Source organism: Shewanella sp. JNE2 (assembly GCF_023159115.1).
Taxonomy (GTDB): Bacteria; Pseudomonadota; Gammaproteobacteria; order Enterobacterales; family Shewanellaceae; genus Shewanella; species Shewanella putrefaciens.
The window spans coordinates 2422197-2883569 of sequence record NZ_CP096169.1 but is presented as its reverse complement, the minus strand read 5'-3'; the positions used below and the strand labels follow the sequence as shown (position 1 = coordinate 2883569).

370 protein-coding genes, 18 tRNA genes, 3 rRNA genes, 1 pseudogene, 1 riboswitch and 1 other annotated feature (1 of these 394 cut by a window edge) are annotated in these 461373 nt (G+C 44.7%); of the genes and pseudogenes, 220 read left to right on the top strand and 172 right to left on the bottom strand.

The window, feature by feature from the left end; genetic code table 11:
• Nucleotides 1–84: 84 nt before the first annotated feature.
• The 3 genes from rfbA to MZ182_RS12795 are packed head-to-tail and all read left to right on the top strand — an operon-like array spanning nucleotide 85 to nucleotide 2629.
• Nucleotides 85–975 carry a glucose-1-phosphate thymidylyltransferase RfbA gene (rfbA, locus tag MZ182_RS12805; protein WP_115014267.1) on the top strand — a complete coding sequence of 297 codons (891 nt, stop codon included), beginning with the start codon at nucleotides 85–87 and terminating at the stop codon, nucleotides 973–975.
• Entirely contained in the window at nucleotides 962–1501 is a 540-nt protein-coding gene (gene rfbC / locus MZ182_RS12800; RefSeq protein WP_014610875.1) for a dTDP-4-dehydrorhamnose 3,5-epimerase, read from the top strand. The genes rfbA and rfbC overlap by 14 nt, the downstream gene beginning before the upstream one ends.
• 33 nt (nucleotides 1502–1534) lie before the next feature.
• Nucleotides 1535–2629 carry an NADH:flavin oxidoreductase/NADH oxidase gene (locus MZ182_RS12795; protein WP_248069366.1) on the top strand — a complete coding sequence of 365 codons (1095 nt, stop codon included), beginning with the start codon at nucleotides 1535–1537 and terminating at the stop codon, nucleotides 2627–2629.
• 108 nt (nucleotides 2630–2737) lie between these two features.
• On the opposite strand, the gene MZ182_RS12790 is transcribed toward MZ182_RS12795, so the two are convergent.
• The 4 genes from MZ182_RS12790 to MZ182_RS12775 form a co-directional block, all read right to left on the bottom strand.
• On the bottom strand, nucleotides 2738–5110 hold the full coding sequence (locus MZ182_RS12790) for a YjbH domain-containing protein (RefSeq protein ID WP_248069364.1): 2373 nt from the start codon (nucleotides 5108–5110) through the stop codon (nucleotides 2738–2740).
• Nucleotides 5110–5895 (bottom strand): capsule biosynthesis GfcC family protein, encoded by a 786-nt coding sequence (locus tag MZ182_RS12785; RefSeq protein WP_014610872.1) that lies wholly within the window; start codon nucleotides 5893–5895, stop codon nucleotides 5110–5112. The genes MZ182_RS12790 and MZ182_RS12785 overlap by 1 nt, the downstream gene beginning before the upstream one ends.
• 8 nt (nucleotides 5896–5903) lie before the next feature.
• The gene (locus MZ182_RS12780) at nucleotides 5904–6614 is read right to left on the bottom strand and encodes a YjbF family lipoprotein (RefSeq protein WP_248069362.1); all 711 of its coding nucleotides are present in this window, start codon (nucleotides 6612–6614) and stop codon (nucleotides 5904–5906) included.
• A 148-nt stretch (nucleotides 6615–6762) separates the two neighbouring features.
• Nucleotides 6763–7014: a hypothetical protein gene (locus tag MZ182_RS12775; RefSeq protein ID WP_248069360.1), complete on the bottom strand. Its 252-nt coding sequence runs from the start codon at nucleotides 7012–7014 to the stop codon at nucleotides 6763–6765.
• Nucleotides 7015–7497: 483 nt separating this feature from the next.
• Here MZ182_RS12775 and MZ182_RS12770 point away from each other — a divergent pair, with 483 nt between their 5' ends.
• Nucleotides 7498–8622, top strand: a complete 1125-nt coding sequence (locus MZ182_RS12770) for a patatin-like phospholipase family protein (protein ID WP_011788828.1) — start codon at nucleotides 7498–7500, stop codon at nucleotides 8620–8622.
• A gap of 142 nt (nucleotides 8623–8764) precedes the next feature.
• Here MZ182_RS12770 and MZ182_RS12765 read toward each other — a convergent pair whose 3' ends face one another.
• The 7 genes from MZ182_RS12765 to MZ182_RS12735 all read right to left on the bottom strand — a co-directional run bounded on the left by MZ182_RS12765 (nucleotide 8765) and on the right by MZ182_RS12735 (nucleotide 17689).
• The gene (locus MZ182_RS12765) at nucleotides 8765–10480 is read right to left on the bottom strand and encodes a proline--tRNA ligase (RefSeq protein ID WP_248069359.1); all 1716 of its coding nucleotides are present in this window, start codon (nucleotides 10478–10480) and stop codon (nucleotides 8765–8767) included.
• Between the two features lie 234 nt (nucleotides 10481–10714).
• Nucleotides 10715–11344: an acyltransferase gene (locus MZ182_RS12760; RefSeq protein ID WP_014610867.1), complete on the bottom strand. Its 630-nt coding sequence runs from the start codon at nucleotides 11342–11344 to the stop codon at nucleotides 10715–10717.
• The gene (gene tsaA, locus MZ182_RS12755) at nucleotides 11345–12079 is read right to left on the bottom strand and encodes a tRNA (N6-threonylcarbamoyladenosine(37)-N6)-methyltransferase TrmO (protein WP_014610866.1); all 735 of its coding nucleotides are present in this window, start codon (nucleotides 12077–12079) and stop codon (nucleotides 11345–11347) included.
• Between the two features lie 138 nt (nucleotides 12080–12217).
• A complete protein-coding gene (gene rcsF / locus MZ182_RS12750) occupies nucleotides 12218–12598 on the bottom strand; it encodes an Rcs stress response system protein RcsF (protein ID WP_248069357.1) in 381 nt (126 codons plus the stop codon).
• 76 nt (nucleotides 12599–12674) lie between these two features.
• Nucleotides 12675–13991, bottom strand: coding sequence for an amidohydrolase family protein (locus MZ182_RS12745; protein WP_248069355.1), 1317 nt, complete (start codon nucleotides 13989–13991; stop codon nucleotides 12675–12677).
• A complete protein-coding gene (locus MZ182_RS12740; protein WP_248069353.1) occupies nucleotides 13991–17080 on the bottom strand; it encodes an amidohydrolase family protein in 3090 nt (1029 codons plus the stop codon). The genes MZ182_RS12745 and MZ182_RS12740 overlap by 1 nt, the downstream gene beginning before the upstream one ends.
• Nucleotides 17081–17296: 216 nt before the next feature.
• The gene (locus MZ182_RS12735) at nucleotides 17297–17689 is read right to left on the bottom strand and encodes an H-NS family nucleoid-associated regulatory protein (protein WP_011788835.1); all 393 of its coding nucleotides are present in this window, start codon (nucleotides 17687–17689) and stop codon (nucleotides 17297–17299) included.
• A 312-nt stretch (nucleotides 17690–18001) separates the two neighbouring features.
• Here MZ182_RS12735 and MZ182_RS12730 point away from each other — a divergent pair, with 312 nt between their 5' ends.
• The 3 genes from MZ182_RS12730 to MZ182_RS12720 all read left to right on the top strand — a co-directional run bounded on the left by MZ182_RS12730 (nucleotide 18002) and on the right by MZ182_RS12720 (nucleotide 21619).
• Nucleotides 18002–18751, top strand: a complete 750-nt coding sequence (locus tag MZ182_RS12730) for an electron transfer flavoprotein subunit beta/FixA family protein (RefSeq protein WP_025008765.1) — start codon at nucleotides 18002–18004, stop codon at nucleotides 18749–18751.
• Nucleotides 18752–19678 (top strand): electron transfer flavoprotein subunit alpha/FixB family protein, encoded by a 927-nt coding sequence (locus MZ182_RS12725; RefSeq protein ID WP_014610863.1) that lies wholly within the window; start codon nucleotides 18752–18754, stop codon nucleotides 19676–19678. It begins immediately after the preceding gene.
• A 95-nt stretch (nucleotides 19679–19773) separates the two neighbouring features.
• Nucleotides 19774–19970: riboswitch (Lysine riboswitch) on the top strand.
• 80 nt (nucleotides 19971–20050) lie between these two features.
• A complete protein-coding gene (locus MZ182_RS12720) occupies nucleotides 20051–21619 on the top strand; it encodes a Na+/H+ antiporter NhaC family protein (RefSeq protein ID WP_011919562.1) in 1569 nt (522 codons plus the stop codon).
• A 71-nt stretch (nucleotides 21620–21690) separates the two neighbouring features.
• Here the strand turns inward: MZ182_RS12720 and MZ182_RS12715 are convergent, their stop codons facing one another.
• On the bottom strand, nucleotides 21691–23844 hold the full coding sequence (locus MZ182_RS12715) for a M3 family metallopeptidase (RefSeq protein WP_061783237.1): 2154 nt from the start codon (nucleotides 23842–23844) through the stop codon (nucleotides 21691–21693).
• Between the two features lie 200 nt (nucleotides 23845–24044).
• Nucleotides 24045–26153 (bottom strand): multiheme c-type cytochrome, encoded by a 2109-nt coding sequence (locus MZ182_RS12710; RefSeq protein ID WP_248069377.1) that lies wholly within the window; start codon nucleotides 26151–26153, stop codon nucleotides 24045–24047.
• 542 nt (nucleotides 26154–26695) lie between these two features.
• Here MZ182_RS12710 and MZ182_RS12705 point away from each other — a divergent pair.
• Both MZ182_RS12705 and MZ182_RS12700 read left to right on the top strand, forming a co-directional pair.
• Nucleotides 26696–27274 (top strand): thymidine kinase, encoded by a 579-nt coding sequence (locus MZ182_RS12705; protein WP_011788841.1) that lies wholly within the window; start codon nucleotides 26696–26698, stop codon nucleotides 27272–27274.
• Between the two features lie 102 nt (nucleotides 27275–27376).
• Entirely contained in the window at nucleotides 27377–30448 is a 3072-nt protein-coding gene (locus MZ182_RS12700; RefSeq protein ID WP_011788842.1) for a transglycosylase domain-containing protein, read from the top strand.
• A gap of 106 nt (nucleotides 30449–30554) precedes the next feature.
• Here MZ182_RS12700 and MZ182_RS12695 read toward each other — a convergent pair whose 3' ends face one another.
• The 11 genes from MZ182_RS12695 to MZ182_RS12645 all read right to left on the bottom strand — a co-directional run bounded on the left by MZ182_RS12695 (nucleotide 30555) and on the right by MZ182_RS12645 (nucleotide 38209).
• On the bottom strand, nucleotides 30555–31934 hold the full coding sequence (locus tag MZ182_RS12695) for a sigma-54-dependent transcriptional regulator (RefSeq protein WP_011788843.1): 1380 nt from the start codon (nucleotides 31932–31934) through the stop codon (nucleotides 30555–30557).
• Complete coding sequence (locus tag MZ182_RS12690; protein ID WP_011788844.1) at nucleotides 31931–33742, bottom strand: sensor histidine kinase; 1812 nt, start codon at nucleotides 33740–33742, stop codon at nucleotides 31931–31933. The genes MZ182_RS12695 and MZ182_RS12690 overlap by 4 nt, the downstream gene beginning before the upstream one ends.
• A 111-nt stretch (nucleotides 33743–33853) precedes the next feature.
• Nucleotides 33854–35251: a TRAP transporter large permease gene (locus tag MZ182_RS12685; RefSeq protein WP_011788845.1), complete on the bottom strand. Its 1398-nt coding sequence runs from the start codon at nucleotides 35249–35251 to the stop codon at nucleotides 33854–33856.
• Nucleotides 35251–35895, bottom strand: coding sequence for a TRAP transporter small permease (locus tag MZ182_RS12680; protein WP_011788846.1), 645 nt, complete (start codon nucleotides 35893–35895; stop codon nucleotides 35251–35253). The genes MZ182_RS12685 and MZ182_RS12680 overlap by 1 nt, the downstream gene beginning before the upstream one ends.
• A 62-nt stretch (nucleotides 35896–35957) precedes the next feature.
• Complete coding sequence (locus MZ182_RS12675; protein ID WP_011788847.1) at nucleotides 35958–36980, bottom strand: TRAP transporter substrate-binding protein; 1023 nt, start codon at nucleotides 36978–36980, stop codon at nucleotides 35958–35960.
• Nucleotides 36981–37572: 592 nt separating this feature from the next.
• Nucleotides 37573–37648: transfer RNA gene (locus MZ182_RS12670), tRNA-Val, on the bottom strand.
• A gap of 28 nt (nucleotides 37649–37676) precedes the next feature.
• Nucleotides 37677–37752 (bottom strand) — tRNA-Val (locus MZ182_RS12665).
• 28 nt (nucleotides 37753–37780) lie between these two features.
• Nucleotides 37781–37856 (bottom strand) — tRNA-Val (locus tag MZ182_RS12660).
• A gap of 44 nt (nucleotides 37857–37900) precedes the next feature.
• Nucleotides 37901–37976 (bottom strand) — tRNA-Val (locus MZ182_RS12655).
• A gap of 37 nt (nucleotides 37977–38013) precedes the next feature.
• Nucleotides 38014–38089: transfer RNA gene (locus tag MZ182_RS12650), tRNA-Val, on the bottom strand.
• 44 nt (nucleotides 38090–38133) lie between these two features.
• Nucleotides 38134–38209, bottom strand: a tRNA-Val gene (locus MZ182_RS12645).
• Between the two features lie 414 nt (nucleotides 38210–38623).
• Between MZ182_RS12645 and gltX the strand changes: the two genes are divergently transcribed.
• From gltX to MZ182_RS12595, 10 genes are all read left to right on the top strand, one after another.
• Complete coding sequence (gltX, locus tag MZ182_RS12640; protein WP_014610857.1) at nucleotides 38624–40033, top strand: glutamate--tRNA ligase; 1410 nt, start codon at nucleotides 38624–38626, stop codon at nucleotides 40031–40033.
• Nucleotides 40034–40137: 104 nt separating this feature from the next.
• A tRNA-Ala gene (locus tag MZ182_RS12635) sits at nucleotides 40138–40213 on the top strand.
• A 75-nt stretch (nucleotides 40214–40288) separates the two neighbouring features.
• Nucleotides 40289–40364: transfer RNA gene (locus MZ182_RS12630), tRNA-Glu, on the top strand.
• 114 nt (nucleotides 40365–40478) lie between these two features.
• Nucleotides 40479–40554: transfer RNA gene (locus MZ182_RS12625), tRNA-Ala, on the top strand.
• Nucleotides 40555–40719: 165 nt separating this feature from the next.
• Nucleotides 40720–40795 (top strand) — tRNA-Glu (locus MZ182_RS12620).
• 132 nt (nucleotides 40796–40927) lie between these two features.
• Nucleotides 40928–41003, top strand: a tRNA-Glu gene (locus tag MZ182_RS12615).
• A 223-nt stretch (nucleotides 41004–41226) separates the two neighbouring features.
• A tRNA-Glu gene (locus MZ182_RS12610) sits at nucleotides 41227–41302 on the top strand.
• A 132-nt stretch (nucleotides 41303–41434) separates the two neighbouring features.
• Nucleotides 41435–41510 (top strand) — tRNA-Glu (locus MZ182_RS12605).
• Between the two features lie 235 nt (nucleotides 41511–41745).
• Nucleotides 41746–41821: transfer RNA gene (locus MZ182_RS12600), tRNA-Glu, on the top strand.
• A gap of 99 nt (nucleotides 41822–41920) precedes the next feature.
• Nucleotides 41921–41996 (top strand) — tRNA-Glu (locus MZ182_RS12595).
• A gap of 381 nt (nucleotides 41997–42377) precedes the next feature.
• Here MZ182_RS12595 and MZ182_RS12590 read toward each other — a convergent pair.
• Nucleotides 42378–44207 (bottom strand): ABC transporter ATP-binding protein, encoded by a 1830-nt coding sequence (locus tag MZ182_RS12590; RefSeq protein WP_011788849.1) that lies wholly within the window; start codon nucleotides 44205–44207, stop codon nucleotides 42378–42380.
• Nucleotides 44208–44379: 172 nt separating this feature from the next.
• On the opposite strand from MZ182_RS12590, the gene MZ182_RS12585 reads away from it, so the two are divergent.
• The 7 genes from MZ182_RS12585 to MZ182_RS12555 all read left to right on the top strand — a co-directional run bounded on the left by MZ182_RS12585 (nucleotide 44380) and on the right by MZ182_RS12555 (nucleotide 51564).
• The gene (locus tag MZ182_RS12585; RefSeq protein ID WP_248069684.1) at nucleotides 44380–46071 is read left to right on the top strand and encodes a DNA-3-methyladenine glycosylase 2 family protein; all 1692 of its coding nucleotides are present in this window, start codon (nucleotides 44380–44382) and stop codon (nucleotides 46069–46071) included.
• Nucleotides 46072–46131: 60 nt separating this feature from the next.
• Nucleotides 46132–46689 (top strand): methylated-DNA--[protein]-cysteine S-methyltransferase, encoded by a 558-nt coding sequence (locus tag MZ182_RS12580; protein ID WP_248069682.1) that lies wholly within the window; start codon nucleotides 46132–46134, stop codon nucleotides 46687–46689.
• Between the two features lie 47 nt (nucleotides 46690–46736).
• On the top strand, nucleotides 46737–48020 hold the full coding sequence (locus MZ182_RS12575) for a DEAD/DEAH box helicase (RefSeq protein WP_011919555.1): 1284 nt from the start codon (nucleotides 46737–46739) through the stop codon (nucleotides 48018–48020).
• Nucleotides 48021–48084: 64 nt separating this feature from the next.
• Complete coding sequence (locus MZ182_RS12570) at nucleotides 48085–48555, top strand: dual specificity protein phosphatase family protein (RefSeq protein WP_011788853.1); 471 nt, start codon at nucleotides 48085–48087, stop codon at nucleotides 48553–48555.
• 131 nt (nucleotides 48556–48686) lie between these two features.
• Complete coding sequence (locus MZ182_RS12565; RefSeq protein ID WP_011788854.1) at nucleotides 48687–49586, top strand: chemotaxis protein CheV; 900 nt, start codon at nucleotides 48687–48689, stop codon at nucleotides 49584–49586.
• A gap of 153 nt (nucleotides 49587–49739) precedes the next feature.
• A complete protein-coding gene (sstT, locus tag MZ182_RS12560; RefSeq protein WP_014610848.1) occupies nucleotides 49740–50963 on the top strand; it encodes a serine/threonine transporter SstT in 1224 nt (407 codons plus the stop codon).
• A gap of 76 nt (nucleotides 50964–51039) precedes the next feature.
• Nucleotides 51040–51564 (top strand): CIA30 family protein, encoded by a 525-nt coding sequence (locus MZ182_RS12555; RefSeq protein ID WP_248069675.1) that lies wholly within the window; start codon nucleotides 51040–51042, stop codon nucleotides 51562–51564.
• Between the two features lie 62 nt (nucleotides 51565–51626).
• Here the strand turns inward: MZ182_RS12555 and MZ182_RS12550 are convergent, their stop codons facing one another.
• Nucleotides 51627–53006: a Gfo/Idh/MocA family oxidoreductase gene (locus MZ182_RS12550; RefSeq protein ID WP_248069673.1), complete on the bottom strand. Its 1380-nt coding sequence runs from the start codon at nucleotides 53004–53006 to the stop codon at nucleotides 51627–51629.
• Between the two features lie 322 nt (nucleotides 53007–53328).
• Between MZ182_RS12550 and MZ182_RS12545 the strand changes: the two genes are divergently transcribed.
• Nucleotides 53329–53763, top strand: a complete 435-nt coding sequence (locus MZ182_RS12545) for a hypothetical protein (protein WP_248069672.1) — start codon at nucleotides 53329–53331, stop codon at nucleotides 53761–53763.
• A gap of 56 nt (nucleotides 53764–53819) precedes the next feature.
• Here MZ182_RS12545 and MZ182_RS12540 read toward each other — a convergent pair whose 3' ends face one another.
• Both MZ182_RS12540 and MZ182_RS12535 read right to left on the bottom strand, forming a co-directional pair.
• Nucleotides 53820–54491, bottom strand: coding sequence for an RluA family pseudouridine synthase (locus MZ182_RS12540; RefSeq protein ID WP_248069670.1), 672 nt, complete (start codon nucleotides 54489–54491; stop codon nucleotides 53820–53822).
• Between the two features lie 219 nt (nucleotides 54492–54710).
• Nucleotides 54711–55325, bottom strand: coding sequence for an ACP phosphodiesterase (locus MZ182_RS12535; RefSeq protein ID WP_041408154.1), 615 nt, complete (start codon nucleotides 55323–55325; stop codon nucleotides 54711–54713).
• Nucleotides 55326–55431: 106 nt separating this feature from the next.
• Here MZ182_RS12535 and MZ182_RS12530 point away from each other — a divergent pair, with 106 nt between their 5' ends.
• The 9 genes from MZ182_RS12530 (at nucleotide 55432) to MZ182_RS12490 (ending at nucleotide 63471) form a co-directional block, all read left to right on the top strand.
• Nucleotides 55432–55650, top strand: coding sequence for a hypothetical protein (locus MZ182_RS12530; protein ID WP_248069668.1), 219 nt, complete (start codon nucleotides 55432–55434; stop codon nucleotides 55648–55650).
• A 56-nt stretch (nucleotides 55651–55706) separates the two neighbouring features.
• Nucleotides 55707–56744, top strand: coding sequence for a tRNA preQ1(34) S-adenosylmethionine ribosyltransferase-isomerase QueA (gene queA / locus MZ182_RS12525; protein ID WP_248069666.1), 1038 nt, complete (start codon nucleotides 55707–55709; stop codon nucleotides 56742–56744).
• A 158-nt stretch (nucleotides 56745–56902) separates the two neighbouring features.
• Nucleotides 56903–58027: a tRNA guanosine(34) transglycosylase Tgt gene (gene tgt, locus MZ182_RS12520; protein WP_011788863.1), complete on the top strand. Its 1125-nt coding sequence runs from the start codon at nucleotides 56903–56905 to the stop codon at nucleotides 58025–58027.
• Nucleotides 58028–58054: 27 nt separating this feature from the next.
• A complete protein-coding gene (gene yajC, locus MZ182_RS12515; RefSeq protein ID WP_011788864.1) occupies nucleotides 58055–58387 on the top strand; it encodes a preprotein translocase subunit YajC in 333 nt (110 codons plus the stop codon).
• A 17-nt stretch (nucleotides 58388–58404) separates the two neighbouring features.
• Nucleotides 58405–60255 carry a protein translocase subunit SecD gene (gene secD, locus MZ182_RS12510; RefSeq protein WP_248069664.1) on the top strand — a complete coding sequence of 617 codons (1851 nt, stop codon included), beginning with the start codon at nucleotides 58405–58407 and terminating at the stop codon, nucleotides 60253–60255.
• Between the two features lie 12 nt (nucleotides 60256–60267).
• Nucleotides 60268–61215: a protein translocase subunit SecF gene (secF, locus tag MZ182_RS12505; protein ID WP_248069662.1), complete on the top strand. Its 948-nt coding sequence runs from the start codon at nucleotides 60268–60270 to the stop codon at nucleotides 61213–61215.
• 233 nt (nucleotides 61216–61448) lie between these two features.
• The gene (locus MZ182_RS12500) at nucleotides 61449–61766 is read left to right on the top strand and encodes a putative signal transducing protein (protein WP_011788867.1); all 318 of its coding nucleotides are present in this window, start codon (nucleotides 61449–61451) and stop codon (nucleotides 61764–61766) included.
• 153 nt (nucleotides 61767–61919) lie between these two features.
• Nucleotides 61920–62831, top strand: coding sequence for a bifunctional precorrin-2 dehydrogenase/sirohydrochlorin ferrochelatase (locus tag MZ182_RS12495; protein WP_011788868.1), 912 nt, complete (start codon nucleotides 61920–61922; stop codon nucleotides 62829–62831).
• 94 nt (nucleotides 62832–62925) lie between these two features.
• On the top strand, nucleotides 62926–63471 hold the full coding sequence (locus MZ182_RS12490; protein ID WP_115014309.1) for a YaeQ family protein: 546 nt from the start codon (nucleotides 62926–62928) through the stop codon (nucleotides 63469–63471).
• Between the two features lie 56 nt (nucleotides 63472–63527).
• On the opposite strand, the gene MZ182_RS12485 is transcribed toward MZ182_RS12490, so the two are convergent.
• On the bottom strand, nucleotides 63528–65966 hold the full coding sequence (locus tag MZ182_RS12485) for a S8 family serine peptidase (protein WP_248069660.1): 2439 nt from the start codon (nucleotides 65964–65966) through the stop codon (nucleotides 63528–63530).
• A 551-nt stretch (nucleotides 65967–66517) separates the two neighbouring features.
• On the opposite strand from MZ182_RS12485, the gene MZ182_RS12480 reads away from it, so the two are divergent.
• From MZ182_RS12480 to MZ182_RS12445, 8 genes are all read left to right on the top strand, one after another.
• A complete protein-coding gene (locus MZ182_RS12480) occupies nucleotides 66518–67126 on the top strand; it encodes a TetR/AcrR family transcriptional regulator (RefSeq protein WP_004393990.1) in 609 nt (202 codons plus the stop codon).
• Nucleotides 67123–68274 carry an efflux RND transporter periplasmic adaptor subunit gene (locus MZ182_RS12475; RefSeq protein WP_248084965.1) on the top strand — a complete coding sequence of 384 codons (1152 nt, stop codon included), beginning with the start codon at nucleotides 67123–67125 and terminating at the stop codon, nucleotides 68272–68274. Before MZ182_RS12480 ends, MZ182_RS12475 begins: the two co-directional genes overlap by 4 nt.
• Nucleotides 68271–69476 (top strand): ABC transporter permease, encoded by a 1206-nt coding sequence (locus MZ182_RS12470; protein ID WP_004393995.1) that lies wholly within the window; start codon nucleotides 68271–68273, stop codon nucleotides 69474–69476. The genes MZ182_RS12475 and MZ182_RS12470 overlap by 4 nt, the downstream gene beginning before the upstream one ends.
• Before the next feature lies 1 nt (nucleotide 69477).
• On the top strand, nucleotides 69478–70188 hold the full coding sequence (locus tag MZ182_RS12465) for an ABC transporter ATP-binding protein (protein WP_004393997.1): 711 nt from the start codon (nucleotides 69478–69480) through the stop codon (nucleotides 70186–70188).
• 28 nt (nucleotides 70189–70216) lie between these two features.
• Complete coding sequence (locus MZ182_RS12460; RefSeq protein WP_003056106.1) at nucleotides 70217–70690, top strand: cytochrome c; 474 nt, start codon at nucleotides 70217–70219, stop codon at nucleotides 70688–70690.
• Nucleotides 70677–72164, top strand: a complete 1488-nt coding sequence (locus MZ182_RS12455) for an efflux transporter outer membrane subunit (RefSeq protein WP_248114722.1) — start codon at nucleotides 70677–70679, stop codon at nucleotides 72162–72164. The genes MZ182_RS12460 and MZ182_RS12455 overlap by 14 nt, the downstream gene beginning before the upstream one ends.
• Nucleotides 72165–72294: 130 nt before the next feature.
• Nucleotides 72295–72852: a recombinase family protein gene (locus MZ182_RS12450; protein ID WP_034377874.1), complete on the top strand. Its 558-nt coding sequence runs from the start codon at nucleotides 72295–72297 to the stop codon at nucleotides 72850–72852.
• A 2-nt stretch (nucleotides 72853–72854) separates the two neighbouring features.
• Nucleotides 72855–75824, top strand: coding sequence for a Tn3 family transposase (locus MZ182_RS12445; protein ID WP_218996753.1), 2970 nt, complete (start codon nucleotides 72855–72857; stop codon nucleotides 75822–75824).
• A 189-nt stretch (nucleotides 75825–76013) separates the two neighbouring features.
• On the opposite strand, the gene MZ182_RS12440 is transcribed toward MZ182_RS12445, so the two are convergent.
• From MZ182_RS12440 to MZ182_RS12365, 16 genes are all read right to left on the bottom strand, one after another.
• Nucleotides 76014–76394, bottom strand: coding sequence for a rhodanese-like domain-containing protein (locus MZ182_RS12440; protein WP_041408159.1), 381 nt, complete (start codon nucleotides 76392–76394; stop codon nucleotides 76014–76016).
• A 31-nt stretch (nucleotides 76395–76425) separates the two neighbouring features.
• The gene (locus MZ182_RS12435) at nucleotides 76426–76638 is read right to left on the bottom strand and encodes a DUF2892 domain-containing protein (protein WP_011788872.1); all 213 of its coding nucleotides are present in this window, start codon (nucleotides 76636–76638) and stop codon (nucleotides 76426–76428) included.
• A gap of 41 nt (nucleotides 76639–76679) precedes the next feature.
• Entirely contained in the window at nucleotides 76680–79907 is a 3228-nt protein-coding gene (locus tag MZ182_RS12430; protein WP_248069686.1) for an efflux RND transporter permease subunit, read from the bottom strand.
• A 25-nt stretch (nucleotides 79908–79932) separates the two neighbouring features.
• The gene (locus MZ182_RS12425) at nucleotides 79933–80955 is read right to left on the bottom strand and encodes an efflux RND transporter periplasmic adaptor subunit (protein WP_248069702.1); all 1023 of its coding nucleotides are present in this window, start codon (nucleotides 80953–80955) and stop codon (nucleotides 79933–79935) included.
• Between the two features lie 170 nt (nucleotides 80956–81125).
• A complete protein-coding gene (locus MZ182_RS12420) occupies nucleotides 81126–81842 on the bottom strand; it encodes an SIMPL domain-containing protein (RefSeq protein ID WP_011788875.1) in 717 nt (238 codons plus the stop codon).
• A 107-nt stretch (nucleotides 81843–81949) separates the two neighbouring features.
• Nucleotides 81950–82336, bottom strand: coding sequence for a VOC family protein (locus tag MZ182_RS12415; protein ID WP_011788876.1), 387 nt, complete (start codon nucleotides 82334–82336; stop codon nucleotides 81950–81952).
• A gap of 105 nt (nucleotides 82337–82441) precedes the next feature.
• Nucleotides 82442–83755: an OmpP1/FadL family transporter gene (locus MZ182_RS12410; RefSeq protein WP_041420566.1), complete on the bottom strand. Its 1314-nt coding sequence runs from the start codon at nucleotides 83753–83755 to the stop codon at nucleotides 82442–82444.
• A 345-nt stretch (nucleotides 83756–84100) separates the two neighbouring features.
• Complete coding sequence (putP, locus tag MZ182_RS12405) at nucleotides 84101–85552, bottom strand: sodium/proline symporter PutP (RefSeq protein ID WP_041412347.1); 1452 nt, start codon at nucleotides 85550–85552, stop codon at nucleotides 84101–84103.
• Between the two features lie 156 nt (nucleotides 85553–85708).
• Nucleotides 85709–86413 (bottom strand): DUF3379 domain-containing protein, encoded by a 705-nt coding sequence (locus tag MZ182_RS12400; RefSeq protein WP_011788879.1) that lies wholly within the window; start codon nucleotides 86411–86413, stop codon nucleotides 85709–85711.
• Nucleotides 86406–86969: a sigma-70 family RNA polymerase sigma factor gene (locus tag MZ182_RS12395; protein ID WP_011788880.1), complete on the bottom strand. Its 564-nt coding sequence runs from the start codon at nucleotides 86967–86969 to the stop codon at nucleotides 86406–86408. Before MZ182_RS12395 ends, MZ182_RS12400 begins: the two co-directional genes overlap by 8 nt.
• A 75-nt stretch (nucleotides 86970–87044) precedes the next feature.
• Nucleotides 87045–88688 (bottom strand): BatD family protein, encoded by a 1644-nt coding sequence (locus tag MZ182_RS12390; protein ID WP_248069689.1) that lies wholly within the window; start codon nucleotides 88686–88688, stop codon nucleotides 87045–87047.
• Nucleotides 88682–90673 (bottom strand): VWA domain-containing protein, encoded by a 1992-nt coding sequence (locus tag MZ182_RS12385; RefSeq protein WP_248069691.1) that lies wholly within the window; start codon nucleotides 90671–90673, stop codon nucleotides 88682–88684. Before MZ182_RS12385 ends, MZ182_RS12390 begins: the two co-directional genes overlap by 7 nt.
• Nucleotides 90673–91692, bottom strand: coding sequence for a vWA domain-containing protein (locus MZ182_RS12380; RefSeq protein ID WP_128090298.1), 1020 nt, complete (start codon nucleotides 91690–91692; stop codon nucleotides 90673–90675). The genes MZ182_RS12385 and MZ182_RS12380 overlap by 1 nt, the downstream gene beginning before the upstream one ends.
• Complete coding sequence (locus tag MZ182_RS12375) at nucleotides 91686–92249, bottom strand: DUF4381 domain-containing protein (protein WP_248069693.1); 564 nt, start codon at nucleotides 92247–92249, stop codon at nucleotides 91686–91688. The genes MZ182_RS12380 and MZ182_RS12375 overlap by 7 nt, the downstream gene beginning before the upstream one ends.
• 79 nt (nucleotides 92250–92328) lie before the next feature.
• Complete coding sequence (locus tag MZ182_RS12370; RefSeq protein ID WP_248069695.1) at nucleotides 92329–93282, bottom strand: DUF58 domain-containing protein; 954 nt, start codon at nucleotides 93280–93282, stop codon at nucleotides 92329–92331.
• Nucleotides 93283–93306: 24 nt separating this feature from the next.
• Nucleotides 93307–94263: an AAA family ATPase gene (locus MZ182_RS12365; protein WP_014610834.1), complete on the bottom strand. Its 957-nt coding sequence runs from the start codon at nucleotides 94261–94263 to the stop codon at nucleotides 93307–93309.
• 262 nt (nucleotides 94264–94525) lie between these two features.
• On the opposite strand from MZ182_RS12365, the gene fadI reads away from it, so the two are divergent.
• From fadI to MZ182_RS12350, 3 genes are all read left to right on the top strand, one after another.
• Complete coding sequence (fadI, locus tag MZ182_RS12360; RefSeq protein WP_248069697.1) at nucleotides 94526–95836, top strand: acetyl-CoA C-acyltransferase FadI; 1311 nt, start codon at nucleotides 94526–94528, stop codon at nucleotides 95834–95836.
• Between the two features lie 5 nt (nucleotides 95837–95841).
• Nucleotides 95842–97962 carry a fatty acid oxidation complex subunit alpha FadJ gene (fadJ, locus tag MZ182_RS12355; RefSeq protein ID WP_248069699.1) on the top strand — a complete coding sequence of 707 codons (2121 nt, stop codon included), beginning with the start codon at nucleotides 95842–95844 and terminating at the stop codon, nucleotides 97960–97962.
• A 328-nt stretch (nucleotides 97963–98290) separates the two neighbouring features.
• Nucleotides 98291–98491: a hypothetical protein gene (locus MZ182_RS12350; RefSeq protein ID WP_248069700.1), complete on the top strand. Its 201-nt coding sequence runs from the start codon at nucleotides 98291–98293 to the stop codon at nucleotides 98489–98491.
• A 296-nt stretch (nucleotides 98492–98787) separates the two neighbouring features.
• On the opposite strand, the gene MZ182_RS12345 is transcribed toward MZ182_RS12350, so the two are convergent.
• The 3 genes from MZ182_RS12345 to MZ182_RS12335 all read right to left on the bottom strand — a co-directional run bounded on the left by MZ182_RS12345 (nucleotide 98788) and on the right by MZ182_RS12335 (nucleotide 106791).
• Nucleotides 98788–99330 carry a hypothetical protein gene (locus MZ182_RS12345; RefSeq protein WP_248114721.1) on the bottom strand — a complete coding sequence of 181 codons (543 nt, stop codon included), beginning with the start codon at nucleotides 99328–99330 and terminating at the stop codon, nucleotides 98788–98790.
• Nucleotides 99331–99439: 109 nt separating this feature from the next.
• The gene (locus MZ182_RS12340; protein ID WP_248067059.1) at nucleotides 99440–103717 is read right to left on the bottom strand and encodes an EAL domain-containing protein; all 4278 of its coding nucleotides are present in this window, start codon (nucleotides 103715–103717) and stop codon (nucleotides 99440–99442) included.
• A 284-nt stretch (nucleotides 103718–104001) separates the two neighbouring features.
• Nucleotides 104002–106791, bottom strand: a complete 2790-nt coding sequence (locus tag MZ182_RS12335; protein ID WP_248067062.1) for an insulinase family protein — start codon at nucleotides 106789–106791, stop codon at nucleotides 104002–104004.
• Nucleotides 106792–107222: 431 nt separating this feature from the next.
• On the opposite strand from MZ182_RS12335, the gene sixA reads away from it, so the two are divergent.
• Complete coding sequence (gene sixA, locus MZ182_RS12330; RefSeq protein WP_011919532.1) at nucleotides 107223–107693, top strand: phosphohistidine phosphatase SixA; 471 nt, start codon at nucleotides 107223–107225, stop codon at nucleotides 107691–107693.
• A gap of 76 nt (nucleotides 107694–107769) precedes the next feature.
• Here the strand turns inward: sixA and smrB are convergent, their stop codons facing one another.
• A complete protein-coding gene (gene smrB, locus MZ182_RS12325; protein ID WP_011788894.1) occupies nucleotides 107770–108300 on the bottom strand; it encodes an endonuclease SmrB in 531 nt (176 codons plus the stop codon).
• Between the two features lie 81 nt (nucleotides 108301–108381).
• On the opposite strand from smrB, the gene prmB reads away from it, so the two are divergent.
• The 6 genes from prmB to MZ182_RS12295 all read left to right on the top strand — a co-directional run bounded on the left by prmB (nucleotide 108382) and on the right by MZ182_RS12295 (nucleotide 114083).
• Nucleotides 108382–109326: a 50S ribosomal protein L3 N(5)-glutamine methyltransferase gene (gene prmB / locus MZ182_RS12320; RefSeq protein WP_248067064.1), complete on the top strand. Its 945-nt coding sequence runs from the start codon at nucleotides 108382–108384 to the stop codon at nucleotides 109324–109326.
• Between the two features lie 124 nt (nucleotides 109327–109450).
• Nucleotides 109451–110545, top strand: a complete 1095-nt coding sequence (aroC, locus tag MZ182_RS12315) for a chorismate synthase (protein WP_248067066.1) — start codon at nucleotides 109451–109453, stop codon at nucleotides 110543–110545.
• A gap of 79 nt (nucleotides 110546–110624) precedes the next feature.
• Nucleotides 110625–111800: an MFS transporter gene (locus MZ182_RS12310; RefSeq protein WP_248067069.1), complete on the top strand. Its 1176-nt coding sequence runs from the start codon at nucleotides 110625–110627 to the stop codon at nucleotides 111798–111800.
• A gap of 52 nt (nucleotides 111801–111852) precedes the next feature.
• Nucleotides 111853–113031, top strand: a complete 1179-nt coding sequence (locus MZ182_RS12305; protein ID WP_131523505.1) for an ATP-NAD kinase family protein — start codon at nucleotides 111853–111855, stop codon at nucleotides 113029–113031.
• Between the two features lie 4 nt (nucleotides 113032–113035).
• A complete protein-coding gene (locus MZ182_RS12300; RefSeq protein WP_248067071.1) occupies nucleotides 113036–113320 on the top strand; it encodes a YfcL family protein in 285 nt (94 codons plus the stop codon).
• Nucleotides 113310–114083: an RNA methyltransferase gene (locus tag MZ182_RS12295; RefSeq protein WP_248067073.1), complete on the top strand. Its 774-nt coding sequence runs from the start codon at nucleotides 113310–113312 to the stop codon at nucleotides 114081–114083. The genes MZ182_RS12300 and MZ182_RS12295 overlap by 11 nt, the downstream gene beginning before the upstream one ends.
• Nucleotides 114084–114160: 77 nt before the next feature.
• On the opposite strand, the gene mnmC is transcribed toward MZ182_RS12295, so the two are convergent.
• On the bottom strand, nucleotides 114161–116203 hold the full coding sequence (gene mnmC / locus MZ182_RS12290) for an FAD-dependent 5-carboxymethylaminomethyl-2-thiouridine(34) oxidoreductase MnmC (protein ID WP_248067074.1): 2043 nt from the start codon (nucleotides 116201–116203) through the stop codon (nucleotides 114161–114163).
• Between the two features lie 138 nt (nucleotides 116204–116341).
• On the opposite strand from mnmC, the gene fabB reads away from it, so the two are divergent.
• The 9 genes from fabB to purF all read left to right on the top strand — a co-directional run bounded on the left by fabB (nucleotide 116342) and on the right by purF (nucleotide 128571).
• Nucleotides 116342–117553, top strand: a complete 1212-nt coding sequence (gene fabB / locus MZ182_RS12285) for a beta-ketoacyl-ACP synthase I (protein WP_181811372.1) — start codon at nucleotides 116342–116344, stop codon at nucleotides 117551–117553.
• Nucleotides 117554–117712: 159 nt separating this feature from the next.
• Nucleotides 117713–118843, top strand: coding sequence for a 4-phosphoerythronate dehydrogenase (locus MZ182_RS12280; RefSeq protein ID WP_248067075.1), 1131 nt, complete (start codon nucleotides 117713–117715; stop codon nucleotides 118841–118843).
• Nucleotides 118844–118845: 2 nt separating this feature from the next.
• Nucleotides 118846–119862, top strand: a complete 1017-nt coding sequence (locus MZ182_RS12275; RefSeq protein ID WP_028761035.1) for an aspartate-semialdehyde dehydrogenase — start codon at nucleotides 118846–118848, stop codon at nucleotides 119860–119862.
• A gap of 177 nt (nucleotides 119863–120039) precedes the next feature.
• Entirely contained in the window at nucleotides 120040–123330 is a 3291-nt protein-coding gene (locus tag MZ182_RS12270; RefSeq protein WP_248067076.1) for a FimV/HubP family polar landmark protein, read from the top strand.
• A 102-nt stretch (nucleotides 123331–123432) separates the two neighbouring features.
• Nucleotides 123433–124218, top strand: a complete 786-nt coding sequence (gene truA / locus MZ182_RS12265; protein WP_011919520.1) for a tRNA pseudouridine(38-40) synthase TruA — start codon at nucleotides 123433–123435, stop codon at nucleotides 124216–124218.
• 69 nt (nucleotides 124219–124287) lie between these two features.
• Complete coding sequence (folC, locus tag MZ182_RS12260; RefSeq protein ID WP_248067077.1) at nucleotides 124288–125559, top strand: bifunctional tetrahydrofolate synthase/dihydrofolate synthase; 1272 nt, start codon at nucleotides 124288–124290, stop codon at nucleotides 125557–125559.
• On the top strand, nucleotides 125552–126322 hold the full coding sequence (gene dedD / locus MZ182_RS12255) for a cell division protein DedD (RefSeq protein WP_014610820.1): 771 nt from the start codon (nucleotides 125552–125554) through the stop codon (nucleotides 126320–126322). Before folC ends, dedD begins: the two co-directional genes overlap by 8 nt.
• 114 nt (nucleotides 126323–126436) lie before the next feature.
• Entirely contained in the window at nucleotides 126437–126925 is a 489-nt protein-coding gene (locus MZ182_RS12250) for a CvpA family protein (RefSeq protein WP_011788908.1), read from the top strand.
• Nucleotides 126926–127056: 131 nt separating this feature from the next.
• Complete coding sequence (purF, locus tag MZ182_RS12245; RefSeq protein WP_011788909.1) at nucleotides 127057–128571, top strand: amidophosphoribosyltransferase; 1515 nt, start codon at nucleotides 127057–127059, stop codon at nucleotides 128569–128571.
• A gap of 103 nt (nucleotides 128572–128674) precedes the next feature.
• On the opposite strand, the gene MZ182_RS12240 is transcribed toward purF, so the two are convergent.
• Nucleotides 128675–128974 (bottom strand): hypothetical protein, encoded by a 300-nt coding sequence (locus MZ182_RS12240; RefSeq protein WP_115014344.1) that lies wholly within the window; start codon nucleotides 128972–128974, stop codon nucleotides 128675–128677.
• A 162-nt stretch (nucleotides 128975–129136) separates the two neighbouring features.
• On the opposite strand from MZ182_RS12240, the gene MZ182_RS12235 reads away from it, so the two are divergent.
• Both MZ182_RS12235 and MZ182_RS12230 read left to right on the top strand, forming a co-directional pair.
• A complete protein-coding gene (locus MZ182_RS12235) occupies nucleotides 129137–131215 on the top strand; it encodes a DNA topoisomerase III (protein WP_248067078.1) in 2079 nt (692 codons plus the stop codon).
• Nucleotides 131216–131463: 248 nt separating this feature from the next.
• On the top strand, nucleotides 131464–132633 hold the full coding sequence (locus tag MZ182_RS12230) for a porin (protein ID WP_248067079.1): 1170 nt from the start codon (nucleotides 131464–131466) through the stop codon (nucleotides 132631–132633).
• 117 nt (nucleotides 132634–132750) lie between these two features.
• Here MZ182_RS12230 and MZ182_RS12225 read toward each other — a convergent pair whose 3' ends face one another.
• Nucleotides 132751–134277, bottom strand: a complete 1527-nt coding sequence (locus MZ182_RS12225) for a sigma-54 interaction domain-containing protein (protein ID WP_248067080.1) — start codon at nucleotides 134275–134277, stop codon at nucleotides 132751–132753.
• 165 nt (nucleotides 134278–134442) lie between these two features.
• On the opposite strand from MZ182_RS12225, the gene MZ182_RS12220 reads away from it, so the two are divergent.
• From MZ182_RS12220 to MZ182_RS12210, 3 genes are read left to right on the top strand one after another with little or no spacing between them, the layout of a single operon-like run.
• Nucleotides 134443–135996, top strand: coding sequence for a flavocytochrome c (locus MZ182_RS12220; protein ID WP_011788913.1), 1554 nt, complete (start codon nucleotides 134443–134445; stop codon nucleotides 135994–135996).
• A gap of 40 nt (nucleotides 135997–136036) precedes the next feature.
• Entirely contained in the window at nucleotides 136037–137674 is a 1638-nt protein-coding gene (locus tag MZ182_RS12215) for an HAL/PAL/TAL family ammonia-lyase (RefSeq protein WP_248067081.1), read from the top strand.
• 42 nt (nucleotides 137675–137716) lie between these two features.
• Nucleotides 137717–138100, top strand: a complete 384-nt coding sequence (locus MZ182_RS12210; RefSeq protein WP_248067084.1) for a cytochrome c3 family protein — start codon at nucleotides 137717–137719, stop codon at nucleotides 138098–138100.
• A 222-nt stretch (nucleotides 138101–138322) separates the two neighbouring features.
• Here MZ182_RS12210 and MZ182_RS12205 read toward each other — a convergent pair whose 3' ends face one another.
• Nucleotides 138323–139612, bottom strand: coding sequence for an alpha/beta fold hydrolase (locus MZ182_RS12205; protein ID WP_248067088.1), 1290 nt, complete (start codon nucleotides 139610–139612; stop codon nucleotides 138323–138325).
• 181 nt (nucleotides 139613–139793) lie between these two features.
• On the opposite strand from MZ182_RS12205, the gene MZ182_RS12200 reads away from it, so the two are divergent.
• The 10 genes and pseudogenes from MZ182_RS12200 (at nucleotide 139794) to MZ182_RS12155 (ending at nucleotide 149424) form a co-directional block, all read left to right on the top strand.
• Complete coding sequence (locus MZ182_RS12200; protein WP_248067091.1) at nucleotides 139794–140438, top strand: MBL fold metallo-hydrolase; 645 nt, start codon at nucleotides 139794–139796, stop codon at nucleotides 140436–140438.
• 241 nt (nucleotides 140439–140679) lie between these two features.
• Nucleotides 140680–141696 (top strand): XdhC family protein, encoded by a 1017-nt coding sequence (locus tag MZ182_RS12195; RefSeq protein WP_248067094.1) that lies wholly within the window; start codon nucleotides 140680–140682, stop codon nucleotides 141694–141696.
• Nucleotides 141696–142370: a nucleotidyltransferase family protein gene (locus tag MZ182_RS12190; protein WP_181811373.1), complete on the top strand. Its 675-nt coding sequence runs from the start codon at nucleotides 141696–141698 to the stop codon at nucleotides 142368–142370. The genes MZ182_RS12195 and MZ182_RS12190 overlap by 1 nt, the downstream gene beginning before the upstream one ends.
• Before the next feature lie 3 nt (nucleotides 142371–142373).
• Entirely contained in the window at nucleotides 142374–142877 is a 504-nt protein-coding gene (locus MZ182_RS12185; RefSeq protein ID WP_011788920.1) for a (2Fe-2S)-binding protein, read from the top strand.
• Between the two features lies 1 nt (nucleotide 142878).
• On the top strand, nucleotides 142879–145125 hold the full coding sequence (locus MZ182_RS12180) for a xanthine dehydrogenase family protein molybdopterin-binding subunit (RefSeq protein WP_248067097.1): 2247 nt from the start codon (nucleotides 142879–142881) through the stop codon (nucleotides 145123–145125).
• A 386-nt stretch (nucleotides 145126–145511) separates the two neighbouring features.
• Nucleotides 145512–146003 (top strand): DUF1097 domain-containing protein, encoded by a 492-nt coding sequence (locus MZ182_RS12175; RefSeq protein ID WP_248067100.1) that lies wholly within the window; start codon nucleotides 145512–145514, stop codon nucleotides 146001–146003.
• Between the two features lie 127 nt (nucleotides 146004–146130).
• Entirely contained in the window at nucleotides 146131–147585 is a 1455-nt protein-coding gene (locus MZ182_RS12170; protein WP_011919514.1) for a methyl-accepting chemotaxis protein, read from the top strand.
• Between the two features lie 374 nt (nucleotides 147586–147959).
• On the top strand, nucleotides 147960–148376 hold the full coding sequence (locus MZ182_RS12165; protein WP_248067102.1) for a hypothetical protein: 417 nt from the start codon (nucleotides 147960–147962) through the stop codon (nucleotides 148374–148376).
• A 106-nt stretch (nucleotides 148377–148482) separates the two neighbouring features.
• Nucleotides 148483–148913, top strand: a pseudogene (locus MZ182_RS12160) (nuclear transport factor 2 family protein).
• Between the two features lie 73 nt (nucleotides 148914–148986).
• Entirely contained in the window at nucleotides 148987–149424 is a 438-nt protein-coding gene (locus MZ182_RS12155) for a hypothetical protein (RefSeq protein ID WP_248067104.1), read from the top strand.
• Between the two features lie 135 nt (nucleotides 149425–149559).
• Here MZ182_RS12155 and xthA read toward each other — a convergent pair whose 3' ends face one another.
• The 16 genes from xthA to MZ182_RS12075 form a co-directional block, all read right to left on the bottom strand.
• Nucleotides 149560–150372, bottom strand: a complete 813-nt coding sequence (xthA, locus tag MZ182_RS12150; protein ID WP_011788927.1) for an exodeoxyribonuclease III — start codon at nucleotides 150370–150372, stop codon at nucleotides 149560–149562.
• Complete coding sequence (locus MZ182_RS12145; protein WP_011788928.1) at nucleotides 150372–150671, bottom strand: YciI family protein; 300 nt, start codon at nucleotides 150669–150671, stop codon at nucleotides 150372–150374. The genes xthA and MZ182_RS12145 overlap by 1 nt, the downstream gene beginning before the upstream one ends.
• Complete coding sequence (locus tag MZ182_RS12140; protein ID WP_011788929.1) at nucleotides 150671–151216, bottom strand: septation protein A; 546 nt, start codon at nucleotides 151214–151216, stop codon at nucleotides 150671–150673. The genes MZ182_RS12145 and MZ182_RS12140 overlap by 1 nt, the downstream gene beginning before the upstream one ends.
• Before the next feature lie 219 nt (nucleotides 151217–151435).
• The gene (gene fhuF, locus MZ182_RS12135) at nucleotides 151436–152560 is read right to left on the bottom strand and encodes a siderophore-iron reductase FhuF (RefSeq protein ID WP_248067106.1); all 1125 of its coding nucleotides are present in this window, start codon (nucleotides 152558–152560) and stop codon (nucleotides 151436–151438) included.
• A 144-nt stretch (nucleotides 152561–152704) separates the two neighbouring features.
• On the bottom strand, nucleotides 152705–154918 hold the full coding sequence (locus tag MZ182_RS12130) for a TonB-dependent siderophore receptor (RefSeq protein ID WP_248067107.1): 2214 nt from the start codon (nucleotides 154916–154918) through the stop codon (nucleotides 152705–152707).
• 96 nt (nucleotides 154919–155014) lie between these two features.
• The gene (locus tag MZ182_RS12125; RefSeq protein WP_248067109.1) at nucleotides 155015–156943 is read right to left on the bottom strand and encodes an IucA/IucC family protein; all 1929 of its coding nucleotides are present in this window, start codon (nucleotides 156941–156943) and stop codon (nucleotides 155015–155017) included.
• Nucleotides 156944–157618: a GNAT family N-acetyltransferase gene (locus MZ182_RS12120; RefSeq protein WP_248067111.1), complete on the bottom strand. Its 675-nt coding sequence runs from the start codon at nucleotides 157616–157618 to the stop codon at nucleotides 156944–156946.
• Complete coding sequence (locus MZ182_RS12115) at nucleotides 157618–159135, bottom strand: lysine N(6)-hydroxylase/L-ornithine N(5)-oxygenase family protein (RefSeq protein ID WP_248067114.1); 1518 nt, start codon at nucleotides 159133–159135, stop codon at nucleotides 157618–157620. The genes MZ182_RS12120 and MZ182_RS12115 overlap by 1 nt, the downstream gene beginning before the upstream one ends.
• A gap of 686 nt (nucleotides 159136–159821) precedes the next feature.
• On the bottom strand, nucleotides 159822–160106 hold the full coding sequence (locus MZ182_RS12110) for a DUF2798 domain-containing protein (protein ID WP_248067117.1): 285 nt from the start codon (nucleotides 160104–160106) through the stop codon (nucleotides 159822–159824).
• Nucleotides 160107–160177: 71 nt separating this feature from the next.
• Nucleotides 160178–160609, bottom strand: coding sequence for a glycerate kinase (locus MZ182_RS12105; RefSeq protein WP_248067119.1), 432 nt, complete (start codon nucleotides 160607–160609; stop codon nucleotides 160178–160180).
• 70 nt (nucleotides 160610–160679) lie between these two features.
• Entirely contained in the window at nucleotides 160680–161501 is an 822-nt protein-coding gene (gene trpA, locus MZ182_RS12100) for a tryptophan synthase subunit alpha (protein ID WP_248067121.1), read from the bottom strand.
• Between the two features lie 5 nt (nucleotides 161502–161506).
• On the bottom strand, nucleotides 161507–162697 hold the full coding sequence (gene trpB, locus MZ182_RS12095; protein ID WP_248067124.1) for a tryptophan synthase subunit beta: 1191 nt from the start codon (nucleotides 162695–162697) through the stop codon (nucleotides 161507–161509).
• Between the two features lie 112 nt (nucleotides 162698–162809).
• Nucleotides 162810–164288, bottom strand: a complete 1479-nt coding sequence (gene trpCF, locus MZ182_RS12090; protein ID WP_248067126.1) for a bifunctional indole-3-glycerol-phosphate synthase TrpC/phosphoribosylanthranilate isomerase TrpF — start codon at nucleotides 164286–164288, stop codon at nucleotides 162810–162812.
• Nucleotides 164289–164294: 6 nt separating this feature from the next.
• Nucleotides 164295–165341 (bottom strand): anthranilate phosphoribosyltransferase, encoded by a 1047-nt coding sequence (trpD, locus tag MZ182_RS12085; RefSeq protein WP_248067127.1) that lies wholly within the window; start codon nucleotides 165339–165341, stop codon nucleotides 164295–164297.
• Nucleotides 165338–165940: an aminodeoxychorismate/anthranilate synthase component II gene (locus MZ182_RS12080; RefSeq protein ID WP_248067129.1), complete on the bottom strand. Its 603-nt coding sequence runs from the start codon at nucleotides 165938–165940 to the stop codon at nucleotides 165338–165340. Before MZ182_RS12080 ends, trpD begins: the two co-directional genes overlap by 4 nt.
• Before the next feature lie 9 nt (nucleotides 165941–165949).
• Complete coding sequence (locus MZ182_RS12075; RefSeq protein WP_248067131.1) at nucleotides 165950–167593, bottom strand: anthranilate synthase component 1; 1644 nt, start codon at nucleotides 167591–167593, stop codon at nucleotides 165950–165952.
• A 97-nt stretch (nucleotides 167594–167690) separates the two neighbouring features.
• Nucleotides 167691–167798: a sequence feature (Trp leader region), on the bottom strand.
• Nucleotides 167799–168009: 211 nt separating this feature from the next.
• On the opposite strand from MZ182_RS12075, the gene rnm reads away from it, so the two are divergent.
• From rnm to MZ182_RS12045, 6 genes are all read left to right on the top strand, one after another.
• Nucleotides 168010–168870 carry an RNase RNM gene (gene rnm, locus MZ182_RS12070; RefSeq protein WP_011788943.1) on the top strand — a complete coding sequence of 287 codons (861 nt, stop codon included), beginning with the start codon at nucleotides 168010–168012 and terminating at the stop codon, nucleotides 168868–168870.
• On the top strand, nucleotides 168867–169487 hold the full coding sequence (locus tag MZ182_RS12065; RefSeq protein WP_011788944.1) for an L-threonylcarbamoyladenylate synthase: 621 nt from the start codon (nucleotides 168867–168869) through the stop codon (nucleotides 169485–169487). The genes rnm and MZ182_RS12065 overlap by 4 nt, the downstream gene beginning before the upstream one ends.
• Nucleotides 169488–169646: 159 nt before the next feature.
• Nucleotides 169647–170435: a segregation and condensation protein A gene (locus MZ182_RS12060; RefSeq protein WP_011788945.1), complete on the top strand. Its 789-nt coding sequence runs from the start codon at nucleotides 169647–169649 to the stop codon at nucleotides 170433–170435.
• Between the two features lie 3 nt (nucleotides 170436–170438).
• Nucleotides 170439–171035 (top strand): SMC-Scp complex subunit ScpB, encoded by a 597-nt coding sequence (gene scpB, locus MZ182_RS12055; RefSeq protein WP_011788946.1) that lies wholly within the window; start codon nucleotides 170439–170441, stop codon nucleotides 171033–171035.
• The gene (gene rluB / locus MZ182_RS12050) at nucleotides 171028–171903 is read left to right on the top strand and encodes a 23S rRNA pseudouridine(2605) synthase RluB (RefSeq protein WP_011788947.1); all 876 of its coding nucleotides are present in this window, start codon (nucleotides 171028–171030) and stop codon (nucleotides 171901–171903) included. The genes scpB and rluB overlap by 8 nt, the downstream gene beginning before the upstream one ends.
• Nucleotides 171904–172003: 100 nt before the next feature.
• Nucleotides 172004–172978: an exo-alpha-sialidase gene (locus MZ182_RS12045; RefSeq protein ID WP_248067133.1), complete on the top strand. Its 975-nt coding sequence runs from the start codon at nucleotides 172004–172006 to the stop codon at nucleotides 172976–172978.
• A 47-nt stretch (nucleotides 172979–173025) separates the two neighbouring features.
• On the opposite strand, the gene MZ182_RS12040 is transcribed toward MZ182_RS12045, so the two are convergent.
• Nucleotides 173026–173763, bottom strand: a complete 738-nt coding sequence (locus MZ182_RS12040; protein WP_011788949.1) for a YciK family oxidoreductase — start codon at nucleotides 173761–173763, stop codon at nucleotides 173026–173028.
• A 261-nt stretch (nucleotides 173764–174024) separates the two neighbouring features.
• On the opposite strand from MZ182_RS12040, the gene MZ182_RS12035 reads away from it, so the two are divergent.
• Nucleotides 174025–176499 (top strand): VolA/Pla-1 family phospholipase, encoded by a 2475-nt coding sequence (locus MZ182_RS12035; RefSeq protein WP_248067136.1) that lies wholly within the window; start codon nucleotides 174025–174027, stop codon nucleotides 176497–176499.
• Nucleotides 176500–176622: 123 nt separating this feature from the next.
• Nucleotides 176623–177639: a protease SohB gene (sohB, locus tag MZ182_RS12030; protein WP_011919501.1), complete on the top strand. Its 1017-nt coding sequence runs from the start codon at nucleotides 176623–176625 to the stop codon at nucleotides 177637–177639.
• A 93-nt stretch (nucleotides 177640–177732) separates the two neighbouring features.
• On the opposite strand, the gene MZ182_RS12025 is transcribed toward sohB, so the two are convergent.
• Nucleotides 177733–178800, bottom strand: coding sequence for a DUF3083 family protein (locus MZ182_RS12025; protein ID WP_248067138.1), 1068 nt, complete (start codon nucleotides 178798–178800; stop codon nucleotides 177733–177735).
• 145 nt (nucleotides 178801–178945) lie between these two features.
• Nucleotides 178946–179545 carry an arylesterase gene (locus MZ182_RS12020; RefSeq protein WP_011788953.1) on the bottom strand — a complete coding sequence of 200 codons (600 nt, stop codon included), beginning with the start codon at nucleotides 179543–179545 and terminating at the stop codon, nucleotides 178946–178948.
• 52 nt (nucleotides 179546–179597) lie between these two features.
• Here MZ182_RS12020 and MZ182_RS12015 point away from each other — a divergent pair, with 52 nt between their 5' ends.
• Both MZ182_RS12015 and MZ182_RS12010 read left to right on the top strand, forming a co-directional pair.
• Complete coding sequence (locus MZ182_RS12015; protein WP_248067140.1) at nucleotides 179598–180353, top strand: ABC transporter ATP-binding protein; 756 nt, start codon at nucleotides 179598–179600, stop codon at nucleotides 180351–180353.
• Between the two features lie 2 nt (nucleotides 180354–180355).
• A complete protein-coding gene (locus tag MZ182_RS12010) occupies nucleotides 180356–182851 on the top strand; it encodes an ABC transporter permease (RefSeq protein WP_248067142.1) in 2496 nt (831 codons plus the stop codon).
• Between the two features lie 57 nt (nucleotides 182852–182908).
• Here the strand turns inward: MZ182_RS12010 and gltS are convergent, their stop codons facing one another.
• The 3 genes from gltS to folX all read right to left on the bottom strand — a co-directional run bounded on the left by gltS (nucleotide 182909) and on the right by folX (nucleotide 186007).
• The gene (gltS, locus tag MZ182_RS12005; protein WP_011788956.1) at nucleotides 182909–184132 is read right to left on the bottom strand and encodes a sodium/glutamate symporter; all 1224 of its coding nucleotides are present in this window, start codon (nucleotides 184130–184132) and stop codon (nucleotides 182909–182911) included.
• A 515-nt stretch (nucleotides 184133–184647) separates the two neighbouring features.
• Nucleotides 184648–185541 carry a TIGR01777 family oxidoreductase gene (locus MZ182_RS12000; protein WP_248067144.1) on the bottom strand — a complete coding sequence of 298 codons (894 nt, stop codon included), beginning with the start codon at nucleotides 185539–185541 and terminating at the stop codon, nucleotides 184648–184650.
• Between the two features lie 94 nt (nucleotides 185542–185635).
• Nucleotides 185636–186007 (bottom strand): dihydroneopterin triphosphate 2'-epimerase, encoded by a 372-nt coding sequence (gene folX / locus MZ182_RS11995; protein WP_011788958.1) that lies wholly within the window; start codon nucleotides 186005–186007, stop codon nucleotides 185636–185638.
• A gap of 97 nt (nucleotides 186008–186104) precedes the next feature.
• Here folX and MZ182_RS11990 point away from each other — a divergent pair, with 97 nt between their 5' ends.
• Together MZ182_RS11990 and MZ182_RS11985 are read left to right on the top strand one after the other, a co-directional pair.
• Nucleotides 186105–187211: an AI-2E family transporter gene (locus MZ182_RS11990; RefSeq protein ID WP_011919498.1), complete on the top strand. Its 1107-nt coding sequence runs from the start codon at nucleotides 186105–186107 to the stop codon at nucleotides 187209–187211.
• Nucleotides 187212–187218: 7 nt separating this feature from the next.
• Nucleotides 187219–188133, top strand: coding sequence for a class I SAM-dependent methyltransferase (locus MZ182_RS11985; RefSeq protein WP_248067145.1), 915 nt, complete (start codon nucleotides 187219–187221; stop codon nucleotides 188131–188133).
• 432 nt (nucleotides 188134–188565) lie between these two features.
• Here the strand turns inward: MZ182_RS11985 and MZ182_RS11980 are convergent, their stop codons facing one another.
• The 3 genes from MZ182_RS11980 to ackA all read right to left on the bottom strand — a co-directional run bounded on the left by MZ182_RS11980 (nucleotide 188566) and on the right by ackA (nucleotide 192950).
• Entirely contained in the window at nucleotides 188566–188994 is a 429-nt protein-coding gene (locus MZ182_RS11980) for a hypothetical protein (RefSeq protein ID WP_011788962.1), read from the bottom strand.
• Between the two features lie 481 nt (nucleotides 188995–189475).
• Nucleotides 189476–191629 carry a phosphate acetyltransferase gene (gene pta / locus MZ182_RS11975; RefSeq protein ID WP_248067147.1) on the bottom strand — a complete coding sequence of 718 codons (2154 nt, stop codon included), beginning with the start codon at nucleotides 191627–191629 and terminating at the stop codon, nucleotides 189476–189478.
• Between the two features lie 118 nt (nucleotides 191630–191747).
• Nucleotides 191748–192950, bottom strand: a complete 1203-nt coding sequence (ackA, locus tag MZ182_RS11970) for an acetate kinase (RefSeq protein ID WP_248067149.1) — start codon at nucleotides 192948–192950, stop codon at nucleotides 191748–191750.
• A 140-nt stretch (nucleotides 192951–193090) separates the two neighbouring features.
• Here ackA and yfbV point away from each other — a divergent pair, with 140 nt between their 5' ends.
• Nucleotides 193091–193534: a terminus macrodomain insulation protein YfbV gene (gene yfbV, locus MZ182_RS11965; RefSeq protein ID WP_014610792.1), complete on the top strand. Its 444-nt coding sequence runs from the start codon at nucleotides 193091–193093 to the stop codon at nucleotides 193532–193534.
• Nucleotides 193535–193578: 44 nt separating this feature from the next.
• Here yfbV and pflA read toward each other — a convergent pair whose 3' ends face one another.
• From pflA to MZ182_RS11950, 3 genes are all read right to left on the bottom strand, one after another.
• Nucleotides 193579–194319, bottom strand: coding sequence for a pyruvate formate lyase 1-activating protein (gene pflA, locus MZ182_RS11960; protein WP_248067150.1), 741 nt, complete (start codon nucleotides 194317–194319; stop codon nucleotides 193579–193581).
• A gap of 63 nt (nucleotides 194320–194382) precedes the next feature.
• On the bottom strand, nucleotides 194383–196665 hold the full coding sequence (gene pflB, locus MZ182_RS11955) for a formate C-acetyltransferase (protein ID WP_248067152.1): 2283 nt from the start codon (nucleotides 196663–196665) through the stop codon (nucleotides 194383–194385).
• A gap of 644 nt (nucleotides 196666–197309) precedes the next feature.
• Nucleotides 197310–198842 (bottom strand): DUF3360 family protein, encoded by a 1533-nt coding sequence (locus tag MZ182_RS11950; protein WP_011788968.1) that lies wholly within the window; start codon nucleotides 198840–198842, stop codon nucleotides 197310–197312.
• 916 nt (nucleotides 198843–199758) lie between these two features.
• Between MZ182_RS11950 and focA the strand changes: the two genes are divergently transcribed.
• On the top strand, nucleotides 199759–201372 hold the full coding sequence (focA, locus tag MZ182_RS11945; protein WP_115014393.1) for a formate transporter FocA: 1614 nt from the start codon (nucleotides 199759–199761) through the stop codon (nucleotides 201370–201372).
• A 79-nt stretch (nucleotides 201373–201451) separates the two neighbouring features.
• Here the strand turns inward: focA and MZ182_RS11940 are convergent, their stop codons facing one another.
• Nucleotides 201452–202363, bottom strand: coding sequence for a LysR family transcriptional regulator (locus MZ182_RS11940; protein ID WP_011788970.1), 912 nt, complete (start codon nucleotides 202361–202363; stop codon nucleotides 201452–201454).
• Nucleotides 202364–202718: 355 nt separating this feature from the next.
• On the opposite strand from MZ182_RS11940, the gene yfcC reads away from it, so the two are divergent.
• Nucleotides 202719–204272 carry a putative basic amino acid antiporter YfcC gene (gene yfcC / locus MZ182_RS11935; RefSeq protein ID WP_248067155.1) on the top strand — a complete coding sequence of 518 codons (1554 nt, stop codon included), beginning with the start codon at nucleotides 202719–202721 and terminating at the stop codon, nucleotides 204270–204272.
• A gap of 122 nt (nucleotides 204273–204394) precedes the next feature.
• On the opposite strand, the gene MZ182_RS11930 is transcribed toward yfcC, so the two are convergent.
• From MZ182_RS11930 to cysK, 4 genes are all read right to left on the bottom strand, one after another.
• The gene (locus MZ182_RS11930) at nucleotides 204395–207295 is read right to left on the bottom strand and encodes a TonB-dependent receptor domain-containing protein (protein WP_248067157.1); all 2901 of its coding nucleotides are present in this window, start codon (nucleotides 207293–207295) and stop codon (nucleotides 204395–204397) included.
• A gap of 699 nt (nucleotides 207296–207994) precedes the next feature.
• Complete coding sequence (locus MZ182_RS11925) at nucleotides 207995–208999, bottom strand: TDT family transporter (protein ID WP_248067159.1); 1005 nt, start codon at nucleotides 208997–208999, stop codon at nucleotides 207995–207997.
• 131 nt (nucleotides 209000–209130) lie between these two features.
• Entirely contained in the window at nucleotides 209131–210210 is a 1080-nt protein-coding gene (locus MZ182_RS11920) for a methyltransferase (RefSeq protein ID WP_011919494.1), read from the bottom strand.
• A 198-nt stretch (nucleotides 210211–210408) separates the two neighbouring features.
• On the bottom strand, nucleotides 210409–211377 hold the full coding sequence (gene cysK / locus MZ182_RS11915) for a cysteine synthase A (protein WP_011788975.1): 969 nt from the start codon (nucleotides 211375–211377) through the stop codon (nucleotides 210409–210411).
• 252 nt (nucleotides 211378–211629) lie between these two features.
• Between cysK and MZ182_RS11910 the strand changes: the two genes are divergently transcribed.
• Nucleotides 211630–212826 carry an RDD family protein gene (locus MZ182_RS11910; protein ID WP_014610784.1) on the top strand — a complete coding sequence of 399 codons (1197 nt, stop codon included), beginning with the start codon at nucleotides 211630–211632 and terminating at the stop codon, nucleotides 212824–212826.
• The gene (locus MZ182_RS11905) at nucleotides 212823–213944 is read left to right on the top strand and encodes a beta-ketoacyl-ACP synthase III (protein ID WP_011788977.1); all 1122 of its coding nucleotides are present in this window, start codon (nucleotides 212823–212825) and stop codon (nucleotides 213942–213944) included. The genes MZ182_RS11910 and MZ182_RS11905 overlap by 4 nt, the downstream gene beginning before the upstream one ends.
• A 94-nt stretch (nucleotides 213945–214038) precedes the next feature.
• Here the strand turns inward: MZ182_RS11905 and cysZ are convergent, their stop codons facing one another.
• Complete coding sequence (cysZ, locus tag MZ182_RS11900; protein ID WP_011788978.1) at nucleotides 214039–214818, bottom strand: sulfate transporter CysZ; 780 nt, start codon at nucleotides 214816–214818, stop codon at nucleotides 214039–214041.
• A 197-nt stretch (nucleotides 214819–215015) separates the two neighbouring features.
• Between cysZ and smc the strand changes: the two genes are divergently transcribed.
• The 11 genes from smc (at nucleotide 215016) to MZ182_RS11845 (ending at nucleotide 230689) form a co-directional block, all read left to right on the top strand.
• Nucleotides 215016–218453, top strand: a complete 3438-nt coding sequence (gene smc / locus MZ182_RS11895; protein ID WP_248067161.1) for a chromosome segregation protein SMC — start codon at nucleotides 215016–215018, stop codon at nucleotides 218451–218453.
• 23 nt (nucleotides 218454–218476) lie between these two features.
• On the top strand, nucleotides 218477–219505 hold the full coding sequence (gene zipA, locus MZ182_RS11890) for a cell division protein ZipA (RefSeq protein ID WP_248067163.1): 1029 nt from the start codon (nucleotides 218477–218479) through the stop codon (nucleotides 219503–219505).
• A gap of 76 nt (nucleotides 219506–219581) precedes the next feature.
• Entirely contained in the window at nucleotides 219582–221639 is a 2058-nt protein-coding gene (ligA, locus tag MZ182_RS11885; RefSeq protein ID WP_248067165.1) for an NAD-dependent DNA ligase LigA, read from the top strand.
• 176 nt (nucleotides 221640–221815) lie between these two features.
• A complete protein-coding gene (locus MZ182_RS11880) occupies nucleotides 221816–222301 on the top strand; it encodes a DUF2919 domain-containing protein (protein WP_082785981.1) in 486 nt (161 codons plus the stop codon).
• Nucleotides 222302–222519: 218 nt separating this feature from the next.
• The gene (locus MZ182_RS11875) at nucleotides 222520–223728 is read left to right on the top strand and encodes an HD-GYP domain-containing protein (protein WP_248067167.1); all 1209 of its coding nucleotides are present in this window, start codon (nucleotides 222520–222522) and stop codon (nucleotides 223726–223728) included.
• A gap of 56 nt (nucleotides 223729–223784) precedes the next feature.
• Nucleotides 223785–224645, top strand: a complete 861-nt coding sequence (locus tag MZ182_RS11870; protein WP_248067169.1) for an SDR family NAD(P)-dependent oxidoreductase — start codon at nucleotides 223785–223787, stop codon at nucleotides 224643–224645.
• 113 nt (nucleotides 224646–224758) lie between these two features.
• Nucleotides 224759–225382, top strand: a complete 624-nt coding sequence (locus tag MZ182_RS11865) for a thiol:disulfide interchange protein DsbA/DsbL (RefSeq protein ID WP_248067171.1) — start codon at nucleotides 224759–224761, stop codon at nucleotides 225380–225382.
• A gap of 615 nt (nucleotides 225383–225997) precedes the next feature.
• Nucleotides 225998–226264 (top strand): DUF4212 domain-containing protein, encoded by a 267-nt coding sequence (locus tag MZ182_RS11860; RefSeq protein ID WP_011788986.1) that lies wholly within the window; start codon nucleotides 225998–226000, stop codon nucleotides 226262–226264.
• Between the two features lie 11 nt (nucleotides 226265–226275).
• The gene (locus tag MZ182_RS11855; RefSeq protein WP_014610778.1) at nucleotides 226276–228012 is read left to right on the top strand and encodes a sodium:solute symporter family protein; all 1737 of its coding nucleotides are present in this window, start codon (nucleotides 226276–226278) and stop codon (nucleotides 228010–228012) included.
• 142 nt (nucleotides 228013–228154) lie between these two features.
• Nucleotides 228155–230002 carry a DUF294 nucleotidyltransferase-like domain-containing protein gene (locus tag MZ182_RS11850; protein WP_014610777.1) on the top strand — a complete coding sequence of 616 codons (1848 nt, stop codon included), beginning with the start codon at nucleotides 228155–228157 and terminating at the stop codon, nucleotides 230000–230002.
• Between the two features lie 15 nt (nucleotides 230003–230017).
• A complete protein-coding gene (locus tag MZ182_RS11845; RefSeq protein WP_011919484.1) occupies nucleotides 230018–230689 on the top strand; it encodes an exonuclease domain-containing protein in 672 nt (223 codons plus the stop codon).
• A 196-nt stretch (nucleotides 230690–230885) separates the two neighbouring features.
• On the opposite strand, the gene MZ182_RS11840 is transcribed toward MZ182_RS11845, so the two are convergent.
• Both MZ182_RS11840 and MZ182_RS11835 read right to left on the bottom strand, forming a co-directional pair.
• Nucleotides 230886–231950 (bottom strand): ketoacyl-ACP synthase III, encoded by a 1065-nt coding sequence (locus MZ182_RS11840; protein WP_011788990.1) that lies wholly within the window; start codon nucleotides 231948–231950, stop codon nucleotides 230886–230888.
• A 92-nt stretch (nucleotides 231951–232042) separates the two neighbouring features.
• A complete protein-coding gene (locus tag MZ182_RS11835) occupies nucleotides 232043–232714 on the bottom strand; it encodes a GntR family transcriptional regulator (protein WP_014610775.1) in 672 nt (223 codons plus the stop codon).
• A 351-nt stretch (nucleotides 232715–233065) separates the two neighbouring features.
• Here MZ182_RS11835 and gmhB point away from each other — a divergent pair, with 351 nt between their 5' ends.
• The 6 genes from gmhB (at nucleotide 233066) to rrf (ending at nucleotide 239655) form a co-directional block, all read left to right on the top strand.
• Nucleotides 233066–233617 carry a D-glycero-beta-D-manno-heptose 1,7-bisphosphate 7-phosphatase gene (gene gmhB / locus MZ182_RS11830; RefSeq protein WP_248067173.1) on the top strand — a complete coding sequence of 184 codons (552 nt, stop codon included), beginning with the start codon at nucleotides 233066–233068 and terminating at the stop codon, nucleotides 233615–233617.
• A 426-nt stretch (nucleotides 233618–234043) separates the two neighbouring features.
• Nucleotides 234044–235586 (top strand): 16S ribosomal RNA (locus MZ182_RS11825).
• A 257-nt stretch (nucleotides 235587–235843) separates the two neighbouring features.
• Nucleotides 235844–235920: transfer RNA gene (locus tag MZ182_RS11820), tRNA-Ile, on the top strand.
• A 137-nt stretch (nucleotides 235921–236057) separates the two neighbouring features.
• Nucleotides 236058–236133 (top strand) — tRNA-Ala (locus tag MZ182_RS11815).
• A gap of 291 nt (nucleotides 236134–236424) precedes the next feature.
• Nucleotides 236425–239317, top strand: a 23S ribosomal RNA gene (locus tag MZ182_RS11810).
• Nucleotides 239318–239539: 222 nt separating this feature from the next.
• Nucleotides 239540–239655: ribosomal RNA gene (rrf, locus tag MZ182_RS11805) — 5S ribosomal RNA — on the top strand.
• Together the 16S, 23S and 5S rRNA genes with 2 tRNA genes alongside form the textbook arrangement of a ribosomal RNA operon.
• Before the next feature lie 311 nt (nucleotides 239656–239966).
• On the opposite strand, the gene MZ182_RS11800 is transcribed toward rrf, so the two are convergent.
• The 3 genes from MZ182_RS11800 to acs form a co-directional block, all read right to left on the bottom strand.
• On the bottom strand, nucleotides 239967–240227 hold the full coding sequence (locus MZ182_RS11800) for a GrxA family glutaredoxin (RefSeq protein WP_007648921.1): 261 nt from the start codon (nucleotides 240225–240227) through the stop codon (nucleotides 239967–239969).
• Nucleotides 240228–240287: 60 nt separating this feature from the next.
• The gene (locus tag MZ182_RS11795) at nucleotides 240288–242096 is read right to left on the bottom strand and encodes a DEAD/DEAH box helicase (RefSeq protein WP_262917249.1); all 1809 of its coding nucleotides are present in this window, start codon (nucleotides 242094–242096) and stop codon (nucleotides 240288–240290) included.
• Nucleotides 242097–242243: 147 nt separating this feature from the next.
• On the bottom strand, nucleotides 242244–244196 hold the full coding sequence (acs, locus tag MZ182_RS11790) for an acetate--CoA ligase (protein WP_248066203.1): 1953 nt from the start codon (nucleotides 244194–244196) through the stop codon (nucleotides 242244–242246).
• A 175-nt stretch (nucleotides 244197–244371) separates the two neighbouring features.
• On the opposite strand from acs, the gene MZ182_RS11785 reads away from it, so the two are divergent.
• Nucleotides 244372–247809, top strand: a complete 3438-nt coding sequence (locus tag MZ182_RS11785) for a NahK/ErcS family hybrid sensor histidine kinase/response regulator (protein WP_011788995.1) — start codon at nucleotides 244372–244374, stop codon at nucleotides 247807–247809.
• Nucleotides 247810–247864: 55 nt separating this feature from the next.
• On the opposite strand, the gene MZ182_RS11780 is transcribed toward MZ182_RS11785, so the two are convergent.
• The 3 genes from MZ182_RS11780 to bioA form a co-directional block, all read right to left on the bottom strand.
• Entirely contained in the window at nucleotides 247865–248674 is an 810-nt protein-coding gene (locus MZ182_RS11780) for a methyl-accepting chemotaxis protein (protein WP_248066201.1), read from the bottom strand.
• Nucleotides 248650–249462 (bottom strand): cache domain-containing protein, encoded by an 813-nt coding sequence (locus tag MZ182_RS11775; protein ID WP_248066198.1) that lies wholly within the window; start codon nucleotides 249460–249462, stop codon nucleotides 248650–248652. The genes MZ182_RS11780 and MZ182_RS11775 overlap by 25 nt, the downstream gene beginning before the upstream one ends.
• A 232-nt stretch (nucleotides 249463–249694) precedes the next feature.
• Nucleotides 249695–251035 carry an adenosylmethionine--8-amino-7-oxononanoate transaminase gene (gene bioA, locus MZ182_RS11770; RefSeq protein WP_248066195.1) on the bottom strand — a complete coding sequence of 447 codons (1341 nt, stop codon included), beginning with the start codon at nucleotides 251033–251035 and terminating at the stop codon, nucleotides 249695–249697.
• Between the two features lie 123 nt (nucleotides 251036–251158).
• Here bioA and bioB point away from each other — a divergent pair, with 123 nt between their 5' ends.
• The 4 genes from bioB (at nucleotide 251159) to bioD (ending at nucleotide 255158) form a co-directional block, all read left to right on the top strand.
• Nucleotides 251159–252211 carry a biotin synthase BioB gene (gene bioB / locus MZ182_RS11765; RefSeq protein ID WP_248066192.1) on the top strand — a complete coding sequence of 351 codons (1053 nt, stop codon included), beginning with the start codon at nucleotides 251159–251161 and terminating at the stop codon, nucleotides 252209–252211.
• 4 nt (nucleotides 252212–252215) lie between these two features.
• On the top strand, nucleotides 252216–253427 hold the full coding sequence (locus tag MZ182_RS11760; RefSeq protein ID WP_248066189.1) for an aminotransferase class I/II-fold pyridoxal phosphate-dependent enzyme: 1212 nt from the start codon (nucleotides 252216–252218) through the stop codon (nucleotides 253425–253427).
• A gap of 138 nt (nucleotides 253428–253565) precedes the next feature.
• Nucleotides 253566–254375: a malonyl-ACP O-methyltransferase BioC gene (gene bioC, locus MZ182_RS11755; RefSeq protein WP_014610768.1), complete on the top strand. Its 810-nt coding sequence runs from the start codon at nucleotides 253566–253568 to the stop codon at nucleotides 254373–254375.
• A gap of 39 nt (nucleotides 254376–254414) precedes the next feature.
• Complete coding sequence (bioD, locus tag MZ182_RS11750) at nucleotides 254415–255158, top strand: dethiobiotin synthase (protein WP_011919477.1); 744 nt, start codon at nucleotides 254415–254417, stop codon at nucleotides 255156–255158.
• A gap of 99 nt (nucleotides 255159–255257) precedes the next feature.
• Here the strand turns inward: bioD and MZ182_RS11745 are convergent, their stop codons facing one another.
• From MZ182_RS11745 to pepE, 7 genes are all read right to left on the bottom strand, one after another.
• Complete coding sequence (locus MZ182_RS11745; protein WP_248066187.1) at nucleotides 255258–257552, bottom strand: TonB-dependent receptor; 2295 nt, start codon at nucleotides 257550–257552, stop codon at nucleotides 255258–255260.
• Nucleotides 257553–257569: 17 nt separating this feature from the next.
• On the bottom strand, nucleotides 257570–261526 hold the full coding sequence (locus MZ182_RS11740; RefSeq protein WP_248066185.1) for a cobaltochelatase subunit CobN: 3957 nt from the start codon (nucleotides 261524–261526) through the stop codon (nucleotides 257570–257572).
• Nucleotides 261513–261851 (bottom strand): DUF2149 domain-containing protein, encoded by a 339-nt coding sequence (locus MZ182_RS11735; protein ID WP_011789004.1) that lies wholly within the window; start codon nucleotides 261849–261851, stop codon nucleotides 261513–261515. The genes MZ182_RS11740 and MZ182_RS11735 overlap by 14 nt, the downstream gene beginning before the upstream one ends.
• The gene (locus tag MZ182_RS11730; protein ID WP_248066183.1) at nucleotides 261848–262462 is read right to left on the bottom strand and encodes a MotA/TolQ/ExbB proton channel family protein; all 615 of its coding nucleotides are present in this window, start codon (nucleotides 262460–262462) and stop codon (nucleotides 261848–261850) included. The genes MZ182_RS11735 and MZ182_RS11730 overlap by 4 nt, the downstream gene beginning before the upstream one ends.
• A 339-nt stretch (nucleotides 262463–262801) precedes the next feature.
• Nucleotides 262802–263770, bottom strand: a complete 969-nt coding sequence (locus MZ182_RS11725) for a DUF3187 family protein (RefSeq protein ID WP_248066181.1) — start codon at nucleotides 263768–263770, stop codon at nucleotides 262802–262804.
• Between the two features lie 627 nt (nucleotides 263771–264397).
• Nucleotides 264398–265987, bottom strand: a complete 1590-nt coding sequence (locus MZ182_RS11720; protein ID WP_248066178.1) for a glucan biosynthesis protein G — start codon at nucleotides 265985–265987, stop codon at nucleotides 264398–264400.
• A gap of 356 nt (nucleotides 265988–266343) precedes the next feature.
• Nucleotides 266344–267054 carry a dipeptidase PepE gene (gene pepE / locus MZ182_RS11715; RefSeq protein WP_011919470.1) on the bottom strand — a complete coding sequence of 237 codons (711 nt, stop codon included), beginning with the start codon at nucleotides 267052–267054 and terminating at the stop codon, nucleotides 266344–266346.
• A gap of 289 nt (nucleotides 267055–267343) precedes the next feature.
• On the opposite strand from pepE, the gene htpX reads away from it, so the two are divergent.
• The 4 genes from htpX (at nucleotide 267344) to MZ182_RS11695 (ending at nucleotide 270874) form a co-directional block, all read left to right on the top strand.
• Nucleotides 267344–268207: a protease HtpX gene (gene htpX / locus MZ182_RS11710; protein ID WP_011789009.1), complete on the top strand. Its 864-nt coding sequence runs from the start codon at nucleotides 267344–267346 to the stop codon at nucleotides 268205–268207.
• A gap of 402 nt (nucleotides 268208–268609) precedes the next feature.
• Entirely contained in the window at nucleotides 268610–268960 is a 351-nt protein-coding gene (gene cctA / locus MZ182_RS11705; RefSeq protein WP_011789010.1) for a tetraheme c-type cytochrome CctA, read from the top strand.
• 737 nt (nucleotides 268961–269697) lie between these two features.
• Complete coding sequence (locus MZ182_RS11700; protein WP_011789011.1) at nucleotides 269698–270333, top strand: LuxR C-terminal-related transcriptional regulator; 636 nt, start codon at nucleotides 269698–269700, stop codon at nucleotides 270331–270333.
• 163 nt (nucleotides 270334–270496) lie between these two features.
• Nucleotides 270497–270874 (top strand): STAS/SEC14 domain-containing protein, encoded by a 378-nt coding sequence (locus MZ182_RS11695; RefSeq protein WP_011919468.1) that lies wholly within the window; start codon nucleotides 270497–270499, stop codon nucleotides 270872–270874.
• A gap of 94 nt (nucleotides 270875–270968) precedes the next feature.
• On the opposite strand, the gene MZ182_RS11690 is transcribed toward MZ182_RS11695, so the two are convergent.
• Nucleotides 270969–271376, bottom strand: coding sequence for a YccF domain-containing protein (locus tag MZ182_RS11690; protein ID WP_011789013.1), 408 nt, complete (start codon nucleotides 271374–271376; stop codon nucleotides 270969–270971).
• Between the two features lie 268 nt (nucleotides 271377–271644).
• Between MZ182_RS11690 and MZ182_RS11685 the strand changes: the two genes are divergently transcribed.
• From MZ182_RS11685 to MZ182_RS11670, 4 genes are all read left to right on the top strand, one after another.
• A complete protein-coding gene (locus MZ182_RS11685; RefSeq protein WP_248066176.1) occupies nucleotides 271645–272673 on the top strand; it encodes a pyridoxal-phosphate dependent enzyme in 1029 nt (342 codons plus the stop codon).
• A gap of 81 nt (nucleotides 272674–272754) precedes the next feature.
• A complete protein-coding gene (locus MZ182_RS11680; protein WP_248066173.1) occupies nucleotides 272755–273468 on the top strand; it encodes an NrtR DNA-binding winged helix domain-containing protein in 714 nt (237 codons plus the stop codon).
• 357 nt (nucleotides 273469–273825) lie between these two features.
• Nucleotides 273826–274713: a ribose-phosphate diphosphokinase gene (gene prs, locus MZ182_RS11675; protein ID WP_248066170.1), complete on the top strand. Its 888-nt coding sequence runs from the start codon at nucleotides 273826–273828 to the stop codon at nucleotides 274711–274713.
• 10 nt (nucleotides 274714–274723) lie between these two features.
• Nucleotides 274724–276196, top strand: a complete 1473-nt coding sequence (locus MZ182_RS11670; RefSeq protein ID WP_025007726.1) for a nicotinate phosphoribosyltransferase — start codon at nucleotides 274724–274726, stop codon at nucleotides 276194–276196.
• 157 nt (nucleotides 276197–276353) lie between these two features.
• Here MZ182_RS11670 and MZ182_RS11665 read toward each other — a convergent pair whose 3' ends face one another.
• The 5 genes from MZ182_RS11665 to MZ182_RS11645 form a co-directional block, all read right to left on the bottom strand.
• Nucleotides 276354–276614 carry a hypothetical protein gene (locus MZ182_RS11665; RefSeq protein ID WP_011789018.1) on the bottom strand — a complete coding sequence of 87 codons (261 nt, stop codon included), beginning with the start codon at nucleotides 276612–276614 and terminating at the stop codon, nucleotides 276354–276356.
• A gap of 300 nt (nucleotides 276615–276914) precedes the next feature.
• Entirely contained in the window at nucleotides 276915–277088 is a 174-nt protein-coding gene (locus tag MZ182_RS11660; RefSeq protein WP_006082106.1) for a hypothetical protein, read from the bottom strand.
• A gap of 622 nt (nucleotides 277089–277710) precedes the next feature.
• Nucleotides 277711–278418 (bottom strand): ChrR family anti-sigma-E factor, encoded by a 708-nt coding sequence (locus tag MZ182_RS11655; RefSeq protein ID WP_115014440.1) that lies wholly within the window; start codon nucleotides 278416–278418, stop codon nucleotides 277711–277713.
• Nucleotides 278411–279073 (bottom strand): sigma-70 family RNA polymerase sigma factor, encoded by a 663-nt coding sequence (locus MZ182_RS11650; RefSeq protein ID WP_014610759.1) that lies wholly within the window; start codon nucleotides 279071–279073, stop codon nucleotides 278411–278413. Before MZ182_RS11650 ends, MZ182_RS11655 begins: the two co-directional genes overlap by 8 nt.
• Nucleotides 279074–279207: 134 nt before the next feature.
• Nucleotides 279208–279759, bottom strand: coding sequence for an LON peptidase substrate-binding domain-containing protein (locus MZ182_RS11645; RefSeq protein ID WP_011789022.1), 552 nt, complete (start codon nucleotides 279757–279759; stop codon nucleotides 279208–279210).
• 96 nt (nucleotides 279760–279855) lie between these two features.
• On the opposite strand from MZ182_RS11645, the gene MZ182_RS11640 reads away from it, so the two are divergent.
• Both MZ182_RS11640 and MZ182_RS11635 read left to right on the top strand, forming a co-directional pair.
• The gene (locus MZ182_RS11640) at nucleotides 279856–280473 is read left to right on the top strand and encodes a class I SAM-dependent methyltransferase (RefSeq protein ID WP_248066167.1); all 618 of its coding nucleotides are present in this window, start codon (nucleotides 279856–279858) and stop codon (nucleotides 280471–280473) included.
• A gap of 263 nt (nucleotides 280474–280736) precedes the next feature.
• Nucleotides 280737–281681: a chemotaxis protein CheV gene (locus tag MZ182_RS11635; RefSeq protein ID WP_011789024.1), complete on the top strand. Its 945-nt coding sequence runs from the start codon at nucleotides 280737–280739 to the stop codon at nucleotides 281679–281681.
• 93 nt (nucleotides 281682–281774) lie between these two features.
• Here MZ182_RS11635 and MZ182_RS11630 read toward each other — a convergent pair whose 3' ends face one another.
• Nucleotides 281775–282413, bottom strand: coding sequence for a hypothetical protein (locus tag MZ182_RS11630; RefSeq protein ID WP_248066165.1), 639 nt, complete (start codon nucleotides 282411–282413; stop codon nucleotides 281775–281777).
• 51 nt (nucleotides 282414–282464) lie between these two features.
• On the bottom strand, nucleotides 282465–282824 hold the full coding sequence (locus MZ182_RS11625) for a DUF2750 domain-containing protein (RefSeq protein WP_011789026.1): 360 nt from the start codon (nucleotides 282822–282824) through the stop codon (nucleotides 282465–282467).
• 233 nt (nucleotides 282825–283057) lie between these two features.
• Between MZ182_RS11625 and MZ182_RS11620 the strand changes: the two genes are divergently transcribed.
• Entirely contained in the window at nucleotides 283058–284350 is a 1293-nt protein-coding gene (locus MZ182_RS11620; RefSeq protein WP_248066163.1) for a lytic murein transglycosylase, read from the top strand.
• A 106-nt stretch (nucleotides 284351–284456) separates the two neighbouring features.
• Nucleotides 284457–284948 carry an FKBP-type peptidyl-prolyl cis-trans isomerase gene (locus MZ182_RS11615; RefSeq protein ID WP_011789028.1) on the top strand — a complete coding sequence of 164 codons (492 nt, stop codon included), beginning with the start codon at nucleotides 284457–284459 and terminating at the stop codon, nucleotides 284946–284948.
• A gap of 119 nt (nucleotides 284949–285067) precedes the next feature.
• Here MZ182_RS11615 and MZ182_RS11610 read toward each other — a convergent pair whose 3' ends face one another.
• Entirely contained in the window at nucleotides 285068–287026 is a 1959-nt protein-coding gene (locus MZ182_RS11610) for a M1 family metallopeptidase (RefSeq protein WP_248066160.1), read from the bottom strand.
• A 251-nt stretch (nucleotides 287027–287277) separates the two neighbouring features.
• On the opposite strand from MZ182_RS11610, the gene MZ182_RS11605 reads away from it, so the two are divergent.
• From MZ182_RS11605 to ushA, 3 genes are all read left to right on the top strand, one after another.
• Nucleotides 287278–287505 carry a DUF3389 family protein gene (locus tag MZ182_RS11605; protein WP_011789030.1) on the top strand — a complete coding sequence of 76 codons (228 nt, stop codon included), beginning with the start codon at nucleotides 287278–287280 and terminating at the stop codon, nucleotides 287503–287505.
• An 88-nt stretch (nucleotides 287506–287593) separates the two neighbouring features.
• The gene (locus MZ182_RS11600; protein WP_248066159.1) at nucleotides 287594–288265 is read left to right on the top strand and encodes an alpha/beta hydrolase; all 672 of its coding nucleotides are present in this window, start codon (nucleotides 287594–287596) and stop codon (nucleotides 288263–288265) included.
• Nucleotides 288266–288629: 364 nt separating this feature from the next.
• A complete protein-coding gene (gene ushA, locus MZ182_RS11595) occupies nucleotides 288630–290378 on the top strand; it encodes a bifunctional UDP-sugar hydrolase/5'-nucleotidase UshA (protein WP_248066157.1) in 1749 nt (582 codons plus the stop codon).
• Nucleotides 290379–290504: 126 nt separating this feature from the next.
• On the opposite strand, the gene MZ182_RS11590 is transcribed toward ushA, so the two are convergent.
• Together MZ182_RS11590 and dusC are read right to left on the bottom strand one after the other, a co-directional pair.
• Nucleotides 290505–290864, bottom strand: coding sequence for a TraR/DksA family transcriptional regulator (locus MZ182_RS11590; protein WP_248066154.1), 360 nt, complete (start codon nucleotides 290862–290864; stop codon nucleotides 290505–290507).
• A gap of 203 nt (nucleotides 290865–291067) precedes the next feature.
• Nucleotides 291068–292021, bottom strand: a complete 954-nt coding sequence (dusC, locus tag MZ182_RS11585) for a tRNA dihydrouridine(16) synthase DusC (protein ID WP_248066152.1) — start codon at nucleotides 292019–292021, stop codon at nucleotides 291068–291070.
• A 244-nt stretch (nucleotides 292022–292265) separates the two neighbouring features.
• Here dusC and MZ182_RS11580 point away from each other — a divergent pair, with 244 nt between their 5' ends.
• From MZ182_RS11580 to MZ182_RS11510, 16 genes are all read left to right on the top strand, one after another.
• On the top strand, nucleotides 292266–292676 hold the full coding sequence (locus MZ182_RS11580; protein ID WP_011789035.1) for a hypothetical protein: 411 nt from the start codon (nucleotides 292266–292268) through the stop codon (nucleotides 292674–292676).
• Between the two features lie 133 nt (nucleotides 292677–292809).
• Nucleotides 292810–293658: a DUF692 domain-containing protein gene (locus MZ182_RS11575; RefSeq protein ID WP_025007736.1), complete on the top strand. Its 849-nt coding sequence runs from the start codon at nucleotides 292810–292812 to the stop codon at nucleotides 293656–293658.
• Nucleotides 293658–294404, top strand: coding sequence for a DUF2063 domain-containing protein (locus tag MZ182_RS11570; protein ID WP_248066149.1), 747 nt, complete (start codon nucleotides 293658–293660; stop codon nucleotides 294402–294404). Before MZ182_RS11575 ends, MZ182_RS11570 begins: the two co-directional genes overlap by 1 nt.
• A 148-nt stretch (nucleotides 294405–294552) precedes the next feature.
• A complete protein-coding gene (locus MZ182_RS21300; protein ID WP_011789038.1) occupies nucleotides 294553–294675 on the top strand; it encodes a hypothetical protein in 123 nt (40 codons plus the stop codon).
• 81 nt (nucleotides 294676–294756) lie between these two features.
• Nucleotides 294757–295122 (top strand): YbaN family protein, encoded by a 366-nt coding sequence (locus MZ182_RS11565; protein ID WP_011919455.1) that lies wholly within the window; start codon nucleotides 294757–294759, stop codon nucleotides 295120–295122.
• 232 nt (nucleotides 295123–295354) lie between these two features.
• On the top strand, nucleotides 295355–295906 hold the full coding sequence (gene apt, locus MZ182_RS11560; RefSeq protein WP_081429832.1) for an adenine phosphoribosyltransferase: 552 nt from the start codon (nucleotides 295355–295357) through the stop codon (nucleotides 295904–295906).
• Nucleotides 295907–295943: 37 nt separating this feature from the next.
• On the top strand, nucleotides 295944–298880 hold the full coding sequence (dnaX, locus tag MZ182_RS11555) for a DNA polymerase III subunit gamma/tau (protein WP_411028093.1): 2937 nt from the start codon (nucleotides 295944–295946) through the stop codon (nucleotides 298878–298880).
• Between the two features lie 169 nt (nucleotides 298881–299049).
• Nucleotides 299050–299379, top strand: a complete 330-nt coding sequence (locus tag MZ182_RS11550) for a YbaB/EbfC family nucleoid-associated protein (RefSeq protein ID WP_007648738.1) — start codon at nucleotides 299050–299052, stop codon at nucleotides 299377–299379.
• Nucleotides 299380–299391: 12 nt separating this feature from the next.
• Complete coding sequence (gene recR, locus MZ182_RS11545; RefSeq protein ID WP_011789042.1) at nucleotides 299392–299991, top strand: recombination mediator RecR; 600 nt, start codon at nucleotides 299392–299394, stop codon at nucleotides 299989–299991.
• Between the two features lie 285 nt (nucleotides 299992–300276).
• Entirely contained in the window at nucleotides 300277–302190 is a 1914-nt protein-coding gene (gene htpG, locus MZ182_RS11540; RefSeq protein ID WP_011919453.1) for a molecular chaperone HtpG, read from the top strand.
• Between the two features lie 244 nt (nucleotides 302191–302434).
• On the top strand, nucleotides 302435–303298 hold the full coding sequence (locus MZ182_RS11535; RefSeq protein WP_011919452.1) for a tetratricopeptide repeat protein: 864 nt from the start codon (nucleotides 302435–302437) through the stop codon (nucleotides 303296–303298).
• 141 nt (nucleotides 303299–303439) lie between these two features.
• Entirely contained in the window at nucleotides 303440–304084 is a 645-nt protein-coding gene (adk, locus tag MZ182_RS11530) for an adenylate kinase (protein ID WP_011789045.1), read from the top strand.
• Nucleotides 304085–304164: 80 nt separating this feature from the next.
• A complete protein-coding gene (gene hemH, locus MZ182_RS11525; protein WP_181811376.1) occupies nucleotides 304165–305208 on the top strand; it encodes a ferrochelatase in 1044 nt (347 codons plus the stop codon).
• Nucleotides 305209–305452: 244 nt separating this feature from the next.
• The gene (locus MZ182_RS11520; RefSeq protein ID WP_011789047.1) at nucleotides 305453–306757 is read left to right on the top strand and encodes an inosine/guanosine kinase; all 1305 of its coding nucleotides are present in this window, start codon (nucleotides 305453–305455) and stop codon (nucleotides 306755–306757) included.
• Between the two features lie 206 nt (nucleotides 306758–306963).
• On the top strand, nucleotides 306964–307794 hold the full coding sequence (gene nadE / locus MZ182_RS11515) for an ammonia-dependent NAD(+) synthetase (RefSeq protein ID WP_248066145.1): 831 nt from the start codon (nucleotides 306964–306966) through the stop codon (nucleotides 307792–307794).
• A 213-nt stretch (nucleotides 307795–308007) separates the two neighbouring features.
• Entirely contained in the window at nucleotides 308008–308214 is a 207-nt protein-coding gene (locus tag MZ182_RS11510; protein WP_248066141.1) for a hypothetical protein, read from the top strand.
• Here the strand turns inward: MZ182_RS11510 and MZ182_RS11505 are convergent.
• A complete protein-coding gene (locus MZ182_RS11505) occupies nucleotides 308135–308629 on the bottom strand; it encodes a DUF6942 family protein (RefSeq protein ID WP_248066139.1) in 495 nt (164 codons plus the stop codon). The genes MZ182_RS11510 and MZ182_RS11505 overlap by 80 nt on opposite strands.
• A 325-nt stretch (nucleotides 308630–308954) precedes the next feature.
• Here MZ182_RS11505 and MZ182_RS11500 point away from each other — a divergent pair.
• A tRNA-Pro gene (locus MZ182_RS11500) sits at nucleotides 308955–309031 on the top strand.
• Nucleotides 309032–309190: 159 nt separating this feature from the next.
• On the opposite strand, the gene MZ182_RS11495 is transcribed toward MZ182_RS11500, so the two are convergent.
• A complete protein-coding gene (locus MZ182_RS11495) occupies nucleotides 309191–310057 on the bottom strand; it encodes a LysR family transcriptional regulator (protein ID WP_011789050.1) in 867 nt (288 codons plus the stop codon).
• Between the two features lie 112 nt (nucleotides 310058–310169).
• On the opposite strand from MZ182_RS11495, the gene MZ182_RS11490 reads away from it, so the two are divergent.
• Nucleotides 310170–311276, top strand: a complete 1107-nt coding sequence (locus tag MZ182_RS11490; protein ID WP_061783381.1) for an NADH:flavin oxidoreductase/NADH oxidase — start codon at nucleotides 310170–310172, stop codon at nucleotides 311274–311276.
• Nucleotides 311277–311360: 84 nt separating this feature from the next.
• On the opposite strand, the gene MZ182_RS11485 is transcribed toward MZ182_RS11490, so the two are convergent.
• The gene (locus MZ182_RS11485) at nucleotides 311361–313139 is read right to left on the bottom strand and encodes a DUF3413 domain-containing protein (protein WP_011789052.1); all 1779 of its coding nucleotides are present in this window, start codon (nucleotides 313137–313139) and stop codon (nucleotides 311361–311363) included.
• A 63-nt stretch (nucleotides 313140–313202) separates the two neighbouring features.
• Nucleotides 313203–313421: a YejL family protein gene (locus MZ182_RS11480; RefSeq protein WP_011789053.1), complete on the bottom strand. Its 219-nt coding sequence runs from the start codon at nucleotides 313419–313421 to the stop codon at nucleotides 313203–313205.
• A 77-nt stretch (nucleotides 313422–313498) separates the two neighbouring features.
• Here MZ182_RS11480 and yejK point away from each other — a divergent pair, with 77 nt between their 5' ends.
• Nucleotides 313499–314527 (top strand): nucleoid-associated protein YejK, encoded by a 1029-nt coding sequence (gene yejK, locus MZ182_RS11475; RefSeq protein WP_014610744.1) that lies wholly within the window; start codon nucleotides 313499–313501, stop codon nucleotides 314525–314527.
• 89 nt (nucleotides 314528–314616) lie between these two features.
• Here the strand turns inward: yejK and MZ182_RS11470 are convergent, their stop codons facing one another.
• Nucleotides 314617–315618 (bottom strand): cytochrome-c peroxidase, encoded by a 1002-nt coding sequence (locus tag MZ182_RS11470; protein WP_014610743.1) that lies wholly within the window; start codon nucleotides 315616–315618, stop codon nucleotides 314617–314619.
• A 500-nt stretch (nucleotides 315619–316118) separates the two neighbouring features.
• Between MZ182_RS11470 and MZ182_RS11465 the strand changes: the two genes are divergently transcribed.
• Nucleotides 316119–317000 carry a 6-carboxytetrahydropterin synthase gene (locus MZ182_RS11465; RefSeq protein WP_248066136.1) on the top strand — a complete coding sequence of 294 codons (882 nt, stop codon included), beginning with the start codon at nucleotides 316119–316121 and terminating at the stop codon, nucleotides 316998–317000.
• Between the two features lie 174 nt (nucleotides 317001–317174).
• Complete coding sequence (locus MZ182_RS11460) at nucleotides 317175–317999, top strand: M23 family metallopeptidase (protein ID WP_248066206.1); 825 nt, start codon at nucleotides 317175–317177, stop codon at nucleotides 317997–317999.
• Nucleotides 318000–318106: 107 nt separating this feature from the next.
• Here the strand turns inward: MZ182_RS11460 and MZ182_RS11455 are convergent, their stop codons facing one another.
• From MZ182_RS11455 to MZ182_RS11445, 3 genes are all read right to left on the bottom strand, one after another.
• Nucleotides 318107–318367, bottom strand: a complete 261-nt coding sequence (locus MZ182_RS11455; protein WP_115014454.1) for a DUF5062 family protein — start codon at nucleotides 318365–318367, stop codon at nucleotides 318107–318109.
• A gap of 77 nt (nucleotides 318368–318444) precedes the next feature.
• Nucleotides 318445–319110, bottom strand: a complete 666-nt coding sequence (locus tag MZ182_RS11450) for a VOC family protein (protein WP_011919446.1) — start codon at nucleotides 319108–319110, stop codon at nucleotides 318445–318447.
• A 171-nt stretch (nucleotides 319111–319281) separates the two neighbouring features.
• Nucleotides 319282–319797 (bottom strand): L,D-transpeptidase family protein, encoded by a 516-nt coding sequence (locus tag MZ182_RS11445; RefSeq protein WP_011789060.1) that lies wholly within the window; start codon nucleotides 319795–319797, stop codon nucleotides 319282–319284.
• 173 nt (nucleotides 319798–319970) lie between these two features.
• Between MZ182_RS11445 and MZ182_RS11440 the strand changes: the two genes are divergently transcribed.
• Both MZ182_RS11440 and MZ182_RS11435 read left to right on the top strand, forming a co-directional pair.
• Nucleotides 319971–320840 (top strand): ion transporter, encoded by an 870-nt coding sequence (locus MZ182_RS11440; RefSeq protein ID WP_014610742.1) that lies wholly within the window; start codon nucleotides 319971–319973, stop codon nucleotides 320838–320840.
• Nucleotides 320841–320882: 42 nt separating this feature from the next.
• Entirely contained in the window at nucleotides 320883–322478 is a 1596-nt protein-coding gene (locus tag MZ182_RS11435) for an MATE family efflux transporter (RefSeq protein ID WP_011789062.1), read from the top strand.
• A 94-nt stretch (nucleotides 322479–322572) separates the two neighbouring features.
• On the opposite strand, the gene MZ182_RS11430 is transcribed toward MZ182_RS11435, so the two are convergent.
• A complete protein-coding gene (locus MZ182_RS11430) occupies nucleotides 322573–322770 on the bottom strand; it encodes a DUF2986 domain-containing protein (RefSeq protein ID WP_011789063.1) in 198 nt (65 codons plus the stop codon).
• A gap of 321 nt (nucleotides 322771–323091) precedes the next feature.
• On the opposite strand from MZ182_RS11430, the gene yqfB reads away from it, so the two are divergent.
• Entirely contained in the window at nucleotides 323092–323403 is a 312-nt protein-coding gene (gene yqfB, locus MZ182_RS11425; protein ID WP_248066133.1) for a N(4)-acetylcytidine aminohydrolase, read from the top strand.
• A gap of 80 nt (nucleotides 323404–323483) precedes the next feature.
• On the opposite strand, the gene MZ182_RS11420 is transcribed toward yqfB, so the two are convergent.
• From MZ182_RS11420 to MZ182_RS11405, 4 genes are all read right to left on the bottom strand, one after another.
• Nucleotides 323484–326531, bottom strand: coding sequence for an efflux RND transporter permease subunit (locus MZ182_RS11420; RefSeq protein WP_248066130.1), 3048 nt, complete (start codon nucleotides 326529–326531; stop codon nucleotides 323484–323486).
• Entirely contained in the window at nucleotides 326528–329779 is a 3252-nt protein-coding gene (locus MZ182_RS11415) for an efflux RND transporter permease subunit (protein WP_011789066.1), read from the bottom strand. Before MZ182_RS11415 ends, MZ182_RS11420 begins: the two co-directional genes overlap by 4 nt.
• 13 nt (nucleotides 329780–329792) lie before the next feature.
• On the bottom strand, nucleotides 329793–330857 hold the full coding sequence (locus tag MZ182_RS11410) for an efflux RND transporter periplasmic adaptor subunit (protein WP_248066127.1): 1065 nt from the start codon (nucleotides 330855–330857) through the stop codon (nucleotides 329793–329795).
• A 321-nt stretch (nucleotides 330858–331178) separates the two neighbouring features.
• The gene (locus MZ182_RS11405; RefSeq protein ID WP_011789068.1) at nucleotides 331179–332465 is read right to left on the bottom strand and encodes a citrate synthase; all 1287 of its coding nucleotides are present in this window, start codon (nucleotides 332463–332465) and stop codon (nucleotides 331179–331181) included.
• Between the two features lie 416 nt (nucleotides 332466–332881).
• Between MZ182_RS11405 and sdhC the strand changes: the two genes are divergently transcribed.
• From sdhC to sucD, 8 genes are all read left to right on the top strand, one after another.
• Complete coding sequence (gene sdhC / locus MZ182_RS11400) at nucleotides 332882–333277, top strand: succinate dehydrogenase cytochrome b556 subunit (RefSeq protein WP_011789069.1); 396 nt, start codon at nucleotides 332882–332884, stop codon at nucleotides 333275–333277.
• Nucleotides 333271–333618, top strand: a complete 348-nt coding sequence (sdhD, locus tag MZ182_RS11395) for a succinate dehydrogenase, hydrophobic membrane anchor protein (protein WP_011789070.1) — start codon at nucleotides 333271–333273, stop codon at nucleotides 333616–333618. The genes sdhC and sdhD overlap by 7 nt, the downstream gene beginning before the upstream one ends.
• The gene (gene sdhA, locus MZ182_RS11390; protein ID WP_011789071.1) at nucleotides 333619–335385 is read left to right on the top strand and encodes a succinate dehydrogenase flavoprotein subunit; all 1767 of its coding nucleotides are present in this window, start codon (nucleotides 333619–333621) and stop codon (nucleotides 335383–335385) included.
• An 11-nt stretch (nucleotides 335386–335396) separates the two neighbouring features.
• Complete coding sequence (locus MZ182_RS11385; protein ID WP_011919444.1) at nucleotides 335397–336104, top strand: succinate dehydrogenase iron-sulfur subunit; 708 nt, start codon at nucleotides 335397–335399, stop codon at nucleotides 336102–336104.
• Between the two features lie 215 nt (nucleotides 336105–336319).
• Entirely contained in the window at nucleotides 336320–339139 is a 2820-nt protein-coding gene (gene sucA / locus MZ182_RS11380) for a 2-oxoglutarate dehydrogenase E1 component (protein WP_011789073.1), read from the top strand.
• Between the two features lie 31 nt (nucleotides 339140–339170).
• Nucleotides 339171–340373 (top strand): 2-oxoglutarate dehydrogenase complex dihydrolipoyllysine-residue succinyltransferase, encoded by a 1203-nt coding sequence (odhB, locus tag MZ182_RS11375; RefSeq protein WP_011789074.1) that lies wholly within the window; start codon nucleotides 339171–339173, stop codon nucleotides 340371–340373.
• 77 nt (nucleotides 340374–340450) lie between these two features.
• Complete coding sequence (gene sucC, locus MZ182_RS11370) at nucleotides 340451–341617, top strand: ADP-forming succinate--CoA ligase subunit beta (protein WP_011789075.1); 1167 nt, start codon at nucleotides 340451–340453, stop codon at nucleotides 341615–341617.
• Nucleotides 341617–342489 (top strand): succinate--CoA ligase subunit alpha, encoded by an 873-nt coding sequence (gene sucD, locus MZ182_RS11365; protein ID WP_011789076.1) that lies wholly within the window; start codon nucleotides 341617–341619, stop codon nucleotides 342487–342489. Before sucC ends, sucD begins: the two co-directional genes overlap by 1 nt.
• Nucleotides 342490–342534: 45 nt before the next feature.
• On the opposite strand, the gene MZ182_RS11360 is transcribed toward sucD, so the two are convergent.
• Nucleotides 342535–343920 carry an IS4-like element ISSpu12 family transposase gene (locus MZ182_RS11360; protein WP_011790805.1) on the bottom strand — a complete coding sequence of 462 codons (1386 nt, stop codon included), beginning with the start codon at nucleotides 343918–343920 and terminating at the stop codon, nucleotides 342535–342537.
• 475 nt (nucleotides 343921–344395) lie between these two features.
• On the opposite strand from MZ182_RS11360, the gene rnk reads away from it, so the two are divergent.
• Together rnk and MZ182_RS11350 are read left to right on the top strand one after the other, a co-directional pair.
• Nucleotides 344396–344803: a nucleoside diphosphate kinase regulator gene (gene rnk, locus MZ182_RS11355; protein ID WP_011789077.1), complete on the top strand. Its 408-nt coding sequence runs from the start codon at nucleotides 344396–344398 to the stop codon at nucleotides 344801–344803.
• Between the two features lie 65 nt (nucleotides 344804–344868).
• Nucleotides 344869–345366, top strand: a complete 498-nt coding sequence (locus MZ182_RS11350; RefSeq protein WP_011789078.1) for a GNAT family N-acetyltransferase — start codon at nucleotides 344869–344871, stop codon at nucleotides 345364–345366.
• Nucleotides 345367–345461: 95 nt separating this feature from the next.
• Here the strand turns inward: MZ182_RS11350 and fur are convergent, their stop codons facing one another.
• Nucleotides 345462–345893, bottom strand: coding sequence for a ferric iron uptake transcriptional regulator (fur, locus tag MZ182_RS11345; RefSeq protein ID WP_011789079.1), 432 nt, complete (start codon nucleotides 345891–345893; stop codon nucleotides 345462–345464).
• A gap of 256 nt (nucleotides 345894–346149) precedes the next feature.
• On the opposite strand from fur, the gene cobB reads away from it, so the two are divergent.
• The 4 genes from cobB (at nucleotide 346150) to corA (ending at nucleotide 348923) form a co-directional block, all read left to right on the top strand.
• The gene (cobB, locus tag MZ182_RS11340; protein WP_011789080.1) at nucleotides 346150–346884 is read left to right on the top strand and encodes a Sir2 family NAD+-dependent deacetylase; all 735 of its coding nucleotides are present in this window, start codon (nucleotides 346150–346152) and stop codon (nucleotides 346882–346884) included.
• The gene (locus MZ182_RS11335; RefSeq protein WP_115014465.1) at nucleotides 346881–347330 is read left to right on the top strand and encodes an ATP-binding protein; all 450 of its coding nucleotides are present in this window, start codon (nucleotides 346881–346883) and stop codon (nucleotides 347328–347330) included. Before cobB ends, MZ182_RS11335 begins: the two co-directional genes overlap by 4 nt.
• 138 nt (nucleotides 347331–347468) lie before the next feature.
• The gene (locus tag MZ182_RS11330; protein ID WP_025007796.1) at nucleotides 347469–347849 is read left to right on the top strand and encodes a hypothetical protein; all 381 of its coding nucleotides are present in this window, start codon (nucleotides 347469–347471) and stop codon (nucleotides 347847–347849) included.
• Nucleotides 347850–347975: 126 nt separating this feature from the next.
• Nucleotides 347976–348923 carry a magnesium/cobalt transporter CorA gene (gene corA / locus MZ182_RS11325; RefSeq protein WP_011789083.1) on the top strand — a complete coding sequence of 316 codons (948 nt, stop codon included), beginning with the start codon at nucleotides 347976–347978 and terminating at the stop codon, nucleotides 348921–348923.
• A gap of 59 nt (nucleotides 348924–348982) precedes the next feature.
• Here the strand turns inward: corA and MZ182_RS11320 are convergent, their stop codons facing one another.
• Entirely contained in the window at nucleotides 348983–350245 is a 1263-nt protein-coding gene (locus MZ182_RS11320) for an HD-GYP domain-containing protein (RefSeq protein WP_248066125.1), read from the bottom strand.
• A gap of 115 nt (nucleotides 350246–350360) precedes the next feature.
• Here MZ182_RS11320 and MZ182_RS11315 point away from each other — a divergent pair, with 115 nt between their 5' ends.
• Entirely contained in the window at nucleotides 350361–351056 is a 696-nt protein-coding gene (locus MZ182_RS11315) for a 2OG-Fe(II) oxygenase (protein ID WP_014610728.1), read from the top strand.
• Between the two features lie 16 nt (nucleotides 351057–351072).
• Here MZ182_RS11315 and MZ182_RS11310 read toward each other — a convergent pair whose 3' ends face one another.
• The 4 genes from MZ182_RS11310 to MZ182_RS11295 form a co-directional block, all read right to left on the bottom strand.
• Nucleotides 351073–352422 (bottom strand): sensor histidine kinase, encoded by a 1350-nt coding sequence (locus MZ182_RS11310; RefSeq protein ID WP_014610727.1) that lies wholly within the window; start codon nucleotides 352420–352422, stop codon nucleotides 351073–351075.
• Nucleotides 352413–353087 (bottom strand): response regulator, encoded by a 675-nt coding sequence (locus MZ182_RS11305; RefSeq protein ID WP_011789087.1) that lies wholly within the window; start codon nucleotides 353085–353087, stop codon nucleotides 352413–352415. Before MZ182_RS11305 ends, MZ182_RS11310 begins: the two co-directional genes overlap by 10 nt.
• Nucleotides 353088–353257: 170 nt before the next feature.
• On the bottom strand, nucleotides 353258–353617 hold the full coding sequence (locus MZ182_RS11300) for a hypothetical protein (RefSeq protein ID WP_248066123.1): 360 nt from the start codon (nucleotides 353615–353617) through the stop codon (nucleotides 353258–353260).
• A gap of 167 nt (nucleotides 353618–353784) precedes the next feature.
• The gene (locus MZ182_RS11295) at nucleotides 353785–355110 is read right to left on the bottom strand and encodes a dicarboxylate/amino acid:cation symporter (RefSeq protein WP_011789089.1); all 1326 of its coding nucleotides are present in this window, start codon (nucleotides 355108–355110) and stop codon (nucleotides 353785–353787) included.
• 216 nt (nucleotides 355111–355326) lie between these two features.
• Between MZ182_RS11295 and MZ182_RS11290 the strand changes: the two genes are divergently transcribed.
• Complete coding sequence (locus MZ182_RS11290) at nucleotides 355327–357882, top strand: Ig-like domain-containing protein (protein ID WP_248066121.1); 2556 nt, start codon at nucleotides 355327–355329, stop codon at nucleotides 357880–357882.
• A gap of 61 nt (nucleotides 357883–357943) precedes the next feature.
• Here the strand turns inward: MZ182_RS11290 and astB are convergent, their stop codons facing one another.
• On the bottom strand, nucleotides 357944–359278 hold the full coding sequence (gene astB / locus MZ182_RS11285; protein ID WP_248066120.1) for an N-succinylarginine dihydrolase: 1335 nt from the start codon (nucleotides 359276–359278) through the stop codon (nucleotides 357944–357946).
• Between the two features lie 328 nt (nucleotides 359279–359606).
• Between astB and topA the strand changes: the two genes are divergently transcribed.
• A complete protein-coding gene (gene topA, locus MZ182_RS11280) occupies nucleotides 359607–362249 on the top strand; it encodes a type I DNA topoisomerase (protein ID WP_011789092.1) in 2643 nt (880 codons plus the stop codon).
• 186 nt (nucleotides 362250–362435) lie between these two features.
• Here topA and zomB read toward each other — a convergent pair whose 3' ends face one another.
• A complete protein-coding gene (zomB, locus tag MZ182_RS11275) occupies nucleotides 362436–363215 on the bottom strand; it encodes a flagellar motor control protein ZomB (RefSeq protein WP_011789093.1) in 780 nt (259 codons plus the stop codon).
• A gap of 228 nt (nucleotides 363216–363443) precedes the next feature.
• On the opposite strand from zomB, the gene cysB reads away from it, so the two are divergent.
• Entirely contained in the window at nucleotides 363444–364421 is a 978-nt protein-coding gene (cysB, locus tag MZ182_RS11270) for an HTH-type transcriptional regulator CysB (protein ID WP_011789094.1), read from the top strand.
• Nucleotides 364422–364503: 82 nt separating this feature from the next.
• Here cysB and MZ182_RS11265 read toward each other — a convergent pair whose 3' ends face one another.
• The 4 genes from MZ182_RS11265 to MZ182_RS11250 form a co-directional block, all read right to left on the bottom strand.
• The gene (locus tag MZ182_RS11265) at nucleotides 364504–365166 is read right to left on the bottom strand and encodes a response regulator transcription factor (RefSeq protein WP_011789095.1); all 663 of its coding nucleotides are present in this window, start codon (nucleotides 365164–365166) and stop codon (nucleotides 364504–364506) included.
• Between the two features lie 221 nt (nucleotides 365167–365387).
• The gene (locus MZ182_RS11260; RefSeq protein ID WP_011789096.1) at nucleotides 365388–365819 is read right to left on the bottom strand and encodes an acyl-CoA thioesterase; all 432 of its coding nucleotides are present in this window, start codon (nucleotides 365817–365819) and stop codon (nucleotides 365388–365390) included.
• Nucleotides 365820–365973: 154 nt separating this feature from the next.
• Nucleotides 365974–367047, bottom strand: coding sequence for a 3-deoxy-7-phosphoheptulonate synthase (locus MZ182_RS11255; protein WP_011789097.1), 1074 nt, complete (start codon nucleotides 367045–367047; stop codon nucleotides 365974–365976).
• Between the two features lie 182 nt (nucleotides 367048–367229).
• Nucleotides 367230–368042 (bottom strand): pyruvate, water dikinase regulatory protein, encoded by an 813-nt coding sequence (locus tag MZ182_RS11250; RefSeq protein WP_011789098.1) that lies wholly within the window; start codon nucleotides 368040–368042, stop codon nucleotides 367230–367232.
• Between the two features lie 124 nt (nucleotides 368043–368166).
• Here MZ182_RS11250 and ppsA point away from each other — a divergent pair, with 124 nt between their 5' ends.
• The 4 genes from ppsA to MZ182_RS11230 all read left to right on the top strand — a co-directional run bounded on the left by ppsA (nucleotide 368167) and on the right by MZ182_RS11230 (nucleotide 374833).
• Complete coding sequence (gene ppsA / locus MZ182_RS11245; protein ID WP_011789099.1) at nucleotides 368167–370536, top strand: phosphoenolpyruvate synthase; 2370 nt, start codon at nucleotides 368167–368169, stop codon at nucleotides 370534–370536.
• A 97-nt stretch (nucleotides 370537–370633) separates the two neighbouring features.
• Nucleotides 370634–373675 (top strand): FAD-binding and (Fe-S)-binding domain-containing protein, encoded by a 3042-nt coding sequence (locus MZ182_RS11240; RefSeq protein WP_248066118.1) that lies wholly within the window; start codon nucleotides 370634–370636, stop codon nucleotides 373673–373675.
• A 122-nt stretch (nucleotides 373676–373797) separates the two neighbouring features.
• Nucleotides 373798–374271 (top strand): DUF1285 domain-containing protein, encoded by a 474-nt coding sequence (locus MZ182_RS11235; protein WP_219252606.1) that lies wholly within the window; start codon nucleotides 373798–373800, stop codon nucleotides 374269–374271.
• 145 nt (nucleotides 374272–374416) lie between these two features.
• Nucleotides 374417–374833 (top strand): MarR family winged helix-turn-helix transcriptional regulator, encoded by a 417-nt coding sequence (locus MZ182_RS11230; RefSeq protein ID WP_014610720.1) that lies wholly within the window; start codon nucleotides 374417–374419, stop codon nucleotides 374831–374833.
• A gap of 136 nt (nucleotides 374834–374969) precedes the next feature.
• Here MZ182_RS11230 and MZ182_RS11225 read toward each other — a convergent pair whose 3' ends face one another.
• Nucleotides 374970–375314, bottom strand: a complete 345-nt coding sequence (locus MZ182_RS11225; RefSeq protein ID WP_011789104.1) for a hypothetical protein — start codon at nucleotides 375312–375314, stop codon at nucleotides 374970–374972.
• Nucleotides 375315–375505: 191 nt separating this feature from the next.
• A complete protein-coding gene (locus MZ182_RS11220) occupies nucleotides 375506–376540 on the bottom strand; it encodes a Glu/Leu/Phe/Val dehydrogenase dimerization domain-containing protein (protein ID WP_248066116.1) in 1035 nt (344 codons plus the stop codon).
• Between the two features lie 280 nt (nucleotides 376541–376820).
• On the opposite strand from MZ182_RS11220, the gene MZ182_RS11215 reads away from it, so the two are divergent.
• A complete protein-coding gene (locus MZ182_RS11215; protein WP_011789106.1) occupies nucleotides 376821–377270 on the top strand; it encodes a DUF4826 family protein in 450 nt (149 codons plus the stop codon).
• Between the two features lie 178 nt (nucleotides 377271–377448).
• On the opposite strand, the gene MZ182_RS11210 is transcribed toward MZ182_RS11215, so the two are convergent.
• The 6 genes from MZ182_RS11210 to rluE all read right to left on the bottom strand — a co-directional run bounded on the left by MZ182_RS11210 (nucleotide 377449) and on the right by rluE (nucleotide 383440).
• Entirely contained in the window at nucleotides 377449–378588 is a 1140-nt protein-coding gene (locus MZ182_RS11210) for a cupin domain-containing protein (RefSeq protein ID WP_248066115.1), read from the bottom strand.
• Nucleotides 378589–378740: 152 nt separating this feature from the next.
• A complete protein-coding gene (gene purB / locus MZ182_RS11205; protein ID WP_011789108.1) occupies nucleotides 378741–380111 on the bottom strand; it encodes an adenylosuccinate lyase in 1371 nt (456 codons plus the stop codon).
• Between the two features lie 29 nt (nucleotides 380112–380140).
• Nucleotides 380141–380758 carry a high frequency lysogenization protein HflD gene (gene hflD / locus MZ182_RS11200; RefSeq protein ID WP_011789109.1) on the bottom strand — a complete coding sequence of 206 codons (618 nt, stop codon included), beginning with the start codon at nucleotides 380756–380758 and terminating at the stop codon, nucleotides 380141–380143.
• Nucleotides 380759–380761: 3 nt separating this feature from the next.
• Nucleotides 380762–381880, bottom strand: coding sequence for a tRNA 2-thiouridine(34) synthase MnmA (gene mnmA / locus MZ182_RS11195; protein WP_014610717.1), 1119 nt, complete (start codon nucleotides 381878–381880; stop codon nucleotides 380762–380764).
• Between the two features lie 212 nt (nucleotides 381881–382092).
• Complete coding sequence (locus tag MZ182_RS11190) at nucleotides 382093–382587, bottom strand: NUDIX hydrolase (protein ID WP_011919432.1); 495 nt, start codon at nucleotides 382585–382587, stop codon at nucleotides 382093–382095.
• Nucleotides 382588–382654: 67 nt separating this feature from the next.
• Nucleotides 382655–383440, bottom strand: a complete 786-nt coding sequence (gene rluE, locus MZ182_RS11185) for a 23S rRNA pseudouridine(2457) synthase RluE (RefSeq protein WP_164837999.1) — start codon at nucleotides 383438–383440, stop codon at nucleotides 382655–382657.
• A gap of 343 nt (nucleotides 383441–383783) precedes the next feature.
• Here rluE and MZ182_RS11180 point away from each other — a divergent pair, with 343 nt between their 5' ends.
• Nucleotides 383784–386009, top strand: a complete 2226-nt coding sequence (locus tag MZ182_RS11180) for an NADP-dependent isocitrate dehydrogenase (RefSeq protein WP_248066112.1) — start codon at nucleotides 383784–383786, stop codon at nucleotides 386007–386009.
• 322 nt (nucleotides 386010–386331) lie between these two features.
• Here MZ182_RS11180 and cspD read toward each other — a convergent pair whose 3' ends face one another.
• On the bottom strand, nucleotides 386332–386538 hold the full coding sequence (gene cspD, locus MZ182_RS11175) for a cold shock domain-containing protein CspD (protein ID WP_011072576.1): 207 nt from the start codon (nucleotides 386536–386538) through the stop codon (nucleotides 386332–386334).
• A 193-nt stretch (nucleotides 386539–386731) separates the two neighbouring features.
• On the opposite strand from cspD, the gene clpS reads away from it, so the two are divergent.
• Entirely contained in the window at nucleotides 386732–387040 is a 309-nt protein-coding gene (clpS, locus tag MZ182_RS11170) for an ATP-dependent Clp protease adapter ClpS (protein WP_011789114.1), read from the top strand.
• 43 nt (nucleotides 387041–387083) lie between these two features.
• Entirely contained in the window at nucleotides 387084–389351 is a 2268-nt protein-coding gene (gene clpA / locus MZ182_RS11165; protein WP_248066109.1) for an ATP-dependent Clp protease ATP-binding subunit ClpA, read from the top strand.
• Between the two features lie 115 nt (nucleotides 389352–389466).
• Here clpA and infA read toward each other — a convergent pair whose 3' ends face one another.
• From infA to aat, 3 genes are all read right to left on the bottom strand, one after another.
• Nucleotides 389467–389685 (bottom strand): translation initiation factor IF-1, encoded by a 219-nt coding sequence (gene infA / locus MZ182_RS11160; RefSeq protein ID WP_006081934.1) that lies wholly within the window; start codon nucleotides 389683–389685, stop codon nucleotides 389467–389469.
• 91 nt (nucleotides 389686–389776) lie between these two features.
• Complete coding sequence (locus MZ182_RS11155) at nucleotides 389777–390484, bottom strand: arginyltransferase (RefSeq protein WP_011919430.1); 708 nt, start codon at nucleotides 390482–390484, stop codon at nucleotides 389777–389779.
• A complete protein-coding gene (gene aat / locus MZ182_RS11150; protein ID WP_248066106.1) occupies nucleotides 390474–391184 on the bottom strand; it encodes a leucyl/phenylalanyl-tRNA--protein transferase in 711 nt (236 codons plus the stop codon). The genes MZ182_RS11155 and aat overlap by 11 nt, the downstream gene beginning before the upstream one ends.
• Before the next feature lie 54 nt (nucleotides 391185–391238).
• Here aat and MZ182_RS11145 point away from each other — a divergent pair, with 54 nt between their 5' ends.
• Both MZ182_RS11145 and MZ182_RS11140 read left to right on the top strand, forming a co-directional pair.
• Nucleotides 391239–391709 carry a glycine zipper 2TM domain-containing protein gene (locus MZ182_RS11145; RefSeq protein ID WP_011789118.1) on the top strand — a complete coding sequence of 157 codons (471 nt, stop codon included), beginning with the start codon at nucleotides 391239–391241 and terminating at the stop codon, nucleotides 391707–391709.
• 43 nt (nucleotides 391710–391752) lie between these two features.
• Nucleotides 391753–392505 (top strand): Nif3-like dinuclear metal center hexameric protein, encoded by a 753-nt coding sequence (locus tag MZ182_RS11140; protein WP_014610710.1) that lies wholly within the window; start codon nucleotides 391753–391755, stop codon nucleotides 392503–392505.
• A 61-nt stretch (nucleotides 392506–392566) separates the two neighbouring features.
• Here the strand turns inward: MZ182_RS11140 and MZ182_RS11135 are convergent, their stop codons facing one another.
• Together MZ182_RS11135 and metG are read right to left on the bottom strand one after the other, a co-directional pair.
• Nucleotides 392567–393523, bottom strand: a complete 957-nt coding sequence (locus tag MZ182_RS11135) for an AEC family transporter (protein ID WP_248066103.1) — start codon at nucleotides 393521–393523, stop codon at nucleotides 392567–392569.
• Between the two features lie 101 nt (nucleotides 393524–393624).
• On the bottom strand, nucleotides 393625–395694 hold the full coding sequence (gene metG / locus MZ182_RS11130) for a methionine--tRNA ligase (RefSeq protein ID WP_248066101.1): 2070 nt from the start codon (nucleotides 395692–395694) through the stop codon (nucleotides 393625–393627).
• 160 nt (nucleotides 395695–395854) lie between these two features.
• Between metG and apbC the strand changes: the two genes are divergently transcribed.
• The 9 genes from apbC to MZ182_RS11085 all read left to right on the top strand — a co-directional run bounded on the left by apbC (nucleotide 395855) and on the right by MZ182_RS11085 (nucleotide 402902).
• A complete protein-coding gene (apbC, locus tag MZ182_RS11125; RefSeq protein WP_025007806.1) occupies nucleotides 395855–396970 on the top strand; it encodes an iron-sulfur cluster carrier protein ApbC in 1116 nt (371 codons plus the stop codon).
• An 11-nt stretch (nucleotides 396971–396981) separates the two neighbouring features.
• Entirely contained in the window at nucleotides 396982–397620 is a 639-nt protein-coding gene (gene udk / locus MZ182_RS11120; protein ID WP_011789123.1) for a uridine kinase, read from the top strand.
• 31 nt (nucleotides 397621–397651) lie between these two features.
• Nucleotides 397652–398233, top strand: a complete 582-nt coding sequence (dcd, locus tag MZ182_RS11115) for a dCTP deaminase (RefSeq protein WP_011789124.1) — start codon at nucleotides 397652–397654, stop codon at nucleotides 398231–398233.
• A gap of 5 nt (nucleotides 398234–398238) precedes the next feature.
• A complete protein-coding gene (pabC, locus tag MZ182_RS11110) occupies nucleotides 398239–399048 on the top strand; it encodes an aminodeoxychorismate lyase (RefSeq protein WP_248066098.1) in 810 nt (269 codons plus the stop codon).
• Nucleotides 399045–400082, top strand: coding sequence for an endolytic transglycosylase MltG (gene mltG, locus MZ182_RS11105; RefSeq protein ID WP_248066096.1), 1038 nt, complete (start codon nucleotides 399045–399047; stop codon nucleotides 400080–400082). Before pabC ends, mltG begins: the two co-directional genes overlap by 4 nt.
• Before the next feature lie 22 nt (nucleotides 400083–400104).
• Nucleotides 400105–400731: a dTMP kinase gene (gene tmk / locus MZ182_RS11100; protein WP_248066093.1), complete on the top strand. Its 627-nt coding sequence runs from the start codon at nucleotides 400105–400107 to the stop codon at nucleotides 400729–400731.
• Nucleotides 400725–401681 (top strand): DNA polymerase III subunit delta', encoded by a 957-nt coding sequence (gene holB, locus MZ182_RS11095; RefSeq protein WP_248066091.1) that lies wholly within the window; start codon nucleotides 400725–400727, stop codon nucleotides 401679–401681. Before tmk ends, holB begins: the two co-directional genes overlap by 7 nt.
• 6 nt (nucleotides 401682–401687) lie before the next feature.
• Nucleotides 401688–402014: a PilZ domain-containing protein gene (locus MZ182_RS11090; protein WP_011789129.1), complete on the top strand. Its 327-nt coding sequence runs from the start codon at nucleotides 401688–401690 to the stop codon at nucleotides 402012–402014.
• Between the two features lie 93 nt (nucleotides 402015–402107).
• Entirely contained in the window at nucleotides 402108–402902 is a 795-nt protein-coding gene (locus tag MZ182_RS11085) for a TatD family hydrolase (RefSeq protein WP_061783416.1), read from the top strand.
• 306 nt (nucleotides 402903–403208) lie between these two features.
• Here MZ182_RS11085 and rsmF read toward each other — a convergent pair whose 3' ends face one another.
• Nucleotides 403209–404669 (bottom strand): 16S rRNA (cytosine(1407)-C(5))-methyltransferase RsmF, encoded by a 1461-nt coding sequence (gene rsmF / locus MZ182_RS11080; protein ID WP_248066086.1) that lies wholly within the window; start codon nucleotides 404667–404669, stop codon nucleotides 403209–403211.
• Nucleotides 404670–404890: 221 nt separating this feature from the next.
• Here rsmF and MZ182_RS11075 point away from each other — a divergent pair, with 221 nt between their 5' ends.
• Nucleotides 404891–406117: a nucleoside recognition domain-containing protein gene (locus MZ182_RS11075; RefSeq protein ID WP_014610702.1), complete on the top strand. Its 1227-nt coding sequence runs from the start codon at nucleotides 404891–404893 to the stop codon at nucleotides 406115–406117.
• A gap of 96 nt (nucleotides 406118–406213) precedes the next feature.
• Here the strand turns inward: MZ182_RS11075 and MZ182_RS11070 are convergent, their stop codons facing one another.
• From MZ182_RS11070 to MZ182_RS11060, 3 genes are read right to left on the bottom strand one after another with little or no spacing between them, the layout of a single operon-like run.
• Nucleotides 406214–408859, bottom strand: a complete 2646-nt coding sequence (locus MZ182_RS11070; protein WP_248066083.1) for an MlaD family protein — start codon at nucleotides 408857–408859, stop codon at nucleotides 406214–406216.
• Nucleotides 408846–409463, bottom strand: coding sequence for a paraquat-inducible protein A (locus tag MZ182_RS11065; protein WP_248066080.1), 618 nt, complete (start codon nucleotides 409461–409463; stop codon nucleotides 408846–408848). Before MZ182_RS11065 ends, MZ182_RS11070 begins: the two co-directional genes overlap by 14 nt.
• A gap of 1 nt (nucleotide 409464) precedes the next feature.
• Nucleotides 409465–410097: a paraquat-inducible protein A gene (locus tag MZ182_RS11060; RefSeq protein WP_014610700.1), complete on the bottom strand. Its 633-nt coding sequence runs from the start codon at nucleotides 410095–410097 to the stop codon at nucleotides 409465–409467.
• Between the two features lie 207 nt (nucleotides 410098–410304).
• Between MZ182_RS11060 and MZ182_RS11055 the strand changes: the two genes are divergently transcribed.
• From MZ182_RS11055 to MZ182_RS10985, 15 genes are all read left to right on the top strand, one after another.
• A complete protein-coding gene (locus MZ182_RS11055) occupies nucleotides 410305–410604 on the top strand; it encodes a YebG family protein (protein ID WP_011789136.1) in 300 nt (99 codons plus the stop codon).
• 18 nt (nucleotides 410605–410622) lie between these two features.
• Nucleotides 410623–411081: a GAF domain-containing protein gene (locus MZ182_RS11050; protein WP_011789137.1), complete on the top strand. Its 459-nt coding sequence runs from the start codon at nucleotides 410623–410625 to the stop codon at nucleotides 411079–411081.
• A 282-nt stretch (nucleotides 411082–411363) separates the two neighbouring features.
• Nucleotides 411364–412002 (top strand): RNA chaperone ProQ, encoded by a 639-nt coding sequence (gene proQ, locus MZ182_RS11045; RefSeq protein WP_014610697.1) that lies wholly within the window; start codon nucleotides 411364–411366, stop codon nucleotides 412000–412002.
• Nucleotides 412003–412030: 28 nt separating this feature from the next.
• Complete coding sequence (gene prc / locus MZ182_RS11040; protein ID WP_248066078.1) at nucleotides 412031–414076, top strand: carboxy terminal-processing peptidase; 2046 nt, start codon at nucleotides 412031–412033, stop codon at nucleotides 414074–414076.
• 82 nt (nucleotides 414077–414158) lie between these two features.
• On the top strand, nucleotides 414159–416708 hold the full coding sequence (pepN, locus tag MZ182_RS11035; RefSeq protein ID WP_248066075.1) for an aminopeptidase N: 2550 nt from the start codon (nucleotides 414159–414161) through the stop codon (nucleotides 416706–416708).
• Nucleotides 416709–416753: 45 nt separating this feature from the next.
• A complete protein-coding gene (locus MZ182_RS11030; protein WP_025007815.1) occupies nucleotides 416754–416969 on the top strand; it encodes a DUF2835 domain-containing protein in 216 nt (71 codons plus the stop codon).
• 338 nt (nucleotides 416970–417307) lie between these two features.
• Complete coding sequence (locus MZ182_RS11025; RefSeq protein WP_011919423.1) at nucleotides 417308–419350, top strand: DUF1302 domain-containing protein; 2043 nt, start codon at nucleotides 417308–417310, stop codon at nucleotides 419348–419350.
• Between the two features lie 13 nt (nucleotides 419351–419363).
• The gene (locus MZ182_RS11020; RefSeq protein WP_011789143.1) at nucleotides 419364–420728 is read left to right on the top strand and encodes a DUF1329 domain-containing protein; all 1365 of its coding nucleotides are present in this window, start codon (nucleotides 419364–419366) and stop codon (nucleotides 420726–420728) included.
• A gap of 53 nt (nucleotides 420729–420781) precedes the next feature.
• Nucleotides 420782–421795: a WD40/YVTN/BNR-like repeat-containing protein gene (locus MZ182_RS11015; RefSeq protein WP_248066072.1), complete on the top strand. Its 1014-nt coding sequence runs from the start codon at nucleotides 420782–420784 to the stop codon at nucleotides 421793–421795.
• Between the two features lie 32 nt (nucleotides 421796–421827).
• Nucleotides 421828–424143, top strand: a complete 2316-nt coding sequence (locus tag MZ182_RS11010; protein WP_011789145.1) for an efflux RND transporter permease subunit — start codon at nucleotides 421828–421830, stop codon at nucleotides 424141–424143.
• A 264-nt stretch (nucleotides 424144–424407) separates the two neighbouring features.
• Nucleotides 424408–429252 carry an NAD-glutamate dehydrogenase gene (locus MZ182_RS11005; protein WP_248066069.1) on the top strand — a complete coding sequence of 1615 codons (4845 nt, stop codon included), beginning with the start codon at nucleotides 424408–424410 and terminating at the stop codon, nucleotides 429250–429252.
• 62 nt (nucleotides 429253–429314) lie between these two features.
• Nucleotides 429315–430334: a quinone-dependent dihydroorotate dehydrogenase gene (gene pyrD, locus MZ182_RS11000; RefSeq protein ID WP_014610693.1), complete on the top strand. Its 1020-nt coding sequence runs from the start codon at nucleotides 429315–429317 to the stop codon at nucleotides 430332–430334.
• A 200-nt stretch (nucleotides 430335–430534) separates the two neighbouring features.
• Nucleotides 430535–431068: a cell division protein ZapC gene (locus MZ182_RS10995; protein WP_011789148.1), complete on the top strand. Its 534-nt coding sequence runs from the start codon at nucleotides 430535–430537 to the stop codon at nucleotides 431066–431068.
• A gap of 347 nt (nucleotides 431069–431415) precedes the next feature.
• On the top strand, nucleotides 431416–431745 hold the full coding sequence (locus MZ182_RS10990; protein WP_061783409.1) for a hypothetical protein: 330 nt from the start codon (nucleotides 431416–431418) through the stop codon (nucleotides 431743–431745).
• 72 nt (nucleotides 431746–431817) lie between these two features.
• Nucleotides 431818–432330, top strand: coding sequence for a hypothetical protein (locus tag MZ182_RS10985; RefSeq protein ID WP_025007816.1), 513 nt, complete (start codon nucleotides 431818–431820; stop codon nucleotides 432328–432330).
• A 316-nt stretch (nucleotides 432331–432646) separates the two neighbouring features.
• Here the strand turns inward: MZ182_RS10985 and MZ182_RS10980 are convergent, their stop codons facing one another.
• The 12 genes from MZ182_RS10980 to hisG form a co-directional block, all read right to left on the bottom strand.
• A complete protein-coding gene (locus MZ182_RS10980) occupies nucleotides 432647–433012 on the bottom strand; it encodes a YdbL family protein (protein ID WP_011789152.1) in 366 nt (121 codons plus the stop codon).
• Between the two features lie 25 nt (nucleotides 433013–433037).
• A complete protein-coding gene (locus tag MZ182_RS10975; protein WP_011789153.1) occupies nucleotides 433038–433256 on the bottom strand; it encodes a YnbE family lipoprotein in 219 nt (72 codons plus the stop codon).
• Nucleotides 433257–433269: 13 nt separating this feature from the next.
• The gene (locus MZ182_RS10970; RefSeq protein WP_248066064.1) at nucleotides 433270–436485 is read right to left on the bottom strand and encodes a YdbH domain-containing protein; all 3216 of its coding nucleotides are present in this window, start codon (nucleotides 436483–436485) and stop codon (nucleotides 433270–433272) included.
• A 290-nt stretch (nucleotides 436486–436775) separates the two neighbouring features.
• Complete coding sequence (locus MZ182_RS10965) at nucleotides 436776–437963, bottom strand: aromatic amino acid transport family protein (protein WP_248066061.1); 1188 nt, start codon at nucleotides 437961–437963, stop codon at nucleotides 436776–436778.
• Between the two features lie 547 nt (nucleotides 437964–438510).
• Nucleotides 438511–439152: a bifunctional phosphoribosyl-AMP cyclohydrolase/phosphoribosyl-ATP diphosphatase HisIE gene (gene hisIE, locus MZ182_RS10960; protein ID WP_025007820.1), complete on the bottom strand. Its 642-nt coding sequence runs from the start codon at nucleotides 439150–439152 to the stop codon at nucleotides 438511–438513.
• Nucleotides 439153–439234: 82 nt separating this feature from the next.
• Nucleotides 439235–440008, bottom strand: coding sequence for an imidazole glycerol phosphate synthase subunit HisF (gene hisF / locus MZ182_RS10955; protein ID WP_011789157.1), 774 nt, complete (start codon nucleotides 440006–440008; stop codon nucleotides 439235–439237).
• On the bottom strand, nucleotides 439990–440727 hold the full coding sequence (gene hisA, locus MZ182_RS10950; RefSeq protein WP_248066059.1) for a 1-(5-phosphoribosyl)-5-[(5-phosphoribosylamino)methylideneamino]imidazole-4-carboxamide isomerase: 738 nt from the start codon (nucleotides 440725–440727) through the stop codon (nucleotides 439990–439992). Before hisA ends, hisF begins: the two co-directional genes overlap by 19 nt.
• A gap of 70 nt (nucleotides 440728–440797) precedes the next feature.
• Nucleotides 440798–441592, bottom strand: a complete 795-nt coding sequence (hisH, locus tag MZ182_RS10945; RefSeq protein ID WP_248066057.1) for an imidazole glycerol phosphate synthase subunit HisH — start codon at nucleotides 441590–441592, stop codon at nucleotides 440798–440800.
• A 31-nt stretch (nucleotides 441593–441623) separates the two neighbouring features.
• A complete protein-coding gene (gene hisB / locus MZ182_RS10940; RefSeq protein ID WP_248066055.1) occupies nucleotides 441624–442715 on the bottom strand; it encodes a bifunctional histidinol-phosphatase/imidazoleglycerol-phosphate dehydratase HisB in 1092 nt (363 codons plus the stop codon).
• 29 nt (nucleotides 442716–442744) lie between these two features.
• The gene (gene hisC / locus MZ182_RS10935) at nucleotides 442745–443866 is read right to left on the bottom strand and encodes a histidinol-phosphate transaminase (protein WP_248066053.1); all 1122 of its coding nucleotides are present in this window, start codon (nucleotides 443864–443866) and stop codon (nucleotides 442745–442747) included.
• A gap of 60 nt (nucleotides 443867–443926) precedes the next feature.
• Nucleotides 443927–445228, bottom strand: coding sequence for a histidinol dehydrogenase (gene hisD, locus MZ182_RS10930; RefSeq protein ID WP_248066051.1), 1302 nt, complete (start codon nucleotides 445226–445228; stop codon nucleotides 443927–443929).
• Between the two features lie 3 nt (nucleotides 445229–445231).
• Nucleotides 445232–446131, bottom strand: a complete 900-nt coding sequence (gene hisG, locus MZ182_RS10925) for an ATP phosphoribosyltransferase (RefSeq protein ID WP_105252639.1) — start codon at nucleotides 446129–446131, stop codon at nucleotides 445232–445234.
• A gap of 627 nt (nucleotides 446132–446758) precedes the next feature.
• Between hisG and MZ182_RS10920 the strand changes: the two genes are divergently transcribed.
• The 5 genes from MZ182_RS10920 (at nucleotide 446759) to MZ182_RS10900 (ending at nucleotide 451189) form a co-directional block, all read left to right on the top strand.
• Entirely contained in the window at nucleotides 446759–447166 is a 408-nt protein-coding gene (locus tag MZ182_RS10920; protein WP_248066049.1) for a response regulator transcription factor, read from the top strand.
• A 41-nt stretch (nucleotides 447167–447207) separates the two neighbouring features.
• On the top strand, nucleotides 447208–447495 hold the full coding sequence (locus MZ182_RS10915; protein ID WP_248066047.1) for a winged helix-turn-helix domain-containing protein: 288 nt from the start codon (nucleotides 447208–447210) through the stop codon (nucleotides 447493–447495).
• Between the two features lie 102 nt (nucleotides 447496–447597).
• Complete coding sequence (locus MZ182_RS10910) at nucleotides 447598–448851, top strand: ATP-binding protein (RefSeq protein ID WP_248066045.1); 1254 nt, start codon at nucleotides 447598–447600, stop codon at nucleotides 448849–448851.
• A 205-nt stretch (nucleotides 448852–449056) separates the two neighbouring features.
• Nucleotides 449057–450763 (top strand): phosphoethanolamine transferase, encoded by a 1707-nt coding sequence (locus MZ182_RS10905; RefSeq protein ID WP_248066043.1) that lies wholly within the window; start codon nucleotides 449057–449059, stop codon nucleotides 450761–450763.
• A 33-nt stretch (nucleotides 450764–450796) separates the two neighbouring features.
• A complete protein-coding gene (locus MZ182_RS10900) occupies nucleotides 450797–451189 on the top strand; it encodes a diacylglycerol kinase (protein ID WP_248066041.1) in 393 nt (130 codons plus the stop codon).
• A gap of 187 nt (nucleotides 451190–451376) precedes the next feature.
• Here the strand turns inward: MZ182_RS10900 and MZ182_RS10895 are convergent, their stop codons facing one another.
• Entirely contained in the window at nucleotides 451377–452012 is a 636-nt protein-coding gene (locus MZ182_RS10895; RefSeq protein WP_248066039.1) for a DUF938 domain-containing protein, read from the bottom strand.
• Nucleotides 452013–452500: 488 nt separating this feature from the next.
• Here MZ182_RS10895 and MZ182_RS10890 point away from each other — a divergent pair, with 488 nt between their 5' ends.
• Nucleotides 452501–453790, top strand: a complete 1290-nt coding sequence (locus tag MZ182_RS10890; protein WP_248066037.1) for an NAD(P)/FAD-dependent oxidoreductase — start codon at nucleotides 452501–452503, stop codon at nucleotides 453788–453790.
• A 52-nt stretch (nucleotides 453791–453842) separates the two neighbouring features.
• On the opposite strand, the gene MZ182_RS10885 is transcribed toward MZ182_RS10890, so the two are convergent.
• On the bottom strand, nucleotides 453843–454721 hold the full coding sequence (locus tag MZ182_RS10885) for a LysR family transcriptional regulator (RefSeq protein ID WP_025007829.1): 879 nt from the start codon (nucleotides 454719–454721) through the stop codon (nucleotides 453843–453845).
• 176 nt (nucleotides 454722–454897) lie between these two features.
• Here MZ182_RS10885 and MZ182_RS10880 point away from each other — a divergent pair, with 176 nt between their 5' ends.
• From MZ182_RS10880 to MZ182_RS10870, 3 genes are all read left to right on the top strand, one after another.
• Nucleotides 454898–456037, top strand: a complete 1140-nt coding sequence (locus MZ182_RS10880; protein WP_014610474.1) for an S-(hydroxymethyl)glutathione dehydrogenase/class III alcohol dehydrogenase — start codon at nucleotides 454898–454900, stop codon at nucleotides 456035–456037.
• A 164-nt stretch (nucleotides 456038–456201) separates the two neighbouring features.
• Entirely contained in the window at nucleotides 456202–457044 is an 843-nt protein-coding gene (fghA, locus tag MZ182_RS10875) for an S-formylglutathione hydrolase (protein ID WP_248066035.1), read from the top strand.
• Between the two features lie 201 nt (nucleotides 457045–457245).
• Nucleotides 457246–457971 carry a hypothetical protein gene (locus MZ182_RS10870; protein ID WP_248066032.1) on the top strand — a complete coding sequence of 242 codons (726 nt, stop codon included), beginning with the start codon at nucleotides 457246–457248 and terminating at the stop codon, nucleotides 457969–457971.
• A gap of 143 nt (nucleotides 457972–458114) precedes the next feature.
• Here MZ182_RS10870 and MZ182_RS10865 read toward each other — a convergent pair whose 3' ends face one another.
• On the bottom strand, nucleotides 458115–459491 hold the full coding sequence (locus MZ182_RS10865) for an L-serine ammonia-lyase (protein ID WP_011789169.1): 1377 nt from the start codon (nucleotides 459489–459491) through the stop codon (nucleotides 458115–458117).
• A 389-nt stretch (nucleotides 459492–459880) separates the two neighbouring features.
• On the opposite strand from MZ182_RS10865, the gene nagZ reads away from it, so the two are divergent.
• Both nagZ and ycfP read left to right on the top strand, forming a co-directional pair.
• A complete protein-coding gene (gene nagZ, locus MZ182_RS10860; protein ID WP_014610476.1) occupies nucleotides 459881–460909 on the top strand; it encodes a beta-N-acetylhexosaminidase in 1029 nt (342 codons plus the stop codon).
• Nucleotides 460910–460984: 75 nt separating this feature from the next.
• Nucleotides 460985–461373, top strand: partial view of an alpha/beta hydrolase YcfP gene (gene ycfP / locus MZ182_RS10855; RefSeq protein ID WP_014610477.1) — the 5' portion only. 151 nt of this gene lie beyond the right edge of the window; the window shows 389 of its 540 coding nt (coding positions 1–389); its start codon is at nucleotides 460985–460987; its stop codon lies off the right edge, out of view.

The following is a 461373-nucleotide window of genomic DNA, read 5'->3' as shown; positions in this document are numbered from 1 at the left end:
AAGCCTTTGGCCGGTCTGCTTTTCCCTGCGTTTGTATGCTACACTCTTTGCACTTTAGTTGATTCACTAATCCTAGATATATCAATGAGAAAAGGCATTTTACTGGCGGGGGGCACTGGCTCTCGGCTCTATCCTATGACGCAGGTTGTGTGTAAGCAACTGCTGCCAATCTATGATAAACCTATGATTTATTATCCCCTTGTCACCCTAATGCAGGCTGACATTCGGGAGATATTGATCATTTGCACTCCCCATGATTTGCCGCTTTTTCGTGCCCTGTTAGGGGATGGTACCCGTTGGGGGATTCGGCTCGAGTATGCCGAGCAGTCGTCACCAAAGGGTTTGGCTGAGGCATTAATCATTGCCGAGTCTTTTTTAGCGGGTGATGCATGTGCGCTTATCTTAGGTGATAACTTATTTTACGGTCAGCATCTTAGCGCTAACCTACAAAAAGCATTACAAATGCAATCGGGTGCGACTATCTTTGGCTATCATGTGGCGAATCCTAATGCCTATGGCGTGGTTGAATTTGATGATTCAGGAAAGGCCATTTCAATTGAAGAGAAACCCTTAGCGGCGCGGTCTTCCTACGCGATTCCCGGATTGTATTTTTTTGATAGTCGAGCCTGTGATTTTGCTAAGAGTGTGCATCCTTCGGCGCGGGGAGAGTTGGAAATTGTCGATGTGATCAGCCGATATTTGAGTTTAGGTGAACTACAAGTAGAGATTATGGGTCGAGGAACCGCCTGGCTTGATACTGGGACACCCGACGCTATGGCTGAGGCAACACAATTTATTGCCGCGATTGAAAAACGGCAAGGGCTCAAAATCAATTGCCCTGAAGAAACAGCATTTTATCTAGGCTGGATTGATGCTGTACAGCTACAAGCCTTGGCGCACCCTTTATTGAAAAGTGGTTATGGTGAGTATTTGTTAGGACTGCTTAATAAACAGGTATTTAATGAAGTGTATTGAAACTGAGCTAGCTGAGGTGCTGGTATTTGAGCCCCAGGTATTTGGCGATGAACGCGGCTTTTTTATGGAAACGTTTAGGCAATCTTATTTTGACGATTGCCTTGCCAATCGAGGACTCCCAGCCGCTGTTTTTGTTCAAGATAATCACAGCCGATCACAGCAAAATGTTCTACGGGGATTACATTATCAATTGCTGCAACCCCAAGGGAAACTTGTGCGAGTGTGTGCGGGAAGTATTTTCGATGTTGCCGTGGATATTCGTGAAAATTCATCGACCTATGGGAAATGGGTCGGTCGAATATTATCGGCCGATAATCATTTACAGATGTGGATCCCACCTGGTTTTGCCCACGGTTTTTACGTGCTGAGTGATTATGCCGATGTGATTTACCGTTGCACCGATTATTACGCGCCGCAGGATGAATATGTGCTTGCTTGGGACCATGCCGACTTTGCCATCGATTGGCCCTTGCTAGCTGCACCTATTTTATCGACGCGGGATAGCGACGCCAGCGCCGCATCATAAAACCAATCAGGCTTTGTATTAGAAGGAATGACAATGAGCTTATTATTTTCGCCTTTGACCTTAGGTCAACTCGAGTTAGCAAACCGGATTATTATTGCGCCTATGTGCCAGTATTCGGCGGAAAACGGTCAAGCAACCGATTGGCATACGATTCACTTAGGCAGCATGGCGTTATCGGGAGCGGGAATACTCATTTTAGAGGCGACTGCTGTTTTGCCCAATGGCCGGATCTCCTATGCAGATTTAGGCCTGTGGGATGACAAAACGGAAGCGGCCTTAGATAAAACACTCAAATCTATCCGCAAGTATTCAAATATGCCGATGGCGATACAACTTGCCCATGCGGGACGTAAAGCATCAACTCGAAAACCTTGGGAAGGTGGCGGCACTATTGCCCCCGATGAACTTAATGGTTGGCAAACGATAGCCCCTTCAGCGCAGGCATTTTATCAAGACGCCGCATTACCCCAGGCGATGACGTTCGATGACATTGATGAGCTTATCGCGGCATTTGTTAGTTCTGCGCAAAGAGCCGAACGATTAGGGCTCGATGGAATTGAAATTCATGCTGCCCATGGTTATTTGCTGCATCAGTTTTTATCACCATTATCGAACCAACGTACTGATAAATATGGTGGTAGCTTAGAGAACCGTCTGCGCTTATTGTTAGCCGTGTTTGATGCCATTAAGGCCGTTATATCGCCTAAAATGGTGCTCGGTGTGCGGATTTCGGCAACCGATTGGGTCGATGGAGGTTGGGATTTAGCCCAAAGCCTAGTCTTGGCAAAGGCATTAGAGGCCCGAGGCTGTGATTTTATCCATGTGAGTACCGGCGGGTTAAGTCCGCTGCAGCAAATCCCTGTGGCAGAACACTTTCAAGTGCCTTTTGCCGATGCCATTAAAGCTGAGGTCAATATGCCTGTGATTGCCGTGGGATTAATCACGGATGCCAATAAAGCGGAAACGATTCTGGCACAGGGGCAAGCCGATGCTATCGCGCTCGCTCGCACTATGCTCTATGACCCACATTGGCCTTGGCATGCGGCAGCAACATTAGGTGCAACGGTCAAAGCGCCGCCACAGTACTTACGCTCATCGCCCCATGGGATTAAATCACCAATAGAGTAGAGCGCTTATTGCTATTCATGGATGGGATTGAGTTTGTGATTTTTAATTTCTGTTAGGGGCAAAAAACGGGCAAGATAGTTCTTGCCCGTTTTTCGTTTTAGCTAGGTACTATTTTGCTGGTTCAACACTCGGTCTGGTATACCAGGGCGCACGAGCGTCAGTGACATCAAATAAGTTGTACTTACGCCCAAGCATTTGACCGCCATCTCGTGTCAGTGGTATCCAAGAGAGGAAAGCACGACTGTGAGTTGACTTAATGGTCATCAGATCAAATGGAACCGAGATATAGAAGCCTTTAGTAAAACTGCCTTCACCATACTCATCTGCAGACAGGTTTGTTTTAGTGGCAAAGGCCCCTACAATCACTCCGCTATCAAATTGTTTTGATAAATCAACGGTGACACCTTTATCTTCAGTGAGATATTGTCCAGCACTTACCCTGAGTAAAGTATTAGGGAACCACTCGGGTTGATAATAAACCGTAGCATGCCCAGTCATTGCGCCTGTTTGTACTCTATAGGCTCGGCCGATGAGAGGGTCAAACTGATGTTCGTCTTTAAAGAAACCAAACATATTGTCTGGATCCCGTTGTTTTACATAGTTGACATCGATACCAAAGGCCCATTGACTATTGAGTGGGCGATACATAAATTCGGTTCCGACACCGCCATACATCATCTCTAAATAACCACCATAGGCTTGGTAGGAGACATTATCGCTAAGATTGTCCATCCAAGTGAGTTGAAGGTTATTCATCCTTACAGGGTTATCATGAACGTATTGACGGATCAGCGTTCGAACACGTTTTAAGTCAGTACCATCTGGTGGCACATCGTATAAAAACTTATCGTAGTTATCGTATAAGTTGAGGTAAAGAGAACCGCCAAATTCAAAGTTATCGGTAAACTTATAATTTGCGCTACCCGTTACGCCAATATTAAACATATAGAAGCCTTCAGAGCCGCCGAAGGATTGCACCATAGTGGGAGAAACATCAAATCCCAGTTTGTCTAGCCAGTCTGTGTTTGTTTGGGTCACGAGGGTGCCTTGGGGGGCACTCGGTACACTGACTTGGCTTGCATCACTCACTTTTGCGTTGAGATATGCAAAATTGGCCACTTTGGCAAATTTTTCAGCATCGATACGGGTTTCTGTAATCGGTTGACTGTAATGGGTTTCAATCAGACGATATTCTTTAATTTGGGATAGGGCGCTATTGTTGGCGAGTATTGTCGCCGCTCTGTGGTGAGCCTCGCTTCTATCGCGAAACTTAGTCTGTTCACCAACAACTGTGATCCTATCTGCTGCAAGATAAATTTTTGCATTGTTATAGCCTGCAATATGTTGCAGATCCTGCGCAACCTTATTCCAGTCAGTCGTTTCTGTTGCAGCGGTTGATAGAGATGCAGTATTCACTGTGCTTTCAACGTTTAGGGCCGTATCTGCTTGAATGCTGTCCGTATTGCTCTCTAGATATGAAGCAGTATCAACTGAGGCTACGCTTGATGGGGTATCTTCCGTCTGCGCTAATTGCACTTGGGTCATAGGTGCTGCGGGTAGCGGTTTATATTTAGCCGCAGCAGGATCGCGTTTAATTTGCGTTAAGGTATTAAAGTTCGTCTGCAAGCTAAAGCCGAGCGTCCAAGTATTACCGCGCTCATAGCTTAAATGCAGATCTCCCCAGTTACCAAAACGATACAGTAAGCCGTAGTTAAACTTGCTGTCCTGAGTCATATCTATACCGCCCCGTACGACGGGAAAATCAGACTCGTAATCGTTGGCGTCATATTCCACTTTTACCCTAAGTGGATCCCAAGGGGTTTGGTATTCCACACCGCCAAAGAGTGCTGCACAGCCTTTAAACCAACGCTGATAATCGACTTCACCGCCCTTACCACCATAGGAAGTGTCTCGGTCACAGTTATCGTTAAGATCTTTTTTATCCGAGGTTAAATTACCGCTATTTCCGATATAGCCCCAGCCAATACCCAGCGTAAAATCCAAAGGGCCGACTCTTTTTGTGGCGGCAATAAATTCGCCATCAAATAATCCTGTGCCGCCAAAGTCACGTACACCGATAGATGTTTCTGGTAGCCAATTGCTCTCTTCAAGCAGTCTAAATTTAAAGTCTATGCCTTTATCCGTGTATTTAGTGTTACCGCTAAAACTAGGATCATCGCTATATAATAGATCGTGCACTAAGGTGTATCGTACTGTGGTTTCAAACCAAGGAAACAATTGCACTGATGCAGTATAGTGTTGATATTCATCGTTATATGTGGTCGAAAAATTAAATTCACCCTCAGCGGTCATGCGGCCAGTGGGCATTTGCATTAAGCCAACACCGCCAAAATCCGATTGCGAAGGTAACAGCGTTGGATAAGCAAATTCATCAGCGGAGGCATGTAACAGTGGCAAGAGTGCCAGCGAAAGCGCAGATAAACGGCCTAAGGTATGGATGGAATGGCTAGGCTTTTTCATTACAGAGTCCGATTCTTGAGTAATTCAATGATGTTTTCATTTAAATTGGCGTAGCCATCAAATAGGCTTGAAAACTCAACAAAAAGTGTTGCACCAGGGGCGATATCCTGTGCTTGGTGATTCCAATAGGCGATAGGTTGTCTAATTGCGTTGCCATCGGGTTGAATAATCCAAACAAAGCTGGTTTCTGCGTTCTCGAGTAAACCTGCTTGTTTTAGGTAATCTTTACTGCTCGCTTGGCTCTGCCATGGCATATTGCCTGTTTGAGAGACAGCGCCAACAAGTGTAATCGTGCTGGGACGAGGGGGGAGAACGAGTTGATATTTACCCTCGATAATGGCGTTATAAGACTCGGTAATACGAATCGCATCAATATCTAAGGGCTGCATGACTCGCTGCCCCAGCTTAATGCCACGTAAAAACTGCGCTAATTGGGCAAGCTTAGTAATGTAGCGACTATCATTCGTAGCTTCTCCCATTTGCGCGAGCTGAGAGAGTACTTGTTGGCGTTTAGTTTCTAATACTGCGGTATTTTCAAGATCCACTAAGGCTGCGCCTAACCAGTAAATAGGCATAACCTCTTTGTTATTCGTTTTATTATAGAGAGGCAGTTGTTGTAATCCATCTTGCACTGTTTGCCCAATACGAATGCCAGTAGGATAAACGATATGCAGTGGTGCATCTTGAGTCGAGGAGGTTGTTACAAACAGCTGAGTTTCGGCATAAGCCACTGTCGAGAATACTGAACTCACTAGCAGCGCCAAAGGTGTTAAATAGGATTTCATCGTGTCTCCTAAGACGCAAATGGCTTGAGTAAGATAATGTCGATAAAAGGCAGATTAGGCGCAATTTTCTGACGACTTTTTACCACATGCCCATTATCTGGCTTTAGCCAAAAATCATTTTGATATTGAATATTTAGACCTTCAACAGATACCGTTTCGCTATAGTGTAATAGCTGCGTTGGGGTATCGTTGATCAGGACGTTTTCGTCGGCAATCAATTTAAATTGAGAAGTCACTTTATAACCATAGTGGTACCAAGGTTGCCAGTCGAGTGTGCGAGTCCAGGTTTTGGGGGTGTTGTCTAAATGCAAACCTAGCACAATAGGATCAGGCTCATGGCTTTCTACTGCAGCTAAATTACCCTCCAGCAGATTATGGGTTTTAATTAAGCGTCCATTGACTGTCACTAACATACCATTATCTGCAGATAACCATTTTAGCTCTGTGGTGTCAGGCTCTGGTCTAACATGGGAAAGGGTCACTTTAGGTTCTGCAAAGGCTAAAACCACAAATGCCTGAGGGGTGTCGCCTATCTTGGCATAAATACTGGCATAGGGATTCGATTTCACTTGTTCAGACGTGAGCTTAACGTCATCCTCACCGAGAAATGCTAATTTGATGGTATCGTTGAGGGCGCTAATTCGTTGACTACAACCCGTTATGCCCATCAATACAGTGGAAATGGTTAGTAGTCGCAATAGATTTTTATTTATACGCATCCGAGTTGCTTATTCTCAATAGTAATAAATATCAAATGTAGAGAGATGTGAGAGTGATTTCAACCCATTTTGGTATTCATCTATCTCAAAATATGCTTTAAAAAAAACAACCGCCAATTGGCGGTTGTTTTTACTTATCCAAGATGGATTAGTTAGAACCAGTAGTAGTACCAGTGCCTGTACCAGTGCTGGTGATTGGGTTACCATCAGAGCCATTAGAGGCTACAACAACACCCGCAACAACTGCACCAGCAGCGATTGCACCCGCAGCAAGACCACCAACAGCACCACCAGTGGTTGCGCCACCAGTTGCAGTACCTGCTTCAGTTTCTGCAGCGTTAACAGATACAGAAGCGAACATAGTTAAAGCAGTAACAAGTGCTAATGAAGTTTTTTTCATAGTGATTCCCTTTTAGAAAAAATTAACCTAATTTTTAGCTAATCTAGTACGGCATGATAGGCGATTCAAGTGCAATGTTCAATGTTAAATTTATTTAAGTATTCCAACTTTTGACTGATATTTAGTCTTGAACCTAAGAAATACTCCTTATTTTTTAATATGTTTTGGAGATTGTGATACGAATTAAGATAGACCTAATGAATGCTTTTTCCTTATATCATTTTCAATGTACATATACAAAGTCCTAGCCGTATATGCTGCAATGTCAATGTTTTTAGTATGAGATTTTCAGACTCTCGAGCTGAGGTTAGGCACAAGTAGCTGTGGATTGTTATTTATTCGATCTTCGTTTCTATAACAACATTATTTGTTTCCAAAACTTTAAAATTGCATAAATTCTCTAAGGATCAAGTGCTCGGACTTGCTTTTTAGCGATATGCATTGCTTTAATAAATTATTAAAACAATGAATTGGGCCTGTACATTGCCAACATCTACAGCATTAGTTCTCGGCGGCGGTGGTGCTCGAGCCGCCTATCAAGTAGGCGTGTTAAAGGCACTCGTTCAGCTTTATCCACGCAACCATGGTATTCCCTTTAAAATCATTTGCGGAACATCCGCTGGAGCCATTAATGGTACTGCGATTGCGACCCATGCATCTTGCTTTCACCTTGGAGTGAGAAAACTGGAATGGGTCTGGCGCCATTTTGAAACTCGAAAAGTTTATCGTGCCTCTATTTTTGGGGTATTGAGCCATTTAGCAAAAATGGCACTTAAAGGAATGCAGGATGATAAAGTGAATACGGATGCGGGTAGTTTGCTTGATAATGATCCCTTAAGAAAACTGCTTAACGAACTTATCGATTTCAAACGGATTGACCGTAATATACGCAGTGGCTCACTGACAGCGCTGAGTGTGGATACATCCTGTTATAACAATTCCCGTTCAGTGACGTTCTTTCAAGCCTCTCGGGATATTGATAATTGGACAAGAGCAAGACGTAGTGGTCAACGTATGATGCTCAATACTGAGCATTTGTTAGCGAGTTCAGCGATTCCTATGGTGTTTCCATCCATTAAGCTCAATCAGGCTTATTATGGTGATGGTTCGGTTCACCAACTTGCACCATTATCAAGTCCTATCCACTTAGGTGCCAAAAAACTATTAGTGATTAACTTAGATAGCCCGCATAAGCACTTTCCGATGGAATTGGAATACCACCCAAAAACAGCCACTATTGCAGGTCATCTACTTGATACTATCTTTTCAGATACCCTTAATAGCGATCTTGAAAGATTAGAGCGGATCAATAATACCTTGGCGCAGATCCCCGAGGAAAGCCGTAAAAAACTGACGTTACAGCCTATAAAAACCTTAGTTATCAAACCGAGTGAAGACTTAAGTAAGCTTGCCGCGCGGTTTTATGACGATATGCCTTGGGCAATAAGGGTTTTACTTGGTTTTACCGGCATTAATCGCCAGTCAGATTCGAGTATTGTGTCTTACTTATTGTTTGAAAAATCCTATACCAGTGCGTTAATCGATTTAGGGTATAAAGATGCAATGGAGCAAATGAATGAGCTTAAAGCCTTTTTTGATTTAAACTAGACCTATGAGCCGAGTTTGCCCTGTTTTAGCCAATGATGATGTACTGATATTCACGATCGTTAAAATAGACTTTTCAATGACAATAAAAAACGCACTTAATCTTAAGTGCGTTTTTTCATGCTTATCTGAGTAACATTAAGCGTTAGCTTTTAACCGCATTTTTCAGAAAATCAACAAGTTGATCGAACGGAATATCTTGTTTCTCACCTGTGCGGCGGTTTTTGTATTCAAATACGCCCGCATCGATATTGCGATCGCCAATCACCACTGTATGTGGGATACCAATCAGCTCCATATCGGCGAACATCACGCCTGGACGCTCTTTACGATCATCCAATAACACTTCGATACCCGCTGCGCTTAAGTCTTTGTATAACTGCTCGGCGATATCGGTGACGCGGTGTGACTTGTGCATATTCATTGGTAAAATGCCCACACTGAACGGCGCAATCGCTTCTGGCCATACAATGCCGCGGTCATCAAAGTTTTGCTCAATCGCAGCGGCTACAATACGGCTCACGCCAACACCGTAGCAACCCATCAGCAATACCTGAGATTTACCGTTTTCATCAAGAACCGTGGCATTCATTGATTTAGAGTAGTTAGTGCCGAGTTGGAAGATATGGCCGACTTCAATACCGCGTGCCATCGCATAAATCCCTAAACCATCAGGTGTGGGTTCACCTTCAACCACGTTACGGATATCGGCCGCTTGGGCTAGTGGCAGATCGCGCTCCCAGTTGATACCAAAGTAGTGTTTATCATCCACGTTGGCACCGGCTGCAAAATCGCTCATCACGCTGACGCTATGGTCGATAATGATTGGCATATTCAGACCAACAGGGCCAAGTGAACCTGGACCTGCGCCAATGGCGTCACGGATCAGGGCTTCTGGCGCCATTTCCAATGGTGATGCGACTAAGTCTAACTTGTCGGCTTTGACTTCGTTGAGTTCATGGTCGCCACGAACGATTAACGCTACTAGCGGAGCGGCTTCGGTCGCACCTTTAACGATTAAGGTTTTGACTGTTTTAGTGATATCCAAATCAAACTGCTCAACTAATTCCGCAATGGTCTTTGCATTTGGGGTATCGACTAAACGCAATGCTTCAGTGGCTGCGCCGCGTGGTTCAGTTGGCATAGGTGATTCGGCTTTCTCAATGTTAGCTGCGTAATCGCTGCCCGTTGAGTAAGCAATTAAATCTTCACCGCTTTGTGCTAGTACGTGGAACTCGTGTGACATGCTGCCACCGATTGAACCCGTATCGGCTAAAACTGGGCGGAAAGCCAAGCCCATACGCGATAGAATGTTGCTATAGGCTGTGTACATGGCCTCATAGGTTTCATTCATGGTATCGACGTCAAGATGGAAAGAATAAGCATCTTTCATCAAGAATTCCCGTGAGCGCATCATGCCAAAACGTGGGCGAACTTCATCACGGAATTTGGTTTGGATTTGGTAAAGGTTCAGCGGTAATTGCTTGTATGAGCTGACTTCTTTACGAATGAGATCGGTGATCACTTCTTCATGGGTTGGCCCCAGTACGAAGTCGCGATTGTGACGATCTTTAAAGCGCAGTAGCTCTGGACCAAATTTGTCCCAACGACCCGTTTCTACCCACAAATCAGCCGGTTGTACCATCGGCATTAGAATTTCAATCGCTCCGGCTTTGTTCATTTCTTCACGAACAATCGCTTCGACTTTTCGTAGTACACGTAAGCCCGTGGGGAGATAGCTGTAAAGGCCAGACGCATTACGACGGATCATGCCCGCACGTAACATTAATTGATGACTAATGACCTCTGCATTGGCAGGAGTTTCTTTTTGTGTTGATAGCAGGTACTTGCTGACGCGCATTACCGATGTCCAAATTTGAGTTGAATGGGCGCCATTTTATCACCTGCTTTGGTGATGTCACCTAGGGATTTAGGTTAAATTCAGTTAGCTGACAGATAAATGGCATTTTTTGATGCTGGATAACGGATAACGGATAACGGATAACGGATAACGGATAACGGATAACGGATAACGGATAACGGATAACGGATAACGGAGGAAGAGCGCTGCTAGTATCAAGATTCTCGTTTCTGCTTACTTATCCCGCCTATCGCCAATCACGCGTGCAGGATTGCCAGCAACAATAGCCCAGTCGGGCACATTTTTAGTCACGATGCTGCCCATTCCGACCACGGCGTGATCGCCAATGGTGACACCATCGACTATCCCAGCCTGCGCGCCAATCCAGACATCTTTACCTATAACAATGCCTTTGGAGTTGGCGGCTTGTTGATATATAGGTGTATCTGGTGCCATGCCGTGGTTAAAGGCATAGATGGTGACATTGTTGGCAATGCGCGTTTGGTCACCAATCTGAATTCCCACTCGACCACCATCGAAGGAGCAGCCATGATTAATCGCGACTTCATTCCCTAAAGTGATAGGCCCATGTAAAAAACACTCGGCGGCAATCATGCAGCGATCGCCGATGTTGATGTCGCGATTTGGTTCGGCAAATAACTGTGCCTCGGGGGCAATAAAACAGTTATCACCTATGGTGACTGTTTCGAGGGCACAAAGAGCCGCTTGTACTTGATCTTGCCAAGGCTTTGCCCAGACTAAGTGTTTTTCTTTTAATGAAAAATACAGCCAAGGCATCCAAGACAGGCGCTTTTTATGTTGGCTTTGATAATCAGGTTTTGATGTAGGCGTTGGCGCAGACATTTAGCCACATTTCCCTGGTTTGAGTTCGAGCACTTGAATGTATTCCCGATCATCGTCATCGACCGCCATCTGCCAGAAGATATCTAAATCATATAAAGCGACTTGGTATAACTTAGGGTCATCCTTGGCTTTTTTATATGCAGGGCGAGGATCTTGCCCCAATACGCCGCGGATAAGTATCGCTAAATCAGTATAAGCGTCCTGTTTGCCATAGGTATCAATCTGGGTCGTTGCGAGATCGGAAAACACTACGCTAATCAGTTTAGGCGCTTCTTGGGCGATACCGCCCACTGCATTCATAATCGAATCTGAGAAGGGAATATAGGGCTTAATATCAATTATCGGCGTGCCATCGACAAGATCCATACCCGAAATTTCAAGGCACACTTTGCCCTTACGCTGCACTACTCCGTGGAGTTTAACAACCGACTGACCAATGCCATTAGGCCTAAAAGTGGAACGAGTGGCAAACACGCCGAGTTTTTCATTACCACCTAAACGGGGTGGCCGAACTGTGGTTTTCCAGCCTTGGGCGAGATTTTCATGGAAGCAAAACAACAACCAAAGGTGGGAATATTGCTCTATGCCACGCACCGCATCGAGATGATTCACATGAGGTTCGAGTTCGACATAGCCGCGAGCTTCAACGAGTCCGGGCTGTCTTGGAATACCAAACTTTTGTTTATAAGGTGTACGGCATGTCGCTATGGCGACAATTTGGTTGGTAAATGTCATGCAGAAAATTACCTAAAAGAGAAATATAACAACCGCTTAAATTTGTGATTAAATGCCTTTTGTTAAGGATTAATCATCAAGCGGTTGATATGGGCAATCTCAGATCGTTACAAGCTGTACGTTTAACACCCGTAAGTACTACTCGGTTGTGGCAGTCTTAATCGCTTGGCCTACGCATAGTGCGCGGCTAATACAACCTTGAGCAGCTTCTTCAAACATGACACATTGCTTGATGATAATACCGTTTGCGCCTTTATCCGCCGCACTTCGGCGAGCTTGGGTTCTGGCATCGGCTAGGGATGCTGGCACGGCATTAATATCGGCTTGGCAAGATTCACCTTGCACTAAACCTTTTAATTCATAATGGCCTTTAGGCAGGGAATCACCTTCGTAGAGGGTAACATCGGATGCCTTGAAATAGTCATTAATCGCCTCTGTATCTAAATTACTGTTAAAACGGTAATCGCTTGCACAGGCACTGAGCAGTAACACTAATGCACTTGAGAGGATGATTTTCATGGTTTGACCTGAGGTTGAGGAAAAATGGCGCAGCCCAATGGACTGCGCGATACGATATTATTTATCTGAGCAAATTCTACCGCTTAAGGTACTTTTGATAAAGCTGCTGATGACGATTATTCAAATCTATCTGCCGACCGTCAATCCACATTGCCTCGATCTTGTTGGTCATAGGGTCGAGAATATCTCCCGCTGAAAGTACCACACTGCCTCGGTATCCCACAGCGATAGCCCCTAAATCCACTATACCTAATAGCTTTGCGGCATCTAAGGTGATGGATTTAAGCGCTTGATCAGGTGTTAAACCATAGGCCGCACTGTAACCTGCTGCATAGGGGAGATTTCGGCTATTCCAATCCGATGAGAACCCGAGAGCGAAGGGGATATCCGCATCAGTGAGCAAAGATGGAATGCTAAAGGGTAAATCGACGGGTTCATCTTTACGTTTAGGCAAGCTGAAGGTGTGTGGGTAAATCACTCCTGCTTTAATTTCCTTCAGGCTTGAGGCTAAACGCCATGCATCATATCCACCGACAATCACCAGCTTGAATTGGTATTTTTTAGTCAGGGCAATGATTTGTTCAATTTGTTCTGCGCTATCAGCATGGGCAAAGAGTGTGGCTTTGCCTTGATATAGCGGCAACATCGCCTGCCAGCGTAGGTTATAAGTTGTAGCAGTCTTATTTTTCTTATCTTTACTTATAGCTTGCTCACTTAAGAAGTAACGGTAGCCATCTTCAAAGGCGATATTGAGTTGAGCAATCGCCTGTTGATTTTTCTCTATGGCCTTAATTTTTTCCTTATCATCTTCTGGCATACGTTTAATTTGTGGCCAATAGACATGGAATTGTGCTGTACTGGGGATGAGCGCATCTTCAATCGTCCAAGCGTCGAGGTTGACAACGACTGATTGCCCCGCTAAACCCTCACCACTCGGGACGATTTGGGCATGTGTAATGCCGTTGTAGCGAATTGTTGGGAGCAGTTCTGAGTCTGGATTATAAGCGCTGGCGGCACTGATATGTGGATTGATATTTCCCACTTCAGCTTTATCTACCGTTGGGCGACTCATATCTATTTCTACTAAACCAAGGCTTGTATCGAGGGCAATCAGGCCGGGATATAAGTGTTTTCCGCTAGCATCGATAATATGAGTGTCGTTAATTTCTGCTGTTGTAGGCGTTGAGTTTAACTGTGTTCCTACGGCGGTAATTTTGCCGTTTTCAATTAAAACGTCAGTATTACTCAGTACACCTTGGCTAACTGTGTGCACAGTGGCATTTTTTATCAGCACGTTACGCACTTGCTTAGGAGCAGGGACTATATCGTTAGCAATGATTGGCATTGCCACCATTAAGCTTGCAAGCAGGAGTGTCGTTGGTAAATATTGCATTAGTGTGCTCCCTGATGATTGTGGCCCCATGCCTGATAGTGGGTATCGCAGTGCCATTGTGGCTCGTTTAACGGTGTGATTTTTTCACCTGCTTTCGCTGTATCATCACTGTTGAGAATTTTTTGGATAAGTGCGGCGCGCTCTTTCACCACAGTTTGCTGGGCAAGTTGATCTTGGTCGCGGTCAAAATAGCGCTTACCCTCCACCCATGCATGGGTTACTTTCGCGTAAATGGATAGAGGTTCAGCGTTCCACAGGACGACATCAGCCATTTTTCCTGGGGTAAGTGAGCCTACAAATTCATCGACTCTCAATTGCTTAGCCGGATTGATGGTGACCATGTTCCAAGCATCCTCCTTTGACATATCACAATACATCATTGATTTGGCGGCTTCTTGGTTAAGCCTGCGCTGCATTTCATAATCATCGGAGTTAATGCTGGTGGTCACGCCCTTGTTTAACATCAGACAAGCATTTTGGGGAATGGCGTCATACACTTCGAATTTATACGCCCACCAATCGGCAAAGGTGGATGCTCCAGCACCGTGAGCCGCTAGCTCACTCGCCACTTTGTAACCTTCGAGCACATGGGTAAAGGTTTGTACCTTAAAGCGATAAGCCTCGGCTAAACGTAGAAACATCAGAATTTCAGATTGTACATAGGAGTGAATATGCACATCGCGTTGCTGTTTTAATACCTCGGCTACCGCTTGAAGACGGTAACTCGGACGTGGGGCAATGGTGTTTTTCTTATCGCTTGAACGCAGCTCGTTATAGGCTTTTAAGGCTTTCTCATAGGTAAGGGCGGCATCGAAAGTTTCTTCGAATAATGCTTTAACGCCCATACGCGTTTGCGGAAAACGCTGCACAAACTTTTCTCCCCAGTTGCTTTGTTTAACATTCTCACCTAAAGCTAACTTGATACTGGCTGGCGCATTAGCGAACTTAAGTTGTTCGGCTGGCTCGCCCCATTTCATTTTGATCAGTTGCGATTGGCCGCCAATAGGGTTAGCACTGCCATGGAGGAGTTGTGCACTGGTGACGCCGCCCGCTAAAGCGCGGTAGATTGAGATATCTTCGGGATTAATGATATCGCCAATGCGCACTTCTGAAGTCACGGCATCGGTGCCTTCGTTAGTGCCGCCATTAATAGCAATATGGGAATGCTCATCGATAATACCCGCCGTAAGGTGTTTACCCGTAGCATCGAGCACTTGATAGCCTGAAGGTGTGCTTAGCTGTTGGCCCACTTTTTCGATACGACCATTGGCCATCAAGAGATCAGCATGTTCGAGAATGCCTTGCTTATCCGATGTCCACAGGGTGGCATTCTTGATATGTAGTTTCTCCACCTTAGGTGCTTCGCTCAGTCCGTAAGCGACGTTAGGGAAGGTGAGGTGACTCACTAGGCTCGTGTTGGCTTCATTCTTGGGAGCTCGATTGCTTGCTTGGTCTGTACTTTTGAGCTTTGCAGTTTGAGTCATAGCGATACCGGCAACATTTGTAGTGCGACTTTTTGCATCGACCATACGACCTTGAATGCCGTCATCGGCCATCCACAGCGTAAAGCGGCTAAGGCCGTTAATGCCTGCGGCGCTCAAATTGGCAGTAAAGCTCAATCTCCCGTTATCATCTAACTTAAGTTGAGTGAGTGAGATACTTTGTTCGCCACTGCTTAAGCTGCCTTGGATGTTGGGTTTATCACTTTTACTTTCATCATGTAGCGATAAATCTAGCGTGAGGTTATTGAAGCTTAATTGGTAATCCCCCAGTAATCGTGCTTGGGGAAGTGAGCGCAGACTTTGCTCCTGACCTTGCAACCAAACACTGTAGATCTGGCCATCTTTAAAGATATTACCTTTTGTCACAACAAAGTCAGCCATATAGCCGGGAGCGAGTTTACCCGTTAACTCGGCAGTGCCTATCATTTCGGCAGCTTGAGTTGTAAGTGCTGCGAGGGCTTTTTCTTCGGTTAATCCTTGGGCGATGGCTTGACGTAGGCGGGGCCAGAATGCATCGCTTTTAATCCCATATTGGGTGAATGCGAAGGGCAATTCAGCTTTAGCAACAACATTGGGGTTTGTTGATGCCCGTTCCCAGTGCCTTAATTCTGCAAGGGATACTTCGCGTTCTGCATCATCTGTTGTCACTTCTGGGGCTTGAGGATAGTTTAAGGGGAGAATCAGAGGATAATTTAACGCCTTCAATTCATTGATCCGCGCATATTCCTGGCCATTCCCCAGTAAGTAACCAGAGAGGTTATGCTCTTTAAGTAAATTAGCGGCACGTAATAAATCATTAAGATTTTTGGTTTCAAAGACGATGGGTTTCTCAGCTAACTTATCGAGCCGTTCAAAGGCAATATTAAATTCGATTTGACTATTTGTTGTGCCATTTGCTGATTTGTTTTTATTTTGGTTATACCAGTTGGCATCGGCAAACGTTTGCCTAATGAGCGCAATACTGCCCATTAATGAACTGGGATAATCTTGTTCTGAACTGCCTTTATCAAATGCCATAAAAGGTTGGCTGCGGGCGCGGTAAATGACTTCGTTAGCCGTTTTGTCAGCTAAAGAAAGACTGACACCTGTACCGCGAAAAATACCATCGAGTTTGCTTGTTTGTACGCTGGTAAAACCATTATTAATCCAGTCTTTAGCGCGTTCTTTATTTGGATAAACATAATTAACCCATTCTTTTTCAGAATGAATGGCGCCATTTTCGGCATTACCACCGATACGTTTAATATCATAAACAGGGCGTGTCAGTCCCAGTTTTGGATATTCAAATTCAATACCATAGTCGGTAAAGGGATCGATAAATCCGGGATAAATGGTGTAACCCGTTAGATCAATTTGTAAAGCTGCTGCGGGGATCTCTCCCTGCTCAATTACCGCTTTAATTCTATTATTTTCAATTAATAGCGTTGCATTGCTGAGTCGTTTATCTGGGGAAATAATTAATTCTGCGTGGGTCAATGCTGTTAACTTATTTACAGGCGTTACAGGGTTGGGCGCAGCGAATATTGTTTGGGATACTAAGCTGCTTATCATGCAGGAGCTTAGTATTAACTTATTGTTTATCTGCATTTTTATTAATTTTTTAGAGGGTGGTGATAAAGAGTAACTGAAAGCGATTGTAAATACTAAGGTTGAATTGTAACGTAATTTTAGTGATTACTTAGATAAGGTAGAGCGTGTTTCTTACCACATTCGAGATATAAAAAAGCTCGCTAAACAGCGAGCTTTTTATGTTACTCAGCAGTACTAATGAGGATAGTCCTTTTTACTGCGAGTTTGTATGGATTAGATTAAGAAATCATCCATAGAACGGCCTTTGTTGACTTCGTTCTTAAATACGGTTGGCATGCGGCCTTGGCCTGTCCACTGGATCATTTCACCGTCAACTTCAATTTGATATTTCGCTGGGCGAGGTGGACGCTTTTTGCTTGGAGCTTTAACTGCGACACCGCCAAGATCATCAATGGATAAGCCTACCGCTTCCATTTGTTGACGGATTTCTTCAATCTTAGCATTACGAGCAGCAATCATTTGCTGTTCTTCTTCAGCCATTGATTCACGCTCAGATAAAATTTTATCTAGCTTTGAGGCTAAATCTCGTAGTTCTTCAATGCTGAGATCTTTTACTGCAGCTTTAAAACGACGTCCGTGAGTTAATATTTCTAAAAAATCGCTCATATCTATTTTCGTCCCACTTTAATTTTTAATACAGGATAATGGTGAACAACCGCTAAATGATAGAAACTAATATAGCTCGAATCAAATAAAATTATGCAATAAATCGAAATTAAATATTATTTAAATTTTGAACTTTTCGATATATCGCTAATAGCTGTTCAAAAAAGTGGCCAGTAACACAGTATCAAAAAATGCAAACAGTCGTTTGAGTTCGATTGACGTTAACGTCAACAGCACGTAAAGTTGCTCTATCCTGCATTGGTTATTGCCAATGTTTTGTCCATGTACATGAAAGTGTAGGAAGGAAACCCTATGAAAGTATTGGTGCCTGTTAAGCGTGTAGTTGATGCCAATGTGAAGGTCAGGGTAAAAGCTGACAACACAAGCGTTGATACCGCAAACCTAAAAATGGCGTTGAACCCTTTTTGTGAGATCGCAGTAGAAGAAGCGGTTCGGTTAAAAGAATCGGGTAGTGCTACAGAAGTGGTTGTTGTCAGTATTGGCAATAAAGCCGTACAAGAACAGCTACGTACTGCATTAGCACTCGGTGCAGACAGAGCCATTCATATCGATACTGAAGATGATTTAGTGCCCCTTTCAATTGCTAAGCTACTTAAAGCTGTACAGGAAAGAGAGCAAGCGGAATTAGTGATTTTTGGCAAACAGTCCATTGATGGTGATAATAATCAAACTGGCCAAATGTTTGCCGCGTTAATGGATATGCCACAGGCGACCTTTGCTTCAGAAATCAAATTAGAAGCGAATACAGTACAAGTCACCCGCGAGATTGATGGTGGTATGCAGACGCTGAATTTACCCTTACCCGCAGTGGTTACCGCCGATTTAAGATTGAATGAACCTCGTTATGCTTCTTTACCCAACATAATGAAAGCTAAACGTAAGCCATTGGATGTGATAACGGTAGCAGATCTAGGCGTGACGTTAAAAAATCACCAAACCGTAGTAAAGGTCACGCCTCCTGCAGAACGCAAAGCGGGCATCATGGTAGCGTCGGTAGCTGAGCTAGTCGAAAAGTTAAAAAATGAAGCGAAGGTGATCTAAATGGCCATTTTAGTATTAGCTGAACATGATAATGCGGCGTTGAAACTCGACACAGCTAAGGTTGTTAGCGCAGCACGGGCAATAGGTGATGAAGTCCATGTACTTGTCGTGGGCCATCAATGTGGTGCGGTAGTGCAAGCTGCACAGGCGCTACAAGGTGTAAGCCAAGTGTTAGTGGCCGATGCCAGCGCCTATGAAGCGCATTTAGCGGAAAATGTAGCCAAGGTGCTAGTGGATTTATCCCCTCAATATGGTCATATTCTGTCTGCCGCATCGAGTATGGGCAAAGACACTCTGCCACGTGTTGCAGCGCTTTTAGATGTTGCACAAATTTCTGAAGTGATTGCTGTGGTGAGTGCTGATACGTTTGTGCGCCCTGTTTATGCAGGTAGTGCTTTAGCTACAGTACAGAGCCATGATGCGATTAAAGTCATGACAGTGCGCGCTAGTGCATTTGATGCTGTGCCAGAAGGGAATAGCGTTGTCGTGACTCCGCTTGATAAAGTATTTGAAGCAAAGACGCAATTTGTTTCTCAATCACTTACGGTGTCAGCACGTCCCGAACTAGGTAATGCTGGCATTATTGTATCAGGTGGTCGAGGCATGGGCAGTGGTGAAAACTTCGGCATGCTAGAGCAATTAGCGGACAAACTTGGCGCCGCAGTGGGAGCCTCGCGAGCAGCGGTTGATGCGGGTTTTGTGCCTAATGATTTGCAAGTGGGTCAGACGGGTAAAATTGTCGCCCCCAATCTCTATATTGCTGTCGGTATTTCGGGGGCAATCCAGCATTTAGCGGGGATGAAAGACGCTAAAGTCATCGTTGCTATCAATAAAGATCCTGAAGCACCGATATTCCAAGTCGCCGATTATGGCCTCGAAGCGGATTTGTTTGAGGCTGTTCCGGAGTTGATTGCAAGTCTAAGTTGATTTTATCTGTGACATCGGTCACAGTAAGCGGCTTTGCGGTAGCATCTGCTTAGCCGCTTATGTTTTTATGTGCCTCACGCCCGTGAATGGGCGTTCTTAGAAGTAGAGGCGCGCCAAATATCAGTAGTGATCAGTAGGGTGATTCCGATGATCGATTACGAAAGGATTTGGTGCCGAAGTGGTTTGATTTATCACAATCAACTGCTGGGGTTGTACCGAATAGGTGCAGCACTGCCATAGTATTTTCTAATACGGATATTGGAAATAGTTACTATGGAGCGCTACTGATAGGACAGGTGATCTTGGGTATCTATTGCCTTTTCCCACCAGTTCAGTCGCCCTCCATTCGTATTTTTGACGAAGAAATAATCAATGACTGTTATGAGTTATGCCGATTCGGCACTTTCTTTGCTGCCGCCTGCGGTAGCGATTGTATTGGCGATTTTTACTCGCCGAGTTCTACTTTCCCTTGGATTAGGAATTGTCATTGGAGCGTTATTGCTTAACCAATACTCGCCTGTTGCCAGTGGAGCCTTTTTGTTCAGTAGTGTAAAAGGTCTTTTTTGGGCTGATGACGCTGCTAATACGTGGAATTTATATATTCTTGGTTTTTTAATCGTTTTAGGAATGATCACCGCATTAATTACTGTTAGTGGTAGTGCCCGCGCATTCGCCGATTGGGCTCGTTTGCATATTCGTAATAAGCGTGATGCAAAACTACTCACCATGTTTTTAGGTTGTGTTGTTTTTATTGACGATTATTTCAATAGCTTAGTTGTGGGTTCTGTCGCAAAACCCGTCACAGATCGCTATTATATTTCTCGCGCTAAGTTAGCGTATTTATTGGATTCAACGGCGGCGCCCGTTTGTGTTATTTCACCAGTATCTAGCTGGGGAGCTTATATTATTGCCTTAATTGGCGGTATTTTAACGGCTCATGGTTTTGCAGACTCTGGACATTTGAGCGTATTTGTCCAAATGATACCAATGAACTTCTACGCTATCTTCTCTTTGTTATTATTACTTTGTGTTGCGTTTATGGGACTCGATATTGGGCCAATGCGTGAACATGAGTTAAATGCCCAACGGGGGAATTTATACGATGAAACAAAAGGATTACCCCCCGGAGCGAACGCGGATTTACCCGAGGCTGAAACGGGTAAAATTTTAGGCTTATTCCTGCCGATCACTGTGCTGGTATTTGCAACCTTATATTTTATGATTAGCAGCGGTGCTCAAGTGCTCGCCGCTGAAGGCATTGAGTTTAGTCTTATTTCAGCTTTTGAAAAAACGGATGTGAGTTCATCATTATTTTTGGGTTCCCTGTTCGGGTTAGCCGTGGCTTTAGTGGTTAACGTGGTACAAGGAGTCGAAAAGTCGATGATTGTAAAAGGTGTAGTGCAGGGCGCACGTTCTATGCTACCCGCGATTTATATTTTGTTATTTGCATGGACAATTGCAGGGATTATTGGCCAACTCGAAACTGGTAAGTTTATGGCGAGTTTAGCGACGGGTAATATTCCTTTTGCTTTCTTACCTGCGCTTATGTTTATTCTGGCGGGATTAACGGCGTTTTCTACGGGCACGAGTTGGGGAACTTTTGGTATTATGTTGCCGATTGCAGCCGATATGGCGATGGGCAGCCATACTGGGATGATGTTACCTATGTTGGCCTCTGTTTTAGCGGGTGCGGTATTTGGCGATCATTGTTCACCTATCTCAGATACCACAATTTTGTCGTCAACTGGCGCGAGTTGTCACCATATAGACCATGTAGTCACTCAGTTACCATATGCCTTGATAGTAGCGTTTATCAGCTTGGTGGGTTATTTGGTACTCGGGTTTACAGAGTCGGTCAGTGCAGGTTTAGTGACCTGTAGTGTGTTGTTGGTGATGAGTGTTATTTGGCTGAGAATAAAATCAACAGGTGCAGTGAAATAGGACTAAGTGTGTTTGGATATAAAAATCAGCCAGCAATTGCTGGCTGATTTTTTATGGATCTGATGTTCGTTTTATTTATTGGCGCTATTTAAACCACGGCGATTAAGTAAACCCTCAGTAGTGGGCTCTTGACCTCGGAAGTTTTTATAGGCCTCCATTGGTGGCACACTGTTACCCACTTCACGGATCGTTTTACGATACTTCATGCCAATCTCTCGATTGAGTCCGCCTTGAGTTTGTACATAGGCGAAGGCATCTGCTGCTAAAATTTCACTCCACATATAAGCATAATAACTTGCCGAGTAACCGCCGGGGAAGGCGTGGGCAAAATAGGTTGACTTATAGCGTGGTGGCACGGCGCTAATGTTTAAGCCGTGTTTTTTAAGCGCATTAGCTTCAAAGGTGGCGACATCTTGCAGCGGCGTGTCAGGGCTTAATGAATGCCACTCCATATCCACTAATGCGGCAGCCATATATTCTAAGGTATCAAAACCTTGGTTAAAGCTGCCTGATTTCAGTAACTTTTGCAGTAGTTCATCAGGGATGGGCTTACCGGTTTCATAGTGCTTAGCATAGTTAGCTAACACTTTAGGATGGGCTGCCCAATCTTCTTCAAATGTGGATGGGAATTCCACAAAATCACGGGAAACTGAGGTGCCAGCGAGGCTTGGATAAGTTACCTTTGAGAACATGCCATGGGTACCGTGACCCATTTCATGGAACATGGTTGTGACTTCGTTATAGCTAACGAAGGTTGGCTCGCCCTCCGGTGCCTTTTTAATGTTCATCACATTGACGACAACAGGTTTCGTGCCTTCTAAGAAAGATTGACCCACAAATGAACTCATCCATGCGCCACCACGTTTACCTTCGCGGGCAAAATAGTCAGCATAGAAAATCGCCATGCTTGAGCCATCGGCATCAAACATTTCATAGGCTTTCACATCGGGATGGTACACAGGTAAGTCTGGGCGTGGTTTTAGGGTGACACCATAAAGTTCTTTAAGTGTATAGAACACCCCGTCTTCTAGTACACGGTTAAACTCAAAGTAAGGACGAACACTGTTGGCATCAAGCGCGTATTTTTCTTGGCGCACTTTTTCAGCGTAAAATTCCCAATCCCAAGGAGCAAGTTCAAACTTACCACCGGTTTTAGTGATCATAGCTTGAATATCAGCCGCTTCTTTTTGAGTGTTGGCAACTACCGCGGGCACCATAGAGCCAAACATGCTGTAAACCGCTTCAGGCGTTTTAGCCATTTGTGGTGCTAAGCGATAGGTTGCCCAGTTTTCATATCCTAAAAGAGCCGCTCGTTCGGCGCGAAGTTGTGCTAAACGCGAGACTAATGATGCTGTTTCATTTTCCCCCGTTAAACCGCGGTTAGCGGAGGCTTCCCAAATACGTTGGCGTAGCTCACGATTTTCCAATGAGGCGAGTATCGGCTGGCGTGTTGTGTTGGTGATATTGATAAGGTACTTGCCATCGTGTCCTGCGGCTTTGGCATCGTTGGCGGCTGAAGTAATTTCACTGTCGGTTAAACCTACCAGTTCATCTTTTGAATCAACAACGATAGCGATTTCTTTTGTTAAGCGCAGTAAACGCTGAGAGAATTCGTTTGTTAAGGTTGATTGCTCTTCATTTAATGCACGGATTTTGACTTTTTGTTCGTCAGTGAGTTTTGCACCCGCCATGATAAAGCGTTGGTGGTAAACCTCAACTAAGCGTTGAGCCTCAGGTGTTAAACCTAGGTTGGTGCGGTCATTATAAATGGCTTCGATACGGGCAAATAAGGCGGGATTTAAATTGATATTATCCGAGTGGGCAGCCATCTTAGGGGCCATTTCCCCTTGGATTTTACGTAGCTCAGGATTGCTGTTTGAGCCAGCTAAGTTATAAAACACGCTTGAGGCACGATTCAGTAGCGCGCCGCTTTTTTCCATCGCAACAATGGTGTTCTCAAAGGTGGGGGCCGCAGGATTATTGGCGATAGCCAGAATTTCTTGATATTGCTCGGCAATACCTTGCTCGAGTGCGGGTTTAAAATGTTCATCTTTGATGAGGTTAAAGTCGGGAGCTTGATATTGCAGTGTACTGGCTTGTAGCAATGGATTTTGGACCGGTATTGAAACAGCATTAGGTGCAGCGTTTTCTGTGTTGCTGCAACCTGCCATTAATCCGGCGGTGAGCGTGGCGCCGATGGCTATGGCAATAAAACTTTTACGCATTTAAATGACTTCCTTAGAATTTGTTGTTTTTTTAGGACTCTAACCTTAATAACTTAAATAGGTCTGAAAATGTTTGTGCCCGGCTATCTTGCCATAAAAAAGGAGCCTCGCGCTAGCGAGACTCCTTGAGCTATTTCCTTGCAGGGAAAATAGGTACCGCTTTTTACTTACTGCTTAATCACGCGATGATGGATGATTAATTAGCGAGTAAACTTGTGGTATTTATCAATACCATAACTTCTACCTGTGTCATGACATACTGCACAAGATTCAGAGGTTGGTTGTTTAAACCAGTCAGCCACTTTTGGTACGCTGATTTCACCACCGTTAGTTGCCATATGCGCCTTAGCAGAATCGCTAGTGTGGCAGGCATAACAGTTTGCGGTGACAGGGCTTGTCATATTACCACCCGGTTCAGCGATGTATTGATTTGGCACTTTGCTTAAATCAATGGCTTTAGTGTGACAGGCTACACAGCTAGTAGAGGCTTCAATTGCGCCTGCACCGTTAGCGGTTTTTGCTTGAGTGCCATCGGCTTTGACTTCACCCACTTTAGCACCATTACCCCAGTGCCAGCTGTGTACCATAGGACCAAAACCAGCACCTAAGGCTGCTGTAGTACGTTCCATACCGTTATCATGGCAAGCGATACAAGCCTTACCACCTTCATCGAAGGCACCATTTTTGTGGAAGGCAGTTCCATCGTTGTGGCAAGTGGTACAACTGTTATCGCTAACCACTGAGCGGCGGCCAAAGGCTGAGACTTTTGCACCAGTCGTTGGGTTAACAACGTCAGAGTAAGCGGTGAAAGATACGCCCATGGCGCCATCATATCCGTTAGCTCTTAGGTTGCCATTGCTTTGATAACGCGCTTTACCATCATACTCCATCCAACCAGCGGTACTGAATGTGACGCGAGCTGAGTAGACATAGTTAGCATTCACTGCGGTGATATCAGTCAGTAAGTGACAGATATTTTTAGTACCATCAGTGTTGTAACCATAGTAGTAGTTAGTGCGGTTACCTGGGCGTCCCACTAAGCTGCCATTTTCATAGGAATGTAAATAGGCACCTGCATAGACGATTGGTTTCGCGGCATTAAACACTGGGGGTTTTGAGTAGTTGAAGTTATCTTTAATGTTGAAGATGTTACCATCAACATCTTTAACCGTTAATGTAGTACAGAAGCCTGGTGCGGCTACTGCGGCCGCAGCACCTGTTGGTGCATAGTGGTCAGTTTTAGTCGAAATATCATCTACTTTAACAGGAGTTGATAATTCCAATTTGTACTTAGCACGAATGGCTTGACGTTCTGTTATACCCGCTTTGCTTTCGTGCATAATGCGTAAATCCGCACCATTGCTTGGGATTACAACGCCTGGTACACCACCACTGTTGTGGCAGTCAATACAACCTGGGCCAGACACGTTGATATTGTTAGGCGCTTCAACGTGGCAAGAAGTACAGTTCATCACGCTGAAATCTTTAGTAAATTTCTGGTGATTGATATGACCAATTTTGGAGAGTGTGTTAGTCGCGTAGCTACCAGTAGAGAATCCTTCAGCATTGACAACGGTGCGGCTGACAGAACCGTGACAGACTAAACAGCCTTCTACGAAAGTCACTTCGCTGTCCATTCCGCTCGCAACATAGCTTGCATGACGACGTGGGCTAGTGGAGTAATCGATATGGCAAGAGTAGCAGCTATCGGTCGTGGTTGAATGTGTGCCTTCTGGTTTGTTAACGACTAAAGGTTTAGACGTTGCAATGCCATCGTTTCCACCGACACGTAACCAAACGATACCTTCAGTGGCTGGGTTTACCCCTTTCATTGGTACTTTAAACTGGTAGTGACCATCAGCTAAAGCGGTTAATTCAGCACCTGCAGTTGCTTGAGTTACTGCACCACCCACATGAACATTGTCAGCAACACCGTTTTTATCGGTTTCATCGCGGTTGGTGATAAAACCTTTGTCGGTTAATGCAGCCACTTTGGCTTGAACATTTAACAGTCCATTGATTGGGCTATTGTTTTCATCTGTAATTTCGAACTCGTAACTAATACTGCCTTCAGCAAAGCTGTAGCCAATTACTTTGACATTGGTTTCGGTCGATTTGGTTACTGGCGCTGGTGTCCATGGTTTACCAGGTTCACCAGGGGTTCCTGGAGTGCCGGGTGTTCCTGGGATCCCTGGTGTGCCTGGCGTGCCAGGGGCACCATCCTTACCATCATCCCCACAGCCAACAAGGGCGCCGGTTAAGGCTAAGGCAACAACATATGCCAGTTTTTTAGAGGTGAAAATTCTCATCATAATCTCCAATTGATCCAATATGCGAATAAAGGACGGATTGCAGCACTAAGTTTGCAGGGGAGATTAGTGCTTTTAACCGCTGATTTTAATTTGCAAGCTATCGAATACTTTTATTTTTTTAAAATTGAGCACTTATTGTCTCAAAGGGAATATTACTGTTAATTGTTTGTTGTTTTTTTGAGCCTTACCGCATTTATGACTATTTCTTTAGAGGTAGGTCTCAATTTTGGTATTTAGCATCCATCACTTTTTCCTGATAAAACAGTATTTAATCTTGGGTTAAGGTTATTTTAACAATTTGCTGGCTATTTACATTTGCATTACATCTTGTTTAGTGAGACTTAAATTAGCGTGAGTAGAAATGATGATGCAGGGGAGCGAAATTTCAGATTTGGATGTAATTTAGTGCGATTATCTTAATTCGTCATAAAAGCTTAGATAAGGATAGTGTTTTGATGGGGGAGGCAATGTTAAACTAATATGCAATTTTGCTCTGGTGATTGACACGTAAGAGATAATGTTTTTAAAGGGTATAAGTTTTGGCACAACTGTATTTTTACTATTCGTCAATGAATGCGGGCAAATCCACGTCATTATTGCAATCTTCTTATAATTATCGCGAACGTGGTATGCATACCTTAGTGATGACAGCCTCTATTGATGATAGATATGGCAAAGGTAAAGTGGCCTCCCGTATTGGTATTGAAACGGATGCACAGGTTTTTAGTAGCCAAGATAATCTGACTGAAATGATACAAGCCGTGCATCAAGTTACGCCATTAAGTTGTGTTTTATTGGACGAATGCCAGTTCTTAAGTAAAGAACAAGTAAAACAGTTGACTTATGTTGTTGATAAGCTAGATATTCCCGTGTTGTGCTATGGGCTGCGAACAGACTTTCAAGGTGAACTTTTTAGTGGTAGTCATTATTTGTTGGCTTGGGCCGATAAGTTAGTCGAGTTAAAGACGATTTGTCATTGTGGACGTAAAGCAAATATGGTGGTTCGTCTTGATGATGAAGGTAAAGTGATGCGTGAAGGTGAGCAAGTGGCTATCGGTGGTAATGAGCGTTATGAATCAGTGTGTCGCAAGCATTTTCGTGAATTTATCTGGGATTAGATTAGACAATAGACAAGATCGATATTTAGGTACCTAGATTTTACCAAAAGCGGTTAATAGTGAATAAAATACGTTCTCGCTTTATGATTTTTTGGAGCAGTTTTGCCTAATTCTACGCAAGAGATGCAGTTCGAAAATTATCGTCCTCGCCCACCGCAACCTGAGCCTAAAGCCAAGGCTCAGCCTAAGGTTAGATCTAAGGGGCGTGCTTGGTTTCTCTTTTTTATCCTTATTTTATGCTTGGCCATTTTAATTGGCCAAGAAATGAAGACTTCTTTCTACCAAGCAAAATTTATCCATCAATATGCTAAAACCCTCACCTATGAATTAAAAAATGAGCCAACGCAGTCAGTTATTTATCCAAGTTATGGTCCTTTTGATGAACGTCATGGCTATAGCAAGTTACCGAACTATATTGACAGATTATTGCAGCGAAACTTTCAGATAACGCGGCAGGTGGCATTCTCGCCAGCGTTACAAGAGTATACCCAGTTGGGGTTTTTCCCTCCTTACCATGAGAAGGCGCAATCGGGATTAACACTGCTTGATTGCCGCAATACAGATCTTTATCAGTTTACCTATCCTAAGCGGGTTTATCAGGATGACGATAAGATCCCTAATGAGATTGTGAATACCCTCTTATTTATTGAAAACCGAGAGCTTTGGACCACTGAAAATAAGCTAAACCCAGTGATAGATTGGCCACGCTTTGTGGTCGCCGGATTTAGCCAAATCGCAGAAATGCTAGGTTTTAATGTTGCCACGGCGGGTGGTAGTACTCTCGCGACTCAAATTGAAAAGTTTCGCCATTCTTCACAGGGCTTAACCTTAAGTATTAAAGATAAATTATTGCAAATTGGCTCTGCCAGCGTGCGAGTTTACCAGCAAGGTGAAAATACTGAACCCGCTCGCAAGCGCATTGTGCAGGATTACTTGAACACAGTTCCGCTATCCTCAGCACCAAATCACGGTGAAGTACATGGTATTGGTGATGGTTTATGGGCGTGGTTTGGGACGGATTTTGATACGGCTAATAAGCTGTTGTCGGCTCCGCAAATCAAAGCCAATGCGGTAAAACGCGGCCAAGTATTCCGCCAAGTGGTTGCATTAATGATTGCCCAGCGTCGTCCGTCCTATTACCTATTACAGGGGCATGAAGATTTAGAGAATCTGGTTGATAGTCATATTCGCTTGCTCGGAGAATATTATTTAATCGACCGAAATCTACGTGATGCTGCGTTAGCACAACGCCTTGAATTTAAAGTGGCGAAACCGCAACGTAATGTGCAATCGGGTGCCGATAAAGGCATTAATACGATTCGTATACGTACTGCTGGGATGCTGAATGTAGGGCTTTACGATTTAGATAGACTCGATCTCACGGTAAATAGCAGCTTGCATAGTGATTTACAGCAGCAAGTGAGTCAATACTTACGCAGTCTTGCTCAAGCGTCTACGGCAGAGCAAGTTGGCTTATTGGGTGAGCGTTTGCTTGAGCCTAACCAACTGCAGAATGTGCTCTATAGTTTTACCTTATATGAGCGAACTGATACGGCTAACCGTGTAAGGGTTCAGACTGATAGTACCGATCAACCCTTCGATATTAACGAGGGGAGTAAGCTCGAACTCGGTTCTACGGCTAAATTGCGGGTTATGGCCACTTATTTGGAGATCATTGCCGAGATCCACGATAAATATTCCAAAAAACATGGCATAGAATTAGAGTCGATTATTATCGAGCCTCGGGATCATTTAACCCGCTGGGCAATTGATTACCTTATTGTTAATCCTGATAGGCGTCTTGATCGCATGTTAGATGCGGCACTGCAGCGTGAATATTCAGCCTCACCGAATGAGCAATTCTTTACGGGTGGTGGTTTGCATGTATTTAATAACTTTAAAAAAACAGAAGATTTAAAAATACCCACACTGTACCAAGCTTTGCAGGATTCAATCAATTTACCCTTTGTGCGCCTTATGCGCGACATAGTCAATTACAGTAGCAGTATGCAAAATGAGGGCAATATGGCCCAGTTGCTACGTAATGACAAAGATCCTCGTCGCGAAGAATATTTACGGGTTTTTGCTGACAGGGAAGGTAATACCTTCGTCACTAAATTTTATCGTAAATATAAGAAAGTGGCGGCTAATGAGCGTTTAGACATGTTCTTCGATGGTCAATCCCAATCGGAACAACAACTGACGGCAGCATATCGTTATTTGCTCCCCGATGAGTCTATGGCGTCGTTTAAGGCATTTTTACAGCAGCGTCTGCCACAAACCACCTACAGTGATAAGCGCATTAAAGATCTGTATAACAAATACGGGCCTGATAAATATAATTTGCCTGATCAAGGCTATATTGCACGCGTACACCCGTTAGAACTATGGGTGCTGAAATATCTTAACCATCATCCCGATGCCAATTTGAACGATGTTAAAGAAGCCAGCCAGCAGCAGCGCCAAGAAGTCTATCGTTGGTTATTTAGAACTCGGCATAAAAATGCCCGTGATGTTCGTGTGCAAGTGATGTTAGAAGTTGAGGCCTTCTTAGATATTCATCAGCGTTGGGCGCGTTTAGGTTATCCCTTTGAGACTATGGTGCCATCTTTAGGTTCGGCCCTTGGTAGCTCTGGGGATAGACCTGCAGCCCTTGCTGAATTGATGGGCATTATCCAAAACGATGGCTACAGGTTGCCTACCGTGCGGATTAATCAATTGCATTTTGGTGTTGATACTCCTTACGAGGTGATGTTACAAAATCAGAGCCTTCAAGGTGAACGTGTTATGCGCCATGAAGTTGCACAGGCTTTAAAAGCAGCGTTGGCGAATGTGGTTCAAAATGGTACAGGACGGCGTTTAAAGGGCCTTTTTGTTGATGAACAAGGCGCTATGCTGGCGATTGGAGGAAAAACTGGCACGGGAGATAACCGTATTGTGACCCAAATGCAGCAGGGCAAAAAGGTTGCGACGACAGCCATGAACCGAACCGCGACCTTTGTATTCTATTTAGGGGATAAATATTTTGGCACTTTAACCGCTTTTGTGCCTGGTAGTAAATCCGATGATTTTAGTTTTACGTCGGCACTGCCACTGCAAGTAATGAAAGGAATGATGCCAATTTTGTCACCTTATGTGACAACGCCAAAGGGCATGTGTGTTGTAGCTGAATAAACGTATTTTTGAGATTATTAATAAAATCCCCGTTTAGATAAATCTAAGTGGGGATTTTATTAAGTTGAGTTGTGGTGCGATTTAACAGTTGAAATCGCAATATTCCCTAGTCCTCTGAATTTACATACTGCTTGCGGTCTAAATCATATTTGCGCATCTTGTCATATAAGGTTTTGCGAGGGAGTTCAAGCTGTTCCATCGTCAGTTTGATACTGCCTTTGTTGTGGCTTAAGGCTTCCTCAATCAGTACACGCTCGAAAAACTCGACCCGTTGCAGTAAAGACATGCTGGAGTGCAGACTTGGTGTATTGCCAAGTGAACCGGCAAAAGCGGCTTCTCCACCGAGGAGTACATAGCGTTCAGCCAGATTACGTAATTCACGTACATTGCCCGGCCAGTCGTGTGAGGTGAGTATGGCATTTTGCTCAGCATTTAACGCGATAAGTGCTTTGTGATATCGAGCCGATGCGACTCGCGCAAAATGTAAAAAGAGTAGGGGAATATCTTCACGTCGATCCCTTAGTGGCGGAATGGGAACCGTCACTAGATTCAAGCGGTAGAGTAAATCTTGACGAAACTCCCCAGTATCACACAGGCTTTTTAAATCAACTTTGGTGGCGGCAATCACACGTATATCTAAATTGATGCTTTTATTGGAACCTAAGCGTTCAACTTTACGATCTTCTAACACTCTGAGTAGTTTCACTTGAAGCGAGAGTGGTGTACTTTCAATTTCATCCAAAAACAGTGTGCCACCATTAGCGTATTCAAACTTACCCACCCGCATTTTATCGACCCCCGTAAAGGCACCAGCTTCGGCGCCAAAGAGTTCACTTTCGATAAGATTTTCAGGGATCGCGCCGCAGTTAATGGCCACAAAGTTGGCTTGGTTACGGTTGCTGTGATCGTGCAGATAACGGGCAACGAGTTCTTTACCTGTGCCTGTTTCTCCTTCAATCAATACGTCAGCAGGCGTATTGATGACTTGTTCAATAATATGGCGCATACGGTTAATGCCAACACTGTGCCCCAAAATACGTGGCCCGGGAACGCTTTGGCTCTCTAGCTCTTTTTTTAGTTTACGGTTTTCTAGGGTCAAACTGCGTTTATCTAAGGCACGTTTAACCACATCAAGCATATGTTCATTATTAAAGGGTTTTTCGAGAAAATCGTAAGCGCCTTGCTTTAAGGCATTAACTGCCATAGCGATATCGCCAAAACCTGTGAGTAGGACTACGGGTAAATCAGGATCTTGCTGGCGAATTTGTTGCATAAGACTAATGCCATCAAGCTGTGGCATATTCACATCGGAGATCACGACTCCGGCCCAATCTTTATCAAGCAGTTTGGCAATATCTTTAGGTTCAGTGCGAGTGATGGCTTTAATACCTTCTAGTTCGAACAATTGCACTAAGACGGTGCCTATATGTGGCTCATCATCGATGATAAGTACTGAATAGTCTTGGATTGAATTGGGCGCATTCATAGTGACTGGCGTTCCTCGAGTAAATAAATCGGTAAAATAATCTGAAAAATAGCCCCACCATTTTCGGCATTGGCGACATTAATCTGGCCTTGCATAGACTCGATGATACGTTGTGAAATTGATAGGCCTAATCCTAAACCATGGCGCTCGTTTGTCGTGAAATAGGGCTCAAAGATTTTTTCCATTTGGCTTTCGCGAACACCTGGGCCCGTATCTTGAATGCTGATACAAAACTTATCTTGTTTGCTTACCCTGATAATCAGACGGCGTTTAATTGATTGTTGCATAGCGACAATCGCATTACTCATAATGTTGACCAACACTTGCTGTAATCTGACTTTATCCCCCCAAACCTGATAATTGCCATCGGGGAGTTGTACATCCAATTCTACGCCTTGTTTATCGATAGCTGGTTGAACTATGGTTAAGGCTTGTGTGATGCAGCGATTAATATCTGTAGCACTATCAGTACCTTGGCTTTTACGAGTAAAACTTTTAAATTGGCCGACAATATCGGCGAGTCTGTCGGTGAGTTCGATAATAATTTTAAGATTATCCTGTGCCTTATCTTGCATATCCCTCGCAAGAAACGTCTGAGTGTTTTGTGCATAACTGCGCAATGCCGCCAAAGGTTGATTAAGTTCATGGTTAATACTGGCAGATAAGCTACCGATAACGGTTAGCTTTGCCGCTTGAATAAGTTCATCTTGAGTATCTTTGAGGCGTTCATTAGCTTGTTGCAAATCTTGTGTACGTTCTTCAACCCGTTGTTCAAGAAGACTTTGTGCCAGTTGCATGCGTTGTAAATTACGTCGCCGCTCTGCACTAAATAAAAGTGCTAATGCAAGCAACAGATAAATCGAAGCAGAAAGTAGCATAAGAGCGGGCATGGATTCGTGTAAGGGTTTCATAGGCGCTAGAATGTGAACTCGCCAACCCGCTTTTGTCATCTCGTGGTGGGTATCCATATATTGAGCTTGGGTTATACCCGTGCGAATTTGGTAAATATGGTCGTAGTTTTCGCCGCTATATTGATAATGTGGTTTGATTAATAGTTCGCTAATAGTCCGTTCGGCGTAGCGTTTTGAAGCATTTAGCGCGTATTGTTTAGCTTGGGTGAGTGGCGTTAAGGAGGTGAGGCGCCATTCATCAATACTGGAAATAAAAACGATATCATCGGGATCGCTGATCACAAACTGATACTGGCCCGCAATGGCAATACTGGTGCTCTGTTGCTCTATATCGGCAATATTCACTTTCACCACAATCGCGCCGAGTATACCTTTCCCACCTTGCTGATAAATCGGGTAAGAGAAGTAAAAACCACGTTTATCTGAGCTAGTACCGACGGCATAATAGCGCCCTAAATTTCCTGAAATGGCATCGGTATAATAGGGCCTGAAGGAATAATCTTTACCAATAAATGAGAAACTCTGTTGCCAGTTACTGGCGGCAATAGCAATACCCAGCGCATCAATAAGATAAATATCAGATGCTTCAGTAACATGCTGGATTTCTTCTAAATAGAGATTCAACTCTTGGACTTTTTGAGGATTCTGCTGATCGTTGAGCACCTGCGCCAGCATTGGGTTGGTCGAAAGCACGTGGGGGATACTCTCATAGCGTGAAAGCGCACCATCCAAAAAACTGACGAGTTCCTTTAATTGTTGTTCAGATTGGGTTTGGATTTCAATTTTACCTTGATGCAAATGAATCCAATAGGTCAATTTTAGGATTGCGAATAATCCCGCGAGTAGCACTATCGTCAAAAAGAGACGTTTTTTGGCTGTTGGCGTCATGGGGAGCATAGCGGGCGATCCTGATTATCACTTAACCTAAAACAAAGCGAGCCTAAGTAGGCTCGCTTAAAAACTATCTATAATCAAGGAATAATATCGACTCCTTGAGAAGACCTTTTACTAATACCCCCTTAACTTATCCAGCATCTCGGGTAAAAACAGGGATATTTGTGGCACATAGGTAATAAAGGCTAAGAAGACTAGCATCAACAATAGCCATGGGAGTACGGAGTGGATAACCCAGCCAATACTGCGTCCAGTAATCCCCGATGTCACAAAAAGGTTGAGTCCAACAGGCGGCGTTAGCATACCTATTTCCATGTTCACCACCATGATAATCCCTAAGTGAATAGGGTCAATTCCCAACTGAGTAGCAATTGGAAAGAGGATCGGTGCCATAATTAATACTATCGCAGACGGTTCCATAAAGTTCCCTGCCGCGAGTAGCAACAAGTTGACGATAATCAGGAAGCCCCAAGCGGGTAGACCCATACTGACAATATATTCGGCGATTATATGGGGTATACGCTCTGTTGTAAGTACATGCGCAAACAGCATTGCGTTAGCAATAATAAACAGCAGCATAATGCTGACTTTAGCACCATCACGCACCACATTTCGTACTTCAGTATCTACGGGGGTTTTTATTAAGCCCAATATCATATGCCATAGGTTGCGGGCAATCGCATTCGGTAGGCTTTCGCCTGAGTTGCGCCATGCGACATTTTTCAGCGGCCCAATATCACGATAACCAAATACCGCAATCAAATAAGCATACATACAAGCCACAGCAGAGGCTTCAGTTGGACTGGCAATACCGCCGTAAATGGAACCTAAAACTATCAGAATAAGTGCTAAGCCACCGAGTGCCTTAGCACTGGAAAGTCCTAATTGTTTAATGCCAGGGAAGGGGCGTGATGGTAGGTTTTTAAAACGGGCAACGATATAGATGACTACCATGAGTAGTAAACCCATTAATAAGCCAGGAATCAAACCTGCCATAAACATTCTTGCTGCTGATACTTCAGTCGCTGCCGCATACACTAACATCACAATTGATGGCGGGATCAAAATCCCAAGAGTGCCTGAGGTAGTAATGACACCAGCTGCAAATTTTTCAGGATAACCCGCTTTTACCATACCAACGATCACTATCGAACCAATGGCGGCAACGGTTGCAGGGGATGATCCTGAAACCGCAGCAAACAGCATACAGGCCATAACCGATGCCATCGCGAGACCACCACGGATATGTCCAATACTGTCCATGGCAAAGTCAATAATACGCCTTGCTACACCACCAGTTGATAAAAAGGCTGATGATAGGATAAAGAAGGGAATGGCCAGTAGCGTGTAATGCTCTGATGACGACTCATAGAGTTTTAGGGCAATAGAGGCTAAAGAGTCATTGGAGAAGAATAAAATGGTGAGCATGCTGGAAAAACCTAGCGCAATGGCGATAGGCATGCCTAAAAACATACAGACGAGTAGGGCGGTAAATAGGGTTGCAATGGCCATTATTTTACCTCCTTGTTATCTGTCGTTGTGTGAGTTTGCTGCGCACTTTCATCGATTAAATGCATACTTTCTTTCGCTTCATCGGCAAATTTTAAGCCTGAGACTTGGTTGCGGAGAATGGCGATAAATAATTCTAGAAAACGCCATGTGAGCATAGTAAAACCAATCAACAGAATACTTTGGGATAACCAAATGGGAACAGCCCCATCATCCACGTCAATTCTTAGGGTATTCCAAGCAAAATCAGGATCTAAATTATTGAGTAATGCTCTTGGAAAATGGATGTCTTCCATTGGTACACCAACGTGATACATCTGCGATAGATATTCAAAACTGCCTTTTAAAAACAATCCACAATAAATTAAACAGATTGAGGTTGTGATTAAGGAGGTGATTTTTTTTGCCTTTGGCGGCAAGCTTTTTACAAAGGCATCGACACCGATATGTGCGCCAACCTTGACTCCGTAGGACATACCAAACAACACAAACCACCCACACAGGGTTAATGTCAGTTCTTGGATCCACAGAAAACCGGTATTAAAGAAAAACCGTGCTACAACCTCTGTAAATACAAGCAGTGTCATCAGGGTAATAAGTAAATTGAGCATACCTATTTCAAAGTAACCAAAAATTCGCGATATCACAGTTTGTACTCCCCTCGCTCAAATACCGCTTAACCTCAACTAAGGTTAAGCGGTTATTTTAATTATTGTTTATTTGCAGCAACGGCGGCTTCGATGATATCTTTGCCAACTTGATCTTCGAATTTCGCCCACACAGGTTTCATTACATCTACCCATTGTTGACGTTCTGCTGGTGTTAATGTCACTAACTGTGAGCGTTTAGAATCGAGGATTAATTGTTTATCTTCGTTATCTTTCTCGGCAGCAATCTTATTCCCTAATGCGATTGACTCGTCTAAGGCTTCTTTGATGATTTTACGTTTGTCTGCGGGTAATCCTTTCCAGAAGGTATCTGAGGTCACAACCATATAATCAAGTACACCATGATTACTCTCTGTGATATGGCTTTGAACTTCATAGAATTTTTGTGAATAAGTATTAGACCAAGTATTCTCTTGACCATCGATAGCGCGGGTTTGTAGCAGGGTAAATACTTCCGAGAACGGTTTTTTTACTGGAATCGCACCAATCGCATCAAATTGAGCCGCTAATACGTCCGATGCCATCACGCGGAACTTTAACCCTTTTGCATCAGAAGGTTGTTTAAGCGGAGTATTGGCTGAGAATTGCTTCATACCATTATGTAAATAGCCTAAGCCGACAATCCCTTTACGTGTCATTGAGTTTAATAATGTTTGCCCCGCTTCACCCTGCTGGAAGCGATTTACTGCATCCATATCGTTGAATAAAAAGGGCAGATCGAATATCTGTAAACGTTTTGTGTAGCGTTCAAATTTTGAGAGAGAAGGCGCTACAAATTGCACATCATTTAATAGTAATGCTGCTAACTCGTTGTTATCCCCAAATAACTGTGAGCTAGGGTATACACTGACTTTGTATTCACCCGGTAAGCGTTGTTCAACCAACTCTTTAAATTTCAACGCCATTTGGCCTTTGGGGGTGTTTTCTGCAACCACATGAGAAAACTTAATTTCGACGGGGGCTGCAAGTACGTTAAAACTGGTTGCAATAACAGATGCAATAGCAAGCATCTTCGCAACAGTTTTCAATGGGCGGTTCATACTAATCTGTTGATTCAATGTCATTTTGAGTTCCTTTTTCTGTTGTTAGGATTTGTCCTCAGTCTTGGTTAGTTTGTTACCAAGTGTGAGTAGGAATACAGCCTTGACTTCCCTGAGGTCTGTTCTACTTAACGCAAATACCACGCCAACTTACATTGAAGTCTGTAAGTGTTTGGTTAACAAAGTGTAGTTCATTTGATGTGTGTCACACCGCTGAATTGGTGGGCGAGATCTCGCTCACACTGATATAGTAAATGGGTGGGAACCCACCCAAAAGTTAATAGTGGCTTTATTTCTATTGAATATAGAGTGCCGACTAAGTGAGCAGAATGCGTTATTTTTAGATCAAAATGTGATTTATAAATCAATGCTCCTTAAATCAAAACTTGCCGCGGTTGCTATTTTGTCATCGGTGTTAATTGGAATTATTGCCGGTACATAGCAGGGCTAAAAAAGCATTTAAGAGGGCATTTGTACTGAGCTGGCTGTATTTATGGCGTATTTTATAAGTATTGTTTGTGGTTAATTTAATGAGGAAAAGATATTTACAGGCAAGGATGTTGTAGTTAGATCTTGAGCGTAGATTTAGCTTGGGGCTTCGAACAACAGGGGGATATGGTGGTCGCTACTGGGCTCGAACCAGTGACCCCCTCCTTGTAAGGGAGGTGCTCTCCCAGCTGAGCTAAGCGACCTGGGATTTTAATTAGGTATTGCAGAATATGGTGGTCGCTACTGGGCTCGAACCAGTGACCCCCTCCTTGTAAGGGAGGTGCTCTCCCAGCTGAGCTAAGCGACCTGGGATTTTAATTGGGTATTGTAGAATATGGTGGTCGCTACTGGGCTCGAACCAGTGACCCCCTCCTTGTAAGGGAGGTGCTCTCCCAGCTGAGCTAAGCGACCTGGGATTTTACATTACACAATTGGAGTCATTATTCACTGAAGAATGGTGGTCGCTACTGGGCTCGAACCAGTGACCCCCTCCTTGTAAGGGAGGTGCTCTCCCAGCTGAGCTAAGCGACCTGGGAATGACTTACACAGTCCTGTAAATTAAGTTATATGGTGGTCGCTACTGGGCTCGAACCAGTGACCCCCTCCTTGTAAGGGAGGTGCTCTCCCAGCTGAGCTAAGCGACCTGGGATATAACTATTATCTACAGCGGTTATTTCTTTCAAATAAATGGTGGTCGATACTGGGCTCGAACCAGTGACCCCCTCCTTGTAAGGGAGGTGCTCTCCCAGCTGAGCTAATCGACCTCGCTGTGTGGAGCCGTATTATAGGGAGGTTCGATCTAGTGTCAACGCTTTTTAATGAAAAAAGCATTGGTCGCGCTATTTTTGTTCGCATTGACTTAATGTTAAACATATCACCGATTAAAGTGTTATTTCAGGGGGTTGTACAGTGCAGAGACTTATCGGCATAGATCATTCATATGGGCTGAGATAAAGTCAGCAAAGTCATCATTGATTTTCGTTTTCATATGTACCCAAACCACCTGAATCCTGCGCCTTCAGGTGGTTTGGGTATTAAAGGTCATGATTCAGAGATCCAATTTAATGAGATGGGATATTTGCCCCATTTGCAGGGCCTGCTTTGACTGTTAGAATAAGCCCACTTTTTATCGTACTTGTCTTTATTTAGACGACTTTTATATAGGTTAGTGTCCCATTATGACAACTAAGACGCGTTTTGCCCCTAGTCCTACCGGTTTCTTGCATGTTGGTGGTGCCCGTACTGCACTTTATTCTTGGTTACAAGCCCGTGCCAATAACGGTGAGTTTGTATTACGTATTGAAGATACGGATATTGAGCGTTCAACTCAAGCTGCTTGCGATGCGATTTTAGAAGGCATGAACTGGCTAGGTTTGACATGGGACGAAGGCCCATATTACCAAACTAAGCGTTTTGACCGTTATAACGAAATCATTGCTCAAATGTTAGAAAAGGGCACAGCGTATAAATGTTACTGTTCACGTGAGCGAATCGATGCCTTAAGAGAATCACAGGCCGCTAACGGTGAAGCGCAAAAATACGATGGTTGCTGCCGTGATTTGCCTGCCCGTGACACTGATGAGCCTTTTGTGGTGCGTTTTAAAAATCCAATCGGTGGTTCAGTGGTATTTGATGACCATGTTCGTGGTCGTATTGAATTTTCTAATGACGCATTAGATGATTTGATCATTGCTCGTACCGACGGCGTGCCAACATATAACTTCTGCGTAGTCGTTGATGATTGGGATATGGGGATTACCTGTGTGGTGCGTGGTGAAGATCATATCAATAATACGCCTCGTCAAATTAACATCCTCAAAGCGTTAGGTGCACCAATTCCTGAATATGCGCATGTATCGATGATTTTGGGTGATGACGGCGCTAAGTTATCTAAGCGCCATGGCGCTGTTAGCGTAATGCAGTACCGTGATGATGGCTATTTACCTGAAGCGTTGCTCAACTATTTAGTGCGTTTAGGTTGGTCACACGGTGATCAAGAAGTTTTCTCTTTAGAGGAAATGAAGCAATACTTTAAGCTAGACGATATTAATAAGGCGCCTTCAGCCTTTAATACCGATAAGCTGGTTTGGTTGAACCAACACTATATTAAGACGCTTGACCCTGAATATGTGGCAACTCACTTACAATGGCACATGGACGACCAAAAGATTGATACCTCAAATGGTCCAGCATTAGCCGAAGTGGTCACAGCATTAGCAGAACGCGCTAAGACGTTAAAGGAATTAGCCGCTTCTAGTCGTTACTTCTATGAAGACTTTGCAGACTTTGATGCTGAGCAGGCGAAAAAACATTTACGTGGTGTTGCGTTAGAACCGTTGCAATTGGTACAACAAAAATTAGCCGCATTAACTGAATGGACGGTTGAAGCAATACATCAGGCAATTGAACAAACGGCAACTGAATTAGATGTAGGTATGGGGAAAGTTGGCATGCCTCTGCGTGTTGCTGTAACGGGAGCAGGGCAGTCTCCAGGTTTAGATATCACATTATTTTTAATAGGAAGAAGTCGCTCTGAGCAAAGAATATCCAAAGCGATTGAATTTGTAGCAGATAGAATAAATTCCTAAAAAACGAGTTGACACTTTTAGGTGTGCTGCATAGAATGCGCCACGCAGTTGAGACACAGGCTGGCTAAAGCTTGCAGTGCACTTAATTGAGTTAAATAAGTTTTGGGGCTATAGCTCAGCTGGGAGAGCGCTTGCATGGCATGCAAGAGGTCGACGGTTCGATCCCGTCTAGCTCCACCAAACTTACCGTAGATGTTAGACGGGAATCTTTCTTCTTATATTAAGAAAGAAAAGTTCAAATTAATATGTCCTTGTGTCCCCTTCGTCTAGAGGCCTAGGACACCGCCCTTTCACGGCGGTAACAGGGGTTCGAATCCCCTAGGGGATACCATCTATATTTTATAGAGAGTGGTTCCTAGCAAATAACTAACGAGTTGTTTGGTAAGAACAAAATCTAATTCTATGCTCATGCCCACTGTTAAAGTTCGGTGTTGAAGCAGAATTTGGGGTTATAGCTCAGCTGGGAGAGCGCTTGCATGGCATGCAAGAGGTCCACGGTTCGATCCCGTGTAGCTCCACCAATTTACTGCCTTATTAAGCTGGAACTTTTTATAATGGAAAGTTCGAATTAATATGTCCTTGTGTACGCTTCGTTCTTTAGAAGAGAGTGCCTAGGACACCGTAGATGTTAAACGGGAACCTTTCTTTTTATATAAGAAGGAAAAGTTCAAATTAATATGTCCAGGGTCCCCTTCGTCTAGAGGCCTAGGACACCGCCCTTTCACGGCGGTAACAGGGGTTCGAATCCCCTAGGGGATACCATCTATATTTTATAGAGAGTGGTTCCTAGCAAATAACTAACGAGTTGTTTGGTAAGAACGAGACATTTGCTTCCTAGCCTACTGAAGTGAATGTGTTACAAAGCTCGGTTACGAGTTAAAACATAAGTCCTGTGTCCCCTTCGTCTAGAGGCCTAGGACACCGCCCTTTCACGGCGGTAACAGGGGTTCGAATCCCCTAGGGGATACCATCTATATTTTATAGAGAGTGGTTCCTAGCAAATAACTAACGAGTTGTTTGGTAAGAACGAGACGTTTGCTTCCTAGCCTACTGAAGTGAATGTGTTACAAAGCTCGGTTACGAGTTAAATCATAAGTCCGGGTCCCCTTCGTTCTTTAGAAGAGAGTGCCTAGGACACCGTAGATGTTAAACGGGAACCTTTCATAACGAAAAGTTCAAATTAATATGTCCGGGTCCCCTTCGTCTAGAGGCCTAGGACACCGCCCTTTCACGGCGGTAACAGGGGTTCGAATCCCCTAGGGGATACCATCTATATTTTATTGAGAGTGGTTCCTAGCAAATAACTAACGAGTTGTTTGGTAAGAACGAGACATTTGCTTCCTAGTCTACTGAAGTGAATGTGTTACAAAGCTCGGTTACGAGTTAAAACATAAGTCCTGTGTCCCCTTCGTCTAGAGGCCTAGGACACCGCCCTTTCACGGCGGTAACAGGGGTTCGAATCCCCTAGGGGATACCATCTATATTTTATAGAGAGTGGTTCCTAGCAAATAACTAACGAGTTGTTTGGTAAGAACGAGACGTTTGCTTCCTAGCCTACTGAAGTGAATGTGTTACAAAGCTCGGTTACGAGTTAAATCATAAGTCTGGGTCGCCTTCGTTCTTTAGAAGAGAGTGCCTAGGACACCGTAGATGTTAAACGGGAACCTTTCTTTTTATATAAGAAGGAAAAGTTCAAATTAATATGTCCTTGTGTCCCCTTCGTCTAGAGGCCTAGGACACCGCCCTTTCACGGCGGTAACAGGGGTTCGAATCCCCTAGGGGATACCATCTATATTTTATAGAGAGTGGTTCCTAGCAAATAACTAACGTGTTGTTTGGTTGGAGCAGTAAGTAAGACCTCCGTTATGAGGTGAAACATAAGTCCGGGTCCCCTTCGTCTAGAGGCCTAGGACACCGCCCTTTCACGGCGGTAACAGGGGTTCGAATCCCCTAGGGGATACCACTTCAACTAAAGTTAATCGCTAACGTTAGTTGAACACAATAAACCACCTAAAGGTGGTTTTTTTGTACCTATCATTCTTTATTGTTCCACAAGCCACAAGCCACAAGCCACAAGCTACAAGCTACAAGCTACAGGCTACAAGCCACAACTCATTGCTCATTCAGCTTGGTCTTATGATCGGGTTTCTGCGCTTTTATTGGTTGTAGACTTGCTTGCAGCATAATTGTATTGAGGTCTTGAAATGATGGCTCGTTATTGCAATGGCAGGCGCTTAGTTCAGAAAGCTTGCTCGACAAACTAACAGGTGGACTATGTTATGGGTAATAAAAAAGGCGACTCAATGTCGCCTTTAAAATCAAAGTACTGAGTTATAATTTAACATTATTCAACCCCTAAGAATCCACCGGTTTGGTGGGCCCATAATTGAGCATAAATACCGCCTGCGGCGATGAGTTCATGGTGCGTGCCTTGCTCAACGACTCGGCCTTGATCTAATACAATTAACCTGTCCATCGCGGCAATAGTCGAAAGTCGATGGGCAATCGCGATCACTGTCTTGCCTTGCATTAATTCATACAAACTTTCTTGGATTGCAGCTTCGACTTCGGAATCTAGCGCAGAGGTGGCTTCATCAAGCAGTAAAATGGGCGCATTTTTCAATAAAACCCGCGCGATGGCGATACGCTGTCTTTGGCCGCCAGAGAGTTTTACGCCGCGTTCACCCACTTGGGCATCTAAGCCATGATTACCGTTAGGATCACTGAGCCCTTGAATAAAGTCATAGGCTTGAGCTTGTTTGATCGCACGATCAAGTTGCTCTTCACTGGCACTGGGATTGCCGTACAGAATATTCTCGCGAATGGTGCGGTGCAATAGGGAGGTATCTTGTGTCACCATGCCAATTTGTGAGCGTAGCGAATCCTGTTTAACGGTTTTAATGTCTTGGTCATCGATATTAATCTGACCTTTTTCAACATCGTAGAATCGCATTAGTAGATTCACTAGGGTCGATTTACCCGCGCCAGAACGCCCCACTAAGCCAACTTTTTCACCTGCTTTAATATTCAGATTCAGATCTTCAATCACGCCAGTCTGCTCACCGTAATGGAAACACACTTGGTTGAAATCAATCTTGCCATGATTGACGACCAGCGCCTTTGCGTTTGGCTCATCTTGGATGATCGTTGTTTTCGATAAGGTGTTCATTCCATCGGTAACTGTGCCGATATTTTCGAATAACGAACTGATTTCCCACATGATCCACTGTGACATGCCGTTTAAACGCAGTGCTAAACTGACCGCAATGGCGATGGCGCCGACCGTAATTGCGCTATCGGTCCATAGGGCTATCGATACTGCTGCAATACTAAAGGCCAACAGATAGTTGATGATTTGCACGCTGACGCTGATCCCCGTCACTAAGCGCATTTGGCGATAAACCGTGTCTAAAAATATCCGCATACTGGATTTGGCGTATTCGGCTTCTTTTTGCGTGTGGGCGAATAGCTTCACTGTGGTGATGTTGGTATAGCTGTCGACGATACGGCCTGTCATGGTTGAGCGGGCATCGGCTTGCTCGGTAGAGACACTTTTTAGTCTAGGCACAAAGTACCATTGCAGCCCAACATACAGTGCAAGCCAGACGAGCATAGGTATGACTAAGCGCAGATCAGCGCTGGCGATCATCACCAGCATAGAGGTGAAATACACTAAAATGTATACCAACACATCGAGCAATTTCATCACAGTTTCGCGTACGGCTAAGGATGTTTGCATCACTTTCGTGGCGATTCTGCCAGCAAAATCATCTTGATAAAACGATACACTTTGTTTTAGCAAGTAACGGTGGGCGAGCCAACGGATCGACATGGGATAATTGCCAAGCAAGGTTTGATGCATGATAAGCGCATGCAGTAATACCAATATTGGCATCACAATTATCACCATACCTCCCATCAGCATTAAGGTCGTGCCTTCGTCTTGGAATAAGGTTTCGGGATTTTTTTTCACCAGCCAATCCACTAATTGGCCCATGAACCCGAACAGTGACACTTCAAGCATGGCCAGCATGGCGGTCAGCACTGACATTAAGATCAGCGGCAGTTCGTAGCCCTTAGTATAGTGGCGACAAAAAGCATAAACCCCTGTGGGTGGCTTAGTGGGTTCATCATCGGGTAGGGCTTCAACCCAGGATTCAAATCGTTTAAACATGAATTAACTCTATGGTGAGATAAAAAATAGTCGCGTATAGCATATAGGATTTCATGCCCTAAAAGCATTGAAATGATTGAGTTCCGTTTTCCGCTAGTGCTACATGCTAGTTTTACGTAAAGTAATGAACAAGAAATTAATTGTGAGCGAATATTGTCGGGCGTGATGAAAAATGAGTGCAGATAGAGTGTCTGAGAGTGCGATTAAGCGTGATGAAATAGATTCGGTGCATTCGCTGGAGTCCTATTCGGGGCAACTTTCTGCGTCCATTTGCCGTGAGGCGAGGATGAGCCGCGATCCGCGGTTTGATGGTAAGTTTTTTGTGGGCGTATTAACGACGGGCATTTATTGCCGAACTGTGTGTCCTGCTGTGGCACCAAAAGAGCAAAATGTGCGTTATTTTGATTCGGCCATTAAAGCCGCGCAGGCGGGATTACGCCCATGTTTACGTTGTCGGCCCGACAGTGCGCCGGGATCGAATCCTTGGAAGGGGACTGGCACAACGTTAGCGAGGGCCATTAGCTTAATCGAAGCGGGCGCCTTAGCGGGAAAATCATCGGGAGAGCCAGCTTCGACAGTAACACAATTGGCCGACCGATTAGGGATCAGCAGTCGTTATCTCAATAAGCTCTTTACCGAAGGTTTTGGCACTTCGCCAAAACAATATGCCTTATATCGGCAATTACTGTTTGCTAAACAATTATTGCACCAAACCCAATTACCTATCACTCAAGTCGCGATGGCGGCGGGTTTCAACAGTATTCGCCGTTTCAATGAGGCGTTTAAGCAAACCTTGCAATTGACGCCGACGCAGTTAAGAAAGAGTGCATTAACCAAAGCTGCAAAGGAGTCCATGATTGAGCCACTAACAGGATTAAGTGAGATTGATACTATGGGTGAATTTGTGCCGCACTATGGATTAACCTTGTATCAGTATTATCGTCCGCCATTGGATTGGACATCACAGCTGGCGTTTTATCGATTACGTGCGGTAACAGGGATGGAATGGTTCACACCGCAGATGAGTCATCCGCAAGCGAGCAATGTCGTTGGCGATGAGGCGTCCGTGGTAGATGAGGCCAAAGCTGGCGATAATGGGCTCGAATATGGTCGCTGTTTTGCCCTAGGTAAGATGCGCGGCACAGTGCACATTATCCATGAGCCTAAGCTAAATCGCTTCAAACTCGCGATAATGTTGACCGAAGACTCTCCTGTCGATGAGCTGCAATTGCTGGTCACTGAAGTGCGACGCATTTTAGATCTCGATGCGGATATGCTGCTGATTGAACAAGGCTTAAGTGCGCTATCAAGTTTAGGATTAACACCGTTTTCGGGATTACGCATTCCCGGTGCAGGCTCCTTATTTGAGGCGGCCTGCCGTGCGATTTTAGGCCAGCAAGTGACGGTAGTGCAGGCGACTAAGCTACTTAATCAATTGGTTGAAGCCTATGGCGAGCGCTTTAGTCTCAATGGTTGCGAGTATCGATTATTTCCTACACCCGAGACCATTCGTGAGGCGAGTCTAACTGAGCTAAAAATGCCCGGCGCTCGTAAGTTAGCCCTCAATGCGCTCGCGGCGTTTATCTGTGATCATCCTGAGGCGAGTGTCGATGATTGGCTCAGCGTTAAGGGCATAGGTCCTTGGACAATCGCGTATGCTAAGCTCCGCGGTTTGGGCGATCCCAATGTGTTTTTGCATACCGATTTGATTGTTAAAAAGCATTTGCTGGCCTTGTATGACAAGACCCATAGGCTGGATGAAGCCGCTGCGGGTGCAGTTAACTACCTGCAGCTGTGTCAGCAACTGAGTCAAGAAATTGCGCCTTGGGGCAGTTATTTAACCTTTCAGCTTTGGCATCAATAACGACGTAAAACGATCTAAATTGATAGAGATAAATGTAAGACATAAATAGAGAGATAAATTATGAAGCATGCGATTCGTCAATTGAGCCAAGCTCCGAGTATTGCTGCGTATCAGCCCTGCGCCGTGGATACGTTTATCAGTCCTGTCGGAATATTGCAGTTAAATGCCAATGCCTATGGACTGAGCCATTTAACGGTTGTCGGCTCGGATCGCACTGAGATTGCGCTTGCTAAGGTGAGTGAGGAGGCCCTCAATCAAGCTAAGGCGCATATTAGTGAAACTCAAGTGCAGCTCGCGCGTTATTTTGCAGGTGAACGGATTGAATTTAATTTAAAGCTCGCACCTAAGGGCACTGAATTTCAGCGTGAAGTTTGGCAAGCCTTGCTCAATGTTGATTATGGTCAGAGCTGCAGCTATGGGCAGATTGCCGAGCAAATTGGTCGGCCTAAGGCGGTGCGCGCCGTGGGCGCGGCCAATGGCGCCAATCCCATCGCGATTATTGTGCCTTGCCATAGAGTAATAGGCAAAAATGGCAAGTTAACGGGTTACGCCTACGGGCTGGCGATGAAACAGCAGTTGTTAACGCTGGAAACTGACAAGCACTGCCTCGATATTTAAGCTAGAATAGCCGCCTATTAAGATATTGGTGAGCAGTTAAACTTTCTATGACTCAGGCTTCTTCCTCCGTGGCAAGCTTTGCCCAACTCGGCATTATTGCACCCTTGCTAAATCGATTAACCGAATTAGCGTATGTTTCGCCCACACCAGTACAGGCGGCAACGATTCCCGCTGTGCTTGCGGGGCGCGATGTGTTAGCCGGTGCTAATACGGGCTCGGGTAAAACGGCAGCCTTTGCCGTGCCGCTGTTGCAACAACTTGTTGACGCAAAAACAGAGGATAAGACAGGCGCTTATGTTCGTTGTTTGGTCTTAGTCCCAACCCGCGAATTAGCCCAGCAAGTCGCAGACAGCTTTTTATCCTATGCCTCACATCTTAATGGCAAGCTAAAAATTGTCGCTGCGTTTGGCGGTGTGTCGGTGAATGCGCAAATGCAGAGTCTACGCTCTGGCGCCGACGTCCTAGTAGCAACGCCGGGTCGTTTGTTAGATCTGTTGTCGAGTAACGCCATCAAACTTAACCGCGTTAGTGCCTTGGTGCTCGATGAAGCCGACCGCATGTTAAGTCTTGGCTTTACCGAAGAATTAGCCCAAGTGCTCGACGCTTTGCCCGTTAAGAAACAAACCTTATTATTCTCTGCGACATTCCCTGAAGAAGTCCGTGAGTTAACGGCAAAACTGCTTAATAATCCACTTGAATATCAATTGCAAAGTGAGCAAGAAAGCACGATTCATCAGCGGGTGATCACCGTTAATCGTCCGATGAAAACCGCATTATTGGCGCATCTGATTAAAGAACATCAGTGGTCACAGGCGTTGATCTTCGTGAGTGCCAAAAATACCTGTAATCACTTAGCGCAAAAGCTGTCTAAACGTGGGATCACTGCCGAAGTGTTCCATGGCGATAAAGCCCAAGGCGCGCGTACGCGGGTGCTCGATGGCTTTAAAAATGGCGAGATCAGTGTGTTAATTGCGACCGATATTGCCGCCCGTGGTATCGATATCGATAAACTGCCTGTGGTGATTAACTTTGATTTACCAAGGAGCCCTGCAGATTATATGCATCGTATTGGCCGTAGTGGCCGCGCCGGTGAAGCAGGCTTAGCCGTGACCTTGATTTCCCATGAGGATTATCACCACTTTGGCGTGATAGAGAAAAAGAACAAACTTAAGTTAGTGCGTGAGCAAATTGTCGGTTTTGAAGCCGATGATGACATGCCAGCCGAACTGTTAGAACAAGCAAAGCCTGTCGCTAAGCCCGAAGGCACAGGTAAAAAAAAACGTAAACAGTTACCGCAAGCTAATGTTGAATTTTGGGGAAAAAAATCTTAAGTCGTTGGAAAAGCTACGATGAGCTAATCTCAACGTTAGTTGTTATCTCACTTGTGGGAGTTGTATGCAGCATTTATTCTGGTTGGTAGAAGGGCAGATCGCCGGGCGCAGTGGCCCCAATAAAGATCCTTGGGATTTAACTGAATTGAAGGCGGCGGGTATTGGTGCCGTGTTGTCGGTCAATGGTGGCGAAGGTTGTGATCCTCATAGCTTTAAAGGCTTAGGTTTACGTTATGAATGTATTCCTTTTTCACGGAATGTACCGCCTCAGGATGGCGACATTGCGATTTGTGTCGCTCAGTTGCCCAAGGCTCTGGCCTTTATTCAGCAATGTGAAGCCGATAATCTTCCAGTCGTTATCCACTGCCGCTCAGGTAAGGATCGTACTGGGCTTATTATGGCCTATTATTTAATGGTCAATGGTGCCGCGCCTCTTCATGCCGTAAGCCAAGTGCGTAGTATTCGTGACATTGCATTTACTGCAGAAGGCTGGGATCAGTTTGCTTTTGATGTATTGTATGCATTGCAGGAATAATTCAGTTGCAGGTGGATTTTTAGCCTGCTAATACAAGATAGATTTAGTTTCATTTGACCTTAGTCATCACTTTTTGCTGTGATAGGGTTAAGATACTGGCAGGCTATATTGAGAGAGTTATAAATTCAATTATGAAAAGTAAGGCAAATCAGTCACAAGGGTTGCTCCTTTTTCGGTTATCTCAATCCCAAGTTTTTGCCTTGGGCACCTTAAAAGTGCGTGAGTTGGTGCCTTATACACCACTAAATAAAATTCCCCAATCGCATCCAACCATTTTGGGTGCTGCAACGATACGTGGTCATACCATTCCTGTCATCGATATGGCTGCCGCTATTGGTTATCGACCTATTACGGATGAGGAACGAGAAAGTTGCTATATTATCATCACCGATTGTCAGCGGATGATTATCGGCTTCTTAGTGCGTGGTATTGATAAAATCATTGAATGCAATTGGCGAGATATTGAAGCGCCATCTGCGAATTTGGGTAAAAATGCGTTTTTAACTGGCGTAACTCGTTTTGATAATCAACTTGTCCAGTTGCTTGATGTTGAACTCTTATTATCTAAAGTTTTTCCCGATAATCCTGAAGCGAATCGCGCGATTTTAACCGATGTGCAGCGTGAAAAATTAAAGCCGATGAATATTCTGCTTGTTGATGACTCTAAAGTAGCCCGTAAACAGTTATCGGATGCCTTAGATATGATTAATATTTCATATCGGGTGACGGCTGACGGTAAAGAGGCGCTGGCGATAATGGAGCAAGCCGCCGCCGAGCATCATCCAATTGATATCTTGGTGAGTGACATTGAAATGCCAGGGCTTGATGGGTACGAATTAGCCTTTGAGGTGCGTGATAATCCGCAGTTGGCAAGTGCTTATATTATTCTGCATACCTCGCTTTCCAGTGAGATAAGTGTCAGTCAGGCTCATCAAGTCGGGGCCAACGAAGCTCTGACCAAATTTGATGCCCATGAATTGATTGATGCTATGCTACGCGGTGCTGATTTGGCCACGAAAAAGTCAATCTAAGCGGTTTTTTGTGGGGATAAGGTCATTTACTTTACTTATTTCCCTGCAAAGCTAGACAAGTCCCGCCACATCCTATAAAAACCTTATTGGCCTCAAATCCGAAGGCGTGGGCTGGGTTATCTCAGCCGAAATATAATAATGATAGGTTAAGTCATGAAACAAGAATCACTTTTAGCTAAGTTGGCTAATGGCAGTCTGGTATTGCAAATTCTATTGGGGATCGCAGCAGGGGTTATTCTTGCTAGCTTTTCACAGGATGCGGCTAAGCAAGTTGCATTTTTAGGGAGTTTATTTGTCGGGGCATTAAAAGCAATCGCTCCTATTTTAGTGTTTATCCTCGTGGCATCTTCTATTGCCAATCAAAAGAAAAATACGCAAACCAATATGCGTCCAATTGTGGTGCTTTATCTATTTGGGACATTTGCCGCAGCGTTAACGGCTGTCGTGTTAAGCTCGATTTTCCCCACCAATTTGGTATTAGTGGCAGGGATTGAAGGTACAAGCCCACCTCAAGGCATTGGTGAAGTGATTAATACGCTGCTTTTTAAATTAGTGGATAACCCCGTTAATGCGCTAATGACAGGCAACTATATTGGGATCCTTGCATGGGGTGTGGGTTTAGGTTTAGCACTTCATCATGCCAATGATTCTACTAAGCAAGTCTTTGCCGATATGAGTCATGGTATTTCACAAATGGTACGCTTTATTATTCGTTTAGCGCCTATCGGTATTTTTGGTTTAGTGGCAGCAACCTTTGCCGAAACAGGCTTTGCAGCAATTGCAGGTTATGCGCAGCTATTAGCTGTATTGTTGAGTGCAATGGCAATTATTGCGCTGATTGTGAATCCACTTATTGTTTACGTAAAAATTAAACGTAACCCTTATCCCTTAGTGCTTCGCTGCCTGCGTGAAAGTGGGGTAACGGCATTTTTCACCCGTTCAAGTGCGGCGAATATTCCGGTTAACATGGCGCTGTGTGAAAAGCTTAATCTCAATAAAGATACTTATTCTGTTTCTATCCCTCTTGGTGCGACCATCAATATGGGTGGTGCTGCAATCACTATTACAGTGCTGACCTTAGCGGCAGTTCATACGCTTGGTATTCAGGTCGATTTACCCACAGCCTTATTATTAAGTGTTGTTGCGGCGGTTTCTGCTTGTGGTGCTTCGGGAGTTGCGGGCGGTTCTCTATTGCTTATTCCTCTAGCCTGTAGCTTATTTGGTATTTCCAATGATATCGCCATGCAAGTTGTGGCTGTTGGTTTTATTATTGGTGTGATCCAAGATGCGGCTGAAACGGCACTAAACAGTTCGACCGATGTGATTTTTACCGCAGCAGCTTGTGAAGCTGCTGAAAACAAAGCTAAACTTGGGTAAAGTGCTGTTATTAGCGTAAAAGAAAGCATCATATGAAGCAGTCACTTAGGTGGCTGCTTTTTTTATGGGAGTATTTATGATCCTTTTTGATTTTAGAACCTTAGACGCTGCAAAGTCTTGGTACAGTGTGAATGATACTGTGATGGGTGGTTTGTCGCGCAGTAAACTCACTATTTCCCCCTTAGGTTATGGGATTTTTAGTGGTCATGTATCGCTTGCTAATGGTGGCGGATTTGCTTCTGTGCGTTGTGAGTTTGAACAAATTAATGTGGCTGAGTTTACGGGAATTTATCTCGAGCTTGATGGTGATAGAAGCAAGCATTACAAAGTGAACCTAAAAGATGTTGAAACACCGCAAAGTACTGTCTATCAAGCTGTGATGCCTGCGCCAACGCATCAAACCTTTGGGGTGAGCGGTGCGAGTGCAATTCATTGGCAACGTATCGAAATTCCATTTACCGATTTTTATCCTCAGTGCCGTGGTAAACCGATAGTGCGTGCAGCGATTGATCTTGGCCGACTAACCAGTATAGGGCTGGTAATTGGAGCGCAGCAAAGTGGTGATTTTACTTTAAAAATTAAATCGATAGGCTGTTACTGAGCTAAAGATAAAGGGATAAGTAAAGCTTATCCCTTTCGTTTAAACTCTCAGCTTAGCGCAATTTAGGCGCCTACAATCCCTAAGGGTTTGGCATGTTCCCAAGCGCCGCGGGTAAAGTCAGGGAAAGTGACTGAATTACTGCGATTGTTAACCGATTGCTCACTTAAAATATTGACCACAGACCAAGATGCCGCATCGTACACATCTTGATCTAACGCTTCGCCATTGCGCAGGCAATAAATCATTCGCCATAACATCACAAAATCCATTCCACCATGACCACCATTGATCTCTGCTTCTTTACCTATACGTTGCCATAGGGGATGATCGTATTTGTCATACCACTTTTGCATATCCATATCCCACTCGTGATAGCTTTTACCAAAGCCACTATGTTCGACGGCGATTCGATTGGGAAAGCCTGCAAACACGCCATTCGTTCCTTGGATCAAATTATGACGACTGTAGGGTCTTGGAGTCGTTGTATCATGTTGGACCATGATAGTCCGGCCCTTAACGGTTTTAATCAGGCTGGTATTGATATCACCATTGATATATTTGAGCTGATTACGCTCATGATCGGCGGGAAACTCTCGTTTAGCATAGAGCGCACGGCCAAGGGCAGGGGAACTCATCGAGGTTAAGTAATCGAATCTGTCACCGCGGTTGATATTCATATACTGGGACACTGGCCCTAAACCGTGGGTCGGGTATAAATTGCCGTTACGTTTGGTATGCCAGTAAGTGCGCCATGAGCCTGTCTTATGATCGATTTCCTTCATCTGCCAGCGTAGCTCGTGGATATAAGCGGCTTCACCGTGGAGCAATTCACCAAATACACCTTGGCGCACCATGTTGAGCACCATAAGTTCTTCGCGGCCGTAATTGACGTTCTCCATCATCATGCAGTTTTTCTGAGTGCGCTCTGCGGTATCGACAATTTGCCAGCATTCTTCAACAGTGAGCGCCAGCGGCACTTCAACAAAGGCGTGTTTACCGCTTTCCATGGTCTCTATCGCCATTGGTGCATGCCATTCCCAAGGGGTTGAGATAATAACAATATCAATATCATCGCGACTTAATAGATCGCGATAACTCAGGTCATCACCCGTATAAACAGTGGGCTGAGGTCGATTTTGTTTAACAATATGAGCTACTGCTCTATCAATAACGGTTTGGTGAGTATCGCAAATCGCTTTGAGTTCAACGCCTTCTAAATGGCAAAATTGCTCGACATGGCTAAAGCCCCGCTCGCCGACGCCAATAAATCCGACTCTAACCACGTCCATCTTGGGCGCAATAAGCCCGATAACGGATTTTCCAGTTTGTGGTTTAGGAGCAGCACTGTTGGCATGCGTACTGGCCGTGATATTGGCGGTGATAAGTCCTGCTGTAACTGCTCCCGCAGCTTTAAGAAAATGACGACGATGAATGTTATGCATAATGCTTCCTGCTTTATTATTTTGTCTGTAGGGATATTGAAATCTTCTTTGTTATATCAGAATCCCTATCTGAATTGGCAATAAAAGATGTAACAAGCTCATACAGCTCATTAGATAAGTCTTTTAGCCGCCTTTACTTTAGCGATAAGTAAATAGTGATAAAGATCGCGTTTTTATTTTTAGATTAAGCTACACTGCCGATTAATTAATCAAAGATATTTATCTTTTATATTTTAAATATTTAGCAAATTTAAATTAACCAAAAAATTACATTTCACGGTCAATTTGACGTAATTTGCTTCGGTGGGGAGTAAAGAGTTAAATGGGTTCTATGCTTAATGTATTACCACAACTGACTTTCACTTTAAGTGATTGGGTATTGCATAAGGATATCAGGATGTCTGGGATTGAAAAACGCCGTCGCCTTCACTGGCGGGAGACAGATATGCAAAATCGTGAAATTATTGGTCGTTGGTTAGATGAACGTCCTTTATTAGGGGACAAAATCACTCTTTATAAAGAAGACAATAAATATTTTTTAGAAACTTGGTTTAGCGATGGCTGCCATAGTTTAGACGAAGTGCTGATGACTGAGACCTCTGCTGGCCATAAGGTTGAAGATGTGGGGGGGAATTTTTTTGGTGAGTATTTTATTGTTACTCCAACACAGCAACTGCAATTTTGTAATGAGCAGGGGTGTTACTTCCAAGTAGACAAATTAATGGTTGATATCGATTTTAGTCAGCGAGTCGCTTAATGTTGTTCATTTTATTCTGTTTATAAAAGGCCGCTTTATCGCGGCCTTTGTATTGATTATTCATTAAAAGGATGTTTGCTGTGAAAGCTCATTAGTTTCCCCGAATAAGGGTGACTAAAACGAAGACTTTGGGCATGTAAGCATAAACGTGGTTTAGCGTTAATAACGGCGGCATCACCGTAAAATTCATCACCTAAAATAGGATACCCTAAGGCGAGCATATGTACTCTGAGCTGGTGGGTTCGACCTGTCTCAGGTGTTAGTTCAACTAAGGTGCTGTTTTCCCTACGTTCTAAAACGCGATAATGAGTAAGGGCACTTTTGCCTCCAGCCTCTCCCGCTTGGAGTGCTTTTTGGTAGGGAGGATGCTCACAATTAGGTGCTATCGATAGATTGATAATTCCTTGCTCATTGGTAATCAAGCCCATGACCTCGGCAATGTAAACTTTCTTGCTTTGCCTATCTTGAAACTGAGTCTTTAAATGCGATTCGGCTTTTTTATTCCGAGCAAACACCATAATACCTGAGGTCGCGCAGTCAAGCCGATGTACTAAAATCGTTTCTGGATAAAGGCGTTGTAAGCGGGTTAATGCACAATCATAGGTGTGTGCTGCAATACCTGGATTAGACAATAACCCAGAGGGTTTATTGATAATAATCAAGTCTCTATCTTTATAGCGGATGTCTAGCCAAGGAATTGCTGGGGGCTGGTAATCAAATATCTGCATCTTGTCCTCATCTTTGCGTGGCCATATTAGCAAAATTTACGCAGGCACACAGCATAATTTCAACCCGCTTTCGGCGGTGAAATACAGCAGATAACCATACCAAGGGATTATATAAACAGAGATTAAAATTATGCCGCTCAACATCAATTAGGGGCGGTTGTCACTCTTGATCTGATGATCTGAACTGAACACTTAAAGCTATCGGGATGAATCTCATCTCTAGGGTAAATATTCTGCAGGGGTCTTACGACTCCAAATCCGGCTATATGCCATTAATTGCGGATAAAAAGTGCGGAATGCGGTTTCAATTTCAATTTGCATTTTATTCACAACTTTATGGGCATCTTTAAACAGCGCTGCCTGTGGATGCGGTTTGGCCACTTGTGCTAAGGCTTGTTGTAAGCCATTTTCGGTGGCGTAACTGCCGAGCCAATCTTGGCTGCGCATGGTGGGTAATAGCTTAATTAAAGCTTCTGGATGATATTGATCTATCCCTTGGGCTGCAAAATTCTCTAAAGCGTCATAGGCTTTGTGGCTAAATTCATTCAATGGTTGGTGGTGATATTCTTCCCAGTAGTAAGCTAAATAGTAATCAAAGCTCACCGCCATCAGTTCTGCTGCTATGCTTCTTAAGGGCGCAGGAAAGGCTTCCATTAACTCAATCGTCAATTCATGGCTGGCGCATAGCGTATTAATTTCTTGGTTTAGCCATAAAGCTTGGCGAAATTCAACGGGGGCTTGCGCAATTGGCGCTTGGATATAGTTGCCTGCTACGTTGGCTGCAAGATGAGTTTTACTGATGTCAGCGAGATGTAAGTGTGTAAGAAAGTTCATTTTTTGTGCTTGGTTAACCACGTCGGTTCACGGTATCATGCGCGAGTATGCTTAGGAAAGCGCGAAAGCCCAAAATATCGTATTTTTTCACTTTTTAGGATCATGGATGATGTGGAATTGGTTCTCCAAAATACTTGGTAGACACGAGCAGTCAAAGCGCAAAAAAGTGCAGGTAGAAATCCCTTTTGAACAACACCGTTTTAGCATGGATGATTTCAGTTATACGCGGCTAAAATTTGATACCGATGCTAATTTGCCCCAACAAGATGCTGTAAATCTAGATGGATCACAACAAGAAGTGGACGCGGGTAATAAGTCATCTTGATCTTATGGGGCGCTAACCATAGACTAGCCGCCGTTCTAAGTTACCCTGAGGCCAATATGCGCGTTGCAGACTTTTCTTTCGATCTCCCCGATGAGCTGATCGCTCGTTATCCTATGGCGCAGCGTAATGCATCCCGTCTGTTAACGTTAGACGGCAACTCTGGTGCGTTAGGCGACAAACAGTTTACTGAACTGCTGGAAATAATAAATCCAGGCGATTTAATGGTGTTCAACAATACCCGTGTGATCCCCGCGCGTATGTTTGGCCAAAAGGCCAGTGGCGGCAAGTTAGAAATTTTAGTTGAGCGTATGCTCGATGATAAGCGGATCCTTGCCCATGTTCGCAGCTCTAAATCCCCGAAAGTCGATTCGTTAATCCATCTCGATGGTGGCTATCAAATGAAGATGGTCGCCCGTCACGATACTTTGTTTGAACTTGAGCTGTTATCCGAGCTGACCATTCTAGAGGTGCTTGAAGCAGTAGGGCACATGCCTTTGCCTCCCTATATTGATAGACCCGATGAAGATGCCGACAAAGAGCGCTATCAAACGGTCTATAACCAAAACCCCGGTGCAGTAGCAGCGCCAACGGCGGGTTTACATTTTGACGATGCCATGCTCGATGCATTAAAAGCCAAGGGCGTCAATATTGCCTTTGTGACTTTGCATGTGGGCGCGGGAACATTTCAGCCTGTACGTGTCGATACCATTGTTGAGCACAAAATGCATTCCGAGTGGGCGAATGTGCCGCAGGATGTAATCGATTTAATCGCGCAAACTAAAGCGGCGGGTAAACGTGTGGTTGCAGTCGGTACGACTTCTGTGCGTTCACTCGAGAGTGCGGCGCGCGCAAGCCTTGGCGAACTCAAAGCCTTTAGTGGCGATACCGATATCTTTATTTACCCTGGTTATCAATTCCAAGTGGTTGATGCCATGGTGACAAATTTCCATCTGCCGGAATCAACTTTGATTATGTTAGTCAGTGCTTTTGCGGGTTTTGATCATGTGATGGCGGCGTATCAACATGCTATCACGCAAAAATATCGCTTCTTTAGCTATGGCGATGCCATGTTTGTGACGAAAAAAGCCCACTAAACGACGATTTTGTTTTAAAATAGCCGCCCAAATGAGTTTGAGCGGCAATTTTTATCTATAGGGTTGAACCTTTTAGATCCGTCCCTATCTCTATTGTTAATCAAAATGGCATTTGCCATTACAAATGTAGTCAGACTGTTTATCTGGCGAGGTGAATTATGAAATTTGAATTAGACACTACCGACGGGCGTGCGCGCCGTGGTCGGTTGATTTTTGACCGTGGCACAGTAGAAACCCCCGCTTTTATGCCGGTAGGAACCTACGGCACAGTGAAAGGTATGACACCTGAAGAAGTGCGTGCCACAGGCGCAGATATTCTGCTCGGTAACACTTTCCATTTATGGCTGCGCCCAGGCGAAGAAATCATGCGTAAGCACGGTGACTTGCATGATTTTATGAACTGGCAGCGGCCTATTTTAACGGACTCGGGCGGTTTCCAAGTCTTTAGCCTTGGCGATATCCGTAAAATTACCGAAGAAGGTGTGCACTTCCGCTCGCCCATCAACGGTGAGAAAATCTTCTTAGATCCTGAAAAATCCATGCAAATTCAAGATGCATTGGGCAGTGATGTGGTGATGATTTTCGACGAATGTACGCCGTATCCCGCCACCGAAGATGAAGCGCGCAAGTCAATGCAGATGTCACTGCGTTGGGCAAAACGTTCACGCGACGAGTTTGATCGCTTGAAAAATCCAAACTCACTGTTTGGTATTATTCAGGGCGGCGTGTATGAAGATTTACGCGACGAAAGCTTAAAAGGCTTAGTCGAGATTGGTTTTGACGGTTATGCCGTCGGTGGTTTGGCTGTAGGTGAACCTAAAGCAGATATGCATCGCATTCTTGAGCATATTTGCCCGCAAATTCCTGCAGACAAGCCTCGCTATCTGATGGGGGTCGGTAAACCAGAAGATTTAGTTGAAGGTGTACGTCGTGGTGTTGACATGTTTGACTGTGTGATGCCAACCCGTAATGCCCGCAACGGTCATCTGTTTACGAGTGAAGGTGTGATCAAAATACGCAATGCGCGTCATCGAGATGACACGTCACCACTTGATACTAAGTGTGATTGTTATACCTGTAAAAATTATTCACGGGCGTACCTTTACCACTTAGATCGTTGTAATGAGATTCTGGGTGCGCGTTTAAACACCATTCACAACTTGAGATACTATCAAATGTTAATGGAAGGTTTGCGCGGTGCGATTGAGACGGGTACATTAGACGCCTTTGTGGCGGACTTCTATACCAGTCAGGGTCGCGAAGTACCAGAGTTAGTCGATTGATTTTTTGCTAATAAGAAGAGAAAAATTATGTTTATTTCAAATGCATATGCAAGCGCTGCCGGCGCACCACAAGGTGGCGGCACGATGGAACTGATTTTCATGCTGGCGATTTTCGGCCTGATTTTCTATTTCATGATTTTCCGTCCGCAATCAAAACGCGTTAAAGAGCACAAAAATCTGATGTCTTCATTAGGCAAAGGCGATGAAGTGTTAACCAGTGGTGGGATTTTAGGTAAGATTGCAAAAATCAGCGATGACAGCGATTACGTGCTACTGAGCCTTAATGACACGACGCAAATCACGATCAAGAAAGACTATATTGCAGCTGTATTGCCTAAGGGCTCTATCCAGTCGTTGTAAGCCAAGAGGGCTCAGGCGTGTTAAATAAATACCCAATGTGGAAAAACATTATGGTGATGCTTATCATCGCCATAGGTTGTTTCTATGCCGTACCGAACCTTTTTGGTGAAGATCACGCGGTGCAAGTGGTGGCGACTCGTGGTGCAGAAGTAACTGCATCTACCCAAGCCAGAGTGAACGAGCTGTTAGCCGGTAAGGGCATTGCGGTAAAGCGCTCTGAGCTTGAAAAAGGCCAGTTGTTGGTTCGTGTGCAGAACGCGGATCAACAATTATTAGCAAAAGAAACGATCGCAGAAGATTTAGGTGATAAGTTTAGTGTTGCACTTAACTTAGCTCCAGCAACACCGCAATGGCTCGAGTCTATGGGCGGCAGCCCAATGAAACTCGGTCTCGATCTTCGCGGCGGTGTGCACTTCTTAATGGAAGTGGACATGGGCGAAGCGATCCGCAAGATGGAAGAGGCCAAGGTTGCTGACTTTCGTGCTCAATTACGTGAAGAAACAATCCGTTATGCGGGCATTCGTGTTAATGCCTCTGGGATTGAGATTAAATTCCGTGATGCTGAAAGTTTAGCCAGTGCAGAACGTTTCCTTAAATCTCGCAGTAACGATATGGTCTTCACCGATGTGAGCAAGGGTGAAGATTTTGCCCTGCAAGCGGTGATGAGTGAAGCTTATCTTAAGCAGGTTAAAGAAGAAGCACTGCAACAAAACATTACCACTATTCGTAACCGTGTTAATGAGTTAGGTGTTGCTGAACCTGTAGTACAGCGTCAAGGTGCAGAGCGTATTATCGTTGAACTGCCCGGTGTACAAGATACGGCTCGCGCTAAAGAAATTTTAGGGGCAACCGCATCGATTGAATTCCATATGGTGGATGACAAAGCCGATCCTAATGCCGCGCAATCAGGACGTATCTCTGCAGGCTCTGAAGTGTATCAACGTCGTGAAGGCGGCCAAGTCGTATTGAAAAAAGAAGTGATGCTAACGGGAGATCATATCACCGGTGCCCAACCTAGCTTTGATCAATACAGTCGCCCACAGGTGAGCATTAATCTTGACGCTAAAGGCGGTACCATTTTCTCTAATGTGACTAAGGACAACATAGGCAAACCTATGGCGACCTTATTCATTGAATATAAAGACAGTGATGAACGTAACGCCGATGGCAGCGTGAAAATGCAGAAAATCCAAGAAGTGATTTCTGTGGCAACCATTCAAGCCCGTTTAGGTCGTAACTTTGTGATCACAGGTTTAAGCCACGGTGAAGCACAAAACCTTGCTTTGCTGTTACGCGCTGGAGCTTTGATTGCACCTGTATCCATTGTTGAAGAACGTACCATTGGTCCAAGTTTAGGCGCTGAAAATATTGAGAATGGTGTTCAAGCCATGGTGTGGGGTATGGCCGTCGTCTTAATCTTCATGCTGGTGTACTACCGCGGTTTTGGGCTTATCGCTAACCTCGCGTTAACTGCAAACTTAGTCATGGTTGTAGGCGTGATGTCGATGATCCCAGGCGCAGTATTGACCCTTCCTGGTATTGCGGGGATGGTGTTGACAGTGGGGATGGCAGTTGATGGTAACGTACTCATTTATGAGCGTATTCGTGAAGAACTTCGTGCAGGACGTAGTGTACAGCAGGCCATCCATGAAGGTTATGGTAATGCGTTTTCAACCATTGCCGATGCGAACATCACGACTTTCCTTACCGCATTAATTTTATTTGCTGTGGGGACTGGTGCTGTTAAAGGCTTCGCGGTGACCTTGATGATAGGTATTGCGACTTCCATGTTTACCTCTATCGTGGGTACTCGCTCCATCGTTAATGCGATTTGGGGTGGTAAGCGCGTGAAGACACTGTCTATCTAAGGAAAAGTCATAATGCTAGAAATTTTATCCTTAAAACGTACAGTAAACTTTCTCCGCCATGCGCTGCCGATTAGTATCTTATCCGCGGTTCTTGTGCTTGGCTCATTAGTGTCGCTTGCGATCAACGGTATTAACTGGGGTCTTGATTTCACTGGCGGTACTGTTGTTGAAATGGAGTTTACTCAGCCTGTTGACTTGAATACGCTGCGTGTGCAACTGACGACACCTGATACCGAAGGCGCGATAGTACAAAATTTCGGTTCAAGCCGCGATGTATTAGTACGCTTATCTGTAAAAGAAGGCGTTAAGAGCGATGTGCAGGTTAAATCTGTTATGGACGCCGCACAGAAAGTTGATCCTCAAGTTCAGCAAAAGCGTGTTGAGTTTGTTGGCCCACAAGTGGGTAAAGAACTGGCTGAACAAGGCGGATTGGCAGTATTAGTAGCGCTGATCTGTATTATGATCTACGTGTCTTTCCGCTTCGAATGGCGCTTAGCATTTGGTTCTGTTGCGGCACTCGCCCACGACGTTATCGTAACCTTAGGGGTATTTTCGTTATTCCAATTGGAATTCGATTTGACCGTATTGGCAGGTTTATTGACAGTGGTAGGTTACTCGCTTAACGATACTATCGTGGTATTTGACCGGATCCGTGAAAACTTCCTCAAGCTGCGTAAGAGTGAACCAGAAGATATCGTTAACATCTCTATCACTCAAACCATGAGTCGAACGATTATTACCACGGGGACGACCTTAGTGGTTGTCGTGGCACTGTTTCTTAAAGGTGGCACTATGATCCATGGGTTTGCGACTGCATTGCTGTTGGGGATTTTTGTGGGTACTTATTCCTCTATCTATGTGGCGAGTTTCTTGGCCATTAAATTGGGGATTAGCCGCGAGCATATGATGCCCGTTGAGATCGAGAAAGAAGGCGCCGATCAACCGTCTATGATGCCTTAACGGCGATGTTAGGCGTAAAAACCACCTTTCTGAGGTGGTTTTTTTTATCTTATTTTCGGTGAGTGCAAATATTCTGCTAGCTATCTCACAGCGTTATAGTCAGTAATGCTGTAAAAAGTAAATGTTAATTCTATTAACAACTGATGTAAAAAACAGCACTCGACAGGCTCGGCTATTTAGCAGTAGGATGTCGGCACCCCGTATTCTTGATAGTGGTAGCAGTAGGATGTCGCATGGAAGAACGTAAGTGTTTAGTTGCTGGTGGAAATCTGTTACAGGCCCACACGTGGAAAGGACTTTTAGAAGCTTGTGGTATCCATGTTGAGTTACGTGGTGAAGCGTTATTAGGCGGTATTGGTGAGTTGCCAGCGGATATGCATAATGTGGAGTTGTGGGTTGGTGAGTCCCAATATATGCTGGCAAAGGCACAATTAACGGCACTGGATGTGGTGAGCCCGCAATGGCAGTGTGTGCAATGCCATGAGTTAAACGATGGTAATTTTGAATTATGTTGGCAATGCAGCTCTGAACGCAGTGAAAGCCACAATTAATCAGTGATCGAATATTTTCTTCTTCATATCCTATGCTAAAACCCAGTGTTATCATCTGATTGGGTATCATTACCCAATGGCAGCCCATATACACAAGATGCGTACTATGAGGCATGATACCTCGATTAGAATTTAGGCTTAGGGTTGAATGTAATGCAATATTTTCCGTTATTTATCGATACTATTAACTTAAATGTGCTGTTAGTAGGGGCGGGTGAGGTCGCAAGTCGTAAATTAGCGCTTTTAACCCGAACTGAAGCCAACATTCATGTGATTGCGCCACAAGTGAACACTGAGGTTCAGCGTTACGCTGAGACAGGCCGTATTCTTCTCTCTGTGCGTGAAGTGGTTCACGCTGATATTCAAAATTATGATTTAGTCTATTTAGCGACCGCCAATGACAGTCTTAATGCTGAACTTGCGACCCTAGCCACAGCGCGGGGGATTTGGGTTAATGCAGTCGATAATCCTGCGTTTTGCCGTTTTATCACACCATCAATTGTTGATCGTGGTCGTTTAGTAGTGGCCATCAGTACGGCGGGGGCTGCGCCTGTTTTTGCCCGTACCGTTCGCTCGCGCTTAGAAGCAAGCCTTCCACAATCCCTTAAACCCCTCTTTGATTTTGTCGCCGATAGACGTATTGAAGTGCAGGATAGGCTTAAGTCGACAGCGGAACGACGTTTATTTTGGGAGCGTTTTTTCGAGACTAATGGTGATCGTTTCGATAGTTGGACGCTTGAACGCTACCATAATGCCTTTAATCACTTGCTCAGTCGCGGTGAAATCTTGCTAATAGAAGATGTAGTACAAGTCGACTTATTACCGATTGCAGCGATGCCATTATTGCAGCGACTGGATTGGATATACTCCCAAGGGGCGTTAAGTGAGGCACTTGCTGAATTAGTACGTCGAGATGCAAGTCGGGGCGAGTTACCAGCACTGAGCGAATTGAGTAAAGCCTATGAGCAGGGCACAAGGATGTTGTTGGTGGCCGATATACAGAAAATCAATCAGCTTAAAGCCCATTTCCCAATGGCGAAGCATTTACGCCCTGGAGCGATTTAATCGGATAGGTATTCGTTTGAGCAATGTCTTAGTCTCAGGTAGACTCGGCTCCTTTCATATGATTTTGAATTTCACTCTTTAATCGGGATAGGCTATGGCCCTCAAATCGACCGTATTTAAGGTCAACTTACAAATTGCCGATATGGATCGGAATTATTATCAAGATCACCAACTGACCCTCGCACAGCATCCTTCTGAAACTGACGGGCGTATGATGGTACGTTTACTGGCTTTTATCATAAATGCCAGTGACACCTTAAGTTTTAGCAAAGGGCTTTGTGTTGATGATGAGCCTGAGCTATGGGATAAAAGCTTGTCTGGTGAGATCAATTTGTGGGTTGAATTTGGTCAGGCAGATGAAAAGTGGCTGAGAAAGGCCAGTGGTCGTGCCAAAGCGGTGCAGCTCTTTACCTACGGTGGTCGCAGCGTGCCCATTTGGTGGAAACAAAATCAGCAAGCATTAGAACGCTATCAAAACTTGAAAGTATGGAATATTGCTGAAGACTCAGTGACTGCGATGGAAGCCTTAGTTGGGCGTAATATGGCCTTACAAGTTTCTATCAGTGAAGGACAGATTTGGTTATCCGATAGTGAAAACAGTGTCCTCATTGAACCTGAAATCTTAAAAGATCATCAGTAACTCTGCTAAAAAAGAGCCTGCAATTGCAGGCTCTTATCATTGATACCGATATGTGGTTAGTTAAAACTGAGCTCCCAGCTATCGATATAACCAACGTCACCTCGGGAACTGTCTACGGCTTTTAACTTCCATATGCCGCTTGAGTCTGCCCCTGTCATATCCGCTGTATAGCTTTTGTTGATATTGTCTGTGCCTGCACCTGTATTGTTGTGCAGTGTAACCGTTTTACCTGAAGGGCTGATAAGCTGCACTTTCAAATCACCAATGTAAGTGTGAACAATGTTCACTACCACAGTCACAGTGCCTGAGTCACCCGTACGAGTCACTGTGATTGGGCTAGTGATCCCTGCGGCTTTATTATCAGGGATGTTGTAGTTATCAGTATTGCTATAGCTTGTTGGCGCGCCGCCATCATTAGATGCCGTATAGCTTGCTGTTAACGACACACCGCTGAAGGCAGAATATCCCTTCACCATAGCGTAGTAAGTACCTGATTGTATATTGGTAATTGGGCAAGATTCACTATTGCCACTTTTATAGGGGCGGCAATCGTAGTTGGAGGTAGTTGGTGCTGCGCCGTATTGAACATATAAGTCAGCATCGCCTGTTCCACCATTCATCACAAAGCCTAGGTTAGTTGCACCTGCAGGAACCTCAAATGAAAAATGTAATTCTTCACTTGCTGCGCCAGCTAAGCCTGTTTTAGCCACACCGTTCACAAGTACACTATCGCCCGGTTCGGTTGGATCAACAGGATCGGTAGGACCATTACAAGAGGCATCCAAATAAGCTTTTGCGGCAACGGCATTGACTAGACCATAGCCGTAATAGTTATCACGGCCCGCAGTCCCAAGATCTTCTGCGGTCATTTTCAATGCGTTACGCACTTGCGCTGCACTACATTCTGGGTGATAACTCCATACTAATGTGGCTACGCCAGAAACATGGGGTGTCGCCATTGAAGTGCCGTTGTAGTACTCATAATCTTTGTTGCCTTGGTTACTGACGGTGACGGTTGCACCAATTTGATTACGTAGTGCTAAGCCAGTGGCGCGATCTACAGAAACGGACACTAAATTAGCTTCGTTGTTGGCATCCACTAAGAATGGGTTTTGCAGGCCTGGTAAGCTAGTGTTACTGAAAACAATGACCGCACTGGCACCTGCATTTTTACAGGCTTTTACGGCATTAATTTCTGGATAGCTAGTGCCCTGATTGCCGACGCGTTCAACTAAACAGATTTTATTGGTCATGTTGCCGCAGTTAAAACTTGTGCCGCTAACGGTACATTCTGCTAGTGCCGCTGTCGCCGTGCCATTAAACGGTGCGGGTACGTAGTTGCTACCTGATGAAACATATCGATTATGGGGTACAACACCTGCATCAAAATACGATTGGCTGCCAATTGTGATATCGGCTAGCCGTCCTTCACCACGGGTAACGGTAGAGAGCACCGCTTCACCGGGACCTGCGATTTCAACTTGATTTGTGTACTGGGAAAAGGCCGAGTGGTTTTTATTGCTGTCGACGGAAGCCACTGACATCACACTATCATAGGAAGCGGGGTAGCTGTGGGTGCTATTTCCCGCATTTCCTGCCGCGGCAATAAGTAGCACGCCATTATTATAATGGGCTGCCATCGCATTACGTTCAGTTGTACTCGAACCTGAGCCACCTAAGCTCATAGTCACAACATTGGCTCCGTTTGTAACACAGGTATCTATTGCTGAAACTAGGGATGAGGAGTAACCCCAGCCTGATTCGTTAAATACTTTAACGATATGAATATTGGCATTTTGATTTGGCATTACACCGACAACGCCATCGTTGTTGGCGATTGCGGCAATGGTACCTGCAACGTGGGTGCCATGGGCGTTGTTATTACCCGGTTCAAACCAGTTACCTGTGCCTGAGTTATTGGTACCTGTGACATTGTTACCATTGAGATCGCTATGCCCGCGATCGTAGCCTGAATCGATAATGCAAATGGTACGATTACCCGCTTGGCTATCACTCAACTGGGTAGCACCCACATAGGTTTGTCCCCAAGGCGTGGTTTCGCTCAGAAAATGACGCGGTAAATCCTCCTCAACATATTCCACATCGGGTCTGGATTTTAATGCGCTAATCCCTTTGGCATCGAGTTTGACCGAATAGCTATTCGTGCGTCCAATACGCTTCATTTCTTTCGCTTGGACTTTATTCAGCGCACTGTGTTGAGCACTGATCTCAGCGACCATTGGCTGATAGTCCATTGTGGTAGGCAGAGCATCAACTTGGACACCCTCGGTTGATTGTAAATTATTGGCAGACATGGCCGCTGCTGTGTCAGCATTTTTGAATTTGACAATATACCGTTTAGGTAGTGGAGAGGTTTGTGCTTGCATTCCGGCGGCTAAATCAAGTGGTAGTGGCGCAGCATTTATCCCTACTGAAATAGCAATGGTTAAGCTTGATAGGCCTAAAGCTATTTTTGTGCCTTTATTTCTAGTCATATTTTCGTCCATGGTTAATTTAGTGTTAATCATTATTATTTTGTGTTTTTAAAGAATAACTACGACACAGATGCTACTCGGTTAGTGAATTTATCTTTGATAAAAAGATTTGTAAATTAATTGTTATCTTTAGTGGCGAGGGGGTAATAGGCGTGTTTGACAGTCGTTATTTGTGAATAAAAATTCAATATGTAACATGTTGTAACGATTTTTTGGTGGCTTTAGATGTTTTTTTATGTGGATTACATGAATAAGCGAATGCGAATTTACGCGTTATATCAGCCTTTGATGTGTGACTGCTATATCGTAATTCACTGATATTTAGTTATATATTAATTTGCTATTTAAAATTGTTTTTTATGCTATTTTGTTGTCTAAAAAAAGAGGGTGGGGAGTAAGTGATTGATTATGGGGACCTCTCAGAAAACGGAAAATAAAGCACGTTAAGCCCATTGCAGACGCTAAATATTGACGAGGACGTCAGGTTTCTCTTGTTTGAGTTGCCTCTTGTGATATGATAGTAATCAATTACTATCTTAAAAGGAGTGCTCGTGGACACCCATCCAAAGCATCTGCCGGCCGATGAGCGTCGTGCCGTAACTGTCGAGTCCGTCGTGGCACTTGCCGGTTCACAAAACCCAAGCGAGATAACCACTGCGGCTATCGCTAAACACATGAACTTGACCCAGGGTGCGCTGTTTCGGCACTTCCCGAACAAGGAAGCTATTTGGCAGGCGGTCATGGAGTGGGTAGCAGAGCGCCTATTAGCCAGAATCGATCGATCCGCACAAGGAATCGAGTCGCCCTTGGCAGCCATGGAGGCGATGTTCATGAGTCATATCGAATTCGTAGCTGAGCACCCAGGCGTGCCAAGAATGATGTTTGGTGAGCTTCAGCGTGCCGAATCGACACCGGCCAAGCGCATGGTGCAAACCTTGATTCAGCGCTACGGCGAACGTTTGCATCGTCTCATCGAGAAAGGCAAGGCCAGCGGCGAGTTGTCTCCCTCGCTTGACAACGAGGCGGCGGCAACGCTGTTCATTGGCACGATCCAGGGCTTGGTCATGCAATCGCTGTTGGCGGGTGATGTGGGACGTATGCACCGCGATGCGCCGCGCGTCTTTGCAATTTATCGGCGTGGCATAAGGAGTGCGCAATGAAAAAGTTACCCTTGCAAGGCCGCACCCTGGCGCTGCTTGCCGTCATCATTCCTTTGCTGGTGCTTTTTATTTATGTCGGTCTGCGATCAGGGCCGCTCGCCCCGGTCGCTGTGACGGTGGCAAGCGTTGAATCACGGGCTATCACACCGGCGCTGTTCGGCATCGGCACGGTGGAGGCGCGCTACACCTACAAGATCGGGCCGACGTTTGCCGGGCGCGTCAAACGCCTGGAGGTGCATGTAGGCGACCAGGTCAAGGCCGGACAGGTGCTCGGCGAGATGGAGCCGGTCGACCTCGATGATCGGGTGCGCTCACAGGAGTCGGTATTCAAGCGGGCGGAAGCGGCTTTGCGCGAGGCAGAAGCCCGGCAAGCCTACGCGCAAACCCAGGCGCGCCGCTATGAGCAATTGTTTGCGGTGCGCTCGACCAGCGAGGAAATCGTCACCACCAAGCGGCAGGAACTGCAGATCGCCGATGCCGCCCTATCCGCCGCTCGGGAAGATATTGCCCGGGTACGCTCCGACCGCGAAGGACTCGTCGCGCAGCGGAGCAATCTGCGCCTGATCGCGCCGGTCGACGGTGTAGTCGCCGTGCGCGATGCCGATCCCGGCACGACCATCGTCGCGGGCCAGGCCGTGGTGGAGGTGATCGACCCCAAGAGTTTGTGGATCAATGTGCGCTTCGACCAGATCAGCGCATCGGGGCTGGCTGGGGGGCTGCCGACCCGTATCGTCCTTCGTTCGCGTGGTGGCCAGACCTTGAAAGGTCGCGTGCTGCGGGTGGAACTCAAGGCCGACGCGGTAACCGAGGAAACGCTTGCCAAGGTGACATTTGATAACAAACCAGAACCTTTGCCACCAGTGGGTGAACTGGCCGAAGTCACGGTTGACTTGCCGGCGCTCCCGGCCGCTCCACTGATCCCCAACGCTGCCGTCCAGCGTGAAGGCGATAAAGTTGGTGTCTGGCAAATCGTGGATGGTGATCTGCATTTCTCCCCGGTCAAGCTCGGCACTTCCGACCTCAATGGTTACGTGCAGGTGCGCGAAGGGCTCAAGAATGGGGACCAGGTTGTGACCTATAGCGAAAAGGCACTGACGGCGCGCAGCCGCATCCATGTGGTCGAGCATATCCCGGGAGTTTCACGATGATCAGCCTGGCCGGCCGCGACATTCTCCATGCCTGGGGGAAATTCGTCTTCACCGGCATCGGTCTGGGTCTGCTGATCGGCGTCACCCTAGTCATGGCTGGGGTGTACCGAGGCATGGTGGACGACGGCAAGGCGTTGCTCGACAACAGTGGCGCTGACCTTTGGGTGGTGCAAAAGGATACTCTGGGTCCTTATGCGGAGTCGTCCAGCCTCAACGATGACGTGTATCGCGCCATTCTCGCCATGCCGGGAGTCTCACAGGCAGCGAACGCGACCTACCTGACCATGCAGGTACGCAAGGGCGAGAGTGATGTACGCACCATGGTGGTCGGCATCGCGCCCGGTGCGTTGGGGGCTACACCCGGATGGCCTCCTTATCTCGTCGCTGGACGCCAGATCACGCGCGGTCACTACGAGGCTGTGGCCGACATCGCCACCGGCTTCAAACTGGGAGATCGTCTTGCCATTCGCCGCAATCATTACACCGTCGTGGGGCTGACACGGCGCATGGTGTCGTCCAGCGGCGACCCGATGGTATTCATTCCGCTCAAAGATGCCCAGGAGGCCCAGTTCCTCAAGGACAACGATGCCATCTGGCAAAGCCGGCGTCGCACCGAAGCCAACCCGGTCTTCAATCGACCCGGTGATCCAGGTTTGCTGGATGCCGTGATTGCTTCACAGAGCAGCAACGCGTTCGTCAATGCCGTGCTGGTCACTCTGAAACCTGGTCATGCGCCGGACGAGGTTGCCGAATCCATCCAGCGCTGGAAGCGTTTGACGGTCTACACCCGGGCACAGATGGAAGACATCCTCGTCGGCAAGCTGATCGCCACCTCGGCCAAGCAGATCGGCATGTTCCTTGTGATTCTGGCCATCGTTAGCGCGGCCATCGTTGCCTTCATCATCTATTCGCTGACGATGGACAAAATCCGTGAGATCGCGGTGTTGAAGCTCATCGGCACACGCAACCGAACCATCGCCGCGATGATCATGCAGCAGGCGCTCGCCCTGGGCGTGATTGGCTTCGTGGTCGGCAAGATCACAGCCACCTTTTCAGCACCGGCTTTTCCAAAATATGTCCTGCTCACGCCAATGGATTCTGTCGCCGGTTTTTTTGCCGTGCTCGTGATCTGCGTTCTAGCTAGCCTCGTCGCCATTCGCATGGCACTCAAGGTCGATCCGGCCGAAGCCATTGGAGGTTGAGATGAGTGGCAAAGGGATACACATCGAAAGTTTAAGCAAGCGGTATGGCGATGGTGACACCGCTGTCTTTGCCTTGAGAGACGTGAATATGCATGTTGCGCCTGGTGAAGTGGTGGGACTGATCGGCCCTTCCGGGTCCGGCAAGAGCACGCTGCTCAAGTGTCTGGGTGCGGTGATCGAACCGACCGCCGGTCGCATGACGCTGGGCGATGAAGTGATCTACGCCGATGGCTGGAAAGTCCGCGACCTGCGCGCCTTACGGCGTGACAAGATCGGTTTCGTTTTCCAGGCGCCGTACCTGATTCCGTTTCTCGATGTCACCGACAACGTGGCGCTGCTGCCGATGCTTGCAGGCGTCGCGAATGGAGAGTCGCGCGCGAAGGCACTGGAATTGCTCACAGCGCTTGATGTGCAACACCGAGCTCGCGCAATGCCCTCGCAACTCTCCGGTGGCGAGCAGCAACGGGTCGCCATCGCGCGCGGACTGGTCAATCGTCCGCCGGTGATCCTGGCCGATGAACCCACTGCGCCGCTGGATTCCGAGCGCGCCATGGCTGTAATCCGCATCCTCAACGACATGGCCCGGAAGTTCGAGACCGCCATCATCGTCGTCACCCATGACGAAAAGATCATCCCCACATTCAAGCGCATCTACCACATCCGCGACGGCGTGACCCATGAGGAAGCTGGCGAAGGGCGGGAGTTCGAATGAGAGAACGATTGAATTACAGGAGAATTTCATGACCCACCGCAAACACAGCCACGCATTTGGAACTATCACCCTGACCGTTACGGCCTGCCTGCTTTTATGGGGTTTTCAGTTGCCAGCTTGGGCTGGTGACGCTACCCAGGTTGAGCCACTGGCGCTACGCAAGATCATGCAGGAACTCGGGCGCAACATGCAGGCTATTACCGGTGCGATTTCGCAGGAGGAATGGGTTCAGGTCGTTCAGCTCGCCCCAAAAGTTGCTGCACACCCCGAGCCACCGCTTACTGAAAAAATGCGCATCCTTGCTTACCTCGGCGCTGATGCGACCAAGTTCAGAAACTTTGACGCGCAGACTCACGAGGCGGCGCTGGCCATGAAGCTGGCTGCTGCGAGCAGCGACGGCAAGGCGGTGATCCAATCATTCGCCCACGTGCAGGAAAGCTGCTTGGGCTGCCACCAAGCTTTCCGTAAACCTTTCGTGGAGCATTTTTATGGAGCACGCTAAAACATGCCAGCGCCCCATCAGCCTCGAAAGACGGCTTGCGGCAACTTACCTGGTAGCTGGTCTGGTCACCGCCGGTCTGGCCGGCTGCGCCGCCGGCCCTGATTTTCAGCGTCCCACCGCACCCGATGTGGCTCGCTACACTGCAACACCGGTAGCTGATAGAACCGTGTCCGCTCCCACGCAGTTCGGCGAAACACAACGTCTAGTCGAAGGGCTTCCGATCGAAACGCAATGGTGGCAAAGCTTGGGTTCATCCGCACTCGACGGACTGATAAACGAAGCTTTCCATGTCAGCCCGACGCTGGCGAGCATCAGCGCCAATTTGCGACAGGCGCAGGAGCTTCTTGCCGCACAGGCGGGCTCGACGCAATATCCACAGGTAGATGTCGCACTGGGATCTCAGCGCCAGCAAATGAGTCCCAGTAGCCAAGGGTTGAGCGGAGACGCACGTCAATTCAGCCTCTACAACGCCAGCGTTGGCGTGCATTACAACCTCGATCTGGCTGGCGGCAACCGGCGCGCACTCGAAGCCTTGGCTGCTCGCGCCGACTACCGTCGCTTCGAACTGAATGCTGCGCGCCTGGCCCTTGCCGGCAACATGGCAACCGCTGCCATTACCCGAGCACGCCTCGCCGCGCAACTAGAAACCACTACTGCCATTTTGCGCGTGCAGGATGAGCAACTGCGCCTAGCCCATGAACGCGTGCGTATCGGTCAGGCCTCACCTGATGAAGCGTTGAGCCTACAAGCTCAGGCGGAGCAAACGCGGGCAGAACTGCCTGCGCTGCGTAAACAACTGCAACAAACCGAACATCTACTGGCGGTGCTAGCCGGTCGTGCCCCAGGCACGGGTGGCATCCCGGCCTTCACTCTGGCCGATTTCACTCTGCCCGTCGAGATGCCGCTCGTCGTGCCCTCAGAACTGGTGCGCCGCCGACCGGATATCCAGGCGTCAGAGGCGCTGTTGCATGCGGCCAATGCAGACTATGGTGTGGCTGTCGCCAAGCTCTACCCACAGATCAACCTGAGCGCCAACCTTGGCTCTCAAGCGCTGACCACCGGTGCCCTGTTCGGTGGTGGCTCGGCAGTGTGGGGCCTGGTTGCGCAGCTCACCCAGCCTCTTTTTAATCCAGGGCTACCCGCTGAAAAAAGAGCGGCGCTCGCCGCTTTTGATGCCGCCGCAGCCAATTACCAGAGCGTCGTATTGGAGTCTTTGCGTAACGTCGCCGACACCCTGCGCGCGGTGGAAAGCGATGCACAAACTTTGACTGCCCTCGCTGCCGCTGATATGGCTGCACAGGCCTCATTGCAGTCGGTCGAGCGGCAATACCGGCTGGGCGCGGCCAGCTACCTGCAACTGCTCATCGCGCAGCAACAGGCACAGTCAATCCGGATCAATATGGTTGCGGCCCAGGCACAACGCCTAGTCGATAGTGTTGCTTTATATCAGGCCCTGGGAGGTGGTGTCAGTTAAGGCTATACCCTAACCTGATGTCAGATGCTGGGCGCAAACTACGTCAGAATAGAATTACAGTTTGCATTTATTGACACAAGCTGCCAAGGGTAATAGATTTCATCCTGACACTTTCACCTTTGGAGGCATCTTGCAAGGTCAACGCATTGGCTATGTCCGCGTCAGCAGCTTCGACCAGAACCCTGATCGGCAACTGGAGCAAATCGATGTCGGTAAGGTCTTCACCGATAAGGCTTCCGGCAAGGACACGCAACGTCCCGAACTTGAAAGGCTGCTGGCCTTCGTCCGCGAGGGTGATACCGTGGTGGTGCACAGTATGGACAGGCTGGCACGCAACCTTGATGACCTGCGCCGCATCGTTCAGGGGCTGACACAACGAGGCGTGCGCATGGAGTTTGTTAAAGAAGGGCTGGCGTTCACCGGCGATGACTCACCGATGGCCAACCTGATGCTGTCGGTCATGGGGGCTTTTGCGGAGTTCGAGCGCGCACTGATCCGCGAACGCCAGCGCGAGGGGATCGCGCTTGCCAAACAGCGTGGCGCCTACCGGGGACGAAAGAAATCGCTAAACAGCGAACAGATTACCGAGTTGAAACGGCGAGTCGCGGCTGGCGATCAAAAAACCTTGGTGGCCCGTGACTTCGGCATCAGCCGCGAAACCCTGTACCAGTACCTGCGGGAGGACTGACCATGCCGCGCCGCTCAATCCTGTCCGCCACCGAACGCGAAAGCCTGCTGGCACTGCCAGATGCCAAAGACGAACTGATCCGGCAGTACACGTTCAACGAGACTGATCTGTCGATCATCCGCCAGCACCGTGGCCCCGCAAATCGATTGGGCTTCGCTGTGCAACTTTGCTACTTACGATTTCCCGGCATCTTTTTGGGCATCGATGAGCTTCCGTTTCAGCCCTTGTTGCGCATGGTGGCCGCACAACTCAAGGTGCCAGTGGAAAGCTGGAACGAGTATGGTCAGCGCGAGCAGACACGGCGGGAGCACTTGGTTGAGTTGCAAACGGTGTTCGGATTCAAGCCCTTCACCATGAGCCACTACCGGCAAGCCGTCCATACATTGACCGAACTGGCCTTGCAGACCGACAAAGGCATTGTGCTGGCCAGCGCCCTTGTCGAAAACCTGCGGCGGCAGAGCATCATCCTGCCCGCCATGAATGCCATCGAGCGCGCGAGCGCCGAGGCCATCACCCGTGCCAACCGGCGAATTTACGCGGCGTTGACCGATTCTTTGTTGTCGCACCACCGTCAGCGCCTAGATGAACTTCTCAAGCGCAAGGACGGCAGCAAATTGACGTGGCTGGCATGGCTGCGCCAGTCGCCCATCAAGCCGAACTCTCGGCATATGCTTGAACATATCGAGCGCCTCAAGGCTTGGCAGGCGCTTGACCTTCCCGCAGGCATCGAGCGACAAGTTCACCAGAACCGCCTGCTCAAGATCGCCCGAGAGGGCGGACAGATGACACCCGCCGACTTGGCCAAATTCGAGGTGCAACGACGCTATGCCACTCTGGTTTCGCTGGCCATTGAAGGCATAGCTACCGTCACCGACGAAATCATCGACCTGCACGACCGCATCATTGGCAAACTATTTAACGCCGCCAAAAACAAGCATCAGCAGCAGTTTCAGGCTTCCGGTAAGGCGATCAATGACAAGGTGCGGATGTATGGCCGCATCGGCCAAGCCTTGCTGGAAGCCAAACAGAGCGGCGGCGATCCGTTCGCCGCCATCGAGGCAGTAATGCCGTGGGATACCTTCGCAGCCAGCGTCACGGAGGCGCAAAAGCTCGCGCAACCGGAGAGTTTCGACTTTCTGCATCGCATCGGTGAAAGCTACGCTACGTTGCGCCGTTACGCGCCGCAGTTCCTGGACGTACTCAAGCTTCGGGCGGCGCCAGCCGCCAAGGGCGTACTCGATGCCATCGAGGTGCTTCGCGATATGAATAGCGACAACGCCCGCAAGGTGCCCGCCGACGCGCCGACCGTATTCATCAAACCGCGCTGGGCCAAATTGGTGCTCACGGACGATGGCATTGACCGGCGTTACTACGAGCTGTGCGCCCTGTCGGAGCTGAAGAACGCGCTGCGCTCAGGAGATGTCTGGGTGCAGGGTTCGCGGCAGTTCAAGGACTTCGATGAGTACCTAGTACCGGTCGAGAAATTCACCACCTTGAAGCTGGGCAACGAATTGCCGCTAGCAGTGGCCACCGATTGCGATCAGTATTTGCACGGCCGACTGGCATTGCTGGAACTGCAGCTTGCCACCGTCAACCGCATGGCTGCGGCCAATGATCTGCCGGATGCCATCATTACCGAGTCCGGCCTGAAGATCACGCCGCTGGACGCGGCAGTGCCGGAGACTGCACAAGCCATAATCGACCAGTCGGCGATGCTGCTGCCACACGTAAAAATTACCGAACTGCTGATGGAAGTTGATGAGTGGACAGGCTTCACCCGGCATTTCACGCACCTGAAGACCGGCGACACGGCCAAGGACAAAACCTTGCTGCTGACGACTATCCTGGCTGATGGCATCAATCTTGGACTCACCAAAATGGCTGAGTCCTGCCCTGGCACGACCTACGCCAAACTGTCGTGGCTGCAAGCTTGGCACATCCGGGATGAAACGTATTCGACGGCACTGGCCGAGCTGGTGAATGCGCAGTTTCGACAACCTTTCGCCGAAAACTGGGGCGATGGCACCACATCATCGTCAGATGGCCAGAATTTCAGAACTGGTAGCAAGGCCGAGAGCACGGGACACATCAACCCGAAATATGGCAGCAGCCCAGGACGGACTTTCTACACTCACATATCCGACCAATACGCGCCTTTCAGCGCCAAGGTGGTCAACGTCGGCTTGCGCGACTCGACCTATGTGCTCGATGGCCTGCTGTACCACGAGTCTGACTTGCGTATCGAGGAACACTACACCGACACAGCGGGCTTCACCGATCATGTGTTCGGCCTGATGCACTTTCTGGGATTCCGGTTCGCGCCGCGCATCCGCGACCTGGGCGACACCAAGCTGTTCATTCCCAAGGGCGATACTGCCTACGATGCACTCAAGCCGATGATTAGCAGCGACAGGCTGAACATCAAGGCTATTCGCGCTCATTGGGATGAAATCCTACGGCTGGCCACTTCGATCAAGCAGGGCACGGTGACGGCCTCGCTGATGCTGCGCAAGCTCGGCAGCTATCCGCGCCAAAACGGCTTGGCCGTCGCCCTGCGCGAGCTGGGGCGCATCGAGCGCACGCTGTTCATTCTGGATTGGCTGCAAAGCGTGGAGCTGCGCCGCCGCGTCCATGCGGGGCTGAATAAGGGCGAGGCGCGCAACGCGCTGGCCAGGGCCGTCTTTTTCTACCGATTGGGTGAAATCCGCGACCGCAGTTTTGAGCAGCAGCGCTACCGGGCCAGCGGCCTCAATCTGGTGACGGCGGCCATCGTGTTGTGGAACACGGTCTATCTGGAGCGTGCCACCAGTGCTTTGCGTGCCCACGGCAAGGCGCTGGACGACACGTTGCTGCAATATCTGTCACCGCTGGGGTGGGAGCATATCAACCTGACCGGCGATTACCTATGGCGCAGCAGTGCCAAGGTCGGTGCGGGGAAGTTCAGGCCATTGCGACCGCTGCCACCGGCTTAGCGTGCTTTATTTTCCGTTTTCTGAGACGACCCCATTATGCTTTCTTGCTGCAATTTGTAGTCAATGGTGTGGCATATGCCAATTTATTGGCCCACAACAAAGGAGTCACTGATTTTGCACGGTAAGGAAAATAAGCGCGATAAAAAAGCGCCATCATAAGGCGCTTTTAAGCAGTAAAAGTATTCTCCACTATCTTCGGGCTTCGATTAAACTCTGATAGGCACCAGCATCAAAGGCTTGGGTGTATCCTGCTGCAACTAAATCGGCTACGGCGATACCACTTCGTCGACCACTGCGGCAATACAGTACAACAGGCGTATCTTTAGGTATACCTCGATTCATAAATTCTTGTGTTACTTGCTCAAAAGGAATATTAACGGCATTGGCGAGATGCCCCTCTGCAAATTCTTCAGGCGTTCTCACATCGAGCACCATGGCGCCGGCCACTATTTTCTCCCATGCCAAAGTGGGAGCTAGCTCTGTGGCCTTTGTCATTAATGGTACTAAAAATAGGCTAAATAATGCCATGTACAGCAGACCCTGACCGCGATGCATCAGTTTGTGGATCACGTCGACTCCTCCTAGAAAGATCATATCTTGATTAAGATTGTTTAGCGATTTCAGCCTCTGATTTTACCCCTAATTTACGTAACACTATGGCGGCAGGGCAAAAACCGGTGAAAGCACTTTGAAATAGATTAGCGCCAACAAAGGCGGTTAACCAGAGGAAGTTGTGGTGCACATAGGCGGTTAACACTAATGACAGTAATACCATCAATCCGGCAAAAGCCATTATGCTGCGTTCTAAAGACATATTTTACTCCTTGAGGCAGGGTTATACTGCCAGTATTGTGATTAAGCTATTGTTTCAATTTTGTTTATTCGATTTTTCATTGCTGCGTAGTACAGCACTGGGATCACAATAAGCGTCAATAGGGTAGAAATAAAAATACCAAAGATGAGGCTTATCGCTAGTCCGTTGAATATAGGATCGTCAAGAATAAACAGTGCACCTATCATGGCTGCTAATGCCGTCAGCATTATGGGTTTTGCTCGCACTGCACCAGAGTGGATAACCGCTTGCTCAAAGGGCACGCCAGACGCTGTCTCTTGATTGATAAAATCGACCAATAGTATTGAGTTACGCACAATGATCCCCGCCAGCGCTATCATGCCTATCATGGATGTTGCCGTAAATTGTGCTCCGAGTAAGGCATGTCCTGGCATTACCCCAATGATAGTCAGTGGGATAGGGGCCATAATAACGAGTGGCACAAGATAGGATTTAAACTGGGCCACAACGAGTAAATAAATGGCTATCATGCCAACGGCATAGGCAATACCCATATCTCTAAAGGTTTCGTATGTGATTTTCCATTCGCCGTCCCAAAGCACGGCGATTGAGTCTAGCCCCGTAGGTTGATGGATATAATGTTGATCAAACCCTAAACCATCTACGCTATCAATATTACCCGCCATATCAAACATACCGTAAAGTGGGCTATCTAGTGGCCCTGACATATCTGCAATCACCATGACCATAGGGACCATATTTTTGTGGATAATAGGCACATCAATCTTGCCACGTTTAATGGTGACAAGTTCTGAGATCGGGACAGATTGCCCCGTTTGGCTCTGTAGTTTCATATTCAGCACTTGCTCTAAATCGACTTTTGCACCTTCTTTGAGTTGCAAGCGAATTGGAACAGGTTGTTTTTGTCGGGCTTGATGTAAGTAACTCACGTCTTTACCACCAACTGAGGTGGCAATAAGATCGACGATATTGCTATAGGGAACCGCCATCAGACTGGCTTTACTGCGATCGATCATCACTTGCCATTTTTGCTGGGCAGCAGGCAAAAAGATATCAATGTCTACAACATCTTTGGTTTCATGAAAGAGTGCTTGTAAGTCATAGGCTGCCTGTTCACGGATAGCGGCACTCGGACCATACACTTCTGCCACTATGGGAGACCAAACGGGTGGCCCTGGCGGCACTTCTACCACTTTAATATTGGCTTGATAGGGTTTGCCTATTTGTTGCAACTCATCCCTCACCGATGTCGCAATGCTGTGACTATCACGTTTGCGATGTTTTTTATCCACGAGATTGACTTGGATATCGCCAAGTTCTTGGCTGTTACGCAGGAAGTAGTGGCGCACTAAGCCATTGAAATTCATCGGTGCGTTAGTGCCAGCATATAATTGTACATGTTCAACTTCAGGCACAGTGGTAAGGTAGCGACTCAAATCTTGCAGCACCCTTTGGGTTTGCTCTACTGGCGTACCTTCAGGCATATCCACCATCACTTGGAATTCAGATTTGTTGTCAAAGGGCAGCATTTTAAGGACAACAAGTTGCGCAATGGGCAGCGCGACGGCAATACCAATCAGCACAAAGACGCCTGCGGCTAAGCCTATCCTTGCTTTACGTGCATTTTTACCGAGTAAAAACGGGCTGATAAGATGAGTAAAAAAACGCACCATTTTGTTGTCAGCTTTTTCACCATTCTGGGCCGGATGATTCGCATGGCTTTTAAGCAGTTTACGACTCAGCCAAGGCGTGACAATAAAGGCCACCACGAGGGAGATAAGCATCCCCATACTGGCATTAATCGGTATCGGACTCATATAAGGGCCCATAAGACCCGAGACAAATGCCATCGGTAATAATGCGGCTATTACGGTAAAAGTGGCCAGAATGGTTGGGCCGCCGACCTCATCTACGGCAATCGGAATAAGCTCACTAAAGGATTTTTTGCCGAGCGCCATATGCCTGTGAATGTTTTCTACCACGACGATGGCATCATCGACCAAAATCCCAATCGAGAAAATTAAGGCGAATAATGACACTCGATTTAAGGTAAATCCCCATGCCCAAGATGCGAAAAGGGTGATCGCGAGTGTGATAATAATGGCCACGCCTACCACTAAGGATTCACGGGCGCCCATCGTTAAGAATACCAACATCACCACCGCACTTGTTGCAAAAATGAGCTTTAAAATAAGTGTGTTAGATTTATCTGCGGCGGTTTCGCCATAGTTTCGAGAAACGGTAACGTCCACATTCGCGGGTATCAGCACATTGTTGACCTTGGCGATACGATCCAATATCGCATCGGCAATATCAACGGCATTCTGTCCCGGTTGTTTGCCAATAGCGATTGTCACCGCGGGGTAAATATCGGTTTTATTTCCATGCCAGACGTTCTGTGTGGGGATATCACTCTTTAACGTAATATCGGCAATGTCCGCTAAATAAATGGGGATACTTTTGCCATTTTTATCTTTATAGACACTGACCACTAACTGCTTAATATCATCGATCGATTGTAAAAATTGACCCGCTTGAACTTTAATTTCTTGATTACCTTGCACCATCGAGACTGGCATCGAAATATGGTTATTATCGTTAAGACTTTGCCTGAGTGTGTCGTAGGTGAGGTTATAGCTATTCATTTTGGCAGGATCGATCCGCACATTGGCCACAATATTATGTTGACCAACAGTATAGATTTCACGAGTGCCAGGAATACGTTTAATCTCAGTTTCTAATCCTAATGCCACATGAGTCAGTTCTTCAGCGGATGTGTTTTTATCCTTCGACCAGAGGGTTAGGCTAACAATTGGGACATCATCTATGCCTCGTGGTTTGATCAGCGGTTCTCCCACACCTGCGCCTTGGGGCAATTTATCCATATTGGAATAAATTTGGTTATACAGGCTAACAATGGCATCGTTACGTGCGACGCCAACTTTAAAGATCACAATGATCAATGCGCCGTCGGGTTGGGAAAAAGAATAAAGGGTATCTATTCCCTTTATTTCGGAAATCACTTGCTCGGCAGGGAGAGTGACTAAGTTTTCAACCTCAGTTGGCGTCGCACCGGGAAAGGGAATAAAAACATCGGCAAAAGTGACATCAATTTGCGGTTCTTCTTCCTTTGGTGTCACCAGAATAGCGAACAATCCCAATAGCAGCCCAAGTAGTGCTAATAATGGGGTGATCGCACTATTTTGGAATGCTGCAGCAATTTTGCCGGAAATGCCAAGTGGGGTGTGCAAAGTCGGTTCCTGTTTCATAAAACAACCTCAATAAAACAATAAGTCACTCAGGGCGAGATGGCTTGTTTAGCAGCACTTGATAAGCATCTACTGCGACCTTGTCACCTGATCTTAATCCCGCCAGTACTTCGACCTCACCATCTACAGGTTCGGTGACACGCACTTGGGTGAGTACAAATTCGTTACCTTGTTTGAGATAGACGCTGCTGAGTTCATTCATTGTCAGTAATGCTGATATGGGCAATTGGATTTTTTCCCGCTCACCATTTTTAAATGTTGCTTTTGCCCACACCCCAGGCTGGAGATTAGCTTCATCTTTAGGCAAATTAATTCGCACTTGATAACTGTGACTTACGGGATCGGCAAAGCTAAAGATAGTGAGATCCGTTGAGGTAAATTCGCGTCCATCGCTTAAGTGCACTCGAAATTGCGGTGCATCTTTTAGCTGATTGATGTAACGCTGTGGTACATGGGTTATTGCCCGCATTTGATGTTGTGAAAAACCTGAAAGTAGCGGTTGTCCTGGGCTGATTGATTCACCAAGTTGGACTAAACGTTCTGTCACTATGCCGCTAAAAGGTGCTGATACTACGGTATATTTTAATGATTCAGTCGCTTTAACGACTCGAGCTTGTGCTGCCCTAACTGCTTGCTCAGTGGCTTTAGCGTTGGCAGTGGCTTCATCCATCGCACCTTTAGAGATAGCGCCTTTTGGAAAGAGCTCTTTGTAGCGAGTATATTGGGCTTGGGCCTCGTTATTTAAGGCGTTGGCTTTGGCAAGTTCAGCTTCAAAGCTGGCCAATTCTGCCCCTTGTTCTTTACTGGTTATTTCGAGTAGTGCAGCCCCCTCGGGAACGATATCGTTGACATCATAATTGAGCTTAATGATGCGGCCAGAGGTTTGTGCTGAGACGGTTGCTGCTTTGACTGCCTCAATGGTGGCATCTAAAGTCACCCAATTGGCATAAGGTTTACTCAATACTTCAAGGGTTTCGATAGTATTCGCTTGGATTTGTGCGCTTGATAAAGCGACAACTAAGAGTAAAGCGCGGGAAGTAGGCATCATCACTAGTATCACCTCATACACGGTTAATGAGAAAATTCTAATGGAGTTATTTTCAATAGGCAATCAATATTTATTAGAAAAATTTAATGTTATGGGTTTCCCTAATTTAGGAATAAGACGAACAAACGTCTTATTCCTATGTTTCAATGAGTTATGATTAAGCCTGAAATTTAGTCATTCAAATAATAGGTCAATGTTGAAACAATCCTAATTTGTTTAATGTAAGGCGTGCTGCTGTCGCGGTCTGAAATCGTAAACTGGCCTTGACTTGCGCTTTTAATTTTCCCGAGGCGAGAATCCGAATCTTTAGCAAATTTTTCAGCCACTTCGCGGGCATTTTGAGTAGCCTCTTGTACCATGGTTGGCTTGACTGTATTGAGTTCAGTAAAGAGGAATTCAGTTCGGTTCTCATAGTCTTGGCTTGCAATAGCAATACCTTCTTTTGCCAGATTAATCATTTGTTTGCGGGTATTTAGCATTAAATCGATTTGCGGGGTGTAAATGGATAAATTCACTTTTGCCGAGTAACGGTATCTGACGTTGGGATCGACATAACCTTGAGCTTGACGATCTTCAATGGACGGCAGTGAGATTGTAATTTCTGTGTCGCTAAAGCCTTGCTCTTTTAAAAAGCTAACCACGCGATCGGTTTTTTGTTGTACAGTTTCATAGAGTTTTGGCAGGTTATTATCGACCTCAGTGAAATTGATAGGCCAAATAGCCACATTGGCTTTGACTTCTTTTTCAGCCAGCCCTTTTACCGTGACAGTCCGTTCCATGGCTTTCATTTCAAGCAATGCGGAGCTTGCACTGTGACCCACATAAATGAGTCCTGCACATAAGAAACCACCCAATAATAGGGCGGGGAGTGTGTTTGTTTTTTCCATGAGGCAATCTCTTCGTTAGATAACTCAAGCTACGATACCCAATAAACAGGGGCGGTGCACTGGGTTTATTCCGAATGTTCGCCGCTTTAATGAGGTCTAGCAATAGCTTAGTTTTTGAAAGGTATGGCACTGGGCTGCCATAGTTCAACTTTGTTACCATCGGGGTCGATAAACCAACCGAAACGACCAAATTCAGAGTCTTCGATGATACCGACTTGCTGACCACCCCCTTCAATCACCTGCACGAGTGCTTGTGCCAGATCGTCAACGATAAAGTTGAACATAAAGTTTTTATCCGAGGGCGAGAAATAGTGAGTAGTTTGAGCTAATGGGGTCCAAACATGATAGCCAGGCGTGGGTTTATTATTATGGTAGAACGCGGCACCGCCCCAGTTTTCAATGGGGACTTGAAGGTGGTTTTTATACCAAGTTGCCAAGGCAATAGGGTCTACACTTTTAAAGAAAATCCCACCGAGTCCAATGACTTTAGCCATAGCCGTAGCTGCATTAAGGTGTATGTGGATTAACTGTAGGCAATAAATGGACAAGATACAAAAAAGCCGCAAAAAATGCGGCTTTAAAAGTAGATTCATGCTCAATTAGAACTGATAACTGTACTGTACTGAGTAGTACATACCGCTTGATTCCGTAATTGCATTGACAGGACCTATGCCTGTAATAGCGCTATTTTCAATTAAGTGAACTTCTTCACCTTTAACATAGGCGATACCAAAATCAACCGTATTTTGCGAGTTTACATGGTAGCTCATACCTGCAGTAAACCAATTGCGATCTGAGTCTGGAATAGAGATAGAGCTAATTTCATCCACTACGCCTTGATCGTGCATGTAACCTGCGCGAACTGTAAATTGGTCATTGATAGTGTATGTACCACCCAGACTCATTAACCATGAGTCCTTCCATTGATACTCTTTGAGAGCGATATCACCAGCATTGATTGACATACCCGCACCGGCTTGACCAGGGAGAATGGTCGCTACACCATCTTTCGCTGTAATTTGGTGAAAGTCACCCCATTTAGTGAATTGGGCTGTGTAGTGCAACGCAAATTTAGGTGTTAGTTGATGGAAACCCGCAAATTGGAAGATATCCGCTAATGGCACATCAAGGCTATCAAAGCTAGTGGCAAGTTTGGTTTGTGCCCCAAGTCCTAGTGCGGATAAATCCTTAGTAGAAATGGTATTAACATCACCTTTAACATTGACCGTTGGGCTAAAGCGGTAACTTAAACCAAAACGGTTTTCTTTATTAAGCTCAATGGTTGCTCCTACAATCCCACCTAATGCCCAGCCATCTGCATCGACGTCAACGATAGGCGTGGTTCCGGCATCGCGAGTGAGGCGGCCTTCACCATAAACACCATCAAGACCTGCACCGATACTGAACATATCGTTTATGCGGTATGAAACACTGGTATTAAAGTTAACTGTGGTGACTTCTGTTTTACCTAAAAGGTCAAAGGGCGCTAAAGGCTCATTTTTAGACAGAGAACTGGCATCTGTGCCTGTACCGAAATTTGAGAATACGGCAAAACCTACTGCGAATTTATCGTTAATAGGGTGGATATAGAAAAGGTTAGGGATAAGTTTTGTGCTGCCCGCATCATCGATGCTGCCAAGATCGATTGCACCGCCCGCAAAGTTAACATCTTTTACATCAACGGTAATATCAACATAGGTTAAACCAACAGAGAGTGCATCTTTATCAAATAATGCCATAGCAGCAGGGTTGCGTGACAGAACAGAAGCGTTATCGGCAATCACAGCATCACCAGAAAATGCCCGTCCAATGCCGGTTGCGGATTGGCTATTGAGCTGGAAACCCGCTGCCAAGGTTTGCGTGCTTGCTAATGCGACCGAAACGGCAATGAGTGTCTTGTTGAATGTTTTCATTATTATTCTCTCAATTTTTATCATTATTGGATTTTTGTTCGTCTTTCGTCCCCAGAACAATAGTCAAATCCTTTTAAAGTCTTCGGCATCTTAGGGATCGAATGTAACCTCAACAAGTCCGACCAGATTTAAGTTTTTGTTAATTTTCAGTTAATTAAATGGTGTTGTGACTGTGTTTTTTGTTAGGTGTGATTAAATGGTCTGGCCAGACGCTTGATATGAAGGAGTTTGAGAAAACCATAGGGTTTAAATGTAGGTTAAGAGTTTGTAAGTAAGGGTTTGCTGATAAAAAAGATACAAAATGTAAAAAGCGTACAAGTGTACGCTTTTTATCAAACCAGAGGTTTACAGTGTGGACTTAAATTGCTCAAACTCAGCCATGATTTTGGCATTAGGTGCAGACAATTTACTGACAACAACCCCTGTCATTATCGCCAAAATAAAGCCGGGTAGAATTTCATATACATCAAAAATTCCCCCCGTTAATTGTTTCCAGATCACCACGGTTAAGGCGCCAACAATAATAGTGGCAATAGCACCATTGCGGCTATATTGCTTCCAAAATAGGGATAACAAGACAACGGGACCAAAGGCTGCCCCAAAGCCCGCCCAAGCATAACTCACTAGACTGAGTACGCTGCTCTCAGGGTTTAATGCAATGATGCCCGCAATCACAGCGATAGCGAGTACGCCTAAACGACCTACCATCATTAACTCTCTATCATCAGCAGTCGGTCTTAGCCATTTGCGATAAAAATCCTCAGTAATAACGCTTGAGCAAACTAAAAGTTGCGAATCAATAGTGCTCATAATGGCCGATAAAATAGCGGCGATTAATAGACCACCAATCCATGGATTAAAGGCCGCTTGAGCTAAATGAATAAAAACCGTTTCGGCGTTCGCTAAGGGCGTTGTTGCAAAATATACCGAACCCGCCAAGCCTGTTGCTAGAGCACCAATAAGTGAAAGTATCATCCAGCTCATAGCAATACGGCGAGATAGTGGTAGTGCATTAGCACTGCCAATCGCCATAAAGCGTGACAGAATATGTGGTTGACCAAAATAACCCAGTCCCCAAGCAAGGAGCGATATCATACCTATGGTGGTCGTTTTATCATTGACGAGTGCCAGCATGGCAGGGTCAATAGCGTCAATTCCCGCATGGGTTTCTGGGTGGGAAAAAATCGCAAAAGGGATAATCAATAATGCGATAAGCATCAGACAACCTTGAAAAAAATCAGTCCAACTGACCGCAAAGAACCCGCCAATAAAAGTGTAGCCAACAATAATAGCTGAGCCAATCACTAAGGCTGCGGTGTAATCTAAACCAAAGACCTTTTCAAATAAAATGGCACCCCCCACCATACCTGAAGAGGCATAGAACGTAAAAAAGACTAAGATAGTGACGGCTGAAACGAGCTTGAGGTAGCCTTGATTATCGTGGAAGCGTTTTTCAAAAAAATCCGGAAGGGTGAGGGCATTATCGGCCAATTGAGTGTAAATTCGCAGACGTTTTGCCACAAATAACCAGTTAAGCCACGCGCCAAAAATAAGACCGATCCCAATCCATGCAGCACTTAAACCACTTAAGTATACAGCGCCGGGTAAGCCGAGTAATAACCAGCCTGACATATCTGACGCCCCAACGCTAAGTGCCGTAACAGCGGGCCCCATCTTACGTCCACCTAAAATATAGTCATCAACAGTATCCGTGGCGCGGTAAGCCCAAAAACCGATGGCCATCATTAATACTAAATAACCTACAAATGTGATTAAAATTGGGTTTTCGATCACCATAATTGCCCATACCATCTTTTTATTATTAAAAGTGGCAAGCATGCTACCAGATGTTTGAGCAAGAACCCATTAGTAGATGGAAATGTGATCAAAATCTAACCTGCGATGTGTATAAATATCTAAGGCCGATTTAAAAACTATTTAGATAATATAGGGTTAAATAAAGATATTTTGGATTTCTTGTTTTACAAAACGAAGATCAGCTTGATCTTCAGCTACAAGTAAAATAAATGCCTCTGCAGTTTCAAAGCCTATTCCCTGATATTTACTGTCGGAAAAGGTGTGATCCAAAACCATACGTTTCTCAAGAGGCACAATAAAAAGTGTGACTTTTCCTTGCTGCCCTTGCAGGACTAAATGCAGACTTTTCACCCCTTGAAAATCACAGTACGAGGTGAAATAAACCTTACCCGGCTGCTGTGTGAATTTGACTCTACCAAGGTTGTTTATCGAAGCAAGTTGAGCATTCAATTGGTTAACATTGACGTTTTGATCGATATGTAACGCAATATTTTCATGGTACACATGAGCCAGAGCATGCGCTGCTAAATCGACAGGGCCTAACCGTAATAAACTAAAACTTACCCCGACCACAAAGGCGATAGAGGCAGCCATTGCGACTAAAAAGCCTGTTTGACGGCGCTGTTTATGGTGTTGTTGTAACTGTTGGCGCAAAATAAGTTTGTCGGCTAAATCTTCTGGAACATCGATTTTGAGTGCATGCATTAATTTGGCATCTAAGCCCTTTAGCTCATTAACCAGTGCCAGATGTTCACTCTTCTGACGCATTTGTGCGAGAAACTCGGGATCTTGATTATGAGGATCTTCAAAAGCTTGACGTCTAAATTTAAGCTCATCCATTGGATTGACCTCTTACATCATTTTTTTCAAGTAGCTCTTTCAACTGATTTCTAGCCCTAAATAAGCGCGTCATCACGGTATTACGATTAAGCTCCATCAGTTCAGCTATTTCATCGCCGCTAAAGCCACCAATGAGTTGTAATAGCAACGGTTCACGATATTCCATATCTAACTTGGCAATGTGCCTACGGATTAAATATTGTTCAACTAACTCTTCACTACTATTGCCAAGCGTATCTTCTAATGTGTCTTGCTCGATATCAGCATAATCAAATTGTTTACGTTCAAAACGCCGTGCATTTTCTCGTCTAAGGATAGTGATTAACCATGCCTTTGCAGCTTTATCATCTTTAAGTGAATCTAAAGCACGCCACGCCCGCAGGAAGGTTTCCTGAGTAATATCTTCAGCCACGTGTTTATCACCACATAGCCAATAGGCATAACGGAAAATATCGGCATGGAGTGCCTTGACTAGGCTGTTGTATCGTCGTTGCTTGCTCATCATGTCTGAAGAGACCGCAGGCTGAGCGGATTTATTTCGCCAAGAAGCAAACATTTTTATACTTCGTTTTTTATTTTAGTATTCACTATTTCTAGCTCATTTATCTATGTCTACCTTATTTATCTATGTCTACCTTGGATTAAGTGGACTTAAAGGGGCATGGACTTTCGAGGGTAGAGTAAACTCACAGGCTTTAACGGCGTTAAGCAATGCATTGGCGGCGTCACTTAAGCGATGTTGGCTTTCAGTTGTGTTGCCTTTGGCGCTATAGGCGATGCTTTGCAGCCGATTAATCGCCTCCGCAAGTTGGGGAGAAAGCGCCGCAATTTTATCTAATGTCATGGTATTGCCAGTGGTGTGGCTAAAATGATGTTGCAATTGCGATAAAATATCGCTGGTATTGCCGCTAGCGCAGGCTTGCTCTAAGCCTTTTAAACTTTGTATTGGTGCAGTTTCTGGACGTGGAGTTGCAACGATAGTCGTTTTATGTGTCAGCGCGCGGCGCCATGCCACGAATGTGACAAGCCACAACATGGCAAAAAGAGCACTCACCCAAGGCCAATAATTTTCGGTATCGCTGTCAACTTGCCAAGTAGGTTGCACTGTAGCGTCAGGAACGGCTCCACCTTTAACGACTATGGTACGTGCTGGGAGCGTAGCGGTTTCTTGGCGTTTAAGGTGTGGATTCCACCAAGGGACGTTAACTTCCGGCAAGATGAATGTGCCCGCTTGGGTTGGCACTATTGCCGAGGTAATACTGTACTGGGAGACAATTTGTGCATCGCGTACAAAAGTTTGGCGTTGAGGTTTTTCTGGGTATTGCTTTAATTCATCGGGTAAATCTTGCATAACATCTGGCAGACTATTTTCATCGGCATTTGACGCTAACAGCGTGATTGTTCGAGTAATCGGATTGCCAAGGGTAAATTCTTTACTCTCCTCAGGGAAATTTTCTTTGAGTACGACAAGATCTGCCACTAACCATTGGCCTTGAAAACTTGCTGGTGCGGGTTCTACTTGTACTGTCAATGACGGGGCACCGGCTTGCATAGGACGGCTTTCATTAAAGCCAAACATACCGCCACGGCGTTGAGATTCGACTAATACATCACCCGAGAAGGTCGCGCCTTTGATATTCACTTGACCGGGTAAGTCGGGAATAATGCCATAGGTGCGTTCAATTACACGGTAACGACGACCATCAACAATTTCTGAGCCATCTTTATCTTCACCAATCTGCTTAATTTGTGCGCCTTCAATGACGGGAGCATTCAATACCCCCCGTTGTAACTCTACCGCCAGATAGAGTTTTACCTTGTAAGTGATCAATTGGCCGACATAGGCCTCATTGGTTGAGACTTTGGCATCAATAAACAGATTGTTTGTTTGTGTGACTTGGCTGCCGCTATCAACCACTTTGATCGGAATAGGAGCAGAATTTACACCATCAATACTGAACGCTGGGATCGTTAATTGTCCCTTTTGTTTTGGTGCTAGGAGCACTTGCCAACGAGTCTCTTTTACCGCATCAAAATTCATTATCTGGGTGCTGCGACTCACGCTAGTACGGCCGACGATAAAGTCTTTTAATAGGGCTGATGTGTCGAGCTTAGCCGTATCAATTTCATCATCAGCACTGATATTTAGCACAAAGTACTCGCCCTCCATCACGGGGTTTCGATCAACCGAAGCCTCCAGCTTAGTGATGGCATATACGGGGTGAGTTACTCCAATAATAAGGAGTAAGAGGATAAAAAATTGTCTGATTACCACTGTTCGTTATCCCTTGATATTTGGCCATTTTGACGGCGTTTTTGGTATTCCAATTGCATTTTATTACGCAATAACACTTGTGGATCTTCACTCACGCCCCGTAGGGCTCGCTGCATTTCTGGTGGCAGTGGTTCGCTATTCATGGGCGGCTCGAGTGATTCAGTTATTGTAGCGTCTTGTTTATCTTGTGTATTTTTCTCAGGAGCTTCCTTGGTACCAAGGTTTTGTTTTTCTTGCTCAGCAGATTGCTCTGTATCGGCTTTCGCCTGTGCTTGCATTTTTGCTTCATTCTCTACAGGCGCATTTTCTTGCGTTTCATCGCTATCACTCTGATTATGACCATTCAGCTTCTCTTGTTCTGACGGTTGTTCATCCTCTTTTTGCTGCTCAAGATTTTGATCCGCGTTGGCATTATCCTGTTGCTCCTTAGATCCTTGTTCTGCTTGCTCTGATTTATTTTGCTGAGATTTGTCTTGGTCAGGCTGCTGTTGCTCCTGTGATGCTTGACTGCCTGATTGTTGATCATTCGATTGTTGCTCGCCATTGTCTGATGAGTTTTGTTGATCCCCTTGTTGACCTTGGTTTTTATTCTGTTGATCATTTTTACTTTGCTGTTGCTGCTCTTCTAATAGTTTTTCAGCAAGGGCAAGATTAGCCTTTGTATCGGGAAAGTTGGGTTGTTGTTCAAGCGCCGCTTGATAGCGTTCCTTAGCTTTATCGGGTTTACCGAGTTGCATCAATGCATTACCTTGATTGTAAAGGCCTTGGGCTGAGCTATCTTGCTCGAAGGTTTTTAATGCTTGCTCATAATCCCCCGCTTTATATTGTGCGCTGCCACGCCATTGGGGCGACTCAAATTGTTTCGCAGCGTTGGCATAATCTTGGGATTGATAGGCCTGCATTGCTTGTTGATCTGCGGTTTGCCATAAATCATTCCACAGACTGGCTTGGGCTGGCTGAGGCACTGCCGCGAGCAGTAAGCCGCCTGTAAGAGTGACGAACCCAATATTGGCCACGATTCCTTGTCTAAAGCTGAAAAGGGCGGGTAGCAGTAATAATAAGGCGAGGTAAGGACCGAGATCCTGCCAAGTTTCGCCATCTAAATCCGTGGCTTTAGCATCACCCGTTTCACTCAACCACTGCTGTAATTGGAGTAAATCGTTACCATCGGTGCGATTTTGGATTAATGTGCCTTTATAGTTCGTTGCCAGTTTTTGTAATAAGGCAAAGTCAGTGCTGGCTACCACGACTTCATTACTGCTATCGCGCTGTAATTGTCCATCAGGTAGCCGGATTGGCGCACCTTGGCTCGTTCCAAAAGTGATAATCGCGAGGCGATATTGCGTGCCGCTTAATGCCGAGTTGGCCTCATTAAATTGGTGCGGGGTAATACCATCTGTCATTAGGATAATATCACCACGGATATGACCACCTTGGGCCAGTAGCATTTTGGCTTGGATTAGCCCTGCCGCTAAGTTTGAACCACGCACTGGCATGATCTCAGGACTTAAGGTCGGCAGTAAATTGAGTAGTGTGCCAGTATCACGGGTTAAAGGACTGATAGTAAAGGCATCGCCGGCAAAGGCGACTAAACCTGTTTCACCTTCTTTAAGATTACGCAGGAGATCGGTTGCCCTAAATTTGGCTTGGGTTAATCGATTCGGCGCAAGATCGGTGGCGAACATCGACACAGACATGTCCATGACTAACACGCGACCTTGCTCTGCTGCAAACACAGGTAAGGATTGCTTATTAACGGCAGGTCCGGCGAGTGCCAACGTCGCAATCAACCAAGTGAAGGCTAATAAGTACAATGGATGGCGAGATTTATTACTGCCTTGGGAGACTAATATTTTGGCTAAGTGCGGTGCAATATAACGGTTCCAAGCACTGTGGTTTTGGTGGTGTCGCCATAAAATCAATAACACTAAGGCCAGTGGTAATAGTGCTAATAGCCATTCGGGACGAATAAAATGCAGGCTCATTATTTAATTTTCCCCTGTGAAGTGGTGGCGACAGAGGGTTTAACGCGGCGTACCGCAAAGATTGGCAATTGAGCAAGGGCAATCCACAGACTTGTGAGAAGTGCTAATGCTAGCGGCCAATAGAATAATTCGACCTGCGGACGATAGCTTAATTGATCGCGACTTACAGGTTCGAGTTTATCGATTTCTTGGTAAATCTGGTCTAGCTCTTGGCTGTTACGGGCGCGAAAATAGCGGCCGTGGGTGACGTCGGCGATATGCTTAAGCTGGTTCTCATCTAAATCCATCGAAGGGTTAACCCGCTCGCGGCCAAAGAGTGTACGGCGCTCCATTACATCGGCCCCGACACCCACAGTGTAAATAGTGACTTTGCGATTTGCGGCAATTTGTGCCGCCTGTTCAGGTTCAATATTACCCGCGTTATTAGAGCCGTCGGTCAATAAAATCAGTACTCTGTTACTCTCATCAATTTTATCGAAACGCTTAACGGCTAAAGCGATGGCTTCGCCAATGGCCGTTTGTTTACCCACTAAGCCGATTTGCGCTTCCTTTAAAAATTGCGCCACTGAACGTCTATCCTGCGTGAGCGGCGCCTGTAAATAAGCGTGATCGGCAAATAAAATCAAGCCGATACGATCACCTTTACGGCGTTCAATAAAGTCACTGACGACGTGTTGGATTAAAGTGAAACGGTCGACAGTTTTGCCATTTACCACCATATCTTCAATTTGCATACTGCCAGATAAATCCACCGCCATCATCAAATCGCGCCCTTTGCTTGGTAGTTCTATGGGATCCCCAAGCCATTGAGGACGAGCGATAGCGAGCACTAACAAGCTCCACATCAACCAATAGCGTTTACGGCTCTGACGCGTGTTGGCCGCTAAGCTTTGTTTGCCCGTTTGGCTTATTCCGGGTAATTGCAGACGGCCACCCTCCACTTGTACTGTGTGTTGGCTCCAAAAAATCAAAGGTAAGGGTAATAACACCAATAACCAAGGCCATGTAATTGTTAACATTGTGCCTCCGTTTGTTGAGTGTTAGTTGGTTGGATTTGCGCATGAGCCGGCTCAGGCGCACTCAGTTTTGTTTTCGATGCCAACCAAGCCTGTGCCAGTTGATGCAATTCATTAGCTTCAGCTAAGGTCAACGGCGTTGGCTGATGGCGTTTGGCTAGCAAAGGGCCGATCCGTTGGCGTTTATGCTCGGGTAAATAGCTGTCTAGCCAAATCGCCCAAGCCTCACCATCTAAGGGGGCTATCGCTTCTCTGCTGAGGTAACTCATGGCGGTACGTTTTAATACACTATTGACGTCAGAGACATAGGAAGGTGCTTGCCTATCAAGCCTATTCAGTAACTGCTTGGCGGCTTTTTTCGGCGCTAAGTCACGGGCGCGTTTTCTTAGCCAGATAGCTAAGAGTGTAATGAGGGCAATCACAAGTGCTAAAACCAGCCAATAACCGATTGCCCACGGCCAAGCGCCAATAGGATCGGGGACTATGATGTCTTTCAACTCCGCGAGTACTGTGGGGTTGACTTGATCCAAGGTCGCTGGATTCACTGTTTGTGTATTCACTCTGTCTGACTCACTTTTACATGGTTTGAATTTACACTTGTCATATTGTCTTTGCTTGACTGATTGGCGCTAAATTGACCTATTGCAATAGGGTTAATTGACCCGCGAGGGGAATCGCTGCATCAATAAGTTGAGTGCGTACTCGTAATTTTTGCATCATGGCAATAAAGTTATCCTGCTGGCGCTGTTGTTGTAAAAGCCACGCTTGATAGCTATGTGGAGTTAACACAAGATCTTGATTTGCTTCGCGTACCGGTAAACTAAATTGCTTGGGTAAAGTCAAGGTTCCTTGCCTTAGTGGATCGGTAATAAGGTAGGCACCCATATCGCAATGTCGTTTAAGCTCGGTTAGGGGGGCTAAACATTGGGGGGTAAAATGGCCGCCATCTGTCACTATCCAAACTAAGGAGCCGGGCTTGGCGATACGTTGTAATCGCTGACAGGCACGCAGGATATGATCAGGATCGCGCTGATGATTTCCCATATGATTGAGCTGATTTTCGTGTACACGGCAAAGGCCTGAGATCAATTGTAATATGCCTTGGCGACGGCTGCGGGGTTTGAGCTCTAGATGCTCAGATTCGCTGGCGATCAAGGCGCCGAGCCTGTCTCCATGGTTAATTGCATTCCAACCTAAGGTGGTCGCAAGGTGTCCTGCTTGCACCGATTGCAGCAATAAACTCGAGCCAAAATAGAGGCTTTGGCTCAGGTCGATTAACAATAAAATAGGGCGCTCACGTTCTTCGACAAATAACTTAGTGTGAGTTGTGCCTGTACGAGCGGTAACGCGCCAATCAATGGTGCGCACATCGTCGCCCTGTTGGTAGTGGCGCACCTCGGCAAACTCCATTCCGCGGCCTTTGATTAAGCTGCTGCGATGGCCCGCTAAGTTAGCGCGGGCACGGCTATAACGCTCTGGCATAGCGCGAGCGATATTTTGGCACGCCAGCAGCTCTTGCTCGGTTAAATGCAAGCCATCGGCAAAAAGCGGCAAGCCATCGACCGAGGCTGAGAGTCGCGCTGTGTCACTCATCTTATTTCACCTTTATCTTCACCGTTAAGGTACTGCAACTTGACTCAAGATGTGGTCGATGACCTGATCGCGGCTGACACCCTCGGCTTGTGCTTGGTAGCTGAGTAGCAATCTGTGTCTTAACACGTTCGGTGCGACGGCTTGAATGTCTTCCGGTGAAACAAAGTCTCGCTCGTGCAGCCACGCACGGGCACGGGCGCAGCGTTCTAACGAAATAGTTGCGCGCGGGCTGACGCCGTACTCAAGCCACTTAGCTAAGTCTTCGCTGTAACGTAAAGGCTCACGGGTCGCCATCACGATTTCAACTATGTACTTTTCAAGCGGCTCGGCGAGATAGATTTCCATGGCTTCGTCACGGGCGGCAAACACATCCGCTTGAGCAATCGGCTCAGTGGTTGGCAATTCGTGGGTGAGCGCTTCTTTGCGAGATTGACGCAGAATTTCGAGCTCAGTCTCGCCGCTTGGGTAATCAAGGTTTAAGTGCATCAGAAAACGGTCAAGTTGTGCTTCGGGCAGGGGATAAGTGCCTTCATTCTCTAATGGGTTTTGGGTAGCCATCACTAAAAACAGCGGTGGAAGTTTATAACTGTGCTTACCAACTGTAACTTGACCTTCAGCCATGGCTTCTAATAAGGCTGACTGAACTTTGGCGGGGGCGCGGTTAATTTCGTCCGCCAAGATTAAATTGTGGAAAATCGGTCCGGCTTCAAATTCGAAGGTGCCGGTTTGCGAACGATAGATATCTGTGCCAGTTAAGTCGGCGGGCAGCAGATCTGGGGTAAATTGAATGCGGTGGAAATCGCCCTCAACCCCGTCACATAAGGCTTTCACTGCACGGGTCTTTGCCAGTCCCGGTGGGCCTTCAACTAATAAGTGGCCATTGGCAATTAGTGCAATGAGCAGATTTTCGGTCAATACTGGCTGCCCTAAAACAACCTTATTTAGGTAAGTGCGTAATGCGTGGAAGCGACTCAAAGGCATGATGCTACTCGTTTTATTATGTTGAAAATGCGTGTGTGGGCTATAGACCATGGATATGGTAAAGAATTCCCTTAGGGTTTGGCTAGTGTTAAAAAAACAAACAGGTGTTTAAAACTTGCTGACAAGAAGTTAGAATCAGATCACACTTTAATGGTCAGACCTGTTATTGGGCGTTTTTCGCCGTAAAACAATGGGTCAAACATGGAAATCGATAGCGCCGCCTGAAATCTCTCAGCGATAGCGCACATAAAGAGGGTGACAAATGAGTGATAGACAACAGGTTACGAACGCCAAGGGTGAACGTATCGCCATTGTAGCGGGTTTAAGAACGCCCTTTGCAAAGCAAGCCACGGCATTCCACGGCGTATCGGCATTAGATATGGGCAAAATGGTGGTCAATGAATTATTGGTGCGCTCTGAACTCGATCCTAAGCTGATTGAGCAATTAGTCTATGGACAAGTCGTGCAAATGCCAGCTGCACCGAATATAGCCCGGGAAATCGTGCTCGGTACTGGCATGAATGTGTCAACCGATGCCTATAGTGTCACTCGCGCCTGTGCAACTAGCTTCCAATCTACTGTCAACGTGGCCGAATCTATTATGACGGGCAATATCGACATCGGTATTGCTGGCGGCGCCGACTCTTCCTCTGTATTGCCTATCGGTGTGTCGAAAAAATTAGCCCATGCGTTAGTCGATTTGAATAAAGCCCGTAGTTTTGGGCAAAAGTTACAAATTTTCCGCCGTTTAGGTTTAAAGGATTTATTACCTGTGCCGCCTGCGGTGGCAGAGTACTCAACGGGCTTGTCTATGGGACAAACCGCCGAGCAGATGGCAAAAACCTATAATATTAGCCGTGCCGATCAAGATGCCTTAGCGCACCGCTCACACACCTTAGCGAGTGAAACTTGGGCTTCGGGCCATTTGCGTGACGAAGTGATGGTCGCGCATATACCGCCGTATAAGCAGTTTATCGATCGCGATAACAATATCCGCGAAAACTCAGTACTGGAGTCATATGCTAAGTTGCGCCCTGCATTCGACAAACAACATGGTACTGTGACGGCGGCCAATAGTACGCCACTGACGGACGGTGCCTCAGCGATTATCCTGATGAGTGAAGGTCGAGCCAAAGCCTTAGGTTATCAACCGATTGGTTATATTAAGAGCTACGCCTTTAGCGCCATTGATGTGTGGCAAGATATGTTGATGGGGCCATCCTACGCGACGCCACTGGCGTTAAAACGTGCCGGAATGGAATTAGAAGATCTTACTCTGATTGAAATGCACGAAGCCTTTGCGGCGCAGACATTAGCGAATATGCAGATGTTTGCTTCGAAAAAATTTGCCGAAGAAAAACTCGGCCGCAACCGCGCGATTGGCGAAATCGACATGAGCAAGTTTAACGTGCTCGGTGGCTCGCTCGCTTATGGTCATCCTTTTGCGGCAACGGGAACCCGTTTAATCACCCAAGTGTGTCGTGAGCTTAAGCGCCGTGGTGGTGGAACTGGCTTAACGACGGCCTGTGCGGCCGGTGGTTTGGGCGTGGCTATGATAGTGGAAGTGGAGTAATTGGCATGGAAAAGACCTTTAATTTGACCCGCCGCGACGACGGCATTGCCATTTTGACTATGGATGTTCCTGGCGAAACCATGAACACCCTAAAAGCACAGTTTGGCCCTGAAATCAGTGAGATCCTTGCTGAGATTAAAAGCGATCCTCATATTCGTGGACTCGTGCTGATCTCTGGCAAAAAAGACTCTTTCGTTGCGGGCGCGGATATTTCCATGCTCGATGCCTGTAAAACGGTGGGCGATGCCAAAGCCTTATCCCAGCAAGGGCATGTGGTTTTTAATGAGTTAGAAGCGTTAAAAATTCCTGTGGTTGCGGCAATCCATGGTGCCTGTTTAGGTGGTGGCTTAGAGTTAGCCTTAGCCTGTCATCAAAGGGTATGTAGCGACGATGGTAAAACCATGCTCGGCGTACCGGAAGTTCAACTTGGCCTATTGCCTGGCGGCGGTGGGACGCAACGTTTGCCTCGTTTAGTCGGCATTACCACTGCCTTAGATATGATGCTCACCGGTAAACAAATCCGTCCTAAACAAGCCTTGAAAATGGGCTTAGTGAATGATGTTGTACCGCAGACCATTTTGCTGCAAACCGCCGTTGAGATGGCGCTTGCGGGTAAACGTGCACCGAAACCTATTAAAAAGTCACTCGTTAATCAAGTGCTTGAAGGTACGAGCTTTGGCCGTAACATTATTTTCGATCAAGCGAGTAAACAAGTCGAAAAGAAAACCCAAGGTAATTATCCAGCACCAGCCAAGATTATTGACTGCGTGCGTCAAGGGATTGCGAAGGGGATGCAAAAAGGGTTAGAAGTCGAAGCGAGTCACTTTGCCGAATTAGTGGTATCAAAAGAATCTGAAGCGCTGCGCAGTATTTTTTTCGCCACCACTGAAATGAAGAAAGAAACCGGCGCTGAAGGCGCAACACCGCGCAAAGTGAATAAAGCGGTGATCTTAGGCGGCGGTTTAATGGGCGGCGGTATCGCCTCTGTGACCACCACTAAGGCTAAAATCCCCGTTCGGGTAAAAGACATCAGCGAAAAGGGTTTAAGCAATGCCTTATCTTATGCCTATAAGTTGTTAGATAAAGGGGTAAAGCGCCGCCATATGACGCCTGCTGCCCGTGACAACTTAATGGCGCTGATGACGACAACCACTGAGTATAAAGGCGTTAAAGATGCCGACATCGTAGTGGAAGCGGTATTTGAAGACTTAGCGCTTAAGCATCAAATGGTGAAAGACATTGAGCGTGAGTGTGGTGAGCACACTATTTTTGCGTCAAACACCTCATCTTTGCCTATTAGCCAAATCGCCGAGGCGTCGACGCGTCCTGAGAATGTAATTGGTCTACATTATTTCTCGCCAGTGGAAAAAATGCCGCTGGTGGAAGTGATTGCCCATGCTAAAACGTCGCCAGAAACCATTGCGACTACTGTCGCATTTGCCCGTAAGCAAGGTAAAACACCGATAGTGGTACAGGATGGCGCGGGTTTCTACGTGAACCGTATTCTGGCACTCTACATGAATGAGGCCGCGCAATTACTACTCGAAGGCCAAAGTGTTGAGCATTTGGATAAAGCTTTAGTGAAATTTGGCTTCCCTGTGGGACCAATTACTTTGCTCGACGAAGTGGGTATCGACGTGGGCGCAAAAATTTCACCGATCCTTGAGAAAGAATTGGGTGAACGTTTTAAAGCGCCAGCCGCATTTGGCAAGCTTTTAGGTGACGATCGTAAAGGCCGTAAAAATGGCAAAGGCTTTTATCAATACGGCGCATCGAGCAAGAAAACTAAAGCTGTCGATGAAACTGTGTATGGCGTATTAGGCATTAAGCCTGGCACCAATAAAGACGCAAAAGCACTTGCTGAGCGTTGTGTTGTACAAATGCTCAATGAAGCGGTGCGTTGTTTAGATGATGGTATTATTGCATCGCCAAGAGACGGTGATATTGGCGCTATTTTCGGTATTGGCTTCCCGCCATTCCTCGGTGGCCCATTCCATTATATTGACACTTTGGGCGCCGCGAACTTAGTGAAGATCCTTGAAGGTTATCAAAGTCAATTCGGTAACAGATTCGAACCTTGTGAGCGCTTAAAAACCATGGCTAGAGAGAATGTTAGCTTTTTCTAACAATGGATAAATGTTTATAGTGCACTTTGCTGTACAAAAAAGCGGCAATCGATTGCCGCTTTTTTATTGCCTTGAGGATAGTTATTGCCTAAAAAATGTTCACATTTTTACGGTAAATCTTGTATTATCCGCCTCCTTAAACGGAAAATGTGTTGCTCATAGTTGAGATGTCCGCAATGGGTATTACTCGCTTTATGGGAGGCAGAAAATATTATCTAACCTTTAAAAAAAGCGGTCTTAAAAATGCGCGCTAATGAATGAGGCTCTCAAGAAGCACGATTGTTTCGATGGAAATTTAAATTGTACTGTTAGCATTTTGAGGTGATTTGTGGTTTTTCTGATTATCTTTATAGCCTTATTCTCGGCTTTATACTTCGGTTTAGCGGCTTTTACTGTGGGTCTTTCAGTTAAGCTATGGGTGTTGCTGGGTTTAATGCTTGGGCCGCTGGCCTATCCACTTTTTATGACACACAGCCATTTAGCGTTGAGGAAAATCCGTTGCAGTGAGAAAGGGATATTTAATAGCTAACAAATCAATTAGTTATGCAATACTTATGTTTTTAACACTTTTTTAAATTCACTTAAAACTAAAGGGAGCTTTTGCTCCCTTTATTGTTTCTAAGCTGCGCTAGCTTAATTAACTATCACTGTGCATGAGTGAGATTCATCAGTACAGAACTTAAATTAGTTCCACCAACCTTTTGCAGAAATCACTTCAAGACGATTCAAGCCTTCAGGCAACTTGACTTTTTTACGCACAGGCTTGGATAAACCGAGTGCTTTTTTGATTGAATTTAGCATAGTTATCTCCTTAACAAATATATGTTATACCAGTTCAAACGATTTGAATTTAACGTTTGGAGAGCCAGCAAGTTCTAATGGCTTGAATTTAACGTTTGGAGAGCCAGCAAGTTCTAATGGCTTGAATTTAACGTTTGGAGAGCCAGCAAGTTCTAATGGCTTGAATTTAACGTTTGGAGAGCCAGCAAGTTCTAATGGCTTGAATTTAACGTTTGGAGAGCCAGCAAGTTCTAATGGCTTGAATTTAACGTTTGGAGAGCCAGCAAGTTCTAATGGCTTGAATTTAACGTTTGGAGAGCCAGCAAGTTCTAATGGCTTGAATTTAACGTTTGGAGAGCCAGCAAGTTCTAATGGCTTGAATTTAACGTTTGGAGAGCCAGCAAGTTCTAATGGCTTGAATTTAACGTTTGGAGAGCCAGCAACTTCTAATGGTTTGAATTTAACGTTTGGAGAGCCAGCAACTTCCAATGGTTTGAATTTAACGTTTGGAGAACCTTCAAGAGCAAAGTTTGCAGCATAACCAATTGAAGATAGCAAAGTAACGACAGTCAGGATTTCTTTAATCATTCTAATATTCTCTCAGGGCAAGTTGATATTGATTTATTATTGACACTGTTTATGCTGTTGCATCTGCCGTGCCAATGTTGTCAAACTTGCATTTATGATATTAAAACGATCAGATAATGTTGTTTTTTGTGGTTTCCTTAACCATGTCCGCTTGAAGAAGTAGAGTAAACTCGGATTCCTTTATCGCTTTGCTAAAAATATAACCTTGGATTTCTTCACAATTCAATGCTCGCAAAATATTTAATTGTGCAGTTTGTTCGACGCCTTCACCAACCACAGAAAGCCCCATATTATGGGCGATGGTGATAATAGAATCGACCATTTTGAGATCGCGATCAGATTTATCAATATCATCAACAAAGGCTTTGTCAATTTTTAAGGTATGAATAGGAAAGCGTTTTAAGTATGAAAGGGATGAGTATCCTGTGCCGAAATCATCTAGTGCTAAACTAACGCCCATTTTAGCCAATTGCTGCATGACGATAATCGCTGCCTCTGGCTGTTTAATTACGGTACCTTCAGTAATTTCTAACTCAAGATGACAAGCGGGGAGTTTGGTTAGTCTTAAAATTGACTCTATTCGTTGCTGGATATCGGGCAGTGCAAATTGACGCGACGATAAATTGACAGCGACTCTACCGTTAAATACCCCCTGTTCACGCCATTTCTGTGCAGCAAAACAGGCTTTACGTAAAACTATTTCACCAATCTCAACAATTAAACCACTTTCTTCTGCGAGGGGAATAAATTCCTTAGGAGGAATTAAACCTTGCACAGGATGATTTAACCTAACTAAAGCTTCCATGCCAGCAACACGACCTCGTTTTAGATCAATTTTAGGTTGGTAATAGACTTCAAATAGATCTTCTTTCAGCCCTTCACGAATAAGATTTTCTATTTCCAACTGCTTAATGGCATGCTGATTGAGCGATTCAGAGTAGAATTGGTAGCAATTTCCTCCTGCCGATTTTGCATGGTACATAGCAATATCAGCTTTTCTGAGCAAGGCCTGCTCGTTCTGTTCATCTTCAGGGTATAAAACGATTCCAATACTTAATCCTAAAACGAGTTGTTCTTCATTTATGTTAAAGGACATTTTGAATGCTTCAATTACTCGTCCTGCAATTGCAGCACTGGCACTAATATCAGAACCTTTATCCAGTACGATTGCAAACTCATCGCCACCTAAGCGATAAATACTCGTATTCTTAGGAAGAATAGATTTTACTCTAATAGAAACAAGTTTTAGCAATTGATCCCCCACTTGGTGGCCTAATGAGTCATTGATACGCTTAAAGTTATCAAGATCAAGTACCATCAAAGAATGGGCAATCTCCTTATTCACTAAGTTACTTAACGTGACCTGTAGATTCGATCTATTGGGGAGTCCAGTCAGTAGATCATTATTGGTTAATTTTCTAAGTTCTTCTTCCTGCTGTTTACGTCGAGAAATATCTGAAAAAACCCCAACATAATGGGATAGTTCACCCAATTCATCATAAATAGCATCGATAGTGAGTTCCATATGAAAGTGACGATTATCCCCTCTAACTGCTTCGACTTCATTTGCCCAACGACCTTGTTGTTTGAGCATGGTTCTTATTTGAGAGGAAAAGTTTTCAGGATATAAATCAAATGTGAGCAAGTTGCCAATAAAATCAGTTCGGTTACGTAATGAAATCTTACAGCACGCTTCATTGACTTCAACAAAACGGTATTCACTGTCGAGAATAAACATGCCTTCTGAAATATTTTCAATGGCTTTTTCAAAAAGTCGTAATTGCTCTTCTTTTTGTTTAAATTGACTAATATTTTTAATGGTTCCCGTCATACGTAGGGCATTATCTTTATCATCTCGTTCTACAATTTTAGCTCTATCTAAAATCCAGACCCAGTTTTCATCTTTACCTTTTACTCTGTAAGCTGCCTCAAAATGATCTGTTTCTCCATAAAAGTGTTTATTAAGTGCTTCCCTAACACGCTCCTGATCCATTGGGTGAATATTACTTTCCTCGTTGTTTTTACCTGAACGATGACCATCGCGAGGGAATTCAAGGGAACCCCAAATATTTGAGCGAAAAATATTTCCCGTTTCTATATCCCAGTCCCACATTTCATCACCACTACCCCATAGGGATAGTTTTAATCTTTCTTCACTTAGAGCTATTTGTCGCTGAGTTTCTCTTCTGCGTAAAATAGTCTTTGTGACAATTAAAAGAGATACCACTAAAAGTATAAAATAAAGTGACTTCGCTTCAGTTGATAACCACCATGGGGGTGTTATGATTATGTCAATACTTTTAACGGGACCTTTTTTTTGAGTTAATAAATCAATTGCATATACTTTAAAAATATACTTTCCAGGTGATAGGTTAGTGTAGGTTGCAGAATTAATGTTATTTGATGCTATCCATTCATCAGATAATCCATCCATTTTATAATAATAAGAAGTGGATAATGATTCTGATGTGGGAGAATTGAATGAGATTGAAAATGGATAGTCTGAGTATTTAAGTGTAATATTCTCCGCAGTGTTTAATGAACCAATAAAGTATCCTGAGTTATTGCTTGTTATTGAATTGAATACGCGCAATTCAGATAGTTCAGATCGAGGTGCTGGAAGTTTTTCAATGTAGTCTAGTACATTGCTTTTTGATATAATACTTAATCCGTTGATGCCGCCAAATAGTAAATGATTCTCATCAATTACACCTCCGCTGGGAGTGTTGTATTCATATTGACTTCCATTTGAAGTGGATAAAATATAAGTGGAGTTGTCATGGATTAAAATAATTTGACCTTGTGAAGATGCAAAGATCGTATTCTCTAGAATTAATATTGAGTATATCCCCTTGTTATTCGAGAATAACTTGCTTAATGTTTTTGTTTCAGTATCATACTTGAACAGTGATGATGAAGTTCCAAATAAAATGTTGTTATTAAACTCTTTGATACTATACGTTAATTCGTTATGGATTTTATTCAATTTACCATTTTTATAATGGTACATACCATTTTGGCTTGCTATAAAAATATTGTCCTTTGAAATATATAATACCTCAAAAATAGGATCTTCCTTTTCCAGACTTAATATGTGATAGATCTCACGGTCTTGTATGAAAAAAACTTTCCCATCTGAAGTGCCAGCAATGATATTATTCGAGTTTATTTTATTTAAAGTAGTGACTTTTTCAGATGTTATATTTTCTTCTACATCTAAGTTATTTATTAATTTAACTCCATTTGAACTGCCAATAAAAACACCTTCTTTTGTCATAACAGAATTCTTATAGCCATATACGTTGCTGTCATAGCTTTTTTTAAGATTAAGATTTTTGTCATAATAATGTAACAGTGGACTATCTGAGGATATTAATATGTTTCCATCAAAACTAAGACTGATATGCCAAACATTTTCATCCAGTAGATCTGTATGATACACTAGGTTATTTGATTTCTTTATTAGTTCAAAACCTTGATTATTTAGTCCGATAATTAAAGAATTTTGGTATGCAATAAAATAGGTTTGCTCTATTTTTTCTTTTCTATTTGATATTTGACCGATAAGAATGTTTCTTTTTATGTTGTAAATTTTATTTTTATTTATTCCGTATAATTCTCCTTCTGTTTCACTTAGGAAGTCATAGATTATAGAGGATGATTTTTTTAAATTTCCTTTTCTGTATTTATATAAGCCATTATTTGTCGAAATAAAAAGATTTCCTTCGTAACTCCCTATATCCAAAACGTCTGTCATTAACATTTTTTTATTGTTATTTTTAATTTCGAATAATTTACCATCATAACTTTTTATAAATATTTCATTGTCAATATTTAAACTTTTCTTTACTTCAAGATAATCTTTCCCTATATAATCATTTCTAATATTGTTATTCTTTAAGTCAAGGCTGACTATGCCTTTATTTATCCCAACTAGAATTTCATTATTAAAGTCATTGTTGGATAAACTCCATATCTCACCATCCAGATATTCACTCTTGATATCGAGAGTGTTAAACGACTCATCATTTTTATTATATAAGACGAGTCCTTTGTCAGTGCCGATTAGGAGTTCATTTTCATTTGTGATAAGTAGGCTTCGAATGAATGAGCTTGGTAAACCAGAAGCACTATCATCAGCATAAAAATGTCTAAATTCTTTACCATCAAAACGATTTAGTCCGTTAAGTGTGCCAATCCAAATATAACCATCTTTGTCTTGAACGATAGAGGTAACTGTACTCTGTGAAAGCCCTTGCGGAACGCCGAAAGATTGCGATTGTAGAACTATTGGTGACTTATCAGAAAAGAGAGATGCATTTACGTCTTTTAATGTGTACAAGCATAAAATAGCGAGCAAGACGACTTTCAAGAGAATGTTAGGCATAGTATTGTTCTTAATATTATCCGATGATGCCATGAAACAATTATGTTACATCACTTTTCCAGAAAGTGATGGGTTTGTCAAAACTGACTTTGTAAAAAATCCTTTTAGTAGCATGTAGATGAGGTAAATTTGAGCGCTATTTGTAGGGTAAGATGGCATCCAACCATGTTTTCCATTGAGATAACGCATAGGCGTGGAAGATACTACTGTAGTATGACGTTATGACAGGGATTTTGTTTGTTCGTCAAAAATGATACTGTTTCATTATTATTTGTAGTTCATGCTCAAAAATTAAACTTATCGGCATTTTGTTTAAATATTTTTAAATCGTTTATCATTTTCTCTGACTTCAGTGCTGCCTGAGCTCTGTGCTGCTCGCCAGTACTAAATAGCACTAAACGATCACTGTGTTTTGTACGCATTTTACGCATCATAAATTTGAGTAAATCTGTACGCGTGAGCTTAGTGATTTCTTCTACGACCAATTCTCTTTGATTGAATTGATAATCCCTATTGCCCACACTCACCCAATAACGTTGACTGCGGGTTTTTAGGTTCGCATCATGTTCCATCACTTGATTAATCAGGCCGAGTTTAGTGCTTTCCCATTCTTCGTTAGTGATTTGCATAACTGCATAATTAAAGTCGGCAATAAATTCGTCTATAGCTTCTAATAGATGCAGTGGTCCAGTTGTTGGTGACTGAATATAGAAAATCAGTCCAGGATGACGATTGAGTGGTAGATAACCTGTGCCTACCATATAGCCCAATTGCTTTTCGGTGCGCAGTTCATGGAAGAAGGTTGATGACATAGTGTGATTCAACAAGCTGAATAGTGCCATTTTTTCTGGCGTTGCAACAGCTGATTGATAATAAACGATAATAGCGCTGTCTTGGTGGTTTATGGCGAGTTCGCGCAGTAGTGTGCCTTGACCTGTTAGATTGACTAATTCTCTAGTTGATTCGGCACTTGGCGTCGAGACTAAGGATAAAATATGTTCTAAACGCTTGCCAAGTGCTTGTGCTTCAGAGACTAACCAATCCCCGTAGACTAATCCTTCAAGATAGATTTTTTCGTAGAAGGCACGCACATGGTTATGTAAATCCTCTAGGGTGATATTTTCTAGCATTTGGGCCATGCGCACCGGTTCATAACTGCGTTTTTGCAGAGTGACGGTAAGGCTAGTAAATAGTTGTGTAATAGGCTTAGCTTGTGCCAAATTCTGCCAACTACGTAGCAGTTGGGATTTAATCAGTGCAAAACGCTCTTCGGTAAAATTGCGCTCCCTCGCTTTGTGGATCAACAATGCTAATAGGGCTTCTTGATTACCGGTAAAACCTGATAAGTGCAGAGTAATCCCCCCTTGATGCGGGTAAATATTGTAGCTTAAGCCCGCAACTTCGGCCTGATAGGTGGGCTCGGTCAGATAATCGAGTAGCATCTCAACATACAAGCGGGTGAGGGCGGCATGTTTTGGGGTTTTACTTGCTTGCTCTGAATCCAGCGATAAATACATATGGCCCTTTGGCACATTGAACTCATCGTCTTTCTTGTGCCAAATTCGGTATCCCGATGATTCTGCAACTATCACAGGCACAGCGACTAGGCTTTTATCTGGACGAGCAATCGAGTCGGCGACAATAAAAGGGTTCGCTGTGGGTAATTGTAACTCGGGACGGATATGCTTTACTTGCCAGCGTGCAATAGATTCTGGAGGGATAGAGCTAACTTTGTAAGGTGTATGATACCAATTAGCCTGACGATCTGTTTTCACGGACTGTGCAACAAGCTGTAAGCGCATATTTTGTGGCACCATCAATTCAAGTAGCTCGATGGTCTCCGCAATATCCAGTCCATCCATGCGATAGTCACCAAAGACTAAGTCTTCAACCTCATAATGATGCATATTGATGCTGAGATGGCTGGCTAAATCGAGGGATTTAACTTGCTCTTGGTACCGAAACGCCATTTTGAGTAGGTTTGCTCTTTCTAAATAACGCCACTCATCTAAACCTTGGGTTTTGATGAGTTCGATATACTCAAAACAACTGCAAATAATGTCATCAAGATTGGCCAGCCCTTTATCTGTTAGCTGCAATCCAATACTGTAATCTTTAAAATTATATCCATTAACACCGCCACCAGCAGACAAGTTATTCACCAGCCCTTGCTCTTTAAGATAAGATAATAAGCTGCCTTTACTCTCATTACCTAGAATATGGCTTATATAAGTCAGAGGTTTACGTTTGTAATAGTGATCAATGCCGGGGAAATTAAAGCTGATACTTAGGCGTTTTTGATCTTTAAGCGGCACTATATCAACTTGAGTTAATAATTCTTTGGGTGAAAAAAGCGGTACTTGAGGATAGTTTTTCACTAAATTTAAGTTACGGATCCCACTGAAATAATAACGGGCTAAGTGTGCTAATTCATCAAGGGGAAATGGTGCAACTAAGCACAAGGTCATTAGGTTGGCACTGTAATGATGCTGATAAAAATCCAATAATTCCCCACGGATCTGCGCTTGCTCCCCTCCTAATGTGACTAAATTACCCACGGAAAACTTCGAGAAAGGATGCTGTGGATTAACGGTTTCTTTCAGCACTTGGTATATTCGGCGGATATCATCTTTCAGTTTTAAACTAAATTCAGATTCAATGGCTTGGCGCTCTCTATCGACTAAGTCTAAGTCAAATTTAGGTGCGATAAAAAATTGGCTGAATCTGTCTAAGGAATCGGCAAATACGTCTTCATTGATGGTGAAAAAGAAATTAGTGTGCTCAGTGCCTGTCCAAGCGTTATTGCTGCCGCCATGTTGATTGATAAAGGCGTGATACTCGCCTGAATCGGGGAATTTTTCTGTACCAAGGAAGAGCATATGCTCTAAAAAGTGTGCCATGCCAGGTCTATCTGTGGGATCATCAAAATGACCTACACCAACAGCCATCGATGCAGCCGCTTGGCTGGCATCTAGATCTTCAACCAATAACACCCTGAGCGCGTTATCTAAAACAAGATAACGATACTGGCGATGGTCGTTTGGGCTTTTATAAATAGACTGAGAGGCTTGCAAAGAGACACTCCGATAACGATAGCTTGTTATATATTGATAGTCTTAATGGTTTTTAGCAAATATCTCTTGTGTTTATCGACTAAAGATTAAGTCGTATACCCAAACCACCTCAAAATGCAGGATTCAGCGGGAATTTAACGCACTTTAGGCAAGGCGGTTATTTGCGGACCTAGTGGGCTAAGTTAAAAATAACCAACACAGCATAAAGTGCGTTAAAAGCCGCCGGGACGGAGCGCCTAGGGCACTCCAATTCCGTGTTGCATCAATTCAAAAGGTAGCCGACATTCTGTCATTGATGCGCCTTGAATTGAAGCACCCTAGGTGCTCTGAAACTCGTATTTTGAGGTCGCTTGGGTATACAGGTTTGTCGAAACGAATTTTAGGGCTACAATTGGGATAAAACAAAAACAAGTGTGGGTAGCGAGAGAAGTATGCAGCTATTTTTGATGCGACATGGTGACGCAGGATTTGATGCCCAATCCGATAGGGATAGAACCCTAACCGATTTAGGAAGGCACCATACCGTTGTGATGAGCAACTGGTTAGCTCGAAGTATCACAGATTTTGATCTTGTCTTGGTTAGCCCTTACTTACGTGCACAGCAAACGTGGCAGGAACTGAGCCAACACTTTCCTGAGCCACGTAAGTGGCTTGTTGCCGATGATCTTGTGCCTTCTGGCGATCCTGCTAATGTTGCCGCTTTAATTGTTGCTTATGCTGAGTTATACAAGGCAGATAGAGTGTTAGTCATTTCTCACATGCCATTATTGGGATACTTAGTGAGTGAATTGGTTGCAGGGGTTGAGCCGCCACTGTTTGCCACCTCTGGAATTACCTTGGTCGATAAACATGCCGAGCAAGCGTCGATTGTGTGGCAGCACGCTCCCCATAGTATTAGCTAATTTAGATTTATATCTCTTTTACAAAACAAACGTCCCACATTAAGTGGGCCGTTTTTTTGTAAAAGCTTGAAGCTAACTAACGTCTATGCGGCAGCTCACCAAGGTCGATTAAGACTAAAAGCGCGGCATCGCCACCCCATTCTTTTGGCGCCTGATGGAAGGCTTTCACCATAGGATGCTGTACTAGCCACATGGGAACTTGTTGTTTCAATATGCCACTGCCGTAGCCGTGCATTACGCAGCAACATTGGCTCTGTTGTTTAACGCAGGCCTGAATGAGCGCCGCTAACTCGAGTTTGGCTTCTGACTGACGATAGCCATGCAAATCCAACAGTAAATCGGGTTGGTAATCGCCGCGTCTGAGTCGTTTTAACTCTAAGCTATCCACGCCATCATCTAACCAACGCATCGGTCCTTGTATAGGCAGTAGTGGCTGATAAGTATCTGAGAAATAGCTGTTTGCATGCAGTTGCTGCTCTTTCAGTGCTATTTCCTGTTTGGTTTTTAAGGGCGTGCGAAAGTGCCGCTTATCCTGAGTGATGGGCTTAATACCATCGATAAGCGCTGAGAACATCGCCAAGCCTTCTTTGTCATCGTCTTTATTCATGGCGGGTATTCTATTGAATCCTATGGTTTCTGAATAGAGTTCAGTTACAATGTTTGGCGAACAAACTAGCAGGAGCACGTTTTGGATAAGATCTTTGTAGATGAAGCTGTGACAGAATTACGTACCATTGGCGATATGTTACGTTGGGCCGTGAGCCGTTTTAACGATGCCAATGTTTACTATGGTCATGGTACTGATAACGCGTGGGATGAAGCCATCGCCTTAGTTTTCCATGCTTTACACTTACCAGAAGAAATCGGCCAGCAAGTGATTTTAAGTAACTTGACCAGCAGTGAAAAACACAAAATTGTCGAGTTGATTATTCGTCGGGTGAGAGAACGCTTGCCTGTGCCTTACCTGACCAACAAGGCCCGTTTTGCAGGGCTTGAGTTTTACGTCGATGAGCGCGTGTTAGTACCACGTTCGCCGATTGCGGAAATGATCGCTAACCGTTTTAGCCCTTGGTTATATAACAAGCCAGTCACACGTATTTTAGATTTATGTACAGGCAGCGCTTGTATCGCCATTGCCTGCGCCTATGAATTTGAAGACGCCGAAGTCGATGCGCTGGATATCAGCGAAGATGCCTTAGATGTGGCGCAAATTAATATTGAAACCTTAGGTGTGATGGACAGAGTGTTCCCGATGCAATCGGATCTGTTTTCGGCCATCCCAGAAGGGCCTCAGTATGATTTGATTGTTTCAAACCCACCTTATGTGGATGCTGAAGACATTGGTGACATGCCGGATGAATATCACCATGAGCCGGCTATTGGTTTAGCCTCAGGTTGCGACGGGTTAGATTTAACCAAGCGTATACTCGCCAATGCCGCGCAATACCTCACGCCAACGGGTTTACTCGTGGTCGAAGTGGGAAATTCTATGGTGCATTTGATTGAGCAGTTCCCAGAAGTGCCATTCACTTGGATTAACTTTGAAAATGGTGGCGATGGCGTATTTGTGTTAACTCGCGATCAACTGGTTGAAAATCAATCTGTATTTGGCATTTATCGCGATGCGCAATAGCCTAAAATAGCAAATTAGGTTGAGACTTTTCCCGCTGCCAGTTAGGCTGGCAGCGGGAAAATAAATTGTCCAGTGGTCGCTGGACACGGAGCGATGAACAAATATTCTAAGGTGTACAAAGCGGATGTCTGGAAACAGTATTGGTCAAAATTTTGTAGTGACGACGTTTGGTGAGAGTCACGGTGTAGCACTCGGTTGCATTATTGATGGTTGCCCACCTGGGCTTGAATTAACCGAAGCCGATATGCAGCATGATCTTGACCGCCGTCGTCCTGGGACATCCCGATATACCACGGCCCGTCGTGAGCCCGACGAAGTGCGGATTTTATCCGGCGTTTTCGAAGGTAAAACCACGGGCACCTCGATTGGACTCTTGATTGAAAATACCGATCAACGCAGTCAAGATTACTCTAATATCAAAGATTTATTTCGCCCTGGGCACGCCGATTATACCTACCAGCAAAAGTACGGTATGCGTGACTACCGCGGTGGTGGCCGCTCATCAGCCCGTGAAACTGCGATGCGGGTTGCGGCGGGGGCGGTGGCGAAAAAGTATTTAAAGCAAGTTCACGGTATCGAGATCTATGGGTTTATGTCGCAGCTAGGTCCTATTTGTGCGCAGACTATTGATCTTGACCAAATCGAGCAAAATGCCTTTTTCTTCCCCGATGCTAGCAAGCTTGAAGCGCTCGATGAATACATGCGTGAGCTGAAAAAATCCGGTGACTCGATTGGCGCGAAAATCTCCGTCATCGCGACAGGTGTGCCTGTGGGTTTAGGTGAACCCGTATTTGATAGACTCGATGCCGATATCGCCCACGCTTTGATGGGTATTAATGCCGTCAAAGGTGTTGAGATTGGTGATGGTTTTGGTGTGGTGACGCAAAAGGGCTCCGAAGGGCGTGACTTAATGTCGCCGCAAGGCTTTGAATCTAATCATGCGGGCGGTGTGCTCGGTGGGATTTCATCTGGTCAGCCGATAATTGCCCATATTGCGCTCAAACCCACATCAAGTATCAGCGTGCCTGGTCAAAGTATGACGGCGCAGGGTGAAATGGCCGAAGTGGTCACTAAAGGTCGTCACGATCCTTGCGTTGGGATCCGCGCGGTACCGATTGCCGAAGCTATGCTTGCCATTGTGCTGATGGATCACTTGTTAAGACACAGAGCGCAAAATCAAGATGTACGCAGTCAAACGCCCGTTCTCGGAATGAGATAGGGGTATGCGATAAGTGGCATGAAATAGCTGGTATGCGATAACGATACAATGAGTGGCATGGGATAAAGGGAATGCGTTAATGTCAACTTCTTCTAGCACAAGCCGGCAATTGCGCTGGCTTTGTGCCTGCTATTTTTTCTTTTTTTCTATTCTCGGCACTATGGTCCCTTATCTTGGGGTCTTCTTCGAAAATCGCGGTTTTAATCCCCAAGAAATTGGTTTTTTACTCGCCATCTTGATGGCGACGCGCATCGTTGCGCCGAATGTGTGGGCTAAGGTGGCTGACCGTACTGGGATGCGCGCTGAGCTGATCAAAATGGGCGCGGGAGCCGCCGCGCTGGCCTATTTGAGTTTCTTCTACCATGGTGGTTTTGTGTATATGGCGCTGAGTTTGGCCCTCTATACTTTCTTTTGGAATGCGATCCTCGCTCAGCTTGAAGTGATCACCTTAGAAACCTTAGGCGAGAATGCCAGTCGCTACGGTCAAATACGCAGTTTTGGCAGTATAGGTTTTATCTGCCTTGTGGTGGGTGCGGGCTTTGCTATCGGCCAGTGGGGCACCGAAGTGTTGCCTTATATCGGCTTGACGTTATTTACCGGGATGCTGCTTAGCGCGTTGCCGCTACCCGCCAATCGAGCGGTGCGCCCCGCGGGGCAGGAGCGGCACAGCCTTAAATGGACTAAGCCAATTGTGTGGTTCATGATTTCCGCTATGTTGTTGCAAATGAGCGCAGGGCCTTTCTACGGCTTCTTCGTCTTATATTTAAAACAAGCGGGTTACTCAGAATCCTCGGCGGGGATATTTGTCGCCCTTGGCGCCATGGCCGAGATCGTGATGTTTATGTTCGCGCCGCGTTTACTGGGTCGCTATGGTGTTAACACCCTATTGATTGTCAGTATCGGCATGACTTGCTTGCGTTGGTTATTGGTCGCCTTTGGGGTCGATAGTGTATTGTGGCTTGGTTTTAGCCAATTATTACATGCCTTTACCTTTGGCTTAACCCATGCGGCATCGATTCAATTTGTGCATAAACATTTCGATGCGAGTCATAGAAGCCAAGGTCAAGCCCTATACGCCAGTTTAAGTTTTGGGGTTGGCGGCGCGCTCGGTACTTGGATTTGTGGCTATATTTGGGGCGATGGTAGCGGGGCGGTTTGGTCTTGGGTATTTGCCGCAGTATGCGCCTTTGCCGCTATGCTGGCGGTATTCTTTATCCCTAAGGATAAACCGGGTGTTGCAGCCCATACGGGCTAGTCATATCCATTAAGATAAAAAAATCAAAAGATTGCGTTAAGTGAGGTAAAGGGTGATTCGGTTTCGTTTAGGGTTAGTTATCAATCCATTAGCTGGCTTAGGTGGCAGTGTTGGCCTTAAGGGCAGCGATGGCGTTGCCGAAGAAGCGCTCGCCTTAGGCGCTGAACCCAAAGCCGCCTTGCGTATGATGCAGGCCCTCGAGGTTATCCGTGATTATAGTGATGACATTGAAGTCATTACCGCTTCAGGCATCATGGGTGAAGACGCCGCTAAAACACTCGGTTTTACCACGCGAGTGGTGTATCAAACTCCGGATAAAACTCAGGCGCTGGATACGCAGGCCGTTGTGCGTGCGCTGCTGGATGAACCGTTGGATTTACTCCTTTTTGCTGGTGGCGATGGCACGGCCCGCGATGTTTACTCCGTATTTGAACAAGCCACTATCGACGACAAACTCCCCGTGCTCGGCGTGCCTGCTGGGGTGAAAATTCATTCCGGCGTTTACGGTATTACGCCCCATGCATCTGGCATGGTGGTCAAGATGTTACTCGATGGCGAACTTGTCAGTTTGATGTCCGCCGATGTGATGGATATTGACGAAGTGGCTTTTCGCCAAGGCACAGTGCGTGCTAAACGCTTTGGTGAGCTCTTAGTGCCCGCCGAGCCGCGTTATGTGCAAGCGGTGAAGATGGGCGGCAAGGAAGTCGATGAACTCGTGCTGGCCGATATCGCCGCCGATGTGATCAATCAAATGGAAGATGAATTGTACATCATGGGCTCTGGCAGTACGGTTGCCTTTGTGATGGAAGAGTTAGCTCTGGATAATACCCTGCTCGGTGTTGATCTTATTCAAAATAAAAGTTTAGTCGGCAGTGACTTAACCGCGAATGAATTACTCGAACTGACCCAAGATAAGCCGACTAAGTTGGTGATTACCTTAATTGGTGGCCAAGGCCATATCTTAGGGCGTGGCAATCAACAGTTGTCGCCCGAGCTGATTCGGCGCATCGGAAAAGACAATATTATTATCCTTGCCACAAAAACTAAGCTAAAAGCACTTGATGGACGACCACTAATTGTGGATAGTGGCGACCCTAAATTAGATAGCGAGCTTGGCGGCTATTATAAAGTGACGACGGGCTACCATGATTACGTCATGTATCAGGTGGCCAATCCAGATTTATTGGTCGCAGCAGATGTGTCGGCCAATCCAGTATTAATGGAGAGTTAGACCCATGTTAGAGCATTACGAAGACGCATTAGAACAGTGGATCGCCAGTGTAGTCAACCATGGTGATGACGATGCTTTGTTTGCCTGTGGCTACTTACAGGGCCATGTGGCCGTAGTGTTGTCGCAATTGGAAGCGCAGGGTGAAACGGATCTTGATGCGTTAATGCTAAAAATGACCGACTGTCTAGCACTCGCGCGCCAAGAATTAAACGATGCCGATTATGCCTTGGTTGAACAGGCATGGGCACAGCTGCAGGCAAAGATTATAGGCGAATTGGATGTTGCCTAGCGTTATGCCTATGACTGACGATGAGCAAGTGACTAATACCGAAGTAACGAGTGTAGAAATGCCGAGTGCTGAATTAGCCTGTGAGCAAACGCTCGATGCTAGCGCGGTATTTATTGGTTTAGTGAATCCTAAAACGCCCGTTAACGTCGGTGGCATTATGCGCGCATCAGGTTGTTATGGCGTCAATGGCGTATTTTATACCGGCAGGCGCTACGAGTTAGCCGCGCGTTCGGGGGCTGTGCAATACCATGTCGATACTAAAGATGCTGGCGAGCGCATTCCGCTCACGGGCGTCACTTCATTGTTAGCCGCGATTCCGGCGGACACTCAGCTTATTTGTGTCGATTTGGTGGTGGGCGCAACGCCGCTGCCGGATTTTGTTCATCCCGCGAAAGCCTTTTATGTGTTTGGTCCTGAAGATGGCACCATTGGCCAAGAGATTATCGATAAAGCCGACGCCGTAGTGTATGTGCCTACGGTCGGTTGTATGAATCTTGCGGCTTCGGTCAATGTGTTGCTATACGACAGATTGGCCAAATCCCATCGCGTTGCTGCAAGCCTGACATCGAGCCTAGCATCTGGTCTACCTTCGAACCTAAGTGGCGATGCGCTTATTCGTCAGAGTCGCGATAACAACAATCGTACTCGGGTAAAAGTGGCGAGAGAATCGAGAAAGCCCCGACATATTGAGGCTAGTTGTGTAGAGCCTAGCTGTCTTGAACCTAGCAGCAGTGATAACACTATTGTTGTTACTGCCGCTTAAGTGGTTTACAGAAAATAATAAAAAAGGGATTAAGCCTTGGCTTAATCCCTTTTTTATTTGTACAGGCGATGGCAAAGCTAGAGGGATTTTCCCTTGAGTAACTTTCGCAACCACATACGATTAGGGTTGAGTTTACACAGGGTTGCTTTATCGAGTGGTATTGGTTCGCCGCAAAGCTGCGCCGCGAGACATTCGGCGGCAAGTGGCCCAGAACTTAGTCCCCGTGAGCCTAACCCACCAAGAATATACAGCCCTTGATGCACCGGCGCTGGCGTGGTTTGCCAGTAGTGGCGACTCTCTTTAGTGAGTTGATGTTGCTCATAATCCTCAAGGATTTTCGCCACATCGGGCGCGCAGCCCATCATAGGGAAATGATCCCGCGTCACCATACGCACGCCAACGCGAGCATTGTTGCCACTCATGTCGATATCATCAAGCCAGCCTTGGTCAGGATAACTTTCATGCATTTTGGCGAGATTTTCTTGCTGCTCCTGCGGGCAAAAATCTAAATGCTTAGGTTCTTTAACGTAACTCGCGCCAAGACAGTGGAGTCCTTGGTGACTTGGGGTTAAATAACCGTTGGCGCACAGCACAGTCGCGAGCTGACTCAATTGAAATTGAGTGGGCACATGGCTGACTTGGCCGCGAAAAGGGCTAATTTGTAATTTGTTACTGGCATCAAATTGCGTGAGTGCTGCGCCATTGGCGAGCACAACTTGCGCAAAGGGGCCAAAGCGATGCTTAGCGGTGATTAAATACCAACCTTCACTTTGATGCTCAATTTCAAGGATCTCAGTCTCCAAATGGAGTTTGACCTCGGTAAGCTGCTGCGCTTTTTGTAGTGCGGCTTCGGCATATTCGTAGGGACAAACCCAGCCAGCCAGCGGATAGAAAAAGCCTGATTTGTCAATATTAATGTTCGCAAGAGAATTGGCCTGCTGCGCATCGACTCGATAAGCGATTTCACTTGGCCAGTTCTGGCTTTGAATAATTTTATCGAGTCGTAATTGGCTGCGTTCATCGTGGGCGGTTTGCAATACCCCGCAAAAATTATGGGAAATCGGCGTTTGATTTGGGGCGGGGACAGATGTCAGCGCCTGTACTCTACGGCGGCTAAATAAGAATGCCTGCTGGAAGAAGCGGCTTAATTCATCATTTTCTGGGGTCAGCAGTGGATAAATTGCCCCTTGGCGATTGCCCGAGGCGCCTTGGCCAAGCTTGGCATCTTTACAAAAGAGCTGCGTGCTTTGGCCACGCTCCGCCAAAGACAGTGCCAAATGCGCCGAGGCGAGTCCGCCGCCTATGATGGCAATCGAGCTGGGTGCCTCCGAGGGTAAGATTGCAGCCATAGGATTAAAGGCATAGGCTTTAGCGTCTTGCTGGCGTAAGACGTGGCGCTCGTGTAACAAAATGGCATCAGGCTGAGGGTTTGTCTGTATTTCAGCGCAGGTAAAATCCCTCACCTCAAAGCCACAGGCTTGGAAACGATTGACTGTTGTTTCGCTTAATCCGCTTGATTCGTTTAATCCAATCGTTGCAACAGTGGCGCTATCGTCACTGAGTTTTGCCATCTGCCAATGGATCTGCTGATGTAACCCATTTTGTAGATGGGGCAATACCAGCCAGTGCTGAACGGGGTGCAGCGGAGAATGGATGAGTGAACTGAGTTGGGATTGAATATCACCAAAGTGCAGGTCGATTGTGGTACGACCGTCATCAAAAATTAATCTCTGACAACCTATAATAGCCGTCGGCTCTGTATGAAGTAAGCGTTGGGCAAGTAGCTCAAGTTCAGGCACTTTGGCTAAACTGGCGGATTGATCCCAAAGTAATTTAAGTTCGTACGCATTAATCGGATGGGGTTCGAAGACTTTAAGGAGTAATCGTTGGTTAGGGTTCGTCTGAGTGCGCCACCAAGATAAGAGTTCAAGCCCGTTACCTAAACCCATTTGCCCTAATACTAAGAGTTTTTGCTGTGAATGAGCCTCAAATACCCGCTGCTGATAAATGCTCAACTTGCTGAGATAGTGTGCATCATTGTGAGCGGTTGCGGGATAAAGGTTGATTAATTGCGGGTAATCGCGCTTAATTTGGCAAGGTTTATTGGGCTCTGCAGTCAAAGAAATTTACTCTCGGTCTCATAATTGGCATTATTTTACTCGCCTTTATGGAAAGCTGACCACTTAATTGAGTCAAAACAGATACTATTGGCTCAGCGAAAAGTAGGTACTGACATGTACACAATGGATAGCAATAAAATGAAAAGAGTCGTGATCACCGGAATGGGTGTTGTTTCAAGTATCGGTAATAACAAGCAAGAAGTGACCGAGTCACTGAAAGCGGGCCGCAGTGGTATTACGCATTCAGCTCAGTTTGAAGAGATGCAATTACGTAGCCATGTATGGGGTGACATCAAGTTAAACCCTGCTGAGCATATCGATCGTAAGGCATTGCGTTTTATGGGTGATGCGGCAGCTTATGCCTACATTGCTATGCAAGAAGCGGTTGCCGATGCCAATTTAACCGAAGAGCAGTATTCAGATCCGCGCGTAGGTTTGATTGTGGGTACAGGCGGCGCATCATCGTCTAACCAAGTTCAATCTGCCGATACACTGCGTGAAAAAGGCGTTAAACGTGTTGGTCCGTATATTGTGCCTCGCATCATGTCGAGCACGGCCAGCGCCTGTTTAGCCACGCCATTTAAAATTAAAGGCATGAACTATTCTATCAGTTCAGCCTGTGCAACCAGCGCCCATTGTATTGGTCACGCCGTTGAACTTATCCAAATGGGTAAGCAAGACATGGTGTTTGCCGGTGGTGCTGAAGAAGTGGATTGGACGCTGACCATGGGCTTTGATGCTATGGGCGCACTGTCAACTAAGTACAATGCCACACCCGAAAAAGCTTCTCGTACCTATGATGCTGACCGTGATGGTTTTGTGATTTCTGGCGGCGGCGGTATTTTAGTGGTTGAAGAGTTAGAGCATGCTCTGGCTCGCGGCGCAAAAATTTACGCTGAAGTCATTGGTTATGGCGCGTCTTCAGACGGTTATGACATGGTGGCTCCATCGGGTGAAGGCGCTGTGCGTTGTATGCAAATGGCGATGATGGATGTCGACACCCCAATCGATTACATCAATACTCACGGCACTTCAACGCCAGTGGGTGACGTGCGTGAATTAGAAGCGCTACGTGAAGTCTTTAAAGACAAGTGCCCACCGATTGCATCGACTAAGTCTATGACAGGTCATGCATTAGGCGCCGCAGGCGTACATGAAGCGATTTACAGCTTAATCATGATGGAAAACAGCTTTATTGCCCCAAGCATCAATATCGATAATCTGGACGAAGCGGCGAAAGATATGCCTATCGTGCGTGAATATCGCGATGCTGAGCTGAATACAGTCATGAGTAACAGCTTTGGTTTTGGTGGTACAAACGCCACGCTAGTGATGCGTAAATTCAAATAAGTTTGTTTATCAGATACGATAGAAGGGAAGCTTAGGCTTCCCTTTTTTATGAGCATTTTTTGTAAACCTGTTGCATCGACAAGGATTTATCCCATTAGTCTTGTTAGAATACCGAGCATCTTGATGCCTTCCATTCCCATTTTTTCAAATCAGGTGCCCATGAAGATTTTAGTCGATGAAAATATGCCCTTTGTTGAACCGTTATTTGGCGATCTCGGGGAAATTATTCCTGTTAATGGCCGCACGTTAACCGCAGCGCAAGTGCGCGATGCCGATGTGTTATTAGTGCGCTCTGTCACCAAAGTGAATGCCGAGTTGCTCTCGGACAATCATCAACTGAAGTTTGTCGGCAGTGCCACTATAGGCACAGATCATGTGGATTTAGCCTACCTTGCCGAGCGTAATATCCCCTTCTCTAATGCGCCAGGTTGCAATGCGACTGCGGTTGGGGAGTTTGCTTTTATCGCTATGCTGGAGTTAGCACAGCGGTTTGATTCGCCGCTTAAGGGCAAGGTCGTCGGCATAGTGGGCGCGGGCAATACTGGTACTGCAACGGCTAAATGCTTGCAAGCCTATGGTATTAAGGTGTTGCTTAATGATCCCATCAAAGAGAAACAGGGCGATCCGCGCAGTTTTGTGAGCTTAGAAACCATTATGGCGCAGGCCGATATCATCAGTTTACATGTGCCCATCACGCGCACGGGCGAGCATAAAACCAAACATTTATTAGATGAGGCGCGCTTAACGGCGCTCAAACCCAATACTTGGTTAGTTAATTGCTGTCGTGGAGATGTGATAGATAACAAAGCACTTGTCAGAGTTAAACGCCAGCGTGATGATCTCAAACTTGTACTCGATGTGTGGGAAGGCGAGCCAACACCTATGCCAGAACTCGTGCCACTGGCTGAATTTGCCACGCCGCACATTGCAGGTTACAGCCTAGAAGGTAAGGCGCGCGGCACTTTTATGCTCTATCAAAAACTGTGTCAGTTACTTAATATTGCTGCCGATAAAAGCCTGCTGGATCTCTTGCCAAGCTTTAATATTAAGGCTGTTGAATTGGCGACAGCGCCTGACGAAAAGGCACTCTTACAGTTGGCACGTTTTGTTTATGATTTGCGCGATGATGACAAGATGTTCCGAAATATATTCTTAAATGAGAATGGCTTTGACACTATGAGAAAAAATCACCGACATCGACGCGAATTTAGTGCATTGGCGCTGGCTTATGACCGTCAACTTGAGGTAGATTGGTTATCCAATTTAGGGTTTTCAGGAGTCGGTCAGTAGCTATGTCACAGGAATTTAATGTTGTCGTTTTAGGTGCATCGGGCGCAGTGGGTCAAACTATGATAGAGATCCTCGAAGAGCGTAACTTCCCGGTTGCCAATTTGTACCCTTTAGCCAGTAGCCGCAGCGCCGGTGAAACGGTCAGCTTTCATGGCAAACAAATTACCATTCTCGACGTAGAAACCTTCGATTGGACCCAAGCTCAAATTGGTTTCTTCTCTGCAGGAGGTGATGTTTCCGCCAAATGGGCACCGATTGCCGCTGAAGCAGGCTGTGTTGTGATTGATAACACCTCTCACTTTAGATACGACATCGATATTCCTTTGGTTGTACCTGAAGTGAATCCGCATGCTATCGCGGATTTTCGCAATCGCAATATCATTGCTAACCCAAATTGCTCAACGATTCAAATGCTGGTGGCACTTAAGCCTATTTATGATGCCTATGGGATCAGCCGTATTAATGTCGCGACTTATCAGTCAGTATCGGGTACAGGTAAAAAAGCCATTGAAGAATTGGCGCATCAGTGCACTAAATTACTGCAAGGTTTACCCGCTGACGCTGAAGTCTATCCGAAGCAAATTGCTTTTAACGTATTGCCACAAATCGATAAATTTATGGATAACGGCTATACCAAAGAAGAAATGAAAATGGTCTGGGAAACCCAGAAGATTTTCGGTGACGATGAGATTTTAGTGAATGCGACAGCTGTACGTGTGCCTGTGTTTTATGGTCACTCGGAAGCCATTAATATCGAAACTCGTCAGCCTGTTGATGCCGAAGACGTTAAAGCTTTACTGCGTAATGCCGAAGGAGTGGTATTGTTTGAATCCGATGAGGATTATCCAACAGCAGTGACCGATGCCGCAGGAACCGATCCGGTTTATGTGGGTCGCATTCGTAAGGATATTTCTCATTCTCACGGCATTAATCTGTGGGTCGTGTCTGACAATATTCGTAAAGGTGCAGCCTTAAATAGTGTGCAAATTGCCGAGATCTTAGTGAGAGATTATTACTAAGTATTAACGTGCATTTGATGCCATTGAAAAAGCCTGCTGTCAGCGGGCTTTTTTTGTTTTACAATTGTGAACAGTAGCAGGGCGGGGATTTCTAGTTTATAGTAATCTCAATAAATACAATTGCCTAAAGCCTGTTATCAGCGAGATAACTTTACAGCGCTTCAAAGGGAAGGATTGATGAAATTTCGCACTTCGTATCTTGTCGGTCTAATGGCCACTGTTTTAGCTGTTTCTTCTACTGCTTATTTTATTGATCCCGCTGTTGCTGCAGATACGCCTAAAGTAAAACCTTTAAAAATCATGGGGCCAGACGGACAGATCCGTCAAGTTAATCAACAATATGGTCCAACGACCTCAAAAGACACTTTTTGGAGTATTGCACAAAAAGTCCGCCCCGATGCGAGTGTGAGTGTCTATCAAGTTATGGCTGCTTTATTTGAAGCCAACCCCCACGCCTTTAACTCTGATAATTACAACAGCCTTGAGCGTGGCATGATTTTGCTTATTCCTTCGAAAGAAGTCATGCTTGCCATTCCCAATAGTGTGGCAATTGCTCGTGCTGAACGTGATGATAAGTTAGCGCGTGCAGGCGTAAAATCTCCAGCTAAGACAACCACTCCTCGCGCTAAAGAACCTAACACCACGAAAGCCATTACGCAGACATCACCTGTCGTTGCTCCTGTTGTTAAGGTTGAACCTAAAACTGAGCTTAAGGTTGAACCTAAAGTTGAGCCAAAGTCTGAACCTGTTGAATCTAAACAGGATGCTGTGGCAAAAACAGCCACTGTGGTTAAGTCTGAACCTAAAATGTTGAGTTCGGATGTCAATGCACGCCTAGAGGCTGCGGAGCGGAAAACCCTCTCTTTGACCGATGAATTAGCTCGAACCCAAGATCAACTCTCAGTTCGTAACTCGGATGTTGAAGCATTAAAAGCTAAGGTTGAAGAATTAAATCAACAAATTGCGGTACTTGAAGAAACGCTTCTCGCTAGTAAGCAGCAGAACCAAGCGTTAAAAGCAGAAGTGGAAGCGGCACAATCCGCTGATGTTGTTTCCGTTTCTGAACCCGATATGCCAATAGAGCCAGATGACTTATGGCGGAAGATTATCAATAATCCTGCAATGTTAATTGCAGCCGCAGTAATACCAGCGCTACTGATTTTATTACTTGTATTTATGATGCTTCGTCGTAAACGTAATAAAGAGCGCCGTGAGTTAGCGGCGCAACAAGCCGCTATGGCTGCTGGCGCAGGTATGGCGACAGGAGCCAGTATCTTATCGATGGATGAGGATGACCTCCATGATATGGCCATTCATTTAGATACGGATCATGCTGATTCTATAGATAGCTTATTAGATGTTGGCAGTGTAAGCCTGCAACCTGAACAAGGTATGGTTGATAGTGATGAACAGATGAACATCGCCTCTGAAATGTTTATCGATACAGGCAGTACGCAAGCAGAACCACAATTTGAAGAAGACGAAGGTCAATCACTTGATGACCTTTGGGCTGAGGCTATGGGCGATCAAGAGGAGGAATCCGTTGAGGATAAACCCAAATCAGGGAACATTCTTGAGGAGGAAGATCTCGATGCTCTGCTGGCGGGACTTGGCACGGAAGACTCAGCCAATCAAGCCCCTGATGATGTTGATACCTTAGCGAATGTTGCTGAAGCGTCGGTTGATACTGATGATTTTACGGATATTGAAACTCCGGAGAACAATGATGCAAGCATTGATTTAGGCGCTGAAATTGCCGCAGAACTGGATGCTGAGTTAGATGATCTTGATATCGATAACAATGATGATATCGATGCGTTACTTGCCGATTTCGATAAACTTACACCTTCAGAACAGGCTGCTGATCTTGGTGAGGAAATTGCCGCAGAACTCGACAGTGATCTTGAGTCTTTGGGGGTAGAAGAGATTGATGATATTGATGCCTTATTGGCGGATTTTGATAAGCCTACCGCCCCTGAACCCGATTTACGCGATGAAATTGCTGCTGAATTAGATGAAGAACTGAATGATATTGCAGTAGTCGATACCGAGGATATTGATACCTTACTTGCTGGGTTTGATGAGCCAGCCAGTGCTGCTGTATCTGTGGATGATGACGTTGCCCAAGAAATCGCTGCTGAGCTCGAAGATGAACTCGATACCAATTTGTCAGCCACCGATGATGATCTCGAACAGCTTCTTGCCGAATTTGATATGCAAGATGAAGACGATATTGCTCCCCATAGCGGTATATTTTCAGAAACGGGAACAGTCGATACACCAAGTATTGCCGATAATCGCGGCATGCATGATGAGATTGCCGAAGAACTCGAAGCATCATTACCCGAAGATCTTTCAGATTCAGAAGATGATCTTGATGCACTTTTAGCTGAGTTTGATGTTCCAGAACAGGGAGAAGCTGACAGTGATGATTTCAACTTTGATATAGAAACGACGCCGCTTGATACTCAAGAAAGTCCTACAGATGAAGATAATTTACTCAAAGGGATTGGAGCTAGCCACGCGCTTGACGGCACTGATGATACTTTTACCTTAGTAGAAGACCTCAGTGATAATATCGATGCGACTGCCGAAGACGCAAAATTCACCGGTTTCAATAGTGATGATGTTAATTCCGATGCTCTGACTACAGCGGCGCTGGCCGCTACGGTTGCTGCAGCAGCGAGTGCTAAGGAAAAAGAATCCTCTTTCTTCAATGATTTAAAAGCAAATAAGAGTAAAGAACCCCACGTGCTGGATTGGGATACAGAGCTTGATTTTGCGTCTACATCCCCAGAGCCTAAGGTTAATATCACACCAACCCTCGATGAGTCGATGGATGCGAGTTTAGATGCACCAGTGATTGCTAAGTCGAGCGCGCTTGATTTTCCATCAGAAACCACTAGGGCTGAGCCTAAAATTGACTTTAATCTTGATGATGATCTCGATTTAAGCACAGATCTTGATCTGAGTGATGACAGTGTTCTTGCGGCATTTACCGCAAATACCGATTTTGATGACGATGATATATTAACGACCGAAGATAGCTTTGCCCTCGATGATGAACATACTCTGACGGTCGATGAAGCCTTAGCCGCATTGGATGCGCAGGAATCCCGTCAATCAAAAAAATTAGTGCCAGAGCACGATTTGACCAACTTCCAGAATGAAAATGGTTTTATTGATATCGATAAATTACTTAACGATGCGGAGCAAGATCGCTCCGATATAGATCTCTATCCTGAAGTTGACATTGAGATGAGTGACGTTGGTGCCTTACTTGGCGATGCCGCTATGATTGATGTCGATGATGAAGAAAACTCGGTCAGTGCCAAACTGGATTTAGCCCGTGCTTATATTGAAATTGACGACAGTGATAGTGCAAAAGCATTGCTCAAAGAAGTGCAAATAGATGGTAATGAACACCAACAGGATGAGGCCGGACGTTTACTAAAAGAGATTAGTTAATCTCGATTAACCGAGTTTCAATCTAACGGCGCTTCGGGCGCCGTTTTTTTTAAGGGATGCTGTGATAAAATGCGCCGCTAAATTCATTGTGAGGGTGTGTGGATGCGAATTGCATTAGGTATTGAATATGATGGCAGTGGTTATTTTGGTTGGCAACGTCAGGCCGAAGTCGATTCAGTACAAGGGCAATTAGAGCGTGCTTTATCGATAGTGGCAAATGAACCTATAGGGTTATTTTGTGCCGGACGTACTGATGCGGGTGTGCATGCCACAGGCCAAGTGGTGCATTTTGATACGAATGCAATCCGAAATGAAGGCGCTTGGACTTTAGGGGTAAATGCTAATTTACCTGATAATATTGCCGTACGTTGGGTCAAGGAAGTCGACGACAGTTTTCATGCGCGCTTTTCGGCCACCGCCAGACGCTACCGTTATGTGATTTATAATCACAGTTTTCGCCCTGGGATTTTACGCCATGGTGTAAGCCATTATCACGGTAATATTGATGCCGACAAAATGCACCAAGCGGCGCAGGTACTTTTGGGTGAGCAGGATTTTACCAGTTTTCGCGCGGTGCAGTGTCAGTCGAAAACACCGTTTCGTAATGTGCATTGCGTCAATGTTACGCGCCAAGGCATGTATGTGATTGTCGATATCGCCGCCAATGCTTTCTTGCATCATATGGTGCGTAATATCGTCGGTTCATTGTTAGAAATCGGTCTAGGTAATCAGCCACTGACTTGGATGGGTGATTTGCTCGCGTTAAAAGATAGAAACCAAGCCGCAGCAACGGCTAAACCTCATGGACTCTATCTAGTTGATGTGACTTATCCAGAACAATATCAATTGCCTAAGCTCGCGCTTGGGCCATTATTTATGTTGGATTAATGTCGTTGGGATAATTAGACCAATATCTGAATATGATTATCGAGCGTGATTAAAGGAAGGAAATAACAGATGCTAACAGCCCCCGCGTCAAATGCAGCACTGGAACAGTGGTTGGATTATTTGTTGTCCATTCATCCAAGTGAAATCGATATGGGGTTAACCCGTGTCGCTAAGGTCGCGCAAATTCTCAATCTTTTGGATTTAGGTCAAACCAAAATAGTGACAGTGGCGGGAACGAACGGTAAAGGCACCACTTGTGCCATGCTCGAAAATATTCTGCGTTTATCTGGCTTAACCGTCGGTGTATATAGCTCGCCGCACATGCTGAAGTACAATGAACGAGTGCGAATCAATGGTAGCGATGCCAGTGACGGTGCTTTTGTTGCGGCATTTGAGCAAATTGAAGCCGCACGCGGCGATATTTCTCTGACCTTTTTTGAATACGCTACGCTTGCAGGCTTGATACTCTTTAAAGCGGCAAAGCTTGACGTGGTTATTTTAGAGGTCGGTTTAGGTGGGCGTTTAGATGCCACTAATATTATCGATGCCGATATCAGTGTGGTCACGTCAGTCGACTTAGATCATGAAAGTTATTTAGGTAATACCCGTGAGCTTGTGGGCCGTGAAAAGGCAGGTATTTTCCGCTGTGGTAAACCTGCGATTGTGGGGGAGCCTAACTTGCCACACACAGTTAATGAAGTCGCCAATGAGGTGGGCGCAATCTTATATCGCGTTGGCAACGAGTTCAGTTATCAAGTCCATGGCAAGCTGTGGGATTTTAAAGGCCAAGTGCTCAAACTGCACGATTTAGCGTTACCCGCTTTGCCATTACCTAATGCGGCGACTGTATTGGCTGTGATTGAACAGGGGTGGCCGAATATCGCGCCTGCTGTTATTGCAGAGGGGATTAACTCGGCTCGCTTAACGGGTCGACTGGAACGGGTGAGTGAGCAACCGTTAGTGCTACTCGATGTGGCTCATAATCCCCATGCGGCGCGGTTTTTGGTACAACAGTTAGCATCATTGGTTGTGGGTAAGCGCGTCTTTGCCCTTTGCGGTATGTTGAAGGATAAAGATGTCGCGGGTGTATTACCTGTGGTTGATCCTTTAGTGGATACTTGGTATTTAGTCAGCTTGCATGGTGAACGTGGGGCGAGTGCAAGCCAATTACGTAAAACCTTAGCCGCAGAGGCTAATGCGTTTGAATTTGAGGGAATAGATGCCGCTTGGTCGGCATTAAAAGCGCAAATTAGCCCTGATGATGTGGTAATTGTGTTTGGCTCCTTTTACACTGTGGCAGGATTTAAATCTCTATTTAAGCAGGATGTCAGTTTTGTCTAGCCAGTTTCATAATCGTTTAGTCGGCACTGTGGTGCTGGTCGCCCTCGGGGTGATATTTTTACCGGATATTTTGGACGGCAAAAAAGAGCGTCAAGAAGAGCAGTTTGCAGAAATCCCTTTGCGCCCCCCTCTCGTTGAGCAGCGGAAAAATGCCGATGATATGTTTGAGGTGCTATCGACCAAAGAGGTCGTGGCACTTGAAGGGGAAGACGCTGTTGGTACTCATTCAAGCAGTGACGAAGCTTTGTTAGCGCAAGCGGTTAAAACAGAACCAGCAACATCTGTTCCTGCTAAGGAGGTCGTTAAACAAGATACGTCTAAACCGGAAAATAAGCCTGAGCCAACGAAATCCGAGCCTAAGAAAGAGCCTGCTAAATCGGCTGTGGCTAAGTCTGAACCCGTGAAAAAGCCTGAGGTCAAATCGACCACAGTTGCAAAGACAGAAAAGCCTAAAGCTGAAACGGCAAAAACCACTAAAGATGATGGTATTAAAGTCGTGAGCCGCGACTCGATTAAACCAGGACTAACCTTACAATTAGGCGCTTTTAGCAATGCCGCTAACGTCAAAGCATTGGTTGCACAGCTACGTAAAAATGGTTTTAAAGCGTACACTATTCCAGACACTCCAAGGGATGGCGTATTAACCAAAGTCTTTGTTGGTCCCGATGTCTCTGAAGCCAAATTGAAGAAAATGTTAGAAGATATTGAAAGCCTTACTGGCTTAAAAGGGCGGATTGTCCCTTTTAATCCTCTGGAATCTTAATGGCGATAACCCCCTTGAGACTGAAAATAATTTATTTACCCTCTAGGGGTGAGAATCATTTCAGTCTCTGGTAGAATCGCGCCGTCTTAAAGCCCATGTCGGAAAGCCATCTCAATGGTTTGGATTGATTACGCTATCATATTCGTCATCGGATTATCGACTCTTATCAGTCTGATCCGTGGATTTGCCAAAGAAGCCATGTCCTTAGTGGTATGGTTTGCGGCTTTCTTTGTTGCCAGCCAGTTTTATCAAGATCTTGCCGTTCATTTAACCCAAATGAACGATGAAATGCTGCGTAATGGTGTATCCATTGCCATCCTCTTTATTACCACCTTGATACTCGGCGCCTTAGTCAATTACATCCTTGGGCAACTAGTTGTTAAAACAGGATTATCTGGCACTGACAGACTCTTAGGTCTGTGTTTCGGTGCCATTAGAGGTGCGCTTATTGTTAGCGCCTTGTTGTTTTTTATGGATGCTTTCACAGGTTCTCCCAACGCCCAATGGTGGAAGGATTCTGTGCTAGTGCCCGAATTTGGCGTTGTTATTCAATGGTTTTTTAACTATTTGGAAAACACCTCCAGCTTTGTACCCAAAATATAAAAAAGACAATAAATTTATCCTAATTGATGAATATAAACCTAAGTCAAAATGTCTATTCAACGTCATTTATCTTTTTGCTTATATTTCAACATGAAAGGACATAGAACATCTTACAATGAGGAAGCTTACCCATGTGTGGTATCGTCGGAATAGTTGGCCAATCATCGGTTAATCAGACCATTTATGATGCACTGACCGTGCTTCAGCACAGAGGTCAGGATGCGGCAGGTATTGTGACCGTTGATCGTGGTGCTTTCAGACTACGTAAAGCCAACGGTCTGGTAAAAGATGTATTTGAAGTCAAGCATATGCAGCGCTTACAGGGCAATGCAGGGATTGGCCATGTACGTTATCCAACTGCGGGCAGTTCAAGCGCATCAGAAGCGCAGCCTTTCTATGTTAACTCGCCATTTGGGATTTCATTAGCCCACAACGGTAACTTAACCAACACAGTCGAATTAGCCGAAGGGCTGATTAAAAAACGTCGTCATGTGAATACCACCTCAGATTCTGAAGTGTTATTAAATCTCTTGGCGGATGAGCTGCAAAAAACCACGAGTTTGACTCTGACGTCGGAAGAAGTGTTCGATGCGGTCGCGAATGTGCACCAGCAAGCCCGTGGTGCCTACGCTGTGGTTGCCATGATTATTGGCCAAGGCTTAGTCGCGTTTCGTGATCCATTTGGTATTCGTCCTTTGGTGTTAGGTAAGCACGAAACTGCTACTGGCACTGAATACATGGTCGCTTCAGAAAGTGTGGCACTCGATGCCGTTGGCTTTGAAGTGATGCGTGATGTCGCGCCGGGTGAAGCGATTTATGTGTCAATTGACGGCCAGCTGTATACCCGTCAATGCGCGGCAGAACCGAGCTATGCGCCTTGTATCTTCGAATTCGTTTATTTTGCCCGTCCAGATTCGACTATCGACAAAGTGTCTGTGTATGCAAGTCGTGTCAACATGGGCGCTAAGCTTGGCGAGAAGATTAAGAAGGAATGGTACGATCACGATATCGATGTGGTGATCCCTATTCCTGAAACCTCCTGCGATATCGCGCTGGAAATTGCCCGTTGCATGGACTTACCGTACCGCCAAGGTTTTGTGAAAAACCGTTATATTGGCCGTACCTTCATTATGCCTGGTCAACAGGAACGTAAGAAATCAGTGCGCCGTAAACTCAATGCAATCAACACTGAGTTTAAAGGTAAAAATGTACTGTTAGTGGATGACTCTATCGTTCGCGGGACGACCTCTGAGCAGATCATCGAAATGGCTCGTGAAGCGGGTGCTAAGAAAGTGTATTTTGCTTCTGCTGCGCCAGAGATTCGTTTCCCGAACGTGTATGGTATCGACATGCCGACCTCGAATGAGCTGATCGCCCATGGACGTGATGCCGATGAAATCGCTAAACTGATTGGTGCAGATGGTATTATTTTCCAAAATCTGTCTGATCTAGTTGAAGCGGTGAGAATGGAAAACCCTGAGATTAAACGCTTCGAGACCTCAGTATTCGATGGTCACTATATTACCAATGACGTTGATCAAGCGTATTTAGATCACTTAACGCAACTGCGTAACGATGATGCAAAAGCGGATCGTAATAAAGATATTGGTACTAACTTAGAGTTGCATAACGTCTGTCACCCTTAACGGCAAGTGTTAGGCAGATCATGGGCCAGTGATGGATATCACTGGCTTTTTTTATGGTTCTTTAAGCATATTGATTATACCAATCGTATTAAAAACCGGTGATTTATCCCCAGATCCAAAGCAACATCCAAACGCTAAATAGACTGCTTAAGCTATGGCGAGTCACTTGGTGGCGTAGTAATAGTGATAGACTCACCGCAATAGGAATCAATAGAATAACCCACCCAATCAGTGGTATATCAATTAAGCTAAGCTGTCCTAGCCATGAACTCGTAAGTAAACTAATAGCAAGTAGTAATAGGGTATGAAATATAAGTAACTGATTAAATCTTAGGACTAATGCTGTTTTTTCTGCATGAGTGTTGTGTATGTTGTGGATTAATTTTTTTGCTAATGGGTTCATAAATCCTCCTTGTCAATGTGCTCACTCTACACTTTGTTGAGAATTATTCTCAATTGAATTTACAATTTAATAATTGCTTTCCTGTCAGGCTTGCTGTGATTTGCACTTAGAAGGACTTTGAGCTAGATTGTACTGTAATTATATCCAGTGTTTGGTGTTTGTATGATCCTCTATATCGCAGAAAAACCTAGCCTAGGGCGGGCCATTGCCGATGTATTGCCTAAACCCCATAAAAAAGGCGATGGATTTATCGAAGCCGCTAATGGCGATTGCGTGTCTTGGTGTGTCGGTCACTTGCTCGAACAAGCAGAACCTGATGCCTATAATCCTGAATTTAAAGCATGGAAATTTGAACACCTACCTATAGTGCCAGAGAAGTGGCAACTAAAACCTAAGGCTGCAACCCGCAGTCAACTCACAGTGCTTAAACGATTAGTTAAACAAGCGAGTATGCTGGTTAATGCGGGTGATCCCGACCGTGAAGGGCAGTTACTCGTGGATGAAGTGATTGCCTATCTTGGTGTGACGGGGGACAAGCTACATCAAACCCAGCGTTTACTGATCAGTGACTTAAACCCACAAGCTGTAAAACGGGCTCTAACGCAGCTACGCAGTAATCGCGAGTTTATCCCATTATCTACCTCTGCTTTAGCCCGTAGCCGTGCCGATTGGCTCTATGGTATGAATATGACGCGTGCGTACACCATCCAAGGTAAAAAGGTCGGTTATCAAGGCGTGTTATCCGTCGGCCGAGTACAAACGCCATTGCTTGGGCTAGTGGTGCGCCGTGATGAAGAAATTGCTAATTTTCAGTCTAAGCCTTTTTATGAAGTACTGGCACATTTGGCAATGGACAAGCAGGAAACCTTTAGTGCAAAATGGCAACCGAGTGAAGCATGTTTACCCTATATGGATGAAGAAGGGCGAGTTCTAGCCAGAGGATTAGCACAAAATGTGGTGAGTCGCATCAGCGATAAACCCGCCTTAGTTACTCAATTAGTGGCTAAGGACAAGAAACAGCATCCGCCTTTACCTTACAGTTTATCCGCGTTACAGATTGATGCGGCCAAACGGTTTGGTATGAGTGCTAAGGATGTGCTCGATACCTGCCAAAGTTTGTATGAACGTCATAAACTCATTACTTACCCACGCTCCGACAGTCGTTATTTACCCGTTGAGCAACATAATCTTGCGCCTTCGGTACTTAAAGCGATAAGTGACGGTGCTGCTGAGTTATTGCAAGGTGCTGATGCACCCGATCCCCGTCTTAAATCTAAAGCATGGGATGATAAAAAAGTGGACGCCCACCACGCAATCGTCCCTACCGAGAAAACGGCTAACCTATCGAGCTTAAGCTTGCGGGAAAAACAGCTGTATCTTCATATTGCGCGTCAATATTTAGCGCAGTTTTATCCCGCCTATTGTTATAGTGAAACCACGGTACAAGTGACTATCGAAGGTGGTTTATTTAACACTAAGGCGCGTCAGGATAGGTCCCTCGGCTGGAAGCAACTCTTTGTCCGCCAACAGCCGGGCGATAATAAGTCGACTCAAGAAAGTACAGATAAGGATGATGAGCAGGATGAATTTATCGGCCATTTACCGCCGCTAAAACTTGGGCAGACTTTGCATTGTCTGCGTGGTGAGTTAGTTGAAAAAAATACCCAGCCGCCTAAAGCCTTTACCGATGCGACCCTGCTCAGTGCGATGACGGGTATTAGTCGTTATGTCACTGACCCTGAGATCCGTAAAATTCTTAAAGAAACCGATGGATTGGGTACAGAAGCCACCCGTGCAGGTATTATTGAACTCTTATTTAAACGCGGTTTTTTACAACGCTTAGGTAAATCCATTGTCTCGACAGACGTGGGGAAAGGATTGATTAACAGTTTGCCTTTGAGCGCCACTACGCCGGATATGACAGCACTTTGGGAAGCGAGCTTGAACGGCATTTGTCATAAAGAGACCTCCTATCAAGGATTTATGCAGCCATTGCTTGGCACCTTATCCACACTTATCCAAAATGCGGGAGCACAACCGCCAACCGCGCTTAATGGTTTACAAGGCCAAGGTTATCGTAAGTCGTATTCTAAAAAATCAAGTTCAGCGAAAGGCATAGGTACAACAAAAAACGATGTTTCCAACAAATATGGTTCCAAAAATACTAGTTCTAAAAGTTCGGTAACTCGATCAACCAGTCGTTCAGCTTCTAATAGCCGCAAATCTACAACAGCAGTGTAATGACACACTTGTTGCATACATGTCGTTATTGTCTTTTGATGTAATAACGACATTTAATTTATCTAACGGTATTTAACAACCGATAATCACGATATTTCGAGATTGCCTGATCCGTATCTAAAAAACACCTTGATTTTCAGCTTTCCCTACCTATGGCACATAACCTGCTTAGTATTGATTGTGGAAAATAATATATTAAATAAATCATGTGATTATATGTGATTTTGCTGAATTTTAAGGTAGATAAAATGAAAAAGACATTGCTCGCTTTGATTATTCCAAGCTTATTGTTAACGGGAACATCTCAAGCCGTTGAACTGTATAATGACCAAACTAATAGCGTTAACATGATCGGTTGGTTAGGATTTACCGCGTTAAATGATGGTCATGAAACTTCTGTTATAGATAATTTTTCTCGCGTTGGTTTTCGTTTCGACCGTCAAGAGAAAAATGGCTGGAGCTCCTTTGCCCATACGGAATGGGGTATCAATATGGTGACCAGCGATGACGGCCTTATATACACGCAAGGCCAAGGTGGTGGTCAGTTATCGGCATCCAAAAATTCAGATTTTCTATTCAATCGACTGGGTTATGTTGGGATGTCCCATGAGAAATGGGGAAAGATCAGCTTTGGTAAGCAATGGGGGGCTTACTATGATGTTGCTTACACAACTGATGTGCTCAATGCTTTCACAGGTTGGTCTGTGGGGGCTTATACCTTCGGTGACGGTGGTTTAACAGGAGCTGGACGTGCCGATGCTGCGCTACAATACCGTAATACTTTCGGTAACCTGCATGTCGCAGTACAGTATGCCTCTAAACAAAATAGCGATGTTGCCTTGTACGATGGTAATGGTGCTCCCTTGAAAGATGGTTCGGAATTGAGTTTCGAACCTAGCTATGGTGCAAGTGTAACTTACAACTTTACTGATAAATTTAAAGTGCTAGCGGGATTTAATCGTGGTGATTTTACCGGAAATCTTGCAGGCCAAGAGGTTGATAACACTAACCAAATTATTGGTATTGGCGCCCAATACGGTAGTTTCTATCAATATGCTCCAGGTCGCGATGCTGACGGTTTATACGTAGGTTTTAACGCTCATAAGAGTGAGCAAAACGAATTAGTGGGTGGAGATTTATATGATTCAACTGGAGCTGAGTTTATTGTTGCTTATCAGTATGACAGTGGTTTCGTTCCAACTGTATTACTGACATATCAAGATCTTGATACCGATGAAAATACGGCGGTCCAAGGAAAATGGGCACGCCAATTTGCAGTGCTAGGTCTGCATTATCGTTATAGCCGCGACACAATTATGTACGTTGAGGCCAAAATTGATTTCAGCAACATGGATGATAAAGCTTATGAAGATCTACAAGAAAACAACTATGCGGTGGGAATCCGTTATTTCTTCTAGATCCTATGGTTATCATTAATTTTTCAAAGGTCACCTATGTGACCTTTGTTATTTATGCACTTTGTTAACCGATGTTTTTTATTTTTGTCATAGAACACTCGTTAGCCTTAAAAGAGACTAAACAATCCCCAGTTTCTTCATCTTGCTGCGCAGGGTGTTGGCATTGATATCTAATAACTCAGCGGCACCTCCTGGGCCATAGAGTTTTCCACCTGTAATTCGCAGTGCATGACTAATGTATTTTCTGGTCATAACATCAAGGGGCACAAGTTTATCGCTCGCATAGTTTGGATCTATGATAACGGTTTGATTTGCTTGGGTCGTAATTTCCTTACCCTGATGTGGCACCAGGAAGCTAAAATCTAACGGTCCTGAAGGCTGCTGTATTATCGCCCGTTCGAGTACGTTAATGAGTTCTCTGACATTTCCTGGCCAAGCGTATTGGTTCAGAATATTTAATTGTTCCGGTGCAACTCTTGGTAATTGAGGCAGGTTGAACTTTGAACTCAGTTGCTCGATAAAATGCTGTACGAGTAAAGGAATGTCTGTACGTCTTTGTCTTAATGAAGGAATTTCAATAGGAAAAATGGCTAAGCGATACCAAAGATCTTCCCGAAACACTTCTCTGTGTATCATAGCTTGTAAATTTCTATGGGTGGCAGCCACTATCCGAATATCAAGTTGTACCGCATCGTGTCCACCTACTCGGGTAATACAACTATTTTGAAGTACACGGAGTAATCTAACCTGTGCGGATAATGGTAGTTCACCTATTTCATCGAGAAAGATAGTGCCGCCATTGGCTTGTTCGAAGTAGCCAATTTTACGGGACTCAGCCCCAGTAAATGCTCCTTTTTCATAACCAAAGAGTTCGGAGTCAATCAAAGTATCTGGAATAGCGCCGCAGTTGACCTTGATAAAGGGCTTATCTGAACGTTCCGAAAGTTCGTGAATCGCATTGGCGATCACTTCTTTACCACACCCCGTTTCACCGAGCATTAGCACTGTTGTATTAATCTTGGCAATGGATTGCACTTGCTGCATGACGTGTTTCAAGCCTGAATTGGCCCCCACTACGCCATTTTGCACGTCTAATGTTCTGCGAAGGCTCACATTCTGTTTTGAGAGTGCTTCATTTTCTTTAAGTAAGTTACGTCCGCGTAAATTGAGTGCAGTGATTAAGGCTAATGCATGCATATGCGGAGCAATTAAATCGGCATGACGAGGGCGAAAAACGCCTGTCGTTTTGGCATAAAATCCGACTATCCCAAGGTGGGTATTTTCGATAGACATTCTCAAAATGATCAGCGAACGAATACCGTTGATCACCTTAGGTGCAACTAAAGCTGTGATTGGGTCGTGTTCAATATCATTAACAATTCTCACGCGCGGGCGTTGAGGATCATCTAAGCTCTTAGCCAGTTCTTCAGGGATAGATATTTGCTTATCTAAGGTGCATGATTGGTTAGCATTGACATGAGCAATAAATTGTATGTCATTAAATTGTTTGCGAAAAATATTAATAAATAGCCCATCAATAGGCAGTTCATCCCGAATAAACTCGAAGTAACTTTGCAGGGACTTTTCGAGTTGTAGGCTACTGCATAATCTCAGTGTCGATTCGTGATAAAAGTGTTTTTCCATTGATATTTCATGTTAATCATTAAGTATCGTGATTGTAGATCTTTATATTTCGTGATTCCGTGCCTCCAATCAAAGTTCCCCACTTAATTACCTCTTTTTAGGTGCTTGGCACAGAGCATGCACTTCCATGCTGACAAGTTCCAGCCATTATTGAAGGAAGTAAGCATGAGTAAAACTCAAGATATTGATACAGGCCGTCGGCAGTTGCTAAAAGGTGGGGCCGTGATGGCTGCTGGCTTTGGGGCTGCAATAGCCTTACCTGCAACAGCCAATTGTGGCGTTGCTCCTGAAGTATTTGATGAGATTGTGGATGTATTAGTTGTCGGCAGTGGCTTTGCTGGGATGTCTGCGGCATTACAAGCTAGAGAGGCTGGTGTGAGCGTTATGGTTGTGGACAAGATGCCAGTCTTTGGTGGTAATTCAACTATCAATGGCGGTGCCATGGCTGTAGCGGGTTCTGAGTTGCAGAAACAAGCAGGCATTAAGGATTCTGTCGATGAAATGGTCGCCGATATGATGCGAGCAGGTCGGGGCATGAACGATGTTGAGATGTTAAAACTGGTGTGTAATGGCACGGCTGAATCTTGTCAGTGGTTGATTGAACATGGGGTTAAGTGGAAACCTTTCGTGCAGCATTTTGGTGGACACTCAATACAACGAGTCTTGCAAACAGTTGAAAGTTCAGGGGCTGGCATTATCAGACCGCTGATTAACGCCGCGAGAGATAAAGGCGTGGTGATGAGAAACCAGACCAAGCTCGAAAGCTTTGTGAAAGATCTCGATGGTCGCGTGATTGGGGTCGAAGTTCGTGAAGGTTTTTATTTCCCTAATGAGCGAACCGGTAAAATACGTCGCATAGGCGCGCGCCGTGGTGTTGTTATGGCAACGGGGGGCTTTGGTCGCGATATTGAATATCGCATGATGCAACTACCTGAGTTAAATAACGACTTAGATTCCACCAATCATGCTGGTGCAACTTCAGAAGCTCTAAAGCAAATGATGCTCTTAGGTGCTAACCCTATTCATTTAGACCAAATTCAACTCGGCCCATGGGCATCTCCCGATGAAAAAGGCTTTGGTACCGCATCCCAGTTCAACACGATTGCGACCTATCCTCACGGTATTGTGGTGGATGTGCGCACTGGTGAACGTTTTTTCAATGAACTTGCAGATCGTAAAGCGAGAGCTGACGCCATCATGACTCGCCGTGATGAACATGGTCAGCCTGTTTATCCTATTGGTTTTACTAATGCAGAAGGGGCTAGTAAGGCGCAAACCTTAGATTGGGGACTGAAATATAAGGTGATTAGTAAAGCAGAAACCTTAGATGAACTTGCTGCTATTTATGGTATGCCGGCTAAAGCACTAAAAGCTCAAGTCGCCCGTTGGAACGAAGCGGTAAAAAGTGGTGTTGATAAAGAATTCGCACGTCCTCTGCAAGAAGCCATTGTGCTAGATAAAGGGCCTTGGTATGCCGTTCGTATGTGGCCAAAAGTTCACTATTGTATGGGCGGCGTTAAAGTGAATACCCGATCAGAAGTACTGCATTTAGTCACCAACCAAGCCATTCCAGGGTTGTATGCCGCAGGCGAAGCAACCGGAGGAATTCACGGCGCTAGCCGTTTAGGCGCTTGCGCTGTCGCTGAGGGCGTTGTTACTGGTCGCAACGCAGGCCGAAATTGTGCAGCGGCAAAGGCGGCGGTGCTTAAGCAAGCATAATTAGATTTTATTAAAAATTACAATGTATTGGAGAATGGTAATGAATAAATCAGTGTTGATGGCATCGCTTACTTTAAGTCTACTCTCTGGGAGTGCTTTAGCGATGGAGCACGTTGTCCTCGATGGTAAACATTTAACGCAAGAACAAGCATGGGCAATCGCCGATGGCGCTAAAGTCAAGATTGCATCTCAAGCGAAAACTCAACTCGTTAAAGCTAATAGTTTGTTGATGGAAGCTGCTCGTTTAGGAAAGCCTGTTTATGGTCTTACTGTTGGCGTTGGTTTGAACAAAGATCACAAGTTATTTGATGCCAATGGCAAGTTAAGTGATGAAGTACTTGGGGCATCACGTAACTTTAACTACAGCACTTTTCGAGCCCATAGTGCTGGCGTCGGTGACGCTGCACCGATTCGGTTAACTCGATTAGCCTTGGCGGTACGCTTAAATACTATGCTCGCGGGACAAACAGGGGTGCAACCTGTTGTGGCTGAACTCTATGAGGCATACCTTAACAAAGGGTTAACGCCAGTCATCCCCGCTCAGGGTACTGTAGGTGAAGCGGATATTTTGCTCTCATCCCATGTCGGGTTGGCGATGGTGGGTGAGTGGGAAGTATTCTACAAAGGACAACGTGTTAGCAGTAAAGATGCTATGGCGGATGCCGGAATTACACCACTTGTGCCTATGGGTAAAGATGCACTATCAATTCTGTCTAACAATTCGTTTTCAGTCGCTTATGCGATGCAAGGTTACCGTGAGGCCAAGCAATTACTCTCTATCTCGCCAACACTATTTGGTTTAAGCCTTGAGGGATTAAATGGTAACGTGGCACCATTTTTACCACAAACCAATGATATTCGTCCTTTCCCTTATATTAAAGCCTGCACAAATGACATTCTAAAACAGTTAGATGGCAGTTATTTATGGCAGCTCAATGATGAACGTCCTTTGCAGGATCCACTCAGTTACAGAACAACGGCATACACGTTAGCCAGTGCTGAACAAGCGTTAGCAGAATTGAATGATGTGGTAAATATTCAAATCAATCATTCGGATGATAACCCTGCAGTTATTGTTGGCGCATCAAATGAGTATGCGAAGTTTCCACAGGTTGCTAAGTATATCGTCGAAGGGCAAGGTGGTGTGTTTCCAACCACGAACTTTGAACCTTTGCCTGTTGCATTGGCAGTACAAAACTTGAGTGTCGCTCTGACACATGTATCCCATAACAGTGTTATGCGCACCATCCATTTATCTGATGACCATTTTACTAACTTACCCCGTTTTTTAAGTGCTCCAGGTAATAATGGTCATGCTTTTGGCGCGATTCAAAAAGTGTTTGTAGATATGCAAGTTCGTAATAAACAGTTGGCGACCCCAGTGTCATTTGATGGGATCTCAATTGCGGGGGGAATTGAAGATACTTTCACTAACCTCAAGCTTGCTGCGGACAATTTGATCCAGATTGTTGACAACACACGTGTGATCTACGGTCTAGAGCTGCTGCATTCAAGTCAAGCGATTGATTTACGTAAGTTGGCTACTCCAGATCTTCATTTAGGTAAAGCGACCGAAGCCATGTACAAGGCGTACCGTGAAAAAGTACCTTTTGTAGCTCAAGATCGCCCATTTACGCCTGATATCCAAACTTCAACTGAATTTATCGCAAACTATTAATATGTTATGCGGGGCTGCATGCCCCGCTATAGGAAGAGTCTGATGTTAAAACCCTTATATACACTTTTACTTGGTTGTATATTGATACTGCCAATAACAACAAATGCGATGAATATTAAGGATTATCATAAGGATGTGATGACAAGTGAGAATGGTCAGGTCGACTGTACTGCCTGTCATGGTGATGTAAAGCGTAAGACCATACCTGACGCTGCAGTGTGCGCTAACTGCCATGGTTCTCCTCAGGATGTGGCTAAACTGACTCAGCGACCCGAAGAAGCGGGGCATTCGGTCGAGCCGAACCCACATGACAGTTTACATTACGGTACTGATTTGCCTTGTACTTACTGTCATCAGGAACATAAAGAAAGTAAAGTTTATTGTAATCAATGCCATGAGTTTACTTATCCAGCGATGAAACGCTAGATTTAAGGCTATTTATCACTCATTTCCCTGTATTTTTTTACCAATATGGTATGCACTCACTCTTTGGTGAGTGCATTTTTTTTTGCAAAAAAAAGAGTAAACCAATGGAGTTTACTCTTACGGAAATTGGTCGTAAAACATTGTAGCCAAAACCACTCCCATTTAGATTAGGAGCGTGGATACAATGCCAGTTCTGACTTAATTAACCCTTAAAATGGACTTTTACCTCAAGATTTCTCCTCGATTTAGACTGATTAATTTATCCAGAATATGTTCACCGTCCATACGGATGCCATTATGTTCGTATTCGGAGGTTAACCAGTATTTTAGTTGTCCGATTTGTTGTGCCGTTTCTAAGCTGTATTGCATGTCGACAAACATATCCTCGCTATAAATCGCCGCAGCGACAGGGACGCGGTTTTGTGCCAGTTGTTCGAGGTTGTAAAGTGTGGGCCAGTCGGATTTATGAGCCAGTATTTCTGCCGCCGTTTTTAGTGGCGTTAAATGACTAAATTGGTCGAACATCCAAGGATAAATCATCTCTCCAGTGAATAGGAAAGGTTTGCCTACTTGATAATTAAAGGCGGGGAATTGCTGCCTTACCCTGTGCGCGGACCACTGTGAGGCTGAGTGTTGGCAGTAGATAGCCTCATGTAAGAGGGCAAAAATTGGATTGGTATTGTAGTCGAGCATCTGACCAAAATGATTTAAAAACAAGGGATTAACCTCAGTCCCTGACGGCGTGTTGATCAGTGCTTGCTCAAGCAGATAGTAGACCGATTCTGGACCTTGCTCCATTCCGAGATGGATGCCAAGTAGTTGTAGCATTTCAACGGTTAAGCGTTCCCCTGTGGCTAAATACACTTCCTTTTCAATTAAGTGTTTTGCTAAGCGAGTGACTAAATGCTGGGCGTCGTGGAAACGATAAAAGAATTGTTTATTCTTCGTTAGTACGCGTTGATAAGTCGCCAGATAGACATCATCGGCAGGACGAGTCAATGATGGAATACCACCTGTGATATAGGCTTCGCTAACGCCTTGAGGTGCGGTGCTTAAATAATGTAGGACGCAGAAACCACCAAAACTTTGGCCTAGAATCGCCCATTTATCTGCCGGACAAAGCTGCGCGCGAATGGCTTCAGCATCACGGATAATATTGTCAGCCCTAAAGTGGCTTAGATAATTTGCTTGTGCCATTGGGTCTAAGTGTTTGAGACTTTGGTAGTTAATTGGCGTTGATAAGCCTGTGCCGCGCTGATCGAGTAATAACACGCGATATTCTTTTAATGCGCGGCGGATCCAGCCGCTGTTGCTGGCAGGGCGCATTGCGCCAAATCCTGGGCCGCCTTGGAAAAATACGATATAAGGTAACTTTTTATCTTTGTTTTCAGGGCTACACAATTCTCTGGCAAATACTTTGATTTGTTCTGCAATTGGATGCTGATAATTCAGGGGTAAGGTAAACGTGTGTTTTTTGGCGAGCACACCAGCAAGAACTATATCGGGTTTCATCAATCTACCTATGGGCTAAGGGCGCTGAGTTTTCTTGACGATTGTATACAAAAGTCGTTCTCCCGCAAGTTAGGATTATTTTGTTGGCTTTTGGTTAAGATCAATTTTTATTATAAAAAATTGAGCCAAGATAAAGGACTTAGCGTAATCTATCGCTTATGGATAACACGAGATTGAAGCTATGAAGTATCAAATTATTCCAGTGACACCTTTCCAGCAAAATTGCAGTTTAATCTGGTGTGAGAAAACTAAACTCGCTGCTGTCGTGGATCCCGGTGGAAACATAGATCGTATTCAAGCCGAGGTAGCAAAACGCGGGTTGACTCTTGAGAAAATCCTGCTCACCCATGGGCATATTGACCATGTCGGTGGGGCTAAGTCTCTTGCTCAATCAGCTAATATTCCGATTATTGGTCCGCATATCGCCGATAAGTTTTGGATTGATAACTTACCTAAGCAAAGCCAAAATTTCGGATTTCCCCATTGCGATGCTTTTGAACCGGCACAATATCTGCAGGATGGCGATATTGTTAAAGTGGGCGAGCAACGTTTATCTGTGCTGCATTGCCCTGGGCATACGCCTGGCCATATTGCCTTTTATTCGGCCCAATCTAAGTTGGCGTGGGTGGGGGATATTTTATTTAGAAGCTCTATCGGCCGCACTGATTTCCCCCAATCAAATCATCAGGATTTAATTCACTCGATCACCGAAAAACTTTGGCCTCTTGGTGCTGATGTAGAATTTATTCCGGGCCATGGTCCTTTATCGACCTTTGGCGAGGAACGTGAGCATAATCCTTTTGTTGCGGATCAATTATTACTTTAGTGGTTTTCGTTGGTATATCTAAAAGTTGCGAGTGGCAACCACTCGCATACGTCTTTATGTCTTTTTAACGTCATCTTCACCTTTTACTCCTTCTGCAATCTATTATCCCTTTCAAAGCGAGGGCGCCTTTGTTAACTTGGTCGTATCGATTTTTTAATCTATTGGGGTTACCTAATAATTAACAGTCGTTTGGTTTATGTTTTTTGCGCTTGATAATCCTAACCTCTTGGAGTCATTACGGATGGATCACCAAATCGAAGATTTACTTGAACATTGGTTACCACTTGCGGATGACGCTTGGGTGCTCGCTGTTATCACTCATGTTCAAGGTTCCGCTTACCGTAAACCTGGCGCCATGATGCTGTTCCATGAGTTTGGCCAAGGGGCGGGCATTTTAAGTGGTGGATGTTTAGAAGCGGATTTGCGCCGATATGCTCAAAATGCGATGCAGACGAAGCAAGTGATGTGTGTCACCTATGATGCGAATGATGAGTCTGATGCCAGTTATCGACTCGGCTGTGGCGGCATAGTCGATATCATGTTGATCCCGCTTTTAAAAGAAAATCATGATCTAGGTTTGATTGACCTTGTTCATGCATTTCGTCATGGGCAATCGGGATATTATCAATTGCCTTTAGTCGCATCTGGAACTGATGCGCGGCAGTATCAAGCACGTTTCTATTCCGCAGATGCTGCGCCATTTCCGATAAGCGATTTTGCTAAATCAAAGATTGTGAAACAAGAGTCAAATGACACCCTAGTTATTCCCCTGAGGCCCCGATTCCATATTGGGATTTTTGGTGGCGGTATTGATGCTAAACCTATCGCTGCGATTGCCCATTCATTAGGCTGGCAAGTTACCGTTATCGATGGACGTACTGCTTACGCTAGAGCGGCAGATTTTCCCCATGCTCATATCATCAAACAAGCCGTGGGTGAACTTGCTGCCAATGTTATCGCTCAACTAGACTGCGCTGTGGTGATAAACCATAACCTGGGCTTAGATGCAGCAGTATTAAAGGCTATTCAACCTTATTCACTGGATTATGTGGCATTGCTTGGGCCTGCCCACCGGCGGGATAAAGTACTGGCGATGGCAGGTTTATCTGCACAATCGTTTTCTGGGGTGTTTTCGGCCCCCGCGGGTCTGGCGCTTGGCGGTGAGTTACCGAGCGCCATTGCTTTAAGTATTTTAGCTCAATGTCACGGTGTGCTACATGGAGTAACACTGAAACAACTTGATGAGATTATGGGTTAATGACACCTGTGAGGTTACTGGATAAACGGCTTCTTATCGTGGTCCTTGCGGCAGGTGAAAGTCAGCGTTTTGAAGGGGTTAAGTTAGCGCAGCTTCTACCATCACATAGTGCGACTGAAACTTGCGAACAAACCATCATTAACACTCATGTTGCGCGTTTACAGCAGCTTAATTGCCAAGATTTAGGTTTGGATCGCCAAGCGCATTTGTTAATCATACTCGGTGCTCATCGGCATATATTGCAGCCATTGTTAGCCGAGCTTAAATCTCGCCAACCCTTTGATATTTTAGTTAATCCGCAGTGGCAAATGGGCCTAGCATCCTCAGTGAGTTTGGCGGCAAGTTATGCCAAGGAGCAAGGCTTTGATGCCATGCTGTTGACTCTCGCGGACCAAGTGGCCTTGAGTGTTGATGATTATCGACAACTGATTTTGACATGGCTTAAAACCGGCAAAGATGTTGCCGCCCATTATTTGGATGATGTAGGCGTACCTGCTATTTTTAATGCCTCTACATTACCGCTGTTCACTCACTTGAGTGGCGATCGCGGGGCTAAATCTATTTTAAAACAACAAGCACAGCGGGGAGAGTTAGTCGCTATAACACTACCCCGCGCCGCAATTGATATTGATACCCAAGCCGATCTTGCGTCGTGGTTGGCACTTAAGGAGTGAGTTATGGCAGAAGTATTATCAACCACTGCAATTATCAAGGAAGCCAGTACCGCCGCTTCCACCCAAACACTTTCTATTAACGGTAAATCATTTACTTTAGATGCCGATCCTAAGATGCCAATTCTGTGGGCACTACGGGATATTTTAGGGTTAACAGGCACTAAATATGGCTGCGGAGCAGGGCTATGTGGTGCTTGCACTGTGCATTTAGACGGCCAACCCGTTCGAGCTTGCTTAACCAGCCTAGGGCAAGCTCAAGGTAAACAACTAACAACGATTGAGGGGCTTGATAATCAAAAGCTTAAAAATGCTTGGGCCGAACATAACGTGCCCCAGTGCGGCTATTGTCAGGCGGGACAATTGATGTCGGCTGCGGCGTTAGTGGCGCAGCATCCTAAACCTACAGAGGAACAAATCAACTCAGCCATGTCGGGTAATCTCTGCCGCTGTGGCACCTACCCACGCATTAAAGCGGCGCTGCAACACTATGCCAAACAGGAGGGCTAATATGGGTACTTTTACTGCCGTAGAAAATTTAAGCCGCCGCGACGTGTTAAAACTGTTTGGCGCAGTAGGGGGCGGACTTGCATTAGGGGCGAGTGGATTAACTTGGAGCCCCATGGCGCTGGCGCAGAATAAAGAAGCGCGGCTGAATCTATTTATTGCCATAGGTGAGGATAACAAAGTGTACCTCACTTGCCATCGCTCCGAGATGGGACAGGGGATCAGAACGGGTATTCTGCAAGTCTTAGCCGAAGAGTTAGAAGCGGATTGGGATAAAATCGTCCCAGTACAGGGGCTAGGCGATAAGCGTTATGGCAGCCAGAATACCGATGGTAGCCGCAGTATTCGCGATAATTTTGATCGTATGCGCCAGATGGGGGCGATGGCAAGAATCATGCTAGAGCAAGCCGCAGCCGCGCGCTGGAAAGTCCCCGTGAGCGAGGTGCATACCGCCAGCCATAAAGTGCTGCATGCTAAAACGGGCCGCTCGGCCAAGTTTGGCGAGTTAGCGTTAGCGGCATCAGCGCTGCCAGTCCCTGCCGTTGAGTCATTAACCTTTAAAGAGATTAAAGATTTCAAGCAGATTGGCGCATCCCGCAAAATCGTTGATATGGATGCCATGTTAAGCGGTAGCGCAATTTATGGTTACGATATCAAACTCGACGGCATGCTCTACGCCAGCATCATGCGCCCGCCCGTGCTTGGGAGCGATGTCGCAAGTTTGGATGATACCGCAGCGCGCAACGTGGCCGGCGTCGTGGATGTGTATCGTTTGCCTATCCCTAAGGGCGCCCCCGGGTTTCAAGCTTTAGGCGGTGTGGCGGTTATCGCTACCAACACTTGGAGTGCCTTTGAAGGCCGCAAAGCATTAAATATCACTTGGACTCAGGTCGACAACAGTCAGCACGATTCGACACTTTATTTAAAGGCGTTAGTCGAGCGAGTACAGCAAGGCGGTAAAGTGGTGCGTCAAGTTGGCGATGAGGTCAAAAATTGGCCCGAAGCGAATACATTAAAGGCGGTTTATACCGTGCCCTACTTAATTCATTCACCAATGGAACCGCCAGTTGCAACGGCCAATGTGACGGCAAAGGAATGTGAAGTTTGGGCTTCAACTCAAAACCCACAAAGCACTCAACAAAGCGTGGCCGTAGCACTGGGGATTGAAGAGGATACCGTAAAGGTTCACGTCACATTATTAGGTGGTGGATTTGGACGAAAAGCAAAGCCTGATTTTAGTGTCGAAGCCGCGTTGTTATCAAAGCAGTTTAAGCGTCCAATTAAGGTGAGTTGGAGCCGCGAGGATGAAATCCAAAACGGTTATTACCATGCTATCAGCGCCCAGTCCTATCAGGCGCTGTTCGATGCTAACAATAAACCGACTGCGCTTTTAGCTCGGACTGGATTCCCATCGATCAGTTCAACCTTTGCCGAAGGCGTCGAATATCCCTCTGACGGTGAGTTAGATTTAGGTTTTGTGGACGTACCCTTTGCTTTGCCGCACTTAAGATACGAAGCGGTAAAAGCGCAGGCGCATAGTCGCATAGGTTGGATGCGCTCTGTGTGTAATATTCAGCATGGCTTTAGTGTCGGTAGCTTTGTCGATGAAATGGCTCACAGAGCTCAGATGTCTTGTCCCGATATGTGGCGCAGCTTACTTGGGCAATCAAGGCGTGAGACCTTTGATAACCAAGGCTTTAAATATGGTAACTACGGTGAAGACTTAAATCGCCATCCGGTGGATATAGATCGTTATTTAAACGTCATTAATGCTGTCGAACAGGCTCAAGCCAAGGCGCCTAAGGCGGGCAAACATCAGGGCTGGGGTTTTGCCGTGCACCGCAGTTTTGTGAGTGTGGTCGCTGTGGCCATGCGGGTGGAAGTGAGTGAGGATAAACAGCTTAAGGTACTTAATGCTATCGCTGCCATTGATGCGGGAACTGTGGTGAATCCTGATAGAGTGAAATCACAAACCGAAGGCGCAATTATCTTTGGTCTAAGCTTGGCCTTGATGGGTGAAATCACATACAAAGAAGGCCAAGTGCTTCAATCAAATTTCCACGATTATCCTTTGCTGCGACTCCCTCAAACTCCTGATATGGAGATTATCATTATCGAGTCCGATGCTGCGCCAGCAGGCGTGGGGGAGCCGGGTGTGCCGCCCGTTGCTCCGAGTTTGACCAATGCAATTTTTGCGGCGACAGGACAGAGGATCCGCGATCTTCCCGTGAATAAGCGATTGCGAGTTTAAGCCAATGCTAAAGGGTTAACGGAAAGTGATTTGAATAAAAAAGCGCCTAATGAGCGCTTTTTTCGTTTTTTTACCACAAAAAAATTACTTGTTAGCGATTTTACGGGCATTAATGCCGAAAATTAGCAATAGATCAGGTTTTTGTTACCAAAATAGAGGTAATTTAACCAATATGTTTACTCAAGTGATTTAAAGGTATGCAGGCTCGCGCACCCATTCATTTGGATCAGTTTCTCGTCGGCCAGTGAGTCAATCATTGATTGCAGATCCTTACTAAAAATGGAATGACATGGAAGTGAAGGGCGCTATAACACCATAACTCAGCCGCACCTTGAGAACATTTGAATCATTAACTTCCGTGAATAGAATTACTAAAGGGGTCATCCATGGAAAATCGTTGGCAAGTCGCCATTTCTGCCGGCCTATTGGCCGCTATTTGGTGTGGTGTCGCTGATGCCTTTCATCTGGTCACTTGGATCGGTTTCTTAGGTTGTAGCACGTTTTTCGCTCAACCTAAGGCTGGTTTTCAAGGGGTGATGATGGCGTGGTGTACAAATCTGTCCGGTGTATTTTGGGCTTGGCTCATTATCTCGGGTAGCAGCTTTTTTGTTTCGCCTGTCTTTGGGTATATTTTTACCGGCATCGCCACTTCGGCTATGTGTTTACAGGCAAGTTATCAGAAACTCAGCTTTATCCCCGGTGCCTTTATTGGCTGTTGTATCACGTTTGCCATGGCAGGAGATATCGCCAATATTTTGCCGCCTTTAATCATTGGTGGGCTTTTGGGGTGGGGTATGAGTATGCTAACCGAACAATTGGTCGCACTGACCCCAAAATGGTCTGCCCCAACGGGTACTGAAATGCCCCGTGTCGACTAGCTTGGTATTAGTTTGTATCAGTCATCTCCATTGTGCTGCATCAGCAGGTTTAAAATAGGGGGCTAAGATATGAACTATAATGCTGACTTAGTGCCAAATCGCCTCTCGGTTCTTAGGAAATATCAAGATGAAACAAATCCAGTTTCGCACCATTGATGCCATATTGATCAAGTTCAGCCTTAACGGAAAGTTTTGGGTTGTCTGTTCTATGGTGGCTTTAATCACCACAACTGTGGCGTTGATGAATTATCAATATGCTCAGCGTCATGTCGAATTGGCATCATTTGCGCGAGTTCAGGCGACTGTTGATGCACTAGCAAAGGTAGCAAGCTCACAACAACTTGAGGGGGATGCCCTTACGCAATTTGCCCGTGACAATGGGCTGATATTGACAAATGGACAGGCTGGCCCCCAACGTCAAGGCAATACAGTGACTGCTATGGCCGATGTTTCAGGTAGGCAAGCTCTACAGCTTTCGCAAAATGTACAGCAATGGGAAGCCGATGCCCGTAGTGATGCCAATTTTATGTTGTGGTTGGCGTTATTGGGATTATTACCGCTATTTCAGCTAAGTTATTGGATTTCGACTTCACTCGGTGGCGGGCTATGGGATATGTATATGGCCATTAAACGCTTAGCGGATGGTGATTTAAGTTTTAGATTAAACTTTTTTGGCACCGATGATTTTAGCTTAATCGCCCGTGAAATAGACCGCTGCGCCGATAATATGAGTGAAATGGTCAACGCGATCAGCAAAAATGCAGATACGCTGGCACTGGCGTCTAACGAGTTCAATCAACAAGCGGTGACCAGTGATGAATTAATCGGTTTTCAGCATCAATTCTTAGACTCAGTCGCGGTTGCAATGGCACAAATGACCGCAGCTATTGAGGAGGTTTCGATTAATGCCAATAACACCTCAATGCAAACAAAAGAAAACGCTACCCATATGTCGACCAGCCAAGAACGTATTGTTCACACCGTTGAGGGAATAGGTTTGCTTTCGACTAAAATTGGTACGGCATTTTCATCGGTGGAACAATTATCTAAGGATGCGGCGAGTATTGATGCGGTGGTCACAACCATTAACAGTATTTCCCAGCAAACCAACTTATTAGCCTTAAACGCGGCCATTGAAGCGGCCCGTGCTGGTGAGCAAGGTCGTGGTTTTGCTGTGGTCGCCGATGAAGTGCGTACCTTAGCGGGTCGAACTCAACAGGCGACGGTTGAAATTCAGTCCATGATTGAAGGCTTACAGTCAGGCACGAGTCGTTTATCAGCGATTACCACAGAGATAGTTGATCAAGCCGATGAAGGGCGAAGTGCGATTATTGCCGTAGGGGAGGATGTCGAGGGTATGACACGATCGGTCAATGCGGTATTTGATATGAGTAGCCATATTGCCGCAGCCGCCGAGGAGCAAAGCGTCGCCGCGCGGGATATTGCAGGGCAATTAAATGAGATTCGCCATCAGTCCGACACCATCAAACAAACGGCAAGACGCAGTGTGACCTTGGCGAATGACTTACACCAAGCTTCAGTTGAATTGGGTGGGATTTTAAAGCAGTACCGGACTAGCTAAGTTGCTACGCTACGTCTTTAAGGTAGATTTTAGTTCTTCTTACACGGCTTAATAGTTAAAAATGTTAACGCATTTATTAAGCCGCTTTTCTCTCGTATCTTCATCCTTCCAAGCGAATTCTCCTTAATGTTTTAACTGCGTTGTACTAATCCCGCAATTGCACATTTTGCTCGGAAATCATCCATCAAATGTTTGTGGTTAATTTAACTTTTTGTAATGTAATAGAAATTTTTAAATCAACCTAAAGTGTGACTTTAGCATTATCATCAAAATACGGTTGGAGAATAGCTGAAATTAGAGTAAGTTACTAGCCAAAAAGTAAAGCACTATCAATGGGTTGCTAACAATTTTCGTTCAAGATGTTAGAAAAGAATATGGAAAAAGTTGAGATATCAGCCAAAGTGGTGAAAGAAACACTCGATCATTACCGAGAGGATTTTGCCAGTCTTGTTAAAGCATATGCAAATTTCTCCTATACCCAAGGTGAGGCCTATTGTGATTTTTTTGTTGATATAGGCTCAATGATGAATGGTGTCTGGCTAGTCACGGCGGATCTAGAGTCAGACACTGTTCCACCTTTTAAAGAGTTTAATTGGCATTGCATGTTAAATATTAATGAAGCAAACATGCCAGAAGATGAATTAATCGAATTATTGCAAAATGTCTACAAAATCGGCTATCTCTGGTTAATAGAGCAATTGTCATTACTCAAAAAACAAATAGATTTTATTGAGATCAGGCTATATCACAATGGCAGTCTTGATTATCAAGCATTGAGTCAATTGGATTAGGTTGATTTATCAAGCTCAATTTATGCCTGTTAAAGTCATGCTGTAGTCTAGTGCGAACAACTCTTCTTAAAACGGCAAAAATCACCATAGAGAGATAGTGGAAATGATGGAAAAGGATGTGTTAGTTAAGCTTGTGATTGAATATTTTAAAAAAGTCGATGCGGGTGATGTGAGTTCCCCTGATTTGTTTAGCGAAGAGGTGGACTTTTTTTCCCTAAATTTGGACGCGCTAAGGGCAAAGACAGCTTAGTTGAATTTGGCAATCGCATCGGTAGCTCACTCAGCAGTATTTGGCATGATATCGACGGATTTAACATCACAGTTTCTGGTAATACTGTCATCGTCGAAGGGCAAGAAGGTGGAGTCATGAGTGATGGCATCGTTTGGCCAGACGATAAGATTTCAACAGGCCGTTTTTGCAGTGTGTTTGAGTTTACAGACCATCTTATCAGCCGCATGTATGTGTATGTTGACCCTGACTTCGCAAGCCTCGATGTAGAAAGAATCGCTATACTGTCAGGCCAACATCAGGTCTAGTCTTTGGCCCTGTGTACGTGATAAGTGAGTTAAAGGTTTACAGGAAACAAGCCTTAGAAATGGAGTATTATCAGTGACAACGAGAACGGAATTACTCAATAAATTAAGCGCCTTATTGGTCGCAGATCCAGAGAACAGTCCGGTAGTGACATTAGATGAGTTCTTTTTAGCAAACGAAGATGAAGAGTCCATCGCGCCCAATAATTGGGGCTATGGTCGACCCTCTATCAAAGAAATCTATCGCAGCTTGAAAGAAATCGAACATAGGCCTGATGTGCAGGGGGTCTTTGTTGGTATGCACGATGAATGGTCCGAAGCCCTTGAGGATGATGAGCTATGGCCCGCAGCCGAGAACATTCATATCCTCTCCTGTGCGCCTGAGGTCGAAGTGGAAGCCTGGATTGCAGGAATCGCGGCGGATGGGCTCGGTACTGACTGGCCCTATGGCGAACATAAACTTTCCCCTAAGCCTCAAGATGGCTATCTTGTCTATACCGTGTATTGGGACTAGTGGATTTCTATATCACCTGTAGAGTTTGAAACTTCTCAACTTAAAGTGTCCAATTTGGGGTGACCAGTACACAAACAAAAACATCGGCCTAAGCCGATGTTTTTACATCCATTAAAATGATCGAACCCAAGCAGCTTAAGCTTCTTTGAACGTGCTCCAAATGGGCGCGTGGTCAGAGGGTTTATCGATACCGCGTAGATCGTAATCGACATCGGATTCGACTAAGCGCGCAGCAAGCGAGGGTGTTGCTAAAATCACATCAATGCGTAGGCCGCGGTTATCATCGAAACCTTTGCTGCGGTAATCGAACCAAGAATAACGCTCAGTGCGCTCTGGATGTAATTGACGGAAAGTGTCGATTAAGCCCCAGTCTTGTAAGGTTTTTAACCATTCACGTTCTTCGGGTTGGAAGCTGCATTTACCGGTTTTTAGCCAACGCTTACGATTGACTTCGCCAATGCCGATATCTAAATCGGTCGGTGAAATATTGATATCACCTATGATGGCGATATCTTCATCGTTGCTATGGTTCGTCTGCAAGTAGTGCATTAAATCCTGATAAAACTTACGTTTAGCAGGATATTTTGTTGGGTGGTCTATGCTTTCGCCCTGGGGGAAATAGCCATTGAATACGGTCAGTGGACGGCCATTTGCTTGGGAGAAAGTGCCGATAATCATTCGGCGCTGGGCATCTTCGTCATCGCTAGGAAACCCTTTTTGTATTTTTTGTGGTGCAACCTTTGACAGCATAGCCACGCCATAGTGAGCCTTACCACCGTGGTAATGTACCTGATAGCCCATCGCCTCAACTTCAGCGAGTGGGAAGGCTTCATCGTGCACTTTGGTTTCTTGTAGGCCGATAATGTCGGGTTTGTGGCTGTCGATTAACGCCTGCAATTGATGCAGGCGGGAACGCAGTCCATTGATATTAAAGGACACTATCTTCATTAAGGCAGAACTCGCTTAAAGGGTTTAACCACGACACTTTGGTAAACACCCGCAGCAAAATAGGGATCAGCATTTGCCCAAGCTTGTGCTGAGGCTAAAGAATCAAAATCAGCGACAACCAATGAACCGCTAAATCCCGCTTCACCTGGATTTTCGCTGTCAATTGCTGGGTGGGGGCCAGCAACCAGTAAACGACCTTCATCCGCTAATTCTTGCAAACGGGTTAGATGGGCAGGGCGCGCCGCTAAACGTTTTTCTAGGCTGTTCTCAACATCTTGAGCTGAAATCATATACCACATTATTTAAGTTCCTTGCGTTGGTCTTCTGGAAGGTGTTTATAAAGGTAAAATACGGTGATTACAGTATTGACTAAGGTTAAGGCGGTTAAACCAAAGACCTTAAAATTCACCCAAGTTTCTAACGGTAAGCTAAAGGCGACATAAATATTCACTAGGCCACAGGTAGCAAAAAAGATCACCCAATACCAAGTGATATGTGCCCAAATCTTGTCGGCTACTTGCATTTCTTTGCCTAACATCGACTTTAAAATGGACTTATTCAGTAACTGACTAATACCCAATGCCAAGGCAAATAGGGCATAGATAATGGTGACTTTCCATTTAATAAAGGCATCGTCATGGAAAACTAAGGTGAGTGTGCCAAACACTGTGACCATGGCGAAGGTAATAAGGTGCATCTTTTCAAGCTTTTTGTATAGCGCATAGGTCACGATTAATTGAAGCGCAGTCGCTGCGATCAATGCGCCGCTGGCGATATAAATATCAAAAAACTTATAGACAGCAAAAAAGATAACGAGTGGCAGAAAATCAAGCAGTTGTTTCATAAATAATCGTGATAAAGAGACGTGAGCCTGAGTGTAGCACGCGAGGCTAGTGGGAAAAAGCCATCATAGTACCTCAGTTGCGATCTTGCCCGTGAACCCCGTCTAATCTTGATGCTAAATAGCGGTTCCAAATTACAACAGCCACGTAATCTCTGCTGTTTTGGCTAAACAGACCCGATGGCTGCGAACTTGGGATTAGGTGAAGTCTCGCTGTTATCCTTATGCCCGTATTCTTTCTTTAACGTGTTGTATTAGCGGGCAATCGTGGCATTGGCCAGTGTTGGCGAGTTGATACCTTAAGCAGCAAGTACGGCGAATGCAGGAGATTTTGGGGCCAGGCTTTGAGTTTGTTTTTACGCTCGTTTTTGTGTTTGAGTTAGCATTGCTTTGCTCAGTGTCGATAAACAAGTTAATGCTGTTATACAGCGGATTGATGCTGCCATCTTGAAAGGTTGCCTGACGAAACAGAGCTTGTTTTAGGCGCTGGTTTTGTTGCTGAGATAATCCTAATTCCCCAAGATACCAGTGAATAAGATAGCCGAGGTGGCTCCAATATAATTTAGCGGGCGTAGGGCTTAGGGTGAGCAGACGCTCAACACTCGGTTGCAGTAAGTTTAAGATCAGGCCTTGTAGGGCGAGTTCTTTATCAACTGGCGGCTTATGTAGGGTTAATGGTGAGTGTACCTTACTGTCTGTCTTGAAACTTGGCTTAGTGTTTGTTTGGGAAAGTGGCTCGATGCCGTGGTGTTTTTTAAAGGTCAAAGCGGTATTTGGCTGGCGCTTTGCGAGGTTAAATTCAAATTTTGCTACTCTGCCACTGGGGTGTACTTGCATAAAAATGGATTGTGGCTGCCAGTGAATAGGCTCGAATATGGCTTTTGGGGCGTTAAAAATCCATTCCATTATAGGTGGGACTAATAGGCCGAAATACCATTGGCCCCAGAGAGAATGCAATGCTTTGCGAGTGTCTTTTTTGCTGGCTACAGCGTTTTTACTAGCCGCAGTGCTTTTATTGACCACAGCGCTTTTACTGGAAAACGCGGGCGATCGGCTGGTTGCCGCTGTTTTACTAACCTCGGTTTCAGCCTCGATTTCAACCTGAGTTTCTGCGCTAGGATGTGCGATGGCAAAACGTGCAATGAGTTTTTGATATGTATCAGCGTTACTCCATTCATCAAAACTAAGCCCTGTGGGGGACTGCGTTGCATTAAGGTGCTCGCTATAGAAGGGCGCCCGTTGATGTAACAACTGATTGAGTGACAAAATAGTTTGATTCAACGCGTTGTGGCTTGGCGAGGTATCACACAATGTTTGCAGTCTGGTGTCTCTCCGTTGGCTTGCCATTGTCACTCCTTATATGATTGTGACTGATTCCCGCTGTTATTGATAAGCCCCACTATTATTGATAAATTCCATATAAATGATGACCTTGTGAGCCAAATATTGGGGCTCACAAGGTTTTTCGAACGATCGCAATTAAAGTCTGACTTAGAAGCGATAGTCCAAGGTTAAGCTGGCACTTCGAGGCGTACCGTATTGGAATTGGCTATATTGACCGACTTGGCTGTAGTAGGTTTTATCTAAGGCGTTGTTCAGGTTGGCGCTAAGCTTAAGCTGTTCGGTAAAGGCGTAACTTGCCATTAAGTTGACTAGGGCATAGGCGTCTTGACCGACTTCCACCTCTATTGGGGTGGGTGGTGGTGTTTTCACTGTCATGTAAATGCGACTCTGCCAATTTATACCTGCACCGACTTGTAGCTTGTGCCAATCCCCACTAAATCGATAGGTTGTAAAGACTTTTACCTGCTGGCGTGGTGAGGTGGTATTGATGCGTTTGCCCTTAGGATCCTCGGTGCTGAACTGGGTGTAACCGAAGTAAATATTCCAGTCATCGGTGATTTTGCCTGTGGATTCAAACTCAAAACCTTGGGTTTGGGTGCCGTTAACCTCTCTGTACACTGGGATGGTGGTGTCAGGGAGTACATCGCCTGTACGTTCTCCGACATTGTCCTGACGAATTTCAAACACCGACAGCGACATATCTAAACTTTCATCCATCAGGCTGGCTTTAATCCCTGCCTCGTAGTTCTTACCCTTCACAGGGTCAATATAACTGGCATCGATTCGCTGCAAGGTTTGCGGTGCAAAAATATCCGTATAACTGGCATAGAGCGAATATTGCTCGGTCAGGGCGTAGGTGAGGCCGAAGTAAGTCGTGAGTTCGTTGCTGATGCTGAAATCGTAGCGGCTGCCAAAATTATCTTGGTCGGTTTCCCACTCATTGAGGCGTAATCCGACGAGGACAGCTAAAGCGTCGCTGAGATTAAGCTGAGTCGCCACATAGGCTGCACTCTGTTTGGTTTCGCCAAATGAGCCTGTGGTATAGGTTTCTTTCCACTGAGGTTTTGGATATTGGAAGTTCGGATCCCGAAAATCCCCCAAAGGCGGTACTGCCGCAGTGGGATAATAGTAGGGATTGGCGAACTCTTGGCGTTGGCCATTCCAGCCAAACATCAATTGATGTTCCTGACCAAAGAGTTGGTATTGTCCTTCGGCGCGTAAATCCACATTGTGTTGGGTGCGACTGCCGTCGACATAGGCGATAGAGCCTGCTGTTGCGCCGATATTAGTTATAGGATCGGGATATCCCGTGGCCCATAGCACATCGAACTCCAATGAGTTATCGCCGTAGGTGTAAGTCCCTTTTAGGTTCCAACCATTATCTAATCTGTGTTCGAGACTCGCAAAGGTGTTGAGTCCTTGGGTATGCGCCGAGCCCCAATCGGGCGCCGTTGAAGTGGCACGATCATAATTAGTGCGACTGCCATCGCTGTAAAATAGCGGTAAACCGCCCGACATAGTGCCGCTCGGCGTAGCATCTTGGTAATCGACACCAAGGGTGAATAAGGTGCTATCGCCAATATCGGTTTCGACTATGCCGTATAGCGTAGTGCGCTGCTGCTCATACCTGTCTTGGAATGAATCCTTATCTTGATAGGCGGCCACCACGCGACCGCGCACAGAACCCGAGTCATTTAAGCCGCTGGAAACATCGACCATACCACGCACATTATTCCATGAGCCCACATTTAACGAGGTGTTGCCCATAAACTCTTGAGTCGGGCGTTTACGGATAAGGTTAATGGCCGCCGAGGGGTTACCGGCTCCCGTCATGAGGCCAGTCGCGCCGCGTACCACTTCTACTCGCTCGTAGATGGCGGTGTCGATCAGATTATCCCCATAGTTGAAGCGAGTATCGTAGGTGGTTGGCACGCCATCGTACAAAATGCTGCTCACGGCAATGCCGCGGGCACTAATACTGTATCTGTCGTTATCCATTGGGCGGGCATTGATCCCCGCGACGCTGGTCATGGCATCAATCACGCTATTAAGCTGTTGATCATTCATCATTTGGCGGGTGATAGACGTGACCGACTGCGGTGTTTCTAGATAGGATAAATCGAGCCCAGTTGCCGTGTTCATCGCTTGGGTTTTATAACGGTTGTCGTGTAAGTCCTTAGCGCCAATGACATTGATGACTTCAATTTCTTTCTGGTGCTTTTTAGTCTTACTATCCGCATCGACAGTGTCAGCTGTGGCATGGGGAACCGTGGCTAACATGGCTGAGCACAGCAATAGCTTCGGGTTAACGAGGGCTTGTCTGCAGACGAGTGCGATGCTGGAGAGAGGAAAAGTCTTCATAATGTTGATCTTTAATTCCGTTTAGGTTGGGGGTTAAACAAGCTGGGCCAACATTGGCCCATGCTAAATTTTCGGGGTTATCCACTTTGTGGTGTGTTAACGTGTCCTTTGCTCAGCGCTGCTAAGCATAGGGCGCTTAAAGGCATGGCTTTGTCTAAAGGCCGCCAAGGGATTGTCGATGCCACCGGCGAAACGCAGGTTTTTCTCCCTGTCGGCGAGGTCTATCATTTGTTGGTTATTATTCAATTGGATACGATTGAGGCACGTGCGTACAAAGCTGTCCTTAAACAGATCATATTGGGCAAACTTGTCGGCCAAATGTGGATGCTGGGCTTGGTAATCACGTACATTGTCCGCCACTAACTCCCAGAATTGGCTTTCACTGACACTGGTTTGCTCATCGAGTAGCGGTGCTAAATAGCGGAAAATACAGTCAAAAATATCCAGTAAGATGTAGTTAAGCTTCATCTCTTCTTCAAGGCTAACCGCAAGGCGTTTTACATCATCAGGTAGCGGCTTCGCGCCATTGAGTACCGCGACTTCTTCGCCTATGTCTTTCATTAAAATCTTGACTGGCACATATTCATCGAGCACTAAGATCAGGTTTTCACCATGTGGCATAAAGACCAGATCGTAGGCAAAAAAGGCATGTAACAGCGGCGATAAATACAGGTTTAAATAGCGACTGACCCAATCCTTTGCAGGTAAGCCTGAGGCGACTATCAAGGCTGCAATAAGGGCCTTATCTTCATGATCCGTATGCAGTAGCGCTGCCATGGTCATCAGATTTTGCTTAGGCTCAATGTGCGGTAGTGGGCTTTCGCGCCACAGGGCTGAGAGCATTTTTTTGTAGGCGCTATCTTGGGTGAGTGCCTGCTCGTAATAGGTGTGGTGATAACCTATTGCGGCAATTTCCTTCAGGATCACAAAGCCTTGTTGGGCAAAGTAAGGATCGTTTTCAACCAAGTTTGCAACCCAAGCATTGATCTGCGGTGTGCAGCTCATGTAAAGGGGCGATAGACCACGCATAAAGCCCATATTTAGGATAGAAAGCGCGGTTTTGACGTAGCACTTTTGCGGTGATGCAAGATTGAAGAAAGTGCGTATCGATTGCTGTACTTGATATTGCTCATTGCCTTCACCAAGATAAACCAGATCGCCACGGGCTATATCGCCAGCAAAGACGCGGGCGATTTTTTCACGCCACTGCCAAGGGTGCACAGGCATAAAGTAGAAGTCCTGTGGATCATGCTGCTGGGTTTTAAGATGCTGCTGAAAATCATCGAACTGCTGGCCAAGCTCCTTCTTTAATAATGCGTCGTGACTCAAGTTTTCGAGGGCGGCAAACGTGGTTTTGCTCTTGCGTACGCCAAGCCAGACTAACTGCATCGGCATCGCGCTTTCTGGGGCAAATTGACGGTAATCCTGCATATCAAAACTAATTCGGCCATTATTGGCAATAAACACCGGATGACCTTCTGTCATACCCGCTTCTATGCTTTGATAATCGGCTCGCGCCAGTGTGGCGGCGGGGATCGCCTGATGCGCTAACTTGTACGCCTTGCTGTAGAGGGTGCTGGTGATTTCCTCTAAATACGTGGGCAGTAAGGTTTCACTGATCCCTAAGTCATTTTTAAGGGAAATGATCAGCGACATCGCATCGAGGGTTTGCTCTTTGCCTGCAAGTGAAACGCGGATGGTATCCGCATCAATCGCGAGATGATCGAGCTGATAGTGCCGCGCACTAAAATAGTAAGTGCTGTCTTTGAGCCGCAGTTCATAGTGGTTTAGCCCCGCTTTTTGCCCGTATAGGGTCGGGGTAATGAGCTTCTCGTGGGTGAATTCGCAGAGGATTTTCTTCACTAAATGACGATTAGCCGCTTGCCAATAGGCGGTGGTTAAATGCTCGGGCATAGAAGTCGATGTTGTCGATAGCGCCGAGCTTTGTTGAGCATGTACTGCTTGATCATGATGATTTTTCGTTGGCAATGGGTTCATTAATAAGGCTTTTGTGGGTAAGTTCATCTAATTCACCTGAAGAGTCGATAATGTTATGGGAGAGGTTACGGGGGCTTTCAACGAGCATGGCTGAGCTAAGGTTGTTTGGGTTAAGCGCGTCGAAGAAGCCGAGCTTGATGCGAGCAGACGATCAGCCGCAGTGCAAAATCCGAGGAAAGCCGCTTTAGTGCTTAATTGAATTGCCTTTTCATAGCGAATACCTACTCGGCTATTTAAGTGATGAATTTTCATATTGAGTTGATCGGGTTCAACTACGAGGCGAGTAAAGGCCAGTTTTTTAAGCACGAGCTTAGCTATCGCATCCATCACTTTGAAGGATAAGCCGCTGACGGGGTTACCATCGGGCGGCGCGATAATCAGATGCATACCGCAATCTCCCGGCGCAACACGATAGTGCTGGCCGACTTCATCGTGGGCGGGATCGTAGAGTTCCACCATAAATAGCGCTTTGGCCTGCCATTCACCTATCAAGGCAAACTTGTGCTCTGTCGTTGCTAACAGATTTTTTATGGCATCAAGGTTCAAGCCCTGCATACCCCAAAACTTGGCGTAATCTTGGTTAAGCCAAGACTGTAGTGTTGGAATGTCTTGTGTAAGATCTAACGCTCTGAACTGGAAACCATTGATGCTTGTAATAGCCGATAGTTGTGTTAAGCAATGGTTGCTAAATTGACTTGCCATTATTGCGCCTCCTTATTCGGCGCCATCAAGACTGACATGTGGGTTCCTGCACCTGAACTTGTGCCTGCACTTATACTTGAAGTCGCAGTTTGGGTTGGGTACAGACTTTGAGGCGCGTCAGCAGTATTTGTGTGATCTGATGCTTTAGTGAAATGTTTAGGCTTAAGATTCAATGTGTTAATTGCATTGGCGCCGCAGGGCTGATGACTGGCAAGTTTGGCCGGATCGAAGGTTTGAAACGCGATATGTTCCTCAATATGGTAGGGCGCATAACCGAGCACGGCTTTTAAGATGGTGCCGTTGCGATAACAGCCCATTCCCAGATCCGGTGAGCTTATCCCATGGGTATGCAAACCGACATTCTGGACAAAAATATCCCCTCGAATATCTATGCTGTAATCACGCTGCACGCTAAGTTGTCCGGCGTCATCGAATTCGACTTGTTGTTTAATACCACTGATAAACTCGGGTAAACGATAGTGGTAACCTGTGCCTAAAATGACGGCGCCCGTTTCTTGCTCAAAGGTGTGATTTTTTTCATTGTGGTGGAAATGCAACTTGAGCATATTGGCTTGGGGCTCGATATGAGTCAGCGCCGCATTCGTCATCAGTCGGCATTGAAAATCGGCCAATAGGCGCTTTTGATATAACAAGTCATAAATGTCGTTGATCAGCTCAGAATTTATCCCTTTGTAGAGCTGTTTCTGGCTGGCGATCAGTGAGCATCTTTGATTAGGGGTCAACTCGTGGAAGTAATCGACATAATCTGGCGAGGTCATCTCTAAAGTAAGCTTGGTATATTCCAAGGGATAAAAACGTGGTGATCGCGTCATCCAATTGAGTTGATAACCATAAGTATCAATATCTTGCAGTAGATCGTAAAACACTTCAGCCGCACTCTGGCCACTACCAATCACTGTGATGGCACTCTGACTCTGCAGGTAGGTTTTTTGCTGCATATAACTGGCGGTATGCATGATCCGTGCATCTTGGATTGGGCAATCCTTTGGCAGATAAGGTTCAGTGCCAGTGCCTAACACTAGCTTTCGGCATTGATAGGTATGGGTTTTGCCACTGCGTCTATCAAAACCTGTAATTCGATAAATACCTTCCCCGGCGTTGTAATCCACTTGAGTGACCTTAAAACCAAATTTAAGGTTGCTGAGCTGTTGGCTCACCCATTGGCAATACAAGTTGTATTCGTGGCGAGGTAAAAAGAAATTCTCACGAATATAAAAGGGATAAAGTCTGCCCGTTTGCTTGGCAAAATTAAGATAACTGTAGCGGCTGGTGGGATCGGCCATAGTCACCAGATCTGACATAAAGGGGGTTTGCAGTCTTGAGGATTTGAGTAGCATGCCTGGATGCCAGTCAAAACTGGTTTTAGCATCTAAAAATAAACAATTAAAGCCGTCAATAGGTTCTGATAAGGCGGCGAGGCCAAGATTGAACGGGCCAATGCCTATGCCAAGTAGATCAAAGATTTCGCGATCAATTTCCCTTTGTAGTGTAGTCACTTACGCCTCCTTTGGTTCTATTGTGCTAAGTAGAACTTTTCCAGTAATAGTCGACTGATAAGCAAGAATTTAGTGGATATCTCTATCAAAACTGATTTAACAATCCATTTATCTCGCTAATAGTGTTTTTAGCTATAGCTTCCTGCTGCGGTTATCTTTGATGATAATGGAGGGGTAAATTAGCACTTTAAAAAATACAAATGCAAATCGTTATCATTTGGGTGAATGAGAGTGATTCATACTTTTAGCGGATATAAAAAAGAATTGTATATTGTCTGTTTTGATAATGTTTGGTGATTGTTATTGATGACAAGAGAGACGTTTTTTATGAAATGATGTTATAAATAACGCTATAAAACAGTTGGTTAATTTGTTTTTGAGGTTTAAAGCTCTATTTGTCTCGACTCATTGAATGGATATAGAATACGCCAAAAATGATAGCTGCTAGTGACAAAATGATGTCAGTGTAAATCGACTGTAAATGTCTAGATATTGAACTTTCGATGAGAGGACGATGATATTTCGTTGTTTAAAAACAGCACTAAATAAAGGGTCATTAGGGCGTTAATAGGGTTTTGTGCAGAGTGGAAAGCTAATGTGTCATGTTAATTGTCCCGTTGAAAACCGTTTTTAACGACGGCTTTCGGTTTTATTCCATAAACACGATGAATAAATATCTACCAATACTAAGGGAGTTCGACAAAGGCGGCGGTGAGTTTACGTACTAAAGGTAACACCATCAGCAATGTCGGAAAGGCGACAATCCATGAGATCAGCCAAGCGCCGAGCCAGAGTTCGATAAATTGCGGTGAAGCACCAACGCCATTGAAAGTGCTGATCCCAGAAACGATACAACTCATGAGAATAGAAAGAAAAAATGGCATCACCACAGTGGCATACTTGGCGGGTAATTTGGGTATTCCCAAAAAAGTACGAGGTTTGTTATTGGCTAAAGATTTAGAAACGGTCATCGGATCCTCTAATGGAAATGTATCAGGCGAATGATTGGTCAAAGGTTATCACTATACCTTCTTTTATCGACTTAATTCATCCAATTTGTTACCCAAAGTTCACCTGTCACATTGACCCAGTCACTGAGTGAGATAGGGGATTTTCCCAGTTCATTATCGAAGGGGAGCGGTAAGTTTGATTGCAACAGGTAAATCGTATCTTCGGGTGTTTGGCTGATGTCGATGATCTGTCCTGAAGCTTCAAAGTGACAGTTATGCAGCGGAAACTGCAGATGCTGGTGTGGCGCTTGTTCAATGATGTCAACTTGAGGGCTCGCACTCGCCAGCCGCCCCAATAATTCAACCGTCACCCATTGGTTAAGGGGAAAGCGCGCTTTTGCCTGCTGATCGCTGCCTTGGTAGTAAAACCAAATTGGCGCGCCATTGTCGCATTTTGCGGCCACTTCCCCTTCAAATCCACAGCCCCATGGTGTGAGTTCGAGAATATAGATCCGATACTGCATAAAAAGTCCGTTTTATTGTCGAGGCCTCCATGCTACCGAGGAACTGTGACTAAATAAATACGCTGTTAGTTTAGGTCGCAGCCTTCATTGCGCGAGTAAATTCCCCAAGCGTTGCAAGTAGCTTAACTTCATCGTGCTGGTGGGTTTCGATGATTTTTACTACGGCAGAGCCAGAAATCGCCCCCGCAGCGCCCGCTTTGATGGCGGCGCTTACCTGTGAAGGCTCGGCAATACCAAAACCGAGGAGCGGTGGCGGGGCGTTAAAGGCTTTTAATTTAGATAAAATTTCCTCTACCGGCACGCCAGCTTTCGTGTCTGTGCCTGTGACTCCCGCGCGGGATAAGAGATAGGTGTAACCTTCACCACTTTTACTCACTTGCTCAAGGGTTTCACTGTCGGCATTGGGCGGCGCGATAAAAATCGGCGCAATACCATGGGCTTTAGCGGCTTCGCTAAAGGGCGCTGATTCTTCCACTGGCACATCGGCGATAAGCACTGAATCCACACCCGCTTGCTGCGCTTTGGCGTAAAACGCATCTATGCCATTAGCAAACACCAAGTTCGCATATAGCAGCAAACCGATTGGCAGTTCAGGATATTTTGCACGCACTTGTGCCAGTAATTCAAAACACGCCGTTGGAGTCGTGCCTGCGGCTAAAGAACGCAGGTTAGCGCCTTGGATCACTGGGCCATCGGCCAAGGGATCGGAAAACGGAAAGCCCAGTTCTAAGGCATCGGCACCGTTTTGTACTAAGGTATCGATAATTTTTAGCGATAACTCAGGGCTAGGATCGCCAAGGGTGACGAAGGGGACAAAAGCGCCCCGGCCTTCGGCCTTGAGTTTGGCAAAGGTGGCTTGGTAACGGCCAGTGTTGGTAGACGTGTCACTCATGTTTATTATTCCTCTTTACCATTCAAAATGTCAGAAACGGTGAAAATATCTTTGTCGCCACGACCGGAAAGATTGACCACTAAAATGGTTTCCTTGGTACACTCGCGCGCCATTTTCACGGCATAGGCGATAGCATGCGCCGATTCCAATGCTGGGATAATCCCTTCACAGCGCGCCAGTTGTTGGAAGGCTTCTAAGGCTTCATCATCGGTAGCCGATTCATAACGGGCGCGGCCAGTGGCATTAAGATGTGCGTGCTGAGGGCCAACGGAGGGGAAGTCCAATCCGGCTGAAATCGAGTAAGATTCTTCGATTTGCCCTTCGCTGTCTTGCATCAAAGGCGCTTTCATGCCGAAGAAAATACCAGTCTTACCGTGTTTAAGCGGCGCGCCGTGCATTGGCGTGTCTATGCCTTTACCCGCAGGTTCGACGCCAATCAGTTCGACACTTGGCTCGTCGATAAAGTCAGCAAACATACCGATAGCGTTCGAACCGCCGCCAACACAAGCGATAACGGCATCGGGCAGGCGACCTTCACGTTCCAGCATTTGCTTCTTGGTTTCTTCGCCAATAATGCGTTGGAATTCACGCACTATGGTTGGGAACGGATGTGGCCCCGCAGCTGTGCCCAGAAGATAGTGGGCCTTTTCGTAGCTGCCAGACCAGTCGCGCATCGCCTCGTTACAGGCATCTTTTAAGGTGGCAGAACCTGAGGTCACAGGAATGACTTCCGCGCCCATCAAACGCATTCTAAATACGTTAGGTGATTGGCGCGCAACATCTTTGGCGCCCATATAGACTTTACATTTTAAGCCTAACAGCGCGCAGGCAAGGGCGGTGGCAACGCCGTGTTGTCCTGCACCGGTTTCGGCAATAATTTCTTTTTTACCCATGCGCTTAGCCAGCAGGGCTTGGCCTAACACTTGGTTGGTTTTATGGGCGCCGCCGTGGAGTAAATCTTCCCGTTTAAGATAGATTTTCACCATAGGATTTGGGCTTAAATTGCGGGTTAAAGTGAGCGCCGTTGGGCGACCCGCGTAGTTCTTCAGTAAATCGGTAAACTCGGATTTAAAGTCGTCATCTTCCTGCGCTTCCACAAAGGCAGTTTCTAATTGCTTAAGGGCTGGCACTAAAATCTGTGGCACATACATGCCGCCGTATTCGCCGAAATAAGGGTTAAGCTTTAACGTTGACATACCTTTTTCCTTATCTTATCAATCAGTTTATCTGTGGTTTCTCAACTCAAGCATTTGTTAAATGTACGCTGTTAAATTGAGCCACAGATATAAATGTGTTTTATCTCGCCGTTTAGAGACGTAAGTTGGCAAAAGCTGTTTGGATCAGTTGCGCCGATTTAATTCCTGCGGCGGTTTCTAGGCCTGAATTAAAATCTAAACCGTAAAATCCTTGGGCATTGGCACTGGCCGCATTGTCGGCGTTGAGTCCGCCCGCCAACATGGCATGGGCCTTTTGTGGGCAGAGGGATTTCACATCAATGCTTTGCCAATTAAAGGCTTGGCCCGAGCCGCCAAATTGGTCTGCCGTTTTACTATCAAAGAGATATCGCGATGCTCCCTGAGGTAAGTTACCAAGCTCACCCGTTTGCGCATCGACGCTGACGGCTTTCCAAATTTGAGTTGTGAGTCCCGCTTGCTCAAGTCGCTCTGCGAGTTGTGCGATTTCAAGTTCAGTTTCCGCGCCGTGTAGCTGCACCGCAGATAACTGCAAACTGGCTGCGATATCCGTAATGGTGCTTGGCGCGGCATTAACAAACACGCCGACGAATTCAATGGCGGGAGCCGCGGATGCGCGATATTCCCTGAGCAATTTTTCAGCTGCATTAAGGGTTAAGGCGCGCGGGGATTTTTCAGCAAAAATCAGCCCGGCATAGACGGCGCCTGACGTTGCCGCGGCGCGAATATCTTCCACACGGGTGAGGCCGCAGACTTTATTGTGACCGAAGATCAATTTACGGCAGGCCAAGTCGATATCAGCCTCGGCCATAATTGAGCTGCCGACGAGGAAGCCATCAACCAACGGACTCAGGCGGCGTATTTGCTCATTGTTGTAGATGCCAGATTCGCTGATCACCACGCGGTCGCTACCAATGTGTGGCGCTAAGGCTTCTGTGGTGGCGAGATCGGTACTCAAATCCCTTAAGTTACGGTTATTGATCCCAATGATCGGCGCATCTAATGCGATGGCGCGTTTAAGTTCTTCTTCGTTACTGACTTCAGTCAGCACATCGAGTTGATACTTAGCGGCTTCTTTCGCTAGGCGGTGATATTGTTCATCATCAAGCACCGACAGCATCAGCAAAATTGCATCGGCGCCTTGGTGGGCGGCGAGTTTAATTTGGTATTCGTCCACAAAAAAATCTTTGCACAGAATAGGTTGGTTCACCCGAGCGCGCACCTTAGGGATATAGTCCATATCCCCTTGGAAAAACTGCTCGTCGGTTAATACTGAAATGCCCGCCGCATATTTACCATAGATATCGGCGATGGCTTCCACATCAAACACCTCACGGATAAGCCCTTTGGATGGGCTGGCTTTTTTACATTCTAAAATGTAGCCGGCCTTGGGCGCCTTGAGTGCGGCAAATAAACTGCGGTCAGAGATTTTTGGCGATAAGCTTGCCTCTGGGAAACGCAGCTTCAGGGCGGCAATATGGGCCGCTTTGGTATCGACAATACGGGTTAACACATTACTTTTTGGCATAGGGTTTGTTTCTGCCTGTGGCTGAGTTCTCATATCTTGGCTATTTGTTATCAGTTCTTGAGTCATTGCCACTTATTCCTTTGTTTCACTGCTGACTTTAGCTAATTGGCTTAACAATTCAAAGGCTTTACCGCTTTGTATGGTACTGAGCGCAAGTAAGGTTCCTGTTTTCACTGAATCAGCAATTCCACACACATATAAAGCACAACCGGCATTAATGGCGACCGCATTGGCATGCGCATCTGTGCCGTAACCTTTCAAAATTGCCTCGGTGATCAAGGCATTCTGCGCGGGTTCGCCGCCTTCTAAGTCACTGATTTGTGCTAAAGGCACACCTAAATCGGCGGGCGTGAGTTGATACTCTATGATGTCGCCGTCTTTTAATTCGGCCACTTGGGTGTTGCCGTGCAGCGCGACTTCATCTAAACCACTGCCGTGCACTACCATAGCGCGTTTTGTGCCAAGCGCCTTTAATACTTTCGCTATCGGTAAGACTAACTCAGGGCTATACACGCCAAGTAACATAAACTCGGGGCGGGCGGGATTGATAAGTGGCCCTAACACATTGAATAAAGTGCGCGTTTTCAGCGCTTGCCTGACTGGCCCCGCATGTTTTACTCCACCGTGGTAGTGGGGCGCAAATAAAAAGCACAGGTTCAGTGCGTCGAGGCAACGACTGGCGGTGTCTGGTGACATGGTTAAGTCGATGCCAAACTGCGCCAAAAGATCCGATGACCCCGATTTACTCGATACGCTACGATTGCCGTGTTTGGCGACCTTAGCGCCCGCTGCCGCGGCAACAAAGGCGGCCGTGGTGGAAATATTAATGGTATTAAAGCCATCGCCACCGGTGCCAACTATGTCAACGATGCCATTGCTAAGGTTATCGCCATTCGAGTAAGGAAACGTCTTGGCGGCGGCGCGCATGGCATCGGCGGCGCCGCTGATTTCATCTATGGTTTCGCCGCGCATCTTGAGCGCGACTAACATGCCCGCCATAGTGGCTTCACTCATTTCACCGCGAATTAACGCGCTAAAAATCTCAAAGGCTTGCTCGCGACTTAAACTCTTACCTTGGTATAAAAGGTCGAGTAAAGGCTGAATATGGTTCGTACTCATGCGTTTACTCCTGTTTTTATGTCTTGGGTCAGAAATGCCAAGGTTTGAATGAGCAGTGTGCTGCCCAACGTCGTCAGAATCGATTCTGGATGGAACTGAAAGCCAACGGCTCTATGCTCAGGGTGAAGAATCGCCATAGGCATAGCGTCAGTGGTTGCGATCACTTGCAAGCAATCTGGTACGTGAGTGGCGACCAGACTGTGATAACGGGCAACGGGCAGGGGAGAGGGCAAACCGACAAATACGCCAGTACCGTCATGGAAAGTCGGACTTGCTTTGCCGTGCACCACAAAAGGTGCGCGTGCCACTGTGCCGCCGTAATATTCCACCATGGCTTGATGCCCAAGGCAGATACCCAGCATAGGTACCTTACCCGCAACTTTGGCGATAAGTGCCATCATAGAGCCTGCTTCATGGGGCGCACCTGGTCCTGGTGATAACACGAGGGCTGCAGGCTCTTGTTCGTTAAGCAGTTTTTCAGCGATATAATCGGCGGCAACATCGTTGCGGTAAATCACCACTTCACAACCTAGGCTGCGAAATTGATCCACTAGGTTATAGGTAAAGGAGTCAAAGTTATCGAGTAGATAGAGTTTCATATTTGGCTCCTATTTATATTGCACTGAAGAGGATTGAGCTGACGATTCATTTACTAGCAGTCCAGCGCCCATCTTGATGGCTGAAATCACGGCTTGGGCCTTCTGACGGGTTTCATCTGCCTCGCTTTGTGGATCAGAATCAAATACCACGCCAGCGCCCGCTTGAATAAAGGCGGTACCATTTTTAACAAAGGCGGAGCGGATCACGATGCAAGTATCCATGTCACCAAGGGCGTTAAGGTAACCCACAGCGCCGCCATAGCTGCCGCGGCGCGCTTTTTCCGCTTGGCGTACCAGTTGTGATGCACGTACTTTTGGTGCGCCCACTAATGTGCCCATATTCATACAGGCCTGATAAGCATGCAGCGCATCTAAATCTTGGCGTAATTGCCCCGTTACGCGGCTGACGAGGTGCATTACATGGGAATAACGGTCAACTTTTAGTAGTTCGGCGACTTTGCGGCTGCCGCTTTGGCTGATGCGCGCGATATCGTTGCGAGCTAAATCGACCAGCATTAAGTGTTCCGACAGTTCTTTTTTATCTAAGCGCAGTTCAAGTTCGATGCGGCTATCTAAGTCAAAATCAATCTCGCCTGTGGCGGTTTTACCGCGTTTACGGGTGCCAGCAATCGGGTAGACTTCCACTTGATTACTGCTGGCATCAAATTTGAGCGCACTTTCTGGTGAGGCACCAAACAGCGTAAAATCATGCCCCCTGAAATAAAACATATAGGGGCTTGGGTTAGTCAGGCGCAGGGCGCGATAAGCCCCTAAGGTATTCGGGCAAGGCAAACTAAAGCTACGGGATGGCACCACTTGGAAAATATCGCCTGCAATAATGTGTTCTTTCAAATCGATAACGGTTTGTTTGAACTCCTCATCGGAAATATTGACTTGCTCAGTTGCGTCGATAGCGGCCAGTGTCGGCACATCGGCAGGTGAATTATCTAAGTTTTTACACTCTGTACTTAAATTTTGTACCCGCTCACTTAGCGCTGTAGTGACTGCAGCACTGTGATCCGAATCAAGGCTGAAGTTATGGGTAATGATGTCGGCTTGTTTTAGTTTATGGTCGATAAGGATTAAGGTTTCGGCGAGGTAGAATAAGTAGTCTGGGCAATCGTTATCGCGGTTCGGTACGGCGGGCAGTGGCTCAACGGTATCAATCAAGTCGTAGGCCAGTATGCCACCTAAAAACAGATCTTCAAAGGCGGGTTTAGTCTGGCTGTCAGTATGAGCGCCACAATAAATCTGCTGGATAAACATCCGCAGGCCATCGAGTGGCGAGGTCGATTTTAAGCGCGCATCTTCATCCTGCAGCTGAGTGTCTTTTTGCAGTGTGACCACTAAGGTCGAGTTATCTCTAACTAGATTTGCACTCGCGCAGAAAAAGGTTTCGATAGGGGCAAGTAAGCTCGCGCCATTGTCGGTCAGTGCGGTGAAGGTCAGTTGATAACCATCGCAGCGGATCATCATGGCGGCATGGGTCATCACCATACTTTTTAAATGATCTTTACTGTCGATTTCGGCCGATTCGAGCAACATAGTATGGGGTGCATCTTGGGTGATGTGCTGATATAAGCGCAGTGGATCGCTGTGGTAGGTTAATGCCGCCTTGAGCTTGCTTGAGCGTGCGAATGTCTGTTTGGGCATGTTCATACTCCAGCTACCTGATTAAATGTCTTTAACATTATGAGTTATCTCGCTTTCTTAATTTTTCACCCGAGTTTGCCGACATTTTTCGCACCTAACAAAAAAGCCCGCATTTCTGCGGGCTTCTTGTTGATTCTGGTCACTTTCAAATGAGCACAGAGCTTCACACCACCCGCTACGTTGGGAAGTGCCACCACCAAATGATGTTTAATGAAGCGTTAATGTGGGTCATTCAAAAAGGGTCTCGCTAATTCGTTAATGGACCTATAGAAAACATGAGCTGAGCAATAATGTCAATTGAATATTTTTCATTTTCTGCGATTTATCCACTTCAATGAGGCATAAAATTAAAATGACTTAGCGACAAAGTGCGAGATAGCAGCGCATTTGTTAACAAATGCGCGTACAATAGCGCCATGAATACTCAAAGCATATTGGCTGATCTACATAGCCACACGACCGCGTCCGATGGTCAGTTAACGCCGTCTGAATTGGTGGCAAGAGCCCTTGAAAAGGGCGTGCAGTTATTTGCGATCACCGATCACGACACTGTGGCAGGTTTACCTGAAGCCCGTGCCTTTAATCAGGCACAAGCTGCACCATTGAAATTGATTTCTGGCGTGGAAATCTCTACTCGCTGGAATAGTTACGATATTCATATCGTGGCGCTTAACTTCGATGCTGATAACCTCGCGCTATTAGCATTTTTAGAAAACCAGCGTGAATTACGTGAATTACGTGCCCAAGAAATTGGCCATAGATTAGCTAAAGCTGGTATCGAAGGTGCCTACGAAGGCGCTAAGGCGTTGGCGGGTGATGCCGCGTTGAGCCGTGGACATTACGCTCGCTGGATGGCTGATAAGGGTCATGCTGTGGATATGCCGAGTGTATTTAAACGCTATTTAGCTCGAGGTAAAACCGGTTATGTGCCCAATAATTGGGGCGATATGGCCAGCGCGATTGAAGTGATCCACAACGCGGGCGGGTTAGCTGTGTTAGCCCACCCTAGCGGTTACAAGTTATCCGCTAAGTGGCTTAAGCGCTTAGTGCGCGAATTTAAAGAAGCAGGTGGGGATGCCATGGAAGTGGTACTCGGCCAGCAAACGTTAGACGACAGGGCCAATCTTGTGGCGCTGAGCGTTCAAAACCAGTTGCTTGCATCGATAGGGAGTGATTTTCACTTTCCAAGCAATTGGATAGAATTAGGTAAAAATCTGTATCAGCCCCAAGGTATTGATTGGGTCTGGCAATCGAGATCTTGGATGGAACGACCATGAGTCAGTTTTTTTATGTACATGAAGTAAATCCGCAAGCCCGTCTTATCAGTCAAGCCGTCGCAGCCTTAAAAGCAGGCGGTGTGATTGTTTACCCCACCGATTCAGGCTATGCATTAGGCTGCTTGATTGGTGAGAAAGACGCGATGACGCGGATGGCGAGAATTCGTCAAATTGAGAACGATCATAATTTTTCATTGATGTGCCGCGATCTCTCCGAGCTTGCAACCTACGCCAAGGTGGATAACCAAGCCTATCGTATTCTAAAAAGTTGCACGCCTGGACCTTATACCTTCATTTTTAAAGCGACCAAAGAAGTGCCCCGTCGGCTGCAAAATGACAAGAAAAAGACCATAGGTATTCGCGTGCCCGACAATGTGATCGCACTGGCGTTGCTTGAAGCCTTAGATGCGCCGCTGATGTCGACCAGTTTAGTGATGCCAAATGCCGAGTTTGCCGAGTCTGATCCTGAACAAATTCGTGATTTGCTCGAGCATCAAGTGGATGTGATTATCCACGGTGGTTATTTAGGCGAAAAGCCGACGACTGTAATTGATATGTCTGAAGATGGCGCCGAGATTTTACGTGAAGGCGCGGGTGATATCACGCCGTTCCTCTAAATCTGCCGCATTAGATTTATCGCTAATGGATGCGGGTAAGTGATTCGGATAGTGGTAGTCAACATTTGGCAGTTTTATCGCCGTAAATTTACAGGTATAATCGCGCGTTTGGCGTTAGCCTAGGTTGGATAGCGCAGTGTTAACGGAGCAAGATAGCGGATGCAGGGCACGCAACAGAGTTTACCCTTAGCCGTTATTCGTGGTCAGGCCATGACCGAAATGCCGCTGGATTTGTTTATTCCGCCGGAGGCATTGGAAGTGTTCCTTGAGTCCTTTGAAGGACCATTGGATTTACTTTTATATTTGATCCGTAAGCAAAAATTAGACGTTGTCGATTTACCCATTCAGCAAATCACCGCGCAGTATTTAGAATATATTACGTTGCTGACTCAGGCTCGAATCGAACTTGCCGCCGATTATTTAGTGATGGCAGCAACGCTTGCCGAGATTAAATCCCGTTTGCTGCTGCCGCGTATGGTGGCCGAAGATGAGGTTGAGGAAGATCCACGGGCACAGCTTATTCGGCAGCTTAAAGCCTATGAAGTGATTAAAGAAGCGTCGCAAAAACTCGATGATTTACCGCGGCTCGAGCGGGATGTATTTCAAGCCAAAGCCGTGGCAGCACCCGGGATTAAGCCACTGGTGATCCCGCCAGAAGTTTCGTTGTTTGAAATTGCCCGCGCCTTTGGTGATGTACTCAAACGTATCGATGCCTATGAAGATCATCATGTTAAGCGTGAACAGTTATCGACCCGTGAACGCATGAGCCAGATTTTAGCCATGTTGAACTCGGAAGATTTTACGGCCTTTGAACGTTTATTTACCGTAGAAGAAGGCCGTGCTGGCGTGGTAGTCACCTTCTTAGCTTTGATGGAATTAGTCAAAGAATTATTGGTCGAATTGTACCAAACAGAACCGTTTTCAACTATTTACGTTAAGGCCTATTAATTGATGCAGATAAATCCGACTCAATTAAAACAGCTTATTGAAGCGAGTTTGTTTGTATTGGGGAAACCCTTGTCGGCGAAAATGTTGAAAGACACTGTCTTGGTGGATTTCACGGTTTCCAGAGACAAAATAAAAGCGGCATTGGATGAGTTGCAACAGGATTATCAAGACAGAGGTGTACAACTTGTGAAAGTCGCTGGGGGTTATCGCTTCCAGACCTTAGAAGTATTGAGTCCTTTTTTGCAGCCCCTGTGGCAGGAAAAAGCCCCTAAATATTCGCGTGCGACATTAGAAACTTTGGCGGTGATTGCTTATCGTCAACCTGTGACTCGTGGCGATATTGAACAGGTGCGCGGTGTGGCTATAAGTAGCCATATCATAAAAAGTTTGTCAGATAGACATTGGATTAAAGTAGTTGGTCATAAAGAAGTACCGGGGCGACCCGCGTTATATGCCACTACCTTAGAATTTTTAGCATATTTTGGCTTAGACACCTTAGCGGATTTACCGCCGCTGTCGGATACTGAGTCATTGCAGGCGGTTTTTTCAGGTTTGAAATCAGCGCCAGAACAGTCAGAAGAGCAAAATACTAATGAGTGAAAAATTGCAGAAAGTCTTGGCCCGTGCAGGCCATGGCTCCCGTCGTGAGATGGAGGCATGGATTGCTGCAGGCCGAGTTAGTATTGATGGTGAAATTGCTAGCCTTGGGGATCGTATTGAAGCCGATGCTAAAGTGCGTATCGATGGCAGAGCCATTTCGTTAAAGTCTGCCGAAGACGTGATTTGCCGTGTACTGGCATATCATAAACCCGAAGGCGAAATTTGCAGTCGTAAAGATCCTGAAGGCCGTCCAACGGTATTCGATCGCTTACCTAAAGTGCGTGATTCACGCTGGGTAGCGGTAGGTCGTTTAGACATCAATACCTCAGGTTTATTGTTGTTTACCTCAGATGGTGAGTTAGCAAACCGCTTAATGCATCCATCGAACGAAGTTGACCGCGAATACGCAGTGCGTACCTTCGGTGAAATCCCTGAGGCGACAGTGCAACGTTTGCGTACAGGTGTGATGTTAGAGGACGGCCCAGCACAGTTTGATAGCATCAAGCCAGCGGGCGGCGAAGGCATGAACCAGTGGTGGCATGTGTGTTTACGCGAAGGTCGTAACCGTGAAGTACGCCGTCTGTGGGAATCCCAAGAAGTGCAGGTGAGCCGTTTGATCCGTATTCGTTATGGTATGGTCGAATTGCCAAAATCACTGCCCCGCGGTGGTTGGGTTGAATTGCCCGTTGAACAAGTTAATTATTTGCGTCAATTAGCGGGTCTTGAGCCTGAAACGCGCACTATGCTTGCTGCTGATAAACACAGTGTGGCCCGTGCTCAGGTTAAAAGTGCCAAAATTCGCCGCGCGGTGCGTAAGCATAAAGTCACAGGGGCTGGAAAAGCTAAACCAACGCGCCAGCGCAGTTAAGTTGTTCTATCCCAATCAAAAGGCCGCTTCGCGGCCTTTTTGCTTTCTGTTATTTGCAGCTATGTTATAACAAGTCTCAGTTGGATTGAGGAGTGAATGGATGAAGCTAATTTCAGTAAAACGAATTTGGGAACAGGGTGCCCATAATGCATTTACCGATTTAATCAGATTTCAGGGGGCACTGTTTTGCGTTTTCCGTGAAGGTACTGCCCATGTGTCACCCGATGGTGCACTGCGTATTCTACGCTCAGCGGATTTAGGTGAAACTTGGCAGAGCGTGGCGCTGATCTGTTCGGATGAGGCGGATTTACGCGATGGTAAACTGATTGAGTATCAAGGAGAATTACTCTTACTTGGCGGTGGGACTTTGCACAATAAGTCAGGCTTACAATCACATCTTTGGCGTTCACTCGATGGGCTAGTGTGGTCGGATGCGCTCAAAATTGGTGATAAAGGTTATTGGTTATGGCGCTTAACCGAATATCAAAATGCACTCTATGGCGTAGGTTATCGCGCTGGGCCTGATGGCGATACCCGCTTGTATAAAAGTGATGATGGGGTGCAGTTTGAGACTTGGTTAATGGTGTTTAATAATCAGGGTTATGTCAATGAAAGTGCAATTGTTTTTGATCAAGACAACGGCTTTTGTCTATTGAGGCGCGATCCCGTATGGGGACCGGAATATGTTGGTTTACTTGGTTGCAGTCAAGCGCCATTTATCGATTGGCAATGGCAAGAACTCGATAAGCGCATTGGTGGGCCAGTGATGTTGATGTATCAATCCCGTTTGTTGGCAGTAGTGCGTTTATATGATGAACAAGTTCGCACGGCTTTAGTTGAAATTCACCCCGATACTGGCGTGGTTCAAGAGTTACTGACGCTGCCATCGAAGGGCGATACCAGTTATGCGGGCGTTGTGATTGACGGAAATGAGTTGTGGGTCAGTTATTATTCAAGCCATGAGATAGCCAATGCTCAACTTGATGCACAGAATGTGCAGAATGAATCAAGTATAAGTACTCAGGCTAAAACGATGATTTATTTTGCAAAAATTCAGCTTGTGGGTGAGTTCTAAAAACAAAAGGAGCCATAAGGGCTCCTTTTGTTTAATCGCTATTTCACTTATTGAGCGTTAAACTGCTGTCCGTTGACGGCACTAGAATCTTGACCCATCAAATATAGATAGGTCGGCATGATCTCTTCAGCGGTTTTGAGATCCAGTGGATTCTCTGCGGGGTAGGCTTTAGCGCGCATCTCAGTGCGGGTTGCACCAGGATTGATACTGTTCACTCGAACTGAGGTGCCATCGCATTCATGGGCGAGAACTTGCATCATGCCCTCAGTGGCAAACTTAGAGAAAGCATAAGGTCCCCAATAGGCGCGGCCTTGACGACCCACACTGCTCGACGTAAAGATAATCGATGCACTGGGTGCTTGACGCATGACAGGCAATAAGGCTTTTGTGAGCATAACTTGGGCCGTGACGTTCACTTTGAGCACATCTTCGAGTGATGAAATATCGATGTGTTCAAACGGACCTAAGGCACCGAGCAAGCTAGCATTATGTAATAAGCCGTCTAAATGACCAAATTGTTCTGCAATGGTGTCGGCCATATCTTGGTAGTTTTGTTCCGTTGCACCCTTAAGATCCAATGGCACTATAGCAGGTTTGGGATAACCGGCTTGTTCTATTAGATCGTAAACCGCTTCCAGTTTTTTCACTGTTTTACCGAGTAAAATCACGGTGGCGCCGTGTTTTGCAAATGCAATAGCGGCCGCTTTACCAATACCAGCACCTGCGCCTGTGACTAAGATTGTTTTGCCCTGAAGTAAATCTTTTGCTGCTTGATATTCCAACATGAGTCTCTTTTTCCTCTTGGCGAGAATGCCCGCCACTTCTCGACTAGCCGAAGTGATAAACGCATGTTTCAAACAAATGAATGAAACTTTGTTATAAATAGCAAAAATGTTTGTGACAAACTTGTGGCTAACTCAATATTTTTACGTTAACTTGAAACGAGTTAGGGGCTAACATAAGCCCTATTAGTCACAGATTTTTTGCTATTGTGACTAATTTCTTGGGGAAAACAAAACTATTACAACAAGATTTGGGGAAAAAAGATGAAAAGACTCATTTTGGGTGTTGCGATTGCATCTGCACTAGGCCTCACAGGATGTGGCGAGGACAGCTATAACGAACTCAAGGATAAGACGGAAGTGCTCATCCCTGAATCGCGTATGGTGTTTGACCCTGCCAACGCTAAAGTTCCATTACCAAATGATTTGCTGTTCAGTGGCACGACTGACGGCACATTAGCGATCCCTGGCGAAAGTTCGGGTAATTATGTTGACCCACAAATTGCCCTAGGGGCCTTAGATGGTTGGTCAACAACATCACCAATTTCTATTGATATCGATTTAGCGAAAAAACATGACGGGACACCACTGACCTTAATGGCTGCATCGGTTGCACAGCCGGGCGCGGTGAGAATGTTTGAGGCCACTGTAGGCGGTGCACTATCGTCTGATCCCGAATGTAAGGCTAAACCGTCTGTTTCAGCCTGTAAAGTTGGCGCAGAACTGCAGTTTGGTGTTGACTTTGTATCAACCGCATCGGGCAACAAAGTGGTCATCGTACCGCTTAAGCCACTTAAAGCGGGCCAATCCTATATCTATGCGACGACCAATCTTATTCAAGATTCTGAAGGTCGTGGTATTGCGCCTTCAACAACCTATGGTTTGTTGAAGATGGATATCAATACGTTACCACTGGAAACGCCAGATCAGCTGATGTTGCAAACCTTAGTCAACAGTTATGAAAAAGGGATTGCTGCCGCCCATAATGTAGATACTACCACGATTAATTATGCAGGACTATTTACCACCCAATCAGTGGCAAATGTCTATGAAACTACTAAGTTATTGATGGCCCAAGGTGCGCCATATGCCCCAAGTTTTGCCCAAATGCCAACACCAACAGGATTGACTGTTGCACAAGTGGCGGGGATAACAGATCAAACCAGTCCAGCATATGTCGTTGCAAACTTGGCTGATGTTTATACTGCGAAAATTAAACTCCCCATTTACGGTGATTGTTCTTCTGTCAGTTGTTTATCTTCTTCAGGACAACCATTAATTAATGGTCGTTGGAAAGCCCAAGGTGATAGTCCAGTTTCTGTGTTATTAGCATTGCAAGCGGGTACGTTGAGTCAAACGAACTTTGGTATGCAAGCTGTGGCTAACGGTATTGCCAATCCCGCTGATGCCTTGGCAAATCCTTCGTTAATGGCGGGTAAAACTTGGTTGTTAGATGATGGCACGGCGGTAGATAAGACTAAACATCTGACTAAGTTCAATCCTATCCCCGAGATTAAGGGATATGAAACGGTCCCCGTGCTGATTTCAATGCCTAACCCGACAAAATTGGCCGCATTTTATCAGCAGCAGGGTAAAACCTTTACACAACCAGCGGCCGGCTGGCCAACAACGCTTGCACTGCATGGTTTAGGTGGCGGTAAAGAGATGTCACTCGCCTATGCTGGCAGCTATGCGGCTATGGGCGTCGCAACCATTGCTATTGATATGCCGCTCCATGGAGCGCGTTCATTCGATGCTAACGGTGATGGTATTTATGAAGTCACTGCAACCGATCCTGCCTTCGGTGCAGTTGTGGGTAACTCGGAAGCCTTTAAAAATGGTAACCCGTTGGTGTTTGTGAATATTTCTAGCACGCTATCGGTGCGAGATAATTTCCGTCAAGCGACGATGGACCATTTAGGTGTAAGGCTGGCACTGACTGGATTAGCACAAGGGTTAGCACAGGCTGGACAGCAGCAACTTTTTGATGTTTATAACATCAGTGTACAAGGGCTTAGCTTAGGTGCGATAGTTGGTACCGATTTTGCGACCTATGCCAGTACAGGCATGAAACATCCAACGACGGGCGAGGCGTTACAAAATGCCTATGCTATCAAGGCTGCATCCTTAGTTGCTCCTGCTGGTGGCTTAGCGGGCGCATTTGCAGGTTCTGCAACCTTTGCTCCTGTACTGTTTAGTAATATTACGGCATCTACCACCTTCAAAGCGCTAGTGGATAAGGCTAATACCGCAGGTTATGAAGTCGGTAGCCCTGAATATGCGGCATTAGTACAAGCGGTTTACGCGCAATTTATTCCAACCTTTGCTTTTGCAGTACAAACTGCGATTGACTCGGCGGATCCTGTTAACCATGCTGCTATGTTAAAAGCGACTGGTTTACCTGTACATCTTATTGAAGTCGCGGGAGATGGTAATGGTAACTTAGGTGATCAGGTCCTACCAAACCGTGTGGATAATTTCCCATTATCCGGAACCGAACCTCTGATTGCTTCATTAGGTTTACCTTGTGTTGATAGCACAACTAAAGGAAAAGGTGTAGTTCGTTTTGCTAAAGGTCATCATAGTTCGCTTGTTGATCCTAAAGAAAAGGAATCAACGGATGGTTTGGCAGCCGCTGCAACGGTTGAAATGCAAACCCAAGTAGCAACCTATGCCGCCAGTGGTGATGCAACCATTTTAGTGACAAACAGCAACGTGATTGCGACTTGTCCTAACTAATATTGCCTTAATCTGAAAAACCCAGCTCACGCTGGGTTTTTTTATGGGCCTTTAGGCTGTTAGAATAGCCCGCAATAAATTAAGTGAAGAGATACGCAAACCTGCGTCCCAACGGAGAACACTTTGGAATTTTTATACGAATATGGCATGTTTCTGGCGAAAGCTATCACTATAGTGGTCGCAATTGTGGCCGTTATTATTGTGGTATTGGCTTCGACTGTGAAACATAAATCAGATAAGGGCGAGTTGAGGATTACCAACTTATCTGAAGAGTTAGAAGAGCTTAAACATGGCTTAAAAGAAGAATTACTCTCAAAAAAAGAATTCAAAGCCTATGAAAAACAGCTAAAAATAGATGAAAAGGTCAAGGACAAAACAGAGGGGGATACCAGTAAAGGTAAGGTTTTTGTTATTGATTTTAAGGGCAGTATCGATGCAGCTGAGGTTGCTTCACTGCGTGAAGAAATCAGTGCCATTTTAGCCATTGCCGAAAAAGGTGATGAAGTCGTTGTTAATGTTGAGAGTGGTGGTGGAATGGTCCATGGCTATGGTTTAGCCTCCAGCCAGTTAGATCGTTTACGTCAAGCCGATATCCTGCTGACGGTCTGTGTTGATAAAGTCGCTGCCAGTGGTGGTTATATGATGGCTTGCGTAGCAAATAAAATTTATGCCGCGCCTTTTGCTATCGTCGGTTCCATTGGTGTTGTTGCCCAATTGCCGAACTTTAATCGTTTACTGAAAAAACATGAAATTGACTATGAGCAGCATACGGCTGGCGATTTCAAACGGACGTTAACGGTTTTTGGTGAAAACACCGATGAGGGAAGGCAGAAGTTCCAAGAGGAACTCGAAGAAACCCATGTGTTGTTCAAAGCCTTTGTGAGTAAATATCGCCCCGAACTGAATTTGGAGAAGGTGGCAACGGGTGAGCATTGGTATGGTCAGCAGGCCATTGAACTCGGGCTTGTTGATGAAATTCTGACGAGTGATGATGTTGTCATGTCGCTGGCGAAAGATCGCAAAGTGTATAAGTTGCGTTATCAAGTGAAGAAAAAGTTGGCAGATAAGATTGCCCATGGAGCCTCTTTATCTGTTAATGCGATTTTTAATCGTCTTATCGAAAAAAATCGTCCAATGTAATCTCGATAATAACCTTCTGATTTTATAACCATTAAAACGCCTGCAAATGCAGGCGTTTTGGTTTAGTGAGCTTATTGTGTTACATAGAAGACGTTAGATTTGATAACTAATATGTTGATGGAAGCGTATCACTAAGTCTTCACGCTCGGGGTCAATACCGATTTCGGCAGCAAAGGCTTTGAGTGCGGTTTCGACATTATTCATAAAACGTCCATAGCCAGCATCATCGCAATCCTTGGTGCCCGCAACAATCGTAAAGTGCGCCGCTTCAACTAAATTATCCGCATCCCAGCGGCGGATCACTTGCTGCTCTGTCGCATTAGGATCGAACCCTATCATTTGTACTTCAGTTTTGCTGTCCAGTTTTTCAAACTTACTATTGCGTACTAATGGGGTTAAGCCATTCGCAATCATCGCGAGTCGAGTCAGTTGCCTGTTTGCAGCAGCTTTGAGGAAGCTATCTTCAAGATGTTGATATAAATGTGTAAAGTCGGTTGCCGAGTCAGGCAATAAACCTTGTTTAAGCTTACGGCTGAGTGGCAAACTCACGGTGACATAGGTCAGTGAACTGACATTTTCTGGTAGTTCACATTTTCTAGCCTTATATCTTGGCCCTATGGCGCGCAGCTTATAGCCATAGGTTTCTTTATTGCCTTTGGCCTTAGCAAAGAGATCATAGGATAAGTGTTGATGGTCACGGATCTTCACCTTCAGATCGGTTATCGGCAATTGCGGCATTAATTCATTGAGTAATTCGCGTACACGGATATGGAAACTGGCCGAGTTACTACGAATATCTTCACCAGTTGCGAGAAATACGATACGTAATTTACGCGCACGATAATTATCTTGCGTGAATAAATTTTGGGCCTCGTGGTAGGCAGGATTGTAGAAAAATAAAATTTGTTCGGTGGTTTGGAAGCAATAGGCTTCAGTATGAAAACGTACAACAGGCAGTTTATCGTTAGTGATCACGTGGACATTACGGAGATCGTGTTGTTCTGCCAAATTAAATATCAAGCGGCTCAAGGTCTGATAACAGCTTTGATAGTCTGGATATTGACTCAGTAATTCATCCGTCACTTTGATTTCGGCTGTGATGAATTGGTTGGTACGGGCTTCCTTGGGTATGTACACTTTTTGCTGATGGCTAAGGGACATATTGACTCCTTGTTTGAGTTAACCATTTGCTAACACTAATTTTACTGTTTATATATGATGTTATTCTTGCGTTAGAACACGTTTTTATCGCTCAAGCATGAGTTTAAGTCAGCAAGCTGTTTATTAGCTTAAAATATCCACAAACTTATTGGTTTAAGGCTTTTTCTATCCAAGGTTGCATCCATGCGGCAATTTTTGCTTGGGCCTTTTCATTGGGATGAATGCCATCCCGTTGCATTAAGTCTGGATAAGGAGCGATTTCCTGCATAAAGAATGGAATTAATTCAATATTCTGTGTTTTGGATATGTCTTGATACACTTGGGTGAACTTTTGGGTATAGCGAGGGCCATAGTTAGGCGGTACCATGATTTCGGTGAGTAATACTTTGGCGCCACTTTTTTGCGCTAGAGTAATGATTTGGATTAGATTATTTTCGAGTTGCGTTGGTGGGAATCCACGTAAACCATCATTCCCTCCCAGTTCAACGACCACAAGATCTGGAGAGACAGAATCGAGTAAAGCGGGTAATCGGCGAAGGCCGCCTGCGGTAGTTTCTCCGCTAACTGAACCATTAATAAACTGATGTTCAGGGAGATTTTTTTGCAACATTGCGACCCAGCCCAGTTGTTCCGACATGCCATAGCTTGCGCCTAAGCTATCGCCAAGGATCAGTACCTTCGCCGCATGAACTGGCGTAGCCATTAACATACTCAGTAGGATGAATGCCCCCAGGGTCTTCGCCATTGACTTTAATCTTAGCGATTGATACCAGAACGATTTATATAAGAAGGATCCTATGTCTAACGTCATCTTAAAAAACAGTGCCATCAATGTGGTTAACCTCGAAAAATCAGTGATCACTCAGGAAGGAACGCTCACTATCCTCAAGGGCATTAACTTAGATGTCAAGCAAGGCGAGAGTGTGGCGATTTTAGGACCCTCTGGATCGGGTAAATCCACCTTGCTTGGATTGCTCGCAGCACTTGATACGCCGACATCGGGTGAAATTTGGCTCGATGGCGTGGCGTTATCGCCACTCAATGAAGAGCAAAAAGCGGCACTACGTAAACAGAAAGTGAGCTTTATTTTTCAATCTTTTATGTTGGTTGATACCTTAACAGCACTCGAAAATGTGATGTTACCCGCCGAACTCGCAGGGGTGAAAAATGCCAAGGAAAAAGCGCAGGCCATGTTAGAAAGGGTGGGGTTATCCCACCGCTTGACCCATTTACCCAAACAGCTTTCGGGTGGCGAGCAGCAAAGGGTCGCGATAGCCCGTGCTTTTATCTGTGAGCCAACAGTGTTATTTGCCGATGAACCTACGGGGAATTTAGATGGTGTTAACGGCCATAAGATCGCCGACATGCTGTTTGAGCTAAATCAAGAAAGTCATACCACCTTAATTCTTGTCACCCATGATCTGTTACTTGCTAAACGCTGCCAGCGGCAGTTGGTGATGGATAATGGCCATTTACAGGAAGAAAATGCCAGAGCTGTTGTCTCAACCCCATCCGTTGCTCCCGATATACTCGCTAATGCTAAGGAGGCTTAAATATGGAGTTAAGTCTGGCATGGCGCCTATTTAAACGTGAGTTACAGCAAGGGCAATTGTTATTGATTATCCTCGCTATCACGCTCGCAGTATTGTCTGTGAGCGGTTTAGCGCGGGTGAGCGAGCGCTTGCAAGTGGCAATTAATGGAGAGGCTTCAGCGTTTATTGCAGCCGATCGTATTATCGATTCACCCGTGATAATTGATCCCACTATTTTAGCTAAAGCTGAAGAGCTTGGGCTTAAGCATGTGACTAACATGCAATTTAATTCCATGGTCTATTCGGGAGATAAATTCCAGTTAGTGACAGTGCGCGCTGTTGAGGTGGGTTATCCACTCAAAGGTGAAATTGAGCTTACCACTGGTAAAACAAAAGCGTTACCTAAAGCGGATGAAATCTGGTTTGAGACGCGTTTAGGTGGGCTTTTGGGATATCCCAAATCCATAGAGTTAGGTAACAGTGAGTTTGTGCTCAGCAATGAGATCAGCCGTTTGCCCGACGCAGGGTTCAATCCTTTTGCTTCATCCCCTATTGTGTTGATGCGAATGGAAGATGTGGCAAAAACGGGGGTTATTCAACCGGGGAGCCGCGTCACGTATTTATATCAATTTGCAGGAGATGAAGCTGCCCTCATCGCTTTTGAGCAAAGTGCCAAACCGCTGCTGAATAGCACCCAACGCTGGGTCGATGTGCAATCTGGCGATTCGCCTATAGCAGGCGCTGTTAAGCGAGCAGAGCGTTTCTTGCTGTTAGCCAGTTTAATGGGAATTGCACTAGCTTGCGCTGCGATAGGTATTGCTGCTCAGCGTTATTGTCAGCGCCATTACGATGTGGTGGCCATGCTGAAAACCTTCGGTGCCTCAGCAAAACAAATTCGTCTGTTGTTTGGCATGCACTTATTACTTGTGACGTTATTGGGAATAGGCTTAGGTCTTATCGGTGGTGGGTTACTGGATTTTGGGATCAGTTATCTATTGCCACCCGAAATTGCTGCTTATTCACCGCCACTGACTCGACCATTATTGCTCGGGATAAGCACAGGGCTTATCAGCGCCTTTATGTTTTCAGCCTACCCTTTGATGCGGTTACTGGCGATTCCGCCACTAAGGGTGCTGCAGCGTCAGTTAGAAGGTCTGCAACTTGGCATGTGGTTGCATTTGCTACTGAGTTTAGGGGCGATGGCGTTACTGGGATATTTGTATTCCCAAAGTTGGGCTTTGACACTAACGGTCGTTGCGGCGGTCTTACTGCTTGGTGTGTTACTGAGTGTGCTGGGTTTTGTGATGATACGTGCAGGTCACAGCATAGGTATGAAAACGACCAATCCCTTACAATTGGCGCTAGCGGGGCTAAGGCGTCGTGCGCGGCAAAATGCGGTGCAATTGGTCGGTTTTAGCGCGGCACTCGTGTTGTTATTGACCATTTTGGCGCTCAGGCAAGATTTACTTAACGAATGGCAAAAACAGCTACCCGAAAATGCGCCGAACTACTTTTTAGTCAATATTGCCCCCGATGATGCTAAGCCTTTACATGATTTTATGTCGGCAAATGGCATTACTGCGACGGATATTTATCCGGTGATCCGTGGACGTCTAACCCAAATCAACGGGGAAACCTTGATTTCTAATGAACAGCGGGAGGCTGGTGAAAAGGGGCGCGTCGGGATTTCTCGTGAGCTCAATCTCACATGGCGTAATACCTTACCCGCCAATAACGAGTTAATAGAAGGGCAGTTTAATCAAGCTACCGATGAAGTGTCAGTCGAGTCAGGTGTGGCGGAGCGTTTAGGTATTGGTCTTGGCGATAAGTTGACTTATATCATCGATAATCAGGAGCTTACCGTAAAAGTTGCGAGTATTCGTACCGTGCACTGGGAAACTCTGCAACCAAACTTCTTTATGATCTTTACCCAAGAAGCACTTGCACCTTTTGCGTATACCTCGATGGCGAGCTTCTTTCTAGATGAAAAAGGTCTTGATGATCAGGCGACGAATGCGGATAGTTCACCTAAGGATGCGGTGATTTTGGCGCTTATTCAGCAATTTCCGACGGTTTCCATCATAGATGTGGGCGCTATGGTAGGGCAGTTGCGGCAGATCATAGAGCAAGTGTCATTGTCGTTAACCTTAGTGCTGGTGTTGGTGCTGCTCGCCAGTGGTTTAGTGTTGATTGCCCAGACTGAAGCGGGAATGGCTACGCGGCAGCGTGAACTTGCGGTGCTACGTACTTTTGGTGCTTCAGGATGGTTATTACGCAGTGCAACGGGTTTAGAGTTTGCTTTACTGGGCGGTATTGCAGGTGTGTTAGCAGTGATAGTAGCCGAATTTGCGCTCTATCTACTAAAAACTCAAGTGTTTGAACTTAATGTGTATATGCATTGGCCTTGGTGGGCAATTGCTCCTGTATCCGGTGCATTGCTGGTGGCCTTGCTTGGGGTGTGGCGTTGCCGTCAATTACTGAATCAATCCTGCTCTGAGTTACTAAAAGCAGGGAGTTAAACCGTTTATTACTTAAGAAAAGCACTGGGTGATCTCAGTGCTTTTTGATTGGATAAGCTACATAATAAAACTTAAATAACCTTGCAAGACAATTAAGTTAACAATATCGATAAAGAAAGCGCCCACAATCGGTACGACCATAAAAGCTTGAGGCGATGGACCCGTGCGTGAAACCAGCGCCCCCATATTCATCACTGCTGTCGGTGTTGCGCCCATACCGAATCCACAGTGGCCACCTGTTATCACCGCTGCATCGTAATTACTGCCCATGACCTTAAATGTCACAAAATAGGCAAAGAGCGCCAATACTGCGGTTTGCACTAACAAAATCACGAGTAGTGGGATCGCTAAATCAAAAATTTCCCAGAGTTTTAAATTTATCAATGCCATAGAAAGGAACAGTGATAGCGAGACTGTGCCAATAACATCGATACTCTCAGTGTGAGGTTTATAGCCTCGGGTAAGTTCAGTCATATTGGCGATGGTAACGCCTAAAAAAAGAGCATACACAAAGTCAGGCATTTTTAACCAAGCGATACCCGATAGGCCAACCCACTCAGTAATCCATTTTGCGCCAGCAACGCATAATAAGAGCACAAAAAGGGTTTCGAGAATGGTTTTTGCGGTAACGTGATCTTCTTCTAATTGATCGTAAGTGACTAAGTGTGGGTGATCGACATGGTGCTTACGACCAATACCATAGCGAGAGACAAGATTATGCTTACCAATTAATCGTTGGGCCACTGGGCCACCTATAATGCCTCCCATCACTAAGCCAAAGGTTGCAGCCGCCATGGCAAACTCTAACGTATTGATCCCATAGTTTTCTGCAAAGGTTTGTGACCAAGCGACACCTGTACCATGACCACCCGATAGTGTAATAGAACCTGCGATAAGTCCCATTATCGGTTCAAGTCCTAATAGGCTCGCTAAACTGACACCAACTGCATTTTGAATAACAATATAGAGTGAAGCGACACCTAAAAAAATGAAGACCTTTTTACCACCACTGAGTAACAGTTTGTAATTTGCCGAAAGGCCTATAGTGCTAAAGAACATCAGCATTAAGGTATTTTGCATTGATAAACTGAAATTAAGACTAATATTTTGAACGTGTAAGCCCGCGATAACCGCGGCAACAACAAGCCCACCCACTATGGGCTCAGGGATATTGTATTGTCTAAAAACACGTACATGGCGATTGATGGAGTGGCCGATAAACAGCACGAAGATAGCAACTAAAAATGATTCTAGCTCGCCAATCGTATAAGTCGTGTGCATGAGAATTCCTTACAAACTGTTTTAGTGTGGGTGTGTGATTGGGTACAGTACCCATCAGAGATAACCCATCTCGTTATTAAGCACCTGCTAATGCTGGATGTTAAGCGCTCGATCTTAAGGACAGATCTTGAACAATCCCCTGATGTTGGAGAGGGATGAATAAGCGCGGATGAACGGTCTTGGTTTTACAGAGCAGTATTGCCAAAATGGCGCGTTACTGAGTACCAATCACTGGCGACTAGGGGCCAGTGTAGATTTTGCTGAGGTCAATGTACGGCTTTGAATGAAAGCTTTTATGACCGAATGGCGGCAAGTTTAACAGGAAAAGTCTTCTTTGTCGTTAAATCATCTTATAAATCATGTTGTTGCACAAATGTGTTGAAAATGTTTTGCACAAAAACAACCTAATCTATGAGCTTCATTAAGGTGGATTAATACGTTTTTTCATTGAGTTATAACCATATTTTTTACACATAGCGCAAATAACGCCTCCATTGTTCTTTTTATTCTTCTATTTAGCGGGCAACAATATCCGTTAATGCCGATTCGAGATCTGTGTACTGAAATTGAAACCCTGCCTCAAGCGCCCGTTTAGGGTAAACAAATTGGCCTTCAGTAAGTAGTTCAGACATTTCCCCCATGGCTAGACGTAAGGCAAGCGGCGGTGTTGTGATCATTGCGGGTCGATTAAGTGCCTTACCTAATGTTTTCGCAAATTCGGCATTACTCACAGGGTTAGGAGCTGTGGCATTAAATAGGCCTTGGCACTGGTCATGGGTGAGTAAAAATTCGATAAGAGAGATGAGATCGTTGACATGTATCCAACTCATGCCTTGGCGGCCATGCCCTATTGGGCCACCGAGACCTAGTTTAAAGGGAGGAAGCATCTTTTCTAGCGCGCCGCCGTGACCGAGTACGATACCGATCCGAATAATACTGACCCGAGTATGCTCCGATGCTGCATTTAGCGCTAACTGCTCCCAGATTTTGCAGATTTCATGGCTGAATTCAATATTGGGAGTGCTATTTTCATTTAAGAGTTGTTCACCTTGTCGACCATAAAACCCAATAGCAGAACCGCTCACCATAACACTGGGTGGATTACTACTTTGTTGAATAAGTTGGGTTAACCTAGCAGTTGTATTCCAGCGGCTACTGCAGATAAGTTGTTTTTGGTTTTTACTCCAGCGCTTTGCAACGATGGGCTCGCCCGCTAAATTTACTACCGCATCTATGGTATTTAAATCATCTAGTTGATCCAAACTAGCTAAATATTGATGCTCTGCACCGAGTACTTTACGCGTTTGTTCTGGAGAGCGGGTTAATAGGGTCAACTGATGCATAGGTGCTAAAAGTGCAACCAATTGGCGACCAATAAAACCACTAGCGCCAGTGATGAGTATTTTCATGGTATTTCCTTAAGTATGTGGAACTCATTGGTTGAATTTCCCAACCCAACAAATATACGAAAACGGGCGTGAAGGGATCACTTTACGGTGATTGCTACTGCGCGGCTTTTTGATAGCAAAGTTCCATCGACACTGAATCAGCGAAGCGCAGAGCATGGGGTTTATCTATTTCAACACTGGCAAATTCTACCCAAGGATGTTCACTCGCGAGGGCTAAGGTTTGGCTTGTTAGATTTTCGAGCAGCGAGAAACGATTATTCTCAATCAGTTCAATGATCTTTTTAGTGATTGTGCGGTAATTGAGTGCGTCGTCTACATTATCACTATTACGAGCGCGTTCTGCGCAGTAATGGATCACGACATTGACTATCACATCTTGGCGATTCTGAATTTCATCTTCTTTTATGCCAATAAAAGTGCGAAGTCTTAAGTTTTTAATGCGTATAATCGCGGTTTCTGGTTTCATAATGACAACTTACTATTAAGGCTTAGGTGATTGAGATTGGTACTTTTGTCACGATAGCCTAACAATTTTATCTAAGATCAAGAAGGATTTTTAATAAATGACGCGACCTAATGCGCCTTCAGCAGCCTATCGTGGCTTTGCGGTGATGGCCTTTGTAGTGATTATTTTGGCAGGGATAAAGGCTGCCAGCCCAATAGTGGTGCCTTTTGTGTTATCCAGTTTTATTGCGATGATCTGTAATCCGGCCATTGGGTTAATGACAAAATATCGTGTGCCTAAGTGGTTAGCTGTTATTCTTTTGATGTGTTTTATAGTCTTAATGGGACTTTGGTTGGCTTCCGTTGTAGGGAGTTCCATTAACGAATTTTCTAAACAACTTCCCCAATACCGTGATCAGCTAATAGAGCAGTTTTCTTGGATTATTCATAAATTACAGGCACTGAACATTCACATTTCAAAAGATCAAGTCTTAGCCTATTTTGACCCAGGCATGGCTTTATCGATGACAACGAATATGTTGTCGGGTGTAGGGAACGTAATGGCCAACTTGTTCTTGATCGTCTTAACCATAGTATTCATGTTGTTTGAGGCACAGTCTTTACCGAAAAAATTACATTTAGCGCTGGATGATCCTGATATGCGCTTACAGCAAATTGATCGTTTCTTGCAATCGGTTAATCAATATATGGTGTTAAAGACCTTAGTGAGCTTAGCGACAGGTCTCATTGTGGGTATTGGCTTAACCTTTATCGGTGTGGATTATGCTCTTTTGTGGGCTGTCATCGCCTTTTTATTCAATTACATTCCGAATATAGGTTCCATTATTGCCGCCATTCCTGCCGTGTTGTTAGCCTTTATTCAGCTTGGTCCCACCGCTGCTGGAGGGACTGCATTATTGTATATTGGCGCCAATATGGTGATGGGCAATGTGATTGAACCCAAATTTATGGGACGTGGTCTTGGACTTTCCACGTTAGTGGTATTTTTATCATTAATTTTTTGGGGTTGGTTACTTGGTTCTGTAGGCATGTTACTGTCAGTCCCTTTGACTATGGTGGTGAAAATCGCTCTTGAATCCAGTAAAAGTGGAGGTTGGTTGGCCATTTTATTGTCGGATGATGTCGACGATAGACTCGTCAAAAGTACAGTGATATCTGAGCCTGTTAATCATCAGGCGAATCCTAGTTCAACAGAAAAGAAGTAAATTAATAATGCAACGTTTTTTACAAGCGCTCACCACGTTAGAACTCGGTAATGATGCGGTACGTTTATTTCATGGTCGAGGCGGGCATTATGCTGGCTCTGAGCATATTTGTTTAGATTGGTTTGCCCCCGTTTTATTGTTAACCAGTTTTATTCCTCTCGAAGATACCGAGCTTGCGATGTGCCAGCAGGCCATTACAGCACGTTGGCAAGCATGGCATCCTGAAAGTCCTCTAAATCTCGTGTATCAATTTCGTTGTGCGGGGGAGACGTTTACTCAGTTACTTGAGGGCGAAATTCCAGAACCTCATATCGTTACTGAAAAGGGAGCGCGATTTCAGGTGCATTTAATGCGCGGCCAAAATCATGGACTTTTTCTCGATATGGCCAACGGTCGAGATTGGGTGAGGGCAAATGCACGCCATAAAAAGGTGCTTAATTTATTTGCTTATACCTGTGGATTCTCAGTTGCAGCGCTGCAGGGCAGGGCTGATGAAGTTGTGAATATGGATATGAGTAAAGGAGCCCTTGCTATTGGTAAACAAAACCATTTGCTGAATGGCTTTGTCGCTGGAGCACGTTTTTTAGGCCATGATATTTTCAAATCTTGGGGCAAACTTAAAAAGCTCGGTCCCTATGAAATAATAGTTGCCGATCCGCCGAGCAATCAGAAGGGGAGTTTTGTTGCTACTAAGGATTATGTGCGTTTAATTAGGCGGTTACCTGAATTACTTGCCGATAATGGTGAAGTGTTACTGTGTTTAAATGCCCCTGAACTGGATACCGCTTTTCTGCGCAAACAGGTTGCTGAAGCTGCGCCAGCATTGGAATATGTTGAGCGACTCGCTAATCCGCCAGCCTTTATCGATGTGTCGGAAGAAAAGTCATTAAAAGTATTACGCTATCGAGTGAAGACTAACTGAAAGGTTTTCACTTCGAGATTCACTTTCACCGCGTTAAAAGTGGATTTTGGTATTTTTTCGTTATTAATGGCAAACAAAACTGAAAGTTTTCTGTAACTGGATAATATGGTTTGTTATACTCCTGCCCACGGAAATCCCTTTCCTCATCGGCAAAATGTCAACATAGAAGGACATGCCTTTGTGACCTTACAAAATCAAGCAGGAGTTGTTATGGAAGTTCATGAATACGAAAATGCTTACTATCAAGTAAAGGACGATGTACTGACGTCTTTACCTGCTGAAAGTGAAGAGGAAGTGATCCCAGCCTAAAACGCTAATGGATCTTGATGAGTCGGAAGTAACAAAACAAGCAACGAAAATAGCAACCCTAAGGTTGCTATTTTTTCTTTAAAATAAGGAGGTCTTGAAGCCGACACTCGTAATAAAAGTCACCTAGCCATTCACTCTGCGCTTTTCAGGCATAATCTCAACGATCACCCATTTATTACCGATTTTATGTAGGCGGATGGTTCTATCATCAATCCAAGGTTGTCCCGCTTTAAGCCCTTTCATCTTAATTACCACGAGAACATCTTTGGTAAATTTGCGAAAAAAATCGATATCAATATCATCAATTTCCATTTCAACGTTGGTCATAGAAAGACTGAGCATATTACGTTGTACTGCAGTGGCAATGTAGTAGTGGCTTAGCACTTCTTTTAGTGGATCATTGACGAACTGTTTGGCTTTTTCAACATCACGATCGACATAGATAGCTTTGAAAAAGCCTAAACTCACTTCCTCTGGGGTTAGTGTCGGCGGTTTCCCTGAATCGCCACAACCAAACAGAAATAATAGAGAGATAAAGAATAGAGTTCGCATAGGTTAGTGCCCTCGGAATTTGCTTCGAGTATCGCGATTTTAACGCCTATGTTCAAGTTTTGTAAGAATTTGACGAATAATAGGAAATGGGTTGACTGTTCGGCGGTGACTATGTCATATAGTAAAAGATACCTTAAAAGGTTATCCACAGAATCTGTGGAAAACTATGTTGAAGACTTAAGTGATGTTTTGTAAGTCACTGATATCGTCTTTATTTATCTGCTGGTCAAAAAGTGACGATTGGCTGTTACTTATTAGAATCCATTGTTGATTGTGGATATTTTCTTAGAATGACTCACTCTATACACATAGCTGAATAGCATTTCCTGAGTTCTTTCCATCGTTTTCTAATGTCATTTGGGTTTTTATATCGCTAAACGATCAGTCAATCATGGTACATTTACCTGAAAATAGGTTAAAAAAAAGCACTGGGACAGGCCAGTGCTTTTTTGTGGTTATCATTTAACCGTATTTAACAGTGTTAGCGTTTTGCCGCATCGTTTTGTGAAGCTTGAATGGCTGTCAGGGCGATGGTGTAGACAATGTCATCAACTAATGCACCGCGGGATAAGTCATTTACTGGCTTACGCATACCTTGCAGCATTGGGCCGATACTGATCAGATCGGCGCTTCGTTGTACGGCTTTGTAAGTTGTGTTGCCTGTATTGAGGTCTGGGAATACAAATACTGTAGCTTGTCCAGCGACAGGGCTATTAGGCGCCTTAGAGCGGGCAACGTTTGGCATTACAGCCGCATCGTATTGCAAAGGACCATCAATGATCAGATCTGGGCGTTTTTCTTTCGCGATACGAGTCGCTTCACGGACTTTATCCACATCTGAACCCGTGCCCGAGTTGCCTGTTGAGTAGCTGATCATCGCCACTCTCGGCTCGATACCGAAGGCTTTTGCAGATTCCGCTGATTGAATAGCGATATCAGCTAGCTGCTCAGCATTCGGATCGGGGTTAATGGCACAGTCGCCGTAAACTAACACTTGGTCTGGCATCAACATAAAGAAGATAGATGATACTAAGCTTGAACCGGGTGCGGTTTTAATCAGTTGTAACGGAGGACGAATGGTATTGGCTGTCGTGTTAACGGCGCCAGAAACAATACCATCAACTTCATTTTGCGCCAGCATCATAGTGCCAAGCACCATGTTGTCCTCTAACTGTTCTTTAGCCACGACTTCAGTTAAGCCCTTGCTACGACGTAGTTCTAACATAGGCTCAACGTAACGATCACGTACGTCTTCTGGATCAATAATAACAACGCCTTCACCAAGCACGACATCTTGTTGGGCCGCGATACGTAGAATTTCTTCTTTTTTACCTAAGAGTACGCAGCGTGCAATACCGCGCTCTGCACAAATGGCTGCCGCTTTAATCGTACGAGGCTCATCACCTTCCGGTAAAACCACGGTTTTATAGGCTGCACGTGCCAGTTCCGTTAATTTATAGCGGAAGGCGGGTGGCGATAGGCGATGTTCTCGTGGAGAGTTTTTAGTGACGCTTTCAATCCAAGTTTGATCGATATGGCTTGCGACATAATCTTGGACTAAATCAATACGTACCGCATCATCGACGGGCACTTCATGGTCAAATCGTTGAATATTAAGCGAGGTTTGCCACGTGTTAGTATCAATTAAGAATACGGGTAAGCCTGTTTCAAAGGCTTGTTCACATAGCTTAAGGATTTCTGGCTCTGGCTCATAGCTACCGGTCAGAAGCAGCGCACCAATTTTAACGCCATTCATGGCTGCAAGGCAGGCAGAGACGATAACATCTGAGCGATCGCCAGAGGTAACGAGTAACGAGTCAGTTTTTATATGGTTAACCATATTGGGGATGCTGCGCGCACAGAAGGTCACTTTACGCAGGCGACGAGTGTGCATTTCACCTGCATTAATAATGCGAGCGCGTAAGTGCTTAGCAAGATCTGAAGCGCGTGGTGCGACTAGGTCAAGATTGTACGGCACACTGCCTAAGATACGCAGTGGACTCTTACCCGGCAGTTGGAACATACTGGCGGCATCGGAGCGTTGAACACCTTGGTGATCAAATACTTCGGATAAGTCAGGACGAGCGCGGCCTTCATCATCAACAGGCGCACCAATTTTGTTGATCACGGCACCAATTAAGCGTTTGTTCTTATTGCCACCCCATGAGTTATAGGCAATTTCGAGGCGATTCATTAGGCCTGTTGGTGTATCACTACCAGGGGTTGCAATGAAAATAACATCAGCATCCATGGCTTTAGCAATGGCGTAGTTAACATCGTCAGCGAAAGGATGGCTACGAGTAGGGACTAAACCTTCGACGATAAGTGTTTCGGTATTGCTGGCGCATTCCGCAGTACGGGCAATGATTTGCTCCATTAACACATCGATTTGGTCTGCACGAATTAACGCTTCAGCATGGGCCATATCGAAGGGTTCTAATGGATTTACTGTTGGTGACTTGCTTAAAATCGTGGTCGAGCGCTCTGGGCCATTATCGTTTGGACGAAGCTGAGAAATAGGCTTAAAGAATTGTACTTTAACCCCATGGCGTTCCAGTGCGCGAACCATCCCAAGACTTAAGGAGGTCAGGCCAACTCCTGTGCCTATGGGGATTAACATAATATTTCGGGACATAAAAACCTCTAAGTTCGATGGTTTTTGGCAGATAGGCTCTGCGAGTTTGCTTATGAATGTGTTTACTGTAAGTCTTTAATAATAAAGCCGTTTGGATGAGCAAACGGCTTAGGTCATCTTATTCTTTGTTGATAAGTTTAATGGAGTCTTCGGCAATAACCCATTCTTCATTAGTTGGGATCACCATAGCAACAGTGCTGTTATCTTGGGTGATAATGCCTTTTTTACCGAAGCGCGCGGCTTTATTGCGTTCGCTATCGACATGGAAATTAAAGATTTCCAACAGGTTAAGTACTTTCTCACGAATTAAGTCAGAGTTTTCACCAATGCCACCCGTAAAGACGACTGCATCTAAACGGCCCAGTGGCACTGTGTAAGAGGCAATGTATTTGGCTAAACGATAGCAGAAGATTTCTAAGGCTAAGGTCGCGCCTTTATGGCCGTCAGCATAACCTTCTTCGATGCCACGGCAATCGTTAGTCAGCTCGGAAATACCCAGCAGACCACTTTGCTTGTTCATCAGGTTATTGACTTCTTCTAAGGTGTAACCTAATTGATGGACTAAGTGATAGATGATTGAAGGATCAATATCGCCACAACGAGTGCCCATCACTAAACCTTCTAATGGGGTTAAGCCCATAGAGGTGTCGACACTTTTGCCACCTTTCACTGCGGTAACAGAAGCGCCATTTCCTAAATGTGCACAGATCACATTGGTTTCGGCTAACGGTTTGTTGAGCATTTTCGCCGCTTCACGGCTAACAAATAAATGGCTAGTACCATGCATACCATAACGACGAATACCGTGTTCGCGATATAACTTGTATGGTAAGGCATAGACGTAAGCTCTGTCTGGCATGCTTTGGTGGAAAGCGGTATCAAACACTGCTACTTGAGGCAATTTAGGGAAAGAGGCCATTGCCGCTCTAATGCCAATAAGGTGTGCAGGGTTATGCAATGGGGCAAGTGATGCACAATCTTCAATACCTTTGATCACGCTATCATCAATAATCACTGAACGAGTGAATTTTTCGCCGCCATGAACAATACGATGACCTACAGCTTGGATTTGTGCAGCTAACTCAGGCTGGTCCGCAAGGATTTTATTAACAATGAATTCAACGGCTTCACGGTGAGCTGTAAATGCACCTAAGGCAGCTTCCTGTTTTTCACCGTTGATTTTCCATTTGATACGAGAATCTTCTAAGCCAAAACACTCGGCTAGGCCAGAGATCTGATCGTCACCTGTTTGCGCGTCAATGACGGCAAATTTGAGTGAAGAGCTACCGCAATTGAGTACTAAAACCAGTTTATTAGACATGTGTAAACCTTTTGCCATTGTGTTTAATATAACGATTCAAAAACTATAGAACCACCGAGTATTTGCCGTAACAGTCTTGGGGCAAAGTGCCAAATTATGCTATGGTAAAAACAGTATTCCATTGTTGTAGGTGTCTAAAATTGAGCATCAATATTCTCAAAACCTTAGGAGACGGTCGCCGTTATATGAAGACGTGGCCTATGGTTAGACAACTGGGTTTGTTTTTTCCTGAGTATCGGGTTGTGCGTGCGACTCAGCTTGCCATTCTGGTGATGCCAGTGTTGGCGGTTTTTGCGAGTATGAGCCAGCTATATATCTATGGTTGGGCATTTTTGCCACAAGCTGTCACTATCGCTTTATTTTTTATCAGCCTGCCAGTGCAGGGCTTATTATGGCTAGGTTGGCGGGCTCGCCATCCTTTACCTTTGTCGCTCTTCGACTGGAGTAACCAGTTAAGCGCAAAGCTGTCTTCCATGGGCATTCAATGCCAAACCTTAGGTGCTAAGGCTTGTTATCTCGATATGGCGGTTATTTTAAAAATAGCCTTTGAGCGCTTAGATGCCAGTTATTGGGAAGAACTCTAGTTTTATATTTTGTCTTAATGTGTTTTTAATCGCTGCTTAGTCGACTAATAAACCGCGTTTATGCCTTGCTGGACAAATACCGCTTTAATCTTTTCCATGGTTTCGCGGCTTGGGGGAGATACGCCATTGAGTTGATAGTTTTCGCCCATGGCTTCCCACTTATGCTTACCTAATTCGTGATAGGGCAGTAACTCTACCTTTTCAATGTTTTTCATGGGCTTGATAAACTCGGCCAGTTGCAATGCCGATGCTTCATCATCGGTAAATCCGCCCACGACGACATAACGTATCCATGTCGCTTGGTTGCGTTTTGCCAAATACTCGGCAAATTGCAGTGTTCTGTGATTACTGACTTTGGTTAATTCAATGTGTTTTTCGTCATCCATGTGTTTGATGTCGAGTAGAACCAAGTCAGTGTGGTCAAGTAACTCATCAATCACAGGTGTGTACTTACGTACAAAGCCATTGGTGTCTAAACAGGTATGAACACCCTCATTTTTACAGGCTTTAAATAATTCGGCGACGAATTCGGCCTGTAAAATAGCTTCACCACCACTTGCTGTTACACCACCATTGCTGGCATCAAGGAAAGGTCGGTAGCTGATGATTTGACTCATTAACTCATCGACTTGCACTTCTTTGCCACCATCAAGATCCCAAGTGTCACGGTTGTGGCAATATTGGCAGCGCATTAAACAGCCTTGCATAAAGGCGATAAACCGTATGCCAGGACCATCTACTGTGCCAAAGGATTCCACTGAGTGGATCCGACCGATAACTGCCATTGTGACTCCTGATAAAATAAGTGAGGCTGTAGTACAGTGTACTACAGCCTTTACTTATTTAGCTTACAGACCTTTAGTAAAAGTACGTGTGATCACATCTTGTTGTTGCTCTGGCGTCAGTGAATTAAAGCGCACTGCGTAACCAGAAACACGGATGGTCAGTTGTGGATACTTGTCTGGATGCTTAACAGCGTCTTCGAGCATTTCACGATTCATCACGTTGACGTTTAAGTGCTGGCCACCTTCTTTTTTGTCATTGTGGTCGAAATAGCCATCCATCAATGCTGCTAAGTTGGCGCGGCGTGCATCATCATCTTTACCTAAGGCATTTGGCACGATTGAGAAGGTATAAGAAATACCGTCTTGGGCGTGGGCGAAAGGCAGTTTAGCCACAGAAGTTAAAGAAGCGATTGCACCTTTTTCGTCACGGCCATGCATTGGGTTTGCACCCGGTGCAAATGGCGCACCTGAGCGACGACCATCGGGTGTGTTACCTGTTTTCTTACCATAAACCACGTTTGAGGTGATGGTCAGAATTGACTGAGTTGGTACTGCATTGCGATACATTTTACGGCCACGAATTTTGGCCATAAAACGTTCAACTAAGTCACAGGCGATATCGTCAACACGTGGGTCGTTGTTACCAAATTTTGGATAGTCGCCACTGATGTCGAAATCAACAGCAATGCCGTTTTCATCACGAACAGGTTTTACGGTAGCGTATTTAATCGCAGACAGTGAGTCGGCAGCGATAGATAGACCGGCAATACCACAAGCCATAGTACGGCGTACATCTCTGTCATGCAGTGCCATGAGCGCAGCTTCGTAAGAGTACTTGTCGTGCATAAAGTGGATAGCATTCAATGACGCAACATACTGGGTTGCTAACCAATCCATTAAGCCGTCAAGACGATTCATTACATCATCAAAGTTGAGCACTTCGTCAGTGATCATGTCTGCTTTAGGGGCGATTTGGATTTTCAGTTTTTCATCAATACCGCCGTTGATCGCATATAACATGGTTTTTGCGAGGTTTGCACGAGCACCGAAGAACTGCATGTGTTTACCCACAACCATTGGGCTTACGCAACAGGCGATAGCATAATCGTCAGATTGGAAATCAGGACGCATTAAGTCATCGTTTTCGTATTGGATTGAGCTAGTATCGATAGACACTTTAGCGCAATATTTTTTGAAACCGATCGGCAGTTTATCTGACCATAATACGGTGATATTAGGTTCAGGGCTTGGACCCATAGTGTAAAGGGTATTCAAGAAACGGAAGCTTGATTTGGTCACTAACGTACGGCCATCTAAGCCCATACCACCAATAGATTCAGTTGCCCAAATCGGGTCGCCGGAGAATAACTCATCGTATTCAGGAGTACGTAGGAAACGCACCATACGCAGTTTCATCACGAAATGGTCAATCATTTCCTGAGCTTGTAGCTCAGTTAAGGTGCCATTTTTCAGATCGCGTTCGATATAAACATCAAGGAATGATGAAGTACGTCCTAATGACATCGCCGCGCCATTTTGGCTCTTCACTGCGGCTAAGTAGCCAAAGTAAGTCCATTGAATCGCTTCGCGAGCATTTTTAGCAGGGCCTGAAATATCAAAACCATACTTAGCAGCCATTTTCTTCATTTGGCCTAGTGCGCGGTGTTGTTCGGCAATTTCTTCGCGTAGTTGAATAACATTTGATAAATCTTCACCCGCTTCGAACTGCGCTTGCAGTGAGCTAAATTGGGCAAATTTATCTTTCATCAAGTAATCGATACCGTAAAGTGCGACTCGGCGATAGTCACCGATAATACGGCCACGGCCATAGGCATCGGGTAAACCGGTTAATACACCTGATTTACGGCAAGCCATAATTTCTGGTGTGTAAACATCAAACACGCCTTGGTTATGGGTTTTACGCAGTTCTGAATAGACGTATTTAACATCTTCATCTAGTTCACGACCGTAGGCGGCGCATGAGCTTTCCACCATACGAATACCACCGTTAGGTAACATTGCACGTTTTAATGGTGCATCTGTTTGCAAGCCAACGATAGTTTCTAAATCTTTGTTGATATAACCCGCATCATGGGAGGTGATGGTTGACACCATCTTAGTATCGAAATCAACAGGCGCGTGGGTACGGTTTTCCTGTTTAATGCCTTCCATCACTTTATCCCACAGTGTTGTGGTTGCTTCGGTGGCACCGGCTAGGAATGATTCGTCGCCTTCATAGGGAGTATAGTTTTGTTGGATAAAGTCACGTACATTGACTTCAGATTTCCAATCGCCAGGAGTGAAACCTTCCCATGCGCTGGCAAACAGTTCAGTTTTGTCGGTCATCGTACTAATACCTTTTGGTTGAGATAAAGGTTATTGGCGATCAGCGCTAAGCAATGCTGAGTATAAGCCAATAGCTAATTCCTGATATAAAAAGCTCCCTTCATGATGACGCCCTATGATGGGAACTGATTTTAAAGTGCCTGTTGTTTTACAACAGTTGTTACTTTAAAAGCCTGTCTATTGATACCCGATAAGATGACAAATATTCGTTAGTTCGGTTATCGATAATGTCTCATTATAATTGGTAAGACCAATTAACCATGTTCATATTACCATAGCTAACCTACTATGGCACTCAAATCAGTTTAGTTTGCCTTGAGTTAATTCCAAAATTGCTACCCAGATAGCATTTTTACCGCAAATTAACGTTTGCATCTCACCGATTAGTCATATATCTAAACTACGTTCAAACATGTTTAATTCAGCAATACAAATACACTGATATTCGGATTCAATTTTGGTAGAGCACACAAAAACAAACATGTTTACTTATTTAGTCATTATAGGGTCAATGGTACATAGGCAATCTGATTGATATGTAAATGTTTTTAAAATCAATCAGATTGACTATATATCAGTGAAATAAATAGTGCCTATCATTAGCGCAAACCAACAATAGTATTGGCTTGCGCTAAACGGTTTTATCAAAGTAGTGCAGGGATACCTTCAATCATGCCAACCGCTAACATGGCGGCAAGACAAATGATAAATGCTAAGCCTGGAATGATGACACGGTCAGCAAATGACAAGGTTTTTGGACGTTCCTTATCACCAATAAGACCATTGTTATCAAGCAGCATCGTTAAGGCCCAAGCAAGCACTGGGTTGGCAACAAAAGAGGCAAAAATACAAATCCCAGCCGCTTGGCTACTTAAATTGTCTTTTACCATTTGTAAGCCTGCTTCAAGCAGTGGTAAGAACACGCCGACCAACAATGCTATTGACATCACTGGACGCCATACCGTCACATCCATTGGATAACCAATAATTGCGACAATAATACAAAGGCTACCGAGTAAAATGGCACCAGCGGGAATAGGGCGTTTTGCAATGGCAGCAGGGATCATATAAGTCCCCCAAGATGATGTAATGTTACCACCACCGACTGCTGTACCGACCATTTGGCGCAGTGAACAGGTTGTCATTGTGTCATCAACATCCATTAACACTTTTTCCGCGCCTTTAGGGTAATTCAGCTCTTGGAAAATACGATGTCCTAAGAAATCCGGTGACCACATAGCAACCGCTAAGATGGCAAAGGGCAGTGAAGCGATAAAGTGTGCAGTATTAGGTAAACCTAGTTGCCATCCATGCTCAGTCGAGCCCCACCAGTAGACAGGGTTAAGGTTGGGGATCCCTGGTTCTGTGACAAATTTCAGATCAAGGCCCGCTCCTAAGCCAAAGGCTAAGGCAATCGCAGTGATAGAGCATAGTGGAATCGCCAGCCAGCGTTTACCCACTTTAGCAAGGTAAGCATATAAAATGACATTGACGAGTAAGATTGCAAAAGCCACATAACCGAGTGAGTAATCTAAGCTATGTTTGGCCTGTAAACCGCCAGCCCACTCGAAGAGTGAACCAATTTGACTTTTGGCGCCCATAAAACCGAGGAACACCAATAATCCCCCTGCTACACCGCCACTTGTCAGGTTAACGAGCCGCGATCCTCCCTTAAAATAACTGAGAATGAGACCAAATATCCCAATCAGCATGGCTAATGCAAGTGGGTGTGCGCCCGCTAAAGCGATGGCACCAATTAAGGGGATCATTGGGCCGTGATTACCACCTAAGTTAGCGCGAGGATTAATAAAACCAGAACTAATGATACAGAAGAGTAACGCGGGGATAAGCATTTCAACACGGACAACTTGGATGGCAAACTCTGCCCCTAAATTGATATGTTCCCACCGTTCAGTTAATCCTGCTGCCCATGCTGCCATCACCGCTGAATACATTACGGTAATTCCGATAGTTCCAGCTAATGCGGGGACTAAGTCCTCCCACTCGAAACGAAAGTCGCGACCCGGTAAATTTAATCCCCAGCGTCTTGGTTTCATGATTTTAAGCTCATGCTCCAAATACGCTTCGCGAGTGACAAACTGAGACGCTGGACGGTGCAGCTCTCTGTAAGTCCGCTCTGAGGCTTCCCTTTCTTCTTTTTTGACTGTTTCAGACATAGTTTCTCATTCTCCGAAAAGAACATTGTGATTCATCATTTGATGACAACCGAGCGTGTTCCATGATTTTGGTAACTGCTTTTGCTTGTTGCTTAGCAAGCTAAAGAGTAGTCACTTTTTAGTCGTCGATGCGGACAAGTTATTCACCCCAATTTGTCCTCATTCTGTCGTGTTCCTAATGCGTAAATTGGTCTGACCAATTTACCTGTTAAATCTTAACATAGGTAATTAATGTCATCACTAGGTATCAATAAATCTGAAACACCTGTTTTAGGGATTTGGGAGGCACTTAACAACTTAGGTGGGATAACGATAAAAATTGCCGCTTAGGCATGCATATTGCGTTACCTATTGATCACATTTGGCAGTGATTCTGTGTTATAGCGCAGCTAAATAGGGTGGGAATTTGAGGTGGCTTGAAATACAAGTCCTGATTGTGAGTTAGATCAGTAGGTGTGCATGAATAAGTGTGAGGCAAGGTGTGTTTTTTTATCGTTTTCTCTGAGATGTAAAAGGCAGATGTTTCATTATCAAGTGGGCTGATAATGTCCTGCTACGGGACAAAATAGGAGGGGGTGAGGTGATAATGTAATCGATAAGTATCATTGGCTAAGTGAGTGCTTTTTAGCTAAAGATCTTGATTAATAGGTGGTGAATTCTGCATTAATATTATTTTGTTATTTAAAACAATAGGTAATGTGTTGTGTTAAGTATTTTTTGCATTTTAACATTCTAGTTTGAATGAGGTTTTGTTATCAGGGTTATTGATGGTTCCTATCATTATTACCCAATTTTATTGAGTGATTCTTCAGGTTATTGTTTGATTGCACTATTCACAGGGCAATGAAATTACTGGAGAAATTTATGTTGTTAACGCTATTTTCCCCGAAAATATTCAGTGTTGGAGCTAACTGAGATGAAGGCATCACATTATGATGCTCATATGAGGGCGCAACCTCATCTCAGCTCGCCAACACCATTCAATCCACATCATAACGGAAAGACTGAGCCTGATAAGCGAAGTCTTTATCAACATGCTGAACACTATGGGCAAAGTAAGGTAGCTAAATCTGCTTGGCAATCATTTGGTTTGGCAGCATTTGCAGGCGGTTTTATTGCCTTAGCATTTGTATTTTATATCACAGTAACAACGGGGGCGTCTGGGAGTGCTTGGGGGCTTGTACGCTTAGCGGGAGGGTTAGCTTTTAGTTTGGGATTGATGTTGGTGGTGATTTGTGGCGGCGAGCTGTTCACGAGTACCGTGTTGAGTTCTGTTGCTTGGGCACAAAAGAAAGTCACGACTAAACAACTTGTTATGTGCTGGACGCGGGTCTACCTAGGTAATCTACTCGGTGCAATGGTGATGTTGCTACTGATTATGTCTGCCCGTATGTATCTGCTCGACGGGGGACGCTGGGGGATAAATGCCCTAACGATCGCTCAGCATAAATTACATCACGGCTGGTTTCAGGCATTTAGTTTAGGGATCCTTTGTAACATGTTGGTTTGTTTAGGGGTATGGATGACCTTTGCGAGCCGTGATGCGTTAACCAAAGCGATATTACTGATGTTGCCTGTCGCCATGTTTGTGAGCAGTGGTTTTGAGCACAGCATCGCTAATCTGTTTATGGTGCCCCTAGGAATTGCCATTCATCTTTTTGCTGATCAGACGTTTTTTACCTCAGCAGCTATTGATGCCGCGCAATTCAGTGATTTAACCCTCAGCCACTTTGTCATCAAGAATCTTATTCCGGTGACACTGGGCAATATTGTTGGTGGTGGCATTTTTGTGGGACTCGGTTATTGGTGGATTGAGCAAGCCAAACCTCAACACCCATCAAACATTGAGCGCCACACCCCAACACTAACCTTAGTCAATGCATTGACTGCGACTTCTTCTTACTTAAGCAACGATATGCCAACGGATACCGCGCTTGCTAATGAGCCTGCGTTATCAATAAGTCCTGATGCTCATATTTATTCTATTTCTGCCGGAGATCAACCTACTATGTTAAATGCCAAAGCGGTTTCAAAACCTATTCCTAAAATGTGTGTGAGTGATGTGATGGACAGACATCCCATCACGCTAAGTGCCGATCAATCTGTCTATGCAGGTTTAAAATTATTAAGTGATGCAAATGTCCGCTCTGCGCCTGTGGTCGATGATAAACAAGCATTAGTGGGGTTTATTTCACAACAAGATCTATTACGAAGTCTTTGGGCACAGGAGTTTACCCGAGGTGTGCCTGATAAAGTGGCTGATTTAATGCAAACCGAGGTGTTAACTGTCTCTCCTAAGGATCCACTGGATGCATTAATTGAGTTAATGGTTGTTGATCGTCAAAAGTTGTTTCCTGTAACGGATAGCGGACTGATGATTGCGAGTACCTATCAAAGTTATGAAGAACGGTTGCGCCATGCCTATGCCACTAAGCCAAGTGCTTTTCCGGTGATAGAGCAGGGTAAGTTGTGTGGGATGGTGACTCGAGAAGAGATTGCCAAAGCGGTTTGTGGTGCTTTTTACGATTAAGTTTGATCGCTGTTAATTTAACCCCGAAACAAGCTGGGTTGTTTCGGGGTTTTCATTTTCTTGCTTCGGTATAAAGGTATTAGCGTTTAATGGTAATTTGTCGATGACGACTTAAGCGCCTTGCTTCAGTGATAACGCAGTCCCTGAGTGGATTTTCGCCTGAATCTGTGCGCCAAATAAATGATAAATGCCGTTTCATATTGAGTTGCGGTGTCGACAGAATAACGAGTTCACCATTAGCGACATCTTTTTCAACATCCAAAAAAGGCAAGCTGCTTAAATAGGGACCATTCTTTACTAACGCCTTGAGTAGTGGGACGTGTTCATATTCTTTCCAGACGTTTAATTTTTCAATAACGCCATGAATAGCCCCATCAAAAATACGTCTTGTACCTGCGCCTTGCTCCCTCAGTACCCATTTAGCCTGTTCAAGTTGCGATAAACTCGTGCTTTCATAACGAGCATAGGGATGGTGGGGAGAAGCGATAACCACTAAGTGATCATCTAACCATTGCTCTTGATGGAGACGCACATCATCGTTACGTCCTTCGATGATCCCTAAATCAAACTCATAGTTGAGTAAGCCGTCAACAACATGGTCGGTGTTTTCTACCATCAACTCAATGCGTAATTCTGGGAAATCTGTATCAATCTTGCTGATGAGTTCGGGTAATAGATGCTCCGCAGCCGTCTGGCTGGAACAAAGTTTAAAGCGACCACTGATTAAGTGTTGTTCATGTAGGCCTAATTCAATTTGTTGTGCATCTTGTAGTAGGCGTCTTGCTTTTGGACGTAACCAATTTCCCCAGTGACTTAATGTGAGCCTATTTCCCTGACGTATAAAGAGTGGACGGCCGAGTAAATTTTCAAGTTGGCCGAGGGACATACTGACTGCAGATTGTGTCATGGAAAGTTTTCTGGCTGCGGCACTCACACTTTCAAGGCTGGCAACAGCATCGAAAACGGCAATTTGCTTGAGTGAGTACTTCATGTGTTTATTTGCTCCTAGCTGAAAAATGGGGGTGTGAAAAGTATCAATTTTATTGATAGATCGACGAAATGATTTTAGAGCCGTGTCGAGTTGCTCACAAGCAAAGTTAAAATTAACAGTGTGGTTTTTAGAGATGCTTCACTTTTTATCCTTAACTGTGGAGTAAAGCCATTTTGTTATCAAATAGATACAAAGTACCCGCAGTGCTATCGATATGGTTTAAAGCCTATGATAATGGGCTAAAAGTAAGGTAAAGAGTGAGGAACCTTGCGGAGTCATATTGATATTTTGTACTGATTTTATTTGCATTGGTTTATAGTGCGGCCTTTAAATTCACTAGAAAACTGGCGTACTTATGACGAATCCTCCAACTGAGTCAACTAAGGCTGTCGATGCCTCTTTATCTACATCTCTCTCGGGTAAATTAGTTATGCCCGATACCTTAGTGATCATCTTTTTTGTCGCTTTCGTTGCAGGGTTGCTCACGTACCTCATTCCCATTGGTTCATTCCAAACACAAGAGGTGCATTATGTGGCTGATGGTGTGCAAAAAGTGCGTACAGTGGTTGATCCTAACTCCTTTGCATATCAATTCGATGATATAGGTGAGCCCCAGTTACAGCCAGTTGCATTATTCAAAGGGGAAGGTAGCGTAGGATTTTTTAATTTTGCCTTCGAAGGCTTAACCTCAGGCTCTAAATGGGGGAGTGCGATTGGCGTTATTATGTTTATGTTAGTGATTGGTGGCTCCTTTGGCGTCGTTATGGCTACCGGTACCATTGATAACGGCATTTTGCGCTTAATCGATAAAACCCGCGGTAATGAGAAATTGTTTATTCCCGTGATATTTACCTTGTTTTCCTTGGGTGGCGCGGTATTTGGTATGGGAGAAGAGGCGATTGCCTTTGCCATTATTATCTGTCCGTTGATGATCCGTTTAGGCTATGACGGCATTACCACTGTAATGGTAACTTATGTTGCAACCCAAATCGGTTTTGCTAGCTCATGGATGAATCCTTTTAGTGTGGCAATTGCTCAAGGTATTGCGGGTATTCCAGTATTATCCGGCAGTGATTTCCGCTTTCCAATGTGGGTTGGCTTTACCTTATTTGGCATTATTTTTACGATGCGCTATGCCCATCGTATTCAGAAAAATCCTAACATATCCTATAGCTATCAGTCTGATGCATTCTTTCGTGAACATCACGCTAATACAACACTTGAAAGCCGTTTTAATCTTGGCGATGGTTTAATTCTATTTACGTTAGTGTTGACTATGATCTGGGTTATTTGGGGCGTGGTTGCCAAAGCTTGGTTTATCCCTGAAATTGCGAGTCAATTTTTTACCATGGGAATAGTCGCGGGCGTGATTGGCTCCATTTTTAACCTCAATGGGATGACGTTAAATAAAGTGGCACAGAGTTTTAAAGAGGGCGCTAAAACAATGTTAGAGCCTGCTCTGCTGGTTGGTTGCGCATCAGGCATATTATTGCTGTTAGGTGGTGGCGAACCGACCCAGCCGAGTGTACTCAATACCATTTTAAGCAGTGCTGGTGGTGTAATAGGGCAATTACCCGATGCGTTATCTGCGTGGTTTATGCTGCTATTCCAGTCTGTATTTAATTTTTTCGTGACGTCAGGTTCAGGCCAAGCCGCATTGACTATGCCTTTGATGGCTCCATTATCAGATATTGTTGGTGTGACGCGGCAAGTGCCAGTGTTGGCATTCCAACTGGGAGATGGACTCACCAATATCATTGTTCCGACTTCAGCTTCTTTAATGGCAACCCTTGGAGTATGCCGTGTTGACTGGGGCAACTGGCTCAAATTTGTGTGGCGTTTTATGTTATTGCTGATGCTCGTCTCAAGCGTACTAGTAATTGGTGCGCACTATTTAGGATTTAGCTAGATTTGAGTTAGTTTAGACATAACAAAGGATTGTTATATTGTTAATGAACGCTATATAACTGAATAAAAATTAAGTGAATAAAAACGGCATCCAAGGATGCCGTTTTTATTACTAACTGCTAATTAAAATTTAAAGCTTGCCGTTGTATGGAAGAAACGTCCAACGTTGTCATATGCTGCGGCACCAGCACTCGTACCTGTTGTTCCATATGGCAAGTCGCGATCAAGCACGTTATCTATACCAAATTTCAAGGTCACACCAGAGTCGAACGCATAGGCCACAGAAATATCGCTGATAAAATAAACACCATATTCCATATTGCTACTTGGGTTTGCATTGCGAGCAAGTTCTTTGTCAGTGTAGAGGCTTACACCATCAATAAAACGTGTTCTCCAGTTCGCGCTCCATTGGGCGATCGAGTAGTTTAAAGACCAATTAGCTTGCCACTTCGCATAGCCCAAAGTTCCTGCTAATTCTTCAAAATCATTAGGATCATCTTGGAATGAATAGTCTTTGCGTTTAAGTAAACGAGTTGCAATTAAGTTTGTACGGAAATCCCCACCGAATGCATCAAAGTTATAGCCAATATCAAAGTCAATACCTGCAGCCTCTAAGGATGCGATATTGAGTGATGACTGTCTAATGGATGTGATTTCGTTTGTTGTTGGATTCCTCGTTATTAATGCACAATACTCGTTATTAATACCTGAAGCTGAATCTACACAGCGATCGATGATATTTTGTGCGCTTACAGCACTAATAGCGTCGTCAATCGTGATATTCCAGTAGTCAGTTGTAATCGATAGTCCATCGATGAAATTGGGTTGATATGCAAGCCCTACAGTATAGCTTTTTGATTCCTCAGGATCTAATGCTCTATTGCCGCTACTAACTCCCTCAACTCTTTTTGAGTCATAATCGGAGTTAAAATCACTAGGAACCCCTAGTGCTGCGCAGTTAGCCTTGCGTATATCAGGATTACTTAAGTCATTTAAATATTTAGTGCGACAGGCATCCTCAATACTGAAGAAGGTTTGGCTCTCTGCACCATATAATTCACTGATATTAGGAGCTCTAATCGCTTCAGAATAAGTTGAGCGAATACGCAGGTCATCATTCACTTCCCAACTTAATCCCGCTTTCCAAGTGGTGGCGTTACCGATAGTGCTGTAATCTGCAAAACGGACTGCTAACTCCATATCAAGTTGACGAATCATAGGAAGATCAGCCAGTAATGGCACACTGACTTCAGCGAATACTTCTTTAACATCGAAATCGCCTTTATCTTCACCTAGCGCATTGAAGAAAGTACCTGCAGCATTTGCTGGTTCGAAAATTTCACTTTCTTCTTTACGATATTCAACGCCTGTTGAAAAACCAACTACACCCGCTGGCATATCAAATAAAGCCGAGTTGGTTAAAGAGCCTCCAAGGACAGTTTGTTTGATGACAGATGTACCTGTTGAAGTCGTATTAACGTAATCGATAGCTGCTTGGCTTGGTTTTCCAAATCCAAAAATATCTAGAGGAACACATCCAGCAGCTCTTGCATCTTCATCACGACATACAGCATTTCCATCTACATTGATGGAATCTAATGCATGTTGATAATTAGCTAACACGAGGTTGTTTTTATTAACTCGTTCTAAATCTGTTTGGCCATATACACCATATACATCGTAATCCCAATCTTCAAAAACTAAGCCCTCAAGACCGAGAACATAGCGTTGTGTTTCACGGGTATCATCTTCTATACGTTGACCCAGGTCTGTCATAAAACGACGAATATTGATGGTGTCTAATGGCGCAGGATTGCCCTGAGCATCTTTATTCGCTTTCATTAATGCCACAAGTTCAGGGCTAATAAATGCATTATCAATTTTTACATCGGTATTTTTTAAAATATTTACACTATCTCTACCGAAGAAGAATGCAGGTTGGCCTTCATTTGATGCTTGGCTATTGACATATTTTGCTTCGAAATACGCATTCATATTGTCATTAAGCTGGTAGTTTGTTTTGAAGTTTATATTATAACGTTCAAATTCTGGCTGTAACTCCACAAACTGATTTAAGTTTGTATAATCACAATCGACACAGTAAATTCCATCTACTTTAGGGCCAGAATAAACATCGCGTAATGAGCCATCTGGATTGAAAGTTTTCCAGCCATCTAAGAAGAAGGTTCCTGCATTACTGATTGTGTAATGGCCACCATTAGGGGTGTAATATTTATCAGGATCTGATGGATGATTAGAATCAATAGGTTTACCATCTGGGCCAATTGGGCGATTGGTATTTTTTAGGTTGGTAAATGAGGTAGATGTTTCATCACGATCGAATGCTTTTAATTGATTTTGTGCGCTATATTCAACAGCAAAAGCGACATTACCACGATTTTGATCGAAATTAGTACCATAGGATAATGCAACACGATCTTTAGAGAGTGGATTATCTCCAGCCCAACCTTTAGTGGCGGAAACATCCAATCCTTCTACATCTTTTTTCAAAATAAAGTTTACAACACCAGTAACAGCATCTGCACCATAAATTGCTGATGCCCCACCAGTAATAACTTCGACCTTTTCAATCCAGACACTAGGGATAGTATTGACATCGACTGAAGACGTTCCTGCAGAACTGGCAACATGGCGCTTACCGTTTACGAGTACAAGAGTTCTGTCAGTACCCATGCTTCTTAAATCTAAAAGGTTTAAGCCTGATGTACCGATAAAGCGACCTGAGTTGGCTAAGGAATAGGTGTTGCCTAAGGCGGGTAATTGGTTCAGTGCCTCACCAATATTGGTTACGCCTGTTGATAAGAGTTCATCGCCAGTAATGACCGTTACAGGAGTTGGAGCGATCGCCCCTTCTCTGATTATACGAGAACCTGTGACTTCGATACGTTCAACTTTTGCTCCATCTTCAGCAGCAATAGCAACCGATGTTGATAATACTGCAGTAGTAGCACCGCTTATTAACGCAAAGCGAACCGCTTTGGCTAATGTAGAATTCGCGCGCATTTTATTCTCCCTTAACACTTGTTTATTTAATTTTTATTTTTCTTCTTAAATGGTTAACTTTGTAATAAATCAGTATTCCATTTAATTAGGCTCAGGATATAACCACAAGAAAATAACAAGTGCAACATTGTAAATTTAGATAACAATGTTGCAAATTTGTTTATTTGAAGTGTTTTTAAGGAGTGGCGGTCGGTAAAAGTGATTTTGGATGTTTAATAGATACACTTGTATGTTGATATATGTTGCAATTGTTGTAAATTTGTTGCTTTTTGGGGTTAATTGTTTCTAGCGCTTATGCTGATTGTTTATTCATGGTTTAATATTGGTGTTTTTGTTGGTTGGCTTAAAATCATACTTTTTTACATTTTTTGCTAAAAATATTTATATATTTAAATTTTTGTATATATCGAATGTGATACTGTTTTTCTTGCTGCTGTTAATTAGTGGTGGTGTACGGTTTGATTTGTTGTCTTTGTTTGGTTTGTTGATGTTTTCACATAGTGCTGCTTTAAATAAAACTAAGGATTAATTGCAATTAAATATTATACGCAATGCCACTCTGTTTAACTTTAGTTTAATCTGAATATTTATTCATCTTTAGCCTATTTTAAATGTCATAACTAGGCATGAGTGATATGAAGTTATCAGATATAGTGGCATTGCTTTGCAACAAATCTAACTCAATATTGTTATCGACACTTATTTACTGTCCATGGTAGATATTTGCTCAACTACTTTAGTTTTATATTCATAAGGGAAGTAGTGCATTAGGTATCGCAATGCGACGTAGATAACAACCAGAGTGGCAATCACTAATTCCACATCTGCTAAATATTTTATCCACATGGCTAATGCTAAAAAATCGCTAAATTGCATCAGCCAAGTTGAAGTTTTAAAGAGTGCAGTAGCACCTATCACCATAGGAAAAGTAAATGCTGCATACCCTGGGCTAAAAGGGAGTTTTAGTAGGTGAAAAAATGCTAAATAGATAATGCTCGTCATCAGAACCGCAATGCTGAGTAATAATGCAACCAGTGCGATGGCAGGCTGTTGGGATACGGTTAAGTAACCTGCTAATGATAAACTGGCAGGCGCTGCCAGAATGGCGATTGTGGGTTTAGCCGCATCAGGTACTGGCTGACAAAAAATAAGGCGGTATAGCATAAGGGGAAGCATCACGAGGTAGGCTAGCATTCCAAAGACTAAAATAGCATTAACGAGCCAGTGATAGCCTTGTGAGGGAAAAGACACCGCCGCAACTATGATACCAATGGGGGGCACAAACCAACTTGGCACCATATGTTCCAATTTAAAATCAATGGCGCGATAGTAAATAAACGCTCCTAGAAAAATGACATGCATAATGATGGCAACAAGCCATAATGCTAACCCTGCATTGGGGGCGTAGTGACCTAGCATCTTTGAAATCACCATCAGTGCCATTGCAAATGTGGGGATCACACTGCCAACGACGGGGTGGCTTAGTTCATTGATTAGAATATTGGGATGAAGTAGAAATTTCCCCGTGAGCAGTAATAACAAAACCGCACCGATGAGTGCGCCTGTCAGTTGCCCCATGCCATTCAGTGAGGGCACCATATTCTCCCAGGTCCAACCTAAGCTCGCAATGGCAAGGGCTAAACCTGCCATTGGGCTTGGTAATTTAGCGGCTTGTGCAGTCCAGCGTTTACGTTTTGAAGTCATTTTAACTACCTCTCAATACTGACGTTACTTAACATTGTCTCGATGGAGAGTTCTGTTTTAATGACCTCAGTTTACATCCGTCCTTTATGTTAAATAAAATTGATTATATTTATTCTTATAGTAAGTTTTATTTACTTGGTTGGTTTTAGCTTACAGCGAAGCAGAGTATGCCCAAGACCGAGATTGTCGATATCTTCATCGACATACAGCCCCGCTTGATGCAATAGGGTTAATAAATCCTTTGAGTGGTACATACGGCTATTGCCATTCGCTATTGCACTGAAATAGAGGCTAGTAGCATTGACACAATAGGCTGAAGCGGCACAGGGTTGTCTATCCCAAAAGGTTTCGACGATAAAGAGTTGGCTATCCATGGTCATCGCTTTGGCGGTGCGCTGCAAGATGCTTAGTATTTGTGCTTTAGAGAAGCAATCTAAAAACTGGCTCATCCAATAGGCGTCTGCGCCTTCAACAAAGGGGCTAGATTCATCCAGTAGATCGGTGGCAAAGGTATGCACACGTGAGGTATAGCCTTGGGCTGTGGCATGCTCAGAGGCAACGTCAAGCTGTCCAGGAAAATCCATGATAGTCACTTCAACCTCTGGATTGTATTGACAACAGCTCAGGGCCCATTTTCCGGTATTTCCACCAACATCGACTAAGTGTTTGGGGTTGTGGGCAAATACTAAGGGTAAAAGCTGTGGGAAGGCATGATCAGAATAGTAATGATCAAAGGCAAACCAACTTTCTTTGGCTTTGGGGGGCAAATCCTTTAGTGCGGGATAAATCGTCTTCCAATCACCAAATACGTCGAGTCCAGCGGCTTTTCCCTCGAGCAAGGCATTATCTAACTTAAACAGACCTTGGTAGCAAACATCTTGGATAAAATGAAGATTGATAGCAGCCATATCATCATGTAGCAAAAAATATCCTGTTTTATCGAGCACATAAGCTGAATCATTTCGCCAAATTAACCCCATGCTTAACCCCATATCGAGTAAGACACTGAGGGCGTATTCACTGAGTGTTGAGGATAGGCATAACTCTGCCAAACTGATCCCGTCTTCAGCAGCTTTATCAATAGTGGCCAAAATATCAAACTTGAGTAGGCAGTGAGCCACTTGAAAACTAATGGGACCAAAGGCGATTTTTTGAGCTTCAAACTTAGCATCGAAGGCGCTTATATTGCGAGGTGTATGATAGAACGGCATAAAAAAGAATGAGTAGACTTGCGATGATCCCTTTATAGCGAACTCTGCCTGGAAAGTCTGTTTAGTGATAAAGAACTATGAACTGTGTCCTACTTGATGTATGAAATTGTCCTTTCCATTAAAATCATAATGCAGTTAATTGAATTTCAAATATAAAAATACCCAGCCATAGCCGGGTATTTTGTATGAGTTTAGTGACTATTGAATGTTTTCTTCGTCGCCAAATTGGCCTTGGAATAAAACGGAAGATAAATAGCGTTCTGCTGCCGATGGCAATACCACTACAATGGTTTTATCTGCAAATTCTGGTAATGCAGCAATACGGTTTGCCGCAACCACAGCAGCCCCCGATGAAATACCCACTAAAATGCCTTCTTCTTGCATTAAGCGGCGTGCCATTTCGATGGCCTCATCGTTGGTAACGGCTTCAACGCGGTCAATCAATTCCAGATCTAAGTTGCCAGGGATAAAGCCAGCACCAATACCTTGGATTTTATGTGGACCGGGTTGGACTGGTAATCCCGCTAAGGTTTGAGTGATAACTGGAGAGTCAGCTGGTTCAACCGCAACAGAAGTAATGGTTTTGCCAGCCACTTTTTTCAAGTAACGGCTCACACCTGTGATAGTACCGCCAGTGCCTACACCAGCAACAAACACATCTACTTCACCATCGGTATCATTCCAGATTTCTGGACCTGTGGTTTTTTCATGGATTTCTGGGTTTGCAGGGTTATTAAACTGCTGCAGTAAAATATATTTTTCAGGTGCTGATTGACGAATTTCTTCTGCTTTATCAATTGCGCCTTTCATGCCCTTTGCGCCCTCAGTCAGCACAAGGTTCGCACCAAGTGCTTTGAGCAGCTTACGGCGCTCTAAACTCATGGTATTTGGCATGGTTAAGGTCAGCTTATAGCCACGGGCTGCAGCAACATACGCCAACGCAATACCTGTATTGCCAGAAGTTGGCTCAATCAGTTCGTGATCTTTCGTCAGTAACCCCTTTTTCTCGGCATCCCAAATCATATTGGCGCCGATACGGCATTTAACACTGAAACTTGGGTTACGTGCTTCGACTTTAGCCAGTACTTTACCTTGGCTAACGCGGTTTAAACGTACTAGCGGTGTATTACCGATAGTATATGAATTGTCTTCGAAAATTTTGCTCATGGATTGCTTGCTCCTATGTTGGCACTATTGAATCATAATCGGCTGTGGCGCTTTGAGAAGTGATTGTTTGTTCTTCTTTATTCGATTTAGTTATTAAAGGGTTCTCTGTTATTCGCAAACCCCTGATTGGCAGCCAGTTTAACTGTGTTAACCTCTTGCTAACATAAAAAAAGATTGTTGCATTCTTAAGGATAACGCCTTGATGTTTCAATCGTAAAACAAGCCTACCACTCGTATTGGACAAGCGCAAAGATGAAGCAACAGCAAATGGATTTGGGTGAAGACCCAAAAACAATGGTAACACCAAGGGCATTTACCATTGCACAAACCGTACTATATACCCCATTGGCAACGCCGCTAAAGCGGGCATTAGCCATCATGATTGATGGTTTGTTAATCACAGTGTTAGCCGAACAGATGGATTGGATGTTTATCTTGCTGGTGATCGGCATTATCTGGATTGAAAAGCGCAGTCGTAAGTTTGGTCGTCTACTCAAATGGGGACTTTATGCTGCGCTGTTAGCTTTTATGCTGCTTACCGCAGTGGGTAATCTGTTTAATCTAAATACCTCAGTCGGTAAACATGATGAGCAAACCGAGTCGCAGTTGGCCGTAGGAGAACAAGTGATTAGATCGCTACCCGCATTGATTTCGTTAAACCTGTGTATCAGCTACGATTGCGGTAAGACCCAAATTCAAGCTTTACGGACAACGACAGAGCGTGTTGCGAGATCAAATGGAATGAAGGACATAGAGTTACGGGAAATGGTTTTACAAACCATCGCTGACAGCAGTCTACCGACAGAAGATCGCGCTAAATTGCGGGAGGACGTCCTTAACGGCACTCTTTGGCCTGTTATAACACTTCACACTGATTTGGCTACGACTGGCTCCCCACTCGAACCTATATCAAATCAATCCCTATCTCCCGCTCAATCACCACACCGTACGGCGGATATCGAACTCGCCGCTTCTCAATCTTCTCGCACAACAAGTAGCGATGAGGATGAAGCTACTGGCCATAGTATTATCGCTTGGATTAAGGGCTTTATGAGTGATATGGGACTAGGCTTTGGTTGGGCCGCATTTTACTTTACCGTTTTTACTGCGCGGTTCGATGGCCAAACCTTAGGTAAGAAAATACTGGGTATTCGGGTGATTCAACTTGATGGTGCCAATATCAGTTTATGGGCCGCGTTTGGCCGTTATGGAGGCTATGCCGCCGGTTTTACCACAGGCTTACTTGGCTTTATGCAAATATTTTGGGATCCCAATCGGCAGGGGATCCAAGATAAAATATCTTCAACAGTCGTGATAGACTTAGTGCAACTGCATAAAAAGCAACGATTAGAGCAGCAAGCACAGCGTCAAGATGTGATGCCTGTGCTGACGAATGATCCTTCTACGTCTGCTCACCTTACAACAAGCACCCGTTCGGAGCACCTATGAAACAGGTCGTTATTTCTGGGAGTGGCTTATTTACGCCGCCCTACAGTATTTCCAATGAAGCTTTGGTTGAAAGCTTCAATGCCTATGTTGATATTTTCAATCTTGAAAATGCAGGCTTAATTGAACAAGGCCATGTTGCGGCCTTATCCTATTCATCAAGTGAGTTTATTGAAAAAGCATCTGGGATTAAGCACAGATATGTGATGGTGAAAGAGGGCATACTCGATCCTGAAATTATGATGCCGCTCATTCCTGAACGCAGTAGCGACGAGTTATCAATGCAGGCTGAAATAGGGGTTGAGGCGGCGCTGATGGCGCTAAACAATGCCAATCTTAAGGCGGAGCAAATTGATCTTGTGATTGTTGCCTGTGCTTATACTCAGCGCGCTTATCCTGCAATGGCAATTGAAATCCAGCGTGCCTTAGGTACCCGTGGCTACGGTTACGATATGCAGGTAGCCTGTTCATCGGCGACCTTTGCGATTGTTGCGGCTGCTAATGCGATTGCGACAGGTTCTGCCTCAAGAGTGCTAGTGATCAACCCCGAAATTTGCTCGGCGCAGGTGAATTATCGCGACCGTGATAGCCATTTTATCTTTGGCGATGTGGCGACGGCCCTTGTACTTGAAGAGCAGAGTTTAGTCGAGCCCAATAAAGGCTTTACGATTCTCTCAAGCCGTTGCTTCACCGATTATTCGAATAATATTCGCAGTAATTTTGGCTTTTTAAATCGCTGCGATCCAAGCTCGGCACATCAAGCCGACAAGTTATTCCACCAACAAGGGCGCAAAGTATTTAAAGAACTCTTGCCGATGATTTATCAGCATTTGGATGAACATCTGGCCGAGCAAGCATTAACGCCACAGTCCTTCAAACGGTTGTGGTTGCACCAAGCTAACATCAATATGAACCAATTTGTGGTAAGAAAAATGCTTGGGGATGAGGTATCGCCGGAGCAAGCGCCAGTGGTGTTAGATGAATATGCCAATACGGCATCGGCAGGTTCTGTGATTGCATTTCATAAATATTCCAGCGATTTTAAGGCTGGCGATTTAGGTCTATTAAGCTCCTTTGGTGCGGGTTACTCCATCGGCAGCGTGATCCTGCAAAAACGCTAAATTAATCTAGGAATAAGCAGATTGTTCTACAATTTTTTAATAAAAACAGCCTCATTTGAGGCTGTTTTTATTTTGTAGGGATTTGTTGCTTAAACTACTCTGGAGCTATCACTGGATTACGGTAGGCTTCGCGGTACTTATCGACCCACATGGCGGTGGCGCCACAAATCGCCACTGGCATCACGATAAAGTTAACGACAGGGATCATCGAAAACAGGGTGACCGTGGCGCCAAAGGTAAAAGTGGTGCCTCGGGTCTGATTCAGAGCAAAGCGCATATCCTTAAAACTCACCTTATGGTTATCAAAGGGATAATCACAATATTGAATTGACATCATCCAGGCACTGAATAAAAACCACAGAATAGGCGCTAAGGTTTGCCCCACCATGGGGACTAAAAACAGCAGTAAAAACACCAATGCACGGGGTAAATAGTACTTAAGTTTTATCCACTCACGTCCAAAAATTCGCGGAAGATCTTTAACAACATCAATACTTGTGCCGGTATAAAGAGGTTTTCCTGTCAGAATTTGTTCAACTTTTTCCGCTAAAAGGCCATTAAATGGTGCTGCAAGCCAGTTCATTACTGAGCTAAATACAAAGGCAAGCATGACTAGCATAGTCGTAATGGCAAGCGGCCAGAGTAAAAAGTTTAGCCAACTTAAATACTCTGGTAACTGAGCATTTATCCAAGTGAACATCGTTTCTAACTGGCCGATGGCCACATAAATCACTCCTGCAAACAGGATCAAGTTAATCATTAACGGAATAAATACGAAGGTACGGAGGCCTTTACGTGTGATTAACCCAAAGCCCTCGAGAAAATAGTTAACGCCACTTTTAGTTGGGAAGGGTAAAGATGTTTTATGTGTCATATCGTCTTTCCAAAAAGTTAAGCTACGGCTTTATGCGATTGTGATCAACTCATAGGCAGATGACAAGCTAAAAGCCACATGAATTCAATAAAAAGCGTTACAAAATACGGTTTGCTTTGCTAAAGTTGCCAGCAGAATGCATTTGCACCATTAGGTCGATTGGCGGACCACACTTCAGAGACACACTAACTGGCATTATGAGATTAAAACAGATAAAACTTGCCGGCTTTAAGTCGTTTGTCGATCCCACTAAAATTCCTTTTTTACAGGCATTAACCGCCATTATTGGCCCAAATGGTTGTGGTAAATCTAACGTGATCGATGCAGTGCGCTGGGTGCTAGGGGAAAGCTCGGCGAAACACCTACGTGGCGATTCAATGAGCGACGTGATTTTTAACGGCTCAAGCGCGCGTAAACCTGTCTCTGTGGCAGGGGTTGAACTGGTCTTTGAAAACAAAGAAGGGCGCCTTGCTGGCCAGTATGCCAGCTATGAAGAAATTTCGGTAAAGCGTCAAGTGAGTCGCGATGGTGAGTCGTGGTATTTTCTCAATGGGCAAAAGTGTCGCCGTAAAGATATCACCGATTTGTTTATGGGCACGGGGCTTGGCCCGCGCAGTTATGCCATTATTGAGCAGGGCACCATCTCTCGGCTTATCGAATCTAAACCCCAAGATCTACGTACTTTTATCGAGGAAGCAGCGGGGATATCCCGCTATAAAGAGCGCCGCCGCGAAACCGAGAATCGCATTCGCCATACCCGTGAAAACCTCGAGCGTTTAGGCGATATTCGTAGCGAGTTAGGTAAGCAGCTAGATAAATTAGCCCAGCAGGCCAAGGCCGCCAAACAATACCGTGAGCTAAAACAGGCAGAGCGTAAAACCCACGCAGAACTCCTCGTGATGCGCTACCAAGAGTTACAAACCCAGATGGCGAGTTTGTCTGAGCAAATCAGCGCTATCGAAGTGCAACAAGCGGCCGCGCAATCACTCGCCCAAACCGATGAATTAAAGGCAACAGAACTGCAAGTACAGCTTGCCCAATTGGCTGAGCAGGAGCAGCGGGCAGTTGAAGCTTATTATCTAACTGGCACTGAAATCGCCAAGTTAGAACAACAGTTACAGAATCAAAAACAACGGGATTCACAGCTTCAAGCTCAACTTACCCAAGTTAACGATCAAGTCCGTCAACAAACGGATAAACTCGCAGGTTATCAATCCAGTCTCAGTGCGTTGGAGTTAGAGTTGTCTCAACTGGCGCCACAGCACGAACAGCAGCAAGAGATAATGGATGAACTGCAATCCCAATGGGAAATGAGTGTTGAGCGCAATGAGCAGCAGAGCGAAACGGCACGTCAACAGGCCGCCATTGTATCTCAGCATCAATTGCAGCTTGAACTGCGCCGCAGTCAGTTGGTGCATCAAGAGCAGTTATTACAGCATAAACAGCAACTACATGATGAACAGCAAACCGAGCTTAATGCTCTGGCTTGTATTGATCTTGAAGATAAGGTTACGCCACTGACTCAAGATCTTACTCTTTTAGATGAAGCGATAGCAGCGCAAATTGACGTTAATTATCAGTTAGAAGCGCAGGTGAGTTTGAGTACTCAAGGTTTAGATGAGGCGCGCGTGAGTGTTGGTCTTATTCAACAAAAGCTGACGGCGACTCAGGCTCGTTTTGATTTAGTTGAACAATGGCTCTCTAAACAGGAGCAGCTCAGTGATAAGCCGCAGTTGTGGCAAAGTATTAGGGTAGAAAATGGTTGGGAAACCGCAGCAGAGCTGGCATTAAGTGGATTACTGAGCTTACCCGTTGGTGTGTTAAATAACGAGGTCGGGTTTCAGAACTTAGCGCAAGAATCGGCCTGCACATACATTCAGGATGAGCATTGCACCAAGATCCAGTCTAACGTCAATTTAGCGCCTTGGTTAACAGGGCTTAAATGGGCACAAGATCTTCAATCTGCGAAACAGATGCTAGCAAAGCTTAAGGATGATGAACGTATCGTCACCGCCGATGGTTATTTGCTGGGGCGAGGCTTTTTAATTGCTAAGCAAGACAGCGCAGAATCCTTAGTGCAACTGAGTAAAGAGCAGGTTCAGCTTGCGCAGAGTATCGCAGATTTAGACATCGCGCTTGGCTTGCAGCAAATCAAGCTAACCGAATTAACGGAGATGTTGAATCAACAGAAACTGCAACTTGTCACAAGTACGCAAAAGTTGCACCAATTGCAGCTTGATAAAGCCACAAAGACCACTCAACTCACTAATGCAACAGAGCAAGCTAAGCAACTCACCGTAAAGCGTAACCAACTTAATGAAGCCGTAGCGCGAAGTGTGGCTGAAATATTAGCTTTAACCGAACAGTTAAATCTGCTTGAGGAGCAGGAGGCCGAATTAGATGAAGTGCTACAGTTAAGCCTTGAAAAACAATTACAACTTAGTCAAGACGCTCAAGCAGATTTGGCGCGGCATCAAGCATTAAAAGTGCGCTTGACTGAGGTTGAACGTGTTTTATCTACCTTAAGTGCACGTTTGCAATCTGTGTCGATGCGAATTGCTGTTAATGTTGAACAAATTGAATTGCAGCAAGTACGTGTCAATGAATTGATTCAGTCTCAGGAAACCGTATCAGCGCAGCTTGCTATGGCAGCTGAACAAAGTGGCGTGGATAATAGTCATCAGTTAACTGATCAATTAACCAGCTTGCTTAAACAGCAACAGATGCAACAACAGGGCTTAAAAGCCGTGCGAATGGAACAAAGTTCCCTTACTGAGACCTTAAATAGTATAGGAATAAAGCAAAAACAAGAGCTTGGTAGGCTTGAGGGCTTGACTCAAAGTCTGAGCACGTTAAAGTTACGTCGTGAGGGTTTAAAAGGCCAAGCAGAGAGTCAGTTAGCAGCCTTACAAGAACAGCAAATTGTTCTGTCACAGATTATCAATACATTGCCCGCTGAAGGCAGTCCTGATAAATGGCAGAGTGATTTAGATCATATTCGGCAAAAAATCGTTCGTTTAGGTGCTATTAACCTTGCAGCGATCGAAGAATTTGAACAGCAAAGTGAGCGAAAATCCTATCTTGATCATCAAGATGAGGATCTCAATAAGGGGCTTGCGACCTTAGAGGAAGCCATCCGTAAAATAGACAAGGAAACCCGCACGCGCTTTAAGGCAACGTTTGACTCTGTTAACGAAGATCTTGGGCGTTTATTTCCGAAGGTGTTTGGTGGTGGAAGAGCCTATTTGGCGCTCACCGAAGATGACTTACTCGAAACGGGTGTGACCATTATGGCGCAGCCACCCGGTAAGAAAAACAGCACAATCCATCTTCTTTCGGGTGGTGAAAAAGCATTAACCGCTTTATCATTGGTATTCGCAATATTTAGGCTCAATCCTGCCCCCTTCTGTATGCTAGATGAAGTGGATGCGCCATTAGACGATGCTAACGTAGAGCGTTTCTGTCGATTACTGAAAGAAATGTCACAGAGTGTACAGTTTATATATATTAGCCATAACAAAATAACCATGGAGATGGCTGATCAACTTATAGGGGTAACTATGTACGAGCCGGGTGTATCTCGTATAGTTGCAGTAGATATAGAGCAAGCGGTGGCGATGGCTGACGCTGGATAACTAGAAGAAAGACAGGGTAACCAATGGAAGATTTGCAACTAGTTTTGTTCATTTTGGGCGCCATAGCCATAGTTGCTGTGCTGGTGCATGGATTTTGGTCTATCAGAAGGCAACAACCTAAGTCATTAAAAGATAGCCCTATGGGCAACTTTTATAAGCAACAAGCGGATAAGGAAAGCCCGCCTAAACGTGTTGATGCCGATGGATTTGATGCGGACGGTATTGGCGCTGTACGAGTGCGTAAGGTGGGGGAGTCGAATCCCCATGAGACGCCACCAATTAGCCCCTATCTTAAACAAGACGTTAAAGCTGAACCTAAACCATTATTCAAGCACACAACGTCAACTGAGATAAAGCAAGAACCCGTTCCACAGCCGGATTTCAGTTTGCAGTCGCCTTTAGCGACAGAACAACAGCGTGGCGCTAAAGTATCCCGCCAAGAACCTGTGCTAAATGGTCATGTCCCGCCGTTAGGCCAATCCCATGCGGCGATGGTCGCTCAAAAAGCGCTTGAACAGGAAAAACACGCACAAAGCACAACGGTACCGACTCAAACAGCCCTATTTGATGAAGACGCTTATCTAGAAAATACTGAGTCAGAAGATGAGTATGTTGAAGAAACCGTGGACGAAGGTTTAGATGAGCCCCGTGATGTTTTGGTATTACATGTGGTCGCCAAAGAAGGGCAGCAGTTAAATGGTGCTGAATTACTACCGTGCTTTTTAACCTTAAATTTTAAATATGGTGATATGAATATTTTCCACCGCCATGTTGATAATGCAGGTAATGGAAAGGTATTGTTTTCCATCGCTAATATGTTAAAGCCTGGAGTCTTCGATCCCGATAATATGGAGCAATTTAGCACTCAAGGTGTGGTGTTTTTTATGACCTTGCCTTGCTATGGCGATGCCTTAATGAATTTTTCTATTATGCTGAACTCAGCGCGCCAACTCGCTGATGATATCGATGCAGTCGTGCTCGACGGTCAACGCCAGCCTTGGGGCGAGTTCACTAAACAAGATTATTTACACCGTATTCGCGCTAATGCTTAACATTAAATCACTCTGACATCATGAGGCCGCAATTGCGGCCTCATTTTTGTGTTCTAAAGAGATCTGGATAAAAAATATGCAAGACATTCAACTCGATAAACTCCTTTCTGCCGACATGTCACCTGAGAATGCACAGCAGGTGATGCAGGCCCTTAGCCAATCGCTGAACGAACACAATATTCGTTACTATGTGGATGATGCGCCAACTATTACTGATTCTGAGTATGATAGGTTGATGCAATGCTTGATAAAGCTCGAAGCGCAGTTCCCTCAGTTTATCGTTGCCGACTCGCCAACCCAGCGAGTCGGTGGGCTGGCGCTGGCCAAGTTTGATCAAATCACTCACCTTAAGCCTATGTTGAGCTTAGATAACGCTTTCGGTGAAGCGGACTTCAGCGCTTTTCATAAGCGCGTTACCGATAAAGTCGGTGAGGTGAGTTTTTGTTGTGAACCTAAACTCGATGGTTTAGCTGTTAGTATTTTGTATCGTCATGGTGTACTCGAGCGCGCAGCGACCCGTGGCGATGGAACAGTAGGTGAAGACATCACTGAAAATGTGAAGACCATTAAATCCATTCCACTTAAATTGCGTGGCAATGATTTTCCTGAAGTGGTTGAAGTTCGCGGTGAAGCTTTTATGCCCAAGGCTGCTTTTGAGGCTCTCAATGAGCGTGCGCGCGCAAAGGATGAAAAGCTGTTTGTCAATCCACGTAACGCGGCGGCGGGGAGTTTACGTCAACTCGACAGTAAAATTACGGCCTCTCGCTCACTTGCTTTTTATGCTTATGCATTGGGTGTGGTTGAGCCCGATTCTTATTCGTTGGGCAAAACCCACTATGAACAGTTACAGCAGCTAAAATCTTGGGGTTTACCCGTTAGCAACGAAATCAAAGTGTGCGAAGAGTTAGATCAAGTATTCGACTACTACAAAGATATTCTTACCCGCCGCAGCGATTTACCCTTTGAAATCGATGGTGTGGTGATGAAAGTCAACGATATTGCCCAACAGCAACGCTTAGGTTTTGTGGCTAAATCACCCCGTTGGGCCATTGCCTATAAGTTTCCCGCTCAAGAGGAAATGACATTACTTGAAGGTGTCGATTTTCAAGTAGGGCGTACCGGTGCCGTCACCCCTGTTGCACGCTTAAAACCAGTATTTGTAGGCGGGGTAACTGTTTCTAATGCCACGCTACACAATGCCGATGAGATTGAGCGTTTAGGCATTAAAATCGGTGATACTGTGATTATTCGCCGTGCTGGCGATGTTATCCCACAAATTGTGGCGATAGTGCCCGAAAGACGTCCTGAAACGGCGACTGATATCGTCTTTCCGCACAACTGTCCTGTGTGCGGCAGTTTAGTCGAGCGCCTTGAAGGAGAGGCGGTGGCTCGCTGCAGCGGCGGTTTGTTTTGTGAAGCGCAGCGTAAAGAAGCGATTAAGCATTTCGCATCCCGCAAGGCGTTAGATATCGATGGTATGGGCGACAAAGTCGTCGAGCAATTGATTGATAAAGAACTCGTCCAAAGTCCTGCAGATTTATTTAAGCTTACCGCTTCAATGATGACTATGCTCGATCGCATGGGCATGAAGTCGGCAACCAATTTAGCGGCAGCGATTGATGCGGCCAAAACCACAACACTTGCACGTTTCTTATATGCCTTAGGCATTCGTGAAGTGGGCGAGGCGACGGCGGCAAACCTTGCGGCGCACTTTGCCAGTTTAGATGCGTTGCGCGTTGCGACTGTTGAGCAGTTAACTGCAGTGGAAGATGTGGGCGTTGTTGTTGCTCAGCATGTAGCACATTTTTTTGCTCAGCCCCATAATCTTGAAGTGATTGATGCCTTGATTGCTGCAGGAGTCCACTGGCCTGCTATTGAAGCGCCGAGCGCGGATGCACAACCCCTTAAAGGTCAGACTTGGGTATTAACGGGTACCTTAAACCAACTTAATCGTAACGATGCTAAGGCGCAGTTGCAGACCCTTGGGGCGAAAGTGGCTGGCAGTGTTTCCAAAAATACCGATTGTTTAGTGGCAGGTGAGGCGGCAGGTTCAAAACTGGCTAAAGCGCAGGAACTGGGGGTAAAGGTGATTGATGAAGAGGCGCTATTAGCACTCTTCGCGGCTAATCGCTAACAGCCACTCTCCCGTAAAGAGCACTCAAGTGTTGAATACGAAAAGAGTCTTGCGGTGCAAGGCTCTTTTTTAATTCAGTGTTAAGTATTTGGTATCGGACGAAGAACCATTGAAATTGGCAGAATAGACACCATCTTACCTTTACACTGTAGTTACTTCTTTAATTGGAAACCTATTTGAATTTCAGTCACATCACTTGGCTTGATGATCAAGGCCATATCAAACCTCCCATTTTCCTCTACGCGATTTTAGCTTTTTTAGCCCGCGGCTGGTGTATTTTTATCGCATCTTTAACACAGGCAAATGATAGGACTGAATTAGTACGGATTTTTTACCCTGAAAAATCTGACTTTTTACTTGCCCTTGCCACAGGCTTTGGGGCTGTACTGCTTTATATTTTAGTGCTTTGTGAGCGTCGTCGTTCACCTCAATGGTTAAGCCCTTTTTTTGCACACCTAAAATGGGGCTTATGGCCGTTGTTATTGGTGGATGCTGTTCTGCTTGGGCAACGATTGACGCATGGGCAGTTTATGTTTCACTGGAGCCTTGCTCTTGATGCACTTGTATTGTTTTGGTCCAGTTTATATGTTCTAAAATCGAAACGGCTTCATTATTATCTTGCCGATTGGCCTAAAATGGTGGATGTTGGACCCAAAATATAAATTATCTATCTGTTTGTAATTAAAAATGATTTCACATTATTGGCATAAGGTTTTTAGCATAGTGTGTGTTACCCCCCAGTTTGATAAGCATTTTTTGACTGATTACTTACTGAATTTCCTTAATCATCTATAGTTATATGTACTTAGCTTGAATATGTTGGTTGATTCATGGTGTGCCTATCCATTTTCTTCCGCATATTTTAAAGGAGTCATATTGCGTGGCAAAAGCAGCTCAACGAAAACTATTATTGTCTGAACTTCAGCTAGGGATGAGAGTGAAGTTGCCTTTGTCATGGACAAATCATCCCTTTTTATTCAATCGTGTAGATATAAACAGCCCTGCTCAAATTGAAATGATCCGCGGCTTGGGGGTGCCATATGTTTTTTTACTCTCCGAAGTTAATACTAAGAGTGAACAACCTAGTACAGATAACAAAATCATTGAAGTTCAAGAACAACCCAAAACGGAACGGGATATTAAGAGTGCTACACGCAAAGCGATGCGTTTAAGCCAAAAGCGGTTTTTGGAAGGGGTTAATCAATGCCGCAATATGTTTGGTAAGATTGTGAGTGATCCTGAAGGGGCGTATCGGCAGTCGGCAACGTTAGTTGAAGAGATGTTGAGCCATTTACAGGAAGTGGAGCAGCCTTTCTTGACGTTGGTAGGAATGGATGAAAACGAGGTGAGTGTCACCCAACATGGCGTATCTGTTGCGGTGATTGCAATGATGATAGGTCATGCCCTTGATTTAACTCCTCGAGAGTTAAGAGATATTGCCCTTGGTAGTTTGCTCCACGATATTGGTAAGTTGAAAGTGCCAGAGAATATTCGCCGAAAGCTCAGCGCTCTAACCACAAATGAAGCGAATTATTTGCAGATGCACCCCAATTTTGGTTATGACATGCTCAACCGCAGCGGCTTATTTCCCAAAGAAGTGCTTAATATTGTGTTACACCACCATGAATTTATTGATGGTTCAGGTTTTCCTGATGGATTAACGGGCAATAAAATTCCCATCGTGACTCAGATTGTGGCCCTTGCAAATGATTTTGATCAGCATCTCAGTGGGCAGCAGGCTTCGTCACCTCAAGTTGCTTTGGGCTACTTATTTAAAAATCGAGCCGCCAAGCACGCTGAGTCCTTAATCTCTGTACTGGTCAAAATTTTGGGTATTTATCCCCCAGGTACGATAGTTAAGCTCTCGGATGACTCCGTCGCGAAAGTGATCATGACGACAAAAGAGGTTGCACAACCCCAAGTATGGGCTTGTAAGCCGGATGGCAGTGAGGCTTCATTGCGTTTTTTAAGTGAGGAGGGCGTAACAGTGCAAAAAGCACTCAAGGCTGAAGAGTTGACGGAGGGCGCGATTCGTACACTACAGGTCGATAAAGGAGTCAGTTTTTATTTTAGTGCGCTGCAGGCTTGAATCTTATCTATTAAGTTCCGTATTCTATCGGCTGATGTTGAATCTTCGGGGCGAATATGGCTGATGTAGTAGATAAGGGTATCTCACCAAAAAGTGTTGCCGTAGTAGGATGTGGTTGGTTTGGATTGGCGTTAGCGACGCATTTAGTCCAAGACGGGTATCGAGTGACAGGATGTAAGCGTCATATTGATGAACTTGCGCCATTGATAGCGGCTGGGATAGAAGCTTTTCCATTGCAATTAGGTGATGAGTGCGACGTTAAACCCGATGCGAAGGTATTGGCAGCGTTATTCCAAACTGATTTTCTCGTAGTCAATATTCCCCCAAGATTAAAGCGTGGTAATAGTGCTTATCTTGAGGAGTTGCAACAACTCTTATCCCTAACCCAAGGTTGGCAATATCAGTGCATCGTGTTTATCAGTACTACGGGCGTGTATCCAACCCAAGATAAATTGATGACTGAAGCGGATGCTATGGCGGAATCGAGTGATAGCCAAGTGCTTTTGGATGCAGAAGCTTTATTTCTCAGTCAAACTAACAGTTGTATCCTGCGTTTTGCTGGGCTCGTTGGGCCTAAACGTCATCCTGGACGTTTTCTTGCGGGCAAAACCGATGTCAGCGGCGCTAATGTGGCGCTCAATCTAGTCCACTTAAATGACTGCGTTAGGGCCGTCAGTGCTATTTTTACAGCAAGCCAACATGGCTTATCCATAGCTCCCATTTATAATCTCTGTGCTCCACAACATCCGACTAAGGTTGAGTTTTACCCAGTGGCAGCTCAGTCTCTGGGTTTAGTTCCCCCCATATTTAATCAACAAGTTATGCCAAGTAAGGTGATCCTCAGTGATGCAATTGTCTCCGACTTAGGTTTTCGTTATCAGTACGAATCCCCCTTTGATATGCTCAGAGTATGTTGAAAAAATGGATGCGTTTTAAGGGATAAGCGGGCACTTAGGTGGTTTTTATGGCCTAGGATTGGCTCGGTAAATGGTTTTTTTTAATCAAATGACAAAATAAAAGAGATAGTATAATGAGCACGTTAAATATTATTGTTAGACCACTGATGTCCATTGCCTTCGGGTTCATACTCAGTGCCAGTTTTACCTTACAGGCGGCTAATTTTGAGGAAGGTAAAGATTATGTAACAGTGACGGGGATTTCTGAGGCACAACAGCCAGTGTTAAGAGAGTTTTTTTCTTATAACTGTCCGCATTGCTATAACCAAGAGCCCTTAATTGAATCGACCGTTACTTTACTCGGTAAAGAGATCCATTTTGAGCGTACTCCCGTTGGTGCCGGTCGTCCAAGTTGGCAATTGAGCCAGTTAGCCTATTATGTGGCACAAAAACTGAACATGACAAAGCAAACCCATGGTGCCATTTTTAAACAAATCCAAGTGAATGCAGAGCAATTTACTCGCCCAGAACAAGTGAAGGCTTTTTTTGTGTCCCAAGGTGCTAAAGCTGAGGATGTAGAGGCTACAATCAATTCAGTTGATGCCCAATTCACGCTAATGAACTACGACTCTCAAGCTGAGCTTGCAGGTATTAAAGGCGTCCCTTCATTATTGGTTAATGGCCGTTACATGTTGACGTCAACCGCGCATACACCTGAAGAATTGGCGGCGTTAGTTAAGTTTTTAGCGGCGAAATAACGACATTTCATAGATGGATGGTATGCGATGAAAGCGGCTTTTTGCGAGTATCGTATAGTCACATTTCCTCAAGGTAGATTGAGTAACCCAGCATAGACTGGGTTATTTTTTGTTGTAAACCTGCAAGGTAACGGTGAATTAAACCGTGATATTTTGACGAAATAACATGATGAAACGGTAAGTAATTGGCCTGATCTAGGTTTGATGAGAGATGTAACGTCTCTAATTGATTGCGAAACTCATTATTAAAATTCTCAATAATTTAGGCTAAAAATCTCAAATCATCTGATTTTCAGCCAGTCTAGAGTCGTATTAAAGCTCATTTAAATTTCTAATTTCCCTAGTTCAGACAATAAGTTATTTCTATTTATTGGTTGCAAATCCTCTTTCTCCATTCACATATCACTCATTCTTGTTCGACATTGGTCTAACCTGTTAAAAAAGTTAAAACCGTATCAAAATGTAATGCCATTGTTAACTCTTTGAATTTGTTTCTATTCGCTATTTGCAGACAATGTTTTGAATCACGACTTAGACGAAAGTCGTGATTGTGCTCACACCAGCGATTGCTAGATTAAACATGACTTAAAATTAAAACAGCACAGGGGAGTCGCTATGGGTTTTGAAAATAACGAAAAAGCAAAAGGCTACTGGCGCGAGAATTTACGTCTCGTCCTTAGCTTATTAGCTATTTGGGCCGCAGTATCATTTGGGTGCGGTATTTTATTGGTTGATGTTCTGAATGAAATCCATTTCATGGGATTCAGATTAGGTTTCTGGTTTGCACAACAGGGAGCTATGTATGTATTCGTTGTGCTTATTTTTGTCTATGCGGCAAAAGCCAACGCCTTAGATAAAAAATATAACGTACAAGAAGACTAAGGGGAATTGGAATGGGTGTTCAAGGATTAACGTATCTTATCGTAGGGCTTTCATTTGCGCTCTACATCGGGATTGCAATTTGGTCACGTGCGGGCTCAACAAAAGAGTTTTATGTTGCCGGTGGTGGTGTGCATCCTGTGGTTAATGGTATGGCGACGGCGGCAGATTGGATGTCAGCTGCGTCATTTATTTCATTAGCAGGTATTGTGTCTTTCGTCGGTTACGACGGCAGCGTTTACCTAATGGGTTGGACTGGCGGTTATGTATTATTAGCCCTGTGTATGGCGCCGTATTTACGTAAGTTTGGTAAATTTACTGTGCCAGATTTTATTGGGGAGCGTTATTACTCTCAGGCGGCACGAACTGTTGCGGTTATCTGCGCCATCTTCATTTGTTTTACTTATATTGCAGGGCAAATGCGGGGTGTGGGCGTGGTATTTTCACGCTTCCTCGAAGTGGAAGTTGACACTGGTGTATACATTGGTATGGCAGTGGTGTTCTTTTATGCCGTACTCGGCGGAATGAAAGGGATTACCTATACTCAGGTTGCTCAATATTGTGTATTGATTTTCGCTTTTATGGTGCCAGCAATCTTCCTCTCGGTGATGATGACGGGCCATATTATTCCGCAAATTGGTTTTGGCGCTGAACTGATTGATGCCGCGGGTAATAATACGGGTGTCTATTTACTCGATAAGTTAAATAACCTCTCTGCTGATTTGGGGTTTGCACCTTATACCGATGGCTCGAAAAGCATGATTGATGTGTTCTGCATTACGGGTGCTCTGATGGTTGGAACTGCCGGTTTACCCCATGTTATCGTTCGTTTTTTCACTGTACCTAGTGTAAAAGATGCGCGTATTTCAGCTGGTTGGGCACTGGTGTTTATCTCTATCATGTATACCACTGTACCTGCATTAGCGGCGTTCTCTCGCGTGAATATGATTGAAACCATCAATGGCTCTGATGCTAATGGTGTTGCCTATGAGACTGCCCCTGGTTGGATTAAAAACTGGGAGAAAACGGGTCTTATTAAGTGGGACGATAAGAATGCTGATGGTAAGTTATATTATGCTGCTGGTAAGTTTGAAGACCCAGCAAGTCGTAATGAGATGAAAATTGATAACGATATCATCGTATTAGCCACACCTGAAATTGCAAACTTACCTGCGTGGGTTATTGCATTAGTCGCTGCTGGTGGTTTAGCAGCAGCGTTATCGACTTCGGCAGGTTTATTGTTGGTGATTTCAACCTCAGTATCACACGATCTGCTTAAAAAGAATTTCATGCCGAATTTATCGGACAAGAAAGAGCTGTTATATGCACGTTTAGCCGCAGGTATTGGGATTGTAATTGCGGGTTACTTTGGTGTGAATCCTCCAGGCTTTGTGGCTGCAGTGGTGGCTTTTGCCTTCGGTTTGGCGGCATCGTCCTTGTTCCCTGCCATTGTCATGGGGATCTTCTCTAAGAAAATGAATAAAGAAGGTGCCATTGCGGGTATGGTAATAGGTTTACTGTTTACCGCGGCTTATATCATCTACTTTAAGTTTGTTAATCCTACGGCAAACGTACCAGCGAACTGGTTCTTAGGTATTTCACCTGAGGGTATCGGTATGGTTGGAATGGTAGTCAACTTTGCAGTCGCGGCAATCGTTAGTAAAGTGACAGCTGCAACACCATTACATGTACAGGAAATGGTTGAGTCTATTCGTTTCCCTAAAGGTTCGAGCGAGGCGAGTGGCCACTAGTAAGACGAGTACATAGTTGAAAATAAAGAGCGCTTCGGCGCTCTTTTGCTTTTTAGCCTTGGCCTGACTTTAGTCGAATGTAGCTCACCTGCAATGCGGGCTATAGTGGTGAGAATATCAGATTAAAAATAAGGTGTTGCCTATGAATGCGAGTGAATTACAACCCGTAGTGCAATTTCTCAAGGGGTTAGTTCCCTTTGATACCTTACCTGATGAGGTGGTTTTACGTTGTGCTAAGGCAATCACCATAGGTTATTACAGTAAGGCTTCGGGCTATGTTAGCTTCGATGCCAATGCACCGAAACTATATATAGTACGCAGTGGTGCTTTTGAGGTGAGAGATCCTGAAGGCGTGTTAGTTGATAGAGTGGGTGAAGGTGAATTTTTTGGTTTTTCTACACTGCTGTCGGGGGAGAAGGTTGTTAACAAAGTGGCAATACTGGAGGATGGTCTGGTTTATCATCTACCGCAATCTTTGTTTGATCAATTAAGGAGTGAGAGCCGACATTTCGATAAGTTTTTCACCCGAGCTTTTGCAAAGCGTCTTCGGCATGAGGCGCGTTTTAAAGCAAAAGATCTCACGACAACAAGTCGTATCAGTACGTTAATGTCTTCCGATCCTATTATGATTGATGCCCATGCCAGTGTTACCCAAGCTGCACTCCTGATGCGAAATGCGCGCGTATCTTCTTTGTTGGTGACGGATAATCATAAATTAGTGGGTATTTTAACGGATAAGGATTTACGTAATCGAGTATTGGCAGTAGGCCTCGATGGTCGCCTAGCTGTACATCAAGCAATGACGGTTTCACCGATTTCTATTTCGTCGAATGCATTAATTTTTGAAGCTATGCTATTGATGAGTGAGCATAATATTCATCATTTACCTATTATTGATGAAGGTAAGGCTATTGGCATGGTAACCAGTACCGATATCTTGCGTGGACAAGGTTCTCAGCCGCTGTTGCTTATTGGGGAAATTGAGCGTCAGCAGGATCTGGCGAGCTTAATCTCTGTCAGTAAGCAAATTCCACTATTGCTGCAGAATTTAATCAGTGCCGATGCTAGGGCTGAAGAAATTGGACGTGTATTGACTTCGGTTACCGATGCACTGACGCGGCGGTTAATCGTGCTTAATCAGCAGCTTCTTGGTGATCCACCGATGGCTTTTTGTTGGTTAGCGTTCGGCTCTCAAGGTCGACAGGATCAAGCTGCATGTTCGGATCAAGATAATGGTCTACTGGTTGCAGAAGAAATGGATGACTATGCGAAGGGATATTTTGATGCGCTTACCCATGCGGTATGTTCTGGGTTAGATCAGTGTGGCTATGTTTTTTGTCCAGGTAATATCATGGCACAAAATCCACAATGGCGAATGTCACTAAAACAATGGCAACACCTATTTGAAAAGTGGGTGATAACCCCAGAACCTAAAGCGTTAATGCATGCCAGTATTTTTTTTGATATGCGCTCGGTTTATGGGCCACAGACCTTATTTGATGCATTGCAGGATAAAGTATTAGCGCAAACCCGTGATAACGATATCTTTCTTGCGGGAATGACGGGGAATTCGTTGATTGAATCTCCCCCCTTAGGTTTTTTCCGCACATTTGTGCTCGAGCGTGATGGTAGTGAAGTAAAAGGTATTGATTTAAAACATAAAGGTAATGCATTAATTAATGATATCGCCCGTGTCTATGCGCTGTCAGCGGGCATAAAAGAAGTCAATACAGCCAAACGTATTCGCGCTTTGATGGATGCCAATATCCTCAATCGTAAGGATGCACTCAATTTGGCCGATGCCCACGAGTTTATCGCCCATATGCGCTTAGCTAATCAAGGTTACCAATATACTCAGGGACAAAAAGTGAGTAACTACTTGTTACCTGGTCATTTATCATCATTAGTTCGCCACCAATTACGGGACGCCTTTAAGGTGGTACATGATGCTCAATCTGGCATGAAAATGAAATTTATGCGGAGCTTTTAGGTGAGTATTCTGTTGATGAAGATGCGATTAAATTGGCGGGCTCTGCGCTGTCAGCATCAACTGTTCAAAGATTATTATCAATCACTTGTGCCTTTACTCTCGATGCCTGTATCCGAAGCCCCTTTAATGGCGATGGATTTAGAGATGACGGGGCTCGATCCTTTGCAAGATCAAATACTCAGTATAGGTCTCGTGCCTATTGAACACGGCGTGATCCCACTTGAGGGGGCACAGCAAAAGTTAGTGCAAATTCGGGGCAGCGTTGGCCAAAGTGCCACTATTCACGGCATTCTCGATAATCATTTAGTACAAGCAGTCACCATTGAAGACGCCATGGCATGGTTTATTGCTAAAACACGTGGCAGAGTGTTGGTTGCGCATCATTCCCCATTAGATTGCCGATTTTTACAGCAGGATATTTTGGCTATTTATCATCAAGCGGTATTTTTACCCTCGATAGATACCTTAATGCTTGAAAAGCGTCGATTGTTACGAGGACATCATGCTATTAAAGAAGGTAGTTTACGCCTTGGTGCTTGCCGTGAGCGTTATGGTTTACCAGTCTATTCAGCCCATAGCGCATTGACTGATGCCTTAGCTTGCGCTGAACTGTTACTCGCGCAGGTGGCTGCAATGGATGGGGCAAGGCAGCTCAAAGTGGCTGAGCTAATGCAGCAATCTTCCTGATGTTGTTTGTTATTATCTCGCTTTTCATAAGGTTAACTAGATGATTATGTTTGTTGTACGTTCGCATTTGTAGACTGTCTTTCATTGCTTTATCAGGAAGAGTGTCGCATCCTTTTTTGTACGTGATTTTAGTGATTAAAAAAGCCATCATCGGATGGCTTTTTTGGAAGTGGTGATTAATCTAATTGGCCAAAACTTAGTTACAAAAATAATCAACCGCACGTTTGACCAGTTCAATACCACTTTGATCGCAAGGAGGTAACTCTGCATCACTTATATTGAGCGGCTTCACTCGCTCCCCCCATTGAAGAAGAAGTGCTGCTGAAGTTAATCCGGCCCCAAAAGCGCATGACAGTATGGTTTGATGTGGCTTGATAAGTTCTTTTTCCAAGGCGTCACAAATGGCAATCGGAATCGTCGCCGCTGAGGTATTGCCATAGTTAGCAATATTCACAAAGGCTTTTTCTTTCGGGATTTTCATTCGACTGACAAGTGTATCGATAATACGTTCATTCGCTTGATGCGGAATGACTAAATCGACCTCGTCTTTATCTACACCACATTTTTCAAGCACTTGAGTGCTTAACTTGTTCATACCATTAATGGCGCGTTTAAAGATTTCTTGCCCATCAAATTGAATATAAAAATCTAAAGATTCGGCGGAGAATCTATCCATAGCGGTACCGAAACCCGCTTTTAGAATATCACGGCCATCAGGGTCATTATTAAGCTCATAACCAAGCACACCACCTGGAATAGTTGAGGCTTCTACTACAACTGCACCCGCACCATCACCAAATAGTACTGCGGTTTCACGGCGCGACCAATCTAAATAGAAAGATAGGCGTTCAGCCCCGATCACTAAAACTTTTTTGCTCTGGCCGCTTTTAATTTGAGAGCTCGCTAAACCTAAGCCGTATAGAAAACCGCTACAGGCTGCGTTGATATCAAATGCAGCGCAGTTTGAACCAATATTGGCTTGTACCGTCGATGCAATATTGGGGATTAATGTATCTGGACTGGCACTTGCCAGAATGATCATATCTATCTCACTGCCATCGATACCCGCTGCTGCAAGGGCTCGCTTTGCGGCAACGGATGCCAGTTCAGAGGTATTCACATGGCTGATATGACGTTGACTGATCCCTGTGCGCGATTTAATCCATTCATCGGACGTTTCGATAAAAGTTGCAAGATCATCGTTAGTCAAGGTTGCGGGGGGGACACACTTGCCCCAACCTGTGATAGTGGCGTACTGCATGGTAGTTTCTCTCAAATAAAAAAGGCAGAACTTGAAGTGCTGCCTTGAATCGACAACAAAGCTTATCGGTATAACCAATAACTGTCCGTGATCTAGTCCACCTGTTTGGCGACAAGCTCGCGGATAGTCATCGCGGCATGCAAAATATGATGTCGCAGTAACGCCGTTGCTTTCTCTGTTTCTCTTAATTTGCAATGGTTGAGCAGGGCACGGTGCTCATGCTCTGCAGCAGGAATCCCCCCTGCTAACAACAATTGCAAACGAATATATCTATCGCAGTTTGTATTAAGGCCGTGGACGACCTCAAGGGTATGTGGGCGATTAGCGGCTTGATATAAACAAGTGTGAAATTGTGTATTTAGCTCGCTCCAACTGGCGACGGCATCTTCATGTTTAAAGGCCGATTCCAATTGCTCAAGTACCTGTTCTGCTTTAATTAAATCTTGTTCTTGGAGTTGCGGAATTGCCTTTGCAAGCAGATCCGTTTCAATCATTGCTCGTAATTCAAAGAGTTCAGTAACTTGTTCGACGGATAATACGGTTGCAGTTGCACCCTTATGCGGTTCGAATTTGACTAACCCTTCCGCTTCGAGTTGCACTAATGCTTCTCTTACTGGGATCCTACTCACATGTAAGGCTTCAGCTAAAGCACTTTGTCTGAGCGGTTCTCCTGCGGCTATGTCCCCTGAAAGAATTTTCTCTCTGAGCGCTTCTACAACTAACTGAGTGCGGGTTTTGTGGACTATAGGCGTAGTTCGACTCATTTTTCCGTCTATTTTCGGCTGTTCTTTCATTATCCGCCCAAGGTTACCGCTAAAAACACCACAAATAAAGGGGCATGCTCGATTGAGTACATGGATAATGAGATGGATTTAACGATATAAAGTGTATGTTTTAACCTTCTTTACCGCTGAGTTGAGATTTTCCGTGTTAGATATCCTTTTGCGTAGCATCACTAAACCCTATTGCTTCTAAGCACCTATTGCTTCTAAGCATGAGTTCCTCTGTATGGGGCCCATCGAAGTAAAGGTGAACTTCGCGGTGCAATTTATTGCAATGAATGAAATAATACCCAACAGAACGCCTTAGGCGATGTTTTGAGTGGAGTAAGTACTGTGGTTGCAGTCAATCGAGCCGTTTTTTTAGACCGTGATGGTGTTATCAATAAAGATCATGGTTATGTACATCAAGTTGATGATTTTGAATATATCGAAGGTGTGTTCGAAGCATGTCTCGCATTAAAAAAAATGGGCTACAAGTTAGTCGTCGTCACTAACCAATCCGGTATAGCCCGCGGTATGTACAGTGAAGATCAGTTTCACAGTTTAACAGAGTGGATGGATTGGAACTTTGCCGATAAAGGGGTTGATCTCGATGGCATCTACTACTGCCCGCACCATGCAGAAAAGGGGATGGGTGAATATAAAGTTGATTGTGATTGCCGTAAACCCAAGCCTGGTATGCTTAACGATGCCGCTAAATTCTTAAAAGTCGACTTATCACAGTCAGTGATGGTGGGTGATAAAGCTGATGATATGCAGGCGGCAAAAGCGGCAGGTGTGCCAACACGTATATTAGTGCGTAGCGGTAAAGTGATTGCAGACAGTAGTGATGCAACAATAGTGCTCGATAGTATTGCTGATGTACCTGATTACTTGAAAACCTAGCTTAGATTTCACCCTAAACTCAGCAATAGGGTTGATTAAATATACATTTAGTTTAAAAAGTGTGCGCTTGAAGCGTTTTTCGTCATTATTCGCTAAAAAGGGGTTGCGATAAAATCTGCCATCCCTATAATGCGCATCCACTGACCCAGCGGGGTCAAGGTTAAACGCTGAATAAGCCGCTAATCATGCTCTTTAACAATATATCAAGCAAATCTGTGTGGACACTCACAGGTGTTGAGTTAATCGAAACTGCTTAACCTTAGGGTTGGCAGTCAAAGAATTAAATCAATGTCTTCAAGTCACTTAGGTGATTGAGTGTTCATAGCAATATGTACAGTTTGTTTCAGCCCTTCTTTTATAAGGAGTGCGAGAAACAAAAAATCAGAATTCATTGAGCCGTTTGACGTAAGTCAAACAACAAAACTTTAATTGAAGAGTTTGATCATGGCTCAGATTGAACGCTGGCGGCAGGCCTAACACATGCAAGTCGAGCGGCAGCACAAGGGAGTTTACTCCTGAGGTGGCGAGCGGCGGACGGGTGAGTAATGCCTAGGGATCTGCCCAGTCGAGGGGGATAACAGTTGGAAACGACTGCTAATACCGCATACGCCCTACGGGGGAAAGGAGGGGACCTTCGGGCCTTCCGCGATTGGATGAACCTAGGTGGGATTAGCTAGTTGGTGAGGTAATGGCTCACCAAGGCGACGATCCCTAGCTGTTCTGAGAGGATGATCAGCCACACTGGGACTGAGACACGGCCCAGACTCCTACGGGAGGCAGCAGTGGGGAATATTGCACAATGGGGGAAACCCTGATGCAGCCATGCCGCGTGTGTGAAGAAGGCCTTCGGGTTGTAAAGCACTTTCAGTAGGGAGGAAAGGGTGAGTCTTAATACGGCTCATCTGTGACGTTACCTACAGAAGAAGGACCGGCTAACTCCGTGCCAGCAGCCGCGGTAATACGGAGGGTCCGAGCGTTAATCGGAATTACTGGGCGTAAAGCGTGCGCAGGCGGTTTGTTAAGCGAGATGTGAAAGCCCTGGGCTCAACCTAGGAATAGCATTTCGAACTGGCGAACTAGAGTCTTGTAGAGGGGGGTAGAATTCCAGGTGTAGCGGTGAAATGCGTAGAGATCTGGAGGAATACCGGTGGCGAAGGCGGCCCCCTGGACAAAGACTGACGCTCATGCACGAAAGCGTGGGGAGCAAACAGGATTAGATACCCTGGTAGTCCACGCCGTAAACGATGTCTACTCGGAGTTTGGTGTCTTGAACACTGGGCTCTCAAGCTAACGCATTAAGTAGACCGCCTGGGGAGTACGGCCGCAAGGTTAAAACTCAAATGAATTGACGGGGGCCCGCACAAGCGGTGGAGCATGTGGTTTAATTCGATGCAACGCGAAGAACCTTACCTACTCTTGACATCCACGGAATTGGCTAGAGATAGCTTAGTGCCTTCGGGAACCGTGAGACAGGTGCTGCATGGCTGTCGTCAGCTCGTGTTGTGAAATGTTGGGTTAAGTCCCGCAACGAGCGCAACCCCTATCCTTATTTGCCAGCACGTAATGGTGGGAACTCTAGGGAGACTGCCGGTGATAAACCGGAGGAAGGTGGGGACGACGTCAAGTCATCATGGCCCTTACGAGTAGGGCTACACACGTGCTACAATGGCGAGTACAGAGGGTTGCAAAGCCGCGAGGTGGAGCTAATCTCACAAAGCTCGTCGTAGTCCGGATTGGAGTCTGCAACTCGACTCCATGAAGTCGGAATCGCTAGTAATCGTGGATCAGAATGCCACGGTGAATACGTTCCCGGGCCTTGTACACACCGCCCGTCACACCATGGGAGTGGGCTGCAAAAGAAGTGGGTAGCTTAACCTTCGGGGGGGCGCTCACCACTTTGTGGTTCATGACTGGGGTGAAGTCGTAACAAGGTAGCCCTAGGGGAACCTGGGGCTGGATCACCTCCTTACCTATACGACTAACTCGATGCTTTTGAGTGTTCACACAGATTTGCTTGATAGAAGAAAGAGTAAAAGATGGGTCTGTAGCTCAGCTGGTTAGCACCCCAATCCCCTCATAAAGAGTAGGGTGAGGTCGGTGGTTCTAGATGGTTGTAGATTTATCAATAAGATGGGTCTGTAGCTTAACTGGTTAGCACCCCAATCCCCTCATAAAGAGTAGGGTGAGGTCGGTGGTTCTGGATGGTTGTAGATTTATCAATAAGATGGGTCTGTAGCTCAGCTGGTTAGAGCGCACCCCTGATAAGGGTGAGGTCGGTGGTTCAAGTCCACTCTGACCCACCAATCCTTCCTTCTCAGCGTTGGAAAGTGACTCGTTTAGTGAACTAAACGTCGCCACTGTCCGCCTTGATAAGAAATGATTGGCAAACCAATCCTTTAAGAGGTTTGGAACATCTTATTTACTCGCACTGCATGTAAATGGGGCTATAGCTCAGCTGGGAGAGCGCCTGCCTTGCACGCAGGAGGTCTGCGGTTCGATCCCGCATAGCTCCACCATTTACTGCATTATGGTTAGAGATGCCAAAGATAAACTTAAAAATTATCTTTGGCTTTTTTAAGCCCGCTCTTTAACAATTTGGAAAGCTGATAGTATTAAACACAATGATGTCTGTCGTTGTGTTGATACGAAAAAAGTTTAATGCGAAAGCATTGAACATTGAGTTCTCAAACACTTTATTAAGTGTCTTGAATATTCAAGTCTAAGGCGCGTCCACTTCTTTGGTCAGAAGTGAGACAAGTAAAACCAGCTGGTCGCAACAATTCAAGTGAAACTCATTTGGGTTGTATGGTTAAGCGACTAAGCGTATACGGTGGATGCCTTGGCAGTCAGAGGCGATGAAGGACGTAGTAACTTGCGAAAAGCGTTGGCGAGCTAGTAACAAGCATTTGAGCTAACGATGTCCGAATGGGGGAACCCGGCCGCATAAGCGGTCATCATGTAGTGAATACATAGCTACATGAGGCGAACGAGGGGAACTGAAACATCTAAGTACCCTTAGGAAAAGAAATCAACCGAGATTCCCCTAGTAGCGGCGAGCGAACGGGGATTAGCCCTTAAGTCTATGGGGTGTTAGTGGAATGGTCTGGAAAGTCCAGCGGCACAGGGTGATAGCCCCGTACACGAAAACTAACCGTAGATGAAAACGAGTAAGGCGGGACACGTGACATCCTGTTTGAATATGGGGGGACCATCCTCCAAGGCTAAATACTCCTGACTGACCGATAGTGAACCAGTACCGTGAGGGAAAGGCGAAAAGAACCCCTGTGAGGGGAGTGAAATAGAACCTGAAACCGTATACGTACAAGCAGTGGGAGCGGTCCTTGAGACCGTGACTGCGTACCTTTTGTATAATGGGTCAGCGACTTACATTTTGTAGCGAGGTTAAGCGAATAGCGGAGCCGTAGGGAAACCGAGTGTTAACTGCGCGTTTAGTTGCAAGGTGTAGACCCGAAACCCGGTGATCTAGCCATGGGCAGGTTGAAGGTTGAGTAACATCAACTGGAGGACCGAACCGACTAATGTTGAAAAATTAGCGGATGACTTGTGGCTGGGGGTGAAAGGCCAATCAAACCGGGAGATATCTGGTTCTCCTCGAAAGCTATTTAGGTAGCGCCTCGAGCGAATACCATTGGGGGTAGAGCACTGTTAAGGCTAGGGGGTCATCCCGACTTACCAACCCTTTGCAAACTCCGAATACCAATGAGTACTACTCGGGAGACAGACGGCGGGTGCTAACGTCCGTCGTCAAAAGGGAAACAACCCAGACCGTCAGCTAAGGTCCCAAAGTGTATGTTAAGTGGGAAACGATGTGGGAAGGCTTAGACAGCTAGGATGTTGGCTTAGAAGCAGCCATCATTTAAAGAAAGCGTAATAGCTCACTAGTCGAGTCGGCCTGCGCGGAAGATGTAACGGGGCTAAACATACCACCGAAGCTACGGGTGCAGCCCATTAGGGTTGCGCGGTAGAGGAGCGTTCTGTAAGCCGTTGAAGGTGAAGGGGTAACCCACGCTGGAGGTATCAGAAGTGCGAATGCTGACATGAGTAACGATAAAGGGGGTGAAAAACCCCCTCGCCGAAAGACCAAGGGTTCCTGTCCAACGTTAATCGGGGCAGGGTGAGTCGACCCCTAAGGTGAGGCCGAAAGGCGTAATCGATGGGAAACAGATTAATATTTCTGTACTTCCGCTAACTGCGATGGAGAGACGGAGAAGGCTAGGCTAGCGCGGCGTTGGTAGTCCGCGTTTAAGGTGGTAGGTGGGTGACTTAGGCAAATCCGGGTTGCTATACACTGAGAGCTGATGACGAGGTCCTAAGGGACTGAAGTAGTTGATGCCATGCTTCCAGGAAAATCTTCTAAGCTTCAGGTTAGCGGGAATCGTACCCCAAACCGACACAGGTGGTCGGGTAGAGAATACCAAGGCGCTTGAGAGAACTCGGCTGAAGGAACTAGGCAAAATGGTACCGTAACTTCGGGAGAAGGTACGCTCCTGTTGGTGATGAGACTTGCTCTCTAAGCTGACGGGAGTCGCAGATACCAGGTGGCTGCAACTGTTTATCAAAAACACAGCACTGTGCAAACTCGCAAGAGGAAGTATACGGTGTGACGCCTGCCCGGTGCCGGAAGGTTAATTGATTGGGTTATCGCAAGAGAAGCTCATGATCGAAGCCCCGGTAAACGGCGGCCGTAACTATAACGGTCCTAAGGTAGCGAAATTCCTTGTCGGGTAAGTTCCGACCTGCACGAATGGCGTAATGATGGCCACGCTGTCTCCAGCCGAGACTCAGTGAAGTTGAAATTGCGGTGAAGATGCCGTATACCCGCGGCTAGACGGAAAGACCCCGTGAACCTTTACTATAGCTTGGCACTGAACATTGAACCTACATGTGTAGGATAGGTGGGAGACTATGAAGTTGGGACGCTAGTCCTGATGGAGTCGTCCTTGAAATACCACCCTTGTAGTTTTGATGTTCTAACCTAGACCCCTAATCGGGGTTAGGGACAGTGCCTGGTGGGTAGTTTGACTGGGGCGGTCTCCTCCCAAAGAGTAACGGAGGAGCACGAAGGTTGGCTAAGTACGGTCGGACATCGTACGGTTAGTGCAATGGCATAAGCCAGCTTAACTGCGAGACATACACGTCGAGCAGGTACGAAAGTAGGTCATAGTGATCCGGTGGTTCTGAATGGAAGGGCCATCGCTCAACGGATAAAAGGTACTCCGGGGATAACAGGCTGATACCGCCCAAGAGTTCATATCGACGGCGGTGTTTGGCACCTCGATGTCGGCTCATCACATCCTGGGGCTGAAGTCGGTCCCAAGGGTATGGCTGTTCGCCATTTAAAGTGGTACGCGAGCTGGGTTCAGAACGTCGTGAGACAGTTCGGTCCCTATCTGCCGTGGGCGTTGGATGATTGAGGGGAGTTGCTCCTAGTACGAGAGGACCGGAGTGAACGAACCGCTGGTGTTCGGGTTGTCATGCCAATGGCATTGCCCGGTAGCTACGTTCGGAATCGATAACCGCTGAAAGCATCTAAGCGGGAAGCGAGCCCCAAGATGAGTCATCCCTTGGACTATAAGTCCACTAAAGAGCCGTTCGAGACTAGGACGTTGATAGGCATGGTGTGTAAGCGTTGTGAGGCGTTGAGCTAACATGTACTAATGACTCGAGAGGCTTAACCATACAACCCAGATGGGTTTTACAAAGAAGCCTTAGACAGAATATAAACACTTAATAAAGTGTGGTCATAAAATGCTCCTGCATTTATGACACACAGTACATCCGTGTACTTGAACTCAAAAAACAATCAGTTTTCCGAATTATTAAATAAGGTACAGCAGGTCCTAGGTTCTAGGTCCTAAAAGCGCAAAGCGCGCCCTGATACCTTGTTTAAAACCGAATATGCTTGGTGACAATAGCATTGTGGAACCACCTGATCCCATCCCGAACTCAGAAGTGAAACGCAATCGCGCCGATGGTAGTGTGGGGTCTCCCCATGTGAGAGTAGGTCATCGCCAAGCGCCCAAATAAACACAAAAGCCCTAGCCTAAACCGCTAGGGCTTTTGTGTTTATCCGCTTCGCGAAAACTTACCTCGATGCCAGTCAATAAATATTCCTTCATTATTGACACTTCCACCATCCATGGCGGTCGCCCGCCGTTAAGCGGGGTCTCCAGCTGCGCAATAAATTGTTCCGCTAGCCCGTCAGTTTTTATCCTTTATACAGAATGGTATTTTTTATTATCCTCATGTTTTCTCTTTGTTTTCTAAACGAAAAAGGAGACATTAGGTCTCCTTTTGTTCCGTATTAACTGTTAATTTTTGTGTGAGCTTAACCTAGTAGATTATTATCACGAACGTATTGTTCAAAATCTGTACAGCCACCAACATGTTTCTCATCAACGAAAATCTGCGGTACGGTTTCAACTGGCTTACCAACAGTTTTTTCTAAATCTGCTTTAGAGATGCCTTCTGCATGAATATCGACATATCTGAACTTGAAGTCATCACGCTTTTCAACGAGTTGCTCAGATAATTGCACCGCACGAACGCAATAAGGACAGCCTGGACGGCCAAAAATAACAACGAACATATTAGCTCCTTAGGATTACTTTAGTCGTTTTATACCATAGGCCTAAGTGAATTGATAATGTCAGCCGCGTTTATTTTCAGTTTGATAGCGACCTTGATAATCAAAATAGCTTTCGAGCAGATCCCAGCCTTTTTTATGTTTCTTCAGCAGCAAGAGATCGGGCATGCGGAATTTATCCGCGTCGTTGATTAACTCTGTCACCTTAGTGTACTTTTTTGGTTTTAATCCTGGTGTACGGTTATGGGGAAAGATGAATAAGGCATATAGGGCTCGCCACTGGGCCGGCGTTTGCAATTTAAAGCGGCGATTGAATTCATTACCGTCGATATCGAGGTACTGCACTTTCAGATTGCCGTCATCGTCGATGAGCGTCATATGTTGGCAGCGGAATAAATGATGGTGCTGCTGGCTGAGCACTTGGCGTAGGCGTTTATCGGGATCGATGAGGGTCGATTGGCAGTGCTGGCAAATGCGCGCCGCGATATCATTCTCTTCTCCGCAATCGGGGCAAGATTTAGATCTAAAGCGAAAGTCGCACTGCTGCTTTTTACCTTGCGGTTCGACGATACCCTGACAGCGGCGACCAAAGTGTTCGATAATGTCGCCATCGTCGTCCGTGAGTCCCCAGAATATATTGGCAAAATCGCACACAGGGCAATGCACTTGCACGGGTACCGATTTACTGTTGGGTTTCGCTTGGCCGACCTCGGGGAAATACAAGTCATAACCATTGGCAGCATAGTCGATGATAAGACAATCTTTTTTGCCTTCAGCGATTCGCAATCCACGGCCGATCATTTGTTGAAAAAGACTGACTGAGGCGGTTGGGCGCAAAATCGCAATTAAATCCACATGGGGCGCGTCGAAGCCTGTCGTTAGCACTGCTACGTTGACTAAAAACTTAAGCTCTTGGGCTTTAAAGCGTTCAATCGTCGCGTCACGTTCATCGTCGTGCGTTTGTGCTGTGATCATGGCGCTCTGTGCTGCGTGAGTCTGGTTGAGTAAATTAAAAATCTCATTGGCGTGGCGCACCGTTGCCGCAAAAATGATAATGCCTTTTCTATGTTGGCTCAGTTCAATGAGTTGTTTCACAATCGCTGTGGTCGCGCGGCCGTAATGCCCCAGCAAATCATTAACCTCGGCTTCGGCATATTCGCCATTCTCATTGGCTTTAAGTTGGCTGAAATCGTACTGGGCACTGAGGCCGTCGAATAGCGTAGGCGCTGTGAGGTAACCTTGTTTAATGAGTGGCCTGATGGGCAGCTCGAACACACAATGTTCAAACACGGCATGTTCGGGAGACCCCACTTTGCCGTGATAGTGTTGCTGATAAATCCAGCCAGTGCCAAGGCGATAGGGTGTGGCGGTGAGACCGAGCAATCTTAATTGGGGATTTTTCGTGCGTAAATGCTTGAGTACTTGCTGATATTGGCTGGTTTTTTCTAGGCTGACTCTGTGGCATTCATCAATAATGACTAACGAGAATGGCTGATCGAACTGCGATAATCCCCGCGCTGCTGATTGAATACTGGCAACGACGGTTTTTCCGTCGGTGGCTTTTTGATTGAGTCCCGCCGCATAAATACTGGCTTCGGTTGTCAGTAAACCGACTTTCTCTGCATTTTGTGCAACCAATTCTTTCACATGAGTAAGTACTAGCACTCGACCTTTAGCAATACGTGCCAGTTCAGCGATGACGATACTTTTGCCTGCACCAGTAGGCAAGACGAGTACGGCTGAAGCGGTGCTTTGCTTAAAATGTTGTATGGCAGCATCGACTGCTTGCTGTTGATAGTCTCGGAGGTTAACTGGCACGCTGATAAAAGATCTATATCGACCAAAATGAGGCGACAAGTTTAGCACAGTCATCAAAAAAAATGCCCCTTGGTTGGAGGGGCAAGCAAGAGAAAGGGGCAATCGGGCTCTTTCTCAACAGGGTTTCATCTTACTGAAAGTGACAACTTAGATGGATGCGCTTAATCCACACCAAACTAGATTAAGCGCGCGTACATTGGTTTATTCTGTACGATTTAAACGGGTTTCAATCAAGGTTTCGATAACCGCTGGATCGGCTAAGGTTGATGCATCACCTAAATTGGTGACTTCGTTAGCAGCAATCTTACGTAGGAAGCGGCGCATAATTTTGCCTGAACGGGTTTTAGGTAATCCACTTGCCCATTGGATGAGGTCTGGAGTTGCTAATGCACCAATCTCTTTACGCACCCATTGGCGCAGTTCCTGGCGTAGCTCTTCACTTTCTTCTGTGCCACGGGTTAGCGTGACGTAGGCATAGATACCTTGGCCTTTAATATCGTGTGGATAGCCCACAACAGCGGCTTCAGCAACCAGTTCATGGGATACCAATGCACTTTCCACTTCAGCGGTACCTAAACGGTGTCCAGAGACGTTAATGACGTCATCGACACGCCCCGTGATCCAGTAGTAACCGTCTTCATCGCGACGGGCACCATCACCGGTAAAATACATGCCGCGGAAGGTTTTAAAGTAGGTCAGCACGAATCGTTCGTGGTCGCCATACACAGTCCGCATTTGGCCTGGCCAAGAATCGAGTAAGACTAAGTTACCTTCATTCTCACCCTCTAAAATGTTACCCATATTGTCGACTAAGGCGGGTTGTACGCCAAAGAATGGACGGGTGGCTGATCCCGGTTTTGTGTCCGTCGCACCCGGCAGTGGCGTTATTAAAATACCGCCAGTCTCGGTTTGCCACCAAGTATCGACAATCGGACAATGCTCGTGACCAATGACTTCGTGATACCAACGCCATGCTTCTGGATTGATAGGTTCGCCAACTGAGCCCATGATCCGCAGTGTACTTCCATCGAATTGATCAAAATGCTGTTTGCCTTCGGCCATTAATGCACGGATCAACGTCGGTGCGGTGTAAAGGATATTGACCTTATGACGGTCAATCATCTCACCAAGTCGAGCGGGGCTTGGATGATTGGGCACGCCTTCGTGGATAAGTACAGTGGCACCATTGGCGAGTGGACCGTAAACCATATATGAGTGGCCCGTGATCCAACCTACATCAGCCGTACACCAGTACACTTCTCCGGCTTTATAATCAAAGACATATTCATGGGTCATCGACGCATAGACCATGTAACCACCAGTGGTATGTAAAACACCTTTAGGATTACCGGTAGAGCCTGAGGTATAGAGTAAAAACAGTGGGTCTTCGGCGCCCATTTCTTCTGGCTGGCAGTGCTCCGATGCGGTTTCAAGTAAGCTGTGCCACCAAACATCACGGCCTTCAACCCAGTCGATTTTGCCACCTGTACGTTTAAGGACGATGACTTTTTCTACGCTAGTGACATCGGGATGATTGAGCGCGTCATCGATATTACGCTTTAGTGGAATGGCTCGGCCACCGCGCATCCCCTCATCAGAGGTGATCACCACTTTTGATTTGCCATCGATCACACGGGAGGCGATAGAGTCAGGTGAGAAGCCACCAAATACGACTGAATGAACCGCGCCAATGCGTGCGCAAGCAAGCATAGCAACGGCGGCTTCTGGCACCATTGGCATGTAAATGGTGACTATGTCACCACGGCGCACGCCTTGACTGCGAAGCGCATTAGCAAACTTACACACTTGAGTGTACAGCTCGCCATAGGTAATTTTACGCTGTTCATTGGCGTTATCACCTTCCCATATAATGGCAACACGATCACTGTGTTCGCTAAGGTGGCGGTCAAGGCAGTTAGCTGATGCGTTTAGGGTGCCATCGTAAAACCAGTTAATTGACAAATTATGATCGTCAAAAGAGGTTTTTTTGATCTTTGTATAGGGTTTTATCCAGTCAATGCGTTTGCCGTGCTCTCTCCAGAAACCCTCTGGGTTGACAATCGACTCTTGGTACATTGTTTTATATTGTTCGTTATTTACAAGTGCATTGGCAGCGATATTGCCGGAGACTTTGTAGAGAGACTGCGAGCTCATAGGGCTTCCCTTTAAAAAAATTGCGTGGACTGAGTATGGTATGCAAGGGGGCGGCAACTCCATTAGACCTTGGTCTAGTGTTAAAATTTCCTTTATATTTAGTCTGTTGCACTCTAAAATCTGGCTAGATTTCATCCATTATTTATCGCATTATAATGGGAAAAAAGAGCAAAATATGAATTTAACCTTAGTCGTTTCCGTCATTGCTGTTTGTTATGTATCACTTTTATTCCTGTTGGCTTGGGGAGCCGAGCGTTGGTTTGGTGGGGTGACAAAAAAGTTACAGGTTGTGATTTATGGCCTTAGTCTTGCCGTTTATTGCTCCTCATGGAGTTTTTTAGGGACTGTAGGGCAATCAGCTAAGGATCTTTGGTCTTTTTTACCCATTTTTATCGGCCCGATCCTGATCTTTACTCTGGGGTTTGGCATGTTGCGCAAAATGGTACTTGTGTCTAAAGCACAAAATATTACCTCTGTTGCTGACTTTATTGCCGCACGTTATGGAAAATCCCAAACCCTTGCCGCTCTCGTCACTTTGATTGCGTTGTTTGGCATCATGCCTTACATCGCTTTACAACTTAAGGCGATGGTGTTTAGCCTGAATTTATTTCAACCCGCAGACGATCCCCTTGATGGGGTCACCATTTCGTTATTGATCACCGCATTACTCGCCATTTTTGCCATTTTATTTGGTACCCGAAAACTAGATGCAACTGAGCATAATCCCGGCATGATGCTCGCGATTGCCTTTGAGTCTTTGGTTAAACTTGCGGCTTTTCTGTTAGTTGGGATTGTCATTAGCTTTGGGGTGTTCGATGGTTTTGGTGATATCTGGCAGCAGGCAAGTGCCAAATCATTGATCAATAACCCCAATCCGCGTATTGAAGCCTTAATGCCTGAGCTATTAGTGGGCATGGCAGCCTTCCTGTGTATGCCAAGGCAGTTCCATGTCATGGTTGTTGAATGTGCTGATGAGTCCGTTTTATCAAAAGGGCGGTGGTTATTTCCTTTGTATTTAGCATTATTTGGCTTATTTGTTGGACCACTCGCCCTTGCTGGTCAATTGATCTTGGGGGATTCAGTTGCCGCCGATACCTATGTGATCAATTTGCCACTCGCATTAGATCAACCTCTGCTGGCCGTTATCGCTTTGCTAGGGACTTTATCGGCGGCGACGGGAATGGTCATTGTGGCCGTTGTGACCATCAGTGTTATGGTCAGTAATGAATGGTTAGTGCCGGTAATGTTACGCGCTGGGCATATTCGCGAGAAAAATTTTAGCCAATTCTCCCAAATGCTCCTTAATGTTCGCCGGTTAGCTATCGTCATTATCCTTGGTTTGGGCTACTGCAGTTACCTCGCTCTAGCGGACAGTGACTCTTTATCTCACTTAGGTATGTTGTCCTTTGGTGCTTTTGCCCAGCTAGCCCCTGCACTTGTGGGCGGGCTTTATTGGAAGCATGGTAACCGTGCAGGTGTGTTTTTAGGATTAGGCGTAGGTTTTGTCCTATGGTTTTATCTGATGCTCCAAGGTATGGCAGATACTCAAAGCTCTGGCGCACCGATTTCAACCCATTTTGAACTGACCAGTGCGATTCAGCCTAATGTGCGTGATGCCTTAACGGCGTTATTTGTCAATATTGCGTGTTATATACTGGGTTCTATTTGGTTTAGGGCAGGGGTGGCTGAGCGTATTCAGGCCAGTGCTTTTGTGAGCCCCGGTAAACTCAAAAATAATGCTAATAAAAAGAATGGGCCAATTTCACAACAGGATTTATTAATCCTTGCGAGTCGCTTTGTCAGCCCAACCCGTGCCTATGAGAGTTTTAGCCGTTTCTCAACTGATGCGGTTAAAAGTGATAGTTGGCATAAAGCGGCTCCTCCTGCGCTGATTTCTCATACTGAGCGTTTACTTGCCAGCGTCCTTGGTGCCTCAAGTGCGTCTTTGGTAATGGATTCTGTGCTGCAAGGGCGCGATCTTGCTTTGGATGAAGTATTTAGCCTTGTCGATGAAGCATCATCAAAAATCATGCTTAGCCAAGATATGCTACGCGGCGCGATTGAGCATGCCTATGAGGGGATGAGTGTTATTGATAGCGATCTGAACCTCGTGGCGTGGAATTATAAATATGTAGAGCTTTATCAATATCCAGAAGGTTTTTTGCAGCAGGGAATGCCTATCAGCGAAGTGATCCGCTTTAACGCTGCGCGGGGGTATTGCGGGCAAGGGGATATCGAATTACAGGTTGAAAAGCGGGTACAGCATATGCGTAATGGTACGCCGCATACTTCAGAGCGATATCGTAAAGACGGGAAAGTTATTAAAATTCAAGGGAACCCTATGCCAGATGGTGGGTTTGTTATGACTTTTACCGATATTACCCAATACCGTGAGCAGGAACGTGCTTTACTCGAAGCCAATGAAACCCTTGAAAGCAGAGTTAAGGAACGTACCTTTGAACTTGCGATGTTAAATAGCGAACTGTTAGAGGCTAAAGCCCAAGAGGAAATGGCGAATGCGTCTAAGAGTCGTTTTCTTGCCGCGGTAGGCCACGATTTGATGCAACCCTTAAATGCGGCGCGGTTATTTACCGCATCGCTATCCCAATATCCCAACTTAGACCGAGAGGCGCGCACGACCTTATCCCATGTGAATAGTTCGCTGAAAATTGCGGGTGAACTCCTAACCGATTTACTCGACATCTCTAAGCTGGATTCGGGGATGGTGGAGGTAAATCGGCGTGATTTTGCAATATCAGAGCTGCTTAATGGATTATCCGTCGAATTTGAAGCGATGGCGGGGGATAGTCAAATTCGCTTTAAGATGATGCCTTGCAGCGCCACAGTAAACTCCGATCCGTCACTCCTTAGGCGAGTGCTGCAAAACTTTTTAACCAATGCCTATCGCTATGCCCGTGGTGGGCGGGTACTTTTTGGTTGTCGTCATCGGGGGCGCGAACTTGAAATTCAAGTATTAGATACGGGTTGTGGCATTGATGAACGTGAAACCCAAGAGATTTTTAAGGAGTTTAAACGATTAAATAATCCTAAAAGTAATAGTGTGAGTGGTTTGGGTTTAGGATTAGCGATTGCAGATAGGATAAGTAAAGTGCTAGAGCACAGTATTTATGTGTCATCACAACTCGGCCGTGGCTCAGTGTTTTCGATTCGCGTCCCTTTAGGTGAAACCGTGCGCCAACCACAGATCAAAGCTTTACCCTCATTATTACAGCCCTTATCCGGCATTAAGGTGTTGTGCATCGATAATGAGGAGGCGATTTTGGCGGGATTAGAAAGTTTATTAAGTCGTTGGCAGTGCGAAGTGATCTGTGCCAAGAATTTATCAGAAGCCCGAATTAAGCTGGGTTTGAAAGGCGTAGCACCAGATATCGTCTTAGCGGATTTTCATTTGGATGATGGACAAAATGGGGTCGATGCGATGGACGGTATTCGTGCCTTGTATGGGCAAGATTTACCCGGTATTTTGATCACTGCGAATACCCGTAAAGAATTGGTTGAGGATGTGCAGCGCCGTGGTTATCACTATATGGCGAAAATGATTAAGCCAGCAGCACTGCGAGCCTTGATTTCAAGCCTCGTAAAATCAGTCTGACAATCTGAGTAACAAGCAAAAAGCACTGAAATATCAGTGCTTTTTGCTTATACCGTTAAATCTTAAATATTGCTAATTTGCTGTTTAAATTCAGTGAGAGTTCCGCTAACGTCTCACTTTCTTGCGCAAGATAAGTGGCCGACTCAGACACCTCCAATGCGGAATTATTGATACCACATACATTTCGATTCATATCCTCTGCGACCACACTTTGTTCTTCGGCAGCGGTGGCTATTTGGGTGGCCATATCACTCACATGTTTGATATGGTTGACAATTAAGGATAAATCATTCCCAGCTTTTGTCGATTGCTCAACGCTTTTTTCTGCAAGTTCTCGACTTTCATCCATGGCGTTGGCAGCATTGACGGCCCGCTGCTGTAATCGTGAAATTGTGGTTTGAATTTCTTCAGTGGATTGCCTCGTTCGACTAGCAAGTTGCCTGACTTCATCTGCAACGACAGCAAATCCACGGCCTTGCTCCCCCGCGCGGGCCGCTTCAATGGCGGCATTTAATGCGAGTAAATTGGTTTGCTCTGAAATGGCGCTGATCACAGAGGTGACTTCACTTATTTGCATCACCTCTTCTTTTAATTGATTGACTTGGGAGGTTGCCTGTTCAACCTCTTTTGCAAGGGCATGAATACCATCAACACTCGCATGGACATCTTGGTTACCTAGCCCCGCTTCCCATGTTGCTTCTTTGGTATCTTTTGCCGTGTTTTCAGCATTGTTAGCAACATCTGCAATGGTCGCGCTCATTTCATTCATTGCAGTGGCTAATTGGGCGAGCTGATCCCGTTGATTATTAACCGCTTGGTTCGTTTCTTCTGCTGTTGAGGCTATTCTCGCTGAAGCCTGTGCCACATTATCCGCTCCTTTGCTTCACTCAGCGCACTGCGGATCGCTGCCATACTTTTGTTTATGTTCTGGGCAAGCTGGCTTAGTTCATCCGTCCCATAAATTTTGAGTTCTATGGTTAAATCCCCTTGGGCAATACCGTGCATTGCCTCGTTGATATCATCAACTGAGCGAATAATGGAATGGCTAATCACATAACCTAGCCAAGCCATAAAGAGGATAAGTACAAAGGTGGTACTTCCCATGATGATATATTCTCGCCAAATAGTGTCTTCGATATCTTGGAGTAACATTCCTGACCCTAAAATCCAACCCCAAGGCTTAAAGCCTATAACGAGTGACATTTTTTGTGCTGCATCCCCAGATGCTGTCATCCATTGGTATTGTAAGACGCCATGTTGTCCATTTCGGCCGAGATCGACCATCTTAAACCAGTAATTTTCCTTGCCCGAATCTCCCATTTGCTGTCCAACCAGCTCTTTTCTGATGGGATGGACGACAACACGTCGTGATTCATCAATGACAAAAATATAGTTGTCTCCATCAAAGCGCATATCATTCAGCATCTCCTTCGCTGCTTGCTGAGCTTGCTCCATCGGGAGTGATTGCGCTAGTGCTTGAATACGGCTCATTGCCAATGTTAAGACGGCATTAAGCCGCGCCTCCCTCTCTGTCATCAGATTGTTTTTAAGGGCGTTAGCTGAAAGAAACAGTAAGATTAAGGTGCCCGTAAGTGCTGCAAATAATGGGAGGGCGAGTTTTCGATTAACGCTGATGTTCGCGAGTTTTAACATGTGATCTCCTTGTCTTTGTATCGCGGCTTAAGCTATTCCTCAGCTTTTGTAGTTACAGGGAATGTTAGAAAAAGGGCAACTAAACTGAGCGATATAAGCATTGCCATATTTACTAAATTTTCCAGTTAACCCGCAAAATAAACAGCGTAAACACCAGTCTATTCGTCACAATTGTGAGCAAGGTTGCAATTGCAACATTGCTCATCGCCAATAAGTGATCGTTATTTAGAGACTAGCCATGGCTGATCAATTGCTTAGTGTTGTTTGAGCGAGCTTGAGTTGGGTTTGCTGGCGTAATTGTTGCTGCAACTCGCTTCATTGCTTGAGTGAGTTGGCTTAATTGTGTCGTATTAATGATATAAGGCGGCATAATATAAATCAGGTGTGAGAAAGGGCGAACCCATACCCCTAAATCGACAAATTGTTGTTGCAGTGCGGCTGTATTGACTGGCTCATGCATTTCCAGTACTCCCACGGCACCGAGTACTCGCACCGCCTTCACACTTGGAATTTCAATTGCATCTTTAAGCTCTGTACGCATTTGCTGTTCAATGGCTGCTACTTGGATCTGCCATTCATTCCGATTAATGACATCAAGACTTGCACAAGCTGCTGCACAGGCAAGAGGATTAGCCATAAAGGTGGGGCCATGCATAAATACGCCTGCGGGGGATTGGCTTATCCCCTGAGCCACTTCATCAGTACATAGGGTTGCCGCTAAGCTGATATAACCACCGGTCAGCGCTTTACCTAAACATAAGATATCTGGGGTGATTTGGGCGTGTTCATAGGCAAATAGTTTACCCGTGCGGCCAAAGCCAGTGGCGATTTCATCCAAGATCAATAGGATGTTGAATTCATCACACAGGGCACGAAGTCCTATTAAATACTCCGCACTGTAAAAGCGCATACCGCCCGCGCCTTGCATGATAGGCTCGATAATCACTGCAGCAATATCATTATGGTGCGTACTTAAGGTGTTACGCATTGCGGTTAAATCATCCGCTTGTAATGCTTCGCCAAAAGCGGTTTGTGGCGCATCGACAAAGCATTGTTTAGTCACAGCATCCCCAAACATGGTGTGCATACCACCCTCGGGATCGCAGACACTCATAGCAGCAAAGGTGTCGCCGTGGTAGCCCTTTTTAACAGTCAGAATGCGTTGCTTCTGAGGTTGTTCTTGGCCTTGCCAATATTGCAAAGCCATCTTGATGGCGACTTCGACGGCGATGGAGCCAGAGTCGCATAAAAAGACTTTTGTTAGCGGCTCACAGGTCATGGCAATGAGCTTTTTACACAGTGCGATAGCGGGCTCGTGGGTAATGCCGCCAAACATCACATGGCTTAGTTGATGTAGTTGCTTTTCCATCGCACTCAATATGTCGGGATGGGCATAACCATGGACGCATGCCCACCATGAACTTGTGCCGTCAATCAGTTTACGACCATCGATTAACTCTAACTCACAGCCCTTTGCACTGTGCACGCCAAAAACCGGAAGAGAGTGGGTCATGGAGGTGTAAGGGTGCCAAATATGGGCACTGTCAAAGTCAAAATCGAGTAAATTACGCATAATAGCTCACATTTTTGGTTGTAAAGTAATCAGTAGTAAACTTGCCTTACTGGTTGGCGTTGACAGTTTAAGGGCTGAGGTTATCCTAGCCAAGATAAAAGACAGAATAATAAAAGGTGTGTAATGTCGCAGTTGCAAGTTCGCCATGATTGGAAGCGGGAAGAGATCGAAGCCTTATTTGCGCTACCGATGAATGACTTATTATTTAAAGCCCACAGTATTCACCGTGAGGTGTACGATCCTAATGAAGTGCAGATCAGCCGTTTGCTATCAATTAAAACGGGGGCTTGTCCTGAGGATTGTAAATATTGCCCGCAGAGTGCTCGCTATGATACAGGTCTAGAGAAAGAGCGTTTGCTGGCGATGGAAACCGTGTTGACCGAGGCACGCAGTGCGAAAGCCGCGGGAGCTTCCCGTTTCTGCATGGGTGCAGCTTGGCGTAACCCCAAAGAAAAAGACATGCCATACCTTAAGCAAATGGTACAAGAGGTCAAAGCCTTAGGTATGGAAACCTGCATGACGCTTGGTATGTTATCCGCTGAACAAGCGAATGAGTTAGCAGATGCTGGACTAGATTATTACAACCACAATTTAGACACTTCGCCTGAATATTACGGTGATGTGATCACGACGCGTACCTATCAAAATCGTTTAGATACATTAACTCATGTACGCGCATCTGGGATGAAAGTGTGCTCAGGTGGAATTGTCGGTATGGGTGAAACGGCAACTGATCGCGCAGGTTTACTGCAACAACTGGCTAATTTACCGCAACATCCTGATTCAGTGCCTATCAATATGTTAGTCAAAGTGGCGGGGACGCCGTTTGAGAAGCTTGACGATCTCGACCCACTCGAATTTGTGCGTACTATCGCCGTGGCGCGTATCTTAATGCCACTTTCTCGCGTGCGTTTATCGGCGGGTCGCGAAAATATGAGTGATGAACTGCAGGCGATGTGTTTCTTTGCTGGTGCCAATTCGATTTTCTATGGTTGCAAATTGCTAACCACACCTAACCCAGAAGAAAGCGATGATATGGGGTTATTCCGTCGTTTAGGTTTGCGTCCTGAGCAGGGCGCCGTGGCAACCCTTGATGATGAACAGGCGGTGCTGGCTAAAGCGGCTGCCCATCAAGATAAATCAACAGCGCAGTTCTATGATGCTGCGGCGCTGTAATTAAATGAGTTTTCAGCTCGATGCGAAAATAGCTGCTCGTCAACAGGCTTTGTTTGAGCAAGGACTGCTGAGACAACGCAACGCCTTATGCACTGACAGTTTATGCGCTGATAGCATAGGAGATTTAAGTCCTCGATTTTTATTCGAGGGGGGGAGCTATCTTAATTTCAGCAGCAACGATTATTTAGGTTTATCCCGTAACCCCGCGTTGATTGAAGCGCTGCACAGTGCGGCGCTTCAATATGGGGTAGGCAGCGGCGCATCCCCCTTAGTGACAGGTTACAGTAAGGCACATTTTACCCTTGAGCAAAGGCTCTGTGAACTGACAGGTCACCAAGCGGCGTTGCTCTTTAGTTCAGGTTTTAGTGCAAATACTGCCTTGATGAAAACCCTGTTTGATAAACAGGATATAGTCGTTGCCGATAAGCTAGTGCATGCCTCTATTATTGATGGTTTATGCGATAGCGGCGCCGATCTTAAGCGTTTCCTACATAATTGCCTCGAGAGCGCCGAGCGGCTCCTTAGCCGTAACTCTGCATCGGCGCTTATCACCGAAAGTGTATTTAGTATGGATGGAGACTGTGCGCAGCTCGCCGCATTATCGACCCTCTGCCGTCAACATCATACTTGGTTGATAGTCGATGATGCCCATGGTTTTGGTGTACTGCCAGAGTTTGATGCGGGCAAAGCTGCCGAACTTATGGATGTGCAAGTGGTAACCTTTGGTAAGGCTTTAGGTTGTCAGGGTGCTGCGGTTTTAGGTAGCAAAGCCTTGATCGACTTTTTGGTGAGTAATGCCCGTGAATACATTTATTCTACGGCACTTTCGCCCGTAAATGCAGCGCTGGCATTGGCCGCAACTGAGCACTGTGTTGCACACCCTGAACTGCGGCTAAAGCTTCTTGAAAATATTCAATTATTTAAACAGTTATGTCTTGAGGCAAAAGTGCCGTTACTCGGTTCAGATACCGCTATTCAGCCAGTGATCATTGGCGATTCCCAGCAAACTTTAAGGATTTCAAGTGCGCTAAAGGAGAGAGGGATTTGGGTTGGGGCGATTCGTCCGCCCACAGTGCCTGTTGGATCCGCGCGGCTTCGCATTACGTTAACGGCATCCCATAGTGCCAGTGATATTGCCTACTGTGTCAATGTGCTCGCTCAGGTGCTGGATAATGCTCATCTGCCTTCGGTCAGCGAGCGTGAACGTCCAGAGTAATCTCGTTTGAGCGATGTTATCTTTTATGCCGTTTCTTTGTCGTTTATGACAAAAGTCCATTATTCATGCTGACTTTGGACTGTACCAATATGAGTATCGTGAGTGAATGCAGATTGTAAAAACAGAATGTGAGTTGTTATGAACCAAATCAAGTCGAGTGAGCTTAGCTATGCAGGGGATATCCAAGTTCCGTCGATTGCGGAGCGTTTTTCCGCTGCCGCCCATCACTATCAAGATCATAACAAGTTACAGCGACTGAGTGCCGCGAGTTTACTGGACGGTTTTATTGCTACTGGCAATCTTTTAGATATTGGCGCAGGACCAGGAACTCGGTTTGAATTTCCACAAGCGGCAATCTCTAAGCCGAAGGTTTTTGCTCTAGATATTGCCTTGGGGATGCTGAAAAAACTGAAACAGACTTATCCTCATTACCAAAGTATTTGTGCTGATGCCGCGCAATTACCTTTGGGTGAGGGTACTATGGATAACATTTATTCCAATCTTGCGTTGCAATGGTGTGCGGATTTTTCGGCTGTGGTTGCCGAAATGGCGCGGGTGCTAAGGCCAAGTGGTGAATGCCATTTGGCGATTGTTGCCGATGGTAGCCTTAATGAATTGTCAGCATTAGGCCTACGAGTCAATGCTTTTTCTCCTATGGATGAGTTAATCGGTGCTTTTGATTCTGAGAAATGGCAACTATCCAAGGTTACATTAGTCCCAATGACAGTGCATTTTGACACACTTAAAGCACTGCTTTATTCCATTAAAGGGGTTGGCGCTTCTGTTCAATCTTACCGTGTTAGCGCATTGCCACATGGTGAAATACTTAAGCTTCGCGGCCGCAAAGATTGGCAGGATCTCATCTTACATGCTGAAATGTTGCGCCAACCGCAAGGCTTACCTCTGACTTATCAAATTGCACAAATTCGTGCGCGTCGATTAGGTTAACCGAATCGGATAACGGGGTAGTTTAATAAAGGATCTAATATGTTTTTTGTAACAGGAACAGATACCGACAGCGGTAAGACCTTGGTTTCGTCGGCATTATTAACCGCAGTAAATCGTTTAGGTAATATCGCCCATGCTGACTCCGCTGTGAGTATCCTTGCGGCTAATACTATGTTGACTTTAGGTGTTAAGCCTATTGCCTCTGGTTGCACGCAAACCTCTGAAGGATTGCGTAATGCCGATGCGTTACAGTTGATGACGTCATCGTCACTAAAACTTGCATATCCCGTCATTAACCCATTTACCTTCGAACCTGCGATTGCACCGCACATTGCCGCCGCCCAAGTGGGTGTGAGTTTAGCGCCTGAAGTTATTATTGAAAGTTTAGATTTAGTGGCATTTGCTCAAGCGGATTTTTGCTTGATTGAGGGCGCGGGTGGCTGGCGTTTACCCTTAGGTGATGGCAGGTATCTTTCGGAAGTCGTACAGAGATTAGAACTGCCTGTGATACTCGTGGTTGGCATGAAACTCGGTTGCTTAAATCATGCATTGCTGACTCAAGAGGCGATATTGGCCGATGGGCTTAAGATTGCAGGTTGGGTCGCGAATAGTGTCGATCCGAACATGAGTATGTTTGAGGAGAATCTGACGAGTCTTAAAGAGATGATGACTGCACCTTTCCTCGGTTGTGTGCCATTTCTCGATGAGCCCTCGGCTGACAATGCGGCGAATTTTTTACATTGTGAAGCATTACTAAAGCGGGTTATTCCTGAAGCTCACTAACCGGAGTAGCTCGGCATGTTGCTTTTAGTGTTATGCGAGCTGTATTTAGCAAAAGGTCACACCTGACCCTTTGCTAACAGTATGAAAATTAAGATAAGCCTAATAACTTAGACGTAATTCTGCAAACCAAAAACGCCCCGGACTGATATAAAACTGGTTGTATTGTTCATTGAATAAGTTATTGATCCCTAATGAAGCTGTGATGTTGTCGGAAACAAAATAAGTGGTTTTTACATCGGTTAACATAAAGGAGTCTGTTGAGCCTGGCACGTGAGTCACGACATCCGTATTGGTTACATTCGTAAATCGCTTACTTTGATAGCTATGGTTTGCAGTGATATACCAATCGCCTTGGCGCCAATTCAGGTTCAAGTTGTACATATTTTTTGGGGTATGGGGGAGTGCTTTACCGACAACATTCGGATTGGGGTCTTGGGTGACTTCACTGTCCGTATAAGTGTAGTTGGCTGACCAGCCTAAACCGTAGTGCCATGTGCCTTTGAGTTCTAACTCGACTCCTTGAATTTTTGCCTCAGCGACGTTTTGAGGCATGCTAATACCATCAACCGTTTGAGTTGCTATTCGATCATCAATCTCGGAACGGTAAATCGTCGCTATCGCATTGATATTATTTTGAAAGCTGTGGTCAACCCCCAACTCCCATGACACCAAAGTCTCTGGTTTTAAATCAGGGTTACCGACATAGATATTTCCTCCTAGGTTTGCAGTACCAAAAAACTCGTACAAATTGGGCGCTCGAAAAGCTTTGCCTAGAGAGGCGCGGTAACTGGTATTGGTACTGGGTTTATAAACCATTGATATTTTAGGACTGATAGGGGAGTCTGTTACCTTGTCATAGGTAATACTGCCGGTTCCACCTGCTTGAGTATAGGAGTGAGATTCTCCACCGCGCATTTTCCACCAATCTTGTCTGGCACCGATATAGGCAGTGAATTTATCATTCAGTTGCCAAGCATCTTGGACATAAAAAGAACGTATTTGGTCTTTGGCTGTGGTGTCCGCCGACATAAATACTTTGGACGTTGGATCTGTCCAATTGCTTAAGCTCCAACGCTCTTCAGTGACATCCCCTTCGTTTGCAGCGACTCCTAGCACTAGCGTATGGTTATCACTTAGGGGCATATCTAGCTGAACATCAATGCTTTTTCTGGTGCTTTCAGTTGCAGGTGCTAGCCGACCATCGCCACCCTCAAAGGTGACCGGATTTATGGGGGCATGTCCAGCATTGGCGGTGGTGAGTCCTGCAATAATTGTCGTAGTCTCTTTACTAATATGCCCAGCGGAGATGTGTAAATTGATTTGATCCCAGCTTGTACTCAAATTTAACCCTGTATTGGTTTGCGTTGTACTTCCCCCTCGAGCAAATAACGTACCATTTAGCCAAGTCGTCATGGGGATATTGCTATAGGTTGGAATGCTATCGACCTTGCCTGATTCTGTGACTTCGGTGGTGCGTAGTAGGCTATGGGGCTGATCATAACCATATACTGAGTCTGAGTTAGCGTAGCTAAGGTTTAGACGAGTATCATCTGATGGGGTGTAAGTTAATCGAAGGCCGTAGGTTTCATCATTGAACCAGTTATCTCCCATATCACCAATAAGATTGCTTTTTCCACCGACGTTAGTTGTGTAGGGGACCCAACCTGTAACGCCTTCGGGAAGTTTATCAATAACAGCATCGGACGCATTTACATGGGTTGTTGGATAACCATCGGTTTCACGCTTGCGGTAGTTTGCGCCTAATGTAACGGAATCCAGTATTTTTAAGGTACCCTGTAAGGCTTGATCGCTAAAATTTTCAGGAGCGATACTATCAGCTGGACCGCCTATCCCCATTTTCATTGAAAAACTGTTTTCTTCGGGGACTTTGGTAAAAATATTGACGACACCGCCAATAGCATTACCACCATAAAGGCTAGAAAAGGGGCCTCGTACAACTTCAATTTGCTGCACATTTTCACTATCAATCATCGTCCAGTTGACTTGCCCATTGCGGGAATCATTTTGGGGAACACCATCGACTAGCACTAATGTATCTCGCGCATTACTCAATCCCCGTATCGTGAGCGATGGAGTGGTTTCCATAAATCCTTTAGTACGTCGGTCCATTACACCTGCAGTTTTTCCTAAGGCTTCATCAATGGTAAAGAGTGTCATTCCTTGGATATCTTCTTCCGTGATCACATTGATGGCGGAAGGGGAGGATTTAATATCCTGCGCAGTACGTGTTGCTGAAACGACGATGATCTCCATTTCATCGGTCTCTTTTGTGGTTGATGCTTGTGCTTGCATACCCGTGGTAGCAAGAAAGAGTGTTAGCACGAGTACACTTAAAGGATAAGGAATATGGGGGCTGCGGCCTAGATACATCATTATTATCTCCACGCGTATTATGGATTAATTGCTTTCGGGGATCGGTTGAAACCAAAGATAAAGGCTAAGCACAGCAACAGGTAGCTAAGCCAATGAAACCAAACTGAGGTATTTTGCTGGTCAGTTGGATGTGTCAAATTGACTTCTTCGATGGCATATCCTTGGATGGCTTGTGTTGCCTCATTCGGCTTTTTGAGCGTTTCAGGTGATGCTTTGCTTGGCGAAATTGGGGGCGCTGGCATCATTGGCTGCGGTGCTAATTTAGGGGCTGCCACTAATTTTGCCTGGATCAGCTTTGCTAATATGGGATCTTCACATCCTTGGTCGTCACAATAGACGCCTTGCTCTTCTGCCAGTTGGGTGATGCGCTCACTCAGATCTTGAATGGTTTTTGCATCCGCTTGCCAATAGCCTTTTCGGACGGCCTCCAGCATACGGGACATCATCATTTGGTATGCCCCTAAATTTTCAGAATCACGGAAAAATTGTTCCATATCTAATTGATAGCGATCCTGTACATAGGTTTGGTACATCTCATCCCACTTGCTTGCATCCACGGCGTCTGGCACTGTGACCTGCCATCCCCACATATTCTGCACCACACTATTAATGAACTTAGCGCCAGCATAGCCCTCTGCTTGCATTGCTTTTATCCATTCTGGATTTAGGTAGCGAGAGCGTAATTCGCGCCCCATAAACCGTTCTAGGGTTTCTTGTTGAGCTTGGTTCGGATCCGCAAGGTTACTTATCATCACCTCGGGGCTTTTGCCATCTACGGCTCTGACGGCCATGGATACGCCGCCAAAGGATGCAAAGGGATCGTCGCCATCAAGGACTTGAAATACATGACTAGAGCGTGCATGAACAGTGATGGCGGTTCCCGATAAGGCATTTTTGAGTAGTATTTGCCCAACTTGGGAGGATTTACCCGTTTCAGCCGTATCTCCAGATTCTCCCCAAAAGCCTTGTCCATAGAGATGGCTCATTCGATTAAAGTACATCTCTGTCAGCGTCTGCTCGTTATCCCAAGTATCAGAACGATCTATCGCGCTTTCCAAGTTTGTGCCATAGGCTCCAGAGGGAACGGAAAATAGCCTAACCGAGGCCATTCTGGTGGCTAAGGTGGTTTCAACGCCTTTGGCTTCAAGCATAGCTTGTGTTTTTATCGTATTGATACGTAGTTGGTTATCTGGCTCATCCTGTGCTTGGGCAAGCGTAAAAGCTTGGTCTAGTAAGGTAACCACATTAGCAAAGAGATCCCGATGTAATCCGGATGGGATCACTGTGACATCAATTCGAGGTCTGCCTAATTCTTCACGCGATATGGCTTCAACGCCGCGCACTATACCTCTTTCATCATAGCGAGGGCGTATACCGAGCAAATACATGATCTGCGCTTCTTGAACTCCTTCATTACGCATAGTTTCAACGCCCCAAAGGGTAAAGGTTAACTTTTTAGGGTATTCGTTATGGCGTTGTCGATAGTCCTCAATGAGTTGATTGGCGAGCTTTTTACCTATTTCATAGGTTGCTTTCGTAGGGATACGGCGTGGGTCAAAGGAGTAAAAATTGCGTCCAGTGGGTAACGCATCGGGATTACGCAATGGATCCCCCCCTACGCCTGCTGGAATGTACTGGCCTGAAAAACCAGCAATAAGAGCATCGAGTTCTTGTTTAGCGCTAGATGAAATAGCTGACGTTAATTGTGCTATGCGTTGTTTGTACTGCTGTTTATCCAGTGAAGGCTCAATTGATAGAATCGCTTGCGCCGTTTTTTGGATTTGGTCTGCACTTGGAGACACTCCAAAGCTATGCAGTCCCATCGGATTAATACGGTCTGAGATTTCTTCAAGATAATGATGAATATCCTCAACGAGTTGATGGGATGGCTCATTCTCCTGAGTGATTAATGTCGATGTGTTTGCGCCGATTGCAGTGGGGGTTTTACCCAAGTCTTGTAAAATTCCGAGTTTTTCTGCCTGTAGCTCAATTTCTTTAATTTGTGATTCTGTTAATTGTGGGTTTTGTTGCCGCGCACGCTGGTAACTTTCGATCAGTTCTTTCAGGGTTTGTAGCTCAGGGTTTAAGGCGGTTCGATCCATGGGAGGGGTTAAATGGGTGATCATAATGCCCATACCACGACGCATTGCAATGGTACCTTCTCCGGCATTATCCATGATAAAACTATAAAAGTTTGGCAGATCTCGAATGAGATATTCGGGTGCATCGGTAATGCTCATACCCGCTTCTCGGCCAGGAAGCCATTCATGGGTGCCGTGTGTGCCAAATTGAAACATGGCATCGGCTTTAAAAACGTTGTGCAGCCAAAGGTAAAACGCAATATATTGATGTGATGGTGGAAATTTTAGGTCGTGATAGAGTTTTTCAGGATTTTCAGTTTTCCCTCTGGAGGGCTGTGGTCCAAGTAGGACATTACCATAGCGGCGTACAGGTAAAACAAAGTATGCCATTCCTGCACTGTCTTTATAGGTCATGGTGTTACTTTCTTCTGGACTTCCCCAAGTATTTGTTACCATTTCCTGTGCTGACTGTGGTAATGCTGAAAACCATTGTTGATAGGTCGATATTGGTAAAAGTACGGGTTCACCTGAGGCGGCGAGAGTATCAATTTGTGATTGCTCCCAATTGGGGAGATTGGCACCATATTTGAGAATGTCTTCACGTAATAGGGCTGGATCCTGAGGCAGGTTTTGGGTCTGATATCCTTCTTGCTCGAGGCGTTTAACCACTTGCCAAATGCTTTGCGGCAACACATTAAGGTATGCGGCACCAACATTGTCTCGTCCAGGAGGAAAATTAAAATACTGCAAAAAAATGCGCTTTTCTGAATTAGGTTTTTGACGCAAGGTTACCCATCGTTTGACTCTGTTTGCCAACATGGCAACGCGTTCTGGTATGGGCTGCTCTTCTATATAAGTCATACCAGTTAGAGGATCTTGTATCATCTGTTTAGCAGCATATACGGTAGGTTGTATTAACCCGGCCATTTCCGGCATGGCTAATTGCCAAGAGCGTTCGGTAATATCCATCCCAACCGATGAAGCCTCCCATTCCTCGATTGATGTTGAAAACAGTGAAATAGCATTTATCACCGGGACATTGAGGCGTTGAAATAATGGTGTCAGGATCTCTGGAGTGACGCCAATTTTTATGCTTGCAGCAATAATGACTTCTACCCTTGAATGGCCTTGGTCATCGAAAAAATAGCGCTCGATGGGAAGTTGTGCAGGATAACCAAATACTGTCATCACGTTTAGGTCCCGATTCTCCAGAGCGTTAATGACAGCATCAATATGGGAGGTACTGCCTGCAATAATATTGCTTTGATAAACCACAAATCCAACCCAAGGTTTACCAGGTTTGTATTGATGATAATCTTGCTTAAAACGATCAAAATCAGCATAAATCGTTCCCGTACCTGCATGATATAAACCTATTTCAGGTACAGTTTCAGGTGGCTGATAGGGCAGATTAACTCCTATTTGATTAAGTGCGTAAAGCAATCCATTACGGATATTATTTGCTCCAGCATTGACAAAATACTGTTGGACTTGAGGATCCTCAATAATGCCAGCATTTTTATCGGTTTCATTAATACTAGTGCCAAACGCATATACTTTGGCACCATTATTCATTGCCTGTTGTAGATCGAGCTGCACACGGTTTATTAGATTTCTTCCAATCGTTTGTATGATAATTAAATCTGATTGGCGAAGATGACTTAAATCTTGCTCGTTTAGCTTAGTGCTCGAGTAAATACGAATATCAGTATCCGTGATTAGATCAAATTCTGAGTAAATATCTTTTATCACTGAGGAGGATTGTCGTAGTGAGCTATCACCCAGTAATAAACTGACACGCGTCGTTTTAGCCCATGCAAGTTGAGTAACGAACAGCAAAAACACACAAAGGAATAGAGTAAATGATGTTTTATAATATTTAGTCTGGAACATATACCACTCGGCCATCATCTAGTTGAAAGGCGGTACCTAGCCTTACACCTTCACCACTCAATTCAGTCTTGGTTACTTTTTGCACTTTTATTTCTGCCCCTTGTTTGGTGACAATTTGCATTTCTCCTTGGGCATTTTTAGTTGTAATAGTCACTTGGGATTTTTCATCCATTAGCCCAAGCAAATTAAAAGTGGTAAAGAGTGCGATCATCATGCTGACAATCACAACAATACTGGCATCAAATAAGTTAGCGATACCCGCTAAGGGGTCTATATCTTCACGGTGAGAAGTTAACGTGTTCTTTCGCATAAATTTCAGACTCATAGTGAGCCCTCTATTGCATGCGCTTCATTGAGTGGATTTGAATTGAGGGTCGTTTGCGAACAAATTGATGTGTGGTCGATCAATGCTAGTTCCGCAAGGTAACGTATTTCATTCTTGTCGTTATTTATCCAGCTTTCTTTGACTAACGCTAGCGCAAAAGCAATGACGCCTGTTCCTAATCCAACAATGGCAGAATTAAATGCGTTAACCATCATTCCGGCCATTTCAGGCATATTCCCCTGTGCAAGGGCGGCGAGCGCAATCCCCATCGGAATAAGTGTTCCCATCAATCCAATCCCTGGTGCGGCACGGACGATAAAACGAAGACGTTCAATATTCGTATTGGCTAAATGTTCTGTTTGTTGTATTAATTTTTCGAGTTCGAGATCTAAATATTTTTGTTGGGAAGCTTGGATAACATGGACTAATTTATGACGGAAAGTGTCAATTAGAGGACGTTCTCCTTGTCTACGATTGAGATATTCTCGGAGTTGGTTACCAGCCAGTATCACCACGTAAAGTACTATTGCGACTAATCCGAGTTTTACTGGGTAGTAACATAGGGTGGCGACCGTAACTAAAAAATCCTCAGTCATAACCATTATTTGCATTAGCGTTTCCTTATTAAAAGGGGTACCCTTAATTTGCTTGAGGAGGATACTGAATTAATGGGTTGTGCATAGGTGTCAAAAATCATAGGTGTCAAAAATCAAATGCAACTTGAGTCACAGAAAAATATCGGACTTAGTGATGCCCGTCATTATTCCTTAAGATATTGTTTAAAACCACCTGGCGGGTCACAAAAAAATTACATTCCAAGTATTATTTCCTTGAATGTAATTTAAATATTTTAGCGAGAAAGAATGGGTGGCTGTACTCTTTTTGTACAGCGCAATAAGGGGGATCTCGGATTTGGAGTGGGACTAATAAATACAATAATATTTTTAAATTTACAGTTTTTTGCTATAGCCAAGAGTGAATGCAATATCTGTACTATTATCCATGTTGAGGAAGTTTTCAATTACAGTAAATTCAATTGCGCTATTATCTAAGTAGTATCTATATCCCAGTAATACTTCATTTGAGGATTTTGAAAAATCATTATCAGTTTCAAGCACACCCTGATAATGGTGAATTTCAATTAACCAACCGTGACGATCTACCTGATACTCATATCCTAATCCATACATTAAGGCATTATCATTATAGGGAATATTTCTTAATACTTCTTCATCTTTCCTAAAACTAATACCAAGAGTGGAGTGAAAGTGATGTCTATTTTGGCGGTAACTGTAATTAAGTTGTACTGCTTGTTCAAAGTTTTCATTTGCAAAAGGACCTGAATCGACTGTGTTGTAATACAGGCTGCCACCAATCGAGAGACCGTGACATGCGTTCTGAAATAACTGATAACTTAAATAAAAAGTGAATGCATTATTTAATGTCTCACCTGAAAAGTCAGTTAAATGAATGCCGTCATTTGAATATATTTGATTTTGATGCTTTGGTGTGTCGCCTCGGCCATTTTGATTAAAGCCGAGAGCATCATGAAACCACGTTGTAACAGAGTCGAGGTGGTTATTCGAGCTAAAACGCCATTGATAATTTGTGTCAAGCATCCATTTGTCACTAAACTGCCATCGCAGGCCTGCACTCAGGGTATTGTGATAATAGTCGGCAAAGTAGTCATCGGTTTCAGCCCACACACTTGCTGCTGTCCCTGATAAGTAAACTTCTTTTTGCCCATGGGGTAATGCAAAACCAGATCGTAGCAGAGGTGTTAAGCTTACAGCTTGGGCAGGTGACTGAGCATAGACTCGTAATGGCCCATAGTCGCTAAAAGTGGTATTAGTTGCGAATGCATTAGAGACCGATGCTATCGAAAAGAGCAGTGTTAACCGAATATAAAGGGGCAACATAAAACATAATCCATAGGCAACGATATTAGAATAATACTTTAGCTCTTGATACGAATTATACTAATATCTTTAGATTGATATATTCAAAATTTACTATAGTTCAAGTTAACCATATGAAATGGTAAAGTAATACTAATCCAAGCCAAAGAAGTCTACCGATAAATGGGGCGCATAGTAAAAGTAATAGTGTAGATAATATGATTGATAATGCTGCAGATTTAAATGTGTGTTCAATGTTAACTTGGATTGGTCTCATTGCATTTTCTCTGACATTTTGATTCAAAGATAGAAAATATATTAGTTACACTACTAATTAAAAGTATCTTTAGCGAATAGAGTTTAATACTACCTTTATCTAGAAGGTGAGTAAATGTAGCTTTTATTAAAAGTTCCTGTATTTAAAGAAAATTAGTGGAACTGAGAATTCATCTTTTTATTCGTGCTACAGGGCTGTTTATATGGTTTGATTCGATTTATGTGAAGGTATTTATTATTGTTTTAAATTGTATTTCCTTTTTATTCAAAGGCTTAATTATTTTTATCATGTTATAAAAAAGCCAGCAAATGCTGGCTTTCAACGTCTAGTTTGTTATAGGCAATGATGCAACCAACCTTTATTGGGGGCAACTATGGCCAGTCATCACTATTCCAGCGGTATAACCATGTTGCTGCAATGGGCTTATCGTCTTTTTTCAACTGGATCCTCAGTTCTGCTACATTTGTACTTTCAGGTTCAAAAGTGACAAATACGCGTACACCATTGATATCTGGATGTGCAACCATACGTGATGAAAGGATTTTACCTTTACTGATACTGGCATCTATTGCAATTTTATCAATATCTTGGCTTTTTACATTGCTGTAATCAATCAGTAATTCTTTACCTTTAGACTGTTTCTGTCCTTTTGAGCTACGAATAACACGTGCCTTAGAAGCCATATTCGGGCTATCATTTGAAGCCGTTATGCGATAGGAATAGCGATAAGGTTCACCTTTTTTCAGACCTCCCTTTGGTTCCCAATAGGCCACAATATTATCATTGGTTTCGGCATTAGAAGGGATTTCTAGCAGGGTAAGTTGGCCTTTACCCCAATCGTTTAGTGGCTCAATCCATGCGGATGGACGTAAATGGTAATTTGATTCGAGATCTTGGTAATAATCAAAATTACGATGGCGTTGTATTAAACCAAAACCTTTAATATCTTCATCGCCAAAAGCACTGATCTGCAATTTATTTGGGTTATTTAATGGACGCCATAAACGCTCACCATTACCACGATCAATTTGTAATCCTTCTGAGTTATGCACCGCGGGGCGATAATCAGGTTTATCTGGTGAATCTAACCCACCATATAAAAACATTGAGGTTAAAGGTGCTAGGCCGACATATTGGATATCACGACGAGGAAATAGGGTGACATCAACCTCCACTCGAGTTGGTGAGCCTGGATAAATCCCAAAACGATAGGCTCCAGTCACACTTTGACTATCCAATAGCGCATGTACGACTATGGCGGTTTGATATTTAGAAGGCCGTTCTACCCAAAAGCGTTTAAAGAGGGGATATTCTTCACCTTTAGGCTGCGCGACATCTATTGCAAGGCCGCGATTGGATAATCCGTAGGTTTGTCCCTTCGAGAGGGCTCGAAAGTAACTGGCGCCCTGGAACATAATGAATTCATCTTTTATCCCTTCATCATTGATAGGATAATGAAGTCGTATACCAGCGTACTGACCGACTTGTGTGAGTAATTTTTCAATAGCATCACTTGGAACATTAAAGGCGGTTTCAGTCAGCTCTATTGGAAAAGCATGGCTATTTTCGACCACATCAATATCTACAAGGTTTTTGTATAAAAAACCTGGGGCAAATAGTTGGACTGAAAACTTTGTGGGACTTCCCCCCCAAATGGCTGCATCTTCTTGATAATTAATTTTGCCATAGGTTACAAAATCTAAATCGGTCAGTTCTTTTGGGGCTTTTTTTGCCTCTTTAAAGGGCTTTTGTGCAAGTTGCTCTGCAAGCGTCACGACAGTGTCATGAGAAAATGTTTTGCCTTTTTTATTATCAGCACTGCTGGCAGCAAGAGCGGGGTGGATAACAATGTTACAGGCAAGAAAACTCCATAGACAGAAGGTGAATGTAGTTAATTTTTGCTTTGCTATTGCGCCATGGCAATAGTGGGTTAAATTACGAAATGTTGAATGCAGTCGCAAAATGGAAACTCCTCACTTTCATGATCCTAGATGATGTCGATTGAATCTTAGCGTTTAATCTCTATTGTACTTATTTAGTAGACTCTTACCTATTATGAACTATGGGACTATTATTGATTGAGACAAGGGGCATTTCTTTTACATTTTAAAATATCTATCAGTAATAACCCTATCAGCAATAGCAAGTGTTGATAGTTTAGCGGCACAAGCATTTTATCTGTACTCAATTATCACTGAAAAGCGATCTATTTGGGCGAAATTCACACATTTTTAAATTTTCTTGTTTCAATGTTAATCGATTTGTAACAATTTACGCGTAAAAATAGTCACTTTGACAGAATGCTGTAGAGTTACATCTATTTCAATAAATGCGATAAATCACTACCAATAGGGATTAACATTTCCTGTTGCTCACCGCAGAATAAATAAGCGGGATTTTCCCCGAGAAGTACTAAGGTATTATCTCTACGCCAAAGAGCAGAGCCTTCGGCAATGGCAATTACAGGCGTTAATGGCTCAACCTTCGTAAATTCGAGCAAGCGTTGTGCGCGGGTTTCACCATTGTGTCCAGGTGTACGGTAATTGGAATAATGGGGATTTAACTGGAAGGGAACTATCTTCAGTGCATCGAAAGAAGGCGGTTCTATGATAGGCATATCGTTAGTCGTTTTGATACTGGCACCCGATACATTCGCGCCTGCGCTCCAGCCAACATAAGGTGTACCTTGAGCGACTTTTTCACGAATAAGATTGATAAGATTATAACGATACAATTCGTGCAATAGGTGGAAAGTATTGCCTCCCCCAATCAAAATGCCATCAGCATCTTTTATTGCCTGACAAGGATCTGGATGCTGATGTATACCACTGATATCGAGGTTTAGCTCAGCAAGACCCATAACGACGGATGCTAAATAAGTGTCGTAGCTCATACTGACGCCAGCATAGGGAATGAAAATCCATTTTTGTGCTTGAGTGGTGAGTGGTTTTATAAAAGGAATCGCGTGGGCTAAGTAGGGAGTGTCGCCGACACGAGAACTGCTCAGAAGTAAGGCGTTGATGGTCATTTTGAATCCTAAAATCCCAGAAAGTATGGGTATGTTAACAAAGATTAATCCTGATAAATATAGAGAAATAAACATGAATTAGCTTGTAATATAGGCAAGGTTTAGATTTAAGTTTTGGTTAATACACTGTCCCTAGACTCTCGAATCATAAAAGACAGTGTCTAGAAATATACGAAAAGGATAACCTGATAAAAACTCTTTGTATTTACCCCTTGAATTTCGATTATTTGGACATATTATGTCTTTGAGCAAAGTTAAATGGCATATTTAGTGCCCTAAAGGAGCTGAAATGAAGCGTATTTTTTTATTAATTGCGACTAACCTAGCCGTATTGCTAGTAGCCTCAATTGTGATGTCCATTTTGGGCGTTAACACGTCTACTATGGGTGGATTATTGGTGTTTGCTGCAATTTTTGGATTTGGCGGGGCTTTTATCAGCTTAGCGATTTCAAAATGGATGGCGAAAAAAGCCATGGGTTGTGAAGTGATTACAATGCCCCGCGATGGCACTGAACGTTGGTTAGTTGAGACGGTTGCCCGCCAAGCACAGCAAGCTGGAATTAAAATGCCAGAGGTGGCGATTTATCAGTCTCCAGAAATGAATGCATTTGCCACAGGTCCAAGCAAAGACAATTCATTAGTCGCCGTGAGTACTGGTCTACTGTATGGCATGAGCCAAGATGAAGTGGAAGCGGTATTAGCCCATGAAGTGAGCCATGTTGCCAATGGTGATATGGTAACTTTGACACTGATCCAAGGGGTAGTGAACACCTTTGTTATCTTCGCTGCTCGTGTTGTTGCAGGGATTATTAATAATGTTGTCTCCAGTAATGATGAAGAAGGCGAAGGCTTAGGTATGTTTGCCTATATGGCCGTAGTATTTGTGTTAGATATGTTGTTCGGTATTTTGGCTTCAATCATTGTTGCTTATTTCTCACGTATTCGCGAATACCGTGCAGATGAAGGTGCAGCGCGTTTAGCAGGCAAACATAAGATGATTGCGGCTTTAGAGCGTTTACGCCAAGGCCCAGAGAGCACTGCAATGCCTGCGCAAATGTCAGCATTTGGTATTAATGGTAAGCGTTCAATGGCTGAGATGATGATGAGTCATCCACCATTAGAGAAGCGTATTGCGGCTTTACAAGCCCGCTAATATAGTAAAGAGTGATAAAAAGGAGACCATAAGGTCTCCTTTTTATTGCCATTCTGTCCCGTCCTGAAATACGTTGACATAAAGAGGACTTCTTTATGACAACATCAAGCAACTCAAGCTGTACGCGTACTCAAGGTGATTACACATTATCGCGCTAGGTAATTCTAGTTATGTGAATTTCTAGTTTTAAAAATGTAAAACTCTTATATAAGCATGTGGTTACATGATGCAGCGCACATTTTACTCCTGAGTATATTGCTAAAGTGGGCTACTTAGAATGGGGTTGCTTATTAGTTAATCCTTAGCTAAGTTAGATCGAGTCGTGCTATTTATTTTTGGTTGCGAGATGGAAGTCACCCTGACAAGAACTTCCACTGACAATCGCCATTGGAGGATACTATTGTGAGCAAAAAACTATTAAGTGCACTTTTCGGGGCAAGTCTCGCAGCGCTAGCGCTGTCGCCAACCGCATTTGCTGCAGGTCAAAAACTATCAGATTTTCACGCCGAATCGGGTGGATGTGAGAGTTGCCATAAGGATGGTTCACCTTCCGCTGATGGTGCTTTTGAATTTGAACAGTGTCAAAGCTGCCACGGATCTCTTGCTGAGATGGACGCAGTTCATAAACCGCATGATGGCAGTTTAGTGTGTGCAGATTGTCACAAAGTACATGATATGAATGTAGGTGAAAAACCTACTTGTGAGAGCTGCCATGATGATGGTCGTACATCTGGATCTGTTTTGAAAAAATAGACCCGAGCTCTGTTGGTGTTAGCCATCAGTTCTATATCAAAAAATGCCAGCAATTTGCTGGCATTTTTTATGATGATAATTTTTAGCAAATCTCGAGTTAAAGCCCAGCGAGTGAATTGTGTTAAATTTTTGTGATTGTTAATTCAATTTTAAACTTGGGCTTAAGCATAAGTGAGTTACCGCTAGTACATACCATTGTCTCGTATTGGTATCTTAACAAACATAATACAATTATATCTTTTCTTCGTATTAATCATATTAATGTTGTGGAAACTTCAATTTTAAACACTGTAATAAGTACATTTTAGGAAAGGGTAACATTAGCAGTGCGCTAATTGTATCAATGGAATATTGAAACCGTGAGATAGAAAAAGGGCTGTATACCATTTAGTGTAAGCTAAATATTACATGTTATAAAGTCAGTCATGTTGATGTAATCGTTTCATATTGAAAGTATTTATAATGGTATTGTCTTGATATTACGTTCATATCTTAGCTGGGCAAAATTATTTTAAGTTTGAATTCAGTTTACTTCTTGAGAATGTTAAAAATAAAACCTACATATATTGGTTTTTGTACGGTAAATGTTTTTCTCGTAAGTCTTTTGATTCTGTTTTATCTAGTGCTAATATCGTGGCAAGTAATAGACTTGGAAGTCTATTCGACGGATGTTGAAGTCGTATTGAGAGACTTTATCTCAAAGTGAATAATCGTTAACTAGACAGGGAGTGGGCAGGATGTTCAAAATTTTACATTGGATTGTAGTGTCACGATCGCAAATATTAGTGGAATTACTTGCAGGGCGTTGGCCACAGGAGTTTTTGGTTAAACTTTCACCAGTTAATCCCGATGTAATGCTTGAGCACATCAAAGATAACCAAGCCTCTATGGTCGTGATTGACTTAGCGACAGTTGATCTACAAAAAGCCTATCAATTTCAGCGATCACTTGCGCGTGAGCACCCTAGTGTTCGAGTGGTTTATATCCAATTTCCAAAGCAAGTTGATGCGCGTTTTTTAACACAATCGGCGACAACTGCGGGGGTATTTTATCTTGATGCTGGTATAGCTGAAATCAGTTTAGGGCTCTCCAATATCCTAAGAGGGCATAGGGTCATTCCAATGCAACTGATTAATGGCGTCAATGATGATTTTGGCTTATTTGAGGATACTGAACCGCTAACCATCCGTGAGCGCGAAGTATTACAGGCCTTACTCTCTGGCAGCACAAACTTAGACATTGCAAATCAGTTATTTGTTAGTGAAAGTACCATAAAAACTCATTTGTATAGAGTGTTCCGTAAGATCGGGGTTTCAAGCCGCGGTCAAGCAATTGCATGGGCCCAAACTTATTTGCATGATGTGGTTGTTTAATTAGTTCTGAGCATGTTTCAGTTACAGGCATAAATTGCTTTTTATTTCGATAGAGAAAACAAAAGGGTTAGTTTCTTTTGTTTTCTGTGCAACTATATCCCATATTTATGAGTTTTTAGTTGATGCTGAAAATGGGATGTTGGGTGTATTGAAAAGGTGAGACATGCTGACAATTTCTTCTAGCGATGCCGACAATATTATTACTGTTATTGCGTCTGGGTGGATTAATCATCTCGATATTGAATCCCAACTATTACCTTCAATTGAAGCAAAACTTCAAGATCATGCCACAATACGATTGTGGTATGAGTTTAGCCCTGAGTTTGAAGGGATATCGGTGGGGGCCCTTTGGGATGATGCCATGCTCAGCTTATTTCATTTAAGCGATTTTTCCCGTGTAGTGATGATTGCTGATATGGAAAAGCTCGATGCAATGGTAAATGCTTTAGCGTTTATGTTGCCTTGCCCGGTTAAGATTTTTGCTATGAATGAGCGGGATCGAGCTAGAGTCTGGTTAGATGAAGTAGTGGCGATTGAATAACACATTGTCAAAAAGTGTTTATGAAAAATCCAACTGACAGACACCTGATAATACGGTGCTGCCAGTGTAATGGATGCAGCTTGACTCATTGAGTTTAGGCTTTGGCGACGATAGTTTGGCCTATTGGTGTGAGGCTGAGTAAAGCCAACTTAAGATGCTGTATCCCAAAGGGAATACCGATAATCGTCACAAAACAGGCTAAGGCGTGGACCAAATGCCCTATGGCTAACCAGATCCCAAACAGTAAGAACCAAATGATATTTCCTACCATGCCTAATGCACCTGTGCCCAAGTCTTCACGCCCAGTTAAGTGGCGACGGTTCATTTGTTCTTGGCCGAAGGGCCAAAAGGTCATTTCGCCGATAACAAAACAGGCGCGGCCGAAGGGAATACCAATGATACTGATAAAACACAGGATACCTGCGAGCCACCAAGCGAGTCCCATCACAAATCCGCCGAGAACAAACCAAGCTATGTTGAATATTAAGCGTAATACAGCCATTGAAAACTCCTTATGTTTACCCTGTTAGCCTTTATCGTTAGCTTCGATAAATTGAATTTATGTCAATGTCTAAGCGATAACTATGCCAATTATTTAAATTATTAATAATCAATTGGTTAAATTTATGCATTCGAGATTCATGTGTCATTTTCACTAGTTTTTCGCCAAATTGATAATTTCTTAAGGGCGTAACAGGAAAGTTGGAGTTACACTCACTATTCCCTTAACTGGTTTAAAAGCCAGAGAATTTAATTGCTTGAGTCGCTTGATGTTTGCAAATTCCCCTGTTGATACGTTTGCCTTTGCTGGCAGAGACATTTTCCTAAAACGTGATGATTTACTGCATCCGGCGTTTAGTGGCAATAAAGCTCGCAAATTCGGCTATTTTTTAGATCATGAGTTTGCAGGCATCAGCAAGGTGATAGGTCACGGCTCGCCATTGGCTAACTCACTGTATTCATTGTCAACATTAGCGAAGATGAAAGGTTGGCAGTGTGATTTTTATGTAGATCATATTGCCAGTCAAGTGGTTAAACATCCTACGGGCAATTACGCTGCCGCTTTAGCGAATGGCGCCAATATTATCGATTTAAGTGTGTTAATAGCACAAAAGCAGGCGTGCACTCAGCCGCAATCTGAACCTCACGTTTTGTCAAATCTTAATGCTAGTCCTGAGCCTACTGTGCAAGTGGGCGACGTGCGACTGAGTTGCCAAGATTATATCGAGGCTCAAGTACTCGTGAATGAGCCGACGGCGCTTTTTATCCCAGAGGGTGGTCGCTGTGCTTACGCCGAATATGGGGTGAATAGATTGGCGCAAGAGGTAATACAGTTTGCGAAGGCGAATAGATTGGTTGATTTAACGGTGTTTTTACCTTCGGGGACTGGAACGACTGCGTTATTTTTAAATCAGTATTTTATCCGTCAGCAAACGGATATTCGCGTCGTGACTTGTGCCGTTGTCGGTGGCGATGATTATTTGCGCTTGCAATTTTCCTTACTTAATTCCAATACCAGTGAGCATCCACAGATTGTTAATGTCGGCAAGAAATATCATTTTGGTAAACTTTATCCGGAATTTTATGCCATGTGGCAGCGGGTCTGCGCCTCAGGCGTGCAGTTTGAATTACTCTACGATCCCTTAGGTTTTATTGTGCTTGAGGAATATTTACAAGGCGGAGGCTCTCGTCCAGTGATGTATATTCACCAAGGTGGCTTACTCGGGAACGATACCATGTTGCCACGTTATCAGCGTAAATTTGGGCGAAGTGGCTCATCCTGCGCCTCTGATCATTGACTTAGTGACGCTAAGACATAATATGTTTGAAGCTGTGTAATGCTAAGTTAAGCTGATGATTTGGAACGATGGGGAATATCAATGACTGAAGCGGAATATCTCGCCAATTACGATCCTAAGGTTTTTAAAGCTCAGCTACTGACAGTGGATGCTGTATTGTTTACCTATCACGATCAGCAACTTAAAGTACTCCTAGTACAACGCTCAAATCATCCATTTTTAGGTTTATGGGGATTACCTGGTGGTTTTATCGATGAAAATTGCGATCAATCCCTTGAGCAAACTGTATTACGTAAACTGCATGAGAAAACCGCAGTAGTGCCACCTTATATTGAGCAGCTATGCACTGTGGGTAATAGTAGTCGTGATATAAGAGGCTGGTCTGTGACTGTATGTTATACCGCCTTGATGAGTTATCAAGCCTGCCAAATCCAGATTGATTCAGTGAGTGATGTTAAGTGGTGGCCATTAGCGGATGTGTTGCAGATGCCCTTGGCGTTTGATCATCTGCAGTTAATCGAGCAAGCGCGGGAACGCTTAACACAAAAAGCCTTATATTCTTTAGTGCCAGGATTTGCACTGTCTGAACCTTTTACCTTGCCAGAATTGCAGCATGTACATGAGGTTCTACTGGGTAAGCCTATCCAAGGTAAATCTTTTCGTCGGCGGGTTGAACAGGCTGATTTATTGATCGATACGGGATTAAAGCGCACCGAACGGGGTCGTCCTGCTAATTTATACCGCTTGAAACCCAATACCGCATCGTATCGCTTCTTAAGAAATTTAGAATGTTGATCACAGTGAATGTGGATTTAAGCAAGATATTCGCCTTGCTCAATATGAGTAACGGCGACTGCTTATGCCTTATTCATGGTGACTTTGAATCAGTAAAGGCTGTTTAATTACTAATTTTGCCTTAATGTCTCCGGTTCTTGTATTACTCGATACCAATATTGTAGCTTCTTAGTTGTCTTTCCCACTAATAGTGTCCAAAAGACACTATATGCCATTTAAGCATAACATTTCAGGTTGCTCCGTCTGAAATAGTCTAAAAATCAACTTTACACAATAATGTCTTTAAGACACTATTATTCATGTAGACAACAAGGGCGCCGTCAATTTCGGCAATCTTGCCACAGACAGGAGGTTACTATGTCTCAACGTATTCAAACGTCTCAAGATGCTTCTCACGCTCAATGTTCGCAAGCCGATTTTTATCGGTTACCCGCAGCTAGCGATGAGGCTCACTACCGTTTATTTCAATTTGGTGCGGGGGAAAACCATGTTCAAATACTTGTTACTCCTGCTAAACGAGTAACAATCTTTTTCAGTTATCGGGGCGATCATTCCATCATGCAGCTCTTGTTGTTAACTGATGCACTGCGTCGCAGCGGTACAGAGCAAATCGATCTGTTACTGCCTTATATGCCTGGCGCTCGCCAAGATAGGGTGTGTAATGCCGGTGAGGCCTTGTCGGTAAAAGTCTATGCTAGCCTGATTAATCAGCAGCAATATGCTTCTGTCAGCGTTTTTGACCCTCACAGCGATGTCACCGCCGCATTGTTAGACCGAGTTCGGGTAGTAGATAACCACAGTTTTGTTGCCGCGATCGCAGCCCAATTAACGGGGGAGCTAGTGTTAGTCTCGCCCGATGCGGGGGCGAATAAAAAAGTATTCGGCTTAGCTAAAGCGTTACAGGGAATGCCTGTGATCAGGGCCGATAAACATCGTGATGTGGTCAATGGCCATATTATCGCTACCGAAGTGTTCTGTGATGACTTGTCGGGTAAAACCTGCTTAATCGTTGACGATATTTGCGCAGGTGGCAGAACCTTTATTGAACTTGCTATCAAATTAAAGCAAAAGGGGGCCCAAAGCGTCATTTTGATCGTGTCACATTATGAAGATAAGGCCAGCGAGTTGGCACTGCGCGAGGCGGGCATAGACAGATTATTTTGTACCGATAGTTTAGGTGTCCCTGCACATATTTTGAGCAAGTTCTGCCATTGCCATGCTGTTTTGAGTTATATGAATCATTAAGGAAAATATTATGTACTTGAATCCCGTTACCGCCATTGATGGCTATAAAGTCGACCACCGTCGTCAATATCCCGATAATACTCAAGTGATTTTTAGTAACTTAACCGCCCGTAAATCCCGTCGTGGTTATACTGACCAAATGGTGTTTTTTGGCTTGCAATATTTTATCAAGCATTTCTTGATCGACAGTTGGAACCGTGATTTCTTTCAACAACCTAAAGAGCAGGTCATTCGCCAATTCTCCCGCCGTATCAATAACTATCTCGGGCCGAATAATGTCGGCACTCAGCATATTGAGGAGTTGCATGATTTAGGCTATTTACCAATTAAAATCATGGCATTACCTGAAGGCTCAGTGTATCCATTAAAAGTGCCTTGCTTGATTTTGTACAATACCGATGAGCGGTTCTTTTGGTTGACTAATTATCTCGAAACCATCCTTTCCGCTAATGTGTGGGGTATGTGTACCAGCGCCACTACCGCGCTGCAATACCGCAAAATATTTGAGACTTATGCGTTAGAAACCGATGGTGACATCGCTTTTGTTGATTGGCAGGGTCACGATTTTAGTTTCCGTGGCATGTATGGTGCAGAGGCTGCTGTTATGAGCGGCGCCGCCCATTTACTCAGTTTTACGGGCACAGATACCATTCCTGCGATTGATTTTCTTGAACAATATTATCTTGCAGACAGTGATAAGGAACTCGTTGGTGGCAGTGTGGCCGCAACGGAGCACAGTGTGATGTGCGCGGGTGGTATGGAGAATGAATTAGAGACGTTCCGACGTTTGATTGAAGATATTTATCCTAGCGGCATTGTCAGTATCGTTTCTGATTCTTGGGATTTTTGGCAGGTGATGACAGAGTTCACCTTAGCGTTAAAAGACCGCATTCTTGCCCGCGATGGCAAAGTGGTGTTTAGGCCTGATACCGGTTGTCCTGTGAAGATCATTTGTGGCGATCCACAAGCACCAGTGGGAAGCCCTGAGTATAAAGGCGCTATCGAGTGTTTGTGGGATGTCTTTGGGGGCAGCACAACTGCCAAAGGTTACAAATTACTCGATAGCCATGTAGGACTGATTTATGGCGATTCAATTACGATTGAACGTGCTGAAGCCATTTGTGCCGGTTTGAAGGCCAAAGGTTTTGCGTCAACCAATATTGTGTTTGGGATTGGCAGTTTTACCTATCAACACGTGACCCGAGATACTGACGGTTACGCGGTGAAAGCAACCTTTGCGAAAGTGGATGGCAAAGACAGAGAAATATTTAAAGATCCTAAAACAGATGATGGCACTAAAAAATCCGCTAAGGGTTTAGTGGCGGTATTTAAAGATGAGCAGGGTCAATTTTATCTTAAAGATCAAGCCAGCTGGCAAGATGTTAACAATTGCGAGTTTGTTCCTGTATTTGCCGATGGTGAACTATTAACGGAATATTCTTTGGCAGATATTCGCGCAAGGTTGGCAGAGTCTAGAAGTTGAGCCTATCGATTTTTGATTTTTAACGGCTATCGATAATAGCGAAGATAAAACTGGCAATGTGATTTCTATTAGGGTCATATTGTCAGTTAAGTTTTACATTTATTTTAAGCCGTGTAAGTAAAACTCCCCATTAATAGTAAAATGCAAATAGAAGTGATTAAGACAGCAACTGGTTTCGTTTAAGAATTTTATAGGTACGACGGCCAATATTTTCGAGGTTTTTTAAATCTTTTAGGCTAGGCGTAACCTCACTAAATTGCCAATAACTGATTTCGGCATCTAACATTTCCAGCATCTTCTTCGAACAACCTAAACATTGTCCCTGGCACAGTTGTGCTTCTTCTAAATTGAGTGGGATAGTCTCTTTGATCTGGTTTATCAAGGTTTGCATGGCAATTTGAGTATTGGGTTTTGGCATAGATGATGTGCTGAACAGTATTCATGTGTATGAATATTAGCGGATACTGCAATGGAAAGAGGTGATCTGACGCTGGATTTGACTCATTTGGTTCGGCAGGTATCTGTGTGAGAGAGATACAGCCTGAACCAAATGCGTTCGTCATAATGACGTAAAAAGGATAGCGTGTTCGTGACATTCGGCTATCAGTTTACTTAAAGTGCTCGGTACTGCGAAGATAATGGAAACCGATTAAATACACTTGAGTAAACGGGTACTGCGGTATTAATTTTTAACTTATCAGTTTTACTGACTTTTGACTTATTTATTCGCGGACAATAACCATTTCATAAAGCTGATGGCTTCTGTGCGTTTAGAAAAAGTCTGTCTGTTTTTACCTTGACGATCAGTAAAAGCAATTGAGGTTTTATTTACTGAGATTGAATCTACAGGGAAGTTCACTGTAATTTCATGTCCATTAATTTTGTATGACATATGCCACACTCCTTCTGTTTTAATTCACCCTTGGGTGAGAGAGTTTTAACAATAAAATATCCTTAGCATTAAGTGCAAAAGATGGTTCTAGTGAGTATCGAGGTTACCCCATCTCTGATTCATTAATCAAGAGATGTTTTATCGATAATTAATACACGTCATCGATTATGTCAATGGATTAACTCAATTAAACCAGTTAAACATAGCTTGATGACAAGACTATGACAGCATAAGGTTTAATAAGTTCAATACACCTAATCATGTATATGTAACTATCAATTAATTAAGTTTATGGGGTTTTGCTTGTAGTAGGCTTTCTTTGTGAGGATCAAGATTTGATTAAATATTTATCAAACTGGATTAAAAAGAACAACAAGGTGAATCTCAAAACGAGGCGAAGTGTATCAGGAAAAACGACTTACGCAAGTTATTTATCATTTAATTTTAATACCCTTGCTTTTTTGTTGAATTTACGTTGCTTTTTGGTGTGGTTGTCGCGCCCATTATTTGCAACTGTTTTACGATAACCTCCATCAAAATAGAGCATTTTAATGGAGGTTTCACTAACTTAACTTAGGCGTTGTATGTTGTGGTTAAGTTGACGCTTGAATTTTTGATATGGTCAATAAATGAGTTCGCCAATGGGGTTTAATAACTTGCTCAATCCTTTAGTGAAGTGCAGAGGCGCATCTAGCACTGTGTAACATAAGCACCCCTCGAGTGTTTTAGGTGCATGTTTAGTATGCTGGTCTAGCATAATAAAGTCACCAGGAACATAGTGGCCATTAATATCACTAAATTCTCCGGCAAGTAGGAGGGTGAGTTCATAGCCTTTGTGTGTATGCTGTGGAATTTCCCCTAATGCATCAATATGTAATAGGCTTGCGCGTGTATTCATCTCATCTAAATCGAAACGCATGCGGCTAACTTTGCCTAACTGTTGCCAAGGATAATCAAGATGTTGGCGAAATACTGATGGTACTGAGTATTGCTGATTTTTTACCGAGACGAAAAGAGGTTCATAACTTGGAGTCGTCGTTGACTCTGGTTGACAAAGTATTTGCGCTAACATGGTTTGCAACTCTTCAGGAACATCGTATTCCATGAATGCAATACTGTGAGCACTGATGTCGGCTTTATCTGCTGTTGTATCGGCTATCTCCTCTTGATTGAAGGCGAGGGACGCGGCTTCTTTTGTGTATTGAGCAACGGCTGTTTTACAGGTATCACACAGCGCACAATGGGCTGAAACGGCAATAGCCATTGATAAAGATAACTCGCCCTTTGCATGGGCAAGCAATAGTTGTTGATTTGGGTGATGCTTAATCATTTGGTGTCTCCAAAAAGCTTTTCAGCTTTTCTAGCCCCAATCTTAGGCGAGATTTTATTGTTCCTATCGGGACTTCTAGGGCGTCAGCCAATTCTTGCTGAGTGAGTTCCTGCATATAAATACCTTGTACAACCTGACGTTGTGCAAGGGGAAGATTATCTAAATGTTTGAGTAGGTTGGCTGTTAATTTATGATCAATTTGAGTTTCTTGACTCGTGGCTGTATCGCATAAAGGCCAAATATCATCACCGTAGGCATCTTCCTTATTATGTTGGACTCGTCTTAACATATCGAAGCACTGATTACGCATGATGGTAAATACCCAAGTGGCAACTGAACCTTTGTCAGCATTATAGAGATGAGCTTTGGTCCAGACACTCGTCATGGTTTCTTGAACCAGATCCATGGCAAGTCCTTGTTGATTGAGTCTTTGTAGACCGAACGCTCGGATTTTGGGCATAAAATAAGTAAATAAATATCCAAAAGCGGCTCTATCTCTATGATTTGCCACTTTGAGCATTAATGTGGACAACAATTCTATTTGTGGTTCACTTGCGCAGGGAGCTTTAGTGTCGATATCCATAGCCGATTCAGTGAAGGACGATATATGCTTATGATACCGATTTTGGCGGCTTTGTGATTGAATATTTTCCATTATTTTGCTCTTAACTTAATCATTAAATCCTGTGTTTAGAACACTATGAGCGTGATTCTCCGCCAATAAAGCGCATTGAATTCGTTTGCTTGTTAAGTCAATACGGTATGGGCAAAAAAAAGATCACTGAAAAATTATTTTATAACAGCCCGCAATAAATCCCTTGCCGTAGTGTGGTCTAGCGCGTTTATACAGGAATATTTTTCTGAGGCTGGAACAGGAAGGATCTCCAGCCAGCGTTGGCAAACCCAGGCAATATCATCGAATTGTTTAGGATGATAGTGTTGTAAATGTTGAGGATATTCCTTGAGGATGTTTTTCAACATTTGACTAAGGTAGCGTTCATCTGTCGCGATGGCGGCCGTGGGCCAGTTATCGAGTAGACTAACTTCACCCCGTTTTAACCCATCATTTTCAATTTCGAAGCTCGTCAGTTTAAAGCGTTGTATTCCCTGAATACTAATACCTAACATTCCATCGGCTAATGTTTCAAAGTCAATGATATGAGCTAAAGTGCCAATTGATTGAATGGTTTTATTGTCTTCTTCTATCATGCATAGGCCAAAACCTTGTGCGGATTTAAGAGATTCGGCAACTAAGCGTTTATATCGAGGTTCAAATATCCGTAGCTGAGTGTATCCCTCAGGTAATAGGCAGATAGGTAATGGGAAAAGAGGTAATTTCATAGTGGCCTCAGATGAACTTAAGTCTCTTTTATTACGTACCATAGCGAGAGTTTGATCAGTTAATCAAATAATAGATCACTTAATGTTGAGGATGATATGAAGTTAAATCAATTTGAGAAAAAGTTAGTGCAGCATCCATTGCGTTTTTGGCTGCAAAATCAAGTGGAAGCTCCTTTACTGACCTCTATGATGCCAAAACCTTTGGCTTGTTTTGAGCAGGCTTTAGAAATAGGCTGTGGCTTTGGTAATGGTATTCATTTGATCCGCGAACACTTTGGTGCTGGCCATGTTACCGCAGTGGATATTGATCCCGAAATGGTGGCAGCGGCTCAGAAACGCTGGCAGGATTCTTCCCATGGTCTAAACAATTTGCACTTTTCTGTTGCGGATGCAACGCAACTTCCCTTTGCTGAGGATCGGTTTGATATCGTATTTAATTTTGCTGTATTTCATCACATTCCGATTTGGCAGACGGCTATTGCAGAGGTGGCAAGAGTGCTCAAACTCGGTGGTTTTTTTGTGATTGAGGATTTATACCGATCAGCAATTTGTAATCCAATTAGTCGCCGTTTGTTTGAACATCCACAGCAGAACCGCTTTGATCACAGAGAACTTTTAGCGGTGTTACACCAAGAAGGATTTCACCTTGTTTGCGATAGAAATATGTTCAATCTTGCAGGAATGGTGTTAGCACAAAAAATATCACAGCGATAAATGGTGCGGTGAGTATTGGTATTGCCACTATTTTAATGGGTATAGATTGATTTGCTGTTGAAAATGCGGCGCTGGATAACACTTTACAGCCCCTGATCGTCTAATGACGCTCTAGGTTTAGAGAGCCGTTTTGCGAGAGTGGTTGTAATTTTTAGATAAAATCGACTTTTAGCATAGTTCTCATGGTGAGTTTGCCGCTATAATTTAGCCAAGTTCGTCGCATGCGATGAAAGTATTTTCCTCCACATTAGAGAAGCAGCATTATGGCAAACGTATTGGCAACCGTAGATCAACGTACCAAACTCGTTGGTGAAAATCGGCTTGAATTACTGCTTTTTCGTATAAATTCCACGCAGCTATTTGCCATTAATGTGTTCAAAGTGAAAGAGGTGGTAAAACTTCCGCCCCTTAATGCCATGCCAGGCAGCCATCCGCATATATTTGGTGTTGCAAACATTCGCGGTATATCCATTCCTGTCATTGATTTACGTTCTGCTATTGGTTTTAAGCCTGTTGCTCCAGGTGATGATGCTAATATGATCATCACTGAATATAACCGCAGTGTTCAAGGTTTCTTAGTGGGCAAGGTAGAACATATCATCAACATGACATGGAGCGACATTATGCCGCCGCCTAAAATGGCTGGACGGAATAATTATCTGACGGCAATTACCCGCATTGAACACCAAGGCCAGTCGCAATTAGTGTCGATTATTGACGTAGAGAAAGTGCTGGCGGAGATCATTCACTACGATATTAGGCTTTCTGAGGGTGTACTTGACGAAACCTTAGTCCATGAAATGCCTGGGCGTAAGATTTTGATTGTAGATGATTCTTCAACGGCAAGACGTCAGGTTCGCGAGACGTTAGGTCAACTCGGTATTGAAATCATTGAGGCTTCCGATGGTTTGCAAGCATTACAGTTATTGCAAAAATGGCGTGATGAAGGGAAGCAGATCTCAAAAGAATTATTGATGATGATTACCGATGCCGAAATGCCTGAAATGGACGGTTATAAACTCACCCATGAAGTCCGCAGCGATAAAGCAATGGCGGATTTATTTATTACGCTAAATACTTCGCTTAGTGGTAGTTTTAACCATGCTATGGTTGAAAAGGTTGGATGCGATCGTTTTATTTCAAAATTCCAACCCGATCTGTTAGTGGAAGTGGTTCAGGAAAGATTAAGACAAATTATTGCGCAATAAATGTTTCGTTCCTTTGTTGAAGTTTGTTTAGTGGATTAATTTACCATTAAGTTAGCAAGAGAGTGTCCGGTCTTGTCGCCTTGAACCATCGCGTTATATCAACTCGGCTTCAAGATCGGCTAACACTTGACGTTTCATTTCCTTAGCGGAAGCAATGTGAATACGTGCGAGCCTGAGGGCATAATTGAAGCGAGCTCGACCGACTAAACGCACGAGGTCTGCAAAAAAACGCGGATCTAAGGTAAATTGAGTGCTGTAATAGTGGATAGCTGCATGCACTGATGTATAAGTAACACCATCAAATTCAAAGCCAGCACTATAACCTTGATCATCAATTTCTATTTCTTCGAGCCGTAGTGGCCAGCCTGGAGCATTGATCCTATCTCGAGCGATTTGGTACATCATCCAAGCACTTTTCTTAAATCCTTCAAATACGTTGCAGGAAAACTCCGACTCGGCGAGTTCAGCTTCCGTCCAGTTGATCCCGATCGCCAAATGCTTGGCATAAATTCGCATCAATGCATCTTTAACTGCCATACGGCAGTCCCAAATCGAGGTTAACGGATGTTGCTTAGCTAGCTTGGCACACTCACTACAGGCAGGAACGGCCAATGATGGGTGAGGGGTATGAGTTTGGCTGTGATACTCAAAATGTTGATTACAAGGTTCGCCACAAAACCAGCAGGTATGACGTTTATCGAAGGGAATATCTATGATGGGGATAGCAGACATCAAGGTTTGATTACCTCATTCCTTGATGTCGTTAATAGATGATTGACGTGCTTAACACTCTTCAACATCAACTAAGTCTTTTGCTAATACAATAGGGTCGAGTTCCAAACATTCTTCATTTGTTTGCCAATCAACACCGATCAACACGCCATCGTCATTTAGATCTGACACCCAATACTCAAGGAATTCTTCAAGGGAAATGGCAACAGCTTGGTAATCATGCCATTCGTCACTGCAATGGGATTTTGCGGCAGCTTCGCTTGACCATAATGGCATCACATCAGTGTCTTCAAATTCAGATGAGTCGCAAACAACCCAACCTTCACCTGTTTCATCCATTAGACCCCAAAGCGTCTGATGTTCTTTTACATTTTCGATAAAGCCAGCCAAAGCCGCATTGATTTCTGTCATGATAGGTCTCTTTGAAGTATGCCGTTAACCTGCCCATTATACGGTAACATCGACAGAGGCCAAGGGATTCTTTGTTAAGATTTTTCTTGTGTTGGATAACTGAGCAATAAGACTCGACATAAGCGTATTTATGGCAATAAGGATTGTGTTAGTCGCCACTATGGGTCAGGATTATTAACTCAGTTGAGTACAACACAGTGATTGTTGTGAAATCAAATATTGGAGTTGTCGATTTGATTAAAATGAAAGGTTTGACCTATCTTGCGGCTAGCTTTGCAGCCTGCGTTAGTGTGAGTGCTTGCTCGAGTGCGCCAACGTCCAGTGTTAGCAGTAATAATGCCATTGCAGATCCTAATGCGGCACTTGCCACTGTGGATATCAATGCCACAGTGCAATTAAATGCCGATGCCTTTGCTAGTTGCCTCACAACGCTACAGGCACGAGCGCGAAGTGAGGGGTTATCAGAGGAAACCATTAATAATACCGTTGCGCATTTACAATTTGTGCCGCGCGTGATTGAGCTCGACCAACAGCAACCTGAATTTAGTCAAACTTTTGCGAATTATTTTACTAAGCGAGCTACCGATTGGCGAGTCAATGAAGGGCGACGTTTATTACAAAAGCATCGAGCATTGCTGGATAAGTTGTCGCTGCAGTATGGGGTACCGCCACAATATATTCTGTCTTTTTGGGGACTAGAGACCAATTATGGCTCCTACAAAGGAAAAATGGCCGTATTGGACTCGCTGGCAACCTTGGCCTGTGAGCCACGTCGTAGCAGTTATTTCACCACCGAATTGATGCAAGCACTTAAGTTAAAAGAAAAATATCAGTTTGATAAAAACACTATGGTGGGCTCTTGGGCGGGGGCAATGGGGCATACACAGTTTATGCCTTCAGCCTATGCTAAGTATGCTATTGATGGCGACGGTGACGGCAAGGTGGATTTATGGAATAGCACAGAAGATGCCTTGACCTCTGCGGCTAATTTTTTACAAAATTTAGGTTGGCAGCGTAATGAGCGTTGGGGGCGTGAAGTTTTACTACCAAAGAATTTTAGTTACAGCCATTTAGGTGCAAAACAGACATTGCCTTTAGCTGAATGGGCTGCGCAGTCTGTAACCCTGACTAATGGACAACCTTTGCCACAAGCGGATATTCAGGCTGCATTATATTTACCTGCGGGTCATACGGGTCCTGCATTCCTAGGGTATGAAAACTTTAATGTGATCATGCGTTGGAACCGTTCAGAGTTCTATGCCATTACCGTAGGACATCTAGCGGATCGTATTAATGGTGGCGAGCCTCTAAAAGTTGCTCCGCCTGAACAGCCTCGTCTAAGCCGTGAACAAGTTAAGCAACTGCAAGAAAAATTGAATGAGGCGGGGTTTGAGGTTGGTAAACCCGATGGTGTGCTAGGACGTAATTCAATGGCTGGGATCCAAGCTTTTCAGCGCAGTAAAAAAATGATTGCTGATGGTTTCCCAAGTCCTGAGGTGTTCGCCGCTTTAGGGCTAACGCTTTAATGTTAAGCAGATGTGCGGTGCAGACGGGATAAAAATGTGGAGTGAAAAGGTCAGTTTTGTTAAGCTCGCCCCACATTTGAAATCGAAGTAAATCAAAGGATATTCGATGAGCATTATTAAAGACGACATGGTTGTGCAGTTTAACTACACTCTGCGCGATGAGAAAGGTGATGTGATTGAGACCAACGAAGGCCGTGAAGCCATTGCCTATTTACATGGCCATGACAATATGATGCCAGGTGTTGAAAATGCCATTAATGGCAAAGCTGTTGGTGACAAGTTTACCGTGACTTTACCTGCGTCGGAAACCTACGGTGAGCGAGTTGAAGGAGACGCCGCGCAACAACGAGTGTCTGTGAAACACCTATTAGGCGCCAGCGTGTGGAAGCCAGGTATGACGGCTGTGGTACACACTGACCACGGTCAACGTCAAGTCACTATCGTTAAAGTAGGTAAATTTATGGCGACTGTGGATGTGAACCATCCCTTAGCGGGCCGTGATTTAACCTTCGATATCGAAATTGTCGGTGCTCGCGATGCCTCTGATGAAGAAATCGCCCATGGTCATGCCCATGGTGCTGGTGGTCATCACCACTAATTTTTAGGATTTGAAACTTGGTTTTGTTCCTCGATTGAAGATGAGTAAAACGGGTATGCAATCTTGAAGTTAAAAGCCCAAACCTGTTGGTTTGGGCTTTTTTGTCTTTTTCTATCTGGCTAGTGGTTATGTTCATGCGCTATGGGTTTGTCTGCAAACAGCAGGTCAAGGCTTGCTTGCGTTTGGGGATGATATCCAGAACGAGCATTAAGGTAGACATGCTTGGCCCAATCATAGTGCTCGGTACTCGCCAGCGTTTGATATAAAGGCAGGATAAGTCGACGTCGACCAATTTCGTTTACATATTGCTTTAGCGCGGGTAATACAATGTAATAGCGGTTATCTAATGCGAGTGAATACCATGCGAAAGCGATTTCACTGTTGCTAGTGCCTGTAAAATGGAAGGCATTATCTAGCTCGGCAAGTTTAGCTTGGTGTAAATTAATTCTTGGCATTTCGCTAATAAACCGCAACCACTGGTGGACGGTCCATGTCTTCGTTTTAAGGGCTTGGGCGCTAACCTTACCCTCAAGCCAAGTTTGCCTTTGAAGATCGACATCATCAAAGGCGTGGGAATTGGGGGGCACGAGGAATGAGGGTAATCCCTGGCCCTCAATCCAAGTATCGACTTCAGCTTCACTGACAATATTAGGGTATTTGTTTAATAGATTTAAAGATAAATACTCGCGGAACTGCTCAGTGGTAATACTCTGAAACGCGAAATGACTGAAATAATCTTTCACAAACGCATCGAAGCGTTGACGGCCATATTTTTGCTCCAAAAAGATTAAGAATAACTGGCCTTTCACATAGGGGACGCCGCTAAAGGCATCGTCTGGATCCCGTTCACCCAGTGTGATATGCAGCACTGAGTCCTCAGGTGGTAATGCTTCAAGCTCTGCTAACAGTTCAGAGTATCCAATCGTTTGTTCCATCAGGGCTCGGTTACGACCATAGAGATCTTCCATAATGCGGTTTTCAACATAGGTGGTAAAACCTTCATTAAGCCAGAGATCGCGCCAGGTTGCGTTGGTGACTAAATTGCCTGACCAAGAATGGGCGAGTTCGTGTGCAATGAGGCTGACTAAGCTTTTATCTCCGGCAATGACCGTTGGCGTAATAAATGATAAACGGGGGTTTTCCATGCCACCGAAGGGGAAGCTAGGCGGTAAGATAAGCAGATCATAACGTCCCCAACGGTAATCGCCATAACGCTTGGATGCTGTTTTTATCATTTCAGGCGTGTCGGAAAATTCTTTGCTGGCTTTGTCGAGCATAACTGGCTCTGCCCAAATACCCGAGATGTTATCTAAGGGAGAAAATTTTAAATCCCCAGCAGCAATAGCAATCAAATAAGCGGGAATGGCCTGCGGCATAGTGAACTGGGTTTGGTTGCTTGATAACACCTTACGTTCGGCCCCCATGACCACAGTAATGGCTTTATCTGCGGTTATTATCGCACTATAGGTTTGGCGAACGGCTGGCGTATCTTGCAGTGGGATCCAACTGCGGGCGTGAATCGCCTGACTCTGACTGAACATAAAAGGCAACTGTTTACCTTGGGTTTGCTCAGAGGTTAACCATTGAATACCGGACGGATTATTCGAGGTGTGATAGCTGATTTTAACCTTTTGGGTATCTTCATCTGCAAGTTTGATGGTCAGTGCCGCGCCTTTTACCGTGTCAGCGTTGGCTAGGGTGAAGGGCACGCTTTGCCATTTCCCTGCTGTATTTAAAGCCGTTACGCTGTTAATCGTTAGATCTCGAGTATCTAAGATGAGTTCTTTCCCCGCCTTATGCCAAGCCAAATCGAGGATGACTTCGCCGGATAAGTGGTTTTGCTTAAAATCGATGGCAAGGGCAAGCGCCACATGACTCACGCTGACTTCAGTGTAATTGGCATAGGTCAGTGTATCTTGGTTCTGCTGCGTCTGTGTTTGTGCAAAAGTGGCAGCAGGCTCGGAGGCTAAGGTGTTAGAAGCGCTATTGGCATCAGTGCTATTGGCATAGGTGCTGGGAAGAAATTGCAGCGCAAACAGTAGGGCGCTGCAAAGGACGGTTGGGCGAAGTGAAAGCATTATTTAACAGCCTAATGATGAAGTATTTTAGCTCGAGTTTTGGGCGATAAGTGCAACAATTTGCTTGGTGTTCTATCGGCCCATTCAATATCGGGCAAAAGTTTACCTGATAATCCACTGGATTTGTGATCTCACTGTTAGCTCAAATGTAATCAAACTTTAATGACTCGTATGCTGACAAGGAAATGCCATCGGTAAAAGACCACAAGTTTGCTATGATGACGGTGTTTTCACATAGGGCGGTTATCATAATGGTGATAGATTTTTCGCAGGGTAAGCTCATCGTCACTGAGTTCGAAGTGCAAGTGCGGCTCAATGTTGCCAGTATCGTACTGCAAGCGAGTGCGGAGGATATAGGTTTGCGACGTCAGCCACCTATGTTGATCGCCGATGGTGGCGGTGTGCGTTGGAGCTTAGTATTGGACTCAAATACCCAGTTACGTGCGATTCAAGATGTGCTGGGAATGGATGCGGAATAAAGTACGCCTGCGTCGCGTGTCTAACTTATAGATTTATCATCACTTTTTAGTTGATGAGTGTTTAATATCGAATTAGGGATTTTTTAGTATGTCAGTTTCTCTTGAGCGTATTGTTGTTGAGCCTAAGACGCCTGCTACGGCCGTGGTCATTTGGTTACATGGATTAGGGGATTCGGGGGCAGGATTTGCCCCTGTTGTGCCAGCCTTAGGGTTACCCAGTCATCATAGCATTCGGTTTATTTTCCCCCATGCACCAGAGCAAGCTGTAACCATCAATGGCGGCTACGTCATGCGAGCTTGGTATGATATTAAAAGTATGGATTTACATGACAGAGCCGATATGCAAGGGGTTTTGGCATCAGAGCTACATGTTAACGCATTGATTAATGAACAAATCGCGGCAGGTATTCCGAGTGAACGCATTGTCTTGGCTGGATTTAGCCAAGGGGGTGTGATGAGCTTATTCTCAGGGCTACGTTTTGAAAAAAGGCTTGCTGGCATCATGGCGTTATCTTGTTATTTACCGACAGCCGATGCGTTACCAGCGGACTTAAGTATGGCTAACCGTAATACTCCGATATTACAACAACACGGTGTGCAGGATGATGTTGTCCCGCTATCTGCGGGAGCCTTAGCCAAAGATGTTTTAATATCGGATGGATATCAAGTGCAGTGGCAAACTTACCCCATGGCACATTCGGTTATTCCTGCCCAGTTAAACGATATTCGTCAGTGGTTATTACAGCAATTTGAAATGTAGCTAAGTCTAATTGCTGATAAAAACGGCATGCGGTAATGTCAATATTATCCATGCCTGTTCTTTTAAGTGAACAATAGTGATTTCATTTATTTCCTTCTAAGTTGTTTATATTTAAAGGTTTAAAACTAATTATTTTGTTTTTATTTCTTCTAGCTTAAATGTATAAAATTTAATTGTTAAGCTTATTTTTTATTTGAAACAAATTAATCTTAAACCCTTTGGTAAATACCACATTAAAGTCACTTTTATTAATAAAAATGACACATTTCATCTTTATTATTTGCTATTATGCTCTGCGTCGAACTTGATAGAGTTCGAGACAAACTTTCTATGATAAAATAATTAAAATCAAGGGGTTGATGTAATGATAAATAAGCTTATTAAAGGATTGGTTGCAACGGCTGTGCTTGTAGCTCTCGCAGGTTGTAACAATAGTGATGATGATAAAATTCCAACAACATGTGCTGAAGCAGGGAGTGCTTGTACAACGTTTACTGTTTTACATACCAATGATAACCATGGTCGTTTCTGGGAAAACAGTGACGGCGAATATGGTATGGCGGCTCGTAAAGCCCTAGTCGATCAAATTCGTGCTGAAGTAAAAAGTAAAGGCGGTGAGGTTCTATTACTCTCTGGTGGTGATATAAACACCGGTGTGCCAGAGTCGGATATGCAAAATGCCGTGCCCGATTTCATTGGTATGAATTTAATTGGTTACGACGCAATGGCAGTCGGTAACCATGAGTTTGATAAAAGTTTAAATGTGCTAGATATGCAATCAAAACTAGCTAACTTTCCGATGCTGGCTGCGAATATTTATATCAAAGATAAAGATGGCCAGATTACGGATAAGCGCCTGTTTGATGCTTATCATGTTTTTGATGTAAATGGCCTCAAAGTAGCTGTGATTGGTTTAACGACCAAAGACACCGCACATTTGGTCAACCCTGAAAATATTTCAACCATACATTTCGCCGACCCACAGGAAGAAATTCAAAAAACGCTTAAAGAAATTGAAACCAACGAAAAAGTCGATCTAGTCTTTGCAACCACTCACATGGGGCATTATGCAGATGGTAATCATGGTTCTGAAGCGCCTGGCGATGTGTTGTTAGCACGTTCAGTCGCAAAAGGTAAATTGCAAGCGATTATTGGCGGGCACTCACAAAATCCTGTCTGTATGGAGCCTGGTAGCGACAATAAAGCTTACGCTAGCTTCAAACCTGGTGATGATTGTGCGCCTGATCAACAAAATGGCACTTGGATTATGCAAGCTCACGAATGGGGTAAGTATGTTGGTCGTGCCGATTTCGAGTATTTTAACGGTGAATTACATCTCGCTAGCTATGATTTAATTCCTATTAATTTATTAACCAGAGACGCTAAAGGTAATTTGGTTAAAGATGAAAAAGGTAATTACATCTTAGTTGATAAATTAATCAGCGCAGATCCAGTTGTAAAATCTATTCTCTATCCGTATCAACAAAAAGGTCAAGAATTACTGGATGTTGTTATTTCGTATACTGATGGTTTGCTTCAAGGGAATCGTGATATCGTTCGTACCCAGCAAACCAATTTAGGTCAACTCTTAGGTGAAGCTTATCGAACTTATAGTTTAGTTAATGCGGACTTTGGGGTTATGAACTCTGGAGGTATACGTGATTCCATCGCTATTGGTGATGTGAGCTATCGTGATGTTTTGAAGGTGCAACCATTTGGAAACTTTGTAGCCAAAGCGACGATGACCGGTAATGAAGTTGCTGAATATTTAGGGAAGGTAGGCACTAAAACTGGTGGCGGTTATGCGCAGTTAAGCAATATTAGTGTTACCATCGATTGCGATACTGCTACAGCCGATATCAGTGATATTAATAATCGAGGGTTTTCACCAATTGAGGAATACACCTTCTCAATCATTAGTTTTAGTGCTGCTGGTGGTGACGATTATCCTAAAATAGATGTGTTAAATACTCAGCAAACTGACGCAGCAGTTTTGCGTGAGTTTTTTGAAAAAAATCCAATGATTAAAGCTGCTGATTATGAGCCAGTTGACGGAAAAGTTGTTCACTTAAAAAATGGTATTGTAGTTTCTAATTGTGGGCAAAAACTGTAAAGAGCTATAGCAGTAATTTTAGTATTGCAGGTGAACTTGGCTTGTAAATACGTAATAAAATGCCACTCATTTGAGTGGCATTTTTATTGGTTAACTGACTGAGTGAACAGATAAAGTCTAAAGCTGTTAATGGCTTAGCCTAAGCTCATGGCGATGTTCATGCTGATAATGCTCGGCGCAGCTGCTGCAACGTTGTTCGGTGGGATCTTGATTTAAGCGTTCAATTTCTATTTCTGCTTCACAATCTGAGCACAGGCCATAGAGACCTAAGTCAAGCTGACAGATCGCGGCATCAAGTTTATTTAGTTGGCAGAAAAGAGGGTGTTCGGCCAAGGGACTTTGTGCCAATTGATCGATCAATTCGCCTAAACTTAGGTTGGCATAATGCGTCCCGAGTACTTCAAGGAACTGCGGGAGCGCGCCGATTTCTTTCCTTAGATTAGCCTCAAGCTCTGACAATTCATGTCTGATATGGGTGGTGCTCACGTAAAATCGCCTGTTTTATCTGACTCTAGGTGTTCAGTCTAATAGTTCCACTATCAGCGACTATGATAAAGATCAAGTATCAGCGAGATTTTTAGTTTTTTCGCAGTAATAAAACAGAAAAGTACTTCATTCCTATTGAATTATTGATGCAAATGTACGGTATCAATACCCATCACCCATGGCGTTACTATTACATAGGCAAATTAATGTGTTTTTGGTAAAGCATTGTGTGCCGCTTCAAGTTCTCTGACAATGTCTTCGGTTGTTTTATGGACTCTTAATGTTCTAAAAAGGGTATCCGCTTCAGGATATTGTCGATTGAGGTAGGTAAACCACTGTTTGATTCGAGCGGGGTAATAATCGCTTTTACGGCCATTGAGTTCCCTTTGAGTATAACTGAGCATAAGCGCTAAGGTTTGCGCCCAAGTATAAGGTGCGGCTCCTGTTTTTATGGTGTCAGCTAAATTGGGCAATGAAATGGCGCCACGACCAATCATAATGCTATCGCAGCCAGTCACGGCCATACAACGCTTGGCATCATCACTGTTCCAAATTTCCCCGTTAGCAATCACTGGGATAGGCAGACGTTTTCTCACTTCAGTAATGTATTCCCAATAGGCGGGAGGTTTATAGCCATCAATTTTACTGCGTGCATGAATGGCAAGTTCGGTTGCCCCCGCTTCATAGACAGCCAAGGCATTTTCCATAAAGAGTGACTTATCTTCATAACCTAGGCGGATTTTTGCCGTAACAGGGTGCTCGCTGGGCACGGCTTGACGCATTGCGCGGACAATATCGTGAATACTATCTGGATATTGCAAGAGTACAGCGCCACCGTTACTGCGGTTAACCATTTTCGCCGGACAACCAAAGTTGGCATCGACGCCATGGGAACCTAGCTCTACTGCTCGTAGGGCATTTTCTCCCATACATTGGGGTTCTTGACCGAGTAATTGAACACGTACTGGCGTACCTGATGGTGTATTCCCCTGATTGTGTAATTCAGGGCAAAGTTTAAGAAAAACTTTCTCTGGCAGAAGTTGATCTACCACTCGTACAAATTCAGTGACAAGTAAGTCGTAGGGATTGATTGCAGAGAGGATGTCACGCATCAAATCGTCTACCACACCTTCCATTGGAGCCAAAATCACACGCACAGCCGTTAACCCGCATCAGTTCTCAAAGGGCGTGCATTCTACCTTATCGTTCTAGCGTTGCGAACAAGAAACTTTTCCAGCTGGATTGAGTTATTGATTCGCCCTCTATCAGGGAATATTGAATATTTCTGTGATCTAAATGTGTTTTTTGCAATAGAATTGAGTTTCAACAGGTCTCTTGTTACAAACCAGCTACATAAACTGTTGTTGGGCACTTTACACCATAAACGACAAGGAAAATATTATGAACTCAGTTAAGAAAACCGCCGCCGCAGTTGCATTAGGTACTGTTGTTGTCAGCTCTGCTTTTGCTGTAAACGCACAAACCAATCCATTTGGTTTTCAAACTATGGATGCCGGCTATCAAGTCGTTGGATCTGAAGGTAAGTGTGGTGAGGGTAAATGTGGCGAAGGAATGAAAAAAGCCGCCGATAAAGCTAAAGAAGGCAAATGCGGGGAAGGCAAGTGTGGCGGCGATATGAAAAAAGCCGTTGATAAAGCTAAAGAAGGCAAATGCGGGGAAGGCAAGTGTGGCGGCGATATGAAAAAAGCCGTTGATAAAGCCAAAGAAGGCAAATGCGGAGAAGGCAAATGTGGTGGTGATATGAAGAAAGCCGCAGAAAAAGTGGAAGAGGTTAAAAAAGAAGTAAAATAAGTTTCAGCATTTTCAACACTGAACAGGCATTGTGTGGGATGTTGAATAACAAGCCAGCGAGAGCTGGCTTGTACTTTCAATGATCTTGATGATATTGCTGCATGAGATTTGCCTGTTATGGCAAAGAGGTTTTATGAGAAATCCATATCTTGAGCAGGTTGGGCTTGGCCTTCGGCGGGAAATGCTAACGGAGTTTTGCCATCAAGTGCCCAGTACCATTCAATTTTTTGAAGTTGCACCTGAGAATTGGATGACCCTTGGTGGTAAATATGGCAAGCAGTTTCGTCAGCTTACGGAGCAACATACTTTTTATTGTCATGGGCTTAGCTTATCCATTGGTAGTCCAGCACCCTTAGATGTCGAGTTTGTTCGCCGTGTAAAGGCCTTTATGGATTTGCACAAAATTCAAGTGTACTCCGAACATTTAAGTTACTGCTCAGGCCAAGGCCATTTATATGACTTGATGCCCATACCGTTTACCGATACCGCAGTCAAATATGTGGCAGCACGGGTTAAGCAGGTTGAAGATATCTTAGAGCGACCACTTATTTTAGAAAATGTCTCTTTTTACGCAGCGCCTGCTGCACAGATGACAGAGCTTCAATTCTTAAATGCAGTACTGGAAGAGGCTGACTGTAAGCTGCTCTTGGATATCAATAATATTTATGTAAACTCGATAAATCATCGCTACGATGCCAATGTCTTTTTAAATGCAATGCCCACTGAGCGTATCGCTTATTTACATATTGCTGGGCACTATAAACAAGCAGAGGATCTGATTATCGATACCCATGGTGCCGATATTAATGATCCCGTGTGGGCACTATTGCAAACTTGCTATGCCAAGCATGGGGTGTTACCGACGTTATTAGAGCGGGATTTTAATTTACCCCCCACCTCTGAACTATTACGCGAGATTGAACAAATTCATCAACATCAAGCGATTGCGTTTAATTCGGCTGTTGCGAAAAGGAGTGCTTAGTGAATTTTAAACAGGTTCAGCAGTCTTTTATCGACTATATTCGCGACCCCGCTAAGCCATTACCGACTGGGACATCCATTGAGCGAATGCAGGTTTACCGTGAATTATTTTTTAGTAATGTGATGGGGTTTGTCTCTAACGGTTTTCCGGTTTTGAAGAGTTTATACACCCAGAATGATTGGTTGATTTTGGTACAAGATTTTTTTAGTCAGCACGACTGCCAGTCTCCACTTTTCATCGATATCGCTGGGGAGTTCCTCGATTTTCTGCAACAGGAATACCAACTTAAAAATACTGATCCTGTGTTTATGTTGGAGTTGGCTCATTATGAGTGGCTTGAACTTGTCGTTGCAGTCGCACAACAGGATGCTAAGGAAGTGGAGCTCAAGCCTGAAAACATTCAAGATCTCCCGCTGTGCCTTTCGTCTACAGCGAGGGTCGCGCAGTACCATTATCCAGTGCAACTTATTCGTGATGACTTTTGTCCTACAGCATGCCTTGATACGCCAGTATTTTTTTGTATTTACCAAGATGAAGATAGTGAAGTCCGTTTTTTGCAATTAAACCCACTAAGTGCCCAAGTGTTAGCCTATCTTGCAGAGCAAGGCTTGATGAGTTTTGATGGTATAGTCAATTGGTTAACAATAACTTATCCGCAGATAACGCCTGAGGCTTTAGCACAAGGTTGTTTGCAGCTACTCGAACAGTTAGCCATCAAAGGCATAGTGCGGACTCATCAGTCTTAGCACGACTATTGATCAAAATAATTGCAATAACCCTACATAAAAAGGGTTTTTGTTGATTTGACAAACGGCTACAATGTCGCCCGTTTTGTGATCTCCATCACCGTTTGATTTCTGCACACTTATACTTGCATATACCTTAGGAGCTGTAATGAGTAGTCAGCCATTTAAAGACCCATTTAACTTTATGTATTTTATTGGTTTTATTTTAGTCTTATTGCTACCAACTCTGCCAGCAACCCTGATGTGGTTAAAGCAGTTAGGTTTAATTTAAGCGGGTTTTAATCTCGAATGGGTATACAATTGCCACTCTATTGAGTGGCTTTTGTTTTTTAGAGAAGGGCATTATCAGCTTATGGTATTGAAGCGCGGATTTTTTTTACTTTTGGGATTAACAGCTTTAGCCCTTGGATTACTTGGCATAGTGCTGCCCCTGTTACCGACAGTCCCTTTTATTTTGCTGGCTGCGTTTTGTTTTGCCCGTTCGAGCGAGCGTTTACATATGTGGTTGATGGCTCACCCTTGGTTTGCCGATGCATTAACCCAATGGCAGCAACAAGGTGCAATACGCAAAGGCTTAAAGCGTAAAGCAATGCTGATTAGTGCTCTGAGTTTTAGCATCAGCATTATGCTGGTGCCCATTATGTGGGTAAAAGGAATGCTCATTGCTATGGCATTGATTTTACTTTGGTATCTCAAAAGTATTCCCGAAGTTGAATAACGGGTGGCTGAATCCTTCTTTTAGGGAGATTTTGCCGTTGTGCTTACAGGGTTTGATCTCAGGCACAAATCGATAACCAATTTATTACTTGTGCGTTGTGATTGTTGCAACTCAAACCAAAGCGGCATAAGCTTTGTGCGATTTTTTGCAATTCGTCCACACTCGATGTGGACGTTTTGTTTTATACCGCCAATCTTGGCGAATTGATTAAGTAACTTACTAAGTAAATATGATGGCTATGAATACAGAAACCTTATCCTTGATAAAGCAAAGCATTAAAACGATTCCGAACTATCCTAAGGAAGGGATCCTATTTCGCGATGTCACCAGTTTACTTGAGAATGCCGCAGCCTATAAAGCGGCTATCGATTTATTGGTTGAACATTATCGTGGTCAAGGTTTTACCAAAATTGTCGGCACTGAAGCCCGTGGTTTCTTATTTGGTGCACCACTTGCTTTAGAATTAGGCATTGGTTTTGTGCCCGTTCGTAAACCCGGTAAATTACCCCGAGCGACTATCAGCCAAAGCTATGAACTTGAATATGGTCACGATAGCCTAGAAATTCATACTGATGCGATTAGCGCAAATGACAAAGTGCTCGTTGTTGACGATTTACTCGCAACCGGTGGTACGATTGAAGCGACGGTAAAACTTATCCGCCAATTAGGTGGTGAAGTGAAAGATGCTGCTTTTGTGATTTCATTACCCGATTTAGGTGGTGAGGCGCGTTTAACGGCATTAGGGCTTGAGTTGGTTAAACTTTGTGAGTTTGAAGGCGAATAATTCTTCAGCCAAAGGCGCCTTAGGATAGTTTGATGGCATGTCGCACCATGACATGTTATCTTTCAAAGTTCCCGGGGCGCATGCTCCCATTTTTGTATCACACACTCTGGGGAGTTCCATGTCATATCAGGTGTTAGCCAGAAAATGGCGCCCTGCCACATTTGAACAAATGGTTGGTCAAAGCCATGTATTGCATGCTTTAACCAATGCACTAAGTCAGCAGCGTTTACACCATGCTTACCTGTTTACAGGGACGCGAGGCGTAGGTAAAACCAGCTTAGCGCGACTCTTTGCCAAAGGCTTAAATTGCGAACAAGGTGTCACTGCCAGCCCCTGCGGCGTATGCGGTAGTTGTGTTGAAATTGCCCAAGGTCGATTTGTCGATTTAATTGAAGTTGATGCAGCGTCCCGCACGAAGGTCGATGATACGCGCGAGCTGCTGGACAATGTGCAGTATCGCCCGACCCGTGGCCGTTTTAAGGTTTATCTTATCGACGAAGTGCATATGCTGTCGCGCAGCAGTTTTAACGCACTGCTTAAGACCTTAGAAGAACCCCCTGAGCACGTTAAATTTCTCCTCGCGACAACAGACCCACAGAAACTACCCGTGACTGTGTTATCCCGTTGCTTGCAATTTAATTTAAAAAGTCTGACACAGGATGAAATTGGCACTCAGCTTAATCATATCTTGACGCAGGAGCAGCTCCCCTTTGAGGTTGAAGCGCTAACACTCCTTGCCAAAGCCGCCAATGGTAGTATGCGTGATGCGTTGAGCTTAACGGATCAGGCCATTGCTTTTGGTGGTGGTACTGTGATGCTCACACAAGTGCAGACCATGCTTGGTAGTATTGATGAGCAACACGTTATCGCCTTACTGAAAGCCTTAACGGATGCCGATATCACAGTACTAATGCAAACCAGTGCCCAAGTGCTCGCGTACGGCGCCGATGCCCAAGAAGTGTTGCGCAGTTTGCTTGAGCTGTTACATCAAATTACTCTAACGCAGTTTGCCCCCGCTTGTGCTCAGCAGTCCTTATACAGCGCACAAATTCGTGCTTTTGCTGAGCAATTAACGCCGGAGCAAGTACAGCTTTATTATCAGATCCTATTAACGGGTCGCAAGGATTTACCCCATGCCCCCGATCCTAAATCAGGCCTAGAAATGGCACTCTTACGGGCCGTTGCCTTTGTGCCAGAAAAGCCCGTTAAACGCTGGCAAGTCGAATCGCCAGCCGAGGTGAGTTTACCTGTAGGGCAAACATCAACTTCATTGGCGGCGTTAGCGACATCGGCAGCTGAAAAAAAAACAGATTTAGTTGAACAACCTACAGATGTTAACGTACATGCTGCAGTTGAGATTAATGCACCTTCGGATACAGCAGATAGCGCTTTGTTCGCAGAGCAAACGCTGATCATTAGCCAAGCCCTAAGTCAGGGATATAAGTTATCTGAATCCATTGCACCAACAAGCATCGAGATACCTGTCGCTGCGATATCGCAAAGTGAAGATACCAAAGTCGAAACACTGGTCTCAACCAATGAGCAGGCAGTTGTAAATAACACTGACAGTGATACCCAATTAGATTATGTCTATGGCCATGGGGATTACACCCAAGATGTCGCGCCATTGGATATTTATCAAGATGATTATGCGAGCTTTTCTTCTGAGTCATACAGTTCGTTGACTCTGGAAACGGTGGCTGAACAAGCGACTATTAACCCTGTTAGCCCTGCAACTCAAACCTCAACTCAAGTTGAAAATACCACTGGAGTCACTATTCCAACCGCCACAGGCATCGCAGTGGATCCCTCTTTAGGGCAATCCAGTTTCAAGCAAACTGCCACAGCCTCGTTGGAGGATGACGATATTTTATCGGCGGTATTAGCTGCAAGAGAGTCGCTGTTGTCGGATCTCGATGCCTTGAGCGCGAAGGATGGTGATGAAAAAAAGCCTTCACTGGATTTTAAACGTAAAGAGCCAACAATTGGCCCGTTATCTGCCACCAGATCAGATATCACCACTTCTCCTAAAGCGGTAAAGGCGGTATCTCAGTCTGTAGAATCCATTGACTCAGAATTTGATTTTGACGATGATTTTGAGCCCGTGCCACAGATGGATGGAGGGGTCGCTCAAAGCGTTACACAAGCAAACAAAAATCCAGAAGCATCGCAACCTTTAACACAAAATGGGCAAAAACCTTCGGGGGAAAAACCCGTCAGCGTCGATGATCCCAATGATCGTCCGCCTTGGGAGGCTGCCCCTGCTACAAATATGCAGCATCCTGTGGTACACCCTGTTTCAGCGTTGGAGCCAGTAGTTCCTACTGCAATGCAAGATGAATTGGTACCAATTGATCAGGCTCCCCATACGCCCGTTTCACTTATGAGCGAGCCTATAGAGGATGCGGTCAAGGAATCATTAACTGAACCAGTAACGGGTTTGTCGAATCAAACCGGACTGAGTGTGGTGCAGCCAGTCAGTGGTAATCCATTGGATTTACATTGGTATAAGTTAATGGCGAGTTTAGATATTGGCGGTCGAGTACGCCAACTTGCGGTTAATTCAGTATGCCAAGCGCAAAGCGATCCACTGCCATTACTGTTAAAACCCGATCAAAAACACTTAGCAGCCGATGTCGCAATCGTGCAATTAGAACAAGCATTGACGGCGGCGCTCGGGAACCCAAGGCGAGTACAAGTAGTCATAGGAAGCGATCCAAAGCGAGAAACACCCCTTGAGTTACGTAAGCGTTTTCATCAAGAACTATTACAACAGGCACAGCAGTCGTTAATTAAAGACGATAATGTTCAATGGCTTATTCAGCGTTTGGGTGCAGAGCTTGATACCGATACTTTAGTGTATCCTCCCGATCTGTTAAACCAACGGAGCCAGCAGATCCAAGCGTTACCTGAACCAGAGTTGACGAATGAGTTCACTCAGAGCGAGGGTAAACTAGCGCTAAGTAAGGCTTAATTATCAATGTGCCTGAATAGCAGTATTAAAATGAGTCATTGATGGAAACTCGCTATCAAGATCATAAGTTTATTAATGGGATCACGGCATAGATTGCCAATCCCATTAATTTCAGTAAGATTAGCCAGCTTTAAAGCTTGCGACTAACCCTAATAGAAGAGAAAAGACTATGTTTGGAAAAGGCGGTATGGGCAATCTGATGAAACAAGCCCAGATGATGCAAGAAAAAATGGCGAAGATGCAGGAAGAAATTGCTCGCATGGAAATGGTGGGCGAATCGGGTGCTGGCTTAGTCAAAGTCACTATGACGGGTGCACACACAGTGCGTAAAGTCGAAATCGACCCAAGTTTGATGGAAGACGATAAAGAAATGCTGGAAGATTTGATTGCTGCGGCCTGTAACGATGCAGCACGTCGAATCGAAGAGAATCAAAAAGCTAAAATGGCTGAAGTGACTGGCGGTATGCAATTACCACCAGGCATGAAAATGCCGTTTTAATTGAGATAAGCAATGAAATTCAGTCCACTGCTTGACGAGTTAATTCAATCCCTGCGTTGTTTACCTGGGGTCGGACCTAAATCGGCCCAACGTATGGCGTTTCAATTGCTTGAACGGGACAGAAAAGCAGGGCTTAAATTAGCCAGTGCACTGTCCAGTGCCATGAGTGATGTTGGCCACTGTCAGTCTTGCCGAACTTATACTGAAGAAACGCTGTGCCCCATTTGTGCTAGCCATAAACGCGGCTCATCTTCCACCATTTGTGTAGTGGAAACGCCTGCCGATGTGTTGGCTATTGAGGCGGGTGGACATTTCACAGGCCGTTATTTTGTACTACTTGGCCATTTATCTCCCCTTGACGGTGTTGGCCCTGAAGAATTAGGGCTGGCTTTACTCGAGCGTCATTTAGCCTCGGGGGATGTCAGTGAGTTGATTCTAGCAACCAACCCAACGGTAGAAGGTGAAGCGACAGCGCATTTTATTGCCGATATGGCAAGACGTCATAAGGTGATGATCAGCCGTATTGCCCACGGTGTTCCCGTTGGCGGTGAGCTTGAATATGTGGATAGCACCACGTTGGCACTCTCATTTAATGGGCGTTTGCCGTTGTAAATCTTGCCGATAATGGATTGTTAATCAAGTTGATAGGACTCGCTTTTGCGGGTCTTATTGTTACTAGATATTGTTTCTAGATATTGTCGTTTAATGCCGTTGTCTTGGCTCACGCCTGTGATTGTTAAATAAAGGCCGCTATTTTACAGTGGCTTTCTTTTGTCTTATTTTTCACCATTCAAACCTCGTTTTATTCCTTGCCCTTGAAAAGCAAATTTGCAGCCCCATTTAAGTAAGCACTGAGCGTTACTTTTACCAAATTGCGTAACAAATAAGGAAAATTTCATGTCACAACAAGAAACTCATGGTTTTCAAACTGAAGTCAAACAGCTGTTGCATTTGATGATCCATTCTTTGTACTCCAACAAAGAAATTTTCTTGCGTGAACTGGTCTCCAACGCTGCGGATGCGGCCGATAAGCTGCGTTACCTCGCGTTGACCAATGACGCATTATATGAAGGTGACGGTGAGCTGCGTGTGCGCATTAGTGCAGACAAAGATAAAGGCACAGTGACCATCGAAGATAATGGTGTGGGTATGACCCGTGATGGCGTGATTGAGCATTTAGGCACTATTGCAAAATCAGGCACCGCCGAATTCTTCAAAAATCTCTCTGGCGAAGCCTCAAAGGACTCGCAGTTAATTGGTCAGTTCGGTGTGGGTTTCTACTCCGCCTTTATCGTGGCGAAAAAAGTCACCGTTCGCACCCGTGCCGCCGGCCATAAGGCCGATGAAGCAGTATTGTGGGAATCGGAAGGTGAGGGTAGTTTCACCGTTGAAACCATCACTAAGGCGAGCCGTGGTACTGAAATCACCCTGCACCTACGTGATGAAGAAAAAGAGTTTGCCGATGATTGGCGCCTACGTTCTATCATCACTAAATACTCAGATCATATCTCTGTGCCCGTAGAGATGTGGCAGGAAGGCACACCAGAGCGCGACGGTCCAGACGGCGAAAAAATTCCTGCAACCGAAGGTTACTGGAAAGTTATGAACAAGGCGACAGCCCTGTGGATGCGCAATAAGTCTGAGATTAGCGACGAAGAATATCAAGAATTTTATAAGCACATTTCCCATGACTACACAGACGCATTACTGTGGAGCCACAACCGCGTAGAAGGTAAGCAAGAATATACTAACCTCTTGTATATTCCTTCAAAAGCGCCATGGGATCTGTGGAATCGTGACCGTAAACACGGTCTAAAACTGTTTGTGCAACGTGTGTTTATTATGGATGACGCAGAGCAATTTATGCCATCTTACCTGCGTTTTGTGCAGGGCTTAATTGACTCAAACGATCTGCCGCTGAACGTCTCCCGCGAAATTTTGCAGGACAATCACATTACCAAAGCGATGCGCACTGGTATCACTAAGCGCGTGCTGGGTATGTTGGAGAAACTGGCGAAAGACGATGCGGAAAAATATCAACAGTTCTGGGCTGAATTTGGTCAAGTGTTAAAAGAAGGACCCGCAGAAGATTTCGCAAACCGTGAACGTATTGCTGGTTTACTGCGTTTTGCTTCAACCCACACGGGTAGCGCCGCGCCGACTGTGTCACTCGATGACTACATCAGCCGTATGAAAGAAGGCCAAACGAAGATTTACTATATTGTTGCCGACAGCTATGACGCCGCCGCTAACAGTCCACATTTAGAGTTATTGCGCAAAAAAGGCATTGAAGTATTACTGATGTCTGAGCGTATCGATGAGTGGTTAATCAACCACTTAACAGAGTACAAAGAAAAACAATTGCACTCAGTAACCCGTGGTGAACTTGAACTTGGCGAACTGGAAGATGCAGCGGAGAAGGAAGCACAGGAGAAACTTGCCGAGGAGTCTGCTCCTCTTATCGAGCGTATTAAAGCTGCACTAGGTACAAAGGTTGCCGATGTGAAAGTGACCTCTCGTTTAACGGATACTCCAGCCTGTGTGGTCACGGGTGAAGGCGAAATGTCGACGCAAATGATCAAGCTGATGCAAGCTGCCGGTCAACCCGTGCCGGAAGTGAAGCCAACATTTGAGGTAAACCCTGCGCACCCATTAGTGTCGCGCTTAAATGATCTTCAAGATGAAACCGCTTTTGCGGATTGGTCAAACTTACTGTTACAACAGGCGCAATTATCTGAAAAAGGTAGCCTTGCGGATCCATCGGCCTTTATTAAGCTGATGAACCAAATGTTACTGGCAAATATGAAGTAAAAAATTTGGGGCCCATGGACGTTATTGCTCAAATGGGCCCCAACTATTTTTGAGCTTATCTCAGTTTTAACTTAGTTATGTTTTAGCTTAAGCATGTTAAAACTAGCATCTATGTATTTTATTGGTTGACATGATTTACGCTATAACGCGTGGCGAATATTACCACAAAGGCATGTGTATCAAGGTGAGGACTTAAGCTTAATGATGGCGTCGGTTAGTCACCTTTCGATATTAAGGAAATACCATGGATAATATCCTCGATCTGACAAAAGACAATATTCAGCAAGTGGTTGATGCCTCGATGCAACAGATCGTGGTGTTGGTCTTTTGGGCACAATCTCAACCACAAAGTGTCACTATGGTGCAAACGTTAGAGCAGATCGCTTCGCAGCATTCGGGGCGTTTTGTACTTGCCAAAGTGAATTGTGAAACCGAATTAGAAATTGCCAATTATTTTCGTATTCAAAGTTTGCCTACTACTCTCGTGCTCGATAAAGGGCAACCTATTGATGGTTTTGCTGGCATACAGGAAGCAATGCAAGTGAATGCTATGCTTGATAAGCATCTGCCCCCCATGTGGCAATTGCAATTAGCCCAAGCGAAGGAATTGCTCACGTTAAGCCAAGTCACCCATGAGGACTTAGCAACGGCAGTGATACTGCTAAAAGAAGCCCATAGTGCGTCTAATAAGGCAGGCGAGGTCAGTTTAGTGCTTGCCGATGTGTATTTAATGCAGGGAGAATTAGCGTTAGCACAAACCTTATTGGAGCAGATTGGTCTTGCGGATCAAGATGGTTATTACCAAAGTCTAAAAGCTAAGCTTGCACTGGCCTTGGATGCAGCAGATACCCCTGAAATTCGCGATTTACAGCAAAAGTTTGCGCAAAATCCACAGGATTTAGTGTTATTACTCGAACTGAGTAAGGCGTTACACGCCGCACACCGTGATGAAGAGGCGTTAAGTCTATTGTTTGGTGTGTTAGCTAAGGACCTAAATGCTGAGAATGGTACTGTAAAACAAGTGTTTATGGAATTACTTACCGCACTTGGTCAAGGTAACCCGCTTGCTAATCAATATCGCCGTAAGCTTTATACTTTACTTTATTAATCATCAAAATAGCCGATTCTCCGCGGTTTATTTGCACTTTCTGAGGCTAAAGTCGAAGCTAAAAGCCTTCTCAATGGCGGCCAGATGTGCGAAGATCGCTGCCCTAAGAAGAATATCAATGCGAAAAAGAGGACTCTTGAGATGCGCATTATCCTATTGGGCGCCCCAGGTGCCGGTAAAGGTACCCAAGCCCAGTTCATTATGGAACAGTATGGTATCCCACAAATTTCTACTGGCGATATGTTACGTGCCGCCGTTAAAGCCGGTACTCCGCTGGGTTTAGAAGCGAAGAAAGTGATGGATGCAGGCCAACTGGTTTCTGATGATCTGATCATTGGACTGGTGAAAGAGCGTATCGCACAGGACGACTGTGCTAAAGGTTTTCTGTTAGACGGTTTCCCACGCACTATCCCACAAGCGGATGCGATGGCGGCAAACGGTATTAGCATTGATCACGTGATTGAAATCGATGTGCCCGACGAAGAAATTGTTAAGCGCATGAGCGGTCGTCGCGTTCATCCTGGTTCTGGTCGTGTTTACCATGTGGTGTTTAATCCACCTAAAGTGGAAGGTAAAGACGATGTGACCGGTGAAGATTTAGCGATTCGTCCCGATGATGAAGAAGCGACAGTGCGTAAACGCCTCGCGATTTACCATGAGCAAACTAAACCGCTCGTTGAATACTACGGTAAAGTGGCAGCCGCAGGCCAAACGAAGTACAACAAATTTGATGGTACTCAGTCAGTTGCTGCGGTAAGTGAGCAGCTTGCCAGTGTACTTAAATAAGCCACATTAGCTAAAATCGAGAACAAGTTCTCATATTAAGAAAAAGCCTGCCTAAGCAGGCTTTTTTTATGTGTGACTGAATGTTAGCCTGCCGAGGTAATTGGCTGATAAAAGGTAACACATTGACTTCTCCCTCTCCTGCGTTTGGCGTGTTATTAGTAAATCTTGGTACGCCCGATGAACCTACTCCAAAAGCGGTTAAGCGGTTTCTCAAGCAGTTTTTAAGTGATCCTCGGGTCGTCGATCTTTCGCCTTGGCTGTGGCAACCGCTGTTAAATGGCATTATTCTCAATACGCGTCCTGCGAAAGTGGCCAAGTTATATCAGAGTATTTGGACAGATGAAGGCTCGCCCTTAATGGTGTTAAGCTCACGCCAAGCCCAAAAATTGGCGGTGGATTTAAGCGCGACCTTTAATCAAGATATTCCTGTTGAATTGGGGATGAGCTACGGTAATCCGTCGATTGATAGCGGTTTTGCGAGGCTTAAGGCACAAGGTGCTGAGCGGATTGTGGTGCTGCCATTGTACCCACAGTATTCTTGCTCGACGGTAGCAAGTGTGTTTGATGCTGTTGCCAGTTATCTTAAAACCGTGCGCGATATGCCGGAACTTCGTTTTAATAAACACTATTTTGACCATGAAGCTTATATCGCAGCGCTTGCCCACAGTGTCAAACGCCATTGGAAAACCTATGGTCAAGCGGACAAATTACTGCTTTCGTTCCACGGCATTCCACTACGTTATGTGAAAGAGGGCGATCCATACCGCGAACAATGTCTTGTGACAGCGAAACTTTTGGCACAAAAGCTTGAGTTGAATGAAACACAATGGCAGGTTTGTTTTCAATCGCGCTTTGGTCGTGAAGAATGGCTGACCCCCTATGCTGATGAATTGCTTGCTAAGCTACCTTCACAGGGCATTAAAAGTGTTGATGTCATTTGTCCCGCTTTTGCAACCGATTGCCTAGAAACCCTAGAAGAGATTTCTATTGGCGGCAAAGAAACCTTCTTACATGCGGGTGGTGAAACATATCGTTTTATTCCCTGCCTTAATGATGATGAGATGCATATAGAATTATTAAGGCAATTAGTCCAAGAACAGGCACATTCTTGGAATTATCCCTAAGCGCTGAAAATGCAGGACTAAGGCTGTTTGGGGAGTTAAAGAAGGCGAACTACATTTTTAAGTAAACATTGCGAAGCATTGTTGATCCCCCTAGTTTCATGCTGATTTTATGGTAGAATCTGCGCCCTTCCGGCTAAGGAGTGGATTTTTGGTCTCTCTAGCCTAGACTCATTATTTTTAGGACTTTGGCGAGTTTATCTCGTCATAACGCCAATTAGCATGGATGCCAGGAAAGAGAACCACTATGAAGTTTCCCGGTCAGCGCAAATCGAAACATTATTTTCCAGTAAAAACCCGAGATCCGTTGCTTGAACAGCTGACTCAACAACCCCAACCGTTTGCGACTTATATCAGCGGTATCGATCAAACCTTAGTGGATATTGAAGCGAAAGTAGAAGATGAATTGCTCAGCAGATATGGCTTACCCAAAGGTAATTCAACCCTCATAAATGATGAACAGGCCCACAGACTTTACACTGAGTTAAAAATTCATGGCCTGATCAGCGATGAATTTGCTGGTGGTACTATCGGTAACACAGTGCACAATTATTCCATTTTGGCCGATGACCGTTCAGTGTTATTTGGGGTGATGAGCCAAAATATCGAAGTGGGTAGTTATGCCTATCGTTATCTTTGCAACACATCCTCAAAAGTTGATCTTAACTATCTGCAACCCGTCGATGGACCTATTGGCCGTTGTTTTACGTTAATTTCTGATTGTGGTGAACGCACTTTTGCCATCAGCAAAGGTGCAATGGATAAACTTACTCCAGAGTTTATCGATAAAGATGTCGTGCAGGGCAGTTCGGCTTTAGTGCTAACGGCATACTTAATGCGTGCCAGTGGCGGCGATCGAATTACCGATGCGGCTATGTGCGCTATTGAATATGCAAAAGCTGCTGATGTGCCCGTGGTATTAACATTAGGTACACGTTTTTTGATTGAAGAAGATCCCCTCTGGTGGCAGAACTTTATTAAAGAACATGTCACCATTCTGGCGATGAATGAGGATGAAGGTGAAGCCTTAACGGGGTCGCGCGACCCTCTGCTTGCCAGTGAAAAAGCATTAGAGTGGTGTGATATGGTACTCACCACTGCGGGGCCAATAGGCCTTTATACCGCAGGTTACACCGAGGATTCTGAAAAGCGTGAAACGACCCATACTTTACTGCCGGGTGCTATCCCTGAATTTAATCGCTATGAATTCTCCCGCCCCAAATTAAAAAGTGACTGTGAAACACCCATCAAAGTGTATGCCCATATTTCACCCTATATGGGCGGCCCTGAAAAAATCGGCAACACTAATGGTGCGGGTGATGGCGCATTATCGGCGTTATTGCACGATTTAGCGGCCAATACTTTCCATAAAACCAATGTGCCAGGCTCGAGTAAACATAAGCGCGATGGTTTGTGTTATTCCTCATTCTCGCAAATTTGTAAATATGCTAACCGTGTCGCCTATGAAGTGCTTGCACAGCATAGCCCGCGTTTATCCCGTGGCTTGCCTGAACGGGAAGACAGCTTAGAAGAATCCTATTGGGAAAGATAAGCTATCGCTTCTTGACTTATCTCAAGCTCACGATTTAATGCAAGCGCAATAACAGCCTATTGTTATTGCGCTTGTTTTTAGCACCTTATATCAATTATTAACTCAAGCAGCATGATTTTTTGCTACAGGCAGTTGCAAATAAATGTTACCGTTAGTTTTGTTCTATTTGACCCAAATTACAGCGATTATTTAAGGTGGAATTTTCGGTGAAAGCGCAAATCTTAAGAGAAATGAAGGTGCTCAAGGCGATTGAGCCAGAGTTTGAAGTGCAACGTCGTGTCGCGTTTATCAAAACCAAACTGAAAGAAGCGCGCAGTAAGGCACTCGTATTGGGGATCAGTGGTGGCGTTGACTCATCAACGGCGGGGCGTTTATGTCAGCTAGCCGTTGATAGCTTAAACCGTGAACAAGCCAATAGTGATTATCAGTTTATTGCGGTGCGCTTACCCTATCATATCCAAAAAGATGAACATGAAGCCCAGCTTGCTTGTCAGTTTATTCAACCTTCGAAGCTTGTCACTGTAAATGTGCATCAAGGTGTTGATGCTGTACATGGTGCTACATTAGCGGCTTTTGTCGAGGCTGGGTTGACGTTACCCGATGCGGCAAAGGTAGATTTTGTCAAAGGGAATGTTAAGGCCCGTATGCGCATGATCGCCCAATATGAACTTGCTGGACTTGTGGGCGGTTTAGTTGTTGGTACAGATCATAGTGCTGAAAATATCACGGGTTTTTACACTAAATGGGGTGACGGGGCCTGTGATTTAGCCCCATTATTTGGCTTGAACAAACGCCAAGTTCGCCAACTTGCAGCTTACCTTGGGGCACCAGAATCCTTAGTGTATAAAGCGCCGACGGCTGATCTTGAAGATAATCAACCACTGTTAGAAGATGAAGTTGCATTGGGCTTAACCTATGCCCAAATTGATGACTTTCTTGAAGGCAAAGAGGTTGATAAATCAGTTGAGACTAAGTTGATTAATATCTACAAAGCCACCCAACATAAGCGTCAGCCTATTGCGACTATCTACGACTGATTTGTCTTGCTCGTTATGATTGCGCTAAGCACCCAGATGGTATGATCTAGGGTGCTTTTTTATGACTGATTAGAAGGTTATCTTGTCAGCAATACCAATCACATTAAATATCTAATCAGTTCAGAGCCTCACAGGCATCTCAATCCAAGGCGCATTGACGCAGAAATGGTCATTCCCTTTTAAGTTAATGCAACACGGGAGTGGGATGCCTGTGTGGCTCCCGAAGGGCGGGTTTCAACGCGCTTTATACTGCGTTTAAGGCTTTTGACAGAGCACCACTATGCCTTCAAGCCTTCGCCTTGTCTAAAGCGCGTTGAACTCCCGCTGAATGAACAGATATTTAATACGATTGGTATAACTGTTGACGAGTCAGTTCAATTAGCGCATTGGGATATTGGCGATAGTCCAAATAGGGCGTGAGTAAACAATGGGTTATTGCTAGTGTCACATAGGGAATAGTTACTATCGAGTCGATCCGTTTATGTTGAAGATCGACTGGTCGAGTGGGCCGTGTAATTTCTTTATGGGTGATACCTAAATTGGCCGCTGCAACATGCCCACAAATAAGGTGAATACTGGCATTAGGCACAAGTGTTTTACCGCCGATAATGAGCATTTCCTGTTGTTTGAGCAATATATGATCACGGTAGGTACGCCAGTCAGCATCGGTTACGCAAATTTTTGCCATGATAGTGAATATCTTACGCCAATGATTACCATTTAGTGTGGTAAGTGATGTGATTGCATCAACTTGAGCATAGTGCCAGTCATCTGGAATGATTGGCGCAGTGGGCAGATAGAAAGCAAACTTAGCGTGAGGGTTTCCTATGATCATCGTGGTTTATATCAGGTCAGTAGAAAAATAGGTGGTTGATCTTAACCTGACTTTGCCCAACCCCGTTAATGTCATATACGATAGATATGTCATCTTAACTAAGTGACTTAACATGGGGATTAGGACATAAACGTCTACGGCTACATACCCAAAATCTGTTATTCAGACCAGAAACTAAGCAGTTAATCAAAGAGATGTCACTAAGCACTTGCACAGGCGCGAGGCAATTGCTAAAGTCACGCTCACTTAAGGTTACCCCAGCAATAGCGCCTTAGGTCGATTGTGTTAGCATTTTTATAGAATAAAAATCTATCACTGAAAAATTCGGTATGTAGCGCAGCCCGGTAGCGCACTGTCATGGGGTGTCAGGGGTCGGAGGTTCGAATCCTCTCATACCGACCAAATTCCTCTTTATATAAGAGTAAAAAAGCCTATAAACCTAACAGTTTATAGGCTTTTTTTGTTTGTATTGATATTTACACTGATAAATGAGTTTTTGATTTGCAATGCCAAATTAAATGTTAAGTCAACCCTTAATACGATTGGTATAAGATGAGGCATTTATATTCTGCTTTTAAGGAACTCGACTGCTTTTTGGGCTCGGCGCGACAAGGGCCATTCTGCGCGGTGAATAAGCCAAATGGTATCAACCACTTGGATGCCACATTCCACTACATAAATATCTTCTTGCCGCTCAAAAGCTTTACGTGCATATCTTGGTATAACGGTAAAGCCTAAGCCTCTAGCAACAGGTTCAAGAATAAGGCTAATTTGATTGGTAAACCCTTTGCAGGGGAGTTCTTGAATATTGGGACAACCAGGATACTTTCGGGTCAGTAACCTCATGGCCATGGCTTCACCGTCAGGATGAGAGATAAAGCCTAACCGTTGTAAGTCCTGCCATGTGTTAATTTTATGGCCGGCAGGTACGACTAACTCTAAAGGTTCTTCGGTAAAGTAAGTACTGAAAATCCGAGGATCGGAGGGCTTTAACGTCACCATACCAATTTCATGCTGATTGGCTAGAACGGATGTTAGGATTTCGTTATCTGGTGCAAAGCGGTGTCGTATATTTAAGGCGGGAAAAGCAGTTTGTAACTCCAATAACAATGGGAAAAGTGTTAAGCCTATGCTTCCTGGTGTGATAAGACTTATATCACCGACGTCGGTGTCATCTTTGATCAGTTTTTGTCGTAAGCGTTTTTCCGCGCATTCTACTTCTTTTACATAGGTGAGTAAATTTTCGCCTATTGGCGTTATTTCAAGCTGGCGCGTTCGTCGTAAAAATAAGGTGCCATATTCTTCTTCTAAGCGACTGATGTGCTGGCTGACTGCCGCTTGGGTTATACCAATGGCTTCTGCCGTGCGGGTAAAATTACCTTTTTCGACTAAAACGGCAAATGTGTGTAACCATTGCGGATTTATCATAATGAAATCTTATCAAACCTATAATCTAAGAGTGCTTTTAATTATGGCATGATGGGATTAGGCTGTCGTCATTGATTCTGAACATTCGACGAATACAGGAAATTAAATACCCATGGCTGATCTATTTTCATCATTTAAACTTAAAGATATCACCCTTAAAAACCGAATAGTTGTTGCTCCTATGTGCCAATATCAAGCCAAAGAAGGGCTTCCCAATGAGTGGCATCAAGTGCATTACACTAGCCTTGCTAGAGGTGGTGCAGGGCTTGTCATCGTTGAGGCAACCGCAGTGTCCCCTGAAGGACGTATTACTCCCCGTTGTCTTGGACTTTGGAACGATGAGCAAGCTGCTGGTTTAGCTAAAGTCGCGAATGCAATTAAAAGTGCTGGTGCTGTAGCAGGGATCCAAATTGGTCATGCTGGACGTAAGGCGAGTGCCAACATTCCTTGGGAAGGGGATGACCATATTGCCAATGGTGAGGCTGAAGCGTGGCAACCTATTTCACCGTCTCCAGTGGCTTTTGGGGCTAACTTATCAAAAGTGCCCACAGAGATGACCGTTGAAGATATTGAGCGCGTTAAAGTCGATTTTGTGACGGCAGCTAAGCGCGCTTTAGCCGCTGGTTTTGAATGGTTAGAATTGCATTTTGCCCATGGTTACCTAGCACAAAGCTTTTTTTCAACCTATGCCAACCAGCGTTCAGATCAATATGGTGGTAGTGCTGAAGGGCGTGGACGATTCCTATTAGAAACGATTAAAGCCGTAAGAGAGATTTGGCCACAACATCTGCCCTTAACGGCACGTTTCGGAGTGATTGAATTTGATGACAAAGATGAGCAAACCTTATCAGAATCAATTGAATTGGTTAAACAGTTCAAGCAGATAGGTTTGGATATGCTAAATGTGAGCATTTGTTTTTCGACCCCAACAGCCAATATTCCATGGCGTCCTGCATTGTTAGCACCTATTGCTGCTCAGGTGCGTAAGGAGGTGGGATTCCCTGTTGCGACTTCCTGGGGGATGGATGATCCACATCAAGCCAATACGGCAATTGAAAATGAACAAATGGATTTAGTGATGATAGGCAAGGCATTTTTAGCTAATCCGCATTGGCCTTATCAAGCGGCACAAATATTAAAGATAGACCGTCCATCTTGGGTGCTACCATCCTCCTATGCCCATTGGTTGGAGCGCTATTCAACGGTTAAGGTTGGCTGATCGACTGGTTATTTCAATCTTGATGCTTTATCACTAAAAAGCCCTAAGCCATTGCTGGATTAGGGCTTTTTATTTATTGTTTAATTAATGATTATAGAGACGTCTACCTTCTCGCATGACTTCAATTAACTCGGGTGCGCTGATTTTTTTACGCAGTCGATGCTGAAAATTTTCATCATATATCCGGTATTTACCATGTCTGTCAATCACTGTGATTTCTGACTGTTGGTAAATCGCAAAAATGCGGCTATCACCAATATAAATCCAAGTCTCTTTGCTAGGTTCTAATAGACTACGTCCTGCACTATAGTCGGTTGTGTTATTCGTACAGCCTAACACATGGGTCATTAGGGTCGGCACGAGACCATAGTGGCTTGTGCGATATTTAACCTTAGCTTCACTTGCATTAGGCCAGTGGATCACTAAGGGCACTTTGATACTTTCTGGTGATAAATTGCGCATGGCCTCATCACTATTACTGGTAAACATCTTGCCGTTTACACCTGTAATAATCACTAAAGTATCATTTTTCACATCGGTTAGGATGGCTTGTAGCTGTTTATCAATAAAATACAGTGATTGACGATATTGATTAAAGAGTACTTTTTGCGCCGGTGTTAAGTTGGGATTGGCCTTTATCGTTTCAACACCTAAAAAGCCTACGGGGGTATCAAAATTCTCAGGGGCTTTTAGATTGACTAAGGCAAACCAAGGTTTATTTTGTATGCCGTGCCATTCTTTGAAACTGGCGACGGTATGTAAGTCAGCATCGGCACTGCCATTCGCTTCTTTGGCTATCACAGTATTAAAATCATTAAACATAGCTTGGGCTGAGCGTAGATTTAAGTTAGTTTCAGGGATAAAAAGGCCTAACTGATAACCCGCCTGTTGGAAGCTTCTAGTGATTATCGGGCTCGTACTATTAAAAACTCTGGCATCACCATAGCTGCCCTGAATGCCATAAAGGAGCGAGAACATGCCCGTTCTAAACTGATTTCCGCCACTGTAGTGTTCTGTAAACGACTGGTTCTTTTCCATGTACTGATATAAAAATGGCATAGTCTTAGGGTCAACCATGTCAGCACGTAAGCTGTCGATGGCGACCATCAATACGTTGGTTTGTGTGTCAGCTTGACATAGCAAGGGCTGTGTTGGATAGCTGAGCACTCGTACTCCGTCATTGTTCTGGGATGAACCATCGATGCCATGACTTTCCATAAAGGAGCGAGCGGTTGCGGGATAAGACAAAGGATAAGCTTCATCGAAACGGGTTATTTCGGTGATATCGGCAGCATCGGCCCAAATGTGGATTAAGTGGCTACTAATAAAACAGATGCCTACAAAGCCAATAACCTTATTGCCTAAATTCAGTTTTTGGAGCTTATCTATGCGTTTCCACAAAAAATTGGCAAGGGTGAGCTCGATGGTGATAATGGCCAGTGGGGTGACAATGTAAGATGTGCCATGGAGTAGTGCATTGAGATCTGCCCATGCTAAATCAAAGGCAAATGGGCTTAAATGTATACCATAATCGGCATAAACAATGGTGTCATATAATAAGATACACAGGCTTAATGTCGCGATTATTGCCGCTAAGCCTCTCAATATCTTTGAATAAGGTAATATTAAGGTCAGTGGGAATAGGCAGATCAAGTAAGCAATAAAAGCAAGAAAACTGAACTGGCCAATTGTGCTTACAGTGAGATAAATCCAGCCATACCAAGTTTCTGGATAACCGACGCTACTCAGATATCGGGTACCTATAATCATAGCTAATAAGCCATTGAAGAAGGCAAACCAATGTCCCCAGTTGATGAGCCGTGAAACGCGATCGCGGCTCATTTGCTTTTTACGCTCGACCATAGTGATCCGCTTATTCCTAAAAGACGTTGTATCTTATTTTTTGGCGATTATAACCCAACTAACTTAATTGGATTTGACCGATTGTGCGAGTGCTTTCGCAAATTGCTCAGCTACCGCTTGGCGTGATTCGCTAGGTACTTTACGCTCTAACAAATAGGTGACGCAATTGCCGAGCGCCATCAGGCTTAGATCAGTAGGGGCTTTATGTTTTTCTAACACAGCCAATACTTCGGCGATTAATGATTCAACTTGTGTGTTTGAGTATTTGGATTGGATTGCCATAATCAAAAAATGTTTCACTTTGGAATGGATTAGCGGCATATAATAGCGGATTTATCCCAGTATCACTATCAGGGCTTATGAGTATTAACATCGAACAAGCAATTATTCACGAGATTTCCCAGGACAGTCAGGGGCAGTTGCGTTGCCGTTTGCGTCCTCAACCCCTGCTGAACGGACAAGCGGTCGAGGTGATGCTGGACGAATTGCACCAAACCTATACCAGTAAAGCGGGGAAGGGATTTGGCTATTTTGGCATTCACGGTGATGATGGCGAAGCCAATCCTGCCTTTGCCAATGCATTAACACAGTACCGTGCTGGCGAGTTAGGTTTTGTGGAGTTTTCAGGTCAAGCCAGTAAATTGTTGCAGGAAGAATTGGCGAAATATGATTTCAGTCAAGGTGGATTCCTGCTGATGTCTTGCTATACCAGCATCACCAGCGATTATCTGTTTGTGGCACTCTTGAGCGCAAAATCTTCCATGACAGTATTGGATGATATGGAGCTTTCACAAAACAACCACTTAGATTTAAACAATATTCAGCTTGCTGCCCGTATTGATTTGACCGAATGGCAGGCGGATAAAGATTCTCGTAAGTATATTTCCTTTATCCGCGGCCGCGCTGGGCGTAAAGTTGCCGACTTCTTCCTCGATTTTATGGGCTGTGTCGAAGGGGTAAATACTAAAGCACAAAACAAAACGCTGATGAATGCGGTGGAAGATTTTGTTGCTAGTAGCGATCTCACTAAAGATGAGCGTCAGCAGTGCCGTAATAAAGTGTTTGAATATTGCAGTGAGCGTTTTGACGAAGGTGCAGATATCGAAATCAAAGATTTGGCCGATGAGTTAGCCGATCAAGGTATGGACTCCTTCTACGATTTCGCCCGTGGTGGCAGTTATGATCTCGACGAAGAGTTTCCAGCCGATAAATCGACTCTGCGCCAATTGAAGAAATTTTCAGGCACTGGCGGTGGCGTGACCTTAAGTTTTGATGGGGGGCATTTAGGTCAGCGAGTCATCTACGATCCAATTTCAGACACGATTTTAATCAAAGGCGTGCCAGCAAACTTAAAGGATCAACTCGACCGTCGTTTAAAAGGCGAATAGCCTAGATTAATATCTTGTTTTAAAAATAGGCCGAGAATCATTATTCTCGGCCTATTTGCTTTTTTGATTAAACGATTTTTTTAACCAATTTATTGCGCACTTTGTCCAAAAGGAACTGGACGCGGCGTATCTTTATTCGATGGGGGTAGTATAGGTAAAGTAATCTGTGGTTGATCACCCGTTAAAGAGTCAAGGAAGGCGACCATCTCTTTCACTTCTTTATCTGATAATTTTTGTCCTAGCTGGATATCGGCCATGGTATTCACCGCTTCTTCCAAGGTCCATACGCTACCATCATGGAAGTAGGGATAGGTGAGTTCAATATTACGTAATGTAGGTACTTTAAATACAAATTTATCCCCCTCTTTGCCAGTAACGCCCTTACGACCTTCAGCAGGATTGTTTGTGTGGAACGGCTTGATAAGTCCCATCTTCATAAACATGGTTCCACCGACTGCAGGACCATTATGGCAACTGACACAACCCTTATCTTTAAACAGTTGATAACCCGCTTTGGCATCTGCGCTAATCGCATCTTGCTTACCCAAGAGGTATTGATCGAAGGGACTGTTGGGAGTTACTAAGGTTTTTTCAAAGGCGGCAATAGCATCGGTTAAACGGTCAATGCTGACGGTTTCATCGCCATAGACTTTAGCGAAACGCGCTCGATAAGCAGGCATAGAGGCAATCGTTTCAGTTGCAAGTTCATGGGTAAAGCCCATTTCTTTTGGGTTGGCAATCGGGCCCGCAGCTTGCTCTTTTAAATCACTTGCGCGGCCGTCCCAAAATTGAGCCAGCATAAAATCAGCATTAAGCACTGTGGGCGAATTAATAGGACCTTCTTGCCAGTGGTGCCCGATTGACGTTGGTAGTGCATCAACCCCGCCAGTCGATAAATTATGACATGAGTTACAAGAGATAAACCCAGACTTTGATAATCGTGGTTCGAAGAATAGCATTTTACCTAATTCGACTTTTTCTGGCTCAGTGATCTTAGCCGCGGTGATCACCTCAATGGGCTCTGCACTGGTGGCATGGGCGCAGGCAAACATACCTGCGATGAAAATAGCGATAGATGTGAGTTTAGTCATCTTGTTTCTCCCTATATAACCTTGGTTTTTGTATGGTTTACGGGGGGATACTAACGCTTAATTTTACAGAGTGATAACGCCTTGTTTCGATTGAGTCTATCGCTGTTACGGATTAAGTTTTTGTGATCTAATACGCTGTTTTTGCTTCATTTATTAGATAGGGTTTATGTCGAACCGGTTAGGGTTTTGGTTGCTAATCGACAAATTAGATGTTGTATTTCTGTGAGCGATGAATATCTCCAGCCATGTGCTGTCATTTTGCCACGCTAGCTGTGATTCAACAGATAACCGCTATTTTTATAATCAATACCATCACTTCATTTTAGCTTGTTTGCTCAAAATGACCTGTAGTACCGATTCATTTGTCGCGACTGAGGGCAGAATTGATTAGAATCCCATTTCGTGGATGGATTTAACGCCATTCAATCTAGCATGTTTGGCCATTGCTAAGTGGTGCTACCGGATACAAAGGTGGACTGTTTTTCCGCCGAGGAGAGAAAATGCAACTGTTTGTAAAAGAATTAACTGTGATCGATTTTTCCTACCTTTGCCCTAAGCGTGGCATGGTGGGGGAAAGTTGGATTGTTGATGTACTGCTTGAAGGTGGTCTCGACGAGCAAAATATGGTGCTCGATTTTGCGAAGGTAAAACGTACGATTAAGCAAACGATAGATGCGGTGGCCGATCATCGTTTACTTGTGCCCACTGCGTGCAGCCATGTGCGATGGCAGCAGCAGGGCGATAGAGTATGGATGGATTTTGATAGCGCATTGGGTGAAATCCATTTAGCTTGCCCGTCACAGGCGTTTGCCTTAGTGCCAACAGAACAAATTGATATTCAAAGTGTGAATACCTTTTTACAAAAAGCCCTACGGGAAAGTTTACCTGCCAATGTTGAAGCTATTACGTTGACCCTAAGGCACGAGGTACTCAATTCGCCCTACTATCATTACAGCCATGGTTTACGTAAACATGACGGTAATTGCCAACGTATTGCCCATGGGCATCGTAGTCCTGTGAATGTCTTCGAAAATGGCGTTCCTGCACCTAAGTGGAATGAATATTGGGCTAAGCGTTGGCATGATATTTACTTGGGTAGTGAAGAAGATGTAGTTTCCGTCAACACCTTAAACCTATCACCACAAACCCGTATTTCTAATCGTAGCCACTATGGATTTCACTATCAGGCTCCTCAAGGCGATTTTCAGTTGGCAATGCCAAAAGAATGTTGTGATCTGATCCCCCATGACACTACGGTTGAATTGTTAGCCGATTATATGGCAACCACATTGGCGGCTAAAGTGCCCACTAGCCAGTTTACTGTGGTGGCCTATGAGGGCGTTGGTAAGGGGGCCATAGTGACTAAAGGTGTATCCACCTAGTTTAAACACTAGGGTTTGCTGTCGTATTTAATCAACCTAATAAGGATTTTTGTGAAGATGTTTCATTACCTGAAACCACGCAGTCTAGGTCAGTCTTGTGTTGCTTTTCAGCGATTGATTTACCTGCAAAGCATACCAAAGGTCGTAAATGGCATTATTTTTTCAGCATTAAGCATGCTCGTTATGATGACAAATGCGAATGCTCAGGTGAGTTTTGAGGGCAAATTTGAACAGGGCGCGCTTATTCGAGGACAAGTGCCCGCAGGCACTCAAGTCAGTTTAAATGGCGAAGCGTTAAGAGTGACTCCGAACGGTCACTTTGCCTTCGGTTTTGAGCGTGATGCAGAACTTAATCAACAGTTAACATTAGTCTATCCCGATGGTTTAACCGGGGTTAAGCCTTTGACTATTGCTCAGCGGGAATATGATATCCAAAGTGTTAAAGGTATTAGTCATAAAATTATGAAACCTGATCCTGCTGCGCAGGAAAGAGCAGCTAAAGATACAGCACAGGTAAAAGCGGCGCGAGCGACATTTAGTGAACAGACTGCTTTTTTGCAGGAGTTTATTTGGCCGCTGACTGGGCGCATTTCAGGCGTTTATGGTAGCCAACGAATTTATAACGATGTACCCGGTAACCCTCACTTTGGTGTCGATGTGGCAGCAAAAACTGGTACTGTTGTTGTGGCTCCTGCTGATGGTGTGGTGAGCCTATCTGTTCCCGATATGTTTTATTCCGGTGGGACTATGGTGATCGACCATGGTTATGGTGTGAGCTCGAGTTTTCTGCATTTGAGTAAGCTCTATGTCCAAGCGGGTGAAACCGTAAAACAAGGCCAAGCTGTGGCCGAAGTCGGAGCCACGGGACGCGCAAATGGTCCACATTTAGATTGGCGTTTGAATTGGTATCAAATGCGCCTCGATCCCACCACGATAGTCCCGCCTATGGCAGCAGTGTTAGCAAATGAGAAAGCAAAGAAATCGGCTAAAAAGGATTAAATTCGATACTTAAATGGTGCAGTACTGCACCATTTTTATCCAATTGACTGTTAATTTTTAGTCAATTGGATTTTCAGATCTCGTTTCAACGGATGAGTGTAAAAGAATTATTTTAACAGTGGATGATCTGCAGGTAACTGACGGGTGATCCACAAAATCAATTTATGCTTCATATTGGGTCCATCCTCTTTGTCTTTTGCTAAGGGTTGAATAAGATTATCGGTAACGAGGAGTCGATAGATGCATTCCACTTTGTCCTTGGGAGAGACCCCCCGATCAAAATCATCAAATCCGCGTTTTTTGGCATAACCGATACCAATTTCTAGGGCAAACTTTAGCAATTGCACATCGTTTTTATGGGACTTCATATTCTGTTTCCTGTGCTTCAATGAATAGACGATTGAATCTCGATAGTGCGCAGTTTGATAAATAGATGCACCGTTTCCTACTTTATGGTCAGCGCACTCGCTTGAGCATATTCATTTTGCTCGCTAGCAATAACGGTTTTTATCCCATGTGGATGTAGCTTGATGCAAATATCTCCTTGCTTAAAGGCGATGGTCGGATTAGCTAAGCGTTCCCTATCGCCCTTAGGTGAACTCATTTTCAGCTTAATTGCCCCCTTTGACGCCTCAATTTCCCCTGATAATAGCGAGCTGAGAATAGGGCTGATTGCTTGAAGATCTTGGCTCAAGGTTTCACAGTCCTGTGCGTTTGAGGGAATAACGAGCTCAATATGTTCCCAACCTTCCTGTGGATAGTGCTTATCGCTAGGATAGGGCAGTTCAACACAGGGAATAGAGAACTTACCTAGGGTGAGTGGTGAATTCAATTCGATGATCAATATAGGCCGACCATTGATTTGATTATCAGAGATAACAGTACCCAGTTGACTAAAGTCATGGCGAAGGGCATCGGCACTTGCAATGGAATTAACCCTGAGTGCCACATGATCACATTCAAGATTTTTGTCTGCTAAACCTAATGTGGCGAGTAAATGTAAAATTTTGGCTTCAAATGCAGGCCAGCTTTTTATGAGATCATCATAACGGAGGCTGGCGATGCGAGTTGCAGTATTGGGAGTCAAGTTGAGTTCCTTTGAGTGTGACATTAGGGCTCCTGTGGCAACGCTTTATGACGAGCAAATAAAAACGCCCATTGTATTGGGCGTTAGCTATATATCCCCAAACAACCTGAAGATGCAGAATTCAGCAGACTGATGTTAACGGCATGGAAACGCACTTTCGGCGCTCTGAAACTCGTATATTCTATATGATCAAATTTAAGGCCAAATCTCAATCGGCGTACCTTCATCAACGGCTTTCCATAGTTCATCCATTTCAGCATTGGTGAGGGCGATACAGCCGTTAGTCCAATTAAACTGTTGTGCTTGTGCTGGCGATAATGGTGATTTGGGATCTTGACCATGGATCATGATCATTCCACCCGGTTTGATACCTAGGGCTTTAGCTCTTAGCTTATCTTCTTCATTGGGGTAGGAAATGTGAATTGATTTGTAGTAGGCACTGTCAGGTTTTTTGTAGTCAAGAATATAGCGTCCTTGTGGAGTACGTTGATCACCTTCTTTAAGTTTATGTCCAGCAGGTAAATCTCCCATCGCAATCCGATACTGTTTTAGTACTTTGCCATCACGTAGTAAGGCCATATTGGACTCAGATTTAGTGATAACGACAAGATCAACTTTACCTATGCTCGATGAGGCATACACATGGGGAGAAACAAGGACTGCAATTGCCACAGTCATGGATGTCAGTGTCGAAAGTAGGTTAATGCGCATATCTTCCTCGAAAAAGTGACTCAAATGTTGGTCTTTTTCGCGCATCATACCGCAAATTTCTTGTACTGTGAGTAGATAATTTTGAGCTGTGTGTGATTGCGTGTCAGACTCTGACTATCTGGAGAGGGTTATTAGTGTGTTACATCTGATATTTCAAGGAAGTTTTTGCCCCTATGTCTGAATCATTACCTGAAAAAATCGACAGCGAAACCCCATTAAAACGCCAATTACGGACGATTATTTTTGGAACTGATACGCCTGCAGGACGTTACTTTGATATTGCTTTGATGATTTGTATTGCGTTGAGTGTCGGGTTGGTATTCCTTGATACGGTTGAAACTGTTCATCGGGATTATGGAGATCTCATTCTATTATTGGAATGGGGCTTTACTATTATTTTCACTATTGAGTATGGGCTAAGGTTGTACTGCGCAACTCATCCAGTGTTATATGCACGTAGTTTTTATGGCCTTGTGGATTTACTCTCCATACTCCCAACTTATTTATCGCTCTTTATCCCAGGTGCAAACTTGACTCTCGTGATCAGAGTATTGCGTCTCTTTAGAATTTTTCGTGTACTTAAGCTATTGCGTTATTTAAGCGAAGGGAATGTACTGCTAAGGGCGATGATACAGTCTAGTCGTAAAGTGTTTTTATTTTTCTTTTCGGTTAGCTTGATCATTATGGTGCTTGGCGCAGTGATGTATGTAGTCGAAGGACCCGAAAATGGCTTTAGCTCTATCCCTAAATCTGTGTATTGGACCATAGTGACACTTACAACGGTAGGTTATGGCGATATCACGCCCAAAACAGGATTAGGCCAAGCAATAGCGGCGTTTACTATGCTATTGGGATATTCGATTATTGCTATTCCTACGGGGATTTTGACGGCTGAAATATCCCAAGAGGTTGGGCGCCATCGAGATTTACGCTCCTGTAACCAGTGCCATAAGTCAGGCCATGATCTTGATGCAATGTATTGTAGCCGTTGTGGTTGTGAGCTTGATTTGCTTGACTCTTCAACGGCAAAGAACGCAACTTAATATGGTCGCTAAATATTTTTATTCTGCAGGTGCACCTCAGCTATGACACAGGCAAAGTTCGTTGAAGGCCCGATTCTTAGGCATATTTTAGTCATGAGTTCGACTGCTGCGGTGGGGATTTCAGCCCTATTTGTGGTTGATTTAATCGATATCTTTTTCCTAAGTTTGCTTGGTGAACATGAGCTTGCTGCTGCGGTCGGTTATGCGGGCAGTATTTCATTTTTTACCACATCCATCGGGATAGGTTTATCCATTGCCCTCGGTGCGTTAGTTTCGCGTTCCATCGGTGCTAAGGATGTGTTACTGGCGAAGCGATTATTGCTTAATAGTGCCGTTGTCACGACCCTTATAAGTGTATTAGTTAGCGTAGTCGTCACCCTCTTTATTCCTGAACTCGTCGCTCTTGTTGGGGCGAATGGTTATACGGCCGAGCTTGCTGAAAGTTATTTGTATATCCTTGTGCCCTCACTGCCTTTTATATGTCTTGCAATGGCACTTGGTGGCGCGCTTCGGGCCGTGGGTGATGCTAAGTTGTCAATGATGTCGACTTTAGCCGGTGGTGGCGTCAATGCGGTACTGGATCCGATTTTTATCTTCCTGTTTGCGATGGGAATTGAAGGCGCTGCGCTGGCATCTGTGTTGGCTCGTATCGCAGTGTTTATCATTGCGGGCAGAGGCGTGGTGGTAAAACATCAGCTCTTAGGTCAATTTGATTTATCCCATTTTATGGCCGATCTTAGGCCTATATTTGCCATTGCAGGCCCAGCGATGATGACAAATATTGCCACGCCTATTGGTAATGCTTTTGTAACCCGAGCGATAGCCGATTTTGGTGATGCCTATGTGGCAGGGTGGGCCGTATTAGGCCGACTTGTTCCCGTTGCATTTGGGATGATTTTTGCCTTATCTGGAGCCATTGGTCCCATTGTTGGGCAAAATTTTGGCGCAGGACAATTCGAGCGAGTGCGTGAGAGCCTGACGAAGGCTATTCAGTTTTGTACTTTGTATGTACTTTCCGTGTCTCTGTTATTATTTCTTTTGAAATCCCAAGTCGTTAGCGTGTTTGACATGAAGGGAGATAGCGCAGAGTTAATCGAGTTTTTCTGCAGTTATATTGCTGTTTTTTTTACCTTCTCAGGTGTTTTATTTGTGGCAAATGCTTCATTTAATAATCTTGGTAAAGCAAAATACTCAACGCTATTTAATGTAGGTAAGGCGACTTTAGGCACAATTCCCTTTGTTTATTTTGGGGCGCTTTGGGGCGGCGTATATGGTGTGTTGATTGGCCAAGTTATCGGTTCTATTTTATTTGGGGTTTTAGGTGTGCTGGTGGCCTACCGTTTAGTCGACAAAGTAGCTGCCCAAGCTAAGGCTGGCGTTTTACCTGTAAACGCCGAGGCGATTAGTACGCCCCTAAACTCTGAACAAGTATTACTTACTGATGAGGACGAGATTGCCAATTGTGTCGCTGAGAACTTACCGAGTGCCACAAACCCTTTGTCTTCTTCCCATGTACAAATGGGACAAATGACTGAAGAACAGGAATGCCAGTCCATATTAACGAGTGACGATGTTAACAAACCGGATAAAGTAGAAGGGACCAAGGATAACCGAACCAAATCTAAAGTGGGTGAGTGATACCTTTGACGAATCGTTTCGTTATCATCTGGAAAACTACCCCTAAAATAAAACGCCACAATCAATGTGGCGTTTTATTTGTGATCTTGAGTGATTATTTTGCGTTAGAGTCGCAGTCAGCTTCTGCAACTTGGCTACTAGCGGATACATCAAGCGCCTCGAGTCGTGCACGTTCAGCTTTAGAGATGTAACCTGATTTGGCAGGTGAGCCGATAGTCACTGGGTCGACTTTATTCAGTCTAGCCTTGGCACGTTTTGCTATTTTCTTGATGATCTTTTGTTTCTTGTTCATGACGTCTCTAATTTCGTTGCGTACCCGCTATACGCAGGAACATGAGGCCAAGGGCTCAATTGAGGGCGGATTCTAACTCAATCCAAGCGAGCTGACTATATTTTGCTGTATTTTGTCGAAAAGAAGCACAACTTTTTGTGGCACAATTTCGAGAGATTCTTAGCATATAAATGTGACTCAAATAGGAGACCGCGTGGGAGAACAGATAATGGATATTTTGCTAGACATGCTGTCAGTACGGATCAAAGGCCATTATGTTGCTCCGCATTTTTGACACTAATTACCATTTTAATGACTTATATACTGAGCTGAGGATAAGTTGTGTTACTTAGTAAAATCACTTTTTTTGAACGTTTTGAGCAAGATATTTTAAGTGGTGCTAAAACGATAACCCTGCGCGATGAAACAGAATCCCATGTAGTTGCGGGGCAAATTTTGCCTGTTTCAACCTTCGAAACTGACCGTTGGTTCTGTGATATCCAGATTATTGATGTCATGCCAGTGAAGTTAGCTGAGCTCACCGACGTTCATGCCGAGCAAGAGAATATGACGCTGCCACAGCTTCGCAGTGTGATAGCCGAGATTTATCCCGGACTTGAACAATTGTATATGATTAGCTTTGTGGTGTTGTAAATTCAATTTATTGATAAATAGAAAGAAAATAGTGAAATAAAAAAGGCTGTCATGCAGCCTTTTCACAGTTTTTGATTAGATTAAACCGTCCATGGCAATAGCTTTTGAGCCAGTCTGTTAGACTCACCTAAACGAATTGCGGCGTGGTGACGCATTCGATAAAAGGCTTGATAGCACAAAGGGACTAAGTACAAGCTAGTCACGGTCGAGAACGATAAACCACCGATAATAGCAATTGCCATGGGGTAGTATGGCGGGCCACCACCGCCGATTTGGGTTTCGCCCAACGCCAGTGGCAGTAAACCCAGTACCGTTGTACCAACCGTCATTAACACTGGGCGTAAACGCGTGATGCAAACCTCGCGTATTGTGTCGGAAAGTTTATCGAGATCTGGCGTCATTTGGTTGATTTGATCAACCAGTACTATCCCGTTGTTCACCACGATACCCATTAAAATCAAGATCCCAATCATTGCCATGACCGAATTGGGAGTACCCGTTAAGAATAGCGCCCAAAATACGCCGGTTATCGAAAATAGGATTGAGGTGATAATGGCCGCAGGTAAAAGCAAAGATTCAAATAGCGCCGCCATCACAATATAAATCATCGCCACGGCGAGTAACATATTAATAGCCATGACACTTTGGTCTTCATCTTGACGCTCGAATCCACCACGCAGTGAGTAGTTATATCCATCAGGGAAATGGATATTTTCCATCACTTGCTTGATTTTTGTTTGCGCCTCTTCCGTGGTCATCTCCTCTAAATTAGCGCCAATCGACAGTGAGGTTTGACGATTGTAATGCCGAATAGTATCGAAACGTGGTTGGATTTCGATGTTCGCTAAGTTATCTAAGGTGTAAACCCTTTGGTCTATGCGTACTATGGGCAACTGTTTAAGTTTCTCTAAGGATTTTTGCCATTCCTTTTCATAGGCCATTTCAATACGGAGCTCGCCATTGGGATCGTGGCGGAATGATCGCAGTGGAGAACCTCGAAGCGCCATAGAAATACTCGATGCTACTTCATTGAGTTTTAAATCTAACCGCGCCGCCATTTGCCTATCGATACGGATCACCACTTCTTGCTGCGCACCGTTAAGCTCGGAGCGAACATCTTGCAATCCTTTAATATTGGAGAGCAAAGGGAGCACTTGTTCACTTAAGTGAATAAGTTCAGTGGTTGAGCGACCAGTGAGTGTGACTCGAACGCCGGAGTTATCATTGCCCCAGCCAAATTGTGGCTTGGCGATGGAATATTTAGGGAAGCCACTGCGGATTTTCTTTTTTAACTCATCAAGTGGTATAGGTAAGTCTTTTTTTAACAGAATGACCGATGAGCCATCGTCAGAGGCATAGTAGCTATAGACAGAATCTATATGGAATTCTTCTTTATTTTTATAAAGATATTCTTCCATTTGATTCACCATGGCTTCTGTGACATTAAGGTTATGGCGACCTTCTACCTGATAATTGATATAAATTCGCTCTTTGCTTTGGCTATCTTCTTGGTCCTGTTTAACCATGGAGAGTGGTAGCGCAGTCGAGGCGAGAATTGCCACAGCGATCATGCCTGACCGCCAAGGTCTGAGTAACACCCAGTTAAGGCTCTTGTTATAGAAGCGTTGTAAATTACCCGTCTCTTTTTTGGTCGGGATGTCGAAGTGGAGCTTAGTGAGCAGCAAAGGGATTAAGGTCTTGGCAACCAGCAATGATGCTGCGAGGGAAATACAAATGGCAATGGCAACATGCTCGAGAAAAATGGTGATCTCGACCTTTACCCCAAAGATATTGGGTAAAAAGACAATGGCGGTGGTCATTGTGCCTGCTAATACAGCCAGAGAGACCTTATCGACCCCCGTCATCACTGACTCTTCATTGTCTTTAGGGTGTTTACCTTGTTTCTCCTGGAGCACGCTCTCTGTTACCACAACAGCGTTATCAATGAGCATACCAATGGCAAGCAATAACCCCATCATAGATAGAATATTCAAGCTGTAGCCGAGCAAATACATGGCAGCGAGTGTCATGCCGATTGAAATAGGCACAGACGACACGACAACTAAGGTCATTTTTAAATTACGCAGGAACAAATACAGCACTATAAAGGACAACAGTGCACCGATTAATCCAGAAAGTAGCAAATCCATTAATGAGGATTTTACTCCAGAGGCTTGATCTTCCATGATAAAAAGGCGAATACCTTGGAATTGTTGGTCTTGTTTCGCTTGATCGATCACTTTGAGCACACGCTCAGACACATCGACTAGATTAGCGCCTGATTCTTTAAATACATCTAAACCTACGGCATAGTGTTTATCTAAATGCCGGCCTTGTACACGTTCGGGTAAGGCAAACTGTACATCAGCGATATCGCCAAGGGTGAGTCCGGGGATCAGTACCAGTGCATTAATATCTTCAAGGTTTCTAAATTCTCCCTTAGGTGACACTTGATAAACGATATTGCTGGCCCTGAGTGTACCTGCGCTAATCACAAAGTTCTCTCTGTTTAAACGCTCCTGTAAATCGGTTGCCGAAATGCCACTGGCTGCCAGACGATCGGCGTTGATACGCACTTCAATTTGTTTTTGTTCAACGCCATAAAGATTGACCTTAGACACACCTTCAACTCGCTCAAGTGGTCGCTTGAGTTGTTTATCAAGTAGATCGAACGCGCCAGAGAGTTCTCGCTCACTCGATATACGAATGGTTAGTACTGGCATATCAGCAGTAGAGAACTGACGAATAAAAACACGCTCAACATCCTTGGGGAGTAAATGCCTTACCGCATCAATTTTTTCCCGAGCTTCAAGGCTTTTAGTGGCGACGTTTTCGCCCCACTTCATGTTGATTTCGATTTCGGCGCCTTCTTGGGAGGACTCTGATTCAAGCTCATCAATCCCCCCCATAGTAGCGAGGGATTCCTCCAGCACTTTGGTTATATCGCGTTCCACTTCAGCAGGGGTCGAGCCTTTGTAAGGCACTTCCACCACTATCTGTGGGATATCGATACCGGGGAACATTTCCAATGGTAATAGGCGACTAGATACTAGCCCAAAAAGTAAAATAGCAAAGAAAAACATGCTGGTAGTGACAGGGCGTTTAATGGCTAAACGAGTGAGGTTCATGGGCGAGCCTCCTCAACGCTGACATGTGAGTCCGTCACGGCATAGGTTTTCCGGTCGAATAGGGCGTAAAGCACTGGCAGCACAATTAAGGTCAGTAAAGTCGATAAACTCAGACCAAAGATCACTGTAATCGCCATTGGGGCACGCACCTCTGAACCATCACCTAAACCTAAGGCCATTGGTAGTAAACCAAGGGTAGTAGTGAGTGTGGTCATCATAATGGGACGTAGGCGTGATTTTGCCGCCACACTTATCGCATGAAGTCTTTGTACGCCTTCAGAACGTAATTGATTAATACGATCAACCAGTACAATGGCGTTGTTGACCACAATACCTGCCAGCATAATAAGACCAATAAACACCACCACACTCAAATGAGTTTGGGTAAGGTAGAGCCCAAGAATACTGCCACCCAGTGCCATAGGTACTGCAAAGAGGATTAATAGGGGATGAAGCAGAGACTCAAATTGACTCGCCATCACTAAATACACTAAGAAAATGGCTAAGATAAGGGCAATTTTGAGGGATTGGAACGAGTGCTCCATTTCTTCATTTTGACCACCAAAGCGGGCTTGTACCGATGCAGGAAGTACTTGTTGTGACAAGATGTCCTGCGCTGTAGCCACTGCATCACTTAAATCACCGTAGGCAAGGTTTGCCGATACGAGTGCGACCCGTTGTTGGCTGATGCGGTTTATTGCCGAGGGGCCTAGTTGAAGTGATACTTCGGCCACTGCACTTAGTGCTATGGGATGACTGCTGTTTGGATTGATGATCAAGGCATCAATATCACTGATATTATCCCGTTCCGCGAGCTCGCTGCGCACCAGAATATCAATCTTACGGTCTCGCACTGTGTATTGGCTGGCAATGGTACCACCTACACGTTGGGCGATACGATTTGCAACCATAGGCGCGTCCATGCCTAGCGCAGCTAAGCGAGCATGATCAAAGCGAATACTCAATTCGGGTTGACCATCACGCAGACTGGTATTGACGTCGGCAAAACGATCTGAAACTGCGAGGGCTTTAACCAGATTATCTGCACTGCGTTTGAGTAACTGTAAATCATAGCCTGTGAGTTCAATTTCAAGCGGTGTTTTAAAGCTAAATAACTCAGGTTGCTCGATTTTGGTCTCAAGCTCAGGAATACGGCGCGCGGTATCACGTAGCACTTGAGTGATGGCGTTATAGGCACTGTGATCGTTAAGTACGACTTGTAAACGTCCCCAGTTCTCGCCACCACGGGCAGTATCTGAGGTCATTAAGCCGCCACTGCCCGCTTGACTATAGGCATGCTTGACTTCCGTTTTGTCTTTAATCGATAGCGCAAGTTGCTGCAATACCTTGTCCGTTTCACTGACTGCCGTTCCGGGGGGGAGTAGAATTTCCACATAAAACTCACCCTGATTCATGGGGGGGATCAATTCCATACCAAGGCGTGGTAACAAACTAATGCATGCACCTGTGAGCGCAATGGTCAGTAACAGAGTTATTTTTTGTTGGCGTAGTGCCGAGGCTAATAGTGTGTGATACACCTTCTCAATACCGTGGTATATAAAATTAAAAGCCGAGCTTAGAGGCCGCATTACTAAACCGATTAGCCATGAGAATAAGCGGCCTAAAATTAGCACTAAGGTGAGCGCTGCACTTGGTAAGTAGCTAAAAATTAATAGAATAGGGAAGGAGAACACTGTCGCACTGTAGTGTTTTAGTTTGCCCATTTTGGTGGTGGGTTTGTTTTTCGGCTCAGTTTTTATTAATGCTGGCAAGGTGCTAAAGCCTTCCCGAGATGCCAACATTGGAATGGATGTTAAGGCGACCAATAGCGAGGCCAATAGTGCAAAAGTGACTGTTAAGGCTTGATCCGAGAATAATGCTCCGGCTATTCCATCAACAAACACCAATGGTATAAACACCGCCAATGTGGTGAGTGTTGAAGCAAAAATTGCACCGGCCACTTCTTTGGTGCCCGTTACTGCCGCGTCTAGCTTACTCATGCCTTCACTGCGGCAGCGGTCGATGTTTTCTAGTACAACAATGGCATTATCAACCAGTAACCCAATGGCGAGAGCGATCCCGCCTAATGACATAATGTTTAAGCTGATATCGGCGAAATACATCATGTTAAAGGTCGCGATAACAGAGAAGGGGATCGAGATAGAAATAATCAGTGTTGGTATAATATTGCGTAAAAAGAGGTAGATAACCAACATAGATAATACGCTGCCCATTAGGGCCGAAGAGGTGACTTCACTGACCGCACTTTCGATAAACTCAGATTGATCGTAAATCACCTCAAGTTTATTTTGCTTGGGGTCTTGATTGATTTTAGCCAGTTCATCGCGTAATTTTTTGGCAACGGCTACGGTATTGGCATCACCTTCTTTATAAATGGCTAATTCAATAGATTCTTGGCTACCAATGCGAGTGATATCGCTGCGCTCTTTATAGGCATCACTGATAGTTGCCACTTCAAACAGCCGTACTAAATTTTGTTCATCACGATAAACGATAACTTGGCCCAACTCTTCTAATGAATTGAATTGGTTAAGTGTTCGTACTAAGTATTCACGATCACCTTGGATTACCTTGCCCGCAGAGAGGTTAATATTTTCTTCGTTAATGCGACGTTTAATATCATCGGCATTAAGATTAAGTTGCGACAGTTTCTCTTGGTTGAGCAGAATGTGTACTTCCTGCTCTAGACCGCCAGATAAGCGTACCGCAGCCACTCCTGAAAGTGCTTCTAAGCGCCGTTTGAGCTCTTCATCGGCATAGGTACGCATTTGTTTAAGCTCGGCTTCAGAGACGTTTGGCACTGACAGTGCAAGGCGCATGATGGGGTCAAGATTTGGGTTAAAGCGCAGTAAGAGTGGTTTTTTAACATCGAGTGGTAGGGCAATAGTGTCGAGCTTTTCACGTACATCTAAACTTGCCATATCCATAGTGGTACCCCATTCAAATTCAAGCACAACGTCCGACATGCCTGAACGGGAAATAGAGCTAATTTTTCGTAGGCCCTTAACAACACCAACTGCTTCCTCAATAGGTTTGGAGACCAGCTGCTCTACTTCAACGGGCGCAGCACCATCATAGGTAGTGCGAATCGTGAGGGTTGGATAGCTTAAGTCAGGAAGTAATTTCACAGCCAAGCGAGAAAAACCGACCATTCCGAATAAGATTACTGCCAGCATAAACATCCATACTGTGACTGGCCGCTTAACCGAGGTGCTAATAATTGACATGAAAGACTCCTATTTAGTTCTTAGCAGATGCGAGATCGAGTGGTGTGATCACTTCGACTAAGGATTGGTCTTTCAAGTTTTGGTGCCCACGGGTAACGATTTGCTCACCAGGTTTGATACCTGAAACAATTTCAACCGCATCCCCTTCACGATAGCCAATTGTGACTTCGCGACGATTAGCATTTGTTCCCTCAATAACATACAGTGCTTGTTTATTATCTTGGTTAATCAAGGCACTGTAGGGAACGGTAATCACATTTTCATGGGTATCGTATTTAAGTTCAACCCGGGTAAACATGCCTGCTTTGAGGCGGGCATTTTCATTAGGAACGGCGAGCGTCACCTTAAAAGTACCACTTTGGGGATCGACGATTGGACTAATACGCAGTACTTTAGCATCGATAGTCTGATTGCTTTGTTGGTTGCTAAAAATTTGTGCTTCTTGGCCAAGTTTAAGGCTAGTGAGTTGTTGTTCTGGCAAATGGACTATGCCGTGAAGTTCATCTTGATTGACGATATAGAACAGATCGCCAAATTCTTTGGCCATATTACCCGCTTTCACGTAGCGTTTGGCGATAACTCCATCAATAGGAGAGATAACTCGGCTTTCCTTCACTTGTAGCTCGGCAAGGTCTTTTTTCGCGATAGCGGCTTGCAGATTGTATTCAAGTTTTGCCAAAGAATCGGCGCTAATAAATTCCTTATTGCTCATTTTATTTAAACGGTTAAGTTCTTGTTCAATGATTTTTACTTCGGCTTCCGAGCGGTCTAAATCATATTGTTGTCTTTTAGCATCGATAACCGCCAGCACTTGACCTTTTCGTACGCGGTCGCCTTCTTCTACAGTGATGGATTCAATGAGTCCAGAGATACGACTGACGACATTGGCTTCCTGTGGGGCTTCTAAGGTCGCTGTTGTACTGTAAAAAGAAGAAACATCTCCTTGCATCACAGTGGTAGTTTCGACCGGAATGGCATATTTATCTTCTTTTTTTGTGACTTGTTCTTCACCACAGGCCGCCAACATAGACATCATTAATAAAGGCAAAGCGAAGGTGGTTATTTTAGACTTTTCCATAAGAGAGAGACCTATTATCTTAATTATGATGTCAACGATAAGCATTAAATATGCCAATGTTTAATGTTTTTAAATTTCAATTGGTTATGATTTTATATGCTTGTTTTGAATTGATTGATTTTACTAAATGTAGCTAAAAAGTTTAAAAAGTGATGAGAATAACTAAATGCGGTTAATAGCGATTATTCAAGGATGTCATTGTAACAATTAATGACAGAGTGAATTGGATAGTGTCTTTGACATGAAAAAAGCGCCATTAAGGCGCTTTTTAGGTAGAAATAAGAATCAACTTATTTCAGGACTAGACTTCAGTATCAATGCTTAGCGTTTGTCTAAGTCAACAAAATCGCGTGCGACTTCGCCAGTGTACAATTGACGTGGACGGCTGATCTTATGACCGGGTTGATCTAACATTTCTTTCCAGTGGGCAATCCAGCCTACAGTACGGGCCAGTGCGAACAGCACAGTGAACATACTGGTCGGAATACCAATGGCTTTCATGATGATGCCAGAGTAGAAGTCGACGTTTGGATACAGCTTTTTAGAAATAAAGTATTCATCCTCAAGGGCAATACGTTCAAGTTCCATTGCTACATCTAACAGTGGATCTTGTACTTTTAGCTCTTTTAACACTTCATGACAGGTTTCACGCATCACTTTGGCACGTGGGTCAAAGTTTTTGTAAACACGGTGTCCAAAGCCCATCAGACGGAATGGATCATTCTTGTCTTTCGCCCGTTCAATGAATTCAGGAATACGGTCTACAGAACCGATTTCTTCCAACATTTGTAAGCATGCTTCATTGGCACCGCCGTGAGCTGGGCCCCATAGTGAAGCAATACCCGCTGCAATACAGGCAAATGGGTTGGCACCTGAAGAACCCGCTAAACGTACGGTTGAGGTTGATGCATTTTGTTCATGATCGGCATGTAAAATGAAGATCCTGTCCATAGCACGTTCAACAATTGGATTTACTTTGTACTCTTCACACGGCACTGCAAACATCATGCTTAAGAAGTTGCCTGCATAGCTCAAGTCATTACGTGGGTAAACGAATGGTTGGCCTGAAGAATACTTGTAGCACATAGCAGCAATCGTTGGCATTTTGGAGACTAGGCGATAAGCGGCGATTTCGCGGTGGCGAGGATCGTTGACATCGAGTGAGTCTTGGTAAAATGCAGACAATGCACCAGTCACACCACATAACATCGCCATAGGATGAGCATCACGACGGAAGCCTCTAAAGAAGAAGGCTAGCTGCTCATGGACCATAGTGTGGGTTTTTACTGTATGTACAAACTCAGCATATTGCGCTTTCGTCGGCAGTTCACCGTAAAGCAACAGATAACACAGGTCTAGGTAATCGGAGTCAACGGCGAGTTGCTCAATTGGATAGCCACGGTGTAACAATATACCTTGATCGCCATCGATATAGGTTATTGCAGATTCACAGGAGGCTGTCGCGAGAAAACCTGGATCAAAGGTAAAGTAACCTTTGCTGCCAAGTTTACTGATATCGATTACATCAAAACCAGCGGATCCCTGCTTTACTGGCAATTCTATCGAGTCGTTCCCTGGTAATTCTAATTTGGCTCTTAAATCAGCCATACCCCGTTCTCCTTACTTCATTTTTATCTGTGAGTGCGGCATGTCAAACCGCCATTACTTTACAGCCATTCTAGATCACATTTCAATTTAAATAAGCGTTTAAATTTGTTAGACCATGGTATAAAAGCGGTTACTTTCCTTGCTACGACTGGTACTTACGCGAAAAAGTTATTAAAAAAACATAATTTGCATTCTGTGATGTTTGTATTTGACATTTGCCGCGAGTATACTTGCCTCCGCCCAATAAGGGCTGCAAACAATGATTATAAAGCACCCATTTTTTACATGTTAAATGAGTGTGTGTTCAAATAGTTAACTGTTTGTTTAAACTTTGCTTTTGTGTTTACTTTTGCCGTGATTTATCTCCCAGTTTAAAGTTTGTACAAAAGCGGTTCACATAACAAAAAAAATGCTCAATGGAGCTGAGTGAGCAGAACGTGAAAAAGCAAAGACCTGTCCATTTAGATCTGCAGACCATTCGCTTTCCTGCAACAGCGATTGCGTCAATTCTTCACCGTGTATCCGGTGTCATCATGCTGTTCGCTGTTGGCATTCTGATTTGGTTGCTAAATTCCTCTTTAGCCTCCGCTGAAAGTTTTGCTAGCGTACAATCTCTATTTGATAACTTCATTATGAAGTTTATCCTATGGGGCATTATGACCGCATTGGCCTATCATTTATTCGGTGGTTTACGTCACTTAGTAATGGATACGGGTCGTTGGGAAGAGTTGGCTTCGGGTACCGCCTCAGCGAAAGCTGTTTTCGTGCTAACGGTAGCCTTTTCAATTGTAGCGGGGATCTGGGTATGGTAACCAATGCAGCAAGTTTTGGACGCAGTGGTGTTCATGACTTTATTTTACTACGCGCTAGTGCAGTGATCCTCGCCTGTTATACTATTTTCTTGGTTGGCTTTATTGCATGTAGTTCCCCTCTCACCTACGACGTTTGGCATGGCCTGTTTAGCGCTCTGCCGATGAAAGTATTCACTCTTTTAGCGTTAGTCGCATTGTTAGTACATGCATGGATTGGTGTATGGCAAGTATTGACCGATTACGTTAAGTGCACGTCGTTACGTGGTGTTTTACAGTTCACCTTTGTCGTTACCGTCTTTTGTTATCTGGCGGCTGGCATTGTTATTGTGTGGGGTGTCTAAGTGAGTATTCCAGTACGCGAATTTGATGCAGTAGTGATAGGAGCGGGCGGTGCGGGTATGCGCGCAGCTCTGCAGATTTCTAAAGAAGGTAAAAGCTGTGCGCTTTTATCAAAAGTTTTCCCAACACGTTCTCATACTGTGTCTGCACAGGGAGGTATTACCGTTGCGTTAGGTAATGCCCATGAAGATCACTGGGAACAACATATGTACGATACCGTTAAAGGTTCCGATTTTATCGGCGACCAAGATGCTATCGAATTTATGTGTCAAACTGGTCCAGAAGCCATTATTGAACTTGAGCATATGGGGTTGCCTTTCTCTCGTTTTGAAAATGGTAAGATTTATCAACGTCCTTTCGGCGGTCAATCTAAGAACTTTGGTGGTGAGCAGGCGGCGCGTACGGCGGCAGCTGCCGACCGTACAGGTCATGCTTTACTGCATTGTTTGTATCAGCAAAACGTTAAACACAAAACGCAAGTCTTCTCTGAGTGGTATGCCTTAGATTTAGTGAAGAACGCTGATGGTGCTATCGTAGGCTGTACCGCGATTGAAATCGAAACAGGCGATATCGTTTACTTCAAAGCCAAAGCCACCGTTTTAGCAACGGGTGGTGCAGGTCGTATTTATGCGTCTACAACAAACGCACATATTAACACCGGTGACGGTGTCGGTATGGCAATGCGTGCTGGCGTACAAATGCAAGATATGGAAATGTGGCAATTCCACCCAACGGGCATCGCCGGCGCGGGTGTACTTGTGACTGAAGGTTGTCGTGGAGAAGGTGGATATCTTCTAAATAAAGACGGCGAGCGTTTTATGGAGCGTTATGCGCCCAACGCGAAGGATTTAGCATCACGCGACGTAGTAGCACGTTCTATGATGACTGAAATCCGTGAAGGCCGTGGTTTAGATGGTCCATTAGGTCCACACTGTTTACTGAAGCTTGATCACTTAGGTAAAGAAACATTAGAAGCACGTTTACCAGGCGTGTGTGAATTGTCTCGTACCTTTGCCCATATCGATCCGGCCGATGGCCCAATCCCAGTATTACCAACGTGTCACTATATGATGGGCGGTCTGCCAACTAAGGTTAGCGGTCAAGTGATTCGTAAGCATGAAGACGGCACTGAACAGGATGTTATCGGTTTATTCGCGGTAGGTGAGATTGCCTGTGTATCTGTACACGGTGCTAACCGTTTAGGTGGCAACTCACTGCTTGACTTAGTGGTATTTGGTCGTGCAGCGGGACAACATTTAGGTAAGGCGCTCGATGAGACAGCCGATCCTAAAGATGCGACCGATGCGGATATTCAAGCGTCACTTGCACGTCTGAACCGTTGGGAAAACAACAAAGATGGTGAAGATCCAGCGCAAATCCGTAAGGATTTACAACTTTGCATGCAATTAAACTTCTCTGTATTCCGCCGTGGTGATGCTATGGCTGAAGGCTTAGAGCAGTTAAAAGCGATTCGTAAGCGTTTAGAAAATGCTAAGTTGTCAGATAACTCCCGTGAATTCAACACGCAACGTATTGAATGTTTAGAGTTAGATAACTTAATGGCGACGGCGATTGCGACTGCTTATGCTGCCAACTTCCGTACTGAGAGCCGCGGCGCTCATTCGCGTGAAGATTATTTAGAGCGTGACGATGAAAATTGGTTATGCCACAGCTTGTTTGACCCTGTGACAGAGACCATGGACCGTCGTGCTGTGAATATGGCACCTAAGTTACGTGAAGCATTCCCACCGAAGAAGCGTACCTACTAGGAGTTGCAAAGATGAAATTGGAATTTGCAGTTTATCGTTACAATCCTGATGTAGATACTAAACCATACATGCAGGATTACAGCTTAGAAGTGGCAGATGGCTCAGACATGATGGTGCTCGATGCACTGATCAAGTTAAAAGAGCAAGATCCGACGCTATCATTCCGCCGCTCATGCCGTGAAGGTGTGTGTGGTAGCGATGGCGTGAACATGAATGGTAAAAATGGTCTGGCGTGTATTACCCCGATTTCAACCTTTAAAGGTAAGAAATTGGAGATCCGTCCGTTACCAGGTATGCCTGTTGTGCGTGACTTAGTGGTTGATCTTACTCAGTTCTATAAGCAGTATGAGAAGATCAAGCCTTATCTCATCAATGATGAGAAAATGCCTGCCCGTGAACATTTACAATCCCCTGAAGAGCGTGCTCATTTAGACGGGTTGTACGAATGTATCATGTGTGCATGCTGTTCTACGGCTTGTCCATCATTCTGGTGGAATCCTGATAAATTTATCGGTCCTAGCGGTTTGCTCCATGCATACCGTTTCTTGATCGACAGTCGCGATACAGCTACAGAAGAGCGTTTATCTGAGCTGGACGACGCCTATAGCGTGTTCCGTTGCCACGGCATCATGAACTGCGTTGATGTGTGTCCAAAAGGTCTTAATCCGACTAAAGCAATTGGTCATATTAAGTCCATGCTGTTGAAGCGAGCAGTGTAATGCGAGAACCCGAGCTAAAACCAATAATAATATAGCTCTTGAAAGAGTCACTTTCTGAGTTTAGAAGGTGGCTCTTTTGCGTATGTAATGGAAGACAACGCGCCGTATATCTGGATATCTAGGGGCGGCAGAAATTATGCGTCGAAGGTAATCTCTAAAGACTGCATATTTAATACTATGGCTAAGCACGTGTATAAAGTTTGAAAGGAATAGAAATGCACCAAGGCATCATGAAAGCCTGGCTCGAATCATCTCACTTAAGTGGTGCAAATTCGACCTACGTAGAAGAGATGTATGAAGCCTATCAAGAGGACCCACAGTCAGTCTCTGACGATTGGCGTGCGGTATTTGATAATCTCCCTCCGGTGAACGGTGCTGCTAAAGATGCGCCTGAAGCTGCTCACTCAAAAGTACGTGATTATTTTCGCAGTTTAGCCCTAGAAGGGCGTCATAAGAGTTTTGCTCGTGTGACCGATCCTGAAATGGACGCTAAACAAGTTAAAGTCCTACAGTTAATTAACGCCTATCGTTTCCGTGGCCACCAAGGTGCTAACCTTGATCCCCTTGAACTGTGGAAACGTGAACCTGTTGCCGATTTAGATCCCGCCTTCCATGGTTTGACTAAAGAAGACATGGAGCGCGAATTCAATACCGGTTCTTTTGCTCATGGTGGCGAAACCATGAAGCTGGCGGATCTAGTAAAAGCACTGAAAGCCACCTATTGCGGTTCTATCGGTGCTGAATATATGCATATTACCGATACCGATGAAAAGCGTTGGATCCAACAGCGTCTTGAGCCGTCCTTAGGTAGAGCTAACTACGATAAGAGTGTTAAAACTCGGATCCTTGAAGGATTAAATGCGGCAGAAGGTATTGAAAAATACTTAGGCGCTAAATTCCCTGGCGCAAAACGTTTTTCCTTAGAAGGTGGTGATGCGTTAGTGCCTATGATGCGTGAAATTATTTATCGCGCAGGTGAGGCAGGCACTAAAGAGATCGTTGTGGGTATGGCTCACCGCGGACGTCTAAACCTGTTAGTGAATATACTCGGTAAACGTCCAGCTGATTTGTTTGATGAGTTTGCGGGTAAGCATAACGATAACTTAGGATCCGGTGACGTAAAATACCACCAAGGTTTCTCGTCTGATTTTGAAACTCCGGGTGGCAATGTGCATTTAGCACTGGCCTTTAACCCATCGCACCTTGAAATCGTTAATCCAGTGGTGATGGGATCTGTGCGAGCGCGCCAAGACCGTCGTGGTTGTAAGGATGGCCTACAGGTTATGCCAATCACTATCCACGGTGACTCCGCAATTACTGGTCAAGGTATAGTACAAGAGACATTTAACATGTCTCAAACCCGTGGCTTTAAAGTGGGTGGCAGTATCCGTATTGTGGTAAACAACCAAGTTGGTTTCACCACTTCTAATCATGCGGATGTGCGCTCTACTGAATACTGTACCGATATTGCTAAGATGGTGCAGGCTCCTATTTTCCACGTTAACTCTGATGATCCTGAAGCGGTTGCTTTTGTGTCCCAGTTGGCCGTTGATTTTCGTAATGAATTTAAACGTGATGTGGTGGTTGAATTAGTCTGTTATCGCCGTCATGGTCATAACGAAGCGGATGAGCCAAGTGCGACTCAGCCGTTGATGTATGCCAAAATTAAGAAACACCCTACACCACGTAAGATCTATGCTGATAAATTGATTGCTGAAAATACCATCGCTGCCGATGACGTGACAGGTATGGTTAACAACTATCGTGACGCGTTAGATCAGGGTGATTGTGTCGTAAAAGAATGGCGTCCAATGACGTTGCATTCTGTTGACTGGACACCTCATATTGGTCGTGAGTGGGATGAAGCATATCAAGCCTCTATGTCAATGGAACGCTTGCAACGTCTTGCAGATAAGTTGAGTTATGTGCCTGAGAGTCATTCTTTGCAATCTCGTGTGGCTAAGATTTATAGCGACCGTGTTGCAATGGCAAAAGGTGAGAAGCCACTCGATTGGGGCTTTGCAGAAACCTTAGCTTATGCTTCTATTTTGGAGGATAAGCAGCGCGTACGTATCACAGGTCAAGACTCAGGCCGCGGCACTTTCTTCCATCGTCACGCTGTGCTGCACAATCAAAACGATGGCACGACTTACATGCCATTGCGCAATATTGCTGATGAACAAGGCCCAATTGATATTACTGACTCAGTATTATCTGAAGCCTCTGTATTGGCGTTTGAGTATGGTTATGCCACAGCAGAACCCGGTGGTTTAACGATTTGGGAAGCGCAGTTTGGTGACTTTGCTAACTGTGCACAAGTAGTTATCGATCAGTTCTTGTCATCCGGTGAGCAGAAGTGGGGCCGTTTATGTGGTCTGACTATGTTGTTACCCCACGGCTATGAAGGTCAAGGCCCTGAGCATTCAAGCGCCCGTTTAGAGCGTTTCTTGCAGATGTGTGCTAACCACAATATGCAAGTGTGTATACCGTCAACACCAGCACAGGTTTACCATATGTTGCGCCGCCAAGTGGTGCGTCCAATGCGTCGTCCTTTGGTGGTGATGTCACCTAAGTCATTGCTACGTCATCCATTAGCGATTTCAAGCATGGAAGAGTTAGCCAATGGGAGTTTCCAGAACGTGATCGGTGAAATCGATACGTTGGAAGCGAGCAAGGTTGATCGCGTTGTGTTCTGTAGCGGTAAAGTTTACTTTGAACTACTGGAAAAACGCCGTAAAGAAAATATCACTAATGTAGCGCTTATCCGTGTCGAGCAGTTATATCCGTTCCCACATGATGAAATGATCGTTGCTTTGGCTGATTTTCAACATGTGAAAGATTTCGTTTGGTGTCAGGAAGAACCGCAAAACCAAGGTGCTTGGTATTCTAGTCAACATCACTTCTGGGCCGCGATTCCTGCTGGTGCACAGTTAACCTATGCTGGTCGTGAAGCCTCGGCTGCACCCGCGTGTGGTTACCCTGAGTTGCACGCACATCAGCAAGAATCTTTAGTGAACAGTGCATTGAAACTGTAGTAATAGACATTTTATAAAAGGATCGTTTTTCATGAGTATCGAAATCAAGGTACCCGTACTACCAGAATCTGTTGCCGATGCTACGATTGCCACTTGGCACGTTAAAGTGGGTGAGCATGTTTCTCGTGATCAAAATCTTGTTGATATTGAAACAGATAAAGTTGTACTCGAAGTGGTTGCACCTGAAGATGGCCACATTGGTGAGTTTCTGTTCCAAGAGGGCGATACCGTACTTGGTGAACAAGTGATTGCTAAGTTCATCGCGGGGGCTGTTGCTGGTCAAGAAGTCACTAAAGCTCAAGCTGAAGCGGCAGCACCAGTTGCTGAAACAAGTGATGAAAGTAATGATGCGTTAAGTCCATCTGTACGCCGTTTACTGGCAGAGCACAATGTTGATGCTAGCAAAGTGAAAGGTACAGGTGTAGGCGGTCGTATCACTAAAGAAGACGTTGAAGCTTTTGTTAGCTCTGCATCAAAAGGGGCGCCCAAAGCAGCGGCTCCTGCAGCACCTGCCGTTGCGCCATTAGCAGAAGGCCGTAGTGAGAAACGTGTACCTATGACACGTTTACGTAAAACTATCGCTAACCGTCTATTAGAAGCGAAAAACTCTACCGCTATGCTCACGACGTTCAACGAAGTGAACATGAAGCCCATCATGGATATCCGTAAGCAGTACCAAGATATCTTTGAAAAGCGCCACGGCATCCGTTTAGGTTTTATGTCTTTCTATGTGAAAGCGGTGACAGAAGCCCTGAAACGCTTCCCAGAAGTGAACGCATCAATCGACGGCGATGATATTGTTTATCACAATTATTTCGATATTAGCATTGCTGTATCAACACCTCGTGGTCTGGTAACACCTGTCTTACGTGACACAGATACTATGAGCCTTGCTGAAATTGAAAAAGCGGTACGCGATCTCGCTATCAAAGGCCGTGATGGCAAACTGACGGTTGCCGATATGACTGGTGGTAACTTCACCGTGACTAACGGCGGCGTTTTCGGTTCACTGATGTCTACACCGATTCTTAACCTGCCACAAAGTGCGATTTTAGGCATGCATGCCATTAAAGATCGTCCAATGGCAGTCAATGGTCAGGTTGAAATCCTGCCCATGATGTACCTAGCACTCTCATATGACCATCGTATTGTTGATGGCCGTGAGTCTGTTGGTTTCTTGGTTGCGATTAAAGACTTCCTAGAAGACCCAACACGTCTGCTGCTCGATCTATAAGAAAAAGCCAGACATACCCTCGTGACTGGCCCTTTGGGGCCAGTTGGAATTGATTAGAAGTATACGGATAGATCATCATGAATTTGCATGAGTATCAGGCAAAATCCCTATTTGCCGAATATGGTTTACCAGTGTCAGAAGGTTTTGCATGTGATACAGCCCAAGAAGCTGTAGAAGCGGCAGGCCGTATTGGCGGAAATTTATGGGTTGTTAAGTGTCAAGTACACGCTGGCGGCCGCGGTAAAGCGGGTGGCGTTAAAGTCACTGGCGATAAAGAAGAAATCAGAGCCTTTGCCGAACACTGGTTAGGCAAAAATCTGGTGACTTATCAAACAGATGAGAAAGGCCAGCCCGTTGCTAAAATTTTAGTAGAAAGCTGCACCGACATCGCTAACGAACTGTACTTAGGCGCAGTCGTTGACCGTAGCACACGCCGCGTCGTGTTTATGGCGTCAACTGAAGGTGGTGTTGAAATTGAGAAAGTGGCAGAAGAAACGCCAGAACTCATTCACAAAGCGATTATCGATCCGCTAACAGGCCCACAGCCATATCAAGCCCGTGATCTTGGCTTCAAACTGGGTTTGAATCCAACTCAAATGAAACAGTTCACTAAGATCTTTATGGGTCTGGCGACGATGTTCGTTGATCACGATTTTGCGCTACTTGAAATCAACCCACTGGTTATCACCACTGAAGGTAACCTGCACTGCCTAGACGGTAAAATTGGTATCGATGGTAACGCACTGTTCCGTCAGCCAAAAGTTAAAGCAATGCACGACCCATCACAGGATGACGCCCGTGAAGCCCACGCAGCGATGTTCGAACTGAACTATGTGGCATTAGACGGTAACGTTGGCTGTATGGTGAACGGTGCAGGGCTTGCTATGGGTACGATGGACATCGTTAACCTGCACGGTGGCAAGCCAGCAAACTTCCTCGACGTAGGCGGCGGTGCGACTAAAGAACGTGTTGCTGAAGCGTTTAAAATCATTCTGTCTGACAGCAATGTGAAAGCGGTTCTGGTTAACATCTTCGGTGGTATCGTACGTTGTGACATGATCGCTGAAGGTATTATTGGCGCCGTTAAAGAAGTGGGCGTTAAGGTTCCAGTTGTGGTGCGTTTAGAAGGTACTAACGCTGAATTAGGCCGTGAAGTTCTGGCAAAATCTGGTCTTGATATCATTGCAGCTACCAGTCTGACTGATGCGGCTGAACGAGTAGTTAAAGCTGCGGAGGGCAAATAATGTCTGTCTTAATCAATAAAGATACCAAGGTAATTTGCCAAGGCTTTACCGGTGGTCAAGGTACATTCCATTCACAGCAAGCTATCGATTACGGTACGCAAATGGTCGGTGGTGTGTCTCCTGGTAAAGGTGGGACTGAACACTTAGGTCTACCAGTGTTTAACACAGTGAAAGACGCGGTTGCAGCAACTGGCGCAACAGCTTCTGTTATCTATGTTCCAGCACCTTTCTGTAAAGACGCTATTCTTGAAGCAATCGATGGTGGCATCGAGCTTATCGTTTGTATCACTGAAGGCATTCCTACACTGGATATGCTACAAGTGAAAGTGAAGCTTGAAGAAACTGGCGTTCGTATGATCGGTCCTAACTGCCCAGGTGTTATCACCCCAGGTGAGTGTAAGATCGGCATCATGCCAGGTCATATCCACTTAAAAGGTAAAGTGGGTATCGTTTCTCGTTCAGGTACTTTGACGTACGAAGCGGTTAAGCAAACCACTGACGAAGGTTTCGGCCAATCTACTTGCGTAGGTATTGGTGGTGACCCAATTCCAGGTACTAACTTCATCGACGTATTGGAAATGTTCCAAAACGATCCACAGACTGAAGCCATCGTGATGATCGGTGAAATCGGTGGTACTGCTGAAGAAGAAGCGGCGGCTTATATCAAAGCTCACGTGACTAAGCCTGTAGTTTCTTACATTGCCGGTGTCACTGCACCTGCTGGTAAGCGTATGGGCCATGCTGGCGCGATTATCGCTGGCGGTAAAGGTACTGCTGCCGACAAGTTTGCAGCTTTAGAAGCGGCGGGTGTGACCACTGTCCGCTCGTTAGCGGATATCGGCAAAGCGCTACGTGCTAAAACAGGTTGGTAAGCTAACCGTTTAAACACTAAAAGGCGCCTAAGGCCTATCTCTTGATCACATCTCGTGTTCAAGAGATAGAGCCAATTCGTAGCCTTCAAGGATGGTTTGCAGTTTGAACCATCCTTCCCATAACCGCTCCCAACCTACTACACCCGTTCCTTTACTATCGTGCCAACCCGCTAATTTTCCTAAACTTAGGTAAGCCCAATGCACACTGGGTGCTTGCTTGGGTGGTTTGCATTGTTCAACTTTCAGCCACAGTAATTTCCACGCTTTGCAACCCAACAATGTCTCACAACTTTGTTGCTTTGCCTGTTCTTCTTGTAACCCAAGATGGCGCAACTGCTGAACTCGCACCGCTATAAACGCTAGGATCGTAATCATACGCTCCAAATTACCTTTGCTTTGTAAGCGCAAATCTTCAACCTGAGTCCCACCGCTTTTCCAGGATTTATGAAAGTCCTCTATCAGCCAGCGCTTTTCATACCAGCACAAGATCGTCAGTGCTTGTTCCGTCCTGGTGACGGGCTCCGACGTCAGCAGGTGCCAGCACAATCCATCGTCATTGCCTTTTTCAATACAACTGACATAAAACAACGGCGTACTTTCGCCAACTTTATTGCTGGGCATTTTCAGGGTTACCGGTGCAAAACGGACTTCACAGGTCGCGACTCTGGCTTTGCGGCCACCTTTTTGTACCACCTCTACCATTCGCTCCCCAGCACTTTGCAACGAATGGCCGTACAGATGTAACTTACCTTCGGCTTCTTCTATATGCCGACTTATCATCGAACGCACCACAAACCGTTGCTGATGTTCGAGTTTATATTGCAGGTACTCAATTAAATCCGCTTCGCGGTCACAGACGCTGACCGCATGTGCCATGTGTTGACCCAAACGGTTAGCGACATTTTGTGAGGCCTGCTGCCATTTAAAACTCTCTTTTTCCCAGTAAGGTCTTTTGGTTGCGTTTTTGTGCTTTCCCATCGTAGCTATGTCGCGGGTCCACAAATGTTGTTCAATTAAACCAATCACTTGGTTATGTGATGGTGCGTACAGCAATACTGAATGTGCTTGAAATCCGCGGCTCGATAGATGAGATGTAATATGTCCCAGTTCATCACGGACCCCTTTGTGAGAAAAATTTAGCGAGCTGGTGTCTTCCAGTGCCAGTAAGGTGTCAAATGCTAAGGCTTCTTGCTTCGTTGCCATAAAGCCTGCTTCGGCGATGGCATCGGCCGAAATGGCCTCATTGCGGATAAAACGGTAAGCGGCTTCAATATCAGCGGTAGTTTGACTGGCTTGCGGCACAGATTTTCCCATATGAGCAGCCAGCGTTGCCGATAATGCTATCAAGCGTTTGACGCGCCGAGCATCACCTAAACTGGCATGTTGGAAGAGATGTTGGGCCCATTGTGCTGGGTTGGAAATAAAATTCATAGCGTGCGCCTAAAGTTGTTTTGTAGATCAGATCAACAACATCAGCGCGAGTTCAAAAAAATCCCCGAATTTATCGGGGGATTTGTGTATAAGAGACAGGCCTAAGGCGCCTTTTTTATTGGCGGTCATTTACGTGATGAAACCCAGCAAATGATGGGAATGGGATTGAGCTAACACCATGAAGACTAGATATTTTATCTTTAACGGGTTAGATTAAAGCATATTCTAGGATATTGGCAGCTTGTCTCTTGGCGCGAATGAGTCCTAGTTGAGCCTATAACCGTAAGCTTAGTGTTTATGGCATCAATGCTGTTTCAGCAACCAATCTTAACTTTTTTATACGACACGATTGCAGCTTAGTGCTGTAAGCGTAGTTATTTTTTATGGCGCTTATCGCAAGGAAAGGGTAAGCAATGGTTTGATGTTTGCCACCGCTATGGGCTACTACATCAGGTTTTTTAATGAGGGAAAGACTGTGAATACACCTAACATTATTATTTCTGAAATCGATTTGGAAAGATTAGAACGATTATTAGAGTCACTACCAGCGAATGCATTTCCAGGGAAAACGGCATTAGAGGCTGAACTTGATAGAGCAGAGATAGTCCCCGCGACCGAAATGCCTGACAATGTCGTTACAATGAACTCGTTGGTTAAATTTAGTGTTTCATCCAGTAACGATACTTTTTGTCTACGGTTAGTGTATCCCAAGGATGCTAATGGCGAAGGAACTATTTCCATTCTTGCCCCAGTAGGCAGCGCATTGCTTGGATTATCACAAGGTGATGATATTGAATGGCCAGGTCCTGGCGGCACTATGGTTAAGGTTCGTATTGAAGAGATTGTATATCAACCAGAGCGTAGTGGCGATTTTCACCGCTAATCAATTGGCGTAAAGTAAGTGTGTTACTTTACGCCTTATTTTCAGCAGTGGTATAGGGAGTTAAGATGATAACGCAGACCGAACGCTTAATTATTAGGCCATTTACAGAGCAAGATATTGAGGCGCTGTATTTGATGAATAGTAATCCAGCCATGCTGAAATACATTCCCACAGCGGCTTTTACTTCCCGTGAGCAGGCCGAAGTATTATTTCATAATGTGATCCAAGCAGATTACCAACAACACGGATTTGGTCGTTGGGCCGTTGAGCACAAGGCCGATAATAAAGTGATTGGTTTTTGTGGGCCGAAGTTTATTCCAGAGTTTAACGAAGTTGAAATTGGTTATCGTTATTTTCCTGAGTATTGGGGAATGGGAATTGGCAGTGAAGCGGCACAGGCTGCACTAAAGGTATTTCCACAATTTGGGATTGATAAAACGATAGCATTAATTTTAGAGGGAAACGTGGCCTCTGAAGCTGTGGCTAAACGCATTGGTATGTCTTGGCGGGAGTATAGTGAATTTATGGGGCATAGGGTCAATATTTACGCCAGAACATTATAATTATCACTCTAAATAAAAAACCAGCCGACGGCTGGTTTTTAGATTTCGTGTGTTTAACACCCTGCAGTCTAGAGACTGTGGCTAAAGACGGTTGACTACTCGTCGTTGTGATCGCAGTTGTCATTAGTGCAATGGCCATAGAGATATAAGCTGTGATTAGTTAGCTTAATATTATGCTTCATGGCGATTTCATCTTGACGACGTTCGATAACTTCATCTGAAAACTCAATCACTTTGCCACAGGATAGGCAAACTAAGTGATCATGGTGGTGCTGAGTCGACAATTCAAATACGGCTTTACCGCTTTCAAAATGATGACGACTGACGATGCCGGCATCATCAAATTGGTTTAACACACGGTAGACTGTAGCAAGACCAATTTCTTCACCAATATCGAGCAGTTTCTTGTATAAGTCTTCTGCACTGATATGTTGATTTTCAGGTCCTTGCATCAGTTCTAGGATCTTGACTCGTGGCAGGGTAATTTTCAAACCCGCTTTTTTTAGCGCTTGATTTCCATCTGTCATTGCTAATCTCTTGATTGCAGAACCAATAGGTTCATCCGTGGATAGAGCTTGTCATTATAGGGGGTGAAATTGAAAACTTAAACCTTTGTTCTAGCTTTCTGGTCTTATATGCAGATAAATTGTGTTAATTGACGCGAAATTACAATAAATTGCGACAATTCAAGCATAGTTTTTGTAAGGTTATACCAAGGAATAATGTTCACGACCATAAAAGTCCGTGACAATAAGAATAATAAAGAGAATAAAAGGAATCGGCATGTACCAACATATAGTGGTATTAACTGGCGCGGGGATCTCTGCTGAATCGGGATTGCGTACCTTTCGCGATCAAGATGGTTTATGGGAAGAGCATCATATTGAAGATGTCGCGACGCCTGAAGGCTATGAGCGTGATGCTGAGTTAGTGGAACGATTTTATAATAGCCGTTGGCAACAATTGCATAGCGGGGCAGTGGCTCCAAACCCCGCACATCAGGCTTTAGCAAAACTAGAAGCGCAGTTTGTAGGGCAATTATTGATAGTAACGCAGAATATTGATGATTTGCATGAGCGAGCAGGCTCCCGCCGGTTGTTGCATATGCATGGCGAATTGTCTAAAGGTCGGTGCCCGCGTTCGCGTCAAACCTTTCTTTTGCGTGAGCCATTTGGTCCTGATAATTGCTGTACCTGCTGTATTCCCGCTCAGCGTTTACGTCCCCACGTGGTCTGGTTTGGTGAAATGCCATTAGGAATGGATCGAATTCATGATGCGCTTGATAGTTGCGATCTGTTTATTGCAATAGGAACCTCTGGCACAGTCTATCCCGCAGCAGGGTTTGTGGATAGCGCAAATCATCATGGTGCTCAGACGGTTGAAGTGAATTTAATGGCTCCCGATAGACACAGTCAATTTCAATATCACCTTACAGGTAAAGCGGGTGATATAGTGCCTAGGCTTGTTGATACCATTTTGGCAGGTAAAGTGATTGGTAGCGACTTGGTGACAATATGAGCCAAAAACTCGCGATTATTATGCGTGGTTTGCCTGGAAGCGGTAAATCTTATTGGGTTGAGCAGTATATTGCCAACTTACCTTTGGATATGGCTTTTCGTCTGCGTCAATATGGACTCTTTTCAACCGATACATTTTTCTATCAGGGTAACGAATATCGTTTTGATGCGAAAAAATTGCCTGAATACCATCAACGTAATTTAACCGCGTTTATCCAAGCTCTCGTATCGAGTGAGCCTATTGTTATCTGCGATAACACTAATCTTTGTCACTGGGAATATATGGCCTATGATGCCGTGGCAAAAGCGCTTGGCTATCAAGTACGCATTGTACTTGTGGGCGAGCCGTTGAATACCGAGCATCAACGATTATGTGCGGAGCGTAATCGTCATCATGTTTCCCTTGCGCATATTCAACGTATGGCAACAGCATTTGATGCGTTTTAATCGATATTGTAATGAATCATCCTATGATAGCGTTCTTCTTTTTGTCACCTATTCCTTTTAAGCTTGATCTTACAGGCAGTTTATCCATTTTGACTCGCGTATAATGCACTGCTGCGTATGGTTTTACGGGAGCTTTCCTTGCTAACAAAAATTCTGTTCACTCTACTGATCGTTATCGGTGCTTGGTTTTTGCTGTTAAAGCGAGGACGAAGTGTTGGTTCTCAAAGCCAAAGTCATTACCAAGAGAGGTTAACGATAGTGCCTTATGCACCTTTTTGGCGGCGTTATTTGATGACGGGATTATTTGTACTGATTGGAATTAGCACCTTAAGCTACAGTATATGGTACTGGCGTGATCAGCATAAAATTGTCACTGTGACTATTGTGTCACCCACTGGGACTCATAGTGGTGTGTATCAAGCCCGCAAGGGGGATATTTCAGAGGCAAAAATGGTAACAGTGGAAGGGATACATATTCGTTTTTCAACGGCTGAGCGCCTAGAGATCATTGAAGATTAACTTTTCTTTATTTTACTAAATTATCTTATGCATCTTTTCATTGCTAGCTTATGCGGTAAACTAGCGACAATTTTTTAGCCTGCACTTAAGTGGCCTTTTCGCTTAGGTTTTGTTTCAGGAGGACAAATGATTACTGCTTATATCTACGAAAATCGTCACCTCACCGTGGCAGAAATCAGTATACAAGACAGTATTCCCACGTCGACCATTTGGTTAGATCTTTATAAACCTGATGATGCAGAGCGAGAATGGTTAAGTCATTTTTCCGTTGAAGAAGTCCCTGATGAAGAAGATATTAATGAGATTGAGGCGTCGGCGCGTTTTTATCAAAATAGCGATGGGCTTCATATCAACTCTCTGTTTCCACAACGTGTAGGCCAAGACGTCCGCGGTGTAAACGTCTCATTTAATTTACGCAGCAATTTTTTGCTGACTATCCGTGAAGAAGATGTAGGACTTATCCGCTTATTACGTAACTACCTACGTTTAGGTCGACTTGAGGTTTCTACTCCACAGGAGTTGTTCCTCGAGCTTTTTAATCTCAAAGTGGACTATCTTTCAGATTTAATTGAAGACGTATATACAGTACTGGAAAATGTCGGTGAGCAAGTATTTGATAACGATCAACTTGATAGCGTGTTCAAACTGATCACCTTGCAAGAAGACTCCAATGGAAAAATTCGTCTAAGTTTGCTCGATACTCAGCGTTCACTGCGTTATATGCAGCGTTACTACCGTGGACAATTGTCCGATGAGCATCTTAAAGATCTGCGGGAAATGTTGTCAGATATCGAGTCACTGATGCCCCATAGCCAGTTTATTTTCGATAAATTAAACTTTTTGCTTGATGCGGCGATGGGTTTTAGTGGATTACAACAAAATAAAATCATCAAAATATTCTCGGTTGCGGCAGTGGTATTCCTGCCTCCGACGCTCATTGCCAGTAGCTATGGAATGAACTTTAGCAGTATGCCGGAGCTTGAGTGGCAGTATGGTTATCCAATGGCAATAGTAATGATGTTAGCTAGTGCGGCAGGCACTTACTTTTTCTTTAAACGTAAACACTGGTTATAACACTAGGTCAGATTATTGAGACAAAGCCGAACAGTTAATTCGGCTTTTTTTATGACAGGTTACTTACGGCTATCGCCACCAAAATAGTAACTGACACGCTCACGGGGATTAAGATATTCATGTACTTTTTCGGGCAGAGCGGCCGGAGGAAGGCAGCGAACAATACTAATACCTTCCAGTTCAAGATCGACGATTGGCGCTTGATCCTTTGGCACTTGGGCATCGTAGACCAGAATCTTAGGACAGAGCAGCTTTTGCAGATTAACTGACATCACCATGGCATATTGACCACTGGATAATTCCACTACGCTGCCAGGGGGATAGATGCCGAGCATTTTGATTATCTTTCCAATATATTCTTGATTTAACTTCGTTTTATATTGTTTATACAAATGCCCCAGAGCCGCGTATGGCATCATTGGTTTATCTTGCGGGTTGGGATAGCAAAGTGAGTCGTACTCATTTACCACTGCAAGAAGCTGTGACATTTGATCCAAATCTGCCTCCTTAAGTCCCTTAGGGTAACCAGTGCCATCAAGAAACTCATGGTGGTTAGTAATGGCGGGGAGTGCACTAGGTGGAAAGTTTTCCGCTAGTTTTAGTAGTTCAACTCCGAGTAATGGATGTTGTTTAATAAAGTTAAGTTCGGGCGCTGGCCAATGTGTTGATTTTTTAAGGATCTGCGGGGGGATTTTGAGTTTACCCACATCGTGGAAAAGGGCGCTTAAACCAATCGCTTCAATTTCACTGCGACTCCATTCCATCTCTTTCGCAATCAACATTGATAGAATGGCGACATTTAATGAATGGTAATAGATGCTTTCATCTTGCTTAGCATCACTCATTAAGTGCAGAACCAAATTGTCAGAAGTGAGTAGCTGTTCGACTATGCTATGGACTAAATCCTTTGCATCATCAACGGCGTTGAGTGGGCGATTACGTAGTTTGGAGATCATGCTACGCATCATCGCCACTGAGCGAGTAAAGTTTTGTTCTGTTTTATGGATATCTCTGCGCAATTTTTTTTGCACTTCAATTTGCTCAGCCTTGTAAAGTTCCATGTCATTTTTAAGGTCATGGATCTCTGGAGCAGGAGGCAACTTGATCGGGTTTACGGCATCAACACTCAAAGGTTCAACGTCGCTCCGCTCTAGATCGACGATAACATGTGCAATGCCAAGGTTTTTAATTAACTCAATTTGTGCAGCTTGTTTTATATGGAAGCTACTGAATAAAAAGGGATGATCTTTCCAAGCGACGGGCAAACGCACAAAGTTACCTATCTGGAGTTGATGAACTGACACTTTACAGCTTTTTTTCATATTGTTGTTATCGCGAAGTCAATGGTGTTATTTGATATCAATAATGCTGCTTTACAATTACTTAACTAGCATGTCAGCATAGCAAGTATAGAAACAATTACACCATTGAGGATGTATGGACTTTATTGAAGTATACCCTAATGCGTTACCAGATGACCTGTGTGACCGTCTGATTTTAGCATTTGATCAACATACTGGTGTTGTCGATGGACAAACAGGAAATGGTGTTGACCCAGAAAAGAAGATCAGCCGAGATTTAACCATAGATAATTTTGACGATATGCAGCCCTTAAAAAATGAGCTTTTAAGTTATACCTTAAAAGGAGTTGTCGATTATTTTACTCAGTATTCTATGGCATTAATGGGGGCGGTGGCGGTATCAGTAAGTGATGCTGAGGGAAAGCCTACGACCTTAACCCCCTCAAATTTTGCTCAGTTGGGATTGCCTAAGGTTGATGGGCTAGTTAAATATTTGTATCGCAGTGGCAGTATCAATATTCAAAAATATCAGCGTAATAAAGGTGGTTATCCCCACTGGCATTCAGAACAGTTTCCACAAAGTGGCCATAATGAGGCCTTACACCGTGTTGTGTTTTATATGTTTTATCTTAATGATGTTGAGGAGGGGGGAGAAACGGAGTTTTACTACCAACGACGTAAAATTAGTCCTAAAAAAGGCACTATGGTTATAGCGCCAGCAGGGTTTACCCATTCCCACCGTGGCAATATGCCTATCAGTAATGATAAATATATTGCAACATCTTGGGTCATGTTTAACCGTGCTGAGCAATTATATGCGGTATACGCTTAATCATGGTATGTAGAGATTAGACTGGGATGCGGATCCTAAAAAGAGCCCCTTCCAAATGACTTTCTTCAATATCGAGTGTCCCACCATAACTGTGAACAATTTCATCGCATACGGCTAAACCAATACCTTGACCTGGCGATTGTGTATCGGCACGTACACCGCGTTGGATTATCTTTTGCCGCAGTGTTTCCTCTACACCTGGTCCATCATCTTCGACGATTAATTCAAATTCACCCAGTGCATTAAAATGAGCACTGAGCTGTACTTGGCTAATACATAGTCGAAAAGCATTTTCCATTAAGTTTCCACACAGTTCCATTAGATCACCTTTGTTACCTGGAAACTGTAAGTTAGGTGCTATCTTGGCGATAAAGTTAACTTGTTTATCGCGATAAATTTTAAATAGCATCTGCGAAAGCTGATCAACCAGTGGTGCTATAGCGGTATGCTCTTGTTTTAGTCCTTGACGGCCGAGCATCGCGCGCTTGAGCTGATATTTAACCAGTTGATCCATCTGGCTTATTTGCTCCATAATCTTTTCATTAGCAGATTGCTTGCTTAGACTCGTATCGTCAGTGATGGCATGGACAGCGGCTAGACGAGTTTTAAGGCTGTGAGCTAAATCGTTCATCGCATTTTGATAGCGTTGTTGCTGGGCACTTGATTGTTGTAACATTTGGTTCAGTGCTTGAGTTACCCCTTCTAACTCAACAGGGTAACCCTCTGATAGGGATTTAGTTTTACCTTCATTGATCGATTGCAACTCATTTTGCATCAGTACCAGAGGGCGCATTCCCCAATAGGCAGCACTGACGAGTAAAATTAAGGCTAAGGCCAATACCATGGCTAAGCGCATGTAAGTCCGCTTACTGAATTTACTGTATTCTTGTTCAAGTTTCTCGGCATCTTTCATCACCAGCAGGTTATAGTGTACGCCTGCAATTTCTACTGCGAGTAAATAGACAAAGTAGCCTCTTTCATCGGCCATGGTTAGATAATAGGGCGGTGAATCGTTACGGATTTCATTAAAACGTTCGCAGGTATCAAATAAACCACGATCGACTGCGAGTGATGATGTCCATACCTGTTTGAACTTGTCATCACAACTAGCGATAACATAGCGTTCTTGTTTGTTATTTTCTTCGAGCCATGCGCTGGTATCAGGAATGAGATCATGTTCCCTTAACTCTGCGGCGACTTGAGGTATTTCGGCAATGAGTTGGGCAGTTTCTTCGTTGTAACTATTTTGCGCGTGCAGAATATTCACCATCCACGCTAAGCCAAAACCCACTAAAGTGATTATTGATAGTGAGGTGAGAAACATCCGCGTGAGCAGACGTTTCTTAAAGGTAAATTTTAGTTGCATGGCAGGTTAAATTTATATCCTTGGCCACGAATTGTTACTATAGGATTATCTATACCATCTCGGGTAAGTTTTTTACGTAGACGACTCACCATCACTTCAATTGTATTGGGGTCTCCTTCTTTATCGCCATAAATCACATCGAGTAAACGTTGCTTAGCGACAACTTCATGGCAATGACGCATTAAATATTCGAGAATTAAATATTCAAAAGCGGTGACTTCCATCACTTCATTGGCAAGCGTGACTTGTTTTGCGGCGAGATCAAGTTTTAACTCCCCACTTGTGATAACCGGTTTAACGAATCCAGCACTGCGGCGTACTAAAGCATCTAGCCTAGCAACAAGTTCTTCTTTTTGAAAAGGTTTGACTAAATAGTCGTCAGCACCAGCATTGAGACCTTCCACTTTATCTTGCCAGTTTACTCGTGCGGTTAAGATCAGAATAGGGGCTTTGAGTTCTGCGTCACGCAGTTGCTGAATAAGGCTGATCCCATCTTGGTCTGGTAAGCCCAAGTCGACAATCGCAACATCGATGGGGTAATTCGTGGCTTGATAAAACCCTTCTTTAGCCGTGAGGGCAACTTGTACCTGATTGCCTAAATCGCTTAGTTGTACTTTTAGGTGGTGGGATAAAATAACATCATCTTCAACAACCAAAATTCTCATAACATTTATGCCTCAACGTCAATTAGGCTCAGTTTACGCAAAATACCCACTGGAGCCAAATAGTGTCTTATCCTATCTAAGATGAACTTAACCTAGGCTGACCGAGGTTAATCATTGATTAAAATAAACACTAAATAGAATGTATTAAAAAGAGATTTGAGTGCGCAATGTTAATGAATAGAGGAAGTGCCCCAGTAGGATTTTTGTCTCCTTAATCGCAATATACCGTTAAAGCAGAAGATTGCACCAAAGGTAAACAGCATTACAGCCCCCATAATTACCGCTAATCTTATCCAAGGTGTACCGTGAGCCATTCGTATTTGTATTGCATCAATAGCGGTAACACCCCAAACTGAAAAAATACTGACAAATAGAATGACTTGTAATAACCGTATGACGAGGCTGTGTTTAAGATATATGCCAAGTGGTGCTAGCGCAAATGCACCTGCTAAATATAGCTGGTCATATCGTAGGAAATGGGCACTCAGTAACCAATAAGCGACAATTATCCAAATGCTTCTCCACCACATGTTATTTCTCCATTATGCTGAAATTAAAAATTTAACTAATGTAGCGAGAAATGAAGTTTCATTCTACCCGTATGTTCACACTTATGGATATCATGCATGACTGGCACATAAATAAAAACGCCACAGTGATGTGGCGTTTTTATTAGGAGTCATATGCTAAACAGGAACTAGTTTTTTGAATTATCCAGTAGGTGTACTTGTTCATCAAAGCTTCGTGCAACTTTCCCTGCTTGAGTGTTATTAAACACAGTTTCATTAAATTCGCCTTCAGATTTAGCTATCACAACAGTGGCGACACAATCACCGGTAACGTTAACGGCGGTACGCACCATATCGAGTAAGCGGTCAACACCAATGATCAATGCGATACCTTCTACAGGTAAACCCACTTGATTGAGAACCATGGCCAGCATAATAAGACCGACACCAGGTACTCCTGCCGTGCCGATAGATGCCAGAGTTGCTGTGACTACAACGGCGGCATAATCGGTCAGTGTTAATTCAATTCCAAACACTTGGGCGATAAATACCGTGGCGACACCTTGCATAATTGCGGTGCCATCCATATTGATGGTTGCACCAAGGGGGAGAGTGAAAGAGGCTATTTTATTATCGACACCTAATCTGTGTTCAGAAGCTTCAATTGTAATCGGTAGGGTTGCATTTGAACTTGCCGTTGAAAATGCAAAAAGCTGCACATCGCGCATTTTGCGAATAAAGATAAGCGGGTTTAGCCCCGAGAGAAGCTTGAGTAACATTGGGTAGACAACAAAGGCATGGACTAATAATACAACGAGTACTACAAAGAAGTATTTTACGACACTTCCAAAAGTCTCAAGACCTAAGGTTAATGCGAGTTTTCCCATCAGCGCAAATACACCGTAAGGTGCTAACTGCATAATTAAGGTAACGACGCGCATTATCACTTCATTTAAATCTTCAAATAATACGGCAACTCGCTTACCTCGCTCACCAATATGCGCAATAGCAAATCCGAAAATCACTGCAAATATAATAATTTGCAGCATATTCCCTTCACTCATTGCTTGCATCGGATTGGTTGGCACTATGCTAATTAATACATCAGCTAATCCAGGTGCATCCTTAGCAACATAGTGCATTTTTTCTGTAGCTAACGATGCGTTACCTGGATGAACAATCACTGCACTGATAATTGCGATAGTTAAAGCAATTGCAGTTGTAAATAAGTAAAAGGCTAATGTTTTGCCACCTAAACGGCCGAGTTTTGATGGTTCACTGAGTGAGCATGTCCCACAAACGAGAGAGATAAACACTAAAGGTACCACTAACATTTTTAAACTAGAGATAAAAATAGTGCCGATAACATGCAAAAAACCTTCGGTTATATAATCTTTCACAAACACACTTTCAGGGAAAGCGCTACGAAGCAAAAGTCCAAAGAGAATACCACTTGCCATACCTAACAGAATTTTGCTTGTGAGACCGAGTTTATTTTTAAGCGAGGTTGCCATGGGGGTTCCTGTATGTTTTTTGTACTTTCTATTTTTTGGCGTTCACAAGCCTAACAAGAAAATGCAGAAGATGAAATGATGCCAAATGTTAAATATGTTTTTTATAAAAATAAATAGATGTAAAAATGTATAATTTTGGTGAAATTTGTGTGTTTTTACTCTATAGGTTATAGGCATCTAGTTAGTATTATCATCTAAGCAACAGGGAGCCTGACAATGAAGTCAGTGTATAAGGTTTTTCTTGTAGGATTATGTTCACTTTTCTTCGTTGCCTGTGGTGGTGGGGGCAGTATTTCCGATGATGGTGGTACAACGCCGCCTGCTGACAAGTATGTTATTAAATTAGAACTGGTTAATGTTGATGGGCAGGCCATATCAACTATTTCAAATGCAACTCTTGGCAAGCTTATTACTACCGTGACTAAAAATGCGAGTCCACTGGTAGGTGCTCGAATTGTATTCAACTTAGAAGGACAGGGAGGCTTAACACCTGATAGTGGTGTTACTAATACTGAAGGTAAAGTGTCTATTGATGTTTTACCAGGTAATAAACTTGGCTCTGGAAGTATTACGGCTACATATGCACCAATCAGTGGAAGTGTTGTCACTTCAGTTCCAATTTCTTTCAACACTAAAGGTGATGGTGGTGACGCTGGAGGTGGCCCTCAAGTAACATTAAAGCTAACTGACGCTGCAGGAAATTCAATTAATAGCATTACATCGACAACGCCTGGCATATTGTCGGCAACGGTGACCGGACTCACTAAAACCGTGATAGTGACTTTTGATTCCACAATTGGTGATTTGCCCGTCAAGACGGCCATTACTGATCTCAATGGTAAAGCGAGCGTTAATTTATATGCAGGTAGTACACCGGGTGCGGGGACTGCAACTGCGTCATTAAGTACGGGTGAGGTAGGGGAGCAAGTTTTTGTTGTGGGTGCTACCAATGTGTTAATGGGAAGTGGCTCGCCTTTTGTTTCGGGTAAGGCTGATGTGAGTGCATTAACCTTATCAGCAGGAGGGACTGCAACTATTTCAATCTTATTACAAGATGATCAGGGGAAAGCGTTTACTGAGCCAGTGGATGTTCGTTTTGCTTCAACCTGTTCAAATAAAGCCAGCCCTGAAGCTATAATTAGTAGCCCCGTGACCGCGGTGGGTGGGCTGGCTACAAGTACATATCTTGCCAAAGGATGTGTGGATGTTGACAATATTACGGTGACCGCGAATGTGGGTGGCAAAAACTTGTCTGCGACGGGTAGCATTACAGTGTTGTCAGCAAGTGCAGGGAGTGTCGTTTTTGTTGGTGCCACGCCCGAACATATTGGTATTAAAGGGACTGGAATTAATGAGTCTTCTACTTTACGTTTTAGGGTGTTAGATACCAACAATAATCCAGTCGCAAATAAAGCGGTCAGTTTTAAATTGAATAATAATTCAGCTGGATTGACGTTAACCCCCGACACCGCAACATCAAACAATCAAGGGTATGTACAAACAGTGGTTAATTCCGGCACCGTTGCGACAACGGTAAGGGTTACGGCAAGTATTGATGGGACTAACCCATTAATTTCCAGTCAATCCAATGTACTTGTTGTTTCGACAGGTAAACCAGATCAAGACAGTTTTTCACTCTCAGCTTCCGTTTTTAATGTTGAAGGTTGGAATTATGACGGCGCTAAGGTCACTATTACAGCCCGTCTAGCCGATGCCTTTAATAACCCTGTACCTGATGGAACCGCTGTAGTATTTACTGCTGAGGGTGGTTCGATAGAGAGTTCTTGCCAAACACAAAAAGGGGTTTGTTCCGTGGTATGGACAAGCCAGCAACCTCGTCCTGTGGGGGTTGATGGTAATGGACCACTTTTTGATGCAAATGGCAATCAGAACCAAGATCCTAATGCAATGCTTAGAGCCGAGACCAATTTTGCCAGTAAAACATATCTGGGAAATTATTTTGGTCAGCCCTATGGCGGTAGGGTGACTATTACTGCCACTGCTATTGGTGAGGAGTCATTTCCTGATTTAAACAGTAACAACATTCTCGATACTGATAGTGAGTTTAGTTTATTTGTGGGAACTCCTACGAATTGTGGTCGTGATAATAGTGGGGATTGTTATGATCTTACTGAGGCATTTGTTGATCATAATGAAGATGGTATTTATACACCTAAATATCCAAAGAATGGTTCAACGGATACTTCTGGTGATCGTGAGACTTTTACCGATTTTATTGACCCAGTTAACCCGACAGGACAAGGTGTCTTTGATTTAGCCGACGGAGAGTACAGTGGTGTGTTATGTGACAATTCCGCTGCGGCATCAGTCAAATGCAGTCCGCAAGCATCCATCTCCGTACGCCGCTCACTTGTATTAGTGATGTCAGGAAGTGATGCGATTGCCACTCGTGCTGAAAATACCTTAATTGCCGATGCTATTCCCAATAATGGGCAGATTGATATTGCGATTAAAGGCACTGCCTCCGTGATGTTTACTATTGCTGATATCAATAATCAACAAATGCCTGCTGGAACTGTGGTGAACTTTAAAGCAACGGGCGCGACGGTGACAAGTTCAACGAGTTACACATGGCCGAGTACAAATTATAACGGTGGCCGTCAGTTTGTGGTTAGCTTAAAAGGTGGCGATCAAGCTGATTCAGGAAATCTAATCGTCACAGTTACCACTCCGGGTGTAAAAGATGCGCAGGGAGGGGATATTGCTGGAACAACAACGGAGGTACTAAATATTCCTATTCTTGTGAGATAGCTCTATGCGCTAAAAACAAGGTGCTATTGGCACCTTGTTTGGATTGTTTTAAAGCACAACGCTATTTCTGGAATTGGTAGACGCTGCCAAGTTTCATGATCTGCGAAAGTTCATCTAGTGCAGTGCGTGATTCAATAATTAACTGTGGGTCAGCTAAATCTTGGGTCGTTAATCTGTCTCTATAATGTTTTTCTATCCAAGTGTTTAAGCGGTTGAATAAGGCATCATTGAGCAGAGTATGTTGATTGACTGCCGTTATTTCTTTTTCATTCATCGCAACCCGTAAACGAAGGCATGCTGGTCCCCCTCCATTTTGCATGCTTTGTTTTACATCAAAATAAAGCACTTGTTTAATCGGCGTGTTTAGTGTCAGTAATTCATTTAAATAAGCAAATACCGCAGGGTTTTCTTGGCAATCTGTTGGGGCAATAATGGCCATTTCGCCTGAGGCAAGAGTGATAATTTGCGTATTGAATAAATAACTTTTCACCGCATCTTGAATTGTCACTTTTGCTGTTGGCACTTCAATAAAATACAGTTCAGTGTCGAGCTTGTGTTTAATTTCATCAATTTTCTGTTGGGTATTTAAAAATGCTTGCTCGTGGTAGAACAACACATTTTGGTTACCGACAGCGATAACATCGTTATGGAATACGCCTTGATCAATCACATCAGGATTTTGTTGAATGAAGACACAATTATCGTCTTCAAGCTGATGTAAACGAGCCACAGCCATCGATGCTTCTAAAGTCTGTCTAGCTGGATATTTTTGCGGTTTAGGCGCGTTGGGATTAGTGGCTTCTTGTCCATAAACAAACAGTTCAACACCTGCATGACCATACTCTTTGCAGAGGCGAGTGTGGTTTGCGGCGCCCTCATCTCCGAAGCTATTATGCTCAGGTAAGTGACTATGGTGATGAAAATAGTGGGGATCACTGAAAGTTGCTGTTAATATGCGCCCCGTTGTCAAAGGCTCTATACTGCGATGCAGTTTATCGACTAAATTTGCTGGGGTGAAATGCAGTTTGCCGTCACGTGTATCTGCACTGGGTGAAACCGTTGCCGCATTCGCCGTCCACATGCTGGAGGCGCTGCAACAGGCATTAAGCAATATTGGTGCTTCTTTTGCCGCTTGTTTTAATACATTAGCATCAGAGCCAGAAAATCCAATTCGGCGCAATGTGTAAAGGTCTGGGCGCTCTTGAGGAGCTAACATGCCTTGAACTATGCCCATATCGGCCAGTGCTTTGGCTTTTTGAAGTCCTTGTTTAGCTGCAGCTTTGGGGTTAGAAACTAAAGCAGCGTTGCTGAGTGAGGCGACATTGCCAAATGATAACCCTGCGTAATTGTGTGTTGGTCCAACGAGTCCATCAAAATTCGCTTCAAAGTGCTTCATTGCTTATCCTTGTGATAGGGAAGTTACTATTTGTTCATCTGGTCCCTGAGGGAACCCAGTATACTGAAGCTTTTCGAGCACACAAGCGGACGGTTTTGTGCTCAAAGCGACTTTTTGACGATAAATGCATAACTATTTCTTGCTTGCTGGCAAATAATGAAATATTAGTTTTTAATTACGCATATTATATTTTTACATTTTTTCAACTTTGATTAAAAAGTGACTCGCTGGTACATATAAAAGAGGGATTAACTTGAAACTAAGAGTACAACCCTCTATATATGGTGCCAATTTCCACCTTCTTGAGATTTTTGGCGCAAATTAAACTATGGGTAAATCGCTAGTTATTGTCGAATCACCGGCCAAAGCTAAGACTATTAATAAATATCTTGGCAAAGAATTCATCGTTAAATCGAGCGTAGGTCACATCCGAGATCTGCCGACATCATCGACTTCAGAAGGCAATGAAAAGGTTAAATCCGCTGCCGAAGTTAAGAAGATGTCGCCAGAAGAAAAAGCTCAATATAAAAAGGTGAAGGATCAGCAAGCGCTGGTGTCTCGCATGGGCGTTAACCCTGAAAAGGGCTGGGCGGCTAAGTACCAAATTTTGCCAGGTAAAGAAAAGGTCGTTAAAGAGTTACAGGCACTTGCCGATTCTGCTGACCAAATCTATCTCGCAACCGACTTAGACCGTGAGGGAGAAGCTATCGCCTGGCATTTGCAAGAGGTGATTGGTGGTGATCCTTCACGGTATCAACGTGTTGTTTTTAACGAAATTACTAAGTCTGCGATTCAAGATGCTTTTAGCAAACCGTCGACACTCGACACTAACATGGTTAATGCCCAACAAGCCCGTCGCTTTTTAGACCGTGTGGTGGGCTTTATGGTGTCACCACTCTTATGGAAAAAGGTGGCGCGAGGCTTGTCAGCGGGTAGAGTCCAATCCGTCGCAGTTCGCTTAGTGGTTGAGCGAGAAAGTGAAATCAAAGCCTTTGTGCCAGAAGAATTTTGGGATGTACATGCCCAGTTAACTACACCCGCAGAAGAATCGCTGCGGATGGAAGTGGTTAAGCATTTAGATTCAGCTTTTGAACCCATCAATGAGCAACAAGCATTAGCTGCCGTGCAGGCTTTATCTTCAGCGAGCTTTAAAGTCATTTCCCGCGAAGATAAAGCGACACAAAGTAAACCTTCAGCCCCTTTTATCACCTCAACTTTGCAGCAGGCTGCGAGTACCCGTTTAGGGTTTGGTGTTAAGAAAACCATGATGATGGCTCAGCGACTTTATGAAGCAGGCCATATCACTTATATGCGTACTGACTCAACCAATTTGAGCCAAGAAGCACTCGAAAGTGTGCGTGATATGATTGGTAAAGCATTTGGTGCCAAATATCTACCTGCAGAACCTATTCGTTATGGTTCAAAGGAAGGGGCACAAGAGGCTCATGAGGCGATTCGTCCATCAAATGTCCACGTAGAGGCCACAGATCTAACCGATATGGAGCGTGACGCTCAGCGTTTGTATGAGCTTATTTGGCGTCAGTTTGTTTCTTGTCAGATGACACCAGCACAATATGATGCAACCAAATTAACGGTGAAAGCGGGCGATTACGAATTAAAAGCCACGGGACGAACGCTGCGTTTTGATGGTTGGACACGGGTACAAACCGTGCTCAAGAAGAAAAATGAAGAAGATAATACATTGCCATTTGTGTCACAGGGCGATGTATTAGCGTTGAAAGAGTTACAGCCTAAACAACATTTTACTAAGCCGCCAGCACGATACAGTGAAGCTTCTTTAGTTAAAGAATTAGAAAAACGTGGCATTGGCCGCCCATCAACCTATGCAACCATCATTTCAACGATTCAAGATCGTGGTTATGTAAAAGTCGAGAATCGTCGTTTCTATGCCGAAAAAATGGGTGAAATTGTCAGTGAACGATTAGTCAGTAGTTTTGCTGATTTAATGAGTTATGACTTTACCGCCAGCATGGAGCAAACATTAGATGATGTGGCTCGCGGCGAATTAGATTGGAAAAAAGTGCTTGATGGTTTCTATGCTGACTTTACTAAGCAATTAGAAAAAGCGGAGCGTGATCCTGAAGAAGGTGGCATGCGTCTTAACCAAATGGTGATGACGGATATCAAGTGCCCAACTTGTGGTCGTCCTATGGGGATCCGTACTGGTACAACTGGTGTTTTCCTTGGTTGCTCTGGTTATGAGTTGCCCCCCAAAGAACGCTGTAAGACGACGATGAACTTAACGCCTGGTGTTGAGGCGATTAGCGAAAACAGTGAAGATGCTGAAACAGATGCATTGCGTGCGAAGCACCGCTGTGGTATTTGCGGCACGGCAATGGACAGTTACCTGATCGATGAGAAGCGTAAGTTACACGTTTGCGGTAACAATCCGATTTGTGAAGGTTATGAGGTTGAAGAAGGCCAATTTAAGATCAAAGGTTATGAAGGCCCATTGATTGAGTGTGATCGCTGTGGCCATGATATGGAATTAAAGAATGGCCGTTTTGGTAAATATTTTGGCTGTACTAACGAAGAATGTAAAAATACTCGTAAGTTACTGAAAAATGGTGAGGCAGCGCCGCCAAAAGAAGATCCCATTTACTTACCAGAGCTCAAATGCAGCAAATCTGACGCGCATTTTGTCTTACGTGATGGTGCCGCAGGTATCTTCTTAGCGGCCAGTACTTTCCCTAAATCACGGGAAACGAGAGCACCATTAGTGGAAGAATTGGTGAAATACCGTGAATTGCTGTGGCCTAAGTACCAGTACCTTGCAGATGCGCCAATCTGTGATGACGAGGGCAATAAGGCTGCTGTGAAATTTAGCCGTAAAACAAAAGAGCAATACGTTGCTACTGAAGTTGACGGTAAAGCGACAGGCTGGTCTGCGCATTACATCAATGGTAAGTGGGTGAGTGAGTCAACGGCTAAAAAAAGCAAAAAAGCGTAATTGATTAATTTTTTAGATAAAGCATATTTGCAAGTTGTGTCGTATGAGTATGCTTGATTAGCTAAAATTTAATGGTTGCGTGAGCTTATCGAGTTGCAAAAAAAGGCCAAGCTATTGAAGCTTGGCCTTTTTGTTTTTATTAATTTGTCGTAAGTGATGTGTTGAACATAAACGCTGAAGGCAATGTTACCACTTCTTTTTCGGCTGAAATAACATATCAATATCGTCTTCTTCGTTTTTAGGTTTTGGTGAGCTTGGCTCTGATTGTTTTTGTGCGCCCATAATCTCATCTAGCAAGAGCTTTGCTTCATCAACTTTACGACCAATAAATGGATCATTAGGGGTTTGAGCTTTAATAGCGTGTAATGTTGCTAAGGCTTTAGTGACCATTTGTTTGGAAGACCCATATTGCTTCATAAAGCTTGCTGCCCGAGCGCGGGACAACATAGAGTCAACATTGATCCTAAGTTGTAAGCTATCAATGCGATTTTCTTCTTGGGCAAATACACTCGGATCGACTCTTCCCTTATTGTGTTCCGCGCGTAAAATGGCTTTTAATTTCTTTAAGGTTTGCACTAGCGCTAAAATTTGTTTGTCATTATCGGGCAATCTAAAATTCTCAATGGGAGGGACTTGAGGTGTGTTAGATTGCAATGTTGCAATTTGGTTTTTGAGATCGGCAAGGCGGCGTTGATAATCCCCCTGTTGCTGGTTTGCGCTTAGGGTCGTTGCAATCTCTAATGCATCTTGCACTCGGCGGTACAGCACCAGAATGATGTGTGTACTGCAAGGTATCATCCCTGTATTGGATAGTACCGTTTCTGTTTCATCAATAATGGCCCTTTGACGGGCAAATTCAATGCGGCGCTCCGCCTCAGCGCGCTCTTTTTGTTGTTGTATAACGTTAATTCCGATAACAAGCAGTAAAAGTGCACCGATGAGGATCAGAACAAAGGTGAATGTCATAGATGTTCCATTATTTATCCAATTGAGCTAATGCTACAATAAATCAATAAACTAGCATAGTTATCTTAGCCTAGGTTATCATTTCTGTCGTATGAATCTTCAGGGTTATGTTCTATATTCCTATTTGCTTTAATTTTTACTATATACTATAACAATTCATTATAGCTGAGTGTGATTTAGGTGCTCAGTGTTCAACAATATTCAGCGTATTTGAGACAAGGATATAAAATGAAACTGCAACAGCTCAGGTATATTGCTGAGGTCGTAAAACACAATCTCAACGTGTCGGCAACCGCTGAAAATTTGTACACATCTCAACCTGGGATCAGTAAACAAGTTCGGATGCTGGAGGATGAGTTAGGGATCCAAATTTTTGGTCGTAGTGGTAAGCATTTAACCCATGTTACCCCCGCAGGGCAGCAGGTAATTAATATCGCTAACGACATTTTAGGCAAAGTAGAAAGCATTAAAAAAGTGTCTGAAGAATATACTAAGCCGGATCAAGGTGAGTTAAATATTGCGACGACAGATACTCAGGCCCGTTATGCATTGCCAACGATTATTCGCCAGTTTATTGATCGTTACCCCAAAGTGAACTTGCATATGCATCAAGGGACACCATCACAAATAAGTGAGCAAGCTGCACGAGGCGATGCGGATTTTGCGATAGCAACAGAAGCGATGCACTTGTATTCCGATCTGATTATGTTGCCTTGTTACCATTGGAATCGCTCAGTAGTCGTGCCAAAAGAGCATCCTTTGGCTACGCGTACGCAAAAAATGACGATTGAAGACCTAGCGCGGTATCCTTTAGTCACCTATGTATTTGGTTTTGACCGTGCTTCAGAAATAGAAAAGGCATTTAATCGTGCCAATTTAGAGCCGCGAGTGGTTTTTAGCGCCACCAGTGCCGATGTGCTGAAAACTTATGTGCGATTAGGGTTAGGCGTTGGAGTGATAGCGTCTATGGCTATTGATCCTAATATTGATAAAGACTTAGTTGCCATTGATGCGGGCCATTTATTTGCTCATAGTACAACGAAAATAGGTTTTAGAAAGGGGAGCTTCTTACGTAGTTATATGTATGACTTTATTCAGCACTTTGCGCCACATTTGACTCGCGATGTGGTTGAGAAAGCGGTTGCTCTGCGCGATCAGCAGCTTATCGATGAAATGTTTGCTGATAAAAATCTACCAATGCGTTGATATTTTCTCTTTTGGAGATGTAAAAAATGCCGCTGATATCAGCGGCATTTTTATGGATACGATTCTTAAATGGATTTAAACATTAAGATAAATCGACTTTATCCATTTCTAACTGGGCTAGAGCAATAACCGCTTGAGTGCGGTTACGAACGCCTAATTTTCTGAAGATAGCGGTGGCATGGGCTTTAATGGTCGCTTCAGATACACCTAAGTCATAGGCGATTTGTTTATTGAGTAAACCTTCGGCAAACATTTGCAGCACTTTATATTGCTGTGGAGTCAGATCCGACAGTTTACTTGCCATTTTATCGATATCATCATCTTCAATGGGAATGATTTCAGCACCAGCAGGTAACCAAATATCCCCAAACAATACGGCACTCAGCGCTTCTTTTAGCGTTTCCATCGATGCAGATTTAGGAATAAACCCACTGCTGCCGTAATGGATTGCTCGGCTAATTGTATTGATATCCTCATGGGCAGAAATCACCACAACGGGAAGCTCAGGATAGTGAGAACGTAAATGGATCAATGTCGAATAGCCGTGTGAGCCGGGCATTTGTAAGTCGAGTAAAACCAAGTCGTAGCTTACATCATGTGTATCCAAAACCGTTTGTAAGGCTTCGGCACTGTCGGCTTCATACCATTTGGCTTGCTCAAAGGCACTGGTCAATGCTTGACGTAGTGCATTTCTGAACAATGGATGATCGTCTGCGATAATAATATTTAAGTTTTCTTGCTTCATGGCTTTTTTGATTATCTATGTGGCGCGTGAAGATTAAATCCAATGTAACAGAAAAGTAATCAGGGATCCTATTGCTTTATGCAAGAACTGCGACAAAATTTTTATATGTTTCTGGTTGTTATAATGGAGTCTAGAGATTCTGGCGCGAAAAATGTCGCGTACTTGAGTGTGAAACAGTGCTTATTTTCGCGGCTCAAGTACGCTAGGTTACTGCTTAAATATTATTCTTTGGTCCAAACTTGTGTGGGATTTCGTTGTTCGTCTACCGCAACAAAGGTGAATACTCCTCGAATAGCATGCTCTCGATGATCATGGTACATATCTTCAACGAAGATGTTTACCTCGACTTTTAACGAGGTATTCCCCACATGGATCACTCGGGCGATAAGTTCCGCTAGCGTGCCAGCGGGGATCGGCTTTTTAAAATCAATTCTGTCTGAGCTTACTGTGACGAGTGCTTTTCGGCAGAAGCGGGTGGCCGCAATAAAGGCAGTTTCATCCATCCATGCTAATGCTTCACCACCAAATAAGGTATTGTGATGGTTGGTGATGGAAGGAAAAACGGCCTTAATGACACGGGCTTCGGATTGATTAATTCTGTGTGCGATATCATCGGGGAAACTTGGACTAGCAGCATCGGGAGAATTGGGCATACGGCAACCTGAGGTTATGCGTTTTTAAAGAGGCAAAATTATAGAGAGTTTTATCCCTGAATCATAGAAACCACTAAGGTTATAATAATAGAGATTCTGCTATTTAATAAAAAAGCTCCCCGAAGGAAGCTTTGTGTTGAAACTGTTTAGTGATTTATTGTCCATCTCGCATTAGCAATTCACGTCTTTCCCGAGAAGCATTGGCGAGATCCCGTAATAGCTTTTCAGAGTCATCCCAGTGTAAGCAGGCGTCAGTGATACTTTTGCCGTAACATAGGGCTTGGCCGTCAACGACTTTTTGATTGCCTTCTTGTAAGAAACTTTCGGCCATGATACCCGCGATAGCGGTACTGCCCGCCCGCATTTGTGCCATGATCGACTCCGCTACAATTAACTGCTTGAGATGATTTTTTTCACTGTTTCCGTGGCTAAAATCCACGACCATACGCGGAGTGACATCTACTGACTCTAACTTTAAACGTGCTTCTTCAATATCTTGAGCGTGATAATTAGGTTTTTTACCGCCGCGAAGAATGATATGTCCAAATGGATTACCGTGGGTACGGTATACAGACATGGCGCCATCTTTGTCTGGTGAATAGAAGATATGGGGCACTTTAGCAGCGCGCACAGCATCAACGGCAATATTGATATTGCCGTCGGTACCATTTTTAAATCCTACTGGGCAAGATAGGGCAGAAGCCATTTCACGGTGGACTTGGCTTTCCGTGGTGCGGGCACCAATGGCACCCCAAGTGATTAAATCGGCTATATATTGGCCGTTCACCATATCTAAAAACTCGGTAGCTATCGGTAATTTCAGTTCTGTGATTTGTTGTAATAATTGGCGTGCAATACGCAACCCTTTGTTGGGCTCAAAAGTGCCATCGAGATCAGGATCTGAAATGAGTCCTTTCCAGCCAACAATTGTGCGGGGTTTTTCAAAATACACGCGCATTAGAATACACAAATCGTCTTTCAACTCTTGATGCAAAGCGGCTAAACGGTGGGCGTATTCAAGCGCTGCTTTTGTATCATGGATTGAACATGGGCCAATGATCACGAGCAGACGTTGATCCTCGCCTGTGATAATCGCTTCAACTTCACGACGTTGTTGGATAAGGTAATCGGCTGCATCTTGAGTTAAGGGATACTCAGATGCCAGTTGTGCAGGTGAGATGACTTTAGCTAATAAGGTTGTACGTAATTCGTCAGTTTTAATGGTCATTCAAAATACCGAGCTTGCAGGCGGCGCTTTTCGCCAGATTGCCTCGGATTATAACGAATCGAACCGAGTTGCACAGTGGCAATTGCGTTAATTCTCGGCAACTGTGCAATGAATTTGATTTAAGCTAGATTCATTTAAACTAAATTCACTCGGTTTATCTCACTGTATTTGGCTTTACAGCCCTAGAACATATGCCGTTCAAGGCCTGTGACATCTAATATTTTTGTGGCTATTTCTTCCACAGAATGATTAGTCGTGTCTATATAAGGAATACGTTCGCGTTTAAACATCATTTCCACTTCTTTAACTTCTAAGCGGCACTGCTTGAGTGATGAATAACGGCTATTTTCCATTCGACTCTGGCGAATTTCATGCAAACGTACAGGATCAATGGTTAAACCAAAGAGTTTTTTCTTATTACGTTTAAGGGCTTCAGGTAATTTAAGATTATCCATATCATCTTCAGTGAAAGGGTAGTTTGCCGCTTTAATACCAAATTGCATCGATAAATATAAGCTAGACGGGGTTTTACCGCAGCGAGAAACCCCCAGCAAAATTAAATCCGCTTGATCCATATGTTTCATGGTTTGGCCATCGTCATTATCCATGGCGAAATTGATCGCATCGATACGTGCTTCATAGCCGTGATTTGCTTTGCCATGGGTTCTGTGTACAACAGGTGAAGCTGAAACACCTAAATGTTGTTCGAGTGGGGCCACAAAGGTATTTAAAAAATCATAATCAACGCCTTCGCTCGAATAAATAATGTCGCGAATTTCAGCTTTTACGATGGAATGGAAGACTAATGGCCGTTCACCTGTTGTAATAAAACAATCATTTATTTGTCGCTTAACTTGTTCTGCCTTTGCCAAAGTTTCTACGAATGGAATTGTAAGTGACTCAAATTCTAATGGAAATTGCGAGAGAACTGCATGTCCAAAAACTTCAGCTGTGATCGCTGTCCCGTCGGAGATGTAGAATACTTTTGGTGCCATACTGACCTCTTGTAGTAATAAAATTACAAATAAAATTATAGATTTACGCTTCTTCGGCAGGAGTGTAAAATGCCGTTGCCCTCGTGTGAAGGGGCCACTGAAATAAACTTGCGGAGATAGAACTGTGCAGCAATACGTACTCTGGTATCAGGAATTAGGCATGGGTGACGTCAACTTAGTTGGCGGTAAAAATGCTTCTCTTGGCGAGATGATCAGCAATCTAGCTAATGCCGGTGTTCAAGTACCTGGCGGATTTGCGACTACTTCTTATGCGTTCAATGAGTTCCTTGAACAAAGTGGAGTAAACCAGAAGATTTATGACATCCTAGCCACATTGGATGTAGATGATGTCAATGCACTGGCAAAAGTAGGTGCACAGATCAGACAATGGGTGATTGACACCCCATTCCAACCAGCTTTAGAGCAAGCCATTCGTGAAGCTTACGATAAACTTGCCGCTGAAACTAGCGATGCGTCATTTGCAGTACGTTCTTCTGCCACCGCAGAAGACATGCCAGATGCCTCTTTTGCTGGTCAGCAAGAAACCTTCTTAAACGTGAAAGGATTTGACTCCGTTCTCGTGGCTATCAAGCACGTGTTCGCGTCACTCTTTAACGACCGTGCGATTTCTTACCGTGTTCACCAAGGTTACGAACACCACGGTGTTGCCCTGTCTGCCGGCGTACAACGCATGGTTCGTTCAGACAAAGCGGCGTCAGGCGTGATGTTCACTATGGACACTGAATCTGGCAACAACGATGTCGTCTTTATCACTTCCTCTTTCGGTCTGGGTGAAATGGTCGTTCAAGGCGCGGTAAACCCTGACGAATTCTATGTTCACAAACCGATTTTATCCCAAGGCCATAAAGCCGTTGTTCGCCGTAATATCGGTAGCAAGCTCATCCAGATGGTGTATTCCGATGATGCTGCTCACGGCAAACAAGTCAAAATTGAGGACGTTGCTGCCGATAAACGTCGTCAATTCTCCATCAATGATGCTGAAGTGATGGAACTGGCTAAACAAGCCATGGTTATCGAAAAACACTACGGTCGTCCAATGGACATCGAGTGGGCGAAAGACGGTAACGATGGCAAACTGTATATCGTGCAAGCGCGTCCTGAAACGGTTCGTAGCCGTGAAGATGTGCAACTGATTGAGCGTTATCACTTAAAAAGCCGTGGCGCGGTGATCTCTGAAGGTCGTGCTATTGGTCATAAAGTGGGTTCAGGTGTGGCTAAGGTATTAACCTCTATCGCGGATATGGATCAAATCCAACCCGGCGATGTGTTAGTAACTGATATGACCGACCCTGATTGGGAACCTATCATGAAGCGCGCCAGCGCCATCGTCACTAACCGTGGCGGTCGTACCTGTCATGCGGCGATTATTGCCCGTGAACTAGGTGTACCAGCGGTAGTAGGTTGTGGTGACGTGACTGACCGTATCAAAAATGGCCAGTTAGTGACAGTGTCTTGCGCAGAAGGTGATACTGGCTTTATTTACGAAGGTAAACAAGAGTTTGAAGTGATTTCAAACCGCGTTGACTCACTGCCAGCCTTACCAATGAAGATTATGATGAACGTGGGTAATCCTGATCGTGCATTTGATTTTGCCCGTTTGCCAAACGAAGGTGTGGGTCTAGCGCGTTTAGAGTTCATTATCAACCGTATGATTGGTATTCACCCCAAAGCACTGCTTGAATTTAACCAACAAGATGCAGCGCTTCAGGAAGAAATCAACGAGATGATCGCAGGTTATGAATCACCTGTTGAATTCTACATTGCTCGTTTGGTTGAAGGTATCGCCTCTATCGGTTCAGCTTTCTATCCGAAGAAGGTGATCGTGCGTATGTCAGACTTTAAGTCTAACGAATATGCAAACTTGGTTGGTGGTGATAGATACGAGCCAGAAGAAGAGAACCCAATGCTGGGCTTCCGCGGTGCGAGCCGTTATATCTCTGAATCCTTCCGTGACTGTTTTGCCCTAGAATGTGAAGCTATCAAACGTGTCCGTAATGACATGGGACTGAAAAACGTTGAAGTTATGATCCCATTCGTTCGCACTGTGAAAGAAGCTGAGCAAGTTGTAGGTCTATTGGCTGAGCAAGGTTTAGAGCGTGGTAAAGACGGTTTACGCGTCATTATGATGTGTGAAGTACCTTCAAACGCCTTGTTAGCAGATCAATTCCTTGAACACTTCGATGGCTTCTCTATCGGCTCAAACGATTTAACTCAGCTAACGCTCGGTTTAGATCGTGACTCAGGCATTATTAGCCACCTGTTCGATGAGCGTGATCAAGCTGTTAAGATATTATTATCGATGGCGATTAAAGCAGCTAAAGCGAAAGGTGCTTATATTGGTATATGCGGTCAAGGCCCATCAGATCATGCTGATTTTGCTGGTTGGTTAGTGGAGCAGGGCATTGATACTGTGTCACTTAATCCTGACACCGTAATTGATACATGGCTATATTTAGCTGAAGCTCACGGGTGATCTTCGTTATAATTTTGTAAACATATAAAAAAAGCCGCTTTTTAGCGGCTTTTTTTTGTTTATAATGACGCCATAACAATAATTGACTGAGCCGCTCATGCTACCCCTGCTATCACATCAACAAACCTTAGAACCTGTCTATCTGGCATATCTTGATGCTTTAGAACAAAGTGCCTATGCCGGTGATATCGATAAGCGCTACAGTGCGCGCTTAGTGCAAGCTACGGATAACTCCGTCTATCAATTTTTACCCCAGGCAGTTCTTTATCCTAAAAATCAGCAGGATATCCAAATTGCGTTAACGCTGGCGGCTAAAGAAGCATTCCGAGGAGTCAGTTTTAGCGCTCGAGGTGGTGGTACAGGTACGAATGGTCAGTCATTGACCCATGGTCTGATTTTGGATGTGTCGCGTTATATGAATCGTGTGCTCGAAGTGAATGCTGAGCAAGGTTGGGTTCGAGTTGAGGCTGGCGTGATTAAAGATGCACTTAATGATGCATTGCGCCCACACGGTTATTTTTTTAGTCCCGATTTATCCACCTCAAATCGTGCCACGATTGGCGGTATGATCAACACTGATGCCTCGGGTGCGGGCTCACTCGTCTATGGTAAGACATCAGATCACGTACTGGCATTACGAAGTGTGTTGATTGATGGCAGTGTGTTGGATACCCAGCCATTGGATGCAGGGCTTTTGTGTAACCCCGATAACGTCAGTGATAATCCGCTGGGGCAAAAGCTGATTTCGGCCATTGCAAAGGTTTGTCGAGAAAAGCGAACACTTATCGAAAGCCAATTTCCTAAGCTCAACCGTTTTCTCACGGGTTATGACTTAAAACATGTGTGGAACGAAGGCCTAACGCAATTCGATTTATCACGAATTCTGACGGGCTCAGAGGGCACACTTGCGGTGATAACCGAAGCCAAACTCAATATCACGCCATTGCCGACCGAGCGCGCTATGGTAAATATTAAGTACGATTCTTTCCAATCGGCGCTGCGTCATGCGCCGTCCTTAGTCGCTGCGCGCGCGACTGTGGTTGAAACTGTCGATTCAAAAGTGCTTAACTTAGCCCGTGAAGATATTGTCTGGCATTCGGTGGCTGATCTTATCCAAGAAGTGCCAGGTAAAGTGATTGATGGTCTCAATATGGTCGAGTTTGCAGGTGACACGGTCGAAGTTGAGCAAAAGCTCGCCAGTCTTGAAGCGGTACTCTCTGAGCAGATCAGCAAAGGTGAATGCGGTGTATTGGGTTACCAAGTGACGCAAGATAAGCCGAGTATTGAAAAAATTTACGGCATGCGTAAAAAAGCCGTTGGCTTACTCGGCGCCACTAAAGGACGCCGTAAGCCCATCGCCTTTGCAGAAGATACCGCGGTACCGCCCGAAAAACTTGCCGATTATATTATGGAGTTTCGCGCGTTACTCGACGGGCATAATTTGCAATACGGTATGTTTGGCCATGTGGACGCGGGTGTGCTCCATGTGCGACCTGCACTTGATATGTGTGATGTTGAAGATGAAAAGTTACTGCGAGTCATTTCTGATCAAGTCGCGGCACTGACGCTTAAATACGGCGGCCTAATGTGGGGTGAACACGGTAAAGGCGTGCGCGGTGAATACGGTCCAGCAGTCTTTGGCGATGAACTTTTTGGTGTGCTGCAAGATATCAAAGGTTTGTTCGACCCTGACAACCGATTAAACCCCGGTAAGCTGGTGGCACCTAAAGATACTGGTGCCCTCTATTATGATGTCGACAGTGTTAAGCGTGGTAAGTTTGATAGACAAATCCCTGTTGATGTACGTGATGCATTTCCTGATGTAATGAACTGTAACGGTAATGGCCTGTGTTTTAATTACAGTAGCTATTCACCCATGTGCCCCTCATTTAAGGTCACAGGTGACAGAGTGCAGTCGCCCAAGGGGCGCGCTGGTCTTATGCGTGAATGGTTAAGATTATTAGAGGCTGAAGGAGTGGATGTGAATGCACTCGCTAAAGCGAAACCCTTTGGTATATTGCAGCGCATACAAAATACCATTAATGCCAAACGTGATTATGATTATTCCCATGAGGTGATGGAATCGCTCAAGGGCTGTTTGGCCTGTAAAGCCTGCTCAGGGCAATGTCCGGTCAAAGTGGATGTGCCCAAGTTTAGGGCGCAGTTCTTCAATATTTACTATCAACGCTATTTAAGGCCTGTAAAAGACTATCTTGTCGCAGGGATTGAAGATAGCTTGCCATTAATGGCTTCTGCACCGCGTCTGACTAACTTTGCAGCGCAAAATCCATTGAGCCAATGGGTGATTAAAAAGGCGATTGGTTATGTGGATGCGCCTGCGTTATCTGTGCCGACCTTGAAGCAAAGGCTCGATGGGCATCTAAGCCGCGGTTACGACTTAGCTGCGTTGCAAGCGATTCCAGAAGAGAAGCGTTCGCAGTTTGTGTTAGTGGTGCAAGATCCCTTCAACAGTTTCTATGATTCCGGTCTTGTTTATCGCTTTATTCAGTTAATTGAAAAACTGGGTTTAAAACCTGTGTTATTACCTTTTAAACCCAATGGTAAGCCAACGCATATTAAAGGCTTCTTAGATAAATTTGCTAAAACGGCGCAGTCGAGTGCGGACTTTCTGAACCAAGTCCATAAGCTTGGCATGCCCATGGTAGGCATCGATCCTGCTTTAGTCTTATGTTATCGCGATGAATACCGTGAAGTCTTAGGGGCTAATCGCGGTAATTTTGAGGTCAAGTTAGCCAACGAATGGCTACTGAATGTCATCAAAGATTTACCTGCAAAAGCTATGCAAGATAAGCAATATACTTGGTTTAGTCATTGTACCGAATCGACGGCCAAGCCAAATACCGCTAATGAGTGGACTAAAATCTTTGCCCATTTCGGTGCGAAATTAAATACAGTCAATTTAGGTTGTTGTGGTATGGCGGGAACCTATGGCCATGAGGCGGAAAACCTCGAGCGCTCTAAGGCCTTGTTCGATATGTCTTGGCAGCAAACCCTCGCTAAGATAGCACAGCCGCAAGTGTTAGTGTCTGGCTATTCGTGCCGTAGCCAGGTAAAACGTTTTGCCGGTTACAAGCCAAAGCATCCACTTGAGGCCTTACTTGAGTTAGTAAACGCGTAATGGTCCTTATTACTTAAATTGACCAGCAAGGCCGTAATTATCCTCACTGGTATATCCAAGTGTTGAATGTCACACTAAAGCCAGCCGCAAGGCTGGTTTTTTTATGGATGATGGAGGCCTAGATGGAAAAGATGACTGACAGTATTCAACACACGCTCAAACAATTCGCCGCCGATAGTAGGCTAACCTCGGTTGCGCCATTGTGCAGTGAAGTCCCATTGTTTGACATTAACGCCTTGGGTGATTGGACCTATCTAGGCACATCGCTGCCAGCAAAGTTTGCTAAGTTGTTCGCCAGTATTTTGCATTGCATCGATGATGAGTATTTCTTAATTACCCCAGTGGAGAAGGTGCGAGTGCGGGTTGAAGATGCCCCCTTACTGATTGTCGATTTCGAGCGAGCGCAACCCCATTCGCTGCTCAATGTGAGAACCAGTATTGAAACACAGCATCACAAAGTCGATATAAAACAGATGAAGCTCACCGATGACAGTGTTTATTTGCCGCTTGAGCGCGGTTTATGGGGCAAATTAGGCCGGGCCTGTTACTATAATTTTGTGAATGAATTCAATTTATCTGATCTAGATGAGGAATGAACTTGTAGATTAATCGCATCATTTGCTGTGGTCTTAGCTAGTTTATTATGGGTTAAGTGGTAGTATTAAAACTAACTCTGGGTTCCTATGATGGCGCATAGAGTAAAGTGAAAACGCGTTAAACCTTTGTGGTAGGAGGTGCTGTTTGAATCGTCATGAAAGCTTAGGCTATCTTGTATCCCACTTAAATATCGAGCTGCAAAATGAGCTTGATCTGCATCTTAAGCGATATCAACTCGATATAAAACTGTGGCCTGTGCTGTTTGCTTTATGGCAAGAAGAGGGCATAAGCCAAACTGAATTGTCTAAGCGTTGCGATGTGGCAAATTACACTATGACGCGCTTACTCGATCAGTTGCAGGTGCAAGGTCTTATTACTCGCCATCAAGAAGTCGATAATCGGCGTGCTTTTCAAATCTTTTTGACCGATGAAGCCAAAGCATTAGAGCAAGATCTTATCTGCGAAGCTGAGCGGGTTAATGAAAAATTCCTGTCAAATTTAAGTGAAGATGAACAACAGCTATTCATTTTACTATTGAATAAAATCAACCGCTTGGCTTGAAGCTTTGAATCTAATGGGTATGGAGGAAAACTGTGGTTTAGCTGTTTTTACTTCTATCTGTATGTGGTTATCTAAATCATTTTCCCAGTTTAATCCCACCCACTATGCCTCACTTTGCGGGATGAAACTGGTTTGATTAATTCAAGTAAAGTGCAAAGACGCAAAGCAGGCTGACGGCTATCACTGAGTGCTGTAAATAACGGCGGCTGGCTAATAAATTTTCTTTGCCTTGTTTTAGGCTAGCGACGAGTCTATGTTGCTTATAAATTCGGCACATGAGTTCGTCGGTTTGGGGATCGATAAGCAGTTCAAACTTGCAAGGTGCGCCGTCTTTAAGCTGAATGGTATGCTCGCTTTGAGGCTTAAAGTTAAGCTTGTGCGATACCATCTGGCCATTAACGAAGACCCGCTCTAAACCACTCCAATTGCTGGCTTGCAGTTCTACCACATCTTGGTTGAGATCGTACTTGAAACGGATCATAGCGCTATCCTGTGCTGGGACCTGATAGACTAATTCAAGCAAACAAATATGACGTTTTCCAGCGTGATTTAATGAATATTCTGTGTCGAAATTAAAAGCGCGGCTAAACCATGAGCTTAGGGGTAGATTAAATTTTAGGTAACAAAAAAGCGACCAACGGTCGCTTTTTCAGTGTTAGACGTGCAGAACAATTACTGCTTAGCGGCTTCGATAATGGCTTTAGCCATTTCATCAGCTACAGCGCCAGTTGTACGGTTCTGCGCATCGGCTTGGCTGAATATTTTCAGCAGCGTGTTGTAAATTTCTTCTACTTTAGCGGTCGATTTTGCTGCGTCGTAATCTTTTTCGAATGACACGTTAATAATACCGCCTGCGTTGATCACATAGTCTGGCGCGTACAGTATACCCATTTCTTTGAGTTGTTCACCGTGGCGTACTTCGGCTAATTGGTTGTTGGCACAGCCAGCAACAATTTTGGCTTTCAGTTGCGGTAAGGTAGCATCGTTTAAGGTTGCGCCAAGGGCACAAGGGGCATACACATCCACATCTTGTGAGTAGATTTCTTGAGGCGCCACAACTATTGCGCCAAAATCGGTGGCAACTCTGTCTAACGAGGCTTGATGAATGTCAGTAACAATCAGCTCTGCGCCTTCGCCATGTAAATGTTTACATAGATAGTAGCCTACGTGACCTACGCCTTGAACGGCGATTTTAAGGCCTTTAAGGCTGTCTAAACCTAATTTATGTTTTACTGCGGCTTTAATGCCTAAATAAGTGCCAAGTGCTGTGAACGGTGATGGATCGCCACTTTTGCCTTCAAGGCCCGCCATATAAGGGGTTTCTTCATGGGCGATCATAATATCAGCCGTAGTAGTACCAACATCTTCTGCTGAATAGTAGCGGCCACCTAGACTATTGATAAAACGGCCAAAAGCGCGGAATAGCGCTTCGCGATCCTGTCTTTTAGGATCGGCAATGATCACTGATTTCCCACCGCCCATGGTTAAACCAGCGAGGGCGTTTTTGTAAGTCATGCCACGAGAAAGGCGTAATACGTCCGTCAGGGCTTCATCATCCGATTGGTAGTTCCACATCCGACATCCACCTACGGCAGGGCCTAGATTGGTGTTATGGATGGCGACAATGGCCTTTAAGCCACTTTCTTTATCATGACAGAATACAACCTGTTCATGTTCGTCAAAGGATACATGATTAAATACAGCCACGTGAATTTCTCCGCTATACACAATGAAAAAGCCGATGAGGTGAGCCTCTATCGACTGCTTGTTATATTTATTGCAGAACCATAGCATTTAGCGATACTCTCAACCATGGATAATGGCCGAATAAATACAATATTTGTGGCAATTTAGCTTTCCACTTTACGTAAACGTAAGCTTTGCGATTAAAAATGGATTGTACTGAATTTAACGTAACGAATAGAATGAATCGCGCACTGATCCCAAGAATCAGGCTCGCGTTATAACAATAAGATAGGACGGAAGTATGACTGAACAAGCTGTCGACCAGACTCAACAAAATTTATCAGCTGAAGAAATAGAAAAGCTACGTCAAGAGTGGGTCAGAACTCAATTTCAAAAAGCCAATCGTTTTCTCGCAGAAAAAGGCGTGATCCCAAGCAAAGTCCTCGCCGATGAAAGCCGTTATCTTGCGCCTTATATGGCGATTTGGAAGATGGAATCAAAGCGTCCAAGCAACAAAACCTATTGGGTGATGTCAGGTGATTTACCGTCGGATTTTGTCGATGTCAAAGTGGCGGCGACGGCCCGTGATGCCGTGCGTCATTTCTCTATGATGTGGCAAATGCAGGCGGAAAACTTAGTGCGTTCGGGGGCCACCCGTGATGCCACTCAGGCTAAATTTGCTCAACTATTAGTATCGCGTGCCGAGAGTTTATATCGTATGCACAACGACGATAAACTGTGGAATGCTTAAACTCAAATGAGCTGAGGATTGTATTTAGATAGTATTGAGTTAATACAGTCAATTATGTTGATTGCTCAAAATAATGGCATAAATAATAAAAAGGCACTCAATTGAGTGCCTTTTTTATGTTGATGTTTTATTTAGGCTTTATATTAAGAACAAGGTTATCGAACAAAGTCGATAGGGCCTATTCTTCGCTGCCGCTCAAGTAATAGAAACCTTGATTGATGAGTTTCAACAGTAAGGCTTGGACTTCTTCATGCTGACATATTTTAGTCGCTTCATCGGCGTTTAAGCTGACGTTATCGCTCAACTGTGCGATAACATCCGCTGGTGTTTGGGGCAGTTCGTGTACATCACCATTGATGAATAATCGCGGCGTGGCGTCATTTTCAAGGCGCAATACTTTCAAACCGCCGATACGGCTGACGCCAGCACCTTGGGCGAAGGCATCTTGCAAATCTTCTATGTTGTAAGCTTCTTCGCCTTCACACAAATCAAGCTCGAAACGGTTTTGACTAAGCAACTTACCTAACACGATTTGGTAGCTATTGGGATCTTGGCTCAGCTGACTCAAGAGTGACATTATGCCCACTTGATGATCTTGGCTGACGATACCCGCTGAACTCGGTTCCGTTTGCGACGTGAAACGCTGCTGACCTAAGTTATTATCGAGCAAATAATCGGCGACTTCACTGACCAATTCTTGCTGGCTAGGAGCGCGGAAACCAATCGAGTAACTCATTGCCACAGTTAGGGTTTCGCCGCAGTGTGGGAAACCAGGTGGAATATAAAGCATGTCGCCTTTTTCTAACACTACATCGATAATGGGCGTAAAGTCTTCAACCAGCGGTGAGTTTGGATTGCCACCGCGGCGTTGTTGCGGAGTATTGTCACCCACAGTCCAGCGACGCTCACCTTCGCCTTGAATGATAAACACATCGTAGTTATCGACGTGAGGCCCAACACCGCCACTTGGGGTTGCAAATGAGGCCATCAAGTCATCGAAGCGCCAGTCAGGTAAAAAGCGCAGCGCTTCAACTAATGGCTGCGAATCGGGATACCAATGGTTGACTGCTTGCACTAATAACTGCCAATGGGTTTCGCCATAGCAGTCGTAATCTTCAAACGGACCTTGCACTACTTCCCAATCATTGTCTTTGGTGACAACGATGCGTGAAGAGATTTCTTCTTCACAGGCAAGGCCTGCTAGTTCGTCGGCGCTGATTGGATCTTCAAACTGCGGAAATGCTTTTTTGATCAACAGGGGTTTCTTTTGCCAGTATTCATTAAGAAACTGGGCTATATCGAGATTGAGTGTATACATAGTGTTAAAAAAGGCGACCACATCGCGGTGATGTGGGTCGCCTTAATCCTTATTTCTGTTTAAGAAAGAGTCTTGTTCGTCGCCAACTTCAGTTAATAACTAATTTCAGTCAATAGCTTACTATTAGTTAATCGCCAATTTTAATTAATAACTTACTTCAGTTCGTCGACAAACGTTTCGGCGCGACCAATGTAATTGGCTGGCGTCATTTTCTTCAGTTCAGCTTTCACTGAGTCTGGTAATTCAAGTCCGTCAATAAATACTGACAGTTGCTGCGCGTCGATACGTTTACCGCGCGTCAGTTCTTTTAATTTTTCGTATGGCTTTTCAATACCATAACGACGCATTACCGTTTGTACGGGTTCTGCTAACACTTCCCAGTTGTGATCTAACTCATCACGCAGATGCGCTTCGTTAACTTCTAACTTGCTGATGCCCTTTAAGGTCGCTTGATACGCGATCAATGCATGGGCAATACCCACACCTAGGTTACGCAGTACAGTCGAGTCAGTTAAGTCACGTTGCCATCTTGAAACTGGTAGCTTAGAGGCTAAGTGTTGCATCAGTGCGTTAGCGATACCTAAGTTACCTTCAGAATTTTCAAAATCGATGGGGTTAACTTTGTGCGGCATAGTCGATGAACCGATTTCACCGGCGATAGTGCGTTGTTTGAAGTGACCTAGGGCGATGTAACCCCAAATATCACGGTCAAAGTCAATCAGCACAGTGTTGAAACGGGCAACCGCATCAAACAATTCGGCAATGTAATCGTGTGGCTCGATTTGCGTCGTGTAGGCATTCCAGTTAAGGCCAAGGCTTGTTACAAAACGCTCAGACAGTTCATGCCAGTTCACTTCTGGATAGGCTGACAGGTGAGCATTGTAGTTACCTACGGCACCGTTCAGTTTGCCCATGATTTCAACATTGGCGATTTGTTTGATTTGACGTTCAAGGCGCACTGCGACGTTCGCCATTTCTTTACCGAGCGTCGAAGGTGACGCGGGTTGGCCATGGGTACGTGACATTAATGGCACAGAGCGATATTCAATCGCCAGCTTTTTAATTGCCGTCAGCAACTCGTTGCAGTAGGGCAGTAAGACTTGCTCACGGGCTTCAGTCAACATTAAACCGTGGCTTAAGTTGTTGATATCTTCGGAAGTACAAGCAAAGTGAACAAACTCACCCACAGCAGCTAATTCGGCATTGCCCGCGATTTTTTCTTTGATGAAGTATTCAACCGCTTTCACATCGTGGTTAGTGGTGCTTTCGATAGCCTTAACACGCAGCGCATCTTGTTCGTTGAAATTATCTTTAATGCCATCGAGCACGGCGATAGCTGACTCGCTTAGCGGTGGTACTTCGATGATTTCTGGGCAATCGGCTAACAGTTTTAACCAATTGATTTCAACCTGAACACGGTACTTGGTAAGACCGAACTCGCTGAAAATCCCTCTCAATGACGCGGTTTTACTACCATAACGGCCGTCTACCGGAGAGATAGCAGTTAGTGCGGAAAGATCCATGTGTAGCTCCTTGATGAACGCTAATTTTATTATAGGGTAAGACTTTTCTTGGCTGTATCGACTATGGCTTTGCGGGCGAAGACTAAGTGTCGACGTTTACCGCCCAACTGACGCCACAGTACTGCGCTGCGTATAGCGGCAAGCAACAGAGCACGAATTTTATGTTGTACGATAGGGCGCTGCAAACACACGGGATTACCCGATATTTGGATTTTGGGCCCTAAATTACTGATGATGTCACTGTAAATGCTGGCAAGATTGGCAACGACTTGCTCATCTGTGATGGCAAAATGATGTAGCTGGCGATTCACTTGATTAATACGTTCAGCCAACATGCCTAAGCCACTGTTAGAGCGCACGAGTTTACGCTCAAGCGCAAGCACGCCTACTAAATAACGGGTAATTTCAACATCTTTTTGGCTGCTGTCACCGAGCTGATTCAGGATCAGCTTATAGCCTTTTTGCAATACGATTTTGTCCGGGTAAACATCGGCCGTATTGTCAGGATTGGTGACGAGAATGGTGTTTAAGCTTGCCGCGAGTTCGGCATTATCCAATTCGCCATGGCGCGCTAAATGTTGAACTTGGGCAATGGCTTGCAGTATGCCTGCAAACGCCATAGTCCGATTAATGAGTTGCTCGTTCACGCTTTACCCTCGGATTAATTGATCGATAATGCCGCCACCTAGGCAGACTTCACCATCATAAAATACCGCAGATTGTCCAGGCGTCACCGCCGCTACAGGTTCATCGAAGACCACACGCAAGGTGTGTTCATCTGTGTAGGTTAATGTGCAAGGCACATCTTGTTGGCGATAACGGGTTTTGACGGTGATATGACAACCATCGACAGGCCCAGTTCTATCCACCCAATGCAGTTGGTTAACTGTCATGCCGGTCGACATCAAACGGGGATGGTGTCCGCCTTGCCCCACGATCAATACGTTACGCTCAAGATCTTTATCGACCACATACCAAGGATCGTCATTGCTATTTTTCATGCCGCCAATGCCTAGCCCTTTACGTTGGCCTAAGGTGTGGTACATGAGTCCTTGGTGTGTGCCTATGACTTCGCCTTCAGGGGTTTCGATATTGCCAGGCTGCGCCGGTAAATAAGTCCCTAGAAATTCAGTGAACTTGCGCTCACCGATAAAGCAGATGCCAGTACTGTCTTTTTTATCATGGGTGATTAAGCCCATTTCTTTCGCTATTTCACGCACTTGATGTTTTTCAAGCTCACCGACAGGGAACAGGCTACGTGCCACTTGCTCGTGGCTTAAGGTGTAGAGGAAATAACTTTGATCTTTATTGCCATCAACGCCGCGGAGCATTTGCGTACTGCCGTCGCTATTGTCGCGACGGCGAACATAGTGGCCCATGGCGATGTAATCGGCGTCGAGGATTTCATCGGCAAATTCTAAAAATGCCTTAAACTTGATTTCTTTGTTGCACATAATATCGGGATTTGGCGTGCGGCCCGCTTTGTATTCGGCGAGGAAATACTCAAATACATTGTCCCAATATTCAGCAGCAAAGTTGACTGTGTGTAGCTTGATCCCGAGCTTGTCGCACACGGCTTGGGCATCTTTTAAATCTTCAGCGGCGGCGCAGTACTCGTTGTTGTCATCTTCTTCCCAGTTCTTCATGAAAAGGCCTTCAACCTGATAGCCTTGCTGCATAAGCAAATAGGCTGAAACAGATGAATCTACACCGCCGGACATGCCGACAATGACTTTTTTTCCTGTATGAGTGGGTTCGATTGATGTCATAAATCCTAAAAACCATTGAGTATGTGTGTTGGCTAGGCACTTGAGGTAGGGAATTGCGCATCACCCAAGTAGTAATATGACCTAGCTTAAAATTTGTATATTGCGTAAACGATTTTCCCCGCAAGGAGAGCGTGTAAATGGCTCGAATGGTAGCCTAATTTCCTGAACATCCTAAGCTAACTCATTGCGGATTTACGCGGCGGCGTATTCTATCACGCCTTGCTCTTTGGGGCTATCGTGAGACGAACGCTATTGAGTAAGTCTAGGGGATAAACCGAGCTCTGCTGCAGGTGGCGTCGATAGTCTTTGAGGCAATCGAGCACTAAGGGACTGCGCAGTAAAGATAGCTTGGCTTCTATCTGTGCAAAACTCAGCCAGTGCGCACTGTGGATCGCTTTATCCTGCGGCGCAGGTGAGGGCATATCATCTAACTGCACGAAAAAAGTAAAGCGCACAAAGGCTAAGTCTTCACTGGCGCTAAATTGATAGATGCCGACGAGCCCTTGGGCTTTGAGTGATAACCCCGTTTCTTCAAACACTTCGCGCTCACAGGCTTGGATCAAGCTTTCATTCGCTTCTAAGTGACCTGCGGGTTGATTAAAGCGTTGCTCGCCTTCAATCCACTCTTCTACCATCAGATATTTGTCCTGTGAAGTCGCATGGATAATACAAGCGACGGTCACATTGGGTTTATATCGTTGACTCATGGTACCTCCTTTGAGTGGACATGGTGCCACTTTTTAGTGGTGTTGAACGCAGAAACTTGGCTGAAATTTAGACTTCATCACCGAGACGAATGCATTTGTGCTCACCCGATGGCAAATTATCTAGACTCCATTGGCCTATTTTATAACGGATTAATCTTAAGGTCGGAAAACCGATATGCGCTGTCATGCGTCTGACTTGGCGGTTACGACCTTCATGTATTTGGATTTCTAGCCAAGTTGTTGGGATATTTTTGCGCTCTCTTACCGGTGGATTACGTGGCCAAATATCGGGTGAATCCATAATTTTGACTTTAGCTGGTAGCGTTATACCATCATTTAATTCAACACCTTGGCGCAGTTTTGTCAGGGCATCTTCTGTCGGAACGCCTTCTACTTGCACCCAATAGGTTTTAAAGGTTTTCTTTTTCGGCTCTGTCAGCCTTGCCTGTAATTGACCGTCATTAGTTAGCAGCAATAAGCCCTCACTGTCTCTGTCTAAGCGGCCAGCGGCATACACATCAGCAATCGGGATATAGTCTTTTAGGGTTTTGCGACCTTGTTCATCGGTAAACTGGCAAAGTACATCAAAAGGCTTATTAAACAGTACAATAATCGGTGCGAGCGTTTGGCTCTGCACTGGTTTTGCTGCCGCAATTGCGCGTCGATTAGGATTTTTAAAGGGTTCTTTCTTTAAACTGCCATTGGCATTTCGTGCTGGCGTCACTTTGCTATCTACGGCAGTAGCGCGGTTGGCAGGGCCTCTGCTGGCGTGCTTCGCGGGTTTAATCGGGCTCTTGGCTGGGGAACTGGTGCTGGAATTGGCACCTTTAGGTGGAAACTTGTTTTTGGTCATACTTTTGCTAACAGGAGGTTGAGACACGCTTACCTGACTTGATTGAGTCGTTAATGTGGTCATAGTGTACTTGGCATTCGCCGTTAGTGGAATTTGAATATTATTGCGAATGCTCTATGATGTCGGCCAGAAAATGTGATCTGTGCCTAAATGTTTATTAGGTTTTAATGAGTCGTTGTAACAAATTTTAGCTTGCGCGCAAAGACAGAAGGGCATTGAGAATTTTAAAGGTGAGGGCGTGGTCGATTGCCTTGATTGATATTTTCCCTGTGCTCAGATTTGTTTGCCATGCTATAAAATTATTATAAAAAATATTAAATTTTACAATAATGTAGGATGTAACATGAAAGATAACTCATCAACAATTATTTACACTGAAACAGATGAAGCGCCAGCACTGGCCACCCTCTCACTCTTACCTATTATCAGAACGTTTACCGACGCCGCGGGTGTTGCGGTTGAAACCCGTGATATCTCGTTATCGGGCCGTATTATTGCCAGTTTCCCTGAGCAACTGACCGAAGCACAAAAGATTGGCGACCATCTGACAGAGCTTGGCGAGTTAGCGAATCAGCCAGAAGCGAACATCATCAAGTTACCGAATATCAGTGCTTCAATTCCACAATTAAAAGCCTGTATCCTTGAACTGCAACAAAAAGGTTACGACATTCCTAATTATCCGGATGAGCCAAAAACCGACGCTGAAAAGTCAATTAAAACCCGTTACGACAAGATCAAAGGCAGTGCGGTAAACCCAGTACTGCGTGAAGGTAACTCAGATCGCCGCGCCCCATTATCGGTGAAAAACTTCGCCAAGAAAAACCCGCATTCCATGGGGAAATGGGCCAAAGATTCCAAGTCACATGTGGCTCACATGACTGACGGCGATTTCTACGGCAGCGAGCAGTCTGTCACTTTATCTGATGCGGGCAGCGTGAATATCGTGCTGACCCAAAAAGATGGTCAAGAAGTGGTGCTCAAGTCGGGTCTTAAGCTGCTGGCTGGCGAAATTATCGATGCTGCGGTATTGAGTAAAAAAGCCTTAGTGAGCTTCTATGAGCGTGAAATCGAAAACGCTAAAGCTGAAGATGTGCTGTTATCGCTGCATCTCAAAGCCACTATGATGAAAGTGTCTGATCCTATTATGTTTGGTCACGCAGTGAAGGTATTCTTTAAGCCAGTATTTGACAAACATGCGGCGCTTTTCGCTGAATTAGGCGTAGATGTTAACAACGGTTTTGGGGATGTTTATGCCAAAATCGCGACTTTGCCAGCAGATACCCGTGCAGAAGTCGAAGCCGATATCGCCGCCGTTTATGCTGCACGCCCTGCATTGGCTATGGTCGATTCTGATAAAGGTATCACCAATTTACACGTGCCAAGCGACATCATTATCGATGCGTCTATGCCTGCTGCGATTCGTTCATCTGGCCAAATGTGGGGACCAGACGGTCAACTGCATGACACTAAAGCCATGATCCCAGATCGTTGCTATGCCGGTATCTACCAAGAAACGATTGCTTTTTGTAAAGAGCACGGCGCTTTCGATCCTAAAACCATGGGCAGTGTGCCCAACGTGGGCTTGATGGCGCAAAAAGCGGAAGAATATGGTAGCCACGACAAGACGTTTGAAATTCCTGCTGACGGTGTGGTCAACGTTGTTGATGCCAGCGGTAAGGTATTGATGAGCCATAACGTGGAAGCGGGCGATATCTGGAGAATGTGTCAAGTTAAAGACGCACCTATCCGTGATTGGGTCAAACTGGCCGTGCGCCGTGCCCGTTTAAGCAATACTCCTGCGGTATTTTGGTTAGATAGCAAACGTGCCCACGATGCACAAATCATTGCTAAAGTGCAGCAGTATCTGCCAGAGCATGATACTGATGGCTTAGAGATCAGCATTATGTCTCCTGAAGAGGCAACGCGTTTCTCTTTGGCTCGCATCAAAGAAGGCAAAGATACGATTTCAGTTACGGGTAACGTTTTACGTGACTACCTGACTGACTTGTTCCCCATCCTTGAGCTAGGCACCAGTGCCAAAATGCTGTCAATCGTTCCATTAATGAACGGCGGCGGTTTATTTGAAACAGGTGCGGGCGGTAGTGCACCTAAACACGTGCAACAGCTTGAGAAAGAAGGTCACTTACGTTGGGATTCGCTCGGTGAATTCTTGGCTCTGGCGGCGTCTCTTGAGCATTTAAGTCAAACCGTAGGCAATCCAAAAGCGCAAGTGCTTGCAGATACCTTAGATCAAGCCATAGGCCAATTCTTAGATAGCAACAAATCGCCATCAAGAAGAGTCGGTGAGCTGGATAACCGTGGCAGCCATTTCTACTTAGCCATGTACTGGGCACAAGCCTTAGCAGCGCAAACGGGCGATGAGCAACTACAAGCTCACTTTATTCCTTTGGCTCATGCGCTGGCTGCGAATGAGCCAGTCATTGTGGCTGAATTAGCAAATGCACAAGGTGCGCCTGTCGATTTAGGCGGTTATTACCGTTTAGATGCGGCTAAGGCTGAAAAAGCCATGCGCCCAAGCGAGACGTTAAACAAACTGTTGATTGCTTAATTTCGCTAGTTATCACTTTTAGATGGTGTGCGCGTCAGTGTGGGCCATCTAAGCTGATGTGAATTTGTAAGTCATTAGACTGATTTAAAAAAGGATCTGCATTGCAGATCCTTTTTTATACCCTAAATTTGCTGCCGAGAGATCGATGATAAAATCTTTTTGCTGGGATGCAATGGGTGATGTGCGGTGATTGAACTTGAATTAAATTCATGCGAAATGATGATGAGCGATGCAGCATTAAGTGGTGAGAATTTATGAAACACGCAGCAATAAAAAGGCAGGGACAAGTCCCTGCCTTTTAGATCATTGGCCTCACCAAACGTTATTTTGTTGGTGAAATGGCTGAAGCGTGCATCCCTTTTGGACCTTGCTCTACTTCAAATTGAACGGGTTGGCCTGCTTTTAGAGTTCTATAGCCTTCCATTTCAATGGTAGAATAGTGTGCAAAAACGTCCTCACCACCTTGATCAGGGCAAATAAACCCGAATCCTTTGGCGTTGTTGAACCATTTAACAGTTCCGCTTGCCATACTTCCACTTCCTTCTGTTGTCTACTTACCAGTAAGATAGTAAAACCTGTATAGACGGGTTTTGCTCACCGTCTGAACTACAGAATGTAAGGAGTAAATGCGGAAGTCAAGCTAAAATTAACAAAGGGGCAACAACTGATTAATTTGAACATATCAATTGGAAGAGGCCAACACGAGAGGCTAGTATTAAAAAATGGGTAAGACAGGAAATATTGAACACGTTGAAGAACGTGTCGAATCAGAGTTGATGCCACCATCAATGTATAAGGTGATCCTCAATAATGATGACTACACTCCAATGGATTTTGTGATTGAAGTTTTGCAGGTTTTCTTTCGCAAGAACGAGCAGGAAGCGACCGATATCATGTTGACGATCCATCACCAAGGAAAAGGAATTTGCGGTATTTTCCCTTTTGGGATTGCAGAAACTAAGGTGATACAAGTAAATCAATTTGCAAGACAAAACCAACATCCGTTACTGTGTTCGTTAGAGAAAGCATAAAACCGCTTTACTCTGTAGTCTGTTGTTAATTTTGGGGGTGCTTATGCTGAACAAAGATCTGGAAGTCACCTTAAATCTGGCGTTTCAGCAAGCCAGAGACGCGCGTCACGAGTATATGACAGTGGAACATCTGTTATTAGCTCTCATCGACAATCCAGCGGCTCAAGAAGCGTTAATCGCCTGTGGAGCGAATCTAGATAAACTCAGAGATGAAGTGGCAAGCTTTATCCAACAAACAACCCCAATCATTGCCGATATTGATGATGACAAAGAAACTCAGCCGACGCTTGGGTTCCAGCGAGTCCTGCAACGGGCAGTATTCCATGTGCAGTCATCGGGCCGCAATGAAGTGAACGGCGCTAATGTGTTAGTCGCCATTTTCAGTGAGCAAGAATCCCAAGCCGTATATTTACTGCGCCGTTGTGATATTAGTCGCCTAGACGTAGTGAATTTTATTTCCCATGGTTTCGCCAAAAATGATGATGCTGAGTCACATCAAGATCAAGAACGCATAGAAGATCAAAGTGAAGGCAGTGAAGAACGCAGCATGCTGTCGCAATTTGCGGCCAACTTAAACCAACTTGCAAAGCAAGGGATTATTGATCCACTGATTGGCCGCGATCAGGAAATTGAGCGCGCGATTCAAACCCTGTGCCGTCGCCGTAAAAATAATCCACTGTTAGTGGGTGAGGCGGGTGTGGGAAAAACGGCGATTGCCGAAGGGCTGGCGTATCGGATTGTGAATAAACAAGTGCCCGATGTAATGCTTGAAGCCACGGTATATTCCTTGGATTTAGGTTCATTGCTTGCAGGCACTAAGTATCGCGGCGACTTTGAAAAACGCTTTAAGAACCTGTTAAAAGAACTGGCGGCGGATAAGCATGCCATCCTATTCATCGATGAGATCCATACCATTATCGGTGCGGGCGCGGCCTCTGGCGGCGTAATGGATGCCTCTAATCTACTGAAACCTTTGCTATCTAGCGGTAATTTGCGCTGCATGGGCTCGACGACTTTCCAAGAATATCAAAGTATTTTTGAGAAAGACCGTGCGCTGGCACGTCGTTTCCAAAAGGTGGATATTAATGAGCCTTCAGTGGAAGAAACCACTAAGATTTTGATGGGGCTTAAGTCTAAATACGAAGAATATCATGGCGTTCGTTATACTCAGGCCGCGATTAGCAGCGCTGCAGTATTATCGGCTAAGCACATTAATGACAGACATTTACCCGATAAAGCTATCGATGTGATCGATGAAGCGGGGGCTCGTATGGTGATGTTGCCTATGAGCAAGCGTAAAAAGACCATTGGCCAAGCCGAAATTGAGTCCATTGTAGCTAAAATGGCGCGCATCCCTGAGAAGTCAGTATCTGCCACAGATAAGGACTTACTGCGTAATCTTGAGCGTAACCTTAAGATGGTGGTCTTTGGTCAAGATAAAGCCATTGAGACCTTAAGCTCAGCCATTCGTTTATCGCGAAGTGGTTTAGGCACAGATAAAAAACCTGTCGGCAGTTTCTTATTCGCCGGTCCCACCGGTGTAGGTAAAACCGAGGTTACCAATCAACTGGCTACCTGTTTAGGGATGAAACTGGTGCGCTTTGATATGTCGGAGTACATGGAAAGCCACACAGTGTCACGCTTAATTGGGGCACCTCCAGGTTATGTGGGTTATGACCAAGGTGGATTGCTGACAGATGCTGTGATTAAAAATCCGCACTGTGTCGTGCTATTGGATGAAATTGAGAAGGCCCACCGTGATGTCTATAACTTGCTGTTGCAGGTGATGGACCACGGCACTTTGACCGATAATAATGGTCGTAAGGCTGACTTCAGACACGTGACTTTGGTGATGACCACTAACGCGGGGGTACAGGAGACTATTCGTAAGTCGATTGGCTTTACCCAGCAAGATCATACCCAAGATGCGTTATCTGAAATTAATCGAGTATTTTCGCCAGAATTTCGAAATCGTCTCGATTCCATCATTTGGTTCAACCATTTGGATATGACGATTATTGCCAAAGTGGTCGATAAATTCTTGGTGGAATTACAGGCTCAGTTGGATGCAAAACACGTCATCTTGGACGTCAGCGACGAAGCCAGAACCTTACTCGCCGAGAAAGGCTACGATAAGAACATGGGCGCGCGTCCAATGGCTCGGGTCGTGACCGAATTGATCAAACGTCCATTAGCGGATGAGATTTTATTTGGTGCCTTAGAGTCGGGTGGTGTGGCTTACGTGGATGTTACAGAGGGTGAAATTGCTATTCGCACAGAGCGTCATGAAAAAGTGGCTTCTAAGGCTTAACTCGGCCTAAAGGTGAGTTTTATCCATAAAAATGGCTGCAATTGCAGCCATTTTTCTTATCTTTCGCCAACAAAAAAACCCGGCCTTGCCGGGTTTTTAAATTTATGAGGCTATATCAGCGTGCGCGGAAGACAATACGACCTTTGGTCAGATCATAAGGAGTCAACTGGACGGTAACTTTATCGCCAGTGAGGATCCGGATGTAGTTTTTGCGCATTTTGCCTGAAATGTGGGCTATCACCACATGACCATTTTCAAGCTCTACACGAAACATTGTGTTTGGCAAGGTTTCAAGGATAGTGCCTTGCATTTCAATGTTGTCTTCTTTCGCCATTAATTAATTATCCCATTAGCCTTCGAATATAAAAAACGGGCGTATCATGCCCCAAATTCACCTTGCTGTAAAGGGGAAGTACTTAGCAAACTTAGGAATACTCCCACCCTTGGGGGGTTAGAATTTGATAAGGGCGATATAAACGCTTATAGGACATTTTGCGGTTTGCATCTATTTGATATCCGAGATAAAGGAATTCTTTTCTTTGTAATTTTGCAAGTCGGCATTGAATTAAAATCAGCAGCACGCCGAGTGAACGATGGGCTTCATCAGGATCAAAATAGCTGTAAATGGCTGAGAGGCTGTTCGGTAACGTATCAGTCACAGCAACCGCGATCAGTTTATTATTGGCATAGACTTCGATGAAAGTAGGGGGTAACCAATGGCAAAATAAGAACTGCTCATATTGTTCCTTACTCGGAGGAAACATCGGGCCGTCAAAGTGCCGTTGACGGATATAGCGCTCATAAAGTGTGTATTGCTCATCGGTCTGGCTAGATGTGATGCGCCACGTTAAATCGCGATTATTAGCCAATGTACGCTTTTGTCGTTTGGACGGTATAAACTCCCGAACGGGTAATCGGATTGGTTGACATGCGCTACATCGAGGACAGCGGGGTTTATAGATAGCGCTACCACTGCGGCGAAAACCAATAGCTAATAAACGCTCAAATAAAATGGGATCGAGAGTCTCCTCTTGGATAACGAGCAATTGCTCCTGCTGATCCTCGAGGTAGCTACAGGGGAAAATTTGGCTGATACCGATAGCTATCGGTGTTTTATTGGCGTTAGAGTTCAAGGAACACCTCACTGGGTATCCAAGCATCTGGATGCACTTTTTTGTCCCTAAATTGGGTCAGTAATTCAATAAAATGAGTTCGTTTAATCGCCTTTGCTCCCAAGCTTTCTAGATGTGGGTTCATTACCTGAGCATCAATCAGTTTAAATCCCCTTTTGATTAAATGTTGTTGTAATACCACTATTGCCGCTTTTGAGGCATTGGTTTGGCGGTGAAACATCGATTCACCACAAAACACTTGCCCTATGGCTAAACCATAAAGGCCGCCAATTAATTGCTCACCTTCCCATACCTCAATAGAATGTGCATGGCCATTTTGATGTAATTCACGGTAAGCCATTTGAATCTCATCGGTTATCCAAGTGCCATTTTGCTTTGGACGTGGCTCGGTACATCCTGCCATCACAGAAGTAAAGGCATGATTGATGGTGAAATGCCATGGCTGTTTTTTTAGATACTTGCATAAACTTGTACTGATACGGATTTTACCGGGCATAAATATTGCGCGGGGATCGGGTGACCACCAAAGAATAGGATCATCGGCATTAAACCAAGGGAAAATTCCGTTATAATAAGCGGTCAGTAAGCGTTCTGGACGTAAGTCACCGCCAATCGCCAGTAATCCATTGGGATCCGTTAAGGCGAGTTCGGGTGAAGGAAAAGCTTCAAATTCGTGATTCAGAAAAGACAGTGACTTCACAATTGCGTATGATTCAGTAATAAACCCTTCTACTAAGTTAGCGGAAATTCGGATATGTGGAAACCTACTCTAGCAAGCTTTATGTTTATTTTTGCCTTTCTATTAACTCCTGCCAATGCAGCCTACGACCGCAATCAAGCCGTCCCTGTAGAGAAAGTCCTCTATGGTGATGTCACCTCTGTGCGCAATATCACAGAAACTCAGCTTATCGAAGACAGAAACCAAGGTTGGAAAACCTTTGGTGGTGCATTAGTTGGTGGGGTGATTGGCCATCAGTTTGGTGGCGGTTCAGGCCGCGATGTAGCAACAATTTTAGGCGCTCTTATCGGCGGCGGTATTGGTAATCGTTATGGCAGTGGTACGAGTGTGCAATCGTTTAAGCTGGTGGAATTGATGATCAATCAAGAAGATGGCACCCAAGTTATGGTTATCCAAGATTATGATCCCGGAATGGTATTTAATGCGGGTGACCGAGTGCGAGTCGTATACCTTCAAGGTGGTGTTCGCATTGACTTAGCCATGTAGGTTGAGACAATCATCTTTAACAATTAATGCATGTGGTGATGACATGACACGGACAGAATTGGGTCAATATTTAGCAGACTTTTTACGGGTAGCCGCATTTAAGGATTACGCACCTAACGGATTACAAGTAGAAGGTAAGAACGAGATCCACACGATAGTGACGGGTGTGACGGCTTGCCAAGCCTTGATCGATGAAGCTATTCGATTAAAGGCCGATGCGATTTTGGTTCATCACGGTTTTTTTTGGAAGAATGAACCCGAGGTTATTACGGGGATGAAACAGCGTCGTATTAAGGCACTGCTCCAGCACGATATTAGCTTGTTTGGTTATCATCTACCTTTAGATGCTCACCCAATGCTCGGCAATAATGCCACTTTGGGCAGACAACTTGGGATAGTCGACGCCGAAGCCATCGAAGAGGTGGCTCAGGGCCTCCTGTGGCGTGGCAAACTCGATTTACCTGTCAGTGCTAGCGAATTTACAAATACCCTTGAGAATGCCTTAGGTCGAGCGCCACTGCATATCGGTGATAGCGATGCCAAGATCCAATATTTAGCTTGGTGCACGGGCGGTGCGCAGGATTATATCGATGTGGCGGCAAGTCTGGGCGTGGATGCGTTTATCAGTGGTGAAGTATCCGAACGTACTTTCCATAGCGCAGTAGAGCAGGGCATACATTATTATGCGGCGGGTCACCATGCGACTGAGCGTTTCGGCATTGAAGCCCTAGGGCGTCATCTCGCCCGTGAATTTAATTTAGTGCACCATTTTGTGGATATCACCAACCCTGTTTAACGGCATCGCAGCCATTAGAATTCATTAAGTTTAAAGGCGAGCATAGCTCGCCTTTGTATTATTAAATCAGCCCTAAAGTAGACAGGATAAAAATGCCTAAGGTGCAGGTAAGCAGCGAGCAAACGGTGGTGAGTGCGATTATATTAGCCGCAAGCGTGGCATTTCCGCCCATGGCCCGCGCCATCACATAACTTGCGGCCGCCGTGGGCGCTGCACTCATCAAAAACACTAAGGCAAGTTCCACTCCGCGATAGCTAAGCATCAAGGCCCCTAGGGTGATAAACAGTGGGGCAAAGATAAGTTTTAAGGCGGTCGAGAACCAAGTGGAATACTTTTCATGTCTGAGTGAGCCAATATCCAGTGAACCACCAGTGCAAAGTAGCGCTAATGGCAGGGTCATATTGGCAAAGTATTGTCCCGCATCGAGGACCATTTTCGGTACAGGAATCGCGAGCAGGTAAAACAACATGCCAAGGATAATGGCGATAATTAGCGGATTTTTGGTGATGGTTTTTATGATCACCGCAAAAGCGCGGCGGCTGGATTCCTCACCCCTCGGGCTTAAGCAAATCACGGCTTGAATATTATAGAGTAGCGTCATCGACGCCACGTAAACTGCGGCTAAGGCAACCCCAGACTCTCCATAGGCGTTAGAGACATAGGCTAAGCCGATAATCGCAGTATTGGCCCTAAATCCTCCTTGAATAATTACGCCTTGATCCTTTGGCTCAGGGAAAAATCGTTTCGTCGCGTAGGTCGAAAGGATAAAAAACAACAGATTGGCCAATAGGCCGTAGCCAATTAAGGGGGCACTGGCGGCAAGATCGTGATGTGAGCTAATAATGCTTAAAAACAATAGCGCGGGCAGCGTGACATTAAAGACGAGTTTTGATGCGACATCGATAAAGTTTTCATTGATGACTTGGGTGCGTTTTAGGATCACCCCGAGGGCTAACATCAAACAGATCGGACCCGTTATTGAGGCAGAAAACAACAACTGCTCAATGATATTGCCCATAACTTCTCCCCGAATAATTTCACTCGTAGTCTCAATAAATAAGGCCGCACTGAATGCGGCCTTACTTTTTGGGCGTCATCTTGTGCGGATTCTTGTGCGGATTATTTAACTCGCATACCCGGCTGTGCGCCTTCATGGGGCTCTAAAATCCACAGGTCACTACCACCTGGGCCTGCGGCCAAAACCATACCTTCTGACATGCCAAAACGCATCTTACGCGGTGCAAGGTTTGCAACCATTACCGTCAGCTTGCCTTCAAGATCTTCTGGCGAATAGGCCGATTTGATCCCTGCAAACACTTGGCGCGTTTCGCCGCCGATATCGAGCTGTAACTTTAGCAGTTTGTCGGCTTCGGCCACATGCTCGGCTTTGACGATGCGAGCGATACGTAGGTCGATTTTAGCAAAATCATCAAAGTTGATGGTTTCACTGATAGGATCGTCAACCAGCGGCTCACTGCTGACATTAGATGATTCAACGGTTTTTTCAGGTTTTGCCGTCTTTGGTACATCGGCCGTGACTTGCAGGTTTTCCTTAGAGTCGGCCACCATAGCGTTGACTTTGTCTAACTCAACACGTTGCATCATGGCTTTGAATGGCGAGATTTCATGGCCCGCCATATCTTGGGCTAAGCCATCCCATGTTAAGGTCTGTTGGAAGAAGGCTTCAACGTCTTGGGCTAAACGTGGCAATACAGGTTTGAGATACGTCACGAGAATACGGAACAGATTCAAGGCGTTTGAACACACTTGGTGCGCCGCTTCCTGTTGATCGTCCTGTTTCACCATTTGCCAAGGCGCCGCATCGGCCACAAAACCGTTGGCGATGTCCGCTAATGCCATGATTTCACGCATCGCTTTACCGTATTCACGGGTCTCATAAAACTCGGCGATTTGTTCTTGCTTGGCTAAAAACGCCTCGGTCAGTGTAGTATCAGCAATTTTCGCGAGCTTGCCATCGAAACGCTTAGTGATAAAACCCGCAGTGCGAGATGCGAGGTTGACTAACTTACCAACCAGATCTGAGTTTACGCGCTGGGCGAAGTCTTCGAGATTTAAATCTAAATCGTCGATACGGCTGCTGAGTTTTGCGGCGTAGTAGTAACGTAGATATTCAGGATCTAAATGATCTAAATAAGTACGCGCCTTGATGAAAGTGCCTTTGGATTTCGACATTTTTGCGCCATTGACTGTCACATAGCCGTGGGCATAGACGCTGTTTGGCTGGCGGTAACCTGAGCCGTGCAGCATAGCGGGCCAGAACAGGCTGTGGAAGTAAACGATGTCTTTACCGATAAAGTGGTAAACCTCGGCCTTAGAATCCTTCGCCCAAAATTCATCGAAGCTGAGTTCAGGGCGTTTGTCACAGAGGTTTTTGAATGAGCCCATATAACCGATAGGTGCATCTAGCCAAACGTAGAAATATTTGCCAGATGCATCGGGAATTTCAAAACCAAAATAGGGGGCATCACGGGTGATATCCCATTGTTGTAAGCCTTGCTCGAACCATTCGTCGAGTTTGTTGGCCATTTCTGTTTGCAGAGCGCCAGAGCGAGTCCACTCTTTTAGCATGCCTTCAAAGGCGGGTAAGTCGAAGAAGAAGTGCTCAGTGTCTTTCATCACAGGCGTAGCACCAGAGACGGCCGATTTCGGGTTAATCAGCTCAGTTGGGCTATATGTCGCACCGCAGGCATCACAGTTATCGCCGTATTGATCGGGTGATTTACACTTAGGGCAGGTGCCTTTAACGAAGCGGTCCGGCAGGAACATCGATTTTTCAGGATCGAACAACTGAGAAATGCTCTTGCTCTTGATATAGCCATTAGCACGCAGTTTTAAGTAAATATCACTCGCCAGTACGCGGTTTTCGTCACTGTGGGTGCTGTGATAATTATCGAAGGCGATATTAAAATCGGCGAAATCCTGCTGATGCTCTTTGTTCACTTGAGCAATCATCTCTTCAGGCGCTAGGCCTAATTGTTGCGCTTTGAGCATAATTGGCGTGCCGTGGGCGTCATCGGCGCAAATATAGTGGCACTCATGTCCACGAAGCTTTTGGTAACGCGACCAGATATCCGTCTGGATGTATTCCAGCATATGACCTAAATGAATCGGTCCGTTCGCGTAGGGAAGTGCGCTGGTCACGAGAATTTTACGTTGTGAAGTTGCCATCTTGTCTCAAATATCGTGGTGGGCCAAAAATAATGGTAGAGATACTAACCGATTACAGGATGATTTTCATCAAAACGTGAGCCAATTGAGCTAAATCTGCACTAATGTTTTTGTCATTATCTGGTACACTTGGGCAAATTTATTGGTGGGGGTAATGCTTTTGTCTTCAACTCAGACTGATTATCGTTTAAATGACGATCTTCTTGGGCCTGTTCTGGCCATTCTCGATGCATATATCGACCCGTATTTAGCTAAAGGGTTAGTGAGCGCTGGATGCGTGAATAAATTGGCGATAGAAGGCAAGCGTTTGCAGCTTGGCTTAGTCTATCCATATCCTTGTATGACACAGTATCGCGATACTGTGATGGCACTGACCAACAAACTTGCTGTGCTTGATGCCATTGATGAAGTCGAATGTGAAATCGATTTTCAACCTAAGGTCTATTCTGCGTTATCGTCTATTGCGCCTATCGCAAATGTGAAGCAAGTGATTGCTGTCGCTTCAGGCAAAGGCGGTGTGGGTAAATCAACCACGGCGGTGAACTTGGCTTTAGCACTTGCGGCAGAAGGCGCGCAGGTCGGTATCCTCGATGCCGATATTTATGGCCCGTCAGTACCGTTAATGCTAGGCATTCCGAATTTCAGACCCGTTTCACCGGATGGCAAGCATATGACTGCGGCCAGTGCCCATGGGATTGCCGCGCAATCAATTGGTTTTATGTTAAGTGGTGATGAAGCTGCCGTGTGGCGAGGCCCAATGGCCGCGGGCGCGTTAGCACAACTACTCAATGAAACCCAATGGCCTGAATTAGATTACTTAGTGATCGATATGCCGCCAGGTACAGGGGATATTCAACTCACGCTATCGCAAAAAGTGCCTGTCAGTGGTGCCGTTATTGTGACTACACCTCAAGATATCGCGCTGGCCGATGCCAAGAAAGGCATCACAATGTTCCAGAAAGTGAATATTCCAGTGTTAGGCATTGTGGAGAATATGAGTTTCCATTTATGCCCCGAGTGCGGTCACAAAGAACATCCTTTTGGTACGCACGGCGGCAGTAAAATGGCCGAGCGTTATCAGGTTCCTTTATTAGGCGCTTTGCCACTGCATATTAATATCCGTGAAGCAATGGATGTGGGAGCACCAACGGTTGTAGCCGATCCCGACAGTGAAGTGGCAGGTCTTTATCGGGAAATTGCCCGTAAAGTGGGTGCAGAGTTGGCCCTTAAACAGAGTCAAAAAACAGTTTCTATTAGCGTATCAGATGATGAGTAAGGTTTAAGGGTATGAATTCTCAGCAGTGTGTCATTATTGCAATTGCTGGCGCGTCAGCATCGGGCAAAAGTTTGATTGCCAAAACGATTTTTGACGAGTTGCGTCGTGATTTAGGCACAGATCAAATAGGGGTAATTAATGAAGATGCGTATTACCGCGATCAGAGTCATTTATCCATGGATGAACGGGTATTAACCAACTACGACCATCCAAAAGCACTAGACCATCAACTGCTATGCACGCATTTACAGTTGTTAAAGTCTGGTGAAGCTGTAGATATCCCTTGTTATAGCTATACAGAGCATACTCGCACGGCTGATACGGTAACAATGACACCTAAAAAGGTGATTATTTTAGAAGGCATTCTGCTATTAACCGATCCTAAATTACGTGAACTGATGGATGCCAGCGTGTTTATGGACACGCCGCTGGATATTTGTTTTTTACGTCGCTTAACTCGTGATGTGGCAGAACGTGGTCGTACGATGGAATCTGTTATTTCGCAGTACAAAAAAACCGTGCGTCCGATGTTCTTACAGTTTATTGAACCTTCGAAACAATACGCCGATATTATCGTGCCTCGTGGCGGTAAGAATCGTATTGCGACCGATATTTTAAAAACTCGTATTCAGCACTTATTGGCAAAATAACGACATAAAAACTTAGGGAGTAATAGGTAAGATGCGCTTAACTGATATCGAAATTGAACAGGCTCTTGATAACGGCACAATCGTAATAGAACCTCGTCCTAGTATTGATGCCATTTCTGGTGTGAGTGTGGATGTACGTTTAGGTGGACAATTTCGCGTCTTTAAAGATCATACCGCACCTTTTATCGACTTAAGTGGTCCGAGTGGAGAAATGCAGGCAGCGCTTGACCGGGTGATGAGTGAGATTATCGAAATCCCTGATGGCGAAGCCTTTTTTCTTCATCCTGGTGAATTAGCCCTCGCGGTGACTTACGAGAGTGTAACGCTGCCTGCGGACATTGTCGGTTGGCTTGATGGTCGTTCATCACTGGCGCGTTTAGGCCTGATGGTACATGTGACTGCGCACCGTATCGATCCGGGCTGGCAGGGTAAAATTGTGCTCGAGTTTTACAATAGCGGTAAATTACCCTTGGCTTTGCGCCCCCGGATGACCATAGGTGCGTTAAATTTTGAGCGTTTAAGTGGCCCAGTGGCACGTCCCTATAACACCCGTAAAAATGCCAAGTATAAAGATCAACAAGAAGCGGTCGCTAGCCGCATAAGTCAGGACTAACATCCGTGATTTGGGTGAATGGTGTGTTGCAGGGGAGTATTGATCCTTCCGATCGGGGACTTACTTACGGTGATGGTCTGTTTGCAACCATGCGAACGAGCCATGATGGTATTTTATTTTTAAATGCACACCAATCACGCTTAACCGATGGCGCCGCAAGACTTGGTTTTGAATGGCGCATGGGCAGTGCGCTTTATCAGCAACTTGAGGATTTGGCCAGACAGTATCCCCATCATTGTATTAAACTTTTGGTTTCAAGAGGTGTTGGTGGGAGAGGTTATACACCACCACAGGCGGTGAATGTGACTGAAGTGGTCTCTGTGCATCCGATTCCTAGCCATTATGCACATTGGCAAAAAAACGGTATCAACCTTAAAACATCCCCTGTTCGCCTAGGTATACAGCCATTATTGGCAGGGATTAAACACCTTAATCGTCTTGAACAAGTATTGATAAAAGCACAGCTTTTGCCGAGTAACGTCGATGATTGGTTAGTCTTAGATACTGAGGCGAAGGTGATTGAATCTTCGATGGCAAATATCTTTTTTCTCAAAGACAATGAGGTTATTACGCCATCCTTAGCCCAATGTGGTGTGTCTGGCGTGATGCGTGAGCAGGTGATTAATGCCTTGCTCGAACAACAGTTCAATATTCAATGTTTGCCATTTGGCGCCGAGCGTTTAGGGGAGTTTGACTCGGCATTTATCACTAACAGTGTTTTAGGTGTTGTGGATGTACTGGCGATAGATTCGCTTAAGTTCACTCGATCCCCTATAACCGCCAACCTTAGACAGACACTTTCACTCACACTATGAAAAAACTGATCCTGATTGCCAGTTCAACTCTACTTACCTTACTGACATTAGTTTGTTTAGTGGGTTACTGGGGTTATCAAACTATTGTTGATTATAGTAATACACCATTGAACCTTGTTGAGCCTAAAGAGCTCACCATTGCACGAGGCACCAGTGTTAACCAACTTGCACAGCAGTTAGCCGATGACGGCGTTATTCAAGACACATGGAAACTTAAATGGTTACTTAAGTTTCGCCCAGAGCTTGCCAAGATTCGTACAGGCCTTTATGAAATGTCGTCCTCACAAACCGTGACGGACTTACTCAACGACCTAGTGGCAGGTAAAGTCAAAATCTTCAGCATTACTTTAGTTGAAGGTAAAACCATTGCTGAGTGGGAACAACAGCTAGCAAGCGCACCACATTTACAAGTGACTCCCAAAGTATTTACTGCAGTATTAACAGAGCAGGAGGATGATTCCACTTTGCCAGAAGGTAAATTCTTCCCCGATACCTACCATTATACCGCCGAGGCGGATGCTAAAGTCATGCTGACTCAAAGTTATAAAATGATGGAGCAGGAGCTTGCTAAAGCGTGGGCGGAACGGGCGCCTAATTTGCCGTTAAAATCGCCCTATGAAATGCTGATTTTGGCATCGATAGTCGAAAAGGAAACAGGCCAAGCCCATGAGCGTGAGCAAATCGCCGGTGTATTTGTTAATCGTCTTAATCTAGGTATGCGTCTGCAAACCGATCCGACGGTGATTTACGGTATGGGCGATCGCTATAAGGGCAATATTACCCGCAAGGATTTAGTCGAAGAGACACCTTTTAATACCTATCGTATCTTTGGCTTACCGCCAACACCGATAGCTGCACCGAGTAAAGCATCCCTGATGGCAGTGTCAAAGCCTGCGAGTGTGAGTTACCTTTATTTTGTATCGCGCAACGATGGCACCCATGTGTTCTCAACCACACTAGAAGAACACAACCATGCTGTAGACATATATCAGCGTAAGATAAAACCGGCGCCCCCAGAAAAATCACCAAAGTAAAAATGCAGAGAAAGAAAATCTAATGTCAGTTCTTGCAAAATTTATCGTTATTGAAGGTTTAGAAGGCGCGGGTAAGTCGAGTACAATTACCCTTATTCGGGATTTTATTGAGAAGCACACTGGACAAGCACCTATTTGTACCCGAGAGCCCGGAGGTACACCGCTCGCTGAACGGATCCGTGATTTAGTCAAAATTGCCGATCCGAGCGATCCCCTCTGCGACGAGTCTGAATGTTTGCTTATATATGCCGCTAGAGCGCAGTTGGTTGCTAATGTAATTAAACCTGCACTTGCGCAAGGGCAATGGGTACTTGGAGACAGACACAATCTATCATCACTGGCATATCAAGGTGGTGGACGAGGGTTAATGCCCTTAGTGGAGGCGGTGAGTGCTGCAACACTAAAGGGATTTAAACCCGATCTCACCTTATATTTAGATTTAGATCCTAAGCTTGGACTCACCCGCGCGGCTAAACGTGGTGAACTCGATAGAATCGAGCAGCAGACCATTGATTTCTTTGAGCGCGCCCGCGCAACTTATCTAAAGCTTGCCAGCGAAGATGACAGTATTGTGGTTATCGATGCAAGTCAAACCATGGCTGAAGTTCATAAAGATATTTTGGCCGTGCTACAGGCGATGGCATGGTAGCCGAGTCCGGATTTACGGCTGAGCAATTGCCTTGGCTCGAAGGGCCAAGGCAAGCATTTTTAGCACAATTACAATGCCAGAAAATCCCCCATGCCCAACTCGTTGGTATCGATGCTGCGTTCGGTGGTGAGCTGTTTAGTGTGTTTATGGCGCGTGCAGCCCTGTGTTTAGCGCCTAATTCGGCAGGCGCATGTGGTTTTTGTAAGTCGTGCCAGTTATTCGCTGCGGGCAATCATCCCGATTTTTACCAAATAGAAGCCGATGGTAATCAAATTAAGGTCGATCAAATTCGTGAACTTTGCGTGCGCCTTACGGCAACCGCGCAGCAAAGTGGTCGCCGTGTAGCGATTATTCATCACAGTGAGCGCCTTAATTCTGCATCGGCTAATGCACTGCTTAAAACCCTTGAAGAGCCGGGCAAGGACACGCTGTTAATATTACAGTCGGATACTCCGGCACGTTTAATGGCTACCATCAGTAGTCGCTGTCAGCGCATTCCTTTTGTGGCGCCGAATAAGGCGATGATCAAAACCTGGTTAGCTCAGCATTGTCATATTCAAGAGGATGTGGCTTGGTGCCTAAGTGTGGTGGGTGGACCATTAAAATTGGCCGAGAGTTTGCTAACAGATGGTACACAATCGAGCCGCTATCAATCCCTGCTTCAGTTTCGCAAAGATTGGGCGCAAAGTTTGTCGTCTGGTCATCTGTGTGCTAGTTTATTAACGGTGAATGAACAGCAAATAATTGATGCACTTAAGGTTTTATATCTACTACTGCGACAAATTTTATTGAAGAACAGTCACCAAGATGCGTTTATTCAGGCGCAAGTAGGGAACTTGGCGGCAAAGATCATGGGAATGTGTCATAGCTTAAGCACAATGCCGACTGTCAATTATTTGGGCTTATGTCAAAGTTATGTCTTAGAATATAGAGAAATAACAAAAAAGTAACATGCCATGGTCGATCTTATTGTTAATTTTGACACCTTACATCAGCTCTATCGGGCTTATATGCCTTTTATCAAGCCTGCGGGATTGTTTGTTACCACCAGTGAAAGCCATTATCTAGGCCAGCCTTTAACTATTGCCTATCGTTTGCCCGGTGCAACGACAACCAACGAGTTTCGTGGGGTGGTTGTATGGATCAATCCTTTAGGCGCCTCCGGTGGTCGCCCAGCGGGTATTGGTATAAAGATCCTCTCAGAACCTGACAGTCATAAACACCATATTGAAAAATTACTTTCCCGTGAACTTGCTTCCGGCGATTTAACCTGCACCATGTAATCACTCGATTGCTTGCGGGCGAGATAGGTATTTGACCTCGATCCCTTGGATGGGTATCCTTGTCGTCCTTTATTTATCTGCTTGGAAATCCCTGTGCTTATCGATTCACATTGTCATCTTGATCGCCTAAAAGCGGCACCAGATCAATTATCCCTAGAACATATACTTGCTGGTGCTAAAGCCCGTGGTGTTGACTATATGTTGTGCGTGAATGTACGTCAGCAAGGATTTGAATCGATGCGTGACAAGATGGCAGCCTTTAATCAGGTATTTTTATCCTCGGGGGTGCATCCCTTGGATGTAAAAGAAGGATTAGATGTTGAGCAAATACGCCGTTTTGCAACCGATCCTAAAGTGGTTGCCATTGGTGAAACGGGTTTAGATTATTTTTATGCCGATGAAACAAAACGGCTTCAACAGCAATGTTTTGAGCAACAGATAGCCCTTGCGGTGGACGTGGATAAACCTTTGATTGTGCATACCCGTGATGCACGTGAAGACACGATTAATATGCTTAAGCAGGGCGGTGCCGATAAAGTTGGCGGCGTTTTACATTGCTTTACCGAAAACTGGGAGATGGCGAAGGCGGCCATTGATCTTGGGTTTTATATTTCGGTCTCAGGCATAGTGACTTTTAAAAATGCGGGAGATCTGCGAACGGTAATCCGTAAGGTGCCCAAGGATCGTCTGCTAGTTGAAACAGATTCGCCTTATTTAGCGCCGATCCCACATCGTGGGCAAGAGAATCAGCCCGCCTATGTGCGCGATGTGGCTGAATTTGTAGCAGAGCTTAGAGGCGAGCGTTACGAAGATCTAGCTGAGTACACTAGCAATAACTTCTTTAATTTATTCAAAGATGCGGCACGTTTAGTTGGCCGTGAAATCTAGCCTCAATCGTATTGGGTGATCAGTATAGACCGTCAGTGAACTTAGTTAGCTACTGTGATGATGGGTATAAGCGTTGCTATTCGGTTCAATAGTATCGCGGAATTTTCGGTGTGAAAGTATAAAAAAAGGCCCAAAACGATTATAGCTGTTTGGGCCTAGGGGAATGGCTCGTTAAAGAGCCGTGCGCTACAGGTGAAAGAGCGATACAAAGCACTTTACATTAGACTCAGTGTAGTAGAGCTTTGGTCCTAGAGTAGTGTGCTTATTCCCCTTTTTTAGGTTATTTTTTGCTAAAAAATAGTAAAACTATAACGATTTTATCTGTTCTGATAGCAGTAATACTTTATCTTTCACTAAATCCCGAGGGAGATTGTTTTTTAATCTATTACCTAAGTGCTTTGCCATACCTAAGGGGGCTCCGCCATAACAGACGATGACTTCACCTTGGGCTTTTACTGCGGTGTTTAGGCTGATATCTCTTCCCATTAGGTACTCTTTCGCTTCGACATCGCTCAGATCAACCGTTTTTGCGGTTGGGCTGAGCTGTTTTCCCGCTAATGCAATAATTGCCTCATGGCGGACTTTAAAACCATGCTTAGTGCTATCGGCGAGTTTAATACCAATACGCTGAAACCGCATACGGCCGATAAAATCCCTAAATTCATGCGGAAATAACCAGAATTCATCATCACGCACCATAATAAGGTCATCTGGCAAACTTATCCCTAAGTCTTGTTGAAAATAGTCTTTTATTCCTTGGGCTTGCTTAGTTGTTGCTGGAGTAAAAGGGAAGTTTTTTTGCAGTGTAGGCTCGGGTTTCTGACGTGGTACTGATGTCGTTTTGGTCAATTTAGCGACAAAAAAACCTTCACTATCGTAAATCTGTGGCCAGACATGTAAGAAGCCTTCGGGAGTGGCAGCGCGTTCAGCGCCCTCAAATAAATCGCTTAAGGATTCAAATTGCACCGCATCACCGTAGGTTTGCTTCAAATATTCGCACACGCCTTGGTTTTCAAGGCGATTTAAGGTGCAAGTAGAATAGACTAAGCTACCACCGGGTTTTAGGGCTAAAAATGCCGATTCGATTAGGGCTTTTTGGGTTTCACTTATCGCCAGTACATCGTTTAGGCTCCAGTGTTTTAGGGCATCGGCATCTTTACGCACTGTGCCTTCACCGCCACAGGGGGCGTCAATAAGCACGGCATCAAAACTTTCATACAAATATTCACCAAACACACGGCCATCGAAGTGGGTGAGCGCACAGTGACTCGCACCCATGCGCAGTACATTCGCGTGTAGCACTTTCACGCGGCTCGCTGAATACTCATTGGCGATCAGTAACCCTGAATTGTGCATGAGTGCGGCTATTTGGGTGGTTTTTGAACCGGGTGCGGAGGCGAGATCCAATACGCATTGCCACTTTGCACTAGGGGTAAATGCACTAGGTGTAAAAAGTGCGGTCGGCGGCAACATAGAACTGGCTTCTTGGATGTAGAATAAGCCCTGAATGTGTTCTAAGGCGTTGCCGAGTTGTTCTTCTTCGTCGTAACTGATCCAAAATCCATCTTTACACCAAGGTATAGGATCAAATGTCCAGCCCTTAGGTTGCATCAAGGTCTTAAAGTCGTCGGCGCTGATTTTTAAGGTATTGACCCGAATTGAACGTCTAAGCGGCCTGTCGCAGGCGGCAATAAAATCATCCATAGACAAATGGGCGGGCAGTTCTTGGGTGATTGTATCGATAAAATTTTGATTTAATTGAGCCATTGATTTCATTGAACCATAGGGAAATAGACTGTGTATCAATTGGCGTGAGTATATCATAATCCCTTATTGGGTCTGAGATTTTCTCCCAAGTGCCTAAGCCGCTATTATGGTTTGATGTTTATACTCTGAGTATTTCATTGATATTGCATTGAGTTGCGTAGGGTTAGCACTCAATGGCTGTAAACTAATAGAATAAAAACAATAAAAATGAGGGGATTAGTGTGCTTAATAGGGTGTGGTTAGCTTTCTTTATCACGGCACTGTTAGCGATTGCTGTGCAGATATTCAATGGTCATATCGATGTGCTTTCTACATCGGTCGAAGCATTATTTGCGAGTGCGAAACTTGCCGCAGAAATATCCCTCGGTTTGATTGGAGTGCTTTCTTTATGGATGGGATTGATGCGAGTTGGCGAAAAAGCGGGAGTGGTAGGCGCGATCGCCTTTGTATTTGAGCCATTGTTGCGCCGTTTGATGCCAGAAGTGCCTAAGGGGCATCCTGCCTTTGGCAGTATCACGATGAATTTAACAGCGAATGTTTTTGGATTAGATAATGCCGCCACACCACTTGGGTTAAAAGCGATGCATGATTTGCAAAGTTTAAATCCGCAAAAAAGCGTGGCGACCAATGCGCAAATTTTATTTTTAGTGCTCAATACTTCCTCTGTGACCTTAGTGCCTGTGACGGTATTTCTCTATCGTGCCCAACAGGGGGCGACGGCACCTGCGGATATTTTCTTGCCGATTTTATTGGCAACATCGGCATCGACACTCGCAGGATTACTTATCGTGGCATTAGTGCAGCGGATTTCCTTGTTTAACGCTGTGGTACTTGGTTATGGGGCGTTACTACTTTCGGGTTTAGTGGCGAGTGGTTTTTATCTGATGACCTTAAGTGCTGAAGCGATAGGTTCAGTATCGACCGCAATGGGTAATGGTGTACTGCTGTTACTCGTTTTTACCTTTGTGATTGTCGCAGGGATCCGTAAAGTGGCTGTTTATGATGAGTTTATCGAAGGTGCCAAGGCTGGATTTACCCAATCTATTCAGCTTATTCCCTATCTACTAGCCATGTTGTTAGCGATAGGCCTATTGCGTGCATCAGGGGCTTTGGACTATTTACTACACTTGATTGCAAGTGGTGTACGGATATTAGGTTTTGATACTCGCTTTGTGGATGCGATGCCGACGGCATTGATGAAACCTTTTAGTGGTTCAGGCGCCAGAGCGATGATGCTTGAGACAATGGATCACCACGGGGTTGATTCCTTTGCAGGCCGATTATCGGCAATTTTTCAAGGTAGTACCGAAACGACATTTTATGTTCTAGCCGTGTATTTTGGCTCAGTGGGTATTCGTCATGGCCGCCATGCCTTAGCCTGTGGTTTAAGTGCTGATTTTGCAGGTATTAGCGCAGCTATTGCTGTGTGCTATTGGTTTTACGGTTAGTGTTATCGGGGATATAAAGGGATAAATAATCAGGCGCATCTGCGCCTGATTTTGTGTTAGTAAGCTTCAAGCTGTGAAAATAAACAGGCAAGCATGCTATTGAATTGGAGCCCATTCCTGCCATTCATTTTGAACTTTATGTTGCAATTTGATGATTGAGCCATTGGCGAGTCGATTATTGTCTTGGGTTGTTGCTTTTGTGGCCACATTAATCCCACCGGCAAGCAAGGTCTCCAGTGAACCCGCTTCAATCTTAGCGCCTGAGAATATTCCCACATCCACTTTGATGCCTGAAGCATCCCAGAACTGGCTAGTTTGATTAACAAGATGGCTATACTGAGGTTCAATATGAGCTTGCATCAGCACACTGTTGCCCTGTTTTGATAAGCCATAACCGTTGATCTGGCCGATTTTAATCCCACGGAAGAAGATAGGTGTTCCTACTTTCATTGACCCTAAGCTCGCATCTTCTAAGGTGAACTTTAGCGCATCTTCGGGTACATTGGCGTAACTGCTAGCGACCACATTGGCAATAAACTGAGTCGCTGTTTGACTACTTTTACCCGGTAGTACACCAATATATGGACCTGTTATGAGGGTTTCTGGCGCTTTGATCCCCGCGAGTGAAATTTGTGCATCCACTAAATGATATTCACAATCACTGCGGCTGAAATGATCGGCATATTCCCCATAAAGGTAAGCTGTAGCCGTTAATGTATTTAGGTCAGCATTGAGTTTCACTTGTGACACTTCGCCTACTTGATGGCCTTGGTAACGAATGGCGGCTTTTGCATCAAGTTTGGCTGAAGCGGGTAACGTGAGCCTGATAGGTTGTGCCTGTGTTAACGCAAATTGCTTATTCTCATAGAGTTTTAAACTTGTAGATGTTTTAGTGGGCTTAACATTATCACTATCGAGTAAGCCTAAACTGATACTGCCTTTTAATGCGCCTTGCAGCGGCGCAACCGCGACATCGATACCTGCAAGACTGGCGTTCACTTCTATTGCACTATTACGCCAAAAGACCTTAGGTTTTTGCAACAGCGGTTGAAACTCTTTGTCGATGGCGAGTTTAATGACAAAATCTTCTGTTTTGCTTTGCCAATTAATGGATTGGACTATACCAATCTGCATTTTTTTATAATAAACCGGTGAACCTTGGCTAACATCTGCACCATCTTGACTGATTAAGGTCAAATGAACTTTATGTTGACGATCAAAAAAGGCGGTTGCCGCATCGATTGAGCTGAATAAGGGAAGACTGGTATTGGCCGCAAGAGGCGTTTCACTCTTACCTAGGATAAGGCTGACAGCTCCTTTAGTGAGCGTGGTAAAATCCCTCGATTTGACGGATACACCGTCAAGTGAAGCTTCAATTGCGAGAGCCGATTCTGGCACAAAGTAGCTATCACTTCGCACTAGGCTGGCAAACTCGGGCTGTAATTCGAGTTGATATTCGACAGCAGATAAATCTTGGGTCAATTTGACACTCAATACAGTGCCGATAGGGAGCTGCTTGTAACGAACCTCTGCACCTGCGGCAATACCCATATTTTCGGTAGAAGTTATCGTTAAAAAACGTTTTTTCGACTTCAACATATCGGGCGCTTTAGATTGCAGGACGAAATTATTCGGTAGGACGTTTTGGTACCCAGTACCGGGTAAGAAGTTGATCACGCTACCAGTGAGTAAGCGTCCAGGGTTTTTTATGCCAGAAAGTGAGATTTCAGCCCCTTCTAACCAAAATACGCCATCATTAGTTAATAAATGGGTGTATTGATTTTCAAACTTTGCAATTGCAGTCACGCCGTTTGTGGTTAATTGCTTGCTTACAATCGTACCAACATGAATTCCCCGATAAACAATGTGTGTGCCTTTCTCTACACCATTACCATCATCCATGGTGAGATTGATATCGACACCACCAATAGCGTTAGCCTCTGAATCATAGAGTGAAAAACTGTCGCCGTTTTGTGCGACTGGCGCAGTATCATCTGAACTAAAAGTAACCCCACCTGCAAGGATTGACGCTAAGCTTTCTGAGCTGACCTTAATGCCCGAGAGTGAGGCATCAACTTTAACGCCTGATACATTCCAAAATAAGGAGTTTTTCTTCACTAATCTCGCATATTGCTCTTGAATAAAGGCGCTGATAACAACATTAGTATTACCTGCTAATCGATAGCTAACTACACTACCGACGGGGATTTGACGAAAGAAAATAGGTGAGCCCACATCCAGAGAGCCGAGTTTATCCGAAGTTAATTCAATCATTACGCCTTCAGAGCCTATTTGCATCGGCGGCGCTTGTCGTTCTGCCTCAAAGAACGTAGACGCATTACCTTTTCCTGGCTGAATCGCAATATAATTGCCAGAAAACAGCGCATCTAAACCTTCAACACCAGTAATACTGGCTTTAGGTGTCACTAACCAAAATAAGGTTTCTTTATTTAAGAATGGCTTAGCGCGATAATCCATTACCACTTTGACATTCACACCTTTGAGATCGTCATCTATACCAATGTCTTTGACTTTACCGACGGTCAGACCTTGATATTTCACTAAGGTTTTACCCACATCAATCCCTGTGGCGCTGGGAAAGTGAATTTGAATTTCAATCCCCGATTCTTTAATGCTTTTTATACCAAGCCAAGCACCGAGCGCGAGTGCAACAATCGGCAGCAGCCAAATGGGCGAAAAGAGTTTTTTCTTCACAACTTTTGGCGATTCAATTTGTGTCATCTTGAGTGTCCAATCGATCCCAGAGTAAACGAGTGTCTAAAACTTTTGCAGCGAGCTGAGTTAACAAAATAACCAATGCAAATGCAGTGGCTGCAGGTGCGGGCTTAGCGTCTAGCAGTTGCCCCATATTAACGAGCGCAACAGTGAGCGAAATTACGAATAAATCAAGCATAGACCAACGGCCAATCCACTCGATAACATGAAATCCCACCATTAACTTCTTTTTTGAAATCGGAAGCTCAAAACTGATCGCGCATAGGTAAATGGACAGTCCTATGATTTTAACCCAAGGCACTAAGATACTCGCGATAAACACAATAATGGCGATAGGGATCATATCTGAGTGCACTAAATGGATGATCCCTGAAAAAATCGTATCGTGGCGCACTTGTCCCTGATTAGTCAGTATAGTGATTGGGTATAGATTGGCGGGCACCAATAAAATTGCGGCCGTGATGAGTAGCGCCCAACTTTTTTGCAAGCTACTGTAATCACGAACCTTTAACTCTGCCTCACAGCGCAGGCAGTGAGTGCTACCTGTGGTGTTGAGTTGTTGGCACACACGGCATAGACAAAGGCCAATATCCTTACCTTGCTGTTTCATACTAGCGATGTCCATCCAATAGGGTCCACATATGCTCTAGATCGTATTCCCGTTGTAAAAATAAGGTCACGAGAAACAACATTGTGAAGCAAAATGTACCCATTCCAAAATAAATATCTGAAAAATCAGATAATTGAAATGATGAAACTAAAAAGCTAATCACGTAAATTTCTAACATGGTCAGTTGAGAAAGCACGCCTTGAAGTTTCAATAACTGTTTTAAACTGTTACGCCAAAAGGGGATAGAAAGCCCCCATTTGACAATTAATATCTGTGTAAGAATGGATAAAATCAATAATCCTGGACCTATTACCGCAGCCGCTAATACCGCTAAACCTACCACCCAGTAGCCTTGCTCAAATACGGCAAATGCACCTTGAAACACGGTAGTAGTACGAATACTGCCGAGGAAATGGATCTCAAGTACAGGCAAAAAATTAGCTGGAAAATAAAATACTAGCGCAGTAATACACAAGGCTAACATGCCATTTACTGAGCAATATGGCGTATCATAGAGTGCAGTGCTGCAACGCGGACATAGGGCTCTAACACCTGAGGGTAAGGCGCGTTTGCGGATAGCCAAGTCGCAGGAACGACAGAGGATTACAGAGTTTTCTACTGTGTTTTCATGCATATAAAAATATTTAATTAGCCCCAAAATGACTAAGAAATTAAGTGTCCAACCATCAGTGATATGCTGTTGGACATTGAAACGTCAGAAAAACTCGCTTATCTCACTAATGAAAGCCGCCTGATAATACCAGATTAATCAGAACACTTGCATCACAAGTTCGATCTATGTCATTCTGGTTACTGTATATAAAAACAGTGCGAGGCAGTCATGGCAGTTATTACACAGTTTGTCGTGGTAAGAGAAGGGGTTGAAAAGATGACATTCACATCGAAAAAGGAGGCCGATGCCTACGATAAGATGCTCGATATCGCTGATAACCTGATCCCCTTCATTCAAAAATCTGAATTAGGCATTGATGAAAGTCTGAGCGAACGGCTCGCATTTTATTTTGCTAGTAATAAAGATGAGCTGACGAACTTGCTTAAAGGCGTCGTTCAGGTTAATAGTACGCCAACGAATCAAGCGGTAACCAAGAAAACAGCGAAAAAAGCTGAAGCGGCAGAGTAGACAAGGTTAGGAAATATAATGAAATCGCAATTTTATGAGTCACTGAATCGTCAAGCGTTAGCTTTGCTTGAAGGTGAAGATGATGTTGTGGCGGCAATGGCAAACTTTTCCGCCTTGCTGAATGATAACTTAACCGATCTTAACTGGGTTGGGTTTTATGTTATGCGTGGTGAGCAATTAGTGTTAGGCCCGTTCCAAGGTAAAGTGGCTTGTACCCGCATCCCTTTAGGAAAAGGCGTCTGTGGGACTGCCGCATACACTAATCAGACGCAACGGGTTGCAGATGTACACCAATTTGATGGACACATCGCCTGTGACTCTGCCAGTAATTCTGAAATTGTTGTGCCAGTTCGTGCTAACGGAAAAGTTATTGCAGTGCTCGATATTGACAGTCCGAGCTTCGATCGTTTTGATGAAGACGACCAAAAAGGGCTGGAATTGTTAGTTAAAAGCTTTGAAAATTGCCTATTTGATTAATTTGCGTGCAATAACACATAATTCATAGTCGCAATCGCTAGCGTGCGCCTTATAATATGCGCCAGCATCGATTAAGCCGGTTTGACACCAATGTCATCAATAAGCTTGATGTGTTAAGCCGTAAAAAATGGTTAAGTTATACTTTTTTAACTTTAGAAAATGCGGCGAGAATGCTAATTTGTACCTTGGCTCAATATTGGGCTTAACGAAGACAAACGACACGTAAGAAGCTGATTTTTATCACCTCGAATTCGATGTCCCTTTTTGACTGTGGAAGTAATGATGGAATCAACAGATAAGTTGACCGACACCAATGCAATTTTGGCGTATTTGTATGAAACATTTCCTTTGTGCTTTATTGCTGAAGGTGAAACTAAGCCATTAAAAATCGGATTGTTTCAAGATTTGGCTGAAAGGTTGGCTGATGATTCTAAGGTCAGTAAAACTCAACTACGAGTTGCCTTAAGACGTTATACCAGCAGCTGGCGTTACCTGAAATGTGTAAAAGCAGGCGCACAACGGGTTAACCTCGATGGCGAACCTTGTGGTGAGTTAGAGCAAGAACATATTGATCATGCTCAAGCCATGTTGAAAGAAAGTCAGGAAAAAGCGAAGGCAAAACGTGCGGCAAAAGCACCTAGTACGCCTAAAGCTGCAGCCAAAAAAGCGCATAAGAAAGTGGCCGTTCCTCAACGTCCTAAAACTGAGCGTCCTGCTAAACCAGCACCTAAAGTTGCTGCGCCAGTGGTCAATTTAGTGCAAGCACAGTTGACTGATTTAGCGAAAAAACAACGTGTTAATGTTAAGTTAGGTATGACACCCGTAGCCGGCGTGATCACTGACATTAATAAAGAGGATATTCATGTTCAGCTTGATAGCGGTCTAACGATTAAAGTTAGAGCGGAACATATCCTGCTGTAATCATTTATTAAGACGGAGTAACTTGTTGATGCGAAAACTCACTTTGGCTATCTCGATTGCCACTGTTTTTGTCGGATTTTCGGCTTGGGCCGTACCACCCACGATTCAAATCAGCGAGTTACCCACTCTCAAGCAAGAGGCACAACATAAGGTTGCCAGTAAGAGAGTGACGGACTTATATACTCGTTCGCATTACCACAGATTCAACTTAGATGATGCGTTTTCAGCGCAAATCTTCGATCGCTATCTACAACAATTGGATTATCGCCGCAATGTATTGACCCAAGCGGATGTAGATAGCTTTAAACCTTATATTAATCAATTCGATAACATGTTGATTTCCGGTGAGCTTGAACCTGCATACAAGATGTTTGATGTAGTGCAAAAGCGCCGTTATGAAGGCTTTGTTTATGCCTTGTCATTATTGGATCAAGAAATTGATTTTACAGTTCCGGCTGATGTGTACGAATACGATAGGGAAGATGCTGCTTGGCCTAAGGATCAAGCTGAGATCAATGAACTGTGGCGTCAACGTGTTAAATATGATGCGTTAAATCTTAAGTTAACAGGCAAAAAGTGGCCTGAGATCGTCGATATTTTACAAAAGCGCTATAACAACGCGATCAAACGTCTCACTCAAACAAACAGTGAAGATGTATTTCAAGGTGTGATGAATGCTTTTTCCCGTAGCATAGAGCCACATACTAGCTACCTATCGCCACGCAATGCTGAGCGTTTCCAAATGGAAATGAACCTTAGTCTTGAAGGTATTGGTGCTCAATTGCAGCTTGAAGATGATTACACAGTGATCAAGAGTTTGATTGCGGGCGGGCCTGCTGCTGGTAGCGAGAAGCTTTCACCCGAAGATAAAATTGTTGGTGTTGGTCAGGAGGGCGGCGAGATTGTCGATGTCATTGGTTGGCGTTTAGACGATGTTGTTGACCTTATAAAAGGGCCAAAAGGCAGTAAAGTGGTTCTGCAAATTCTACCTAAGAAGGGTGGCTCAAATGCAAAACCATTCAATTTGACCTTAGTTCGTGACAAGATTCGCCTCGAAGATCGCGCGGCAACATCAAAAGTGATTGAACCTAAAGAAGGTGAATACGCCAATCGTAAAGTGGGTGTTATTCAAATCCCTGGTTTCTACATGAATTTGTCGCAAGACGTTGAAAAAGAACTCGTTAAACTTAACGAAGCCAAAGTAGAAGGGATTGTTATCGACTTAAGAGGAAACGGTGGCGGAGCGTTAACTGAGGCCGTATTGCTGACAGGACTCTTTATTGATATGGGGCCTGTCGTACAAATTCGGGATGCCGATGGCCGAGTGTCAGCACACCGTGATAATGATGGTAAAACCAGCTATTCAGGCCCATTAACTGTGATGGTTGATCGTTATAGCGCCTCTGCATCTGAGATTTTCGCCGCTGCATTACAGGACTATGACCGAGCATTAATTGTGGGTGAATCAAGTTTTGGTAAGGGCACGGTACAGCAACATAAGAGTTTAGGCCGTATTTACGATATGTATGATAAGCCTATTGGTCATGTGCAGTACACTATTCAAAAATTTTATCGTATTAATGGTGGCAGCACCCAAATTAAAGGGGTCACTCCTAATATTGCTTATCCAAGTGCATTAGAGCCAGGTGAGTATGGTGAAGCTGAAGAGAAAAACGCATTGCCATGGGATAAAGTTCCGGAAGCCCAATACAATAGATTAAGTGATGTAATGCCTGAGTTGGTTGTTAACTTAGAGAAGAAACACCTCAACCGAATTAAAGACAGCGTAGAGTTTAATTATATCAATCAAGATATTGCTGAATTTAAAAAGCATCACAAAGAGAAGACCATTTCTTTAGTTGAGAGTGAACGAATTGCTTCTCGTGAAGCTGATGAGAAAAAATTGTTAGATAGAACCAATGAACGCCGTGTTGCTCAAGGTTTGGCTGTGGTTAAATCCATGGAAGACATTAAAGATACTACTGAAGCACCGGATCCATTTTTAGACGAAACCGCTTATATCACCTTAGATATGATTGATGCTAAAAAGCTCGCTAAAACTAATGTGCAATAGGTGTGACTAAAGAGATATACCCCGTATTAAAACGCGCTTATGGCGCGTTTTTCTTATTAAGCTCAGAGTTAAAGGGATCGAAATGACGCAAGCACAAGCCAAGTACCTTAAAGATTATCAAGCCCCGCTATTCACTATTGATACCATTGATTTAGTCTTTGACTTAGCGGGTAAAAACACGCGTGTTAAAGCGACAAGTACTGTTAAACGTACTTCATCACATACACATCCCTTAACGCTTGATGGTGATGATCTTGTTCTTGAATCGGTAACTATCAATGGCGAAGCTGTGCCTTACCAAGTCGGTGCTGGATACTTAACTCTTGAAACCACCCTCGATGAGTTTGAGTTGGCGATAGTGACTAAGCTGGATCCTGAGGCAAACTTAAGCCTTGAAGGTTTGTATATGTCCGATGGTGCTTACTGTACTCAATGTGAAGCAGAAGGTTTTAGGCGTATTACCTATTTTCTCGACCGTCCCGATGTACTTGCCAAATATACTGTGCGAATAGAAGCGGATAGTGCGGCATTTCCATTTTTACTGAGTAACGGCAACTTAATTGACCAAGGGCCATTAGAGGGTGGGCGCCATTATGTGTGCTGGCAAGATCCGTTTCCGAAACCTGCTTATCTGTTTGCCTTGGTCGCAGGGGATTTTGATATGCTAGAGGATGAATTTATCACCCGTAGTCATCGCAAAGTGATACTTCAAGTATTTGTTGATAAAGGTAATCTACATAAAGCAAACCATGCGATGGCGTCTCTTAAAAAGTCGATGGCTTGGGATGAATCACGGTTTGATCTCGAGTATGACTTAAATATTTATATGATAGTGGCCGTCGACTTTTTCAATATGGGAGCCATGGAAAACAAAGGCTTAAATATCTTTAATACCAAATATGTGCTTGCTGATACCTTGACTGCTACGGATGAAGATTACCACGGTATTGAGTCAGTTGTCGGGCATGAGTATTTCCATAACTGGACGGGAAATCGGGTGACTTGCCGTGACTGGTTTCAGTTAAGCTTAAAAGAAGGGTTAACCGTATTTCGTGATCAGGAATTTAGTTCCGATTTAGGTTCACGGGCGGTGAATAGAATTCACGCAATTAAAGTGATCAAGAATCAGCAATTTGCTGAGGATTCAGGCCCAATGTCCCATCCGATCCGTCCTGAATCAGTGATTGAAATGAATAATTTTTACACTGTTACTGTGTATAACAAAGGTGCCGAAGTGATTCGAATGATGCACACTTTGCTCGGCGAAACTCAATTTCAGGCAGGAATGAAATTGTATTTTAAACGTCACGATGGTCAAGCTGTGACTTGTGATGATTTTGTGGCTGCGATGGAAGATGCCAGCGGAGTTGATTTAACCCAATTCCGTTTGTGGTATAGCCAAGCAGGTACCCAGATAGTGACGGTAACAGACTGTTTTGATGCAAGTTCAGGTACTTATCAGCTTAGTCTTAAACAGACATTAGCGGGCTGTAAATCTCCATTACATATTCCCTTCAGCATTGAACTCTTAGATACCAAAGGAGTGTCATTAGTTAATGAAGTACTTGATTTTAAAGAGGCAGAGCAGGTTTTCAGTTTCGAGGGATTAAGCCATAAACCGGTAGTTTCATTACTGCAGGATTTTTCAGCACCCGTAAAATTGCATTATAACTTTAGTGTCGAACATTTAGTCCATTTGATGCGTTTTGCCAGCAGTGACGTTGCGCGTTGGGAAGCCTCTGTCACCTTGGTAAGCCAAGCTATTTGGCAGAATGTTACTCATCTACAACAGCAGCAAGCGATGACTCTGGATGAGAGGGTGCGTGATAGCTTCAAGGGTGTGTTGCTTGATACTGTGCTAGATCAGGCTTTAATTGCTGAAATTTTAGCTATTCCATCCGCATCAGCCTTGATTGAGCAGGTTGAAACCGTTGATTTAGATGCATTAGTCTGTGCTCGGGAGTTTGTATTAACTGAACTTGCCTCATATTGTGAAGATGAGTTAGTTGCGCTTTATCGTTCACTGTTGACCGTGGAAAGTACTCAGGCTCGCGCTCTTAAAAATCAATGTCTAAATTGGATGAGCCGAGTTTCCGTTGGCGCTGAAGATTTTGTCATATCCCAGTTTGAAAACGCGACTAATATGACGGATTCCCTCGGTGCTTTAATGGCCGCGAATGTTGGTGATTTGCCTTGTCGAAGTGAATTAATGGCAACATTTGAACAGCGTTGGCGAGATACTCCGCTAGTGATGGATAAATGGTTTATGTTGCAAGCAACGCGTAATGCAGATGATGTCATTGATAGTTTACGTCAATTGCAACAACACAGCAGCTTTAGTATGAGCAATCCTAATCGGGTACGCTCACTCATTGGCAGTTTTGCCGCAGGCAATATTGACCAATTTCACCGTGCCGATGGAAAGGGGTATGCTTTCTTAACGGAATGCTTAATCACATTAAATCAACTCAATCCTCAGGTGGCTGCACGAATGGTGATACCATTAATCCAATTCAGTAAATTTGATTTAGCACGTCAAATGCATATTAAGGCTTGCTTAGCGCTGCTCTTAGCGTTGCCCGATTTGTCTAAAGATATGTATGAGAAAGTATCTAAAGCGTTGGCAAATTAGGATTCTGTAGGAGGAGGGCGGCAGTGTATGTCGCCCCATTTATTGATGGAATTTTACTTCAAATTAACGATCAGCTATCGAGACTTTTTGCCTTACTATCAGGGTATTGCTGATAAAGTGGAAGTACGCGAAAGCCAAGGTCGAATATTATGGATCAATGGGCGCCATTTTCGACGTTTTTTAACAGAAGAGGGGATCCACGGCTATTTCAAATTAGTTGTAGATGATAAGGGACAATTTGTTTCATTAAATCGTGTTTAATTCATATTTATTTATTGTTACTTAGAGCAATTACTTTAAACGGGTGGATGAATATACATTTTATGAAGTAACAATTTGTCGCTCTTTATGTTAATGAATATTATGATTTTTTAGTGTTTTTTGCCCTCAGCCTTTTGTCTTACCCTTTTCTAATTTAAATCCTCTCTGACAAATCTATGACATAAACATGTCTACGTGCTTAATTCTTTAGAAAATTTTCTCTAATAGTGCCTTGCTCAAGGGGATTAATTGCTGTAACAATGATGTTACCTGTGAGCTAACAAGATGTTGGTTGTAATTCCTAAAACAAAGAATCCAGCAGGGTACGGAGAGCTAAAATGAAAATGGTTAAAAATAGCTTTAACAAGTCGGCGCTTGCTTTGGGGGTGGCGTCGGCATTGAGTTTATTAACAGTGGCAAGTGTTAATGCAGTCTCATTTGATTGGGGTGAGGTTAAGGGAACATTTGACTCAACTTGGACTGCTGGCGCGAGTTGGCGTGTTGGAGACCGTGATTGGTCTGGTCAAATTGGTAAAGTGAATCAGCCTCAATTTGATTGGTCTAACTACAGCGCATTTGGGAATACTAAGTATACCTCTACAGAGATCTGGGCTCAGCCAGGCTCTTATTCAAGTAACAACGATTTAAGTAATTTACTTTATTCTCAGGGTGATACTACTTCTGAGATCTTCAAAGGCTTACATGAGTTATCACTTAAGTATAAAAACTATGGCCTATTTGCCCGCGGTATGTATTTTTACGATCGTAAATTAAACGACGGTAATTATGACTACAACGACCCGATAACAGGTAAAGCATTTGATCCTTGTGATGATAACCGAGCATCTGAAGTTCAATGTAAGGATATTCGTCTACTTGATGCTTTTGTTTACGGTAATTTCGATTTAAACGATGGTGCAAACCCTTTATCCATTCGTTTGGGTAACCAAGTGGTTTCATGGGGGGAAAGTACGTTAATTGCCCATGGGATCAGTGAAATTAACGCTGTTGATTTAAATATCCTTAACGCACCAGGCGCAGAGTTGAAAGAAGCTTTTAGACCTCAAGGCATGGTGTGGGCATCCCTTGGGATCACTGATTCGTTAACAGTTGAAGCTTTCTATCAATACGATTGGCAACCCATTTGGGTTCCAACGCCAGGCTCCATTTTTGCGACCAATGATTTTGCGGGTTTTGGTGGTTATGCCCAAAATGCACAGCTTGGCTTTAACGCGAACCCAGATATTAATCTAGACTTCGTGATGCAAGAGTATGAACTCTTAGCAGGAATGATTGCCAGTGGTCAGACTATCCCAACAGCACAATTGGTGTCTATGGGATTAGCTTACCCAACCAAAGTGACCTTAGTGCAGGATGAACAAGAGCCTAGCAACGGTGGGCAATACGGTATTAAGCTGGGTTATTATGCACCTTCACTCGGCGAGACCGAATTTGGGTTCTATTTTATGAACTACCATAGCCGTAGACCATTGATCAGTGGTACAGCGGCTGATTTCAGTACAGGGGCTATCATAGCTGATCTGGCAACGATAGGCCAAAACTCAGGCAATATTAATCGCGAACTGTTACTGAGTTTGAAGAGCTTTTCCAAGGCTCAAATTGTCTACCCAGAAGATATTAAGCTGTATGGCTTTAGCTTTAACACCTTGATTGGTGATACTTCTGTCGCTGCGGAAATCGCCCACCGTCAAGATGAGCCGTTGCAGATTGATGATGTGGAATTGTTGTTTGCGGGTATGCCACAGCAGTTAGCCAATGCTGGAATACGGCCTGATCTTGATGGTATTTCCCAGATAAAAGATGTTAAACCAGGAGAAACCGTTGATGGGTTTATTCGCTTGGATACGACCCAAGCGCAAATGACCTTAACACACTTATTTGGCCCAACATTAGGTTTAGATAACTTAACTATGTTGGCCGAAGTCGGTGGTGTGTGGATCCATGATATGCCTGGTTTTGATGAACTGCGTCTCAATGGACCTGGCACTTCGCGCTCTGGTGGTAATCCAGATATGCCTGGAATTATTCAAGCACTGCACAATGGTCCAGAAACCAACCCATTCCCAACCGATTTTGCTTGGGGATATCGCATTGTTGCTAAAGCTGAATTTAATAACCTATTTGCGGGTGTGAATATGTCTCCAAGGGTGATTTTCTCCCATGACGTCGACGGTATCACACCAGATCCTATGTTCCTTTTTACGGAAGGACGTAAATCAGTTGCACTAGGTCTTAATTTTGACTACCAAAACCGCTGGGGTGCAGATCTGTCCTATAACAACTTCTTTGGCGGTGTGGGTACGACGAATGCGATGGCAGATCGTGATTATGTTTCATTCAATATCAAGTATTCGATCTAAAAGGATTAAAACAATGAAGAAACTGACGATATTGGCGAGTGCAGTCATAATGGCACTTGCAGCGCCTGTTGTAATGGCGAAAGTCTCAGAGGCTGATGCAGCAAAACTAGGTAATGAATTAACGCCATTGGGTGCTGAAAAAGCGGGTAATGCCGATGGCTCTATTCCGGCGTGGGATGGTGGTATCACGCAACCTGTTGCAGGCTATACCAAAGGAATGCATCATCCCGATCCTTTTCCTGAGGATAAAATAGAATTCACCATTACGAATGCTAACAAAGCAGAATATAAAGATTTTTTAACGCCAGGTCAGCTACGGTTATTTGAACTTTATCCTGACACATACAAAATGAATGTCTACAAGACTCGCCGAAGCGCATCCGTGCCTCAGTTTGTCTATGATGCCACTAAAGCAAACGCGACTCGCGCTGAGTTAGTCGCACAAGGAAATGGCTTGTCAGGTGCATCGATTGGTATTCCATTTCCTATTCCAACTAATGGGTTAGAGGCTATTTGGAACCATATTTTACGTTTCCGAGGAGTGGATGTTGAGACGACTCGTAGCCAAGCAGCTCCGACCGCTGATGGGAACTTTACCTTGGTTGAAATGGCTGAAGAGCTTCGTTTTGAATACTCGCGTCCTGAGATCACCTTAGAACAGTTAAAAGCCAACAATACCTTATTCTATTTCAAGCAAGTGGTGACTCAACCCGCTCGTTTGGCTGGAACAGCCCTCTTGGTTAAAGAAACCATGGATCAAGAAGCATTGCCACGCCAAGCTTGGACCTATAACACGGGGCAGCGTCGTGTACGTAAGGCACCAAACGTGGCCTTTGATACTCCAGGTACGGTTTCGGACGGTTTACGCACTACGGATGACTTCGATATGTTTAACGGCTCTCCAGTGCGTTATAACTGGGAGTTGATTGGCAAGAAAGAAATTTATATTCCGTATAATGACTATAAATTGCACTCAGACAAGCTGAAATATAACCAAATTTTAAAAGCGGGTCATATTAATCCTGAGTATGTTCGTTGGGAAAAACACCGTGTTTGGGAAGTGAAGGCGACATTAAAACCAGGAATGCGCCACATTTATAAAACCCGTGTGATGTACCTAGATGAAGATTCATGGCAAGTATCTGTTGCCGATTTATATGATAACCGTGATGAGTTATACCGTGTCGCCGTTGCCCATGGTTTGAACTATTACGAAGTACCGACGCAATGGAATACTTTAGAGGTTTTCCATGATTTACAGTCTCGTCGTTATTTGGTGATGGGCTTAGACAACCAAAGTGGTATGTATAACTTTGATGCCAAATTGAGCGAAGCAAACTTTACCCCAGACGCCTTACGTCGTGAAGGTATTCGTTAATCGCCAAATATTAAGGGGCGCTAAGCGCCCCTCATTAGTTTAAGGAAGTTTGTATGTCGTTTCGCATCCTTCACTGTGTTACTGCGCTCAGTCTCAGTTGTTTATTTAGTTCTTCTTTGTTTTCTGCGACATCAGTTACGCCGCCATCTCAAATTCAACCTTTGGCTAGCTCATCACTAATATTAGACATTGCCGATACGGGTCAACGCTTAGTCGCGGTGGGTGAGCGTGGGCATGTACTGGTTTATGATAACCATTGGCAACAAGTGATTACGCCTACATCGGTTCAGTTAACTAAAGTGTTTTTTATTAATAGCACATTAGGTTGGGCTGTTGGACATGACGCAACGATTTTGCATACACAGGATGGCGGTCAAACATGGCAACTCCAAATGCAATCTAGCGAGGTTGAAAAGCCTTTTCTCGATATTCTGTTTTTAAATGAACGAGAAGGTATGGCGATAGGTGCCTATGGATTGTTTTATCGTACTTGGGATGGTGGCGTTAATTGGCGTGCCGAGTTCCATGAAGAATTACTCGCCGAAGAGGATGTCGCTTATTTGGCTGAGTTAAAAGGTAGCGATGAAGCCGCCTATCTGGATGAGCGAGCTTCTTTATTACCTCATTTTAACCGCATTATCGCTTTAAAAGATGGTCGCCTAATTCTAGTCGGAGAACTGGGTTTAGTGGCTTCATCGGACGATAAGGGAATAACCTTCACCCGAACTAGTTTTGATTATGATGGTTCTATGTTTAATGCCATTGAAATGCGAGATGCAATCTATGTGATGGGGCTGAGGGGAAATATATTTAAGACCGATTTGAGTTTGGAACAATGGCATGAAATTGAGATGCCAGTACAATCTTCAATCAATGGGGTTATGGCTATCTCAGATGAAACACTCTATTTAGTCGGCAATGCGGGGGTTGTGATACAGCTAAATAGTGATGACACCAGTCGTATCGTCACTCGTCGTCAGGGGGAAAATTTAGTTTCTATCGCAAAAGATAATCAAGGGAATATGTGGTTATCAGGCAGCCAAGGGCTGTTTATTCTTAAGCCATAAAATTCTAGAACAACAATAATAGGGCCGAGAAGATGTTAGAAAAACTGGTCAACGGATTTGAATCATTTTTATTTCGCAATCGCGCATGGGTAGTCGGTATTTTTGCGTTATTGACACTGTTTTTGGGATATCAAGCTAGTCAGTTGAAAATGGATGCGGCGTTTATCAAAAATATTCCGCTAAACCACAGTTATATGCAGACTTACCTCAAACATCAAAAGGATTTTGGGGGAGCGAATAGCATTATGGTGGCCGTTGAAGATACAAGCGGCAATATTTTTAATGCAAATTACTTTGATACGTTAAAAAACGTCCATGACCAACTCTTCTTTATCCCTGGGGTCGAACGTTCACAGGTGAAATCTATTTTTTCTCCTTCAACGCGTTTTACGGAAGTGGTAGAAGATGGCTTTGCAGGGGGGCCTGTGATCCCCGCTGATTTTTCAACGACTCAAACAGGGTTGGATACGGTTCGCGATAATATTGAAAAAGCAGGGATTGTTGGGCGCTTAATCGCAAATGATTACAGTGCTGCTATGGTGTCCGCCCAATTAATGGATTTTGATCCACAAACAGGTAAACCACTGGATACTATCGCTTTTGCGGCTCAACTTGAAAATGAACTCAGAGGGAAATTCGAAACCGATAAGGTTAAAATTCACATTATTGGTTTTGCCAAAATGGCGGGTGATGTTGCCGACGGTGCCAAGGGCGTGTTGCTGTTTTTTGTGATCGCGATTTTGATCACGGCCGTGATGGTTTATCTTTTTTCTAAGTCCCTGATCCTCACTATTTTGCCTTTGGCTTGCAGCTTGACTGCGGTGGTATGGCAACTTGGACTATTAACGGTGATCGGTTTTGGTCTCGATCCCATGTCGATTTTAGTGCCATTCCTCGTATTTGCGATTGGGGTGAGCCACGGTGTGCAAATGATCAATGCGGTTAGGCGCCGAGTGATGGATGGGCAAACGACAAAAGCGGCGGCGGCATCGGCGTTTCGTAGTTTATTAGTCCCAGGCGGTGTGGCGTTACTCTCTGATACCGTTGGTTTTATTACACTGTTATCTATTGATATCGGCATTATCCGTGAGTTAGCTATTTCTGCGTCTTTAGGCGTAGGTGTGATTATTTTCACTAACCTTATTTTGCTGCCATTAGTGATTTCTTTCACTGAATTGAAAGCCGTCAAACACGCAGAGCCGACGGCTGAAGAAGTGCGTGCTGAAGCCATTTGGCGTTTTTTAGCAAAGTTTGCGACCCCTAAGTATGCTGTTGTGGTGATTATCGCAACTACAGCATTGTATTTTGTTGGTTTGCAGCAGGCTAATCAGATGAAAATTGGCGATTTGCAGGGCGGGGCTCCCGCCTTACATCAAGACTCACGGTATAACTTAGATACTTTCTTTATTACTGACCATTTTTCTATTACCACAGATGTGATGACTGTGATTGTTGAAGCGACTCCAGAGGCATGTACTTATCACGATATATTGACGCAAATAGATGAATTTGAATGGTTAGTTCGCAATACTCCTGGGATTGAATCGACAGTGAGTTTAGCTTCAGTTGCAAAAAAAGTGAATGCGGGCTTTAACGAAGGTAATCCAAGATGGGAAGTGCTACCGCGCACGACAGCAAGCTTGGTACAAGCGATAGGCCAGATCCCAACAACATCAGGGTTGTTAAATGGTGATTGTTCCGTGATGCCCGTGTATTTGTTTATGAAAGATCATAAGGCCGAAACCATCGAAACTGTTGTGGCAAAGGTGAAGGCCGTCGCGGCGAAAATGGATAATGAACAATTGCAGTTTAAGCTGGCGTCGGGTCCTGTGGGTGTGATGGCTGCGACCAACGAAGCCGTTGCTGCCGCGCAATTGCCTATGATGCTATACGTCTATGGTGCTGTTTTTGTACTTTGTTTAATTAGCTTTAAATCCTTTAAGGCGACGGTGGCGGTGATTATTCCTTTATATGTTGTTTCAACATTAGCGCAAGCCTTGATGACGCAGCTTAATATTGGGCTCGCGGTCAGTACGTTACCTGTGATTGCTCTTGGTGTGGGAATTGGTGTGGATTATGGGATTTATATCTTATCTACTATGTCGTCTAAGCTGTCTAACGGTATGCCTGTTCAGCAGGCTTACTATGAAGCCTTGGTCGAACGGGGTAGTGCGGTGATTTTCACTGGTTTGACGTTGGCGATTGGTGTGAGCACTTGGTTTTTCTCGGCGCTTAAGTTCCAAATGGATATGGGAATATTGCTTACATTCATGTTTGTGGTAAATATGCTGGGTGCAATAATTATCCTACCCGCGTTAGCCGCGGTATTTTGGCGACAAGCCAAGTAGAGTCTAGCAATGGGGAGTTTAACTCCCCATTTATATTTGAATAGTTAGTCTGTTTTTACGATTGTTTGGTCATTATTCATCCTGTATCCCTGCCTTTACTCGATTTTAAGAGGATGTACCACTAAAATTTTCCTCGAAATACAGAGGATTTAGTAATAAACTTCGCGCGATGATCCGGATCACACTAATTTTCTGAGATCGTTAAGCCGAAGCATCCAAATAATGAAAAAAAGCGCTGCCATAGACGCTTAAGGAAACAGCAACATGGCCTTGAAAGATGCAATGCCTTCAGTACTACTTGAAAATGTAGTCAGTTTAATTCACGCTAAAGTCCCTAATTCACAAGCCAAGCAAGTTGAACAGTTCGCGACCTGTCTTTACGGCCGTATGTCGAAAGATGATCTCAATGCGCGTAATGATAGCGATCTGTACGGTGCCGTTCTCAGCTTATGGAACGCTCTCAACAAAACCCCAAAAGGTGAAACTCACCTCAGAGTTTTCAATCCAAGCCAGTCAAAACACGGCTGGCAATCTACCCACTCGATTATTGAGGTTATCCAACCTGACATGCCATTCTTGGTAGATTCAGTTGGTATGGCATTGAATCGTATGGGTATTACTGCACACCTGATGTTACATACACCGTTAGCAATTGAGCGCACGGCATCTGATGTCTCTAAAGTGACCTATCTTAATCAAAATCCAAATAGCACTGAGCATGTTGCCGTTTTCTTAATTGAAATTGACCGTCAAAGTAGTACCGATGACATCAAGGTGCTCGAGCGCGAAATTAAGTCAGTGCTCGCCGATGTTGCCGCCTCAGTCAATGATTGGGCTGCGATGTCAGCTAAATTATCGGAAACCATTAAAGATTTACCTAAGCGTCCATTCCCCGGCGATAAGCAAGAGTTAGAAGAAGCAATTAACTTCCTGACTTACTTGAATAATCATCACTTTACGCTATTAGGTTACCGTCAATACGATTTGAAACGTGTTGAAGGTGACGTTGAGCTTGTGCCTAATATTGCCTCGAGTTTGGGGTTGATGAATAAGCACTCTAAAGCTCAGCCAGAACAAGGTTTACTGCTTTCTAGCTTCTCCGATAGCGCCCGTAAAGAGGCCTTAGATGATAGCTTGCTTATCTTGACCAAGAGCAGTGCCAAAAGTCGTGTCCACCGCCCAGCTTATGTTGATTATATCGGTATTAAGCGTTTCGATAAGAAAGGCAATGTGGTGGGTGAGGACAGATTTATCGGTTTATATGCCTCTAACGTGTATAACCGTAGTCCGCGTGAAATTCCGCTGCTAAATGAAAAAGTGCAACGAGTGTTAGATCGTTCAGGCTTAACACCACGTTCTCACGACTATAAAGCCCTGCTCAATATTCTTGAAAACCTCCCCCGTGATGAGCTAATTCAAGCCAATGTTGAGGATTTAGCACACACTGCTCACGGTGTGCTTGAAATGCAAGACAGAGACAAACTAAAACTCTTTGTACGTAAAGACGGTTTTGGTCGTTTCTTATCCTGTTTAGTGTATGTCTCTAAGGATCGTTACAACACTAAACTTCGTCAGGATACTCAGCGTATTTTGGCTCAGCACTTTAACAGCAAAGAAGATGTAGAGTTTACGACTTATTTCTCCGAGTCGTCCCTTGCTCGTACACACTACATTGTCAAAGTTGATAACAATAATATGGATGTCGATGTGGCTGCGATAGAGAATAATTTGATTGAAGCGGCACGTTCTTGGGAAGATAAGTTAAGCACTGCGCTTAACAATGCCTTAGGTGAAGAAGCCGGTACTCACCTTACTAAGCGTTATCTCAATGCGTTTGAACAAAGCTATAAAGAAGACGTACTGCCAAGCTCTGCTGTAGTGGATATGCAGCATTTAGAGGCTTTGGACGATGAACACAAGCTTGGCATGTTGTTCTATCAACCACAGGAAGCGGCGCTGAACGACAATAAAGTGCGTTTAAAGCTGTTCCATAAAGATGAGCCTATTCATCTTTCTGATGTGCTACCAATGTTAGAAAACTTTGGTCTGCGTGTGATCAACGAGCGCCCCTATGAAGTCACGACCTCAGATGGTTCTACCTTCTGGATCTTAGATTTCTTGATGACGGTTAAAGTGGTCAACACTGACAATATCGCCGATAGCCAAGACAGATTCCAAACTGCACTGTCACAAGTATGGCAAAAGAAACTCGAAGATGATGGTTTTAACCGCATTATTCTGGCGTCTGGCTTAACGGGCCGTGAAGTGTCGGTATTGCGTGCCTATGCAAAATACATGCGTCAAATTGATGCAACATTTAGCCAAGCCTATATCGAAGAGACCTTTGGCCGTTATCCTCAAATCGCTGATTTGCTGGTTAAAATGTTCATCCGCAAATTTAATCCTAAACTGAAGACCCGTACATTGGGCAAGTTTTTGGAGCAGATCAACTTACGTTTAGATGAAGTGTCTAGCCTTGATGATGATCGTATTATTCGTCGTTATTTAGACCTCATTAACGCGACGCTGCGTACCAACTTCTATCAGTTGGACGCTAAAGGCGAACCTAAGAGTTATATCTCGTTTAAATTCATGCCTTCCATGATCCCTGAGATGCCGCGCCCACTGCCGAAATTTGAAATTTTCGTCTATTCGCCACGGGTTGAAGGTGTGCATTTACGTTACGGTAAAGTGGCTCGAGGTGGTTTGCGCTGGTCAGATCGTCGTGAAGACTTCCGCACCGAAGTATTAGGTTTGGTAAAAGCACAACAAGTGAAAAACACTGTGATTGTGCCTGTCGGTGCTAAAGGTGGTTTTGTTTGTAAACAATTGCCGACCGAAGGTGGCCGTGAAGCCTTCTTTACCGAAGGCCAAGAGTGTTACCGTCTGTTCATCCGTGCATTGCTCGATATTACCGATAACATCGTTAATGGTGAGATAGTCCATCCTGCAGAGGTGGTACGTCACGATGAAGATGATCCTTATTTAGTGGTGGCAGCCGATAAGGGCACGGCGACTTTCTCCGATATCGCGAACTCGATCTCCCTTGAATACAATTTCTGGCTCGGCGATGCGTTTGCATCGGGTGGCAGTAACGGTTATGACCATAAGAAAATGGGGATCACCGCTAGAGGTGGTTGGGAGTCGGTTAAACGCCACTTCCGCGAAGTCGGCATCGATTGTCAAACCACTGATTTTACCTGTTTGGGTATAGGTGATATGGCGGGCGACGTATTTGGTAATGGTATGTTGTTGTCTAAGCACACTAAATTAGTTGCCGCTTTCAACCACATGCATATCTTTATCGATCCCAATCCAGATACGGCGTTGAGTTATGATGAACGGGCGCGTTTATTCGCTCTGCCACGTTCAAGCTGGGAAGATTACAACAGCAAGTTGATTTCTAAGGGCGGTGGGGTTTTCCTCCGCTCATCTAAATCAATCCCATTATCGGCAGAAATGAAGCAAATGTTGGCCACAGAGAAAACCTCTATGACCCCAACTGAACTGATGAAAGAACTGCTGAAAATGCCAGTGGATCTGATCTGGAACGGCGGGATCGGGACTTATGTTAAGTCATCCCGTGAAACCCATGCTGAAGTTGGCGATCGCGCTAACGATGCTCTGCGGGTCAACGGTGGCGAACTGCGTGCTAAGATTGTCGGCGAGGGAGGTAACTTAGGTTGTACTCAGTTAGGTCGTATCGAATATGCGGCTAATGGTGGTCGAATCAACACTGACTTCGTGGATAACGTTGGTGGTGTGGACTGTTCAGATAACGAAGTGAACATCAAGATCCTGCTGAACGCTATGGTGACTGAAGGTGAACTAACGCTTAAGCAGCGTAACCGTTTACTGGAAGAAATGACCGAAGAAGTCGGTCAAATTGTTCTGCAAGACTGTAAAGATCAAACTCGAACTATCTCTGTGACTCAAGTGCGTGGTGCTGAGCAGCTTAAAGAGCAGATCCGCTTTATCCAATATCTGGAAAAAGAAGGCAAGTTAGACAGAGCATTAGAGTTCTTACCCTCAGAGGATGAACTTGCTGAGCGTTTAGCCAGTGGTCGCGCGTTAACACGCCCAGAGCTTTCTGTACTGGTTGCCTACGCGAAAATGGTGCTGAAAGAACAGTTAGTGACGCCAGAAATCACTGAAGATACCTTATTAAGCCAATTGCTTATCGCGTATTTCCCTAAAAAACTGCAGGAAAAATACAGCGACAGAATGGCGACACACCCACTGCGTGGTGAAATCATTGCGACCTCACTCGCCAATGAACTTGTCAACGATATGGGCTTGAACTTCGTTCAACGTATGCAAGATGAGACTGGTGCCTCAGTTGCCGATGCGGCGATTTGCTACACTATGGCTCGCGAAGTGTTTGGTTTAGCTGAATTAACTAAATCGATCACTGACTTAAACTGTATCGTACCTGCTGTGGTTCAAGGTGAAATGTTGCACCAATTGCGCCGTAATATGCGCCGTGCATGTCGTTGGTTCCTACGTCATCGCAATCGCGCGTGGAGCATTGAACAAACCGTTGCATTCTTCAAACCTGTATTTGAACAAATTAAGGCCAATGTTCATTTATATCTAGTAGAAGAAGAAGCCGCGGGCATTCAAACTGAGATCAACGCCTTGATCAAGGAAAATGTGCCACAGGATGTTGCGACCTTAGTAGCTAACATGAGTACCTTATTCTCAGCGTTAGATATTGCACAAATTGCCCAAGCTGAAGATAAGACAGTGGCGTTGGTTGCTGAAACTTACTTTAAACTCGGTGCTCGTGTTGAGTTACACTGGTTCCTAGAACAGATCAGTGCTCAACCTGTGGCGAACCATTGGCAAGCACTGGCTCGTGCAGCCTTTAGGGAAGAGTTGGATTGGCAACAACGTGCGTTGAGTTCAGTGGTCTTAAGAACCTGCAGTGCAACCTGTGACGCCCAGAGCGTGATTTCTCAATGGATTGATTCTAATCAAGCCCTATTGGAAAGATGGTTCCATATGCTAGCTGACTTCAAGACATCGCAAATCCATGAGTTTGCTAAGTTCTCCGTCGCCCTACGTGAACTTAATCTTCTGATCCTTCATTGCGAAGGCCAAAAGTAAACTTTTATAATAATCAGAAGCCCTGGCGATCGCCGGGGCTTTTTTTAGGTCGAGGAAAGTACATGTTCTATAAAATCGCACAGAAAGTCATGTTTCAGATGGATCCTGAGCGAGCGCATAATCTGGCTATTGGCAGCTTAAAAATGACAGGCAACAGTCCGTTAAACTGCTTTTATCGCCAAACGATTGCGCCAGCTCCAGTCACATTTATGGGGCTGACTTTTCCAAATCCGGTAGGTCTCGCTGCGGGAATGGATAAAGACGGCGAATCAATTGATGCCTTTCATGCGATGGGATTTGGGCACATTGAGGTGGGCACCGTTACCCCAAGACCACAACCAGGTAATGATTTACCCCGTTTATTTAGATTAAAACCTGCCAAAGGCATCATTAATCGAATGGGTTTTAATAACAAAGGGGTTGATAATTTAGTTAGAAATTTGATCGCGAAAAAGTCCGATATCATGGTGGGTGTTAATATTGGTAAAAATAAAGACACACCAGTGGAGCAGGGCAAAGATGATTATTTGATCTGCATGGATAAAGTTTATCCCTATGCCGCTTATATTGCGGTGAATATTTCATCTCCCAATACCCCCGGATTACGATCGCTACAATATGGCGATCTATTAGATGAATTATTAAGCGCCATTAAAACAAAGCAACTTGAACTGGCTGAGAAGCATAAAAAATACGTGCCTATCGCACTTAAAATTGCACCAGATTTAACCATTGAAGAAATTGAAAATATCGCCGATGCGCTGATTAAAAATAAATTTGATGGTGCTATTGCAACGAATACCACGTTAACGCGCGATGGTGTTAGTGGCCTTGCTAATGCTAATGAAAGCGGTGGTTTAAGCGGCAAACCTTTAACAGAGCTGTCAACAGAAGTGATAAGGCAATTGGCAACATGTTTGAAAGGACAGATCCCAATCATAGGCGTAGGTGGAATTAATAGTGCTGAAGATGCCCTAGCAAAATTTGATGCGGGCGCCACTATGGTACAGATTTATTCTGGTTTTATTTATCAAGGTCCGAAGTTAATTAAAGAGATAGTAGAAGCTTATCGCTTAAAATAATGATCTTAAGATCAATAAAGAGATCGAAAATAAGATCTTTTTGAATAACTGCGATCTAAAAAGATCATTGGATCGCAGTTAAGATCCGATAATAGATCGACTAAGTAACTGTTAAATAATTTGTATTTTATTATTTTTATTTTGATATTGAATAAAATATCTACTATGATGTGCGAGTGTTCAAATAGTAGGTAAACGTTATGTTATTAATGCCGCAAAAGGATTGGCAATGGAAATATAACGATTCGTATGGTGTATTAGGCGTATCGTTAGGTTCCGAAATAGAATTTCTGACGGCTTATAAAGCAAAATCATTAATTCCTGATGCCTTATCGAGGATGGAGTTTAATATCGCGCACGCCAAATTCTATATGAACTTACTTGATAGATTACCTAAAAGTTTATCTTTGACCGATGCTGCGATTGTTCAAATTGCCCTCAATGCCACCGCCGCTCATTTTATGCTAACACCGCAAATGCCTAAATCATGGTTTTTTGATACCAGTGATGTCTGTGTCTATAGCGATGTGGGTAAAGTTTTTGAGCTTAAATGCCAAAAGCAAAGGGCACTGGTACTTGTGGTTGAAAATACCCTACAGTCCGCGCTAGTGATGTTATTATCGCCGGAATGTGTTTTATCTGGCGCTAAAACCATGGTGCAGTTTGAAACCATCAAAGTGATGCATAACCGCTTACACCCACTGCGTGCGCAGCGTCATGTGGTTGCTGCCTAGATTGTGGTTGCAGCATCGCAGATAAATAGTCATTGTTGGTTTTTAATATCAACCATTAGCCGATAATTCGCTTAAATTTCCATGAGTTCACGACAAGCATAGCTAACAGTTCGGTCTTGGCTTTCTGCCATTTGTTGAGCTAAGCGTTTTATTTCTTCGTCCACAAGAAATTGAATTCTGTATCCATGGTGAGCTCCTTTATTGTGAGTACAAATGTTAGCGCTGACATTATACTAGGACAACTAACAGATTGTTAAATTAGTTACGGCCACAAACGACATGGCCTCCACGGGACTGCCTATGCTGCGCAGCGGCAACCCATTAGCAACAGGTTAAGTGGTAGAACCATGAATCCAGAATTTGAGCAAGAGTTAAACCGTAAATTAGCCGCATTTGACGCATGGGCAAATGTGAGTACTTTCCGCGAATGCAAGTTAGTTCAGTATTGTGGCGTTGATTTGGTTGGGGTCATTGATGTTGAAACGGATCAAATAGTTGACCAAATAACTGGCTTGTTGTGTGAAGGTTTTTACGTGGATTGGAAGCAGAACGGAAGTATCTTGTACTTGAGGGTATATGAGTTCGGGGGGCCGGAGCCGACGTGGGAGCAAGTGGTAAACGAAGAGCCATTAGCGGATATCGACGCAATCCTTAAAGATGCTGGCTTCCGTGAGTAATCGCTTAACAAAGCCAGTCAGTAGGACGATCGCAAGCCTGCACCTCTGCTGGCGGCGGTATCAAAGGGAAATATGGATACATTAATTAATTTTTTAAGACGAGCGAACGGTCAACTTGAAAGTGGTTGGTTATATCTTCCGGCAGAAGGAGCATGGAATCTTAATACACTCGGGTTGATAATCGATGATGACGAGCTAGATATCCATGAAGTCGATGAACAAGATGAGCCACTTATTGCGAAAGAAAAAGGATTAATTTCCACTCTTAATACAGGAACGATTGAAAGTATATTTTCTTTTGCTAAGAGTCTTGATTTTGAGCTAACTGATGATTTTTTATTTGAGTCATTCCAATATTATTATGACTACGATGCGTTTTTACCTTATCCAGGTTTCAAGCCCTTAGAACAAGAAGAATACCAAAGGAAAGTAGACAGAGATTTTTATGATTGTCTTGGTGAAGAAAGAAGTCAGGTACAGTGCAAAAATGAAGAGTGCCAAAGAGGAGCAATAACGAGCAGTGCTTATTGCAGAGCCCACCATTTTGAAATGGTTCAAAACAAACCGTGTCCTTTTATAGATTGAAATATAATCTTCAAGTGAGGCTGTCCATCATTCTGCGCCAAGTTAATTAGGCTGTTTATCAGTCTGTATTCGCCCCATGATCCCTCGGGGTGCTTTTGTGTGAGAAGTTCTACGGTAGAAGTGAGTTCGATATCAGGCACTGGCTTTGCCAGCTTTTTCATGTATTTGAGCTGGTAGTTGAAAGTAAATTGAGGCATTCATTGTAAGGCAATAACATCGTTGCCAGTTAATCATATATCCCTCTAACGACAAATCCATCCATAAAAACGCCTGCTATTACAGGCGTTGTTTTATACACTAGAGCGCTTAAATAGGGCTACTTTTTAATCCACTTCCCGCTGGCATCTTGCACATAGTTGCCTTTATCTGTGGCGGCGATGGCTTTTTCACCGGCCAGTTTAGCGACATCAGCGGCGGAGATATTGTTCTTTTTCGCGATGGTTTCGTAGTGGGCGCGGCGTTTGTTATTGACATCGTCCATGACGGCTTTGGCTTCGGGATTGGCTTGCACTAATCCTAAGTAGCCGTTGGCTTGTTCGCCGAGAAAGCCTTGAGATTTGGCTTCTTGAAGTGACATGGCAAAGGCACTTTGGCTTAAGAGGCTAAGGCTTAAGAAGCAGAGAGTGAATAGCTGTAGTAACTTTGTTTTTAGTCGCTTTGTTTTTAATGGCATTGATTTCATGGTAGTTCCTCAATTCTTGTGTAATTTAGAACAGCTTCTCATCAGATAGGAGTTGATCTAACTCTTTATCTACTTTGATTTTTATCTCGTGTTCAATTTTTACATTGAGATTGATAACGATAGGTTTATCCGGTGGCTCTATTTTGACTGTGGGCGCGCAGCCCTGCAATGTGGCGAGTGCGATTAAAGCGATGAGAGCGCTTCGAGCACTAATGCTAACTTGCTGTAATTGAAATGTTTTCACTGAGATTTCCTTGTTACTTCACTGATTTTTCGATTCTGTCCTGTAAATCATTACCAATTTGCAGACTTCTAAATAATTGCAGCATGTTCTCTTCATGGGAGTAATTCAAGTGAATTGGCCGTTCAACCCCTTGGCTACGTCCTTTGACTTCGACAATTAGGGTTGCATCACCTTCTTGATCCATATCAAAGCTACTCGATAATTGACTGTATTGTAAGTGCTCTAGGGTAGAAAAGACAAAGTCGAGATAGGGTTGGGATTGACGCATGCCGTCCACTGCAGGATTGCCTGAAATCGCGATAAGTCCTCCGGGCGCCCTTGCGGCAAGTTGCCCACCCGAGATGGAGACTTTGCCATCAACTAAATCAACAGGTAATACACCGTCGAATATACCGTCGGCATAGACGCCAATTTGTGGTTGAATTCGTAATACTTCCTCTAGATTCATGCCTTGCAATAGCAGATAGGCATGTGATTTCTCTTGTAATTTAAGGGTAAATTCTGGCAGTAAAAACTGACCATTGAGCACTTTACCTTTAGCTGTCATAGATACATCGGTATCGCTTAAGCCCGTCAGTTGTTGTATCCAATTCTCGGGCAGTTTTTCAGCATCTTTACTAAGGGCAATATCGGCTTCTACTTCGATATCGGTGAGCGGAAAGCCAGGGTCGAACAGGGTAAATGTCATCAGCGTTTGTGGACAATTGAGTTTACTTAGACTGCTAAAATAGCCTTTATCCTGCGGCTTTTTATGAGAGAGGCCCCAAGTGAACTCACATTGTGCCTGCAGTTTTCCGCCTTCAAAGGTGGTGTCTTTGTAAAAACCTTCAAGATTTGTCATCAATTGAGTAATTTGCATGGCAAATTGAGTCTGATCACGCTGCTGTGTCAGATTAAACTGCGCCTGTAATTGATTATTGCCCGTAACATTAAGCTCAGCAGGTAAAGGCTGGGTTTGATTGAGCAAGGACAGTGCCTCGGTCATGCTCGTATCGACAACCCATTGACCAGTCAATGCGAGTGGTTTGTTTGCTGTGGCGAGGTTTAATTGATGATGGCTTTGTAGTTTAACGGTGGTGCCAACCTGCCAGTTTTCTTCACCTAGCAGTGTACCTTGTTGCCAATCTACATCTTGTTTAAGGGTTAATGTATCGAGCTTTAATACTGTTTCTTTGCGGCTTCGACCTCTGCTACTGAGCTGTTTTTCAATATGAAGCTGACTGGCCTGCCACTCGAGTCGATTCTGCCAAGGGGAGGCGAGTAGTGAGTCGAGTGGGGTTTCAATCTCGGGCCTTAGCGTAAATAACATGGAGTTTTGTAAGGCAATTGAGAAATGGCCCGTGTTCACGTCAGTTTTACTGACGATACCCGAGTGTATGGCTTCATTGGACTCGGTTTCTGCTGGTGCGGCCTCTATAGTTTGTATGGTTTGCGAAAGATGCAGTTGCTCAAGTGCTAAGGTTAAAGGCGGTAGGGTGACTGTTAACCCGTCTGTGGTATTTGTATTTACCTTAAGCGGCGCAAGGGCATTAATGGCGATATTGCCAAGGCTTATATCAGCATGTTTAGTCCGATTTTTATCTTGCGTGTTGATCTGCTTAAGTTCACCCATGACAAACTGCAATGTGCTGTTTTTCGTTTGTGTTGTTGACCTAGCAGTCCCGATAGGCTCAGTAATGAATTGCCAGTCAGTTGTGTTGGGTGTTGTTACAAAGTGAAATTTCCCTGCGGTTGTTAACTGGCTGTGGCTCCAACTGAGATCCAGCGGTACATTTGCCCACAATTGGGATAATTGTAATGGGCTGGTTTGATTTATCTCTAAGTGCCAATCCGAGTTAAAAGACAGAGCATCGGCGGACTGAACCACTTCAACATTGGCTAAATCGATTTGCGCATCGAGCTTACTGCCTAATGTTGTTAGTTGAACTCGGGGAAGATAAAATATAAACGGCTTATCCGCACTAGGCTTTGCCTGTGTATCTTGCTGAATGTGAGTCAGTGGATAATGCAGGGTTTCAGGCAATGTCAGCGATAATCCCACTGGTGTATCTGTGCTTTTAAGCCCAGATAGCAGCTTAGTTATTTGACCAGTTACTTGGTTTGCAACTTGATCTGGCGCTTGCTCAGAGTCGGGCTTGGTTGTCGATGGAGACGAAGGCTGAGTTAAAGGATTAGCCAGGGACGCATCGAGTAGCTGCATTAATCGCTGTTGCTGCATTGCATTGGGATTTACCGCTAAGGTAAAGGGCTCAAGGCTGAGGTCAAGCTCAGCTAAATGTCCGGTAATGTTAAATGCTAACTTAGGTTTTGGCACAAGCTCTAGTGCAGCCAGTTGATTAAAGGTCAGCTTTGGATCGATTAATTGATGCTCACTGATAAGTTCGCCTGAGGTTAAAGTGATACTGCTGTTGGACACCAATTGACCTTGTAGATCAATCGCTAACGCTTGCCATTCATTATCAAGTTCAGTTAACGGACTAAGTACACTGTCTTGCGCTTGCCTCAGGCTGATTTGATGCAAGCTCGCAAGCAGCGGCGCGAGTGCAATTTCGCTCGCAAGTTGCCACTTGTTAGCTTCGAGTGTTGCTTTAAGTTTGGCGATGCTTTCACCTGCATGGCTAAATTCGCTGTTGATTTCCCCCGCGCCGTTGAGGCTCAACTTGTCCATCACCAAACGATAGGCGGGTAAATCATTTTGGGTGTTGAGATGGTGGGCTTTGAGAATTAGGCTGGTTTTACCTATATCAATAAGTGGCAATGATTTGATATCTAGGGCTAAGGCGGGGCCTTGTTCATCGATAGTATTTCGATTAGGTAAAAATAGCGACTGCCCTAACTCGACTTCAATATCACCTGTGGAGATTTGGGTGATTTTTTGAGTGAGGTAAGAGACTTGGCTAAACTGTTTCAGCTCGGCAAAGCTCTGCGGCCAGTCCAGTTTTAGCTGGATATTCAGGTTATTAAGCCTGATATGGCTGTCATGTATCCTAAGGTTAGCAGAGGTAATACGCCAATGTGCTAACTGACTTTTCCCTAACTCAATGTCAATCAGTTCGCTGTCCATGCCTGCGAGGGCAAAATTTGCCGCTTGAATGATGAGTTGTTCAGTCTGGGTATTCACAATCCAAACGGTTAACGCCACACTCGCCAAGATACCCGTTAAGCTGGTCGCCAATAGGGTCTTTTTTAGTGGGAATTTCCGGCGATTTGGCTTGTTGTGGATTGGCATTGGGTTCGACTTCTATCCTTATTCACTGAGCCCTGACTAAACTCGTGCCTTAGCTGCGCAAAAATACACTAACCTGTATTTACCTAGATACTTTTATTTTGAAGCTATCGTATCACACACGAGCATCAGAGCGAGTTTAACACTCAAGAACCTAGCTGACTAATGTGAAAGGATCATTGAATAGACAAGAGCCTGATGTCAATAGTTGAGGTTTTACAGGCTCTTGTACTTAATCTGTTATTCGGGCTAGCTAACTTTTAGTTCACTCACTCTTGGTGAGTGAATTGCGGCTAGCTAAATATCTGGGCGGCGATCACCACAATTCCGCAAAGTGTGGCGAGCATTAAGGCAAACTTGCCGCCCGCGACCCGATATCCCGTCGGCATATTGGCCGCATCCCTTGTCTGGCGCTGTGTCCACACCATGGCCACAGGTAAAAAGATGGCGAGGATCACCAGCGCAATCGCCGCGTAACCCAGCGCTGTGATAAAACCTTGGGGGTAGAAGAGGGCAAAACCTAAGGGTGGTAAAAAGGTGATAGCCGCGGTTAAGCTGCGACCTGTTGCATTATCTTCTTGCCTTAAGCTTGAGGCCATAAAATCGAACAGGCCTAAACTTACCCCTAAAAACGAGGTCGCAAGGGCGAGGTCGGCAAACAGACTAATAGCGCTACTTAAGTATTCACTGTGCAGCACGCTCGCCAGTCGATTGATAAAGCTCGATAAACTCTGGTTTTCGAGCAATTGACTTTGGTTCAATACGCCTTGACTGCCTAGTTGCCACAAAAGGTAAATCACTAATGGCAAAGCCGAGCCAAACAGCATGATCCTGCGCAGGGCTTTGACCTCAACGCCTAAGTAGCGCACCACAGAGGGAATAGAACCGTGAAATCCAAAGGAGGTAAAAATCACCGGAATAGCTGAGATAATCAGGCCTTGGTTGAGCGGGAGTTCGAGCAAATGTGGGCTTTCAACCTGCGGCAGTAATAAGGCCAACATAAGCAGTAATGCCAATAGCTTAAGGGCAAACAAACCGCGATTGATAAGGTCCACACAGTGGGTTCCCATGCCCACAATGGCGCCAACCAGCAGGGTGAATAGGATTGCACCCGCCTGCGGTGGCAAACTTAACCCTAGCCAAGTGCTCAGCTTTTGGTTCACTTGCTCACCGCCGCCAGCAATATAGGCGGCGCAGAGGGCGTACAGTAAAAACATCAAGGCGCTATTGGCGATCAACTGGCCCTTACGACCCAATAAGCGCTGCGCTAAGTGATTAAGACTGGCATCGCTGGGGGCGAATTGGTGGATCTCGACCATTAGCAGCGCCGTGTAGGCCATCAGCGCCCATAGGATGAGCATAATAGCGGAGGAAGTGCCAAAACCGAGTCCAGCCGATGCGATAGGCAAAGCTAACATACCCGCGCCGATTGTGGTGCCTGCGATTAGCAGCAAGCTGCCGAAAATTTTATTCTGTGTCATAACATGATCTCAAAAATGTGTCGCAAGAAAAAAGAGCTAAAGACTTGATCCGAAAGCAACTGTCTTAAAGGATTTTGATGCGATTCAATGATGAAATGATTCAAGCACAAAATGATTTAAGCAAATGAGACAGTGGCGCTCAGTGGATCCGAAAGGATATGGCCACAATGGAAGGTCAGGCGAGGTGCCTATTTTATACCCAAACAATATCCATTGCGGCTACAGATAGGGATAATAAAAGGGTGTGAAACACATAAAACTTGCCTTAGCGTGTGTTGAGTAAAAACGGATAAGTGTTTTGATACCTTGCCTTAATAACCTAACGGCAACGGAGGTTACCATAGGGAACTGAACTGTACTTGTCAACCATTACAACAGTATTTTGATTATTTTTTGTCACAGGATTAAGGCGCAAGATATTTATTGATCACATTGCGGCAATGGCACTTGAGGGAATCGCGCGATAAAAAGTACCGCCGACTTGATTTAAGCGGGCGGCATTTTTAGCGGTAAAATCGATAGTAAGACATCAGGAACAGTAAGCAGATTATGCTTTGCTCTGCAGCGCCTTTTGATGTCTTGCCAGCAAGTTTGCTGTGATGTCACTGAGGCTTAAATGTTGATCTTCAAGCAATACCAGCAAGTGATAGATAAGATCTGAGGCTTCGTTAACCAGCTCTTCCTTATCGAGGGTCGCGGCGGCAAGGGCGGTTTCAAGACCTTCTTCCCCGACCTTTTGGGCGATACGTTTTGTGCCGCGCGCAAATAATGACGCCGTGTAACTGGAATCGGCACTTTGTCCTTTACGCGAGGTGATAAGGCTGGCGAGGTTGTTCAAAAAGGGGTGCGCATTGTCATCTAACCAACAACTTTCGGTGCCTTTGTGGCAGGTTGGGCCGTTGGGGATCACTTGCACTAACAGGCTGTCGTTGTCGCAGTCTTTATCGATAGCGACCAATCTTAGCGTATTGCCAGAGGTTTCACCCTTGGTCCATAAGCGCTGTTTTGAACGGCTGAAAAAGGTGACATCACCTGTGCTCAAGGTTTTTTCCAGCGCGGCTTTATCCATATAACCGAGCATTAATACCTTGCCCGATAAATGGTTTTGGATAACGGCAGGAATAAGCCCATCCTGTTTATTCCAATCCAGCTCGCTAAAATCCGACTTAGTGTTTGTTTGCGTTGACATAGTATTCACTCTTAATCTGTTTGTAGAACCTAGAACCTAGAACCTAGAACCTAGAACCTAGAACCTAGAACCTAGAACCGCTCTAGCGTCTAATCGCGATCCCTTCGGCCGCTAAATAGGCTTTTAATTCACCAATGTTGATAATCGCCTTGTGGAATACGCTCGCCGCCAGCGCCGCATCGACCTTAGCTTCAATAAATACATCGCGAAAATGCGCCATAGTTCCAGCGCCGCCTGAGGCAATTAACGGCACGTCGCAGATGGCACGAACAAGGCTTAACTGCTTGATATCATAGCCGCCGCGTACGCCGTCTTGGTTCATCACATTGAGCACGATTTCACCACAACCCCGTTTTTGTACTTCTTCAACCCAGTCTTGGGTAAACCACTGCGTGTCCTTAGTCGCCGCTTCATCGCCGGTAAATTGCTTTACTTTATAGCTGTTGCTGGAGGCATCGAAAAAGGAGTCGATACCAATCACGATACATTGGCGGCCAAACTCGTCCTGCAGGCGTGAGATCAAACTCGGATCGGTTAAGGCGGGCGAGTTAATCGAAATCTTATCCGCACCAAAGGCTAATAATTCACGGGCTTGGCTAATGGTTTTAATGCCACCTGCCACACAGAAGGGAATATCAATCTGCTCCGCCACGCGGCTCACCCAAGATTTATCGACCACACGTTCATGGGCACTGGCGGTAATGTCATAAAACACTAGTTCATCGGCGCCTTCTTCGGCATAACGCGCGGCTAAGGGGACGATATCGCCGACAATTTCGTGGTTACGAAACTGCACGCCTTTCACTACTTTACCGTCTTTTACATCTAAACAGGGGACTAGTCGTTTGGCCAGCATTGGATTGCCTCCGCCACGTTAAACTGATTGATAAGCAAGGCTTTACCGATAATGATGCCTGCAGCGCCGCTGTCTCGCACGGCGGCAACATCCTCAAGAGTCGCAATACCGCCGGAGGCTTGCCAAGCGATGTTTGGGAAGCTTGCTGCAATTTCTTGATAAAGCGCGGTATTGGCGCCCGTTAGCGTGCCGTCACGGCTAATGTCAGTGACTAGCGCGTGCTTTAAGCCGACAGCGCTAAAGGTTTCTACAAGGGATTCTAAACTCTTACCGCCGCCACTTTGCCAACCGGATACGGCGACCATTTTCTCGCCGCTCTGGTTGATATTGACATCGAGCGCGAGGCAAATCGCTTCGCTGCCGTATTTGATAAACCATTGTTTGACTAACTCAGGTTCTTTCACCGCCAGTGAGCCAATTACCACTCGTTTTACACCGATAGCTAATAATTCAGTGACTTGTTCTTCAGTACGAATACCGCCGCCCACTTGAATATTGGCGTTTAGTCCCGCCACTAATTCACTGATAAGGCGAGTTTGGCGTTTCGCGGGATCTTTCGCACCCGTTAAATCAACGATATGCAACCACTTAGCGCCTTGTGCCTCGTAGGATTGCAACTGCGCCAAAGGACTTAAATCAAAGGTGGTCTGCTGACCGTAATCGCCTTGATAAAGGCGGACGACATTGCCATCAATTAAATCAATCGCAGGAATAATCATAATCTTAAATCCCCGATTGATTTATTTATAAGTGGTTCATTAATAACTTCTTTTGTATTGAGTAATTTATTCATTGGTCAGCCTTCTTTACACCAGCTTGGCCATCCGCAGAGTTGCTTTGCAGCGCTTTGTTCATCACAGCTTCGTTCATCAGTAACTCGTCCATCTGTAAAAAGTTACGCAGAATTTGCGCGCCCACGGCGGCACTTTTTTCGGGGTGGAACTGCACGCCCATAAAGTTGCCTTTGCCGATGGCGGCGCTAAAGCCTTCACCATAGGTACATTGGGCTAATGTAAATTCACTCAACGGCGCGCGGTAACTGTGGACGAAATACACATAACTGCCATCTTCAATGCCCGCAAATAGCGGGTGAACATTCGGGTTTTTGGCTCCTTGTGAGTTTGTCGTTAGCTTAAGTTGATTCCAGCCCATATGCGGTAAAGGTAAGCCTTCAGCTTTGAGTAACTGGGTATCCAGCTCGCAAATGTCGGTTGGGATTATGCCTAAGCATTCGCAGTCTTGACCTTTGCCGCCGCGCTCCTTAGAAATTGCTGCCAACATTTGCATGCCAAGGCATACGCCCAGTACAGGTTGAGTCAGGCCTTGAATGAGTTCGACCAAGCCTTTTTCATACAAGGACGCCATTGCGGCTCCCGCCGTACCTACACCCGGCAGTACCACACGTTTTGCCGCTTTGATTTTGGCTTTATCTTCTGTGACCAATACCTTAGCGCCTAAACGCTCGAAGGCGAAACGTACTGAGTTTAAATTGGCACAGCCCGTGTCTATGATGACGGTTTCAGCATCTGGTGATGCATTTGCTGCTAATTGCTGGCCAGCTGATAATAGAGTGTCTTGTTGCATCCTAACCTCTTAAACGATTTATGCTGATGCCTTAAAGCACGCCTTTGCTCGATGGCAGAATATCGCCTTCGACTTTAACCGCTTGGCGCAGCGCGCGGCCGAGCACTTTAAACAGGGCTTCAACCTTGTGGTGATCGTTATCGCCCTGCGTCGACACATGTAGCGTACAGCGCAGGCCATCGGCAAAGGATCGGAAGAAGTGCGGCACCATTTCAGTGGCCATTTCGCCAACGTGCTCACGCTCAAAATCGGCCGAGAACTTGATAAAAGGACGACCAGAGATATCCAGCAGACATTCACCCTTGGCTTCGTCCATCGGCAGACTAAAGCCGAAACGAGCAATACCGCGTTTGTCACCGAGCGCTTGGCGCAGGGCATCACCTATAGCCAGTGCCGTGTCTTCAATGCTGTGGTGATCGTCGATTTCCAGATCGCCATCGACTTTCACATCCATTCTAAAATTACCGTGGGTGGCAATTTGATCGAGCATGTGGTCGAAAAAGCCAATGCCAGTGTCGATTTTTCCTTTGACTGAACTGTCGAGGTCCACAGTCACACGAATATCGGTTTCTTTGGTGGTGCGCACGACCGTTGCGGTGCGGCCTTTATTGAGCAGCGCATCGGCGATGGCGTTCCAGCCCAAAGTTTCGCGTTGATATTTAAGGCTTTTAATGCCCATGGCATTGCCCAGTTCCACATCGGTTTCGCGATCGCCAATCACCGCCGATTGAGTGAAATCGATGCAGCCTTGGGTGAGATAGTCTTTTACTAGCCCAAGCTTAGGTTTACGGCAGCTACAATTTTCATCATTAAAGTGTGGGCAAATCACCACATCTTCAAAGTTAACCCCTTGGCTTTTGAGGATTTGCATCATCATATTGTGGGGCGCGTCGAAATCTTCCTGCGGGAAAGACGGTGTGCCAAGGCCGTCTTGATTGCTGACCATGACTAAGCGAAACCCTGCCTTTTGCAGACGTAGCAAAGCGGGGATCACCTGTGGCTCGAACACTAATTTCGCTAGACTATCGACCTGTTTGTCGGTGATGGGCTCTTCAATCAAGGTGCCATCGCGGTCGATAAACAGAATTTTTTGTGCAACGTTTGGGATAAATTGTGGGTTCATGGCGCTACCTTAAAATATAGTTCGTTTTATTATTCAACTCGTTGTGACTCAAAAAGGGCGACTAAGCGATCGGTATCCGCCTTTGAACTAAAGCTAAAGCGTATCGCTTTGGCAAGCCTTGGGTCCTTGTAGGCGCGGGCGACAACACCACTGCCTTGCAGTAACGCCGCGACCTTGGCGACATCATCAAATTCAGCCAATACGTAGTTGCCATGGGGAGTTAGTACTCTGCCGCCCCATTGTTCACAGTAAAGATTGAGTGCCGCTGCAAGTCTTTTACCCTGTTGATTGAGTTCTTCTACCTGAATTTTCATCCGGGCAACGCCTGCGCTCGATAGCGCCTGTGTGGCGACTTCACTCACGGGCAGCGGCACCGGATAGGGCGCAATCACGCGCATAATGATTTCGACCACAGCCTCGTTTGCCAGCATAAAACCACAGCGTGCGCCGGCAAGTGCAAAGGCTTTTGACAGGGTGCGCAGTACCACTAGATTCGGATAGCTTTCCAGCAAATCCGCCACGCTGTATTCGGGGCAAAACTCAATATAAGCTTCATCAATGACTACAAGCGCGTCGGGCAAGGCTTTAATTGCTTGCTCGATAATGGCTTTGTCAATCACAGTGCCGGTCGGATTATTGGGATTGCAGATAAACACCAGTTTTGCGCCGCGAACGTCCTCGGCATAGCTTGACGGCAAGCCATATTCCGCGCTGAGATTTAACGCTTTAACGCCCACATTAAAGGTGTTCGCGCTGATGGCATACATGCCGTAAGTTGGGCCAAAGCAGGCAATGCTGTCGACGCCAGGTATACAAAAGGCACGAATTAACAGTTCAATCGCTTCATCGGCGCCGCGGCTGGCAACTATCTTACTGGCACTCACACCGTTGTACTCGCTGTAGGCCTTGATAAGCTGCGGCGGTTGACATTCTGGGTAACGATTCAATTTTGATAAATCGAGCGCTGCCGTATCGACATTATTGAAGGGGGATTCGTTGGCATTGATCCAAATATCACCACGACCGCCTAGTCTGCGGGCACTCTGGTAGGGCGTTAAATCCAGTAACTCAGGGCGCGCTAAACGCTCGGCTAAATTTAGCGCTAATACTGTAGGTTCTGCTGTCTTTTCCATGCTGCTTACTTGGCTCATTTTCTTCACTCAGCTCTATTTTTATAAACTTAAGGGCTAATCACTTAAGATCTAGGCGGATCATTTTTCTAGGCTAGCTAGACGAATGGCGACGGCATTTTTGTGCGCATCGAGCAATTCGTTACTGGCTAACGTCATGACCGCTTGCCCCAATCCGATTAAGCCCTTAGCGCTGAGTTCCTGCACGGTAAAGCGGCGGCTAAAATCGGCTAATGACAGGCTCGACACGGCGCGGCTATAACCGTAGGTCGGCAGCACGTGGTTGGTGCCACTGGCATAATCACCAATAGATTCAGGTGTATAAGCGCCTAAAAATACCGAGCCCGCGGCGCGAATGTTTTTCAGTACCTCACGTGGAAAGCGCGTTTGAATGATCAAGTGTTCAGGCCCATATTGATTGGAAACCTGCGCGGCTTGTAGCATATCGTCCACAACAAAAGTGCGGCTGCTGAGGAGCGCCGTTGCCGCGATATCACAACGCGGCAGGGCAGCGAGCTGTCTTGTTAGCGCGTCATTCACGCCATCGGCGATAGCTTGCGAATCTGTCACTAAAATCACTTGTGAATCTGGGCCGTGCTCTGCTTGCGAAAGCAAATCGGCGGCGATAAATTCGCAATTGGCGTCGCTATCGGCAATCACTAACACTTCAGAAGGACCGGCTGGCATATCGATACACACAGTGCAGCGGCCATCCTGTGACACTAAGCGTTTAGCTTCAGTCACGTAGCGATTACCTGGGCCAAAAATCTTATCGACCGCGGGAATAGTTTCTGTGCCAAATGCCAGTGCCGCAATGGCCTGCGCGCCGCCTACTTGATAGATCTCAGTGATCCCACAGGCATTGGCGGCATAGATAATGGCATCGTTGATGGGCGGTGGGCTGACTAATACTCTTTGTTCGCAGCCGGCGATCTTGGCGGGCAGGGCGAGCATCATCACGGTAGAAATTAATGGTGCACTGCCACCGGGGATATATAAACCGACTTTTTCAATTGGTTCGCTACGTAGCTCGCAGCGTACTCCAGCCTCGGTCTCCATATCAATCGGGCGAAATTGCTGGGCGCTGTGAAACACGTCTATGTTCGCCATGGCTTTGGCGATCGCCGCTTTTAGCTCAGGCGATACCCGTGCGCTTGCCGCGGCAATTTCGGTTTCGCCCATGCGCAGCTCACCAATCTTAGCACTATCAAAGCCATCAAACTTTTGATTAAATTCGGCAATGGCGGCATCACCCCGCGTCGCTACCGCATCGAGAATGGCGCGAACGCTTTGCTCTAAGCCACTATCACCAATTAAGGGCGAGCGTTTCAGCGCCGTTTTCTGCTCGGCGGCGGATAAGGTTGACCAAGTTAGGATTTCCATACATTACCCCATCATTTTTTCGATTGGCATTACCAGAATCGAGCTGGCACCGAGTGCGGTCAACTGTTCCATGGTATCCCAGAACAAATCTTCGGTACTGACGGCGTGGATAGCAACGCGGTTAGTATCATCATTTAATGGCAATACGGTTGGGTTTTCGGCGCCGGGCAGCAGGGCGACGATTTGATCTAAGGTTTCAGTTGGCGCATGCAGCAGGATGTATTTGCTCTCTCGCGCGCGGATAACGCCATTGACGCGGGATAGAATTTTATCTATGAGTGCTTGTTTAGTCGGCGATTGGGTTTGGGTCGATTGAATGATGCAGGCCATAGAGCGGTAAATCACTTCGGTTTCGTATAAACCGTTGGCCTCTAAGGTGGCGCCCGTCGATACGAGATCACAAATCCCATCGGCAAGGCCGGCACGCGGGGCGACTTCAACCGAGCCTTTTAACATACAGTCGCGATAAGTTATGCCTTTTTGTTGCATAAAACGGCGCAGAAGGTTCGGGTAAGAAGTGGCGATGCGTAATCCTTCTAAAGAGGAGGCATCGGCATAACTGAATTCTGTTGGTACGGCTAACGAGAGGCGACACGAACCGAAATCTAACTGACGCAGTTTGAGGCACTCTGCGGGTTTGTTTAGAGTTTGACGCTCGATTTGTTCCTCTTCGAGCACGTTTTCACCTATGATCCCCATATCGACCACGCCGTCCATCACCAATCCTGGGATATCGTCATCACGAACGCGCAGTAAATCGATAGGCATATTGTCAGCGTGAGCGATAAGGCGTTGTTCATTAATGGAAAATTTAACACCACAGCTTTTTAGCAGTTGCTGAGAGTCAGTTGAAAGACGGCCAGATTTTTGGATGGCGATGCGTAAACGGTTCGATTCAGTCATAGTGTTATCTCGCTCAAAAGTATCAAAATTAAAAGATTCAAAATTAGTGCCTAAATGCAAAAACCCCCGGAATTCCTTCCAGGGGTTTTTGATCATCTTGAATCAGTCCGCCAGAAGGATATAGTCCTCCGGCAGTGAGCGTCCGAAGGCTACCGCATATGGTGGTGATGGTGGTGGATAGCGTTCAGTAGTGGGCTCATTTTACTCTCTCGGTCTTTGTTCGTTATTTGTTTATATTTATCGCTTAACCGTTCTAATTACAGTGAAGCGTTTAATTCGTTGCTACGGGTGTCTATCCGTATAAGTGGATTTAAACTAACCGCTTTTATGAGCCTTTGCAACAGCCAATTTGGATTAAATGAGAATATTTATGCGTTTTTGTGAAAGGCAGAGGGTTATCACTAAACAAAGCTATTGAGCATTTTTGTTGGGGTGTTGAAAGTGGATAAAAATGTATTTGAAAATTGCACAAGCTGGCATTTTACTTTAACTATTAGGATCTTAGTGTTTGCTTATATTCACTCATGCTAGGATTGTCATGGTATTTACTGACCTTTTACTTAGTAAGAATAATAGTTTATTGTCACAACCCATGATTTTTAGCTACTAAATTGGCAAAAAAAGCTTATGAGTAATGAACAACCTTGTACGATTTTACTTGTTGAAGATGATCTTAAACTTGCCGAATTAATAACAAGTTATTTAGGCCTGCAAGGTTTTGTTATTCATCATGCCGATGATGGTCAGAAAGGGCTGGAATTGGCTGAAAAACTATTCCCAAAACTTATTATTCTAGACTTGATGTTGCCCAATGTTGATGGCTTAACTGTGTGTAGGAGGTTACAAGCTTGGTACCAAGGAGCACTCTTGGTGTTGACGGCTAGTGGTGATGATATGGATCAGGTCGCAGCGTTAGAGATGGGAGCAGATGATTTTGTTAGTAAGCCTATCCATCCACGAGTATTACTAGCTAGGGTCAGGGCGTTGTTACGTCGTGACGAAAAAAAGCAACCTCTTCATGTCAGACTTTTATAGCCAATAACGATCAACTGATTTTTGGCAGCCTTAAGATTAATATGGGGCGCAGACAAGTTGAATTGGCAGGGGAGTCAATTAAGTTAACGGAAACTGAGTTTGAATTATTATGGTTGCTTGCTAGTAATCCGGAGCAGCCAGTATCGAGAGATGACATAAGTCTGTCGTTACGTGGGATTGAATATGATGGATTAGATCGCTCAATTGATAACAAAATTGTTTCATTGAGAAAAAAGCTGGGTGATGCTGTTGGACTTCCCCGTAGGATAATTACCGTGCGTGGCAAAGGTTATCTTTTTATTACTGATCAGTGGCAAGTGAATGATTAAAGACGATAAATTTATACAGAATAGTGAGAGCTTCATACCGTCTAAGCCCGTACCAGCCAAGTCTAAATTTTTGGTAAATTTTTACTGAAACAGTTTATCAGGATGTATCTAGCATTAATTTTCCTGTTTTTTATTTGTACAGCAGGCAATGAAATGCTTTTCAATAGTCTTTATTATGAGGAAATTCAAGACGATAAAACTCGTGATTACGAAGCTGTGTTCATGTTAATTAAGGAATTATATCGAGTTCAGGCTAGTGAAGAGTTGAAAATATTATTGCAAGATATAAATGTGATCTCCAATATTCAAATAGAAATTATTCCTTTGGAACAGTTAACACTGTCTGAGATCCAGCTTAGCGACATCCAACAGGGTATTTCTGTTTGGCCTTATTTTCCTCTAGATCTTCATTTTCGGCTAATTGCGCCCAATATGGTTGTAAAAATAGGCCCGATGAAAGAAAGCGAAGCGGTTAAGTTCATATCTATAGCATTTGAGTATTTTCCTCTGTTTATTTTTTTAGGTTTCGCTTTGTTTTGGGTATTGGGTATGCAATACCGATTAGTAAAGCTCGAACATGCAGCCAATTCATTTAGTCAGGGCGAATTTGATGTTCGCGCCCCAGAAGGGGCTTTAGCTTTGGGGAACCTTAGTACAGCATTTAATTCGATGGCAGAACGACTGAAGCGACTTTTTGAAAGCCAAAGAAACTTAATAAATGCCGTTTCACATGAGCTACGATCTCCTATCGGCCGCCTTAGATTTCAATTAGAAATGATGGCTTGCACATCAGATAAAAACCTTAAAAATAAATACTTGTTAGGCATGAGTGCTGACATAGATGATATGGAGCAAATGGTTCATGAACTGTTGAGTTATACAAAACTTGAGAACACGGAACCATTATTGAAGCTCGAAAAAATCGATATTTCAAATTGGTTACTGAAGCAGCGCAAGCACCTCATTACAGAAATTAATACAGAAATAAGCTTGAGTTTGCCTGCCAGAGACTCATTGGTGGCGATGGAGCCGCAACTGATGTCTCGGTTATTACGTAACTTAGTGAGCAATGCTGACAAATATACTCGAACGACTATAGTCATTGGCGTCAGCATAGACAGTCTACAGTATAAGTTATGGGTTGATGATGATGGCCCCGGCATTGAAGAAAAACAGGGAGTACATATATTCGAACCTTTTACTCGGCTTGATGCTAGTCGCAACAAAGAGACCGGAGGGTATGGTTTAGGTTTGGCTATTGTTGCGCAGATAGCCCGCCAGCATAGCGGTAAGGTGAGCGTCCATCGTAGTGAATATGGTGGAGCCAGAATACTAGTGACTTGGCCCGTGGGTTAGGCTTTTTTAGTCTATGTTATTAACCATTTTCTAAACATCAAACAGTGACGATCCTTAGTTTTCCTTAACGCGTTTTTATTACTCCTTTCAATTCTTCATTACACAGTAATGACAGTAACATACAATAATAGGACATTCATATGACATAACTAGAGCAGCGGATCGGGCATATTTCTACTCATTAAAATAGATTCCGAGAAGAGATATGTTTGCCAGTTATAAAAATGTTAGTCAGTTTATTTTCTTTACTGTCAGGCTCATTCGGGAGTGGTCACTAGTTGTATTGAATCTCCCCAAAAAAATTACTTTAAGTGCTAGTGTTTTTAGTCTTGTTTTAGCCACTGCGTTAGTGCTTTTTTATAATTTTTCACTGTGGGAAAATGTATTTCATGTACATTATTCTATGTCTCTGTGGAGTATCAGTTTTTTCCTTTCATTATTTGTGTTCTTAGTTGCTTTTATTAACCTATTGCTGCTTATTACAATGCTTCCATATATTCAAAAACCTACTGCAGTTGCTATTTTACTGTCTGCCGCTTGTGCCAGTTACTTCATGGATACTTACGGTGTCTTGATTGACTGGAATATGGTGCAAAATACATTTGAGACCGATGTGTCTGAAGTGGCTGAACTACTATCAACTAAATTCATAGTCTATGTTATTTTCTTGGGTATAGTACCATCAGTTATTATCTGGCAAGTTAAAATTAAACAGAGTTCTGTACAAAAGGTATTACTTGGCCGAATTATTAGTGCTATCGGCAGCGTGTTAGTGATAATTTTAATACTAATGATTTTTTATCAAGATTATGCTTCTTTTTTTCGTAATAATCGCCATTTCAGACATTTGATAAATCCCATAAATTTTATTTATGCGACGGCGACCTATGCTTCTAACGTATTAGGTTCTGAAAAAAAAGCTCTCAAAGCCATTGCTCTAGACGCCGAAAAAGTAACAGTATTAGCTGCTAACGGAAAGCATAATTTGACGGTCTTAGTGGTAGGTGAAACCGCTCGAGCTGCTAATTTCTCACTCAATGGCTATAGTCGAAAAACCAATCAAAATCTTGAAAAGCAAGATGTTATCAATTTCACAAATGCATCTTCCTGTGGAACATCAACAGCTGTCTCTGTGCCCTGCATGTTTTCCAAGTTTGAAAGAACAGATTATAGTCCTTCAAAATCAAAAGCATTTGAAGGACTATTAGATATTCTTAATAGGGTTGGTGTTTATGTTTTATGGAGAGATAATAATTCAGGTTGTAAAGGCGTATGTGATAGGATTCCAACTGATGAGCTAAGTAAAGAAAATGATGAATTATTTTGTAATAATAAGGAGTGCTTCGATGAAATTCTTTTGAGTAAACTAGATAAAAAGATCGAGAATCTTAATCAGGATGTTTTTATAGTATTACATCAAAAAGGAAGTCATGGGCCTGCTTATTATCAACGCTATCCGCAAGAATTTGAAAAATTTACTCCCGTATGTAAAACCAATCAGTTACAGGCTTGCACTCGGCAAGAGATTGTAAATGCCTATGATAACTCTCTTTTATATACAGATTACTTTTTAAATAAAGTCATTGAACTTTTAGTTCAACAGTCGGGGAACTACAACACAGCAATGATATATCTTTCAGATCATGGTGAGTCTCTGGGGGAAAATAATATGTACTTGCATGGTACACCTTACTTTATGGCGCCTTCTGAACAAACACATATCCCATTCTTACTTTGGCTTTCGGATGAATATCAAGCTGCGAATCGAGTAAGTGCCGCGTGTTTGATAGCAAAAAGCGAACAACCTATTTCGCAGGACAATCTGTTTCATTCAGTCTTGGGAATTCACAATATATCCACAAAGTTATATGAGGAAGAATTGGATATCTTTAGCTCATGTCGTAAAAATTAAACTATAATTATCAATATTAAAGGAAATATAGAGATGGAAAGTGATGTTTTTAAGCCTAATGGTACTGGTGTAGGACGAATTATTAAGGCTGGACGATGTTCCATGCAAGGCTTTGAGGCGGCATATCGGTATGAATCCGCTTTTAGACAAGAGCTACTGCTTGCTTTCATAATGTTCCCTATCAGTATTTTTATTGCAGCTGATATTATTCAACTTGTTTTACTTAATGGTGCTATGTTGATAGTACTATTGGTTGAAATAATAAACTCAGCATTAGAAGCTGTTGTTGACCGAATTAGTTTAGAAATGCATGAACTATCGGGCAGAGTGAAAGATTTAGGGTCTTCAGCCGTTTTTATTTCTTTGGTGTTATACGGCCTTATTTGGATTAGCATTATTTATAGAAACTTTTATTCTGGAGATTAATTGCTTAATAATTTGGAATATTGTCCTCGAAGGGTACTTCAAACCATGTATTAACTGAATGCTTTTCAAGGAGGACATTTTTAATTTCCTCTCTCTGCCGATAATATTTTCCATCATTTCATCATCAGTCACGAACTATTTCCTCAAAAGCACTTATAACGTATTTGTTTAACGCTGAGATAACCCATTACACTTTGACAAAATGCAGTAGTCGATTATTGGCCGGCATAGCCACATCTTGCTTCAGCGTTAGGCCTTGCTCGCTGGCTAAACTGCAAATCCATTCAATATCACGAATGCCGCTGGCGGGATCGCGCTGTTTTAAAAAGGCATCAAACTGGCGATTGCTGTCACTGCTAAATTCGCCTTGGTAGTTAAAGGGGCCGTAAATGCACAGGGTCTTGAGTTGGGGGAGATACAGACCAAGGCCAGTAAAAAACGCTTCAACCATATTTTTGCTCATAATATGCAAAGTGTTTGCAGTAAATACGCCATCAATATCAGGTGTTAATCCCTCCACTGGCCATGGCACAGTGACATCAAGGTTAAGTGGTAAGCGTAGGTTTGCCACTGCATTGGGTAGCTTGCCTTCATGCATACACCTTGCGGTAATGACCTCAATATATTCAGCCTGATCGCTGGTTTGCCAGATTAAATGGGGAAGATTTGCTGCAAAATACACAGCATGTTGCGCTGTGCCACTGCCGATTTCGAGTACATGTTGGTTGAGTGAGAATGCTTGTGTTAATACCGCTAAAATCGGCGCTTTGTTGTTTTCACATGCTTGGGAAAACGGCAATTGGACAAGTGGTAATAGTGGCATAATGGACTCTAGGTTGCTGAGATAAAAAGAGGATGACGCCGCACAAGCCTATCTTAAACCAGCAAAAAGTATAAGGCTTAAAAGATAAAATGAGCCGCGCCTTAACATTCGGAGTCTCTATCTTAGGTAACTTAATCTTAGGTACCTTAATTTTAAAGCCTTAATTTTAGTGCCTTAATTTTAGGTACCGCCATTTCAGAAGCTTCCATCTCAAGCACCTCCATTTCAGGTTCTTCAAGAAGGAGCCTGCAGCCAGCTCAACTCCCTTTGTCATGTCCTGCAAATAGTTATCGCAATTCAGTGTTGACCTCGATCTCAACTTAGATATACTCACAAATTCTGAACGCTTGTAAAAAATATAAAACAACGTCGGCATGATGCCGTGTTAAAACGAGTGTCCAGAAGAACTGAGAGCCCAGAACTAAGACTCAACACTCACTTTCAGCCATCAACTTTCAACAGTTAACTTTCAACATCAAGGAATGACCATGCCAGCAGAGCGTTGCGCCTCCTACTACAATGCCACCATTGACCAAGAGTCGGATTATCCTGCGCTTGAAGGCGACATTCGAGTCGATGTGGCGATTGTCGGTGGCGGTTTTACCGGCGTGGCAACGGCGTTGGAATTATCTGAGAAGGGCTACAAAGTGGCGCTTATTGAGGCCAATAAAATTGCGTGGGGCGCGACCGGACGCAACGGTGGGCAGGTGACGGGCAGTTTGTCTGGCGATGTTGCGATGACAAAACAGCTGCGCCGTCAAATCGGCAATGAAGCTGAAGATTATGTGTGGAATATGCGTTGGCGCGGCCACGAAATAATTAAAAATCGGGTGGCTAAGTACGGCATAAACTGTGATTTAAAGTTTGGTCATATCCAAACCGCTTACCAGCCAAAGCACATGCAGGAGCTTAGGGCGATGCATGATGAGGCGCAGCGCCGCGGCATGGGTGAATTTATGACGCTGGTATCCGCCGATGAAATACCCGCCTATTTAGGCTCGCCCTTGTATCACGGCGGCTTAGTCAATCGGCGCAATATGCATTTGCACTCAGTTAATTTATGCCTGGGTGAAGCCCGCGCCGCAGCAGGTCTTGGGGCGTTAATCTTTGAACACTCACCCGTACTTGATATTGAAGAAGGCGATGTGGCGACTGTTGTCACTGCCAAGGGAAAAGTGCGCGCCAACAGTGTGCTGATCGCCGGTAATGCTTACCATAAACTCGCCCGTCCAAAACTGCGCGGTATGTTATTTCCGGCGTCCTTAGGCAATTGCGCCACTGCGATTCTGCCCGATGAGATCGCTTTGCAAATCAATCCGCAGGATTTGGCTGTGTACGATTGCCGCTTTGTGTTGGATTACTATCGCCTGACCGCGGATAAACGGTTGATGTTCGGCGGCGGGACTAACTACAGCGGCCGCGATCCTAAAAATGTGGCGGCGGAATTACGGCCCGCGATTGAGCGTACGTTTCCACAATTAAAGGGCGTTGATATCGAATTTGCTTGGGCCGGAATGGCAGGAATTGTGATTAACCGTATCCCACAGCTCGGCAAAGTGTCGCCTAATGTGTTCTATTGCCAAGGATATTCTGGGCACGGAGTGGCGACATCGCACATTATGGCTGAGATCATGGCCAATGCGATGGACGGGCAATTGCGTGAATTTGATTTGTTTGCCACCATGCGCCATATCCGCATTCCGTTAAATGAATGGTTCGGCAATCAAGCGCTGGCGTTAGGCATGCTGTATTACACTTTGCGGGAAAACTGGCGCTAGTTTGCGCCGTTTTGTCTGCTACCACCTACTAATCAATCTGCTCAAACAGTATTTAACCCTGTTCGATGAGTTTTTCGGCAAGATAATCGACCAATACGCGGATCTTAGCCGACAGGTGGCGGTTTTGCGGATAGAGTGCCCAGATGCCTTCTTTGGCTTCGCGGTGACCGTCAAGGAAGGAGAGTAACCGTCCGGCTTGAATATCTTCTTCAATATAATAATCAGGCAGTTGAACTATCCCTATGCCCTTTAGTGCCGCATCCCTTAATGCGTAGCCGCTGTTACAATTAAGATTGCCGCGGACTTTAATATTGCGTTCGCGGCCATTTTCTACAAAGCGCCAGTAATTATGATTACCGATCAAACAATTGTGCTGGCTAAGTTCTGATAAGGTATGGGGCTGACCGTATTTTTCCACATAGCTTGGTGAGGCGGCGACATAGTGAGTGCGACTGCTGAGCGGTTTGGCCATCAGACTCGAATCGGCGAGTTTTCCGAGGCGAATGGCCAGATCATAACCGCCTTCAATCAAGTCCAAGGTGCGATTGGTCAAGTCGACGCTAAATTCAACGCTGGGATATTGCACCATAAAATCATTGAGCAACGGCATGATAAATTTCTCGCCATAGGCGACGGGCGCCGTGAGCTTGACTAAGCCTTGGGGTGAGTCCTTTAGGTTTGAGATGGCGCGCTCGGCTTCTTCTAACCCAGTTTGTAATTGGCGGCAATGACGATAATAAATCGTGCCTTCTTCGGTTAACGACACTTTGCGGGTTGTGCGGTAAAAGAGTTTTGTGCCAAGGCGGTTTTCTAAGGTGCTCACTTGGCGGCTAACGTGGGCGGTGGAGATATTCAGCCGCTGCGCCGCTAGGGTAAAACTTTCGGCCTCAGCCACCGCGACAAATTCAGAAATGCCGTCCCAGAGATACATTGTTGTTACTCAGTAAAAATGAATTGCTTGAATACTAGATTGTCTCTCGCTGAGAAACAAATACAATCCTCCTATTCAGTAGCATCAGTGCAATGGGCGCAAGAATTTGCTTGGCCTGAATTGAATTTATGATACACCAATGACTTACTCCTATTACCTATTCAAGGGACGTAACAATGTCGAACGAAAAACCGCAGTTTATTAAATCAAAGGCCGCTGTTGCTTGGGGGCCAGGACAACCACTTAAGATTGAAGAAGTGGATGTGATGTTACCTAAAGCGGGCGAAGTCTTAGTGCGCATTGTGGCTACGGGCGTGTGTCACACGGATGCCTTTACCCTGAGCGGTGATGATCCAGAAGGCGTATTCCCAGCGATTCTAGGCCACGAAGGCGGCGGTATCGTTGAGCAAGTGGGCGAGGGGGTGACCAGCGTACAAGTGGGCGATCATGTGATCCCACTTTATACCCCAGAGTGCGGAGAATGTAAGTTTTGTCTATCGGGCAAAACTAACCTGTGCCAAAAAATTCGCGCGACCCAAGGTAAAGGCTTAATGCCCGATGGCACCACGCGTTTTTATCTTGATGGCAAGCCTATTTTCCATTACATGGGTTGCTCGACCTTCTCTGAATATACTGTGTTGCCTGAAATCTCATTGGCTAAAGTCAATAAGAGCGCGCCATTAGAAGAAATTTGTCTGTTAGGTTGTGGCGTAACCACAGGTATGGGCGCGGTGATGAACACGGCCAAAGTGGAAGAAGGCGCGACCGTGGCGATTTTCGGCCTCGGCGGTATCGGTTTATCGGCGATTATCGGTGCCACTATGGCAAAAGCTAGCCGCATTATTGCCATTGATATCAATGAGTCTAAGTTCGAGTTAGCCAAAAAACTCGGCGCGACTGACTGCATCAATCCCAAATTGCTGGATAAGCCAATCCAAGAGGTGATCGTTGAAATGACCGATGGCGGCGTGGATTACTCCTTTGAGTGCATCGGCAATGTCAACGTGATGCGCAGCGCCTTAGAGTGTTGTCATAAGGGCTGGGGCGAGTCGGTTATTATCGGTGTTGCCGGTGCTGGACAAGAGATTTCAACCCGTCCATTCCAACTGGTGACGGGCCGCGTATGGCGCGGTTCTGCCTTTGGCGGTGTGAAAGGGCGCTCAGAGTTACCGCACATCGTTGAGCGTTACATGGCGGGTGAGTTTAAGCTTGATGATTTTATCACTCATACTATGGGACTTGAGCAAATCAATGAAGCGTTCGAGCTGATGCACCAAGGTAAGAGCATCCGTAGCGTGATCCATTTTGATAAATAAGTGTTTTTGCACACTAAACGGATGCTTCAGCTTGATGTGACTAACGGGCAGACAGGTGCAAATCTGTCTGCTGTGTTGCAAACTAAGCAGATGATAAGCGCGATAACTTATGCGAAGACAAACGCTATGACTAGCGTTAACAGATTGAGCTTAAAAGGACTTGTATGACCATAGAAAATATCAGTTGTAACAAGAGTTTTGGCGGTTGGCATAAGCAGTATCGCCATCAATCTCAGTCGTTAAACTGCGAGATGCGCTTTGCCATTTATCTGCCGCCTGAGGCGGTGAATAAACCTGTGCCTGTGCTGTATTGGCTTTCAGGTCTAACCTGTACCGATGAAAACTTTATGCAGAAGGCGGGTGCACAGCGCATGGCAGCAGTACTTGGGATGGCGATTGTCGCCCCTGATACCAGCCCTCGCGGTGACGATGTGCCCGATGCGGCGGATAAAGCTTACGATTTAGGCTTAGGCGCGGGTTTTTACCTCAATGCGACAAAAGCACCTTGGAATCGTCATTACAAAATGTACGATTACATAGTCCATGAGCTACCTACTTTGATTGAAGCACATTTTCCTGTCACTACTCAGCGCGCCATCTCCGGCCATTCGATGGGCGGTCATGGTGCTTTGGTGATTGGTCTGAGTAATCCGCACAGATATAGCTCAATTTCGGCTTTTAGCCCGATTTCGAATCCGAGTAATGCACCTTGGGGTATTAAAGCCTTTAGCGAGTACTTAGGTGAGAATCGTGAACATTGGCGCCAGTATGATGCCTGCGAGTTGCTTAAGCTCGCGATTAGCGAAGTGCCAGTACTGATTGACCAAGGTGAAGCTGACAGCTTTTTAGACACCCAATTGATGCCACAATCGCTGGTGGATATCGCCCATGCCAAGGGTTATCCCTTGGATGTGCGGATGCAAGCGGGGTACGATCACAGCTACTACTTTATAGCGAGCTTTATTGAAGATCACCTTAAGTTCCATAGCTTGTACTTTAAGCCTTAAACCCATTTAAAATATTGATACAAAAGGCGCAGTGATATTGTTTTATCACTGCGCCTTTTGTTTACCCAATACTGTCTCTTGGTCGTTTGATAGCTTAGAAATATGTCACGCCTGCACATTAATTTGGTTGAATAAAACATTTATCAACAGTAAGTTAGTATTCAATATTTAGGGATTTGAAACGTATTTAAAGGAGATTTGATGAGGATCGTTAAACTTGCCATGTTAGGCGCATTGTTGATATTAGGGGGATGTGCATCGTACACCACCCCAGGTGGTAGTGTGCAGCTGAGTTCGTTAGCTGAATCGGATATCAACTTACTTATGTCCAAAGAGCCTGCTGCGGTGTTTCCTGCAAATCTTTCGGTAGCGCGTATTCAAGCTCCCGGTTATTTATCCTATCGAGTAAGCAGTTTTGGTACAGGTCGTTATAGCGTGGTGACGACCCGCGAAGTTGAGACGGAAGCTGACTTTGCTCGGTTAGCTAAAATGCCACAAGTGTCAGGTATTGCGCCATTAAATCGCATTTTACTCCCAGAGAATTTGGACTCGATAAAATCCTTACGAGAAGCTGCTGCGAGATTAAAAGCGGATATCTTACTTATCTATACCTTCGATACTTCATTCCATGCGGGTGAACAACAGTTTGCTCCACTCAATGTGGTGTCTTTGGGTTTCTTAAAGAATAAAGAGATCAGTGTAACGACGACTGTTTCTGCTGCATTTTTTGATGTTCGGACTGAATATCTTTATGGACTTGCCGAATCTACCGCGAAAGAGACGGGAAATGCTAGCGTATGGGGAACGTCTGAAGCGGTAGATGATTTGCGGGTGATTACCGAAAAAACGGCATTTACGCGGTTAATCCCTGAAATAGAAAAAGCTTGGGCGGGTATTATTTCGCAGTATTCCCTGAAAAAATCTTAGTTACGCCAGTTGCCTAACATCTACCATCGATAGCGATTTAGGAGGCAAGTGCTAGCTAAAAAAAAATGCCGCAACTCACTGAGTTGCGGCATTTTTCATGGTGCGATTTAAGCGATTAACGAGAGTGAACTAACACTCAGCACTTAGCACTCAACAATGTTGACCGCTAAACCACCTTTGGCGGTTTCTTTGTATTTACTGCGCATATCTTTGCCAGTGTCCATCATGGTTTTGATCACTTTATCCAGTGAAACCTTATGGTTACCGTCGCCGCGTAGGGCCATACGAGAAGCGTTAATCGCTTTGATCGCGCCCATGGCATTACGTTCGATACAAGGCACTTGCACTAGGCCGCCCACAGGATCGCAGGTTAAACCTAAGTTATGTTCCATGCCGATTTCAGCCGCGTTTTCAACGTGCTCAACCGTACCGCCCATGATCTCTGTCAGAGCGCCAGCGGCCATAGAACAGGCCACGCCCACTTCACCTTGGCAACCGACTTCGGCGCCCGAAATTGAGGCATTTTTCTTGTACAAAATACCAATCGCAGCGGCAGTTAATAGATAACGAGCGCAGACATCGATATCCACTTCTTGTACGAAGGTATCGTAATAGCATAAAACGGCAGGAATAATTCCCGCAGCACCGTTTGTTGGCGCAGTAACAACGCGATCACCTGCGGCATTTTGCTCGTTGACCGACAGGGCGAATAAATCGACCCAATCCATAGCGGTTAATGGATCGACATTGTTACGGCCTTCGGCTTTCAAACGACGGTACAGTGCAGGAGCACGACGACGCAGTTTTAGGCCACCAGGTAAAATGCCTTCCTTCTGATAACCGCGCTCGATACAGGTTTTCATCGTCTGCCAAATATTCCACAGCTTGGCTTTGACTTCCTCTTCAGAGGCTAAACTCAGTTCGTTCGCCATCATCAAAGAAGAAATGCTGAGACCTTGCTCTCCACATAATTTCAGTAAGTGAGCCGCGCTCACAAAATCAAAAGGTGCCGATTCAATTTGTGAGGCTGGTGAGGCATTACGTTGGCTAATTTCATCTTCATCTAGGATAAAGCCGCCACCCACTGAGTAGTAAGTGCGCTCATATATGCATTTATCTTCGCTATAGGCGTATAGGGTCATGGCATTGGCGTGGGCTGGAAGCGTTTTGCGTCTATGGTAAATGATGCCATTTTCACGGGTAAATTTAACCACTTTGCCACAGTGCAGCGTTAAGGTTTCATCCTTGGAGACGTGTTCTAAAATGCCATCGATACTGTCGGTATCGACGGTTTCAGGATCTTCGCCCATTAAGCCTAAAATCACTGCTTTGCCCGTGCCGTGCCCTTTGCCTGTTTGGCCGAGGGAGCCAAATAGTTCAGCTCTTAGTTCATCCACTTGGGCCATGAGTCCAGAGTCTGCAAGGTTTTGCATAAAAATTTTGCCCGCTTTCATCGGGCCGACAGTATGTGAGCTCGACGGGCCAATGCCGATCTTGAACATATCAAATACGCTAATCATGATAGAAGTCCTGTTGTGTCTCGATTTTTATTCTAGTCTGAATGCACTGGATTGCCCGCGGTATGACACCTTAAGTACGCTTATCTTTCTTGCGTAGGTTCAGGCAATCTGCTCGCATCTTCCATGCTAAATCTGCTTGTGTAATACTCTTGCCATCAGTATCCCATAGATTAGCGTGACAATTCACATTAGTTTTTTTGATTTAAAATACTTCGGATAAGCTGAGCTTAACTGTCAAACAGAGCTAGGCTAATTTATGGGCAGAATTAAGGGTTTTTATGGTGCTCGTACGGTGAATGGTTCGCTTTTTTCTGATTTTATGTGAACCATGTAGCCACTCTACACTGTGGTTATTTTTTGAGTATTAATGAATATTTTTAGGGATAAGTATGAGTTATTTGATGTTGGATTTGCTGTCTGTAGATGTCAGTGAGGCAGAAGCTGAAATGTTACGCCATCCACAGGTGGGTGGTTTAATTTTATTTTCCCGTAATTTTTCGAGTCGTGATCAGTTAATCCGTCTGGTACAACAGATACGCCAAATTCGCCCAGAAATTCTGATCGCGGTCGATCATGAAGGTGGTCGGGTGCAGCGTTTTCGAGATGGGTTTACTCTTATTCCTGCAATGGGGGATATTTTACCCGCGGCGAAAGGTGATATGACGTTAGCTAAGCGTTGGGCCTGTGAGTTAGGATTTTTAATGGCAATAGAATTGCTGGCCTGTGATATCGATTTAAGCTTTGCACCTGTACTTGATCTTAATGGCATTAGTGAAGTGATCGGTAAACGAAGCTTTAGTGCGGATCCTAGCGAGGTTATCGCACTGGCAGATAGTTTTATTGACGGGATGGCTCAGGCGGGAATGGGCGCAGTAGGTAAACATTTTCCCGGCCATGGCAGTGTGGCGGCGGATTCTCATATTGCCCAGCCTATTGATGAGCGTGATGCGAAGGCCATATTTGCTAAGGATATTTTGCCCTTTAAGGAATTGATTGCTAAGGGGCAATTATCGGGCATTATGCCTGCCCATGTGATTTATTCTAAAGTCGATCCTCATCCAGCGGGATTTTCACATTATTGGCTTAAGCAAGTGTTGCGTCAGGAACTTGGTTTTACTGGGGTGATTTTCTCCGATGATTTAGGGATGAAGGGCGCTGCATTTGCAGGGGATTATCGCGCTCGAGCCCAAGCGGCCCTTGATGCAGGGTGCGATATGATCTTAGTCTGTAATGATAATCCGGGTGTTATGTCGTTGCTTGATGGCTTTAGTTGGCCTGAAAATGCACCGTTACATCCTGCAAGTTTGTTAAAACCCAATGTTAATCAAACTTCACTGGCACTAGAAAATCTGGCTCGTTGGGAAAATGCAAAACAATTGGCGGAACAAATTTGTTTGGCACAAAAGGCAAAAGTTTGATGTAGCGCAAAGTATGAGTTCACTCTTTTGCTAGGGTTAGTTAATTCACTGTTAAAAATGGTTAAAGGCCTTGATATGATTTTCTATCTGCATGGATTTGATGCGACTAGCCCAGGTAACCATGAAAAAATGCGGCAGTTACAATTTATTGACCCTGATGTGCGTTTGTTAAGTTATAGCACCTTGCACCCTAAGCACGACATGCAGCATTTGCTCAAGGAAGTCGCTAAGCAAATGCAGCATACCGACGACCCCGCGCCTTTGATGGTTGGCGTTGGGCTAGGCGCTTATTGGGCCGAACGAATTGGATTTTTAAATGGCTTAAAGTCTGTCTTGATTAATCCTAACTTACACCCTGAAAATAATATGCAGGGCAAGATTGACCGCCCAGAAGAATATGCCGATATTGCGAGTAAGTGTGTTTCTGAATTTAGATTGAAAAATACTCACAGAGCGATGTGTAT

Bases quoted from the DNA above. Each gene is read 5' to 3' on its own strand.
- MZ182_RS11250 (WP_011789098.1), bottom strand. From the start codon at position 368,042: ATGGCACCAAAAGTATTCTACATCTCCGACGGGACAGCGATCACAGCT.
- cysB (WP_011789094.1), top strand. From the start codon at position 363,444: ATGAAACTGCAACAGCTCAGGTATATTGCTGAGGTCGTAAAACACAAT.
- MZ182_RS12270 (WP_248067076.1), top strand. From the start codon at position 120,040: ATGAAATTTCGCACTTCGTATCTTGTCGGTCTAATGGCCACTGTTTTA.
- MZ182_RS12190 (WP_181811373.1), top strand. From the start codon at position 141,696: ATGACACCTGTGAGGTTACTGGATAAACGGCTTCTTATCGTGGTCCTT.
- MZ182_RS12785 (WP_014610872.1), bottom strand. From the start codon at position 5,895: ATGAAATCCTATTTAACACCTTTGGCGCTGCTAGTGAGTTCAGTATTC.
- MZ182_RS11980 (WP_011788962.1), bottom strand. From the start codon at position 188,994: ATGCGAACTCTATTCTTTATCTCTCTATTATTTCTGTTTGGTTGTGGC.
- MZ182_RS11030 (WP_025007815.1), top strand. From the start codon at position 416,754: ATGGAATTTTACTTCAAATTAACGATCAGCTATCGAGACTTTTTGCCT.
- folX (WP_011788958.1), bottom strand. From the start codon at position 186,007: ATGAAACCAGAAACCGCGATTATACGCATTAAAAACTTAAGACTTCGC.
- MZ182_RS11315 (WP_014610728.1), top strand. From the start codon at position 350,361: ATGGACTTTATTGAAGTATACCCTAATGCGTTACCAGATGACCTGTGT.
- MZ182_RS11360 (WP_011790805.1), bottom strand. From the start codon at position 343,920: ATGAATTTTATTTCCAACCCAGCACAATGGGCCCAACATCTCTTCCAA.
- fadI (WP_248069697.1), top strand. From the start codon at position 94,526: ATGAGTGATAGACAACAGGTTACGAACGCCAAGGGTGAACGTATCGCC.
- MZ182_RS11870 (WP_248067169.1), top strand. From the start codon at position 223,785: ATGGCTGATGTAGTAGATAAGGGTATCTCACCAAAAAGTGTTGCCGTA.
- MZ182_RS12280 (WP_248067075.1), top strand. From the start codon at position 117,713: ATGAAGATTTTAGTCGATGAAAATATGCCCTTTGTTGAACCGTTATTT.
- htpG (WP_011919453.1), top strand. From the start codon at position 300,277: ATGTCACAACAAGAAACTCATGGTTTTCAAACTGAAGTCAAACAGCTG.
- MZ182_RS12545 (WP_248069672.1), top strand. From the start codon at position 53,329: ATGGGTTCTATGCTTAATGTATTACCACAACTGACTTTCACTTTAAGT.
- MZ182_RS11145 (WP_011789118.1), top strand. From the start codon at position 391,239: ATGTGGAAACCTACTCTAGCAAGCTTTATGTTTATTTTTGCCTTTCTA.
- MZ182_RS12140 (WP_011788929.1), bottom strand. From the start codon at position 151,216: ATGAAACAACTGCTTGATTTTCTGCCACTCGTTATCTTTTTTGCTGTC.
- MZ182_RS10865 (WP_011789169.1), bottom strand. From the start codon at position 459,491: ATGATTAGCGTATTTGATATGTTCAAGATCGGCATTGGCCCGTCGAGC.
- MZ182_RS12400 (WP_011788879.1), bottom strand. From the start codon at position 86,413: ATGGATGAGCTTAAATTTAGACGTCAAGCTTTTGAAGATCCTCATAAT.
- MZ182_RS12080 (WP_248067129.1), bottom strand. From the start codon at position 165,940: ATGAAACTCTATCTACTCGATAACTTTGACTCCTTTACCTATAACCTA.
- MZ182_RS11655 (WP_115014440.1), bottom strand. From the start codon at position 278,418: ATGATTAAGCATCACCCAAATCAACAACTATTGCTTGCCCATGCAAAG.
- infA (WP_006081934.1), bottom strand. From the start codon at position 389,685: ATGGCGAAAGAAGACAACATTGAAATGCAAGGCACTATCCTTGAAACC.
- rnm (WP_011788943.1), top strand. From the start codon at position 168,010: ATGAATACTCAAAGCATATTGGCTGATCTACATAGCCACACGACCGCG.
- fabB (WP_181811372.1), top strand. From the start codon at position 116,342: ATGAAAAGAGTCGTGATCACCGGAATGGGTGTTGTTTCAAGTATCGGT.
- MZ182_RS10910 (WP_248066045.1), top strand. From the start codon at position 447,598: ATGTATCTAGCATTAATTTTCCTGTTTTTTATTTGTACAGCAGGCAAT.
- fhuF (WP_248067106.1), bottom strand. From the start codon at position 152,560: ATGGCAAGCCAACGGAGAGACACCAGACTGCAAACATTGTGTGATACC.
- MZ182_RS12185 (WP_011788920.1), top strand. From the start codon at position 142,374: ATGGCAGAAGTATTATCAACCACTGCAATTATCAAGGAAGCCAGTACC.
- MZ182_RS12470 (WP_004393995.1), top strand. From the start codon at position 68,271: ATGATCAGCCTGGCCGGCCGCGACATTCTCCATGCCTGGGGGAAATTC.
- MZ182_RS11180 (WP_248066112.1), top strand. From the start codon at position 383,784: ATGAAAGATAACTCATCAACAATTATTTACACTGAAACAGATGAAGCG.
- recR (WP_011789042.1), top strand. From the start codon at position 299,392: ATGAAATTCAGTCCACTGCTTGACGAGTTAATTCAATCCCTGCGTTGT.
- MZ182_RS11615 (WP_011789028.1), top strand. From the start codon at position 284,457: ATGAGCATTATTAAAGACGACATGGTTGTGCAGTTTAACTACACTCTG.
- MZ182_RS11495 (WP_011789050.1), bottom strand. From the start codon at position 310,057: ATGATAAATCCGCAATGGTTACACACATTTGCCGTTTTAGTCGAAAAA.
- zomB (WP_011789093.1), bottom strand. From the start codon at position 363,215: ATGACATTCACCTTTGTTCTGATCCTCATCGGTGCACTTTTACTGCTT.
- rfbA (WP_115014267.1), top strand. From the start codon at position 85: ATGAGAAAAGGCATTTTACTGGCGGGGGGCACTGGCTCTCGGCTCTAT.
- MZ182_RS11410 (WP_248066127.1), bottom strand. From the start codon at position 330,857: ATGGAAAAGTCTAAAATAACCACCTTCGCTTTGCCTTTATTAATGATG.
- MZ182_RS11930 (WP_248067157.1), bottom strand. From the start codon at position 207,295: ATGCGCGCGAATTCTACATTAGCCAAAGCGGTTCGCTTTGCGTTAATA.
- MZ182_RS12025 (WP_248067138.1), bottom strand. From the start codon at position 178,800: ATGTCCCTTAGCCATCAGCAAAAAGTGTACATACCCAAGGAAGCCCGT.
- MZ182_RS11290 (WP_248066121.1), top strand. From the start codon at position 355,327: ATGAAGTCAGTGTATAAGGTTTTTCTTGTAGGATTATGTTCACTTTTC.
- MZ182_RS12075 (WP_248067131.1), bottom strand. From the start codon at position 167,593: ATGCCCAAACAGACATTCGCACGCTCAAGCAAGCTCAAGGCGGCATTA.
- ligA (WP_248067165.1), top strand. From the start codon at position 219,582: ATGCAAGACATTCAACTCGATAAACTCCTTTCTGCCGACATGTCACCT.
- MZ182_RS12690 (WP_011788844.1), bottom strand. From the start codon at position 33,742: ATGCTCCCCATGACGCCAACAGCCAAAAAACGTCTCTTTTTGACGATA.
- MZ182_RS12170 (WP_011919514.1), top strand. From the start codon at position 146,131: ATGAAACAAATCCAGTTTCGCACCATTGATGCCATATTGATCAAGTTC.
- MZ182_RS12535 (WP_041408154.1), bottom strand. From the start codon at position 55,325: ATGAACTTTCTTACACACTTACATCTCGCTGACATCAGTAAAACTCAT.
- MZ182_RS12310 (WP_248067069.1), top strand. From the start codon at position 110,625: ATGTCAACTTCTTCTAGCACAAGCCGGCAATTGCGCTGGCTTTGTGCC.
- MZ182_RS11265 (WP_011789095.1), bottom strand. From the start codon at position 365,166: ATGAAGCAAGAAAACTTAAATATTATTATCGCAGACGATCATCCATTG.
- astB (WP_248066120.1), bottom strand. From the start codon at position 359,278: ATGAAGCACTTTGAAGCGAATTTTGATGGACTCGTTGGACCAACACAC.
- MZ182_RS12010 (WP_248067142.1), top strand. From the start codon at position 180,356: ATGGAGTTAAGTCTGGCATGGCGCCTATTTAAACGTGAGTTACAGCAA.
- MZ182_RS12410 (WP_041420566.1), bottom strand. From the start codon at position 83,755: ATGAAAACATTCAACAAGACACTCATTGCCGTTTCGGTCGCATTAGCA.
- ackA (WP_248067149.1), bottom strand. From the start codon at position 192,950: ATGTCTAATAAACTGGTTTTAGTACTCAATTGCGGTAGCTCTTCACTC.
- MZ182_RS12430 (WP_248069686.1), bottom strand. From the start codon at position 79,907: ATGAAACAGGAACCGACTTTGCACACCCCACTTGGCATTTCCGGCAAA.
- MZ182_RS12000 (WP_248067144.1), bottom strand. From the start codon at position 185,541: ATGAAAATACTCATCACTGGCGCTAGTGGTTTTATTGGTCGCCAATTG.
- tsaA (WP_014610866.1), bottom strand. From the start codon at position 12,079: ATGACATTTACCAACCAAATTGTCGCCATAGCGACATGCCGTACACCT.
- smrB (WP_011788894.1), bottom strand. From the start codon at position 108,300: ATGAATAAAGACGATGACAAAGAAGGCTTGGCGATGTTCTCAGCGCTT.
- MZ182_RS11950 (WP_011788968.1), bottom strand. From the start codon at position 198,842: ATGTCTGAAACAGTCAAAAAAGAAGAAAGGGAAGCCTCAGAGCGGACT.
- MZ182_RS12490 (WP_115014309.1), top strand. From the start codon at position 62,926: ATGGCCCTCAAATCGACCGTATTTAAGGTCAACTTACAAATTGCCGAT.
- bioD (WP_011919477.1), top strand. From the start codon at position 254,415: ATGTTTTTTGTAACAGGAACAGATACCGACAGCGGTAAGACCTTGGTT.
- hisA (WP_248066059.1), bottom strand. From the start codon at position 440,727: ATGATTATTCCTGCGATTGATTTAATTGATGGCAATGTCGTCCGCCTT.
- MZ182_RS11480 (WP_011789053.1), bottom strand. From the start codon at position 313,421: ATGGCAATCCAATCCAAATACTCAAACACACAAGTTGAATCATTAATC.
- MZ182_RS12235 (WP_248067078.1), top strand. From the start codon at position 129,137: ATGATCCTCTATATCGCAGAAAAACCTAGCCTAGGGCGGGCCATTGCC.
- udk (WP_011789123.1), top strand. From the start codon at position 396,982: ATGAATTCTCAGCAGTGTGTCATTATTGCAATTGCTGGCGCGTCAGCA.
- MZ182_RS10970 (WP_248066064.1), bottom strand. From the start codon at position 436,485: ATGCCAATCCACAACAAGCCAAATCGCCGGAAATTCCCACTAAAAAAG.
- MZ182_RS11940 (WP_011788970.1), bottom strand. From the start codon at position 202,363: ATGAAGTACTCACTCAAGCAAATTGCCGTTTTCGATGCTGTTGCCAGC.
- MZ182_RS12215 (WP_248067081.1), top strand. From the start codon at position 136,037: ATGAATAAATCAGTGTTGATGGCATCGCTTACTTTAAGTCTACTCTCT.
- MZ182_RS11210 (WP_248066115.1), bottom strand. From the start codon at position 378,588: ATGTATACACTCAATCTCGATATAGCCCAGTTTCTTAATGAATACTGG.
- MZ182_RS11415 (WP_011789066.1), bottom strand. From the start codon at position 329,779: ATGTCAATTATTAGCACCTCGGTTAAGCGGCCAGTCACAGTATGGATG.
- MZ182_RS12760 (WP_014610867.1), bottom strand. From the start codon at position 11,344: ATGTCTGCGCCAACGCCTACATCAAAACCTGATTATCAAAGCCAACAT.
- MZ182_RS12205 (WP_248067088.1), bottom strand. From the start codon at position 139,612: ATGAAACCCGATATAGTTCTTGCTGGTGTGCTCGCCAAAAAACACACG.
- clpS (WP_011789114.1), top strand. From the start codon at position 386,732: ATGGGTAAGACAGGAAATATTGAACACGTTGAAGAACGTGTCGAATCA.
- MZ182_RS12300 (WP_248067071.1), top strand. From the start codon at position 113,036: ATGTTAGAGCATTACGAAGACGCATTAGAACAGTGGATCGCCAGTGTA.
- rsmF (WP_248066086.1), bottom strand. From the start codon at position 404,669: ATGGCTCAATTAAATCAAAATTTTATCGATACAATCACCCAAGAACTG.
- MZ182_RS11785 (WP_011788995.1), top strand. From the start codon at position 244,372: ATGAATTTAACCTTAGTCGTTTCCGTCATTGCTGTTTGTTATGTATCA.
- MZ182_RS12395 (WP_011788880.1), bottom strand. From the start codon at position 86,969: ATGTTTGCTTCTTGGCGAAATAAATCCGCTCAGCCTGCGGTCTCTTCA.
- cobB (WP_011789080.1), top strand. From the start codon at position 346,150: ATGTACCAACATATAGTGGTATTAACTGGCGCGGGGATCTCTGCTGAA.
- MZ182_RS21300 (WP_011789038.1), top strand. From the start codon at position 294,553: ATGAGTAGTCAGCCATTTAAAGACCCATTTAACTTTATGTATTTTATT.
- dcd (WP_011789124.1), top strand. From the start codon at position 397,652: ATGCGCTTAACTGATATCGAAATTGAACAGGCTCTTGATAACGGCACA.
- MZ182_RS12740 (WP_248069353.1), bottom strand. From the start codon at position 17,080: ATGCAGATAAACAATAAGTTAATACTAAGCTCCTGCATGATAAGCAGC.
- MZ182_RS12710 (WP_248069377.1), bottom strand. From the start codon at position 26,153: ATGAGAATTTTCACCTCTAAAAAACTGGCATATGTTGTTGCCTTAGCC.
- MZ182_RS10885 (WP_025007829.1), bottom strand. From the start codon at position 454,721: ATGTATCTCTGGGACGGCATTTCTGAATTTGTCGCGGTGGCTGAGGCC.
- prc (WP_248066078.1), top strand. From the start codon at position 412,031: ATGCGAAAACTCACTTTGGCTATCTCGATTGCCACTGTTTTTGTCGGA.
- MZ182_RS12555 (WP_248069675.1), top strand. From the start codon at position 51,040: ATGATCCTTTTTGATTTTAGAACCTTAGACGCTGCAAAGTCTTGGTAC.
- MZ182_RS12240 (WP_115014344.1), bottom strand. From the start codon at position 128,974: ATGAACCCATTAGCAAAAAAATTAATCCACAACATACACAACACTCAT.
- MZ182_RS11025 (WP_011919423.1), top strand. From the start codon at position 417,308: ATGAAAATGGTTAAAAATAGCTTTAACAAGTCGGCGCTTGCTTTGGGG.
- sdhD (WP_011789070.1), top strand. From the start codon at position 333,271: ATGGTAACCAATGCAGCAAGTTTTGGACGCAGTGGTGTTCATGACTTT.
- truA (WP_011919520.1), top strand. From the start codon at position 123,433: ATGCGAATTGCATTAGGTATTGAATATGATGGCAGTGGTTATTTTGGT.
- cysK (WP_011788975.1), bottom strand. From the start codon at position 211,377: ATGAGCAAAATTTTCGAAGACAATTCATATACTATCGGTAATACACCG.
- nagZ (WP_014610476.1), top strand. From the start codon at position 459,881: ATGAGTTATTTGATGTTGGATTTGCTGTCTGTAGATGTCAGTGAGGCA.
- MZ182_RS11235 (WP_219252606.1), top strand. From the start codon at position 373,798: ATGGAAAAGATGACTGACAGTATTCAACACACGCTCAAACAATTCGCC.
- MZ182_RS11760 (WP_248066189.1), top strand. From the start codon at position 252,216: ATGAGTTTTCAGCTCGATGCGAAAATAGCTGCTCGTCAACAGGCTTTG.
- MZ182_RS10890 (WP_248066037.1), top strand. From the start codon at position 452,501: ATGCCAGCAGAGCGTTGCGCCTCCTACTACAATGCCACCATTGACCAA.
- MZ182_RS11575 (WP_025007736.1), top strand. From the start codon at position 292,810: ATGAGAAATCCATATCTTGAGCAGGTTGGGCTTGGCCTTCGGCGGGAA.
- MZ182_RS10985 (WP_025007816.1), top strand. From the start codon at position 431,818: ATGGATACATTAATTAATTTTTTAAGACGAGCGAACGGTCAACTTGAA.
- MZ182_RS11460 (WP_248066206.1), top strand. From the start codon at position 317,175: ATGCTCGTTATGATGACAAATGCGAATGCTCAGGTGAGTTTTGAGGGC.
- sucD (WP_011789076.1), top strand. From the start codon at position 341,617: ATGTCTGTCTTAATCAATAAAGATACCAAGGTAATTTGCCAAGGCTTT.
- MZ182_RS12745 (WP_248069355.1), bottom strand. From the start codon at position 13,991: ATGCAATATTTACCAACGACACTCCTGCTTGCAAGCTTAATGGTGGCA.
- MZ182_RS11920 (WP_011919494.1), bottom strand. From the start codon at position 210,210: ATGCCGTTCTATCATACACCTCGCAATATAAGCGCCTTCGATGCTAAG.
- MZ182_RS11985 (WP_248067145.1), top strand. From the start codon at position 187,219: ATGCAACGTTTTTTACAAGCGCTCACCACGTTAGAACTCGGTAATGAT.
- MZ182_RS12435 (WP_011788872.1), bottom strand. From the start codon at position 76,638: ATGTCTTTAGAACGCAGCATAATGGCTTTTGCCGGATTGATGGTATTA.
- MZ182_RS10920 (WP_248066049.1), top strand. From the start codon at position 446,759: ATGAGTAATGAACAACCTTGTACGATTTTACTTGTTGAAGATGATCTT.
- folC (WP_248067077.1), top strand. From the start codon at position 124,288: ATGCTAACAGCCCCCGCGTCAAATGCAGCACTGGAACAGTGGTTGGAT.
- MZ182_RS11070 (WP_248066083.1), bottom strand. From the start codon at position 408,859: ATGACACAAATTGAATCGCCAAAAGTTGTGAAGAAAAAACTCTTTTCG.
- pta (WP_248067147.1), bottom strand. From the start codon at position 191,629: ATGTCCCGAAATATTATGTTAATCCCCATAGGCACAGGAGTTGGCCTG.
- MZ182_RS12275 (WP_028761035.1), top strand. From the start codon at position 118,846: ATGTCACAGGAATTTAATGTTGTCGTTTTAGGTGCATCGGGCGCAGTG.
- rluB (WP_011788947.1), top strand. From the start codon at position 171,028: ATGAGTGAAAAATTGCAGAAAGTCTTGGCCCGTGCAGGCCATGGCTCC.
- MZ182_RS11635 (WP_011789024.1), top strand. From the start codon at position 280,737: ATGGCAAACGTATTGGCAACCGTAGATCAACGTACCAAACTCGTTGGT.
- MZ182_RS12130 (WP_248067107.1), bottom strand. From the start codon at position 154,918: ATGAAGACTTTTCCTCTCTCCAGCATCGCACTCGTCTGCAGACAAGCC.
- MZ182_RS12105 (WP_248067119.1), bottom strand. From the start codon at position 160,609: ATGCAGTATCGGATCTATATTCTCGAACTCACACCATGGGGCTGTGGA.
- MZ182_RS11420 (WP_248066130.1), bottom strand. From the start codon at position 326,531: ATGAACCTCACTCGTTTAGCCATTAAACGCCCTGTCACTACCAGCATG.
- MZ182_RS11470 (WP_014610743.1), bottom strand. From the start codon at position 315,618: ATGACTAAACTCACATCTATCGCTATTTTCATCGCAGGTATGTTTGCC.
- MZ182_RS12695 (WP_011788843.1), bottom strand. From the start codon at position 31,934: ATGAATGCGCCCAATTCAATCCAAGACTATTCAGTACTTATCATCGAT.
- MZ182_RS11090 (WP_011789129.1), top strand. From the start codon at position 401,688: ATGGTCGATCTTATTGTTAATTTTGACACCTTACATCAGCTCTATCGG.
- MZ182_RS12145 (WP_011788928.1), bottom strand. From the start codon at position 150,671: ATGTGGTATATGATTTCAGCTCAAGATGTTGAGAACAGCCTAGAAAAA.
- MZ182_RS12210 (WP_248067084.1), top strand. From the start codon at position 137,717: ATGTTAAAACCCTTATATACACTTTTACTTGGTTGTATATTGATACTG.
- MZ182_RS11335 (WP_115014465.1), top strand. From the start codon at position 346,881: ATGAGCCAAAAACTCGCGATTATTATGCGTGGTTTGCCTGGAAGCGGT.
- MZ182_RS11445 (WP_011789060.1), bottom strand. From the start codon at position 319,797: ATGCGCATTAACCTACTTTCGACACTGACATCCATGACTGTGGCAATT.
- MZ182_RS12765 (WP_248069359.1), bottom strand. From the start codon at position 10,480: ATGCGCGTCAGCAAGTACCTGCTATCAACACAAAAAGAAACTCCTGCC.
- MZ182_RS11465 (WP_248066136.1), top strand. From the start codon at position 316,119: ATGCAACTGTTTGTAAAAGAATTAACTGTGATCGATTTTTCCTACCTT.
- bioA (WP_248066195.1), bottom strand. From the start codon at position 251,035: ATGCGTAATTTACTCGATTTTGACTTTGACAGTGCCCATATTTGGCAC.
- MZ182_RS11320 (WP_248066125.1), bottom strand. From the start codon at position 350,245: ATGAAAAAAAGCTGTAAAGTGTCAGTTCATCAACTCCAGATAGGTAAC.
- MZ182_RS12485 (WP_248069660.1), bottom strand. From the start codon at position 65,966: ATGACTAGAAATAAAGGCACAAAAATAGCTTTAGGCCTATCAAGCTTA.
- MZ182_RS11695 (WP_011919468.1), top strand. From the start codon at position 270,497: ATGCTGACAATTTCTTCTAGCGATGCCGACAATATTATTACTGTTATT.
- MZ182_RS11990 (WP_011919498.1), top strand. From the start codon at position 186,105: ATGACGCGACCTAATGCGCCTTCAGCAGCCTATCGTGGCTTTGCGGTG.
- bioC (WP_014610768.1), top strand. From the start codon at position 253,566: ATGAACCAAATCAAGTCGAGTGAGCTTAGCTATGCAGGGGATATCCAA.
- MZ182_RS12040 (WP_011788949.1), bottom strand. From the start codon at position 173,763: ATGTTGGAATATCAAGCAGCAAAAGATTTACTTCAGGGCAAAACAATC.
- hisIE (WP_025007820.1), bottom strand. From the start codon at position 439,152: ATGTCAACGCAAACAAACACTAAGTCGGATTTTAGCGAGCTGGATTGG.
- MZ182_RS11550 (WP_007648738.1), top strand. From the start codon at position 299,050: ATGTTTGGAAAAGGCGGTATGGGCAATCTGATGAAACAAGCCCAGATG.
- hisD (WP_248066051.1), bottom strand. From the start codon at position 445,228: ATGGAAATCCTAACTTGGTCAACCTTATCCGCCGCCGAGCAGAAAACG.
- MZ182_RS11730 (WP_248066183.1), bottom strand. From the start codon at position 262,462: ATGCAAATAATGGTTATGACTGAGGATTTTTTAGTTACGGTCGCCACC.
- proQ (WP_014610697.1), top strand. From the start codon at position 411,364: ATGGAATCAACAGATAAGTTGACCGACACCAATGCAATTTTGGCGTAT.
- MZ182_RS12735 (WP_011788835.1), bottom strand. From the start codon at position 17,689: ATGAGCGATTTTTTAGAAATATTAACTCACGGACGTCGTTTTAAAGCT.
- hisC (WP_248066053.1), bottom strand. From the start codon at position 443,866: ATGAGCCAAGTAAGCAGCATGGAAAAGACAGCAGAACCTACAGTATTA.
- MZ182_RS11650 (WP_014610759.1), bottom strand. From the start codon at position 279,073: ATGGAAAATATTCAATCACAAAGCCGCCAAAATCGGTATCATAAGCAT.
- MZ182_RS11745 (WP_248066187.1), bottom strand. From the start codon at position 257,552: ATGATGTATCTAGGCCGCAGCCCCCATATTCCTTATCCTTTAAGTGTA.
- pflA (WP_248067150.1), bottom strand. From the start codon at position 194,319: ATGGCAGTTATCGGTCGGATCCACTCAGTGGAATCCTTTGGCACAGTA.
- yajC (WP_011788864.1), top strand. From the start codon at position 58,055: ATGTTTATTTCAAATGCATATGCAAGCGCTGCCGGCGCACCACAAGGT.
- cspD (WP_011072576.1), bottom strand. From the start codon at position 386,538: ATGGCAAGCGGAACTGTTAAATGGTTCAACAACGCCAAAGGATTCGGG.
- MZ182_RS12345 (WP_248114721.1), bottom strand. From the start codon at position 99,330: ATGATTAAAGAAATCCTGACTGTCGTTACTTTGCTATCTTCAATTGGT.
- MZ182_RS10915 (WP_248066047.1), top strand. From the start codon at position 447,208: ATGGGGCGCAGACAAGTTGAATTGGCAGGGGAGTCAATTAAGTTAACG.
- bioB (WP_248066192.1), top strand. From the start codon at position 251,159: ATGTCGCAGTTGCAAGTTCGCCATGATTGGAAGCGGGAAGAGATCGAA.
- hisH (WP_248066057.1), bottom strand. From the start codon at position 441,592: ATGCAACAAGACACTCTATTATCAGCTGGCCAGCAATTAGCAGCAAAT.
- fadJ (WP_248069699.1), top strand. From the start codon at position 95,842: ATGGAAAAGACCTTTAATTTGACCCGCCGCGACGACGGCATTGCCATT.
- MZ182_RS11835 (WP_014610775.1), bottom strand. From the start codon at position 232,714: ATGAGTCGAACTACGCCTATAGTCCACAAAACCCGCACTCAGTTAGTT.
- purF (WP_011788909.1), top strand. From the start codon at position 127,057: ATGTGTGGTATCGTCGGAATAGTTGGCCAATCATCGGTTAATCAGACC.
- MZ182_RS12465 (WP_004393997.1), top strand. From the start codon at position 69,478: ATGAGTGGCAAAGGGATACACATCGAAAGTTTAAGCAAGCGGTATGGC.
- MZ182_RS11505 (WP_248066139.1), bottom strand. From the start codon at position 308,629: ATGATCATAGGAAACCCTCACGCTAAGTTTGCTTTCTATCTGCCCACT.
- cysZ (WP_011788978.1), bottom strand. From the start codon at position 214,818: ATGACACATAAAACATCTTTACCCTTCCCAACTAAAAGTGGCGTTAAC.
- MZ182_RS11485 (WP_011789052.1), bottom strand. From the start codon at position 313,139: ATGGTCGAGCGTAAAAAGCAAATGAGCCGCGATCGCGTTTCACGGCTC.
- MZ182_RS10905 (WP_248066043.1), top strand. From the start codon at position 449,057: ATGTTTGCCAGTTATAAAAATGTTAGTCAGTTTATTTTCTTTACTGTC.
- MZ182_RS11700 (WP_011789011.1), top strand. From the start codon at position 269,698: ATGTTCAAAATTTTACATTGGATTGTAGTGTCACGATCGCAAATATTA.
- MZ182_RS11010 (WP_011789145.1), top strand. From the start codon at position 421,828: ATGTTAGAAAAACTGGTCAACGGATTTGAATCATTTTTATTTCGCAAT.
- topA (WP_011789092.1), top strand. From the start codon at position 359,607: ATGGGTAAATCGCTAGTTATTGTCGAATCACCGGCCAAAGCTAAGACT.
- MZ182_RS11305 (WP_011789087.1), bottom strand. From the start codon at position 353,087: ATGAGAATTTTGGTTGTTGAAGATGATGTTATTTTATCCCACCACCTA.
- MZ182_RS11680 (WP_248066173.1), top strand. From the start codon at position 272,755: ATGACTGAAGCGGAATATCTCGCCAATTACGATCCTAAGGTTTTTAAA.
- MZ182_RS11005 (WP_248066069.1), top strand. From the start codon at position 424,408: ATGGCCTTGAAAGATGCAATGCCTTCAGTACTACTTGAAAATGTAGTC.
- MZ182_RS11455 (WP_115014454.1), bottom strand. From the start codon at position 318,367: ATGAAGTCCCATAAAAACGATGTGCAATTGCTAAAGTTTGCCCTAGAA.
- MZ182_RS11015 (WP_248066072.1), top strand. From the start codon at position 420,782: ATGTCGTTTCGCATCCTTCACTGTGTTACTGCGCTCAGTCTCAGTTGT.
- pflB (WP_248067152.1), bottom strand. From the start codon at position 196,665: ATGACCGACAAAACTGAACTGTTTGCCAGCGCATGGGAAGGTTTCACT.
- secF (WP_248069662.1), top strand. From the start codon at position 60,268: ATGCTAGAAATTTTATCCTTAAAACGTACAGTAAACTTTCTCCGCCAT.
- MZ182_RS12110 (WP_248067117.1), bottom strand. From the start codon at position 160,106: ATGACCGTTTCTAAATCTTTAGCCAATAACAAACCTCGTACTTTTTTG.
- MZ182_RS11055 (WP_011789136.1), top strand. From the start codon at position 410,305: ATGGCAGTTATTACACAGTTTGTCGTGGTAAGAGAAGGGGTTGAAAAG.
- fur (WP_011789079.1), bottom strand. From the start codon at position 345,893: ATGACAGATGGAAATCAAGCGCTAAAAAAAGCGGGTTTGAAAATTACC.
- MZ182_RS12295 (WP_248067073.1), top strand. From the start codon at position 113,310: ATGTTGCCTAGCGTTATGCCTATGACTGACGATGAGCAAGTGACTAAT.
- sucA (WP_011789073.1), top strand. From the start codon at position 336,320: ATGCACCAAGGCATCATGAAAGCCTGGCTCGAATCATCTCACTTAAGT.
- yfcC (WP_248067155.1), top strand. From the start codon at position 202,719: ATGACGAATCCTCCAACTGAGTCAACTAAGGCTGTCGATGCCTCTTTA.
- MZ182_RS11775 (WP_248066198.1), bottom strand. From the start codon at position 249,462: ATGTTAAAACTCGCGAACATCAGCGTTAATCGAAAACTCGCCCTCCCA.
- gltX (WP_014610857.1), top strand. From the start codon at position 38,624: ATGACAACTAAGACGCGTTTTGCCCCTAGTCCTACCGGTTTCTTGCAT.
- MZ182_RS12340 (WP_248067059.1), bottom strand. From the start codon at position 103,717: ATGCCTAACATTCTCTTGAAAGTCGTCTTGCTCGCTATTTTATGCTTG.
- MZ182_RS12795 (WP_248069366.1), top strand. From the start codon at position 1,535: ATGAGCTTATTATTTTCGCCTTTGACCTTAGGTCAACTCGAGTTAGCA.
- MZ182_RS11600 (WP_248066159.1), top strand. From the start codon at position 287,594: ATGTCAGTTTCTCTTGAGCGTATTGTTGTTGAGCCTAAGACGCCTGCT.
- MZ182_RS11520 (WP_011789047.1), top strand. From the start codon at position 305,453: ATGAAGTTTCCCGGTCAGCGCAAATCGAAACATTATTTTCCAGTAAAA.
- MZ182_RS11260 (WP_011789096.1), bottom strand. From the start codon at position 365,819: ATGCCCAATTCTCCCGATGCTGCTAGTCCAAGTTTCCCCGATGATATC.
- aroC (WP_248067066.1), top strand. From the start codon at position 109,451: ATGTCTGGAAACAGTATTGGTCAAAATTTTGTAGTGACGACGTTTGGT.
- MZ182_RS11660 (WP_006082106.1), bottom strand. From the start codon at position 277,088: ATGTCATACAAAATTAATGGACATGAAATTACAGTGAACTTCCCTGTA.
- MZ182_RS12035 (WP_248067136.1), top strand. From the start codon at position 174,025: ATGAAAAGACTCATTTTGGGTGTTGCGATTGCATCTGCACTAGGCCTC.
- trpD (WP_248067127.1), bottom strand. From the start codon at position 165,341: ATGAGTACGAACCATATTCAGCCTTTACTCGACCTTTTATACCAAGGT.
- MZ182_RS11865 (WP_248067171.1), top strand. From the start codon at position 224,759: ATGAGCACGTTAAATATTATTGTTAGACCACTGATGTCCATTGCCTTC.
- MZ182_RS11565 (WP_011919455.1), top strand. From the start codon at position 294,757: ATGGTATTGAAGCGCGGATTTTTTTTACTTTTGGGATTAACAGCTTTA.
- MZ182_RS11580 (WP_011789035.1), top strand. From the start codon at position 292,266: ATGAACTCAGTTAAGAAAACCGCCGCCGCAGTTGCATTAGGTACTGTT.
- MZ182_RS10900 (WP_248066041.1), top strand. From the start codon at position 450,797: ATGGAAAGTGATGTTTTTAAGCCTAATGGTACTGGTGTAGGACGAATT.
- prs (WP_248066170.1), top strand. From the start codon at position 273,826: ATGTCTCAACGTATTCAAACGTCTCAAGATGCTTCTCACGCTCAATGT.
- MZ182_RS11860 (WP_011788986.1), top strand. From the start codon at position 225,998: ATGGGTTTTGAAAATAACGAAAAAGCAAAAGGCTACTGGCGCGAGAAT.
- MZ182_RS12385 (WP_248069691.1), bottom strand. From the start codon at position 90,673: ATGAGCCTGCATTTTATTCGTCCCGAATGGCTATTAGCACTATTACCA.
- MZ182_RS12460 (WP_003056106.1), top strand. From the start codon at position 70,217: ATGACCCACCGCAAACACAGCCACGCATTTGGAACTATCACCCTGACC.
- mnmA (WP_014610717.1), bottom strand. From the start codon at position 381,880: ATGACATCAATCGAACCCACTCATACAGGAAAAAAAGTCATTGTCGGC.
- MZ182_RS12445 (WP_218996753.1), top strand. From the start codon at position 72,855: ATGCCGCGCCGCTCAATCCTGTCCGCCACCGAACGCGAAAGCCTGCTG.
- MZ182_RS11535 (WP_011919452.1), top strand. From the start codon at position 302,435: ATGGATAATATCCTCGATCTGACAAAAGACAATATTCAGCAAGTGGTT.
- MZ182_RS11430 (WP_011789063.1), bottom strand. From the start codon at position 322,770: ATGAACAAGAAACAAAAGATCATCAAGAAAATAGCAAAACGTGCCAAG.
- MZ182_RS11490 (WP_061783381.1), top strand. From the start codon at position 310,170: ATGGCTGATCTATTTTCATCATTTAAACTTAAAGATATCACCCTTAAA.
- MZ182_RS12550 (WP_248069673.1), bottom strand. From the start codon at position 53,006: ATGCATAACATTCATCGTCGTCATTTTCTTAAAGCTGCGGGAGCAGTT.
- MZ182_RS12775 (WP_248069360.1), bottom strand. From the start codon at position 7,014: ATGAAAAAAACTTCATTAGCACTTGTTACTGCTTTAACTATGTTCGCT.
- MZ182_RS11020 (WP_011789143.1), top strand. From the start codon at position 419,364: ATGAAGAAACTGACGATATTGGCGAGTGCAGTCATAATGGCACTTGCA.
- MZ182_RS12475 (WP_248084965.1), top strand. From the start codon at position 67,123: ATGAAAAAGTTACCCTTGCAAGGCCGCACCCTGGCGCTGCTTGCCGTC.
- hemH (WP_181811376.1), top strand. From the start codon at position 304,165: ATGTTAGCCTGCCGAGGTAATTGGCTGATAAAAGGTAACACATTGACT.
- MZ182_RS11215 (WP_011789106.1), top strand. From the start codon at position 376,821: ATGACTGAACAAGCTGTCGACCAGACTCAACAAAATTTATCAGCTGAA.
- MZ182_RS11925 (WP_248067159.1), bottom strand. From the start codon at position 208,999: ATGACTTCAAAACGTAAACGCTGGACTGCACAAGCCGCTAAATTACCA.
- putP (WP_041412347.1), bottom strand. From the start codon at position 85,552: ATGGTGATCGAAAACCCAATTTTAATCACATTTGTAGGTTATTTAGTA.
- MZ182_RS12415 (WP_011788876.1), bottom strand. From the start codon at position 82,336: ATGGCTAAAGTCATTGGACTCGGTGGGATTTTCTTTAAAAGTGTAGAC.
- trpCF (WP_248067126.1), bottom strand. From the start codon at position 164,288: ATGACTCAAGAACTGATAACAAATAGCCAAGATATGAGAACTCAGCCA.
- MZ182_RS11190 (WP_011919432.1), bottom strand. From the start codon at position 382,587: ATGAGTCAACGATATAAACCCAATGTGACCGTCGCTTGTATTATCCAT.
- scpB (WP_011788946.1), top strand. From the start codon at position 170,439: ATGCAGATAAATCCGACTCAATTAAAACAGCTTATTGAAGCGAGTTTG.
- MZ182_RS12425 (WP_248069702.1), bottom strand. From the start codon at position 80,955: ATGATGCCTACTTCCCGCGCTTTACTCTTAGTTGTCGCTTTATCAAGC.
- MZ182_RS11610 (WP_248066160.1), bottom strand. From the start codon at position 287,026: ATGCTTTCACTTCGCCCAACCGTCCTTTGCAGCGCCCTACTGTTTGCG.
- MZ182_RS12420 (WP_011788875.1), bottom strand. From the start codon at position 81,842: ATGGAAAAAACAAACACACTCCCCGCCCTATTATTGGGTGGTTTCTTA.
- MZ182_RS12575 (WP_011919555.1), top strand. From the start codon at position 46,737: ATGACTCAGGCTTCTTCCTCCGTGGCAAGCTTTGCCCAACTCGGCATT.
- MZ182_RS11735 (WP_011789004.1), bottom strand. From the start codon at position 261,851: ATGAGTCTGAAATTTATGCGAAAGAACACGTTAACTTCTCACCGTGAA.
- MZ182_RS12220 (WP_011788913.1), top strand. From the start codon at position 134,443: ATGAGTAAAACTCAAGATATTGATACAGGCCGTCGGCAGTTGCTAAAA.
- MZ182_RS12715 (WP_061783237.1), bottom strand. From the start codon at position 23,844: ATGCGTAAAAGTTTTATTGCCATAGCCATCGGCGCCACGCTCACCGCC.
- MZ182_RS11690 (WP_011789013.1), bottom strand. From the start codon at position 271,376: ATGGCTGTATTACGCTTAATATTCAACATAGCTTGGTTTGTTCTCGGC.
- metG (WP_248066101.1), bottom strand. From the start codon at position 395,694: ATGGCAACTTCACAACGTAAAATTCTCGTGACCAGCGCACTTCCCTAC.
- MZ182_RS12175 (WP_248067100.1), top strand. From the start codon at position 145,512: ATGGAAAATCGTTGGCAAGTCGCCATTTCTGCCGGCCTATTGGCCGCT.
- pepN (WP_248066075.1), top strand. From the start codon at position 414,159: ATGACGCAAGCACAAGCCAAGTACCTTAAAGATTATCAAGCCCCGCTA.
- MZ182_RS11855 (WP_014610778.1), top strand. From the start codon at position 226,276: ATGGGTGTTCAAGGATTAACGTATCTTATCGTAGGGCTTTCATTTGCG.
- rfbC (WP_014610875.1), top strand. From the start codon at position 962: ATGAAGTGTATTGAAACTGAGCTAGCTGAGGTGCTGGTATTTGAGCCC.
- dnaX (WP_411028093.1), top strand. From the start codon at position 295,944: ATGTCGCACCATGACATGTTATCTTTCAAAGTTCCCGGGGCGCATGCT.
- rcsF (WP_248069357.1), bottom strand. From the start codon at position 12,598: ATGAAAATCATCCTCTCAAGTGCATTAGTGTTACTGCTCAGTGCCTGT.
- acs (WP_248066203.1), bottom strand. From the start codon at position 244,196: ATGAGCTCGCAGTCTCTCTACAAAGTCTCCGGCAATATCGCTGCCAAT.
- MZ182_RS11640 (WP_248066167.1), top strand. From the start codon at position 279,856: ATGAAGTTAAATCAATTTGAGAAAAAGTTAGTGCAGCATCCATTGCGT.
- MZ182_RS12780 (WP_248069362.1), bottom strand. From the start codon at position 6,614: ATGCGTATAAATAAAAATCTATTGCGACTACTAACCATTTCCACTGTA.
- MZ182_RS12730 (WP_025008765.1), top strand. From the start codon at position 18,002: ATGAAAGTATTGGTGCCTGTTAAGCGTGTAGTTGATGCCAATGTGAAG.
- focA (WP_115014393.1), top strand. From the start codon at position 199,759: ATGAAGGCATCACATTATGATGCTCATATGAGGGCGCAACCTCATCTC.
- MZ182_RS12250 (WP_011788908.1), top strand. From the start codon at position 126,437: ATGGTTTGGATTGATTACGCTATCATATTCGTCATCGGATTATCGACT.
- MZ182_RS11435 (WP_011789062.1), top strand. From the start codon at position 320,883: ATGACACAGGCAAAGTTCGTTGAAGGCCCGATTCTTAGGCATATTTTA.
- MZ182_RS11795 (WP_262917249.1), bottom strand. From the start codon at position 242,096: ATGACTGTGCTAAACTTGTCGCCTCATTTTGGTCGATATAGATCTTTT.
- MZ182_RS12125 (WP_248067109.1), bottom strand. From the start codon at position 156,943: ATGAACTTACCCACAAAAGCCTTATTAATGAACCCATTGCCAACGAAA.
- MZ182_RS11225 (WP_011789104.1), bottom strand. From the start codon at position 375,314: ATGATCCGTTTCAAGTACGATCTCAACCAAGATGTGGTAGAACTGCAA.
- MZ182_RS11670 (WP_025007726.1), top strand. From the start codon at position 274,724: ATGTACTTGAATCCCGTTACCGCCATTGATGGCTATAAAGTCGACCAC.
- hisF (WP_011789157.1), bottom strand. From the start codon at position 440,008: ATGCTGGCCAAACGACTAGTCCCCTGTTTAGATGTAAAAGACGGTAAA.
- MZ182_RS12200 (WP_248067091.1), top strand. From the start codon at position 139,794: ATGAAGTATCAAATTATTCCAGTGACACCTTTCCAGCAAAATTGCAGT.
- pyrD (WP_014610693.1), top strand. From the start codon at position 429,315: ATGTTCTATAAAATCGCACAGAAAGTCATGTTTCAGATGGATCCTGAG.
- MZ182_RS10980 (WP_011789152.1), bottom strand. From the start codon at position 433,012: ATGAAATCAATGCCATTAAAAACAAAGCGACTAAAAACAAAGTTACTA.
- MZ182_RS11850 (WP_014610777.1), top strand. From the start codon at position 228,155: ATGAATGCGAGTGAATTACAACCCGTAGTGCAATTTCTCAAGGGGTTA.
- MZ182_RS11605 (WP_011789030.1), top strand. From the start codon at position 287,278: ATGGTGATAGATTTTTCGCAGGGTAAGCTCATCGTCACTGAGTTCGAA.
- MZ182_RS11645 (WP_011789022.1), bottom strand. From the start codon at position 279,759: ATGAAATTACCTCTTTTCCCATTACCTATCTGCCTATTACCTGAGGGA.
- MZ182_RS12225 (WP_248067080.1), bottom strand. From the start codon at position 134,277: ATGGAAAAACACTTTTATCACGAATCGACACTGAGATTATGCAGTAGC.
- MZ182_RS12045 (WP_248067133.1), top strand. From the start codon at position 172,004: ATGAAGCTAATTTCAGTAAAACGAATTTGGGAACAGGGTGCCCATAAT.
- MZ182_RS12540 (WP_248069670.1), bottom strand. From the start codon at position 54,491: ATGCAGATATTTGATTACCAGCCCCCAGCAATTCCTTGGCTAGACATC.
- MZ182_RS12065 (WP_011788944.1), top strand. From the start codon at position 168,867: ATGAGTCAGTTTTTTTATGTACATGAAGTAAATCCGCAAGCCCGTCTT.
- MZ182_RS11845 (WP_011919484.1), top strand. From the start codon at position 230,018: ATGAAGATGCGATTAAATTGGCGGGCTCTGCGCTGTCAGCATCAACTG.
- zipA (WP_248067163.1), top strand. From the start codon at position 218,477: ATGGAAGATTTGCAACTAGTTTTGTTCATTTTGGGCGCCATAGCCATA.
- sucC (WP_011789075.1), top strand. From the start codon at position 340,451: ATGAATTTGCATGAGTATCAGGCAAAATCCCTATTTGCCGAATATGGT.
- MZ182_RS11255 (WP_011789097.1), bottom strand. From the start codon at position 367,047: ATGACCATTAAAACTGACGAATTACGTACAACCTTATTAGCTAAAGTC.
- MZ182_RS12015 (WP_248067140.1), top strand. From the start codon at position 179,598: ATGTCTAACGTCATCTTAAAAAACAGTGCCATCAATGTGGTTAACCTC.
- MZ182_RS11800 (WP_007648921.1), bottom strand. From the start codon at position 240,227: ATGTTCGTTGTTATTTTTGGCCGTCCAGGCTGTCCTTATTGCGTTCGT.
- sixA (WP_011919532.1), top strand. From the start codon at position 107,223: ATGCAGCTATTTTTGATGCGACATGGTGACGCAGGATTTGATGCCCAA.
- MZ182_RS11625 (WP_011789026.1), bottom strand. From the start codon at position 282,824: ATGACAGAAATCAATGCGGCTTTGGCTGGCTTTATCGAAAATGTAAAA.
- MZ182_RS11065 (WP_248066080.1), bottom strand. From the start codon at position 409,463: ATGAAACAGCAAGGTAAGGATATTGGCCTTTGTCTATGCCGTGTGTGC.
- yejK (WP_014610744.1), top strand. From the start codon at position 313,499: ATGAGTATTAACATCGAACAAGCAATTATTCACGAGATTTCCCAGGAC.
- MZ182_RS10995 (WP_011789148.1), top strand. From the start codon at position 430,535: ATGTTATTAATGCCGCAAAAGGATTGGCAATGGAAATATAACGATTCG.
- MZ182_RS10870 (WP_248066032.1), top strand. From the start codon at position 457,246: ATGAGGATCGTTAAACTTGCCATGTTAGGCGCATTGTTGATATTAGGG.
- MZ182_RS12020 (WP_011788953.1), bottom strand. From the start codon at position 179,545: ATGGCGAAGACCCTGGGGGCATTCATCCTACTGAGTATGTTAATGGCT.
- MZ182_RS11300 (WP_248066123.1), bottom strand. From the start codon at position 353,617: ATGTGGTGGAGAAGCATTTGGATAATTGTCGCTTATTGGTTACTGAGT.
- trpB (WP_248067124.1), bottom strand. From the start codon at position 162,697: ATGTCAACGTTAAAGCTTAACCCTTATTTCGGCGAATACGGCGGCATG.
- MZ182_RS12165 (WP_248067102.1), top strand. From the start codon at position 147,960: ATGGAAAAAGTTGAGATATCAGCCAAAGTGGTGAAAGAAACACTCGAT.
- MZ182_RS12720 (WP_011919562.1), top strand. From the start codon at position 20,051: ATGACTGTTATGAGTTATGCCGATTCGGCACTTTCTTTGCTGCCGCCT.
- MZ182_RS11685 (WP_248066176.1), top strand. From the start codon at position 271,645: ATGTTTGCAAATTCCCCTGTTGATACGTTTGCCTTTGCTGGCAGAGAC.
- MZ182_RS12500 (WP_011788867.1), top strand. From the start codon at position 61,449: ATGGAAGAACGTAAGTGTTTAGTTGCTGGTGGAAATCTGTTACAGGCC.
- MZ182_RS12530 (WP_248069668.1), top strand. From the start codon at position 55,432: ATGATGTGGAATTGGTTCTCCAAAATACTTGGTAGACACGAGCAGTCA.
- pepE (WP_011919470.1), bottom strand. From the start codon at position 267,054: ATGACCATCAACGCCTTACTTCTGAGCAGTTCTCGTGTCGGCGACACT.
- MZ182_RS12455 (WP_248114722.1), top strand. From the start codon at position 70,677: ATGGAGCACGCTAAAACATGCCAGCGCCCCATCAGCCTCGAAAGACGG.
- MZ182_RS10990 (WP_061783409.1), top strand. From the start codon at position 431,416: ATGAATCCAGAATTTGAGCAAGAGTTAAACCGTAAATTAGCCGCATTT.
- MZ182_RS12570 (WP_011788853.1), top strand. From the start codon at position 48,085: ATGCAGCATTTATTCTGGTTGGTAGAAGGGCAGATCGCCGGGCGCAGT.
- tgt (WP_011788863.1), top strand. From the start codon at position 56,903: ATGAAATTTGAATTAGACACTACCGACGGGCGTGCGCGCCGTGGTCGG.
- adk (WP_011789045.1), top strand. From the start codon at position 303,440: ATGCGCATTATCCTATTGGGCGCCCCAGGTGCCGGTAAAGGTACCCAA.
- MZ182_RS11310 (WP_014610727.1), bottom strand. From the start codon at position 352,422: ATGCAACTAAAATTTACCTTTAAGAAACGTCTGCTCACGCGGATGTTT.
- MZ182_RS12790 (WP_248069364.1), bottom strand. From the start codon at position 5,110: ATGAAAAAGCCTAGCCATTCCATCCATACCTTAGGCCGTTTATCTGCG.
- mltG (WP_248066096.1), top strand. From the start codon at position 399,045: ATGAAAAAACTGATCCTGATTGCCAGTTCAACTCTACTTACCTTACTG.
- trpA (WP_248067121.1), bottom strand. From the start codon at position 161,501: ATGAGTGACACGTCTACCAACACTGGCCGTTACCAAGCCACCTTTGCC.
- MZ182_RS12590 (WP_011788849.1), bottom strand. From the start codon at position 44,207: ATGTTTAAACGATTTGAATCCTGGGTTGAAGCCCTACCCGATGATGAA.
- sdhC (WP_011789069.1), top strand. From the start codon at position 332,882: ATGGAGCTGAGTGAGCAGAACGTGAAAAAGCAAAGACCTGTCCATTTA.
- gltS (WP_011788956.1), bottom strand. From the start codon at position 184,132: ATGCACACGACTTATACGATTGGCGAGCTAGAATCATTTTTAGTTGCT.
- MZ182_RS12370 (WP_248069695.1), bottom strand. From the start codon at position 93,282: ATGAGTGACACAGCGCGACTCTCAGCCTCGGTCGATGGCTTGCCGCTT.
- MZ182_RS10965 (WP_248066061.1), bottom strand. From the start codon at position 437,963: ATGACACAGAATAAAATTTTCGGCAGCTTGCTGCTAATCGCAGGCACC.
- corA (WP_011789083.1), top strand. From the start codon at position 347,976: ATGATTACTGCTTATATCTACGAAAATCGTCACCTCACCGTGGCAGAA.
- smc (WP_248067161.1), top strand. From the start codon at position 215,016: ATGAGATTAAAACAGATAAAACTTGCCGGCTTTAAGTCGTTTGTCGAT.
- apt (WP_081429832.1), top strand. From the start codon at position 295,355: ATGGCTATGAATACAGAAACCTTATCCTTGATAAAGCAAAGCATTAAA.
- MZ182_RS11910 (WP_014610784.1), top strand. From the start codon at position 211,630: ATGAAGCAACAGCAAATGGATTTGGGTGAAGACCCAAAAACAATGGTA.
- MZ182_RS11630 (WP_248066165.1), bottom strand. From the start codon at position 282,413: ATGTCTGCTATCCCCATCATAGATATTCCCTTCGATAAACGTCATACC.
- MZ182_RS11450 (WP_011919446.1), bottom strand. From the start codon at position 319,110: ATGTCACACTCAAAGGAACTCAACTTGACTCCCAATACTGCAACTCGC.
- MZ182_RS12685 (WP_011788845.1), bottom strand. From the start codon at position 35,251: ATGGCCATTGCAACCCTATTTACCGCCCTACTCGTCTGTATGTTTTTA.
- MZ182_RS12180 (WP_248067097.1), top strand. From the start codon at position 142,879: ATGGGTACTTTTACTGCCGTAGAAAATTTAAGCCGCCGCGACGTGTTA.
- MZ182_RS11905 (WP_011788977.1), top strand. From the start codon at position 212,823: ATGAAACAGGTCGTTATTTCTGGGAGTGGCTTATTTACGCCGCCCTAC.
- sstT (WP_014610848.1), top strand. From the start codon at position 49,740: ATGAAACAAGAATCACTTTTAGCTAAGTTGGCTAATGGCAGTCTGGTA.
- queA (WP_248069666.1), top strand. From the start codon at position 55,707: ATGCGCGTTGCAGACTTTTCTTTCGATCTCCCCGATGAGCTGATCGCT.
- fghA (WP_248066035.1), top strand. From the start codon at position 456,202: ATGACCATAGAAAATATCAGTTGTAACAAGAGTTTTGGCGGTTGGCAT.
- holB (WP_248066091.1), top strand. From the start codon at position 400,725: ATGGTAGCCGAGTCCGGATTTACGGCTGAGCAATTGCCTTGGCTCGAA.
- tmk (WP_248066093.1), top strand. From the start codon at position 400,105: ATGTCAGTTCTTGCAAAATTTATCGTTATTGAAGGTTTAGAAGGCGCG.
- MZ182_RS11240 (WP_248066118.1), top strand. From the start codon at position 370,634: ATGCTACCCCTGCTATCACATCAACAAACCTTAGAACCTGTCTATCTG.
- MZ182_RS11135 (WP_248066103.1), bottom strand. From the start codon at position 393,523: ATGGGCAATATCATTGAGCAGTTGTTGTTTTCTGCCTCAATAACGGGT.
- MZ182_RS11840 (WP_011788990.1), bottom strand. From the start codon at position 231,950: ATGCAGTACGCCACTATCACAGGTTGGGGCAAGTGTGTCCCCCCCGCA.
- MZ182_RS11665 (WP_011789018.1), bottom strand. From the start codon at position 276,614: ATGCCAAAACCCAATACTCAAATTGCCATGCAAACCTTGATAAACCAG.
- MZ182_RS11295 (WP_011789089.1), bottom strand. From the start codon at position 355,110: ATGGCAACCTCGCTTAAAAATAAACTCGGTCTCACAAGCAAAATTCTG.
- MZ182_RS11740 (WP_248066185.1), bottom strand. From the start codon at position 261,526: ATGTTCCAGACTAAATATTATAAAACATCATTTACTCTATTCCTTTGT.
- xthA (WP_011788927.1), bottom strand. From the start codon at position 150,372: ATGAAGATAGTGTCCTTTAATATCAATGGACTGCGTTCCCGCCTGCAT.
- MZ182_RS12380 (WP_128090298.1), bottom strand. From the start codon at position 91,692: ATGTTAACAATTACATGGCCTTGGTTATTGGTGTTATTACCCTTACCT.
- MZ182_RS11385 (WP_011919444.1), top strand. From the start codon at position 335,397: ATGAAATTGGAATTTGCAGTTTATCGTTACAATCCTGATGTAGATACT.
- MZ182_RS10880 (WP_014610474.1), top strand. From the start codon at position 454,898: ATGTCGAACGAAAAACCGCAGTTTATTAAATCAAAGGCCGCTGTTGCT.
- hisB (WP_248066055.1), bottom strand. From the start codon at position 442,715: ATGAACCCACAATTTATCCCAAACGTTGCACAAAAAATTCTGTTTATC.
- MZ182_RS11140 (WP_014610710.1), top strand. From the start codon at position 391,753: ATGACACGGACAGAATTGGGTCAATATTTAGCAGACTTTTTACGGGTA.
- MZ182_RS11350 (WP_011789078.1), top strand. From the start codon at position 344,869: ATGATAACGCAGACCGAACGCTTAATTATTAGGCCATTTACAGAGCAA.
- hisG (WP_105252639.1), bottom strand. From the start codon at position 446,131: ATGACTGAATCGAACCGTTTACGCATCGCCATCCAAAAATCTGGCCGT.
- odhB (WP_011789074.1), top strand. From the start codon at position 339,171: ATGAGTATCGAAATCAAGGTACCCGTACTACCAGAATCTGTTGCCGAT.
- MZ182_RS10895 (WP_248066039.1), bottom strand. From the start codon at position 452,012: ATGCCACTATTACCACTTGTCCAATTGCCGTTTTCCCAAGCATGTGAA.
- MZ182_RS11060 (WP_014610700.1), bottom strand. From the start codon at position 410,097: ATGCATGAAAACACAGTAGAAAACTCTGTAATCCTCTGTCGTTCCTGC.
- MZ182_RS11405 (WP_011789068.1), bottom strand. From the start codon at position 332,465: ATGGCTGATTTAAGAGCCAAATTAGAATTACCAGGGAACGACTCGATA.
- clpA (WP_248066109.1), top strand. From the start codon at position 387,084: ATGCTGAACAAAGATCTGGAAGTCACCTTAAATCTGGCGTTTCAGCAA.
- MZ182_RS11050 (WP_011789137.1), top strand. From the start codon at position 410,623: ATGAAATCGCAATTTTATGAGTCACTGAATCGTCAAGCGTTAGCTTTG.
- MZ182_RS12580 (WP_248069682.1), top strand. From the start codon at position 46,132: ATGAAGCATGCGATTCGTCAATTGAGCCAAGCTCCGAGTATTGCTGCG.
- MZ182_RS12585 (WP_248069684.1), top strand. From the start codon at position 44,380: ATGAGTGCAGATAGAGTGTCTGAGAGTGCGATTAAGCGTGATGAAATA.
- MZ182_RS11725 (WP_248066181.1), bottom strand. From the start codon at position 263,770: ATGTTGCCCCTTTATATTCGGTTAACACTGCTCTTTTCGATAGCATCG.
- MZ182_RS12565 (WP_011788854.1), top strand. From the start codon at position 48,687: ATGAAAAGTAAGGCAAATCAGTCACAAGGGTTGCTCCTTTTTCGGTTA.
- ushA (WP_248066157.1), top strand. From the start codon at position 288,630: ATGATAAATAAGCTTATTAAAGGATTGGTTGCAACGGCTGTGCTTGTA.
- htpX (WP_011789009.1), top strand. From the start codon at position 267,344: ATGAAGCGTATTTTTTTATTAATTGCGACTAACCTAGCCGTATTGCTA.
- MZ182_RS12365 (WP_014610834.1), bottom strand. From the start codon at position 94,263: ATGCCTTTGAGTCGCTTCCACGCATTACGCACTTACCTAAATAAGGTT.
- MZ182_RS12495 (WP_011788868.1), top strand. From the start codon at position 61,920: ATGCAATATTTTCCGTTATTTATCGATACTATTAACTTAAATGTGCTG.
- purB (WP_011789108.1), bottom strand. From the start codon at position 380,111: ATGGATCTTTCCGCACTAACTGCTATCTCTCCGGTAGACGGCCGTTAT.
- MZ182_RS11440 (WP_014610742.1), top strand. From the start codon at position 319,971: ATGTCTGAATCATTACCTGAAAAAATCGACAGCGAAACCCCATTAAAA.
- MZ182_RS12675 (WP_011788847.1), bottom strand. From the start codon at position 36,980: ATGACATTGAATCAACAGATTAGTATGAACCGCCCATTGAAAACTGTT.
- MZ182_RS12230 (WP_248067079.1), top strand. From the start codon at position 131,464: ATGAAAAAGACATTGCTCGCTTTGATTATTCCAAGCTTATTGTTAACG.
- MZ182_RS12120 (WP_248067111.1), bottom strand. From the start codon at position 157,618: ATGGCAAGTCAATTTAGCAACCATTGCTTAACACAACTATCGGCTATT.
- MZ182_RS12195 (WP_248067094.1), top strand. From the start codon at position 140,680: ATGGATCACCAAATCGAAGATTTACTTGAACATTGGTTACCACTTGCG.
- MZ182_RS12725 (WP_014610863.1), top strand. From the start codon at position 18,752: ATGGCCATTTTAGTATTAGCTGAACATGATAATGCGGCGTTGAAACTC.
- rluE (WP_164837999.1), bottom strand. From the start codon at position 383,440: ATGACCAAAAACAAGTTTCCACCTAAAGGTGCCAATTCCAGCACCAGT.
- MZ182_RS12060 (WP_011788945.1), top strand. From the start codon at position 169,647: ATGCAGGGCACGCAACAGAGTTTACCCTTAGCCGTTATTCGTGGTCAG.